The sequence below is a fragment of the Pseudomonas sp. MWU13-2100 genome (assembly GCF_023242365.1).
Lineage (GTDB): Bacteria > Pseudomonadota > Gammaproteobacteria > Pseudomonadales > Pseudomonadaceae > Aquipseudomonas.
This window is the reverse complement of the sequence record NZ_JALLIX010000001.1, coordinates 1-342,111: the sequence shown is the minus strand read 5'-3', so window position 1 is coordinate 342,111 and position 342,111 is coordinate 1. Positions and strand designations below refer to the sequence as shown.

Annotated in this window: 335 protein-coding genes, 3 tRNA genes and 9 pseudogenes; 126 read left to right on the top strand and 221 right to left on the bottom strand. The window is 61.1% G+C overall.

From position 1 onward, the window contains the following. The first annotated feature begins 183 nt into the window (after nt 1-183). Entirely contained in the window at nt 184-411 is a 228-nt protein-coding gene (locus M5B99_RS01720) for a YheU family protein (RefSeq protein ID WP_248802340.1), read from the top strand. 3 nt (nt 412-414) lie between these two features. Here M5B99_RS01720 and csrA read toward each other — a convergent pair whose 3' ends face one another. The 3 genes from csrA to M5B99_RS01705 all read right to left on the bottom strand — a co-directional run bounded on the left by csrA (nt 415) and on the right by M5B99_RS01705 (nt 1,997). After that, the gene (gene csrA, locus M5B99_RS01715) at nt 415-615 is read right to left on the bottom strand and encodes a carbon storage regulator CsrA (protein ID WP_248802339.1); all 201 of its coding nucleotides are present in this window, start codon (nt 613-615) and stop codon (nt 415-417) included. A 168-nt stretch (nt 616-783) separates the two neighbouring features. Beyond that, entirely contained in the window at nt 784-1,116 is a 333-nt protein-coding gene (locus M5B99_RS01710; protein WP_248802338.1) for a YnfA family protein, read from the bottom strand. A 65-nt stretch (nt 1,117-1,181) separates the two neighbouring features. Next, nucleotides 1,182-1,997: an SDR family oxidoreductase gene (locus tag M5B99_RS01705; RefSeq protein WP_248802337.1), complete on the bottom strand. Its 816-nt coding sequence runs from the start codon at nt 1,995-1,997 to the stop codon at nt 1,182-1,184. Between the two features lie 322 nt (nt 1,998-2,319). Between M5B99_RS01705 and M5B99_RS01700 the strand changes: the two genes are divergently transcribed. Then, nucleotides 2,320-2,472, top strand: a complete 153-nt coding sequence (locus M5B99_RS01700; protein WP_248802336.1) for a DUF3309 family protein — start codon at nt 2,320-2,322, stop codon at nt 2,470-2,472. Between the two features lie 66 nt (nt 2,473-2,538). On the opposite strand, the gene speE is transcribed toward M5B99_RS01700, so the two are convergent. The 4 genes from speE to M5B99_RS01680 all read right to left on the bottom strand — a co-directional run bounded on the left by speE (nt 2,539) and on the right by M5B99_RS01680 (nt 4,825). Then, nucleotides 2,539-3,414 carry a polyamine aminopropyltransferase gene (speE, locus tag M5B99_RS01695; protein ID WP_248802335.1) on the bottom strand — a complete coding sequence of 292 codons (876 nt, stop codon included), beginning with the start codon at nt 3,412-3,414 and terminating at the stop codon, nt 2,539-2,541. Between the two features lie 177 nt (nt 3,415-3,591). Next, nucleotides 3,592-3,780: a hypothetical protein gene (locus M5B99_RS01690; protein ID WP_191488733.1), complete on the bottom strand. Its 189-nt coding sequence runs from the start codon at nt 3,778-3,780 to the stop codon at nt 3,592-3,594. Nucleotides 3,781-4,018: 238 nt separating this feature from the next. Beyond that, a complete protein-coding gene (locus M5B99_RS01685) occupies nt 4,019-4,207 on the bottom strand; it encodes a PLDc N-terminal domain-containing protein (protein WP_248802334.1) in 189 nt (62 codons plus the stop codon). Nucleotides 4,208-4,294: 87 nt separating this feature from the next. Next, nucleotides 4,295-4,825, bottom strand: coding sequence for a hypothetical protein (locus M5B99_RS01680; RefSeq protein ID WP_248802333.1), 531 nt, complete (start codon nt 4,823-4,825; stop codon nt 4,295-4,297). Nucleotides 4,826-5,086: 261 nt separating this feature from the next. Here M5B99_RS01680 and M5B99_RS01675 point away from each other — a divergent pair, with 261 nt between their 5' ends. The 6 genes from M5B99_RS01675 (at nt 5,087) to M5B99_RS01650 (ending at nt 10,294) form a co-directional block, all read left to right on the top strand. Beyond that, nucleotides 5,087-5,863 (top strand): ABC transporter substrate-binding protein, encoded by a 777-nt coding sequence (locus tag M5B99_RS01675; RefSeq protein ID WP_248802332.1) that lies wholly within the window; start codon nt 5,087-5,089, stop codon nt 5,861-5,863. 91 nt (nt 5,864-5,954) lie between these two features. Further along, a complete protein-coding gene (locus M5B99_RS01670) occupies nt 5,955-6,644 on the top strand; it encodes an ABC transporter permease (protein ID WP_248802331.1) in 690 nt (229 codons plus the stop codon). 14 nt (nt 6,645-6,658) lie between these two features. Beyond that, nucleotides 6,659-7,357 carry an ABC transporter permease gene (locus M5B99_RS01665; protein WP_248802330.1) on the top strand — a complete coding sequence of 233 codons (699 nt, stop codon included), beginning with the start codon at nt 6,659-6,661 and terminating at the stop codon, nt 7,355-7,357. A gap of 9 nt (nt 7,358-7,366) precedes the next feature. Continuing rightward, nucleotides 7,367-8,479 carry a succinylglutamate desuccinylase/aspartoacylase family protein gene (locus tag M5B99_RS01660; protein ID WP_248802329.1) on the top strand — a complete coding sequence of 371 codons (1,113 nt, stop codon included), beginning with the start codon at nt 7,367-7,369 and terminating at the stop codon, nt 8,477-8,479. A 19-nt stretch (nt 8,480-8,498) separates the two neighbouring features. Then, nucleotides 8,499-9,263, top strand: coding sequence for an ABC transporter ATP-binding protein (locus M5B99_RS01655; RefSeq protein WP_248802328.1), 765 nt, complete (start codon nt 8,499-8,501; stop codon nt 9,261-9,263). A 122-nt stretch (nt 9,264-9,385) separates the two neighbouring features. Continuing rightward, nucleotides 9,386-10,294, top strand: a complete 909-nt coding sequence (locus tag M5B99_RS01650; RefSeq protein WP_248802327.1) for a MurR/RpiR family transcriptional regulator — start codon at nt 9,386-9,388, stop codon at nt 10,292-10,294. A gap of 33 nt (nt 10,295-10,327) precedes the next feature. Here M5B99_RS01650 and M5B99_RS01645 read toward each other — a convergent pair whose 3' ends face one another. Next, nucleotides 10,328-10,846: an ankyrin repeat domain-containing protein gene (locus tag M5B99_RS01645; RefSeq protein ID WP_248802326.1), complete on the bottom strand. Its 519-nt coding sequence runs from the start codon at nt 10,844-10,846 to the stop codon at nt 10,328-10,330. A 327-nt stretch (nt 10,847-11,173) separates the two neighbouring features. Between M5B99_RS01645 and M5B99_RS01640 the strand changes: the two genes are divergently transcribed. Further along, nucleotides 11,174-11,446 carry a DUF3509 domain-containing protein gene (locus M5B99_RS01640; protein WP_100939050.1) on the top strand — a complete coding sequence of 91 codons (273 nt, stop codon included), beginning with the start codon at nt 11,174-11,176 and terminating at the stop codon, nt 11,444-11,446. An 86-nt stretch (nt 11,447-11,532) separates the two neighbouring features. Here the strand turns inward: M5B99_RS01640 and M5B99_RS01635 are convergent. The 6 genes and pseudogenes from M5B99_RS01635 to aroC all read right to left on the bottom strand — a co-directional run. Continuing rightward, nucleotides 11,533-11,712 (bottom strand): annotated as a pseudogene (locus M5B99_RS01635) (helix-turn-helix domain-containing protein); the annotation flags it as partial. A gap of 427 nt (nt 11,713-12,139) precedes the next feature. Continuing rightward, a complete protein-coding gene (mtnC, locus tag M5B99_RS01630) occupies nt 12,140-12,823 on the bottom strand; it encodes an acireductone synthase (protein WP_248802325.1) in 684 nt (227 codons plus the stop codon). 30 nt (nt 12,824-12,853) lie between these two features. Beyond that, nucleotides 12,854-13,399, bottom strand: a complete 546-nt coding sequence (locus M5B99_RS01625; protein ID WP_248802324.1) for a 1,2-dihydroxy-3-keto-5-methylthiopentene dioxygenase — start codon at nt 13,397-13,399, stop codon at nt 12,854-12,856. Between the two features lie 101 nt (nt 13,400-13,500). Then, the gene (locus M5B99_RS01620) at nt 13,501-14,121 is read right to left on the bottom strand and encodes a methylthioribulose 1-phosphate dehydratase (protein ID WP_248802323.1); all 621 of its coding nucleotides are present in this window, start codon (nt 14,119-14,121) and stop codon (nt 13,501-13,503) included. Then, nucleotides 14,118-15,278, bottom strand: a complete 1,161-nt coding sequence (locus M5B99_RS01615; RefSeq protein ID WP_248802322.1) for an MFS transporter — start codon at nt 15,276-15,278, stop codon at nt 14,118-14,120. The genes M5B99_RS01620 and M5B99_RS01615 overlap by 4 nt, the downstream gene beginning before the upstream one ends. Next, complete coding sequence (gene aroC / locus M5B99_RS01610; RefSeq protein ID WP_248802321.1) at nt 15,278-16,369, bottom strand: chorismate synthase; 1,092 nt, start codon at nt 16,367-16,369, stop codon at nt 15,278-15,280. The genes M5B99_RS01615 and aroC overlap by 1 nt, the downstream gene beginning before the upstream one ends. Nucleotides 16,370-16,496: 127 nt before the next feature. Between aroC and M5B99_RS01605 the strand changes: the two genes are divergently transcribed. Then, on the top strand, nt 16,497-17,447 hold the full coding sequence (locus tag M5B99_RS01605) for an alpha/beta hydrolase (protein ID WP_248802320.1): 951 nt from the start codon (nt 16,497-16,499) through the stop codon (nt 17,445-17,447). 250 nt (nt 17,448-17,697) lie between these two features. Beyond that, complete coding sequence (locus tag M5B99_RS01600; protein ID WP_248802319.1) at nt 17,698-18,492, top strand: hypothetical protein; 795 nt, start codon at nt 17,698-17,700, stop codon at nt 18,490-18,492. A 48-nt stretch (nt 18,493-18,540) separates the two neighbouring features. Here the strand turns inward: M5B99_RS01600 and M5B99_RS01595 are convergent, their stop codons facing one another. The 65 genes from M5B99_RS01595 to M5B99_RS01275 form a co-directional block, all read right to left on the bottom strand. Then, the gene (locus tag M5B99_RS01595) at nt 18,541-18,933 is read right to left on the bottom strand and encodes a DUF2802 domain-containing protein (RefSeq protein WP_248802318.1); all 393 of its coding nucleotides are present in this window, start codon (nt 18,931-18,933) and stop codon (nt 18,541-18,543) included. Beyond that, nucleotides 18,934-19,416 (bottom strand): chemotaxis protein CheW, encoded by a 483-nt coding sequence (locus M5B99_RS01590; protein ID WP_040069887.1) that lies wholly within the window; start codon nt 19,414-19,416, stop codon nt 18,934-18,936. A gap of 73 nt (nt 19,417-19,489) precedes the next feature. After that, nucleotides 19,490-20,350: a CheW domain-containing protein gene (locus M5B99_RS01585; protein ID WP_248802317.1), complete on the bottom strand. Its 861-nt coding sequence runs from the start codon at nt 20,348-20,350 to the stop codon at nt 19,490-19,492. A gap of 84 nt (nt 20,351-20,434) precedes the next feature. Next, a complete protein-coding gene (locus tag M5B99_RS01580) occupies nt 20,435-21,223 on the bottom strand; it encodes a ParA family protein (RefSeq protein ID WP_218224114.1) in 789 nt (262 codons plus the stop codon). Nucleotides 21,224-21,274: 51 nt separating this feature from the next. Beyond that, the gene (gene motD / locus M5B99_RS01575) at nt 21,275-22,162 is read right to left on the bottom strand and encodes a flagellar motor protein MotD (protein WP_248802316.1); all 888 of its coding nucleotides are present in this window, start codon (nt 22,160-22,162) and stop codon (nt 21,275-21,277) included. 10 nt (nt 22,163-22,172) lie between these two features. After that, nucleotides 22,173-22,913, bottom strand: coding sequence for a flagellar motor protein (locus tag M5B99_RS01570; RefSeq protein ID WP_248802315.1), 741 nt, complete (start codon nt 22,911-22,913; stop codon nt 22,173-22,175). Then, the gene (locus M5B99_RS01565; protein WP_248802314.1) at nt 22,913-24,046 is read right to left on the bottom strand and encodes a protein-glutamate methylesterase/protein-glutamine glutaminase; all 1,134 of its coding nucleotides are present in this window, start codon (nt 24,044-24,046) and stop codon (nt 22,913-22,915) included. The genes M5B99_RS01570 and M5B99_RS01565 overlap by 1 nt, the downstream gene beginning before the upstream one ends. Before the next feature lie 52 nt (nt 24,047-24,098). Then, complete coding sequence (locus tag M5B99_RS01560; RefSeq protein ID WP_248802313.1) at nt 24,099-26,366, bottom strand: chemotaxis protein CheA; 2,268 nt, start codon at nt 26,364-26,366, stop codon at nt 24,099-24,101. A 14-nt stretch (nt 26,367-26,380) separates the two neighbouring features. Then, nucleotides 26,381-27,169, bottom strand: a complete 789-nt coding sequence (locus tag M5B99_RS01555) for a protein phosphatase CheZ (protein ID WP_248802312.1) — start codon at nt 27,167-27,169, stop codon at nt 26,381-26,383. A 22-nt stretch (nt 27,170-27,191) separates the two neighbouring features. Continuing rightward, nucleotides 27,192-27,563, bottom strand: coding sequence for a chemotaxis response regulator CheY (locus M5B99_RS01550; protein ID WP_003183998.1), 372 nt, complete (start codon nt 27,561-27,563; stop codon nt 27,192-27,194). 172 nt (nt 27,564-27,735) lie between these two features. After that, on the bottom strand, nt 27,736-28,476 hold the full coding sequence (fliA, locus tag M5B99_RS01545) for an RNA polymerase sigma factor FliA (RefSeq protein WP_017124408.1): 741 nt from the start codon (nt 28,474-28,476) through the stop codon (nt 27,736-27,738). Further along, complete coding sequence (gene fleN, locus M5B99_RS01540; RefSeq protein ID WP_040069867.1) at nt 28,473-29,306, bottom strand: flagellar synthesis regulator FleN; 834 nt, start codon at nt 29,304-29,306, stop codon at nt 28,473-28,475. The genes fliA and fleN overlap by 4 nt, the downstream gene beginning before the upstream one ends. A gap of 121 nt (nt 29,307-29,427) precedes the next feature. Further along, a complete protein-coding gene (gene flhF, locus M5B99_RS01535) occupies nt 29,428-30,756 on the bottom strand; it encodes a flagellar biosynthesis protein FlhF (protein WP_248802311.1) in 1,329 nt (442 codons plus the stop codon). Between the two features lie 11 nt (nt 30,757-30,767). Beyond that, on the bottom strand, nt 30,768-32,897 hold the full coding sequence (flhA, locus tag M5B99_RS01530; protein WP_248802310.1) for a flagellar biosynthesis protein FlhA: 2,130 nt from the start codon (nt 32,895-32,897) through the stop codon (nt 30,768-30,770). A 230-nt stretch (nt 32,898-33,127) separates the two neighbouring features. Beyond that, nucleotides 33,128-34,267, bottom strand: coding sequence for a flagellar biosynthesis protein FlhB (gene flhB / locus M5B99_RS01525; RefSeq protein WP_248802309.1), 1,140 nt, complete (start codon nt 34,265-34,267; stop codon nt 33,128-33,130). Between the two features lie 3 nt (nt 34,268-34,270). After that, on the bottom strand, nt 34,271-35,053 hold the full coding sequence (gene fliR, locus M5B99_RS01520) for a flagellar biosynthetic protein FliR (protein WP_248802308.1): 783 nt from the start codon (nt 35,051-35,053) through the stop codon (nt 34,271-34,273). A gap of 1 nt (nt 35,054) precedes the next feature. Then, complete coding sequence (gene fliQ / locus M5B99_RS01515) at nt 35,055-35,324, bottom strand: flagellar biosynthesis protein FliQ (RefSeq protein ID WP_100939027.1); 270 nt, start codon at nt 35,322-35,324, stop codon at nt 35,055-35,057. Nucleotides 35,325-35,339: 15 nt separating this feature from the next. After that, a complete protein-coding gene (fliP, locus tag M5B99_RS01510) occupies nt 35,340-36,092 on the bottom strand; it encodes a flagellar type III secretion system pore protein FliP (RefSeq protein WP_248802307.1) in 753 nt (250 codons plus the stop codon). Further along, nucleotides 36,092-36,526, bottom strand: coding sequence for a flagellar biosynthetic protein FliO (gene fliO, locus M5B99_RS01505; RefSeq protein ID WP_248802306.1), 435 nt, complete (start codon nt 36,524-36,526; stop codon nt 36,092-36,094). Before fliO ends, fliP begins: the two co-directional genes overlap by 1 nt. Continuing rightward, a complete protein-coding gene (fliN, locus tag M5B99_RS01500) occupies nt 36,527-36,994 on the bottom strand; it encodes a flagellar motor switch protein FliN (protein ID WP_248802305.1) in 468 nt (155 codons plus the stop codon). Between the two features lie 56 nt (nt 36,995-37,050). Continuing rightward, nucleotides 37,051-38,019, bottom strand: a complete 969-nt coding sequence (gene fliM, locus M5B99_RS01495) for a flagellar motor switch protein FliM (RefSeq protein WP_218224102.1) — start codon at nt 38,017-38,019, stop codon at nt 37,051-37,053. A gap of 9 nt (nt 38,020-38,028) precedes the next feature. Beyond that, nucleotides 38,029-38,535 carry a flagellar basal body-associated protein FliL gene (gene fliL / locus M5B99_RS01490; RefSeq protein ID WP_248802304.1) on the bottom strand — a complete coding sequence of 169 codons (507 nt, stop codon included), beginning with the start codon at nt 38,533-38,535 and terminating at the stop codon, nt 38,029-38,031. Between the two features lie 188 nt (nt 38,536-38,723). After that, nucleotides 38,724-40,190, bottom strand: coding sequence for a flagellar hook-length control protein FliK (locus M5B99_RS01485; protein WP_248802303.1), 1,467 nt, complete (start codon nt 40,188-40,190; stop codon nt 38,724-38,726). A gap of 103 nt (nt 40,191-40,293) precedes the next feature. Continuing rightward, a complete protein-coding gene (locus M5B99_RS01480) occupies nt 40,294-40,638 on the bottom strand; it encodes an Hpt domain-containing protein (protein ID WP_248802349.1) in 345 nt (114 codons plus the stop codon). A gap of 41 nt (nt 40,639-40,679) precedes the next feature. Further along, entirely contained in the window at nt 40,680-42,386 is a 1,707-nt protein-coding gene (locus tag M5B99_RS01475) for a SpoIIE family protein phosphatase (protein ID WP_248802302.1), read from the bottom strand. Between the two features lie 4 nt (nt 42,387-42,390). After that, nucleotides 42,391-42,696, bottom strand: coding sequence for an STAS domain-containing protein (locus M5B99_RS01470; RefSeq protein WP_040069840.1), 306 nt, complete (start codon nt 42,694-42,696; stop codon nt 42,391-42,393). A gap of 88 nt (nt 42,697-42,784) precedes the next feature. Continuing rightward, a complete protein-coding gene (gene fliJ, locus M5B99_RS01465) occupies nt 42,785-43,234 on the bottom strand; it encodes a flagellar export protein FliJ (RefSeq protein WP_248802301.1) in 450 nt (149 codons plus the stop codon). A gap of 6 nt (nt 43,235-43,240) precedes the next feature. Beyond that, nucleotides 43,241-44,599, bottom strand: a complete 1,359-nt coding sequence (fliI, locus tag M5B99_RS01460) for a flagellar protein export ATPase FliI (protein WP_248802300.1) — start codon at nt 44,597-44,599, stop codon at nt 43,241-43,243. Next, nucleotides 44,589-45,371: a flagellar assembly protein FliH gene (gene fliH / locus M5B99_RS01455; protein WP_248802299.1), complete on the bottom strand. Its 783-nt coding sequence runs from the start codon at nt 45,369-45,371 to the stop codon at nt 44,589-44,591. Before fliH ends, fliI begins: the two co-directional genes overlap by 11 nt. A gap of 10 nt (nt 45,372-45,381) precedes the next feature. Beyond that, nucleotides 45,382-46,401, bottom strand: coding sequence for a flagellar motor switch protein FliG (fliG, locus tag M5B99_RS01450; RefSeq protein ID WP_248802298.1), 1,020 nt, complete (start codon nt 46,399-46,401; stop codon nt 45,382-45,384). After that, nucleotides 46,394-48,181: a flagellar basal-body MS-ring/collar protein FliF gene (gene fliF, locus M5B99_RS01445; protein WP_248802297.1), complete on the bottom strand. Its 1,788-nt coding sequence runs from the start codon at nt 48,179-48,181 to the stop codon at nt 46,394-46,396. The genes fliG and fliF overlap by 8 nt, the downstream gene beginning before the upstream one ends. Nucleotides 48,182-48,202: 21 nt before the next feature. Further along, nucleotides 48,203-48,532, bottom strand: coding sequence for a flagellar hook-basal body complex protein FliE (fliE, locus tag M5B99_RS01440; protein ID WP_248802296.1), 330 nt, complete (start codon nt 48,530-48,532; stop codon nt 48,203-48,205). 132 nt (nt 48,533-48,664) lie between these two features. Beyond that, nucleotides 48,665-50,077, bottom strand: coding sequence for a sigma-54-dependent response regulator transcription factor FleR (gene fleR, locus M5B99_RS01435; RefSeq protein ID WP_248802295.1), 1,413 nt, complete (start codon nt 50,075-50,077; stop codon nt 48,665-48,667). Next, nucleotides 50,077-51,270, bottom strand: coding sequence for a sensor histidine kinase (locus M5B99_RS01430; RefSeq protein WP_248802348.1), 1,194 nt, complete (start codon nt 51,268-51,270; stop codon nt 50,077-50,079). Before M5B99_RS01430 ends, fleR begins: the two co-directional genes overlap by 1 nt. Before the next feature lie 128 nt (nt 51,271-51,398). Beyond that, nucleotides 51,399-52,874 carry a sigma-54 dependent transcriptional regulator gene (locus tag M5B99_RS01425; protein ID WP_248802294.1) on the bottom strand — a complete coding sequence of 492 codons (1,476 nt, stop codon included), beginning with the start codon at nt 52,872-52,874 and terminating at the stop codon, nt 51,399-51,401. A gap of 171 nt (nt 52,875-53,045) precedes the next feature. After that, nucleotides 53,046-53,342: a flagellar protein FliT gene (locus M5B99_RS01420; RefSeq protein ID WP_248802293.1), complete on the bottom strand. Its 297-nt coding sequence runs from the start codon at nt 53,340-53,342 to the stop codon at nt 53,046-53,048. A gap of 10 nt (nt 53,343-53,352) precedes the next feature. After that, nucleotides 53,353-53,748 carry a flagellar export chaperone FliS gene (gene fliS, locus M5B99_RS01415; protein WP_248802292.1) on the bottom strand — a complete coding sequence of 132 codons (396 nt, stop codon included), beginning with the start codon at nt 53,746-53,748 and terminating at the stop codon, nt 53,353-53,355. Between the two features lie 132 nt (nt 53,749-53,880). Further along, on the bottom strand, nt 53,881-55,305 hold the full coding sequence (gene fliD, locus M5B99_RS01410; protein WP_248802291.1) for a flagellar filament capping protein FliD: 1,425 nt from the start codon (nt 55,303-55,305) through the stop codon (nt 53,881-53,883). 82 nt (nt 55,306-55,387) lie between these two features. After that, nucleotides 55,388-55,759: a flagellar protein FlaG gene (locus M5B99_RS01405; protein WP_248802290.1), complete on the bottom strand. Its 372-nt coding sequence runs from the start codon at nt 55,757-55,759 to the stop codon at nt 55,388-55,390. A gap of 73 nt (nt 55,760-55,832) precedes the next feature. After that, a complete protein-coding gene (locus tag M5B99_RS01400; protein WP_248802289.1) occupies nt 55,833-56,684 on the bottom strand; it encodes a flagellin domain-containing protein in 852 nt (283 codons plus the stop codon). Nucleotides 56,685-56,876: 192 nt separating this feature from the next. Then, nucleotides 56,877-57,146: a hypothetical protein gene (locus tag M5B99_RS01395; RefSeq protein WP_248802288.1), complete on the bottom strand. Its 270-nt coding sequence runs from the start codon at nt 57,144-57,146 to the stop codon at nt 56,877-56,879. After that, nucleotides 57,143-58,435, bottom strand: a complete 1,293-nt coding sequence (locus M5B99_RS01390) for a motility associated factor glycosyltransferase family protein (RefSeq protein WP_248802287.1) — start codon at nt 58,433-58,435, stop codon at nt 57,143-57,145. Before M5B99_RS01390 ends, M5B99_RS01395 begins: the two co-directional genes overlap by 4 nt. A 79-nt stretch (nt 58,436-58,514) precedes the next feature. Beyond that, nucleotides 58,515-59,441: a ketoacyl-ACP synthase III gene (locus M5B99_RS01385; protein WP_248802286.1), complete on the bottom strand. Its 927-nt coding sequence runs from the start codon at nt 59,439-59,441 to the stop codon at nt 58,515-58,517. A gap of 229 nt (nt 59,442-59,670) precedes the next feature. Then, nucleotides 59,671-60,723 carry a pseudaminic acid synthase gene (gene pseI, locus M5B99_RS01380; RefSeq protein WP_248802285.1) on the bottom strand — a complete coding sequence of 351 codons (1,053 nt, stop codon included), beginning with the start codon at nt 60,721-60,723 and terminating at the stop codon, nt 59,671-59,673. Next, nucleotides 60,716-62,221, bottom strand: a complete 1,506-nt coding sequence (gene pseG, locus M5B99_RS01375; protein ID WP_248802284.1) for a UDP-2,4-diacetamido-2,4,6-trideoxy-beta-L-altropyranose hydrolase — start codon at nt 62,219-62,221, stop codon at nt 60,716-60,718. The genes pseI and pseG overlap by 8 nt, the downstream gene beginning before the upstream one ends. Further along, nucleotides 62,218-62,928, bottom strand: a complete 711-nt coding sequence (gene pseF / locus M5B99_RS01370) for a pseudaminic acid cytidylyltransferase (protein ID WP_248802283.1) — start codon at nt 62,926-62,928, stop codon at nt 62,218-62,220. Before pseF ends, pseG begins: the two co-directional genes overlap by 4 nt. Beyond that, entirely contained in the window at nt 62,925-63,545 is a 621-nt protein-coding gene (locus M5B99_RS01365) for a pseudaminic acid biosynthesis-associated methylase (protein ID WP_248802282.1), read from the bottom strand. The genes pseF and M5B99_RS01365 overlap by 4 nt, the downstream gene beginning before the upstream one ends. Nucleotides 63,546-63,579: 34 nt before the next feature. Beyond that, entirely contained in the window at nt 63,580-64,749 is a 1,170-nt protein-coding gene (gene pseC, locus M5B99_RS01360) for a UDP-4-amino-4,6-dideoxy-N-acetyl-beta-L-altrosamine transaminase (RefSeq protein WP_248802281.1), read from the bottom strand. Then, entirely contained in the window at nt 64,746-65,747 is a 1,002-nt protein-coding gene (gene pseB / locus M5B99_RS01355) for a UDP-N-acetylglucosamine 4,6-dehydratase (inverting) (RefSeq protein ID WP_248802280.1), read from the bottom strand. The genes pseC and pseB overlap by 4 nt, the downstream gene beginning before the upstream one ends. A 29-nt stretch (nt 65,748-65,776) precedes the next feature. Further along, a complete protein-coding gene (locus tag M5B99_RS01350) occupies nt 65,777-68,701 on the bottom strand; it encodes a TIGR00180 family glycosyltransferase (protein ID WP_248802279.1) in 2,925 nt (974 codons plus the stop codon). A gap of 54 nt (nt 68,702-68,755) precedes the next feature. After that, nucleotides 68,756-69,484: a cephalosporin hydroxylase family protein gene (locus tag M5B99_RS01345; protein WP_248802278.1), complete on the bottom strand. Its 729-nt coding sequence runs from the start codon at nt 69,482-69,484 to the stop codon at nt 68,756-68,758. Between the two features lie 25 nt (nt 69,485-69,509). Then, nucleotides 69,510-70,175 (bottom strand): acetyltransferase, encoded by a 666-nt coding sequence (locus M5B99_RS01340; protein ID WP_248802277.1) that lies wholly within the window; start codon nt 70,173-70,175, stop codon nt 69,510-69,512. Then, a complete protein-coding gene (locus tag M5B99_RS01335; protein ID WP_248802276.1) occupies nt 70,172-71,293 on the bottom strand; it encodes a DegT/DnrJ/EryC1/StrS family aminotransferase in 1,122 nt (373 codons plus the stop codon). The genes M5B99_RS01340 and M5B99_RS01335 overlap by 4 nt, the downstream gene beginning before the upstream one ends. Then, entirely contained in the window at nt 71,290-72,516 is a 1,227-nt protein-coding gene (locus M5B99_RS01330; RefSeq protein ID WP_248802275.1) for a class I SAM-dependent methyltransferase, read from the bottom strand. Before M5B99_RS01330 ends, M5B99_RS01335 begins: the two co-directional genes overlap by 4 nt. Next, entirely contained in the window at nt 72,513-73,073 is a 561-nt protein-coding gene (locus M5B99_RS01325; RefSeq protein WP_248802274.1) for a dTDP-4-dehydrorhamnose 3,5-epimerase family protein, read from the bottom strand. Before M5B99_RS01325 ends, M5B99_RS01330 begins: the two co-directional genes overlap by 4 nt. Continuing rightward, nucleotides 73,070-74,152: a CDP-glucose 4,6-dehydratase gene (gene rfbG / locus M5B99_RS01320; protein WP_248802273.1), complete on the bottom strand. Its 1,083-nt coding sequence runs from the start codon at nt 74,150-74,152 to the stop codon at nt 73,070-73,072. The genes M5B99_RS01325 and rfbG overlap by 4 nt, the downstream gene beginning before the upstream one ends. Continuing rightward, the gene (rfbF, locus tag M5B99_RS01315) at nt 74,134-74,907 is read right to left on the bottom strand and encodes a glucose-1-phosphate cytidylyltransferase (protein WP_248802272.1); all 774 of its coding nucleotides are present in this window, start codon (nt 74,905-74,907) and stop codon (nt 74,134-74,136) included. Before rfbF ends, rfbG begins: the two co-directional genes overlap by 19 nt. 251 nt (nt 74,908-75,158) lie before the next feature. Next, on the bottom strand, nt 75,159-78,752 hold the full coding sequence (locus M5B99_RS01310) for a glycosyltransferase (RefSeq protein ID WP_248802271.1): 3,594 nt from the start codon (nt 78,750-78,752) through the stop codon (nt 75,159-75,161). Nucleotides 78,753-78,864: 112 nt separating this feature from the next. Next, entirely contained in the window at nt 78,865-80,430 is a 1,566-nt protein-coding gene (locus M5B99_RS01305; protein WP_248802270.1) for a flagellar hook-associated protein 3, read from the bottom strand. Between the two features lie 13 nt (nt 80,431-80,443). After that, complete coding sequence (flgK, locus tag M5B99_RS01300; protein WP_248802269.1) at nt 80,444-82,495, bottom strand: flagellar hook-associated protein FlgK; 2,052 nt, start codon at nt 82,493-82,495, stop codon at nt 80,444-80,446. A 10-nt stretch (nt 82,496-82,505) separates the two neighbouring features. Continuing rightward, nucleotides 82,506-83,801: a flagellar assembly peptidoglycan hydrolase FlgJ gene (gene flgJ / locus M5B99_RS01295; RefSeq protein ID WP_248802268.1), complete on the bottom strand. Its 1,296-nt coding sequence runs from the start codon at nt 83,799-83,801 to the stop codon at nt 82,506-82,508. Nucleotides 83,802-83,811: 10 nt separating this feature from the next. Next, complete coding sequence (locus M5B99_RS01290; protein ID WP_100938987.1) at nt 83,812-84,921, bottom strand: flagellar basal body P-ring protein FlgI; 1,110 nt, start codon at nt 84,919-84,921, stop codon at nt 83,812-83,814. Between the two features lie 11 nt (nt 84,922-84,932). Beyond that, nucleotides 84,933-85,610, bottom strand: a complete 678-nt coding sequence (gene flgH, locus M5B99_RS01285) for a flagellar basal body L-ring protein FlgH (RefSeq protein ID WP_248802267.1) — start codon at nt 85,608-85,610, stop codon at nt 84,933-84,935. Nucleotides 85,611-85,665: 55 nt separating this feature from the next. Then, nucleotides 85,666-86,451, bottom strand: coding sequence for a flagellar basal-body rod protein FlgG (gene flgG, locus M5B99_RS01280; RefSeq protein WP_248802266.1), 786 nt, complete (start codon nt 86,449-86,451; stop codon nt 85,666-85,668). Nucleotides 86,452-86,497: 46 nt separating this feature from the next. Next, the gene (locus tag M5B99_RS01275; protein ID WP_248802265.1) at nt 86,498-87,238 is read right to left on the bottom strand and encodes a flagellar basal body rod protein FlgF; all 741 of its coding nucleotides are present in this window, start codon (nt 87,236-87,238) and stop codon (nt 86,498-86,500) included. Between the two features lie 335 nt (nt 87,239-87,573). Between M5B99_RS01275 and M5B99_RS01270 the strand changes: the two genes are divergently transcribed. Continuing rightward, nucleotides 87,574-88,440: a hypothetical protein gene (locus M5B99_RS01270; RefSeq protein ID WP_248802264.1), complete on the top strand. Its 867-nt coding sequence runs from the start codon at nt 87,574-87,576 to the stop codon at nt 88,438-88,440. After that, on the top strand, nt 88,437-89,159 hold the full coding sequence (locus M5B99_RS01265) for a TylF/MycF/NovP-related O-methyltransferase (RefSeq protein WP_100938982.1): 723 nt from the start codon (nt 88,437-88,439) through the stop codon (nt 89,157-89,159). Before M5B99_RS01270 ends, M5B99_RS01265 begins: the two co-directional genes overlap by 4 nt. Before the next feature lie 113 nt (nt 89,160-89,272). Here the strand turns inward: M5B99_RS01265 and M5B99_RS01260 are convergent, their stop codons facing one another. Next, nucleotides 89,273-90,829: a sigma-54-dependent transcriptional regulator gene (locus M5B99_RS01260; protein ID WP_248802263.1), complete on the bottom strand. Its 1,557-nt coding sequence runs from the start codon at nt 90,827-90,829 to the stop codon at nt 89,273-89,275. A gap of 292 nt (nt 90,830-91,121) precedes the next feature. Here M5B99_RS01260 and phhA point away from each other — a divergent pair, with 292 nt between their 5' ends. The 3 genes from phhA to M5B99_RS01245 all read left to right on the top strand — a co-directional run bounded on the left by phhA (nt 91,122) and on the right by M5B99_RS01245 (nt 93,561). Next, the gene (phhA, locus tag M5B99_RS01255; RefSeq protein ID WP_248802262.1) at nt 91,122-91,907 is read left to right on the top strand and encodes a phenylalanine 4-monooxygenase; all 786 of its coding nucleotides are present in this window, start codon (nt 91,122-91,124) and stop codon (nt 91,905-91,907) included. Between the two features lie 101 nt (nt 91,908-92,008). After that, nucleotides 92,009-92,365, top strand: a complete 357-nt coding sequence (locus M5B99_RS01250; RefSeq protein ID WP_248802261.1) for a 4a-hydroxytetrahydrobiopterin dehydratase — start codon at nt 92,009-92,011, stop codon at nt 92,363-92,365. Next, nucleotides 92,365-93,561 (top strand): amino acid aminotransferase, encoded by a 1,197-nt coding sequence (locus M5B99_RS01245; protein WP_263860350.1) that lies wholly within the window; start codon nt 92,365-92,367, stop codon nt 93,559-93,561. Before M5B99_RS01250 ends, M5B99_RS01245 begins: the two co-directional genes overlap by 1 nt. 153 nt (nt 93,562-93,714) lie before the next feature. Here the strand turns inward: M5B99_RS01245 and M5B99_RS01240 are convergent, their stop codons facing one another. Together M5B99_RS01240 and M5B99_RS01235 are read right to left on the bottom strand one after the other, a co-directional pair. Next, nucleotides 93,715-94,482 (bottom strand): anti-sigma factor family protein, encoded by a 768-nt coding sequence (locus M5B99_RS01240; RefSeq protein WP_248802260.1) that lies wholly within the window; start codon nt 94,480-94,482, stop codon nt 93,715-93,717. Continuing rightward, the gene (locus tag M5B99_RS01235; RefSeq protein WP_248802259.1) at nt 94,475-94,987 is read right to left on the bottom strand and encodes a sigma-70 family RNA polymerase sigma factor; all 513 of its coding nucleotides are present in this window, start codon (nt 94,985-94,987) and stop codon (nt 94,475-94,477) included. Before M5B99_RS01235 ends, M5B99_RS01240 begins: the two co-directional genes overlap by 8 nt. A 148-nt stretch (nt 94,988-95,135) precedes the next feature. On the opposite strand from M5B99_RS01235, the gene M5B99_RS01230 reads away from it, so the two are divergent. The 4 genes from M5B99_RS01230 to M5B99_RS01220 all read left to right on the top strand — a co-directional run bounded on the left by M5B99_RS01230 (nt 95,136) and on the right by M5B99_RS01220 (nt 98,099). Further along, entirely contained in the window at nt 95,136-96,107 is a 972-nt protein-coding gene (locus tag M5B99_RS01230) for a metallophosphoesterase family protein (RefSeq protein WP_248802258.1), read from the top strand. Between the two features lie 13 nt (nt 96,108-96,120). Continuing rightward, entirely contained in the window at nt 96,121-96,435 is a 315-nt protein-coding gene (locus M5B99_RS01225; protein WP_248802257.1) for a cupredoxin family copper-binding protein, read from the top strand. Between the two features lie 166 nt (nt 96,436-96,601). Beyond that, nucleotides 96,602-96,733 carry a hypothetical protein gene (locus M5B99_RS29935; protein ID WP_263860349.1) on the top strand — a complete coding sequence of 44 codons (132 nt, stop codon included), beginning with the start codon at nt 96,602-96,604 and terminating at the stop codon, nt 96,731-96,733. A 166-nt stretch (nt 96,734-96,899) separates the two neighbouring features. Further along, nucleotides 96,900-98,099, top strand: a complete 1,200-nt coding sequence (locus M5B99_RS01220) for an MFS transporter (protein ID WP_248802256.1) — start codon at nt 96,900-96,902, stop codon at nt 98,097-98,099. Between the two features lie 4 nt (nt 98,100-98,103). On the opposite strand, the gene arfB is transcribed toward M5B99_RS01220, so the two are convergent. Further along, on the bottom strand, nt 98,104-98,517 hold the full coding sequence (gene arfB, locus M5B99_RS01215; protein ID WP_248802255.1) for an alternative ribosome rescue aminoacyl-tRNA hydrolase ArfB: 414 nt from the start codon (nt 98,515-98,517) through the stop codon (nt 98,104-98,106). A gap of 135 nt (nt 98,518-98,652) precedes the next feature. After that, nucleotides 98,653-100,065: an amino acid permease gene (locus M5B99_RS01210; protein WP_248802254.1), complete on the bottom strand. Its 1,413-nt coding sequence runs from the start codon at nt 100,063-100,065 to the stop codon at nt 98,653-98,655. A 669-nt stretch (nt 100,066-100,734) separates the two neighbouring features. Between M5B99_RS01210 and M5B99_RS01205 the strand changes: the two genes are divergently transcribed. Then, the gene (locus M5B99_RS01205) at nt 100,735-100,872 is read left to right on the top strand and encodes a hypothetical protein (RefSeq protein ID WP_177100072.1); all 138 of its coding nucleotides are present in this window, start codon (nt 100,735-100,737) and stop codon (nt 100,870-100,872) included. Between the two features lie 59 nt (nt 100,873-100,931). Continuing rightward, nucleotides 100,932-101,897 carry a leucyl aminopeptidase gene (locus M5B99_RS01200; protein ID WP_248802253.1) on the top strand — a complete coding sequence of 322 codons (966 nt, stop codon included), beginning with the start codon at nt 100,932-100,934 and terminating at the stop codon, nt 101,895-101,897. Between the two features lie 286 nt (nt 101,898-102,183). On the opposite strand, the gene rluB is transcribed toward M5B99_RS01200, so the two are convergent. From rluB to M5B99_RS01175, 5 genes are all read right to left on the bottom strand, one after another. Next, nucleotides 102,184-103,389 carry a 23S rRNA pseudouridine(2605) synthase RluB gene (gene rluB, locus M5B99_RS01195; RefSeq protein WP_248802252.1) on the bottom strand — a complete coding sequence of 402 codons (1,206 nt, stop codon included), beginning with the start codon at nt 103,387-103,389 and terminating at the stop codon, nt 102,184-102,186. 125 nt (nt 103,390-103,514) lie between these two features. Further along, nucleotides 103,515-104,558: an SMC-Scp complex subunit ScpB gene (gene scpB, locus M5B99_RS01190; RefSeq protein ID WP_248802251.1), complete on the bottom strand. Its 1,044-nt coding sequence runs from the start codon at nt 104,556-104,558 to the stop codon at nt 103,515-103,517. A gap of 12 nt (nt 104,559-104,570) precedes the next feature. Continuing rightward, nucleotides 104,571-105,269 (bottom strand): segregation and condensation protein A, encoded by a 699-nt coding sequence (locus M5B99_RS01185; RefSeq protein WP_248802346.1) that lies wholly within the window; start codon nt 105,267-105,269, stop codon nt 104,571-104,573. Between the two features lie 120 nt (nt 105,270-105,389). Beyond that, the gene (locus M5B99_RS01180; RefSeq protein WP_248802250.1) at nt 105,390-106,019 is read right to left on the bottom strand and encodes an L-threonylcarbamoyladenylate synthase; all 630 of its coding nucleotides are present in this window, start codon (nt 106,017-106,019) and stop codon (nt 105,390-105,392) included. Between the two features lie 13 nt (nt 106,020-106,032). Then, nucleotides 106,033-106,896 carry a PHP domain-containing protein gene (locus M5B99_RS01175; RefSeq protein ID WP_248802249.1) on the bottom strand — a complete coding sequence of 288 codons (864 nt, stop codon included), beginning with the start codon at nt 106,894-106,896 and terminating at the stop codon, nt 106,033-106,035. 84 nt (nt 106,897-106,980) lie between these two features. On the opposite strand from M5B99_RS01175, the gene M5B99_RS01170 reads away from it, so the two are divergent. From M5B99_RS01170 to M5B99_RS01145, 6 genes are all read left to right on the top strand, one after another. Next, on the top strand, nt 106,981-107,577 hold the full coding sequence (locus tag M5B99_RS01170) for a septation protein A (RefSeq protein WP_248802248.1): 597 nt from the start codon (nt 106,981-106,983) through the stop codon (nt 107,575-107,577). Between the two features lies 1 nt (nt 107,578). After that, the gene (locus M5B99_RS01165) at nt 107,579-107,878 is read left to right on the top strand and encodes a YciI family protein (protein WP_248802247.1); all 300 of its coding nucleotides are present in this window, start codon (nt 107,579-107,581) and stop codon (nt 107,876-107,878) included. Between the two features lie 109 nt (nt 107,879-107,987). Next, nucleotides 107,988-108,398: a translation initiation factor 2 gene (locus M5B99_RS01160; protein WP_248802246.1), complete on the top strand. Its 411-nt coding sequence runs from the start codon at nt 107,988-107,990 to the stop codon at nt 108,396-108,398. A 33-nt stretch (nt 108,399-108,431) separates the two neighbouring features. Further along, nucleotides 108,432-109,109: a response regulator transcription factor gene (locus M5B99_RS01155; RefSeq protein ID WP_248802245.1), complete on the top strand. Its 678-nt coding sequence runs from the start codon at nt 108,432-108,434 to the stop codon at nt 109,107-109,109. Nucleotides 109,110-109,369: 260 nt separating this feature from the next. Further along, nucleotides 109,370-109,795 carry a Spy/CpxP family protein refolding chaperone gene (locus M5B99_RS01150; RefSeq protein WP_248802244.1) on the top strand — a complete coding sequence of 142 codons (426 nt, stop codon included), beginning with the start codon at nt 109,370-109,372 and terminating at the stop codon, nt 109,793-109,795. Between the two features lie 74 nt (nt 109,796-109,869). Further along, nucleotides 109,870-111,204, top strand: coding sequence for an ATP-binding protein (locus M5B99_RS01145; RefSeq protein ID WP_248802243.1), 1,335 nt, complete (start codon nt 109,870-109,872; stop codon nt 111,202-111,204). Between the two features lie 2 nt (nt 111,205-111,206). Here the strand turns inward: M5B99_RS01145 and M5B99_RS01140 are convergent, their stop codons facing one another. Continuing rightward, on the bottom strand, nt 111,207-111,767 hold the full coding sequence (locus M5B99_RS01140) for a nitroreductase family protein (protein ID WP_248802242.1): 561 nt from the start codon (nt 111,765-111,767) through the stop codon (nt 111,207-111,209). Between the two features lie 120 nt (nt 111,768-111,887). On the opposite strand from M5B99_RS01140, the gene M5B99_RS01135 reads away from it, so the two are divergent. Next, nucleotides 111,888-113,342, top strand: a complete 1,455-nt coding sequence (locus M5B99_RS01135) for a TrkH family potassium uptake protein (RefSeq protein WP_248802241.1) — start codon at nt 111,888-111,890, stop codon at nt 113,340-113,342. Here the strand turns inward: M5B99_RS01135 and M5B99_RS01130 are convergent. Continuing rightward, on the bottom strand, nt 113,299-114,360 hold the full coding sequence (locus M5B99_RS01130; RefSeq protein WP_248802240.1) for an AraC family transcriptional regulator: 1,062 nt from the start codon (nt 114,358-114,360) through the stop codon (nt 113,299-113,301). The genes M5B99_RS01135 and M5B99_RS01130 overlap by 44 nt on opposite strands. 161 nt (nt 114,361-114,521) lie before the next feature. Here M5B99_RS01130 and M5B99_RS01125 point away from each other — a divergent pair, with 161 nt between their 5' ends. Further along, nucleotides 114,522-114,833, top strand: a complete 312-nt coding sequence (locus M5B99_RS01125; protein ID WP_248802239.1) for an Mpo1-like protein — start codon at nt 114,522-114,524, stop codon at nt 114,831-114,833. Between the two features lie 99 nt (nt 114,834-114,932). Then, nucleotides 114,933-115,523 (top strand): HD domain-containing protein, encoded by a 591-nt coding sequence (locus M5B99_RS01120; protein ID WP_248802238.1) that lies wholly within the window; start codon nt 114,933-114,935, stop codon nt 115,521-115,523. A gap of 6 nt (nt 115,524-115,529) precedes the next feature. On the opposite strand, the gene M5B99_RS01115 is transcribed toward M5B99_RS01120, so the two are convergent. Continuing rightward, complete coding sequence (locus M5B99_RS01115; RefSeq protein ID WP_248802237.1) at nt 115,530-116,351, bottom strand: UDP-2,3-diacylglucosamine diphosphatase; 822 nt, start codon at nt 116,349-116,351, stop codon at nt 115,530-115,532. A gap of 129 nt (nt 116,352-116,480) precedes the next feature. On the opposite strand from M5B99_RS01115, the gene M5B99_RS01110 reads away from it, so the two are divergent. The 3 genes from M5B99_RS01110 (at nt 116,481) to M5B99_RS01100 (ending at nt 118,657) form a co-directional block, all read left to right on the top strand. Further along, entirely contained in the window at nt 116,481-117,230 is a 750-nt protein-coding gene (locus tag M5B99_RS01110; RefSeq protein ID WP_248802236.1) for an AraC family transcriptional regulator, read from the top strand. An 87-nt stretch (nt 117,231-117,317) separates the two neighbouring features. After that, the gene (locus tag M5B99_RS01105) at nt 117,318-118,211 is read left to right on the top strand and encodes a DMT family transporter (protein ID WP_248802235.1); all 894 of its coding nucleotides are present in this window, start codon (nt 117,318-117,320) and stop codon (nt 118,209-118,211) included. Nucleotides 118,212-118,363: 152 nt separating this feature from the next. Further along, the gene (locus tag M5B99_RS01100) at nt 118,364-118,657 is read left to right on the top strand and encodes a hypothetical protein (RefSeq protein WP_248802234.1); all 294 of its coding nucleotides are present in this window, start codon (nt 118,364-118,366) and stop codon (nt 118,655-118,657) included. Nucleotides 118,658-118,665: 8 nt separating this feature from the next. Here M5B99_RS01100 and M5B99_RS01095 read toward each other — a convergent pair whose 3' ends face one another. The 4 genes from M5B99_RS01095 to recQ form a co-directional block, all read right to left on the bottom strand. Further along, nucleotides 118,666-118,953, bottom strand: a complete 288-nt coding sequence (locus M5B99_RS01095) for a SelT/SelW/SelH family protein (RefSeq protein WP_100938944.1) — start codon at nt 118,951-118,953, stop codon at nt 118,666-118,668. A 213-nt stretch (nt 118,954-119,166) separates the two neighbouring features. Then, complete coding sequence (locus M5B99_RS01090) at nt 119,167-121,392, bottom strand: FimV/HubP family polar landmark protein (RefSeq protein ID WP_248802233.1); 2,226 nt, start codon at nt 121,390-121,392, stop codon at nt 119,167-119,169. 144 nt (nt 121,393-121,536) lie between these two features. Next, nucleotides 121,537-121,971, bottom strand: coding sequence for a MarR family transcriptional regulator (locus M5B99_RS01085; protein ID WP_218224036.1), 435 nt, complete (start codon nt 121,969-121,971; stop codon nt 121,537-121,539). A 140-nt stretch (nt 121,972-122,111) separates the two neighbouring features. After that, the gene (gene recQ / locus M5B99_RS01080) at nt 122,112-124,241 is read right to left on the bottom strand and encodes a DNA helicase RecQ (protein WP_248802232.1); all 2,130 of its coding nucleotides are present in this window, start codon (nt 124,239-124,241) and stop codon (nt 122,112-122,114) included. A gap of 252 nt (nt 124,242-124,493) precedes the next feature. Between recQ and M5B99_RS01075 the strand changes: the two genes are divergently transcribed. Beyond that, on the top strand, nt 124,494-125,081 hold the full coding sequence (locus M5B99_RS01075; RefSeq protein WP_103496490.1) for a YecA family protein: 588 nt from the start codon (nt 124,494-124,496) through the stop codon (nt 125,079-125,081). 902 nt (nt 125,082-125,983) lie between these two features. Here the strand turns inward: M5B99_RS01075 and M5B99_RS01070 are convergent. Continuing rightward, nucleotides 125,984-126,607 (bottom strand): tRNA-uridine aminocarboxypropyltransferase, encoded by a 624-nt coding sequence (locus M5B99_RS01070; protein ID WP_248802231.1) that lies wholly within the window; start codon nt 126,605-126,607, stop codon nt 125,984-125,986. 14 nt (nt 126,608-126,621) lie between these two features. Further along, nucleotides 126,622-127,515, bottom strand: a complete 894-nt coding sequence (locus M5B99_RS01065; protein ID WP_248802230.1) for a LysR family transcriptional regulator — start codon at nt 127,513-127,515, stop codon at nt 126,622-126,624. Between the two features lie 167 nt (nt 127,516-127,682). On the opposite strand from M5B99_RS01065, the gene speB reads away from it, so the two are divergent. The 6 genes from speB (at nt 127,683) to M5B99_RS01035 (ending at nt 133,024) form a co-directional block, all read left to right on the top strand. Continuing rightward, nucleotides 127,683-128,633 carry an agmatinase gene (gene speB / locus M5B99_RS01060; RefSeq protein ID WP_248802229.1) on the top strand — a complete coding sequence of 317 codons (951 nt, stop codon included), beginning with the start codon at nt 127,683-127,685 and terminating at the stop codon, nt 128,631-128,633. A gap of 9 nt (nt 128,634-128,642) precedes the next feature. After that, nucleotides 128,643-129,053 carry a YybH family protein gene (locus M5B99_RS01055; RefSeq protein WP_248802228.1) on the top strand — a complete coding sequence of 137 codons (411 nt, stop codon included), beginning with the start codon at nt 128,643-128,645 and terminating at the stop codon, nt 129,051-129,053. A 54-nt stretch (nt 129,054-129,107) separates the two neighbouring features. Beyond that, nucleotides 129,108-130,616, top strand: a complete 1,509-nt coding sequence (locus M5B99_RS01050) for a purine-cytosine permease family protein (RefSeq protein ID WP_248802227.1) — start codon at nt 129,108-129,110, stop codon at nt 130,614-130,616. Nucleotides 130,617-130,824: 208 nt separating this feature from the next. Beyond that, on the top strand, nt 130,825-132,204 hold the full coding sequence (locus M5B99_RS01045; RefSeq protein WP_248802226.1) for a sodium:solute symporter: 1,380 nt from the start codon (nt 130,825-130,827) through the stop codon (nt 132,202-132,204). Between the two features lie 257 nt (nt 132,205-132,461). Then, on the top strand, nt 132,462-132,776 hold the full coding sequence (locus M5B99_RS01040; RefSeq protein ID WP_248802225.1) for an acyl carrier protein: 315 nt from the start codon (nt 132,462-132,464) through the stop codon (nt 132,774-132,776). Beyond that, entirely contained in the window at nt 132,773-133,024 is a 252-nt protein-coding gene (locus M5B99_RS01035) for an acyl carrier protein (protein ID WP_248802224.1), read from the top strand. The genes M5B99_RS01040 and M5B99_RS01035 overlap by 4 nt, the downstream gene beginning before the upstream one ends. Before the next feature lie 57 nt (nt 133,025-133,081). Here M5B99_RS01035 and M5B99_RS29930 read toward each other — a convergent pair whose 3' ends face one another. Both M5B99_RS29930 and ptrR read right to left on the bottom strand, forming a co-directional pair. Further along, nucleotides 133,082-133,207: a PA1414 family protein gene (locus M5B99_RS29930; RefSeq protein ID WP_017903325.1), complete on the bottom strand. Its 126-nt coding sequence runs from the start codon at nt 133,205-133,207 to the stop codon at nt 133,082-133,084. 126 nt (nt 133,208-133,333) lie between these two features. Beyond that, nucleotides 133,334-134,236 carry a putrescine utilization regulator PtrR gene (gene ptrR, locus M5B99_RS01030; protein WP_248802223.1) on the bottom strand — a complete coding sequence of 301 codons (903 nt, stop codon included), beginning with the start codon at nt 134,234-134,236 and terminating at the stop codon, nt 133,334-133,336. 103 nt (nt 134,237-134,339) lie between these two features. On the opposite strand from ptrR, the gene M5B99_RS01025 reads away from it, so the two are divergent. Continuing rightward, nucleotides 134,340-135,515: an MFS transporter gene (locus M5B99_RS01025; RefSeq protein ID WP_248802222.1), complete on the top strand. Its 1,176-nt coding sequence runs from the start codon at nt 134,340-134,342 to the stop codon at nt 135,513-135,515. A gap of 97 nt (nt 135,516-135,612) precedes the next feature. On the opposite strand, the gene M5B99_RS01020 is transcribed toward M5B99_RS01025, so the two are convergent. Continuing rightward, complete coding sequence (locus tag M5B99_RS01020) at nt 135,613-136,449, bottom strand: S1 RNA-binding domain-containing protein (protein ID WP_100938929.1); 837 nt, start codon at nt 136,447-136,449, stop codon at nt 135,613-135,615. Nucleotides 136,450-136,797: 348 nt separating this feature from the next. Between M5B99_RS01020 and M5B99_RS01015 the strand changes: the two genes are divergently transcribed. After that, nucleotides 136,798-136,986 (top strand): hypothetical protein, encoded by a 189-nt coding sequence (locus M5B99_RS01015; RefSeq protein ID WP_176987101.1) that lies wholly within the window; start codon nt 136,798-136,800, stop codon nt 136,984-136,986. Between the two features lie 192 nt (nt 136,987-137,178). Then, nucleotides 137,179-137,439 (top strand): annotated as a pseudogene (locus M5B99_RS01010) (DUF6279 family lipoprotein); the annotation flags it as partial. 31 nt (nt 137,440-137,470) lie between these two features. Here the strand turns inward: M5B99_RS01010 and M5B99_RS01005 are convergent. The 3 genes from M5B99_RS01005 to M5B99_RS00995 all read right to left on the bottom strand — a co-directional run bounded on the left by M5B99_RS01005 (nt 137,471) and on the right by M5B99_RS00995 (nt 140,444). Continuing rightward, nucleotides 137,471-137,863 carry a transcriptional regulator gene (locus M5B99_RS01005; protein ID WP_248802221.1) on the bottom strand — a complete coding sequence of 131 codons (393 nt, stop codon included), beginning with the start codon at nt 137,861-137,863 and terminating at the stop codon, nt 137,471-137,473. Between the two features lie 228 nt (nt 137,864-138,091). Continuing rightward, nucleotides 138,092-139,438: a DEAD/DEAH box helicase gene (locus M5B99_RS01000; protein ID WP_248802220.1), complete on the bottom strand. Its 1,347-nt coding sequence runs from the start codon at nt 139,436-139,438 to the stop codon at nt 138,092-138,094. Nucleotides 139,439-139,466: 28 nt separating this feature from the next. Then, nucleotides 139,467-140,444 carry a helix-turn-helix domain-containing protein gene (locus M5B99_RS00995; RefSeq protein ID WP_248802219.1) on the bottom strand — a complete coding sequence of 326 codons (978 nt, stop codon included), beginning with the start codon at nt 140,442-140,444 and terminating at the stop codon, nt 139,467-139,469. 280 nt (nt 140,445-140,724) lie between these two features. Between M5B99_RS00995 and M5B99_RS00990 the strand changes: the two genes are divergently transcribed. From M5B99_RS00990 to M5B99_RS00980, 3 genes are all read left to right on the top strand, one after another. Further along, complete coding sequence (locus tag M5B99_RS00990) at nt 140,725-142,038, top strand: ABC transporter substrate-binding protein (RefSeq protein ID WP_248802218.1); 1,314 nt, start codon at nt 140,725-140,727, stop codon at nt 142,036-142,038. Between the two features lie 96 nt (nt 142,039-142,134). Further along, entirely contained in the window at nt 142,135-142,908 is a 774-nt protein-coding gene (locus M5B99_RS00985) for an L-iditol 2-dehydrogenase (protein WP_248802217.1), read from the top strand. 118 nt (nt 142,909-143,026) lie between these two features. Further along, nucleotides 143,027-144,325 (top strand): mechanosensitive ion channel family protein, encoded by a 1,299-nt coding sequence (locus M5B99_RS00980; RefSeq protein WP_248802216.1) that lies wholly within the window; start codon nt 143,027-143,029, stop codon nt 144,323-144,325. Here the strand turns inward: M5B99_RS00980 and M5B99_RS00975 are convergent. The 3 genes from M5B99_RS00975 to M5B99_RS00965 all read right to left on the bottom strand — a co-directional run bounded on the left by M5B99_RS00975 (nt 144,322) and on the right by M5B99_RS00965 (nt 146,619). Continuing rightward, nucleotides 144,322-145,182 (bottom strand): carboxylate/amino acid/amine transporter, encoded by an 861-nt coding sequence (locus tag M5B99_RS00975; RefSeq protein ID WP_248802215.1) that lies wholly within the window; start codon nt 145,180-145,182, stop codon nt 144,322-144,324. The two genes, M5B99_RS00980 and M5B99_RS00975, sit on opposite strands and share 4 nt — an antisense overlap. A gap of 374 nt (nt 145,183-145,556) precedes the next feature. After that, nucleotides 145,557-146,156, bottom strand: coding sequence for an FMN-dependent NADH-azoreductase (locus M5B99_RS00970; RefSeq protein WP_248802214.1), 600 nt, complete (start codon nt 146,154-146,156; stop codon nt 145,557-145,559). Nucleotides 146,157-146,304: 148 nt separating this feature from the next. After that, nucleotides 146,305-146,619: a 3-phosphoglycerate kinase gene (locus M5B99_RS00965; protein ID WP_248802213.1), complete on the bottom strand. Its 315-nt coding sequence runs from the start codon at nt 146,617-146,619 to the stop codon at nt 146,305-146,307. Between the two features lie 49 nt (nt 146,620-146,668). On the opposite strand from M5B99_RS00965, the gene M5B99_RS00960 reads away from it, so the two are divergent. The 4 genes from M5B99_RS00960 (at nt 146,669) to M5B99_RS00945 (ending at nt 150,898) form a co-directional block, all read left to right on the top strand. Continuing rightward, nucleotides 146,669-147,592, top strand: a complete 924-nt coding sequence (locus tag M5B99_RS00960) for a LysR family transcriptional regulator (protein ID WP_248800473.1) — start codon at nt 146,669-146,671, stop codon at nt 147,590-147,592. 14 nt (nt 147,593-147,606) lie between these two features. Then, entirely contained in the window at nt 147,607-148,410 is an 804-nt protein-coding gene (locus M5B99_RS00955; protein ID WP_248802212.1) for an alpha/beta fold hydrolase, read from the top strand. Nucleotides 148,411-148,413: 3 nt separating this feature from the next. Next, the gene (locus M5B99_RS00950) at nt 148,414-148,980 is read left to right on the top strand and encodes a peptidylprolyl isomerase (protein WP_248800471.1); all 567 of its coding nucleotides are present in this window, start codon (nt 148,414-148,416) and stop codon (nt 148,978-148,980) included. 85 nt (nt 148,981-149,065) lie between these two features. After that, nucleotides 149,066-150,898, top strand: a complete 1,833-nt coding sequence (locus M5B99_RS00945) for an ABC transporter ATP-binding protein (RefSeq protein WP_248802211.1) — start codon at nt 149,066-149,068, stop codon at nt 150,896-150,898. Nucleotides 150,899-150,935: 37 nt separating this feature from the next. On the opposite strand, the gene M5B99_RS00940 is transcribed toward M5B99_RS00945, so the two are convergent. The 7 genes from M5B99_RS00940 to aceK all read right to left on the bottom strand — a co-directional run bounded on the left by M5B99_RS00940 (nt 150,936) and on the right by aceK (nt 162,309). Beyond that, nucleotides 150,936-152,060 carry a GNAT family N-acetyltransferase gene (locus tag M5B99_RS00940; protein WP_248802210.1) on the bottom strand — a complete coding sequence of 375 codons (1,125 nt, stop codon included), beginning with the start codon at nt 152,058-152,060 and terminating at the stop codon, nt 150,936-150,938. 449 nt (nt 152,061-152,509) lie between these two features. Further along, the gene (locus M5B99_RS00935; RefSeq protein WP_248802209.1) at nt 152,510-153,868 is read right to left on the bottom strand and encodes an OprD family porin; all 1,359 of its coding nucleotides are present in this window, start codon (nt 153,866-153,868) and stop codon (nt 152,510-152,512) included. Between the two features lie 245 nt (nt 153,869-154,113). Beyond that, on the bottom strand, nt 154,114-154,353 hold the full coding sequence (locus tag M5B99_RS00930; RefSeq protein WP_248802208.1) for an anti-sigma factor family protein: 240 nt from the start codon (nt 154,351-154,353) through the stop codon (nt 154,114-154,116). Next, nucleotides 154,347-154,958 carry an RNA polymerase sigma factor gene (locus M5B99_RS00925; RefSeq protein ID WP_248802207.1) on the bottom strand — a complete coding sequence of 204 codons (612 nt, stop codon included), beginning with the start codon at nt 154,956-154,958 and terminating at the stop codon, nt 154,347-154,349. The genes M5B99_RS00930 and M5B99_RS00925 overlap by 7 nt, the downstream gene beginning before the upstream one ends. 248 nt (nt 154,959-155,206) lie before the next feature. Next, complete coding sequence (locus M5B99_RS00920) at nt 155,207-156,328, bottom strand: beta-ketoacyl-ACP synthase III (RefSeq protein ID WP_248802206.1); 1,122 nt, start codon at nt 156,326-156,328, stop codon at nt 155,207-155,209. Nucleotides 156,329-156,578: 250 nt separating this feature from the next. After that, nucleotides 156,579-160,490 carry an ATP-dependent RNA helicase HrpA gene (hrpA, locus tag M5B99_RS00915; RefSeq protein WP_248802205.1) on the bottom strand — a complete coding sequence of 1,304 codons (3,912 nt, stop codon included), beginning with the start codon at nt 160,488-160,490 and terminating at the stop codon, nt 156,579-156,581. A gap of 97 nt (nt 160,491-160,587) precedes the next feature. Beyond that, nucleotides 160,588-162,309: a bifunctional isocitrate dehydrogenase kinase/phosphatase gene (aceK, locus tag M5B99_RS00910; protein ID WP_248802204.1), complete on the bottom strand. Its 1,722-nt coding sequence runs from the start codon at nt 162,307-162,309 to the stop codon at nt 160,588-160,590. Between the two features lie 143 nt (nt 162,310-162,452). Between aceK and M5B99_RS00905 the strand changes: the two genes are divergently transcribed. Then, nucleotides 162,453-163,364, top strand: coding sequence for a DMT family transporter (locus tag M5B99_RS00905; protein ID WP_248802203.1), 912 nt, complete (start codon nt 162,453-162,455; stop codon nt 163,362-163,364). Nucleotides 163,365-163,530: 166 nt separating this feature from the next. Here the strand turns inward: M5B99_RS00905 and M5B99_RS00900 are convergent, their stop codons facing one another. From M5B99_RS00900 to cysK, 3 genes are all read right to left on the bottom strand, one after another. Next, nucleotides 163,531-164,394: a DMT family transporter gene (locus M5B99_RS00900; RefSeq protein ID WP_248802202.1), complete on the bottom strand. Its 864-nt coding sequence runs from the start codon at nt 164,392-164,394 to the stop codon at nt 163,531-163,533. 347 nt (nt 164,395-164,741) lie between these two features. Further along, complete coding sequence (locus M5B99_RS00895) at nt 164,742-165,680, bottom strand: aspartyl/asparaginyl beta-hydroxylase domain-containing protein (RefSeq protein ID WP_248802201.1); 939 nt, start codon at nt 165,678-165,680, stop codon at nt 164,742-164,744. Between the two features lie 303 nt (nt 165,681-165,983). After that, nucleotides 165,984-166,955, bottom strand: a complete 972-nt coding sequence (gene cysK, locus M5B99_RS00890) for a cysteine synthase A (RefSeq protein ID WP_248802200.1) — start codon at nt 166,953-166,955, stop codon at nt 165,984-165,986. Nucleotides 166,956-167,198: 243 nt separating this feature from the next. On the opposite strand from cysK, the gene M5B99_RS00885 reads away from it, so the two are divergent. Continuing rightward, nucleotides 167,199-168,044: an AAA family ATPase gene (locus tag M5B99_RS00885; protein WP_100938900.1), complete on the top strand. Its 846-nt coding sequence runs from the start codon at nt 167,199-167,201 to the stop codon at nt 168,042-168,044. A gap of 35 nt (nt 168,045-168,079) precedes the next feature. Then, entirely contained in the window at nt 168,080-169,258 is a 1,179-nt protein-coding gene (locus tag M5B99_RS00880) for a vWA domain-containing protein (protein WP_248802199.1), read from the top strand. A 170-nt stretch (nt 169,259-169,428) separates the two neighbouring features. Here the strand turns inward: M5B99_RS00880 and M5B99_RS00875 are convergent, their stop codons facing one another. The 4 genes from M5B99_RS00875 to M5B99_RS00860 form a co-directional block, all read right to left on the bottom strand. Beyond that, nucleotides 169,429-170,346, bottom strand: a complete 918-nt coding sequence (locus M5B99_RS00875; protein ID WP_248800455.1) for a biotin-dependent carboxyltransferase family protein — start codon at nt 170,344-170,346, stop codon at nt 169,429-169,431. Further along, nucleotides 170,343-171,047, bottom strand: coding sequence for a 5-oxoprolinase subunit PxpB (pxpB, locus tag M5B99_RS00870; RefSeq protein WP_248802198.1), 705 nt, complete (start codon nt 171,045-171,047; stop codon nt 170,343-170,345). Before pxpB ends, M5B99_RS00875 begins: the two co-directional genes overlap by 4 nt. After that, nucleotides 171,044-171,796 (bottom strand): 5-oxoprolinase subunit PxpA, encoded by a 753-nt coding sequence (locus M5B99_RS00865; protein ID WP_248802197.1) that lies wholly within the window; start codon nt 171,794-171,796, stop codon nt 171,044-171,046. Before M5B99_RS00865 ends, pxpB begins: the two co-directional genes overlap by 4 nt. A gap of 63 nt (nt 171,797-171,859) precedes the next feature. After that, nucleotides 171,860-173,146 carry an MFS transporter gene (locus M5B99_RS00860; RefSeq protein ID WP_248802196.1) on the bottom strand — a complete coding sequence of 429 codons (1,287 nt, stop codon included), beginning with the start codon at nt 173,144-173,146 and terminating at the stop codon, nt 171,860-171,862. A 152-nt stretch (nt 173,147-173,298) separates the two neighbouring features. On the opposite strand from M5B99_RS00860, the gene M5B99_RS00855 reads away from it, so the two are divergent. Beyond that, entirely contained in the window at nt 173,299-174,231 is a 933-nt protein-coding gene (locus tag M5B99_RS00855) for a LysR family transcriptional regulator (protein WP_248802195.1), read from the top strand. Nucleotides 174,232-174,353: 122 nt separating this feature from the next. Here the strand turns inward: M5B99_RS00855 and M5B99_RS00850 are convergent, their stop codons facing one another. Genes M5B99_RS00850 through M5B99_RS00840 form a run of 3 tightly spaced genes read right to left on the bottom strand, consistent with a single transcriptional unit; the run spans nt 174,354 to nt 176,208 of the window. Then, nucleotides 174,354-174,887, bottom strand: a complete 534-nt coding sequence (locus M5B99_RS00850; protein ID WP_248802194.1) for a DUF2937 family protein — start codon at nt 174,885-174,887, stop codon at nt 174,354-174,356. Nucleotides 174,888-174,898: 11 nt separating this feature from the next. Next, complete coding sequence (locus M5B99_RS00845) at nt 174,899-175,675, bottom strand: class II glutamine amidotransferase (protein WP_248802193.1); 777 nt, start codon at nt 175,673-175,675, stop codon at nt 174,899-174,901. Nucleotides 175,676-175,707: 32 nt separating this feature from the next. Next, nucleotides 175,708-176,208 (bottom strand): MFS transporter, encoded by a 501-nt coding sequence (locus M5B99_RS00840; RefSeq protein WP_248802192.1) that lies wholly within the window; start codon nt 176,206-176,208, stop codon nt 175,708-175,710. A gap of 89 nt (nt 176,209-176,297) precedes the next feature. Here M5B99_RS00840 and M5B99_RS00835 point away from each other — a divergent pair, with 89 nt between their 5' ends. Next, the gene (locus M5B99_RS00835; RefSeq protein ID WP_248802191.1) at nt 176,298-178,349 is read left to right on the top strand and encodes a S9 family peptidase; all 2,052 of its coding nucleotides are present in this window, start codon (nt 176,298-176,300) and stop codon (nt 178,347-178,349) included. A 91-nt stretch (nt 178,350-178,440) separates the two neighbouring features. After that, nucleotides 178,441-178,914 carry a cyclic nucleotide-binding domain-containing protein gene (locus M5B99_RS00830; protein WP_248802190.1) on the top strand — a complete coding sequence of 158 codons (474 nt, stop codon included), beginning with the start codon at nt 178,441-178,443 and terminating at the stop codon, nt 178,912-178,914. Here the strand turns inward: M5B99_RS00830 and M5B99_RS00825 are convergent. Next, the gene (locus M5B99_RS00825) at nt 178,911-179,264 is read right to left on the bottom strand and encodes a hypothetical protein (protein WP_412548682.1); all 354 of its coding nucleotides are present in this window, start codon (nt 179,262-179,264) and stop codon (nt 178,911-178,913) included. The genes M5B99_RS00830 and M5B99_RS00825 overlap by 4 nt on opposite strands. Nucleotides 179,265-179,346: 82 nt before the next feature. Between M5B99_RS00825 and M5B99_RS00820 the strand changes: the two genes are divergently transcribed. Together M5B99_RS00820 and M5B99_RS00815 are read left to right on the top strand one after the other, a co-directional pair. Further along, nucleotides 179,347-180,033 (top strand): spermidine synthase, encoded by a 687-nt coding sequence (locus M5B99_RS00820; RefSeq protein ID WP_248802189.1) that lies wholly within the window; start codon nt 179,347-179,349, stop codon nt 180,031-180,033. Nucleotides 180,034-180,083: 50 nt separating this feature from the next. Further along, a complete protein-coding gene (locus M5B99_RS00815) occupies nt 180,084-180,458 on the top strand; it encodes a YajD family HNH nuclease (RefSeq protein WP_103498682.1) in 375 nt (124 codons plus the stop codon). Between the two features lie 12 nt (nt 180,459-180,470). Here M5B99_RS00815 and M5B99_RS30105 read toward each other — a convergent pair whose 3' ends face one another. Beyond that, nucleotides 180,471-181,184, bottom strand: a complete 714-nt coding sequence (locus M5B99_RS30105; protein ID WP_412548684.1) for a methyl-accepting chemotaxis protein — start codon at nt 181,182-181,184, stop codon at nt 180,471-180,473. Nucleotides 181,185-181,325: 141 nt separating this feature from the next. Further along, nucleotides 181,326-182,378 (bottom strand): annotated as a pseudogene (locus tag M5B99_RS30100) (methyl-accepting chemotaxis protein); the annotation flags it as partial. A 230-nt stretch (nt 182,379-182,608) separates the two neighbouring features. Here M5B99_RS30100 and M5B99_RS00805 point away from each other — a divergent pair. After that, nucleotides 182,609-183,538: an HD-GYP domain-containing protein gene (locus tag M5B99_RS00805; protein ID WP_248802187.1), complete on the top strand. Its 930-nt coding sequence runs from the start codon at nt 182,609-182,611 to the stop codon at nt 183,536-183,538. A 94-nt stretch (nt 183,539-183,632) separates the two neighbouring features. Here the strand turns inward: M5B99_RS00805 and M5B99_RS00800 are convergent, their stop codons facing one another. After that, nucleotides 183,633-184,214 carry a TetR/AcrR family transcriptional regulator gene (locus tag M5B99_RS00800; protein WP_248802186.1) on the bottom strand — a complete coding sequence of 194 codons (582 nt, stop codon included), beginning with the start codon at nt 184,212-184,214 and terminating at the stop codon, nt 183,633-183,635. A 125-nt stretch (nt 184,215-184,339) separates the two neighbouring features. On the opposite strand from M5B99_RS00800, the gene M5B99_RS00795 reads away from it, so the two are divergent. Together M5B99_RS00795 and M5B99_RS00790 are read left to right on the top strand one after the other, a co-directional pair. After that, a complete protein-coding gene (locus tag M5B99_RS00795; protein ID WP_248802185.1) occupies nt 184,340-185,047 on the top strand; it encodes a glutathione S-transferase family protein in 708 nt (235 codons plus the stop codon). A 48-nt stretch (nt 185,048-185,095) separates the two neighbouring features. After that, complete coding sequence (locus M5B99_RS00790; RefSeq protein WP_007926908.1) at nt 185,096-185,563, top strand: RNA methyltransferase; 468 nt, start codon at nt 185,096-185,098, stop codon at nt 185,561-185,563. Nucleotides 185,564-185,724: 161 nt separating this feature from the next. Here M5B99_RS00790 and M5B99_RS00785 read toward each other — a convergent pair whose 3' ends face one another. Then, entirely contained in the window at nt 185,725-186,174 is a 450-nt protein-coding gene (locus M5B99_RS00785) for a YcgN family cysteine cluster protein (protein WP_248802184.1), read from the bottom strand. 154 nt (nt 186,175-186,328) lie between these two features. Between M5B99_RS00785 and M5B99_RS00780 the strand changes: the two genes are divergently transcribed. Continuing rightward, the gene (locus M5B99_RS00780; RefSeq protein ID WP_248802183.1) at nt 186,329-186,922 is read left to right on the top strand and encodes a nitroreductase family protein; all 594 of its coding nucleotides are present in this window, start codon (nt 186,329-186,331) and stop codon (nt 186,920-186,922) included. 151 nt (nt 186,923-187,073) lie between these two features. Here M5B99_RS00780 and M5B99_RS00775 read toward each other — a convergent pair whose 3' ends face one another. The 6 genes and pseudogenes from M5B99_RS00775 to cynR form a co-directional block, all read right to left on the bottom strand. Next, a complete protein-coding gene (locus tag M5B99_RS00775; RefSeq protein ID WP_248802182.1) occupies nt 187,074-188,006 on the bottom strand; it encodes a D-2-hydroxyacid dehydrogenase in 933 nt (310 codons plus the stop codon). 126 nt (nt 188,007-188,132) lie between these two features. Then, nucleotides 188,133-188,426: a YcgL domain-containing protein gene (locus tag M5B99_RS00770; protein WP_248799927.1), complete on the bottom strand. Its 294-nt coding sequence runs from the start codon at nt 188,424-188,426 to the stop codon at nt 188,133-188,135. Next, nucleotides 188,423-189,556, bottom strand: coding sequence for a ribonuclease D (gene rnd, locus M5B99_RS00765; RefSeq protein WP_248802181.1), 1,134 nt, complete (start codon nt 189,554-189,556; stop codon nt 188,423-188,425). The genes M5B99_RS00770 and rnd overlap by 4 nt, the downstream gene beginning before the upstream one ends. 141 nt (nt 189,557-189,697) lie before the next feature. Continuing rightward, nucleotides 189,698-190,381, bottom strand: coding sequence for a class I SAM-dependent methyltransferase (locus M5B99_RS00760; RefSeq protein WP_248802180.1), 684 nt, complete (start codon nt 190,379-190,381; stop codon nt 189,698-189,700). A gap of 178 nt (nt 190,382-190,559) precedes the next feature. After that, nucleotides 190,560-190,676: pseudogene (locus M5B99_RS00755) on the bottom strand (hypothetical protein); the annotation flags it as partial. Nucleotides 190,677-190,679: 3 nt separating this feature from the next. Continuing rightward, nucleotides 190,680-191,600 (bottom strand): transcriptional regulator CynR, encoded by a 921-nt coding sequence (cynR, locus tag M5B99_RS00750; RefSeq protein ID WP_248802179.1) that lies wholly within the window; start codon nt 191,598-191,600, stop codon nt 190,680-190,682. A 111-nt stretch (nt 191,601-191,711) separates the two neighbouring features. Between cynR and M5B99_RS00745 the strand changes: the two genes are divergently transcribed. Both M5B99_RS00745 and cynS read left to right on the top strand, forming a co-directional pair. Then, the gene (locus M5B99_RS00745; protein WP_248802178.1) at nt 191,712-192,371 is read left to right on the top strand and encodes a carbonic anhydrase; all 660 of its coding nucleotides are present in this window, start codon (nt 191,712-191,714) and stop codon (nt 192,369-192,371) included. A 34-nt stretch (nt 192,372-192,405) separates the two neighbouring features. Continuing rightward, nucleotides 192,406-192,876 carry a cyanase gene (gene cynS / locus M5B99_RS00740; RefSeq protein WP_248802177.1) on the top strand — a complete coding sequence of 157 codons (471 nt, stop codon included), beginning with the start codon at nt 192,406-192,408 and terminating at the stop codon, nt 192,874-192,876. Between the two features lie 203 nt (nt 192,877-193,079). Here the strand turns inward: cynS and M5B99_RS00735 are convergent, their stop codons facing one another. Together M5B99_RS00735 and M5B99_RS00730 are read right to left on the bottom strand one after the other, a co-directional pair. Beyond that, nucleotides 193,080-193,439, bottom strand: a complete 360-nt coding sequence (locus M5B99_RS00735; RefSeq protein WP_248802176.1) for a 5-carboxymethyl-2-hydroxymuconate Delta-isomerase — start codon at nt 193,437-193,439, stop codon at nt 193,080-193,082. A 121-nt stretch (nt 193,440-193,560) separates the two neighbouring features. After that, nucleotides 193,561-194,481: a LysR family transcriptional regulator gene (locus tag M5B99_RS00730; RefSeq protein ID WP_248802345.1), complete on the bottom strand. Its 921-nt coding sequence runs from the start codon at nt 194,479-194,481 to the stop codon at nt 193,561-193,563. Nucleotides 194,482-194,848: 367 nt separating this feature from the next. Here M5B99_RS00730 and M5B99_RS00725 point away from each other — a divergent pair, with 367 nt between their 5' ends. The 6 genes from M5B99_RS00725 to M5B99_RS00700 all read left to right on the top strand — a co-directional run bounded on the left by M5B99_RS00725 (nt 194,849) and on the right by M5B99_RS00700 (nt 202,076). Continuing rightward, entirely contained in the window at nt 194,849-195,151 is a 303-nt protein-coding gene (locus M5B99_RS00725; RefSeq protein WP_248802175.1) for a type II toxin-antitoxin system HigB family toxin, read from the top strand. Between the two features lie 3 nt (nt 195,152-195,154). Next, complete coding sequence (locus tag M5B99_RS00720; RefSeq protein ID WP_248802174.1) at nt 195,155-195,529, top strand: helix-turn-helix domain-containing protein; 375 nt, start codon at nt 195,155-195,157, stop codon at nt 195,527-195,529. 386 nt (nt 195,530-195,915) lie between these two features. After that, nucleotides 195,916-197,952: a type VI secretion system tip protein TssI/VgrG gene (gene tssI / locus M5B99_RS00715; RefSeq protein ID WP_248802173.1), complete on the top strand. Its 2,037-nt coding sequence runs from the start codon at nt 195,916-195,918 to the stop codon at nt 197,950-197,952. Next, nucleotides 197,900-200,383, top strand: coding sequence for a M23 family metallopeptidase (locus M5B99_RS00710; RefSeq protein WP_248802172.1), 2,484 nt, complete (start codon nt 197,900-197,902; stop codon nt 200,381-200,383). Before tssI ends, M5B99_RS00710 begins: the two co-directional genes overlap by 53 nt. After that, nucleotides 200,370-200,933, top strand: a complete 564-nt coding sequence (locus tag M5B99_RS00705; RefSeq protein WP_248802171.1) for a hypothetical protein — start codon at nt 200,370-200,372, stop codon at nt 200,931-200,933. The genes M5B99_RS00710 and M5B99_RS00705 overlap by 14 nt, the downstream gene beginning before the upstream one ends. 621 nt (nt 200,934-201,554) lie before the next feature. Further along, entirely contained in the window at nt 201,555-202,076 is a 522-nt protein-coding gene (locus tag M5B99_RS00700) for a hypothetical protein (RefSeq protein ID WP_248802170.1), read from the top strand. A gap of 367 nt (nt 202,077-202,443) precedes the next feature. Here M5B99_RS00700 and M5B99_RS00695 read toward each other — a convergent pair. Further along, nucleotides 202,444-202,650: pseudogene (locus tag M5B99_RS00695) on the bottom strand (DNA adenine methylase); the annotation flags it as partial. Here M5B99_RS00695 and M5B99_RS00690 point away from each other — a divergent pair. Next, on the top strand, nt 202,604-203,485 hold the full coding sequence (locus tag M5B99_RS00690) for a tyrosine-type recombinase/integrase (protein WP_248802169.1): 882 nt from the start codon (nt 202,604-202,606) through the stop codon (nt 203,483-203,485). The pseudogene M5B99_RS00695 and the gene M5B99_RS00690 sit on opposite strands and share 47 nt — an antisense overlap. Before the next feature lie 54 nt (nt 203,486-203,539). On the opposite strand, the gene M5B99_RS00685 is transcribed toward M5B99_RS00690, so the two are convergent. Then, nucleotides 203,540-204,436, bottom strand: coding sequence for an SDH family Clp fold serine proteinase (locus M5B99_RS00685; RefSeq protein ID WP_248802168.1), 897 nt, complete (start codon nt 204,434-204,436; stop codon nt 203,540-203,542). Nucleotides 204,437-204,494: 58 nt separating this feature from the next. Next, nucleotides 204,495-204,689, bottom strand: a complete 195-nt coding sequence (locus M5B99_RS00680; protein ID WP_248802167.1) for a hypothetical protein — start codon at nt 204,687-204,689, stop codon at nt 204,495-204,497. A gap of 589 nt (nt 204,690-205,278) precedes the next feature. On the opposite strand from M5B99_RS00680, the gene M5B99_RS30025 reads away from it, so the two are divergent. Beyond that, complete coding sequence (locus M5B99_RS30025; RefSeq protein ID WP_248802166.1) at nt 205,279-206,772, top strand: DUF6538 domain-containing protein; 1,494 nt, start codon at nt 205,279-205,281, stop codon at nt 206,770-206,772. A 193-nt stretch (nt 206,773-206,965) separates the two neighbouring features. On the opposite strand, the gene M5B99_RS00670 is transcribed toward M5B99_RS30025, so the two are convergent. From M5B99_RS00670 to M5B99_RS00660, 3 genes are all read right to left on the bottom strand, one after another. Beyond that, nucleotides 206,966-207,604, bottom strand: coding sequence for a recombinase family protein (locus M5B99_RS00670; protein WP_248802165.1), 639 nt, complete (start codon nt 207,602-207,604; stop codon nt 206,966-206,968). Nucleotides 207,605-207,735: 131 nt separating this feature from the next. Then, nucleotides 207,736-207,942 (bottom strand): hypothetical protein, encoded by a 207-nt coding sequence (locus M5B99_RS00665; RefSeq protein WP_177101097.1) that lies wholly within the window; start codon nt 207,940-207,942, stop codon nt 207,736-207,738. Nucleotides 207,943-208,054: 112 nt separating this feature from the next. Then, nucleotides 208,055-208,306, bottom strand: a complete 252-nt coding sequence (locus tag M5B99_RS00660; RefSeq protein WP_103498447.1) for a helix-turn-helix domain-containing protein — start codon at nt 208,304-208,306, stop codon at nt 208,055-208,057. 117 nt (nt 208,307-208,423) lie between these two features. Between M5B99_RS00660 and M5B99_RS00655 the strand changes: the two genes are divergently transcribed. Continuing rightward, nucleotides 208,424-209,431, top strand: coding sequence for a DUF4352 domain-containing protein (locus M5B99_RS00655; RefSeq protein WP_248802164.1), 1,008 nt, complete (start codon nt 208,424-208,426; stop codon nt 209,429-209,431). A 536-nt stretch (nt 209,432-209,967) separates the two neighbouring features. Here the strand turns inward: M5B99_RS00655 and M5B99_RS00650 are convergent. Then, nucleotides 209,968-210,690: a hypothetical protein gene (locus M5B99_RS00650; RefSeq protein ID WP_248802163.1), complete on the bottom strand. Its 723-nt coding sequence runs from the start codon at nt 210,688-210,690 to the stop codon at nt 209,968-209,970. Between the two features lie 799 nt (nt 210,691-211,489). Between M5B99_RS00650 and M5B99_RS00645 the strand changes: the two genes are divergently transcribed. After that, on the top strand, nt 211,490-212,509 hold the full coding sequence (locus M5B99_RS00645; RefSeq protein ID WP_248802162.1) for a ParA family protein: 1,020 nt from the start codon (nt 211,490-211,492) through the stop codon (nt 212,507-212,509). 200 nt (nt 212,510-212,709) lie between these two features. Here the strand turns inward: M5B99_RS00645 and M5B99_RS00640 are convergent. The 5 genes from M5B99_RS00640 to dapA form a co-directional block, all read right to left on the bottom strand. Further along, nucleotides 212,710-212,799 (bottom strand) — tRNA-Ser (locus tag M5B99_RS00640). Nucleotides 212,800-212,883: 84 nt separating this feature from the next. After that, nucleotides 212,884-213,594, bottom strand: a complete 711-nt coding sequence (gene purC, locus M5B99_RS00635; protein ID WP_248745063.1) for a phosphoribosylaminoimidazolesuccinocarboxamide synthase — start codon at nt 213,592-213,594, stop codon at nt 212,884-212,886. Then, nucleotides 213,581-214,381: an MBL fold metallo-hydrolase gene (locus M5B99_RS00630; RefSeq protein ID WP_248802161.1), complete on the bottom strand. Its 801-nt coding sequence runs from the start codon at nt 214,379-214,381 to the stop codon at nt 213,581-213,583. The genes purC and M5B99_RS00630 overlap by 14 nt, the downstream gene beginning before the upstream one ends. Before the next feature lie 3 nt (nt 214,382-214,384). Then, nucleotides 214,385-215,488, bottom strand: coding sequence for an outer membrane protein assembly factor BamC (gene bamC, locus M5B99_RS00625; RefSeq protein ID WP_248802160.1), 1,104 nt, complete (start codon nt 215,486-215,488; stop codon nt 214,385-214,387). A 17-nt stretch (nt 215,489-215,505) separates the two neighbouring features. Further along, nucleotides 215,506-216,384, bottom strand: a complete 879-nt coding sequence (gene dapA, locus M5B99_RS00620) for a 4-hydroxy-tetrahydrodipicolinate synthase (RefSeq protein WP_248802159.1) — start codon at nt 216,382-216,384, stop codon at nt 215,506-215,508. 327 nt (nt 216,385-216,711) lie between these two features. Here dapA and M5B99_RS00615 point away from each other — a divergent pair, with 327 nt between their 5' ends. Further along, nucleotides 216,712-217,272 (top strand): glycine cleavage system protein R, encoded by a 561-nt coding sequence (locus M5B99_RS00615; protein WP_100938862.1) that lies wholly within the window; start codon nt 216,712-216,714, stop codon nt 217,270-217,272. Between the two features lie 10 nt (nt 217,273-217,282). Next, complete coding sequence (locus M5B99_RS00610) at nt 217,283-217,756, top strand: peroxiredoxin (RefSeq protein ID WP_248802158.1); 474 nt, start codon at nt 217,283-217,285, stop codon at nt 217,754-217,756. Between the two features lie 14 nt (nt 217,757-217,770). Here M5B99_RS00610 and M5B99_RS00605 read toward each other — a convergent pair whose 3' ends face one another. Then, complete coding sequence (locus tag M5B99_RS00605; RefSeq protein WP_103498659.1) at nt 217,771-218,010, bottom strand: sulfurtransferase TusA family protein; 240 nt, start codon at nt 218,008-218,010, stop codon at nt 217,771-217,773. A gap of 128 nt (nt 218,011-218,138) precedes the next feature. Here M5B99_RS00605 and M5B99_RS00600 point away from each other — a divergent pair, with 128 nt between their 5' ends. Continuing rightward, a complete protein-coding gene (locus M5B99_RS00600) occupies nt 218,139-219,572 on the top strand; it encodes a M48 family metalloprotease (RefSeq protein WP_248802157.1) in 1,434 nt (477 codons plus the stop codon). A gap of 76 nt (nt 219,573-219,648) precedes the next feature. Here the strand turns inward: M5B99_RS00600 and nadA are convergent, their stop codons facing one another. Then, nucleotides 219,649-220,707: a quinolinate synthase NadA gene (gene nadA, locus M5B99_RS00595; RefSeq protein WP_248802156.1), complete on the bottom strand. Its 1,059-nt coding sequence runs from the start codon at nt 220,705-220,707 to the stop codon at nt 219,649-219,651. A 244-nt stretch (nt 220,708-220,951) separates the two neighbouring features. Here nadA and coaA point away from each other — a divergent pair, with 244 nt between their 5' ends. Then, nucleotides 220,952-221,878 carry a type I pantothenate kinase gene (coaA, locus tag M5B99_RS00590; RefSeq protein WP_412548681.1) on the top strand — a complete coding sequence of 309 codons (927 nt, stop codon included), beginning with the start codon at nt 220,952-220,954 and terminating at the stop codon, nt 221,876-221,878. A 2-nt stretch (nt 221,879-221,880) separates the two neighbouring features. Beyond that, the gene (locus tag M5B99_RS00585; RefSeq protein ID WP_248802154.1) at nt 221,881-222,123 is read left to right on the top strand and encodes a co-regulatory protein PtrA N-terminal domain-containing protein; all 243 of its coding nucleotides are present in this window, start codon (nt 221,881-221,883) and stop codon (nt 222,121-222,123) included. 82 nt (nt 222,124-222,205) lie between these two features. Here the strand turns inward: M5B99_RS00585 and M5B99_RS00580 are convergent, their stop codons facing one another. Together M5B99_RS00580 and M5B99_RS00575 are read right to left on the bottom strand one after the other, a co-directional pair. Then, nucleotides 222,206-224,149: a putative bifunctional diguanylate cyclase/phosphodiesterase gene (locus M5B99_RS00580; protein ID WP_248802153.1), complete on the bottom strand. Its 1,944-nt coding sequence runs from the start codon at nt 224,147-224,149 to the stop codon at nt 222,206-222,208. Between the two features lie 128 nt (nt 224,150-224,277). Beyond that, entirely contained in the window at nt 224,278-225,312 is a 1,035-nt protein-coding gene (locus tag M5B99_RS00575; protein WP_248802152.1) for an HD domain-containing phosphohydrolase, read from the bottom strand. Nucleotides 225,313-225,668: 356 nt separating this feature from the next. Between M5B99_RS00575 and M5B99_RS00570 the strand changes: the two genes are divergently transcribed. Then, the gene (locus tag M5B99_RS00570; RefSeq protein ID WP_248802151.1) at nt 225,669-228,413 is read left to right on the top strand and encodes a PAS domain S-box protein; all 2,745 of its coding nucleotides are present in this window, start codon (nt 225,669-225,671) and stop codon (nt 228,411-228,413) included. Continuing rightward, nucleotides 228,410-229,039 carry a response regulator gene (locus M5B99_RS00565; RefSeq protein WP_248802150.1) on the top strand — a complete coding sequence of 210 codons (630 nt, stop codon included), beginning with the start codon at nt 228,410-228,412 and terminating at the stop codon, nt 229,037-229,039. The genes M5B99_RS00570 and M5B99_RS00565 overlap by 4 nt, the downstream gene beginning before the upstream one ends. Nucleotides 229,040-229,054: 15 nt before the next feature. Here the strand turns inward: M5B99_RS00565 and M5B99_RS00560 are convergent, their stop codons facing one another. The 29 genes and pseudogenes from M5B99_RS00560 to M5B99_RS00420 form a co-directional block, all read right to left on the bottom strand. Further along, nucleotides 229,055-230,119 carry a protein-glutamate methylesterase/protein-glutamine glutaminase gene (locus M5B99_RS00560; protein WP_248802149.1) on the bottom strand — a complete coding sequence of 355 codons (1,065 nt, stop codon included), beginning with the start codon at nt 230,117-230,119 and terminating at the stop codon, nt 229,055-229,057. Further along, a complete protein-coding gene (locus M5B99_RS00555; protein ID WP_248802148.1) occupies nt 230,116-230,619 on the bottom strand; it encodes a chemotaxis protein CheD in 504 nt (167 codons plus the stop codon). The genes M5B99_RS00560 and M5B99_RS00555 overlap by 4 nt, the downstream gene beginning before the upstream one ends. Before the next feature lie 10 nt (nt 230,620-230,629). Then, on the bottom strand, nt 230,630-231,433 hold the full coding sequence (locus tag M5B99_RS00550; protein WP_248802147.1) for a CheR family methyltransferase: 804 nt from the start codon (nt 231,431-231,433) through the stop codon (nt 230,630-230,632). After that, nucleotides 231,430-231,957, bottom strand: a complete 528-nt coding sequence (locus M5B99_RS00545) for a chemotaxis protein CheW (RefSeq protein ID WP_248802146.1) — start codon at nt 231,955-231,957, stop codon at nt 231,430-231,432. The genes M5B99_RS00550 and M5B99_RS00545 overlap by 4 nt, the downstream gene beginning before the upstream one ends. A 90-nt stretch (nt 231,958-232,047) precedes the next feature. Continuing rightward, nucleotides 232,048-232,560: a chemotaxis protein CheW gene (locus tag M5B99_RS00540; protein ID WP_248802145.1), complete on the bottom strand. Its 513-nt coding sequence runs from the start codon at nt 232,558-232,560 to the stop codon at nt 232,048-232,050. Nucleotides 232,561-232,563: 3 nt separating this feature from the next. Next, nucleotides 232,564-234,354 (bottom strand): annotated as a pseudogene (locus tag M5B99_RS00535) (methyl-accepting chemotaxis protein); the annotation flags it as partial. 632 nt (nt 234,355-234,986) lie between these two features. Then, nucleotides 234,987-237,128 (bottom strand): chemotaxis protein CheA, encoded by a 2,142-nt coding sequence (locus tag M5B99_RS00530; RefSeq protein ID WP_248802344.1) that lies wholly within the window; start codon nt 237,126-237,128, stop codon nt 234,987-234,989. Nucleotides 237,129-237,144: 16 nt separating this feature from the next. Further along, nucleotides 237,145-237,462 carry a lipid asymmetry maintenance protein MlaB gene (locus M5B99_RS00525; RefSeq protein ID WP_248802143.1) on the bottom strand — a complete coding sequence of 106 codons (318 nt, stop codon included), beginning with the start codon at nt 237,460-237,462 and terminating at the stop codon, nt 237,145-237,147. 31 nt (nt 237,463-237,493) lie between these two features. Further along, nucleotides 237,494-237,862 (bottom strand): response regulator, encoded by a 369-nt coding sequence (locus tag M5B99_RS00520; protein WP_248802142.1) that lies wholly within the window; start codon nt 237,860-237,862, stop codon nt 237,494-237,496. A 10-nt stretch (nt 237,863-237,872) separates the two neighbouring features. Next, nucleotides 237,873-238,475: pseudogene (locus M5B99_RS30095) on the bottom strand (methyl-accepting chemotaxis protein); the annotation flags it as partial. Between the two features lie 756 nt (nt 238,476-239,231). Further along, entirely contained in the window at nt 239,232-239,714 is a 483-nt protein-coding gene (locus tag M5B99_RS00510) for a DUF3391 domain-containing protein (RefSeq protein WP_248802140.1), read from the bottom strand. Between the two features lie 319 nt (nt 239,715-240,033). Continuing rightward, a tRNA-Lys gene (locus M5B99_RS00505) sits at nt 240,034-240,109 on the bottom strand. Nucleotides 240,110-240,172: 63 nt separating this feature from the next. Then, the gene (queC, locus tag M5B99_RS00500) at nt 240,173-240,862 is read right to left on the bottom strand and encodes a 7-cyano-7-deazaguanine synthase QueC (RefSeq protein ID WP_248802139.1); all 690 of its coding nucleotides are present in this window, start codon (nt 240,860-240,862) and stop codon (nt 240,173-240,175) included. 1 nt (nt 240,863) lies between these two features. Continuing rightward, on the bottom strand, nt 240,864-241,511 hold the full coding sequence (gene queE, locus M5B99_RS00495; RefSeq protein WP_248802138.1) for a 7-carboxy-7-deazaguanine synthase QueE: 648 nt from the start codon (nt 241,509-241,511) through the stop codon (nt 240,864-240,866). A gap of 164 nt (nt 241,512-241,675) precedes the next feature. Then, a complete protein-coding gene (gene ybgF / locus M5B99_RS00490; RefSeq protein ID WP_248802137.1) occupies nt 241,676-242,494 on the bottom strand; it encodes a tol-pal system protein YbgF in 819 nt (272 codons plus the stop codon). Between the two features lie 6 nt (nt 242,495-242,500). Then, nucleotides 242,501-242,998 carry a peptidoglycan-associated lipoprotein Pal gene (gene pal, locus M5B99_RS00485; RefSeq protein ID WP_248802136.1) on the bottom strand — a complete coding sequence of 166 codons (498 nt, stop codon included), beginning with the start codon at nt 242,996-242,998 and terminating at the stop codon, nt 242,501-242,503. 54 nt (nt 242,999-243,052) lie between these two features. Next, nucleotides 243,053-244,303 (bottom strand): Tol-Pal system beta propeller repeat protein TolB, encoded by a 1,251-nt coding sequence (tolB, locus tag M5B99_RS00480; RefSeq protein WP_412548683.1) that lies wholly within the window; start codon nt 244,301-244,303, stop codon nt 243,053-243,055. 47 nt (nt 244,304-244,350) lie between these two features. Beyond that, the gene (gene tolA / locus M5B99_RS00475; protein WP_248802135.1) at nt 244,351-245,415 is read right to left on the bottom strand and encodes a cell envelope integrity protein TolA; all 1,065 of its coding nucleotides are present in this window, start codon (nt 245,413-245,415) and stop codon (nt 244,351-244,353) included. Beyond that, nucleotides 245,415-245,867: a protein TolR gene (gene tolR, locus M5B99_RS00470; RefSeq protein WP_103499434.1), complete on the bottom strand. Its 453-nt coding sequence runs from the start codon at nt 245,865-245,867 to the stop codon at nt 245,415-245,417. The genes tolA and tolR overlap by 1 nt, the downstream gene beginning before the upstream one ends. 14 nt (nt 245,868-245,881) lie before the next feature. Beyond that, nucleotides 245,882-246,577 carry a protein TolQ gene (tolQ, locus tag M5B99_RS00465; RefSeq protein WP_100938831.1) on the bottom strand — a complete coding sequence of 232 codons (696 nt, stop codon included), beginning with the start codon at nt 246,575-246,577 and terminating at the stop codon, nt 245,882-245,884. Beyond that, nucleotides 246,567-247,034 (bottom strand): tol-pal system-associated acyl-CoA thioesterase, encoded by a 468-nt coding sequence (gene ybgC, locus M5B99_RS00460; RefSeq protein ID WP_103499435.1) that lies wholly within the window; start codon nt 247,032-247,034, stop codon nt 246,567-246,569. The genes tolQ and ybgC overlap by 11 nt, the downstream gene beginning before the upstream one ends. Before the next feature lie 138 nt (nt 247,035-247,172). Continuing rightward, nucleotides 247,173-248,231, bottom strand: a complete 1,059-nt coding sequence (gene ruvB / locus M5B99_RS00455; RefSeq protein ID WP_248802134.1) for a Holliday junction branch migration DNA helicase RuvB — start codon at nt 248,229-248,231, stop codon at nt 247,173-247,175. Further along, nucleotides 248,232-248,846, bottom strand: a complete 615-nt coding sequence (gene ruvA, locus M5B99_RS00450; protein WP_248799845.1) for a Holliday junction branch migration protein RuvA — start codon at nt 248,844-248,846, stop codon at nt 248,232-248,234. It abuts the gene before it with no gap. Nucleotides 248,847-248,960: 114 nt separating this feature from the next. Then, the gene (gene ruvC, locus M5B99_RS00445) at nt 248,961-249,485 is read right to left on the bottom strand and encodes a crossover junction endodeoxyribonuclease RuvC (protein ID WP_100938827.1); all 525 of its coding nucleotides are present in this window, start codon (nt 249,483-249,485) and stop codon (nt 248,961-248,963) included. Nucleotides 249,486-249,501: 16 nt separating this feature from the next. Then, a complete protein-coding gene (locus M5B99_RS00440) occupies nt 249,502-250,248 on the bottom strand; it encodes a YebC/PmpR family DNA-binding transcriptional regulator (RefSeq protein ID WP_248802133.1) in 747 nt (248 codons plus the stop codon). A 126-nt stretch (nt 250,249-250,374) separates the two neighbouring features. Continuing rightward, nucleotides 250,375-252,150, bottom strand: coding sequence for an aspartate--tRNA ligase (aspS, locus tag M5B99_RS00435; RefSeq protein ID WP_248802132.1), 1,776 nt, complete (start codon nt 252,148-252,150; stop codon nt 250,375-250,377). 83 nt (nt 252,151-252,233) lie between these two features. Then, nucleotides 252,234-252,455, bottom strand: a complete 222-nt coding sequence (locus tag M5B99_RS00430; protein WP_040070481.1) for an FmdB family zinc ribbon protein — start codon at nt 252,453-252,455, stop codon at nt 252,234-252,236. Nucleotides 252,456-252,621: 166 nt separating this feature from the next. Further along, nucleotides 252,622-252,960: a ribbon-helix-helix domain-containing protein gene (locus M5B99_RS00425; RefSeq protein ID WP_248802342.1), complete on the bottom strand. Its 339-nt coding sequence runs from the start codon at nt 252,958-252,960 to the stop codon at nt 252,622-252,624. Nucleotides 252,961-253,214: 254 nt separating this feature from the next. After that, nucleotides 253,215-253,685 carry a Dps family protein gene (locus M5B99_RS00420; RefSeq protein ID WP_248802131.1) on the bottom strand — a complete coding sequence of 157 codons (471 nt, stop codon included), beginning with the start codon at nt 253,683-253,685 and terminating at the stop codon, nt 253,215-253,217. A gap of 368 nt (nt 253,686-254,053) precedes the next feature. Between M5B99_RS00420 and M5B99_RS30020 the strand changes: the two genes are divergently transcribed. Then, entirely contained in the window at nt 254,054-254,659 is a 606-nt protein-coding gene (locus M5B99_RS30020) for a cold-shock protein (protein WP_318654552.1), read from the top strand. 180 nt (nt 254,660-254,839) lie between these two features. Here the strand turns inward: M5B99_RS30020 and M5B99_RS00410 are convergent, their stop codons facing one another. Next, the gene (locus M5B99_RS00410) at nt 254,840-255,046 is read right to left on the bottom strand and encodes a SlyX family protein (protein ID WP_103496682.1); all 207 of its coding nucleotides are present in this window, start codon (nt 255,044-255,046) and stop codon (nt 254,840-254,842) included. Then, on the bottom strand, nt 255,043-255,474 hold the full coding sequence (locus M5B99_RS00405; RefSeq protein ID WP_248802130.1) for an HIT family protein: 432 nt from the start codon (nt 255,472-255,474) through the stop codon (nt 255,043-255,045). Before M5B99_RS00405 ends, M5B99_RS00410 begins: the two co-directional genes overlap by 4 nt. A 960-nt stretch (nt 255,475-256,434) precedes the next feature. Between M5B99_RS00405 and M5B99_RS00400 the strand changes: the two genes are divergently transcribed. From M5B99_RS00400 to M5B99_RS00375, 6 genes are all read left to right on the top strand, one after another. Further along, on the top strand, nt 256,435-257,781 hold the full coding sequence (locus M5B99_RS00400; RefSeq protein WP_248802129.1) for an OprD family porin: 1,347 nt from the start codon (nt 256,435-256,437) through the stop codon (nt 257,779-257,781). Between the two features lie 616 nt (nt 257,782-258,397). Then, entirely contained in the window at nt 258,398-259,504 is a 1,107-nt protein-coding gene (locus M5B99_RS00395) for an ABC transporter substrate-binding protein (RefSeq protein WP_248802128.1), read from the top strand. Nucleotides 259,505-259,596: 92 nt separating this feature from the next. Beyond that, nucleotides 259,597-260,493 carry an ABC transporter permease gene (locus M5B99_RS00390; protein ID WP_248802127.1) on the top strand — a complete coding sequence of 299 codons (897 nt, stop codon included), beginning with the start codon at nt 259,597-259,599 and terminating at the stop codon, nt 260,491-260,493. After that, entirely contained in the window at nt 260,490-261,275 is a 786-nt protein-coding gene (locus tag M5B99_RS00385; protein WP_248802126.1) for an ABC transporter permease, read from the top strand. Before M5B99_RS00390 ends, M5B99_RS00385 begins: the two co-directional genes overlap by 4 nt. Before the next feature lie 74 nt (nt 261,276-261,349). Continuing rightward, a complete protein-coding gene (locus M5B99_RS00380; RefSeq protein WP_248802125.1) occupies nt 261,350-262,417 on the top strand; it encodes an ABC transporter ATP-binding protein in 1,068 nt (355 codons plus the stop codon). A 2-nt stretch (nt 262,418-262,419) separates the two neighbouring features. Further along, a complete protein-coding gene (locus M5B99_RS00375; protein WP_248802124.1) occupies nt 262,420-263,616 on the top strand; it encodes a haloacid dehalogenase-like hydrolase in 1,197 nt (398 codons plus the stop codon). 108 nt (nt 263,617-263,724) lie between these two features. Here the strand turns inward: M5B99_RS00375 and M5B99_RS00370 are convergent, their stop codons facing one another. Together M5B99_RS00370 and M5B99_RS00365 are read right to left on the bottom strand one after the other, a co-directional pair. Beyond that, nucleotides 263,725-264,567 (bottom strand): mechanosensitive ion channel family protein, encoded by an 843-nt coding sequence (locus M5B99_RS00370; RefSeq protein WP_248802123.1) that lies wholly within the window; start codon nt 264,565-264,567, stop codon nt 263,725-263,727. Nucleotides 264,568-264,692: 125 nt separating this feature from the next. Beyond that, nucleotides 264,693-265,178 (bottom strand): YajQ family cyclic di-GMP-binding protein, encoded by a 486-nt coding sequence (locus tag M5B99_RS00365; protein WP_100938812.1) that lies wholly within the window; start codon nt 265,176-265,178, stop codon nt 264,693-264,695. Between the two features lie 118 nt (nt 265,179-265,296). On the opposite strand from M5B99_RS00365, the gene M5B99_RS00360 reads away from it, so the two are divergent. From M5B99_RS00360 to M5B99_RS00345, 4 genes are all read left to right on the top strand, one after another. Continuing rightward, complete coding sequence (locus tag M5B99_RS00360) at nt 265,297-266,250, top strand: GGDEF domain-containing protein (protein WP_248802122.1); 954 nt, start codon at nt 265,297-265,299, stop codon at nt 266,248-266,250. Further along, complete coding sequence (locus M5B99_RS00355) at nt 266,250-267,167, top strand: putative 2-dehydropantoate 2-reductase (RefSeq protein WP_248802121.1); 918 nt, start codon at nt 266,250-266,252, stop codon at nt 267,165-267,167. The genes M5B99_RS00360 and M5B99_RS00355 overlap by 1 nt, the downstream gene beginning before the upstream one ends. A gap of 235 nt (nt 267,168-267,402) precedes the next feature. Further along, complete coding sequence (locus M5B99_RS00350) at nt 267,403-269,439, top strand: ATP-binding protein (protein WP_248802120.1); 2,037 nt, start codon at nt 267,403-267,405, stop codon at nt 269,437-269,439. A gap of 2 nt (nt 269,440-269,441) precedes the next feature. Further along, nucleotides 269,442-270,026 (top strand): cob(I)yrinic acid a,c-diamide adenosyltransferase, encoded by a 585-nt coding sequence (locus M5B99_RS00345; protein WP_248802119.1) that lies wholly within the window; start codon nt 269,442-269,444, stop codon nt 270,024-270,026. A 196-nt stretch (nt 270,027-270,222) separates the two neighbouring features. On the opposite strand, the gene M5B99_RS00340 is transcribed toward M5B99_RS00345, so the two are convergent. The 3 genes from M5B99_RS00340 to secA all read right to left on the bottom strand — a co-directional run bounded on the left by M5B99_RS00340 (nt 270,223) and on the right by secA (nt 275,269). Continuing rightward, the gene (locus M5B99_RS00340; RefSeq protein WP_248802118.1) at nt 270,223-271,164 is read right to left on the bottom strand and encodes a Nudix family hydrolase; all 942 of its coding nucleotides are present in this window, start codon (nt 271,162-271,164) and stop codon (nt 270,223-270,225) included. 28 nt (nt 271,165-271,192) lie between these two features. Continuing rightward, nucleotides 271,193-272,410: a bifunctional glutamate N-acetyltransferase/amino-acid acetyltransferase ArgJ gene (argJ, locus tag M5B99_RS00335; protein WP_248802117.1), complete on the bottom strand. Its 1,218-nt coding sequence runs from the start codon at nt 272,408-272,410 to the stop codon at nt 271,193-271,195. Between the two features lie 123 nt (nt 272,411-272,533). Continuing rightward, nucleotides 272,534-275,269 carry a preprotein translocase subunit SecA gene (gene secA / locus M5B99_RS00330; protein ID WP_248802116.1) on the bottom strand — a complete coding sequence of 912 codons (2,736 nt, stop codon included), beginning with the start codon at nt 275,267-275,269 and terminating at the stop codon, nt 272,534-272,536. A gap of 307 nt (nt 275,270-275,576) precedes the next feature. Between secA and M5B99_RS00325 the strand changes: the two genes are divergently transcribed. Then, nucleotides 275,577-276,032 (top strand): DUF721 domain-containing protein, encoded by a 456-nt coding sequence (locus tag M5B99_RS00325; protein ID WP_248802115.1) that lies wholly within the window; start codon nt 275,577-275,579, stop codon nt 276,030-276,032. A gap of 373 nt (nt 276,033-276,405) precedes the next feature. Then, nucleotides 276,406-278,295, top strand: coding sequence for a methyl-accepting chemotaxis protein (locus M5B99_RS00320; protein ID WP_248802114.1), 1,890 nt, complete (start codon nt 276,406-276,408; stop codon nt 278,293-278,295). Here M5B99_RS00320 and M5B99_RS00315 read toward each other — a convergent pair. Together M5B99_RS00315 and purU are read right to left on the bottom strand one after the other, a co-directional pair. After that, nucleotides 278,285-278,482: a hypothetical protein gene (locus M5B99_RS00315; RefSeq protein ID WP_248802113.1), complete on the bottom strand. Its 198-nt coding sequence runs from the start codon at nt 278,480-278,482 to the stop codon at nt 278,285-278,287. The genes M5B99_RS00320 and M5B99_RS00315 overlap by 11 nt on opposite strands. 29 nt (nt 278,483-278,511) lie before the next feature. Then, nucleotides 278,512-279,360: a formyltetrahydrofolate deformylase gene (purU, locus tag M5B99_RS00310; RefSeq protein WP_248802112.1), complete on the bottom strand. Its 849-nt coding sequence runs from the start codon at nt 279,358-279,360 to the stop codon at nt 278,512-278,514. A gap of 350 nt (nt 279,361-279,710) precedes the next feature. Between purU and mvaT the strand changes: the two genes are divergently transcribed. Next, nucleotides 279,711-280,088, top strand: coding sequence for a histone-like nucleoid-structuring protein MvaT (gene mvaT, locus M5B99_RS00305; protein WP_100938800.1), 378 nt, complete (start codon nt 279,711-279,713; stop codon nt 280,086-280,088). An 89-nt stretch (nt 280,089-280,177) separates the two neighbouring features. Here mvaT and sbcB read toward each other — a convergent pair whose 3' ends face one another. Next, nucleotides 280,178-281,614, bottom strand: coding sequence for an exodeoxyribonuclease I (gene sbcB, locus M5B99_RS00300; protein ID WP_248802111.1), 1,437 nt, complete (start codon nt 281,612-281,614; stop codon nt 280,178-280,180). A 171-nt stretch (nt 281,615-281,785) separates the two neighbouring features. On the opposite strand from sbcB, the gene M5B99_RS00295 reads away from it, so the two are divergent. From M5B99_RS00295 to M5B99_RS00270, 6 genes are read left to right on the top strand one after another with little or no spacing between them, the layout of a single operon-like run. Next, nucleotides 281,786-282,511 carry an RDD family protein gene (locus M5B99_RS00295; protein WP_248802110.1) on the top strand — a complete coding sequence of 242 codons (726 nt, stop codon included), beginning with the start codon at nt 281,786-281,788 and terminating at the stop codon, nt 282,509-282,511. Beyond that, on the top strand, nt 282,508-283,488 hold the full coding sequence (locus M5B99_RS00290; RefSeq protein ID WP_248802109.1) for a stage II sporulation protein M: 981 nt from the start codon (nt 282,508-282,510) through the stop codon (nt 283,486-283,488). Before M5B99_RS00295 ends, M5B99_RS00290 begins: the two co-directional genes overlap by 4 nt. Then, nucleotides 283,475-285,010, top strand: coding sequence for a DUF4129 domain-containing protein (locus M5B99_RS00285; RefSeq protein ID WP_248802108.1), 1,536 nt, complete (start codon nt 283,475-283,477; stop codon nt 285,008-285,010). Before M5B99_RS00290 ends, M5B99_RS00285 begins: the two co-directional genes overlap by 14 nt. Beyond that, a complete protein-coding gene (locus M5B99_RS00280; RefSeq protein ID WP_248802107.1) occupies nt 285,007-286,170 on the top strand; it encodes a DUF4350 domain-containing protein in 1,164 nt (387 codons plus the stop codon). The genes M5B99_RS00285 and M5B99_RS00280 overlap by 4 nt, the downstream gene beginning before the upstream one ends. Continuing rightward, nucleotides 286,167-287,183, top strand: coding sequence for an AAA family ATPase (locus tag M5B99_RS00275; protein WP_248802106.1), 1,017 nt, complete (start codon nt 286,167-286,169; stop codon nt 287,181-287,183). Before M5B99_RS00280 ends, M5B99_RS00275 begins: the two co-directional genes overlap by 4 nt. Before the next feature lie 13 nt (nt 287,184-287,196). Beyond that, entirely contained in the window at nt 287,197-288,528 is a 1,332-nt protein-coding gene (locus M5B99_RS00270) for a DUF58 domain-containing protein (protein ID WP_248802105.1), read from the top strand. Between the two features lie 28 nt (nt 288,529-288,556). Here M5B99_RS00270 and M5B99_RS00265 read toward each other — a convergent pair whose 3' ends face one another. Next, entirely contained in the window at nt 288,557-288,916 is a 360-nt protein-coding gene (locus tag M5B99_RS00265) for a PilZ domain-containing protein (protein WP_248802104.1), read from the bottom strand. Between the two features lie 233 nt (nt 288,917-289,149). Continuing rightward, nucleotides 289,150-289,524 (bottom strand): tetratricopeptide repeat protein, encoded by a 375-nt coding sequence (locus tag M5B99_RS00260; RefSeq protein ID WP_248802103.1) that lies wholly within the window; start codon nt 289,522-289,524, stop codon nt 289,150-289,152. Between the two features lie 171 nt (nt 289,525-289,695). Here M5B99_RS00260 and pyk point away from each other — a divergent pair, with 171 nt between their 5' ends. After that, nucleotides 289,696-291,147 carry a pyruvate kinase gene (pyk, locus tag M5B99_RS00255; RefSeq protein ID WP_248802102.1) on the top strand — a complete coding sequence of 484 codons (1,452 nt, stop codon included), beginning with the start codon at nt 289,696-289,698 and terminating at the stop codon, nt 291,145-291,147. A gap of 104 nt (nt 291,148-291,251) precedes the next feature. Here the strand turns inward: pyk and M5B99_RS00250 are convergent. The 3 genes and pseudogenes from M5B99_RS00250 to M5B99_RS00240 all read right to left on the bottom strand — a co-directional run. Next, nucleotides 291,252-291,544, bottom strand: a pseudogene (locus M5B99_RS00250) (enoyl-CoA hydratase-related protein); the annotation flags it as partial. A gap of 30 nt (nt 291,545-291,574) precedes the next feature. After that, nucleotides 291,575-292,513, bottom strand: a complete 939-nt coding sequence (locus M5B99_RS00245) for an iron-sulfur-binding ferredoxin reductase (RefSeq protein WP_248802101.1) — start codon at nt 292,511-292,513, stop codon at nt 291,575-291,577. Next, nucleotides 292,506-293,612 (bottom strand): sensor domain-containing diguanylate cyclase, encoded by a 1,107-nt coding sequence (locus tag M5B99_RS00240; protein WP_248802100.1) that lies wholly within the window; start codon nt 293,610-293,612, stop codon nt 292,506-292,508. Before M5B99_RS00240 ends, M5B99_RS00245 begins: the two co-directional genes overlap by 8 nt. A 336-nt stretch (nt 293,613-293,948) precedes the next feature. On the opposite strand from M5B99_RS00240, the gene M5B99_RS00235 reads away from it, so the two are divergent. Next, complete coding sequence (locus tag M5B99_RS00235) at nt 293,949-295,472, top strand: fumarate hydratase (RefSeq protein WP_248799810.1); 1,524 nt, start codon at nt 293,949-293,951, stop codon at nt 295,470-295,472. 169 nt (nt 295,473-295,641) lie between these two features. On the opposite strand, the gene M5B99_RS00230 is transcribed toward M5B99_RS00235, so the two are convergent. Together M5B99_RS00230 and M5B99_RS00225 are read right to left on the bottom strand one after the other, a co-directional pair. Then, the gene (locus M5B99_RS00230; protein WP_248802099.1) at nt 295,642-295,974 is read right to left on the bottom strand and encodes a DUF6124 family protein; all 333 of its coding nucleotides are present in this window, start codon (nt 295,972-295,974) and stop codon (nt 295,642-295,644) included. Nucleotides 295,975-296,331: 357 nt separating this feature from the next. Then, nucleotides 296,332-297,252, bottom strand: a complete 921-nt coding sequence (locus M5B99_RS00225) for a LysR substrate-binding domain-containing protein (RefSeq protein WP_248802098.1) — start codon at nt 297,250-297,252, stop codon at nt 296,332-296,334. A 77-nt stretch (nt 297,253-297,329) separates the two neighbouring features. On the opposite strand from M5B99_RS00225, the gene M5B99_RS00220 reads away from it, so the two are divergent. Continuing rightward, nucleotides 297,330-297,854: a DMT family transporter gene (locus M5B99_RS00220; protein ID WP_248802097.1), complete on the top strand. Its 525-nt coding sequence runs from the start codon at nt 297,330-297,332 to the stop codon at nt 297,852-297,854. Here the strand turns inward: M5B99_RS00220 and M5B99_RS00215 are convergent. The 6 genes from M5B99_RS00215 to M5B99_RS00190 all read right to left on the bottom strand — a co-directional run bounded on the left by M5B99_RS00215 (nt 297,829) and on the right by M5B99_RS00190 (nt 304,322). Continuing rightward, the gene (locus M5B99_RS00215; protein ID WP_248802096.1) at nt 297,829-298,500 is read right to left on the bottom strand and encodes an NAD(P)H-binding protein; all 672 of its coding nucleotides are present in this window, start codon (nt 298,498-298,500) and stop codon (nt 297,829-297,831) included. The genes M5B99_RS00220 and M5B99_RS00215 overlap by 26 nt on opposite strands. Before the next feature lie 10 nt (nt 298,501-298,510). After that, nucleotides 298,511-299,374, bottom strand: a complete 864-nt coding sequence (locus tag M5B99_RS00210; protein ID WP_248802095.1) for an oxidoreductase — start codon at nt 299,372-299,374, stop codon at nt 298,511-298,513. A gap of 89 nt (nt 299,375-299,463) precedes the next feature. Further along, a complete protein-coding gene (locus M5B99_RS00205) occupies nt 299,464-300,036 on the bottom strand; it encodes a TetR/AcrR family transcriptional regulator (RefSeq protein ID WP_248802094.1) in 573 nt (190 codons plus the stop codon). A gap of 127 nt (nt 300,037-300,163) precedes the next feature. Continuing rightward, on the bottom strand, nt 300,164-301,312 hold the full coding sequence (yiaY, locus tag M5B99_RS00200) for an L-threonine dehydrogenase (RefSeq protein WP_248802093.1): 1,149 nt from the start codon (nt 301,310-301,312) through the stop codon (nt 300,164-300,166). 102 nt (nt 301,313-301,414) lie between these two features. Then, the gene (locus tag M5B99_RS00195; RefSeq protein ID WP_248802092.1) at nt 301,415-302,641 is read right to left on the bottom strand and encodes an HD-GYP domain-containing protein; all 1,227 of its coding nucleotides are present in this window, start codon (nt 302,639-302,641) and stop codon (nt 301,415-301,417) included. Between the two features lie 55 nt (nt 302,642-302,696). Further along, nucleotides 302,697-304,322 carry a methyl-accepting chemotaxis protein gene (locus tag M5B99_RS00190; protein ID WP_248802091.1) on the bottom strand — a complete coding sequence of 542 codons (1,626 nt, stop codon included), beginning with the start codon at nt 304,320-304,322 and terminating at the stop codon, nt 302,697-302,699. A 190-nt stretch (nt 304,323-304,512) separates the two neighbouring features. Between M5B99_RS00190 and M5B99_RS00185 the strand changes: the two genes are divergently transcribed. Both M5B99_RS00185 and M5B99_RS00180 read left to right on the top strand, forming a co-directional pair. Continuing rightward, nucleotides 304,513-305,517: a DUF4917 family protein gene (locus M5B99_RS00185; protein WP_248802341.1), complete on the top strand. Its 1,005-nt coding sequence runs from the start codon at nt 304,513-304,515 to the stop codon at nt 305,515-305,517. A gap of 59 nt (nt 305,518-305,576) precedes the next feature. Further along, nucleotides 305,577-305,684, top strand: a pseudogene (locus M5B99_RS00180) (iron dicitrate transport regulator FecR); the annotation flags it as partial. 24 nt (nt 305,685-305,708) lie between these two features. Here M5B99_RS00180 and M5B99_RS00175 read toward each other — a convergent pair. Beyond that, the gene (locus tag M5B99_RS00175) at nt 305,709-306,014 is read right to left on the bottom strand and encodes a ribbon-helix-helix domain-containing protein (protein WP_248802090.1); all 306 of its coding nucleotides are present in this window, start codon (nt 306,012-306,014) and stop codon (nt 305,709-305,711) included. A 14-nt stretch (nt 306,015-306,028) separates the two neighbouring features. After that, nucleotides 306,029-306,610: a DJ-1/PfpI family protein gene (locus tag M5B99_RS00170; RefSeq protein ID WP_177092810.1), complete on the bottom strand. Its 582-nt coding sequence runs from the start codon at nt 306,608-306,610 to the stop codon at nt 306,029-306,031. 204 nt (nt 306,611-306,814) lie between these two features. On the opposite strand from M5B99_RS00170, the gene M5B99_RS00165 reads away from it, so the two are divergent. Next, on the top strand, nt 306,815-307,726 hold the full coding sequence (locus tag M5B99_RS00165) for a DMT family transporter (protein WP_248802089.1): 912 nt from the start codon (nt 306,815-306,817) through the stop codon (nt 307,724-307,726). On the opposite strand, the gene M5B99_RS00160 is transcribed toward M5B99_RS00165, so the two are convergent. The 4 genes from M5B99_RS00160 to M5B99_RS00145 all read right to left on the bottom strand — a co-directional run bounded on the left by M5B99_RS00160 (nt 307,714) and on the right by M5B99_RS00145 (nt 311,084). Continuing rightward, entirely contained in the window at nt 307,714-308,931 is a 1,218-nt protein-coding gene (locus tag M5B99_RS00160; protein ID WP_248802088.1) for a class I SAM-dependent methyltransferase, read from the bottom strand. The genes M5B99_RS00165 and M5B99_RS00160 overlap by 13 nt on opposite strands. A gap of 125 nt (nt 308,932-309,056) precedes the next feature. Continuing rightward, complete coding sequence (locus tag M5B99_RS00155) at nt 309,057-309,674, bottom strand: TPM domain-containing protein (RefSeq protein WP_248802087.1); 618 nt, start codon at nt 309,672-309,674, stop codon at nt 309,057-309,059. A 32-nt stretch (nt 309,675-309,706) separates the two neighbouring features. Further along, nucleotides 309,707-310,405, bottom strand: coding sequence for a TPM domain-containing protein (locus M5B99_RS00150; protein ID WP_248802086.1), 699 nt, complete (start codon nt 310,403-310,405; stop codon nt 309,707-309,709). Nucleotides 310,406-310,472: 67 nt separating this feature from the next. Further along, nucleotides 310,473-311,084, bottom strand: a complete 612-nt coding sequence (locus tag M5B99_RS00145; RefSeq protein WP_248802085.1) for a LemA family protein — start codon at nt 311,082-311,084, stop codon at nt 310,473-310,475. A gap of 244 nt (nt 311,085-311,328) precedes the next feature. On the opposite strand from M5B99_RS00145, the gene bglX reads away from it, so the two are divergent. The 6 genes from bglX to M5B99_RS00115 all read left to right on the top strand — a co-directional run bounded on the left by bglX (nt 311,329) and on the right by M5B99_RS00115 (nt 320,396). Then, nucleotides 311,329-313,620, top strand: a complete 2,292-nt coding sequence (gene bglX, locus M5B99_RS00140; RefSeq protein WP_248802084.1) for a beta-glucosidase BglX — start codon at nt 311,329-311,331, stop codon at nt 313,618-313,620. A 158-nt stretch (nt 313,621-313,778) separates the two neighbouring features. Then, the gene (locus M5B99_RS00135) at nt 313,779-315,542 is read left to right on the top strand and encodes a sensor histidine kinase (protein WP_248802083.1); all 1,764 of its coding nucleotides are present in this window, start codon (nt 313,779-313,781) and stop codon (nt 315,540-315,542) included. Then, a complete protein-coding gene (locus M5B99_RS00130) occupies nt 315,539-316,870 on the top strand; it encodes a sigma-54-dependent transcriptional regulator (protein ID WP_248802082.1) in 1,332 nt (443 codons plus the stop codon). The genes M5B99_RS00135 and M5B99_RS00130 overlap by 4 nt, the downstream gene beginning before the upstream one ends. Nucleotides 316,871-317,265: 395 nt before the next feature. Beyond that, nucleotides 317,266-318,588: an MFS transporter gene (locus M5B99_RS00125; protein ID WP_248802081.1), complete on the top strand. Its 1,323-nt coding sequence runs from the start codon at nt 317,266-317,268 to the stop codon at nt 318,586-318,588. Between the two features lie 428 nt (nt 318,589-319,016). Further along, on the top strand, nt 319,017-319,460 hold the full coding sequence (locus M5B99_RS00120) for a hypothetical protein (protein WP_248802080.1): 444 nt from the start codon (nt 319,017-319,019) through the stop codon (nt 319,458-319,460). A gap of 312 nt (nt 319,461-319,772) precedes the next feature. Next, on the top strand, nt 319,773-320,396 hold the full coding sequence (locus tag M5B99_RS00115) for a flavin reductase family protein (protein ID WP_248802079.1): 624 nt from the start codon (nt 319,773-319,775) through the stop codon (nt 320,394-320,396). Between the two features lie 134 nt (nt 320,397-320,530). Here M5B99_RS00115 and M5B99_RS00110 read toward each other — a convergent pair whose 3' ends face one another. Both M5B99_RS00110 and M5B99_RS00105 read right to left on the bottom strand, forming a co-directional pair. Continuing rightward, a complete protein-coding gene (locus tag M5B99_RS00110; protein WP_248802078.1) occupies nt 320,531-320,770 on the bottom strand; it encodes a hypothetical protein in 240 nt (79 codons plus the stop codon). A gap of 42 nt (nt 320,771-320,812) precedes the next feature. Continuing rightward, nucleotides 320,813-321,178 carry a putative quinol monooxygenase gene (locus tag M5B99_RS00105; RefSeq protein WP_248802077.1) on the bottom strand — a complete coding sequence of 122 codons (366 nt, stop codon included), beginning with the start codon at nt 321,176-321,178 and terminating at the stop codon, nt 320,813-320,815. Nucleotides 321,179-321,520: 342 nt separating this feature from the next. On the opposite strand from M5B99_RS00105, the gene M5B99_RS00100 reads away from it, so the two are divergent. Continuing rightward, nucleotides 321,521-322,450 carry an AraC family transcriptional regulator gene (locus tag M5B99_RS00100; RefSeq protein ID WP_248802076.1) on the top strand — a complete coding sequence of 310 codons (930 nt, stop codon included), beginning with the start codon at nt 321,521-321,523 and terminating at the stop codon, nt 322,448-322,450. Nucleotides 322,451-322,453: 3 nt separating this feature from the next. Here the strand turns inward: M5B99_RS00100 and M5B99_RS00095 are convergent, their stop codons facing one another. The 6 genes from M5B99_RS00095 to M5B99_RS00070 all read right to left on the bottom strand — a co-directional run bounded on the left by M5B99_RS00095 (nt 322,454) and on the right by M5B99_RS00070 (nt 330,046). Next, the gene (locus M5B99_RS00095) at nt 322,454-323,512 is read right to left on the bottom strand and encodes an ABC transporter ATP-binding protein (protein ID WP_248802075.1); all 1,059 of its coding nucleotides are present in this window, start codon (nt 323,510-323,512) and stop codon (nt 322,454-322,456) included. An 18-nt stretch (nt 323,513-323,530) separates the two neighbouring features. After that, complete coding sequence (locus M5B99_RS00090) at nt 323,531-324,379, bottom strand: ABC transporter permease (RefSeq protein WP_248802074.1); 849 nt, start codon at nt 324,377-324,379, stop codon at nt 323,531-323,533. Beyond that, nucleotides 324,376-325,284, bottom strand: coding sequence for an ABC transporter permease (locus M5B99_RS00085; protein ID WP_248802073.1), 909 nt, complete (start codon nt 325,282-325,284; stop codon nt 324,376-324,378). The genes M5B99_RS00090 and M5B99_RS00085 overlap by 4 nt, the downstream gene beginning before the upstream one ends. Nucleotides 325,285-325,477: 193 nt before the next feature. After that, entirely contained in the window at nt 325,478-326,581 is a 1,104-nt protein-coding gene (locus M5B99_RS00080) for an extracellular solute-binding protein (protein ID WP_248802072.1), read from the bottom strand. A 379-nt stretch (nt 326,582-326,960) separates the two neighbouring features. Beyond that, nucleotides 326,961-328,409, bottom strand: a complete 1,449-nt coding sequence (locus tag M5B99_RS00075) for an aldehyde dehydrogenase family protein (RefSeq protein ID WP_412548680.1) — start codon at nt 328,407-328,409, stop codon at nt 326,961-326,963. Further along, a complete protein-coding gene (locus tag M5B99_RS00070; RefSeq protein ID WP_248802070.1) occupies nt 328,409-330,046 on the bottom strand; it encodes a 5-guanidino-2-oxopentanoate decarboxylase in 1,638 nt (545 codons plus the stop codon). The genes M5B99_RS00075 and M5B99_RS00070 overlap by 1 nt, the downstream gene beginning before the upstream one ends. Nucleotides 330,047-330,187: 141 nt before the next feature. On the opposite strand from M5B99_RS00070, the gene M5B99_RS00065 reads away from it, so the two are divergent. Further along, the gene (locus tag M5B99_RS00065; RefSeq protein ID WP_248802069.1) at nt 330,188-331,072 is read left to right on the top strand and encodes a LysR substrate-binding domain-containing protein; all 885 of its coding nucleotides are present in this window, start codon (nt 330,188-330,190) and stop codon (nt 331,070-331,072) included. 132 nt (nt 331,073-331,204) lie between these two features. On the opposite strand, the gene M5B99_RS00060 is transcribed toward M5B99_RS00065, so the two are convergent. After that, nucleotides 331,205-331,819 (bottom strand): NAD(P)-dependent oxidoreductase, encoded by a 615-nt coding sequence (locus M5B99_RS00060; RefSeq protein ID WP_248802068.1) that lies wholly within the window; start codon nt 331,817-331,819, stop codon nt 331,205-331,207. Between the two features lie 107 nt (nt 331,820-331,926). Then, nucleotides 331,927-332,811, bottom strand: coding sequence for an MBL fold metallo-hydrolase (locus M5B99_RS00055; RefSeq protein ID WP_248802067.1), 885 nt, complete (start codon nt 332,809-332,811; stop codon nt 331,927-331,929). Between the two features lie 112 nt (nt 332,812-332,923). Here M5B99_RS00055 and M5B99_RS00050 point away from each other — a divergent pair, with 112 nt between their 5' ends. The 10 genes from M5B99_RS00050 to M5B99_RS00005 all read left to right on the top strand — a co-directional run bounded on the left by M5B99_RS00050 (nt 332,924) and on the right by M5B99_RS00005 (nt 341,950). Then, nucleotides 332,924-333,829 (top strand): LysR family transcriptional regulator, encoded by a 906-nt coding sequence (locus M5B99_RS00050; protein WP_248802066.1) that lies wholly within the window; start codon nt 332,924-332,926, stop codon nt 333,827-333,829. Nucleotides 333,830-333,987: 158 nt separating this feature from the next. After that, nucleotides 333,988-335,505, top strand: coding sequence for an MDR family MFS transporter (locus M5B99_RS00045; protein ID WP_248802065.1), 1,518 nt, complete (start codon nt 333,988-333,990; stop codon nt 335,503-335,505). A gap of 136 nt (nt 335,506-335,641) precedes the next feature. After that, entirely contained in the window at nt 335,642-337,132 is a 1,491-nt protein-coding gene (locus tag M5B99_RS00040; RefSeq protein WP_248802064.1) for a sensor domain-containing diguanylate cyclase, read from the top strand. Beyond that, the gene (locus M5B99_RS00035; RefSeq protein ID WP_248802063.1) at nt 337,125-337,343 is read left to right on the top strand and encodes a cysteine-rich CWC family protein; all 219 of its coding nucleotides are present in this window, start codon (nt 337,125-337,127) and stop codon (nt 337,341-337,343) included. The genes M5B99_RS00040 and M5B99_RS00035 overlap by 8 nt, the downstream gene beginning before the upstream one ends. Before the next feature lie 37 nt (nt 337,344-337,380). Next, the gene (locus tag M5B99_RS00030; RefSeq protein ID WP_248802062.1) at nt 337,381-338,073 is read left to right on the top strand and encodes a pseudouridine synthase; all 693 of its coding nucleotides are present in this window, start codon (nt 337,381-337,383) and stop codon (nt 338,071-338,073) included. Between the two features lie 317 nt (nt 338,074-338,390). Next, nucleotides 338,391-339,278 (top strand): alpha/beta fold hydrolase, encoded by an 888-nt coding sequence (locus M5B99_RS00025; RefSeq protein WP_248802061.1) that lies wholly within the window; start codon nt 338,391-338,393, stop codon nt 339,276-339,278. Between the two features lie 293 nt (nt 339,279-339,571). Then, nucleotides 339,572-339,645: transfer RNA gene (locus M5B99_RS00020), tRNA-Gly, on the top strand. Between the two features lie 1,089 nt (nt 339,646-340,734). Then, the gene (locus M5B99_RS00015; protein WP_017336941.1) at nt 340,735-340,893 is read left to right on the top strand and encodes a hypothetical protein; all 159 of its coding nucleotides are present in this window, start codon (nt 340,735-340,737) and stop codon (nt 340,891-340,893) included. Then, nucleotides 340,890-341,096, top strand: coding sequence for a hypothetical protein (locus M5B99_RS00010; protein WP_248802060.1), 207 nt, complete (start codon nt 340,890-340,892; stop codon nt 341,094-341,096). Before M5B99_RS00015 ends, M5B99_RS00010 begins: the two co-directional genes overlap by 4 nt. Nucleotides 341,097-341,116: 20 nt before the next feature. Beyond that, on the top strand, nt 341,117-341,950 hold the full coding sequence (locus M5B99_RS00005; protein WP_248802059.1) for a phage antirepressor N-terminal domain-containing protein: 834 nt from the start codon (nt 341,117-341,119) through the stop codon (nt 341,948-341,950). Nucleotides 341,951-342,111: the final 161 nt, after the last annotated feature.

Genomic DNA, 342,111 nt, shown 5'->3' with positions numbered 1-342,111 from the left:
ATCATTCATTCGGTCATTCCTGATTCGCGTGATCTGCCCTTGGCAGCCCGCCCGAAAGGGAACACCTTCTGCACTACCGATGTCTGTCAGAACACGGCGAAATGCGCGCGCGGCATGTCATTAGGTAGCTCGACACGCCCGGGCACAGTAGCATCAGGTCCTATAGCCGCAAGAGACGATTCCATGCTGATTCCCTACGAGCAACTTGAACCCGACACCCTCACCCGCCTGATCGAAGATTTCGTCAGCCGCGACGGCACCGACAACGGTGATGACACGCCCCAGGAAACCCGCGTGCTACGCGTGCGTCACGCCTTGAGCAAGGGCCAGGCGGTGATCTTCTTCGATATCGAAAGCGAACAATGCCAGTTGCTGCCCAAGCACGCGGTGCCGAAAGAGTTCTTTGACTGAACGCTAGACAACCGGGTCGCTGGCAGGCTCCGGCTCACCCAGCTTGGTCAGAATCCGACGGTAGATTTCCGCTCGGTGCACATTGACGTGCTTCGGCGCCTCGACACCAAAACGAACGTGATTACCGTTAACAGCGAGAATTCGCACGGTGATGTTATCGCCGATGGAAATCATCTCGCCCACGACGCGGCTCAGTACAAGCATGGCACTCAATCCTCAAGGGTTAATGAGCGCCCAAGACTGCCCGGCCCGCTGACCGCCTTCAATGCACACGCCGCAAATCAGCCGGCCCTGACCGACAGGGTCGATTCGCCCTACAGAATCAGATTGCTTACTTGGCCAAGCCGGAGATTTTACCGGTGAGAGCCAGACTCAGGACTGTGAAAAGCGTGGTCCCAGCAGGATGATGCTCGCGCCAAGGACGCAGAAGGCGGCGCCCAGCCAGTCGGAACCCAACGGACGAATACGTTCGACCAGGCCCAACCAGGCGATCGAGGCAATGATGTAGATACCACCGTAGGCCGCATAGGCCCGACCGGCGTAGGTCGCCTCGACCTTGGTCAACAGCAGCGCAAACAGCGTCAGGCTCAACAACGCCGGGGCGATCCACCAGGCGCTCTTGCCCAGTCGCAGCCACATCCAGAAGGCATAACAACCGGCGATTTCAAACAGGGCCGCGAGAAAGAACCATAGATAATTGATCACGCTCAACACCCGTCAGGATTGCACATTGCTGGCAACCCTAACGGGCGCTCGATGGGCGAGCAAGCTCAATTCGGGACTTGTTTGGCCTTGGCCCGCATCTTGTCGGCCATCACCGTCATTTCGTCATAGAGCAACTGCGGATTCTTCTGCTTGAGGGCCCAGGCCATGCGCCCTTGCTCGTGGGGCAAAATCATGAATTCGCCAAGACCGACCTGGGTGTAGATGTAATCGGCAATGTCACTGGCGCTGATCGGCGAGCTTTCCAGCAGCTTGCCGACCTGGGCTTTCATTGCCGGCGTAGGCCCGCGGAAAGAGTCCAGCAGATTGGTCTGGAAAAACGACGGACAGACCACGTGCACAGCGACTTCCTGTTGCGCCAGTTCGATCAGCAGGCTTTCCGACAATGCCACCACACCGGCCTTGGCCACGTTGTAGTTGCTCATGGCGGGCCCCTGCATCAGCGCCGCCATGGAGGCGATGTTGATGATCTTGCCCTTGCTCTGTTCCAGCAGCGGCAGGAACGCCTTGCAGCCCTTGACCACCCCCATCAGATTGATCGCGATCTGCCAGTCCCAGTCTTCCAGGGACAATTCGCTGAAGAACCCGCCCGAAGCGACACCGGCATTGTTGACGATCACATCGATGCCGCCGAACTTGACCTCGCAAGCCTGGGCGAACGCCGTCAGTTGACTGTAGTCACGCACGTCACAACGCTGGGTGAACCCGTCGCCGCCGGCTTCGCGCACCAGCCTGAGGGTTTCCTGCAGGCCTGGTTCGCTGACATCCGACAGCGCCAGGCGCCAGCCCTCGCGGGCCCAGCGCAGTGCGATTTCGCGGCCAAGACCGGAGCCGGCGCCAGTGATCATGATGCGATTGTGCATAGCAGATGCCTTGTGGGTTCTGAGGACGATGAGCGGCAGTGTAGCGAAGGACGCTCAAAGGCCCACGCACCATCAGATTGCTGAATGCTCCAGGCAAAGTGGCAGCCGAGGGGACTGTCGGGGGGAAGACACGGCTTTATTGTTCGACATCATCCATGGGCGGAACGGTCGATCAATAAAACAATAAAACGAGGGAGAACGAATGATCGGGAAAAAACTGAATTTTCTCCCTACCGCTCAAGTCGGACCTATGTAAGCAGCCTGTTATCAAACAGCTGAACCTGTGCCACAGCACCTCGAAAAACAGAACAAGGAAAGCCCCATGAGTATTATTCTGATCGTCATCCTGATCCTGCTGCTGGTCGGCGGCCTGCCCGTGTTCCCCCACTCCAGAAGCTGGGGTTATGGCCCATCGGGCGTGATCGGGACAGTGTTGATCGTCCTGTTGATTCTGGTGCTACTGGGCAGGATATGAACCTGCGGCTTGGCGCAGGCTCGCGACGATCTGGTTGATGGTCATCGCGAGCCTGCGAGTGCAGTATCAGTCGTTGCTCGGCTTGTTCACGGCCTGCAATACGTATTGCGGCAAGGCAAACGCGCCGATGTGGATCTCTGGGTTGTAGTAGCGCGTGACGATACCGCTGCCGGCAAAGCGCTGGCGCAGGGTTTCCAGCGACAACTTGCGCGACGCGGTGTGGGTTGCCCCCCAAGCGAAGGTCATGGCACCCCCGATATAGGTCGGTATCGCCGCCTGGTAGAAGTGCCAGTCCGGGAACAGGCTGCGCAGGCGTCCCGCGGTGGTCTGCACTTCGGACAACTGCATGAACGGCGTACCGTTCTGGGTCACCAGGATGCCGCCTTCGTTCAGGCAGCGACGGCAGGCCTGGTAGAAGTTTTCGGAAAACAGCACTTCCCCGGGACCGATCGGATCAGTGGAGTCGGAGATGATGACGTCGAACCTTTCCTCGGTCGTGGCGACGAAACGCATGCCGTCGTCAATCACCAGGTTCAGCCGCGCATCGTCGAACGCGCCCTTGGAATGCTCAGGCAGGAACTGCTTGCACATGTCGACCACGGTGGCGTCGATCTCGACCATGGTGATGTGCTCGACGCCACGATGCTTGGCCACTTCACGCAGCATGCCGCCATCGCCACCACCAATGATCAGCACACGCTTGGCGCTGCCATGGGCGAGGATCGGCACATGGGTGAGCATTTCGTGGTAGATGAACTCATCGGCCTCGGTGGTCTGGATGACACCGTCCAGGGCCATGACCCGGCCCATGCGGGTGTTTTCGAAGATCACCAGGTGTTGGTGCCCGGTGCGCACTTCGTGCAGCAGCTTGTCCATGCGAAAGCACTGGCCATAGCCTTCGTAGAGGGTTTCCTGGTAGTGGGTTTCAGGCGTTTTGCTCATGGAAAGTGCTCCGGTGAATGCGAGTTGCAACGGACGGTCACCCGCCCATGGCGGGATATCGAACAAACAATGGGCGCTCGTGGCCATTGCCTCGACAATCCGAGAAAGGCGCGCATTCTACGTTGCGAATAATGACAGGTCGAACCTTCCCCGGACAAAGGCCACCGGCTTGCACACTCAAGGAACGAGATATTTGATCAGCAGTGCGGTGACCGTCGATACGGTACCGACAAAGCCAACCGCAATCGCGACCGGATACCAGAATGTTTCACGTGTCATCTTCCCCGCCTCTGCATTGAGCTTGCGCTGCTCGGCGATAAGCTTGGCAATCTCGACATGGGTTTTCTCAAGCTGGGCCTGTTCCATACTCATCTCCTGCATGGGCTAATCCTTTAGCTTAGGGTTTTGGGACAGCTCCTCCCTTGAATCAAGGAGAGGCCTGAGGGCAAAGCTTCCAAGCTTTTTACCCTGTTCAAACCCTAGGACTTCATCCGTACAAATACCATCAGCCCCTGACGACCAAAATCGTAGGCAATTTCCGAGACAAAATCAGAATGCGCTCCCTGCCGGGTCGGTACCTTGCTCAATCCTGTATTGACTGTCACTAGCGCAGATTGCCACGCGGCCCTGCGATGGCCCAGATGATCAGGCCGAGTACCGGCAGCAGGATGATCAGCAAGATCCAGAGGATCTTCATCCCGGTTTCGGCACTGCTTTTCAGCACATTGAGGATGGCCCAGATATCCAGCGCCAGGATGATCAGGCCGATCAGGCCGTTGAAAGTGGAACCCATGGTCTTGCTCCTTGATGAGGATCTGCCCTCATAGGATAGCCGGCCAGCGCCGGGGTTCACTTTATTGCCGGGTTGTCACGGCGGGGCTCAGACGTGCAGCGCGATCCGCAGGGCTTCCAGGGAGGGCGCGGCGGCAATCCCGACTTCCTCGCACAACGCCAGTACCCGCGGCAGGTCATTGCCGTAGACCAGCACCGCCTGGAGTTCATCGTCGAGCAACTGACTGAAATTCACCAGTACGTAGCCGCCCATTTCCGGGTTCATGCTGCTCAGTTGAACCTGGATGCGGTTCAAGGCGGTCAAGGACTCGACCTTGGCCAGTTGCCTGGGCTTGATGTTGAAAGGCACGTCCTTGCCGAAAGACTCGACGATCCGGGCGAACAGATCCATGTAGGTGTCGGCCTGGAACAGCACGGTCTCGGGCAAGCTGCCGACCACCACCCACTCGCCCAGGGGAATCGGAAAGCTGTCGTCGTAGTTGATGTCCGGATTGGCCGCCAGGAAGCCGGTCTGGTCGGCGTAGGCCTGGGCCGCTTCATCGGCGATCCGCAGGATTTCAGCCTCGCTCATGCAGCCGGAGCTGATTTTGCTGATGAGTTCGACGAGGGCGGTTTTCATGGACAGGTCCTGCAGCGGAGAAAATGACGGCCGCGAAGGATACACCAATTCCCCCGCAAGCCGGTCCGTCCGCGCCTGAATCGCGGTTGCCGAACCGGGCGGCAGTATCGTCACGCCATCATCTGGCGTTTTTATTTTCATAAAATTGATTTATGAAATAAAACGTGTCATTTATAGCCACGACAAAATCAGGCGGCCCTACCCGCCACGCCAACCGGACGGCACCTCGCCCACGCTTCACAAACAACGGGAGTCAACAATATGAACAAGACAGGACTTCTAGGTGCCCTGGCCCTCTGTGCCTTCAGCATCCTGGCCCATGCCGACGAGGACAGTCTGCGTATCGGCATCGAAGCCGCCTACCCGCCCTTCTCCTACAAGACCCCGGAAGGCAACCTCGGCGGTTTCGACTACGATATCGGCAACGCCCTGTGCGATGAAATGAAGATCAAGTGCCAATGGGTGATCCAGGAGTTCGACGGGATGATCCCTTCGCTCAAGGTGCGCAAGATCGATGCGGTGCTGTCGTCGATGTCGATCACCGACGACCGTCTGAAGTCCGTCGACTTCAGCGAAAAGTACTACCACACGCCGGGCAAGTTCGCCATGAAGGTCGGCAGCCTGATCAACGACCCACTGGCGGATCTCAAGGGCAAGAAAGTCGGCGTGCAGCGCTCCTCCACCTACGACCGCTTCGCCACCGAGCAACTGGAAAAAGCCGGGATCGAGATCGTGCGCTATTCCTCACAGAACGAAGCCTTTCTTGACCTGGCGTCGGGTCGTCTGGACGCGACCCTCGCCGACATCGTCAATACCAACGAGAGTTTTATCAAAACGCCGGCGGGTAAAGGCTTCGCGTTGGTCGGACCCGACATCAACGACCCGAAATACTTCGGTCGTGGCGCCGGTATCGCCTTGCGCAAGGGCGACACCGCGAATGCCGCGCGCCTGAACGCGGCCATCGACGCCATCCGTGCCAATGGCAAGTACCAACAGATACAGGCCAAGTACTTCGCGTTCGATATCTACGGCGAATAAGCCTTCCCCAGACCTGGCGCCGGCTTGCCGCGGGCGCCCTTCTCCAGCTTGTCCCGCGCGCCCAGCGGCGCTTCGGGCGAGGAACTTCATCATGCTCCACGGCTACGGATCGAGCATTCTCGAGGGTGCCTGGCTGACCCTCAATCTGGCCCTGAGCGCCATGGCCAAGGCCATTGTCCTGGGCCTGATCGGTGCAGCTTTTCGGCTATCCCCGCTCAAATGGCTGGCGATGCTGGGCGAGGGTTACACCACCCTTATCCGCGGCATCCCTGACCTGGTACTGATTCTGCTGATTTTCTATGGCGGTCAGGATCTGGTGAATCGCCTGGCCCTTGCACTCGGCTACAGCCACTACATCGACATCAACCCGTTCGTGGCCGGTGTCTGCACCATGGGCTTCATTTTCGGCGCCTATCTCTCGGAAACCTTTCGCGGTGCGTTCATGGCCATCCACAACGGCCAGGGCGAAGCCGGGGCCGCCTACGGCATGAGCGGCCTGCAGGTGTTCCGACGGATCCTGCTGCCACAAATGATTCGCTTCGCCATTCCCGGCTTCACCAACAACTGGCTGGTGCTGACCAAGTCCACCGCGCTGATCTCGGTGATCGGCCTGCAGGACATGATGTTCAAGGCCAAGAACGCCGCCGATGCGACCCATGAGCCTTTTACGTTCTTCCTCGCCGTGGCGGCGCTTTATCTGATGCTGACCAGCCTGTCGCTGCTGGTGCTGCGCTACCTGGAAAAACACTATTCGGTCGGCATCAAAGCCGCCGAACTGTGAGTGGAGAGCTACCGATGATTCTCGATTACAACCTGATCTGGCAAAATCTGCCGCTGTATCTCGGGGGAGCCTTGCTGACCCTCAAGCTGCTGCTGATTTCCCTGGCCCTGGGCCTGATGCTGGCCATCCCCCTGGCACTGCTGCGGGTCTCCCGCTCGCCGCTGCTCAACTTCCCGGCCTGGCTATACACCTACGTGATCCGCGGCACGCCGATGCTGGTGCAGTTGTTCCTCGTCTACTACGGCTTGGCACAGTTTGAAGCAGTCCGCCAGAGTGTGCTCTGGCCCTACCTGTCGAGTGCGACCTTTTGCGCCTGCCTGGCCTTTGCGATCAATACCAGCGCCTACAGCGCCGAGTTGCTCGCCGGCAGCCTGAAGTCGACACCCGGTGGCGAAGTCGAGGCCGCCCGGGCCATGGGCATGTCGCGCTTGACCCTGTACCGGCGCATTCTCCTGCCATCGGCCTTGCGCCGCGCGTTGCCGCAGTACAGCAACGAAGTACTGATGATGCTGCAAACCACCAGCCTGGCGTCGATCGTCACGCTTGTCGATATCACCGGCGCGGCGCGCACCGTCAGTGCGCGCTTCTATCTGCCCTTCGAAGCCTTTATCACCGCCGGCCTGATCTACCTGGCCATGACCTTCGTCCTCGTGCGTCTGTTCAAGTTGGCCGAGCGCCATTGGCTGGCGTATCTGGCGCCACGCAAGCACTAAGGACCCCCCATGCAGCAGATCAACTACATCCTGCCCTGGAGCGCCACGGGCACCGAGCGCCAACTGTCGCTGTTTCGATTCGGCAGTGGCACCCGCAAGGCCTACATCCAGGCCTCCCTGCACGCCGACGAACTGCCAGGCATGCGCGTCGCCGTCGAACTCAAGCGGCGTCTGCGTGAACTGGAAGATCAGGGGCGCCTGACCGGGGTGATCGAACTGGTGCCGATGGCAAACCCCATCGGCATCGGACAGATGTTCCAGGCCACCCATCAGGGCCGCTTCGAATTCTCCAGCGGGAGCAATTTCAATCGTGACTTCGTGCAACTGACCGACGCCGTGGCCCGGCAGTTGGAAGGTCAACTGGGGGAACACGCCCAGACCAATGTCCGGGCGATTCGCGGCGCCATGCTCAAGATCATCGAGCAACTGCCGCCGGCGACCTCGGAACTCGACGGTTTGCGTCGTCTGCTGTTGCGCCATGCCTGCGATGCCGACGTGGTGCTCGACCTGCACTGCGACTTCGAGTCGATCATGCTGCTCTACGCCCTGCCGCAAAACTGGTCACGCCTGCGTTCCCTGGCCGCGCGCCTGGGGGCCGGGGCCGCCCTGCTGGCCGAGGATGCCGGCGGCAATGCCTTCGATGAAGCCTGTGCCAGCCCTTGGGTGCAGCTGGCCCAACGCTTCCCTTGGGCCAATATTCCCCTTGCCTGCGTCGCTACCACCATTGAATTGCGGGGCATGGCCGACACCGATCGCGAATCCTGTATCGCCAGTGCCGAGCAGATCCTCGGCTATCTGGCCGAACAGGGTCTGATCGGCGGTCAATGGCCGGCCGCGCCTGACTTCTGCTGCGAAGCCAGCCCATTCGCCGGTGCGCAATATGCCTATGCACCGCACCCGGGCGTGGTCAGTTTCCTGCAGCCACTGGGCGCACAGGTCAAGGTCGGCGATCCGCTGTTCGAAGTCATCGACCCACTGACCGACCAGCACAGCGTAGTGACCGCCAGCACCGACGGCATTCTCTACGCCCGCGAACGCCTGCGTTTTGCCCAACCCGGCCTGTGGCTGGCCAAAGTCGCCGGCCGTACCCCGATTCGCCAGGGTCGCTTGCTCAGCGACTGACTTCAGCAGAGTGGACAGCATGAACAAACTTGAAATTCAGGACTTGCACAAAAGCTACGGTGCCCACGAGGTGCTCAAGGGCGTATCGCTGGAGGCAAAAGCCGGTGATGTGATCAGCCTCATCGGCTCCAGCGGCTCCGGAAAAAGCACCTTCCTGCGCTGCATCAACCTGCTCGAACAACCCAATGCCGGAAGCATCCGGCTCAATGGCGAACAGCTCAAGCTGGTGGCCAACGCCTCGGGTGGGCTCAAGGCCGCCGAGCCGAAGCAACTGCAACGCATGCGTTCGCGACTGGCGATGGTGTTTCAGCACTTCAACCTGTGGTCGCACATGAGCGCCGTGGAAAACGTCATGGAAGCCCCGGTGCAAGTCCTTGGAGTGCCGAGGAAGGAGGCTCGGGAAAAGGCCGAACACTATTTGAACAAGGTCGGCGTGGGGCACCGCCTGAACGCCTATCCGGCGCACATGTCCGGCGGCGAGCAGCAGCGTGTGGCGATTGCCCGGGCCCTGGCCATGGAACCGGAAGTGATGCTCTTCGACGAACCGACTTCGGCGCTCGACCCGGAGCTGGTCGGCGAGGTGCTCAAAGTCATGCAAGAGCTGGCCCTGGAAGGGCGCACCATGGTCGTGGTGACCCACGAAATGGGCTTTGCCAGGGAGGTCTCCAACCAGCTGGTATTCCTCCACAAAGGCCAGGTCGAAGAACGCGGCAACCCGCGCGAAGTGCTGCGGGGGCCGCAGTCCGAACGTCTCCAGCAGTTCCTCAGCGGCAGCTTGAAATAACCCTCGCCTCGCGCCCGGACCGTTGCCGTGCCCTGCACGTCGACGGTTGGCTTCGGCTACACTGGCGCCCACTTCATGCCTTGGCACCCTCCCTTCCACCCCCAGAACATGTTGAGCCGGATATGCCGACCCCCTCGAAGAACACCACGGTCTATGCCGCACCGGTGATGCGCAAACTGGCGGAAATCGTGGCCGACCTGCAACCGTCGCTGCGCAAGGTGGCGGACTTCATCCTGCGCCATCCGTTGAAAGCCGCGACCCTGACCATCGAGGAGATGGCACAGGCCACCGCCACCTCACCCGCCGCAGTCAACCGCCTGGCCAAGGCGCTGAACCTGGGGGGCTACACCGGCATGAAGGCCGAGCTGGTCGCCACCCTGCAGCAAATGGTGTCGCCGGTGGACAAACTGCGCAACGAACTGGCGCACCGCCCCGGCGGCGCCTTCGGCCTGCATGAGCAGATCGAGAGCGCGATCGGCAACCTCGGCACCACCGGCACCAACAACCACCCCGAGACCTTCGAAGCCTTTGTCACCTGCCTGACCCAGGCCCGCAAGATCTACATCCTCGGGTTTGGCAACAGTGTCTACATGGCCGGCCTCGCGGCTTCGACCCTGATGCCCTTCTGCGCCGACGCGACCGCCATCAGCATGGAGGGCGGTAACGAGAACGCCGCTTATCGACTGGCGGCCATCACCGACCAGGACATTCTCCTGGCGATCTCGCTGCCGCGCTATTCCCTCGATACGTTGCAGCTCTCGCGGTTTGCCCACGAACGTGGCGCCACGGTGCTGGCCATCACCGACTCCCCGGCGTCGCCGCTGACCGGCATCGCCCAGCACGTGCTCTTTGCCCCGGCCGACCACGCGGTACTGACCAGTTCCAACATCGCGGTCCTGGCGTTGATCGAAGGCCTGGTGGCCGGGGTGATGGCGCGCAATAAGGAGGCGGTGAAACTGGCGACCGAACTCACGGAAAGCGTGATGTCCTACCTGCACGTACCCGGCAGCAGCAAGCCAGCGAAGAAGTGAGCAAGGCTGCTGCGCGGTGTTTGCCGCAGCCTGTCAGCCGAGGATTTTCTGCAACTGTGCCGCCGTGTCCTGCGCGCCCATGGTCTGCGCCGCAGCCAATGCGGTGACGCCGTTGGCGTCCTGGGCCCGGGGATCGGCGCCCTGGCTCAGCAGGTAATCGACAATCGTGGTGCGATTGAACATCGCCGCCATCATCAGCGCCGTACGGCCGTCCTTCGACGTCCCCTCGACCTGGGCTCCGCCTTCGATCAGCAACCGGACCATCTCCAGGTCGCCCTTGAACGCCGCCCCGGCAATCGGGCTCTGGCCGTTGTCGTTTTGTATTTGCGGATCAGCCTGGTGCTCCAGCAACACCCGCACTGCATCGACATGTCCGTGATAGCTGGCCAACATCAGCAAGGTGTCGCCCTTGTGGTTACGCAGGTTCGGCGGCAGGCCTTTGCTCAACAGGGCCGCAAGCATCGGCGCATCGCCCTTGCGTGCCACATCGAACACCTGTTCGGCGAACTCGGCGGCTTGGTCTTCGGTCATTTGTCGGGCCTGGTCGGACATGGGACGCTCCTTGGCGTTGCTGGGACAGGGCTGTAAAGGCCTTCAGTTTCCCGAGCCTCCCGCTCGCTGTCATGCCCTATTTTTCAAGCGCTGCCATAGAGACAATCAATAAAAGCAACGGAACAGCCCGACGCCAGGCCTGCGCCAAGCGACCAGACATCGGCAAAATGCAGGATGCACGATGGCCTTTCTTGCAAAATGCACGACCGGGCAAAATCAAAAATAACTTAACCTGCTGTTTTATAACAAATTAATAAAAAAACCATACTGGCACAATCACTGCACCTATGACTCTATGCCCTACATGAGCTAAAGGAGTCCATAGACATGAGCCTGATCCAGGAAAAGTTCGCTTCGGTGTTTTCCAACTACAAGGTCACGACCCAACCGCGTCCGGATGGCGGCATCCTGCTGACCCTGCTGGCCAGCGACGGCAAGCAAGTCAGGCGCTCGGTTTCCTACGCGCAATTACACACCGCGGAACAACTCACCTGGGTGATCAGCGCCATTCGCCGTGATCTCGCCAGCGAGCCCGGTGAACTGCCCTCGATCGCCCTGTTGCAAAGCCAGAACCGCTTTGCACTGCCGACCTATCAGTAAGCGCAAAGCCGCAAGCGCCCTGTCGAAGCCTGCCGGACTATCCAGGCAGCGCTTCGCCGGGTCGCATGCAAATTGCCAACACCCTGTTACACCAAACCACGATTCACCGCCTCTCCCACCGCATGCGCCCGATTACTCACACCCAGCTTGTGGTAGATATTACGCAAATGAAACTTGACCGTGGCTTCGGAAACATCGCGGATAACGCTGATTTCCCAGACGGTCTTGCCCGCCCGCGCCCAGCGCAACACTTCCAGCTCCTTTTCGCTCAGCGTCTTGCTTTTTGACAGCCGGCATCGGCGGGGCTTGCCCAGCGCCGGCAGGACAACGACGTGGGACGGCTCCTTGGCGGACTGAATAAAATCCTGTTTATGCCGCCCTCGTGAATCGGCAATATCGACCACCCGGCACGAAACCCTGTGCACAGTATCGGCACCCAGCATCTCGGGAACGTTCATCATTGTTTCTCCCTCTGGTTTCAATAGATCGTCCTGCCGTGACTCACTCTTATTAGCCACGAACAAACACCCATCAAAAAACAGAGAGTTACACAGAAAAGGGATTTAACAAGCAACTACAAACACAAACAGGGATACCCGACATTTCAACAGGCATTTTCCTACAACTCTAAGTACATAAGGCCGACTCAAGTTTTAATCAGGCCGGCCGCTCATCCTCTGTTTAATGCCCTGACTAGAGTGTCGTCGGATCAATCTCGGAAAAATTGCTCGCCGTTGGGTGGCCGGGCAATTCACCACCGTCGCGCGCCAGGCCATAAGTCAGCAGGCCGGCCTGCCGTGCGGCGTCGAGTTCTTCGACGATATCCGAGAGGAACAGGATCTGGCTCGCCGGGCAACCGATGGCTTCGCTGATATGCCGATAGGACTGGGCTTCGCGCTTGGGCCCCGAGGTGGTATCGAAATAGCCACTGAACAAGGGCGACAGGTCGCCGGCCTCGGAACAGCCGAAGATCAGCTTCTGCGCCTGGATCGAGCCCGATGAATACACGTACAGCCCATAGCCCTGCCCATGCCAATCCCGCAGGGCCTGGACCGCATCCGGGTACACATGGCCCTTGAGCAGGCCGGCTGCATAGCCCTGCTGCCAGACCATGCCTTGCAAGGCCTTGAGCGGCGTGGCCTTGCGGTCCTCGACGAGCCAGCCAAGGAGAATCTCGATCACCCGTTCGACATCCGCCGCCGGCTCACCGCTGTCCAGCCGCACCGCCCCCAGTTGCATCGCCACATCCGGGCGTTCGGCGTGCTGCCGGACAAAATCCGGCAGATATCTGGCCGCGTAGGGAAACAGCACGTCGAAGACGAAACTCACTGCACTGGTGGTGCCTTCGATATCCGTGAGGATGGCTTTGATCGGCATGTCGGATCCCTTCGGGGTCGGGTGGCGGGTTCAGTCTTCGAGACGCGGGAAACGCTTGGCGATGTCCGCGCCGGTGAACTGGGCGACCCAGCCTTCAGGGTTGTTGAACAGGCGGATGGCCACGAAATGCGGGTGTTCGCCCATGTCGAACCAGTGCGGTGTGCCGGCCGGAACCGAAATCAGGTCATTCTTTTCACAGAGCACGGCATAGACATACTCACCGATGTGCAGAGTGAACAAGCCACGGCCGGCGACGAAGAAACGCACTTCGTCTTCGGCATGCCGGTGCTCGTCGAGGAACTTGGCGCGCAACTCGGCCTTCTGCGGGTGATCGCTGTTGAGGCTGACGACGTCGACGGTGATGTAGCCGCGCTCGGTCATCAGGCGGTCGATCTGTACCTGGTAGGCGGCGATCACTTCTTCCTGGCTGGCACCGGGCTGAATCGGCGCGGCGGCTTGCCAACGGTCGAACCGTACCCCTTGCTCGGCCAGGGTCGAAGCGATGTCGTCGACGTGGGTCAGGACCTTGTTCGGGAGGTCCGGGGTGGAAACGTGATAAACGGACAGGCTGCTCATGGGACTCTATTCCTCGACGGGGCTCTGCGTCGGCCGGCTCTGGAGGCCGGTCCGACACGCCGGATAATCAGACAATCAACAGTTCGTGCACAAAGCAATATTCAGGAAAAGCGCAGCGAACGGACTTTCAATTCACATTCAAAGAGAAACTCGAACGCTTCGATCTGGCGCAGGGCATCACTCATGCGCGCCCCCCAGGTGTAGAGACCATGCCCGCGGATCAGGTAGCCGACGCAGTCGGGATGCGCCTCGAGCCAAGGCTGCACCTTGGCCGCCAACCGCGCAATATCCTGGTCGTTATCGAAGATCGGCACCCGCACCTTCGACTCGTGGGTCGAGACCCCGGAGAAGGCCTTTTGCAGTTCATAGTCTTCGAACTCGATGAATTCGCCGGGGGTCATCCGTGACAGCACCGTGGCATTCACCGAGTGGGTGTGCAACACCGCACCGATCTGCGCGCGCCAGGTATAAAGCTGGGTGTGCAGCAGGGTTTCGGCCGAGGGTTTCTTGCCCGGCTCCAGGCTGTTGCCCATCAGGTCAGTGGCGAGCACATCGTCCGGGCCCAACTGGCCCTTGTGCTTGCCGGACACCGTCAGCAGCACCTGGCTGGCCGACAGGCGGGTCGAATAGTTGCTGCTGGTGGCCGGCGACCAGCCGCGACCATACAGAAAGCGCCCGGCCTCGATGATCTCCAGGCTCAATTGTTCACGGGTCAGGCTCATGGCCGCTCCTCTTGCATGCGCGTCGCAATGATAATCGCCGCGGCCAACGCCGCCAGGCTGGCAATACTGAAAGTCCAGGCCGGTCCCAGGCTGTTCCAGCTGTAGCCGGCGTACAATGCGCCCAAGGCCCCGCCCGTACCGGCCAGCGCGGCGTACAACGCCTGTCCCTGGCCTTGCTGGCGCGCGCCGAAACTACGTTGCACGAAATGAATGGCAGAGGCGTGAAAGCTGGCAAAGGTCGCCGCGTGCAGCACCTGCGCGAACAGCAGCACCATCAGGTGATCGGCCAACGCCCCCAGCAACAACCAGCGCACGGCAGCCAGGAGGAAACTGGCCAGTAACACCCGCCGCACCGAAAAGCGCGCGAGGATCCGGCTCATGGCCAGGAACATCAGCACTTCCGCCACCACCCCCAGCGCCCAGAGCATACCAATCAGCCCGCGTGTATAGCCGAGGTTTTCCAGGTGCAGGGTCAGGAAGGTGTAGTACGGACCATGGCTCATCTGCATCAGCGCGACGCAGGCATAGAAGGCCAGTACCCCGGGGCGGCGCAACTGTCGCAGAAAACCTTCGCCGGGCACTCGCGGTCCCTGGTTCGGCGGCTGGGCATTGGGTACCCAGGCGCTGCTCAGGACGATACCGGTCATAATCAGCACGATCGCCACCGGGTAGATATCCAGGCTCAACGCCTCGAACAGGCGCCCGAGCGCGACCACCGTGAGAATGAACCCGATGGAACCCCAAAGGCGGATCTGACTGTAGCGCGCCGCTTGTCCCTGGACCTTCAGATGGGCCAGGGTGATGACCTCGAACTGCGGCAACACCGCATGCCAGAAAAAAGCATGCAGGGCCATGACCAATGCCAGCCAGCCATAGCTTTTGTCGAAGAAGATCAGCGAAAACGCCAGCAGGGTGCAGACGGCGCCGAAGCGCACGATCGCCAGGCGCCGGCCGGTGTAGTCGCCCAGCCAGCCCCAGATATTCGGCGCCACGCAGCGCATCAGCATGGGAATCGCCACCAGCTCGCCAATCCGCGCCGGGGCAAACCCCAGATGGTGGAAGTACAGCGCCAGGAACGGCGCCGTCGCTCCCAGCAACGCGAAGTAGAACAGGTAGAAACTGGACAACCGCCAGTAAGGGAGCGGCGCCCCCGGCATTACAGCTGGCCCAGTACCGGCGTGTCGACCCGCACGTCCGCGTTCTGCCCACGGTGACGCAGCAGGTGGTCCATCAGCACGATCGCCATCATCGCTTCAGCGATGGGGGTGGCGCGGATGCCCACGCAAGGGTCATGGCGGCCCTTGGTGATCACCTCCACCGGGTTGCCGTGAACATCGATGGAACGACCCGGCGTGGTGATGCTCGAGGTCGGCTTGAGGGCCAGGTGCGCGACAATCGGCTGTCCGGAGGAAATCCCACCGAGGATGCCGCCGGCGTTATTGCTGAGGAAACCTTCAGGGGTCAGCTCATCGCGGTGTTCGGTGCCGCGCTGGGCCACACAGGCAAAGCCGGCACCGATCTCGACGCCCTTGACCGCGTTGATGCTCATCAGCGCGTGAGCCAGCTCGGCATCCAGGCGGTCGAAGATCGGCTCGCCCAGGCCCGGCATCACGCCCTCGGCGACCACGGTGATCTTCGCCCCGACCGAATCCTGGTCACGCCGCAACTGGTCCATGTAGGCCTCCAGCTCGGGCACCTTGTCCGGGTCGGGACAGAAGAAGGCGTTCTGCTCCACCGAGTCCCAGGTCTTGAACGGGATTTCAATAGGACCCAACTGGCTCATGTAGCCACGGATGACGATGCCCTGACTGGCCAGGAACTTCTTCGCAATGGCGCCGGCCGCCACACGCATGGCGGTTTCCCGCGCGGAACTGCGACCGCCGCCGCGATAATCGCGCTCGCCGTATTTGTGGTGGTAGCTGTAGTCGGCGTGGGCCGGGCGGAACAGGTCCTTGATCGCCGAGTAGTCCTTGGACTTCTGATCGGTGTTGCGGATCAGCAGACCGATGGCGCAACCGGTGGTGCGACCTTCGAAAACCCCGGAGAGGATTTCCACTTCGTCGGCTTCCTGGCGCTGGGTGGTGTGGCGACTGGTGCCCGGCTTGCGGCGGTCGAGGTCGCGCTGCAGGTCGTCCAGGGACAACTCCAGGCCCGGAGGGCAGCCGTCGACAATGGCGACCAACGCCGGGCCATGGCTTTCGCCTGCGGTGGTGACAGTGAACAGCTTGCCGTAAGTATTGCCGGACATGCAGGGCGCTCCGCGAATCGAGTCTAGATCAAGCATGCCAGTATACGCGGGCTATCCCCGTAGTTCATCCTCGAACCTTATCCTCGGTGACGAGTCGAACCGACACTCTGTAAATGATGGCGTGATAATGCTGCGATTGATTCTGCTGACCCTGACCCTGTTCACCGGTTTTGCCCAAGCCTCCGTGCTGCAACAACCCATCACCCTGGACACCGGCAGCGGCGAGCTGTTCGGCTCGTTGCTGCTGCCCCGCTCGGACGCACCGGTGCCGGTGGTGTTGATCGTGTCCGGCTCCGGCCCCACCGATCGCGACGGCAACAATCCCGATGGCGGCCGTACGGACAGCCTCAAGCGCCTGGCCTGGGTACTGGCCGGTCACAATATCGCCAGCGTACGTTTCGACAAGCGCGGGGTGGCCGCCAGCCTGGCCGCCGCACCCGACGAGCGAACCCTGAGTGTCGAGGGATATACGGCGGATGTCATAGCCTGGGGCGAAAAACTCAAGGCCGACCCACGTTTTGGCCCCTTGATCCTGCTCGGCCACAGCGAAGGCGCGCTGATCGCCACCCTGGCGGCGCCCAAACTGGACACCGCGGCACTGATCAGCGTCGCCGGCAGCGGCCGTCCGATCGACAGCGTGGTCCGCCAGCAATTGGCCAATAACCTGCCGCCGGCCTTGATGTTGCGGGCCAACGCTCTGCTCGACAGCCTCAAGGCCGGGCACCTGGACAACGATATCCCCGCACCGCTGATGCCGATTTTCCGCCCCAGCGTCCAGCCCTACCTGATCAGCCTGTTTCGCCAGGACCCGGCGGCGGCCTTCGCCCGTCTGAAGGTCCCCGCGCTGATCGTCCAGGGCCGCAACGACATCCAGGTCGGCGTCGGCGATGCGCAGGCGCTGAAGGCCGCCAAACCGGATGCACAACTGGTGCTGATTGGCGGTATGAACCATGTGTTGCGCATTGTCCCCGAGGATATCAAGAGCCAGTTGGCCTCCTACCAGAATCCGCAACTGCCCCTGGCCGCCGAACTGGGCAGCCGGATCCTCGCCTTTATTGATGGACTACCGCGCCACTGACTCCCGACTGAGGCCGCCAAAAGCTTCGCGGGCAAGCCCGGCGCCTACAGTTCCGTGCCGAACACATACGTTGCGCGCGACATGACCCTGTAGGAGCAGAGCTTGCTCGCGAAAAGGCTCCAAGACCGCCAGAGAACAGACGCCAGGTACAACGGCACTTTCTGCTCCAGTCCTGTCAAAAACGGCCGATAAGCCATTGCCGGTACCGATATTGTGACCGGCAAGCTGGATACGCACAGGATCTTGCCGAATGACTGAACCCCAAGCCCCAACCGAAAACACCGCCGAAGCCGCCGAGGCCCCGCCAGTGGAACTGCCGTGGGCAGACGTCCAGGCCGAGCACTTCAAGCTGCTGCGCCTGGCGCCCCTGACCACCGAACGCAGCACCGGCGCCCGCCCCCTGCGTTTTGTCCAGTTCGGTTACGCCGAGCGCCACAGCAAGGAGCGCAGCCTGCTGCGCCTGGAGATCCAGCTGCCGGGACAACGGGTGCGCAAGGAACAGAACCATCTGGACGTGTGGGTCGACCACAGCACCAAGCGCGTGCATTTCGGGCCGGAAAGCGGCTTGCAGATCGAGCCGGCGAATCGCGGCATTGGGCGCTTCCTGGCCGCCCAGGCGGCGATCTGGGCACAGAAGAAAGGGTCACACTACTGTGTCGATGGCGCCGCCCTGCAAAACAAGGACGCCTTGAACGAAGACACCCGCCTGCGCCGCGATCACTTCCTGAAAGTCCAGGGTTACGAAGTGGTGTATGCCGATGCCCCCATGCACCTCAAGGGCAGCTACAAGGACGTGCAGGTCGGCGAACTGCGCACGGCATGGAACACCGACAAGCTGCAATTCGTCGAAATACTCGAAGCGGCGCAGATGCTGCAAACCGCCGAGCAGAACCTGCAGGAAAAGGAAGTGAAGCTGCGCCAGCAGGAAGAACGCGTGGGCAAGTTGAAGCGTGAAGACACCGGCCTGCGCTTCACCATCACCTGCCTGGTGGCCTTCGCGATGTTCCAGGCCGGCTTGCTGATCTGGATCGCGACCCGTCACTGAACCTTGTGGCGCCCAACGGGTGCCAGGGTCAGGCAGACGACGAACGCCTCAACTCCGATGCAATTTGCTCATCAGTTCCGCCTCGGCCTGGGTCAGGCCGCAGGACTGCGTCAATTCATCAACGCTGGCCCCCATTCCCACCAGCCGCGCCGCCTGGGCGAAGGACAGGCTCGACGGATCACGCTGCTCCAGTTGGGCAAGCTTTTCCGGTAGCGGCGCGACGACGGCCCGCAGCTCGTGCAGGTCCTCGCCCATGCGCACGGTGCCGTTCTGGAAGTTATCCACGCGCCGCGCCAGTTCCTTGATGCGCTGGTCCCGCAGCGCATCGCCCTCGGCCTGTTGCCCGGCAATCAACCGCTGGTTGCGGGCGTAGACCACAAACATGCCCACGGTCCCGGCCCACAACAGGGCCAGGAGAATAACAGCGACCTCAAGAATCAATCAGATGCTCTCCAGCTCGGACCATTCTTCTTCGCTCATCATCTTGTCCAGCTCAACCAGAATCAGCAGTTCGTTGTTCTTGTTGCATACGCCTTGGATGAACTTGGCCGACTCGTCATTACCCACGTTCGGCGCGGTTTCGACTTCCGACTGACGCAGATAGACCACTTCCGCAACGCTGTCGACCATGATGCCGACCACTTGCTTGTCGGCCTCGATGATCACGATACGGGTGTTGTCGTTGACTTCGGTCGGCATCAGGCCGAAACGCTGGCGGGTGTCGATCACCGTGACCACGTTGCCGCGCAGGTTGATGATCCCCAGCACGTAGCTCGGGGCACCGGGTACCGGGGCGATCTCGGTGTAGCGCAGGACTTCCTGGACGCGCATCACGTTGATCCCATAGGACTCGTTATCCAGCTTGAAGGTTACCCATTGCAGGATCGGATCTTCGGAACTCTGTGCGGACGACGACTTATTCATACCCCTGACCCTCAATGACCGTTGATACGGTGTGTGCTCTGGCAAACCTCGCGGGGGGACCGCGACGACGCCGTTATTTGTTCGTTGGTTTAGCGCTTGGCTTGTTCGTTTGCAGATGTTTCACCGCGCCGCTGGCGATCAGTTCAGCCAGTTCGGAGACGTCGAGCAACGCACACATGTGTTCGATGACCGTGCCGGCCAGCCACGGCCGCTGTCCACGATGGGTACGCCATTTGATTTCGTTGGGGTCCAGGCGCAAGGAACGGCTGACCTGATGCACCGCCAGCCCCCATTCGTAGCCCTGGACCGAGATCACGTATTGCAACCCCTGGCGGAAATCGTCGCGATAACGATCCGGCATCACCCAGCGCGCGGTATCCAGTACTTTCAGGTTGCCGGCCTGGCTTGGCAAGATTCCGAGGAACCATTCCGGCTGGCCGAACAATGGCGTCAGCTCCTGCCCCGCCAGCGAATAGATCGACCCCAGGCACACCAGCGGCACCGCCAGGGTCAGCCCGGCGACGTCGAACAGCAGGCATTCGAAAGGCTCGGCCGCCCAATGCGGGCGCTCGTCGCCCTGCATCGGCGGCGGTGGGATATTCGCGGCGGGCGGCAGATGCACCTCGACCACCGGCGCGACCGGCACAACCTGCGGTATCGCCACCGGCGCTTCCAGCACCATCGGCACCGGTGCAGGCGCCGTCACCAGCGGCGCGGCAGCCACGGCCTGCGCGGCCAGGGCATCGCGGGCCTGTTCTTCGAGCACCGCGGCCTGGAACTCATCCAGCTCGCTGGCCACACTCGGCTCTACCAGCAGCGGCACCTCGACGGCGATATCCACCGGCAACTCTTCGGTCGCCTCCTGCAACAGCGCATCCAGATAGGATTGCAGTGCCACTTGCGGCCGCGTGGTGATTTCGACAGGACGGATCATGTGTATGCCCATGGAGATGTCCCGTTACAGTAACCTGTAAAGGGTATCGGCTGGACAGGCAGATGACTTGAGGACTGGGTCACGTCAGGCCACCTGCGGAATGAGTTGCTGGGTCAGCAGGTGCTTGAGCAAGGCCCGATAGGCCAGCACCCCACGGCTCTTGCCGTCGAACTGCGACGGTGTGACACCGGCCCGGCTGGCATCGCGCAGGCGCGTGTCGACCGGGATGTAGCCTTCCCAGATGGTCTCCGGGAATTTGTCGCGCAAGACCCGTAAGGTCCCCATGGACGCCTGGGTCCGGCGGTCGAACAGGGTCGGCACGATGGTATAGGGCAAGGCCTGCTTGCGTGAACGGTTGATCATCGCCAGGGTGTTGACCATCCGCTCGAGGCCCTTGACCGCCAGATGCTCGGTCTGCACCGGCACCACCAGTTGCTGGCTCGCCGCCAATGCGTTGACCATCAGCACCCCCAGCAGCGGCGGGCTGTCGATCACCGCGTAATCGAAGTCCTGCCACAGCTGCGCCAGACTCTTGGCGATCACCAGGCCCAGGCCGCTCTGGCCCGGCGACAAGCGCTCAAGGGTCGCCAGGGCGGTACTGGAGGGCAGCAGGGAAATCCGTTCGTCGCTGGTGGACAGCAGCAATTGCCCGGGCAAGCCCGTGGGCACCGTGCCCCGGTGCTGGAACAGGTCGAAGGTGCTGTGTTCCAGGGTATCGGGGTCATAACCGAAGTAGCTGGTCATCGAGCCGTGGGGGTCGAGGTCGACCACGACCACACGCTTGCCCGCCTCGGCCAGCAATCCGGCTAAAGCGATGGAGGAAGTGGTCTTACCGACGCCACCCTTTTGATTGGCTACTGCCCAGACTCTCATTCAGTGTATTCCTCCCGCCCGGCATCAAGCCGGCCGAGAAATAGCGCCAAGTTATAGAGCAGGTGCCGGAGATTTGACGGCGTTCTCGCGTACCGCTTGCTTTATCGGTGGCGGTGCAGTTTGTGTGCCAGCACGCTTCAAGGCCGCATCCGGTGTTGCATTGGCCGTACCGGTGCCGGTCAGGCTGCGGCGTACGTCGAGATTGCGCGACACCACCAGCACCACCCGGCGGTTGCGTGCCCGGCCTTCGGCGGTGGCATTGTTGGCCACCGGCTGGAACTCGCCATAACCCACTGAAGCCAGACGACTGGGGTTGACCCCGTCCATGGCCATCATCCGCACGATACTCGCCGAGCGGGCCGAAGACAGCTCCCAGTTGGTGGGATATTGCGCGGTACGAATCGGCTGGTCGTCGGTAAAGCCTTCGACGTGGACCGGGTTGTCGAAGGGTTTGAGGATCTTCGAGACCTTGTCGATGATGTTGAACGCCATGTCGCTGGGCATCGCATCGCCACTGCCGAACAACAGGCTGGAGTTGAGTTCGATCTCCACCCACAGTTCGTTGCCGCGCACGGTCATCTGGTTGGAACTGATCAGGTCGCCGAACGCCGCGCTGATATCGTCGGCTATGCTCTTGAGCGGGTCTTTGGCGCCCTGGCCGATAGCGGCGTCAGTCTGATCGAGGTCCTTGATCAGCGGCTCGGCCGGCTTGACCGTGACCGGCCGCTCGTCACCGATGGGAATCGGCTTGAGGCTGCGATCGACATCGCTGAACACCCCGACCAGCGCCTGGGAGATCACCTTGTACTTGCCTTCGTTGATCGAGGAAATCGAGTACATGACCACGAAAAAGGCGAACAGCAGCGTGATGAAGTCGGCGTAGGAAACCAGCCAGCGCTCGTGATTCACATGCTCTTCGGGTTGGCGACGTCTGGCCATGTCTACTCCATCAGTCCATGAAGCCTTGCAGCTTCAATTCAATGGAGCGCGGGTTCTCGCCCTCGGCAATCGACAGGATGCCCTCGAGGAGCATTTCCCGGTAGCGCGACTGGCGAAAGGCAATCGACTTGAGCTTGCTGGCCACCGGCAGCAGCACCAGGTTGGCACTGGCCACGCCGTAGATGGTGGCGACGAAGGCCACGGCAATGCCGCTCCCCAATTGCGAGGGGTCACCGAGGTTGCCCATCACGTGGATCAGGCCCATCACCGCACCGATGATGCCGATGGTCGGCGCATAGCCGCCCATGCTTTCGAAAACCTTGGCAGCCTCGATATCACGGCTTTCCTGAGTGTAGAAATCCACTTCGAGGATACTGCGGATGGCTTCCGGCTCGGCGCCGTCGACCAGCAGTTGCAGGCCCTTGCGCGAGTAGGCGTCGGGCTCGGCCTCGGCGATGCCTTCCAAGCCCAGCAGGCCTTCCTTGCGGGCCGTCAGGCTCCAGTTGACCACGCGCTCGACGCCGGCAGGCAGATCGATACGCGGCGGAAACAGGATCCAGACGAGAATCTGTATGGCGCGCTTGAATGCGCTCATCGGTGATTGCAGCAAGGCCGCGCCGATGGTCCCCCCCAACACGATCAAGGCGGCCGGACCGTTGGCCAGAGCCCCCAGGTGACCACCTTCGAGGAAGTTACCGCCGACAATGGCAACAAACGCCAGGATAATCCCGATAAGGCTCAACACATCCATCAGAGGCAGGCCTCGACCAGATGCTTGCCGATTTCGTCCAGGCTATAGACCGCGTCGGCCAGTTCAGCCTTGACGATGGCCATGGGCATGCCGTAGATCACGCAACTGGCCTCATCCTGGGCCCAGATGGCACTACCACCCTGTTTGAGCAGGCGCGCACCCTCACGACCGTCAGCGCCCATGCCAGTGAGGACCACCGCCAGAACTTTGTCACCGTAGGATTTGGCCGCGGAACCGAAGGTGATATCCACGCAAGGCTTGTAGTTCAGACGCTCGTCGCCTGGCAGGATCTTCACCGCGCCACGCCCGTCGATCATCATCTGCTTGCCGCCCGGGGCGAGCAAGGCCAACCCGGGACGCAGGATGTCGCCATCCTCGGCTTCCTTGACGCTGATCTGGCAGAGCTTGTCCAGACGCTCGGCAAAGGCCTTGGTGAAGGCTGCCGGCATATGCTGGATCAACACGATGGGGGCCGGGAAGCTGGCCGGCAACTGGGTCAGGACCCGCTGCAGGGCCACCGGACCACCGGTGGAGGTACCGATGGCGACCAGCTTGTAAGCCTTGCGCTTCGGTGCGCCGGAAGTCGAGACCGCGGCATGTGCGGGAGCCGGAGCACGACTGGCCACCGGTGTGGTCCGCACGGGTGCCGGAGTCGGGCTGCCGTAGCTGCTGGATGCCGGTGTCGGTGTAACCGCCGGAGACGGCGCGGCGACGGGCGCACTGCTGAAGCGCCGGTTACTGCGCGAGATGCTGTGAACCTTCTCGCACAGCAGTTGCTTGACCTTCTCCGGGTTGCGCGAGATGTCTTCGAAATTCTTCGGCAGGAAGTCCACGGCCCCGGCGTCCAACGCATCGAGGGTCACCCGGGCGCCTTCATGGGTCAGGGACGAGAACATCAGCACCGGCGTCGGACAGCGCTGCATGATATGCCGCACCGCCGTGATGCCGTCCATCATCGGCATCTCGTAGTCCATGGTGATCACGTCCGGCTTGAGGGCCAGGGCCTGATCGATGGCTTCTTTACCGTTGGTCGCCGTACCGACGACCTGAATGCTTGGATCCGCCGAAAGGATTTCCGAGACGCGGCGGCGGAAAAACCCCGAATCATCCACCACCAGGACCTTGACTACCATAAACACTCCGTTAGGCCCGGCGGCGGGCTTGAGCGCCGCCGCCGGGCCGGAATCAAATACGCCGTGCGGCGTAACGCTTGAGCATGCTCGGCACGTCGAGAATCAGGGCAATGCGACCGTCACCGGTAATGGTGGCGCCCGACATGCCCGGAGTCCCCTGCAGCATCTTGCCCAGCGGTTTGATGACCACTTCTTCCTGGCCGACCAGTTGATCGACGACAAAGCCGATGCGCTGGGTGCCCACCGAAAGGATCACCACATGGCCTTCGCGCTGTTCTTCATGAGCGGCCGAGCTGACCAGCCAGCGCTTGAGATAGAACAGCGGCAAGGCCTTGTCGCGGACGATCACCACTTCCTGGCCGTCGACCACGTTGGTGCGCGACAGGTCGAGGTGGAAGATCTCGTTGACGTTGACCAGCGGGAAGGCAAAGGCCTGGTTGCCGAGCATGACCATCAGGGTCGGCATGATCGCCAGGGTCAACGGGACCTTGATGACGATCTTCGAACCCTTGCCCTTGGTCGAGTAGATGTTGATGGTGCCGTTGAGCTGGGCGATCTTGGTTTTCACCACGTCCATGCCCACGCCACGCCCGGACACGTCGGAAATCTCGGTCTTGGTCGAGAAGCCCGGGGCGAAGATCAGGTTGAAGCAGTCGGTCTCGCTCAGGCGATCGGCCGCATCCTTGTCCATCAGGCCCTTCTTCACCGCGATGCTGCGCAGCACGTCGGCGTCCATGCCCTTGCCGTCATCGGAGATCGACAGCAGGATGTGGTCGCCTTCCTGCTCGGCGGAGAGGATCACCCGCCCGCTGCGGGACTTGCCCATGGCTTCACGATCGGCCGGCTCTTCAATACCGTGGTCGACCGAGTTGCGCACCAAGTGGACCAGCGGGTCGGCCAGGGCTTCGACCAGGTTCTTGTCGAGGTCGGTCTCTTCGCCCACCAGTTCCAGGTTGATCTCTTTCTTCAACTGCCGGGCCAGGTCGCGAACCAGGCGTGGGAAACGGCCGAAGACTTTCTTGATCGGCTGCATGCGGGTTTTCATCACCGCGGTCTGCAGGTCGGCGGTCACTACGTCGAGGTTGGACACGGCCTTGGACATGGCTTCATCGCCACTGTTCAAGCCCAGGCGCACCAGGCGGTTACGCACCAGCACCAGTTCGCCGACCATGTTCATGATCTCGTCCAGGCGCGCGGTATCGACCCGCACGGTGGTTTCCGCTTCGCTGGCTGGCGGCTTGTCGCCAGCAGCAGCAGCGGCGGCAGGCGCCGGGGCACGGGCCGGAGCCGGTGCCGCAGCAGCAGGCGCGGCTGCGGCCTTGACCGGGGCTGCCGCCGGCGCCTTGGCAACAGGCGCGGGGGCAGCCGCGGGTTTGGTCGCGGCCGCCGTGGCCACCGCGGTGGTCGCGGCCACTTCGGTGAACTTGCCCTTGCCATGCAGCTCGTCGAGTAGCGACTCGAATTCCTGGTCGGTGATCAGGTCGCCGCTTGCAGCGCCTGTTTTCTCTGCCGCCTGGACCGAAGCCGCGGTGGTATCAAGCGCCTCGACCTTGAACGAGCCCTTGCCATGCAACTGGTCGAGCAAGGCTTCGAATTCGTCGTCGGTAATATCGGTACTTTTTTCAGACCCGCCGCCGGCAGCCGCGGGTGCTGCCGGCGGAGTCGAGGCCGCCACGGCATCCGGGGCGAACTGGCCCTTGCCGTGCAACTGGTCGAGCAGGGACTCGAACTCGGCGTCGGTGATTTCATCGCCGCCGGCCTCGCCCTGCACCGCAGCCACGGCCTTGGGCGCCTCGGCTGCGGCCTTGACGCTGTTCAGGGAGTCGAGCAGCAATTCGAATTCGTTGTCGGTGATATCGCCGGACTCGCTTTCAGCGACCGGTTCAGGCTCCGCCACCTCGGCCACGGGCGCCGCCACTTCCTCGGCACCCGCCGGCTCCGCCAGGCGCGCCAAGGCCGCCAGCAGCTCCGGGGTCGCCGGGGTGATCGGACCACGTTCACGGACTTCGCTGAACATGCCGTTCACCGCATCCAGCGCTTCCAGGACCACGTCCATCAGCTCCGAGTCGACGCGCCGCTCACCCTTGCGCAGGATGTCGAACACGTTCTCGGCGATGTGACAGCACTCCACCAGCTCGTTGAGCTGGAGGAAGCCGGCGCCCCCTTTTACAGTGTGAAAACCGCGAAAGATTGCATTGAGCAGATCCGCATCATCAGGTCGGCTTTCCAGCTCGACCAGCTGTTCGGACAGTTGCTCCAGAATCTCGCCGGCCTCAACCAGAAAATCCTGAAGGATCTCTTCATCGGCGCCGAAGCTCATGTGTTTGGGTGCTCCTAGAATCCAAGACTGGAAAGCAAATCGTCGACATCGTCCTGACCGGACATAACGTCTTCACGTTTATCGGCATGAATCTGCGGACCTTCACCCTGGGCCATCTGTTTTTGTGGATCTTTTTCGGCAAGGAGGGCATCGCGGTCATGCTCGATACCGGCAAAGCGGTCGACCTGACTGGCCATCAGCACCAATTTGAGCAAATTGCTTTCCACTTCGGTGACCATCTGGGTCACACGCTTGATCACCTGACCGGTAAGGTCCTGGTAATCCTGGGCCAGCAGAATATCGTTCAGTTCGCTCGAGACGGCGCGGGTTTCCTGCTCGCTTTGGGCCAGGAACGTCTCGACCCGCCGCGCCAGCTCGCGAAATTCCTGGGCACCGACTTCGCGCCGCATGAAGCGACCCCAGTCGGCACCCAAGGCCTTGGCTTCGACATTGAGGCCGGTCACCCTGGGGGTCGCACTCTCCACCAGATCCATGGTGCGATTGGCCGCCGCTTCGGTCAACCTGACCACATAGGACAGGCGCTCGGTGGCATCGGTGATCTGCGAGACTTCCTCGGCCTGCGGCATATGCGGGTCGATCTGGAAGTTGACAATGGCGCTGTGCAATTCGCGAGTGAGCTTGCCGACTTCCAGATACAGGCCGCGGTCACGGGTCTGATTCAGCTCATGGATCATTTGCACCGCGTCGCCAAACCGACCTTTTTCAAGGCTGTCGACCAGTTCGCGGGCATGTTTTTTCAGGGTTAGTTCAAAATCACCCAGTGAAGATTCGTTGTGCTCCATAGCGCCCCCGTGGTGGACTTCATCAGCCGATGCGTTCGAAGATTTTCTCGATCTTCTCTTTCAACGCCTGGGCCGTGAATGGTTTGACCACATAGCCGTTTACACCGGCCTGGGCTGCTTCGATGATCTGCTCGCGCTTGGCTTCCGCCGTCACCATCAACACCGGCAAGTGCTTGAGTTTTTCATCGGCGCGCACGTGGCGCAGCAGATCGATGCCAGTCATGCCGGGCATGTTCCAGTCGGTGACCAGAAAGTCGATGCTACCGCTGTTGAGGACCGGAATCGCGGTGGTACCGTCATCCGCCTCAACCGTGTTGGTGAACCCGAGGTCACGCAACAGGTTCTTGATGATCCGCCGCATCGTTGAAAAATCGTCAACGATGAGGATTTTCATGTTCTTGTCCAATTCGACCTCCAAGCAGTCTTAAACGCGTTCAGCACCTGGACGCGCTGTTCAATCAATTCGGCACAGCACTCAACGACTGCATGGAAACCCCATCCGGCCGAGTCACCCCCAGGACGTCAAACGCCATGTCGGTCTCGTTCGCAGTGTTCCCACACTGCCTTCAGCGCGCTCGCCACTCCCCCAAACGCCCCCGCAAGCGGGCCGCGCACTGGCTGTGTAACTGGCTGACTCGCGACTCGCTGACCCCCAACACCTCACCAATTTCCTTGAGGTTCAGCTCCTCGTCGTAGTACAGCGCCAACACCAGTCGCTCACGCTCCGGCAAATTGGCAATCGCATCCGCCAGCGCGGCCTGGAAGCGTTCATCCTCCAGGTCGCGCGACGGTTCGAGATGAGCACTCGCGCCATCCTCGTGCAGCCCTTCATGCTCGCCGTCCTGCAACAGGTCGTCGAAACTGAACAGGCGGCTGCCCAAGGTATCGTTCAAAATCCCGTAATAATCGTCGAGACTCAATTGGAGTTCGGCTGCAACCTCGTGATCTTTAGCGTCGCGGCCGGTTTTTGCTTCAATTGCACGAATTGCGTCACTGACCATGCGGGTATTGCGGTGTACCGAACGCGGCGCCCAGTCGCCCTTGCGCACTTCATCGAGCATCGCGCCGCGGATACGAATGCCGGCATAGGTCTCGAAACTGGCCCCCTTGCTGGAGTCGTATTTGGTCGAGACTTCCAGCAGGCCGATCATCCCGGCCTGGATCAGATCCTCGACCTGGACGCTGGCGGGCAGCCGTGCCAGCAGGTGATAGGCGATACGCTTGACCAACGGCGCGTAACGTTCAATCAGTTCATACTGGCTGTCACGCGAGGATTTGGAATACATGCGATAGCCACTGGCAGTCATAGAACCGGTCCCGCACTCGTTTGATGCACCAGACGCTCGACAAAAAACTCCAGGTGCCCCCGAGGATTGGCAGGAAGCGGCCAGGTATCGACTTTCTGAGCGATAGCCTTGAACGCCAAGGCACATTTCGAACGAGGGAATGCTTCGTAGACCGCACGCTGCTTTTGCACGGCCTTGCGCACACACTCGTCATAAGGAACGGCGCCGACATATTGTAGGGCCACATCCAGGAAGCGATCCGTGACCTTGGTCAACTTGGCGAACAGGTTGCGGCCTTCCTGCGGGCTCTGGGCCATATTGGCCAGCACGCGGAAGCGGTTCATGCCGTAGTCGCGGTTGAGCAGCTTGATCAAGGCGTAGGCGTCGGTGATCGATGTCGGCTCGTCGCAGACCACCAACAACACTTCCTGGGCCGCGCGGACAAAGCTGACCACCGACTCGCCGATGCCCGCGGCGGTGTCGATCACCAGCACGTCGAGATTGTCACCGATATCGCTGAATGCCTGGATCAGGCCGGCATGCTGTGCCGGACTCAGATGCACCATGCTCTGGGTCCCCGAGGCCGCCGGCACGATGCGAATCCCGCCCGGGCCCTGCAACAGCACATCACGCAGCTCGCAACGCCCTTCGACCACATCGGCCAGGGTGCGTTTGGGCGTGAGGCCCAGCAGGACGTCGACATTCGCCAGTCCCAGATCGGCATCCAGCAGCATGACACGCCGGCCAAGCTCGGCCAGCGCCAGGGATAAATTCACTGACACGTTGGTCTTCCCGACGCCACCTTTGCCGCCGGTCACCGCGATCACCTGTACGGGATGCATGCTGCCCATGTTCTCTTCTTACCTTGTCTTGCTTAGACGGAAGGCCACATAAGTGGCTGCGCGTTCACTTGTCGGAACAATGCGTGGCAGACCATCGATGTAGGTAATTTGCAACGTCTGAATACTCATCTCAACCCACCCGTTTTGACGGGCTGTGGTAGATATCAGCGAACATATCGGCCATGGCTTCCTCGCTGGGTTCTTCCTGCATTTGCACACTGACCGCCCTGGACACCAGCTGATGCCGGCGCGGCAGGTGTAGATCATCCGGAATACGTGGCCCGTCGGTCAGATAGGCCACTGGCAACTCGTGACTGATGGCCAGGCTCAGCACTTCGCCGAGGCTCGCGGTTTCATCCAGTTTAGTCAGGATGCAACCGGCCAGCCCGCAGCGCTTGTAGCTGTGGTAGGCGGCGGTCAGCACCTGTTTCTGGCTGGTGGTGGCCAGGACCAGATAATTCTTCGCCTTGATCCCGCGTCCGGCCAGGCTTTCCAGTTGCATGCGCAACGCCGGGTCGCTGGCTTGCAGGCCGGCGGTATCGATCAGCACCACGCGTTTGCGCAGCAGCGGATCGAGGGCCTGGGCCAGGGACTGGCCCGGGTCGACATGGGTCACCGAGACATTGAGGATCCGCCCCAGGGTCTTGAGCTGTTCCTGGGCACCGATGCGAAAGCTGTCCATGCTCACCAGCGCGATGTTCTGCGCGCCGTACTTGAGCACGTAGCGCGCCGCCAGCTTGGCCAACGTGGTGGTCTTGCCCATGCCGGCCGGGCCGACCATGGCGATCACACCACCCTCTTCCAGCGGCTCGATCTCGGGCGTGACGATCATCCGTGCCAAGTGTGCCAACAGCATGCGCCAGGCCTGGCGCGGCTCGTCGATCCCGGCAACCAGTTCCAGCAGGTCCCGCGACAGCGGCCCGGACAGGCCGATACGCTGCAGACGGCGCCAGAGGTTGGCCTGTTGCGGCTGACGGCCTTGCAACTGGTTCCAGGCCAGGGAGCCGAGCTGTACTTCCAGCAGCTCGCGCAAGCCATTGAGTTCCGAACGCATCGAATCGAACACCCGCTGATCCACCGCCGGAGCATGGGCCACAGGGGCGGGCGCCGGGCGCCGCGGCTCGTCGAAAGTCGGTTCGATCAGCGGCTCGGCGGCGGTCAGCGGCAGGCCGGCGAACAGTTGGCGATTGGTCGCGGAGTCGGTGTCGCCTTCGCTGCGCAGGCTCAGTTCGGCCTGGGCGGTGACGATACGCGACTGAGTCTTGCGCAGCTCGTCCTCGAGCTCCATGTTCGGCACCCGCGGCGACAGCGCCGAGAGTTTGTAGTCCAGGGCAGCCGTCAGCTCGACACCGCCCGCAATCCGGCGGTTGCCGATAATGGCCGCGTCAGAGCCCAGCTCATCACGAACGAGCTTCATGGCCTGACGCATATCGGCGGCGAAAAAACGCTTAACTTGCATAACCCACTACCTCAGCCGTTGGGCCCTACTGTCGCAACGATGGTCACTTGCTTGTTGTCCGGAATTTCCTGGTAGGCCAAGACATGCAGGCTTGGCACCGCCAGTCGTCCGAACCGCGAAAGCATCGCGCGAACCGGCCCAGCTACCAGCAGGATCACCGGCTGCCCTTGCATTTCCTGGCGCTGGGCGGCGTCGATCAGCGAACGCTGGAGTTTCTCGGCCATGCTCGGCTCCAGAAGAACGCCTTCTTCCGAGCCTTGTCCGGCCTTCTGCAGACTATTGAGCAATATCTGTTCCAACCTTGGCTCCAAGGTGATCACAGGCAGCTCGGACTCAAGCCCTACAATGCTTTGGACGATTGCGCGGGACAAACCGACGCGAACCGCGGCAACCATAGCGGCAGTATCTTGACTCTTGGTGGCATTGTTTGCGATCGCTTCGGCAATGCTGCGGATATCGCGGACAGGTACGTGTTCGGCGAGCAGGGCTTGCAGCACCTTGAGCAGATGCGACAGGGAAATGATCCCCGGTACCAACTCCTCGGCCAGCTTGGGCGAGCCCTTGGCCAGCAACTGCATGAGTTGCTGGACTTCTTCGTGGCCGATCAGCTCGCTGGAGTGCTTGTAGAGAATCTGGTTGAGGTGCGTCGCCACCACGGTGCTGGCGTCGACCACGGTATAGCCCAGGGACTGCGCCTGGGAGCGCTGGCTGACCTCGATCCAGACCGCTTCCAGGCCGAAGGCCGGGTCCTTGGCGGTGATTCCGTTGAGCGGACCGTAGACCTGGCCCGGGTTGATCGCCAGTTCGCGATCCGGGTAAATCTCGGCTTCGGCCAGGGTCACGCCCATCAAGGTCAGGCGGTAGGCACTGGGGGCCAGGTCGAGGTTGTCACGAATGTGCACAGTGGGCATCAGGAAACCGAGGTCCTGGGAGAGTTTCTTGCGCACCCCCTTGATCCGCGCCAGCAATTGCCCACCCTGGTTGCGGTCCACCAACGGAATCAGGCGATAACCGACTTCCAGGCCGATCATGTCGATGGGACTCACGTCGTCCCAGCCCAGTTCCTTGGTTTCCATGCTCCGCGCCGGCGACGGCAGCAGGTCCTGCTGGCGCTGGACTTCGGCCAAGGCCTGGACCTTGGCAACGTTCTGTTTTTTCCAGACCATATAAGCGATGCCGCCAGCAACGGCCGCCAGGCTGATAAAGGAAAAGTGCGGCATGCCCGGCACCAACCCCATCACCGCCATCAGGCCCGCGGCGACACCCAGGGCCTTGGGCGAAGCGAACATCTGCCGGCTGATCTGCTTGCCCATGTCTTCCGAACCGGAAGCACGGGTCACCATGATCGCCGCAGCTGTAGATAACAACAGTGATGGCAATTGCGCCACCAAACCGTCACCAATGGTCAGCAAGGCATAGACCTTACCGGCGTCGGCAAAACTCATATGGTGCTGGAAAATCCCGACCGCCATGCCGCCGATCAGGTTGATGAACAGGATCAGCAGGCCGGCGACGGCGTCACCGCGCACGAACTTGCTGGCACCGTCCATGGAGCCGTAGAACTCGGCTTCCTGGGCGACTTCCAGGCGGCGCAGCTTGGCCTGTGGCTGATCGATCAGACCGGCGTTGAGGTCGGCGTCAATCGCCATCTGCTTGCCGGGCATCGCATCGAGGGTGAAACGCGCGCTCACCTCGGAAATCCGCCCGGCACCCTTGGTGACCACGACGAAGTTAATGATCATCAAGATCGCGAAGACGACGATACCGACCACGTAGTTGCCGCCGATCACCACCTCGCCGAAGGCCTGGATCACCTTGCCGGCGGAGGCATGACCCTCCTGACCGTGGAGCATGACCACTCGGGTGGACGCCACGTTCAGCGCCAGGCGCAGCAGCGTGGCAATCAGCAGGATGGTCGGGAACACCGCGAAATCCAATGGCCGCAGGGCGTAGACGCAGACCAGCAGAACAACGATTGACAAAGCGATGTTGAAGGTGAAGAACACGTCCAACAGGAACGCCGGCACTGGCAACATCATCATCGCCAGCATGATCAACAGCAGTATCGGCACACCGAGATTGCCCCGGCCGAGACTGCTCAGGTTGCTGCGCGCCGAGTTGAGAAGTTGAGAGCGATCCACCGGTATTCCTCGTCACCTTGAAGCAAACTTTTGACGCCACAAGCGCCATAGACCTGCCTCTGCAAGAAGCCTTCCAACTCTGGCCGGGGTGAGTAAATGCTTATTCTGGAAGGCTTACGGGCAGGACAACCCTTGTGGATAACGGATTGTCCGCGAGGTATTTAGCGTTCTCACGAGCCTCTTCGCGAGCAAACTCTGCCCCGGAGGTTTGCATGTAGCGCCTGGTCGACTCAGGAATCGCGGCGCAGATCCGGCGGAATCGGCAGGTCTCCCTTAAGCGGATCGGGGCGCTTGCCCTTGCCGGCGCGGTACTGACGGATCTGGAAGACGTATGCCAGCACCTGCGCCACCGCCAGGTACAGGCCCGCCGGAATCTCCTGATCCAACTCGGTGGAGTAGTAGATCGAGCGCGCCAGGGCCGGCGACTCGAGCAGCAGGATGTCGTGTTCGACGGCGATCTCGCGGATTTTCAGCGCCAGGAAGTCGCTGCCCTTGGCCAGCAATACCGGCGCCCCGCCCTTATCCGCATCGTATTTGAGCGCCACGGCATAGTGGGTCGGGTTGGTGATCACCACATCCGCCTCGGGAATCGCCGCCATCATCCGCCGCTGGGACATTTCACGTTGCAACTGGCGAATCCGCTGCTTGACCTCCGGCCGACCCTCCTGGTCCTTGTGCTCGTCACGTATTTCCTGCTTGGTCATCAGCAAGCGCTGGTGGGCTGTATAGAGCTGCACCGGTACATCCACCGCGGCAATGATCAACAGCCCCAGGGACATCCACAAGGTACTCCAGCCCACCACCTGCAGGCTGTGGATGACCGCCGACTCCAGCGGTTCATGGGCGATCCGTACCAGATCGTCGATATCCGAAGACAGCACCGACAACCCCACGAACAGAATGATGGTGAACTTGCCGACAGCCTTGAGCAGCTCCATCACCGACTTGGCCGAGAACATCCGCTTGATCCCCGGGAAGGGGTTCATCCGGCTGAACTTCGGCGCCATGGCACTGGCCGAGAACAACCACCCTCCAAGGGCGATCGGCCCGATCAGGGCCGCGGCCAGAGCGGTCAGCAGGATCGGCTGCACTGCCCAGATCGCCATTTCCCCGGAGCGCAGAAGAAAAATCCCCATATAGCGCTGATCGAGCACGACTTCCCGGCTCAGGGTGAAGTTCATGCGCATCAATTCGGCCAGATCCTGGGCCAGGGCGCCGCCGAACACCAGCAACGCACCGGCACCGGCCATCATCACGGCAAAGGTGTTGAGCTCCTTGGAACGGGCAACCTCACCCTTCTCGCGGGCATCTCTTTTCTTCTTCTCCGTGGGGTCTTCTGTCTTGTCCTGGCCACTCTCGCTCTCTGCCATGGCTCAGCGCACCCGTGCCAGTTCGCGTAAAAACTGCAGGGCCTCGACAGCCAGCGGTTGATACTGGTTGAGAATGTCGCCCAGGCTGATCCAGAGAATGACCATCCCCAGCACCAGGATCAGCGGAAAACCAATGGAGAAGATGTTCAACTGCGGCGCGGCACGGGTCATGATGCCGAACGCGATGTTCACCACCAGCAACGCGGTGATCGCCGGCAGCACCAGCACCAACGCCGCTCCGAGCACCCAGCCGAGCTTGCCGGAGAGCACCCATAAATCCGTGGTCGACAGCCCGCTGCCCACCGGAAAGGTGGTGAAACTCTCGGTCAGCACTTCGATGACCACCAGGTGACCGTTCATGGCCAGGAACATCAATGTCACCAGCATGGTGAAGAACTGCCCGATCACCGCCGCCGAAACCCCATTGACCGGGTCGACCATGGACGCGAAGCCCATGCCCATCTGGATCGCGATAATCTGCCCGGCCACCACAAAGGCCTGGAAAAACAATTGCAGGGAAAAACCAAGCAAGGCGCCGAAAATGATCTGCTCGGCGATCAGCAGCAGCCCGCTCAGGTCCAGCGGATGCACCTCGGGCATCGGCGGCAGGCCCGGGGCGATGACCACCGTGATTGCCAGGATGAAATACATGCGGATCCGTCGCGGCAACAGGGTGGTCCCGAAGACCGGCATGGTCATGATCACCGCGCCAACCCGGAACGCCGGCAGCATGAAGCTCGCGACCCAGCTGCTGATCTGCGTATCGGTCAGCGCGAGCAGCGACATATCAGCCGATGACCTGTGGAATGCTGCCGTACAGCGACAGGATGTACTCCATGAACTTCTGCACCAACCAAGGCCCGGCGACGATCAGGGTGACCAGCATCACCAGCATGCGCGGCAGGAAGCTCAGGGTCTGTTCGTTGATCTGGGTGGCAGCCTGGAATATCGCCACAATCAAGCCCACCACCAGGCTCGGGATCACCAGCACGGCAACCATCAGGGTGGTCAGCCAGAGGGCATCACGGAATATGTCGACTGCGACTTCAGGAGTCATTGCACGCCACTCGTTCTAGACACCGCCAAAACTGCCGGCCAGGGTACCGATGATCAAGGCCCAGCCATCCACCAGCACAAACAGCATGATCTTGAACGGCAGGGAAATAATCAGCGGCGACAGCATCATCATCCCCATGGCCATCAGCACACTGGCCACCACCAGGTCGATGATCAGGAAGGGAATGAAGATCATGAAGCCGATCTGGAACGCTGTCTTCAATTCCGAAGTCACGAAGGCCGGCACGATAATGGTCAGCGGCGCCTGGTCGGGCGTGGCGATGTCCGTGCGCTTGGACAGGCGCATGAACAGCTCCAGGTCACTGCTGCGAGTCTGCGCCAGCATGAAGTCCTTGATCGGTCCCTCGGCCTTGAGCACGGCGTCCTGGGCCGTCATCTTTTCGGCCAGATACGGTTGCAGGGCATCATGGTTCACCTTGTCGAAGACCGGCGCCATGATGAACATGGTCAGGAACAATGCCATGCCGGTGAGGATCTGGTTCGACGGCGTCGACTGCAGGCCCAGGGCCTGGCGCAAGATCGAGAAGACAATGATGATGCGGGTGAAGCTGGTCATCAGCATGACGAAAGCCGGGATAAAACTCAGCGCCGTCATGATCAGCAGGATTTGCAGGTTGACCGAATATTCCTGCTGGCCGTTGGCCCCGGTGCCAAGGGTGATCGCCGGGATCGACAATGGATCGGCCGCCAGCGCCAGAGGCGCCGCCAGCAACAAGGCCAACGTCAGGATTAACCGCAAAGCGCCCATCACTTCTTATCCTTACCCAGCAATTCCATCAGGCGTTGAGCGAACTCAGGCGTGGCCTGCTCGCCGCTCGGCACCTGGACCGGTTCCTTGAGCACATGCAGCGGGGTAATGGTGCCCGGCGTCAGTCCAAGCAGGATCTGCTCGTTGCCGACCTGCACCAGCACCAGGCGGTCACGCGGCCCGAGGGCGCGCGAGCCGATCAGCTCGATGACCTGCCGCCCCTTGGCCCCAGGCCCGACCTGCTGCATGCGACGCAACAGCCAGGCGAGGACAAAGATGATCCCCAGCACCAGCAGCAGGCCGAGCACCAGTTGCGTCAACTGCCCGGCCATGCTGCCCGGCGCGCTCGGCGTGGCGACGGCCGCCGTGGCGAGCGGTTCCGCCGCCCAGGCACTGAGCGGCGCCAGCAGGAAGATGCCGAGAAGCCGGCTCATTCAGCGCAACTTCTTGATGCGTTCGCTCGGACTGATCACGTCGGTCAGACGGATACCGAATTTTTCGTTGACCACCACCACTTCACCGTGGGCGATCAGCGTGCCATTGACCAGTACATCCAACGGCTCGCCGGCCAGGCGATCAAGTTCGATCACCGAACCCTGGTTCAATTGCAGCAGGTTGCGGATGTTGATATCGGTGCTGCCGACTTCCATGGAGATCGACACCGGGATATCGAGGATCACTTCCAGGTTCGGGCCGTCCAGGGTCACCGGATCGTTGTTCTTCGGCACGCTGCCGAACTCTTCCATGGGCAGGCGGCTTCCGCCCGACGAATTGCCGGAGTCAGCCGCCAGCAAGGCATCGATATCGGACTGGCCGGCATCGCCGGTTTCTTCCAGCGCAGCCGCCCACTCGTCGGCCAGGGCCTGGTCGTCCGGGGAAGTCATATCGTTATCATTAGCCATCAGTTGTCCTCGGCGAGCAGAAATTCAGTTAACACAACACTTTCCTGACCGGCACCCTAGCGGCGCCCGATCGACTCAATCACTTGCAGCGCCAGGTTGCCCTTGTGGGAACCGAGCTTGACCTTGAACGACGGCACGCCATTGGCACGCATCACCATCTCTTCCGGCAGTTCCACCGGAATCACGTCACCGGGCTGCATGTGCAGGATGTCCCGCAGGCGCAACTGCCGACGGGCGACCGTGGCACTGAGCGGCACGGCCACATCGAGCACGTCTTCGCGCAGGGCCTTGACCCAGCGTTCGTCCTGGTCGTCCAGGTCCGACTGGAAACCGGCGTCGAGCATTTCCCGCACCGGCTCGATCATCGAGTACGGCATGGTCACGTGCAGGTCGCCGCCACCGCCGTCGAGTTCGATATGGAAGGTCGACACCACCACTGCCTCGCTGGGACCGACGATGTTGGCCATGGCCGGGTTCACTTCCGAGTTGATGTACTCGAAATTGACTTCCATGATCGCCTGCCAGGCTTCCTTGAGGTCGATGAACGCCTGCTCCAGCACCATGCGCACCACCCGTAGTTCGGTGGGGGTGAATTCACGGCCTTCGATCTTGGCGTGGCGGCCGTCACCGCCGAAAAAGTTGTCCACCAGCTTGAACACCAGCTTGGCGTCGAGAATGAACAGGGCGGTGCCGCGCAACGGCTTGATCTTCACCAGGTTGAGGCTGGTAGGGACATAGAGTGAGTGCACGTATTCGCCGAACTTCATCACCTGGACGCCACCGACCGCCACGTCAGCGGAACGGCGCAGCATGTTGAACATGCTGATGCGGGTGTAGCGGGCGAAACGCTCGTTGATCATTTCCAGGGTCGGCATGCGTCCGCGGACGATGCGATCCTGGCTGGTCAGGTCGTAACTTTTGACACTGCCGGGCTCGGCAGCGGTTTCGGTCTGTACCAGACCGTCATCGACGCCATGCAAGAGGGCGTCGATCTCATCCTGGGACAGCAGATCCTGCACGGCCATGTCGTGATCCTACTGCAATACGTAGTTAGTGAAGAGCAGCTGTTCAATCACCACTTTGCCGACTTCCTTCTGCGCCACTTCCTGCACGCTGGCAGTGGCTTTCTGGCGCAGCAGTTCCTGGCCGACCGGAGTCGCGAGGGTTTCGTAGGTCTGACCGGAGAACAGCATCACCAGGTTGTTGCGGATCACCGGCATGTGCACCTTGAGGGCATCCAGGTCGGCCTGGTTACGCGCCAGCAAGGTGATGCTCACCTGCATGTAGCGCTGGCGGCCGCTGGCATCCTTGAAGTTGGTGACAAAGGCCGGGGCCATGGGCTCGAAAATCGCAGGCTGCTTGCCGCTGGTGGCGGCTTCGACCGGCGCCGCTGCCGGCTTGTTCTGGGCATTGTGCATGAAGTACCAGGTCGCGCCCACCGACAAGCCGATGGCCAGCAGCACGCCCAGCACAATGACGATGATCAGCTTGAGTTTGCTTTTACTGCCGGGTTCTTTTACCGCTGCTTCGCTCTTCGCCATGCCAATAATCCGTCACTATTCGATTTTTCATAGTCGCACGGCAAGGCAGGAGCAAGTGTTATGCCAGATCGGGCATGAGGGAAATACAGCCTTTGAAATACGGCGGTACCTGTAGGAGCCGGCAAGCCGGCGCCTACAGTGTGGCGCACACCGAAAAACCCCAAGTACACCGCAGGTTTAGTGCGACATCAGGCGTAATAGTCGACCGCGCTGGAGCCCACCACCACACTGGAACTGACCGCCGTCGCTTCGCTGACCGCGGCAATCGACAGGTCATCCTGGCTGTCGCCACCAAGGCTACCGCCACTGCTGCGGCCTTTGTGCGCCTGCTGCTGTTGCTGCTGCGCCCCCTGGCCCTGGCCGGCCCAACCACGGGCCTGGTCGGAAACGCTGACATCAGCCTGCCCCAGGCCCTGCTGTTGCAGCATGTCACGCAGACGCGGCATGTTACCTTCGAGAGCATCGCGCACCCCAGCGTGGGCGCTGATGAAACTGATCTGCGTCGGCTGATCGGCCGACATGTTCACCTTGATATCCAGGCGCCCCAGTTCGGCGGGCTGCAACTGGATCTCCGCCGACTTGAGGTTGGCGCTGGACAGATACATGACCCGATTGACCACCTCCTCGCTCCAGCCGCTCTGGTGCATCGCCAACGGCTGGTTGACCGGTAGTGCATTCGCGGTCTTGGGCGTGGCCGCCTGGGTCAGGGCCGCCAGGCGATTGGCGAAGTCATCGACCCGGGTATCGCTGGAAGCACTTTTGATGTCCTTGAGACCGTCATCGATCAGGGTCTTGAAGGATTTGTCGCCGCCCTGGTCGCTGCTGCCGGGATCGGTCTTCTGATCAAGCATTGTCACGACGTTACTGGCCTGATTCTGTGCCAGTGTCGAATCGGTGGCGTCGATATTGGTGTTGTCGCCGGATTTCGCCGAGGTCTGGCTACCGCTCGATACATGACCGCCGTGCTCCATGGCCAGGCGTACCGCCGGCAGGTTATCCAGCGGATCAGAGGCCGGATCGAAATTATCGCCAGCAACCGGAGCCGTCACGACAGCCGGCTTGGCCGCGGCGCTGACCGCTGCCGCCAACGGTGCCTGGGCCGGGTCGACCGGGGCTGCCGGAGCCGGGGTCGCTGAGGTCGCGGCAGCCTGGAGCACGGCCGGGTCAACGGTCGGGTCCGGCGTCGCCACGGCGACGGGCGTATCGGTCGTCGTGGTAGTGGTGTCATCGCCGGAAGCCGTCTTGTCGCCAGGCTTCGTCGTATCGGTCGAGGTCGTCGTGCCATCGGCCGCGGTCTTGTCAGAGGCCCCCTTGTCATCGGCGGTCGCCGTCTTGCCATCCACCTTGGTCGACTTGTCGGCAGGCAAGGATTTGCCGCTATCGGCAACCGCCGACTGTGGGGCGGCATCCTGGTTATTGGCTTTGCTGGCCGGCGCGTCCGGCTTCGACGGCGCTACCGGGGCCTTGTCCGCCATCGGCTTGGGCGGATTGAAGGCGGCCGTGAGCGGATTGCTCTGGGTGTTCCGGTAGACCTGCGCAAAGCTGAAAGCATTGTCCTTGGGCGGCGCGACAACGGCCGACGGGGGAATGACAGAGTCCGCCTGCGGCTTGACGGCAGCGTTGGCCTGGAGGAGCGAATTAGGGACGAATGACATTGGTACGGTCTCCGCTGCACAGGGGTCGTAAGTACAGTGCAGGGAACAACAGCAAGGTTCGGGCCATCTTTGCCCGAACGACTCAGGCGCGCGCCCTTCGAGGCTAAGGCCTGACGGGAAAGCGCTCGCGCTCGATCTCGTAAAAGCGCCGCACCACGGCATATTCACGGTCAATCTGGTTGATCAGCTCTTCGACACCGGCCAACGGCAATTGCCCGGCAAGCAGTTCCAACTGCCGGCAAAGCTCGGCCAGGCGCAACGCCCCCATGTTGCTGCTGCTGCCCTTGAAACTGTGGGCCGCCGCTCCGAGGTCCGCAGCATTGCTCGCCTGGTGCAACTGCCCCAGGCGCTTGCTCGAATCTTCCAGAAAGGTATCCAGCAACAGCGGATACTCATCCTCCATGATGTCTTGCAATGCACTGAGTGCATCGCGATCCAGATGCTCCATATCGTTGTTCACTTGATCGCTCCCTGCTTAAAACCCACGAATTATGCCTGAGCCTCCCACGAAAACTCCACGTGGGCACTGCGCCCATTGTCCGACCAAAAGGCATTGCGGCCGAGCCGACGCACCAGCCCCACACCGCGCCCCGACAGCCGGTCGACCGTCACGGGCCGTTCCATCACCTTGGTCACGTCAAAACCATTGCCGCTGTCATCGACCTGTATGCTCAAGCGACCGCCCTCGCCTTGCGGGATCACCTGCAGGCGCACACGGACGAATCCCTCTTCCAGTTCGAGCAGACGCCGATTGCGTTGTTCATAGTATTGCGCAAATCCCCGCACATCGCGCTTGAGGCTCGAATCCAGGCCGAGGACACCATGTTCCAGGGCGTTGGAGTAAAGCTCGGCGAGAACGCTGTAGAGCGCCCCGCTCTGCGTGCGCAAACCATGCACCTCCATCAGCAGTTGCAACATGTACGGCAACGGATTGAAGCGCTTGAGCGTCGCCGCGCGAAACTCGAAACTCACCGACCAGTCCAGAGGACAGGATTCACCGCTGTCGGAATAGATCATGGCGTTCGGCAATTGCCGCGTCGGCGCCGGCAGACTGACCTGGACCATGCTGACATCATCCCGGGCTTCGCCGCGAAAGCGATGCAAGGCCTCCTGGATGTCCTCGAACAGGCGATCCGGCTCCCGATTGGCAGCAAAAACCTGCTGCAGGCGCTCCACGCCAAACAACTGTTCGTCGCTGTCGCAGGTATCGATCACCCCATCGGAGAGCAGGAAGACCCGGTCGCCCTGAGCCATGGGGTAGACATCGGTGCGGTGGTCGAACGATTCGGCCCCCAGCACCCCCAGGGGGAGGTTGCGCGCCACCAGTGGCTGACGCTCTCCCGTGGCCACCCGATGCAGGTAGCCGTCCGGCATGCCGCCATTCCACACCTCCACCACCTGGCGCTGCGAGCTCAGGCAGAGAAAGGTCGCGCAGCAGAACATGTCCACCGGCAGGATGCGCTTGAGCTTGGCATTCATCTCCCGCAGGGTTTCCGCCAGACCATAGCCCTTGGCGGTCATGCCGTAGAACACTTCCGCCAGTGGCATCGCCCCGACCGCCGCCGGCAGGCCATGGCCGGTGAAGTCGCCGAGCAGCACGTGCATGTCGCCGGCCGGGGTATAGGCCGCCAGCAACAGGTCGCCGTTGAACAGCGCATAAGGCGATTGCAGATAGCGGATATTCGGCGCGTTCAGGCAGCCGGAGTGGGCCACCTTGTCAAACACCGCCTTGGCCACCCGCTGCTCGTTGAGCAGGTAGTCATGGTGCCGGGCAATCAGGTCGCGCTGTTGCAGGACGGTGTCCTGCAGGCGCCGGAGGCGGTCCATGGCCTTGATCTTGGCCCCGAGGATCACCTGGTTGTAGGGTTTTTCCAGAAAGTCGTCGCCGCCAGCTTCCAGGCAGCGCACCAGTCCATCGACTTCGGTCATGGAGGTCAGGAAGATGATCGGCACCAACGACTCACCGGCCAGCACCTTGATCTGGCGCGCCGCCTCGAAACCGTCCATCACCGGCATCATCGCGTCCATCAGCACCAGCTGTGGCCGCTGCGCCTCGAACAGGGCAACGGCCTCGGCGCCATTGCTGGCGGTCAGCACCCCATGCCCCTGACGCCTGACAATGCTCGAGAGCAGCAACCGATCAGCCGCGCCATCCTCGGCGATCAATACCGTCAGCGACTCCGCTCCCGACTGCATGAGGTCAGCCGATGTCGAAGAGTTTGTCGAAATTGGAAATGGCGAGGATCTTGCGCACGTCCGAGTTGCTGTTGATCACCCGTACATCGGAATGATCACCACCGGCGTGATCGCGCAACAAGAGCAACATACCCAGCGCGGAGCTGTCCAGATAGGTCGCCTCCTTCAGATCGACCACAATGGACGACGGTTTCTTGGCAAGTCCCTCGTAAGACTCACGAAATTCCTGATGCCGGCCAAAATCGAAACGCCCCTTGATCGAGATCGTCAATTTTGCGCCATCGGGCGATACTTCTGCGACTACAGCCATGATCCAGCTTCCTTGTCAGTGGCGACGTGTACAAGGTTTAGCACCCCGCCGAAGGTAGGGCAACCGTGAGCGTCAAAATTCCTGCAGATCAATACGGACTCTGCCGCGGTAAACGCTGGGAAAGCTCATCCAGCAACTTTTGTTCACGCTTGTCTTCCAGCTGGCGCGCCTCGTCGACATAACGTTGTACCAGCTTGCGCAGGCCTTCGACCCGGGCATAGGCCTGCTGCCAGGCTTCGCGCGCCTTGTCGAGGTTGTTCTGGTGCCAGGCCAGGCTCTGGCGCTGCTGACCGACCGCGGTATCCAGCTGGGTGAGGAACTGCTGGTAGCCCAACAGCCATTGGCCGGAGACCCCGAGACTGCCACGCTGGATCCACTGTTCCTGGTATTCGAGGCGAAAGCGCTCGAGGTCTTCCAGCTTGTTTTGCGCAACCCGCACCTGCCCCTGGAAATAGCCGAGACGCTGGACCGCGGTGCGCTCGGTGCTTTCGGCCATATCGACCACCGGGGCCAGGCGTGCGGCGCGACTCTGGGCCATGATCGATTAACCGCCGGCCGCGGGAGCGAACACCGACGCCAGATGCGCCTCGCTTTCACCCAGGCTGACATTGTCGTTCAGCCCCTGGCGCAGGTACTGGACCATCGCCGGCTGCAAGGCAATCGCGGTGTCGGTCTCGCGGTCGCCGCCGGCGACATAGGCACCGACGCTGATCAGGTCGCGACTCTGCTGGTAACGCGACCAGAGCTGTTTGAAGTGCTGGGCGCGGCTCATATGTTCGGGGCTGACCACCGCCGGCATGACCCGGCTGATGGACGCTTCGATATCAATCGCCGGGTAATGGCCCTCCTCGGCCAGGCGCCGGGACAGGACGATATGGCCGTCGAGCACCCCCCGCGCCGAGTCGGCAATCGGATCCTGCTGGTCGTCACCTTCGGAGAGCACGGTGTAGAACGCGGTGATCGAGCCACCGCCGGCCTCGGCGTTACCGGCCCGTTCCACCAGTTTGGGCAACTTGGCGAACACTGAGGGTGGATAACCCTTGGTCGCCGGCGGCTCGCCGATGGCCAGGGCGATTTCGCGCTGGGCCTGGGCGAAACGGGTCAGGGAATCCATGAGCAGCAGGACATTCTTGCCCTTGTCGCGGAAATACTCGGCAATTCGCGTGCAGTACATGGCCGCGCGCAGGCGCATCAGCGGCGCATCATCCGCCGGCGAGGCCACCACCACCGAACGCTTGAGCCCTTCTTCACCGAGGATGTGCTCGATGAATTCCTTTACCTCACGCCCCCGTTCGCCGATCAGGCCGACGACGATGATGTCGGCCTCGGTGAAGCGGGTCATCATGCCCAGCAGCACGCTCTTGCCCACGCCGGTACCGGCGAACAGGCCGAGACGCTGGCCGCGACCGACGGTCAACAGGCCGTTGATACAGCGGATACCCACATCCAGCGGCTGGCTGATAGGGTTGCGGTTGAGCGGGTTGATGGTCGGACCGTCCATCGGCACCCAGTCTTCGGCCTTCATCCCACCCTTGCCGTCAAGGGCACGGCCGGCGCCGTCAAGCACCCGCCCGAGCATGCTCATGCCCATCGGCAGGCGCCCGGTATCGGCCAACGGCACGACCCTGGCACCTGGCGCAATGCCGGCCACGCTGCCCACGGGCATCAGGAACACCTTGCCACCGGAAAAACCCATCACCTCAGCCTCGACCTGCACCGGGTGATAGCTGTCGTCGTTGATCACCATGCAGCGTGCACCCATGGCGGCGCGCAAGCCCTCGGCTTCGAGGGTCAGGCCGACCATGCGCAACAGGCGTCCTTCGAGGATCGGCTGCCCGGGCAGGTCGATGGCTTCGGCATAACCGCTCAAGCGCTTGGCGAAGCTGGTGCGTTCAAGACGCATCGGACAGGTCCGCTTCGGGAGCCGTCATCAGCGCCTCCTCCAACTCCAGGGCCATGTCCGGCAGCGCCGGGTGCAGGGCTTGCTCGTGGAGCTGATCGAACAACTGCGCGATGGCCTTGCTGATACGGGTTTCAATGGTCGCATCGATCCGGCTGTGCTCGGTTTCGATCCGGCACCCGCCGGCCTGCAGGGCCTCGTCCTCGACGATGCGCCAAGTGGCTTCGTGGCGTTCGCGCAGGGCCTTGATCTGGTCGAAGTCCTGGGGGTTGATGTACAGGCGCACATTATCGGCGCCCAGCGGCAACAACTTGAGGGCTTCGCGCAGGACATGCTCGATCTGGCTGGAATCGATCCTCAGCTCGCGCTGGACAACCTCGCGGACCATGTGTTCGACCAGGCCCACCAGGCTCTGCTCGATCTGCCGGTCCTGCTCGGCGATGGGCGCGAACAGATTGCCCATCAGCGCTTCCAGGGCCTTGAGCTTGGCGCTGAGGGCAACTTCGGCTTCCTGGCGGACCTTGAGCTGGGTACTGTGGAAACCTTCGCGTTCGCCCACGGCGAAGCCTTCGTTGTAGGCTTCCTGGCGAATGCTTTCAAGTTCTTCGAGGGTCAGCGGCTGGACTTCTTCCAGCGGCACTTCTTCCATCTCGGCCGGCGCTTCTTCCACCGGCTCGGGCTCGGGCACCTCGACATGCGGGTCGAAGCTGGGCAGCGACCAGAGGTCGAAACCGCCCACGTCCCGGGCGCGGATCAGATCGGTTGGATCAGTCATGGCTTGATCCTTAGATCATCTCTTCGCCGCCCTTGCCGCCGAGCACGATTTCTCCGGCTTCGGCCATACGGCGGGCGATGGTAAGGATTTCCTTCTGCGCGGTCTCCACGTCGCTGACGCGAACCGGACCCTTGGCTTCGAGGTCGTCGCGCAGCAGTTCCGCCGCACGCTTGGACATGTTCTTGAAGATCTTTTCCTTGACGCCTTCGTCGGAGCCCTTGAGCGCCAGCACCAGAACGTCGGAAGACACCTCGCGCAGCAGCGCCTGGATACCGCGGTCGTCGACATCGGACAGGTTGTTGAAGACGAACATGAGGTCTTCGATCTGGGTCGACAGGTCCTCGTCGACTTCGCGGATCGAGTCCATCAACTGGCCCTCGATCGAGCTGTCGAGGAAGTTCATGATGTCCGCGGCACGCTTGATACCGCCCAAGGTGGTGCGAGCGGCGTTGGAGTTGCCGGAGAACTGCTTCTCGAGAATCTGGTTGAGCTCCTTGAGGGCCGCCGGTTGCACCGTGTTCAGCGAGGAGACCCGCAGGATGATGTCCAGGCGCACCTTGTGGTCGAAGTTGTTCAGCACTTCGCCGGCCTGGTCGGGGTCGAGGTAAGCCACGACGATCGCCTGGATCTGCGGGTGCTCATAACGGATCACGTCCGCCACCGCCCGCGGTTCCATCCACTTGAGGCTGTCCAGGCCGCTGGTGTTGCCGCCCAGCAGGATGCGGTCGATCAGGCCGTTGGCCTTGTCTTCGCCCAGGGCCTGGGTGAGCATCTTGCGCACGTAGTCGTCGGAACCGACGCCCAGGCTGGTCTGGTCGCCGACGATCTCGACGAACTCGCTCATGACCTGCTCGACCTGCTCGCGGTGCACGTTGCGCATCTGTGCCATGGCCACGCCGACCCGCTGGACTTCCTTGGGGCCCATGTGGCGCAACACTTGTGCAGCATCGGTGGAGCCCAGCGACAGCAGCAAGATCGCGGCCTTGTCGACCCTGGTCAGCTTCTGGTTGACGACGGCGTTATTACTCATCGGCGTTAATCCACTCTTTGACGACCTGTGCCACACGGCCCGGATCTTCGGCTACCAGACTCTTGATGGCGTTCAGCTGTGCGTCATAGCCTTCGCTCGGGCTCGGCAGCAGGATGCTTTGCGGGCCGCCCAGGCTGACGCGGTCGTTGGCCAGTTCGCCATCCAGGCCGCCCATGCCACCGAGTTCGACGTCGCCGCCGAAACCGGCCAACTGCTTGCCCTTGCCGCCGCCGGTGATGTTGTTGAGCACCGGACGCAGCACACCGAACACCAGCACCAGGATGAACAATACACCCAGTACCTGCTTGACCACATCCCAGAACCAGGGTTGCGAGTAGAACGGAATATCGGCGATCACTTCCCCGCGCTCGGCGGAGAACGGCACGTTGATCACGCTGACGCTGTCGCCACGGCTGGCCTCGAAACCGACGGCGTCCTGGACCAGACGGGTGAAACGCGCCAGTTCGTCGGCGCTCCACGGCGAACGGGTAGTCTCGCCATTGGTCGGGTTGATCTTGACCTGATCATCGACCACCACCGCTACCGACAGACGGGTTACCCGACCCTGCTGTTGCTTGGTGTGGCTGATGGAGCGATCCAGTTCGAAGTTCTTGGTTGACTGTTGACGCTTGTCCGCCGGATACGGCGCCAGCATCGGTTGGCCGGTGGCCGGGTCCATGATCTGCTGGCCGTTGGCATCGAGCAACGGCTGGCCGGCCGCGATGGCACCGGACGAAGCGCCGGCGCCGCCGGTGGTCTGCGGTGCACTGGCCGGGCCGGGCGGTTGGTTGCTCAGGGCCCCCGGCACGCCTTGCGGACCGTTGCTGGCGGTGCGCTGTTCGCTGGTCGACTGCTCGCTGCGCAGCGCTGGCTGGTCAGGGTTGAACTGTTCGGAGGTCGACTCCACCGCGCTGAAGTCCACGTCGGCGGAGACTTCAGCCTTGTAACGATCGTTGCCCAGCACCGGTTGCAGGATATTGTGCACCCGCTGGGTGAGCATGCTTTCCACGCGCCGGCTGTAATCGAACTGCTTGCCGGCCATGCTCAATTCGGAATTCTGCGCCTGATCGGAGAGCAGGTTGCCCTTCTGATCGACGACGGTGACCTGCGACTTGTTGAGCTCCGGAACGCTGGTGGCCACCAGGTTGATAATGGCGAGCACCTGCCCGGGCTCCAGGGAGCGACCGGAATACAGTTCAACCAGGACCGAGGCGCTGGGCTTGCGCTCATCGCGCACGAACACCGAGCTTTTTGGAATCGCCAGATGCACACGGGCACCCTTGACGTTGTTCAGGCTGGAAATGGTCCGCGCCAGTTCGCCTTCCAGGCCGCGACGATAACGGGTCGCCTCCATGAACTGGCTGGTGCCCAGGCCCTGGTCCTTGTCGAGGATTTCGAAACCGATGTTGCCATCGCTCGGCGTCACGCCGGCGGCGGCCAGCTTGAGGCGAGCACGGGAAACGTCATCGGCCTTGACCAGCAGCGCGCCGGAGTTCGGTTCGACGGTGTAGGGAATATCCGCCGCCGCCAGGGTTTCCATGACCTGCTTGGCATCCATGCCGGCCAGGCTGCCATACAGGGGGCGGTAGTCAGGCTGCTGCGACCACAACACCACGGCAAAGCCTATCGCCACGCTGGCCGCCAGGCCGACCATCAGGCCAACCTGACGGAGCATGGTCATTTCGGAAAGATTTTCCAGAAAGGACAACCCGAACAGCGGCGGCTTGCCGTCTGCGGGGCCGGACTTGGCCGGTACGTTATCGGCGAGAACTTCTGCCATGACTATTTACGTCCCTAACCCTTAGACCGGCATCTGCATGATGTCTTGATACGCCTGGACCAACTTGTTGCGCACCTGGGTCAAGGCCTGGAACGAGACGCTGGCTTTCTGCGAGGCGACCATGACGTCCGTCAGGTCGACACCGCTCTTGCCGATTTCGAATGCGGTGGACAGCTGGTTCGACGCCGCCTGCACGCCGTTGACCTTGTTGATGGCATTGCCGAGCAAATCGGAAAAGCTGCTGCCGCTGACTTCCGGCGCGGCTACGGCCGATTTGGGTTGAGCCATGGCATCCATTTGCATGGAGCGCATGTCCAGCATCAATCGATTGAATTCAACACCCTGGCTCATGAACGTCTCTCTCCGGCGACCTGCAATTTTTTGACACTTGTGCATCTGTTAGTGAAGGGTTAGCAACAAGGGTGCCAGCTCCTTGTCGTCCCCGAACAAAATCCGATACACGACACACGAGCCTGAATCGACTTACGTGGCAAACAGATAGGCTTCGACATCCATTCCGGCGTCGCGCATCTGCGCCAGTTTGTAGCGCAGCGTACGCGGGCTGATACCCAGCCGCTCGGCGGCCTCCTTGCGCCGCCCGCGCTCGGCGCGCAGGGTGTCGATGATCATCTGGAATTCGCGCCGACGCAGGTCATCACCCAGGCCACCGGCCTGCTCCCCCGAGACGGCCTCGACCAGCACCGGCTCGCCGACGGGCGGCCGATTGATCACCGCGAGCCCTGGCAATGGCGCCGCGCCGACCGGCCCCACCAGGCAGAAATCCTCGGCCTGGATCAACCCGCCCTGCTGCAGGATCAGCGCCCGCTGGATCGCATTGTCCAGCTCGCGCACGTTGCCCGGCCACGGATAGCCGATCAGGCAAGCCTGCGCCTGGGGCGACAGTCGAACAGAGGCATGTTTCATTTTGGCGCTGTGCTTGGCAAGTAGACGTTCGGCCAGCGGCAGAATATCGGCGGTACGCTCGCGCAACGGACGCCAGGCCAGCGGAAAAACCGACAGGCGATAGTAAAGGTCTTCACGGAAACGCCCTGCCGCCACTTCCCCAGCCAGGTCACGGTTAGTGGTGGCCACTACACGGATGTCCAGGCTGATCGGTTTGCGTGCACCGACCCGCTCGACCTCGCGCTCCTGGAGCACGCGCAACAGCTTGGCCTGGAGCCCCAGGGGCATTTCGGAAATCTCATCGAGCAGGATGGTCCCTCCATCGGCCTGCTCGAACTTGCCGGCCTGGGCGGCGATGGCGCCGGTGAATGAGCCCTTTTCGTGACCGAACAGGGTGGCCTCGAGCATATTGTCGGGAATCGCCGCGCAGTTGATGGCAATAAATGGTTGGCTGGCACGCGGTGATTGCTGATGGATATACCGCGCCAGCACCTCCTTGCCGGTGCCGGACTCGCCGGAAATCAGCACGGTCGAGTCACTGCGCGCCACCCGCGCCGCCAGCTCGAGCAACTGCGCACTGGCCGGCTCCGAGGCGATCGGCCCCTCGCTGTCCACTGCGTTCAACTGCCCCAGGGCATGCCGCGCCACCAGGTCGAGCAAGGCCTTTGGCTCGAACGGTTTGACCAGATAATCGGCCGCGCCCTGGCGCATCGCATCCACCGCCCGCTCCACCGCCCCGTGGGCGGTCATCAGTAATACCGGTAGTTGCGGCTGACGCGCACGCAGCAGGCCGAGCAACTGGTGCCCGTCCATGCCCGGCATATTGACATCACTGATCACCAGGCCGAACGACTCCGCGGCCACCGCCTCCAGCGCCTCCTCGGCCGAACCGACCGCATGGAAGCTATGTCCGGCCAGCAGCAGGGTATCGGCCAGCGCTTCACGCAAGGCATGATCGTCCTCGACCAGCAGGACCTTGAGCAGTGGTTTCATTATTGAGCCTCCATGGCACCCGGAATCAGCGGCAAGCAGACCATCGCACAGGTGCCACGCCCCAGCCGCGATTGCAATTGCATGTCGCCCTGATGCGCCCGGGCAACGGCCTTGACCACGGCCAGGCCGAGGCCGGTGCCAGTGGTCTTGGTGGTAAAGAAAGGTTCGCCCAGGCGCGCCAGCACGGTCGGATCGATTCCCGAGCCATTGTCACTGATGCACAGGCGCAAGGTCGTGCCGCGGGCGTACAGATGCACCTTCAGGCGCACCTCGCCGGTGCTGGCCTGCTGGGCATTTTCGATCAGGTTCAACAGCGCACCCACCAGAGTATCGCGATTGCACAACAATTCACCGACATGACTATCGCACTGCCAGCGCACGGCGGCACCCTGGACATGGATCTGTGCCGCGGCCTGCAGCGCCTGCATCAACCCATTGGGCGTCAGCCGATCGGTCAGCGGCAGCTCGCCACGAGCGAACACCAGCATGTCGCGGACCTGGTGCTCCAACTCGTGCAGGCGCTCCTTCAAGCGCCCGGCAAAGCGCTGCTGGGTCTCGACCGGCAAGACCTGCTCAGTGAGGTGACTGGCATAGAGCAAGGCCGCCGAGAGTGGCGTGCGGATCTGGTGCGCCAGGGATGCGACCATGCGCCCCAGCGACGACAGGCGCTCATGCCGGGCCAGTTGATCCTGCAGGCGACGGGTTTCAGTCAGGTCATTGAGCAACACCAACTGACCCGGTTCGGCATCCAGCGAACGAGTGGAGATCGACAGGCGCCGACCGTCCTTGAGAGAGATTTCATGGCCGTCGTCTTCACGCGGGGCGAAGCAACGGATAATCACCTGGCGCCAGAGCTCGCCCACCAGAGGCAGGCCGAGCAGCTCGCGGGCCGCCGGATTGGCTTCGCTGACGATACCCTGGGAATCGATGACGATGACCCCGCCCGGCAACAGGTCGAGCAGGTTCTGCAAACGATTGGCCAAGCGCTCCTTTTCCGCCAGTTCAGCCATGCGCTGGGCACTGACCACGGCCAGCTCGCCCTTGAGCTCGGTGACCCGGGCTTCGAGCAGACTGTAGGAATCGTTGAGTTGCGCCGACATCTGATTGAACAGCGAGAAGGCCTGCTCCAGCCCCAAGCGACCGGCCGGCTCGACGGACGACGAAGATCCCGCGACTTCAGGGACAGGTGACATCGGGGCGGCTTGGGGCATGGTGCTCTCTCGCTTGGCTGACCGTCATTTAAACGGAACGTTACAAGAGACTTAGCAATACCCGTGCCGGAAAAAAACCTGAAACTTTTCAGCAAGTTGAAAAACGGGCGTCAATCATCCGCCTGCTCATCGCCCTCGCGACGACTCATTCCGTACTTGCGCATCTTCTCCACCAGGGTGGTACGACGGATACGCAGACGCTCGGCGGCGCGGGCGACAATGCCATTGGCATCGTCCAGCGCTTGCTGGATCAGCCCCTGTTCAAGACCACCAAGGTAGTCCTTGAGGTCCAGGCCTTCGGGCGGCAGCATCGCCGAGGTGGTGAAGTCCGGGGTATGGCCATTGATCGCCACCCGCTCCTCGAGGTCGCTGCGCAGGCTGTCCACCAGTTGCTCGTCTTCGTCATCGACGTAGCGGAACTTCTTCGGCAGCTCGGCGACACCGATCACCCCGTACGGATGCATGATTGCCATGCGCTCCACCAGGTTGGCCAGTTCGCGGACATTGCCCGGCCAGGCGTGACGGCACAGCGACATGATCGCCGCCGAGTTGAAACGGATGGAACCGCGCTTTTCGTGTTCCATCCGCGAGATCAATTCGTTCATCAGCAACGGAATGTCTTCGACCCGCTCACGCAACGGCGCCATCTCGATGGGGAACACGTTCAGGCGGTAGTAAAGGTCTTCGCGGAAGCTGCCGACCTCGATCATGCTTTCGAGGTTCTTGTGGGTGGCCGCGATGATGCGTACGTCGATGCTCTGGGTCTTGTTGCTGCCCACGCGCTCGAAGGTACGCTCCTGCAGCACGCGCAACAGCTTGACCTGCATCGGCAGCGGCATGTCGCCGATCTCGTCGAGGAACAGGGTACCGCCGTTGGCCAGCTCGAAACGCCCGGCACGACTGGTGATTGCACCGGTAAAGGCGCCCTTCTCGTGACCGAACAGTTCGCTTTCCAGCAACTCGGCCGGGATCGCCCCGCAGTTGACCGGCACGAACGGCGCGTCGCGGCGCTTGGAGTGATAGTGCAGGTTGCGCGCCACCACTTCCTTGCCGGTGCCGGACTCGCCAAGGATCAGCACACTGGCGTCGGTGTCGGCCACTTGCTGCATCATCTGGCGCACATGCTGGATGGCACGGCTGGTACCGACCAGGCTGCGGAACAGGTTCGGTTCGCGCTGCCGGCCGCGCTCACGGGCCTGGTCGTACATCTCGCGATAGACCTGGGCACGGTGCAGGGAATCGAGCAGCTTGCTGTAGCTGGGAGGCATTTCCAGGCTGGACAAGACCCGGCGGCGCTGGTCTTCAGGCAGGTCGGCAGAAGAAATATCGCCTAAAAGCAGTACCGGAAGGAACTCATCCCAGGTTGAGAGTGTCTTAAGCAAGCCAGTCACTCCGCTCGCGGCATTGGCCGTCCCGATCAGGACGCACAGCACTTCGCGACTGGACGACAAGGCGCCGACCATCTGCTGCCAGTCATCGCTGGTACAGGAAATATTTTCTTCGCCGAGAAAATTTAAGATCACCGCCAGATCCCGGCGGCGAACGCTATCGTCATCAATCAGCAGAATTTTGGTTTCACGCCACATGCAATAGCAACTTCCCTAGTCAACTCGATGCCCGGTATGGGTGGGGCAAGCTAGACATCCGAGGCCGGACAGGGCCTCCAAGGACGACTGAAATCTGGAAACAGCACTAGTTAAGTCAAAAAAGCGTACATAGTCAAATTTATGGCGCAATACGGTTCGATTAACCCAACATTAACCGAACAGATGGTAAACCTTTGCGGCGTTCCTTGCTTGCTGGATCTTCGACATCTCATCGACTATCGATTGCCGTTCGCCCATGGCCGCCTCCAGCAACTGGCGATAGACGTGCAACAATTCCTCAAGCTTGACACGCAGCGCATCCTCATCCAGCGCAGTCTCGCCAAGCACGTCTTCCATGCAAGCGCGGCAGTCCAGATCCAACTGGGTGATTGCTTCCCAGTCACGCCCGGCCAAAGCCCTTACCAGGGCTTCGCGGGTCTCTTCGATACGCTGCAGTACAAGACTCATGATGCACTCCTCAGAACTGCGGGCCCGGTGGTGCGATGGCGTCCCAGCCTTCCTTGACGGTGGTGAGCAGCCCGGCGACTTCGTCGAGCATCCCGATGTCCGACTGGACATTGGCCTGCAGCAGACGCGTCATCATATAGGCGTAAAGACTGTCCAGGTCAGCCAGCGATTCCGCCGAGTTCTCCAAGTCCAGGCCTTCGCGCAACCCACCGACAATATCGATGGCCTTGCCGATGGCGACCCCCTTGGCGGGGATGTCCTTGCGCTCGATGGCACCTTTGGCCTGCGCGATACGATCCAGGCCACCTTCCATCAACATCTGCACCAGTCGGTGAGGACTGGCCTCGGAGGTCTGCGCCTGGGCTCCCACCTTCTGGTATTGCCGAAGGGCTAGCATCGGATTCATGTTCTACCTCATTGCCACTCAAGGGTTCGTATAATTAGTGTATCGCCTTTGAGTCAAAAAACTTTAGACCCAAAAGGCAAAAACCCGGCACGCGGTAAACGCGGCCGGGTTCTTTTGCGATCTACCGGGAGGTTAGCCCGACTTCTGCGCGGTCAGCGAAGTGAAGAACGACGTGATGCTCGTGGCAGTCGCCTTCAACTGCCCGACCAATGCATCCATGGCATTGTACTTGGCCGTCAGGGTCGCAGTCAGGCTCGTGACATGCAGATCCAGCGCCGCTTGCTGACTCGTCAGAGCACTCGCTTGGGTGTTCAAACTGGTGCTGCGCTGATCAAGCAAACCGCCAGTCTGGACGTAGGGAGTGATCGCCGCGGTCATCCGCGCCAACACACCATCCGCCCCCGCCTTGGCGGTGGTACCGGTAAACAGCGTCTGCACCTGGCCGCTCAGACCATCGGTGGTCATGGCCCGGTTGAATGTGGTGGTGTTGAAGTTCAACTGCCCCGTAATCGGATCGGTCCCCACACCCAGTTGCGAGAGCACCGCCAGCTTATTACCCGGTCCGGGCGTAGTGAGCACGCCACGGACACTGGCAATCAGCGCACGAGGCATGGAATCCCCCGTGAACGCCGCCGACACGCTATTACCTTTGGCATCCTTCGTTGGGGTACTGAGGGTGCCGATAGTCGTCATCAGGCTGTTGTAGGCACTCACGAACGTCTGGATCGAGGTCTGCAGACCGCTGGTGTTGGTGCCCACGGTGACCACCGAGGTACCCGTGCCCGAGAGTAGATTCAATGTCATGCCACTGATGGCACCGGTGACGGTATTGGTCTTGCTGGTGACCGTCAGGCCGTCAATGGTGATACTTGCATCCTTGGCCAGACCGTTGACCGCCCCCGAACTTGACGCTGTCGGGGGATTGGCCATCGGCTGGGTACCGTCGATTGTCAGGCCGGCAATACCACTGACCGACAAATCGGAACCCGCGCCAGTGGTGTTGGAGCCGAACACGAGACGCGCAGCGCCGCTACTGTCAGTCACGATGTTGGCGGAAATACCGTTGCCCGCCAGCGTGGAGTTGATCGCGTCACGGGTGCTCTGCAGCGTTGCATTGGCCGGGATGGTGACATTGTAATTAGTGCCATTCTGACTGATAGTCAGGGTACCACTCGGAATGGCACTGGTTGCACCACCGGCAAAAGAAGCACTGGAAACCTTCGAACTCGTGGCGAGATTACCCACCGTAATACTGTAGTTACCGGCTACAGCGGTATTGTCAGTGGTGGCCGTCAATACTGACGGCGATCCGGAGGTGGCCGAGAAGCCGGCGAACTGCGGAGTGGTTGAACTATTGAGGTTGGCCAGTGCGGTCTGGAAGGTCGTCAGTGCACTTTTCAGCGAGCCCACGCCAGAGAGCTTCAGCGTATTGGTTGCTTGCGACGTGGTTATCTGGTTCTGTGCGGCATATTTATCGGCGCCGACCAGCGCGGTCACGATCGAGCCGATATCAAGGCCGGAACCCAGACCCACAGACGGTGTAATTGGACTTGCCATGTTTATCTCCCTTCACTTTGCAGCCAGTCTTTTGACCCTAACCTGCGCCAAAAGTACCTGCACACAGGATTCATGCCAACTGTCAGGCTTTCGCATCAAACAGCACATTGCTCGCTGAACTCAAGCTGTCAGCCAGTTTCAAGGCTTCCTCGGAGGGGATCTGTCGAACCACCTGGCCGCTGTCGCTGGCGATCACCTTGACCACGACTTGCCCGGAGTGCTCGTCGATTGAAAATTCCAGGTTGCGCTTGATCGATTGAACGAACTTTTCGATATCCTGCACAGCCTTTTTGAGTCTGTCGGAAGAATCCGAATCCTTGCTGGTGGCCGAAACGGGTTTTACCGGATCCGCCTGAGGCGCCGCCGTGACCGGTACCGGCTTGTCAGCAACTGGACTGGAACTAGCCGGCGTAACAGCGGGGTAAGACAGACCAAGCTTTACACTCATGTCCATATCCATCACCTCTCAACGTGAAAAAGCGAGAGAGCGTGACCAGCACACCCCCCCGCCAAAACCCATTCCGAAATTACTGAAGCAGCTTCAGTACAGCGGAAGGCAGTTGGTTGGCCTGAGCCAGAACCGAGGTAGAAGCCTGTTGCAGGGTCTGCTGCTTGGTCAGCTCGGCGGTTTCAGCCGCGAAGTCGGTGTCTTGTACGCGACCCTGTGCGGCGGTCACGTTCTGAGTCACGTTGTTCAGGACCGAGATGGTGCTGGTCAGACGGTTCTGCGAAGCACCCAGGTTGGCACGGGTAGCACCGATGGAGGCGATGGCAGCATCGATAGCGGTGATCGCATTGTCGATGTTGGAGGCCGCGGCGGCACTGGTAGCACCGGTCAGAACCAGAGTACCGCTGTCCACGGACATGCTGACGGCGTCGAACTTGGAGCTCAGGGTCAGGCTGATCTGGTTGGCCGAACCGGTGTTGGAACCCACTTGCAAGGTAACCACGCCAGCCGTACCGTTCAGCAGGAACTTGCCGTTGATCTGGGTGCTCGCGGAGATACGGGTCAATTCGTCCGACATCTGGGCGAATTCGGAGTTGGTCGCGGTCTGGTCGGCGGTGCTGTTGGTACCGTTACGGGCTTGAACAGCCAGTTCACGCATACGCTGCAGAATGTCGGTGTCGGTTGCCATCGCGCCGTCAGCGGTCTGTGCCAGGGAGATACCGTCGTTGGCGTTTTTGATCGCAACGGTCTGACCACGGATCTGGCTGCTCATGCGAGTAGAGATCTGCAGGCCGGCAGCGTCGTCCGAAGCGCTGTTGATTTTCAGGCCGGAAGACAGGCGCTGCATGGCGGTGGAGAGAGCGCCGGCTGCGCGGTTCAGGTTCTGCTGAACAGCCAGGGAAGTGACGTTAGTATTTACGCTTAAAGACATGACGAAATCCTCGTTGGTTGGGTACTGCGGCTTCCGGCCCTGGCAAGCGCCGGGTATGGCCTAGAGAACCTTCGTAATAGTTATCGTCGGGATTGCAAGTTGCTTGAGGGCTTTTTTCAAAAATTTTGCCATCACCCTGCCACCCCTTTGAAAACAAGGGCTTGGCGCCCTGCCCCCGGAGGAAAAATGACGTCAGGGAATTGCCGCCGACTCCAGCAGCCCCACCAGTTCGTATTCCATCCAATCGGCCAGCCCCAACCAGTCCTGTGATTCCTGGCAGACCAGCATCCGGGCCAGCAGTTGCGCCCACTGTTGCCGGATCTCCCGCGGCGCAGCCTCCAACGCCAATTGCACGGTGTCGAACACCTCGACCATATTCAGGGCGGCCTCCACATCGCGGCCCAGACGAAACAACCCGGCGCATTCGCGGGCATCCTCGACACACTGCGCCAGCCGGTTCATTGGACAAACTCCTGGTCGAACCCGGCACCGACGATCCGTGCCCCTGCCCGGCTGCTGTTGAGGAACGCCACCTGCGGATGACGGGCGATATAGCGCTCCAGCTCCACCAGATAACGACGGAAGTTCAACTGCGTCCTGACCCGCCGACCCTGACCGTCCAGTACCCAGTGCTGCGCCAGGTCGACACCCGGACCAAGATCGCCATCCTGCCAACCCGCATGGGTCTTGTTCATCGGGAATGCGAAATCGGCGCCGAACAGGGTGATGCGCGCCGCGCCCATCTTCACCGCCAGGTCCACCGCCGGGTGCAGCACGCTGCCGCCGACGAACAACAGGCCGCGCCGGCACTGCTCACGCACCGTGGCATAGATCGGGCTGATGGAATAACTACCATAGCGCGGGCCTTTCCAGGCCTGCAGCACCTGAGGATCGCTCATCGGCATATAGACCAGGGGAATGCCGTCCGAGGCTTCGGGGGGCAAATGCCGGAAACCGATGCGCTGGTCGATGCTGACCACGATATCCGGCCGGATCCCCTGCTCACGCAATGGCCGGTAGGCGGTGTCGACGCTGATGAACAACGGCCGGTCCGGCTGTTCGCCGAGCGCGCGCAACTTGTCGAACTGCTGCTCCAGCGTCGGCCCGGTGCCGATCACATAGATATGCTGCCCCGGGTGCGTCGCAAACAGCTCGGCGACATCGCGGTCCGCGCCAAACACCTCGCGGGAGTCCCGCAGACGCTGGACGATTTCCGTGGACTGCGGGTCGAACTCACGGTTGTTGAAGGTCAGATGTACCTCGCCGACGAGACGATCCCTTATCCGCGCATTGCAATCATCGGCCAGCACCAGTTCGGCCGGCAGGGCAAAAAACGGCAAGAGAATATCGGGATGATCGGCGGCATAGCTCAGTTCGACCCGCGGATCCCTCAGCCAGGACTGTTGATCCAACAGCCCCAGCACCCGCTTGAACAACGCCCCATTGAGGACATGGACACACAGGCGTTGCAGGGTCGGTCGTTCCAGCAGGACCTGTTGCAAATCGCCCAAACCGGTGCCATAGAGATGCAGCAAGAGACTCTCCGGTGGCAGGCTGGCGGCTTGCAGGCGAGCCTCGGCAACGCGATCATGCCGACTGGTGAGCTGGATGCCGCCCACACTCAGGGTCGAGCCCAGCCCTTCCACCAGTTCGACCGGCAATGGCTCGCAGTCCTCGGCCAATAGCCGCGCCAGCAAGCCCGGCCAACGCTCGCCGATGACCTGCAGATTCTGCTCGAAACTTTCGCTCATGCCACCTCACTCAACATCCGCGCAAAAAAATGGCGCTCAAGGTTATCTCACCTGGAGCGCCATTTTGCGACCTTTGCCATCAAGGCCGATGAATAATCGCCGAGCCCCACGACAAGCCCACGCCGAAGCCACTGAGGGCTACGCGCTTCCAGGTCGAGTCTAGGACATGTTTTTCCAGCAACAGTGGAATACTCGACGACACCGTGTTGCCGGTCTCGACCATGTCCTTGATGAACTTCTCCGGCTCGCCTTCGAAGCGCCGCGCCACGGCATCGACAATCGCCGCGCTGCCCTGGTGAATGCAGAATGCATCGATATCGTCCGCGTGCAGGCCGGACTCTTCCAGCAACTCGTGCAGGTGCGCCGGAACCTTGAGCAGGGCGAAGTTGAAGACCTGGCGACCGTTCATGAAAAACACGCCATTGCTGACTTTCAAGTGCGGCGCGCCGGCCCCGTCGGTACCGAACTTGGCCTTGCCCAACTGCCAGGGCGCGTTTTCGCCCATCCAGGTGGCGGTCGCCGCATCACCGAAGAGCATCGTGGTGTTGCGATCTTCCGGGTCGACGATCTTCGAATACGGATCGGCGGTCACCAGCAGGCCGTTCTTCAGGCCGGCGGCTTCCATGAAGCCCTTGATCGCATAAATGCCATAGACATAACCGGAGCACCCCAGGGAAATATCGAACGCGGCCACGCTGGTGGGCAGGCCGAGTTTGTCCTGGACGATGGCGGCGGTATGCGGCAGGCCCTCCTCATCGCCGTTCTGGGTGACCACGATCAACGCGTCGATGGATTCGCGCTTGAGCTCGGGATTACGGGCGAACAGCGCGTTCACCGCTTCGACGCACAGGTCCGAGGTTTCTTGCCCAGCGTCTTTGCGCGGCAGGAAGGCCGAGCCGATCTTGCCGAGGATGAAAGCTTCATCCTTCTCGAATTTTGCACCTTGTGCGTAATTGTCCACGCCGGCTACAGGCACGTAGCTCGCAATGCTTTTTATGCCAATCATTACGGCTTCCCAATAATAAACAGCTGAAAACCCTCGTTCACCAGGACCGAGGGCTGCCGACAAACAGAGATTTGACGCCATCCACCAGGGAACGGCTGCCAGAAGTACAAAGGGCTACCACCAGACCGGTTACGAGCCAGGCGCCATCTTCCAGCGCAATACAATACAGTGAAGATGCGCGTTATGACTCGCAGGTCACGCTATTTTGCCGAATCGGCCGCACAAAGGGTTATTCGACCAACGACCACGCCAGCGGCGTGCCGCGCTTGAGGGCCTGCCGGGCGCTGCGCCCGAGCACGGCGTCGAGATGTCTGGGCGCCAATCCCAGGCCGGGGCGAATCGCCCGCAGATTGTCGGCGCTGAAGGTCTCCCCCGCCGCCATGTCCCGGGTCACATACAGCGAGCGGCGATACACCAGGGACTTGCGCTCGGCCTCGGTGACGCCGTAGTGCACCTGGCCCAGGGCTTGCCAGGCGCGCTCGGTCTCGAGCACCAGGCTGGCCAGCTCGGCGGGTTCCAGGGAAAAGCTTGAGTCCACACCGCCAGCGGCCCGGTCCAGGGTGAAATGCTTTTCCACCACCGTCGCCCCCAGTGCCACCGCCGCCACCGCCACCCCCACGCCCATGGAGTGATCGGACAAACCGACCTGGCAGCCGAACAATTCGCGCAGATGAGGAATGGTCCGCACATGGCTGTTGGCCGGACTGGCCGGATAGGTACTGGTGCATTTGAGCAGTATCAGGTCCTGGCAACCGGCGGCCCGGGCGGCGCGCACGCTCTCATCGAGCTCGGCGACACTGGCCATGCCGGTGGACATGATCAGCGGCTTGCCGGTCGCGGCCACGCGGCGGATCAACGGCAGGTCGGTATTTTCAAAACTGGCGATCTTGTAGGCCGGTACGTCGAGGCTTTCGAGAAAGTCCACCGCCGTTTCATCGAAGGGCGTGGAAAACGCCAGCATGCCCAGCTCCCGGGCGCGGGCGAAGATCGGCGCATGCCACTCCCAGGGCGTATGGGCCTTTTCATACAGGGCATAGAGCGACGAGCCGGCCCACAGGCTGGTCGGGTCCTGGATGAAGAACTCGCCTTCGTCCAGGTCCAGGGTCATGGTCTCGGCGGTATAGGTCTGCAGCTTGAGCGCATGGGCGCCGGCCTTGGCCGCGGCCTCGACAATTTGCAGCGCCAGCTCGAGCGACTGGTTATGGTTGCCGCTCATCTCGGCAATGATGAACGGTGGCGCGTCCGCGCCGATCAGCCGCTGGCCGATCTTGAAACTAGTCATGGTGCTGATCCTTTACCACACGCTCGAAACGGCAGATCGACTGGACATAGCCGCCGTGACGAAACAATTCGAGGGAAGCCGGGTTGTCCGGCAGTACCTGGGCGTCGATCACCGTCACCTGCGGCCAGTGCGCGCATACGGCGGCTTCGCCACGGGCCAGCAGCGCCCGGCCCCAGCCGAGGCCGGCGCGGTCTTGCAACAGATACAGCGAGACTTCGGCGCGACTGCCGGCCAGATCATAGCGCAGCACGCCCACCGGGCCATCACTGGCCTCGGCGATCAACAGCAGGCGCCCCGGATTGAGCAGGCTCGCGGCCAACCAGGCCTGGTGCGCCGCCCAACCGATAGGCTCGGGACTCAACGAGACGCGCCGCACCGACTCGGCATTGCGCCCGTCGAACAACAGCCGCGAATCCTCCGCCGTGGCCGGACGCAGGGCCAGGCTGGCACCGGCCAAGGCCACGGCGAAGCGCCGCGCGCCCAGCCCGTCCACCAGACGCCGCGATTGTTCGGCCAGGCTACGCCGTAAACTGACGTTGCCCAGGACAAAACCGATGGCCTGGCGCAGGCTGTCGACACTCACCTCGTCGCTGCTACCCAGATAGACATGTACCCCGGCCGCCGCCAGTCGCTCGGCATTCGCCCGCTGATTTTCCGCCACCGCAATGCACAAGGTCGGCAGGCCAAGGACCGCACGTTCCCAGCTGGTACCGCCACCGGCCCCGATGAACAGGTCGGCCCGGGCCATCAGCGCGGCGAAATCGCTGACAAAGGTCTGCACCCGCCACCGCGCACGCCCAGCCGCCATGGCCTCGATCGACGCCAGCATCGGGTTGGCGGTGCCGGCGATAAAGTCCACTTCCAACTCGCTGAAATCCGCCAGGGCAAGCATGGCTTTCCAGGTTTCACCGGCCGCGTCCAGGCCACCAAAATTCACCAGCACCCGACGGGCTTGCGTGATAATGGGCAGCGGACCTTGGCAGAACTCGTCACGAATCAGCGCGTAACGCGGACCGAAGAGCTCACGGCAGGGCTGCAAGCAACGATTGGCATACTCGGGATCGCCGGCAGTGAAATTCTGATCGAAAAGGATATCCACGGCATGCCGGCGATTATTCAGGTCGTCGATGGCCGCAATGTGCCGCGCCCACTGGCGAGCGGCGGTTTGCCAGGCGTGATCGAGGCCATAGTGATCGACGACAATCCAGTCGAACCTCGGCTCGGCGCCCAGGCAGGTACCCAGCGCGACGATATCCGCCTGCCATGGCAAGGGCGCCTCGATGCCCACGCCGGGCTCCTCGCCCGCGTATTCGGCAGGCAGCGCCAGGGCGCGAAAGCCCTGCTCGGCGATGCGCGCCAGCGAATGCCCGGGCAAGGCCCGACAGGCAAACAACACCTCGGCGCCGCCACTGCGCAACACCTGGGCGAGGGTCAGGCAACGCGCCACATGCCCGCTGCCAATGGCCGGCGAGGCATCCGCACGGATCAGCACTCTCATGCTTGCAGCTCTCCACTGGCCAGCAAGGCACTGTAAAGATACTCGGCGCGCCGCCAATCCTCTTCGGTGTCGATGTCCTCGACCAGATAGCGTGGCAGGATGACCGGCAGGCTTTTTTCCGAATACAGCACGTCGCCCCTGAGCCAGGCTTCGCCGCGCCCCCAGTAGAACTGCCCGGCGTCCTGAAAGGCCGCGGGCAGGTCCTGCGAACGGGTCAGGCGATATTCGGGGTACAGCGCTGTCAACGCGCCCGTCTCATCGAGCGTCAGCGCACGCTGCACAGGGAAACCGAACTCGCAGACCGAAAACGCAAAGGACTTGTCGGGATGCTCCAGCAGCAGGTCACGCCCCTGGTGCAGAAAGCGCTTCTGCAGCAAGGGTGCCGTGGCATAGATGCAGCAGGCCAATGCAAAGTCATCGTCGGCCTGGCGCAGGGCCGCCACGGCATGCGCCATCACCGCCGCCGTGCCGGTGAAGTCATCGGCCAGCGCCGCCGGACGCATAAAGGGAACCTCTGCGCCCCGGGCCAGGGCCAGGGTGGCGATCTCCTCGTCATCGGTACTGACGAGCACGCGCTCGAACAAGCCCGAATCGAGCGCCAGGCGAATCGAGCGGGCAATCATCGGCTCGCCATGGAACAGCTTGAGATTCTTGCGCGCAATGCGCTTGCTGCCACCGCGCGCCGGAATGATTGCAATCGCATTCAAGGGCGTTTTTCCAACAGGAACCAGTTGATATCATCGGTCGGGAACTGCGGATCGCGGTGATAACTGAAGCCGTAGTCCAGCAGTTGCAGATCCGGGTAACGCTCGAGCATTTCCCCGGCGAAGTCGCGCTTGAACAACTTGCCGCTGTTACCACGATAGGACACTTCCACCGGCACCGGATTGTAGTACTCGGCAATCAGGATATAGCGTCCGCTCAGCGCATACAGCTGCTCATAGGCTGTTGCCAGCAGTTCGGGCGCCAGATGGATCAGCACGCCCTTGCTCAGGGTCAGGTCGAAAGTACGCTCGCGCGGGTAATCGAACAACGAGCCGTGCCAGATTTCAGCGATGCCCAACTCGCGTGCCTGCTCGCAGGCCTTGGCGTTGATCTCCACGCCCTGCAGGGCACATTCAGGCAGGAGCTGACGCAGGGCCTGCAGGTTGTTGCCGGTGTTGGTACCCAGCTCCAGCAGGCTGGCGAGCCGACCGGTGCGCGCCAGGGCCTTGGCGAACAGCGCCAGGTTGGCGGCGATCAGCGCCTGCCCCTGGTTGCGGCCCACGTATTGATCGCCGAACTCGCCACGCCAGAACACTTCCTGTTCGCTGAACTCACGCATCTCGGGTGTTTATCCTAGGGCCATTGGGCGTCGTTTAACCGACAAGGTTTCGTAACTGTTCAACCACATAGTCCTGCTGCGCCTCAGTGAGCAGCGGGAACAACGGCAGGCTGACGGCTTCGCCGAAGTAACGCTCGGCTTCGGGGAAGTCGCCGTCCTTGAAGCCCTGCTCGCGGTAGTAGGGTTGCAGGTGCACGGGAATGTAATGCAGGTTCACGCCGATACCGGCGGCGCGCAGGGCGTCGAAAACGTCGCGCTGGCTGACCTTCATCTGTTCAAGCTGCAAGCGCACCACGTACAGGTGCCAGGCGGATTCGGCACCGGCCTGGGCCACTGGCAGTTGCAGCGGCAGGTCAGCCAGCAAACGCTCATAGCGGGCAGCCAGTTCACGGCGACGGGCGACAAAGCTGTCGAGCCGGGCCGTTTGCGACAGGCCCAGCGCGGCGTGCAGGTCGGTCATCCGGTAATTGAAACCCAGCTCCAGTTGCTGGTAGTACCACAGCCCCTGCGCGGGGACGTTCATCTGCGCCGGATCGGCGGTAATCCCGTGGCTGCGCAGACGGCGCAAGCGCTCGGCCAGTTCAGGACGGTTGGTCAGGACCATGCCGCCTTCGGCCGAGGTGATGATCTTCACCGGATGGAAACTGAAAATGGTCATCGCGGCAAAGGCACCACAACCCACCGGTCGTCCGAGGTAGGACGCGCCGACCGCATGGGACGCATCCTCGATCAGCGTGAAGCCATAGCGCTCGGACAATCCGGCGATGGTGCGCATATCGCAGCTCTGGCCGGCGAAGGCTACGGCCACCACGACCTTGGGCAGGCACCCGGCCGCCTCGGCGACCTCGAGTTTCTGCGCCAGCAGGCCGGCATCGAGGTTCAAGGTCAGCGGATCGATGTCGACGAAGTCCACCTCGGCGCCACAGTAGCGGCCGCAGTTGGCCGAGGCGACAAAGGTATTCGGGCTGGTCCACAAACGGTCCCCCGGCCCCAGGCCCGCGGCCAGGCAGGCAATATGCAAGGCCGCCGTGGCATTGCACACGGCCACGGCAAAATCGGCCTGGCAATGTTCGGCCAGCGCCGCCTCGAAGCGCGGGATGGTCGGCCCCTGGGTCAACCAGGGCGACTTGAGCACCGCGACCACGGCATCGATATCGTCCTGTTCGATGCTCTGGCAACCATAAGGAATCTGATAAGGCGTCATACCGGTAGCCCGGCATGCAGATCGGCAATCTGCATCACGTCGAGAAAGTCGGGGTTGGTATCGGAACGGTATTCGAAGTCCTCGCCCACCGCCCTGCCGCGTTCGCCCAGGCCGTCCACGGCGAAATCGACATCGAGGCTGGTGAAACGGATCGATGGCTGGATGGTGTAGTGGTCGGCGAACTCCAGGGTCATGCGCGCATCGTCCAACGGTACCATCAACTCATGCAGCTTCTCGCCCGGACGAATGCCCACCGGTTTGTGCGGCAGGTGCGCGGCCATGCCGGACGCCAGGTCGACAATGCGGATCGACGGGATCTTCGGTACGAACACTTCACCGCCGTGCATACGGGCGAAGCTGTCGAGCACGAACTGCACCCCATGGTCGAGGGTGATCCAGAAGCGGGTCATGCGCTCGTCGGTGATTGGCAGTTCCCGAGCCCCCTCGGCGATCAGTTTGCTGAAGAACGGCACCACCGACCCCCGTGAGCCGGCCACGTTGCCGTAGCGCACCACGGCAAAGCGGGTGGCCTGTTCGCCGGCGATGTTGTTGGCGGCGACGAACAGCTTGTCCGACAGCAGTTTGGTGGCCCCGTAGAGGTTGATCGGGCTGGCCGCCTTGTCGGTGGACAGGGCGACGACCTTCTGCACGCCATTGTCGATGGCCGCGGCAATGATGTTTTCCGCACCATTGACGTTGGTACGAATGCACTCGGTGGGGTTGTACTCGGCCGCCGGCACCTGTTTCAGGGCCGCGGCATGCACGACAAAATCGATACCGCGCATGGCCAGGCGCAAGCGCTCGGCATCCCGGACATCACCGAGAAAATAGCGCATGCACGGCGCGTTGAAGGTCTGCTGCATCTCGTACTGCTTGAGCTCGTCGCGCGAGAACACCACCACCCGCCGCGGCTGGTACTGTTCCAGCAGACGACGGATGAAGTTGCGACCGAACGAGCCGGTACCGCCTGAGATGAAAATCGATTTGCCGTTGAACATACCGTGAGTCCCTTTAGCTGTCTGCAGGCTTAAACGAGCAACTGCACCCACCCCACAGGGCTGGCACTGCCCATGCTGAAGCCCTTGCCTGTCAACGACAGGTGAGGGTTATAAGCGCAATCCTGCTGGAAGTTCGCCGCCCACTTCTCGCGCAGGGCGACCAGGGCCTCCGGCGCCTCGGGCAGCAGGCCCGGGTGGAACACCTGTACCTGCGGCGTCCACGATACCAGACCGCCGACCTGGCCGATCTTGAGGCACAGATCGACATCGGCGAAGGCTTCGGCGAAGTCGTCTTCATCCAGACCACCGACCGCCTCGAAGAACGCCTTGCGCACCATCAGGCACACCGCCGAGACTGCCGAATAATTCTGCTCCACCGCCAGCCGCTGCATATAACCCTTGGCATCCGTCTTCTCGCCGACAAAAGGCGAACCGACACCGCCGTTCAAGCCGAGAATCAGCCCGGCCTGGGAAATCTTCGTATCACGGCTGTAGAGCTTGGCACCGACCACACCGACTTCCGGGCGCAGGGCCTGGTTGAGCAGCGACTCGATCCAGTTGGGGTTGACCACTTCGCTGTCTTGCGCAAGCAGCACCAGGTACTCGCCCAGCGCCTGGCGTGCCGCCGCGTTGCAGAACGCCGAGGCGCTCGACCAATCGGATTGCAACACACTGACTTTGCCGGCTTGGGGCTGTGCCTGGAGCCAGCCGGCGAGGGCTTCGCTATAGCTCGGGTGATCGGCCACCAGCACTTCGTACTTCAGGTAGCGGGTTTTTTGCAGGACCGCGCTCAGGCAGCGCTCCAGCTCGTCGAAGTCCGCCTGACCGTGAAGGATGATCGACACCAGCGGACGCTCGGTATGCCGATAGTCGACAACGTAGCTCCCGGGATTCTGGGAAGTAACCTGAGCCTTGTAGCCCCGCGTGCCCAGATGGCGTAGCAATGCCAGGCGTTCATGGGCGTTCTCTTCGAGCACCGGTACGCTGGAGATCAGCAACGGTTCGTCCAGGTGGGCCAGTCCGGCCATGCCGCCCTGCTCGATCAAGCGCAGCAACAGATCGAACTCCAGGGCTTTGCTGAAGTCGGCCTTGTAGCCGCCAACCTCCAGCAAGACTTCACGGCGAATCAACCAATGCCTGGCCATCAGGGCCGGTACGCTTTGCAGCAAATCGAGGTTGAAGCCCGGACGGAACACATCGGACAGGGCGCCATTGGCGTCGCGCTGAAGCTCATCGGTGGCCACCGCGCGGCAGCCCTCGGCCCCGCGCAGCTCAAGGCCGGCGCGCAACAGGCCACTGGCGGTGAACTCATCACCCGCCTCGGCCAGCAGCAACCACTCGCAGGGCAATTGGCGGATCGTCTGGTTCAACTTGTCGACCAGGTTGCCCGGGGTCACCCGGATAAAGTGCAAGGTGTTCTGCAGGGTGGTCGCCGCCTGCGGCTCGCCCGTGGTGAAGACGACAATGCGGAACGCCTTGCTGTGCCCTTCCAGCAGGCTGTCGAGGGTAACCTGCACCTTGCCGATGTCGTTGTTCAGGTCCAGTACCAGCAGGCCGAAGACCGGACCGCTGCCCTGCGCGACCTGGTAAGCATCAATCGCCTCAAGCTCGCCGGCGGACGGCTCGCGAACCCGCAGCCAGTCGAGCAGGCGTCCCGAGAGCATCGCCTCGAAGGTCGAGCGATTGTCTTCGGTGGAAACGGCGTCCAGGCGCTCGGCCCAGGCGAACATATCCCGTGCCTCGTCCTCTTCGCCGAGAATCTCCAGTTGCCGGGCCAGGCGCTTGACCACCCGGCGATTGAACAGGTTGCACTCCTGGGCCTGCCACAGGCGGTCCGCCACGCTTTCCGGGGTGTCGTTGTTGTGCGCGCGCATCAGGGCGTCTTGACGGGTCCACACGCCCTCCAGCCCCTGCAACTGCACACGACCGGCCGGCATCGCATGGAGCAGGAATTCGAACTGGGTCAACTGATCGAAAAACACCTGATTATAGTAAGGCATTTCCATGTACTGCTTGGGGCCGAAGCGTCGCTCCGGCGGACTATCAAGCCGTACCCAAGTGGAGTCGAACAGCATTTCAACCGTCAAGGCGCGTCCGGTACGCAAGCTGGTGGCCATCGCCTCGAAACTCTCCAGGGCGAAGACTTTTCTCTGTTCTTGATCGAGCCCTTCAATCTGGCTGGGTTGCGCCGCCAGGAACTCAGCAAAGGCTTCCCGTTCAGCCACGGACTTTGCATCCGTATAGGTCAGCGAGTGAAACACCTCGGTCTTGTGCTCTGACTCCCCGTAGTTTATCTCGCGGACCACATAAGGAATCGGGAGGATCCGCGCCTTGGCTTTAGCCAACATGTAGTAGGCATGACCGATCTCCTGCCACTGGAAAATCGTGCCTTCGGGCATGACCGAATACCAGCCGCGCAGCAAGGCAGTCCGGTGGACGGCATAGAACGGAGGAATGTATTGATGCATGAAGTCAATGATGCGCTCCTGTGCATTCTCGGAGGCATAGTCCTCGCAGACCTTCTTGTCACGACGGTAATAGCTCACGCTATTGGCCAGCGTCAGGTACATCAGGCAATAGCCGTGGCACATACCGTAATCTGGGTTCGACCGCAGAAATGCCACGGAATCGGCCAGTGCGTCGTGCACGATAAAATCGTCATCCGCAGCAAACACCATATAAGGTGTACTGACCTGCTCCACGCCATAAGCGAGCTTCGTCTGAATCCCCCAGTAACCGTACTGTGGCAGATGCCGATACTCAACGCTCGAATAAACACCAGCGATACCTTCGGTCACCTGGGTCGAGGAGTCCAATACCAATATCCTGCAAGGCAGGGTGCTGTAGAACTTCACCGCCCGGCGCGCAAAAGCGGGACGGTTATGGGTGATCAGCACCAACGTCAACAACTCGCTCAACGGTAATCCGTGTTCTGAACCGTACTTGCCTTGCATAAACCTTCCCCATGACCGGCGAATCGCCCGATGAACTCATATTGATGGTGTTGCTTAACGAACCCGACGCAAATAACCGTCCGGTGCGACTGTAATCAGCAGCTTGCTGTGGACTCGGGCATCGATTTCGAAATCACGGTTTTCCTCCAGATAAGCCCATACAGCAGTTTTCGGATTGTCGCCCTTGCCCCACGGACGATCCGGGAACGCATCGGCCGGCATGTCTTCAACCACGGTGTCCATCACCACACAGTAGCTGCCGACCGACGTCAGGGGCGCATAAGCGCGCAATTCTTCAAGCACATGTTCATGGGTGTGATTGGAATCGAGAACCACCAGTACTTTTTTGCCGGCGACCCGCGCGCGCACCTGCTCGACGACGGCAGGGTCAATACTCGACCCCTGGATCATGCTGATCCGATGCGCCATCGAGTGAGTCTCGATCGCTTCACGATTGTGCTGGCGAATATCGATATCGATCCCCAGCACTTCACCCTGCCCGATCAGTTCCAACATCGAGGCGTAGAACACCAACGAGCCACCGTGAGCGATACCAGTCTCGACAATCACATCTGGACGCAAAGCCCAGATGATTTCCTGCATTGCGACCATATCCTGGGGAAACTGAATGATCGGCCTGCCCATCCAACTGAAGTTGTAAGTGTATTTATGCTTGGCGGTAACGCCGACCCAGTCCAGCGACTCGGCCTGAAGCTGCTTGTCCTGCTGCAGACCGTCGATATTCTGGCGGACCTCTTCGCGAAACTGCTCATGTGGATTCATGCAAACGCTCCGATACGGGGTTTTGTTAGTTGAAGACACGGCCGTCCGCATAGGGAACCGCCTGAGTCTTGATAATCTTGGCCGGATTGCCCACGACCACGGCGTAATCGGGAACATCCCGGGTAACCACGGCGCCGGCACCTACCGTCGCCCAACGACCGATGCGCAGACGCGGCAGGATCGTCGCGTTGGTGCCGATGAACGCACCGTCGCCCACCTCGACACACCCGGCGATAGCCACACCCGGGGCCATGAACACTGAATGACCGATACGCCCCTCGTGCCCAACAAGACTGCCGTAGCTGATGCTGCTGTTATCGCCCAGAGAAACCTCGGCCTGAAGGATCACGCCTTCCTGGAGATAATTGCCCACCCCCATTCGGGTCATGGTCAGATCGATCCCCGGGTGCAGAAAATTGCACAAGGCACCACCGGCTTCAATGAGCTGGCGGGTGGTCTCATAACGGATGCGGGTATCACGTGTAATGAGGTTCACGAAGCGGGTGTCAGGGCCTTTCAAATCCGCCACGCGCTCCACGCCACCGATCACTGGCACACCATGAAACAACGTGCCATGCTTGGCCGGATCATTGTCGAGAAAGGCAAATTCGACAATCGGATTGGCGCGCTGCACCGCACGGATCATACGTACCGCCTCGGGGTTGGCCGCGCCCAGCAGGTAGAGATTCACAACAGGTTCCTTTGTCGGCAGACACCACGAATGACATCGATGACCCGCTGCTGATCGGCATCCGACATATCGTGGTAACTCGGCAGATTGATGGCCCGCTCCGACAGCGAAAAGGCGATCGGGGTAACCACCGGTTTGTCGCAAAACATTGGCAACGAGGACAGGGGCCAGAAAAACACCCGGGCATCGATATCGGCTGCCTGGAACGATTCAATCAGGATCTCTCGGGTCACCCCGGTCCCGACGTCGAAAACCACAGTGGGCATCCAGTAACCATTGCGCGAATGCTCCGGCTGCGGGTTCATCGACAACATCGGAATATCCAGCAACCCCGAAGCGTAGCGGTCGAAAATCGCTCGTTTGCGAGCGATCAGTTCTTCGAGTCGTTCGACCTGGGCACAACCGATCGCCGCCTGCAGATTACTCATCTTGTATTTGAAGCCAATGAAGTCCGGCCAGAACTGGCGCTTGCTGCCACTGACACGACCATGATTGGAAAGGGTGAGCACTCGCTCGTACAACGCCCGGTCTGAGGTCACAAAAATCCCACCCTCACCGGTCGTCATGGTCTTGGTGCCATGAAATGAAAAGGCGCCAAAGGTCCCGAGAGAGCCGGCAGCCTTGCCGTGCCACTGGGAACCGATAGCTTCAGCAGCATCTTCAATGACCGGAATCCCGTACTCGCGCCCGATTTCCAGGAGCGCATCCAGGTCACAGAGATTGCCGTACAGGTGGACAGCCAGGATGGCCTTGGTCCGAGGGCTGATGGCTTGCCTGACCCACTCCGGATCCAGGCACCAACTGTCTGGCAAGACATCGACAAATACCGGCGTGGCACCCAGATACTCAATCGGTGCCGCCGACGCGATCCAGTTGGTGTTGGCTAAAATGACCTCGTCACCCGGACCGATGCCCAGCGCCGCCATGCCAAGGTGCAAGGCACCGGTACAGCTGGAGGTGGCAATGGCATGGGTCGCCCCCAGATGCTCGGCGAATGACTTCTCGAAACGCGTGATGTATTCATAGCATCGGTCGCCCCAGCCATGTCGTACGGCATCCAATACATAGCTGGCTTCCAGTTCGCCCACGCTGGGCTTGGTGTAGTGAATTCGGCTCATATGAAACTCAACTCCGGAATGGCAACCACAAACTGTCCGCCCCAGGTGCGAACAAACGCGTATTGCTCAGTGATCTCGTCCACCAAATTCCATGGCAGCATCAGGACGTAATCCGGCTTTTCAGCCTCGATACGCTCAGGTGAGACCACGGGAATGCGACTGCCCGGGAGGAACTTGCCCTGCTTGTGCGGGTTGGCATCGGCGACCCAGGCCAGCAGGTCCGGCCGGACCCCTGCATAGTTGAGCAAGGTGTTGCCCTTGGCCGCCGCGCCATAACCCACCACGCGCTTGCCTTCGGCCTTGGCCTGCAACAGGAAACGCAACAGGTCGTGCTTGATGCGCTCGGCCGCTGGCGCCAGGGTGGCGTAGAACGCCGGGGTTTTCACGCCGGCGGCCAGTTCGGCGGCCAGCACCTGGCGGACGACCGCCTGCACCACACGACGCGAGCCGTCGACGCGCTGCACGAAGACCCGCAGCGAACCGCCATGGGTCGGCAAACCGCCGACGTCGAAGATTTCCAGGCCATTGCGCTCACACAGGGCCTGCACGGCAGTCAGCGACAGGTAGGAGTAATGCTCGTGATACAAGGTATCGAACTGTTTCCCGGCGATCAGCGCGAGCAGGTGCGGGAACTCGAAAGTGGCCACTCCCGTGGGTTTGAGCAGCGTTGCAAAACCCTGGAGAAAGTCATTGATGTCCGGCACATGGGCCAGCACGTTGTTGGCCGCCATCAGGTCGGCGGCCCAGCCTTCCTCGCGCAACTGCAACGCGGTATCGCGACCGAAGAACAGCTCGCGGATCTCCAGGCCCTTGTCCCGCGCCGCCTGGGCGGTGCTGCGGGTCGGCTCGACGCCCAGGCAACGGATACCGCGCCCGGCGACATATTGCAGCAGGTAGCCATCGTTGGCGGCCACTTCCACCACGCAGCTGTCCGCGTCCAGCTCGAAGCGCTCGACCATCTCGGACACATAACGCTCGGCATGCTCCAGCCAGGTACTGGAAAACGAACTGAAGTAGGCGTAGTCGGCGTCGAACAGCGTATCGGCGCGGGTGTAGTCCTCGGTCTGCACCAGCCAGCAGCTCTGGCACACCGCGACTTTCAACGGCAGCCAGGACTCGGCCTGCTCCAACTGGTCGGCTCGCAGGTAAGCATTGGACGGCGGCGAGGTCCCCAGATCGATCAACGGCAAAACCAGCGGGGTGCCGCAACCTCGGCAGTTCATAAACGCACTCCAGGGAAAGACGCATCGACCGGGGGATGACGGGTGTCCCTGGCCGACAGATTTTTGACAGCCTCGGGCCAGGCAATGGCCAGGCGCGGGTCGAGCACCGACAGGCCGCCCTCGGCGTCCGGCGTATAGTCGGCGCTGTGCAGGTATAGCAGCTCCGCATCGTCGCTGAGGCTCTGGAAACCATGGGCGAAGCCGGCGGGAATCAACAGGCTGCGACCGTCGCCGGCACGCAGGTGCTCAGCGTGCCAGTGCAGGAAGGTCGCCGAGTCCGGACGCAGGTCCACCGCGACATCCCAGACTTCACCGCGCAGGCAGGTGATCAGCTTGGCTTCAGGGGCCTGGGCATTCTGATAATGCAGGCCACGCACACTGCCGCGCTCACGGGTGCAAGAGTGATTGATCTGGCGGATGTGAAACGGCTCGCCGAACGCACTCAGGCTGCCTTCGCAAAACAGCCGGGAGAAATGCCCGCGCTGATCGGCATGATGCTTGTGCTGTACGCTGAACAGCCCCTTGAGGGGCAAGGCATGAATCAGGAATTCACTCAAAGCTCACCCCGGTACAGATTCAACTGCGCCAGAGTCACGCTGCGCATGTCCTCGGCGTTTTTCCAGGCCAGGTGCCAATCGAGGGTGTGTTCCAGGCATTGCTGCAACGACCAGCGCGGCTGCCAGCCGAGCAACTGCCGAGCCCGGCTGCTGTCCAGCCGCAACAAGCCGGCCTCGTGCAGTTCGCTGGGTTCGACCCGCAGGCCCGGTGCCTGTGGCCAGCGTCCGGCAAGCCGGGCGACGACGTCACCGACACTGCACGTATCGTCCGCGCCGGGACCGAAGTTCCACGCCCCGGCCGCTTCCGGCCCGCGCTCATACAGCGCGGCAGCCAGTTGCAGATAACCGGCCAGGGGCTCCAGCGCGTGCTGCCAGGGCCGTACCGCCTGTGGATAACGCAGCGTGACCGGTTCATTCGCCGACCAGGCCTTGAGCACATCGGGAATCAAGCGTTCCGCTGAGAAGTCGCCGCCGCCCAGGACATTGCCGGCCCGCGCGGTCGCTACCGCCAGGCCATGGGCCTCATAGCGTTCCCGGGGGAAAAAGGATGCCACGTAGGACTGCGCAAGCAGCTCGCAACAAGCCTTGCTGCTGCTGTAGGGATCGTGGCCGCCGAGGGCTTCGTTTTCACGATAGGGCCAGGCCCATTCCTGGTTCGCGTAGACCTTGTCGGTGGTGATCAGCACACACGCGCGCACCCCACCGACCTGGCGAATCGCTTCCAGCAGATTGAGGGTGCCCATGACATTGCTCGAATAGGTGCCGAGCGGATCGCGATAGGCTTCGCGCACCAGCGGCTGGGCCGCCAGGTGCAGGACGATTTCCGGCTCCGTCTCGGCGATCAGCTCAAGCAAGGCGCCGAGGTCGCGCAGGTCACCGCGTTGGTCGTTGAGCCCCTCGCCAACCCGGGCCAGTTCGAACAGACTGGGCTCTGTGCTGGGATCGAGGGCGAAGCCGCTGACCTGCGCTCCCAGGCTCTCGAGCCACAGCGCCAGCCAACTGCCCTTGAAACCGGTATGGCCGGTCAGCAGGACCCGCTTGCCGCTCCAGAATGCCGGGCTCAGTCCCACTGCTTCCATGGGGCCTCCCCGCTCTGCCAGAGTTGCTCCAGGTGATTCTTGTCCCGCAGGGTGTCCATCGGATGCCAGAAACCGTCGTGCTGGAAGGCGTTTAACTGCCCTCGGGCCGCCAACCCCATCAACGGCTCAGCCTCCCAAACGGTGGTATCGTCGTTGATCAGCGGCAGCACCTTGGGCGACAGGACAAAAAAACCACCGTTGATCCAGCCACCGTCGCCACGGGGTTTCTCGATAAAACCACGGACCATGTCGCCGTCGCGCTCCAGCGCGCCGTAGCGACCGGGCGGCTGCACGGCGGTGACGGTCGCCAGCTTGCCGCTGGAAAGGTGGAAATCCACCAGGGCGCCGATGTTCAGGTCGGAGACGCCATCGCCGTAGGTGAAGCAAAACGCCTCTTCGTTTTCCAGGTAACACCCGGCACGGCGCAGGCGGCCGCCGGTCATGGTGTCTTCGCCGGTGTCGATCAGGGTCACGCGCCACGGCTCGCTGTAGTTCTGGTGAACATCCATGCGATTGTTGCTCATATCGAAGGTGACGTCGGAGGTATGCAGGAAGTAGTTGGCGAAGAAGTCCTTGATGGCGTAGCCCTTGTACCCCAGGCAGATCACGAAGTCGTGGATGCCGTGGGCCGAGTACTGCTTCATGATGTGCCAGAGAATTGGCTTGCCGCCGATCTCGATCATCGGCTTGGGCTTGAGGTGCGATTCCTCGCTGATCCGCGTGCCCAGGCCACCCGCCAGAATAACTGCCTTCATCAACGTCCCCTCTTGTTCGACACAGCGCCTGCTGAGGCGCCGTGGGACTTCCCAGACTGCCGGGTCAAATCGCGCCAGCGGCACACGGCCCATGGGCCGCGCCGCCAAATGCACGATTTATGGCGATATGCAGGGGGACTTGCAGGAAACGCGCCAGCTCTACCGGCCGGTTCGTTGAGCGCCATAGCGCAAAACCCGCAGGCGCTGGCTTGCCAGTTCCCACAGGTTCGCTTGACGCCGGAGAAGGAAGATCAATCGGCCAGCCAGCCGTTCTCCCAGTAACGCAGGTTGTCGCCACGCAGCATATAGTCGCGCAGGACGATCTCCCGCAACTCGTCGCCCATGCGATAGCTGGCATCGGGATCGGACAGGTGCATGCGGATTGCCTGCAGCCACTCGTCGGTGGAGTTGCTCTTGACCTTGGTGCACGGCAGGTAGCCGGCATAGGCCTTGGTATCGGTGCAGATCACCGGGTAGCCGCAGGCGCCGTACTCCAGCAGCCGCAGGTTGCTCTTGCAGTCATTGAAGATGTGAAACTCCAGCGGCGCCAGGGCCAGGTCCAGGTTCAGGCTCGCCAGCTTCGCCGGGTATACCTCCAGCCCGATCACCCCATGGAACTCATGCATGTAGGGCCGCAGCTCCTCCGGGCACATGCCGAAAAAGACCCAATCGACCTCCGTCGCCAACTCGCGCACGACATCGGCAATCACCGCCAGGTCGCCGGAGTGACTGGTGCCGCCGCCCCAACCGACACGGGGCTTTTTCGAGGTCCGGCGCTGTCCCTTCAAGCCCGTCCACAGGTGGGTCGCGAGCATATTCGGAACCACGCGAATATCGCTGTGCATGGATGACAGGGCCTCGGCCAGCGGCTCGGTCGACACCACGACCCGGTCACACAGACCGATGCCACGACGAACCAGCGCCTCCATTTCGTCACGGGTCGGCATATTGCGAACATGGGCGTTTTTCTTGGTCGGTTGGATCACATAGTCATCCAGCTCGTAGATGCGCCGGGCGTTCGAGTAGGTCTTCAGCGGCACGCATTCATTGATCGGCCCTTCGGTATAACGCCCCTGCAACACGATAACGTCAGGAGACTGACGCTCCACCTCGATAATCGACGGCATTTCATACATGACCCGGCCAACCGCCCGTCCCGCGGCCTGCAGTTCGATCAGTGGTTGCGTCACCCGGTAATGGCCGATGGCCGAGGCATTGACCGGAAGCGCCAGGACCTTCGGCAGGCTGCGGACTGAGAACGGGCTCCATCCGGAAAGCAGACCCGGCTCGAGGCTGAAACTGCCGCTGCCCAGAGCACGCAGGCCCAGGTTGGGGTTGTAGGCCGGATCCCGAGCGATCACGGGCAGCCAGCGCAGGTAGAACGCCTCCTGCTCACGCTCACGCAAGGCTTGCTGGTCCGCTTCGAGAACAACGCTTGGACGCGCGCCCAGGGCCAGTTGTGCATGGGGGGTCCAGACCACCAGGTAACCGCTGCGCCCGATCTTCAGACACAAATCGACTTCACTGAGCGTCTGCACGAACTGTGCTTCATCCAGCCCCTGCACGCTGTCGAACACGCTCTTGCGCACCATCAGACAATCGGCACCGACCGCACTCAGATCATGAGCAACCTGCAAACGATGCATATAACCCGCGGACTGCAGGGATTCACCGTAAAAAGGCAGACCCGCCGGCCCATGCAAGCCAAGCACCAGACCGGCATGTACCACGCGCCCGTCCGCATTGAACAGCTTGGGCCCCACCACGCCGACTTCCGGGCGCTGCGCATGGTTCAGCATCTCGTCGAGCCAGACACCGTCAGTCACCACCAGATAGGGGCTGAACAGCAACAGATAGTCGCCCCTGGCTTGCCCGGCAGCAGCGTTGATAACAGCCGCCTGGTCCTGCTGCGCAAAACTCAATACGCGCAAACGATCGCTGCCCATGCTCGCCATGGCGCTCAGCCAGGCCAGCGCTTCGGGACTCTCACTGCCGTTGTCCACCAGCAGCAACTCGTATTCGCGGTAAGCGGTTTTTTCCAACAGGCTTTCGACACAACGCTGCAGCGCCGCCAACTGGTCCTTGCAGACGATAATGATCGAGACCAGCGGTCGCTCGGCGTGCAGATAATCCACACGGTTGAACAGCGCCTGTCCCCTGTCGCGCAACTCATGGGCCACGCCGAGACGCCCCAGATGCGCCTCGACCAACAGTGCGTTCAGTTCGAGCAGCTCGGGCAGTGACATCCATTGGGAAAGTGACAGCACGGATTCCACCAGCACCTCGGCGATATGCCCGACCGCCTGGGTACCGACTTGCTCGACCAGCCGCCAGAGCAGGTCGTGAGGCGCCAACTCGCCATGTCGCGAGTCGAAGCCGCCGAGCGCCAGGAAAGGCTCGCGCTTGAAGGCCAGTACACGCCCCACATACGGATAGCTGCGCATCAGATCCAGGTTGAAGTCGGATTTGAAAACCGGCTCCGCTGGTTCACCGTCGCGCAAACAGCTCTCGTCACTATAGAAACAGCCTTCCTCTCCGGCATGCACAATGCGATCAGCCAGCACCAACAGCGCGGGCTCCACCAGGCGATCCCCGGCACGCAACAGATAAAACCAGTCAGCCCCATCAACCTGGGCCAACAACTCATTGAGCTGCTGCTGCCAGTCCTCTTGCAAAGGCACGGTAAACACCCGGTCCAACAGCACGGCTTCGCTACAGGCGTCAGACAGCACCAGTGTCAACTCGGCCGGATAGAGCTGCCCGGCCAGACTCTGCAGGGTACTGTCCAGGCCGGCGAGACTGCCTTCCCGATCGATCACCACCGCCACGATCTTCGGCTGCCATGCCCACTCGAGCAGTGCATCGGGCAGCAGTTTGCGCTCGGACTCCGTCAGGGTCCGACACCCCAACCACTGCGCATACATTTCGGAAAAACTTTCGCTGGTAACGCCGACGCGCCAGATCTCGGTGGTCTGCTTGGTGCCCAGGGTCCTGAGCAACGCCAGTTCACCCCAGACCCGTGGCGACTCATGGGCACGGGTCAGCGGCAACAAGCGGACCCAGCCATGGGCCGGGGCCGACTCGCCACTGCGCGCCTTGAGCATCTGCACCAGCCATTCACGCTCGGAGAGCACCGCCTCGCGCATCGCCTGCTGCCGACTGGGTCGCTCCGGGTAACGCCGCTCGACACTCAGGACGTGGTTCAGCATCACCATATTGCCGCGGCGTAACAGGCAGATATAAAGCGCGAACTCCAGCGAAGCAACGAAACAATGCCCCGGCTGGGTCAAGGCAGGCAACCATTCCAGCGCATCCGCGCGGCGCAACAGCGCATTGCTGAAACCGCCCAGGATATTGACCGGAAAGGTCTCGAAAATCGCCAGCAGGTCTTCACCCTTGAAGACCGAGCAAGTGGGCGCCAAGGTAGCGTTCTCAAGACGAATCGGCAGTTGCAGATCGTCGGCGTCCCAGAACATGCGTTGCGCCAGCACCAGATTGACGTCGGCCTGCTCGACCAGGACCTGCGCCTGGCGTTCGATACAGGCACCAAACAACTGGTCGTCATCATGGAGAAACTTGATGAATTCGCCCTGGGCCAGCTCAAGACCCGCGAGCACATTAGCCACATGCCCGAGCTTGCGCGCGTTACGCACATAACGTACCGCCCGCCCCGCCTCCTCGCTCATGACCTCGACCAGACGGCCGACTTCGTCATCCTGGCTGTCATCGCAAACGATGATTTCGAGATTGCCGTAGCTCTGGCCCAAGGCGCTGTGCAGAGCCTTGGCAAAAAAGCGTGGATTGACGGCGGGAATGACGAGACTGACGAGTGGGGCTGGATTCACGGCGGGGCTCGCAAGCGGCGCGACTCCCCCGATCGGACGAGCCACTGGAACCGCTGAAAAAGGCGGTTGGTAGAGGCGCAAGAGCCACGATGGCTCCCGCGTCCGGGTCAAATCAGATCTTGTTGAACAGGCCCAGTTGGCTGATTTTGCTGAACGCCAACTGCGCCGCCTGCAACATGGTCTGCTGCAGGGTCAGCTGGGTCATGACCGCCGCCGGGTCGGCGTCGCGAATCGCCCCCTGGCTGGTGGTGTTGGCCATGACCAGGCTCTGGTTGGTGGCGTCCTGGGCATCCAGGGCCTGGCCGCGGGTACCGATGGCGGTGACCGCACTGCCCGCCTGGTCCATGGCGCTGGTGACGTTGCTGACCCCGGTGCTCATGGACGCCAGCAGCTTTTGCTGGGCAACCGGATTGCCATCGGCCGGCGTGTTCAACGTACCAATCATCTGGTTCAAGGTATCGAGGATGTTTTGGGTCTGGTGATTGTTCGGCTGGACCACAAACTGATCACCGGCCGCCGGCGTACCGCCAAAGGTCAGACTGACCCCCGCCGCCGTTGCCGTCGATCCGGCCATGGTGCCCGAGGACACCGGCCGGCTGCTGGCCGTGACCGGCGCCGCGTAGAGGTCGTAGGCCGTGGCGCTGGTGAACTTGAGGATCGCCCCACCGGTGGGGAAGGTGCTGTCGTAGGCGGCCTGGTTGGTGGTCGTCGCCCCGGTCACCACCGCGGTCGACGGGTTGCCGGCGCTGCGCGAGGTGTTGAAGGTATCCGGCTGCGCCGCCAGGGTGAAGCTATGCCCGGCAATCACGGTGTCCGGCACATCGCCAGTCTTGAGGTTGAGGTTCAACCCCAGGTCCACGCCACGGAAGGTGACCGTCTGGTTCGCCCCGTTGCTGTTGCTGATCACACCGTTCTGGCTGGCTTCGGAAGTGACGTCGTTGCCGCCGGCATCGGTGATCTTGATCTGGGTACTGCTGAGGAAGCTGACGGTATACGGCTGACCGCCAGCGAACTTGGCGTCGTAGGTCGCGCTATTGCTGATCTGGCCGTTGGACAGGGTCACGCGGCCGTCGTCCACGGCCGGCGAGGTCATGGTGACCTGGGTACGGGAAGTGTTGATGGACTGCTGGAACGCGTCCCAGCCGGTCACATTGCTGGCCACCGAACTATTGTCACCAATGGCCAGGTTCAACTGCGACTGATCACCGTTGTAACTATAGGTGCCGTCGGAGTTGGCGGTATAGGGCGCGGTGCTGGTCTTCGAACCGGCGAACAGGTAGTTGCCGTTGGCATCCTGGCTGTTCATCAGCCCGAGGACCGTTTGCTGGATTTGTCCCAACTGCTGGGCATAGGCCTTGCGATCGGCATCGGTGTTAGTACCGCTGATGGCCGACAGGCCGATTTCGCGGGCCGATTGCATGGCGTTCTGAATCGCGGTCAAGGCCGTTTCCGACTGGCTGTACGAGCCTTTGAGCGAACTGATATTGCTCGCGTACTGGGTCAACGAAGCGCTTTGCTGGCCCAGTTGCAACAGCCGGGCAGCCCCTACCGGGTCATCCGCGGCAGTATTGACCTTGACCAGGCTGCTGGCCTCGGCACTGGTCTTGAGCGTGTCGTTGTAGCCGCGTTGGTAGTTGGCAGCCGTGGTTTCGTAATACTGGGCGGTGGAAATGCGCATGAATCACGACTCCTTAAAGGCTGCTGAGCAGCGTGCTGAAGATGGCCTGGGCGGCCTTGATAATCTGCGACGCGGCCGTGTAGTACTGCTGGTACTTGACCAGGTTGGCGGACTCTTCGTCCAGGTTGACGCCGGACAGCGAATCGCGGGCGCCCTTGGCAGTGGTCAGGATGGTCGTGGTCGCCGTATTGTCCGAGGTGGCCTGGGCCGCCTTGGTACCGACGGTGGAGACCAGCGTGCCATAGGCATCGGAGATACTGCTGCCCTTGCTCGTGGTATTGGTGCCCACGGTCTGCTTGGTTTGCAGGGCGATCATGGCGGCGCTGTTACGGTTGTCCGAAGAACCGGCGCCGGTCATGGACATGGTGAAGCTTTCACCGGTTTTCGGGTTGCCGCTGACCGTGGTCTGAACGGTGAAAGTCTTCTGCACGCCTGCGCCGTCCAACACTGGATTACCACTGGCGTCAACCATGTTCACTTTCAGGTTCAGGGTGTTGGCCTGCCCCGGCACGATGGTACCGGTGCCCATTACGTTGCCCTGCGCATCAGTCAGGGTGTAGCCCTGGGTCCCCGCGGTCGCACCAGTACCGGGCGCACCGAAGACGATCTTGGCCGGCGTGCCGTACTTGATTGCGTCCTGCAACTGCGCGTTGTTCGTCGCGTTGGACGTTCCCAACTGGTCGACCAGGGTCGGCTGGGTGTAGGTGCCGCCGTTGTTGGCACTGGTGACACCGGCCAGCGGCGCCGCCGCGGCAATGTTCTGCGCGTTGGTCATCACCGTCTGGATGTCACTGGCGCCGCTACGGGTCGGGGTCACCTTGAAGGTGTCGCCGGCACTCATCGCGCCGCCGCCATTGAGGCTCAAGGTGATCCCGTCGATCACCGGTGGTGGCGTGGTGGTGGTGCTGAAGGACCCCATCGCGGTGCCGTCCGAGCGCGTGACGCTGTAGTTGGTCGCGCTGCTGAAGGTGACCTGGTAATCGTTGGTGGTCAGCGCGCCGGTATCGGCGATGTTCACGTTCAGATTGCCGGAACCGGCGCTGTTGTTCGCATTGGCGATACTGCGCTGGTTGACCAGGGAGGGGCTGTTGATATCGTTGAAGATCGGCGAACCGAAGTTGCCGTTCTTGTCGATGCCCTGGGCCTGCTGCTTGTTCATCTGGTCGGCCGCGACCATGGCGATGCGCCCTAACGCGTTGATCGACGGCTCGAGCACATCGCTGCGATAGCGCAGCAGGCCACCGATCTCGCCACCGGTCACGGTGGCAGTGATGTCGACGGTACTGGTGCCGCGATCCAGTTGCAGGGCCGACTGGCTCGGATCGTCCTTGCTCGGCACCGCGGACAGGGAGTTGGTGCTGTTGCCCATCACCAGCGGTTGGCCACTGCCGATGTAGACGTCATAACTCGAACCGCGCTGGACCACCTGGGTCCCGACCAGCTCGGACAGCTGGCGCACGGCCTCGTTGCGCTGGTCCAGCAGGTCGTTCGGTGCACCGGCGGCGGTGCTGACCTTGGAAATCTGGTCGTTGTACTGGGCGATGGTGGTCGCCAGCTTGTTCACCTGGCCGGCCATATCCGACAGGTTGGTGTTGATCCCGGTGTTCTGGTCGCTCAACTGCTGGGAGAGGGAGTTGAGTTTGTTGCTCAACGCCTGGGCGCTGGTCAGCGTGGTCTGGCGCGAGGCATCGTCCGTCGGAGTGGTCGACACACTTTGCAGCGAAGTGAAGAACTTCTGCAACGAAGCAGTCATGCCGGTATTAGTATCCGACAGCATGGAGTCCGTCGGCGTGACCTGGGCCAGGTACGAGGACGAATCGCTGCTGAGCGAGGTCGCGGTCTGCAACTGCGCATCCAGGTAGGCGCTGTAGACTCGACGGACATCCGCCAGGGTCGTGCCGGTACCGATGAACACGTTGCCGTATTGCTGCGAGGCAGAGCTGGTCTGAACGGTTGACTGACGCGAATAGCCGGCCGTATCAACGTTGGAAATGTTGTTACCGGTGGTGTTCAACGCCGTCGAGGCCGCGTTCAACCCCGTCATGCCAATATTGAGCAAGCTCATGATTCAGACCTTATAAATTCGTGGAAGCGCCCGCCGCAGCGTAGTTCTGGTAGCTCTTCATCTGTTTTGCTATTTGCGAAATCTTGCTGGCGTAGTCCGGGTCGGTGGCATACCCGGCCTTTTGCAACTCGCGTACAAACTGTTCCGGTTTATCGGCCGACTTGAGCACATCTTGATAGCGATTATTGCTTTGCAGCATGGTCACCAGGTCGTGAAAGCTGTCCTGGTAGGAGGCATAGGAACGGAAGTCCGCCGTCTCCTTGACCATCTGGCCATTTTTGAACTCGCTGGTGATGGCGCGGGCCTGCGGCCCCTGCCAACTGCTGCCGGCCTTGATGCCGAACAGGTTGTGACTGCTGCTACCGTCCTGCTGGCGCATGACTGATTTGCCCCAGCCGGTTTCCAGGGCCGCCTGGGCCACCAGATAACGCGGGTCGACCCCGATGCGCCTGGCCGCCTGCTCCGCCATCGGCAGCATGGTGGCGACGAATTCATCCGGCGAACTGAAAGCCCGCTTGGCCGGCGCCAACGGCGGCTGGGCCACCGCGCGCCCGTAGATGCGCATGTTCGTGGTCGACACGCCGCTCAAGCTGCGAGCTGCCTGGCCCTGGAGCACGGAATCGCTGGCGGCGCTGTTGCGCGCCGGCACGGCCTGGGTATTGACCGTGGCCAGGCTGCCATCGGCCGACGGCACGAGCCCGGCGACCAGGCGGTCGGTCAGCTTGCTCGGCAAGGACAGGCGGCGCTCGTTGAGCTTGGCCATGTCGTTGCGCAGGCTGCCGTCGCTGTTGTGGATCGGACTGGCAACCCGCGAGGCCCATAGCGGCCGCTGGCCATTGGAGCGCGCGAACGGTGAAGCCGCGGTCGCCGCCGTGGTGGTGCCGGCACCGATCGGTGTCTGCACTGGCGTTTCGGTCGCCAGCGTACCGGCCGGCGGCCCGACCTTGAGCCCGCCGTCGGCGGGCCGCGTCGGTTTGTTCTTGGTCATCTGGCGCACCAGCACATCGGCCAGGCCGATACCGCCACCCTGGCGCGACATGGTCACGGCCAACTGATGGTCGTACATTTCCTGGTACTGCTTGGTCGCCGGGGTATTGAGCGGATTGTCCTGAGCCATTACATCAGTGGCCGCGCGCGCGGACTTGAGCATTTCGCCAACGAACAGCGACTCGAACTCCTGCGCCACCTTGCGAATGTTGCCGGCGCTGTCGCGATTACCGACCTTCAGGCTGTTCAGTCGGTTCAGGTCACTGTAGGCACCGGAGTCGCTGGTGCCTGTCAATCCGCTCTTGCGCATGTCCACCATATCGACGGCCTCAAATCACGATCAGGTCGGCTTGCAAGGCGCCGGCCTGTTTCAAGGCTTCGAGGATCGCCATCAAGTCGCCTGGCGCCGCACCCACCTGGTTCACCGCACGGACGATCTCGTCCAGGGTGGTCCCCGGGCCGAACTTGAACATCGGCTTGGCTTCCTGCTGGGCGTTGACCCGCGAACGCGGTACCACTGCCGTGGTGCCATTGGACAGCGGCCCCGGCTGGCTGACGATCGGGTCTTCGGTAATGGTCACGGTCAGGCTGCCGTGGGTCACCGCGGCCGGCGACACCTTGACGTTCTGACCGATCACGATAGTGCCGGTGCGCGAGTTGATGATGACTTTCGCCACGGCCTGGCCCGGGTCAACCTCGAGGTTTTCCAACATCGACAGGTAGTCGACCCGCTGGCTCGGATCCAGCGGCGCGGTGACGCGGATCGAACCGCCGTCGATGGCCTGGGCCACGCCCGGGCCGAGCAGGTCATTGACCTTGTCGACCACCCGCTTGGCCGTGGTGAAGTCGGAACGATTGAGGTTCAGGGTCAGGCTGTTGCCCTGGTTGAAGCCACTCGGTACCGCGCGCTCCACCGAAGCCCCGCCAGGAATACGGCCGGCCGACGGAACGTTGACGGTGATCTTCGAACCATCCGCGCCCGAAGCATCAAAACCGCCCACCACCAGGTTGCCCTGGGCAATGGCGTAGACGTTACCGTCGATACCCTTGAGCGGCGTCATCAACAGGGTGCCGCCGCGCAGGCTCTTGGCGTTACCGATGGACGAGACGGTGATATCCACCACCTGCCCCGGCTTGGCGAACGCCGGCAGATCGGCACTGATCGACACCGCCGCGACGTTCTTCAACTGCACGGTGCCAGCGTTGGCCGGCACCTTGATGCCAAACTGCGAGAGCATGTTGTTGAAGGTCTGCAGGGTGAATGGTGTCTGCGTGGTCTGGTCACCCGAACCGTTGAGACCGACCACCAGGCCATAACCAATCAGCTGGTTGGAACGCACACCGGAAATACTGGCGATGTCCTTCAACCGCTCGGCCTGGGCACCGAGAGCGGTGGACATCAGCAGCACAGCCGCCATCAGATGCTTGAGATTGAACATGGTCGTAGCACCTAGAAAGGCCAGAGCGGGCTGAGGAAGAAGCGGTCGAGCCAACCCGGCTGGCTCGTATCGGCAAAAGCGCCGGTACCCGAGTAGGTGATGCGCGCATCGGCCACGCGAGTGGACGGAACGGTGTTGTCGGTGGCGATATCGTCCGCCCGGATCAGCCCGGCGATACGCACCAACTCATTGCCGGTGTTGAGGGTCAACCACTTCTCACCGCGCACAGCGATAATGCCATTGGGCAACACGTCGGCCACGGTCACCGTGATCGAACCGGTCAGGCTGTTGCTCTGCGCGGCCTTGGAGGTGCCATCGGTGGTCTTGGTACCGCCATAACCGATACCCAGGTTTACATTGCCGCTGGTCACCGGCGAGCCGAAGAGGGAGGTCAGGCCAAAGTTGTTGGCATCTTTCTTCGACAGGTCGGAGTTGGCATTCTTGCTCGCCTGAGTGGCTTCATTAAGGGTAATGGTGACAATGTCACCGACCCGAAACGCCTTGCGGTCGCCATACAAGTTCTGCTCGAAACCGGCCTGATAGATCGAACCGTTGTTCGCCGCGGCGGGCAATGGGGTGCGCGGCAACACCGGGGCGTAATACGGGTCATTGGGCTTGGGCGGCGGGCTCATACAGCCGGCCAACAGCGCCATCGCGCTCAATGCGAGCATGGAAAACAACCGATTCATGACCCTATTACCTCACGGTGTTGCAGGCGCACTTCAGGCCGCCTCATAGACTTGATTACAGGTTCTGTGCGACGTACTGGAGCATCTGGTCGGCGGTGGAAATCACCTTGGAGTTCATCTCGTAGGCACGCTGAGTGGTGATCATGTTGACCATTTCTTCCACGGTGCTGACGTTGGAGGTTTCCAGAGTGCTCTGCTCGGTGGTACCGAAACCGTTGAGACCCGGGGTGCCGACTTGCGGCGCGCCACTGGCAGCGGTTTCCAGGAACAGGTTGCCGCCCTTGGCCTGCAGGCCGGCCGGGTTGATGAAGTCGGCGGTCTGGATATTGCCGATCACTTGCGAAGCCGGGTTGCCGGCGACGGTGATCGAGACCGTGCCATCCTGGCCGACGGTGAAGGTCTGGGCGTTGTTCGGGATGATGATCGCCGGCTGCAGGGTGAAACCACTGGCGGTGACGATCTGCCCGGTGTTGCTCAGGTGGAAGGTACCGTCACGGGTGTAGGCCGTGGTGCCGTCCGGTTGCAGGATCTGGAAGAAACCGCGACCGTTGACGGCCATGTCCAGCGGCTGGTCGGTGGTTTGCAGGCTACCGGCGGTGAAGTTCTTCTGGGTGCCGACGATCCGCACACCGGTACCCAGTTGCAGACCCGACGGCAGTTCGCTGTCCTGGGTCGACTCGGCACCCGGCTGGCGCTTGATCTGATACAGCAGGTCCTGGAACTCGGCGCGATCACGCTTGAAGCCGGTGGTCGAGACGTTGGCCAGGTTGTTGGAAATAGTCGTCAGGTTGGTGTCTTGTGCCGCCAAACCTGTTTTTGCAACCCATAGAGCCGGAAGCATTCTGTTCTCCTTCGCGCGCCTGTTTTACGGCGCTACGTTCTGGTGATTAGCTGTTCTGCAAGACCCGAGCCATAGCCGTGTCATCTTCTTTGGCGGTGTTCATCATCTTGATGTGCAATTCGAACTGCTTGGACAGGGCCAGCACCGAGGTCATTTCCTCGACGGCATTGACGTTGCTGCCGACCAGGAAGCCCGAGACCACCCTGACGCTGGCGTCGACCGGCGCTGCCTTGCCGTCCTTGGTATGCACCACGGCATCCGGCCCCTTGACCATGTTCTTGAGATCCGGGTTGACCAGCTTGATGCGATCGACTTCCGCCACCACCCGCGGCCCTTCACCCATGGCACGGATACTGATGGTGCCGTCCTCGCCCACTTCGATCTTCGACTCGGGCGGCACGGCAATCGGCCCGCCGTTGCCCATGACCGGCATACCGTTGCCGGCACGCAGCACTCCGAGGGCGTCAATATTCATGCTTGCGGTGCGCACATAACCTTCGCCGCCGTCGGGCGTCTGCACGGCAACCCAGCCGTCACCGGCCACCGCCACGTCGAGATCGCGACCGGTCTCGACCATCGGTCCCGAGGCGAAATCCGTGCCCGGGCGCTCGGACATGGCGTAAGCACGCGACGGAAAGCTGTCACCGAACACCGGCATCGAACGGGCCTGTTCCAGGTCGCGCTGAAAACCGTTGGTCGAGAGGTTCGCCAGATTGTTGGCATGGGCCTTTTGCGCCAGGGCATTCTGGGCCGCACCGGTCATTGCCACGTAAAGGTACTTGTCCACAGTCTTTCCTCTTCCTGACGGACGTTTGCCGCCACCGCTGTTCTGTCGAGAGGCGCAAGCAATTTCCGAACCAACTTGTTTTTTGACGCAGGACAAGCCGCCGGGCCGGGGTTTGAGTACCTTTGCCAAGCTTTCAAGGTCTTGAGGGCAGACGAAAAAACGGCGCGCTTATGCCGCTGGCGGCAAGTATCGGTCACTCCCCCCCGGTGCTGCGGGCGCCAGAAAACCACCCTGGAATAGACCTTGCAAGCCAACCCGGCATACGGCAACCGACGTCAAGTTTGCCCAGTGACTGCCGACACTCAGAATTAGCCACAGTATTCAGGAGGGCTGACGTGAACCTGTACATCAACCAGCTACAGAAAAAAGCCGATTTCAAGGAAGAGATCTATTCCGGCGCCATCTTCCTGGACACCCAGTTGGCGACCGCCAAGGAGCTCTGCGGCTTTGCCAAGGAAAGCATCAGCCTGGCCTTCGACGGCGAGACCGATCACCAGTCCCTGCACAAGATGATGCCGGTCGAAGAATTCGTCAGCCGGGTGACCCGCCTCAAGGGCCAGTTCACCAACAGCCAGCGCGTCAAGGATCTGATCCTGGGGTTTATCCATGAAGTCGGCATCGACCCGCGCGAGTACATCTTCGATGTGCCGCGCCTGCGCGTCGTGCCCAACTACAACTACCTGCACGCTGGCGTCAGCTATGCCTACAAGCCGCATCGCGACACTTGGTATGGCAGCGTCGACTGCCAGATCAACACCTGGATGCCGGTCTACACCATCGCCCCGAACCAGACCATGATGATCAACGCCGGCTACTTCGAAAAACCGGTGCTCAACACCTCGAAGGACTGGAGCCTGAACGACTGGATCAACAACCAGCGGCACAAGGCCAAGGACAACCTGACCGAGGAAGTGCGCGTGCACCCGGTGCCCCTGGCCGATATCGACACTTCGTCGGAAGTTCGCATCGCTGGCAACACCGGCGAGATGCTGATCTTCTCCGGTTCACATTTGCATGGCACCGTCCCCAACTACACCGAACAGACCCGCTTCAGCGTGGACTTCCGCCTGATGCACCTGGACGACCTGCAACACAAGCGCGGCGCCCCCAACGTCGACAGTGCCTGCCCGGATGTCGGGGCCGGCTTCAAAGACTACTTCCACGCCCACGACTTCTCGAATTTCCAAGGAATCTATCAATGACCAAGCGCCGCATTACGCCTGCCGAGGCTCAATACAACGAAACCCGTGCCGGCGTGCTCAAGCGGGTCGATGCCGAATACGTGGCCGACGCGCCGTTCGTGTTCGCCAACCGCATCAATGTGACCGCCGCCCTGTCGCGCATGGAGCTGTTCAAGAAGGTCATGGATGTGCCGGGCGCGATCATCGAATGCGGCGTGTACAAGGGCAACTCGCTGATGCTCTACATGCACCTGTCGATGATCCTCGAGCCGTACGCGATCAACCGTTCGATCGTCGGCTTCGACACCTTCGAAGGTTTCACCAGCATCAACAAGGATGAAGACCCGGCCGATATCAACGAGAACATGTTCTCCGACACCGACCAGTCGCTGATCCAGGACATGATCGATGCCAACGACCTGCTGCGTCCGGTCAACCGTATCCCGCGCTGCGAGCTGGTCAAAGGCGATATCTGCAAGACCGTGCCGGAATTCGTCAAGTCCCGTCCGGACCTGGTGGTGGCCATGCTGATCCTCGACACCGACCTCTACGAGCCGACCAAGGTCGCCCTGGAGACTTTCCTGCCGTACATGCCCAAAGGCGCCATCGTGGTGCTCGACGAGGTTGCCTATCGCAACTTCCCGGGTGAAACCAAGGCCTTGCGCGAAGTGTTCGACATGAACAAGATCGAACTCAAGCGCCTGCCGTTCGACTCGTGCGTGGGTTACTTCCACATCTGATGATCTTGAAGCCGTGACTATGTGGGAGCGGTGCTTGCCCGCGAAGCTTTTAGCGGCCTCACTGGCCTCTTCGAGGCGGTGCGGCGTCCCGACAAGCTCCGCTCCCACAAGACCTACACCCCCTTGACGACGTCATACTCCTTCAGCTTGTTGGCAATGGTGGTATGGGAAACCCCCAGCCGCTTGCCCAGCAGGCGACTGCTCGGATGCTCCGAGTACAGGCGCTCCAGCACCGCCCGCTCGAATCGCCCGACAATCTCGTCCAACCCGCCTTCCAGGGAAAAATCCCCCAGGGGCTGGCGCACGCCATAGTCCGGCAACCGGATATGCTCGGCCTTGACCACCCCGCCCTCACAGAGGGATACCGCCTGGAACAGCACGTTCTCCAACTGCCGGACATTGCCCGGCCAGTGATAGTGCGCGAGACGATCCATCGCCGCCGGCGCCAGCTTCGGCAACGGACAGCCGATCTGCCGGCTGGCCTGGTCGAGAAAATGCTCCACCAACGGGGTCAGCCCGTCCAGGCACTCGCGCAGGGGCGGAATATGCAGGGACAACACGTTGAGACGGTGATAGAGGTCCTGGCGAAACTCGCCCCGCGAACACAGCTCCGAGAGGTCGACCTGGGTCGCGCAGATCACTCGCACATCCAGGTACACCTCCTCATCGCTGCCGACCCGACGGAAGCCGCCGTCCTGGAGAAAACGCAACAACTTGACCTGCAAGCGCGGGCTCATCTCCCCCACCCCATCGAGGAACAAGGTGCCGCCGGCGGTCAGTTCCAGCAACCCGAGCTTGCCCTCGGCACGCGCGCCCTCGAACGCGCCGGGACCGTAGCCGAACAGCTCGGTTTCGGCCATGGACTCCGGCAGCCCGGCGCAGTTAAGTGCCATCAACGGCGCCTGTCCACGCGGGCTGGCCAGGTGACAGGCCCGCGCCAGCAACTCCTTGCCGGTCCCGGTCTCGCCCTCGATCAACAACGGCGCGTCCAGTGGTGCCATGCGCCGGGCCTCGCGGACCACCGCGGCCATGACTTTCGAACTCTGGAAGATACTGTCGAAGCCACGTAGTTCCTGCTTGCGCACGTTGTAGATGCGCTCGCCGACCTGGTCGGCGCGGTGCAGGGTCAGCACCGCGCCGGCCATCGCCTCGCTGTCATCGTGCTCCGACTGCAACGGCGCGATATCCGCCAGGAAAACGTCACCCTTGATCTTGACCCGCAGGCCATTGATCCGCGATTGATTGGCGCGCACCAACTCGGGCAGGTCGAAATCCGGCGCATAACGCGCCAGCGGGATGCCCGGTACCTCATCGACCCGGACCCCGAGCAACTGTGCCGCCGCCCGGTTGGCGGCGACAATCGAGCCGCCCATGTCGATGGACAGCACCGGAAATTCCAGGGCCCCGAGCAAGGCGTTGAGTTCCATATGCCGACGCTCGCTGGGCATCAGGCCGACGCGCTTGACGCCAAACACCCCGGCAATGGTTTCGAACTTCGGCCGCAAGGCCTGGAATTGCAGGTTGATCAGATTCGGGCAGTGCAGGTAGATGGCATTGCCCTGATCACCGCCGACCTCGCCGCGGGCCACGTTGATGCCGTAGTCCACCAGCAGGTTGAGAATGTCGCGAAGAATGCCGATGCGGTTCTGGCAATGCACTTTGATACGCATGGAAAGGCTCGAAAAATGGCGATGGCCGGACCCGTCGGCCCCTGCGGAGCGGGCACTTTTTCCAGTGCGCCGCAGTTAGTCGTAAAGATTATGTGACAAAAACCCACTTTATCGCCACGTCAAAACACCTTGTACATCAGCAAAGCGCCATTTCGTAACGTTTTCTTTACGAAAATAGGCTGTTCACCCAGGCCTGCGCCGCTTTACCCCCGATGCGCACGGCCCCGCAACGGGTTAACACTAAGCCCATCGCTGCACATAACAAGAACGAATCCCCCAGCAGGAGAGCTGTATGAAGCAGACGCACTACGTGGCCCGCGAGCCCGATGCGCAAGGTTTTATCGACTACCCGGCCGCCGAGCATGCCGTGTGGAACACCCTGATCACTCGTCAACTGAAAGTGATCGAAGGCCGCGCGTGCCAGGAATACCTGGACGGCATCGAAAAACTGGCCCTGCCCCATGACCGGATTCCGCAGCTCAGCGAAATCAACCAGGTCCTCGGCGCCACCACGGGTTGGCAAGTCGCCCGGGTGCCGGCGCTGATTCCGTTCCAGACTTTTTTCGAGCTGCTCGCCAACAAGCAGTTTCCGGTGGCCACCTTCATCCGCACCGAAGAAGAACTCGACTACCTGCAAGAGCCGGATATTTTCCACGAGATCTTTGGCCACTGCCCGCTGTTGACCAACCCCTGGTTCGCCGAATTCACCCACACCTATGGCAAGCTCGGCCTGCAAGCCAGCAAGGAGCAACGGGTGTACCTGGCGCGCCTGTACTGGATGACCATCGAATTCGGCCTGGTGGACACCCCACAAGGTCGCCGGATCTATGGCGGCGGCATTCTCTCCTCGCCGAAGGAAACCGTGTACAGCCTGTCCAACCAGCCCGAGCACCAACTGTTCGATCCGCTGGAGGCGATGCGCACGCCGTATCGTATCGACATCCTGCAACCGCTGTACTTCGTCCTGCCAAACCTCAAGCGCTTGTTCGACCTGGCCCACGAAGACATCATGGGCATGGTCGAGCGCGGTATGCAGCTGGGTCTGCACGCCCCGAAATTCCCGCCCAAGGCCGCCTGATCCGCGACTTCGGGCGGCACGTGCATCTTTCTCGAACCGACGTTTTCGAATAGCGTATTCGAACGGCGTCCTTGAATAAAAAACGATTTCAGGAATCCACCATGAACACCTTGAACCAAGCCCACTGCGAAGCCTGCCGCGCCGATGCCCCCCAGGTCAGCGACGAAGAACTGCCGCTGCTGATCAAACAGATTCCGGACTGGAACATCGAAGTGCGGGACGGCATCATGCAACTGGAGAAGGTCTTCCTGTTCAAGAACTTCAAGTTCGCCCTGGCCTTCACCAATGCCGTCGGCGAGATTTCCGAAGCCGAAGGCCATCACCCGGGCCTGCTGACCGAATGGGGCAAAGTCACCGTGACCTGGTGGAGCCATTCGATCAAGGGCCTGCACCGTAACGATTTCATCATGGCGGCACGTACCGACGAGGTCAGCCAAGCCGCCGAGGGCCGTAAATAATGCATTTCGACGCCATCGCGCGTGTACCCGGCGACCCGATTCTCGGGTTGCTGGAGGCTTATGCCCAGGACCCCAACCCGCGCAAGTTCGACCTGGGCGTCGGCGTCTACAAGGATGCCCAGGGCCTGACCCCGATCCTGCACTCGGTCAAGCTGGCCGAACAGCGGCTGGTGGACGAGCAACGGACCAAGTCCTACATTGGTGGCCACGGCGACCTGCGCTTCGGCAGCCTGCTCAACGAGCTGGTGATGGGTGCCGATTCGCCGCTGATCGCCGCCCAGCGCGTCGGTGCGACCCAGACCCCGGGCGGCACCGGCGCCTTGCGCCTGAGCGCCGACTTTATCGCCCACTGCCTGCCGGGCCGCGGCATCTGGCTCAGCGATCCGACCTGGCCGATCCACGAGACCATCTTCGCCGCCGCCGGCTTGAAGATCGGTCACTACCCTTACGTCGACAGCGACAACCGCCTGAATGTCGAGGGCATGCTCGCCGCTCTGGAACTGGTACCGCAGGGTGACGTGGTGCTGCTGCACGCCTGCTGTCACAACCCGACCGGTTTCGACCTGTCCCACGATGACTGGTACAAGGTGCTGGAGATTGTCCGTCGCCGTGAACTGCTGCCGCTGATCGACTTCGCCTACCAGGGCTTTGGCGATGGCGTGGAGCAGGATGCCTGGACCGTGCGATTGTTCGCCCGGGAACTGCCGGAAGTGTTGATCACCAGCTCCTGCTCGAAGAATTTCGGCCTGTACCGCGAACGCACCGGCGCGCTGATCGTCTGCACCGGCGATGCTGAAAAGCTGCTGGACGTGCGCAGCCAACTGGCGGCGGTAGCCCGCAACCTGTGGTCGAACCCACCGGATCACGGCGCGGCGGTGGTCACCACCATTCTCGGCGACCCCGAGTTGAAGAGCCTGTGGGCCGATGAGGTCGAAGCCATGCGTTTGCGTATTGCGCAACTGCGCAGCGGCCTGGTGGAAGCCCTGCAGCCCCACGGCCTGGCCGAGCGCTTCGCCCATATTGGCGTGCAGCGCGGCATGTTCTCCTACACCGGCCTCTCGCCGGCCCAGGTCAAACGACTGCGCGATGAGCACAGTGTGTATATGGTCAGCTCCGGCCGGGCCAACGTGGCCGGTATCGACGCGACGCGCCTGGATGCGCTGGCACAGGCGATTGCCTCGGTCTGCAAGACCTGACACAACGACAGGTGCTGGCTGGACACGGTCCCGCAGGAGCCGGCTTGCTGGCGATGAACGATAACGCGGTCTGTCTGAGACACCGCGGCGTCTGCATCGCCAGCAAGCCGGCTCCTACGGGTTTTGCTGTGTGCTCACGATCAGATCAAACACTTACCCCCCCTTCTCGATCAACTGCCCGAACGCCTCGAGCTCGCCCTTCTCCAGATCCGAAACCAGGATGAAGCGCAGATGATCGTGCCGCCACGCCACCACGTTGTAGCCGCGCAACGACAGGCTCTCCCGCGCGCGATCAGCCTCGGCCGTCGGCAGGATAAACAGGTTGATGGTGTGCCTGGCATGCCGGTACGCCAGCGCCGCGGCGGTCTGGTGTTGCAGATAATCCAATCGCCCGCCCAGCAGTGGATAGCCCTGCGCCGCATAGTCGAAGACCGGCGGCGCGAAATCGAGCTTGCCGGTAAACCAGGGTTTCACCGTATGCCGATCGGATGACACCACATCGTTCAGATGCTCGGCCATCAGCGAACGCACATGGCTGGACACCGCCTCATCCAGCCAGGGTTGTTCGGCGGATGGCGTTACCACGTAGAGCATGAGCGCCAGGCTCAGGGCCAGGGCTGAAAACGCCGGGGCCCACCAGCGTGCCGATGCCGCTCGCACGCCCTGAATGAAACCGGCGCCCACCGAGGGACGTGTCGACGCACCACTCAACAGGCTTCGGCTCAGGGCCTCGGGCGCCCGATAATACGGCGCTCGGATCTTGACATCATCGATCAACTGACGGGTCTGTTCATGCAGGTAAGCGCACTCGACACAGCCCGCCAGGTGCCCAGCTACCTGCGCCGCCGTCGCCGCGTCCAGTTCATGGTCGAGATAACCATGGATCAATTCATGACAGGTCTTGCAGTCGAGTTCATTCATAAGGGTGCAACTTCAGCAGTTCGCGCTTGAGCATGCCGCGCGCCCGGGCCAGCCGTGACATGACGGTGCCCAAGGGGATATTGACGATTTTCGCTATGTCCTTGTAGGGCATGTCTTCCAACTCCTTCAGGACGACCACTTCACGAAACACCGGCGCCAATGCCAGCAGCGCCCGTCGCACCTGCTCGGCTTCCTGGGCCCGGATGATCTGTGACTCGGGTGTGCGGACATCAGCCAACGCCAGGTCATCTTCCAGCCACTCCTCGTCGATGGCCACCCAGCGCGCCCCCATCGAGGCCTTGAGCCAGTTGTAGCTTTCATTGCGGACAATGGTCAGGAACCAGGCCTTGGCATTGCCGTCGACGAAACGGTGCTGGAACTTGAAGGCCCTGAAGGCACTTTCCTGGACCACATCCTGCGCGGCGCTCTCACTGTCGGTGAGCCAGCGCGCGAGGTTATAGGCCGCATCCAGATGCGGCGCAAACAGCGCCTCGAATCGCTTCATAATGGCTCCGATACCTTTGTTCCTATAACGGTGAAAGCCGCCACTTTATTCCCGAAATAATTTTTTTATTTTCGGGAATAAAGCCCTGCGCCGCCCGGTTTTACAGATGTGAGCTCAATCACTGTAGACCGCCAGCGAGGGCGTTCCCATGGACCTGCACCCAACACCCCACGACAAACGTACCGACGGCCCGCTCGACCCCGACCGCCGGACCCTGCTCAAATGCTCGGCCTGGGCCGGCGCCGGGGTCCTCTGGGCCCTGAGCGGCGGTATTCCGCGGGCCTTTGCCCTGGACCAGAATGGCCAGCCCACGGACCCGGCCGCGCTGGCGGCGAACTTTCACTTCGTGCAAATCAGCGATTCGCATATCGGCTTCAACAAGGAAGCCAACCCCGAACCGGTAAAGACCCTGCAAGTGGCCATCGACAAGGTCATCGCGTTGCCCAAACGGCCGGCACTGATCCTCCACACCGGCGATATCACCCACCTCAGCAGGCCACAGGAGTTCGACACCGCCGCGCAACTGCTCAAGGCCCTGCCCGCCACCGTGCACTACGTGCCGGGCGAGCACGACACCCTCGACGAGGGCGGCGGCCAGCTCTACCTGCAGCGGTACGGCAAAGGCACCAAGGGCAACGGCTGGTACAGTTTCGATGACCACGGCGTGCACTTCATCGCCTTGGTCAACGTCTTCAACTTCCAGGCCGGCCATGAAGCCAACCTCGGCGCCGACCAGATCGCCTGGCTGGCCGATGATCTGCGGGCGGTGGCAAGCAGCACGCCGATCGTGGTGTTCACCCATATTCCGCTGTGGACCATTTACCAGCCCTGGGGCTGGGGCACCGAGGACGGTGACCAGGCCATTGCCCTGCTGCGCAAGTACGGTTCGGTGACCGTGCTCAACGGGCATATCCATCAGGTGATCCAGAAGGTCGAAGGCAATATCACCTTTCACACCGCGCGCGGTACGGCCTATCCGCAACCTGCGCCCGGGGCGGCAGCGTCACCGGGACCGATGACAGTGGCCGCCGATCAGTTGCGCAATTACCTGGGGATCACCGATGTCCGCGCCACACAGGGTGATCACCCATTGGCATTGATTGACTCGACATTGATTTGAGGAGGGCAGACGAATGAAAAAACTTTTGCAGGGACTGCTGCTGGCTTGCCTGGCGGTCTCGATCCCGGCATGGGCACAGGAAGTGAAAGTCGATATCAAGGAATTCATGTTCGGGCCCAAGGACCTGACTGTCGCGCTCGGTACCAAGGTGACCTGGGTCAACGACGACCAGATACCCCATACGGTGGCCGAAACCCACAAGCTGTTCCGCTCCGGCGCACTGGACACCAACGACAGTTTTTCCTATGAGTTCAGGACTGCGGGCACCTACGAGTATTTCTGTGCCCTGCATCCGCAGATGATCGGGAAAATCATTGTCACCCCTTGAACTGAGAGAGCCGGCTTGCCGGCTCCCGCAGAACTGACGAATGGCCGTCGAAGCCGGGGCGAAAAAATCTTTCTGTCATTTCCCCTGCTGTATCCTGCCCAGGCTTTTTTAAAAGCGCGGATCTACCCAGCGATTTAAAAAACAGACCTTGCGAGGAGCGACGACGATGCATGAGATACCCAACTTCCCCTTCCCAAGCCTGCACGAGACTGAGCAGAAAAACCCGCCACAAACCGCTGCCCAGCAGCCGGTAAACAACGAGGCCGCAGACAGCCTCAAGGCCGACAGCAAAGACTGAACGCTTGCTCGACCGGTCGCGTGAAAAGCCCGTTCCCTGGTGTTTTTCACGCAACCGGATACAGGCCCCCGCCCAGCTTTTTTCGATTTAACTCCCCTGCAATCCGCCTCGCGCCGTTATCATAAGCCTCCTATCTTTTTCTCCGCGGCAACGGTGGTTCTTGTTCATGTCTGATACCCAGCGCCCCCTGGCGGTCACGCTGCAAGTCGTTTCCATAGTCCTGTTTACCTTTATCGGTTACCTGAACATCGGCATTCCCCTGGCGGTGCTGCCCGGCTATGTCCACACTGACCTGGGCTTCGGCACCGTGATCGCCGGGCTGGTGATCAGCGTCCAGTATCTGGCGACCCTGTTGAGTCGTCCCTACGCCAGCCGGGTCATCGATAACCAGGGCAGCAAGCGTGCGGTGATGATCGGCCTGGCCGGCTGCGGGCTGAGCGGCGTATTCATGCTGCTGTCGAGCTTTCTCCAGGCAATGCCGCTGCTGAGCCTGATCAGCCTGTTTATCGGCCGCCTGGTCCTGGGCAGCGCGGAAAGCCTGGTGGGCTCCGGGTCCATCGGCTGGGGCATCGGCCGGGTCGGTGCGGCGAACACCGCCAAGGTGATTTCCTGGAACGGCATCGCCAGCTATGGCGCGCTGGCCATCGGCGCGCCGCTGGGGGTATGGCTGGTCGGTCAGTTGGGCCTCTGGAGCATGGGCGTGAGCATCCTGCTGCTGGCCGCGCTGGGGCTGTTGCTGGCCTGGCCGAAACAGGCGGCGCCGATTGTCGCCGGCGAGCGCCTGCCCTTCCTCCATGTGCTCGGCCGCGTGCTGCCCCATGGCACCGGCCTGGCCCTGGGCTCCATCGGTTTCGGCACCATCGCGACCTTTATCACCCTGTATTACGCCACCCGGCACTGGGCCGACGCGGTGCTCTGCCTGAGCCTGTTCGGCGCCAGTTTTATCGGTGCGCGGCTGCTGTTCGGCAACCTGATCAATCGGCTTGGGGGCTTTCGCGTGGCGATCGCCTGCCTGTCGGTGGAAACCCTCGGCCTGCTGCTGTTGTGGCTGGCGCCGGATGCCCACTGGGCACTGGCGGGGGCGGCGTTGAGCGGCTTCGGTTTCTCGCTGGTGTTCCCGGCGCTGGGGGTGGAGGCGGTAAACCTGGTGCCGGCGTCCAGTCGTGGCGCGGCGGTGGGCGCCTACTCGTTGTTCATCGACCTGTCACTGGGCATCACCGGGCCCCTGGCCGGGGCCATCGCGGCGGGCCTGGGCTTTGCCTCGATCTTCCTGTTCGCCGCCCTGGCGTCGCTGTCCGGGTTGCTGCTGAGCCTGTATCTCTACCGGCAGGCACCGAAACAACGAGCCATGCGGGAAAAAGCCTGAAGACCTAGAAATCGATCTTGCCTCGCCCGGCCTTGATCGCACCGCGCTGGGACTTGCCTTCCAGGCGACGCTTCTTCGAACCGAGGGTCGGCTTGGTCGGCCGGCGTTTCTTCTCCACCTTGGTCGCACTGAGGATCAGCTCGACCAGGCGCTCCAGGGCATCGTTGCGGTTCTGCTCCTGGGTCCGGTATTGCTGGGCCTTGATCACGACCACCCCTTCGCCGGTGATGCGACTGTCGCGCAGGGCCAGCAGGCGCTCCTTGTAGAACGGCGGCAGCGACGAGGCCGGAATATCGAAACGCAGGTGCACCGCGCTGGAGACCTTGTTGACGTTCTGCCCACCCGCGCCCTGGGCACGAATAGCCGTCCACTCGATCTCGGCATCCGGCAGATGCACATTGTTGGAAATCACCAGCATTTGAAAAGCGTCCGACAGCAGGGTGTTCAGGATACCCGATCTGCGCCACGGCGAGCCGGTTCGCCCGCGCCCCCGGCCGTGCAGAAACAACAAACCCGGCAGCCGCCGGGTTTGTTCTAGCAACGGATCTGCCGCCTACTTCACCGCCAGCAATGCCTGCTGGGCACTGCGCCGATTCTTGATGCCGTAGCAGACCCACATGAACGCCACCCACACCGGAATCGCGTACACCGAGACCTGGATGCCCGGAATCATCAGCATAACGCCGAGGATAAACACCACGAACGCCAGGCACACATAGTTGCCATAGGGATACCACAGGGCCTTGAACAGCGGACTCTGCTTCGTGCGATCCATGTGCTGGCGGAACTTGAAGTGCGAGTAGCTGATCATCGCCCAGTTGATCACCAGGGTTGCCACCACCAGGGACATCAGCAATTCCAGGGCCTGTTGCGGCATCAGGTAGTTCATCACCACCGCGATGAAGGTCACCAGTGCCGAGGCCAGGATCGAGCGCACCGGCACGCCGCGCTTGTCGATCTTGGCCAGCGCCTTCGGCGCATCACCCTGCTCGGCCATGCCCAGCAGCATGCGGCTGTTGCAGTAGGTGCCGCTGTTGTACACCGACAGCGCCGCCGTCAGTACCACGAAGTTGAGGACATGCGCCGCGGTGTTGCTACCGAGCATCGAGAACACCTGGACGAACGGGCTACCGCTGTAGGAGTCCCCTGAGGCGTTCAGCGTGGTCAGCAGGCTATCCCAGGGGGTCAGCGACAGCAGGATCACCAGGGCGCCGATGTAGAAAATCAGGATCCGGTAGATCACCTGGTTGATGGCCTTGGGAATCACGGTTTTCGGCTTGTCGGCTTCAGCAGCGGTAAAACCGAGCATTTCCAGGCCACCGAAGGAAAACATGATGATCGCCATGGCCATCACCAGGCCGCTGACCCCATTGGGGAAGAACCCACCGTGATCCCACAGATTGCTGACCGAGGCTTGGGGACCGCCGTGGCCGCTGACCAGCAGGTAGCTGCCCAGGGCGATCATACCGACGATCGCCACCACCTTGATAATCGCGAACCAGAATTCCGCTTCGCCGAAAACCTTGACGTTGGCCAGGTTGATCGCATTGATCAGTACGAAGAAAGCTGCGGCCGAGACCCAGGTCGGGACATCGGGCCACCAGTAGTGAATGTACTTGCCGACCGCGGTCAGCTCCGACATGCCCACCAGGATATACAGGATCCAGCAGTTCCAGCCCGACAGAAAACCGGCGAAACCGCCCCAGTACTTGTGGGCAAAGTGGCTGAATGAACCGGCAACCGGCTCCTCGACGATCATCTCACCCAACTGGCGCATGATCATGAAGGCGATAAAACCGCAGATGGCGTAGCCGAGGATCATCGACGGACCGGCGGATTTGAGTACCCCGGCCGAACCCAGGAACAGGCCGGTACCGATGGCGCCACCGAGGGCGATCAATTGAATATGACGATTTTTCAGGCCGCGTTTAAGCTCGCCCGAAGCAAGGGGTGTATCAGGGGTCATGCGTCACCTGTTTGTTTTTATCTGTGACGAAATCGAACCCATCGCGCTTATGACGCGATGGAGTGAACAAGGCGGGTAGCCTCGAGTGCACGGGCTTTCGGGGCATCGCAAGGCCACCGTCGAAAGCCACAAAAATGCGCGGGTACGCAGTTGAGTCACAGGTAAAACGCCGCGCATTGTACACCGCCAGACCGCCACTGGCAGGCATCCGCGCATCTGACCGCCCCCAGCACGGGAGGACAAGGGGCGTTTTCGCGACAAGGAAAAATCCTGTAGAACACCTCGGCAACTATTCCTTACACCAATCCTGACCACGGGTTTTCAGGCGCTTTTACTGTCCAGATCGTCAGGTTTTCCTTACAAAGTGTCACGTTTTCTTGCCAATAAAGCCGTACATAGCCCCTGTTCGAAAATTGACAGACAGACTGTTCAGCCTCGAGCCTTAGCGGGTGAATCGCTGTTTTCCCTGGAGAAGTTTTTTGCTCCACAGTCCTGCAAAAAAAAATTTGAAAATAATTTTTTGCGCCTATCGAGATACTGCACTAGGTTTTCAGCCACTTGCCGAAGCCTACAGTCGGCAAGTCGGAGAAATGGATTTCATACCTAGGAATTTTCCTAATTGAAGGCCTTTTCGACCGTCCAGCAATAACCTTCCCAAGGAGATTCACCATGCAAGTCTCGGATCAGGACGTGAGCACTGAACTGCAACTGGACGATTGGTTCGAAGCCCCGACCCACGACGCGGCCGTGGAAATGATGCAAGCCGATGCTGTCGTGCCCTTTGGCACCGCGATGTGGCCTTTCTAAGGTCTTCTGGTGGGTGCGGTTTGCCGCATCCACCCTCTTGCAAGACCAGGAACGACGTCATGGACCAGACCCGCGCCCTCGAACACTTTCTCTACTACCTCGCCTGGCATCCAGCCCTGGAAGGGCTCAACCAGCCTAAAATCTTGCTGGGCCATACACCGGAGTACAGCGAGATCGCTTCGGCCATCATCGAACAGGACGCCCGGCACCAGCAGTTCGACTTCCACGCCCGGCGCCTGGACCTGGAACCCGCCCAGAGCCTGATCGAAGCCATCAGCGACAGCGACCTGTATATCTTTTTCTACGATTCCTCGATGCTCTCCCCGCCTCGCCCGCAGGGCCCTGAATTCCTCCATGCCTTGCACGGGGTCATGGCCGAGCAATGGCGAAAATCGCTGCTGTTCAAGGATTACGGCGACCATTTCTACGACACCTTCAGCGTCAGCCCGCAGCGCATTGCCGACCTCAACGACAGCCTGATCCGCCGCATGTCCCAGGCCACCACCCTGAGCTTCAAGGATCGCCACGGCTCGCATCTGCAAGCGCCGCTGAGCAGCATCCGCAAGTGGACCAATATCAATGGCGTGGGCAACCACGACCTGGCCCCCGGCGAAATCGCCACCCACAGCGACGCTATCAACGGTTGCGTGAAGTTTGTCGGGACCTTTCTCGGCACCATTCCCTTTGCCCGCAAGTACGGGGTGCTCGAGTCGCCGCTGGAGTTGTGGATCGAGGATTCGACCATCAGCCGCATTGCCACCGAAGTGCCAGGACTGGAGGCGGATTTCAACAAGTACCTGAATGCCAATCCATCCAACCGTCGGGTCGAGGAACTGGGGATCGGGACCAATGAGGGGGTGAAGACTCTGTATGCGCGCAACTCGGGCTTCGAGGAGCGCCATTGCGGCCTGCACCTGGGGCTGGGCGGCGGTGCCAAGGGCAGCCATCACCTGGACCTGATCTTTGCCAGCGGCGTGCTGGCACTGGATGACAAGCCGGTGTTTGACGGGCAGTTTGCGTTTTGAGGTGACTGGCACGCCCTAAGGTTTGCTCCGTCAAACCTTGAGGACATAGCAGAACTTGAAGCAGGGTTTGCTCTTGTGGCGAGCGGGCTTGCCCGCGCTCGGCTCGCCACTTAACCTGTGGGAGCGGAGCGTGTCGGATCGCCGCACCGCCGCGAAGCTTCTAGCGGCCCCAAGGGCCTCTTCGCGAGCAAGCCCTGCTCCCACAGGGACCGTGTTCGGCCTTGACTGAACGGCATCAGGGCAAGCCCGCTCGCCACAAAGTTCTGCCCGACTTCAAACCAGCTTATTACTCAGGCTTGCGCCGCCCGAACCCCGGACGCTGGCCGGAACCGGCGGGGGCGCCACGACGCTTGCCCGACGGCGCGTCCTTGTCCAGTACCAGGCTTGGGCGCTTGGACTTGGGTGCCGGCTTGGCCGGCCGCTTGCTGTCCGTCGGACGATCCGCCACGGGCGTACCACGGGTCGACTCACCACGACCGACCGCCGGACGCGGGGCACGCGGAGCGCGCTCGCCGTCCTGACGCGGTGCCGGCTTGCGGGCCGGACGCTCGCCTTCGATCCGCGGCTCGCGCTCACTGCGCTCGGCAGGTGCGCCAGCAGCCGGACGCAGGGTCCGCACACGTTCGCCCTTGCCCACCGGACGCGAGGACTTGCGCTGCATACGCTCCAGCTTGTCCTTGCTCTTGGCATTGAGCTGCGGCATGGCTACCGGCGTCAAGCCGACCTCGGCACTGAGGACATCCACCTCGTACTGGGTCATTTCACGCCAGCGGCCCATCGGCAGGTCGGAATTGAGGAACACCGGACCGAAGCGCACGCGCTTCAGACGGCTGACCACCAAGCCCTGGGATTCCCACAGACGACGTACTTCGCGGTTCCGACCTTCCATCACCACGCAATGGTACCAGTGGTTGAAACCCTCGCCACCAGGTGCTTCCTGGATATCGGTGAACTTCGCCGGGCCGTCTTCGAGCATCACACCGGCCTTGAGCCGGGCAATCATCTCTTCGTCCACCTCGCCACGGACGCGGACCGCGTACTCGCGGTCCATTTCGTAGGACGGGTGCATCAGGCGGTTGGCCAGCTCACCGTCGGTGGTGAACATCAGCAGACCGGTGGTGTTGATGTCCAGGCGACCGATATTGATCCAGCGGCCTTCTTTCGGACGCGGCAGTTTGTCGAACACGGTCGGACGGCCTTCCGGGTCGTCACGGGTGCAGATTTCGCCGTCGGGTTTGTTGTACATGATCACGCGGCGAACCGATTCGGACGCCTCTTCGCGCTTGATCACCTTGCCATCGATGGTGATCGCGTCATGCATGTCGACACGCTGGCCGAGGGTGGCGTCTTTGCCATTCACCTTGATCCGACCTTTGCTGATCCAGCCCTCCACGTCACGGCGCGAGCCGACGCCGATACGGGCGAGGACCTTCTGCAGTTTTTCGCCTGCCGGGCCGATTTCCTGGTCGTCTTTCTGGTTGATATCACTCATCTGGGCACCTCCCGGTGTGTCGATTCAGGCCTTGGCCTGAAGAAATTGAATCTGTTGCCTGGGCGAAGGGATCGCCGCGGGGGCGCGAATCATACGCTGATGTTGACCATTATGCACCCACCGGATCAATCCTCGAGCAGGCGGCGTTCCTGTTCGATCGCCTCGGCCAGGGCCAGCGCTTCGGCTTCTTCATCCGTCAGTTGCGGCCGACCAGCGGCCTTGTCCAGGGCCGCGACCGCCGCGAGCAACTGTTCCCGGGCCTGCTGGGCGCCGACGAGATCCGGCTCCGATGCTGCCGGCGCTTGGGGCTCCTCGACTATTTCCGGCTCTTCTTCCAGCGCTTCGTCGACCTCTAGCACCTCAAGCTCCGCAGCGTGCACGTCAGGCTCGACCTCTTCCAGCCCAGGCTCCTGAGGCGGCAACTCGCCTGCTATTGACCCGTCACCGTCACGCAGCAGGTCATCAAAGTCCGTCTTGATCCCCTCCTCCATGGAGTCCAGCTCCAGCAACAGGGTATGGAAACTGGTTTCCTCCTTCGGCGCCTCGGCTCCCTCCGGATCGATACTGGCATCGGCCAGGGCCTGCAGGCTGGCGGGCACCGGGGCGTCCTCGACATCGAGCATCGGTTCGGGCTCCAGCTCCCGCAGCTCGGCCAGGGGCGGGAGGTCATCGAGATTCTTCAGGTTGAAGTGATCGAGAAACGCCTTGGTGGTGGCGAACATCGCCGGTTTACCCGGCACCTCGCGGTAACCGACGACCCGAATCCACTCGCGTTCCAGCAAGGTCTTGACGATCTGGCTGTTGACCGCCACGCCGCGCACATCCTCGATCTCACCGCGGGTGATCGGCTGACGATAGGCGATCAGCGCCAGGGTCTCGAGCATCGCCCGGGAATAACGCTGCGGACGTTCTTCCCAGAGCCGTCCGACCCAGGGCGCGAATTTTTCGCGCACCTGCAGGCGATAGCCGGAGGCCACCTCCCGCAGCTCGAACGCCCGCCCTTCGCAGGATTTGGCGAGGATCGTCAGGGCTTTCTTGAAGACCGGCGGCTCCGGCCGCTCCCCCTCCTCGAACAGCTCGAACAACCGTTCCAGGGATTGCGGCTTTCCCGAGGCCAACAGAAAGGCTTCAAGCAGTGGGGCCAGCTCGCGGGGTTCACTCAGGTTCATGGATTGTGCTCGTTATTCAGCGCGCGCCCGCACATGGATCGCCGTAAAGGGTTCATTCTGCACCAGTTCGACCAGGGATTCCTTGACCAGCTCGAGAATCGCCATAAAGGTCACCACCACCCCCAGGCGCCCTTCCTCGGCGGTAAACAACTCGACAAAGGGCACGAAGCCGCCACCCTTGAGGCGCTCCAGCACATCGCTCATGCGCTCGCGGGTCGACAGTTGCTCACGGCTGACCTGATGGCTTTCGAACAGGTCGCCGCGACGCAGGACCTCGGCCATGGACATCAACACCTCTTCCAGGCTCACTTCCGGCAACAGCTTGCGCGCCCGGGCCTCGGGGGCATCGAGCTTGGGCACCAGCACATCGCGACCGACCCGGGGCAAGGTGTCGAGGCCCTCGGCGGCGCTTTTGAAGCGCTCGTACTCCTGCAGGCGGCGGATCAGTTCGGCCCTTGGATCATCCTCTTCCTCCTCGACTTCGGCCGAACGCGGCAACAGCATCCGCGACTTGATCTCGGCCAGCATGGCCGCCATCACCAGGTACTCGGCGGCCAGCTCCAGGCGCACCGACTTCATCAGCTCGACATACCCCATGTACTGGCGGGTGATTTCCGCCACCGGAATGTCGAGGATATCGATGTTCTGCTTGCGGATCAGGTAGAGCAGCAGGTCCAGCGGGCCTTCGAAGGCTTCGAGGAAGACTTCCAGAGCGTCCGGCGGGATATACAGGTCCAGCGGCATCTCGGTGACCGCCCGGCCATAGACCAGGGCGAACGGCAGCTCCTGCTGGGCATCGGCCTGGCTGTCGACGGTTTCCACGGCGGACATTCAGGCCTCGACCATGAACGGCGCAGGATCGCCGCAGCCCACCCGGACCACTTCCGGTTCGCCGTCCGCCAGGTTGATCACCGTCGATGCCTTGATCCCGCCAAAGCCGCCGTCGATCACCAGATCGACCTGATGCTCGAGCAACTGGCGGATCTCGTAGGGATCGCTCATCGGATCGGTCTCGCCCGGCATGATCAGACTGACGCTCATCAGCGGCTCGCCCAGCTCTTCGAGCAGCGCCAGGGCAATCGGATGGCTGGGGATGCGCAGGCCGATGGTGCGTTTCTTCGGATGCAGCAACAACCGCGGAACTTCCCGGGTGGCATTCAGGATAAAGGTGTAGGGCCCCGGCGTATGTGCCTTGAGCAGACGAAACAGGCCGGTATCGACCTTGGCGAACAGCCCCAGCTGCGAGAGATCGCTGCAGATCAACGCGAAGTTGTGCTTTTCGTCGAGTTGCCGCAAACGGCGCACCCGCTCGACCGCCGTCTTGTCGCCGATCCGGCAACCGATGGCATAGGACGAATCGGTGGGATAGATCACCACCCCACCCTTGCGAATGATTTCCACCGCCTGTTTGATCAGGCGCGCCTGCGGGTTTTCCGGATGAATCTGGAAAAATTGACTCACATTTTCTACCTGTTCAGACGACGGCAGTAGGTTGCTCATGTTTGAAGCGACACCAGAGTGGTGGCAGATCTTCAGGGACCGGGCGGTATTCACCGATCTCGGACCAGCCTCCGGGACCATGGAAATCACTGCCGGCACTGACCAGCAGCCCAAACTCACGGGCAAGGATCGCCAGACTGCCTACCTGCTCGGCGGGTTGATGCCCATTGACCACTTCGATTGCGTGGCCACCTGCTTGAATATAGTCCCCAATCAGCTTGCGACGCTTGCTGCGGGTGAAATCGTAATGCCAGGGATGCGCCAGGCTGACCCAGGCGCCGGATTCGCGCAAGGTCGCGACGGTGTCTTCCAGGGTCGGCCAGTGCAGCTTGACGTCCCCCAGCTTGCCCGCGCCGAGCCACTTGCGAAAGGCCTCGGCGCGATCCTTGACGAAACCGCCGCGCACCAGGAAATCGGCGAAATGCGGACGCGCCGGAGCATTGCCGCTATCGCCCAGCTCCTGCTGGATCGCCCGAGCGCCTTCCAGGGCACCGGGCATGCCCTTGAGCGCCAGCTTGCGGCTGATTTCCTCGGAGCGCAGCCAGCGCCCCTCGTGCAAGCGGGCGATGGCCTCGACCAGCGCCGGTGCGTTGACGTCGAAACCATAGCCCAGCACATGGATGGTCGCGCCGCCCCAGGTGCAGGACAACTCGACGCCGTTGACCAACCGCATCCCCAGCGCATCCGCCGCCGTACGGGCTTCGGCGAGGCCTTCGAGGGTGTCGTGATCGGTCAGGGCCAGGACCCGCACGCCTCTCTCGTGCGCACGGGCAACCAGGACCGCGGGCGCGAGGGCGCCGTCGGAGGCCGTGCTATGGCAGTGCAGATCGATTTCCACGGGAATTGAATAACCTCTAGGCGGCGCTTTCGCTGGCAATGATGTTTGTTATTATGCCGTCACATCCTGCTTCTGGCTGCCACTGTGAAACAATTCATCGATTTCATCCCGCTCTTCCTGTTCTTCATCGTCTACAAAATCGAACCGCGGGTCATGGAGATCGCCGGCCACAGTCTGACCGTGGGCGGTATCTACAGCGCCACGGCCATGCTGATCATCAGTTCCCTGGTGGTCTACGGCACCCTCTTCGTCACCCACCGCAAACTGGAAAAAAGCCAGTGGCTGACCTTGGTCGCCTGCCTGGTCTTCGGCAGCCTGACCCTGGCCTTCCACAGCGAAACCTTCCTCAAATGGAAAGCCCCGGTGGTCAACTGGCTGTTCGCCCTGGCCTTTGCCGGCAGCCACTTCATCGGTGATCGCCTGCTGATCAAGCGCATCATGGGCCACGCCCTGAGCCTGCCCGAGCCGATCTGGACCCGCCTGAACCTGGCCTGGATCGTGTTTTTCCTGTTCTGCGGCGGCGCCAACCTGTTCGTGGCGTTCACCTTCCAGCAGTACTGGGTCGACTTCAAGGTATTCGGCAGCCTGGGCATGACCCTGCTGTTCCTGGTCGGCCAGGGCATCTACCTGTCCCGCCACCTGCACGACGCCGACCCGACCATCCCGAAAACCGAGGACTGACATGCTCTACGCGATCATCGCCACCGACGTCGAACACTCCCTGGAAAAACGCCTGGCCGTGCGCCCGGCGCACCTGGAGCGACTGCATCAGCTCCAGGCGCAAGGGCGCCTGGTCCTGGCCGGCCCGCACCCGGCCGTGGACAGCAACGACCCGGGCGCCGCCGGTTTCAGCGGCAGCCTGATCGTCGCCGAATTCGACAGCCTGGCCGCGGCGCAAGCCTGGGCCGGGGCCGATCCGTTCGTCGCCGCGGGGGTCTACGACCAGGTGCTGGTCAAGCCGTTCAAACAAGTCCTGCCATAAATGTCTCCCCTCGCGATGAACCTTCAAGGTTCATCGCGGCCCAATCGCTCATTATTCTCGTTCCGCAGCCGACAACCTGCCCAATGCCGATTGGAATCAGGAGTTTGCGATGCGCCAAGGTCCGTTGTTTCTGCTAGTGGTCATTTTGTCGATAGGGGCCACCGCCCATGCTGAAGAAAGTCAGGGGGCGAACAACTCCACCCCCTTGTCCTTGAGTGCCGGTAGCCAGATCACCGATTTGCAGCAGCGCTTGAAAGAAAGCGAGCGACAACGAGAAGAGTTGAGCCAACAATTGCAGAGTGCCGATGCCGAGCGTGAAAGTGCCCAGTTGAGCCGCCTGCGCCAGGAAAACCAGCGCCTGAAGTTGCAACTCAAGGAAGCCCAGGCCAGTACCAGCCCCCGCCTGCTGACCGATCAGCAGCAATGGTTTGTCACCGGCGCGGGAGTTGCACTCCTGGCCCTGCTTTGCGGTATCTTCGCCAGCGGCGGACGTAGACAGCGTCGGCAATGGCTGAATTGAGCAGGCCATTAGCAATCCGTAATCGAGAGAGTCATGAGCGACCTGTTACTGATAGACGATGACCAGGAGTTGTGTGAGCTCCTGAGCAGTTGGTTGAGCCAGGAAGGCTTCCAGGTACGCGCCTGCCACGATGGCCAGAGCGCGCGCAAGGCCCTGGCGGACAGCGCCCCGGCCGCCGTGGTGCTGGATGTGATGCTGCCCGATGGCAGTGGCCTGGAACTGCTCAAGCAATTGCGCAACGACCACCCTGAGTTGCCGGTGGTGATGCTCTCGGCCCGTGGCGAGCCACTGGACCGCATCCTCGGCCTGGAACTGGGCGCCGACGACTATCTGGCCAAGCCCTGCGACCCCCGGGAACTGACCGCGCGCCTGCGCGCCGTACTGCGCCGCAGCCACCCGACCGCGACCCCGAGCCAGATGGAACTGGGCGACCTGTGCTTCAGCCCGGTGCGTGGCGTGGTCACCATCGACCAACAGGACTTCACCCTTACCGTCTCCGAAAGCCGCCTGCTCGAAGCCCTGCTGCAACAACCCGGCGAGCCCCTGGAAAAACAGGAGCTGGCGCAGATCGCCCTGGGCCGCAAGCTGACCTTGTACGATCGCAGCCTGGACATGCACGTGAGCAACCTGCGCAAGAAGATCGGCCCGCATCCGGACGGCCGCCCGCGCATCGTCGCCCTGCGCAGCCGCGGTTATTACTACAGCCTCTGACGCCACCCCGTGGGAGCCGGCTTGCCGGCGATGGCGTCCGCGAGGTCTAGGCAAGACTTGCCGGCCTGATCGCTGGCAAGCCAGCGCCTACACAGATCGCACTCGCCTGACAGGTATTGCGGCAACCCGCTGCCTACGAGTGTCAGCCCGCGCCGAAAACGTCTTTACCCAAGCTTTACCCTCCGCTGACCGCCGCTGACCTTGAACTCCTTAATCTGTACTCATCCGGACTGACCGGAATCGAGACAAGGAGAACCACCATGCGCAAGACCCTTATCGCCCTGATGTTCGCAGCAGCCCTCCCGACCGTGGCCATGGCCATGCCTGAAGGTGGTGGCCCGATGGGCGGCCCGGAATACGGCCAGCACCACGGCCAAGGTCCTTTCCAGAAACTGGACCTGACCAAGGAGCAGCGCCAACAGATCCGCAAACTGATCGGCGAACAGCGGCACGATCGCAAAGAGATCGTTGGCAAGTACCTGGAAAAACTCGCGCCTGCCGATAAGACCGCGTTCAAAGGTGAACTGGATGCCGCTCGCCAGAAAACCCAGAGCCAGATCCGCGCCCTGCTGAATCCTGAACAGCAGAAAACCTTTGACGAAATGCAGAAAAAGCAGGCCGAGCGCCGTGCCGAATGGACCGAATTCAAAGCCTGGAAGGCGCAACAAGCGCAAAAAGCGCAATAATCCGCGAATGCTCCAGCCCGACGGCCGACGCCGTCGGGCTTTCTTCGTTTGTACCCTTGGGTTGAGGACTTGCTGTGCGATCACTGTTCTGGCGCATCCTGGCCAGCTTCTGGCTGGCCATTGCCCTTGTCGCGGGCCTATCGATTCTGCTCATGCACATCCTCAACCAGGACACCTGGATTCTCAGTCGTCATCCCGGGCTGAACAGCCTGGCCGAAGAATGGACGCAGACCTATGAAAGCCAGGGCGAAGAAGCCGCCCAGGCGATTCTGGAGCAACGCAAGCAGCGTTATCACATTGATGTGCAGGTGCTCAACGAAGCCGGCGACCCGCTGGTCCGTGGGACTTTTCCACGTCGGGCCGCAGCCTTTGAAGCGCGTCAGAACAACGATGACCGCAAGCTGCCCTGGCGGCGCCTGACGGTCGAGTACACCAGCCCGAAAAGCGGCGAGACCTACCTGCTGATCTACCGTATCCCACACCCGGAACTGGACGCCTGGCACCGCGAAAGCCTGCTGCGCCCGCTCAGTGCCCTGGGGATCGCGCTGGTGGTGCTGACCTTGTTCAGTCTGCTGGTGACCCTGTCCATCACCCGCCCCCTGAGTCGCCTGCGCGGCGCCGTGCATGACCTGGGGCAGACCACCTATCAGCAGAACAGCCTGGCCAAACTGGCGGGGCGACGCGACGAGTTCGGCGTGCTGGCCAAGGACTTCAACCTGATGGGCGCACGCCTGCAAAGCCTGATCGGCAGCCAGCGCCAACTGCTGAGGGATGTCTCCCATGAATTGCGTTCACCGCTGGCACGCCTGCGCATCGCCCTGGCGCTCGCCGAGCGCGCCGGCCCCGAGGAGCGCGAACGGCTGTGGCCGCGCCTGACCCGTGAATGCGACCGACTGGAAGCGCTGATCAGCGAAATTCTCACCCTGGCCCGGGTCGACTCCGACCAGGCCAGCGCCGAAGAGGTTGACCTCACTGCGCTGCTTACCACCTTGCAGAAAGACGCCAACCTGGGCTGCCCGGAACAGACAGTGCACTTCGACGGCGACCCGCCGCTGAACTTCAAGGGCTGGCCGACCATGATCGAACGCGCTGTGGATAACCTGCTGCGCAACGCCCAGCGTTTCAATCCCGAAGGCCAGCCCATCGAGCTGCACGCACAACGGCTGGGTGAACGCATCGAAATCAGCGTGCGCGACCATGGCCCCGGCGTGGAGCCCGCGCACCTGGCACAACTGGGCGAACCCTTCTATCGAGCGCCAGGACAGACCGCACCGGGCCACGGCCTGGGACTGGCCATCGCCCGGCGGGCGGCGGAACGGCACGGCGGCAGCCTGGTGCTGGCGAATCATCCCGAGGGCGGGTTTATCGCCAAACTGGATCTGCCTTTGGAGCCTGGGGCGCTGGTTTAACTTCAAGCCGACCAGGCGCTGACAAACTCCGTCAGATCGACCTTCGGCGGCTGGCGCAGCTCGTTCTGCGGCGTGCCCAGGTACAGGAAGGCGATCACTTCCTCGTCGTCGCCCAGCCCCAGACCCTTGGCTACATGGCGCGAATAGGATAGCTCGCCGGTACGCCACACCGCGCCGATTCCCTGAGCATGGGCCGCCAGCAGGATGCCGTGGGCCGCACAACCTACCGCCAGCAACTGTTCGGACTTCGGCACCTTGAAGTGCTCCCGCAAACGCGCCACCACCACAATCACCAACGGTGCGCGCAAAGGCATGGCATGGGCCTTGTCGATGGCCGCCGGGGTCGCCTCGCCTTCCTGCAGGCGTACCGCCTCGGCCAGCAGGCTACCCAACTGCTCGCGGGCCGCCCCCTCCACGGTGAGGAAACGCCAAGGCCGCAGTTGCCCGTGATCCGGTGCACGCATGGCGGCGGCGAACAGGATATCGCGTTGGGCCTGCGTCGGTGCGGGATCGAGCAGGCGCGGCGCGGAAACACGATTGAGCAAATTGTCGAGAGCCTCCATCGGCCACCTCTTCTGGAAAATGATCGGGCTATTCTAGCCAGATCCTGGGCCGCCGTGCCGGTTTACATGACCGGGGTCACGGGTAAAATGGCGCCTGTCCCCCTTTTCCGAGCTTATTTCATGGCGTTGCCGACCCTGCGCATCATCGGTTTCATCATCGGCATCTTCCTGATTACCCTCGCCGTCAGCATGACCATCCCCATGCTGGTCCTGGTGATCTTCGAGCGCACCGGCGACCTGCCGGCCTTTCTCCGGGCTAGTACCATCACCTTCCTCGCCGGCCTGGCGCTGGTGATCCGCGGTCGCCCGGAACAGGTGCAACTGCGCCCCCGGGACATGTACCTCCTCACAGTCTCAAGCTGGGTGGTGGTGTGCATTTTCGCCGCGCTGCCCTTCGTGCTGACCTTGCGCACCAGCTACACCGACGCCTTTTTCGAAAGCATGTCGGGTATCACCGCCACCGGTTCGACCGTGCTCAGCGGCCTGGACAGCATGTCCCCGGGCATCCTGATCTGGCGCTCGTTGCTGCACTGGCTGGGTGGGATCGGCTTTATCGGCATGGCGGTAGCCATCCTGCCGCTGCTGCGCATCGGTGGCATGCGCCTGTTCCAGACTGAATCCTCGGACCGTTCGCAAAAGGTCATGCCGCGCTCGCACATGGTGGCGCGCCTGATCGTCAGCGCCTATGTCGGCATCACCCTCCTCGGTAGCCTGGCCTTCTGGTCGGCCGGGATGAGCCTGTTCGATGCGATCAACCATGCCATGTCGGCGATTTCCACCGGTGGTTTCTCCACCTCGGACCAGTCCCTGGCCAAATGGAGCCAACCGGCGGTGCACTGGGTGGCGGTGATGGTGATGATTCTCGGCAGCCTGCCATTCACCCTCTACGTGGCGACCCTGCGCGGTCATCGCAAGGCGCTGATCAAGGACCAGCAGGTGCAGGGTTTGCTCGGCCTGCTGCTGGTGACCTGGCTGGTGCTCGGCACCTGGTACTGGTGGACTACCAACCTGCACTGGCTCGACGCCCTGCGCCATGTGGCGTTGAACGTGACCTCGGTGGTCACCACCACCGGCTTTGCCCTGGGCGATTACAGCCTGTGGGGCAACTTCTCCCTGATGCTGTTTTTCTACCTGGGCTTCGTCGGCGGTTGCTCGGGCTCGACGGCCGGGGGGATCAAGGTGTTCCGTTTCCAGGTGGCCTATATCCTGCTCAAGGCCAACCTCAACCAGTTGATCCATCCGCGGGCGGTGATCAAGCAGAAATACAACGGTCACCGTCTCGACGAAGAAATCGTACGTTCGATCCTGACCTTCTCGTTCTTCTTCGCCATCACCATTTGCGCCATCGCGCTGGCCCTGTCGCTACTGGGGCTGGACTGGATGACCGCCCTTACCGGCGCCGCCAGCACCGTCTCCGGCGTGGGGCCGGGACTGGGCGAGGTGATCGGGCCATCCGGCAATTTCTCCACCCTTCCGGACGCGGCCAAGTGGATCCTGTCCTTGGGCATGCTGCTCGGCCGACTGGAAATCATCACAGTGTTCGTTCTGTGTATTCCCGCATTCTGGCGTCATTGATCGAGGCCGCCGCCCCCAACAGGCGCGCCCGGTACTCGCCGGGCGTGACCTCGAACCAGCGGCGGAAGGCGCGAAAAAAGTTGCTCGGGTCGGCGAACCCCAGCAGATAGGCGATTTCCAGCAAGGTCATGCGCGGCTGCGCCAGGTACTGTTCGGCCAACTCGCGGCGGGTATCGTCGAGCAGCGCCTGGAAACTGGTGCCCTCCTCCTGCAAACGGCGCTGCAGGGTGCGCTGGGACAGGTGCAGGGTCTGCGCCACCACCTCGCGCTTGGGCTCGCCCTGGGGCAACAGACGGCACAACACCTGGCGCGCCTTGTGGGTCACCCGACTTTCGGAAAAGCGCGCCAGGTATTCGCCGGCAAAGCGGTCATGGAGCAAAGCCATGGCTTCGTTGGCGGTCGGCAGCGGTGCTTCCATGTCAGCCTGCTCGAAGATCAGCGCATCGTAGGGTGCGTTGAATAGCAAGGGCGCATGGAACACGTCCTGGTAAGGACCGATGTCCTCCGGTTCCGCACCTTGCAGCAGGACCTTGCGCGGCTGCAAGGTGCGCCCGGTCAACCAGCCGCACAACGCCAGGGCGCAGGCCAGGGAAGCCTCGGCGCTCTGGCGGGTGGGCGGCAGATGGTCGCCGTGTACCGTCAGGATCAGCGCGTAACCTTCGGGCAAGAGGCGAAAGCTCAAGTCGGCACTTTCGGCGATGATCCGTTGATAACGCACCAGGCGCCTGAAACCCTCGGCCAGGGTCTGGCTGGACATCAGCGCATAACCGGCGACATGAAAGGACGCCGGGCGCACCACCCGGCCCATGTTCAAACCGATCGCCGGGTTACCGGAAAGCTCCACCGCGCGTTGCCAGAGTCGCGTCATCGAATCCTGGGGAAAGCGCGCATCGGGATCGTCCAGGGAGGCATAATCGAGCCCTAGCTGCCTGAACAGGACACGACAATCCAGGCCATCCATCTCCAGCGCCTTGACAATCCCCATCGCCCAACTTGCAGAAGTCGTTCTCTCACTCATGGCCTTTTCTTGCATGATAAAGTCGTCATAGGACGACTAATGGCCTAAGGATACTAAAGTGGCGCCTATTGTCACTGGTAGCCGCTGCCAATCACTCTAGACTCAAATAAGCCCCCCGTGGAACACTCCGTGGGCGAGGTCGCCAACGCGGAGAGTAAACCGTGGAAAACATCAAAAAATTCAACAGCTTCGCAGAGTTCTACGACTACTACCTGAGCGAACATGGCAACAGTACCTGCCGTAGGTTGCATTTCGTCGGCACCAGCCTGGTGATCTTTTTTTTGGCATTGGCCATCGGTCGTTCCTCGGGAGGGTTGCTGCTGGCAGTGCCTGTCGCCGGTTATGGCTTCGCCTGGGTCGGTCATTTTTTCTTCGAGAAAAACCGCCCGGCCACCTTTGAACATCCCTTCTACAGCTTGCTCGGCGATTTCGTCATGTTTCGCGACATGATCCTCGGCAAGGTGCCGTTTTAGGCCCGGGAAGCCAGCAAAGCGTCCTGTGCAGCCACTGCCAGGACGCCGGCAAGCCCTAGACTGGGACCGGCATCGATAAAAACCACAAGAGGACAGCCGGTGACCGGACAAGCCCGCTTTACCCATATGCAAGATGGCACCCAGGAGGATTGGGCGGTGATTGCCGCCGACTTCAGCGCCTACGCCCGCCAACTGCCGGCGCGGATCCTGACTCATCTGAAGTTGCTGCAAGGTGATTTCGGCGGTTTTCCGGTGGATCGCCTGACCCACTCGCTGCAAACCGCCAGTCGGGCCTGGCGCGACGGCCGGGACGAGGAGTACGTGGTCTGCGCGCTGCTCCACGATATTGGCGACACCCTGGGCTCCTATAACCACCCGGATATCGCCGCGGCGATCCTCAAGCCCTTCGTCAGTGCCGAAAACCTGTGGATGGTGGAAAAGCACGGGATTTTCCAGGGCTACTACTTCTTTCACTACCTGGGAATGGATCGTCATCTGCGCGAGCAGTTTCGCGAGCACCCGCAGTACCTGGCGACCATCGAGTTCTGCGCCAAATACGACGCGGCGGCCTTCGACCCGGACTACGAGAACCTGCCCCTGAATTTCTTCGAGCCGATGATGGAGCGAGTGTTCGCCCAACCCCGGCAGTCGATCTACAAGGCCGCGATGGAGCAAAACCAGACCGTCTGATGCCGGCTAACCCGGCTCGGCAACTTTCTCCAGTTCCAGCTTGAGCTGCGCTTCCTTGGCCTGGGCATCGGCCAGGCGATACAGTTCGATGGTGCCATCCCAATGTTCGATCAGGGCGGTGCAGGACTCGACCCAGTCACCGCAGTTGAGATACTCCACCTCGCCAACCTTGCGGATCTCGGCGTGGTGGATATGCCCGCACACCACCCCGTCCAGCCCGCGCTTCACGCATTCGTGGGCGATCGCCTCTTCGAAGTCGCTGATAAAGCTGACCGCGGTCTTGACCTTGTGCTTGAGGTAGGCCGACAACGACCAGTAGCCATAACCGTAGCGGGCCCGCCAATGGTTCAGCCAGCGATTGAGGGTCAGGGTGAACTCGTAGGCCGAGTCGCCGAGGAACGCCAACCAGCGGTGATAACGGGTGATCACGTCGAACTGGTCGCCATGGATCACCAGCAGCTTGCGACCATCGGCGGTGGTGTGTACCGCTTCGTCGACCAACTGGATATTGCCCAGGATCAGCTTGGAGTAACGGCGCAGGAATTCATCGTGGTTGCCGGTGACATAGATCACCTCGGTGCCACGCTTGCTCATGGTCAGCAGCCGGCGGATCACGTTGGTATGCGCTTGCGGCCAGTACATGCCGCCGCGCATCTTCCAGCCGTCGATGATATCCCCCACCAGGTAGATACAGTCGGCCTGATAACCCTTGAGGAACTGCGACAGGTGTTCGGCCTGGCAGTCCCGGGTCCCCAGGTGCACGTCGGAAATCCACAGGGTTCGCACACGCTGCTTACGGCTGGGTTTGGCGAGCTCCGCACGGGTCATGGGCATTCTCCGGATTTTTCCTGAGCTTGCACCGGGGCAGTTAATAGCCCATGACAGCCAGATGGCAGTCCCGTGACAACCGCACGGACGGCAAGCGGTGTAAACTGCGGCGACGCCAAGGAGACCGTGATGGGACCGATCCTGACCCTGCGCCACTACAGCCCCGACCAGATCGACCACAGCCATGCCCATGCGCAGCTGGTGTTCGGCCTGTCCGGCCGGCTCGACTTCGAGATCGAAGGTCACGGCAGCCAGGTGGTGCAGCAAAGCGTCGCGGTGATTCCCAGCGATGCCCATCACATCTGCGCCAGCCCCAACGGCAGCCGCTGCCTGGTGCTGGATGTACCGGACGAACGCTGGTTGCTGAACACCCTGGGTGACCATGCCGAGGCCAGCCGGCGCCTGCTCGACACCGCCGGGCCGCGAACCCTCGACGCCGCCCAGAGCCAACTGGTGCAGTGGTTGGCGGCCAGTCCGGTGCAGGACCCGCTGATCGCCCGCCAGGGCGCGGTGCTGCTGCTCGCCAGCCTGAACAGCCCCGGCAGCCACCCGTTCGGTGGCAAGCGCCTGCCCCTGGCCGCCCTCAATGCGCATATCGATCGTCATCTGGCCCACCCGCTGCAGGTGGCCGATCTGGCGCGCATCGCCGACCTGTCCGGCGCTCGCCTGCATGCGCGCTTTGTCGCCGAATGCGGCCAGACGCCCATGGACTATGTGCGCAGTCGTCGCCTGCATATCGCCCTGGGGCTGCTGCGCGAGTCGGCACTGCCGATCGGCGAGATCGCCAGCCGCGTCGGCTACCAGTCGCAAAGCGCCTTTGCCGCCGCCGTGCTCCGCGAATTCGGCCGCACGCCCGGTGCGCTGCGACGCGAGTCCTGAGACAAACGATAGCAGGCGCGCGACAGACAGGCACGCCGACCGCCCTCTAGACTGCGGCTCTGTCTGTCAGCGTTTTCAAGGATCACCATGACTCCCCGTTCCGCCCTGGGCGCCCTGCATATCGGCGCATTGATGTTTGGCCTGACCGGCGTGTTCGGCAAACTCGCGAGCGCCGCGCCGGCGATCATCGTCTTCGGCCGTGCCATCTTCGCGGTGCTCGCCCTCAGCCTGTTCGCCCGCCTGGCCCACAATCATCGCTGGCAACCGTTGCCGGCACGGGACTGGCGGCGCCTGCTGCTCAGCGGGCTGCTGTTGGCCGGGCACTGGGTCAGCTTCTTCATCGCGGTAAAAGTCGCCGGCGTGGCCGTGGCGACCCTGGGTTTCGCCAGCTTTCCTGCCTTCACGGTACTCCTCGAGGGGCTGATTTTTCGCGAACGTATCCGCTTCAATGAAATCCTGCTGGTGGTGCTGGTGAGTATCGGCCTGGTGCTGGTCACGCCGGACTTCGACCTCGCCAGCCAGGCCACCGGCGGGCTGCTCTGGGCCGTGCTGTCCGGCCTGCTGTTCTCACTGCTGTCGCTGGCCAACCGCGCTGGCTGCGGGCGGATCCCCGCCGTGCAGGCGGCGTTGTGCCAGAACCTGGTCGTCGCCGCCTGCCTGCTGCCCTGGGCCGCTCCCGGCCTTGCGCAAGTGCCGACGCTGGACTGGTTGTGGATCGGCCTGCTCGGGGTGCTCTGCACGGCCGTGGCCCACAGTCTGTTCGTGGCCAGCCTCGCGGTGATCAAGGCGCGCACCGCCGCGGTAGTCTTCGCCCTGGAGCCGGTGTACGGGATCACCGCGGCCTGGCTGCTGTTCGGCGAAAACCCGACCTTGCGCATGTTGCTCGGCGGCGCCCTGATCATTCTCGCCATCGTGGTCTCCAGCCGACAGGGCACGGCGACCGCCTCTCGGAAAAACCCGGAAGCCGCGTCAGTTCATTGACGAAAACCCAATCCGCCTATACTGGAGACATCCGCAACAGTTTGCTGTCGTTCACGGAGATCAGGGTTTCTCGACGACAGCGGCAGTGATTCCCCCCTGAATCGACTCGATTCGAGCGGCCCTCCCCATCAACATGTTGGAGGGTTTCATCCATGGACATCGTCAGTCTTTTGATTCAAGCCATCAGTGGCGCCGTGGGCGGTAACGTGGCGGGGTCGGCACTGCAGAAATACAACCTGGGCCCGGTCATCAACTCCATCCTCGGCATACTCGGCGGCGGTCTCGGCGGGCAGTTGCTCGATCTCTTCACCAATGGCAGCGTCGGCAGCGGCAACGGCGCACTGGACCTGACCTCGATCCTCAGCAGCATTGCCAGCGGCGGCGTGGGCGGTGGGGTGCTGATGGTGATCGTCGGGCTCATCAAGTCGAAGCTGAGCCCGTCGTAAGTCCACGTCTATCGGGGCCGGTCGTTGTGCCCGAGGTCGCGCTCGGGGTCGATCCGGTCCCGTACCCGCTGCTTGAGCACCTTGGCTTCGGGAAAGCCGCCGTCTTCCTTGCGCTCCCAGATCTGCACCTCGTCGCAGGTGATCCGGAACACCCCGCCGGTCCCCGGTTCCAGGGCCACCTGGCCGAGGTCGTCGGCGAAGGTGCTGAGCAGTTCCTGGGCCAGCCAGGCGGCACGCAGCAACCATTGGCACTGGGTGCAGTAGGTGATGACGATATGCGGTTTACGGGCGGTCATGATTGCGCCAGGCTCCTGGGGGATGGGTCGTCGCTATAATAGCGACCTTTTACCCCCTCCCGAGATCATGATGCGCCGCCTGTCGTCCTGCCTGTTGCTCCGTTTGCCGCCTCTGGCGTTGCAAGCCGCCGAACCAGCGCGAATGACGACAATTCAGAAGGCGCTGTACCTGAATCTGGGACAGACCTTCTGATGTCCGAACGATGAGCCGTATCAGCGAATACTCGCGAGCAAGGTGCGTGCCGTCTGCTTCAACGGCTCATCGCCTTCGCGCAGTAGTTCGAGGAGCAGTTGGCTGGCATGGTCCAGGTCGCCGACATTGATGCAGGTTTGCGCCCGCTCGAGCTTGCTGGCCGAGGCCTGCTCTCGCTCCAGGCTGTCGAAGTCGACTTCCAGGGGGCCGATGTCCAACGGCTCGGAATCACTCATGAAACCATCGAGAAACGCATCGTCCAGTGAGTCCCCGTCTTCTGGCAGGCTCAACTCCACTTCACCCACGGGCGCGGGCTCTGATTCAAGCTCGGAAAAATCACTGAGGAACTGCTCGTCCGGCATCTCGAATACTTCCGGCAGCTCATTGAAGCTCTTGGTGAATATCGGCTCAGGCTCGGGCTCCAGTTCGACAGGCAAAACCGGCTCTTCGACGGTCTTGCTGCGGGGATGCGGCGTATTGTCGAACGGGCTGACCAGATCCCAGTCGGCGTCCATCGACAGGTCATCGAGGTTGAGCTGGAATTCATCCTCCACCGGCTTGTCCGGCGCGGGGGCAGGTGCCTGGGCCGTCGGCTCGTTCCAGTGTGCCGCCAATACTGGCGCAGCGGCTGCAACGGCACCGGCCGCGAGAATCGATGCCGGCGCCGGAGCGGCCGCGACGGGCACAGTGGCAGCACTTTGCAGTTTCGGATACTTGGCACGCAGCTCCTGCAGGGCCGACTCGCTGAACCCTGCCGCCAACAGATTGCGCTCTTGCGTCGCGTAAGCCGCACTGTCGCCCTGCTGAGCCAACACCTCGAGCAAACGCAGCTGCAAGTCCATGCGCCCGGGCTCCTTGAGCATGGCCTCGCGCAGAATGCCCGCCGCTTCGCTGAAGCGACCATAGGCGATGTAGATACTCACACCTTCAAGGGCATCGGGCACTTCACTGGACTGGCGTGAAGCCACAGCCGCCACCGGGGCCACCCTCGGCTCGATCCGCGTCGACTCGGTCGCCGCCGCTTTGCTCGGCGGGGCCGGTGTGACCACACGACTGACCATCGGTTCCGGAGCCGGGGCCGCTGGAGACACGGCCGCGGGCGCCTGTTCAGCCTGCTGGCGGTTGCGCCGCAGGATAAAGACCCCGACCAACAGCGCGATCAGCAGCACCGCCGCCGCCCACAACAGCCAGTTCGGGCCATCGGCACCCTCGGTAGCCGGTGTCGGCGGCACCACTGGAGCGGTCACCACGGCAGGCGCCGACACGGCAGCCTTGGTCTTGAGCTCGGCGAGTTGAGTCTGAAGTTCAACGGTCTGTTTCTGGCTGCCGGCAATCATCTCATCCTGCGCTTTCAACCTGACCTGCAGATCCTCGACGGTCTTCTGCAACTGCTGGTTTTCCAGGGCGGCCTTGGCCAGCTCCTCGGCGTTTTGCGCTGTCTCGGTCACCGCAGCCGCCGCATTCTGCGTGGAGGCAGCCGCGGTGGCCGGAGCCGCAGCGACCGAGGTCGGGGCAGCAGAAGACGCTGGCGCGGTAACCACTGCAACGTCCGGCAACAGCAGGCTCTGGCCGACCCGCAAGCGGTCGCTGCCCGGATTCAGCGCCCGAATGCCCTGGGACAGTTCATTGACCGATGCCTGGCTGCCGGCTTCGCGCAGTCGCTTGGCAATAACCCAGGGGTTGTCGCCCTTGACCACGGTGTAGTGCTTGCCCTGCACGGCAGGCGGCGCGGGGATGTTTGCCACCGAGGCCGGTTGCTCGAGGGTAGCGCTGCGAGCAGGCAGGCTGTAGCCCGCCGGCAGGTTGCCCGGGGGATCGAGCAGTACGGTGTATTCGCGCAGCAAGCGCCCGTTGGGCCGGTTGACCTGCACCAGGAAATTCAGGAAAGGTTCGCTGACCGGCTTGTTGGTCTGCACCTGGATAACACTGCTGTTGCCTCGTAAAACCGGGGTAAAGCGCAGGTCATTGAGGAAGAACACCCGCTCGACGCCCGCCCGGGCGAACTCCTCGGGGGTCGCCAGACTGACCGACAGTTCGCCTTCGGCCAGGTCGCCCGGCTCGATCAAGGCGATTTCCGCGTTCAATGGCTGATTGAGCGCCGAATGCAGGGTGATATCCCCCAGCCCCATGGCCGGTGCCAGCGCCGAATACAACAATCCACCGATCAGCACAGCCAACAGGCGCGCCCGGTTCAGGGTGGATTTTCCAATGGTGCACCGCAACGCGGACTGCAAACTCTCGAGCATGAGCATCCCTTAGCTGGCGTGACGACCCGCGCGCGCGGGCCGGGCACCGACACAATACACAGAACCAGTAACTCTTATAGTCCGCAGCTCAAAGACTATCAAAATTCATTGAAGACGCCCCAAGGCCGGCAGTCCGGGAATGCCTCAGGATTTTTCCAGATTGGCCAGGATCCGGCTGTGGACCCGCATGCATATCCGCAGTTCCTCATCGTCGACACCGACGAACAGCTCATGGCGCAAGGCGGTGGCAATGGTCTCGATCTGTTCGATCAAGGGACGCGCCGAGGCACTCAGGACGATTTTCTTCGCTCGGCGGTCTTCCAGCACCGCCTGGCGCTGGACCAGGCCCTGGGTTTCCAGGCTATCGAGCAGGCGCGCCAGGGTCGGCCCTTCAACACCCACGCTCTGGGCCAGCTCGCGCTGGGTCGGGGCCTCGGTAAAACGCGCCAGGTGCAACAAGACCAGCCAGCGCGCCTGGGACAAGCCCAGGCCGGCCAGACGGCGATCCAGCTCCGCACGCCAGCCTCGCGACATGTGCGCCAGCTGCATGCCAAAACGGTGTTCATCGGTCAACGGCATAAAACACTCAGGGTTAGACTTAAAATAGACAAAACTAATTATTAGTCAGCTAAGCATGACCCATGCCCGGAGGCAAGGCTTGCTCAGTGCTGAATCGTTACTTGTCGTGAATGGAACAGCGACCGGGAACAATACCGACCTCACATTTCAAATTCTGCCTGCAAGGCCGCCCGCACGCAGTACAGGACCCCTTCCGGCACCCGGCCGGCAAACAGCTCGGCAATGGCGGTCACCGGGGGCAATTCGCCTTCGCCGTCGAGGAAGGCGTCCTGGATTTCCCCCAGCAGGTCCTCCGGCAAGTCCAGCGCCTGCTCCAGCGACAGCTGCTGGCGGCCGACGGCTTCGGCCAGCAGGGTATAGACATTCTTCTCCGAGCACTGCAACTGGCCGGCGATCTGTAACGGCGTCATGCCGGCCCGGGCCAGGCTGATCAATTCGTGACGGATATCGGCCACGGTTTTCGGCGGCTCGGCCTCGCCGCCCAGGACTTCGAGGAATGCCTCGCCGTAACGCTCCAGCTTGCGCGCGCCGATACCGCTGACCTTGGCCATATCCGCCAGGGAAGTCGGCTGGCTGCGGAGCATTTCCAGCAAAGTGGAGTCGGGGAAAATGACATACGGCGGCACGCCATGTTCCTGCGCCAACTTGCGCCGCAGGGCGCGCAGGGCTTCCCACTGTTCGCGCTCCTCGCCACGCACCAGTTGGCTGGCGGGGCTGGCGGAAACGCTTTTGGCCGTGGTCTGCGGCTTGAGGTCGCGGCGCAACTCCAGGCTCACCTCGCCCTTGAGCAAGGGCCGGCAGCTATCGCTCAGGCGCAGGCCGCCGTAGCCTTCCAGGTCGATATCGGCCAGCCCGCGGGCCACCAACTGGCGGAACAGGGTGCGCCATTCGCCTTCGGCCAGCGCCTTGCCGACGCCGAACACCGTCAGGTGCTGGTGCCCGAAACTGCGCACCTTGTCGTTTTCCTTGCCCAGCAGCACATCCACCAGGTGCCCGACGCCATACCGCTGGCCGGTGCGGAAGATCGCCGACAGCGCCTGACGCGCCGGTTCGGTGGCGTCCCAGGTCTGCACGCCGTCGACGCAGTTGTCGCAATGCCCGCAGGGCTGCGGCATGTCTTCATCGAAATAGGCGAGCAGGGTCTGGCGACGGCAGCGGGTTTCTTCGCACAGGGCCAGCATGGCGTCGAGCTTGTGGTGCTCCAGGCGCTTGTGCCGCTCGTCACCCTCGGAGTTCTGCAGCATCTGCTTGAGCATCACCACGTCCTGCAAGCCATACGCCATCCAGGCATCCGCCGGCAGGCCGTCGCGACCGGCCCGACCGGTTTCCTGATAGTAGGCTTCCAGGGACTTGGGCAGGTCGAGGTGGGCGACGAAGCGCACGTTGGATTTGTCGATGCCCATGCCGAAGGCGATGGTTGCGACCATGATCAGGCCTTCCTCGTTGAGGAAACGCTTCTGGTTGGCGGCGCGTACATCGCTGGCCAGCCCGGCGTGGTAAGGCAGCGCCGGATAGCCTTGCTCGCAAAGCATCGCGGCGACTTCGTCGACCTTCTTGCGCGAAAGGCAATAGACAATCCCGGCATCGCTGCGCCGCTGCGAGAGAAACGCCAATAGCTGTTTGCGCGGCTGCTCCTTGGGCACGATGCGGTAGAAGATGTTCGGACGATCGAAGCTGGAGAGGAAGCGCTCGGCATTCTGCAGGTGCAGGCGATTGACGATTTCTTCGCGGGTTCGCTTGTCGGCGGTGGCGGTCAGGGCGATGCGCGGCACATTCGGGAACAGCTCGGCCAACTGGCCGAGTTGCAGATACTCGGGACGGAAGTCGTGGCCCCATTGCGACACGCAGTGGGCTTCGTCGATGGCGAACAGGGCGATCTCGAGGTTCTGCAGGAACGACAGCATGCGCGGCTGCACCAGGCGCTCGGGGGCCAGATAGAGCATTTTCACCTCGCCGCGACGAATCCGCGCCGCCAGCTCGCGTTGCTGTTCGGCGCTCAGTGTCGAGTTCAGCGCCGCGGCGGCGACCCCCAGTTCCTCGAGGGTCGCCACCTGGTCGTCCATCAGTGCGATCAGCGGCGAGACCACCACCGTCAGGCCCTCGCGCAGCAGCGCCGGGACCTGGAAGCACAGCGACTTGCCGCCGCCGGTCGGCATCAGCACCAGGGCATCGCCGCCATTGGCCACGCGCTCAATAATGGCACCCTGGCGACCACGGAAGCTGTCGTAACCGAAGATGTCCTTGAGGACGCGTTGAGCCTGTTCGAGCATAACCACTCCAAAAATCACCGAAACGCCTACTCGAAGGCTGGTCGAAGATTGGCCAATTTCACGAAAAAATCCGTAAGCAGGCATTTCTTGAACCGCCATAGGGTCAGCAGCGCATCACAAAACGCGGCAGTATACCCGAGCGTCCGACGGCAATGGGCGGTGCCGGTCGGTTAAGGGAATTCAGTGCTTGCTGGCCTGGGGGCTCAAGAACGCCTAGAATTGCCTATCGTTTATTCCCAAGGTAGCCCTTCAATGTCCTTCGCTGAGCAACTCACCCGCCTGCAAGCCTTCCTCGACGCCGACGAGCTGCACGAAGAGGCGCTGGACTATGTGGCCGCCCACGGCTACCTGACCGCGTTGTCGATCTGCGCCGAGATCGTCCCTGATCGGGAATGGATCGACGCCCTGTTCGCCGAGGAACCGCACTACAGCGACGCCGCCCAGCGCGAAGAGATCGAAGCCACGCTGATCCAGCTCAAGGCCCATATCGCCCGCCAGCTGGCGTCCGATGAAGAGTTCGAGCTGCCGTGCGACCTGGACCTGGGCGACGACCCGGACGACTCCGAGCTGCGCGGCTGGTGCATCGGCTTCATGGAGGGTGTATTCCTGCGCGAGGAAGCCTGGTTCGAAACCGCCGAGGACGAAGTCAGCGAAATGCTCCTGCCGATCATGGTCGGTTCCGGCCTGTTCGACGAACAACCCGAGTTCGCCGATATCGCCGCCGATGCCAACTTGATGGACGACATGATCGTGCAGATCCCGGAAGCCCTGACCGCGTTATACCTGCTGTGCAACGCCCCGGACGAAAAGCCGGCGATCCTCAAGCCACGTCATCACTGACTAGCCCGAGCAGGAGCAGGAGCAGGAGCAGGATTTTGTAGGAATCGGATTCTGTGGAAACAGGATTCTGTGGGAGCAGGATGCTGTGGGAGCAGGATTTATCCGCGAAGAGGCCCCTGAGACCGCCAAAAGCTTCGCGGGCAAGCTCCGCTCCCACAGTGGATATCCAGTCGTAAGCAAACTCTCGGCTAGACACAGACATTGTGGGAGCAGGATTCATCCGCGAAGAGGCCCTCGATACCACCAAAAGCTTCGCGGGCAAGCTCCGCTCCCACAGTCGATATCCAGTCGTAGGCAAACTCTCGGCTAGACACAGACATTGTGGGAGCAGGATTTATCCGCGAAGAGGCCCCTGAGGCCGCCAAAAGCTTCGCGGGCAAGCTCCGCTCCCACATGGATATCCAGTCGTAAGCAAACTCTCGGCTAGACACAGACACTGTGGGAGCAGGATTCATCCGCGAAGAGGCCCCTGAGGCCGCCAAAAGCTTCGCGGGCAAGCTCCGCTCCCACATGGATATCCAGTCGTAAGCAAACTCTCGGCTAGACACAGACATTGTGGGAGCAGGATTCATCCGCGAAGAGGCCCCTGAGGCCGCCAAAAGCTTCGCGGGCAAGCTCCGCTCCCACAGTGGATATCCAGTCGTAAGCAAACTCTCGGCTAGACACAGACATTGTGGGAGCAGGATTCATCCGCGAAGAGGCCCCTGAGACCGCCAAAAGCTTCGCGGGCAAGCTCCGCTCCCACAGTGGATATCCAGTCGTAAGCAAACTCTCGGCTAGACACAGACATTGTGGGAGCAGGATTTATCCGCGAAGAGGCCCTCGATACCACCAAAAGCTTCGCGGTGATACGGCGACCCGACAAGTCCCGCTCCCACACGTTATCCAGCGCCTTCCCAGATTCAAGCATCCTGAATTGTCGGGTGCCCTTGCCCGTGATTGCGTAGGAAAGTCTCTTCGCCCATCGCGCGAATCTGTCCTTCGATCAGCGCTTCGAACGGCCGCAGCAACGCCGCGAACGAAACCGGCGCTTCCAGGGTTTCCAGTGCCTGGACAATCGCCTCAATCGTCGATAGCGCGCCCGGCTCCGGCGCCTTGCGCAATCGGTAGCGCGACACCGCCCCCGCCCCCAGCGTCACCCGTGGCAACGCCGCCAGCAACGGATTGAGGTAGAGCAGCTTGCGCGCCTTGCGCCAGGTGCCATCGGGTACTACCAGCAACAACGGCAAATCCCTCGGCACCGCCGCATAAGCCTGCAAGGGCCGCGCATCGTCTGCCGGGAACAGCAATTTCACCTGGTAGCCGGGCTGTTGCAGCAACCGGGGCAGGTCCTCGAAAACCTCCCCCACCCGCAACTCGGCATTGCTCAACCCCAGCGCCGCCAGCCGGGCGGTGTTCAAGGCATGATTGACCTCACTGGGGTGCTGCAGCAGCAGCACGCGGGTGCGGCTATCCAATTGTGGGATCAGTGCACACAAGCAGTGGCTTTCTGGACGCAGGCAGCGTTCACAATGGGCTCTGGACATTGAATTGATACCGATCAGGGCTGGTTGAGCTGCGCTTTGAGCAGGTCGCGGAAGGTCTGGATCAACGGCTCGCGACTGCGGCCCCGACGCAGGATCATGGAGAACGGCGCCTGGTAGCCGAAGGTCGCGGGCAGAAGCACCCGCAAATCCCCCTTGTCAGCCCAGGGCTGGGCATAGTGCTCCGGCAGATAGCCGATATAGGCGCCGGACAACACCAGGATCAATTGCGCCTCCATGCTTTCCACCGTCGCCGCACTGTGCTTGAAGCCATGGCGCGCCAGTTCGGCCTGGCTCCAGTAGCCACGTCCGACCATGCGTTGCTGGGTAATCACCTGTTCCGGGATCCGTCGTTCGTTGTACAGCGGATGCCGGCTGCTGCAATACAACCAGTGCTGCTCGCGGTACAGCGGCTGGTAAACCAGCCCGCTCATGCGCGTGGAGAAGGCGCCGATGGCCAGGTCGAGGCGATTGTCCTGCACACCGAGCTGCAATTCGTAGGGGCTCATCACCGACAGGTGCAGGTGCACTGCCGGGTGCTCCTGGCTGTAGGCGCCGATGGCCTCGGCCAGGGGCAAAGCCGGCTCGCTGACCGTGGAATCGATCACCCCCAGGTTCAAGGTGCCGCGCAACTCGCCCTTGAGGGCCGCGGCGTATTGCTCGAAACCTTCCAGCTCGCCGAGCAGGCGCAGGGTTTCCTGGTGGAACAGCTCACCTTTGCTGGTCAGGCTGAAACCGCCGCGCCCGCGATGACACAACACCAGGCCCAGGGACGCTTCAAGCTGGCTCATGTAGGTGCTGATGGCCGAGGTCGAGAGATTGAGCTCCTGCTGGGCATTGGCGAAGCCCTGGTGCCGGACCACGCTGACGAAGATGCGCAATAGTTTGAGGTCAGGTAAAGCATTGGCCATGGGAGTTCCTGGGGAAAGTCTGCATTGCCGGAAACAATTCTGTTCGCCCAGTTTCCCATTAGTTCAGAAAAATCTGAACTAACTATTTGCCGTCAGCGATTCTTCCCACCCGGCACCTTTCGCAGAATCGCCCCCCTGATAACCAAAATAAATGATGAGGCTTACCCGTGGACAAGATTCTTCACCAACCACTGGGCGGTAACGAAATGCCGCGCTTCGGCGGTATCGCCACCATGATGCGCCTCCCGCACCTGCAATCGGCCGCCGGCCTAGACGCCGCGTTCATCGGCATCCCGCTGGACATCGGCACCTCGCTGCGCGCCGGGACCCGTTTTGGTCCGCGGGAAATCCGTGCCGAGTCAGTGATGATCCGCCCGTACAACATGGCCACCGGTGCCGCGCCCTTCGATTCGCTGTCGGTGGCCGACATCGGTGACGTGCCAATCAACACCTTCAACCTGCTGGACGCCGTGCGCATCATCGAAGAAGCCTACGACGCCATCCTCGAACACCCGGTCATCCCGCTGACCCTGGGCGGCGATCACACCATCACCCTGCCGATCCTGCGGGCCATCCACAAGAAGCACGGCAAGGTCGGCCTGGTGCACATCGACGCCCACGCCGATGTCAACGATCACATGTTCGGCGAGAAAATCGCCCATGGCACCACCTTCCGCCGCGCCGTGGAAGAAGGCCTGCTGGACTGCGACCGCGTGGTGCAGATCGGCCTGCGCGCCCAGGGCTACACCGCCGAAGACTTCAACTGGAGCCGCAAGCAGGGCTTCCGTGTGGTCCAGGCCGAAGAGTGCTGGCACAAATCCCTCGCCCCGCTGATGGCCGAGGTACGCGAAAAAGTCGGCGGCGGCCCGGTGTACCTGAGCTTCGACATCGACGGTATCGACCCGGCCTGGGCACCGGGTACCGGCACCCCGGAAATCGGTGGCCTGACCACTATCCAGGCGATCGAGATCGTCCGCGGCTGCCAGGGCCTCGACCTGGTCGGCTGCGATCTGGTGGAAGTCTCGCCACCCTACGACACCACCGGCAACACCTCGCTGCTCGGCGCCAACCTGCTGTACGAGATGCTCTGCGTACTGCCCGGCGTGGCCCACCGCTGAGGAGCTACCGTGAACGACCATGACCAGGTACTCAAGGCCGCCGCCGAGTTGGTGGCCGCCTTCGCCGCCAATGATCGCGAAGCCTACTTCGGCGCCTTCAGCGCCGATGCCAGCTTCGTTTTCCACACCCTCGAACAGCCCTTGCTGTCACACGATGCCTATCAGGCGCTGTGGGACAACTGGCGGGCGGACGACGGCTTCGAGGTGATTTCGTGCACCTCGAGCAACGCTTTCGTCAGCCTGCAGGGCGATGTGGCGATTTTCATCCATGACGTGGCCACCGAGCTGCGCATGCAAGGGGAGCTTCTCTTTAGCCAGGAGCGCGAAACCATTGTGTTTCGCAAACAACGAGAATCAGGCCCATGGCTGGCCTGCCACGAGCATTTGTCAGCGAAACCCCAGGGAATGCCCTCCCCTTAGCCAACCCCGGTAACCCTCGCGGAAGACGAGGGCACCGCAGTGATCGGAGCGATCATGAATAAAAACAACAATGAAAAAAGCCTTGGCAGCATTGAAACCAACGGGGTCGAACAGATCCCCGACCACGAACGCGATGCCCGACCCAGCGACCTGTTTCGCCTGATCTTCGGCGGCGCGAATACCTTTGCCACCGCCGTGCTCGGCAGCTTCCCGGTGCTCTTCGGCCTGTCCTTCCAGGCCGGCGTCTGGGCGATCGTGCTGGGCGTGGTGCTCGGCGCGCTGATCCTCGCGCCCATGGGCCTGTTCGGGCCGATCAACGGCACCAACAACGCCGTGTCCTCCGGCGCGCACTTCGGTGTGCATGGACGGATCGTCGGCTCGTTCCTGTCGCTGTTGACCGCCATCGCGTTCTTCTCGCTCTCGGTGTGGAGCTCGGGGGATGCGCTGATCGGCGGCGCCAAGCGGTTGGTCGACATGCCGGAAACCGATCTGACCCTGGGCCTGGCCTACGGCCTGTTCGCGATCCTGGTCCTGACGGTGTGCATCTACGGCTTCCGCTTCATGCTGTGGGTCAACCGCATCGCCGTATGGGCCGCCAGCCTGCTGTTCCTGCTGGGGATCTTCGCCTTTGCGCCGGCCTTCGACAGTCACTTCGCCGGGACCGTGGCGATGGGTCAGGCCGGTTTCTGGGCAGCCTTCATCGGTGCCGCGCTGGTGGCCATGAGCAACCCGATTTCCTTCGGGGCGTTCCTGGGCGACTGGTCGCGTTATATCCCCCGTGAAACCTCGAAAGTCCGGATCATGCTGGCGGTGATCGCCGCGCAGATCGCCACCTTGATCCCCTTCCTGTTTGGCCTCGCCACCGCGACCATCGTGGCGATCAAGGCACCGGACTACATCACCGCGAACAACTATGTCGGTGGCCTGCTGGCCGTCTCGCCGACCTGGTTCTTCCTGCCGGTATGCCTGATCGCGGTGATCGGCGGCATGTCCACCGGCACCACCTCGCTGTATGGCACCGGGTTGGACATGTCCAGCGTGTTCCCACGGTTGCTGTCGCGGGTCAAGGCAACCTTGCTGATCGGCGTGCTGTCGATTGCCTTCATCTTCGTCGGACGCTTCGCGGCGAACCTGGTGCAGAGCGTGTCGACCTTCGCCGTGCTGATCATCACCTGTACCACCCCGTGGATGGTAATCATGATCATCGGCCTGCTGGTGCGTCGCGGCTACTACTGCCCGGATGACCTGCAAGTCTTCACCCGTGGCGAAACCGGTGGGCGCTACTGGTTCAGCCACGGCTGGAACTGGCGCGGCCTGGGTGCCTGGATCCCCAGCGCGCTGGTGGGACTGTGCTTCGTCAACCTGCCGGGGCAGTTCGTCGGCCCGCTGGGCAACCTGGCCGATGGCATCGACATCAGCCTGCCGATCACCCTCGGGCTGGCGTCGCTGATGTACCTGGCACTGCTCAGCCTGTTCCCGGAAACCGCTGAGGTCTACGGACCGCGGGATGCGCGCAGCCAGGATGGCAAAACCTTGAAGCCTGGAATGCGCCAGACGGCCTGATACACCTGTGGCGATGGGGCTTGTCGGAACGCCGCATCGCCCCGTTCGGCTGCGAAGCAGTCGCAAACCGGATACTGCAATCGGCCTGATGCAGCGCACTTGCTGACTTCAGGGCCGCTTCGCGCCCCAACGGGAGCAAGCCCCCTCGCCACAAAATGTACCTTGAAGCTTGCTTCACCATAAAAAAGATAAACGGAGACACGCCGTCATGGCTTTGGATTTATTGGTTGTACTCATTTATGCCGCCGGCATGCTCGTGCTCGGTTACTACGGCATGCGCAAGGCCAAGACCCACGAAGACTACCTGGTGGCCGGCCGCAACCTGGGCCCGACGCTGTACATGGGCACCATGGCCGCCACGGTACTCGGTGGCGCCTCCACCGTCGGCACTGTGCGCCTGGGCTATGTCCACGGGATTTCCGGCTTCTGGCTCTGCGCGGCCCTCGGGTTCGGCATCATCGCGCTGAACCTGTTCCTCGCCAAACCGCTGCTGAAACTGAAAATCTTCACCGTGACCCAGGTCCTGGAGAAACGCTACAACCCCATGGCCCGCCAGGCCAGCGCGGTGATCATGCTGGCTTATGCGTTGATGATCGGCGTGACCTCGATTCTCGCCATCGGCACCGTGCTGCAAGTGCTGTTCAACCTGCCGTTCTGGCTCTCGGTACTGCTGGGCGGCGGCGTGGTGGTGGTCTACTCGACCATCGGCGGCATGTGGTCGCTGACCCTGACCGATATCGTCCAGTTCGTCATCAAGACCGTGGGCCTGATGTTCATCCTCTTGCCGATCTGCCTCTACCGCGTCGGTGGCTGGGATGAACTGGTGAGCAAACTGCCGGCGAGCAGCTTCAGCTTCACCACCATCGGTTGGGACACCATCATCACCTACTTCCTGATCTACTTCTTCGGCATCCTCATCGGCCAGGACATCTGGCAACGGGTGTTCACTGCCAAGGATGAGAAAGTCGCGAAATATGCCGGCAGCGTCGCCGGGGTCTACTGCATCGTCTACGGCCTGGCCTGCGCCCTGATCGGCATGGCCGCCCATGTGCTGATTCCGGACCTGGCCAACGTGAACAACGCCTTTGCCGCCATCGTCAAGCAGTCGCTGCCCGATGGCATTCGTGGCCTGGTGATCGCCGCGGCGCTGGCGGCCATGATGTCCACCGCCAGCGCCGGCCTGCTGGCCGCCTCCACCGTGCTGACCGAAGACCTGCTGCCGAAGCTGCGCGGCGGCAAGCAGTCGAGCCTGGGGATCAACCGCCTGTTCACCTGCCTGACCGGGATCGTGGTGCTGGGCATCGCCCTGGTGGTCAGCGACGTGATCAGTGCCCTGACCCTGGCCTACAACCTGCTGGTGGGTGGCATGCTGATTCCGCTGATCGGCGCGATCTTCTGGAAACGCGCCACCACCAGCGGCGCCATTACCAGCATGGCCCTGGGCTTCGTCACCGCCCTGGTGTTCATGTTCAAGGACGGCCTGGACGCCAATACCCCGATCTACTACAGCCTGGCCATCGGCCTGATCAGCTTCATCGTGGTCAGCCTGCTGTCCCCGCGCCCGGCCAACGTAGCCATCGCCATCTGATACCGCGGTTACTTCAGCGGGTGCGACGTCGGTTGTCGCATCCGTTTTTTTACCTGCAATCCCCGCACTGAAAGTGCCCAGCCCCACCTGGGGATGAACGGTCAAGCCCCCCGCGAAACTTGTGCTGTACTGGCCTATAGCGACTGCCTTCTTGATTAACAAGAAAGTACAAGGATCGCTGGTGTCATACCTGACAGCTATCGCACTGCCCCAGGAAAGGGTCAAACAATAAGAAGACTTTCCCCGAGGCGTTGTTTATGAACAGGCTCGAGATTCATCAGCAAATCTGCCATTCCATCGAGGAACAGTTGTCGTTGAAGTGGCCGCAGAATCCCTCCCAGGCCACTGACGACACCTACTCCCTCGATCTCGTCGAGTTGTTCCAGCACCTTGAATGTCTGTTCAACGTGCATCTGGATCTGAACCGCGACCTGAGAGGCATCACTACCCTGGGTGATCTCAGTCGGTTTATCTATGAGAAGACTCAGCCCGCCGATCCCAGCGGACTTCCCCTGCTCGGCACAGCCCCGCCGCCCCAACCACCAAGACAGCAGAGGAGACCGCAGGCATGAAAAGAACCGATATTCGCAAGAACGTGCATGATTTCGTCAGCCGGCGGCTCGACGACCATCAGGCGTTCGCTGACGATCAGAGCTTGCAGGCACTGGGATTCGACACACAGGACATTGAAGACCTGATGTTCTGTCTTGAAGATGAGTTTGATCTGACGGCATTTACCGAAGAGGAAGACCGCTTGCTCAAGGAAGCGGTCACGGTCAACGACTTGAGTCGTTTCCTGCAGAAAATCGCCAGGCACTGACCTTCGCAAATACGGCCCCGCCCCTATCGCTGAACCGTATTGCCCGCCCGGAGGCGCTTACCGACGCGGCTGGCGACGACGGCGATCATCGTCGGTACGAATAGGTACCGGCTGCAGCGGCGGTTCGATCAGGCCAAGGGCAACACCGAGGTCATGGAGCCAAGTTTGCAGTTTGTCTTTCATATAGCCCCCTTCAGGGTAATGCGAGCGACGGAGTTCTGTAGCCGCTTCACACAGATCATAGCCCTAAGTCCTACGCAATGCTGTCCCTTGCACCAGGATCTTTGATTTAAATCATGGCAAAACGCTTCAAGCCGACGCACGGAGCCCTTCGGCGCTGGTCACCAAGGGCAGCAAGGCGTTTTTCTGCAGTTCGATCCAGGCCGCCAGGTTGGCGCCGACCATACCCTTGCGCCACATCAGCCAGGTGCTGGCACTGGCAAACGGCTCGACCAGCCGATGCACCGACACGCTTTCCCGCCCGGGCAGGCTGGCCAGCATTGACTCGGACATCATCGCCACGCCGGAACCGGCGGTGACACAGGCAAGCATACCGGGATAGGACTCGATCTCGATGGCCCGCCCCATGGTCGCGTGATAGTGGCCGAACCAGGCCTCCAGGCGCAGGCGGTAGGCACAGCCGCGACGAAAGGTGAAGACCGGCCGCCCCTGTACCTCCAGGGCACTGCGCACCGGCGGGTGATCGGCCGGAGCGATCAACACCAGGGTTTCACCGCAGAACGCAATGCCGTCGAGCCCGGCCAGCTGCAGCGGGCCATCCACCAGGGCGGCATCCAGCCGCCCGGAGACCAGTCCTTCGAGCAGTTCGCCGCTGGGCGCGGACTGCACCTGCAAGTTCACGTCCGGATAAGTGCGGTGATAACGCGCCAACATCGACGGCAGGTAAATCGCCGCGGTGCTATACATGGTGCCCAGAACGAAATCCCCCGCCGGCTGCCCGCCGCGCACGGCGGTCTGGGCTTCGTCATGCAGCGAAAACAGCCGGCTCGAGTAATCGAGCAGGACCTTGCCGGCCGGAGACAGTTGCAGGCGCTGGCGCTCACGCAGGAACAACTCGACCCCCAGTTGCTCCTCAAGCTGCCTGATACGCGTGGACAGGTTCGACGGCACCCGATGCAGGCGCTCGGCCGCACGGGTGATGGAACCCTCCTCGGCCACGGCCTGGAAGATCCGTAATTGGCTGAACTCCATCATCCTCTCCAAATATGAACAAGTTACTCACTATTATTCATTTTTAATGAAAGTCAATCGATCCTAGCCTGACGGTCATAGTCCTCTGCCGGGAAATGACACCATGTCACCTCTGATTCGCCTGACCGCCTGCTTTATCGCCCTGATGATGGCCATGGGGGTGGGCCGCTTTGCCCTGACCCCGCAACTGCCGCACCTGATCAGCGAAGGCCAGATCGACCTGACCGCCGGTGGCCTGATCGCCGCCGCCAATTACCTGGGCTACCTGCTGGGCGCGGTGGATGCCATGTTCGCCCGGCGCGCGCACCATGTTCGCCTGCGCCTGCTCGCCGGCCTGTGGTCATGCGTGCTGCTGACCCTGGCCTCCTACTGGGCCCACGGGTTCTGGTCGCACTGGCTGCTGCGCTTCGGCACCGGGGTGGCAAGTGCCTGGGTGGTGGTCATGATCACCAGCCTGAGCCAGCCGCTGGCCCATGCCGCCGGCCGGCCACGCCTGGGCGCCTGGGTGTTTGCCGGTCCCGGCCTGGGCATCGCGCTCACCGGTCTGCTGGCGCTGGGCTCGAATCTGCTGGGGCAGAACTCGTCGACCCTGTGGCTGGTGTATGCCGGTGTCGGCCTGCTGATGTTGCTGCTGATCCTGCCCTTCCTCCCGCTGCCGAACGCCAAGCCCGTCGTCACCACAACCGCTCCCATGGCCATTGACAGCGAGCAGCAACCCATCGGTCATCTGGGACTGATCTATGCCTTGTATGGCCTGGGCTACATCATTCCGGCGACCTTTCTCTCGCAGATGGCCAGTGCGCGCTTCCACGGGCAATGGCAGGCCGACCTGTTCTGGCCCAGCTTCGGCCTGCTCGCGGCCCTCGGTGTGGTACTGGTGAGCCTGCGGCGCGCCAGGCCTGACAGTACCCGTCGCTGGTTGATGGTGACGCTCTGGCTGCAGGCAGCCGGGGTCTTCACCTGCCTATTGTCGAGCGGCCTGGGGCTGACGCTGGGGGTGATGCTCTGCGGCACACCGTTCCTGGCCTGCATGCAGCTGGTCATGCAGCGCTCGCGGGAACTGGCACCTCACGCCACTCATCGCAATGCCGGGCTGCTGACCGCCTGTTTCGCCATCGGTCAACTCTGCGGGCCGTTGCTCGCGGCCTTGAGCAGCCACTTCAGTGGTGGCCTGCAACCGGCCTTGATCGTGGCGGGCAGTGGCCTGGTGCTGGCGGGGATGGTGTTGTTGCAGCCAGGAATGGCTCCAGCATCGAAGGCGGCCCAAGTGCAACGCTGATCGTCGCAGGGCCGCAACTCCAGGGTGCGGCAGGCAGGACCGCTGTGCTGTCCATCGCCGGCAAGCCGGCGATGACGTCAGCCAAGGCAACCAAGACTCAGCTCAACTCGATACGATCGGCATGGATCACAATCTGCCCTTGCTTGTAGAGCGCACCAATGGCCTTCTTGAAATTGCCTTTGCTGACCCCGAACAAACCACTGATCACGGTGGGATCGCTCTTGTCGCTGACCGCCAGCACACCATTGTTTTCACGCAACTTGGCGAGGATCTTGCTGTTCAGGCTGCCGGAGGCTTCCTCGCCCACGGGTTGCAGGCTCAGGCTGATCTTGCCGTCGGCGCGGATCTCCTTGATAAAGCCCTTTTCCTCTTTGCCGGCCCGCAGGAACTTGAACACTTCGTTCTTGTGAATCAGGCCCCAATGCTTGTTGTTGATGATCGCCTTGAAACCCATATCGGTCGCTTCGGCCACCAGCAGGTCGACTTCCTGGCCGGGCGTATAGCTGGCCGGAGTCTTGTCCAGGTAGCGGTCCAGGCGCGCCGTGGCGGTAATGCGGCGGGTATGCTTGTCGAGGTAGACATGCACCACGCAATAATCGCCGGCGCTCAACTGGCGCTTCTCCTCGGAATACGGCAACAGCAGGTCCTTGGGTAATCCCCAATCGAGGAACACACCGATACTGTTAACTTCCTTGACTTTGAGACTGGCGAATTCACCCACCTGAACTTTGGGTTTTTCCGTGGTGGCAATCAACTTGTCAGCACTGTCCAGATAAATGAAAACATTCAGCCAGTCTTCATCTTCACTGGGAATATCCTTGGGGATATAACGGTTGGGCAGAAGAATCTCGCCGTCCGCGCCACCGTCCAGATACAAACCAAAATTAGTGTGTTTAACCACTTGCAAGCTGTTATAACGCCCGACTAAAGCCATTTCCAATACCCTCATTGCGTGGCTGGCATTCTACCCGAGTTTGACGGCGCTGTTTCACAGCCCTTGCCACCCGCTGAAACGCCCGCTGCAAGGCTTGATTTTCAAGGGCTTGCCGACAAAAGCATGGCCGTTCGTCAGACCACCGACCACGCCCAGGCGTGAAATCCCGCCCTTGCACGGTAAATATCGAGGCCTGGTTGCGAGTCAAAACAGTAGCTTAGCCAATAATAACAAGCCCCCCCGAGAAGCCATTGCGAATCCCCCTCTACCTTGGCGCGGGATATTTATCAAGCAATTGTCAAGCCTTTCAGGTAGAATGATCGATCCAGTTAATATCTACACAGGTTAATGGCCGCCATGCGCGTAAAAGCATCCAACAGCAAAGCAAAGCCCGCTCCAGCCGTTGAAACCAGCGATTCGATCAACGAGCAAATTGCGGCTTTCCTGAAATCCGGCGGCGAGATCCAGCAAATTGCCAAAGGCGTCAGCGGCCAGACTTTCGGCCCCTCGAAACAAATCACCCTCGGCAAAAAGTAATTCCCCCCGCGCAACACCCAAGCCACTCTGCGCTTTGAACCCCAAGGCGCAGGGCTGAAGTGACACTCCCGCCCCGCACTGCATGTACCGCGCCGATCGCACCGCGCGCAAGCCACCGTGCGCCCGCGCCAGGCGCCGTGGTCATCGATGGAAACCATTGAGTAATTGAACCACCGGCCGCATAAGCGTTCCATGGAGCAATGTCCCCAACAGGCTTCATCGATGTCGTACCGGCTGACCTCCCTCCTCTGGTTGCTGCTCCTGAGCCTGGCACTCGGCGCCGAGGCCATTGCCCAGGTCGTGCGCACCGTCACGCCCTCGGCGGTCGAGTTGCCGCGGGGCCTGAGCGATCAACAGATACCCGAGATGGGCCAGGCTTTTGCCAAGGATCAGCGTGAGCATCGGGCGCAATATGTGGCCCCGCCCGTCGAGGAACAGATCCGCGACCGCGCGGAGCAGGCCACCCGCAGCCTGCTGGTGGAGCTCAGGCGATCTGCACCTTGGCGGCCACTTGATCGAAGGTGGTCGGGTCCAGCGCGTCGGCCTGCTCGTCGAGTACCTGCAAGGGGTGGTCGTTGCCGGGAATGCTGCTGTCGAGCAGGCTCAACAGCGCAGAGCCACGCGGTGTAAGGATAAAATTCTCGCCATTACCGCCCTCGCCCTCCGGACGGCTCTCGATATAGCCGTGCTTGAGCAACAACCGTTCGTAGTCGGCCGCCAGCGCCTTCAGGTCATCGAGATTGCCCGTCGCCTGTCCCTGCGCGGCCTGGGCCGTGGCGTGCTCCTCGGCATAGGCCCGGGGGGCGAAGCTATGGCCCGCGCTGTTCTGCACCTCATGGAGCAGACGTTCGATCAGTTCCCAGTTGTAAGTCGTCATCCTGATTAACCCTTCACATGTGAGAGTGAGAAGCCCTGCATAAGGATAGAGTAGTGCTGATCATGGCGGTTCAGCCGGTTTGCGCCCACGGATGACCATTGGGCGGAAACCGCCCTCAGAACCGCTCCCGACAAGCTCCGCTCCCACAGACATCGCTCCCACAAAAACGCCAATGCCCCGACAAGTCGGGGCATTGGTGGGAGAGCAAGCGCCTCAGCCGATTGCCGGTTATTCGGCAGCCGGGGCTTGCGGCTTGCGGCGCTTGAGCGGCGCCATGCCGTCCTTGCTGACCAACGACAGCGCATCGGTCTTCGGCCGGTTGGCGATCTTGCGCTTGGTCGGCGCCTTGGCGGCCGACTTCTTCTTGTCGCCCTTGGCGTCGGTCTTTTTCTTTTTCACGCCGACAGCCTTGCCCGAAGCCTTGACCTTCTTCGGTCCGCCGTAGGTACCTTTGACTTCCTTGATGGTACGGCGCTCGAAGCTCTGCTTGAGGTAACGCTCGATGCTCGACATCAGGTTCCAGTCGCCGTGGCAGATCAGCGAGATCGCCAGGCCGTCGTTACCGGCACGCCCGGTCCGACCGATGCGGTGCACGTATTCGTCGCCGCTGCGCGGCATATCGAAGTTGATCACCATGTCCAGGCCGTCCACGTCCAGGCCACGAGCGGCGACGTCAGTGGCCACGAGGATCTTCACCCCACCCTGTTTCAGGCGGTCGATGGCCAGCTTGCGGTCCTTCTGGTCTTTCTCGCCGTGCAGGACGAAAGCCTTGTATTCCTGGGCCACCAGACGACCGTAGATACGGTCGGCCATGGCCCGGGTGTTGGTGAAGACAATGGCTTTCTGATAGGTCTCGTTGGCCAGCAACCAGTTGAGGATCTGCTCTTTATGCTGGTTATGGTCGGCGGTGATGATCTGCTGGCGCGTGGTGTCGTTCAACTGGCTGACCGCATTGAGCTGCAGGTGTTCGGGGTTGTTCAGGACCTTGGCGATCATGTCGCGCAGGCCGGAACCGCCGGTGGTGGCGGAGAACAGCATGGTCTGCTGGCGGTTGGTGCATTCGTCCACCAGGCGCTGCACGTCTTCGGCAAAGCCCATGTCGAGCATGCGGTCGGCTTCGTCGAGCACCAGCACTTCGACTTCTTTCAAGTCCAGGTTGCCGGCGTTCAGTTGCTCGATCATCCGCCCCGGGGTGCCGATCAGGATATCCGGCACCTTGCGCAGCATGGCGGCCTGGACCTTGAAGTCTTCACCGCCGGTGATCAGGCCGGACTTGATAAAGGTGAACTGGGAGAAACGCTCGACTTCCTTGAGGGTCTGCTGGGCCAGCTCGCGGGTCGGCAGCAGGATCAGGGTCTTGATGCTTACACGGACCTTGGCCGGGCCGATCAGGCGATTGAGGATCGGCAGGACGAACGCGGCGGTCTTGCCACTGCCGGTCTGCGCCGTCACCCGCAGGTCACGCCCCTGCAACGCCAACGGAATGGCCGCCGCCTGCACTGGCGTAGGCTCGACAAATTTAAGCTCGGCCACGGCTTTGAGCAGGCGTTCGTGCAGGGCGAATTCGGAAAACACGGGTGCTACCTCGAAGAAATACAAAATATCAGCGGCATAGGGTAACGGTTTCGAGCGCCGAGGCCGAGTTTCTTTGTGAAAAGCGCGACAAACAGCGCTGTTTTTCTGCGCTGAATGGGTTGGCGCGACGATAGTCCGTCGGGGTCTGGCTCATCTCCACACGAAAGTGCCGATTGAAATTGGAGAGATTGCAGTAGCCCACCTCGAAGCAGATGTCCGCCACCGACATCTGTGTTTGCAACAGCAAACGGCAGGCGCGCTGGACCCGCAACTTGCGCATCAGGTCGATAAAGCCGTGCCCGGTAATGCGTTTGAAAAACCGTGAGAACCCCGGCTCGCTCATCCCCAACTGCCCGGCGATCACTGACAGCCGGATATCCCCCGTCAGCTCCCTGAGCAAGTAATCGAAAGCCTTGTGGATGCGTTCGGAGCTTTTCGCATCCGGCGCAGGCATATAGCAGGTGCTGGCCAGACAGCACGCCTCTGTCACCGGCGCACTCGCCAGGGTGTTCAACAACTGCAGGAACAGCAGCAAACACGGCAAACCCTGGGCAGCACCGATGGCTTCCAGCAGTCGCGCGGCTTCAAGCGCCGTTTCGCCGCTGAACTCCAGGCCGCGCCGGGCGCGCTCGAACAGCACCTGCAAATCGCCAAGCTCGGGCATGACTTCGCGCAGGGCCAGCAGCGCCGCGCCGTCGAATTGCAAAACCACATCGCGCCCCAGCAGGTGCTCCCCCGGCGCCAGGTCACCCATCCAGTCATGGGGCAGGTCCGGCCCCATCATCGCCACGTGGCCAGCGGCAAACGCGCCGATGTAATCGCCCGCCACCAATTTTCCGCTGCCCTGGCGGATCAAGTGAATTTCGTATTCGGGATGATGATTCCAGCGCGCAAGCGCGTAGGGATAGTCGTGCTCATACCAACGAAAGCTGTGTTCCGGCTGGGGCAGGATGACTTCCAGCTCGGCAGGGGGCTGCTCGAATAGCACGGCGTGGCGATCAGGCATGGTTTGCCCCTTTTTTTATAGTTCTGTTCAGCAACATAGCCGGATCAAAGCCTGTTCGCTACCCAGGGCCTTACCCGGGACTGGTACTTTTTTGATCTTTGTGGAGGCCAGGCAGAGCGATCAAAAAAGTATCGGCCTCTCGTTCTCAACGCGTTTGTTGCGCCTTCCGCGAGCTGCTGTAATCCAGCCGTCACCCGCCACGGTCCGAGACGTTTCTGACCAGCCACGGCTTACAACAACAATAATGATTCCGCGCCACCGGCGTGGAGTGGAGAGCATCATGAAGACCCGGCATCACGCGCTCATCCTGTCCGCTGGCTTGTCTTTGGCCTGTGCCGCCCAAGCCGCCGAAACCCTCACCATCGCGACGGTTAATAACCGCGATATGATCCGCATGCAGCGGCTCTCCAAGGTTTTCGAAGCGCAGCACCCCGACCTCAAGCTCAATTGGGTCGTGCTGGAAGAGAACGTCCTGCGTCAACGACTGACCACCGACATTGCGACCCAAGGCGCACAGTTCGATGTCTTGACCATCGGCACCTACGAAACGCCGCTGTGGGCCGCCAAGCATTGGCTGGAACCGATGACGGATCTGCCGGCGGCCTACGATGTCGCCGACATCTTCCCTTCGGTGCGCCAGGGCCTGTCGCTCAATGGCACGCTCTACGCCCTGCCCTTCTACGGTGAAAGCACGGTCACCTATTACCGCACGGATCTGTTCAAGCAAGCCGGGCTGAGCATGCCCGAGCATCCGACCTGGACCCAGCTCGGCGAGTTTGCCGCCAAGCTGCACCATCCCGATAAAGAGCAATACGGCATGTGCCTGCGTGGCAAGGCCGGTTGGGGCGAGAACATGGCGCTGCTGAGCACCATGGCCAATACCTTCGGGGCGCGCTGGTTCGATGAACAATGGCAACCCGAGCTGACCGGACCTGAGTGGACCGCCGCGGCCAACTTCTACGTCAGCACCCTCAAGAACTACGGCCCGCCGGGTGTTTCAAGCAATGGTTTCAACGAAACCCTGGCCCTGTTCAACAGCGGCAAATGCGCCATCTGGGTCGATGCGAGCGTCGCCGGCTCCTTTACCACGGACAAGACGCAAAGCCGGGTCGCCGACACAGTGGGCTTCGCCCCGGCGCCGGTGGAGGTCACGGATAAAGGCGCGTCCTGGCTGTATGCCTGGTCATTGGCGATACCCACGACTTCCCGGCACAAAGAGGCCGCCAAGGCGTTCATCAGTTGGGCCACGTCGAAAGACTACATCCAGCTGGTTGCCGACAAGGACGGCATCACCAATGTGCCACCAGGCACCCGTATATCCACCTACAACGATGCCTACCTGAAGGCAGCGCCCTTCGCCAAAATCACCCTGCAGATGATGCAGAACGCCGACCCCGCCCACCCGTCGGCCAAGCCCGTGCCCTATGTCGGTATCCAGTACGTGACGATTCCCGAGTTCCAGGCCATTGGCACCTCGGTGGGCAAGCTGTTTTCCGCCGCGCTCACCGGCCAGATGTCGGTAGAGCAAGCCCTGGGCGCTGCGCAAACAGCCACGGTCAAGGACATGCGGCGCGCGGGCTACCTGAAAAAATAACAGTCGATGCTCAGCCGCCGCGCCAGGCAGCGGCCTGACTTGACAACCTGCAACGCCCCCCCGGCAACTCATTTTCGCGAACGGGAAGCACATCTGATGAAACGACTTGAAGGAAAAAGCGCACTGGTGACGGGTTCGGCCCGTGGCATAGGCCGCTCATTCGCCGAAGCCTATCTCCGCGAAGGCGCCAGCGTGGCGATCGCCGATATCAATCTTGAACGCGCACAGGCGACCGCCGCCGAACTGGGTCCAAAGGCTTATGCGGTGAAGATGGATGTCACCCGGCAAGCCTCTATCGACGAAGCCATTGCCACGGTGGTCGCCCGGACCGGCAAGCTCGACATCCTCATCAATAACGCGGCATTGTTTGATTTGGCACCCATCAGCGAAATCACTCGCGAGAGCTACGAGCGGCTGTTCTCCATCAACGTGGCCGGCACCTTGTTTACCCTTCAAGCCGCCGCCAAGCAGATGATCGGCCAAGGTCATGGCGGCAAGATCATCAACATGGCCAGCCAGGCCGGGCGGCGTGGTGAAGCCCTGGTCGCGGTGTACTGCGCGACCAAGGCGGCCGTGATCAGCCTGACCCAGTCCGCCGGACTGGACCTCATCAAGCACAAGATCAACGTCAATGCGATCGCGCCCGGGGTGGTCGACGGCGAGCATTGGGACGGCGTCGATGCCCTGTTCGCCCGACATGAAAAGCTCCCCCCGGGAGAAAAGAAGAAACAAGTGGGCGCGCAAGTCCCCTACGGCCGGATGGGTACCGCCGAAGACCTGACGGGAATGGCCATCTTCCTCGCCTCGGCGGAGAGCGACTATGTCGTTGCGCAAACCTACAACGTCGACGGGGGCAACTGGATGAGCTGATGTCGGGGGCCGCTCGCCAGCGAGATTTTTGTGAGCGGATTTGTCTTCAACGGTCATCTTCCCGGTGTTAAATGATCTAATCCCCCGGTCATTTCCTTCAGAAGATTCGCCATCCCCCATGGATATCAAACAGCTCTGGCTGCGCACCCAGGACTTTTTCAGCGCACTCGATCAACATCCGCTGCTGCAAACCGGACTGGGTCTGGCGCTACTGCTGATCGTGGCGCTGGTGCTCGGCCGGGTCGCACGCTATGTGATCCTGCATACCGCCCGGCTGCTCGGGCGCCAGCCGGCGCTGCACTGGGTCAACGATCTGCTGCAGAACAAAGTCTTCCACCGCCTGGCGCAAACCACGCCCTCGCTGGTGATCCAGTTCGGCCTGCACCTGGTGCCGGAATTGAGCAGGAACGGCCTGATATTCTTCGGCAATGTCGCACTGGCCTTTACCTTCCTGTTCCAGGTGCTGGCCATGAGCGCCCTGCTCAACGCCTTGCTGGATATCTACGCGCGCACCGAACATGCGCGCACGCGCTCGATCAAGGGCTATGTGCAGTTGGCAAAGATGGTGCTGTATGTGTTCGGTGCCATCGTTATCGTCGCCACCCTGATCGACCGTTCGCCGCTGTTGCTGCTCTCGGGCCTGGGCGCCATGTCGGCGGTGATCCTGCTGGTCTACAAGGACACCCTGCTGTCCTTCGTCGCCAGCGTGCAATTGACCAGCAACGACATGCTGCGGGTCGGCGACTGGATCGAGATGCCCCAGGTCGGCGCCGACGGCGATGTGGTGGACATCACCCTGCACACGGTCAAGGTACAAAATTTCGACAAGACCATCGTCTCGATCCCGACCTGGCGGCTGATGTCCGAGTCGTTCCGCAACTGGCGCGGCATGCAGCAATCGGGGGGGCGGCGGATCAAGCGCAGCCTGTTTATCGACGCCGGCGCCGTGCGTTTCCTGCACGATGATGAAGAACAGCGGCTGAGCCGGGTGCGTCTGCTCACCGACTATATCGGTCGCAAGCAGGCCGAGCTCAAGGCCTGGAACGAGGCCCAGGGCAATGTCGCGGCGATGTCGGCGAACCGTCGGCGCATGACCAACCTGGGAACCTTTCGCGCCTATGCCCTGGCGTATCTGAAGAGTCATCCGCAAGTACAGCCGGACATGACCTGCATGGTCCGCCAGATGCAGACCACCGCCCAGGGCGTGCCGCTGGAGATCTACTGCTTCACCTCCACCACCGTCTGGGCCGACTATGAACGTATCCAGGGGGATATTTTCGATTACCTGCTGGCGGTGCTGCCGGAGTTCGGTCTGAGCCTGTACCAGCAACCGAGCGGCAACGACCTGCGCGCCGGGATGTTGCCGGCGCTATTGGGCGCCAGCCATATTCCCGAGCCGCAGGAGCACGCGCTCTAGGCCCTGAGCGCTCGCGCGCCCAGGCGGCTGACCCAGACTGCCGCGAGAATCACCAGGCCACCGAAGAACAACCGCCCCAAGGGTTCATGCCGGTTCCAGATCAACAAGTTGATCAGCAAGCCCACCGGTACGTGCAGGTTGTTCATCACCGCCAGCGTGGCGCCATTGACCAGGCACGCGCCCTTGTTCCACCAATACATCCCCAGCGCCGTGCTGAGCAGCCCGAGAAACAGCAGCACGGCCCATTGCAACGGCCCCTCGGGCAGGTAGTTGGCCTTGCCGAACAACAGGAAGGCCGGCAACGCCACCGCCAACGCGCCCAGGTAGAAATAGCCGAAGCGCCGGTAATGCGGCAGGTCGCTGGGGTGACGCGCCACCAGGTGTTTGTAGAGCACCTGCCCGGCGGCATAGGTGAAGTTGGCCAGTTGCAGCAGCACGAAGCCCATGAAGAAATCCGGATTGATCCCGTCGTAGCGGATCACTGCCGCGCCGGCCACCGCCACCAGGGCCGCGAGCAAGGCCCAGGGGTTGAAGCGCCGGTTCAGGGCATCTTCGATCAGGGTCACGTGCAAGGGCGTGAGAATGGTGAACAGCAGTACCTCCGGCACCGTCAGCACCCGGAAGCTCAGGTACAGGCAGACGTAGGTGACGCCGAACTGCAAGGCACCGATCAGCAGCATGCCGCGCATGAATGCCGGTTCCACCTGGCGCCAGCGGGTCAAGGGAATGAACACCAGCCCGGCCAGCAGCACCCGCACCAGCACGGCGAAGTAACTGTCGACATGGCCGGCCAGGTATTCACCGATCAGGCTGAAGGAAAACGCCTGGAGCAGCGTGACAAAAAGTAGATAACCCATGAGTACCTCGTACATGTGGCGAGCGGGCTTGCCCGCGCTCGACTGCGAAGCAGTCGTAAAACCTATGATCCCGATCTACCTGGCACACCGGGGCCAACGTTTTTTGGGGGCGCATCCCCCCAGCGCGGGCAAGCCCGCTCACCACAAAAAAGTAATACCGCTCGCCGAATGGCCGCGACCTTAGCGACTTTCTGCCGCACAAGGAATCCAGGACGAAAAAAAACCCGATCGGGTTGGGCGGCCGGATCGGGTTGCATGCACTCAGGGAGCAACCAGTGCAAAGGGAGGTTCTGCGCGTACAACTTGAAGGAGCTACTTGAAGAACTGTTGCTGAGCACACTAGAACAATCGGCGATTAGCTGAACATTAAGCCTTCACGCCACCTGGGCGATCCGCGCCTTGGCCTGGTTCAGGCCTTTTTCCTGGAAGTCGCCGCCCATGTTCAGGCCTTCGGCGTGAATGAAGGTGACATCGTGGATACCGATAAACGCCAGCACCTGGCGCAGGTAGGGTTCCTGGTGATCGTTGGTGCCACCGGCATACAACCCGCCGCGCGCGGTCAGGACATAGGCTCGCTTACCGACCAGCAGGCCTTGCGGGCCGGTGTCGGTGTACTTGAAGGTCAGCCCGGCCCGCAGCACATGGTCGAGCCAGGCCTTGAGGGTGCTCGGGATCGCGAAGTTGTACATCGGCGCGGCCAACACCAGCACGTCCGCCGCCAGCAGCTCCCCGGTCAGTTGGTCGGAGCGTTCCAGCGCCGCCTTCTCAACGGCGGTGCGCTGCTCGACGGGCTTCATCCAGCCGCCCAGCAGGTGGCTGTCCAGATGTGGCACCGGGTCGGTCGCCAAGTCACGAACCGTGATCGGATCGCTTGGGTGGGCGGCTTGCCATTGACCGATGAATTGCTGGGTCAACTGGCGGGAAACCGAGTCTTGCTGGCGGGCGCTGCTTTCGATGATCAGTACGCGGGACATAGGATATAGGCTCCATCGCTAAGGGCTGTAAGTCGATGGCGTGAAGATTAAACAGCACCCAGCCGATAAAAAAGCCGAAAAAATGACTACAACCTATCTATAAATTTGTTGATAGGCGGAGCATGCTTGGCGGAATGCTCCTCGGGTGTCACTTCGCTACGCAGCTCAGCTCCAGGCGCAAGCGGATAATGCTGCGGGTGAATTTGACGCTGGCGTTCTTGCTTTGCCCGGCAGCCAGATCGAGCTTGCGGGTTCGCGGGGCTTCGGGCCCGTTGCGGAACACCACGGTGCACAGCGCATCGGTTTTCCCGTAGTTGTTCACCTGGATGGAACCGATATCCGTATCGGTATCGAAGGTCGTGTAGTCGATACCGAGACCGTTGAGTTGTTTTTCAACCTCGATGGGATAAGCCCATGCCGTCAAGGGCAGCATGGCCAGCAACACACAACAGATTTTTCTCATTCGGCAGTCTCCAATAAGGACCGCCAGCTTAGGACAAGAGGAACCCAACTTGAAAGCGCCCCGCGTGACCCTTGATCAATGGCGAACGCTGCAGGCCGTGGTCGATCACGGTGGCTTCGCCCAGGCCGCCGAAGCCCTGCACCGCTCACAGTCATCCGTCAGCTACACCGTGGCCCGCATGCAGGATCAGCTCGGGGTGCCGCTGCTGCGCATCGACGGGCGCAAGGCCGTGCTCACCGAAGCCGGCGGCGTGCTGCTGCGGCGCTCGCGGCAACTGGTGAAACAGGCCAGCCAGCTGGAAGACCTGGCCCACCATATGGAACAGGGCTGGGAAGCCGAAGTACGCCTGGTGGTGGACGCCGCCTATCCCAATGCCCGTCTGGTGCGGGCGCTGACCGCGTTCATGCCGCAGAGCCGCGGTTGCCGAGTGCGCCTGCGTGAGGAGGTGCTGTCGGGGGTGGAGGAGGTCCTCCTCGAAGGCGTCGCGGACCTGGCCATCAGCAGCTTCAATATCCCCGGTTACCTGGGCACCGAGATGAGCGCGGTGGAGTTCGTCGCCGTCGCCCACCCGGAACACGCCCTGCACCGCCTGCAACGCACCTTGACCTTCCAGGACCTGGAAAGCCAGTTGCAGGTGGTAATCCGTGACTCCGGCCGCCAGCAACCGCGCGACGTCGGCTGGCTCGGTGCCGAGCAGCGCTGGACCGTCGGCAGCCTGGCCACCGCCGCCACCTTCATCGGCAACGGCCTGGGCTTCGCCTGGCTGCCGCGGCACATGATCGAACGGGAAATCCGGGAAGGCCTGCTCAAGGTGCTACCGTTGGATCAGGGTGGCAGCCGCCATCCGACGTTCTATCTGTACTCGAACAAGGACAAACCCCTGGGACCGGCCACGCAGATTCTCGTCGAACTGCTGCGCACCTTCGACACCGCGCCGCTGGACGCTCCCTTCGCCGCTCCCCGGCAAGCCTGACAGGACGTTGACCCATGGCCTATTTCGAACATGAAGGTTGTACGCTGCATTATGAGGAGTACGGCCAGGGCACGCCGGTGCTGCTGATCCATGGTCTCGGCTCCAGCACCGAGGACTGGGAAATGCAGGTGCCGGCACTGGCCGCGCGGCACCGGGTGATCGTCATGGACATGCGTGGCCATGGACGCTCCGACAAGCCCCGGCAGCGCTACAGCATCGCCGGGTTCAGCGCGGATGTAATGGCCCTGATCGAACACCTGAAGCTGGACCATCCGCACTTGGTCGGCCTGTCCATGGGCGGGATGATCGGTTTCCAGCTGGCGGTGGATCAGCCGCACATGTTCAGGAGCTTGTGCGTGGTTAACAGCGCGCCCGAGGTCAAGGTCCGCAAGCCCGGCGACTACCTGCAGTGGGCCAGGCGCTGGAGCCTGGCCCGGCTGCTGGGCCCGAAGCGCATCGGCAAGGCCTTGAGCGTGATGCTGTTTCCCAAGCCCGAGCAGGCGCAATTGCGGCGCAAGATGACCGAGCGCTGGGCAAGAAACGACAAACGTGCTTATCTCGCCAGCTTCGATGCCATCGTCGGTTGGGGGGTCCAGGAACGACTGTCACGGATTACCTGTCCAACCCTGATCGTCAGTGCAGACCATGACTACACACCGGTCGCGCTGAAGGAAAGCTATGTCAAACTGATGCCCGATGCGCGTCTGGTGGTGATCGCCGATTCACGCCACGCCACGCCACTGGATCAACCCCAGGTCTTCAACCAAACCCTGCTTGAGTTTCTAACCGCAGTCGAAACCACCACCCAGGATCACTGAACCATGCTGAAAAAAATCGCCCTGTTCACCGGCTCCGTGCTGTTCGCCGCCAACCTGATGGCCGCCACCGATACCGCCAAGGCGCCCCATGTAGAACTGGTGACCACCAACGGCACCATTGAAATCGAGCTGGACCCGGTGCACGCGCCGATCAGCACCAAGAACTTCCTCGCCTACGTGGACAGTGGCTTCTACAACAACACGATCTTCCACCGGGTGATTCCGGGTTTCATGGTCCAGGGCGGCGGTTTCACCGCACAGATGGCGCAGAAGCCGACCCAGGCGCCGATCAAGAACGAAGCCAGCAACGGCCTGCACAACGTGCGCGGCAGCTTGTCGATGGCGCGGACCTCGGATCCGAACTCGGCCACCAGCCAATTCTTCATCAACGTGAAGGACAATGACTTCCTCGACCCGGGCCGCGACGCCGGTTACGCGGTATTCGCCAAGGTGGTCAAGGGCATGGACGTGGTCGACATCATCGTCAACTCGCCGACCACCACCAAGCAAGGCATGTCGGACGTGCCGTCGGACCCGGTGTATATCAAGTCGGCCAAACGGATCGACTAATGGCAGGCGCAAGCTTCAGGCCGGCTGCCTGAGGCTTGCGCCGCTTCATCTTCAAGGAGAGCCCGCCTGACGGGCGTCAGAACCCATGCTCTATCGTCGTTTTGAACAACTGATCGATATTTTTCGCGACGCCCCCACTGCCGCTCCGCCGAACACCGTCCTGCCCTTCTACCTGTATTACCTGCGCCAGGTCTGGCCGAGCTTCGTCGCGCTGTTGATCGTCGGTCTGTTCGCCGCACTGATCGAAGTGGCGCTGTTCAGCTACCTGAGCCGGATCATCGACCTGGCCCAGGGCACGCCCAATACCGAATTCTTCCAGGTCCATGGCCGCGAGCTGCTGTGGATGGCCGTGGTCGCCCTGGTCCTGCGGCCGATCTTCTTCGGCCTGCACGACCTGCTGGTGCACCAGACCATCAGCCCGGGCATGACCAGTATGATTCGCTGGCAAAACCACAGTTATGTACTCAAGCAGAGCCTGAACTTCTTCCAGAACGATTTCGCCGGGCGTATCGCCCAGCGCATCATGCAGACCGGCAACTCACTGCGCGACTCCGCCGTGCAGGCCGTCGACGCGCTCTGGCATGTACTGATCTACGTCATCAGTTCCCTGGTCCTGTTCGTCGAGGCGGACTGGCGCCTGATGATCCCGCTGCTGGTCTGGATCGCCGGCTACATCGGCGCGCTGTACTACTTTGTGCCGCGGGTGAAGGCGCGTTCGGTGATCTCCTCCGAAGCCCGCTCGAAACTCATGGGCCGGATCGTCGACGGCTACACCAATATCACCACCCTGAAGCTGTTTGCCCACACCCGTTTCGAGCAGCAATACGCCCGTGAAGCGCTGGTGGAGCAGACCGAGAAAACCCAGTTGGCCTCACGGGTGGTGACCAGCATGGACGTGACCATCACCAGCCTCAACGGCCTGCTGATCGTCACCACCACGGGCCTGGCGCTGTGGCTATGGACCCAGTCGCTGATCTCGGTCGGCGCCATCGCCCTGGCCACCGGCCTGGTGATCCGCATCGTCAACATGTCCGGCTGGATCATGTGGGTGGTCAACGGCATTTTCGAAAACATCGGCATGGTCCAGGACGGCCTGCAGACCATCGCTCAACCGGTCAGCGTCACCGACCGCGAGCAGGCGCCACGCCTGCGGGTCACCCAGGGCGAAGTGCGCTTCGAGCATGTGGACTTCCACTACGGCAAACGCAGCGGGGTGATCAGCGACCTCAACCTGACGATTCGTCCGGGGGAGAAAATCGGCCTGATCGGCCCTTCCGGCGCCGGCAAGTCGACCCTGGTCAACCTGCTGCTGCGGCTCTATGACTTGCAAGGCGGACGCATCCTGGTCGATGGCCAGAACATCGCCGAAGTCGCCCAGGAAAGCCTGCGCGAACATATCGGCATGATCACCCAGGACACCTCGCTGCTGCACCGCTCGATCCGCGACAACCTGTTGTACGGCAAGCCCGATGCCAGCGATGAAGAACTCTGGGAAGCCGCACGCAAGGCCCGGGCCGACGAATTCATCCCGCTACTGTCGGACGCCCAGGGGCGTACCGGCCTTGATGCCCATGTCGGTGAGCGCGGGGTGAAACTGTCCGGTGGCCAGCGCCAGCGCATCGCCATTGCCCGGGTACTGCTCAAGAACGCGCCGATCCTGATCATGGACGAAGCGACCTCGGCCCTGGATTCGGAAGTGGAGGCAGCGATCCAGGAGAGCCTGGAGACCCTGATGGAAGGCAAGACCGTGATCGCCATTGCCCACCGCCTGTCGACCATTGCCCGCATGGACCGCCTGGTGGTCCTGGAAAATGGCCGGATCGCCGAAACCGGCAGCCATGCCGAGCTGTTGGCCCATGGCGGCCTGTATGCGCGTCTCTGGCAACACCAGACCGGCGGGTTCGTCGGCATCGATTGAACGCCCCTACCGTCCCCGCAAGGGGGCGGTTGAGCGCTCAGGCCTGTCGGTAAGGCAGCGCCGCCTTCGCCTCTTCGGCATAGGCCAGGATCCCCACCCGCTCCCGCGCAAGGAAATCCTTCACCGCCGCCCGCAGTCCCGGATGACGCAGGTAGTGCCAGGAATGGGTGATCACCGGTTCAAAGCCGCGGATCAGCTTGTGCTCGCCCTGGGCACCGGCATCGAAGCGTTGCAGGCCCTGGGCGATGGCGTAGTCCATGCCTTGGTAGAAGCAGGTTTCGAAATGCAGCCGGTCGAACTCCGCCAGGCAGCCCCAGTAACGACCGTAGAAGCTGTCGCCGCCGATCAGGCTGAATGCCATGGCCACCGGCCGTCCGCCCTGCCTGGCCAGGACCACGCGGATCGAGCCGGGCATGCGCTCGGCCAGCAGACTGAAGAACTCCCGGGTCAGGTAGGGCGCCTGACGTCGCACCGCATAGGTATTGGCATAACAAGCGTAGACAAAGTCCCACTGGGCCTCGCTCAACTCACGGCCTTCCAGCCATTGGAAATCGAAGCCCTGTCCGGCGACCTGCTCGCGCTCCTTGCGCATCTGCTTGCGCTTGCGCGAACTCAGGGTATCGAGGAAGTCCTGAAAATCCCGGTAACCGCGGTTCTGCCAGTGAAACTGGCAACCGTAACGCAGCAGCCAACCGGGCTGTTCGCCGAGGGCGGCATCGGCCAGGGCATCGGTGAAGTTGATATGGGCGCTGGAGAGTTCTTCGATCTCCAGGTAGCCCGGCAAGGCAGCCAGCAATTCGAAACCGTCCTCAGCCCTGGCCGCCAGCAATCGCGCGCCGCCGACCGGACTGAACGGCACCGCGGTCAACAGCTTGGGGTAGTAGGCGAGGCCCGCCCGCTCACAGGCCTCGGCCCAGCCGTGGTCGAACACATATTCGCCATAGGAATGCCATTTGCGGTAACTCGGCAGGGCCGCCAGCAGCCGCCCGTCTTCCACATGCAGCAGATGCTCCGGCTGCCAGCCCGAGTGCGAACCAAGACTGCCGCTGTCTTCCAGGGCGCTCAAGAACCCATGGCTGAGGAATGGCTGACCGTCGGGTACCAGCGCATCCCATTGCTCGGCAGCGACCTCAGAGAGGCTTTGCAGACGTTGTAACGGCATTGATATCCCCAGGCAGGTGCAACACGCAGGGCGAGTATCGCGCAAGTGTGCGGGAACGGCGACAAGTAGAAGAGAAAACCGATATCGGTCTGCCAATCCGCCAGGAATGGAATATTAAAATCTATTTCATTGGACTTGAAAGTCGCCGGGGAACACCATTCCTGAAGCTTCCAGGACAGCGGCCGGGCTGTATTGCTGGGGCTTGGTGCCATACCTGTCAGTCAAGGCCGAGCACGTTTTTTTTGTAGCGATGGCGGCGGCGAGTCTTGCATCGTCATCGCTGGCAAGCCAACTCCTAGAGGAGAGGTGGCGTTTTCAACAGGTGCAGTTTCTTGTGCTGGCTGTCGTTGGAAAATCGGAGGACGCAGAACCGCTCGGCATGTCCAGAAGCCGGACAAAAAAACGCCCCGCGCGACTTCACGTCGAGCGGGGCGCCAAAAGAGCGGAGCTTACAACAGTGGAATCGAATAGCTGACGATCAGACGGTTTTCGTCCTGGTAGCTAGAAGCAACGGCGGCACTGGTGCGCCACATGGCGTTCTTCCAGGCAAAACCGAGGTTCTTGAAGGTGCCTTGCGGGATCACGTAGCCGACGCTGATATCGCGTTCCCACTCGCTCTTGTCACCAGCACCGGTCTGGATATTGTCCCCGTGCAGGTAGACCACACCGGCCGTCAGACCGGGTACGCCAAGCTTGGCGAAGTCATAGGCGTAGCGAGCCTGCCAGGTACGCTCGCCGGCACGGGCGAACTTCTGGATCTGCATGTCGGTGGTGATGCTGGCGGACGAGCCATCACCTTGGTTCAACCAAGGGAAGTCGCTGTCGCCTTTGGTGTACTGATAACCAGCGCCGAAGGTGTGGCCGGCCACCGAGTACAGGGCCAGGTAGCTATACAGGTCGTTGTCGACTTTACCCTTGGCAGGAGTCGCGGTGTTCGGGTAGTAACCGGAGGTGAAGTAGGCGCTGTTGCTGCCGTTGGCGCCGTTATCGCGGCTACGGTAGTAGCGCAGGTCACTGTTCAGCACGCCTGGACCGATGGCCCAGTTATGTACCAGTCCCAGGAAGTTCTGCGAGTAGAAGTCTTTCAGCTCGCCATAGTAGTACGAGGCAACCAGATCCTTGGTGATCTTGTAGTCGGCGCCGCCGTAGTAGAACTTGTTACTGCGACGACCGGTAGAGGTGGGGTTGTTTGCGCCAGCAATCGACAGGCCTTCGTCGTTGGTGGAGTTACGGCCCTTGACGGATTCAATCTGACCGCCAGTCAGCGTCAGGTCCTTGATCTCGTTCGAGGTGATCTGGCCACCAGTAAAGGTTTGTGTCACCAAACGGCTGTCGTTGGTCTTGATCACCGGGTTGTTCGGCATCAGGGTGCCGATTTTCAGTTCGGTCTGCGAAACCCTGACCTTTCCGGTCAAGCCTAGGCTGGCGAAGTCGTTGACGGCTTTGCTGTTGCCGTTAGTGGACTCGGTGGGGAACATGTTGCTGCCATAACTCGTGGTGCTGGCGCCGTTGCTGCCACGACCGGAGTCCAGCTTGATCCCCAGCAGGCCAATGGCGTCAAGACCAAAACCCACGGTGCCTTGGGTGTAACCGGAGTTGAAACGCAGATCGAAGCCTTGGCCCCATTCTGTACTCAGGCTCTGAGCAGGTTTCCCGCTACGGTTATCGTTGTTGATGTAGTAGTTACGGATACCCAAGGTCGAGCTTGCACCTTCGATAAAACCTTTCGCGTCAGCTTGCCCGTCGGCATACGCCTGTTGGGACAAAACCCCTACGGCCACTGCCAGGGCCAAGGTGCACTTGTTCATTGTTTCGCTCCTCTTGGATTCAAACTCTTCGGGTCTTTTCGTGGCGTCCGTTGCCATCATGCGGGTGCGCAGCCATTGCCGGGGCTTGCCCTGCTTTGTTGGGAGGGAATCTTGGCGCGGGGTTATTTCAGCGCAGTTGCCAATAGATTAAGGTTTTGTGACAGCGGAACTTTTTTCGACCGACACAACCTCGCGCAAAACCCCGCTCTACAGGGCTTTGGCAAAAAAATAGTGGCTTTTTGGTACTATGGCTTTCCGGCGTCCCGGCGCTGTGCGGCCAGTTGTGCGGACAAGGCTTCGAGATTTTCGACCGGCGGTTCGGGCATCTGCTTCAGAGTGGCCTGCATCAAGCGCATCTGACGGATAAAACGCCGGCAGTTGGGGCAGAACATCAAGTGATGGCGCACCATCAGGCGCTCACGAAAGCTCAACTGGCCATCGAGATAATCGCTGGAACGTGCCACTTGTTCCTTGCAGGTCAGCATTCGCCGGTCTCCTCAAAATGCTCCACGGTTGCGAAGACTTTCAATCGTGCCCGGTGCAGCAGCACCCTGACATTAGAGAGCGAGATTCCCAGAAGATTACAGATATCCTCCAGCTCCAACCCCTGGCGTTCACGCAACAACAAGACACTGCTCTGCAACTCGGACAAACTCAACAGCGTATGTTCCAGGCACTGGCGCAGCTCATCTTCGCTGAGCAGGGCCTCGGGGGTGTCCTCATGCCAGGCGTGAGGCGCCAGGGCCCAGTGACCATCGGCGGCAAAGCGTTCGTCGCCGATGGTGCCATGGGGCGACGGCAGGTCATCCAGCAGCACTTCACGACGGTTCTGCTTGTAGCGGTTTTTCGCCGCATTGGCGGTGATGGTCAGCAACCAGGTCTTGAGACTGGAACGGCCCTGGAAGCCCGCCAGGTTGCGCACCACCGCCAGCCAGGCATCCTGGACCGCTTCATCGGCCTGGCGGCTGCCGACAATGGCATAGGCCACGGCGCGCATCGCGCTCTGATAGGTACTGACCAACTCTTTGTAGGCCCGTTGTTCGCCTGCCAGCAAGCGTTCGAGCAGTTGACTATCGTCCATCGCCACCATTCACAACCCCGGGTTCAAGATCCACGTCAACTTAGTCATGCAGCTACGCACTCCAGCAGGAGCAGAGCTCGTCTGCATACCGTCCGGTCAAGGCCGAACACGGTCCTTGTGGGAGCAGGCCGGACCGTCGCGAAGGGGCCATTGAAGCCGCTAAAAGCTTCGCGGGCAAGCACCGTTCCCACAGTTAGGTGGTGTTCTCAATATCCCACGTCCAATTGACCGGCATGGGGTAAGCCCAGATCCTGCAATCAACGCTTGCGCAGGATCACGCTACCGATCGAATAGCCGGCGCCGAACGAACTGAGCACTGCCAGCGAACCCGGCGCCAGGTCGTCCTGGTTCTTGTGGAACGAAATCACGGAGCCGGCCGAACTGGTGTTGGCGTAGGTATCAAGAATCACCGGTGCTTCTTCTTCCGAGGCCTCGCGTCCCAGCAGTTTCCTGACGATCAGATGGTTCATGCTGAGGTTGGCCTGGTGCAGCCAGAAGCGCTTCACATCAGCGATGTTCAGCTGGTTTTCCTGCAGGTGCGCGGCGATGAGCTCCGCCACCATCGGGCAGACGTCACGGAACACCTTGCGACCTTCCTGGACGAACAGTTTGTCCGGGGCTCCGATACCCTCTTCCGCCGCACGGTTGAGGAAACCGAAGTTGTTGCGGATGTTATTGGAGAACTTGGTCAGCAGCTTGGTGCCGACAATGTCGAATTGATAGGGCGAAGTCGCCAGGTCAGCCCGCTCCAGGATCACCGCTGTCGCCGCATCACCGAAGATGAAATGGCTGTCGCGGTCGCGGAAGTTCAGGTGACCGGTGCAGATCTCCGGGTTGACCATCAGGATCGCCCGGGCCTGGCCCAGTTGGATGCTGTTGCTGGCGGCCTGGATGCCGAAGGTCGCCGAGGAACAGGCGACGTTCATATCGAAACCGAAGCCCTGGATACCCAAGGCTTCCTGGACCTCGATGGCCACCGCCGGGTAAGGCCGTTGCAGGTTCGAGCAGGCGACGATGACGCCGTCGATGTCCGCGGCGGTCTTGCCGGCGCGTTGCAGGGCCTGTTCGGCGGCACCGATAGCCATCTGGCAGAGAATCGACCACTCGTCGTTGGAGCGCTCGGGCAGGCGCGGGCGCATGCGCTGCGGGTCAAGAATGCCGTCCTTGTCCATGACGAAACGGCTCTTGATACCGGACGCCTTCTCGATGAACGCGGCGCTCGACTCGGTCAGCGCCTGAACTTCACCGCGCTCGATGGCGGCGGCGTTTTCGAGGTTGAACTGCTGCACATAGCTGTTGAAAGACTGCACCAGCTCCTCGTTGGAAATGCTGTTGGCCGGGGTGTACAGGCCGGTGCCGCTGATGACGACGTTATGCACGCTCGTTCCTCTATTCTGTTCAGGCAGAAGGCATTGGCACATTCGTGCCAATACATAAAAGGGCCAATCCCGTCAAAACGGCAAAGGGCCTGGAGTCGTTTTCTTCCGACCCGGTCGGGCAAGCAGCGCTCAAACCGTGGAATCGGCATTTATAGCCGTCAAGTGTGCCATAAACATTGGGATTTGGCCCTAGGGCCGAGATCAATGGAGCACAACCGGGCTCTTGGGAGCCCGGCTGAAAAACTCCGCCTCAGGCTTCCACCTGGCTCCATTGCTTGCTCAGGCGCTTGTCCGAAATCGGTGCCTTGGTGCCCAACTGCTGGGCAAACAGCGACACCCGATACTCTTCCAGCCACCAGCGATACAGCTCCAGTTGCGGGTCGCGCTTGCCTTCCTGGGCATGCTTGGCCGCACGGGCCTGGTACTGGGCCCAAAGCCCCGCCAGTTCGGTGCTCCAGACCCGGTCCTTCTGTACCTGGGACGGCAGTTTTTCCAGGCGTAGTTCAATGGCCTTGAGGTAACGCGGCAGCTCCTTGAGCCAGACACCCGGCGTCTGCCGGACGAAGCCGGGATAAACCAACTGGCTCAGTTGCTGCTTGATGTCATTGAGTGCCACCGCCTGGGCCAGGTCAATCTTGCCCTTGAAGCGCTTTTGCAGACCGTGCCAGAGCTTGAGCGTCTCCAACGTCAGGCGCGCCAGGCGTTCGGCATGCTCGGTCCAGGCACCGCGCTTGCGTTCAGCCAGGGACGCCAGGCCGACGCCGTCGCGTGGCAGGCTGTCCTCGCCTTCCAGCACGCAACTGTCGAGGCTCGCCAGCAGGATATCTTCGACCAGCGCCTCGACCCGCCCCAGTTCGCGATACAGCAAACCCAGTTCGGTCAGGCCCGGCAATTTGCCGCGGAGGAACTTCGCCGGCTCGGCCAACTGCTGCAGTAGCAGGCGCTGCAAGGCCCGGCGATGCTGGAACTCGGCTTCGGCCGCGGTCGAGAAACGCCCTTCCTTGACTGTTCCGCCCTCCTCCACCAGCGCCGGGTACACCGTCATCGACAGTCCGGCGATCTTCTGCTGGGTGCTCTGGGCCACCGCGGCGAATTCCCTGGCCTGTACCGGCTGCTGGCTTTTCGCGGTCTGCGGCACGGCCAGGGCCGCCTGGCTGGCTTCGGCAAAGCGCGCCGTCAGCTCGGCCAGGTCACGCCCTTCGCCGAGGAACTTGCCCTGGGCATCGACGATTTCCAGGTTCATCCGCAGATGGCTTTCCACCTGCTGCGCCGCTTCGGCCCAGGCTTCATCGCTGACCCGCGCGCCGGTCATGCGCAACAGCTCGCGGCCCAGCGCCAAGGGTAACGAGCCTTCGGCAAACTCGATCCGTTGCAGCGCCGCCTTGACGAAATCCGGCACCGGCACGAAGTTCTTGCGCAAAGCCTTGGGCAGGTTGCGCACCAGGGCAATGCACTTGGCCTCGATCACCCCCGGCACCAACCACTCCAGGCGCTCGCCGGGCAGCGCCGGCAGCAGCGGCGCCGGCACCCGCAGGGTCACGCCATCGCGCGGATGGTTGGGCTCGAAGTGATAACTCAAGGCCAGGGCCAGGTCACCCAGGTGCAGGGTATCCGGATAATGCGCGGCGGTGACTTCACTGGCATCGCGGGCGAGCACATCCTCTTCGCGCATGATCAACAGGTGCGGGTCTTTCTGGCTGTTGACCCGGTACCAACTGTCAAAGGTCGCGGTCTGGTGGATCTCCGCCGGCAGGCGCGCGTCGTAGAAGGCGAACAGGGTTTCTTCGTCGGCCAGGATATCGCGACGGCGGGCCTTGGCTTCCAGCTCGTCGAGTTGTTCGAGCAATTGCTGGTTGGCGCTCAGGCACTTGGCTTTCGACTGGATCTCGCCGCGCACCAAACCCTCGCGGATAAACAGCTCGCGGGAAGCGACCGGCTCGATGGGCCCGAAGTGCACCGGGCGGCGGCCGACCACGATCAGGCCGAACAGGGTGATCTGCTCGAAGGCCACCACCTGGCCACGCTTCTTCTCCCAATGCGGTTCGAAGTGGTTCTTCTTGATCAGGTGCCCGGCCAGGGGTTCGATCCAGTCCGGCTCGATCTTGGCGACCATCCGCGCATAGAGCTTGGTGGTTTCCACCAGCTCGGCGGCCATCAGCCATTGCGGACGCTTGCGGCCCAGGCCCGAGGACGGGTGAACCCAGAAACGTCGCTGGCGCGCGCCGAGGTAGTCGCCGTCCTCGGTCTTCTGGCCGATCTGGCTGAGCAGCCCGGACAACACCGCCTTGTGCAGCTTGGGATAGTCGGCCGGCTCCTTGTTGACGTTCAACTGCAGGTCGCGGCAGATCAGGCCCAATTGCCGGTGGGAATCACGCCACTCGCGCATGCGCAGGTAATTGAGGAAATTCTTCCGACACCAATTGCGCAACGCGCTGGCGCCCAGGGCCAGGCGCTGTTCCTCGAAACCGCGCCAGACATTGATCAGGCCGGCGAAGTCCGAGTCGACGTCCTTCCACTGCGCGTGGGCCTGGTCGGCGGCCTGCTGGCGCTCCGGCGGACGTTCGCGCGGATCCTGCACCGACATGGCGCTGGCGACGATCAAGACTTCCTGCAGGCTGCCGAGGGTGGCCGCCTCCAGCAACATGCGGCCCATGCGCGGGTCCACCGGCAGGCGCGCCAGCTGGCGGCCCAACGGGGTCAACTGGTTCTCGCGGTTGACCGCCGACAGCTCCTGCAGCAGGTTGAAACCATCGCTGATGGCCTTGCCGTCCGGGGGCTCGATAAACGGAAACGCGGTGATCTCGCCGAGCCGCAAGTGCAGCATCTGCAGGATCACCGCCGCGAGGTTGGTACGCAGGATCTCCGGGTCGGTAAATTCCGCACGGCCGTTGAAGTCGTCCTCGCTGTACAGGCGGATGCAGATGCCCGGCTCGACCCGGCCGCAACGGCCCTTGCGCTGGTTGGCACTGGCCTGGGACACCGCCTCGATCGGCAGGCGCTGGACCTTGGCGCGATAGCTGTAGCGGCTGATGCGCGCCGTGCCGCTGTCGATCACGTAGCGAATACCCGGCACGGTCAGCGAGGTTTCCGCGACGTTGGTCGCCAGCACCACTCGCCGCCCAGGATGGGATTGGAAAATCCGCTGCTGTTCGGCCGGCGACAGCCGTGCATATAAAGGAAGGATTTCGGTGTGCTTGAGCTGGGCCTTGCGCAGCATGTCCGCGGCATCGCGAATCTCCCGCTCGCCGGGCAGGAACACCAGCACATCGCCGGGGCTCTTGCGCTCGCTGCGCTCGAAGGCGGCGATCTCGTCGAGGGTGGCGATTATCGCCTGGTCCACGCTCAGGTCTTCCTCGACACTGTTGCCCTCTTCATCCTGTTGCGAGGTCAGCGGGCGATACCAGGTGTCCACCGGGAAAGTCCGTCCAGACACTTCGACAATCGGCGCTTCGTTGAAGTGTTTGGAAAAACGCTCCAGGTCGATGGTCGCCGAGGTGATGATGACCTTCAGGTCCGGACGCCGGGGCAGCAGGGTTTTCAGGTAACCCAGCAGGAAATCGATGTTCAGGCTGCGCTCGTGGGCCTCGTCGACGATGATCGTGTCGTAGCGTTCCAGGTAGCGGTCGTTCTGGGTTTCCGCCAGGAGGATACCGTCGGTCATCAGCTTGACCAGGGTGTTGGCTTCGCTCTGGTCCTCGAAGCGCACCTGATAGCCGACCAGTGCGCCCAGGGGCGTGGCCAACTCGTCGGCGACCCGGCTCGCGACACTGCGCGCGGCGATCCGCCGCGGCTGGGTGTGGCCGATCAGGCCATGCTGGCCACGGCCGATTTCCAGGCAGATCTTCGGCAACTGAGTGGTTTTACCCGACCCGGTTTCACCGGCGATGATCAGCACCTGGTGTTTGAGCAGCGCGGCCTTGATTTCGTCGCGCTTGGCGGCGATAGGCAGGCTGTCGTCATAACGAATCAGCGGCACACTCTTGGCGCGAGCCGTGACCTGGGCACAGGATGCCTGCATCCGCTCGACCCATTGGGCCAACTTGCTTTCGTCGGGCTTCTTGCGCAACTCGAGCAACTGCCGCCGCAACCGGTGGCGGTCGGCAATCATGGCCTGGTCGAGGTTTTTCAGCAGTTGGTCGATAGCGGGCGATTCGTCAGTCATCAGGTACGCAAAGGTCGTCTATTTTAGGCAGACGCGGATTGTCGCAGATTTGCGCTGGAAAATGATGCCGACAGCGTTGCCGAACCGCCCCGACGAGTTATTCGTTACTCCAGTCCTTGCGTCGATACGGAAACACGTCAATCACCTTGCCCGCCCGAATCGCTTCTTGCAGGCCTTTCCAGTAGTCGGCGTTATACAGCTCGCCATGCAACTGCTCGAACAGCCGGCGCTGCGCCATGTCGGCGAACAGGAAAGGCGGGAACTCCTCGGGGAACACGTCCAGCGGCCCGATGGAATACCAGGGCTCCGAGGCCATTTCATCCTCGGGCGTGCGTGGCGCGGGAATGTGTCGGAAATTGGCCTCGGTGAGGAAGCAGATTTCGTCGTAGTCGTAGAACACCACGCGACCATGGCGGGTCACGCCGAAGTTCTTCAGCAGCATGTCGCCGGGAAAGATATTCGCCGCGGCCAGTTGCTTGATCGCCAGGCCATAGTCCTCCAGCGCCTCGCGAACCTGGGCGTCGTTGGCGTTTTCCAGGTACAGGTTCAGCGGGGTCATGCGCCGTTCGGTCCAGCAGTGGCGGATCAGCACCGTCTCGCCCTCGACCTGCACCGTCGACGGTGCGACCTCCAGCAACTCCTCAAGACACGCCGGCTCGAACTTGCTCAAGGGAAAGCGGAAGTCGGCGAACTCCTGGGTATCGGCCATGCGCCCGACCCGATCGACACTTTTCACCAGGCGGTACTTCTCGATCACCGTGGCGCGGTCGACATTCTTCGACGGCGAAAAGCGGTCCTTGATGATCTTGAACACGGTATTGAAGCCCGGCAGGGTGAACACGCTCATGACCATGCCGCGCACGCCCGGGGCCATGATGAAACGGTCGTCGGTGTTGGCCAGGTGATTGATCAGCGCCCGGTAGAACTCGGACTTGCCGTGCTTGTAGAAACCGATGGAGGTGTACAGCTCGGCGATATGCTTGCCCGGCAGAATGCGCTTGAGAAAGCCGACGAACTCCGCCGGCACCGGCACATCCACCATGAAATAGGAGCGGGTGAAGGAAAAGATGATCGACACTTCGGCTTCGTCGGTGATCAGCGCGTCAATCTGGATGCCGCGCCCTTCGCGGTGCAACAACGGAATCACCAGCGGCCATTGTTCATCATGGGTGTAGATCCGCCCCACCAGGTAGGCCCCCTTGTTGCGGTAGAGCACCGAGCAGAACAGTTCGACGCTCAGCTCGGGGTCCTTGCACACCCAGTCCGGCAGGTTTTCCCGCAGCCGGGTCTCCAGGCGCCGCAGGTCTCCCGGCAAATCGGCGTAGGCCTCGCTGAAGCGATAGTCGACGAAGATCTGTTCGAGCATGCCGGACAATTCGCCGTGGGGCTGGTAGATACGGGTCTGCGCCGCCCGCGCCCGGCGTAGTGACGGCCGGGTGGTGTGGATGAACATGCAACCGTCGCTGATCAGGTCATGGCTGAACAGCCCGCAAAAGGTCGAGTTGTACCAGGTCTCCGCCAGTTCATCGTCGAAACGCAGGTCGATCAGGCTGATATAGGCGCTTTTCACCAGGGGCCAGAACGTGACATCGAGCAGGGTACTTTCATCGAAGCCGGCGCGCAGCCGGGCGTTGACCTCAGCGACCTTCTCTTCGTACAGGTTGATCCGCGCCGTCGACGCCAACTGCGCTTCCTGCCAGCGGGCACCTTCGAAACGGCTGCGAGCGCCATCGGTGATCTGGCGAAAGTGCTCGCGATAATCGTCGAAGCCATCGAGGATCATGCGGGCGATATCAGCGGCCGGCCATGGCTGCGGCATAGTGGAACCCCTGCGCGGTTGTTCGAAATGGTTCTGTCGGCGACCCGCTTGAGCTTAGAGGCCAACCCTCGGCCAACGCAACCATTGCCTTGCCAGATACATCCGGTGACACTTGCCCGCCCAACCCTGCCAAGGACGCCACCGTGAGACCCGTCGATATTCTGCGCATGTTCATACTGGCCGCTGTCTGGGGCGCCAGTTTCCTGTTCATGCGGATCATTGCCCCGGTGCTCGGGGCCTTTCCGACCGCCTTTTTCCGGGTTTCGATTGCCGCTGTCGGATTGTTGGTGATACTCACGCTGATGCGCGTCAACTGGGACTTCAAAGGCAAGTTCAAGGTCTGCCTGATGCTCGGCGTGATCAACTCCGGGTTGCCGGCGACGCTGTATTCGGTGGCGGCGCAAGTGCTGCCGGCCGGCTATTCATCGATTTTCAATGCCACCACACCACTGATGGGCGTGTTGATTGGCGGCTTGTTCTTCCACGAAAAACTGAGCCTGAGCAAACTGGCCGGGATCTTCCTCGGGTTGTTCGGCGTGGCGGTGCTGACCCGTGCCGGTCCCGTGACCTTCAACCTGGAATTGCTGATGGGGGCGGCGGCATGCCTGCTGGCCACCACCAGCTACGGCTTTGCCGGTTTCCTGACCCGCCGCTGGCTCGACCATCAAGGCGGTCTCGACCCACGGCTATCGGCCATGGGCAGCATGTTCGGCGCGACCCTGGTGATATTGCCGTTCTTCGGTTACAGCGCCATTGCCCATCCACCGGCCAGTTGGGGCGGGATGAGCGTGTGGCTGTCGTTGCTGGGCCTGGGTTTGGTGTGTACGGCGTTTGCCTACATCATGTATTTCAAGTTGATCAGCGATATCGGCCCGGTCCGCTCGATGACCGTGACCTTCATGATTCCGGCGTTCGGGGTGTTGTGGGGGGCGTTGTTTCTCGACGAGCCGCTGTCGATGGCCCATCTGTATGGCGGGGTGTTGATCGCGCTGGCGCTGTGGCTGGTGTTGAAGCCCGGGGCGATGCTGAAGGTGGCCAGTGTGACTGAGCGCTAGTTATCTGCCGACCTCCAGGCCCCCTTCGCGGGCAAGCTCCGCTCCCACAGTGTCTGAGTCGTACGCAGGATTTGTGTATAACCGAGAACATGTGGGAGCGGAGCTTGCCCGCGAAGGGGCCGGAACGGGCGCAGCAAAACCCTGCCACTGCGCCCGTTACCGCCGTTTAAGCAGCCTTGCGAAACACAAACACCAACCCGACGATAATCAGCCCCATCCCCAGCATGCTCAAGGCCGCCAGGCGGTTACCGAAGATCAGGTAATCCATCACCGCCGTCACCGCCGGCACCAGGTAGAACAGGCTGGTGACATTGACCAGGTTACCCCGGGCAATCAGCCGATACAGCAGCAAGGTCGCCAGCACCGAGACCACCAGTCCCATCCACAGCACCGGCACGATAAAGCCGCTGCCGGTTTCGAAATGGAACGGTTGGAACGGCACGAAACCCCCGCACAGCAGCAGCCCGGCCAGATACTGCACTGGCAGCGTGCCCAAAGGGTTATCGGTGATGCGCTTCTGCATGATCGAGCCCAAGGTCATGCTGGCCAGGGCCAGCAGACCGAACAACATCCCCGCCAGGGACATGCCCGCCAGGCCGATCCCCTGGTAAACCACCAGGATCAGGCCCGCCAACCCCAGCCCCAGGCCGAACATCCGGCTCCAGGAACGCCGGCGCTCCATCAGCGCCGCCGTCAGGATCGGCTGTACCCCCATGATCGTCGCCATGACGCCAGGTGTGACTTTCAGGTCCAGGGCCAGCAGATAGAAAATCTGATAGGCCCCCAGCAACACCAGGCCGGTCGCCGCCGCGTAGAGCAGCGGCTTGCCCCTACGCGGCAGCTTGAACTTGAGCAACGGCACCAACACCACCAGCCCCAACAGAGCAATGGAAAAACGGATCAACAGGAAAGCGAACGGCGAAGCATGTGCCAACCCCCATTTGGAGAAGATCGCCCCGCTACTCCAGAGCAGGACGAACAGACTCGTCGAGGCCGCCGCGGTTGCGGATTGTTTGGAAAAAGCCAACATGGATACCACCCGTGATTCAGGCAAAAGCCGATTCAGCGCAAGGCTGAACATTCAGTAGTTTTTTCAGGCGGGCACAGGGGAACAGCAAACGCTGCTGATCAGCCCGAACAGCCAACACCCGGCGGTGATACGACTGCGTACACCGGCGTGCTACTGACAGGTGGGGGGTAATGACTGATCTGCGCAGGCTGTAGGTTCCCGCACGGCACGACCACAGCGTTGAGCGCTGAATCGACTACCGCATTGAGAAAGGAAACCGGCATGGGCTGATCTTTTGCTGAGGAAGGTGAATCGGTTGAAACACCGAGCACTGACTATAACCAGCGCCCGGCAGCCATTGCAACAGATCAGCCGAACAACCAATAACCGAGGGCGGCGAAGACCACCACTGCCAGCACTGGGCGCATGGCACGATAAGCCTTCGGATTGGCGCGTTTGAAGCGTTTGACCGCGCCACTGATGCCGTCGCTGAAGCGTTTGCTCCAGGCATAGGCCTGGTTGATTCCGCCGACCCGCTCGTCATCGAGATTCTGCGGGGCCGTGGCGCGGCCGAGGAAGGCGCTGACCCGGCGGTTGACCGCAGTCATCAAGCGGCTGCTCAGTGGACGTTCGACATCACAGAACAGAATAACCCGGGTCTGTTCGGTTTCATTCTTGACCCAGTGCACATAGGTCTCGTCGAACATCACGTCTTCACCGTCGCGCCAGGCATAGACCTGGCCGTCGACGAAAATCCGGCAATCGTCGGAGTTCGGCGTGGACAAACCCAGGTGATAACGCAGGGAACCGGCAAACGGGTCACGGTGCGGGTTGAGGTGACTGCCGCCGGGCAACAGGGCGAACATCGCGCCCTTGACGTTGGGGATCGAGTTCACCAGTGCCACGGTTTTCGGGCAGAGCAACTCGGCCGACGGCAGGGCCTTGTCGTACCACTTGAGGTAGAAACGCTTCCAGCCCTTCTTGAAGAACGAGCCGAAGCCGGCGTCGTTGTTCTTCTCGGCGGCGCGGATATAACCTTCATCGAACAGATGCATGGCTTCTTCGCGGATCACCTGCCAATTGTCCTTGAGCACATCCAGCTCGGGAAATTTGCTGCGGTCCAGGTAAGGCTTGGACGGTACGCTGGAAAACAGGTACATCAAGGCGTTGTAGGGTGCGAACGCGGCGGAATGGTTGACGAACTGGCGCAATAGGGGCAAACGCGCCTTGCCACGCAGATGCACGTAAAGTGTACTGCCCAGGAACAGCAGCAGGACTGCGGCCTTGGCGGCAAAGGAAAAGGTCATGCAACACTCCTCGAAAATGGGCAACGCGCAGGCAGTCTGTATCGCTCGACCCCCCTGACGTGGCAGCCGGGCATGATAAACATTACCGGCGCCGGGAAAAACCCATGGCGTCACAGATTCAGCGTTGCCGATGCGGCAATAAAACCCTTATTTAACCGCAAACGGCTGAACGGTAGCTGATCCAGGTCAGTGGATCTTGAGCGCTATGGGAACAACCGGTCGATGTTCGATTGCTCGCGACGATCATTAACAACGCGCTCGATCTGAAAAACCGCGTCGCCTGCATCGCGAGCAAGCCTGCTCCTACAAAAGCTCCTGCTCAGTGAACAGATCGCTGAACAACATGCTCGACAGGTAGCGTTCACCGGAGTCCGGCAGCACCACGACGATGGTCTTGCCCTGCATTTCCGGCGTCTGCGCCAGCCGCACCGCAACGGCCATGGCCGCGCCGCAGGAAATCCCACAGAGAATCCCCTCTTCCCGCATCAGCCGCAGGGCCATGGCCTTGGATTCTTCGTCGGTCACCAGTTCGACCCGGTCGACCATTGCCAGATCGAGGTTTTTCGGCACAAAACCGGCACCGATGCCCTGGATCTTGTGCGAGCTGGGCTTGACCTCGGCCCCGGCCAGGGTCTGGCTGATCACCGGCGAACTGGCCGGCTCCACCGCCACCGAAAGGATCGGCTTGTGCCGGGTCAGCTTGATATAACGCGAAACCCCGGTAAGGGTCCCTCCGGTGCCGACGCCGGCCACCAGCACATCCACCGCGCCATCGGTATCGTTCCAGATTTCCGGCCCGGTGGTCTTTTCATGAATGGCCGGATTGGCCGGGTTGTCGAACTGCGCCGGCATGAAGAAGTGCGACGGATCGCCGGCCACAATCTCCGTAGCCTTTTCGATCGCGCCTTTCATACCCTTCGCCGGCTCGGTCAACACCAGCTCGGCGCCCAATGCCTTGAGCACCTTGCGCCGCTCCAGGCTCATGGACGACGGCATGGTCAGCAGCAGCTTGTAGCCCCGGGCGGCGGCGACGAAGGCCAGGCCGATGCCGGTGTTGCCGGAAGTCGGTTCGACAATGGTCATGCCCGGCTTGAGTTTGCCGCTGCTTTCGGCGTCCCAGATCATGTTGGCGCCGATCCGGCATTTCACCGAGTACCCCGGGTTACGCCCTTCGATCTTGGCCAGAATCGTTACGCCACGGGGCGCGATACGGTTGATCTGGACCAGCGGCGTGTTACCGATGGAGTGCGCGTTGTCTGCAAAAATACGGCTCATGACGGGGTCCTTTCATGCAGCATTGACGGGGACCTTCAAGGTTATGCCTCAGGGTTGCGGGCGTCCAGTCATGACAATGGGCGGCCGCGGGTCCGCGACGGACCGAGTCAGTATCTGACGCCCCATTCAGAGACTGAATAAGCCGTCTGCGTTCACACTCGACCGGGCGCCGCGTTATAGTCAGGGATGATTTCCCCCCGCCCGCCCTCAAACCGGCCGGCGTTATCGTCCGAGGAATTGCAGATGAAGTTCGAAGGCACCCAGGCCTACGTTGCCACCGATGACCTGAAGCTGGCCGTGAATGCCGCCATCACCCTGGAGCGGCCGCTGCTGGTCAAGGGCGAACCCGGCACCGGCAAGACCATGCTGGCCGAGCAACTGGCCGAATCCTTTGGCGCCAAGCTGATCACCTGGCACATCAAGTCCACCACCAAGGCCCACCAGGGCCTGTACGAGTACGACGCGGTCAGCCGCCTGCGCGACTCGCAACTGGGCAACGAGAAGGTCCACGATGTTCGCAACTACCTGAAAAAGGGCAAGCTCTGGGAAGCCTTCGAATCCGAGGAACGGGTGATCCTGCTGATCGACGAAATCGACAAGGCCGACATCGAGTTCCCCAACGACCTGTTGCAAGAACTCGACAAGATGGAGTTCTACGTCTATGAGATCGATGAAACCATCAAGGCGAAGAAACGTCCGATCATCATCATCACCTCCAACAACGAGAAAGAGCTGCCGGACGCCTTCCTGCGCCGCTGCTTCTTCCACTACATCGCCTTCCCGGACCGCGTCACCCTGCAGAAGATCGTCGACGTACATTACCCGAACATCAAGAAGGACCTGGTCAGCGAAGCCCTGGATGTGTTCTTCGACGTGCGCAAGGTCCCGGGCCTGAAGAAAAAGCCTTCGACCTCGGAACTGGTGGACTGGCTGAAACTGCTGATGGCCGACAATATCGGCGAAGCGGTACTGCGCGAGCGCGATCCGACCAAGGCCATCCCGCCCCTGGCCGGTGCCCTGGTGAAGAACGAACAGGACGTGCAACTGCTCGAACGCCTGGCATTCATGAGCCGTCGCGGCAGCCGTTAAGTTCGCTTTTTTCAACAAAAGCGGGGGCGATTGCCATGCTGCTCAACCTGTTCAATGAAATGCGCGCCGCCAAGGTTCCGGTGTCGGTGCGCGAACTGCTCGATCTGATCGACGCGCTGAAACAGCGTGTGATCTTCGCCGACATGGACGAATTCTACTACCTCGCCCGGGCGATCCTGGTGAAGGACGAGCGGCATTTCGACAAATTCGACCGGGCTTTCGGCGCCTACTTCAATGGCCTGGAAAAACTCGACGATCATCTACAGGCCCTGATTCCCGAAGACTGGTTGCGCAAGGAGTTCGAACGCTCACTGAGCGCCGAGGAACGCGCGCAGATCCAGTCCCTTGGCGGCCTGGACAAACTGATCGAGGAATTCAAGAAACGCCTGGAAGAACAGAAGGAACGTCACGCCGGCGGCAACAAATGGATCGGCACCGGCGGCACCAGCCCGTTCGGCTCGGGCGGCTTCAACCCTGAAGGCATTCGCGTCGGCGACGCCGGCCAGCGCCAGGGCAAGGCGGTCAAGGTCTGGGACCAGCGCGAGTACAAGAACCTCGACGATCAGGTCGAACTGGGTACGCGCAATATCAAGATTGCCTTGCGCCGCCTGCGCAAGTTCGCGCGCCAGGGTGCGGCGCAAGAGCTGGATATCGACGGCACCATCGACCACACCGCCCGCGATGCCGGCCTGTTGAATATCCAGATGCGCCCGGAGCGGCGCAACACCATCAAGTTGCTGCTGCTGTTCGACATCGGCGGCTCGATGGACGCCCATGTGAAGATCTGCGAGGAGCTGTTCTCGGCCTGCAAAACCGAGTTCAAGCACCTGGAGTACTTCTATTTCCACAACTTCATCTATGAATCGGTGTGGAAGAACAACCTGCGCCGGGGCTCGGAAAGTACATCGACCCAGGACCTGTTGCACAAGTACGGGGCCGACTACAAAGTGATTTTCGTCGGCGATGCGGCCATGGCGCCGTATGAAATCACCCAGTCCGGCGGCAGTGTCGAGCATTGGAACGAAGAAGCCGGTTATGTGTGGATGCAGCGCTTCATGGCCAAGTACAAGAAGCTGATCTGGATCAACCCGTATCCGAAGGACACCTGGAACTACACCGCGTCGACCGGCATCGTCCGCGATCTGGTGGAGGACCAGATGTATCCGCTGACTTTGCGTGGGTTGGAAGAAGGGATGCGGTTTTTGTCCAAGTAAACCGGGTCCTGTGGCAAGGGGATCCCGTGGCGAGCGGGCTTGCCCGCGTTCGGCTGCGCAGCAGCCGTAAAACCCTAATCCCGGTTATTTCTGATACACCGCGATTGCAGGTTTTGGGGGTGCTTCGCACCCCAGCGCGGGCAAGCCCGCTCGCCACAATGAGATCGCTGTCAGGCGAACCGGCGCATGAACTCGACCTGCTGCCGATGCGCCGCCTCCTGCGCTACCGGCGCCAGCCTGACCCGGGCCCCCGGCAGACATTGCGCCAGGCGCGCCAGCGACAAGGGCGTCAGCGCGCCCAACCGTGGATAACCACCAATGGTCTGCCGGTCGTTGAGCAAGACGATCGGCTGTCCATCCGGCGGCACCTGGATCGCCCCCAGGGGAATGCCCTCGGAGATCATCGGCTCGCCCTGATACTTCAACTCCGGCCCCAACAACCGGATCCCCATGCGATCGGCACGACTGTCCAGGGTCCAGACACTGTTGAACGCATCGAACAGGCTTTGCCCGCTGAACTCGCCGATCTGCGCCCCGAGCACCACCTGCAACGGTGCACTGGAACTGAAATCCGGTACCTGCGCGCCTGACAACCCCCTGGGCGTCGACGCCGCCCCGCGATATTCCAGGCGCCCGCCCTTGGCCAACGGCCGTCCCATGCCATCGAGCCCACCGAGTTCCTCACGGACCACACAGGCAGCACTGCCCAGGACCTTGGGCGCAATAAAACCGCCCGGCGCCGCCAGATAAGCCCGCGCCCCCGACAGCGGCTGCGTCAATTGCAGGCGCTGGCCTTTCCTCAAGACAAAACTGCACCAGGGCGCCAGCGCCTGGCCATCCACCCGCGCGCCGAGATCGGCACCGGCCAGGGCCAGACAACAATCCTCCTCAGCCAGCAGCGTCAGCCCACCGAGGGTCACTTCGACCACCGCGGCATCCGGCGCATTGCCCAGCAGATGGTTGGCCCAGAACATCGATACCCAATCCAGCGCCCCGCCCTGGGTCACGCCCAGATGACGCACGCCAAACCGCCCCGCATCCTGCAGCAGGCACAGAGGCGTACTCGCCTCGATCGACAGATAGCTCATGCCAAGCCCTCCAGTGGCGTGTCATCACCGCCCAACGTAATGAATTCAGCATGATCGATCGCGGCAAAACGCACCGTATCGCCCGGCTGCATCAGGCTATAACCGTCGCGCTCACGGTCGAACAGCTTGCTCGGGGTACGACCGATCAGGTTCCAGCCCCCCGGGGAGACCACCGGATAAGCCGCGGTCTGGCGCTCGGCAATGCCCACGCTCCCCGCCGCCACCCGCTTGCGCGGCGTACTGATACGCGGTGCGGCCAGCCGTTCGTCGACCAATCCCATAAAGGCAAACCCCGGGGCGAAACCCAGGGCGAACACCTGGTACTCACGTTCGCTGTGGCAGCGAATCACCTCGCTGACCGACCAGCCGCTGCGCTCGGCCAACAAGCCCAGCTCCGGGCCGACACTCGGGTCGTACCACACCGGCAACACATGGCATTGGCCGCCAGCCCCGGTGCTCGGGGCCAGATCGGTCAAGGCTTGGGCAATCAGCTCCCGGGCCTGGGACGGGCTCAACGCCAGCAGGTCGTAATGCACCATCAAGGTGGTATAGGACGGCACCAGGTCGATCAGGTGCTGGGCGAATCCGGCGCGCAAACGTTCGCCGGCGGCAAGCATCCACGGCATGTTTTCTTCGGCGATCACCTCGAACAAGCGCACCATCAGACAGTCGATCCCGACCACTTCGATCCGTGGCTTCATACGGCGGACTGCCGATCCAGGGCCTCGCGGATACGCTGCACCGCAGCCACCGAACTGGCGTTGTCGCCGTGCACGCACAAGGTATTGGCCTGCAAACGCAGCGCGCTGCCATCGCTGGCGATGAGGTTGTCACCGCGAGCGATGGTCAGTGCCTGTTCGACGATCAGCGCAGGCTCGTGATGCACGGCACCGGGCAACTGCCGCGATACCAGGCGCCCGGCGCTGTCGTAGGCGCGATCGGCAAAAGCCTCGAACCACAGCTCGACGCCGTATTCATCGCCCAGGGCCTGGGCCGCGCTGTTGTCGCGCATCGCCAGCAGCATCAACGGCAGTTCCCGGTCATAGGCGGCAAGCGCCTGGATCACCGCACGCAGTTGCCCGGGATTGGCCATCATGTCGTTGTACATCGCGCCGTGGGGCTTGACGTAACTGACCCGGGCACCTTGCGCCCGGCAAATACCGTCCAGCGCGCCGATCTGATAATGCAGCAGGTCCTGGATTTCCTGGGGCGTGCAGGCCATGGAGCGGCGACCGAAGCCCACCAGGTCGGGATAGGCCGGATGCGCACCGATCCGCACGTCGTTGGCCAGGGCCAAGGTCACCGTCTTGCGCATGATGCTCGGATCGCCCGCGTGATAACCGCAGGCCACATTGGCGCAATCGATAAACGGCATGACCTGCGCATCCAGACCCATGGTCCAGTTGCCATAGCTTTCGCCGATATCGCAATTCAATAACAAGCGGCTCACGGTGGTTGCTCCTGTGGGCTTTTAACTTTTCTTAATGCGGGATTTTTCGCAAATACCCACAGATTACTGCGCTTCGAGTTCCTTGCCACGGGTTTCCGGCAGGCTCAAGGCCGCGAGAATCACCACGCCGTAGGACACGGCGGCAAAAGCGCCGATCCCCAGGCTCAAGGACACTTTCTGGCTGAGCAGGCCGATCAGCAGCGGAAAAAACGCCGCCAAAGCCCGCCCGATGTTGTAACAAAAGCCCTGCCCCGAACCGCGAATCCGCGTCGGAAACAGTTCGGTGAGAAACGCGCCCATGCCGCTGAATATCCCCGAGGCGAAAAAGCCCAGGGGCAAGCCCAGCCAGAGCATGACCTCGTTGCTGACCTGCAACTGGGTGTACAACAGCACGATGATGAAGGAGCCGACGGCGAACAGAATGAAGTTCTTCTTGCGCCCCAGCCGATCGGTCAGGTACGCGCTGATCACATAACCGATGTAGGAACCGGCGATCACCATGGCCAGGTAACCGCCCGTGCCGAGTACGCTCAAGCCGCGCTCGGTCTTCAGATAGGTCGGCAACCAGGCGGTAATGGCGTAGTAACCACCCAGTGCACCGGTGGTCAACAAAGAGGCCCGCAGGGTGGTGCTGAGCATGCCCGGGGCAAAAATCTCGTAGAAGTGCGTCGGGGTGCTCGGGGCTTCCTGGATCTTGGCCTGGCGATAGACCTCCGGGTCCTTGACCAGGCGACGAACGAATATCACAAAGATCGCCGGCACGATGCCCAACACGAACAGGGCGCGCCATGCGTCTTCGGCCGGCAGCAGCGAAAACAGCAATGCATAGAGGATCGCGGTCAGCCCCCAACCCAGGGCCCAGCCCGATTGCACCATGCCGACCGCCTTGCCGCGGTCCTTGGCGCGGATCACCTCGCCCATCAACACCGCGCCGGCGGTCCACTCGCCACCAAAACCGAAGCCCATCAGGGTACGGGCCACGAGCAACTGGTGGTAGTTCTGGGCAAAGCCGCAGAGAAAGGTGAACACGGCGAACCAGAGCACCGTCAGTTGCAGGGTGCGCACCCGGCCGATACGGTCGGAAAGAATCCCGGCGATCCAGCCGCCAAGGGCCGACGCCACCAGGGTGCTGGTGGAAATCAGCCCGGCCTGACCGGTGGTCAGGCCCCAGAGGGCGATCAGCGTCGGGATGACGAAACTGAGCATCTGGGTATCCATGCCATCCAGGCCGTAACCGATCTTGCAACTCCAGAACGTGCGACGCTCCTGCTGATTGAGATTGCGATACCAGGTGAACGGACCGGGTGGGCCCTCGGCTTGAGTAACTTCCAGCGAGCCGGGCGTAGTCATGGGGGAAATTCTCCGCGTAAAACTTATTGGTATTGTTCTGGCGACCGCTCGGGCTTATCGTGCCTCACCGGTCGAGGGCCATTTTTCGTTGGCCGTGCCCTCTGCGTCCAACTAATAAAAGTCCTGCCCAGGCATAAGAAAAAGTTGATTGCATGAACCTCAAATTTCTCGAAACCTTCGTCTGGGTTGCGCGGCTCAAGAGCTTTCGCCTGACGGCGGACAAGCTCTTCACCACCCAGGCATCCATTTCCAGCCGTATCGCGGTGCTGGAAGGCGAGCTCGGGGTGAAGTTGTTCCTGCGCGACTCCCGTGGTGTGAGCCTGACGCCCGAAGGGCTCAAGGTGCTCGACTATGCCGAGCAGATGATGGATACCATGCAGGCCCTCAAGCATGCCATCGAGATCAGTTCGACCAAGGTCGGACGCCTGCGCATCGGGGTGATGGACACGGTCATCCACACCTGGCTCAGCCCGTTGGTGGCCCAGATGTCAGACCGCTTCCCGTTGGTGGAAATCGAACTGGTGGCGGATACCGCGCTGAACCTCTGCGATCAACTGCAAAAGGGCTTTCTCGACCTGGTGCTGCAAACCGACCTGCTGCGCCAGGAATCGATTCGCAGCCTGAAACTGATCAGCCACCCGATGGGCTGGGTGGTGGCCAGCAACTCGATCTATAACCGTGAATACGCGAGCCTGGCCGAAATCGCCCGGGAGCGCATCGTGACTTTCTCGAAAAACTCGCGGCCGCACCAGGAAATTCTTGGCCTGATGCAGGTCCATGGCGTACCGGCGCCGCGGCTGAACTGTGTGAACTCGGTATCGGCGATTACCCGCTTACTGCGCGACGGCTTCGGTATCGGCGCCCTGCCGTCGGTGCTGGTGCGGGAGGAACTGATGCGCGGCGAGTTGACCTTGCTGGCCCTCGACGTACGCCCGCCGAACCTGGAAGTGGTGGTGTCCTGGCGGGTCGGCGTGGAGCTGGTGGAGGAAATTGTCGCGCTGTGCCAGGAGGTCTTGCACAGCTACGCGGACAAACTGGGCGAGCAGTATGTGATCCTGAGCAAGCCCCCTCTCCCCGGTCAGTAACGCAGAACTTTTGTGGGAGCCGACTTGTCGGCGATCAGCCCAGCGAGCCTTGCATTGATCTTGCGGAGGCCATCGTCGGCAAGCCAGCGCCTACAGTAACGAGTATTCCGCGGAATTTATTCTTACCAGCCGCGCTCGCGCCGCGCCAGGCGTTCGCGCTGGCGCTTGCCGCCCAGCACTACCCAGTCCACCAGGCGGAAGAAGCCTTCGATCACGAACGAGAACAGCAGCGCCGCGCCCATCGCCCAGCCAATCGCCTCGGGCGACAGCAAGACCTGGTAGGTGTAGCCCTGCAAGGTTTCCTGGCGAATCGCCGGATCGGCCGCATAGGCCACCTGCAATGCCCGTTTGTACCAGGGCCCCTGCATTGCCTGGAACTGGTCATCGAGCAGACGCTGACGGTTGAGCAAGGTGCCGAGGCTGTCGGCATCGCTGCGGAACACCGGGTCGTCACTGGCGCGGTAGTGAGCCACCAGCGCTTGCAGGTCGCCGTTGAAGAACTGCTCGGCGGTCTTCTGGAAACCCTGGAGGCTGGTCTGCGCTTCAATCAGGTGCGCCTCGACCCGCTTGGCGTAGTCATTGATGAAGCCCGGCACCTGGACACCGATCAACAGGCCCAGGGTAAACAGAATCAGCCGCAGGTAACTCAACCACATAACGGACTTCCTTATTCGGTCTGGCCCTGGCTGACGCATTCGCCGCGCCGCCACAGGCTCCATTGGCCCGGTTCGTAGCGGGTCCAGGTTTCGTTTTCGGTCAAAGGCTCGGTGGCGATCACCGTCACCACATCATTAGGTGTGGTTTCGGCCTGGAAGTCGACGATCACGTCGACATCCTTCAAGCGTGCCGGACCGAACGGCGCGCGCCGGGTGATCTGCGCCAACTTGGTCGAGCAATAGCAGAACAGCCAGTCACCGTCACTGAGCAGGCAATTGAACACACCTTTGGAGCGGTACTCGGCGCAGGCCTGGACCAGCGACGGCAGCAGCACTTCGATGTCCACCGGCTCCGGAAAAGCCTGGCGCACGCGGTTGAGCAGGTCGCAGAACGCCGCTTCGCTGTCGGTATCACCCACGGGGCGATAAAAGCGGGTCGGCGGCCGGAAGTCCGCCAACTGGCCGTTATGGGCGAAACACCAGTTGCGCCCCCACAGTTCGCGGACAAAGGGATGGGTATTGGACAGGCAGACCTGGCCGACATTGGCCTGGCGGATATGCCCGATCACCACTTCGCTCTTGATCGGGTAACGTTGCACCAGTTGTGCGACCTCGGACTCGCAGCTCGCCGCCGGGTCCTGGAACAGGCGCAAGCCACGGCCTTCATAGAAGGCGATGCCCCAGCCGTCACGATGGGGGCCGGTACGCCCCCCACGCTGCATCAGACCGGTAAAGCTGAAAACGATATCGGTCGGTACATTGGCGCTCATGCCCAACAATTCACACATGCTCGGACTCTCGCTTCAATGCGGGAACGCGCTTACAGACGCGGTTCGACCCGCGAACGACCATTGCCACCGGTCGGTGGCTGACGGCCGTAACGTTCGTTGCGATCGGCCGCGGCGAAGGGTTGATCATCCTCCTCGGGCTCGGCCTCCGCTGCCGTACCCGCCGCGACGGGCTGCGGGCGACGGGCCTTGATCGAGCGCTCGATGGGCCAGCGGATCAGCGCGAAAAGCAGATAGGCACCCACGGCGAACATCAGGTACATGAACAGATCGGAAACCGCGCGCCAGGCGTTGTTACCGACCTTGAACATCAGGTCCAGGGCCGTAATGGCCACCGCCGGGGCGAATTTTTCCTTCACCGGGTCGATAATGGTCGGGCTGAACAGCAGCACGGCCATCACCACGCGCAGCGGCTCGCGCAGCCAGCGCCAGATCCAGCGGGTCAGGCGAAACCACACCAACAAGCAGCCCAAGGCGGCAAAGGCGTAGCAGCCCCAGGCGATCAGATAGTCGTTCTCGGTCATGGTGTCCATGGCAAGGCTGGCAAAGAGACGCTTATGATAACGGCTTTTCGCCGGTCCGGCTGCCCCGCCGTCAGCGATCTGCCCACAGAGAGTTGCTCATGTCCCTCGATAGCAGCGTCAACAGCGCCCCGATTGCCCGCCGCGACGCGGGTGCGGACCCTTACGCCTGGTTGCAGGAACGCGACAGCGATGCCGTGCTCGACTATCTCAAGGCCGAAAACAGCTACCAGCAGGCGCAACTGGCCGATCAAGCCGAACTGCGCGAAAGCCTGTTCGAGGAAATCAAGGCGCGGATCCTCGAAACCGACCTGTCCCTGCCCTCGCCCTGGGGACCGTTCCTTTACTACACCCGCACCACCGCCGGCGACGAATACCCTCGGCACTATCGCTGCCCGCGTCCGACCGATGACAGCCTGACGGTGGATGAAGGCGCCGAAGCCCTGCTGCTCGACCCCAACGTGCTGGCGGCGGGCGGCTTCTTCTCCCTCGGCGCCTTCAGCGTCAGCCCGGATCACCAACGCCTGGCCTACAGCCTCGACACCAGCGGCGAAGAGGTCTATCGCCTGTACGTCAAGGAGCTCGACAGCGGCGCGGTCAGCGAGCTGCCGTTCGAGGGTTGCGATGGCAGCATGACCTGGGCCAACGACAGCCAGACGCTGTTTTTCGCCGAACTGGACGACACCCATCGTCCCCACAAGCTGTACCGTCATCGCCTCGGCGACAACACGGCCGTGGAAGTCCTGCACGAAGCCGACGGGCGCTTCTTCCTGCATTGCTACCGCAGCAGCTCCGAGCGCCAACTGCTGGTGCTGCTCAACAGCAAGACCACCAGCGAAGCCTGGGCCCTGGACGCCGATACCCCGACCCAGGCCTTTACTTGCCTGGCACCCCGGGTCGAAGGCCACGAGTACTTCGTCGACCACGGCCGGTACGAAGAACAATGGAGCTGGTTTATCCGCAGCAACCAGGTCGGTATCAACTTCGCCCTGTATCACGCCGTGGACCACGGTGTACCGGGCCGTGACGACTGGCAATTGCTGGTGCCCCACGATGAGCAGGTGATGCTCGAAGGCGTGACCCTGAACGCCTCGGCCCTGTGCCTGAGCCTGCGCGAAGGCGGCTTGCCTATCATTGAAGTGCGGCCCCTGGGCCTGCCGGGCTATCGCGTGCAACTGCCGGATGCCGCCTACAGCCTCTATGTGCAGGACAGCCTGGAGTTCACCAGCCAGACCATCCGCCTGCGCTACGAAGCGCTGAATCGTCCGGCCCAGATCCGCCAACTGACCCTGGCCAACGGCGCGCAGAGTGTACTCAAACAGACTCCGGTGCTGGGCGCTTTCGACCCCGATGCCTATGTCAGCCAGCGCCTCTGGGCCACGGCCGCGGACGGCACCCGGGTGCCCATCAGCCTGGTGGTCAAGCGCGAACTGCAAGGCCAGGCCACCCCGCTCTACCTCTACGGCTACGGCGCCTACGGCGAAAGCCTCGACCCGTGGTTCTCCCACGCCCGCCTGAGCCTGCTGGAGCGCGGCATGGCCTTCGCCATCGCCCATGTGCGCGGCGGCGGCGAACTGGGCGAAGCCTGGTATCGCGCCGGCAAACAGGCGCACAAGCAAAACACTTTCGACGATTTCATCGCCTGCGCCGAGCACCTGATCGCCGAAGGCCTGACTACCTCGACACAACTGGCGATCAGCGGCGGCAGTGCCGGCGGCCTGTTGATCGGGGCCGTGCTTAACCAGCGCCCGGAACTGTTCCAGGCCGCCATCGCCGAAGTGCCGTTCGTCGACGTACTGAACACCATGCTCGACCCGGACCTGCCGCTGACCGTCACCGAATACGACGAATGGGGCAATCCCGAGGAGCCCGAGGTGTACGCGCGGATCAAGGCCTACGCGCCGTATGAAAACGTCCGCGCCCAGGCCTATCCGGCCGCCCTGGTGATCGCCGGCTACAACGACAGTCGCGTGCAATACTGGGAAGCGGCCAAATGGGTGGCGAAACTGCGCGCCACGAAAACCGACGAGCATCTACTCTTGCTCAAGACCGAACTGGACGCCGGCCATGGTGGCATGAGCGGTCGTTATCAGGGATTACGTGACGTAGCCCTCGAATACGCCTTCGTGTTCAAGGTTCTCGGCCTGGTCTGAGGAACTCTGCCCGGCGCCCTTGTCTTAACTCTGGGCCGCCGGGCTTCAATGCCCGCACAGAACAACAGGCAACAAGAAAAGACCGTGAGCCATGTCAGAACCGACCTTACTGAATAACGAAATCCGCGACATGCTGATGGACTGCGGTTTGTTCGCCAGCTTGCTGCCGGCGGATTTTCTCGCCGCTGCCGGCTATTTCAGCATCAGCAGCGTCACCAGGGGCGAAGCCATCTTCAACGAGGGGGATGCCGGGACCTTCATGTGCATCATTCATCACGGCAGCGTGAACGTGCAGAAGAGCAACGCCGAAGGTCAACCGGTGGTGATCGCCACCCTGCGTGCCGGCCGCGCCTTCGGCGAGATGGCGGTGCTCGATGGCGAGCGGCGCTCGGCCAGTTGCGTGGCCGCCAGCGATTGCCAATTGCTCAATCTGGGCAAGGATTCCCTGGAAAAGATGCTCAACGATGCGCCGAAGATCGCCGCCAAGATCATCCGCGCCATCGCCATTGCGCTGTCCAAGCGACTGCGCATGGCGGACGGCCAACTGCTCTCGCAACAGATCTAGCTGGAGGTTTCCTTCGCTTTATCGGCTTTATCGGCTTTATCGGCTTTATCGGCTTTATCGGCTTTATCGGCTTTATCGGCTTTATCGGCTTTGTCGGCTTTGTCGGTCTTGTCGTTCTGCTCCGGGCCCGGTTGGGTCTGGTCCTTGGGCGGCTGCGGCAACTCGATGCTGGGTAGCGGCTCGCCAGGCTTGGACGGCGTGCGTGGGGTGATCTGCGGGGACGGCGTCGGGGTCGCCGTACTCGGCGCGCCCGACTTCGGCGTGACCGGTACCGGCGAGAGATCCTCGGCCCGTACCGTGGTAATGGTGAGCGCGGTCAAGGCAATGACCGCTACAATAGCGCGTTTCATCAATGGCTCCGTTGCCAGACTTCTCTGTCTGCCATCAGGCTACTCGCAACGCGGCTATTTTGCCCCTCCCAATGAGATTTCCATGAAACGTTTTGTTCTGCTGGACACCGCTCCGATTCCCGAAAACGGCGGTGCCCTGTGCCTGTTCGAGTATGGCGAAGACTTCGTGATCAAGATCCAGGGCGGCGACGGCGGCCAATTGATGAACACCCGCATGCACGGTTCCGAAGATGCCCTGGCGGAAATCCCCTGCCGCAAGGTCGCCGGCCGGCCACAATCGCGGGTGCTGATCGGCGGCCTCGGCATGGGCTTCACCCTGGCCGCGGCTCTCAAGCATCTGGGCAAGACCGCCGAAGTCGTGGTGGCCGAACTGGTGCCGGGCGTCGTCGAATGGAACCGCGGCGCGCTGGGGGAAAAAGCCGGCCGGCCGCTGGATGACCCGCGCACGGTGATTCGCCAGGAAGACGTGGCCAAGGTCCTGCAGACCGAGCCCAATGGCTTCGATGCGATCATGCTCGATGTCGACAACGGTCCCGAAGGACTGACCCAGAGAGCCAACAGCTGGCTCTACTCGACCGGCGGCCTGAGCGCCTGTGCCAAGGCCCTGCGGCCCAAGGGCGTGCTGGCGGTGTGGTCGGCCAGTGCCGACAGCCACTTCTCCGACAAACTGCGCAAGGCCGGCTTCAAGGCCGAGGAAGTCCAGGTCTATGCGCACGGCAACAAGGGTACGCGGCACACCATCTGGATCGCCGAGAAGCTCAAGAACTGAGCTAGACTTTGCCGCATAACCGTCATTAACCCATTCGACAAGGTGACCCCATGAGTTCGGCCAACCCTCCCTCCCATACCGCCAAGCTGGATCGCATCCTGGCCGATGCGAAACGCGATAAAGAGATGGGCTATCGTGACAAGGCGCTGAAGATGTACCCGCATGTCTGCGGTCGCTGCGCCCGTGAATTTTCCGGCAAGCGCCTGAGCGAGCTCACCGTGCATCACCGCGACCACAACCATGACAACAACCCGCAGGACGGTTCCAACTGGGAACTGCTGTGCCTGTTCTGCCATGACAACGAGCACTCGCGCTACACCGACCAGCAATACTTCGGCGACGGTTCCCTGAGCAGCCCGAAGATCGCCAAGGCCACCCACAACCCGTTCGCGGCGCTGGCCGGGTTGATGAAGAAAGACGAGTAGCGGCTACACGGCTTATACCGTGAATTTCTGAACCAGCACGCTGAGATCGCCGCCCAGGCGTGACAGCTCGAGGCTCGCCGTCGCCGTGCGAGCACTCGACTGCGCCGACTCGTCGGCAATATCGCGCACGCGCGCCAGATTGCCGCTGATCTGTTCGCAAGCGCGGGTTTGCTGATCGGCGGCCGTGGCAATCTGTGAGTTCATCGACTGGATCAGCGACGCCGATTGGCGAATTTCACTGAGCACGCCACCGGCTTCACGGGCCAGGGCCACACTGGACAGACTCATGTCCTGGCTCTGGCGCATGATCGCCGTGGCCTGCTCGGTGCCGCCATGCAGGGCCGCGATCAGCCCCTCGATTTCCTCGGTGGAGCGCTGGGTGCGTTGGGCCAGTGCGCGTACTTCATCGGCCACCACCGCAAAGCCCCGCCCAGCTTCACCAGCGCGAGCCGCTTCGATGGCGGCGTTGAGGGCCAGTAGATTGGTCTGTTCCGCCACCTCGCGAATAACCCCGAAAACCCCGCCGATACGCTCACCGTCTTCACGCAGACGCTCCATCGCCAGGGCGGAGCGGTCGACGTTGAGTACCAGGGCTTCAAAGTGTTCGATGGCCTGGGTCACCACGCGGTTACCCTCGACACTGCGCCGCTCGGCCGCCTGTGCCGCCTCCGAGGCCTGCTGGGCATTACGGGCGATATGTTGGGCGCTGTCGACCATTTCGCCCATGGCGCCGGCAACTTCTTCGGTCTGCTGGCGCTGTTGCGACACACCCGCGCTGCTGTGGGCAGTGACTGTCGACAAACCTTCGGCGGCCTGGGTCAGTTGACGCGTGCCGTCGCCGATGCTGCCGATCAGTTGACGTAGATGCCCGGCCATTTCCCGCATGGCCGTCATCATCTGCCCCAGTTCGTCACGCCGATGGCTTTCCAGGTTACCGGTCAGGTCGCCCGAGGCGATCTGCCGAGCCAGGGCCAGGGTCCGTTTGAGCGGCGGGACGATCTGCCGGGTCATGGCCCAGGCCGACAGCAAACCCAGCAACAGCGCCAACCCCCCTGCCGACAACAGCTCGCCACGGGCCATCCGCACATCGTGACCACGCCCTTGCAGTTGCAGTTGATAGACCGCCGCACTCAGTTGCTGCAAGTCACCCGCCTGCGCCAGCATCGCCTGTTTCGCCTGTTGGCTCTTGAGCACGCTGTCGCGAAAGTCCACGACCCGGTCCTGGTAGGTCACCGCCGCCTGCAACGCTCCGAGCAACGGCGTCTGCAAGGCATCACCCGGCAGTTGCCCGTACAAGTCATTGCCCTGCACACGAATCCGGTCGGCCATCTGCGAAACGCGCAACTGCGTCTCGGGTTGTGGATCAGCAATATACAAGCGCACCTGATCGCGTAATTGCGCCATCAGCCATTGCAACTCGGCCACTGCCTGGGCCTGATCGATGGTGACCGCCGGATCGCTGCGCATTTGCTGGAAGAGCTGGGTGCGCAAACGCGTCAGTTGTTCGGCGATAGTCTCCATCACCGGCACCATGGCCTGTTCCGCATCTCGGGCCTGGCGCCGCGCCGCAACAAACTCGGCAAAGCTCTGTTGATAAGCCCGGGCCACATCACGGATACGCGCAAGGGTCGCCTGTGCGTCGGTTTCCAGGCTCATCTGCAATTTGTCGACACCGGCATACAACGCCCGCATCTGCCCGGCATAGGCGTCCACCGCCGCACTCTGCCCGGTGCGGTCGAATTCGTTTTCCTGCAAGCGCACGGCGGCGATCTGCGTGTCCAGCGAGACACTGTCCACCAGCGCTTCGCTACGCATCGTCAGTTGCCCGATGCTGTACCAGGCGATGCCGGTCAGCAGTGCCGTCAGCAACAACACGATGCCAAAGCCCAACGTCAACTTGCGACGTACCGAAGCGCCCATCAACCAATCGGCGACCATAACGAACGCTCCTGTCAGGCCGTCAACCGGCTGAGGCAACGCGCCAAACACCTTGAGGCGCCTTGAGATGGCTGGCATTCTAAATCGATCGCTACAAAACACAAGACCAAGATTTTTTCCAACGGTTGTAATTTAAAGCCCTATACCTGCTCAACAAGGCAAAGTGCCAGTGTGTACGTCGCCCTCTTATTCCTGTACCGAGAACGCCTTCGATGAAGCTGAACCAATTGATTCAAAATCTGCTGGGCACCCTCCAACCGGCCCAGGTTTCGCGCCCGGAACAGGAATTGCTGTCGAGCCTGTTGGTGATGGCCTGGGTGGTGGAGGCGCGGGATCCCTACACCGGCGGGCACCTGTGGCGGGTGGCGCAGTTCTGCGAGTTACTGGCACAGAAGGCCGGCTTCGCGGCGGAGGAAGTGGCGCGGATCGCCTTGGGCGGCTTTGTCCATGACCTGGGCAAGGTCGGCATTCCCGATGCGGTACTGCGCAAGGCCGGCCCCCTGAGCGACGAGGAATACGCCGTGATCAAGACCCACCCCGATATCGGTTTTCGGCTGTTGCATGCCCACCCCCTGGCCACGCTGGTGGAGGACGCCGTACGCCTGCACCACGAGATGCCGGATGGCCGGGGTTATCCGCTGGGGCTCAAGGCCGATGAGATCCCGCACCTGGCGAGCATCGTCGGTATCTGCGACGCCTTTGATGCCATGACCAGCACCCGCCCCTATCGTACGGGCATGCCGCAGGCACAGGCGCTGCAGATCATCGGCAAGAACCTGGGGAGCCAGTTCGACGCGCACTTCGGCGCATTGTTTATCCAGTTGGGGGAGTCAGGGGTCTTGAGCCCGATCATCGGCCATACCGACCAGGGCATTCCCCTGCGGCACTGCGACATGTGCGGGCCGACGGTGGTACTCAAGCGTGCGCACCATGCGGGCGATCATGTGTTCTGCGGCAATTGCGGCGCGGACTATCTGCTGTACCAGAAGTCACCGGACAGCGTGCTGGAACTGCAGGCCACCGGCACAACCGGCAGCGCGAAAGACCTCAGCCCCCAGGCCGACGTCGAACTGATCGAGCGCCTGGTGCAGCGCCAATTCGTCCCGGTTCTGCGGGAGCAAGCGGGTTCGCATCCACGTTAAGCGGATTGCGCCTCAGACAGCCGGGTTCCTGACGGCCTGGCCGACGAGGATTGTCTGGCTCGCTTGCGTCGCGGTGACACGCCGCGAATACGCACTATTGCAATAAACCGAAGACCGGACGCACCAACCCTTCCAGCAACTCCCGTTCCGGCCTTGAGCGGGCCAGCACCCGCAGTCCCATGAGCACCGCCAGGCACATACGCGCCAGATCGTCCGCCGGCAGCAACGCATTGATGCTGCCCTGGGCCTGGCCGGCGCTGATACAACGCCGGAAAAAGCCCTCCATCTCCTCCTGGACCGCGGCCAATACCGCCTTGAACTCCGGATCGTGGGGCGCCACCTCAAGGGCCGCGTTGACGATAAAACAGCCCTTGTGCTCGGGATCGCTCAGGGACAGTTCGATGATCTCATTGAAAAACGTCTGGATGGCTTCGCGCGGCGGCAGCTGCTGCTCCAGGCGTGCGGAGCGCTCGCAGAAGCCGCGCTTGATGTAATGCTCAAGGGCCAGGCCGAAGAGCGCGCGCTTGTCACCGAACGCGTTGTACAAGCTGGCCCCGGTGATGCCCATGGCCAGCGCCAGATCACGCACGGAGGTGGCCTCGTAGCCACGGGACCAGAAGCAGCGGATCGCCGCCTCCACCGCACTGGCCTCATCAAATTCTCTGGGTCGCGCCATAACTCACACATGGATTCAAATTGAAGTGGCGCAAATAGTCGTTGAAACACACGACGATTGCCATGCACCTGGGCTTGGCCTATTTTATATCAGTCGTTCCAAAACATCAGCCAGGACCTTTCGCCATGATCCGTTTCTTTTTCCACCCGACGCCCAATCCGGCCAAAGTCGCCCTGTTTCTTGAAGAAGCAGCGCTGCCCTACGAGCTGGTTCCGGTCGATACCAGCAAGGGCGAACAGCACAGCCCGCAGTTCCTGGCGATCAATCCCAATGGCAAGGTTCCGGCAATCCTCGATACCGAAGGCCCGAACGGTAGCGAAGTCCGGGTGTTCGACTCGAACGCGATCCTGCTGTACCTGAGTGAAAAGACCGGGCTGCTCGGCGGTGAGCCCGCTGACCGGGGCGAACTGTTGTCATGGCTGATGTTTATCGGCACAGGCCTGGGGCCATTTTCCGGCCAGGCAGTGCACTTCCAGTTCTCGGCCCCGGAAAGTATCCCTTACGCCATCAATCGTTATCGCCGTGAAGCGGAGCGGCACTACCGGGTACTTGACCGGCACCTGACCGGGCGCCGCTATATCGTCGGCGACAGCTATACCATTGCCGATATCTCCGCCTGGGGCTGGATCGACCGGGCTGCACGTGTGCTCAAGGGCGAAGAGTCGCCATTGGCCGCCTACCCCCACCTGTCGGCCTGGTTTCAGCGTATCGACGCCCGGCCGGCCGTGGCCCGTGCCCGTCAAGTGGGCAAGCGCCATGCCTTCAAGCAGATCAACGACGAGCAAACCCGCCGCGCCCTGTTCCCCTCGAACTATCCCGACACCACGGTCTGACGGAGATGCCGGTATAATCGCGTCTTTTACCTGGAAGGCACCCGGCTCGTGGCAAACAAAAGGTACAGCTGCATTGGTTTGTATAACCCCAAGTCCCCGGAGAACGTCGGCTCGGTAATGCGTGCGGCTGGCTGCTACGGCGTGGCCTCGGTGTTCTACACCGGCAAGCGCTACGAGCGGGCGCGGGACTTCGTCACCGACACCAAGAAAGTCCACCAGGACATTCCGCTGATCGGCATCGACGACCTGAAGAAAATCCTGCCGCTGGGTTGCGTGCCGGTGGCCGTCGAGCTGGTGGAGGGCGCGCGTTCGTTGCCCGAATACACCCATCCCGATCGGGCGCTGTATATCTTCGGCCCGGAAGACGGTTCGCTGGACAAGGACATCCGCGACTGGTGCGAAGACGTGGTGTATATCCCGACCACCGGTTGCATGAACCTGGCGGCGACGGTCAATGTGGTGCTGTACGACCGCCTGGCCAAAGGCAACAACACCCGCTCCGGTCCGAAGTTCTAGTCTTGCGGCGTCGGTCAGATCGTATCGCCGGACAGGCAACCACTACGTCAACAGACCACTCGCCAGCACCTTCGATGGCTCGCCCCGCTGCACAGCATCAGCAGCAGGAACACAGGCAGCCTGCAAGGTAACGACATGGAGCTCCTCGGGATTGGCGCGAATCAGCCGGCGCGGAAAATCAGATGATCTTCCCAATCCTCTTCCGGCACGCTGCCTTCGGCGAGCATGCGCCCGGACTGGGAAATCCGCTCATGGTGCACTGCATCGCGGTCGCCGCAGACCAGGTGGTGCCAGAGCGGCAGGTCCTTGCCTTCACTGACCAGGCGATAACCGCAGGTCGGCGGCAACCACTTGAACTGGTCGGCCTGGCCCGGGGTGAGCTGGATGCAGTCGGGCACCGAGTCGCGACGCTTGGCGTAGTCGGTGCACTGGCAGGTCTTCAGGTCCAGGAGCTTGCAGGCGATACGTGTGTAATAGACGCTGTTGTCATCTTCGTCCTCGAGCTTCTGCAGACAGCACAAGCCACAACCGTCGCACAGCGACTCCCATTCCTCCTGATCGAGTTGCTCGAGGGTCTTGCGTATCCAGAAGGGTTCAACTTTCGCGGCCATGGTTCAGACATCTGCATCGGGGAGTGAAAAGGCCGCCAGTCTAGTGCCCCGCGCCGTTGCGGCCAAGCGTCGGCGACTGTCGGTTGAACAAGACTTGTCAGGCTGTCTGCGGCGCAGTAGCTTTCTCGCTTATTTCCCCAGTCAGGACTGCGCCATGAGCATCAACCCACGCATCGCCGATCACCCGATCGATCCCCAGTTCACCCAGCGCTGGTCGCCACGCGCCTTTACCGGCGAGAGCATCCCGGAACAAACCCTGCTGAGCTTTTTCGAAGCCGCCCGCTGGGCACCTTCGGCCTACAACTCGCAACCTTGGCGCTTTCTCTATGCCCGTCGCGACACACCGAACTGGGAGCGTTTCCTCGGCCTGCTGAACGAATTCAACCACGGCTGGGCGCAGCATGCCTCGGCCCTGGTGATCGTGATTTCGAAAACCACCTTCACCGCCCCCGGCGCCAGCGAAGAAACCCCGGCGCTGTGGCACACCTTCGACACCGGCTCGGCCTGGGGCCACCTGGCGCTGCAAGCCAGCAACAGCGGCTGGCACAGCCACGGCATGGCCGGCTTCGATCAGGAACTGACCCGCCGCGAGCTGAAGATTCCAGAAGGTTATGCACTGCATGCGGCAGTGGCCATCGGCAAGCTGGGCGACAAGGCGAGCCTGCCGGATTACCTGCAGGCCCGTGAAATCCCAAGCCCACGCCAGCCGTTGAGCGCGCTGGTGGCTGAGGGTGATTTCAGCCTGTAACCCAGAGACTGTTCACTGTTACAACGAGAATGAACAGCACCTGCTGTGGGAGCGGCGCTTGCCCGCGAAGGGGAGCGCCGCGGTTTTCCTGAAGAACCGCAGTGTCCCCATTCGCGGGCAAGCTCCGCTCCCACAAAAAAACTCGCCAGACTCAGTAGCCGCGCTCGAAATCCACTTCTCCACGCAGCGCTTCCCCGGCCTGATAGGCCCGCAGGTTCTCGACAAACAGCTGCACCATCATCGCAGGCGAAGTCGGTGCCGAACTGTGGCCAGTCAACAACAAACCCCAGGCCGTCCAGAACGGATGGCGCTGCGGCAACGGCTCCTGCCGGCAGACATCGATCACCGCCCCCGCCAGATGCCCTTCCTTCAAGGCTTCCACCAGGTCCGCATCAACCACCGCCACGCCACGCCCGACGTTGATGAACAGGCCGCTAGGCTTGAAGCGCTTGAACAGCGCCGCGTCGTACAGATCGTGGGTATTGGGCGTGTTCGGCAACAGGTTGATCACATAGTCCACCTTGCCAACCCACTCACCCAGGGCTTCGAGCGCCGCCACCTCGAGAAACGGTGCCTGCTCCCGCGCGGTACTGGCGATACCATACAACTCGACACCAAAGGGTTGCAGGAACTGCGCAACACTCTGGCCGATATCCCCGGCACCGACAATCAGCACCTTGCGTCCCGCCAGGCTCTGGCCCAGGCGGTTGTCCCACTTGCGCTCGACCTGGCTGACCAGGCGGGCCAGGACCTCACGCTCATGCCCCAGCATGTAGGTCAGCACATACTCGGCCATCACCTGGCCAAAAATCCCCACCGCGCGGGTCAGGCGGTAGTTGCGTGGCAAGCCCTCGGCCAGCAACGGGGTGACACCCGCCCAGGTCGATTGCAGCCATTGAGGGCCGTGCCCCTGGCGCAGCAGGGTCGCCAGCAGGTCCGGCTGCCCCAGCCAGACCGGACAGTCAGCCGCCATCGTCGACAGCGTGGCCGAATCGCTGCTGGTCATGACTTCAAGTTCCGGGGCCATCTGCTGCAGCAAGCGGGCATAGAGGGCGTGGTCGTGTTCGGCAATCAGAACGCGCATGGTTCAAACCTTTCAAAAACAGTGCAGGCAGCCGCCGACAGAGTTCGCTCCATCGTCATCGGCCACTGCCAGAAAATACAATCCATTTGATTCGAGCACTCCGGACAGAGCACTCAGAGATGTCCATCAGATCGGATCATTGCGCCGCAACAGCTCTTCAGGCAAATGTTCGATGTATTCGTCTTCGGCCGGCGGCATCTGCAGGTGATAGCCCTGCTTCTCAAGGTTCTCCAGTACCTGGTGGATGTCTTCGCGCGACAGCGTGCGCTCGGGGCTCAGGACCAGGTCGAAAGCATGGTGCGGTTTACCGAAGGCCAGCAGCAGATTCTCCGGAACGCGTTCCAGAGCATCGCTCTTGAGCACGTAGAGGTACATTTCGTTGCGGCGTGGGCTTCTGTAGATGGAGCAAATACGTTTCAAGGCTGTTCTCCGGCACTGGCCAGGCTGTCGAGCAGCGCCTGGCCCATCAACTCGCGGCGCCAGCCACGCAGCGAATCAGGCAATTGGTAAGGTCCATCGGGGAAGCCGCTTTTGACCAGCGCTTCCAGGGTTTTCTTGCGCAGCATCAATTCCGGCGCAACGCCCAGGCGTTCAGCCTCGGCCTGGCCGAGGGCGCGCAGGCGCTTGATCAGCGCCGAGGCTTCGATCGGCAAGGGCTCGGGCACCGCCGGCGGCCACTGGTCCATCGACGCACTACCGGCTCGCTTGATCAACTCCAGGAGGAATTCGCCGTCCTGGCGCACGGTCCGCGGGTGCATGTCCTCGATACGGGCCAGGGCCACCAGATTGTCCGGCTGGCTCTTGGCCAATGGCCACAAGGCGTGTTCCCGCACGATGCGGTTACGCGGCAGATCGCGGGCGCGGGCTTCGCACTCGCGCCAGGCGCACAGTTCGCGCAGGACGACCAGTTGCGCACGGGACAGTTTCCAGGCCAGTTTCGCCTCGCGATAGACCTCATAGGGATCGACCTCGCGACGCAGGTTGGCCACCAGCTCCGCGCCGTCTTCCAGGACCCAGGCGTACTTGTCGTCCGACAGCTTCGGACGCAGGCGGGTGTAGACCTCGGCCAGGTGCACGGCATCTTCGGCGGCGTAGCTGACCTGGGTTTCCGACAGCGGACGCTGCAACCAGTCCGAACGGGTCTCGCCCTTGGGCAGCTCGATACCGAGGACTTCCTGCACCAGGCGCGAATAGCCCATGGAGAAGCCCAGGTTCAGGTAGGCGGCCGCGAGCTGGGTGTCGAACAGCGGCACCGGCAGGCTGCCGGTCAGGCGCAACAGCACTTCGAGGTCTTCACTGCAGGCGTGCACGACCTTGACCACAGCCGGGTCTTCGAGCAACGCCGCCAGGGGTTGCCACTGGTCGATGGTCAGGGGATCGATCAGGTAGGCGCGTTCGCCGTCACCGATCTGGATCAGTCCGGCAATCGGATAAAAGGTGTCGACCCGCATGAATTCGGTGTCGAGGGCAACAAAGGGTAACTGTTGCCATTGGGCGCAATGCCGACCGAGGCTATCGTTGTCGCGAATCCAGTGAATATCGATGGCCACACGGCTCTCCCTTGAAGAATGGCCCGCAGTATATCTCGCCACCGGGGTTTGCGAGCACTCACTCTGCAAGTGCACAAGCGAAAGAACTTACTGAGGTGCAAGAATAGTCCCACTCAGCGGTTTGGCGGCCTCACTCCGGGGTCAGGTGTTCTTGCGTAACACATAGAGACGGCGCAGGGCGTAGCCAGGCAAGAAATCGCGGTGACCGACAATCTCGAAACCGGCCTCGCGAAACTCCCCTTCGACCTGTGCCTTGTCGAACAGGATGCGCGGCACCTCCTGGCTGGCCGCCTGGGCCAGGCGTCGATGACGCCAGGCCATGACCTTGCCGTCCATGCACAACGAGAGGATCACGGTATCGCGACTGACCCGGTGGAATTCGCGCAGCATCGCCATCCGGTGCCGGCTGTCGCTGACATACTGGAACAATTGCATGCAAAAAATGCAGTCCACCGCATTCTCCGGCAAGCCGATGGTAAACACCGAGCTCTGGAAGGTCCTGACGCGCATCAGCACATCGTCGCCATGATGGACCGCGCAGTGGTCCAGCATCTCTTGCGAAGGGTCGGCCGCGAGGATCACCCGATTGCCGCGCTCGGCCAGCAGCGGCCAGAAGCGTCCGGCACCGCAGGGCAGATCAAGGACCAGGCCGGGCTCGCCGGCCAGCTTCAGCGCCTGGCGCACCCACTGCTTCTCACGGGCCAGCGCCAGGCGCCGGGCCAGGCTGTCGGGACACGGCGCCAGGCAAGCCCGGGCATGCTCGCGCGCGTGCTGGCGGGCAAACTCAAGCTCAAGCTCGACGGTTGAAGGCGGTTGCGCTGACATGACTCGCAAACTCTCGGAGGAACCTGTACCGGACTGATCGGACACACGGAGTGGATTTGAAGGGCTGCCGAGAGCCAGAAACATCCACTCGACAACGTCTCGAACCTTAGTCAGGCACGCATCAATATTTCGTGAAAAATTCCCGCACTGGTTGTTCAAGAGATTACCGGACGATCATTCACGCCCGCGGCAAATACCCGCGCCAGTCCTGCTCGCCAACCTCGCCCATGAACTGCCGGTATTCGGCACGCTTGACCGCCAGGTAGAGCCCGAGGAACTCGCGGCCAAATGCCTCACATCAGCCACTGTCGCCGCCGCCCCCTCGCCGGGGGGCATGCTGACCTGCATTGCGCCACTGCCCCGCCAGCGTTGCAAATGCCTGGCAGGCGGCACTGCGCCAGGCCCCACGACGACTGAGCAGGGCCACCGTGCGCTGTGGCAACGCCGGTGTCAGCTCCAACGCCAGCAGCCCCGGCTGTTCGAGGGCAATGGCCGCGGGCAGGATTGTCGCCAACTGGCCGCGACGGACCAACTCGACAATCGCACTGATGGAGTTGGCCTCGATGACGATGCGCGGCACGATGCCGTGCTGGCGGCAGTAGAGATCGATGTGCTGGCGCGTGGCGAAATCCTGGCTGAGCAGGACCAGCGACTGCTGCTCCAGATCACGGGCGCTGAGGACCTTCCCAGCAGCCTGCGGATGGCTCGCGCCGACCATCAGGCTCAAGGTTTCGCTGAACAACGCTTCACTCTGGATATCCGCCAGGTGCAGCCCGGTAAAGGCAATGCCGATATCCAGCCGGTCCTCGGCCAAGGCGGCCTCCAGACGATCCTGGGTCATTTCCTCGACGCCCAGGGTGATGCCCGGGTAAAGGCTGTGAAAGCGATGCAACAACGGCGCAATAAGGTATGCCGTAAAGGTCGGCGTCATGGCCAGGCGCAAGCTGCCGCGACTCAGGTCCCGCACATCGTGCATCGCCCGCTTGCCCGCCTCCAGATCCTGCAGGGCCAAGCGGGCAAACCGCACATAGGCCTCGCCGGCATCGGTCAGGCGGATGCTGCGTCCCGAACGGTCGAACAGCGCCGCCCCGAGGCTGTCCTCGAGTTGCCGGATCTGCTGGGACAAAGTCGGTTGGGAGACATGCAGAGCCTCGGCGGCCCGGGTGAAATTGCGGTGGTCGGCGACGGCCAGTAGATAACGGATATGACGCAGCAGCATCGGGCACTCAACTATAGGCAGGACTTATGGCTTTCATAATAAGCCAGTCTTGGACGCTATGACTGAAAACTTCCATCCTTGCCCCATCAGCCACACGCAAGGAGAAGCACCATGCAAGCCATCATCGATGGATTCCTGAAGTTCCAACGCGAAGCCTTTCCAACCCGCAGCGCCCTGTTCAAGCAACTGGCAACCACCCAGAGCCCGGCGACCCTGTTCGTCACCTGCTCGGACAGCCGGGTAGTGCCGGAACTGCTGACCCAGCAAGAGCCCGGAGACCTGTTCGTGATCCGCAATGCCGGCAACATCGTGCCGTCCTATGGCCCGGAGCCGGGCGGCGTCTCGGCCACGGTGGAATATGCGGTAGCGGTACTGGGGGTGCGCGATATCGTGATCTGCGGCCATTCCGACTGCGGTGCGATGACCGCGATCTCCACCTGCAAATGCCTCGATCACCTGCCGGCGGTGGCCAACTGGCTGCGTCATGCCGAGTCGGCCAAGGTCATCAATGCCGCCCGCAACCATGCCTCGGCCGAGGCGCGACTGGATGCCCTGGTTCGGGAAAACGTGGTCGCCCAGTTGGCTAACCTCAAGACTCACCCGTCGGTCGCCCTGGCGCTGGAACAAGGCCGGCTGAACCTGCATGGCTGGGTGTACGACATCGAGAGCGGCTCGATCGCAGCTCTCGACGGCAGCACCAGTCGCTTTGTCTCACTTGCCGAACAGCCGCAAGCCTGCGCGCTGTCAACACAACCGCCACAGGTCGCTTGATCTGAATCCTACTTACTAAAACGAGGAAGTCACCATGTTGCAGTCCCAATTCGCACAAGCTCCACGCCTGGCCCTGGCCGATACCATCATCGACACCAAGCAGCGCCTGAACCTGTCCTGGCAGGACCTGACCGACGGCACCGGCCTGAGCCTGGCCTTCGTCACCGCCGCCCTGCTCGGCCAGCACCCGCTGCCGGCCAGCGCCGCCAACGTGGTCTGTGAAAAACTCGGCCTGGACCAGGACGCCAGTCGCCTGCTGCAAAGCGTGCCGTTGCGCGGCAGCATCGGCAATGGTGTCCCGACCGACCCGACGATCTATCGTTTCTACGAAATGATCCAGGTCTATGGCACCACCTTGAAGGCCCTGGTCCACGAACAGTTCGGCGACGGCATCATCAGTGCCATCAACTTCAAGCTGGACATCAAGAAAGTCGAAGACCCGGACGGCGGCTCGCGCGCGGTCATCACCCTGGATGGCAAGTACCTGCCAACCAAGCCGTTCTGATAAAGCCGTGTTTGCCAGGAATGCCATGCAGCCCTGGCAGGCGCCGGCCCTGACGGTATTTCGTACTGGAACACCATACCTGTAGATACCGGCTTGCCGGCGATGAGGCCCTTGGGCCCTGCTGCATCCTTGCGGACGCCATCGCCGACAAGCCGGCGCCTACAGGGTTCGCGGTTTTTTCAAGAATGGGGGTTGTCGCCCGATCAGAATGCAACCTTGGCATAGGACTCACGGTCCAGGTCCACCACTTCCACCGACAGCTGTACTTCGATACCTTCCGGCCAGTCGCCGAGATCCTTCAACCCCGCCAACAGACTCTCGGAAAGTTGTGTCTTGATTTGTGCCGAGCGCCCGCTCAGCAGCGCCAGCTTCACATGCACGAAGCCGCGCTCGCCCAACCCCGTCCCCACGCGAAAGGCCCCCAACTCCGTAGCCCGGCTCTTGATATCGAACTCGGCGCCGAACTGACCGGACGCCACCAGCGCATGATTGATGCGCAGCAACGCCTTGTCGGCGTCGAACTCAGTCAGGTTGGGGGTGTATTCCAGGAATACGTGAGGCATCGACAGGCTCCAGACAGCGGGACGGGAAGGCACACAGATATAGCACGCGGCCTTCGCGAAAAGTCATGAATGAACGTGAAAGATAGCGCATGAGCGCAACGCTTGCCCCGAGACAAAAAGGTCAAGGCGCCAAGGGCTCCCGATCACTCATGAAATACTCAAGCCGCGAACGCAGCCAACGCTCGGCCGGATCGGTATCGACAATCCCGAGCCAGACCATCGACAGGTCCAGGTTCGGCACCTTGAACGGCAGCGGTTCGTCAAACAACAGCCCCGACGCCGCCATGGCCTTGGCCGTGTAATCCGGGAGGCTGGCGACCAGGTCGGTACCCGCCAGCAAGGCCGGCAGGGCGCTGTATTGCGGTACCGAGAGCACCACGTGACGCTTGCGGCCGATTTCCGCCAGCCACTCGTCGGCCAAGCTGCTGATATTGGCGGTGTGGGACACCAGCACATGGGGTCGCGCGCAGTACTCGTCGAGGGTCAAAGGCGTCGTCGAAGCGTCGGCGCGCAGGATCCTCGGCTGGATATGACGCAACAGCTTGCGCTTGGCATTGGCCGGCAGACCGCGGGTCTGGCTGATACCCACGGTAATGTCGCCGGAGCCCAGCAGATCGGGAATGCGCCAGTAGTCGACATGCTGGACCACGATCACCACATTCGGCGCTTCCTGGCGCAAGGCTCGCAGCAGCGTCGGCAACAAGCCGAACTCGACATCGTCCGACAGGCCGATGCGAAAGGTCATGGTGCTGCTGGCCGGGTCGAAGTCGTGGGTCAGGCTCAAGGCATTCGACAGCGAATCCAGCGCAGGCGACAGATGCAGGATGATCTCCTCGGCCCGCGCGGTGGGCTCCATGCGGTGTCCGACACGGATAAACAGCGGATCGTTGAACATCGCCCGCAGGCGATTGAGTGCCGAACTGATGGTCGGCTGGCCCAGAAACAGTTTCTCCGCCACCCGCGTCACATTGCGTTCGAGCATCAGTGTTTCGAACACCACCATCAGGTTGATGTCGGCCTTGCGCAATTCGTTGCGGTTCATCTGTGGTCCCAGGGTCATCGGTTCTGCTTCAGTCTAGGAAGGTAAGAAGGGACGTGTCCAGACGACGAAGGGACGGGTTGTGCGGACAAACAACGACCCAATCACCTTGAAAGAGCAACTCGAGCAGATCCCGGGCACTTGGGGGGCCCCAAACCGCTCATGGCAAATCAGGCGCCACCCCGCGCGCTGAATATTCAGAATGGCCATAAGCGCCTGAAAAGGTGCCGATCTTTCCTTGAATATGCCTTAGAAACTCATACTTTCTTAAGATTTCGACCTGGAATTCCGGGGACTGGCGAGGTATTTGAAAATCACCGAACAGATTGCACCCTCTTGCATAAGTCCCACCCTGGGACTAGGATCTTCCATGAGAATTATCGCGATCAGCCAACTCAAGACCTTTTGGCAGAAACACCCGGACTCTGAGCAATCCTTCCTTGCCTGGATGGACGAAGTGAGGAAAGCGAACTGTCAGACGCCAGCCGAGATCAAAGCCCAGTTTCGCCACGCCAGCGTTCTCAAGAGCAGTAGAGTCGTGTTCAATATCAAAGGTAACGACTATCGGCTCGTGGTTGCCGTCGCCTACCGCTACGGCGCTCTTTACATCAAATTCGTCGGTACGCATAAGCAGTACGACACCATTGATGCCGATACCGTAGAAATGGAGTAACCCATGAACATTCGCCCAATCCACACCGAGCAGGACTACCAGGAGGCACTCAAGTCTGTTTCCCCACTGTTCGACAACGAACCGGAGCCCGGCACTCCAGAAGGCGACTACCTTGAGGTGATGATCACCCTGATCGAAGTCTACGAAGCGAAGCACTTCCCGGTCGACCTGCCCAACCCGGTGGACGCCATACGGTTCAGGATGGAGCAGTCCGGATTGTCAGCCGCTGATTTGGTGCCAGCCATTGGCCGGCAGAATCGGGTTTATGAGGTGCTCAATGGCAAGCGAGCCCTGACTCTGCCGATGATCTGGAAGCTGCATGAGATGTTTGGGATTCCGGCGGAGAGCTTGATCAGGCCGATGAAGGCTGCGGGATAACGCCTCATATGCCCAATCTGCCTGCGTCAGTGCAGATTTTTTCATCCAACGAAAAAGCCCCTGAAATCTCGCGATTTCAGGGGCTTTTTTATGTATGGCGGAGAGATAGACCGCCAATCTATTGGCCCGTAACGTCCGTAAAAATACACACACCCTAGATAATACAAGGCCTACAGTTCGTGACTAAGCTTTCCGGCGAGTGAATTGCCCACTCCAAGCCATCTCTTGCATCGACAAGCGATGCAGGAGAGGTGGGGCCTACGTGATCAGAACGTTGAACATTTTATTTGGTGTTACTATCCGCGCCCTGCGCAGGGCGACATTGAATCCAATCTATGGAGCTCTTCCTGCTCACTTAACACCCGCACCAAGTAAGGGAACATGGAATGTTCGCGCCCACGGATCAGACTCAATTCAGCATCACCTTCGACAGCCTGGAAAGCGACTTTCAGGTCCTCGCATTCACCGGCACAGAAGGCATCAGCCAGCTCTACCGCTTCGAGATCGATCTGGTCAGCGAACGCGCCGACATCGACATCGAAACCTTCCTGCACCAACAAGCGTTCTTTGCCCTGGACGCCTCCGGCAGCGGCATCCACGGCCAGGTCTACCAGATAGCCCAGGGCGACAACGGCCAGCGCCTGCACCGCTACAAGGTGGTGCTGACACCGCAACTGGCCTACCTGGAACACCGCATCAACCAGCGCATCTTCCAGCAACTCAGCGCGCCGAAGATCATTGCCTTGATCCTCGAAGAGCACGGCATCCTCAGCAATGCTTACCAGTTCCAGCTGAGCACGCCCTGCCCGGAACGCGAATACTGCGTGCAGTACGACGAATCCGACCTGCACTTCATCCAACGCCTGTGCGAAGAAGAAGGTATTCACTACCACTTCGAGCACAGCACCGACAGCCATAGGCTGGTGTTCGGCGACGACCAGACCATCTTTCCCAAGCTCGATGCACCCACGTCCTACGTGCAGGACACCGGCATGGCCGCCGACAACCCGGTCATCAAGCGCCTCAGCGTACGAGTGGAAACCCGCACCAATCGCACCACTCGCCGCGACTACGACTTCCAGAAACCGCGTCTGGAACTGGAAGTAGCCTATGAGCCCAGCGAAAACGTCACTGGACCGGACCTGGAAGACTACGACTACCCCGGCCGCTTTACCGACCGCGCGCGCGGTAAGCAGCTCAGCCAACGCGCACTGGAACGCCACCGCGCCGACTACCGCCTAGCCGAGGGCCGCAGCGACCAGACCACCCTGGTCAGCGGCCACTTCCTGCCCCTGGCCGATCACCCGCGTAGCGAATGGAACGATCTGTGGCTGCTGACGGAGGTTTTCCATGAAGGCAAACAACCCCAGGTGTTGGAGGAGTCGGTCACCAGCGACACTACCGACAACAAGGACGACTTCCATCATGGCTACCGAAACCGCTTTCTGGCGACACCGTGGGATGTGTTCTTCCGCCCGCCGCTGAACCACCCCAAGCCCCGGATGCTGGGTAACCAGACCGCCGTCGTCACCGGCCCCAAGGGCGAAGAAATACACTGCGACCCGTACGGTCGGGTGAAGGTGCAGTTCTTCTGGGACCGAGAAGGCCAGGGCGACGACACCACCAGTTGCTGGCTGCGTGTGTCGTCGAGCTGGGCCGGCGAACGCTACGGCGGCGTTGCCATTCCGCGCATCGGCATGGAAGTGCTGGTCACTTTTTTGGAGGGCGATCCCGACCAACCCGTGGTCAGCGGCTGCCTGTACCACAAGGAAAATCCGGTCCCCTATCCGTTGCCGGCCAACAAGACCCGCACCGTATTCAAGACCATGAGCAGCCCCGGTGGTGGCGGGTTCAACGAACTGCGTATCGAAGATAAGAAAGGCCAGGAACAAATCTTCATTCACGCCCAGCGCGACTGGGACGAGAACATCGAGAACAACCAGACCATCCGCGTCGGCAATGAACGCCACGACACCGTCGAAGCCAACAGCCACAGCCAGTTCAAGGCTGAAGAACACCGCACCATCGTTGCTGACCGCAAGACCGAAGTGAAAGTCGACGACCACCTCAGCGTGGGCAACAACCAGCACATCAAGCTGGGGGTGGCGCAGTTGATCGAAGCCGGACAGGAGATCCATATCAAGGCCGGGCAGAAGCTGACGATCGAAGCCGGCCAGGAAATTACCGTGCAGGCGGGTGGCAGCTTCATCAAGCTCGATGCCAGCGGCATCACGATGGTGGGCGCGCAGATTCTGGCGAACGCCGGTGGTTCTGCCGGTATTGGCAGCGGGATTTCGTTGCTATCGCCCGTGCTGCCAGGGGCTGTGGATAAGGATAAGGCGGGGAGTTTGATGGATCAGGCGTTGGGGAATGCGCCGTCTGAGAAGGTTAAACCCACCGTCGATTACCCTTTTTCGCTATGAATGGAATAACAAGCGTCAACATGGACAAGGATTTCTCAAAATGATCATTAGCCCCCCCTTTATTCCTAGCTCGGTTGCGGGAGAAACTGACGAAGCATTTCTGGCACGGGCCATGGTTGGCGGTGTTCCTGGTGACGGTGGTTACCCACTGAGCTTTGATCTCAACTGGCATGGCGGTGTCCATCTAACCGCTCCGAAGGAAAATCAGCACGCCCTGTCGGTGCGCGCAATTTCTGATGGAACGCTGGCTTACTTTCGCGCGCCCACTCCAGTGAGTCTTTCGCAAGATCATGCACTTAATTTCCGAGGCGGCTGGACGGATAACGGTTGTGTCGTTCTGCGTCATGAAACTGAAATTGGAGAGGGGGCCCAGTCGAAAGTCGTTTTCTATTCAATCTACATGCACTTGTCGAAGATCAACCTGACCCCACTGCAAATAGGCGCGGCGGTCCTCCGAAAAGACTCTATCGGCGAGGCGGGCAGCATCTACGGCCAGGCGGGACGCATCCACTTCGAGATCATTTCGGATCCGAGCCAGATAGCCAACCTGACGGGGAGAAGCACTCGGGATCTTAGCTACCAGTCGAATAATGGACGGACGGAAAGCTGTTGGGGCGACATGTATTTTTTTGTCCCTCCGGAGGTACTTATTTACGATGCCGCACCTCCTGATCGTCGCCAACCATTGAACAATGGAACTGTGGTTTACCGCCCTCCAGCGATGCCCACTAGCCCGCCGGTCCAAGAAGGTGGCAGCTCACCAACGTCCACAAGTGCCCCTGCCACAGTGGGCGGGTACGAACCGGCGGTAGCTTCGCTACTTCAGGAAGGCATCTTTGTACGAATGAGCTATGAAAAGGGCCAATGCACGCTGACGTCCTTTTACATAAGTGGCCTGGAAATAGGCGCTCAAAAAGAGGAGGCAGAGTACGAGTACAAGCTGTACGACAAGGCCAAGCAATACTACCCGCAGTCACCAAGCGCTGGTTATGAGCTGTTGCGCTTCGGGCGAGTATTGGGGCCTGATGTCATGCAACCTCTCGATGCAGCACACTGGCGCCAAATCAAATTTCCAGGCAAAGCAGGCGAACAGAGCAAATCCGGCTGGGTCAACCTGAATGCCGACAGCGTAACTAAATTCAGTGATGCGGATTTTCCCCACTGGCAAGGTTGGCATCTAGTTGATGATGACACCGATACGGACAGTCATTGCCAGTCCGACTTCATCAGGAGCCTGCTGGGGTTTGGATCTGCCATGGTTCAGCCTGGGAGTGGTGATGCCGTCAGCATAGCGAACTCCCCTGGCTATGCAGTCCTTTCAGAGGAAGAAAAACATAATCTTTCGGAGCGCTACACAAACGAGCATGAACTGAGCATGTCTCGTCTGCGCTCAGCTGAAACGCAAGAACGGATAAGACGTTTGGTTTGCAAGTTTCCGAGTGAATGGACTTCGAGTGATTTTGATACCCGTTATGGGTGGTTGCTGAAGGTAGCGGATGGTGGTCCGATGCCTCAGGACCAATATGACAAAATAAAAAAGCATCAGACTGAGTTGGCATTTTGGGAGCAGGCAAACTTAACAGAAATTGACAAAAGCCATTGGCACTTCCCTCCCATAGAGTTTATTCGGGCATTCCGGAAGTGTGGATGGTTTAGCAGTGAAGAACTTGCGCATGTATTGAAGGTGGCCCCGGCGGCGGGTAGGCAACGCGCCGCCGAGCTGAAAGTACAAACGAATAAAATGCTATCAAAATACTTGATTAGTAGCTCCAGACTTCGGACCGCTCATTTTTTTTCGCAAGTTGGGATCGAAACAGGCTGGTGGAAATATCGGGAAGAAATAGGGGGGCCACGGTACTTTCGCACTATGTATGAAGTCATCACACCCGCTGAAGCTGGAGAAGATTATGATACCGCGGTTACTCGGGAGCATAATCTACCCTCTGGGCGTCGCCCGGTTGAGCTTCCGAATCCTGGGCCGAATCCGAAGCCAACAATAAATAGATCTGGTTATATGGCTTCACGTCCAGGACAAATAGCACCTAAGGCCGCCGGAATGGATAATGGGGCTGCCAATTCGGCTCATGGAGGAATGGCGGGGGACGGTGATAGATTTCACGGTCGCGGCTTCCTGCAAATCACCGGAAGAAAAAACTATAAAAGTTATGAAAGATATAGAGGAAAGGATTTCACTACAGATCCTCATCCCGCTCTTCTTGCGACAGATGACTACAACGCTTGTGATGCGTCTGGTTTTTTCTGGGCGAGAGAAAAAATAAGTAAGTATGCAGACGTAGGCGCTACATCAGCGGTAGCAACGGAAGTCGGCTCTGTGATTAATAGAGGCGGACCTGGTAAAACTCCCGACCACAACACTGAACGGCAGAATGCACTTGCGCCTATTTGGAGCGTACTCAATGAAAAAGTTTAAACGCATTATTTCCACGCTCGGGCTTGTTTGCGCAACTTCTATTCCAGCAATTGGGCTTGCTGAAGGGCAACAATGTCAATTTGATCTCTCGCAGTCAAAACTAGAAACTTCAAGCTGCGTCCGAAACGGAAGCATAAGCATATTGAAACTAGTTCCTCGCAATCAGCCTTCTTATGAGACGAACCTTGAAAATCTTCCGACCTTCGTAGTGTTCGGAGACGACTTGGATGCTGTTTTAAAAACAGTGGGAGATGGCGAAAAATCTTACAACAACCTGATTAAATTACCAAACACTGAACAAATTTCCAATTCTGCTGACGCATCCGTCGCGGCAAAGTCAAAGATGGTGCAAGACAGCTGGAGATTAGTAAATATGAAAGATATTGTGTATGAAGGGCCGGGTGGTTCCGAGGGCCCGGGAGTTGTCTGTAGCACGCTTGAAAGAAAGGTTAAAGAGGGCTATGTAGTTGTTTCTCAATGCAATAGCTTTTATGAAAATGATATTTCAGACTTTAAGAGACTGCTTGGTTTGATAGTTGGGCAAAAATAATAATCGGTTAGATGGGCCGGGGATAGTTTTTTTGTGAGGCTTATCGGTTGGTCTCCTGGATGAAACAGCTTTCGCCAGAACGAGTTTCGGACGGATCCTTTTGGCAGGAAGCGGCCTAGAGTCTGAGCGTCCGCTTCTGACCGACTCTATTGAAAACAGTCCGCTTCGGTTTTCACGACAGAAAAGTACGTGTCTGAGATTGAAATCCGTGTTTTGAGCAGAGGGTTCAGCACTCAGATTTCACGTAGCAGCGTGCAAAAATGACGTTTTCACCGCTCAATGCATGGACAGCCAGCCCGGGTCGACTTTTTCAACAGAATCGGCCGTTTTCTGCCTGATGCAACAGGCAGCTATGAGTGGTGGTTTCTATTGGGTTTCGAAGATTATTAATCGTAGCAATGATATAAATATTAACCGCGAATGCGACAAAATATTCGACCCTGCTAGGGTTGGGAGCGTATCCGTGTTGGTGAATGGCGGTGGGAATGGCTATCATGAAAGGCAAGCTTATGCGCAGTATGTGTTTAGATATCTAAGCGACTCCGTTGCCACTTCGATCACCGAAACCATAACGACACCTCGACACCCTGTTACAGTAAACTTCTCCATGAGCAAACCGGCATGAAAAAAATAGCATTACTTCTCTCTATTTTCATTTCTTACATGACAAATTCTTATGGCAGTGCTCCTGCCCCTGAGGAGGCGCTGCTTCCCGACACCGTAAAAGAAGAAATAGCCAAAGAAAACGAAATGACTGTAAAGAGCATTCATGCATTCCCCAAAGGAACGCTGAAATGGGGTGATAGTTATATAAGCGCAATCGTTTTTGAGGACTCTATAAAAAATTGTTCTATCTATATCTTTGCGAATGACAGCTTATCTCCATTGTTTAATGGTGCCCCTTGTGAGTTTAAAGGAGGGGGCGAAATTAATTTTTCTCGAGCATCAGCAGCACCAGATATCTTGTACAGGGTTAAGCTTTTCCTACCAAACCGAGGTGCGATGGTAGATAACCTGATTGCGTTCTATTTTGATAGTGAGAAAAAAACTTACTGTGAGAGCCAGTCTCTAGCAAGCTGGTACGAAACTGGGAATAAGACGATGAAGCCTGATCTTAGCGACGGTAAATGCACTGCCGAATGACGCAGTGAAAGCGCGCTAGACATTAAGGTAGTTATATATAAAGGGCCGCTGGATAACAATGGATATACTCTCGTCTGCAGCACGCTCGAGCACGACGCGGGGGATGGCGTTATCTTTATTTTTCAGCGTAATGATTTTTATGAGGATGATATATCCAAGCTGAAGAAGGTGCTTATTTCGATAGGCGATTAGTCGAAAGAAGTTGAATTATTTAGGGGTAAGGGACGGATTTTAATCATTGAAGCCCCATAAGCTTCGTCCCCCCTTACACTGGCTGATGGGATTTTAACCAAAAACTTAAAGTCCCTCCTTCCGGCAGAGCCGCAGGTTCTGCCGAAACTCATATCGGAACATGCTTTCCGATGAATCAGAACAGTCCTCCCAGTGCCTCCGGTGCCCAGTTCATGATTACCAATTCTCCGCTAACCTCGACCTTACCCTGCCGCTGATTGGTTGTGGTGTAGCGGATATCCAAAGTCTCGAAGTGAAAGCCCTCAAACGCCCGGCGGATATCCGGGTGGTCGTTGATGCTGACCATCACCCTCCCCTTGCAGCGCCGCATGAAGTCGGCCATCGTCGACATCAGCAAGAGCGATATCGAGCTTTTTCAGGCGCAGTTGCTCAAACAGGGTTTGGCTCCGAAAACAGTGAACGATATTTTCACAGTGGTGCGCGGGGTTTGGGCCGACGCCTTTGGCGACGGGATCCTTAAAACCAACCCGCTGGAAAGGATCAGCAATGTGGGAGCTGATGCGGACCACGAGCATGCCGCCCCATTCAGCCGAGAAGAAATAGCGCTGATCGGTACCGCCGATCCGGAACGGCTAACCGATACCAAGATGATCGTATTCAACTGCTGGACCGGACTATCCCTGTCCGAGCTAATCGGTCTGGCCGTCGAGGATGTCGACCTTGAAGCTGGAACCGTTCATATCCGCCGGGCTCTGGTGGTAGGCGAGTTTAAAGTACCGAAAGAACGCTCCAGGGTGCGAGTGGTGGAGCTGATCGACCCAGCACTGGAATTGATGCGCGAGATCCTTGCCGCCGCCGAGAACGCGCCGATCACCGAGATCACAGTGATTCAGCGAGACAACATCACCTCGAAGAAACAGAAGGTCAGGTTTCTGTTCCGCAGTTCTACCAGCGGTCTGCTCTGGAGCGGCAAGACCTTAAGCAATTGGTTCACCTCCCACCTGAAAAAGGCCGAAGTCCGACACCGTGGTGCCAACCAATGCCGCCACACGTTCGCCAGCCAAATGTTGTCAAGCTATGTCCCCGTGGAATGGGTCGCCCGACAGCTCGGCCATGCAGACACAACGATGGTCAGAAAGCATTACGGCAGATGGATACCGAAGGACACGAAAAGCATGGCGGGTATCGTGTCGAAAATGCTAGGTTTTAGAGAATAGTCATTCAGATCAAGAGCCCCGAACGTCTGGTCCTGGGCTCGATTCTGAACTGCATCATTGAGAGTGCAGAACTATCACACTCCCATTGTGATTCTCAATGATTTTCCCAGCCGTCGAGTTCGCAAATGTATGCATATAGGCATGATGAACCGTTAGTACAAGATCCTGTAAAATAGGATCATCTTCAAGCTTCCTCACCTTCAAACCAATCCCTATCGCATCTTCAATATGAAGATGACGAGAGTGTGTTTTCGTCCCCGCATGGTCATTCAGCGCAAGAACTATATTCTCGGTTTTCTTCAGGGCATCCTCATCCCCATGAAACATACCACTAACAAGCCAATTCTTTACGACCAGATCCGCCAAATCTATAGCCTTCTCACATTCACCCAAAAAAGTCGGATGATACTTACTGATAATTGCCTGCCATATCGGAATAGATTGCGGATCAGACTTCGCCATTTCGATAGCCTTGGCGAATTCCTCAATTACACCATGAGCGGGAAGCCCACCGAGCTGAGGATCGAATGGCCCGATATTGGACTGTTTCCCCATAACAATCTCAGAGCAAGCACAGGAAATCATAGTCCCCGCCGACATAGCCAACTGAGGAATAATTGCTCGAATATTAGTGCCAAACATTCCACGCAGATAGTGAACTATAGACTCTGCCGCAGAAATATCTCCGCCCGGGGTATGTAGAATCAAATCCAAGCCTAAGTCTCTATTCAGGCCGTGAATCGCATTCATAAAACCATTTTTGTCATCATCATTGATATGCCCGAATCCATACCCCGGCTTCTGTAAAAATCCAGAATAGTAGGCAATCACATTCCTACCAGTTTCCTTCTGGAGAAGACTAAGATACTTTCGCCGAACCCCATCGACTCCATTACCTTCAGTCTGTTCTTTTACGATTATCTCTTCTAAAACCTGAGTCCAGTTTGGCATATCATCGTCCATAAAAAAGCCCGGGCGTACCGGGCCTTTGATACATTGGTATTTCGAATTATTTTCGCGTGCTTAATTTAACCGAACTATTTACCGAAGTACTGGCCGAGTAACTCACATTGACCTCGGTCAAAATCGTGCACTTTTTGAATTGCCGCGCATAAGGAACAGCGCCAAGCTGCTGAGCACCTGGGCTGGTGTTCAGACCCAAAAGCGCGAAACCAGCGTCAAAATCAGTGCGATTTGTTTGCATGTTCTGCTCCGATAAAGGCTTCGTGTCCATCCGAGCCTTGAAATTTGGTTGGCGATACTATCAAAGCGATATTTTCAATGAAAGCACGCGCTACGCTGTCCGTACGTAAATCCGACGACCGTAACGGTCATTGGTTCCTCGAATCGCGGTTGCTCGTCCGTTGAATCGATTCGTGTGTGAATGTAGCTGATGGCAAAATGACTCGCCATAGTTATTTTGAAAAAATAAACGAATTTAATCTGGCAGGTTGATACATAGCGAGACCCCACCCCAAGCCTCTTCAGGGGCAGCACATAGCTCACATTGCACGACCCTGCCGCTTACACAGCCACATTCCCTAACAGGCCCAGGGCGGCCTGTAGGGACGCCTTTGTGCCCTAGAAATACCCTAAACAAAACGCCATGAACGAAAAAGCCCCTGAAAACTTCAACATTTTCAGGGGCTTAGTCATATTCAATAATGGCGGAGAGATAGGGACTCACCACACACAAGGAAAACACCCAGAAAACACAGCATAACTGGTCTTTATAGCCGCAAAGTAGTACAAATTAGTAGTACAATTCAGCTTTACTCAAAAGGGGCGGCATTGTGGCTGATTTCATATTCCAGAAGAAAGGCGAGTCGACGTGGTATGCCCGATTAGCTGTCCCTGCTGACGTACAAGAGAGGTTAGGTAGGAAGGTTTTCATCCAATCGTTGAAGACTGCATCACGCACCGAAGCAGTACACGCCAGCCACACCTATCTGGCTGTTTGGCGGGACCAAATCAAGACAGCACGCAAAGCGAAGGAACCACCCGAAGGCTGGCAAGAAAATATCATTGCGGCCGCAACAGAAATGGAAACACTCATCCAGAACCGAAAGCGGGCCATCATTGGTGAAAACGTGCCCTCCAAACCAATAACCGATGCTGAAGTCAACGCATTCAATCGCGACCATCCCTATTTGCCCGGTTACATTGGATTGATGGCTGCACAGATGACGGAAAAAGGCATTGCCGGTGAACTGGCGCTTCGAGATGACTTCAACAGGGCATTCAAGACTGTCCTGCAAAAATCCATGGCGACAAAATATCAGCTCACATCGGAACAACGCCAGGAACTTGCCGCGTTGGTAGCAGACCCAACCAGCCACAAAGCAAAATCACCGATTACAAAGGCGAGACTGGCTGCATTCCGGGCCTACAGGGTTACCCAGAAAATAGCTCCAAAGACGATTGATCAACAAGAATCAAAACTTGAAAAGCTATCTGCCTACCTAACCAGCAATCTGCGACCTCTGGAATTCGATACGGTATCGGCTTGGTTGGGCTCACTTCAGTTGACGAGAAAAACCCTCACCCAGTATCTACTAGCAGGAAGTATGTTCTGGAAGTGGGCCAATCGGAACGATGAGCGCTGGCGGGCTGAATACAAGGATAGAGCGAACCCGTTTGTAAGCCATGAGTTACCCAAAATGACTGCCAAGGAAAGGGCCGATAGCAAACGGAAAGATTGGAGCCTCGAAAACCTGTCTATGTTGCACGACGCGGCAATGAAAATTGGTAACATCACACTGGCTGACCTAATTCTTCTCGGGCTATACACGGGCGCCCGTATTGAAGAGCTATGCGAACTGACAAGGGATAACGTCGTTACAATCGAAGGCGTGCAGTGTTTTGATTTCATTGACGCCAAAACATTCGCGGGCATCCGTACAGTTCCAATCCACCCCGCCCTCAAACACATTGTTAATCGGCTAGTTAAAGGGTCCAAGGATGGGTTTTTGATCCCGTCCAATAGCCGCAACAAGTACGACAACCGGTCGGACCCACTATCGAAAGCTTTCGGTAGACTCAAGACTGCTCACGGCTTTGGAAGATCACATGTTTTTCACAGCATCCGAGCGACCGTGGTTACCCAGCTGCAAAGGGCTGACGTAAAGGGCACTTTAATTGCGGAGATCGTAGGGCACGAGACAGGTACGGTGACCTTTGATGTGTATGACGGAGGGGCAAGCCCAGCGCAAAAGCTTAAAGCCATTTCCAAACTGCCAAAATTAAAGCCGTGGCCGAATCAAAGTGACAATGTTCAAGCACAGTGACGACTGTGCTGCATTATAGGTGTGTAACTGCGGACAATCCCAGTGCGATAGGTGATCAGTGGCGTACGAATACCCAGTTGGAAATTTCTGGCCCCCAAATTTTCTAAATCCCATACAACGGAACTAGGTACATGTACCTACTAGTAGCTACCGGTTATTGTATGGTACCTACGAAATTCTTACCCCCCACCCATTAGTGCAGGGGGGCTACTGCTTGGATTTTCTGCTTTACCCGATAAACTGTAGCTACGCCGACATCAGCGAGTTTGGCTATGTCATCTGCCGACATTCCGGGATGCTTGATAATTAACGACTGAATCTTTGCCCATTTTTCGACATTCTTGCCCTTGCCCTTTGGTGTCCAAGTCGGATCTGCGAGACGTTTGTTCGCCAAGCCTTGCTTGATCCGTTCAACACGCTTTTCTTGATCCAATCGCGACATAGTTGCCATGAGATCCAATAACATGCTGTTGATCACTTCCATGATCTGTCCTGTAATCCCTTTGTCTTGAACCATCATGTGGCTCGTTGGCAAGTCTGCGATGACAAGACGTAGCCCCTTCGCTTTGATTTTGGCTTTAAGTGTTTCCCAATCCGATTGGGACAAACGGCTTAGACGGTCAACACTCTCACATACGATGCATTCGCCGGGATGTGCTGCATCCAGCAACCGAATCAGTTCAGGACGATGCAGTTTCGTACCACTGATATTTTCCGAGTAAATGTTGGCGACTACTAAACCTTTGTCTGCCGCGAATGATTCTAAACTAGCTTTCGCACGCAGAGCGTCTTGGTCCTTGGTGCTGGCACGAAGATACAGATGAGCTTTCATCCTATAATTATCCTTTATTGTTAATTTCGATAGATCTATGATAAACCTATCATATAGCTATCCACAAATGTTTTTTGATAGCACGCACGCTCGACCTATCGGACTACCAAAAAAGTAGAGTTCTTTGATAGCTAACGGCGTAGCAATTCGATTGCGTTGGCGATACCTTCGGCGTTGATATCGAGTGTTTGCAGCGCCGACAAGACATTGGCTTGAACGTTCTGGCTGCCACGTTCGAGGACCCAACGAGAAATCTCTTCTATCGCGGCACCCAGCGCGTTCTGATTGAGTGCAATCAGCTCAAGGGCGTCGGCGATGGTGGCATCACGGTCTGGCACTGGATGTGTTCCTTGATGTGGGATGAATATCTATTTTCCAAGTAAAGATGCCTCCACATCACGGTGCTTCATCATCTTGGGCCAGCAAGGACCCGAGCTCACTGGTGGTGTGTCACTTTATCCTTTGAATCCCATCGGTAAAATCCTGGATCAGCTCCACAAGGTCGCATCCAAGCACCTCACACAGGTCGTGAATCTGGATGATATCCAATCGGCGGGTGCCTCGCTCCACGTCGCTCATGAAGGACTGCGGGCGTCCCAGTGCGTTTGAGCATTCCACCTGTGTCAGACCGGCCTTGATCCGTCGGTCTTTCAGCAAGGTCAGAAACACCTCGTATTCGGGTCGGTAAATGGCCTTGGGCATACGGCTATCCATTGAAAATAGCCCTACACGCTATATCCGCTTTTCAGATATCTGATTTTCAGATAAATTTGGTATCACATGGCAATCGGCCATGCATAACCCCTGAAACGGATCAAAATGAAACTCTACTCGGGTACTTCTTTTGCTGCGCAGACCCTCCCGCTGACGGGCGTCAGGGCAGCCAAGGTGTCTAGACAACTTCTGTTGTGTGGGCTGGTCTGTATTGCAACCAATGCATTTGCCGATGACAAAGAAGACATTGCAAAACTCAAATCTGAGTGCACAAAGCTGTCGCGACCCGCTGATGATTCTGGTTACGATGAGCTGATTGATAAGATGTTAAAGAGAAATTCCATTAGCCAAGACTATACGCCCTTCTCGAACGATGCTGAGCTGGTTACGCTCTTGCAAACGTTGAAGAAGCCTGAAAATCTTGATTTTGCACAAGACACCGTAGAAAGGGATTTCGGTTACTTTTCAGACATGTTCTCTATAGGAAAGAATGTTGATGAAACCTATCTGAACAATTCATATAGATGCCATTTCGTTGAGGCTTATGTTGATGTGGGCTCCAAGGCCAATAAGGAATTAAAAAGCTACTTTCAGTGGCTTCTCAATCGAACCACGGAACACGTCAATCTTCTAGCAGCAGAGAAAGCTGATAGAGAAGATTATGCCAAGGGTGTTCGTGATGAGGAGGAAGCCTACAAGAAACGTCTGCTGACCCCCAAAGGTAATGCAGCAACTGTAGGTGGCTTTAAGATTACTGCGAATTCCTGTGTAGCACGTGGAAAAGTTGGAACGTTAAACCCATTCTTAGAACCGAAAGCCTGGAACGGCTCTAAGTTTCTGATTGTCGATGCCAGTTTTAAAAACGTGTCGACATCTAGCAAGTATATGTTCCCTGGTAGTGTGGCGGTTAGTAAAAATGGGAAAGTGTATAAGTTCGATAAATTCGAAATGGTAAATGAGAGCGGTTTTGGATCCGACGCCGAACCTCTGAATCCGCTAATTACCTATCGAACGAAATTAATCTTTCGAATTCCCGCCGATTTGACGGGGGAAATTGTCTGGCACCCGGACGAACGTACGGATGATGTGACAGTTTCATGCGGGTCGATCTGAATGTTTTGTCTGTGGGGGATACGTTATGAGCAAAATCACATTGATGTTCGTTGTAATTCTGACTGGGTATGTACGGTTCGCATTGGCTGGTACTAAAGCTAACCAGGAACCGGGTATCCTATTCTGGGTTTTGGCCAGTATTGTAGCACCGATGGTGATTTATACGGCCAATAAGTGGAGGTTGTGGGGGCTGGGGTTCAAATTCGGCATGGCCAGTAAGTCGACTTTTCTAGGCTCGCTCAAATGGACAGCTGCATCATTGATTGTGACTTTTACGTCGACTCTAATACTATACAAGTTTGGTTAAAAGTAGAACTACTGATAGTTCAAGCCCCTGCGAAAAGCTGCCTGGGGCTTGTCTAATTTTATTAGATTATGGTGATTCCCAACCTTGCACGAATGACCACATCTAGAAACTCCCAAGCGCACGTCGAGTGCCATTGATCACAATGCCACAAGCTTGGGGTCATAGAAGCTCCTGTAGTCATCACTGCAGGGCCTCAACACAACTCCAGCTCACCCCACAGGGTGATCGCCTAAGCCGTCCCGTACAGCGCATTAGAGGCCGTACGCGACACCATGACCATGGGCGACACGTCAACTAATTGCATGAGCTCAAAGATATCAACAGCCGCACTGCTATCTTTCGATTGCTGATCGAGTAGCAGTTTTCGTAAGTCAGGCTTGTCGGCGAGTTTCCACTCCTTCAATGCACGACTGACAGCGCGGCAGGGGCTAAAAATTTGGCCATGCTCAGGCTTTGTATAGACCTTCGCCAGATAGCTCATCCATTCAAAGTAGTTATCTTTTTCTTCTATGGTTCGAAGGTGATGCCCATAAGCGTCAATATCAGGGCAGACCACTTGATAGTTGGCCAGAAAACCTCCAGCCAAGAGCCGCGCCATAAAATGTTGTAAACTTGATCTCCGATCTAACCTATCATTCAATATTATAGCGAAGTGATAATGTAATCCTTCATCGTCTTCATCGCATTCCACAATCGTCAAACGTAGTGGCACGTAACCAGACTTTCTTTGGAAAAAAGTAGAAAGACGGGCACTGAATGTTCGACTAGTCATTTTTTCCGTAAACCTAAGCCGGACATGGTAACCGCGTGGCCTAGGGTAGGCTTTTGTACCCTCGTAAATCATCACATACAATGCTTCTAGAATCTTGGTGATCGATGGGTATAAAACCCCGCACTTGATTGGAACTCCCATAAAACGATCCTGGGAGTAATGTTCTTTGTTTTCTGACATGGTAGATTTTTATTCAGACCTATTTCCTAGTTGGATGCATGACAAAGCACCTTTAATATTAGTAACCACCAAGCCGCTGCCCGCATTCAACTCTGTCGCACTAGATACCATGGAACAGAGCAGAGAAATAAAGATCCCGCCCACGAAACATAACCAACACCCAGCAGTGCATGGGTTTGGGGGGATATTTTGGTGTTTGCAAGTCAAACCTTCCCTGACCGTAGTCTGGGTACGAAAAAATCGCGCTTTTGAATTCTATACAATTATTTTCTGGGAGCGCGACCACCCCAACGGAAAGCTAGATATTACGAATCTTGGGGCTTGGTATTCTGTTCATTATAGCATAATACCCGTAGCCATCTAAACAGCTTGCAGAAATTGTTTTTAACAAACCCTGCGTAGTTCCGAGTAACCGTCTTTGTATTGTCGCTGCTTGTCTGCGATTGCCGAATGATCTCCGAGACCACTGGACGCACCCATACTCCTGTCCAGGCCCATAAGCCTGTTTAAGCCGCGCACCAAGCGACGCTGTAGGGCATGTGCGGTTATGGGGTTTTCGTTTGATATGGCGCACCCTAAGAGCTAGGAATGCATCCGATTTATGCCGCTGCCCACATCCCCGAGAGCAGCACCTGGGCTACCAAGAGAGAATGCACGGTGACCGACGCAGAAGCCGGGCAAAGGCTGTCAATTTTCAGCGCATGAACAACAGCCACCCACAAATGTCCAAAACAAACACTTGAGAGTCCATTTTGGACATGCTAACGTCTACTTCGGACATCAAATTGAGGATTTCACCATGCTTACCTATGCAGTCTGGAACAACAAAGGCGGTACAGGCAAGACCAGTTTAACTTTTCAGGCAGTATGCCGCTTCGCCGAGCTAAATCCCGAAAAGCGCATTCTCGTTGTCGACATGTGCCCCCAAGCTAACCTTTCTGAGCTTCTGCTCGGTGGGTTGGCCAATGGTGGTAGCGCAAAACTGCTCGAACGCCAAGGGCTGGTTCCGAGATGCAGTATTGGCGGTTACTTCGACGCCAGGTTACCCGCCCCTTTCGCACCACCCTCGTTTGACGCATGGGACTTTCTGACTAGCCCGAAAGACTACAACGACATGGTTCCAGAGAACATCGACCTACTCTGTGGTGATCCACTTTTGGAACTCCAAGCCATTGCGATGAATACCCTCGCAAACGCTGACCTACCTGGAGTAAATGCGTGGTTCGGCGTAATTAATTGGATGGGCGACTTCCTAGATAAGATCAGGGATGAGTTTGACTTTGTATTCATCGATACAAACCCAAGTTTTTCGATGTACACCCAAATTGCCCTTGCCGCAGCGGACCGAGTGATCCTGCCGGTTATGGCAGATGACTCGTCTCGGCGAGCCATTCAGAACGCTTTTTCGTTGATTTACGGCGTAAAACTTCCGTCAGAGGTATACGCGAAATATACGTTCGCAACCAAGATGCAAGCCGCCAATAGAGACCTTCCGAAGGTCCATCTGATTTTGAAAAACAGACTCACGCAGTACATGGGCTCGGCCTCCGCATTCGCAGCGGTTCTGTCCGGTATCGATAGTGATTTGAAAGGGCTAATCAAGTCACACCCCCAATTTTTCACATTCTCCAATACAAAAAATGGAATTATCGACATCAGGGACTTCGGCACGACGGGCGTGGTCGCATTCGCTCGCGGGTGTCCGTTTTCGATTATGCAAACGGGAAAGTTAACAATCAGCGGTCATAGGGTTCAGGTGAAGGCGGAATACAGGGACCACGCCGTCTCGGCAATTGACGAAATCGTCGAAAAACTCTGAGACGGACAGTGACATCTAAAATGGCGGGGATTCGCCGACCCAGCCCCGCTAGCCGATCACTAGAAGCCTCAACCCGAGGCTTCGCTAAACGCCGCAGACAGCTAGCCCAAAATAGGTCTCGGATGAGTGGTACAAATGAGTAGTACAATGCAAAGACAAAAAAGCCCCGTAGACCATGATCTACGGGGCTTTCATTTGTATGGCGGAGAGATAGGGATTCGAACCCTAGGTACCGGTGAAGGTACAACGGATTTCGAATCCGTCCCATTCGGCCACTCTGGCATCTCTCCAACGGCGCGCATCATAACAACACTTTTGCTGGAAGCGAAGCCCCAATTGCAAAAAAATTACGTGCTATCAGATGCTTGCGTCGATTACAGCGGTACGCCCAGACGTTTGGCGACTTCTTCGTAGGCTTCGATGACATCACCGAGGCCCTGGCGGAAGCGGTCCTTGTCCATCTTCTTGCGTGTTTCCTTGTCCCACAGGCGGCAGCCGTCCGGGCTGAACTCGTCGCCCAGGACGATCTGGCCGTGGAATACGCCGAATTCCAGCTTGAAGTCCACCAGCAGCAGGCCGGCTTCGTCGAACAGCTGGCTCAGCACTTCATTGACCTTGAGCGACAGCTCTTTCATCTTCGCCAATTGCTCGGCAGTGCCCCAACCGAACGCCACGACGTGGGATTCGTTGATGAACGGATCGCCCTTGGCGTCGTCCTTGAGGAACAGTTCGAAGGTGTAGGGATTGAGCTTCAGGCCCTCTTCCACGCCCAGGCGCTTGACCAGGCTGCCGGCCGCGTAGTTGCGCACCACGCATTCCACCGGAATCATGTCGAGCTTCTTCACCAGGCATTCGTTGTCGCCCAGCAGCTTGTCGAACTGGGTCGGGATACCGGCCGCTTCGAGTTTCTGCATGATGAAGGCGTTGAACTTGTTGTTCACCATGCCCTTGCGGTCCAACTGCTCGATACGCTTGCCGTCGAACGCCGAGGTGTCGTTGCGAAACAGCAGGATCAAACGGTCGGCGTCATCGGTCTTGTAAACCGACTTGGCTTTGCCGCGGTAGAGTTCTTCACGTTTTTCCATGATGGGCTCCGCTTGTTAAGTTGTTGGGCCAGGCGATATGTCGCCAGTCGAGCCCTGAATCTTGATCGGCCAATTGCAGCCAGTCCGGGTCGCACCCAAGGGTGTCGACAAAACATTGCCGGGCCAGCCGCGGCAGGTTGTTCTTGCTGCTCAGGTGGGCCAGTACCAGGTGTTGCAGGTCTTGCCAACCCAACTCGGCCACCAGGCTCGCGGCCTGGTGGTTGTTCAAATGTCCTTGCGCCCCACCCACCCGTTGCTTGAGAAAGGCCGGGTAATGCCCGCGAGCCAGCAGGTCGCGGCAATGGTTGGACTCGATCATCAAGGCATCGAGGCCGCTGTAGCTGTCCATGACCCGACCACAATAGGAACCCAGGTCGGTCAGCAAGCCGAAACGCCGCCGACCGTCACTGAACACATACTGTGTCGGCTCAAGCGCATCGTGGGCCACCGACACCACTTCGATACTCAAGCCGCCAATCCGCAAGGTCTCGCCACCGGCCACGAAACCCGCGGGCTCGATGGGCTTGCGCAGGCCGCGCAAGGTGCCGCGACTCAGATACACCGGTAGATTGTAGCGCCGAGACAGCAAACCCACGCCATGCACATGGTCGGCATGTTCGTGGGTCAGCAGAATCGCGCTCAGTTGCGTCGGACTCACGCCGAGACGGGCCAGACGTCGCTCGGTTTCCCGCAACGAGAAACCACAGTCGACCAGGATCAGCGTATCTTCACTGGCGATCAGCGTGCCGTTCCCTTGGCTACCACTGCCGAGAACGGCAAACCGCACCGATCAGCCCAGGTTGTCTTGAATCACACCCAACACCCGACGGGCCACATCGGCCGGTGCCACGGTGTTGATGTCTTTCTCGACGGTGACCTGGACGTTGTCGCCGACCTTGCTCAGGCGAACCTGATAACGCACGGCGCGGGTTTCGATCTCTTCCTTGCTCGGCTTGCTGCCGAACAGACGGCCGAAGAAGCCAGGCTCGTCGTTCTTCTTCTCGGCTTTTTCCGCCAGGTTGATGTAGTAGAGGCCCAGGCTGCGGTTGATGTCTTCCACACGCCATTCGCCCTGCTCCAACGCGCGTCCGACACGCGACCAGGCACGGTCGAGGTCTTCACCGAGGTTGAGCACCGGGTTGCCGCTGCCGTCCTGGCTCAGGCTGACACGGCTCGGGGTATCGAAATCACGCGCGGCCAGCAACGATACCGAACCGCCCTTCTCGGCGCTGCGGCTCATGCTCGAGAGCATTTCGTCGACCAGGGCCGAATCCAGGCCGAGGTTGACCGAATGCGCAGTGAAATCGACGTTGGCGGTGCTGCCAGTCGGGCGCTGGGCGCTGACCACGTAGATTTCACTGGTATTACGCTGCACACCCGGCTCGATACGGACCCGCACGCGGGTTTCGTTGTCGCCCGCCGCGAGGCGCTTGCCCATGGCCGCCGAGAGTTCGTCGGAACGCTGCCAGGCCGTGGTGAATTCACCGGTCTGTGGGCGTTGCGCGTCAATCCGGAAACCGTTGTCCTGGAAGAATTGCAAGGCCACTGGCCAGACTTCGGCCGGCGTGTGCTGGGCCATCACCCAACGCGAATCGCCGCTTTTCTGCAGGCTGTAGTCGCTGGCACTGGCCGCCACCTGCAAAGGCAGCGGACGCGGCACTTCGAACGGGCCCTTGGCGGTGTCATCGGCGACGTTGCGCGGAATCGGCAGCAAGGGATCAAGACGCTTGCTGGTGCTGACATCGGCGGGCAATTGCATGGCCGGCGTCTGTTTCGAGTCCAGGTAGTCGCTGCTGCGGTCGCGGAAATAACCTTCCGGGCCCCACAGCCAGGCGCAGCCACTGGTGCTGGAGATAATCAAGGCAAGTGCAGAAAGTCCGGCCAATCGCTTCATGCGGGGTATTTCCTCAATTAAACCAGGACGCCGGACTGGCGCATGGCCTGCCGCAGCGGTTCGTGACAGGCAGCACTGAGCCAGGTGAGCGGCAGACGGATACCGTCCGGCATCAAACCCATCTCATGCAGTGCCCATTTCACGGGGATAGGGTTGGATTCGATGAACAGGGTCTTGTTCAGCGGCATCAGTTTTTCGTGAATCGCCCGCGCCTCATCGGCCTTGCCGGCCATCGCCGCGGCACACAGGTCGCTCATTGCACGGGGGGCGACGTTGGCGGTCACCGAGATGTTGCCCTTGCCGCCAAGCAGGATCAGCTCGACCGCAGTGGCGTCATCGCCGGAATACACCAGGAAATCGCTGCTCACGCCGGCCAGGATCGCCTTGGCCCGCTCCAGGTCGCCGGTGGCTTCCTTGATACCGATGATGTTCGGCACGCTCGACAGGCGGATCACGGTCTCGGCCTGCATGTCGCACGCGGTACGGCCTGGAACGTTGTAGAGGATCTGCGGGATATCGACAGCTTCGGCGATGGTGCGGAAATGCTGGTACAGGCCTTCCTGGGTCGGCTTGTTGTAATAAGGGGTCACCAGCAGGCACGCGTCGGCGCCGGCGTTTTTCGCATTGGTGGTCAGTTCGATCGCTTCACGCGTCGAATTGGCGCCCGTACCGGCAATCACCGGGATACGTCCTGCCACCTGGTCGACCACGCGACGAATCACTTCGATATGCTCGTTCACATCGAGAGTGGCCGACTCACCTGTGGTGCCGACCGCGACAATGGCGTTGGTGCCGTTTTGCAGGTGGAAGTCCACCAGTTTGCTCAGGCTGTCCCAGTCAAGACGACCCTGTGCATCCATGGGTGTGACCAGTGCCACCATACTGCCCGCAATCATGCAACCGCTCCTGCCGGAAAAAGAGAGCGGTAATGGTACTGGCGCCATCAGGCTTGTACAAGCGAAGTACTGTCTATGAGCATTCCCCTGAGCGCAGGTTTTCGCTACCCTTCAGACTTTGATCGGTACTGAGTCGCTCATGTGCCGGGTTCCAGCCTCCATTTTCGCTGCCCGAAGCCCGCTCCGGCCTGGCCGCCGCCCGTCCTCTGCGAGGCGGCACCCGGCACCAGCGCTCGATTCCAGGCCTCGCCATCCGCATCCGGATCCCCGAACCCAGCCCCTGACCGCCCGCAAGGTACTGACCGCTCATCGCTTTAGGAATGCTGCATGTCCACCCCCACAGTCCGCGAACAATTCCTTGTTATCAGTGCCCTCGGCGCCAACCCCATGGAGCTGACCAACGTCCTGTGCCGCGCCAGCCATGAAAATCGCTGCGCCGTCGTGACCTCGCGCCTGACCCGCCATGGCGAGTACAGCGCGCTGGTCCTGCAGATTTCCGGCAGCTGGGACGCCCTGGCGCGCCTTGAAGCCGGCCTGCCGAACCTGGCGAAGAAGCATGCCTTCATCGTCAGCGTGGTGCGCAGCGGCGCCCTGGAGAGTCGTCCCCAGGCACTGCCGTACGTCGCTTATGTCAGTTCAGCCTACCGCTCGGACATCATCAACGAGCTGTGCCAGTTCTTCATGGACCACAACGTCGAGCTGGAAAACCTGACCTGCGACACTTACCTGGCGCCCCAGACCGGCGGCACCATGCTCAACGCCACCTTTACCGTGACCCTGCCCGCCGGCGTGCAGATCAGCTGGTTGCGCGATCAGTTCCTGGACTTCGCCGACGCGATGAACCTCGACGCACTGATCGAACCGTGGCGCCCACAGAACCCAATGTAAGGAAACACCCATGGCCGTCGTTATCGATCAACCCGTCGCCGATTTCCAGGCCCAGGCCACCAGCGGGCAGACCGTCAGCCTCGCCGAGCTCAAGGGCAAGCAGGTGGTGATCTATTTCTACCCCAAGGACAGCACCCCGGGTTGCACCACCGAGGGCCAGGGCTTTCGTGACCAGTACGCGGACTTCCAGGCCGCCAACACTGAAGTCTTCGGCGTGTCCCGCGACAGCCTGAAGTCCCACGAGAACTTCAAGGGCAAGCAGCAATTCCCGTTCGAACTGATCAGCGACAAGGACGAGGCCATCTGCCAACTGTTCGACGTGATCAAGTTGAAGAAGCTCTATGGCAAGGAATACCTGGGCGTGGACCGCAGCACCTTCCTCATCGATGCCGAAGGCGTGTTGCGCCAGGAATGGCGCGGCGTGAAGGTTCCGGGCCATGTCGACGCCGTACTGGCGGCAGCCCGGGTGCTGCACAAGGCCTGAGCCGGCGCGGTGCGTCAGGCCTTGCGCAACCAGTAACGGTAAACACCGGACGCTTCCTCTTCATGGATCAGGATGTGTCCGGCAAGCCTGGCGAAAGTCCGAAAATCGCGCTGCGAGCCGGCATCGGTGGCAATCACCTTGAGCACCGCGCCGCTGGCCAGGCGATTGAGCTCCAGCTTGGCCTTGAGCAACGGCAGCGGGCAGTTCAGGCCACTGGCGTCCAGCTCGGCGTCGTGTTCTACAACTTCGGTCATTGCTTCACTCCTGGCGCGCTGCCGGATAGTCGATTCGAGGCCTCTAGAATACCCCAAGTGGAAGCAGCTCTGGTCGCAGGCCCAGTGTCCGGCTACAGTAAGGACTTTGCCGACTCAGAGCCTTGTGCATGACCTTTCTGCGCCCCACCCTGTTGACGCTCGCTTGCCTGCTCGCCTCCCCAGGCTTCGCCGACGACCTGCCGTCACTCGGCGACGCCAGTTCCGCCATTGTCTCCCCGCAACAGGAATTCCAGCTGGGCCGTGCCTGGTTGAGCCTGTTGCGCAGCGAGGTCAAGCAACTCAATGACCCGCAGCTCAAGGATTACGTCGAGAGCACCGTCTACAAGCTGGCGGAAAGCAGCCAGGTCCAGGACCGCCGCCTGGTGTTCATCCTGATCGACAGCAACCAGCTCAACGCCTTCGCCGCTCCCGGCGGGATTGTCGGGATCAACGGCGGCCTGTTCCTCAATGCCCAGACCGAGGGCGAATACGCCGCGGTACTGGCCCACGAACTGGCGCATTTGTCGCAACGCCACTTCGCCCGGGGCGTGGAAGCCCAGCAACGCATGCAACTGCCGATGATGGCGGCGCTGCTGACCGGGATCGTCATCGCGGCGGCCGGCGGCGGTGACGCCGGCATTGCCACCATTGCCGGTACCCAGGCCGCGGCCTTCCAGGAGAAACAGCGGTTCTCCCGTCAGAATGAGCAGGAAGCCGACCGCATCGGCATCCTCACCCTGGAAAAAGCCGGTTACGACCCACGCTCGATGCCGACCATGTTCGAACGGCTGATGCGCATCTACCGCTTCGACGCCAAGCCGCCGGAGTTCCTGCTGACTCACCCGGTCACCGAGTCCCGGATCGCCGACACCCGCAACCGCGCCGAGCAGACCAAGCCCGGCGGCATCGAGGACAGCCTGCGTTATCAGCTGATCCGGGCCCGGGTGATACTGTCTTATGAAGACTCGCCGGGGCTGGCGGCCAAGCGTTTTCGGGCGCAGTTGGACGAGAACCCCAAGTCCGATGTGGCGCGTTATGGCCTGGCCATCGCCCAGGTCAAGGGCACGCAGTTGAACGAAGCGCGCGCGACCCTCAAGCCGCTGCTGGACAAGTCACCCAACGACATCACCTACAACCTGGCCCAGATCGACCTGGACACCGCCGCCAGTCGTTTTCCCGAAGCGCTGCAACGGACCGAGAAGATGTTGCTGCAATATCCCGCCAGCTACCCGCTGAAGCAGGAGCGCATCGACCTGCTGATCAAGCAGAACCGCCCGGCCGAGGCGGAAAAGGCCCTGGACGACCTGTTGAAAACTCGCCAGGACGACCCGGATGTCTGGTACCAGCTCGCCGAAACCCGCGGCCAGTCCGGCAATATCATCGGCCTGCACCAGGCGCGAGCCGAGTACTTTGCATTGGTGGGTGACTTCAAGCAGGCGATCCAGCAACTGGACTTCGCCAAGCGCCGCGCGCCGAACTTCCAGCTGGCCGCACGCATCGATGCGCGCCAGAAAGAGTTGATCGATCAGGAACGCATGGTCAAGGATCTGATGGGCGGCTGACATTCACAAACCGTATGTTCGACACCGTACTGTAGGCGCTGGCGCCTACAGTACGGTATCGAACACAGATCCTGTGTCAGGCATTCCCCGCCAGTTTCATCCGCGCCGCCTGGGTGAAATCCAGCATGCGCTTGAGCGGGCGAACCGCGCGGGGAATCACCGCCGGGTCGACGAAAATCTCGTTGCGGCCCTCGCGCAGGCACTGCAAGGTGCGCTCCAGGGTATTCATCGCCATCCACGGGCAATGCGCGCAACTGCGGCACGCCGCGCCGTTACCGGCGGTCGGCGCCTCGATAAACACCTTGTCCGGACACAGCTGCTGCATCTTGTAGAAAATGCCGCGATCAGTGGCCACGATAAAGGTCTTGTTCGGCAGGCGCTGCGCCGCCGCGATCAACTGGCTGGTGGAGCCCACCGCATCGGCCAGTTCGATCACCGACTCCGGCGATTCGGGGTGCACCAGGATCGCCGCCTCGGGATACAGCGCTTTCATATCCTCCAACTGCTTGGACTTGAACTCCTCGTGGACGATGCAGGCGCCGTCCCAGAGCAGCATATCGGCGCCGGTTTCCTTCTGGATATAGCGCCCCAGGTGCTTGTCCGGTGCCCAGATAATGGTTTCGCCGTTGTCCATCAGGCTTTCGACGATCTCCAGCGCGCAACTGGAGGTCACCACCCAGTCGGCCCGGGCCTTCACCGCCGCCGAGGTGTTGGCATAGACCACCACCGTGCGCTCGGGATGCTGGTCGCAGAACGCGGAAAACTCGTCTACCGGGCAACCCAGGTCCAGCGAGCAGGTCGCTTCCAGGGTCGGCATCAGGATGCGTTTTTCCGGGGTAAGGATCTTGGCGGTCTCGCCCATGAAGCGCACGCCGGCCACCAGCACGGTCTTGGCCGGGTGCGCGGCCCCGAAGCGGGCCATTTCCAGGGAGTCGGAGACACAGCCACCGGTCTCCTCGGCCAGCGCCTGGATCACCGGATCGCAATAGAAGTGGGCCACCAGCACCGCATCCTGGGCCTTGAGTTCGGCGGCGATATCGCCACGCAGCTGCGCCTCTTCGGCGGCACTCAGGGGTTTGGGTTGCTTGGCATCAAGGTGGGCTTGAACCAGAAGGCGTTCGGAAATCTGCGTCATGTTCGCAAGACCTGCAGGCGCGAGAGCGCGAAAGTCGAGTATACCCCGGCCCCCGCCTCTTTCCGAGACGGGATATTAGGTGCAACGTATGGACCGGGAGAGTGAATCCATCAGGCATGGACTGCTTTGCAGCGTCGCAAGGCTACAGAATATCCAATGAATTCAAAAGATTATTCTGATCTTCGGACAAGTGGGGGCAAAGCGTTGGATAATCCGCCCATTGAAGAGGCCTGGATGGCAACCGATGAGATCCGATGAGTACCTCGTAATGACCCGCAACGAGTGGGCGGAACTGCGTGCCAGCACGCCGCTGACCCTATCGGAAGAAGATCTGTCGGCATTGCGCGGCGTGAACGAAGACGTCTCCCTCGAAGATGTCGCCAACGTCTACCTGCCCCTGTCGCGGCTGATCAACCTGCACATCGGCGCCGCCCGCCAATTGACGGGCATCCGTGACACCTTCCTCGGGCGCCCGACCCATCGCGGCCCTTACATCATTGCCATCGCCGGCAGCGTTGCCGTCGGCAAGAGCACCTTTGCCCGCGTGCTGCAGGCAGTGATGGCGCGCTGGCCGGATCACCCGAACGTCGCCCTGGTCACCACCGACGGCTTCCTCTACCCCAACAGCAAGCTGGTGGCCGATGGCATCATGCACCGCAAGGGTTTTCCAGAGAGCTATGATCGCAAGCACATGGTCAAGTTCCTGGCGGCGGTGAAGGCCGGCGAGCACAACATCGAGGCGCCGATCTACTCCCATGTCAGCTACGACATCGTGCCCGACCAGTTCCAGGTGATCGACCAACCGGACATACTTATCTTCGAAGGCCTCAACGTGCTGCAAACCGATGGCGTCGACGGGTTGAAACCGTCTACCATCGTCTCCGACTTTTTCGACTTTTCGGTGTACCTGGATGCCGATGAACAAGACATCGAGCAGTGGTATGTGGCACGTTTCCTGATGCTGCAGAAAACCTCGTTCCGCGCCCGCGGCGCGTACTTCCGCAAACTGGCCGACCTGACCCCCGAGGAGGCCCCCGAGGCCGCGCGCCAGATCTGGCGGGATATCAACCGCGTCAACCTGCTGGAAAATATCCTGCCGACCCGCGAGCGCGCCGACCTGGTGCTGCGCAAGGCGGCGGACCATTCGGTCAGCGAGATCTGGTTACGTTAATCATGAAGCCCTTCAACCTGTTGCTGTGCATCGCCCTGTTTAGCCTCCCCGTTACGGCCCTCGCCGAAGGCGGGGGCGCCAAGGTCATCGCCCGCATGCAAGCCCAACGCGACGAGTCGATGGCGCGCTTCCTCGAACGTGAAGATGCGAAGGCGATTGTCCGCGCCCAGGAAGCTGCCAAAGCCCGCTTGGCGGCGCGGATGGCCAGCTCGGTGCCCCTCGAAAGATCTGTAGACCAGCCCTGAGCGGTATCCTCTGCCAGCGCGGCAGTGGGGACCTAGCGGCCTGCTCGGCCTCAAGCGGATCCAACGCCTGCCCGACCGCCCGTTACCCCTGCCGCTGCTCAGCCTGCGCCAACCAGACCAGCGTGTCGGCGAAAGCCACCGGAGGACTGAAGAAAAAGCCCTGCACCTGGGTACACCCCAAGCTACGCAGGGCTTTGAGTTCATCCAGGGTCTCGACGCCCTCGACCACGCACTCCAGCTCCATATCATGGCTCAAGGCCACCAGCGACTTGACGATCTTGTAACTCGCCGGATTGAGATGAATATCCGTGACAAAGCGGCGATCGATCTTGAGTTTGGTCAGCGCCAGGGCATGCAACTGACTCAGACTGGAATAGCCCGTGCCGAAGTCGTCCAGCGAGATACCACAACCCAACTGGCGAAACCGCCGGATCGCCCATTGCACCTGGGGGATGTCCTGCATCACCACGGTTTCGGTGATTTCCAGGTCCAGATATGCCGGATTGAAGCCACTGGCGTTGATGACCTCGACAATCGACTGCACGCTGTCATGGGCACCGCAGTCGTGGACCGACAGGTTGAATGAAAGCCGTATGCCCTCAGGCCAGGACCGCGCCATGTCCAGCGCCTGGCGCAACAACGGCAGCGTTAGACGATTGATCAGACCGATGCGTTCGGCAATCGGGATGAATCGTGCCGGGGACACCAGGCCCAACTCCGGGCTGTCCCAGCGCGCCAAGGCCTCGAAGGCGACGGTCTCACGACTGCAACTGTCGAGAATCGGTTGGAACAGCACGAAAAACTCCTTGTCCAGCACCGCCCTGCGCAACGCCTGCTCGGTGATGCCGTCGCTTTGCAACTGCTCGCGATGGCTGGCCGAAAACAGGCACATCGCCCCCGGGTTATGGTGCTTGCCTTGATAAAGCGCATAGTCGGCGTATTCGAACAGTTCCATGGCACTGGCGGCGTGCTGGGGAAACGTGGCGATCCCCAGGGTGGCGCCGATCTGGATCGGAACGTCGACCAGCAGAAACTCCACGTGCAACTGCTCGCACAGGGTCTTGCCGAAAGCGTGCAGATCCTCGTCATCGAGACCGCCTTCGAGTACCAGGGCGAACTCATCGCCCCCCAATCGTGCGACATGCACCGTAGCGCCGACCAACTGCCGCAAGCGCTGACCGACCATGACCAGAATTTTGTCGCCGACGCTGTGGCCGTAGAGATCGTTCACCGGTTTGAACCCGTCGAGATCGAGGATCCCTACCGCGAGGCCCTTTTGTCCGGTGATCGCCTGGCTCATGGCACGCTCCAGGGTGGTGAAGAACTGTCGTCGATTGGGCAGCCCGGTCAGGCTGTCCTGATTGGCCAGGCGCAGGTTCTCGTTGCTCAATTGTTCGGTTTGCGCCTGTACATTCACCAGGTGGGTGAAGTCGCGGTAGTGATGTTGCAGGATGACCAACATCGCCAACGACACCAGCAGGACATTCACCGCCGTGGCAATAAAGGCCGGGTTATGGGTCGAAGCAAAAAAAATCACGAACGCGACATTGACCACCAGTGTCGTGGTCAGCGCCGCGGGTCGCAGATGCATCATGCAGAAAATGCAGACGATCACCGTAATCCCCATGAAAAAGGCGACATGCGACTGTGAATAGGCATCGCCGTAGGGATACAGGGCCAGGGACCAGGCGGTGAAGGCACCGGCGATAATGGGCACCAGTTGATTGGTGCGCCGCAGCGAGGCCAGGATCTGTGCGTCGGCCGGGGGCAAGCGCCTGGTGCTGCGCAGCCACATGCAGGCACGCGCCACACAGATCACCGTCATGACCAGCGGGATGACCAATGTCAGCCAGAAGGGCGCGACAGCCAGGTGGGTGAAGGCCAGCGCCCACATGTTGAGCAGCAGGACCAGGTACATCAGCGGCAGTTGTCGAGACAAGGCCAGATACTGGGCCTTGAGCAACTTGGGGTTGTCATGGGGCACGGACATGAGGGTCCGCAGGGTAGCCAGGATTTTTCTTGTCATTATGAGGCCTCTCTGTCTGCGCAGTGAAGGCGTGCAACGCTCATCCCTTTCAGGTAGCTGACCGAAAAAACACCGGGTCAGTAAAATTGTCGGCTTGGGTGCGCGTTTCTTTAGAGCAAGTGCAGTCGCTAAGCCTCGAGCTCATCCAGCAAACCGCAGAAAATATCCACCAACTGCGGATCGAAATGCCGCCCCGCCTGCTCACAGAGATATTCCCGCGAGCGCTCGGCGCTCCAGGCCTGCCTGTAGGGACGCGGCATTCTGAGCGCATCATAGACATCACAGATCGCCACGATCCTGCCCGACAAGGGAATCGCCTCGCCTTGCAACTGGTTGGGGTAACCGCTGCCGTCCCAACGCTCGTGATGCGCCAGGGCAATCTCCGCCGCCAGGTCAGTGACCGGGGAACCGTGGTTATCGTGCAGGACTTCATAACCAATGCGCGGATGGTCCTGCATGATTTCCCGCTCCTGCGCCGTCAGCACCCCGGGCTTGCGCAATATTGCGTCTTCTATGCCGATATTCCCGACATCATGCATCGGTGCCGCCAGACGGATCAGTTCGCACCATTGCCTGGGCATACCGTGCGCCTTGGCCAACAGGGCCGCGCAATCGCCGATGCGACGGACATGGTTGGGCGTATCGTTACCACGATAACTGGCGGCCCGGCCCAGGCTGTTGGCGATCGCCTGGTAGCCGGCCTCCAACTGGGCCGTACGTCGTTCGACCTTGCGCTCCAGTTCGACATTGGCCTCGCGCAACAACCGGGTGGTCTGAGCCAGTTCCAGGCAACTGCGCACGCGCAACAGCATCTCCGGCAGATCGATGGGTTTGCAGATGAAGTCGTTGGCGCCCATCTCCAACCCTTTGCGGCGGTTTTGCGGATCGTTCAGGCCCGTGACGATAATGATCGGCGACTCGGTCCGGCTGCGCAGCTTGAGCCGCTCAAGAATCTCGAAACCGTCGGGTGCCGGCATATACAGGTCCAGCAACAACAAGTCCCAAGGGTTGGACTGCAGCCAGGCCAGCCCTTCGGCGGAGTCGGAGAAGGTTCTGATATTACTGAGCCCAGAGGCCCGCAAACACGACTCCAACAGCCGGTGGTTGACCGAAACATCATCGATAATGACGATTTCACTTTCAGTATTGACTTTGGAATACATAAATCCGTCACTCCCATGGCCAGTGTCCCGTCGGAACGGGCGCTGTCGATACCGGCAAAAGCACACCAAATCCACCTGCGCGGTCGGCCCCTCAAAAGCGCGGCGGCTTTCATCGAGATCGTCGACGGCGTGCAATCAACAACATAGCATCACATTGACATCAATCCGCTCCTACCTTAGCCGTTTGTCCAGGCGGTCAAATGTCCTTCCGTCGGCAAAGAGCTGATGCCGCAATCCGCTCGCGTGCCGGCGAGGATCAGGCGCTGATCGGCGGCGCCGTGCCCCTGACCGGACGAGTGTTCATACTGCCGGGCGCTTGCGCTATGCTCCAGGCAAAATAACCGGGAGAAAGGCGAATGGACTCAGCCGTTACAGCAGAGCTCGCTCCCACGCAAGGCCCTGACCAAACCGAAGTACTGTTGCCGGGGCCCGCCGAGCAAGACTATCGCTTGGCCTTCGACTCCGCCGGCACCGGCCTGGCCTTGTTGCGCCTGAGTGGCGAATGGATTGCCGCGAACCAGATGCTCTGCCGGATGCTCGGCTATACCGAAGCAGAATTGCGCCGTACCTCGTTCCAGCAACTGACCCACCCGGACGACCTGCAGGCGGGCCGGGACGAAATACCCCGGCTGGTCCAGGGCCAGTGCTCAAGCGTCACCCTGGAAAAACGCTACCTGCGCAAGGACGGCAGCGCGCTGTGGGCACGTTTGACCATCGGCGTTGCCCGCGACCAGAAAGGCGAAGCCCTCTACTTCGTGTCCCAACTCGAGGACATCAGCGAACACCTGGCCTTGCGCCAGGCCCTGTTGAGCAACGAACAGAAGTACCGTTCCCTGGCGCAGAACTCGCCCAATATCATCCTGCGCTACAACCGGCTTGGACAACGCATCTACGCCAACCCCGAGTTCGAACGCACCCGGGGCTTTCCCGATGTCCCCGACATCGAACACATGTCGTCCCAAGGCCCTCACGCGCAACCGATCGATGAGGTGTTTCGCGCCCATCTGCAACACACCCTGTCCACCGGTATCCCGGCCACCCAATTGCTGGAAAGCAAGGACTCCTACTCGGGGCGCTCCGTGGCGTTCCTCTGCAGCCTGACGACGGAGCACGATGAAAACGCGGAGATCTCCGGAATCCTGGTCATGGCCCAGAATGTGAGTTCTTTGCGACAACAGGAACGGGCAGAGAATGCCCGCTCGGCGATTTTCCAGGTGATGATCACCGACGGTGCGTTGCGTACCGTGCTGCCTCTGTTGAGCACCTATCTGGAGGTACTGGCACCGGACTTTCGTAATGCGATCGCCTTCAAGGCAGAGCCCGACGGCGACAACCTGGCTCCGCCAGCCGCTGCCCCGCAGTCGCTCCAGGCCTGCCTGGCCGCGGACCTGAAGCGCTTTCCAGGATTCTTCGAGCGACGCCGGCTGATCGATGACCTGCGGACCGAGGCCACGCTACTGAGCTTCAGCGCGCCGGCCCTGCTGGCCGGATATCGGGGCTGCTGGCTGGAACCGGTAGTCAACAGCGCAGGCCAGACACTTGGAGTCATCGTCCTGTTTACCAACGGCGAACACCTCCTCCATGAACAAGAGCGCAAGCATGCGCAGATGGCCAGTCATATAGGTTCCATTGCCTGGGAGCGTTGCTCGGCCCTGGACAACCTTGCGCAAAGCGAACGCCGTTATCGCGAAGTCTTCGATCACACCCAGGACATGCTCTGCCTGCTGTCCATCGATGCCGACCAGCGCCTCAGTTGCCTGGAGGCCAATCCGATACTCTGCCAGATGCTCGCCAGAAGCCATGGGGACCTGATAGGGCAATCACTGGAGCAGTGGCTACCGAGCGAAGCCGCACAAGTGGTCGACGCTATCTGCCAACACTGCATCGCCGTCGGTGCGCCCATTGAGCTCGATGCCCACCTGCCCTGTGGCGCGCGCTCGTTCGTTATCCATTTCAACCTGGTACCGATCGCCGACGCCAACGGTCGTCTGCACCGCATGGTATGCATTGCCCGAAATATCACCGATCTGAAGGAAATCCAGCGCAATGAGCGAGCCCGCCAACAGGAAATCGGCACCCTGGTGGAAAACTCCCCCGATGGTATCGCTCGCCTGAGTCCATCTGGGAAAGTGCTGTTCATCAATCCGGCGCTGGAAAGATGGCTTGACCGGCCCAAGGCCAGGTTGTTGCACAAACGCCTGCTGCAAATACTGCCACGCAACCTGCAAAGCCAGCTGCTCCAGGACGCGCTGATCGAGGCGGTGGAAAACGGCCTGCCGATGGAGTACGAGTACCTGCTCGACGGGCGCCAACGCCTGCAACGGGTCTACCACATCAGCCTGGTTCCGGAACAGGACGTCCAGGGACGGATCAGCACCGTACTGGCAGTGGTCCGTGATATCTCCAAGCTACGAGTGGCCGAGCGACGCCTGGCCACGCTGAACAATCAACTCCGGCAACTGATGTCCAGCCGTGAAAGTGCCCGGGAAGAGGAGCGCAAGTTGATCGCCCAGGAAATTCATGATGAGTTGGGGCAGCACCTGACAGCGATCCGCATGGGCACTTCACTGTTGCGCTTTCAGTTCGGCGAGCAAGTGCCGCTGCTCGGCGAGCAGGTCACGCGCCTGCTGCAATTGATCGATCAGACGGTCCAGGTGGTGAGGAACATCTCCACCAGCCTGCGGCCGTCGATCCTCAACATGGGGCTGGTGGCCGCCCTGGAGTGGCTGACCGATACGTTCAGGCAACAATGGGGCATCGCCTGCGACCTGCAACTCCCCCGGCACCCTGTGCAACTGGAAGATGCCTCCGCCACGGCGGCCTTTCGGATCGCCCAGGAATCGCTGACCAACATCGCCCGCCACGCCCAGGCGACCCGGGTCACGGTGACCCTCGAAACAACCGCCAGAGGCTGGTCGTTGGAGATCACCGACAACGGCAAGGGTTTTGAGCAACGTGGGCTCTCCGGCAAAACCCTCGGACTGCTGGGCATGCGCGAGCGCGGCCTGACCCTGGGGGGCACCACCCAGATTTCCAGCAAGATCGGCGGCGGCACCACGGTGCAGCTGAAGGTACCCGACTCAAGGACCCGCAACTCATGATCCGATTGATGGTAGCTGACGACCACAGAATAATGCGCGAAGGCCTCAAGCAGCTGTTCGCCCTGGTCAAGGATTTTTGCGTGGTGACCGAAGCGGAAAACGGTGCCCAGGTCCTCGACCTGCTGCGCCACACCGAGATCGACATGCTGCTGCTCGACATGACCATGCCCGGAAGCAGCGGCGAGGATCTGATCGGACGTATCCACGCCCACTATCCCAAGCTGCCGATACTGATCCTGAGCATGCACAACGAAGCCCACATCGCCCAGCGTGCGCTGCGCGCGGGGGCCTCGGGCTACATGACCAAGGACCACGATCCGGAGACCCTGCTGGCCGCCATCCGCAAGGTCAGCGGCGGTGGCCGCTACCTCGACCCGGAACTGGCGGAACAGATCGCCCTGCAAAGCAGCGGCCTGTCCCCCGAAAGCCCGTCGCAAACGCTTTCGGCACGGGAATTCCAGATTCTGCGCATGCTGGCACAGGGCCTTAGCGTCAATCAGATCGCCGAACAATTGGTGATCAGCAACAAGACCGTGAGCACCCACAAGACCCGCCTGATGGAGAAAATGTGCTTCACCAATAGCACCGATCTGGTGCGCTACGCCCTGAGCCAGGGGCTGGTCTGAGCCGGCCCGCGGCCCTCAGCGAGCGCGCCCGCCACTGCCGAGGATCGCGTCGGCGATCTGCTCCAGCGGCAACTCCCGCTCGACCGCCCCGAGCTTGAACGCCTCCCGCGGCATCCCGTAAACCACGCAAGACGCTTCATCCTGCCCGAGGGTCCTGGCGCCGGCCTCGCGCATCTCCTTCAAACCCCGGGCGCCGTCATCGCCCATGCCGGTCATGATGATTCCCAGGGCATTGCTGCCGGCGCCCCGGGCGACCGAGCGGAACAGTACATCGACCGAGGGCCGGTGCCGGCTGACGGGAGGGCCGTCGACGATATCCACCTGATACTGCGCGCCGTTGCGCTTGACCAGCATATGACGGCCCCCGGGCGCGATCAACGCCCGCCCGGGCATCACCCGATCACCGTGCCTGGCCTCGCGGACTTCGATCTCGCTGATCTGGTTGAGGCGTTCGGCAAAGGCAGCGGTAAATTTTTCCGGCATGTGCTGGACGATGACAATTCCCGGGCAGACCCGGGGCAAAACCCGGAGCACCTGCTCCAGGGCCTGGGTGCCGCCGGTGGAAGTGCCGATGGCAACGATGCTTTCGCTCGTATGCGCCATGGCCGTGCTGCCCGCCGGCAAGATCGCATCGGCCGTGAGTCTGGACGGCACTTGAGGAGCCAGGACCCGCCTCATATTGGCCTTGGCCGCGGCCCTGACCGCATGTATCAGTTCATCGGCACTCTCGCTCAGGAACTGACGCAGGTTGGACTGGGGCTTGGTGACAATGCTCACCGCCCCCGCCGCCAGGGCCTGCAAGGTGGTCTTGGCGCCCTTCTCGGTCAGGGTCGAGCAGATCACCACCGGTGTCGGACGTTCGGCCATGAGTTTTTTCAGAAACGTGATGCCGTCCATGCGCGGCATCTCCACGTCCAGCACGATCACATCCGGCCACTGCTTGCTCATTTTCTCCATGGCGAACACCGGATCGGCCGCGACACCGATGACCTCAATCCCGCTGGCCTGACCCAGGGTCGCGCTCAAGACCTGACGCACCACCGCCGAGTCGTCGACAATCAATACCTTGATATCCGTCATCTTGCACGACTCCTCGGGGACTCGACCGAACCCGGGGCCGAGTCCGTATGGTTGAGTTGCAGGCGACCGCTGGCGACATCGAACACCAGGCTGCGATAGCCCTGGCCGCCGACGTGATACACCTCGCAGTGCAGGCCATGGGCCTTGATCAAACGCTGGGCGGCATTCACATTCAACTCGCCGATGCCGACACCGCCGTGGCGTCGGACACTGGGAAACATGTCGCCACCACCAAAGACGCTGACGACAAACTGCTCGGGTCGCGCCTCGGCCTGGCGAATGAAGGTCAACAACAGCGCCAGCGCATCGGCCGCATAACGCCCGTTCAAATCACCGCTATCGCGCCCGTGCCGCAAAGGCAACATGTAATGACACATCCCCCCCAGCAAGCGCTGTGGATGCCACATCACCAGGGCTACGCAGGACCCCAACAAGGTACGCAGCCGCAGTTGCCGGCCACCGAACACCACTTCACCGGGCTGCAGGAAGCGTTCTACCACCTCGGGCGCATCAGGCCGCGGGCTTGCGGTAGATGGAAGGTTTGACCAACTGCACATCATCGGTGATTCCATTCAGGCTCTCCGAATGGCTAATGACGAAATAACCACCAGGCTTGAGGTGCTTGAGCAAGCGCTGCACCACCTGGGACTTGGTCTGGTTGTCGAAGTAGATCATCACGTTGCGCAGGAAAATCACGTCGAACTGGCCCACCGCGGGAATCGGGGTGTTCAGATTGAGCGAAGTGAAGTCGATACGCGACGCCAGCGCCGGATCCACCATGAAAATGCCGGAATTGCTACCGACGCCCTTGAAGCAGTACTTGTTCAGCAGCGCTTCGGGGATGCCCTTGGTGGCATCCAGCGGATAACGTCCGGTGCGGGCCTTGTCGAGCACACGCGTGCTGATATCCGAGGCGAGAATCTCCCATGGCCGCGAGCCCAGGCTGTCGGCCAGGACCATGGCCAGGGTGTAAGGCTCCTCGCCGGTGGAGCAGGCACCACTCCAGATCCGTACCGGGGCCTGCCCCCGCAACTCGGGGAGAATGACCTCCTTGAGGAATTCAAAGTGCCTGGGCTCGCGGAAGAAATAGGTTTCGTTGGTGGTCAACAGGTCCACGGCCATCTGCAGCTCGGCCTTGTCCTTGGTCAGCAAGCGATAATAGCTGCCGTAGTTGGTCAGCTTGAAATACTGCAGGCGCTTGGCCAGGCGACCGCTGATCAACTGTTTCTTCGCGTCGGACATGCTGATGCCGGCGATCTCGCGGATCATCGTGCGAAACTGCTGGAACTCATTGTCTGAGAGAATCACATTCATGAGGCCAGTCCTTGTGTCAGGGCACCCTGGGATTGCAAGGCCGACCAGTCGTCCGCGTTGAGAATCTGCTCGATGTCCAGTAACAGGACGAAGCCGCCATTGAGCTTGCCAATGCCCAGGATAAATGCCGGGCTCAGGCGTCCATTAAGGGCTGGCGCGGGCTCGATCTGGTCCCGGGCGATCTCCAGCACCTCGCTGACCGCGTCGACAATGATACCCACCAGGCCGGAACTGCCCGCCCCGCGGGTTTCCAACATGACGATGCAGGTGCGGGCACTCTGCTGCGTCAGACTGCCGCCGAAACGCAGCCCCAGGTCCAGCACCGGAATCGCCGCGCCACGCAGGTTGGTCACCCCACGAATGCTCGGCGGCGCCAGCGGCAGCGCGGTAATCGGGCCGTACTCGACGATCTCGCGAACACTCAAGGTGCCGACGGCAAACATCTCCTGGCCCAGGCTGAACGTCAGGTACTGGGTCGGCACCGCGTCCCGTGGGGGCCGCAGCGGCGAAATGGATTCAGACATGGCTCACTCCCGGGGACTGGCCGTGAACGGCCAGTCCCTTCTCAAGATTGGACAGAGGCGCCCGCTTGCCCGGCGCCCGATCGACAGCACTCAGTGCAGTTGGCCGGCGATTTCGCTGACGCAGAGCACCTGGTCGACTTGCAGCAAGGTCAGGAACTCACCCCGGACCCTGACCATGCCGCGGATGAAATCCCCACGGATCCGGTTACCGATCACCGGGGCCGGCTTGATGTCCGCCAGGTCGATCTCGATCACCTCGCTGACCGAGTCGACAACGATGCCCAGTACCTGCGAGTCGCCCTCCTGCAACACCTCGATGATCACGATGCAGGTGCGACTGCCCAGTTGCGTGGTACCTCTGCTGAAACGCGCCTGCAGATCGATCACCGGTACCACCGAGCCACGCAGGTTGATCACCCCGCGGATAAAGTCCGGCATCATCGGTACCTGGGTGACCTGGCCATACTCGATGATCTCGCGCACGCACAAGGTATCGATGGCGTAAACCTCCCTGGCCGAGGTGAATGTCAGGAACTGCGTGGGCTCGCTATCCCCCGGGTTCTGCGCCTCCGGTTCAAGGACGCTGGCGGCTGCTGGATTCATGGCTTAACTCCCGAAGCGAATGAAGCCGCCCTCATGGGCCTGCTCGCTGCCCTGCATGCCCCGCTGGCTGGAAGGGGCCACCCGCAGCACCGGCGTGACCGCCGAACCGCCCTGCAGGGTGAAAAAGCCCATCAGTTCCTGCAACTGCTCGGCCTGGCTGCTCATTTCCTCCGCCGTGGCCGCCAGTTCCTCGGAGGCCGAGGCGTTCTGCTGGGTAATCTGGCTCATCTGCGACATGGCCCCATTGATCTGCTCGGAGCCAATCGACTGCTCTTCGGAGGCGGCGGCAATTTCCTGGACCAGGTCGGAGGTCTTGGTGATCGAGGGCACGATTTCATCCAACAGGCTGCCGGCGCGCTCGGCCAGGGCGACGCTGTTTTTTGCCACTTGGCCGATCTCCTGGGCCGCGATCTGGCTCCGTTCGGCCAGCTTGCGCACCTCGGCCGCGACCACCGCAAAGCCCTTGCCATGCTCACCGGCACGGGCTGCTTCGATCGCCGCGTTGAGCGCCAGCAGATTGGTCTGATAGGCAATCGAGTCAACGATACCGATCTTCTCGGCAATGGTTTTCATCGCCGAAACGGTGTCCTTCACTGCCTGCCCGCCTTCGCTGGCCTCCTTGGTGGCCTTGCCCGCCATGCCATCGGTGACTTTGGCATTCTCGGTATTCTGGGCGATCGATGCCGACATCTGCTCCAGCGATGCCGAAGTTTCCTCGACTGACGCGGCCTGCATCGACGCCGACTGGCTGATGCTTTGCGCGGTGGCGGAAATCTCTTCCGAAGCACTGGACAGTGAATCGGCGGAACTGCGTACTTCACCGATGATTTGCGAGAGCTTGCCCACCGTCTCGTTGACCGAATTTTTCAAGTCTTGCAGGCTGCCCTGGTAGTGCCCCTTGACGCTGCGGGTCAGGTCACCGCTGGACAACGCCGCCATGACTTCCATCGCCTCGCTGAGCGGGGCAACGATCGAGTCCAGTGTGCTGTTGATCCCCTCGACGATGCGGCGGAAATCACCTTGATGACGAGTGCTGTCGGCGCGGGTATCGAGTTTGCCGACCACGGCATCCTCGCTCAGCCGGCGGGTGTCTTCGACCAGCGCCTGGATATTGCTGCGCAGTTGCTCGATGTTATCGTTGATGAAGGATTTCTTGCCGGGGAAACGGGCCAGGGGGGCCGCCAGGTCGCCTTCACCGAACGCACGGATACAGGCCATCGCTTGTTTCTTGACGCTGATATGGCCGTTGACCATGTCGTTGATGCCCTGGGCGATCTGGCGGTATGAGCCCTGGAATTTCTGCACATCGATCTGCACATCGATGTCGCCTTTCTCGTGCTGGTCCGACATCCGGTTCATCTCTTCGATCAAGGTCATGATCGTGCTGCGCAGATGTTCGATGGTGACGTTGATAAAGGCTTTCTTCCCGGGGAAGGCCTGCAGCGGCGCACCCAGGTCGCCCTCGCTGATCGACTTGATGCAGGCCATGGCCTGTTTCTTCACGCTGATATGGCCGTTGACCATGGTGTTGATCCCTTGGGCCATCTGCCCGTAGCTTCCGGCGAAGCGGCCAGCCTCGATCTGCACCTCGATATCGCCCTTATCATGTTCGGCTGACATATGGTTCATTTCAGTAATCAGCTGGCTCAGAGTGCCGCTCAGTTGCTGCATGGAACCCAGCAAACCCGAAGCAGCGCCTTTGCCGCTGGTCACGGTATCCAGTTGACCGGCGACCAGGAGCTCGCTCAGGGCCCGGACTTCATCCGGCTCGCCGCCCAGGGCACGCAACAGACCACGCGTCAGGAAAAAACCCAAGAGGAGGGTGACCAACAGGGTCACACCAGCCACCAGGCTGATGGTGTAGAACGCGGTCCGCTCGGTCCCGGTCGCGGCCTGGGCCGCCTTACCGCCCAGCTCCAGGTTGTACTGACGCATATCGTTCAAGGCCGCGGTGACTTTATCTTGTGCCGCCTGGCTGTCGAGCAACACGCCACGCGCCGCCGCTTGGTCGCCGGTTTTAAGCAGGCTGGAGAAACGCTCCAGGCCAAGGTAGTACTCATCGAGGCGGGCACGCAGGCTGTTGAGCAACGCCGCGTCGTGATCATCGGAGATCAACTCACGCTGATAACGATCCAACGCCTGGGTTACCAAGGCCTGTGTCTTGTCGGCCCGCAACGAGCGACTGTCGGGCGACGCGGAAAGGTCCTGCCATTGATGAGCATGGTTATCAGCCAGAGTCTCGGCCACCTGGTCGAGCAGGACGATGCTCGGTACCGTATTGACCTGGGCATAGCCGGCCAAGGTCCTGACCCCGCCCATCAGGTAGAGGCTGACAGAGCCCAGGATCAGGATGCCCAGCAGGGCGGACGCGACCAACAGCGAAATATTCTTTTTGACGGTCATGAGGCTGCACTCCAGGGTGAAAGCTATTGAGTCAGTTCAGGGCTGAGGGTCGTGCCGTGTTTCTGCTGGCTGACGACTTGCCCGAGTAGGTTGGGAATATCCAGGATCAACGCCACCGCGCCGCTCCCCAAAATGGTGAAACCTCCCAATCCATGGGCCGTGCCGAACAACTTGCCCAGCGGTTTGATCACGGTCTGGAACTCCCCCAGCAGTTGATCAACCACCAGCCCCACCCGAACCCCCGCGTAATGCACCACCACGATGTTTTCACGGCCCGTATTCGGCTCGTCGACGGCAAACATCTCCCGCAGACGCAGGACCGGCAACACCGAGCCCCTGAGGTCCAGATAGTCTTGATTGTTGCAATCATCGGCGCTCAACTCGATGCACTCCTCGACCATGTCCAGGGGCACCACATAAGAGGCCTTGCCGACCCCGATAAGAAAACCATCGATGATCGCCAGTGTCAGCGGCAGGCGAATGCGCACCGTGGTGCCCACCCCCTCCTCGCTTTCCAGGTTGACGCTGCCGCGCAGCGCCGTGATGTTGCGCTTCACCACGTCCATGCCCACGCCCCTCCCGGACAGGCTGCTGACCTGTTCGGCGGTGGAAAAACCGGGCTCGAAAATCAGATTGAGAATGTCCTTGTCCGCCAGCACCTGCCCTTCCGCCAGCAGCCCCCGCTCCCGGGCCTTGTCCAGGATCCGTTGTTTGTTCAAGCCGCCACCGTCGTCGGAGACTTCAATGACGATGCTGCTGGCTTCGTGATAAGCGTTGAGACGAACGGTGCCCTGGGCAGGCTTGCCGCGGTCGCGGCGCAATTGCACGGCTTCGATACCGTGATCCATGGCGTTGCGCACCAGGTGAGTCAAGGGATCGCCAATGCGCTCGACCACGGTCTTGTCCAGCTCGGTTTCCGCGCCGTTGACCTCAAGCACAATGTCTTTGCCCAGTTCCTTGGAGACATCGCGGACCACCCGCTGGAAGCGGTTGAAGGTGGCGCCGATCTGCACCATGCGCAGGGTCAGGGCGCTGTCGCGCACCTCCTCGACAAGGCGCGAGAGGGAACTGGTAGCCTCGATCATCTCGCCGATGCCCGTGCGCGCCGCCACCAGATTGGCACCGGCACCGGCGATGATCAGTTCGCCCACCAGGTTGATCAACTGGTCCAGTTTGCCGGCATCGACGCGAATCAGATTGCCCTCGACCGAGCGCGCCTCCCGGGTCGGCTTGCTTCTGGACAGCCCGTCGCCTTGAGGTAGAGGCTGATCCGGCGTGACCTCGGGGGTCGGCATGCTCGTCGCAGGCCGCACCTGAGTCGCCGCCTGCCAGTCTTCGCGGGTCAGCGAACCACAGGCGATGAACACCTCGAGCAAAGCCTGCGGGTCGCTGCCCAGACGTTCGATCAGCGCCTGGAAATCCGCCGGTTGGCGCTCCGGGGGCAACACGCAGATCTGGCTGTCTTCGCGAACGAACTCGAAAGCACTTTCGATGGTCGCCTGATCGACGTCACTGACAAACCCCAGTTCGAAACCCAGGTAGCAACTTTCAGGGTCCATCGCCGCCACTTCCGGCAGACGGTCGGTCATGCAGACGACCCGGGTGATCTGCCCGAAGCTCTTGAGGTAGCGCAGAAAGGACAAGGGGTCCATGCCATTGCGCAGTACATCGCTGCCGAAACGCAGCGACAAGTGCCAATGGCGCAAGCCACCCGCCGAATCGCTCGCGGCCGTGGCCACGAGCGCCCCCGGCTCCGGCTCCGGAGAAGGCGCCAGATAACGATTGAGCCGCGCAACCAGAGCACTGCCCTGCCGCTCATGATCGACGGTGATGCCTTGCAGGTCGCCATGCTGAGCCAGCAGTTCGATCAATTCCCCCAGGTGGTCACGAACCTGCAGGAACAACGCACTGAGTGCCTCGTCCACCCGCAGCTCATTCCCACGTACCCGGTCCAGCACGCTTTCCGCCACATGGGTGAAGGCCACGATGGGGGTCAGGCCGAACAAACCGGCGGAACCCTTGATGGTGTGAGCCACACGAAACAGTGCGTTAATCGTATCAACGTCATCGGGGACCTGCTCGATCCGCAGCAGTGCGTCCTCCATCAGCAATAGCAGTTCCTGGCTTTCGGCGATAAAGGTCTGCAGCACATCGTCCAGGTTCATCGGCGAAGTCATGGCGTCAGTCTCTCTGTGCAGGAGCGGCAACCGGCTCTTCGAAATAGCGATGCAATCCGCTCAAGTCGAAGGCCTGGAGTACCGCCGCGCTGTGATTGCTCAGGATCAGGGTACGGCCCTGACGGACCGACTCCTGCTTGGCCAGTACCAGCAGTTGCAGGCCGGCAGTGTCCAGTTCGTCGACACTGCCCAGGTCCATTTCCACCTCTTCAGCCAGGGGAAACAGCTCCAGAAGCAGGTCTCGGCGCTCGGTCGCGGTGTAGATGGTCAACGGGCCCTCAAGGACCAGGATCCGACGCAGGCAAGGCAGGGTATGTGGCATGACTATCTCCTTCCCAGGGGGCCCTGGGCGGCTACGGCATGATCAATTTGGACACGGCACTGAGCATCTGGGCCGGCTGGAAGGGCTTGAGCATCCAGGCTTTCGCGCCGATGGCCTGGCCCTGCTGTTTCATCGACTCAGCCGCTTCGGTGGTGAGCATGATCACCGGCGTGAACTTGTACGCCGGCATCTGCTTGGCGGCCTTGACGAAGCTGAGGCCGTCCATGTTCGGCATATTCACGTCGCTGACGATCAGGTGGATCTTGCGACCGTCGAGTTTGCTCAAGGCATCTCTGCCGTCACAGCCCTCGATCACCTCGTAACCAGCGCCCTTGAGGGTGATGCTGACCACCTGGCGAATGGAGGCGGAGTCATCGACGATCAGAATGGTTTTGTTCATGGGGTACTCCCTAGAAAAAGGTGATGTCGGATGAAGCACTGCCGGCCAGCGGCTTGCCGTGATGAATCGCGTGTTGCTCCGGCATGGTGTAGGTGCTGGCCAGTTGTTCGAGCCAGTCATGGGCGGCAATAGGTGGCGGCGTGGCACCGGCCTGGCTGAGGTGTTGACGTTCGCTGACCTGGTCACGCAGCCTGCCGAGGTCGTTGTTGACCAGGCTGAGCATCTGGCTGACCCGGTCCTGAAACTGCAGGGCCACCAGCACGCCGGCGATCTCGCTCGCGACATTTTCGCTCTGCTGTTGCAGGCCGCTGCTGGTGTCGACGATGGCCTGAGCGTTGTGCCGAAAATGCTCGATCACCTGAGACACCAGTTGCTCGGAATGGACCAGGGTCTGCGAGTCCTGCTGCGCCTGATGCCGGGACAGTTCGACCGTGCGGGCGATCGCCGCATTGACCGTGTTCACCGTCTCGCTGATTTTCTGGCCGGTTTCGCCGGACAGGCTGGACAGCTTGCGTACTTCGTCCGCCACCACCGCGAAACCGCGACCGGCGTCACCGGCGCGGGCGGCCTCGATGGCCGCGTTAAGCGCCAGCAGATTGGTCTGCCGGGCGATATCACCGACAAATTTGGCCATCTCCTGCAACTGCGAGGTGAAGTCGGAGAGCATCAATACCTCCTTGAGTTCCGACTCCTTGCGCAACAGGGCGCCACGTAGCGCAACCATGATCGAATCCAGGTCACGCTGGCCCACCTCGAGGATCTCCACCAACCTGGCCCCGGAACTCTGCCCGGCCTCCTTGGAGGCTGAAGCACTGATGTCGCCTGACAGCGTGGCGAAACGGTTGCTGAGCTTGAGAATCGATTCTTCGCTGAGGCTGCGGGCCGCGTCGATCTGGCGACACCAGACCGGCAGAACCTGGGTGCAGACCTCGGCCAGGCCCTCGTCCGGTGATGCGGATAAAGGCCTGCTCAATGATTCAAACACCTGCTCCTCACACCGTTGCCCGACCCTCAGGGTGCGTAGCGCCACGCTGCCGATCAGCAAGGACCCCGCCAGCACAGCGGCGCTGCTGCCCACGGCCAGACTGTTCAGGCCGAGGCTGAGCAGAATCGCCAGGCCACCGAGGGCGCCACTCAAGAGCGCCGGCAGCAGCGTCAGGTTCACGGGGGAAACCAGCGTCTGTCCTTTCACCTTCGTCTCTCCAGATCAGGATCGCTCAAAAACCGGAAGGCCGGTCGGACACCCGGTGAAAGGGGTGTACCGATGGTTCTGGCTGCCTGGAGAGATAGTGGCCCGGTAACATCAGCCCATCTATCGGAGCATCCCTATTTACAACTAGGACTTGCAGGACGGTAATTAGGAAAATCCCTACAAACGCCTTCGGTCCAAAGCGCTTCGAGATTTTTGAAATTCCAGCTTTTTTCCAGTTCCAGGCTGATATGTCGTGCAGCAGTGTTCCATCTGAATGACCCGGCCCATGCGCAGATCGCCAAACATCTCGATGACCGCGACCTTGGACCTGGCGCAGACGTTGGCGGCCCGCACCAGTTCGTCGCTCATCTCCACTCGGGCGCGTTCGGGCTTGGGCGTGCACGAGGGAACCGCCGCGATGGGTACGACGGGTGCGACAACAGGCACTTCGCAAAGGGGCTGTACCACCTCCGGCGTGTCGATCCCCTTGGCAGGATCAATCCAGACATGGGTAATGGAGGAGTCGCGGACTTTCACCAGGGTCAACTCACCCTCAAGCAGAAAGCTTTTTTTCCAGAACGGGTGATCGATCCAGGGACCGCACAGCTCCTGGATATACATGCCAACGCTCAGGTCCGCCACGAAGACTTTTTTCAGCACGATCGAGCTCCTTTTCAGGTAGCGACAAGCCCAGGCTGAATGTTCCGCTGCCCCCCTTGCCGATCGAATCGGTACGCACGTGGAACATGGCGGTGAACTTGACTGGCATGAAAAAAATATTGCCGCATGCCCGTATGCCCCGCCATCGGAGCATCCCTATTTCAGGGTAGGGATAACCGGGACCGGGTAGGAAAGTCCCTAAATGCGTCTCGCTCTGCCCGTGGGTCTGGTACATGCTGCATCGGTATTTCTGGCAGGCAAAAAAAATCCGGAAATCCTCACTTTCGTGGGCTTTCCGGATTTTCTTCTACAACAAATATGGTGGGTCGTGTGGGATTCGAACCTACGACCAATTGGTTAAAAGCCAACTGCTCTACCAACTGAGCTAACGACCCGCTGTGTGGTGGCGCGTATAATACTGATTTCTAACGGGAATTCAACACCTCAAATGAAAAAAATCAAAAATAACGTGTCGGATCGCTGATTCCGGCCGCGGCGAAGCCTTCAGCACGCAGTCGGCAGCTGTCACATTTCCCACATGCAAAGCCGTTAGCATCCGCCTGGTAGCAGGATACGGTCAGCGAATAGTCGACTCCGAGCTTGATTCCGGCCTGGACGATATCGCCCTTGCTAAGGTTCTGCAGCGGTGCCTGGATGCGGAAACCATTGCCCTCGACACCGGCCTTGGTCGCCAGATTCGCCAGGGTTTCAAAGGCCTCGATGAACTCGGGACGGCAATCCGGATAACCGGAATAGTCCACCGCATTGACGCCGATAAAAATATCCCGGGCACCGAGCACTTCAGCCCAGCCCAGGGCCAGCGACAGGAACACGGTGTTGCGGGCCGGCACGTAGGTCACCGGGATCCCTTCACTCGGCGCTTCGGGCACGTCAATGCTGCTGTCGGTCAGGGCCGAGCCACCGATGCCATTGAGGTTCAGGCCGATGACCTTGTGCTCGATGACCCCGAGATCACGTGCGACCCGCTCGGCCGCCTGCAACTCGGCGCGGTGCCGCTGACCGTAGTCGAAGCTCATGGTGTAGCAGCTATAGCCCTGGGCGCGCGCCATGGCCACTACCGTGGCCGAGTCCAGGCCACCGGAGAGAAGGATTACCGCTTTCTTGTCAGTGCTTGCTTGGGTGGTCATATCAGCGCCCCGGCTCGTCATTCCATAGATATTTGTGCAGCTGCATCTGCAGGCGCACCGGCAGGTTGTCCGCGACGATCCAGTCGGCCAGCTCACGGGCCGGCAGATCGTGGTGGCTCGGCGAGAACAGCACTTCGCCAGCACGCTTTTCCAGACCGTACTGGATCAGCTTGGACACCGCCCAGTCATAGTCCTCCCGCGAGCAGATGACAAATTTGACCTGATCGTTGCGGGTCAGCAGCTCGATATTTTCGTAGCGATTGCGATGCGATTCCTTCGAGCCCGGCGTCTTCAGGTCGAGCACGCGGCTGACCCGGGTGTCCACCGCCGAGATATCCAGCGCCCCACTGGTTTCCAGGGACACGCTGTAACCGGCGTCACAGAGCTGCTTGAGCAAGGGAATGGCATTGGGCTGGGCCAGCGGTTCGCCGCCGGTCACGCAAACATACCGTGGACGGTAATCGGCCACCTGCGTCAGCAGGCTGTCCAGGGTCATCAGCGTGCCGCCACTGAAAGCGTAGGCACTGTCGCAGTACTGGCAGCGCAACGGGCAGCCAGTCAGGCGTACGAAAACGGTGGGCAGCCCAGCCGTCCGCGTTTCACCCTGCAACGAGTAAAAAACTTCGGTGATTCTCAATGTGTCTTGCATAGTCGCCACGGGCGTAACAGCTAAACAGGCCGTCCGCCTCAGTCAGGCACTGCCATGAACCTGCAATCGCACAGTCCAGGACAGCGTGTTTCATAAAAAAGGGGGTGAATTCTAACGAAAAAACCCGCGACAAGCGCGGGTTTCTTCAAGCAGGCCGTCGACCGTCACATGCGCTGCAGGTCGCGCTGTGCCAACTGCGCGGCGGATGTACCCGGATATTGGGAAACCACCTGCTGCAGAATGCCTTTGACCTTGTCGGTATGACCCAGGCGACGCTCGACATCGGCCAGCTTGTACAACGAATCCGGCACTTTGGCGTGCTTGGGATACAGCTGGCTGACCTTGGCGAATGCCTGGCCGGCACCTTGCAGGTCGCCTTTGGCCAGGTTCACTTCGCCCAACCAGTACTGCGCGTTACCGGCGTACTGGCTGTTGGGGTACTTGCGCAGGAAAGCGCTGAACGCCTGGCTGGCCTTGTCGAAGTCCTTGGCCTTGATCAGGTCGAAGGCTGCGTCGTAATAGAGTTTTTCCTTGGCCGGATCACCCGGCTCGCTGCTGGCCGCGGGGGCCTGGGCAGCGGGTGCAGCACCGGCGGCGGCATTGACATTGCCACCGGTCGAAGAATTATCAGGAGCCGCAGCCGCCGGAGCGCCGCCACTGCCTATGCGCCGATCAAGATCCTGGTATCGCTCCAGGTTTTCCTGCTTCATGCGCGCAATATCGTTTTGCAGAACTTCGATCGCGCCCTGTTGCTGCGCGAGTTGTTCCTGCATGCGTTGCAATTGATTGAACAGCTCGCCCTGTGCCGAGACAGGGGTCGAAACCCCTCCCCCGGCATAGGCGCCGTTCGTACCGTAACCCGCAGGCGGATAACTCCCACCATTATTGCCGGAGTTGTTATCGACCACAGGAACCGCAGCCCACGCCGCAAGCGGCATGAAGCTGAGAGCCAGAACAGTTACAGCACGACGGCACGTTCGCATGACGAATTACTTACGCAGTTCGACGCGACGGTTTTGAGCCCAGGACTGCTCGTCATGGCCAGTAGCTACTGGACGCTCTTTACCGTAGGAAACCAGTTCCAGCTGAGCTGGGGCAACGCCTTGCAGAACCAGGTAGCGTTGAACGGCTTTCGCACGACGCTCGCCCAGTGCCATGTTGTACTCGCGAGTACCACGTTCGTCGGTGTTACCTTCCAGAACGACTTTGCTGCCGTTAGCTTTCAGGTCCTTGGCGTGAACGTCAAGGGCACGCATGGCTTCTGGCTTCAGGTCCGAGCTGTCGTATTCGAAGTAGAAAGTGGTGATAGCGCGCAGAGCAGCTTCTTCGCTCAGGGAGCCGTCGACTGCACCAGTGTTAGCGCCGTAACCAGCGTTTGGGTCTACAGCGCCTTGACCGGCATTGTCGCCGCCTTTGGACGAGCAACCTACAGCTACAGCCATGGCCAGAGCCAGCGCAGCAAATTTACCAAACTTCAGCATTTCCATCGTAAAACTCCTAATGAACCCCAGTGTGTTAAGCAAAATCTTTGTAGCGCCGCGTCAGTTCAGGTAAGGGGACCAGGAAGGTTCTCTGACTTCGCCTTGAGCGGTAGGAAGCGGGAGCCTTACGCGTCCATTGATGGACACGAGCATCAAGACTCCCCGGCCCTGCTGGGCGGTGGCGTAGATTACCATGGTGCCGTTGGGCGCGACAGTGGCTGACTCATCAAGGTTGGTGTCTGTCAGTATTTTTACTGTCCCACGTTGCAGATCCTGAGCCGCCACCCGGAAATTGGTGAAGCCGTCCTGGCGGTGAATCATCACCAGGGTCTTCTCATCCGCCGACAGTTTCGGGGCGGCGTTGTAGTTCCCGATAAAGGTCACGCGCTCGGCACCACCGCCATTGACGTTGGTTTTGTAGATCTGTGGCTTGCCGCCGCGATCGGAGGTGAAGTAGATGGTCGAGCCATCCTTGCCCCAGAACGGTTCGGTGTTGATGCCCGGGCCGCTGGTGACGCGACTCATCTGGCGCGTGGCCATGTTCATCACGTAGATGTCCGGGTTGCCGTCCTTGGACAGCACGAACGCCAGGCGGTTACCGTCCGGCGACCAGGACGGCGCACCGTTGAGGCCTTCGAAGTTGGTGATCTGCTCACGGCGACCGGTATCGATGTGCTGGACGAAGATGCGCGGACGCTTCTGTTCGAACGACACATAGGCGATACGCTTGCCATCCGGGGCGAAACGCGGCGACAGGATCGGCTCGCGCGATTGCAACAAGGTCACGGCGCGGGCACCGTCATAGTCCGAACGCTGCAGGGTGTAGCGGGTGTTGTTCACCGAGAAACGCTCAGCCGTGACATAAAGCATGCGCGTGGAGAACGCGCCCTTGATGCCGGTGAGCTTTTCAAAGGACTGGTCGGAGATATAGTGCGACATGTCGCGCAACTGATCGACCGTGCCCGAGACGCTGCCGGTCAGCACCTGCTGCTCGGTGGAAACGTTGAACAGTGCGTACTGCACCTGCAGGCGACCGCCCGAAGGAACAATGCTGCCGACCATGATGTACTGGGCGCCCAGGGCCTTCCAGTCACGGTAGATGACTTCGCTGGCCTGGGTCGGCAGGCTGATCATGTTCTGTTTCGGAATCGGCGAGTAGTAACCGGAGTTACGCAGGTCGTCGCCGATGATCTGGGCCATGTCATCCGGCAGGACGCTACCGCCCTGCCAGCCGAACGGTACGACCGCGATGGGCGTGGCCCGATCGCTGCCGCTGGTGACCAGAATGTTCTTTTCATCCGCCATCGCCATCCCTGCCAGGCAGCAGATCACGACAAGCATTGTTCGAAGAAGGTTTCTCACAAGGCTAGATCCTCAGGTGTGAATGTCATCTTGAAGGAACGATAGGGCGCAAAGTCGCTCGGTTTCATTCCCTGCATTTCCGTCAAACGACCAATATTCTTGACCGCAGCTACCGCCGAGGCGTCAAACGGGCCGTCGCCACTGGACTTGGCCACCGAGACCGTGGTCACGGTACCGTCCGGCAACATGCCGATTTGCAGCACCACCGTCATGCCTTTACGCGCCGAAGGAGGACGTGCCCAACCTTCTGCCGCCCGCGAGCGAATCAGATCGTCAAAACTGCCCGCCGTTTCATCACCCTGCTCATCGGCCAGGGCTTGTTGGCGTTGTGGCGTGTCGGAAAGCAAATCCGCCAGGGCCTGGGCCTTTTTATCTTCAGCAGCTTTACGCGCCGCATCCTGCGATTTCTTCTTCGCAGCATCGGCAGCGGCTTTCTTCTTCGCATCCTCGGCGATTTTCTTCTTCGCCTGGTCAGCTTCGGATTTCTTCTTCGCGTCTTCGGCCGCTTTCTTCTTGGCGTCTTCGACGATTTTCTTCTTCGCCTCTTCAGCGGCCTTCTTGGCCTCTTCTTCAGCGGCCTTCTTGGCTTCGTCGTCGGCTTTCTTCTTGGCTATATCGGCCAATTCCTTTTTCGCCTCGGCAGCCTTCTTCGCGTCGTCGGCTTTCTTGGCCTCATCGGCCTTTTTCGCCTCTTCGGCTTTCTTGGCTTCGTCAGACTTCTTGGCTTCGTCGGCCTTTTGAGCCGCTTCCTCTTTCTTTTGTTCCGCAGCCTTTATCGCTTCCTGCTCGACCTTCTTCTGTTCCATCTGTTCGACTTCGGTCTGGCGCGCGGCGGATTTCTTCGCCTCACCCGCAATCTTCTGATTGGTCTGGGTGGTCGCCTGACTTTTCGATTTCAGCTGATACAGGGTCGCCTGGACAATCGGCTTGGCCTCAGGCAATTCCGGGGTCATGGCAAAACTGACGAACAGCATGCCAAAGATCAGGATATGCAGGCCGATCGCCCAGACCCAGGGCCAGAAGTAGCTTTCCGAAGCGGACGGCTCTCGCTGTTGGTGCATCAGGGGGCCTCGGTAATCAAGCCAACATTACCGACGCCGGCCTTCTGCAGACCGCCCATGGCCCCCATGACGGAGCCATAGTCGACGGTCTTGTCACCGCGAATGAACACCTGGGTACGCTTGCCGCCTTCGGTGCCGGCACGGATGATCTTGGTCACCGCGTCGGTCATCTGCGGCAGGGTCATGGCCCTGTCCTGCTGTTTTTCGGTATCGACTTCGCTGCCAAGGTTCCAGTAGTAGGTCTTGTCAGCCTTGATCGAAATGGTCAGGACCTGGGTATTGTTGTCCTGCGGCAAGGCTTCGCTGGAAACCTTGGGCAGATCAACCTTCACGCCCTGATTGAGCATCGGCGCGGTCACCATGAAGATAACCAGCAGCACCAACATCACGTCGATGTAGGGCACCACGTTCATCTCGGCGACCGGCTTGCGTTTGTGGCGAACTCGGGCCATTGGGATTTACCTGCTCACTCTTCGCTGGTGTGCACTTTACGGTGCAGGATCGCCTGGAACTCATCGGCGAAGGTGTAGTAACGGCTGATCAGGGTCTCGCCACGGGCCGCAAAGCGGTTGTAGGCGATAACCGCCGGAATCGCCGCGAACAGGCCGATGGCGGTGGCCACCAGTGCTTCGGAAATCCCCGGGGCCACGGTGGCCAGGGTCGCCTGCTGGGCGGTAGCCAGGCCACGGAAGGAGTTCATGATCCCCCAGACGGTGCCGAACAGGCCGATGTACGGGCTGACGGAGCCGACGGTGGCGAGGAACGGCAGGCTCTGCTCAAGCTTTTCCTCTTCGCGGGAGATGGCCACGCGCATGGCACGCGACACGCCTTCCATGACCGCTTCCGGATCAACCCCCGGTTGCTGGCGCAGACGGGAGAACTCCTTGAAACCGGCGCGGAAGATCTGCTCCACGCCCGAGTCCGGGTCCGGGTTGCTGCCGGCCTGGCGGTAGAGTTTGGACAGGTCGATGCCCGACCAGAAGCGCTCTTCGAAGCTCTCCAGGGCGCGACGGCCGGCGCGCAGCAGGTTGCTGCGCTGAAAAATCATGACCCATGAGGTGACCGAGGCGGCCAACAGGATCAGCATGACCAATTGCACCACGATGCTGGCATTGCTGACCAAGCTCCACATGGAGGAATGGTCGACGACGTTAGCTTCCACGCTTTATCTCCTGCTCTAAGTGAGTACCCGCGCCGCTTGTGTCGGCAAAGGCCGAACGCAAGGCTTCTGGAATGGCCCGGGGTTTTAAACTATCGGCGCGCACACAGGCCACCAGGAACCGCCCTTCACAGAGCAGCGTTTCATCATCAGCCCGCCTGACCTGCTGCTTGAAGCGCAGGCTCGCACGGTTCAGCTCAATCACCTCGGCACTGATCAGCAACTCGTCGTCCAACCGCGCCGGCGCGTGGTAGCGCGCTTCGCTGGAATGCACGACGAACAACAGGTTCTCCCCTGCCAGCGAGGATTGGGCAAAGCCCAATGCCCGTAGCCGCTCGGTTCGAGCCCGCTCCATGAACTTAAGGTAATTGACGTAATACACGATGCCGCCGGCATCGGTGTCCTCGTAATAAACGCGACAGCGATGTGCGAACGACTGAACCCCGTTTTGCGCGCGCATACTCTAGTGCTTACTCCTCAGGTTGCCAATCCGGCCAGGCAACTGTTTTTCATCCTTCGACGACTTTTTGCATGAAGATTCACGACAGCTGCCTTTCGGACAACGCAAACCGCGAATAAATCAGCCCCAATCCTGCCTTTACTCGTCCAGTGCATCCAGAAACTCGTCTACCACAGGCATTTCACCCAAGCGCGACGGAATGTTCAAACCGAAGTGCAGATAGGCATGCCGGGTCACCACCCGTCCACGGGGGGTACGCATGATGTAGCCCTGCTGGATCAGGTAAGGTTCGAGCACATCCTCAATGGTGTGCCGCTCCTCACTGATCGCCGCCGCCAGGCTGTCCACTCCCACCGGGCCACCGTCGAACTTCTCGATCATGGTCAGCAGCAGGCGCCGGTCCTGGTGGTCGAAACCGTGTTCGTCGACATCCAGCAGGTTCAAGGCCAGGTCCGCCACGGCCTTGGTGATATGCCCCTTGGCCCGTACTTCGGCGAAATCACGTACCCGGCGCAACAGCCGATTGGCGATCCGCGGCGTGCCCCGGGCCCGCCGAGCAATCTCGAACGCGCCCTCCGGGTCCAGCGGCAGGCCGAGAATCCCCGCCGAACGGGTGACGATGGTCGCCAGGTCCGCGGTGCTATAGAACTCAAGACGCTGGACGATACCGAAGCGGTCACGCAACGGGTTGGTCAGCATGCCGGCGCGCGTCGTGGCGCCGACCAGGGTGAAGGGGGGCAGATCAAGCTTGATCGAGCGCGCCGCCGGCCCTTCACCGATCATGATATCGAGCTGGAAGTCTTCCATCGCCGGGTACAGAACTTCCTCGACAACCGGTGACAGACGGTGAATTTCATCGATAAAGAGCACATCGTGGGGTTCGAGATTGGTCAGCAGCGCCGCCAGGTCTCCGGCGCGCTCCAGCACCGGTCCCGAGGTGCTCTTGATCGACACGCCCATTTCCTGGGCGATGATATTGGCCAGGGTGGTCTTGCCCAGGCCCGGCGGGCCGAAGATCAGGGTGTGGTCCAGGGGCTCGCTACGCCCGCGCGCCGCCTGGATAAACAGCTCCATCTGCTCCTTGACCGTCGGCTGGCCGATGTACTCGGCCAGGCTCAACGGTCGAATGGCGCGATCCTGGACTTCCTCGCGGTCACGCCCGCCGGAGGCGGTAATCAAACGGTCGGCTTCAATCACTTAGATCATTCCCTTCAGGGCGCGACGAATCATGTCTTCGCTGCTCAGGCCTTTGTCTTTGATCGCCGACACTGCCTTGCTCGCTTCCTGGGGCTTGTAGCCCAGGGAAATCAGCGCACTGACCGCATCGCTTTCAGCGCTGGCCAGCGGCTGCGCAGGCGCGCCGTCCGGCTGGTTGGGCACCAGGGCAAACATGCTCGGCACGGTTTCCCAGGCCTTGAAGCGGTCCTTGAGCTCGACCAGCAGGCGCTCGGCGGTCTTCTTGCCGACACCCGGCACGCGCACCAGCGCCGAGGTATCCTGGGCCTGCACGCAACGCACCAGCTCATCGACCTCCAGGCTCGACATCAGTGCCAGGGCCAGCTTCGGCCCGACGCCATTGAGGCGGATCAGCTCACGGAAAAAGTCGCGCTCGCGCTTGCCGACGAAGCCATAGAGTAACTGGGCATCCTCGCGCACGACCAAATGGGTGTGCAGGGTCAGCGGCTCGCCGACCGACGGCAGCCGGTAAAGCGTGGTCATCGGCACCTCCAGCTCGTAGCCGAGGCCATTCACATCAAGGATGAGGTGCGGCGGCTGTTTTTCTGCCAGGGTGCCGCGCAAACGTCCAATCACGTATCAGATCCTTATTTCTGGCCAGACCGTTGGCTGACGACTCGGAACGATAGCCCACTACCTTATCCGGCGTGGCGCTATCGGCAAGCAAAACTGTTTGAGGCGATGATGCTATCAGAGACGCAGGCGACCGCCACGACTACGTGCGGCGCCCAGACCATGGGGCAACAGGCTGGAACGGGTGTGCGCATGGCACAGGGCAATCGCCAGGGCATCCGAGGCGTCGATTTGCGGCTTGGTGGTGAGCTTGAGCAAGTGCATGACCATCATCATCACCTGCTCCTTGTTGGCGCCCCCGGTGCCGGCCACGGCCTGCTTGACCTGGGTTGCGGTGTACTCGGCGATCTCGAGGTTTTCCTCGGCCCCCGCAACGATGGCCGCGCCCCGAGCCTGACCGAGCTTGAGCGCCGAGTCGGCGTTTTTCGCCATGAACACCTTTTCGATGCCCATGGTCACCGGACCGTAGGTCTGGATCACTTCGCGGACGCTGCGGTAGACGATCTGCAAACGCTCATGCAACTCGCCGCTACCGGTGCGAATGCAGCCCGAGGCAACATACACACAGCCGCGCCCGGTGTCGCGCACCACACCATAACCGGTGATGCGCGAACCGGGGTCGATACCAAGAATTAAAGTCATAGCGCCTGCGTTTGGGTCAGCCGAGCTGTTCGGCTACCGATTCGGGAATATCGGCATTGGAATAGACGTTCTGCACGTCGTCCAGGTCCTCGAGCATATCGATCAGCTTGAGGACCTTTTCCGCGCCCTCCAGATCGAGTTCGGCGCTGGTGGTCGGCAACATGACGATTTCCGCGTCCGCCGCCTTGAATCCCGCCGCATCCAGGGCATTACGCACCGTATAGAAGCCGGCAAACGAGGTGAACACATCCATGGAACCATCTTCGTGGGTCACCACGTCATCGGCGTCGGCGTCCATCGCCGCTTCCATCAGCGCGTCTTCATCGATGCCCGGGGCGAAGGACAGTTGCCCCTTGCGTTCGAACAGGTAGGCCACGGAACCATCGGTCCCCAGGTTGCCGCCACATTTGCTGAATGCATGGCGCACGGCGGCCGCGGTACGGTTGCGGTTGTCGGTCATGCATTCAACCATGACCGCCACGCCGCCAGGACCGTAGCCTTCGTAGCTGAGCTCGACCATATCGTCGGTATCGGCGGCACCGGCACCACGGGCCACCGCGCGATCGATGATATCGCGGCTCATGTTCGCCCCGAGAGCCTTGTCCAGCGCCAGCCGCAGGCGTGGGTTGGAGCCCGGATCACCACCGCCCTGACGAGCGGCAACGGTCAGCTCACGAATCCACTTGGTGAAGATCTTGCCCTTCTTGGCATCCTGACGTTCTTTGCGGTGCTTGATGTTCGCCCACTTGGAATGACCTGCCATAACTCGCTCCGAATTCTCTTTGTGCTCTTTGAAACGTTGCCCGCCCTGCCCGGTGGCAGCGGCCGGCAATTAAAAGTCTCGACCGTGAAAAAAGGCGCATCCAATGGATGCGCCCTCGGGTCCGTCCTACTCTGCCTTGGGGGTTTCGCGCAGGCGGATATGCAACTCGCGCAGTGCCTTGGCGTCCACCAGCCCTGGCGCCTGAGTCATGACACAGGCCGCGCTCTGGGTTTTCGGGAACGCGATCACTTCGCGGATCGACTGGGCGCCGGTCATCAGCATCACCAGGCGGTCCAGGCCGAAGGCCAGGCCACCGTGGGGCGGAGCACCGTATTTCAGCGCGTCGAGCAGGAAGCCGAACTTCTCTTCCTGTTCCGCTTCGCTGATACCCAGCAGACGGAACACCGCCTGTTGCATTTCCTTGCGGTGGATACGGATCGAACCGCCGCCCAACTCGGTGCCGTTCAAGACCATGTCATAGGCGCGGGACAGCGCGGTGGCCGGGTTGGCCTCCAGATCTTCCGGCGAGCACTTCGGCGCTGTGAACGGGTGGTGCAGGGCAGTGAAGCTGCCGTCTTCGTTTTCTTCGAACATCGGGAAGTCGACGACCCACATCGGCGCCCACTCGCAGGTGAGCAGCTCGAGGTCATGACCGACCTTGATCCGCAACGCGCCCAGGGCTTCGCTGACGATCTTGGACTTGTCGGCACCGAAGAACACGATGTCGCCATCGACCGCACCGACGCGATCGAGGATCACGTTGAGGTTGGCCTCGGGGATGTTCTTGACGATCGGCGACTGCAGGCCTTCGACGCCCTTGGCGCGCTCGTTGACCTTGATATACGCCAGGCCCTTGGCACCGTAGATGCCGACGAACTTGGTGTACTCGTCGATCTTGCTGCGCGGCATGCTCGCCGCACCCGGGACGCGCAAGGCGGCCACGCGGCATTTCGGGTCGTTGGCCGGGCCGCTGAACACCTTGAACTCAACGTCCTTGAGCTGGTCGGCGACGTCCACCAGTTCCAGCGGGATACGCAGGTCCGGCTTGTCGGAGCCGTAACGACGCATGGCCTCGTCCCAGGTCATGTGCGGGAACTCACCGAACTCCAGGCCCAGCACTTCCTTGAACAGGTTGCGGATCATGCCTTCGGTCAGGCCCATGATGTCTTTTTCATCGAGGAAGCTGGTCTCGATGTCGATCTGGGTGAATTCCGGCTGGCGGTCGGCCCGCAGGTCTTCGTCGCGGAAGCATTTGGCGATCTGGTAGTAACGGTCGAAACCGGCCACCATCAGCAGTTGCTTGAACAGCTGCGGCGATTGCGGCAAGGCGAAGAAGCTGCCGGCGTGGGTGCGGCTCGGTACCAGGTAGTCACGGGCGCCCTCGGGGGTCGCACGGGTCAGGATCGGCGTCTCGACGTCGAGGAAGCCGTTTTCGTCCAGGTAGCGACGGATGCTGGTGGTCATGCGCGAACGCAGGCGCAGCTTCTCGAGCATTTCCGGACGGCGCAGGTCGATAAAGCGATAGCGCAGGCGGGTTTCTTCGCCGACATCGGAGTATTCGTTGAGCGGGAACGGCGGGGTTTCCGCTTCGTTCAGCACTTCCAGCTCATAGCCCAGCACTTCGATGGCACCGGACGCCATGTTGGCGTTGCCGGCACCGGCCGGACGCAGGCGGACCTTGCCGGTGATCTTGACCACGTACTCGCTGCGCACGCGATCGGCGGCGGCGAACGTGTCGGCGCGATCCGGGTCGAAGACCACCTGGGCCAGACCTTCGCGGTCACGGATATCGAGGAAAATCACCCCGCCATGGTCGCGACGACGGTGGACCCATCCGCAAAGGGTGACTTCCTGGCCTTCCAGGCTCTCGTTCAGTTGGCCGCAATAATGGCTGCGCATCATGGTCGTGGTTCGCTTCTAGTCATTCGAATTCGGTGGAGGTCTTGTCTTTGCAACGCGACAAGCGCCCGCTCGTGTCGCTTATTTCAGTCGGCTTTATCGCCACCGGCCAGGTTTTTCTTGCTGCCGGTCTTGAAATCCGTCTCATACCAGCCGGTGCCGCTCAGGCGGAAGCCCGGCATGGAGAGCATTTTCTTCAATTGCGGTGCCTGGCAGGCCGGGCAATCGACCAGCGGTGCATCACTGATCTTTTGAATGGCTTCCAGTTGATGACCGCAGGAAGCGCATTGGTAGTCGTACATGGGCATGGGGCGTCTCGGCAATCAGATAACGGCATCACTGCTGCCCGAGCCCGGGACGGGCCATGCAGCAAAGAGCGGGATTATATCCGTTAAATCGAGCCTTTGCAGCCGTGGACCGGTCCGTGCCCCGGCCCATGCCGTCCCGCCAATCCACCGAGACGTCCGGACACGCCTAGAGGGACCGGGACAAACCGCCCAACGTCAACAGATGGACGACACAGACCACGCGAATCAAGCCACTGAAATTTTTCACCCCGCCATAGCGCAGGTGAACCTCCATATCCACATTGGACAGCAAGGCATTGACCGTACACTCATGGGTATTGGCAATATCGGCCAGTACCTTCCAATAAACCTCCTCCAGACGCAAGCAGGTGGCAAAACCATTCAAACGCACCGAGCGCGAAACTGGCTTCGCCAATCCAATATCGAAATCCAGTAACAGGGGATCCACCCGGGTCTTGCGCAAACAACCGGAACTCCCCACCTCATGCCCTACCCACTGAACCATTTTCATCGCACTCCGTCGCTGCACACCTTTGAATAAAGGCGCTCCTGGCAAACCTCCTTACATAAAACATTAAGTAAAAAACCCTATCCAGCAGACTGCACTACAGCCTCCGTAGGAAGAGTCCATTAATAAGGAAGAACAACGAAAAGCCTGGGGCCGGACCCGGGCGAAGGCCTGCACCCTGGCGAATACCCAAGCCCACCGGCACCTGGCGCGAATGAAGCAGCGACGACTTCATTCGCGCCAGCGCGTGCCTATCCCTCCAGCAGGGCGCGCAACATCCAGGCGGTTTTCTCGTGCACTTGCATGCGCTGGGTCAGCAGGTCCGCGGTCGGCTCATCGCTGACCTTGTCCAGCAACGGAAAGAGGCCGCGCGCCGTGCGCGTGACCGCTTCCTGGCCGTGCACCAGTTGCTTGATCATCTCCTCGGCGCTCGGCACCCCTTCTTCTTCCTTGATGGAGGAGAGACGGGCGTAGGTGGAATAGGTCCCCGGCGCGGGAAAACCCAGGGCACGGATGCGTTCGGCGATCAGGTCCACGGCCAGGGCCAGCTCGTTGTATTGCTCTTCGAACATCAAATGCAACGTGCGGAACATCGGCCCGCTGACATTCCAGTGAAAGTTGTGGGTCTTCAGGTACAGCACGTAAGTGTCCGACAACAGACGGGAAAGACCTTCAACAATGGATTTACGGTCTGCTTCGCTGATACCGATATCAATAGCCATATGTATCCCCTTGGTCAGAATGGATCATCGTCTTCACAGGTGCAGGACCACTCTAGCAAGCACCTACGACGCGTGCAGCCGCGTCGACCGCGACAAATCCGCCGCGGCTACCGCCGGCAGGCGTCTGGCCCGCGGGCTGTGTCGGCGCCGGCCCGGCCCCGCCACAAGTTCTCCGACAGCGACCCGGCGTCGAAGTTTGAGAAGGCATGGGCTTTGCTGTTAAATAGAGACTGTGTCGTGGCTGTCGAATCTCTGACAGTGGCGCATAGGCGGATGCCCACACGTGCCCAACGCCTCACCTTTTTTCCAGAAGCGAACCGTGTGCCACCCGCTCTTCCTTGTGATCCGTCTTGAGTGAGTCAATCAAAATGTTGAAAATCGTCCACCTGCTAACGGGCGCTGTTGCCCTGCTGCTGTCCTTTATCCCCAGCCTGCGATCCGAAGCCTTGCCTTACCTGCAACAACCTGATGCGCTGTACCTGGCATTCTTCGGCTTGCTCAACCTGACCCTCGCGCCAGTCATTCCTTACTGGAACAAGGGCCCACGGCATCAACTGCAAATCCTGGTCAGCATCCTGCTGATCGTCGCCGTGGCACTGCAAATCCTCACCCTGCTCGCCCCCCTGACCCTGATCGGCGGCCAACCCGCCGTGCTTCCGAGCCTCCTGGCCGCCGTAATCGCCGTACTGCTGCACCTGGCGGTGAGTTTCTACAAGAAATCTTCCCCGGCGGCGGCTGCCCACAGCTACGACATGAGCAATCGTGATACCGGCACCGTGAAGTGGTTCAACACATCCAAGGGCTTCGGTTTTATCTCGCGGGATTCCGGCGATGATATTTTCGTGCATTTCCGTGCCATCCGTGGCGAAGGCCATCGCGTCCTGGTCGAAGGCCAGCGTGTGGAGTTCTCGGTGATGAACCGGGACAAGGGCCTGCAAGCCGAAGACGTGATCGCAGCGCTGCCGCGCCGCTGATCGGTCACAAAAAAACGCGAGACAGCCTGGCTGCCTCGCGTTTTTTTATGATCGAAAATCTGTAGGCGCCGGCTTGCCGGCGATGGCGTCCGGATAAGCGCGACCAGACTCATCGGCCTCATCGCCGGCAAGCCGGCTCCCACATTAGCCCGCGTATCCGCGCAGAATATCGTTCTGCCTTCAATAATGCGGCGGCGGCGCTTCCTCCTCGAAGGAATCAAACTGCCCCATCATTTCTTCATGGCGCTTGAGCAAAGCCGCCATCTGCAGTTGCAGGCGCTCAACCACCCGCTGCTGCTCCACCAGCACGTCATTGAGCGCCTGAATGGTGTCATCCTGAAACGCCTGGCGACTTTCCAGTTCGGTCACGCGATCTTCAAGGTTCATATGCCCGCCTGCACAAAACGCGGGTCATGCTGGAACGCCCTGCGCAATTGCTCGCGAATCCCGCCGACTTCCTCATCGCTATAAGGCCGTGCCGGGTGTTTGCCCCAGACCGGTGCCGGCCAGGCCACGTCATCGCGCCGACGCACGATCACATGCATGTGTAACTGACTGACCACATTACCCAAGGCCGCGACATTCATCTTGTCCGCCTTGAAGGTGGCCTGGAGCAACTGCGCCAGCTCCGTGGTCTCGCGCCACAACTGCTGCTGATCGGCAGCCTCCAGCTGGAACACTTCACGGATATCCGCACGCCTAGGCACCAGGATGAACCAGGGATAGTTCGCATCATTGGACAGCAGCACACGGCACAACGGCAGGTCGCCCATCGGCAAGGTGTCTTGTTGAAGGCGCGAATCGAGAACGAACACCGTGAATACTCCTGCGTGACGGATAGGTTTGCGCCCGGCAAAGGCCCGGCGACAGGCCGTCAGGATACCCTTGATCGGCCGCCGGTTCACGGGCCACGCAAGCGCCGGTCGCAAATGCGCGAATATGGAGCGCGAGCTGCGCCAGAATGGAACAAGCAGCACATTTCCAGCGCAAAAAAGACCACAAAATTACACACCAGCAACAAAAAACCCACGCCTCCACAAAAATGTCACCTTTTTCTGAAATCCTTGACCTACGTCATCGACGGCGAAAGCTGACTCAAGGGATAAGAGAAGACTCCTTGCCAGTAGCCGGCGCCCACACCGAAACTGTCGATCAGCTTTTTGCACCAAAAGCGCACACTACGACTACTATCAGTGCACGCTTCAGTCACCGACTACCCAGTCGGAGTGTGGACCGGTAACGTTTTTCGCTTTCCATGGATTTTCAATGAATTAGCAGCACAAGAAAAAGCAGTACGTCAAGTGCCGGCACAAACGCCAAGCACCCCAGGTTTCATAAGGGTTTCAGCCTGATGACGGCACCACGTAAATTTTTTATCACGAATTTTTCACTTTGTGCATGCTTGTTGCATTGGTGAGTAAATAGTCGCGACAGAGGGTCGGCCCGGACGCTGAAGCCCCTGCGACACCGAGACAACGCAGTACAGTGCGCCCATGGAGATTTCAGGGCTTGAACATAGACCATTTGCTTCTATGCTCATGCCACTGAAAACAGCGCTGAAGTTGTACAGCCGCTGTACAAAGGCTGTGAATTTGCGACATGGAGCTAGCTTTTTGCGACAGGCTCGTAAAGAAGCCGCAAGGATAGGTGTGCAAGTATCGCCAAGTTTGTCAGCGTGATATAAGTTTGCGCCGACACAAAAAAGAAAGAGCCGCCCAGACAAAAATACAGGTGGGACGGCAGTACTCTTCCTAAAACCAAAGGAGCAAATCACGATGCGCGTGATGAAGTGGAGCATGATCGCCCTGGCTGTTTCCGCAGCAGGCACCCAAATGGCCATGGCCGAACCGTTCGTAACCGACCAGGCCAGTGCCCCCGGTTTCGTTGAAGGTGCTTCGGCTGGCGTGGTTCTGAAGAACTACTATTTCAACCGGGACAAAAAAGCCGGTGCCCATGACTTGGTCGACTGGACCCAAGGTGTCCTCGGCAAATTCAGCTCGGGTTACACCCAAGGCCAAGTTGGCGTAAAGGTTGATGCTTTCGGCGACGCTGGCTTCCTGCTGAGCGGTGAAGACTCCCAGTCAGGCTCTCAAAACATTAGCCGTTCCGCCAATGGCAACAACAACAACAGCTTTGGTAAAGCCGGTGCCGACGTTGCCGTCCGCATCTCCAAGACCGAGCTGAAATTTGGTGACTTCGTTCCTAGCACGGCTCCAGTTTTCGCCCTGGGCGGCAGCCGTCTGTTCTCGCAGACCGGTCGTGGCTTCCAACTGCAGAGCAGCGAGATCAAAGACCTCGATCTCGAAGCCGGTCACTTCTACGCTGGCAGCAACCAGGATAATACCTCGCTGCAACAGAAGCTGGGCACCACCTATTCTACCGCCGAAGTCAAGGCTGCCGACTATTTGGGCGGTAAGTATGGCATCAACGAAAACCTGACTGTTTCTCTCTATGGCGCCAAATTCAAGGACGTCTGGAACCAGTACTACGTCAACACAAACTACACGCTGCCCCTGGCTACAGACCAGTCGCTGAACTTCGACCTCAACGTCTACCGCACAACCGATACCGGTTCGGCGCTGGCGGGCAAGATCGACAACACTGCGTTCTCGTTCGCGACGGCTTACTCCTTCCTCAAGGCACACACCGTCACCCTGGCATTCCAAAAAGTACATGGTGATACACCGTTCGACTACGTGTCTGTGGGCGATAAGGGTAACCGCGGTGGCGACTCGATTTTCCTGGCCAACTCCATCCAGTACTCTGACTTCAACGGTCCTGGCGAGAGATCGATCCAAGCTCGTTATGACCTGAAAATGGCTGAGTATGGCGTTCCAGGCCTGAGCTTCATGACTCGTTATGTTCATGGCGAAGGCATTGACGGTAGCAATATCCCACTCAATAGCCCTTACGCTGGCAATGGCTATGGCAAAAACGGTCACCACTTCGAAACCAACGTGGAAGCCAAGTACGTTGTACAGACCGGTCCTCTGAAAGACCTGTCCTTCCGTGCACGCCAAGCCTGGCACCGTGGCAATGCTGCTGATGCCGAAGGCAACATCAACGAGTTCCGCCTGATCACCGAGTACCCACTCGACCTGATGGCGATTGCCAAGAAGTAATTGGTAATGCTCGTTTGAAGAAAGGCCCATCCTGGTGATGGGCCTTTTTTTGTGCGCTCAATATGGGTGCAAACTTGTAAGTCGTTGAGTTTCGACTGCCCATAACGACAGCGCGTCCCGCCAACTTAACTTTATCGCATCATAAAAGTGGTGTTACGCGGTGTAGCTATTATCAAATCCTGCGGCCTCTACCTGAACCTGGAGCCAGGCAAGAACCCAAATACCCGCTCAAGCCCACCTGCAAAAACAAGGGTTCTAAAATGAATCCGACAACCTCTTTCTCTACCTCCAGCAGCCAGGTAGTTCTATCTGGAACACCTTCCTACACTGGAGCCAGGCCTCCCCCCCCATTTCAGCCCGAACATTGCTATTTACGACCAAATTGTCGCGAAAAAGTCATAAATCGCCACTACGATTGCGCAAGCACAGCACCGACAGTAGTATGAGTTTGAAGTTCTGAAAGTTACCTTTCTTTCCTGTACTGCCCGCCTGGGCCAGGTGTCGGCTGATTGCTTACATAATAGATGTACTACCTTGCCGTTGCGCCAAGCGGGTTCGCTGTGCCTGATCTTCCGCCGTCAAATTTCCATCTACCGGACACCGAAAAGGAAGTGATATGCCACGTCAAACATTCAAAGCCCTTGCTCTAACTGCAGCCATCTCCGCAGCTCTTGGCTGCGCGCAACAGGCATCGGCCGCCTCGGCGGAACTTGTCGCAGCGGCCAAAGCAGAGGGCGAACTGACGGTTATCGCCCTGGCGAATTCCTGGTGCGGTTATGGCGACCAGATCAAGAACTTCAAAGCCAAGTATGGCCTCAGGGTCAACGAATTGAACCCTGACGCCGGTTCGGGCGACGAACTCGAAGCCATCAAGGCCAACAAGGACAACAAGGGGCCGCAAGCACCCGACACCATCGACGTGGGCCTGTCTTTCGGCCCTCAGGCCAAGACTGCCGGCTTGCTGCAACCCTACAAGGTGGCCAGCTGGGCAACTATTCCTGACTCGGTGAAGGATGCCGATGGCTACTGGTATGGCGACTACTACGGCGTGCTGGCTTTCGAAATCAACACCGACCTGATCAGCTCGATACCGGCCGACTGGAGCGACCTGCTCAAGGCCGACTACAAGAACTCCGTGGCATTGGCGGGCGACCCGCGTTCCGCCAACCAGGCCATCCAGGGCATCTATGCCGCCGGTATTGCAGCCGCTGGCGGCGATCCCACCAAGGCCGCCGCAGCCGGCCTGAAGTTCTTCGGCGATCTGAACAAGGCCGGCAATTTTGTGCCGGTGATCGGCAAGGCCGCCTCCCTGGCACAAGGCACGACCCCTATCATAATCCGTTGGGACTACAACGCCCTGGCCGACCGCGACTCACTCAAGGGCAACCCCAATGTGCAAGTGGTAGTGCCCAAGTCGGGCGTGGTCGCCGGCGTGTATGTGCAGGCTATCAGCGCTTATGCTCCGCACCCGAATGCCGCCAAGCTGTGGCTGGAATACCTGTATTCGGACGAAGGCCAGGTGGGCTGGCTCAATGGCTACTGCCACCCGATCCGTTTCAACGACCTGGTCGCGAACAACAAGCTGCCCAAGGCCATGCTCGACAAGCTGCCACCCGCGGAAGGCTACGCCAAGGCCGTGTTCCCGACTTTGGACGAGCAGAACTCGAGCAAAGAAGCCATCACCAAGCAGTGGGACACCCTGGTTGGCGCCAGCGTGAAGTAATCAGCCTTCGATGGCGTTAGTACTGGCATGGCCTTCACGGGTCGTGCCAGCCATTTTATGGCTTGGATGGTGGCTTGAAAGGTGGGCTTCACTTGACTGATTCCTTGAGTTCTGCAAAACCCGCGGCGCCGTCCATTCCGGGCAGGTCGCTCAATTGGCACTGGCTGGGGGTGCTGCCCTTTCTGGCTTTCGCCATCCTGTTTTTGCTTTTGCCCACCGGCTATCTGATGGTGGGTGCCTTCCAGGACGCGTCCGGCCATTTCACCCTGGCCAATATCGCCGGCTTGGCGGACCCGAACGTGGTCAGCGCCTACTGGATCAGCTTTCGCATCAGTGCCGCGTCGGCCTTGGGCGGCGGCATTATCGGTTTCCTGCTGGCCTGGGCGGCCGTCCAGGGCAAGCTACCCGAGTGGATTCGTCCTACCTTGATGACATTCTCGGGCGTGGCCTCCAACTTCGCCGGCGTGCCGCTGGCCTTCGCGTTCCTGGCCACGCTGGGGCGGGTGGGCCTGGTGACGGCACTGATGAACAAATACCTGGGCTTCAACCTCTATTCCACCGGTTTCAACATCCTCAGCTTCACCGGGTTGACACTGACCTATCTGTATTTCCAGATTCCCTTGATGGTACTGATTGTGTCCCCGGCACTTGAAGGCCTGAAACGCGAATGGCGCGAAGCCTGTGATTGCCTGGGCGGTAACGCCTACCACTACTGGCGTTATATTGCATTGCCGGTGCTGTGGCCCAGCATCATGGGCGCCATGCTGCTTCTGTTTGCCAACGCCTTTGGCGCGGTGGCCACAGCCTATGCGCTGACCGGCAGCTCGCTGAACATTGTGCCTATCCTGCTCTATGCGCAGATCCGCGGCGACGTGTTGCACAACCCCAACCTGGGCTACGCGCTGGCGCTGGGCATGGTGGTGATTACCGGGGTATCCAACGCGGGCTATATCTGGCTGCGCAGCAAATCGGAAAAGGGCCGCAAATGAAATCCACCTCTCGCTTGGGTGCCTGGATCGCCATCGGCGTGGGCACCAGCTATTTCCTGATTCCGCTGCTGGCCACCTTTGAGTTCAGCCTGCGCATGCTGCGCGGCGAATACAGCTTCGAAGCCTACCGGGTGGTGTTCAGCGATCCTCAGTTCCAAGCCACGTTTGGCTATTCGGTCCTGATGGCGATCGTCACCATTGTGGTCGGCGTGCTGCTGGTCGTGCCCACCGCCTACTGGGTGCAATTGCGCTTGCCCAAGCTGCGTCCGCTGGTGGAGTTCATCACCTTGCTGCCACTGGTAATCCCAGCCATTGTCATCGTGTTTGGCTATCTGCGCATCTTCGGCAGCAATTCCTGGATACCGCTGACCGGCAACGAGCGGGCGACCGACTTCCTGCTGGTGTGCAGCTACGTCACCTTGTCACTGCCGTATATGTACCGCTCTATCGATACCGGCCTGCGTACCATCGATGTGCGCACCCTGACGGAGGCCGCCGAGGCGCTGGGCGCGAACACTTTCACCATTCTGTTCAAGGTGATCTTCCCGAATCTGCGTTCGGCGATTCTCTCGGGTGCGTTCCTGACCTTTGCCGTGGTGATCGGCGAGTTCACCATGGCCAGCCTGTTGAACCGTCCCGCGTTCGGGCCTTACCTGCAACTGGTGGGCGCCAACAAGGCCTACGAGCCATCCGCGCTAGCGGTGATGGCCTTCATGATTACCTGGGCCTCCATGGGCTTGATCCAGGTGTTCGGGCGCAACGCCAAGAACGCGAAGCCTTAAGCACATCCCCGGGTGACATGCGTTCTGGCTACTGAGCCGAGTAGCAACCCCTACATTGACGGAAGAAACATCCCATGGCTTTCCTTGAAATCTCCCACCTGAAAAAAGCCTTCGGCGTTCAGACCGCGGTGCATGACTTCACGATGGACATCGCCCGTGGCGAGTTCATCACCTTTCTGGGCCCATCGGGTTGCGGCAAGACGACGATTTTGCGCATGTTGGCTGGGTTCGAAAGCCCGTCGGGTGGCACCATCAAGTTCGATGGCAAGGATGTGACCCACACGCCGACCAACCAGCGCAACATCGGCATGGTGTTCCAGTCGTACGCGCTGTTCCCCAACATGACCGTGGCCGAGAACATCGGCTTTGGCCTGAAGGTGGCCAAGATGCCAATGGAGCAGGTCCACGCGCGCGTCACCGAGATGCTCCAGCTCATCGGCCTCGCGGCCCTGGGCGCGCGCTATCCCTCGCAACTGTCGGGCGGCCAGCAACAGCGTGTGGCTTTGGCCCGCGCGCTCGCCGGCAAGCCCCAGGTGCTGCTGCTGGACGAACCCTTGTCCGCGCTGGACGCCAAGATCCGTGTCTCGCTGCGCGAAGAGATCCGTGCCGTACAACGCGAGCTGGGCATCACCTCGGTCTTCGTTACCCATGACCAGGAAGAAGCCTTGTCGATCTCGGACCGCATCGTGGTGCTGAGCGAAGGCCGGGTTGAACAGATCGGCACGCCGAGCGAGGTCTACAATTTCCCGCGCACCCGTTTTGTAGCGTCGTTTGTCGGTACGCTGAATCTGCTGTCCGGCGTGGTGGTGGATGCCGCCGCGGGCCAGATCTGCGTCGGCGGTCAGCCTTTGGTAACATCGAACCCTATCGTTGATGCCGCCGTAGGCCAAACCCGTGCGCTGGCGATCCGACCCGAGGCCATCGTGCTGGAGCCGCCGACATCGGGGCGCAACTCGCTGGCGGCGACGGTGGAAGACGTTGATTTTCTAGGCGCCGTAGTACGTATCCGGGTGCGCATGGACGCGGTGGTGATCTCACTCGACGTGTTCAACGATCCGCACCGTGCGCTGCCCCAACGCGGCGAGCACATCACCCTGGGCTTCTCATTCGATAATCTTTTGGTACTGGAAGAAACGGCCTGAGCATGACGATCGACAACTTTGTATTGCCCGCGGAACCCGCGGGCTGGGCGGCAGCCAACCGACGGGCTATCAACCAGGTGCTGCAAACCCGGGGCTGCGGCAGTGCCGGCTACAACCCTGCCCAAAAGCCGTACGCGGTGTTCGATTGGGACAATACCTGCATCATGAACGACACCGAAGAATCCTTGTTGTTGTACCAGGCCGAAAACCTGCTGTTCAAACTGACGCCGGCCGAGTTTGCCGAAGTGCTGCGCCAGGATGTGCCAGCCGGCTTGTTCCACGGGGATTACACCAATCTGGACGGCCAGCGCATCTCGATGGAAGACCTGGCGGCCGACATCGACGACGCCTACCAGTGGTTGTACACGCACTGCGCCGTACTGGGCGGCACGCAGCCCCTGGAGGTCATCCGTGCCAGCGCGCAGTTCCAGAATTTCCGCGCCAAGTTCTACTTTATGTACGGTGCGCTGTGCGACACCTACCCAATGGAAGTGGGCTACAAGTGGATCATCTATTTCTATAAGAACTTCACCACAGCCGAGCTGCAGGCAATGGTGTCCGATTCCATTGAATACAACCTGGGTGAGAAATTGCACCAGGCGCGTATCCACAGCAGCGCAGAGATGCCCGGGCGCACGGGGCGGGTTGCTCCGGTGCACTTCCACGGCATGCGCGTGCATGCTGAAATTGTGGTGCTGATGGAGACCTTGCGGACCAACGGTTTCGATGTATACATCTCCACCGCATCAATCGACGACGTCGTACGGGTTTTTGCCTGCGATCCGAAATACGGCTACGGGCTGCCGACGGAAAATATCCTCGGACTGAAGCTGGAAATGGCCGATGGCAAATACACCAATGTGTATAAAAAGGACTGGCACTTCAACTGGGGGCCGGGCAAGACCGTCGGCATCCAGAATGTGTTTGTCGCACAAAAAGGCTACGGCCCAACGCTGGTGTTCGGTGACAGCGATGGTGACGCCTGGATGATGAAGGACTTTGCCGATACGCATCTGGGGGTGATCATCAACCGCCTGCAAAAAGGCGTGATGGGTGACAACAGCCAACAGGCGGTCGCCACCTTGGGCCGCTCGGACGCCCGCTTTGTGCTACAGGGCCGGGACGAGCACACCGGCCGCTTCAACGCCGACGAAAAAACCTTGCGCTACGGCCACACCGAGGCCCGGCTGCTAGCCTGAGCTCAGGCGGACTGATTGGCGGTGCGCGCTTGGTCAGCGCGCGTCAGCACCAAGGCTACCAGCACCGTCCTTGACGCCCGGCCCGGCGGCCAGGCATCAGGACCTCGCTTACTTCGCCGACTCTTCCTGCAGCATACGCACCACCTGCTGCGGAAACGGTATCTCGATGCCCGCCGCTTTCAGGCGGTCCCGGGCCTGTTCATTGAACATGAACATCACATCCCAGTAATCCGGGGTATTGACCCACACCCGCAAGGAAACCGTGATCGAATGCGCGCCCAGCGCGGCGACGACCACCGCCGGTGCCGGATCGGTCAACACCCGCGGATCCTTGGCCATCTCCAGCAGCACCTCGCGGGCCTCCTGCAGATTCGCCTGGAAATCCACGCCGACATCGAACACCACCTTGCGGGTGGCCTGGCGGTTGGCATTGGTGATGATGCCGTTCGACAGATTGCCGTTGGGAATGATCACCGTCTGGTTGTCGCCGGTACGCAGGATGGTGTGGAAAATCTGGATGCTGTCCACTGTCCCGGTAATCCCTTGCGCGGTGATCGTGTCACCAATGCGAAACGGTCGGAACAGCAGGATCAACACCCCGCCGGCGAAGTTCGCCAGGCTGCCCTGCAACGCCAGGCCAATGGCCAGGCCGGCCGCACCGATGGCCGCGACGAAGGAAGTGGTCTCCACGCCGATCATCGAGGCCACGCTGACGATCAGCATCACCTTGAGGGCTATGTTCGCCAGACTGCTGATAAATCCCTGCAACGCCAGGTCGGCATTGCGCAACGCCAGCAACTTGCCCACGCGGTGGGTCAGGTTGTTGATCAACCACCAACCGATGCACAGGGTGACGATGGCCAGCAGCACACGGCTGCCGTATTGCATGATCATCGGGATCCAGGCCTCGGAGGCCTTCACCAACTGATCCACTTGCGCGTTCAAATCCATTGTTCTCTCCGGTTACCATGCGATGACCCGGCGAAACGATGACTGCCGCGTTGTGCGGCCCACCGTTTCACCGTGGCTGGGCCCTCCGACGCCGATAATTCCCAGAGGTTCCCTGACAGACTAGATCAGTCGCGGAAATTGTTGAATTGCACCGGCACGTCGAATTCCTTCGCCCGCAGGTTGGCAATAGCCTCCTGCAGGTCGTCGCGCTTCTTGCCGGTGACCCGCACCTGCTCGCCCTGGATGGCGGCCTGGACCTTGAGCTTGGCATCCTTGATATGCGCGACGATTTTCTTCGCGGTATCCTTGTCGATCCCTTCCTTGAAGGTCGCTTCCTGTTTCATCAGTTTGCCGGATGCGTAGGCATCCTTGATTTCCAGGCACTTGACGTCGATCTTGCGCTTGACCAGAGACATGCGCAGGATCTCCAGCATCGCTTCGAGCTGGAATTCGGCTTCGGCGGTCAGGATGATGGTCTGCTCTTTGTCCTTGAACTCAAAGGATCCTTTGCCCTTGAGGTCATAACGACGATCCAGTTCCTTGACGGCGTTCTCGACGGCGTTGGTGACTTCGTGCTTGTCCAGTTCGGATACCACGTCGAACGACGGCATCGTATTTCTCCAAAATAAAATCGGCGCCACTCAATACCGATGGAGCGCGCCTGGTTTGACGGTTAAAATCCGCGAGCATTATAGCGGTTCTTCCCACTCATTCACTTGTGAGTCACCCATGCCGAACCCGGATCTGAGCATTTTGCTGGTGAGTGATGAGAATCTGGCCAGCAGTACCCTGGGCAGCAGCCTCCAGCGCGCGGGTTATCAGGACATTCGTCAGGCCAATGACGGCATCCTGGCCCTGGAGCAAGTCGACCAGCGGGCCGCCAGCCTGCTGATCTGCGCGGGAATCGCAGGTCTGGCGCTTGCCGCCAAGGTCCGACAAAGGGACGAGATGAACGATCACTACACCTACGTGATCCTCATCAGCGACCAATCCCCCTCGCTGTTGCTGGACGAGACCTCGGACAACGACATCGACGACCTGCTCGCCCCCGTCGATGTCGAGCGCCACCTGCTGACCCGGGTGCTCGCCGCCGACCGCCTGTGCAACACCTTGCAGCGCCTGCGCCAGGAAAACCGCCTGCTGCGCCAGAACATCGCCAGCCTCGAACAGCGCAACCTGGTGGACTCCCTGACCGGCCTGGGCAATGCCCGTTACCTGCGCCAGAAACTCGCCGACAGCCTGCGCCAGGTCCAGGCCCGTGGCGGGGCCATCTGTTATCTGTTGATCGGGATCGAACAGGCCGATTTGCTGCAACGCCAGTATGGCAACGACCTCTACGACGAACTGCTGCAAGCGATCGCCCGCCGCCTGCAACAACTGGTGCGTCCGCTGGATGTACTGGCGCGCCTGGACGAGCGGCATTTCGTCCTGATGACCATGCCGGCCGACCTGCAGGAATGCGCACCGAGCAGCTTCAAGCGCTTGCATGAAGGCCTGAACCTCAAGACTTTCATGACCAACGCCGGGCCCATCGAGCTCAAGGCCGGCATCAGCCTGATCGGCCTGGACAGCAAGTGCTTCCCGCTGGACCCGCAAACCCTGTTCGACGAGGCCGAGCACCTGCTGCTCGAGTCCTATTCCGGCGGCGTGGTCAGCGCCAAACGCTTGCCGGCACGCAGTTGATGAGCACCCACTGGCATGTACTGGGCGCCGGCAGCCTGGGCAGCCTGTGGGCCACCCGGCTGGCCAGGGCCGGCCTGCCGGTCACCTTGATTCTGCGCGATACGGCGCGGTTGGCGGCGTACGAAGCGGCAGGCGGCCTGACCCTGGTCGAACAAGGCCGGGAACAACGTTTCGCCATTGCGGCCCAGACTCTCGATGCCGACACGCCCATCGAGCGCCTGCTGGTTGCCTGCAAGGCCTACGACGCAGAAGCCGCGGTGGCCCGCCTCGCCACACGCCTCGCCCCTGGCGCCGATCTGATACTGCTGCAAAACGGCCTTGGCAGCCAAGACGCGGTCGCGACCCGGGCACCGCACGCGCGCTGCCTGTTCGCCTCCAGCACCGAAGGCGCCTTTCGCGATGGCGACTGGCGGGTGGTGTTCGCCGGTCACGGTTTCACCTGGCTGGGGGACGTTGCCCATCCGCAACCGCCCTACTGGCTCGATGACCTGACGCTGGCCGGCATTCCCCACGAATGGAACACCCAGATTCTCACCCGGCTCTGGCGCAAGCTGGCGCTCAACTGCGCCATCAATCCGCTGACGGTGCTCTACGATTGCCGTAACGGCGGCTTGCTGGAACATCATTGTGAAGTCGCCACACTCTGCGCCGAGCTGAGCGAACTGCTCGAATGCTGCGGCCAGCCGGACGCCGCCCTGGACCTGCACAGCGAAGTGGAACGGGTGATCCAGGCCACTGCGGCGAACTATTCCTCCATGCATCAGGACGTCACCCAGGGGCGGCGCACCGAGATCGGTTACCTGCTGGGTTATGCCTGCGCCGCAGCGGCCCGCCATCACCGCAACCTGCCGCACCTGAGCCGCCTGTACAACCGGTTGGTGGCCCACCTGATGGCAAAGGGCCTGCCCAGCACCTGAGCGGGTAACCATAGATGCGGGAGCGGTGCTTGCCCGCGAAGCTTTTGGTGACCTCAAGGGCCTCTTCGCGGATAAATCCTGCTCCCACAGCTTTCAGCGGTCTCAAGGGCCTCTTCGCGGCGTTCCGGCGTTCCGGCGTTCTGGTAAATCCTGCTCCTACAGTTTGATACACTCAAGCAAGGCTCGGCGGTAGAACGCTGCCCGCCGCCATTCGCCTCTCGAAACAGGACAACCGATGCCTCTGCGCCAGCGCCTCGAAAACCTGCCGGTCGGCCAGAAACTCCTCGCCGCCCTCCTGGTCCTGCTGACCACCGTGTTACTGGTCGCCAACCTGACGTTCATCAGCGCCGCCTACTGGATCTCCCAGGAGAGCATGGCGCCCCAGGCCTTGCAGACCATCGGTCGGCTGGTGTCCAGCCCGAACCTGATCAGCCAGGCCCTCGACTCGCCAGAAGCTGCCGCGGCCCTGCTCAAGGAACTCGACAGCTACTCGCCGCTGCGCGCCGCCGCCCTCTATGACGGCCCGGGCAATCGCCTGGCGCAGTTGCAACACGGCAATCACCTGAAGCTGCCGGAACGCTTTCGCCATATCGAAGCCTGGCGCCTGACCGAGTTTCGCAGCAACCAGGTCGTCGAGATACCACGCCAGGGCTCGGCACCCGGGCACCTGTTGCTGGTGGCCAGCAGCGAATTGCCGGTGGCGTTCTACACCGGCACCCTGACTGCCAGCCTCGGCATCCTGACCTTCAGTATCCTGCTGTGGCTGATCATCGCCCGCCAGATCAAGCGCCTGATCACCCGGCCGATCCACGAACTCGAAGAGCTGTCGCGCCAGGTTACCCGGGAAGAGAACTACTCACTGCGGGCCTCGCGCGGCAACCACGACGAGATCGGCAGCCTGGCCGAAGCCTTCAACACCATGCTGTCGCGGATCGAAGCCCGGGAGCAGCAGCTCAAGCGCGCCCGCGACGACTCCCAGGCCGCCTACGACCAGGCCCAGGGGCTGGCCGAGGAAACCCGCCACACCAACCGCAAGCTGGAACTCGAAGTCCAGGTGCGCAGCAAGATCGAGAAAAAGCTCACGGGCTTCCAGAACTACCTCAACAGCATCATCGATTCCATGCCCTCGGCCCTGATCGCCCTGGACGAGCAGCTCTATGTCACCCAATGGAACCAGGAAGCCAGCGCCCTTTCCGGCACGCCATTGGACGAAGCGCTGAACCAGCCGATCTTTCTCGCCTTCGAACCGCTCAAGCCGTTCCTGCCGCAGCTCAAGGAAACCGTCGAACAGCACAGTGTGGCAAAGATCGAGCGGGTGACCTGGGTCAAGGACGACGAAGCCCGCCACTATGCCCTGACCTTCTACCCGCTGATGGGCGGTGCCGGACGCGGCGTGGTGATCCGCATCGACGATATCTCCCAACGCCTGTCGCTGGAAGAAATGATGGTGCAATCGGAAAAAATGCTCTCGGTCGGCGGCCTGGCCGCGGGCATGGCCCACGAAATCAACAACCCCCTGGGGGCCATCCTGCACAACGTGCAGAACATCCGCCGACGCCTGTCCCCGGAGCTGCCGAAGAACCTCGAATACGCGCAACAGGCCGGTATCGACCTGGACACCGTCAACCGCTACCTGCAAAGCCGCGAGGTGCCACAACTGCTCGACGGCATCCAGCAGGCCGGCGCACGGGCGGCGAAGATCGTGACCCATATGCTCAGCTTCAGCCGGCGCAGCAACCGCGAGATGGCACCCTGCGACCTGCCGGCGCTGATCGATCAGGCGGTGGAAATTGCCGGCAATGACTTCGACCTGGCCATCGGTTTCGACTTCAAGGGCCAGGCGATCATCCGCCAGTTCGACCCGCAGTTGGGGCCGGTCCCGGGCACCGCCAACGAGCTGGAACAGGTGCTGCTGAACCTGCTGAAAAACGCCGCCCAGGCCATCCACCAGCGTGAGAACGACAGCGAACCCGGACGCATTACCCTGCGCACCCGCCTGAATCCGCCCTGGGCCGAGATCCAGGTCGAGGACAACGGCGTCGGAATGCCGGAGCATATCCGCAAGCGGACCTTCGAACCCTTCTTCACCACCAAGGAAATCGGCCAGGGCACCGGCCTCGGTCTGTCGGTGTCCTACTTCATCATCACCAATAACCATAAAGGCCAGATGGAAGTGCAATCGACGCCGGGCGCAGGTACCTGCGTCACCCTGCGCCTGCCGTTGGCCGGTAGCCAGGCGGCACTTCCCGAACTGAGCAAAGCGGAGTCATGAGCATGGGTTTTCGTCTGTCGAAGATTTACACACGCACCGGCGACGCCGGGGAAACCGGGCTCGGCGATGGGCGTCGGGTACCGAAGGACCATCCGCGGATCGAAGCCATCGGCGAAGTCGATATGCTCAACAGCCAGTTGGGGCTGCTGCTGGCCGGATTGGCGGAGCTGGTGGTGATCCATCCGGAGCTCAATGAGCTGATCGAGGTGCTGGCACCGGTTCAGCATCGGTTGTTCGACCTCGGAGGGGAACTGGCGATGCCGACTTACCAGGCTCTCGACGCTGCCGAGATCCAACGCCTGGAAAACGCCATCGATTGCTGGAACGAAGAGTTGGGGCCGCTGGAAAACTTCATCCTGCCCGGTGGCTCGATGTTGATTGCCCAGGCGCATGTCTGTCGCAGCCAGGCTCGTAACGCCGAGCGGCGTTGCCAGCAGTTGAATGCCGTCGAACCCTTGGGCGGGGTTGGATTGGCTTACATCAACCGACTGTCGGATCTGCTATTTGTGGCGGCGCGATTGATTGCACGGCGCGAGAAGATCGCCGAAGTATTGTGGGAGGCGGCAAAAAAGCCGGTCTCTCACTGAAGATCGAACAGCATTGAACCAGCAGCCGGGCTCAATTCTGTGGCGAGCGGGCTTGCCCGCGCTCGACTGCGCAGCAGTCGTAAAACCGATCACCTCGGTTTGTCCGACAGACCGCGTTAGCTGGTTTTAGGGGCGCTTCGCACCCCAGCGCGGGCAAGCCCGCTCACCACAAGTTCGCGGGGCACCTGAACCGTCGTTATTGCGGCCAGAACGCCCGAATACCGGCCACGCCCTGCGCGCCGGCTTCCCAGGCGAGCTGCAACTCATTCGGCCCAACCCCGCCCAGCAGATACGCCGGCCTGTTGAAACCGGCGATCAACTCCCCGGCCTGCTCCCAACCCAGCGGCTGCGCATCCGGATGGGTCTGCGTCGGCTGCACCGGCGACAGCGTGACAAAATCCACGCCCATCTGCTCGGCCAAGGCCAGCTCTTCAGCGTTATGGCACGAAGCCGCCAGCCAGCGCTCCGCCGGCAACGGCCGCCCGGCACTGGCGTACTTGCGCAACTGCGCGGACGTCAGGTGCCAGCCCGCCGACGGAAAATCCCCCAGCCATTCGAAAGGCCCCTTGAGCATCAGCTGCGCCTTGCCCGCACACAATCCCACCGCGTCCACCGCCAGGTCGCGGTACTGCGGATCATAACCATTGGGCGCGCGCAGCTGAATCAGCTTGATCCCACCGGCAATCGCCTGCCGGATCCCCTTGAGCAACTGCGGGGTCTCCAGGCCGTCCGGGGTAATCAGGTACCCGGTCGGCAAACGCGCGGCCGCGACAATCGGCCGGTTGGCCGCCGGAAACTGGTAGTCGGCCAGCTCCCGCGCGCTGACCCAGGCCAGCGGCTGCCCCTCGGCACCGTGGGGTTCGCCGGTAAAGGCCGAAACCTCCCAGACATCCAGCAAGACCTGTTTATCCGGATAATCGTGGCGCACCTTGATCAACGGTCGGGCGGCACTGACCACAATGCCCAGCTCTTCCTGGAGCTCGCGCGCCAAGGCTACCCGAACGGCTTCGCCGTCCTCGACCTTGCCCCCGGGAAACTCCCAGAGACCGCCCTGGTGCTGGGTATCCGCCCGCCGGGCAATCAGGATGCGACCGTCAACACCCCGGATAACCGCCGCCGCCACATGAACGCGTTTCACGTTGAAACCTCCTGCTCGAACCTGTGGATCAGGTGCGGTATTCCGCGTTGATCTTCACGTACTCGTGGGACAGGTCGGTGGTCCAGATGGTTTCACTGCACTGGCCACGGCCCAATTCGATACGAATGGTGATTTCTTCCCGAGCCATCACCGCCGAACCCTGTTCTTCGGTGTAGCTCGCCGCACGGGCACCACGGCTGGCAATGCAGACTTCGCCAAGGAACACGTCGATCTTGCTGACATCCAGTTGCGGCACACCGGCACGGCCGACGGCGGCGAGGATACGACCCCAGTTCGGATCGGAGGCGAACAGCGCAGTCTTGATCAACGGCGAATGCGCCACGGTGTAACCGACATCCAGGCATTCCTGGTGATTGCCGCCGCCGTTGACTTCAACGGTGACGAACTTGGTCGCGCCTTCGCCGTCACGGACGATGGCCTGGGCCACCTCCATGCACACTTCGAACACGGCCTTTTTCAGCGCGTCGAACAGCGGACCACGGGCCTCGGTGATTTCCGGCAGCCCGGCCTGACCGGTGGCGATCAGCATGCAGCAGTCGTTGGTCGAGGTGTCGCCATCGATGGTGATGCGGTTGAAGGACTTGTTGGCGCCATCCAGGACCAGACTGTGCAAGACCTCGCGGGAGACCTTGGCGTCGGTGGCGATGTAGCCGAGCATGGTCGCCATGTTCGGGCGGATCATCCCCGCGCCCTTGCTGATCCCGGTGACGGTAATGGTTACGCCGTCATGCTGGAACTGGCGGCTGGCGCCCTTGGGCAGGGTGTCGGTGGTCATGATGCCGGTGGCGGCAGCGGCCCAGTTGTCCACGGACAGGTCATCCAGTGCCGCCTGCAAGGCGCCTTCGATTTTTTCCACGGGCAACGGCTCGCCGATCACCCCGGTGGAGTACGGCAGTACTGCGCTTTCGTCGACACCGGTCAACTCGGCCAGCTTGGCGCAGGTCCGCGCGGCGGCGGCCAGGCCCGGCTCGCCGGTCCCGGCATTGGCATTGCCGGTGTTGGTCAACAGATAACGCACGGTGCCCTGGACGCGTTGCTTGGCCAGGATCACCGGAGCGGCACAAAATGCGTTGAGGGTGAACACCCCCGCCACCGTGGAACCTTCGGCACAGCGCATCACTACCACGTCCTTGCGCCCAGGGCGCTTGATACCGGCCGAAGCGATACCGAGTTCAAAACCGGCAACCGGGTGCAACGTGGGCAAAGGACCAAGACCAACAGCCATGAATGCGCTCCTTTCAATGTGATGTCTGCACTGCCGTCACAAGGGCAGTGTTTCAAATGGAAAAACGCCGCGACGGCAGGCCGGTCGCGGCGCGGGTATTTCAAGGTTCAGACCCGCAAGGACTTAGCTGATCTGACCGTGGCAGTGCTTGTACTTCTTGCCCGAACCGCAGTAGCAAAGCTCGTTACGGCCCAGCTTCTGCTCGTTGCGAACCGGCGCGGTGGCCAGGGCGACATCGACTTCTTCACCGAGGATTTCCGGCGTTTCCAGACCCGGCGCCTCAGCATGTTCGAACTGCAGGCGCTGGGCCAGGGCTTCGGCTTCCTGGCGCAGACGCGCCTCTTCCTCGACCGGGTCTTCGCGACGCACCTGGACGTGGGACAGGACACGGATCGAATCGCGCTTGATCGAGTCCAGCAGCTCGGAGAACAGGGTGAACGACTCGCGCTTGTATTCCTGCTTCGGGTTCTTCTGCGCATAACCACGCAGGTGGATACCGTGACGCAGGTGATCCATGGTCGACAGGTGGTCTTTCCACAGGTCGTCGAGCACGCGCAGCACGATCTGCTTCTCGAAGGAGCGCAGCGCTTCGGCACTGGCCTGCTCTTCTTTTTCGTTGTACGCCAGCAGCAGCTCGTTGAGCAGCTTCTCGCGCAGGGTCTCTTCGTACAGGTGATCGTCTTCGTCGAGCCACTGCTGGATCGGCAGTTGCACGCCGAAATCGTTCTGCAGGGCTGACTCCAGGCCCGCCACATCCCACTGCTCAGGCAACGACTGTGGAGGAATATGGGTGCTGACGGTGGCGTTGAGCACGTCCTGACGGAAGTCGGCGATGGTTTCACCGATATTGTCGGCGGCCAGCAACGTGTTACGCATGTGATAGATCACTTTACGCTGTTCGTTGTTGACGTCGTCGAACTCGAGCAGTTGCTTGCGGATGTCGAAGTTGCGACCTTCGACCTTGCGCTGGGCCTTTTCGATGGCGTTGGTCACCATGCGGTGCTCGATCGCCTCGCCAGGCTGCATGCCCAGGGCCTTCATGAAGTTTTTCACCCGGTCCGAGGCGAAGATGCGCATCAGGCTGTCTTCCAGCGATAGGTAGAAACGACTGGAACCGGCGTCACCCTGACGACCGGCGCGACCGCGCAGCTGGTTGTCGATACGACGGGATTCGTGACGCTCGGAGGCGATCACCTGCAAGCCGCCCGATTCGAGCACCTGCTGGTGACGCTTCTGCCAGTCGGCCTTGATCTGGGCGATCTGCTCCGGGGTCGGGTTTTCCAGGGCTGCCACTTCGACTTCCCAGTTACCGCCCAACAGGATGTCGGTACCACGACCGGCCATGTTGGTGGCGATGGTCAGTGCGCCGGGGCGACCGGCCTGCGCGATGATTTCCGCTTCCTTCTCGTGGAACTTGGCGTTCAGGACCTTGTGCTCGATGTTCTCCTTGTCGAGCAGGCTGGACATGTGCTCGGAGGTCTCGATGGTCGCCGTACCCACCAGCACCGGACGGCCCTGGGCCAGGGACTCCTTGATGTCGGTGATGATCGCCGCGTACTTCTCTTCGGCGGTGAGGAACACCAGGTCGTTGTAATCCTTGCGCGCCAACGGCTTGTTCGGCGGGATGACCGTCACTTGCAGGCCGTAGATCTGGTGGAACTCGAACGCTTCGGTGTCGGCGGTACCGGTCATGCCGGACAGCTTGGTGTACAGGCGGAAGTAGTTCTGGAAGGTGGTCGACGCCAAAGTCTGGCTTTCGGCCTGGATATTGAGGTTTTCCTTGGCCTCGATGGCCTGGTGCAGGCCCTCGGACAGGCGACGGCCGGGCATGGTCCGGCCGGTGTGTTCGTCCACCAGGACCACCTGGCCGTCCTGGACGATGTATTCGACGTTGCGATTGAACAGCTTGTGGGCACGCAAGCCGGCATACACGTGGGTCAGCAGGCCCAGGTTGTGCGCCGAATAGAGGCTCTCGCCCTCGGCCAGCAGGCCGACCTGGGTGAGCATCTCTTCGATGAACTGGTGGCCGGCTTCGTTCAGCTCGACCTGACGGGTCTTCTCGTCAACGGTGAAGTGGCCTTCCTTGGTCACCACGCCTTCCACTTCCTCGACGTGCAGCTGGAGGCGCGGGATCAGCTTGTTGATCTCGGTGTACAGACGCGAACTGTCTTCGGCCTGGCCGGAGATGATCAGCGGGGTACGGGCTTCGTCGATCAGGATGGAGTCGACTTCGTCGATCACGGCGAAGTTCAGCTCGCGCTGGAACTTCTCTTCCATGCTGAACGCCATGTTGTCGCGCAGGTAGTCGAAGCCGAATTCGTTGTTGGTGCCGTAGGTGATGTCGGCGCCATAGGCGGCACGCTTCTCTTCCGGCGGCTGGAATGGCGTGACCACGCCGACCGTCAGGCCGAGGAATTCATACAGGGGGCGCATCCAGTTGGCGTCGCGGCGAGCCAGGTAGTCGTTCACCGTGACCACGTGCACGCCCTTGCCGGACAGCGCGTTGAGGTAAACGCCCAGGGTCGCTACCAGGGTCTTACCCTCGCCGGTGCGCATTTCCGCGATCATCCCTTCATGCAGGGTCATGCCGCCGATCAACTGCACGTCGAAGTGGCGCATGCCCATGACCCGCTTGCCGGCTTCGCGGGCGACCGCAAAGGCTTCGGGCAGGAGTGCGTCGAGGGTCTCACCTTGGGCTATGCGGGCCTTGAACTCTCCGGTCTTGGCACGCAACTGCTCGTCCGAAAGGGCCACCATTTGCTCTTCGAAGGCATTGACGATCTGTACCGTCTTGAGCATGCGTTTGACTTCACGCTCGTTCTTGCTTCCAAAAAGTTTCTTTAACAAAGGCGCAAACATATCGGCAGGTTCTTCCACACATAGGGATGGAGGGCGGCCCCGTGAGTCGCCCGTGCAGCCCTTATGGCCGCATGCGAACGAGTATTCTACCCGGAAACGATGGTGAGGAAAGTGGCGTTGATCCACGATGCTGGCACAGCGCTGTGACGGGGCCACTCTAAAATAAGGTCTTTTTCCCGAACTTCAAGCCATCGAGTACAGACGTTAACCGCGGACTTTAGGGCCAAAGACGATTCACATCAATGGCCGCGGGTAGAGCGGGCGCTTCTGCTACCATGGCGACTCTGTTTCTTCAGGTGTCTGAACCATGGCATTTCGCCCTCTCACGGCCCGGGCTCCCGCCGCCCTGCTTCGCGAAGCCAAGCCGCTGAAAGCCATTTTCAGCCATGCCCAACGCCTTGCGCATTTGCAGCGCCTGGTGGAAAGCCAACTGCAGCCCGCCGCCCGCGAACACTGCCACGTGGCTTCGTGGCGTGAAGGCAGCCTGCTGCTGATCGTCACCGACGGGCACTGGGCGACCCGCTTGCGCTACCAGCAAAAACGCCTGCAACGGCAACTACAGGCATTCGAAGTATTCGAAAGCCTGACCCGCATCCTGTTCAAGGTGCAGCCACCGACCGTGCCCCAGGGCGCGGTGGGCCATACCATGGATTTGTCCGTGAATGCGGCGCAAACCATCCAGGACACCGCCGACGGCATCAGCGATCCCAACCTGCGCGCCGCCCTGGAGCGCCTGGCCAGCCACGCCAAGCCCAAGGCCTGAGCCCTTCCTCACAACCGCTCAACCCGAGCCTGAACCCGTCCTTGTGGGAGCGGAGCTTGGTCCGGGCGGCATTCCGACGAAGCTTTTGGCGAACTCAAGGGCCTCTTCGCGGGCAAGCTCCGCTCCCACGGATTATCCGGAGCACTATCGGATTGAATGCCCTCAAGTGAACGACATTGCCCACGGTTAATCTTTGCGCCGCCCCAGTCGATAGCAAGAGAACAACTCAGAAAACACCCCAAAAACAACAATCCGTCCCTCCTGAAAAGACCCCATAAGGAGCAGAGGAACAGCTCAGTTTCAACGCTGCCCAGCGCGCGCCACCTGCCACAGCCCAGCTGGACACCCAAAACCTCAGCGGACCTCAAAAGCCATGAACAAAAACCTCAAATTCAGTCACAAAATCCTGTTGGCCGCGTCGCTGATCGTGCTGGCAGCCTTTGCGCTCTTCACGTTGTACAACGATTACCTGCAACGCAATGCGATCCGCGATGACCTCAACAGCTATCTGCATGAGATGGGTGGCGTCAGCGCCAACAATATCCAGACCTGGCTGACCGGTCGCAGCCTGCTGATCGAAAACCTGTCCCAGTCGGTCGCCCTCAATGCCGACCCGGCCAACGTCTCCAACCTGCTGGAACAGAAGGCCATCACCTCGACCTTCATGGGCGCTTACCTGGGCAACAAGGACGGCAGCTTCATGATCCGTCCGGACAGCAAGATGCCCGACGGCTATGACCCGCGCGCCCGCCCCTGGTACAAGAGTGCCGAGAACAGCAGTGGCTCGGCCCTGACCGAACCCTATATCGACCTGGCATCCGGCCAGTTGGTGATTTCCATCGTCGACACCGTACGCAAGGCCGGCCAGAGCGTCGGCGTGGTCGGCGGCGACCTGAGCCTGCAAGCCATCGCCGACAGTCTCAACGCCTTGAGTTTCGACGGTAACGGCTATGCCTTCCTGGTCAGCGCCGATGGCAAGATCCTGGTGCACCCGGACAAAGCCCTGGTGATGAAAAACCTCAGCGACGTCTATCCCCAGGACACCCCGCGCATCGGCAATGAGATCAGCGAAACCGTGGCCAACGGCAAGACGCGCATCGTCGCCTTCGCCCCGATCAAGGGTTTATCTTCGGTAAGCTGGTATGTCGGCCTGTCCGTGGACAAGGACAAGGCCTTTTCGATGCTCAGCAATTTCCGCCGCTCGGCCGTGATCGCCACCACCGTCGCCGTGCTGATCATCATCGCCCTGCTTGGCCTGCTGATCCGTGCCCTGATGCAACCGCTGCATGTGATGACCCGCGCCATGCAGGATATCGCCGACGGCGAAGGCGACCTGACCCGTCGCCTGACGATCGCGTCCCAGGACGAGTTCGGGATCCTTGGCACCGCCTTCAACCGCTTCGTCGAACGCATCCACACCTCGATCAGCGAAGTCTCCTCGGCAACCCAGCAGGTCAACGAAGTGGCCCTGCGGGTGGTCAGCGCCTCGAACTCGTCAATGCTCAACTCCGATGAACAGGCCAGTCGCACCAACAGTGTCGCCGCGGCCATCAACCAGCTCGGTGCCGCGGCCCAGGAAATCGCCCGTAATGCCGCCCAGGCCTCGAACCAGGCCAGCGACGCCCGCGGCCTGGCCGCAGACGGTCAGCAGGTGGTGGAACGCAGTATCAAGGCCATGCACCAGTTATCGGAAATGCTCGCCACTTCAAGCACCAACATCGAATCGCTGAACAGCAAGACGGTGAATATCGGGCAGATTCTCGAAGTGATCACCAGCATTTCCCAGCAAACCAACCTGCTGGCCCTCAACGCCGCCATCGAGGCGGCCCGGGCCGGCGAGGCCGGACGGGGCTTTGCGGTGGTCGCGGACGAGGTGCGCAACCTGGCGCATCGCACCCAGGAATCGGCACAGCAAATCCAGACCATGATTGAAGAACTGCAGGTCGGCGCCCGGGAATCGGTCGACACCATGGGCCACAGCCAGCGCCACAGCCTGGAAAGCGTGGAAATCGCCAACCTGGCCGGCGAGCGCTTGAGCAGCGTGACCCAGAGGATCAGCGAGATCGATGGCATGAACCAGTCCGTCGCAACGGCCACCGAGGAACAAACCTCGGTGGTCGAGTCGATCAACATGGACATCACCGAGATCAACACCCTCAATCAGGAAGGCGTGGAAAACCTGCAGTCGACCCTGCGCGCCTGTGCCGACCTGGAACAGCAGGCCGCACGTTTGAAGCAACTGGTGGGTAGTTTCAGGATTTAAGCGCCGCAGGAGAGTCTGTGGACTTGCCAGTCCCGGACTCTTTCTGCAACTGCTGCCAGAGCTCGGCGGCACCGGGAAACTCGGTGCCGTCCTCACTGCTCATGGCCTCGGGGTCATAGCGGCTCAAACAGCCTTCACCCAGGGTCGGTGGCGCCTTGGAGGTTGCCTTGTCGAGTGGATCGCTCACGCCACACCTCCAGGCCCGTCAACGGGCTGTCAGAACACCACGGTCTTGTTGCCGTGCACCAGCACACGATCTTCCAGGTGATAACGCAGGCCACGGGCCAACACCATCTTCTCGACATCGCGGCCGAAACGCACCATGTCTTCAATGCTATCACTGTGGCTGACACGGACCACGTCCTGTTCGATGATCGGACCGGCATCCAGCTCTTCGGTTACATAGTGGCAAGTTGCCCCAATCAACTTCACGCCCCGCAGGGATGCCTGATGATAAGGCTTGGCACCGACGAACGACGGCAGGAAGCTGTGATGGATGTTGATCACCTTGTGCGCGTACGCCTGGCACAGTTCCGGCGGCAGGATCTGCATGTAGCGCGCCAGTACCACCACATCGGCCTCGTGGTGCCTGACCAGGCGTGAGACTTCGGCAAAGGCCGGCTCTTTGTCCTGTGGGTTCACCGGAACATGGTGGTAAGGAATACCGTGCCACTCGACCATGCTGCGCAGGTCGTCGTGGTTGGAAATCACGCAGGCGATCTGACAATCCAGTTCGTCGCTGTGCCAACGGTGCAACAGGTCCGCCAGGCAATGGGACTCACGGCTGGCCATCAACACCACGCGTTTCTTCTGTTCGGTGTCGGTGATGCGCCAGGTCATGGAAAACTCTTCGGCAATCGGCGCAAACGCCTCACGAAAGGCGTCCAGGCCAAACGGCAGGCTGTCGGCACGAATCTCATGGCGCATGAAGAACCAGCCACTGAGGTTGTCGGAATGGTGACTCGCTTCCGTGATCCAACCATTGTAAGACGCGAGAAAGTTACTGACTTTGGCAACGATGCCAACGCGGTCGGGGCAGGCAATCACCAGCCGGAAAGTGCGCATGGGGGGAGAACTCCAGAACTTCGCAAAGGCCGCCATTCTAGCGAGTACGGGAAAAAACTGCAGTATTCGTTGCACCGGCGGCCCACTCCCGCCCCGGCGCCGGTTTCTCCCTTCGCTTGTAGTGGGTTTTCCCCGCGTGACGCGGCACCGCGCGCCGACAATTCAAACATCGCCACAACAAGACCGCTCTTGGCCGGCGCCGCAAAAACATCTAAGTCCGAGACAAGGCCATGCTTAAGTTTCAAATTAAATGCAATAAACCTTCTATTAAATGTTTACTTGCTCAAATACTCTGACTACTATTGCATCACTGTACCCCTGTCGTCCTGACTCAGCATAAGGTAGTGTCCATGTCCCTGATCCAGAAATACAACGAAACCAAGAGCGCCATCGAACAGCTGCAAGCCCAAATGGCTGCAATGGAAAAAGACGGCGCGCTGAAAAAAGAAATGGAATTCGAAAGCAAACTGCGCACTCTGCTGGGCGAGTACAACAAGGCACTGCCAGATGTCATCAACATCCTGGACCCACAGGCCAAAGCCGGCAAAGCCGTTCGTGGCGCCGTTAAAACCACCGGCACCAAGCGCGCGCGCAAGGTCAAGCAATACAAAAACCCGCACAACGGTGAAGTGATCGAAACCAAAGGCGGCAACCACAAGACTCTGAAAGAGTGGAAAGCCAAGTGGGGCGGCGACGTGGTTGAAAGCTGGGCTACCCTGCTGGGCTAAGCCAGGCCGGTCACGGACGCTATTCGCGGCCTAAAAAAACGCCAGTTCGCTGGCGTTTTTTATTGCCTGCCATTTAAGCACCCACCGGTTTAACCGGTCGCCACGTTAAACCGCGCGCACAAAGCGAGTGCGTAGTCCTGCCATTGCTCCAGCACCTGACGCTGCGCCGGTGTTGCATTCGGGAAACACTTCATGAGGTGCTCGGTAAAATCCGCCAGGGTATTCGGTGCGCCCCACGCCGCATCGGTCAGACGCTGTCGGCAGAATGTCCGCCAGCGCTCTCGCTCTTCTTCACTCAAGCTGGCGGGAAAGTTACGCGCCCGGTAACGAAATAATAATTCCGGCAACCGCTCATCATCGAAAGGCCATTGCCCGCGCGCCAACTGCTCGGGCTCCGCAGTGCGAACTTGTTCACACAAACGCCGGTCACGGTCACCGATAAAACCATCGTATAACTGCTGCTCCGGATCCTCGCTGGGGACGAAGTCCTCGCCCGCATAAAGGGCCTGGACTTTATCCCGCCAAACTTCCTGGGTCTCGGTCAGTTGCTGACGACGCGCGTCATAAAGCGCCATATCCAACTGCAAACGTTGCTGATCTTCACCACGCAATACCTTCAGTGGCGCCACCACCGGGCAACGGTTGACATGAATCAACTTGAGCGGCACCGGCAGTTGCCCTTCAGCGCGGTCCTCATGGCGGATGTACAGTTGCTGACGCAAGGTCTCCGCATCCAGGTCGAACAGCGGCTGCGGATCCTGGGACAGATCACAGACAATCAGGGCATTGCGATTACGCGGGTGCCAGGCCAAGGGCAGGACCACCCCCAGATAATGGCGCGCGGCGGAAAAACGCCCGGAGATATGCACCATCGGCTGCAACAGGCGAATCTGATCCATGACCCGCTGCTTACTGCGCAACTGAAACAGCCAGTCATACAACTTCGGCTGTTTCTCGCGGATCAGCCGCGCCAGGGCAATGGTGGCGCGCACATCGGCCAAGGCTTCGTGGGCGTGGCCATGATCGATCCCATTGGCCGCGGTCAGGCGTTCGAGCCTGAGGGTCACCCGCCCGTCCTCCTCGGGCCAGACGATACCTTGCGGACGCAGCGCATAGGCCGCCCGCACCACATCGATCAGGTCCCAACGGCTGTTGCCGCCCTGCCACTCGCGGGCATAGGGATCGAAAAAATTGCGATACAGGCTGTAACGGGTGACTTCATCGTCAAAGCGCAGGGTATTGTAGCCAGCACCGCAGGTACCCGGAAGGGACAGCTGGGCGTGCACGCGGGTCATGAAGTCGGCCTCGACCAACCCCTGCGCGGCGAGTTGCCCCGGGGTGATGCCGGTAATCATGCAAGCCGCCGGGTGCGGCAGGATATCCTCGCTCGGCCGGCAATACAGGTTGACCGGTTCGTCGATCTCGTTGAGCTCGGCATCGGTACGGATGCCCGCCACCTGCAAGGCGCGATCGGAGCGCGGATTGATCCCGGTGGTTTCGTAGTCGTACCAGAAGATAGAGGTCACGGCGGGTTCCTGAGCAGAAGACGGACGCAGTCTAGGCGCTCAACGCCCCCTCGGACCAGCATCCCGTAACAACTGGACGCCGCTACTTCGATACCGTTCATTACAGAGTTAAGTTGCTTAGCCAGGCGCCGCTGGCTAGGATCGGGCCTCTGTCCGCAAGGAGCTGCCACCTTGCCGTCGATTTCAGCACCGAAAAGGAAGACTGCGCTGCAAGCACCCCTGGACACCCACTACCGTGTCGAAACCCCGGAGGGTATCGACCTGTCCCTGCGCCCGGCCGGCCTGCCCGTGCGGGCAGTGGCATTCGCCATCGACCTGGGCGTGCGCGGCGTGCTGCTCGCTGTCCTGCTGAGCGGCCTGATGCTGCTGGGCAAGCTGGGCCTGGGTCTCGGCTCGATTGTGCTGTTCCTCGTCAGTTGGTGGTACATGGTGCTGTTCGAAGTGCTGAACCAGGGCCGCTCGCCAGGTAAACAGATGATGGGCCTGCGGGTCGTCCATGACGACGGCACGCCGATCGGCTGGGCCGCTTCCCTGACCCGTAACCTGCTGCGTTTTGTCGACATGCTGCCGTTCGGTTATTTCCTCGGTGCGGTCAGTTGCCTGCAACACCCGACCTTCAAGCGCCTTGGCGACCTGGCCGGCGGCACGCTGGTGGTCTATCGCGAACAACCGCTGCCGCGCCCCAGCCTGCCCCAGGCGACACCGCGCAGCGCGCCATTCGTCCTGCGCCTGGCGGAACAGCGCGCCGTGTTGAGTTTCGCCGAACGCCAGGGCGACCTCAGCGCCGAACGCACCCGTGAACTCGCGGCGCTGCTGGCCACGCCCCTGGAGGTGCCGGCGTCCCGGGCCGCGGCCGAGTTGAACGGGATTGCCCACGGACTGCTGGGCCCGCTATGAAACAGAGCCTCTTTGAAAGCCGACATCAGCCCGAGTGGCAACGTTTTGCCCAATGGCTCGAGCAACTGGAGCGCGGCAAGGCGAAAGCCACCGACCTGCGCGAATTCCCCGCCCATTACCGACGCCTGTGCCAACAACTGGCCTTGACCCAGGAACGCGGTTACAGCAGCCATCTGGTCGATACCCTGCAACAGTTGGCCCTGCGCGGGCACCAGCAGCTCTATCGGCATCGCAGCCACCTCGGCGCCTCGGTGCTGGGGTTTATCTTCGCCGGCTTCCCACGCCTGGTACGCGAACAATGGCCGTTCGTGCTGGTCGCCGGCGTGCTGTTCTTTGCCAGCCTGGGGCTGACCGGCCTGCTGATCTACCTGTTTCCAGACCTGGTCTACAGCATTGTCAGCCCGCAGCAGGTGGCCGACATGCAGGCCATGTACGACCCCGCCGCCAGTCGCCTGGGACGCACCGTCGCGCGGGCCTCCAGCGAAAACTGGGTGATGTTCGGCTACTACATCATGAACAACATCGGCATTGCCTTCCAGACCTTCGCCGGCGGTTTGCTGTTCGGCCTGGGCAGCCTGTTCTTCCTGCTGTTCAACGGCCTGACGATCGGCGCGGTGGCCGGCCACCTGACCCAGATCGGCTACGGACAGACTTTCTGGTCCTTTGTCATCGGCCACGGCGCCTTCGAACTCAGCGCCATCGTCCTGTCCGGGGCTGCCGGTCTGCAACTGGGCTGGGCACTGGTGGCGCCGGGACGCCTGCCCCGCGGCGAGGCCCTGCGCCTGAACGCGCAGAAAAGTATCCAGATGGTCGGCGGGGTGATCCTGTTCCTGCTGATCGCCGCCTTTATCGAAGCCTACTGGTCGTCCATGAGCCACCTCGCGCCACGACTCAAATACGCGGTGGGCGCGGGGCTCTGGCTGCTGGTGGGCGCCTATCTGCTGTTGGCCGGACGGAGCAAGCATGCGCCTGACTGACGCCAGCGTCGCCATTCGTCCACGCAGCACCTGGGAAGCCATGGATCTCGGCGTGCTGCTGGCCCAGCAACATCGCGGCTTGCTGATGGGTTCCTGGGCGCTGGTCACCTTGCCGATCTTCACCCTCCTGAGCCTGCTGCTCTGGGACCACCCTTCTATTGCCCTGCTGCTGTTCTGGTGGTTGAAACCGGCGTTCGAACGCTTGCCGCTGTATATCCTCTCCACCGCCCTGTTCGGCGCTACCCCTACCCTGAAACAGGCACTCAAGGCCTGGCCACGCCTGCTCAAGCCACAACTGCTGGCGAGCCTGACCTGGCGCCGCCTGAGCCTGAGCCGCAGTTTCACCTTGCCGGTGCAACAACTCGAAGGCCTCGACGGCCACGCCCGCCAGCAGCGCCTGCGGGTACTCCTGCCGCAGAGCCTGAGCGCGGCGCGCTGGCTGACGCTGATCGGCGCACACCTGGAATATGTCCTGTGGATCGGCCTGATGGCGGTGTTCTACCTGTTGCTGCCCCGGCAGATCGACATCGACTGGCACTGGCAGAAACTGCTGTTCGCCGCCCAGCATGAGTGGCTCTGGCTGGAACACCTGAGCAACGCTTTCTACGCGCTGATCCTGATCTTCTGGGAACCGATTTATATCGCCTGCGGCTTCAGCCTCTACCTCAACCGCAGGACCGTGCTGGAAGCCTGGGATATCGAACTGATTTTCCGCCAGCTGCGCCAGCGTCTACTGCCGGTGGTCGCCGCGCTGCTGCTCGGCGTCGGCCTGCTGTCGATGCCCTTCGCGCCACCGGCCATGGCCGCCGAACCGCCAGCACCGGACACCCCGCGACTGCTCAAGCAACCTCTGACCAGCCAGGCCTCCCAGGACGCGATCAAGGCGCAGTTGCAGGCGCCACCGTTCAAGAACCCGGAAACCGTCACCCGCTGGCGACTGGGCGAACCGTCCGCCACCTCCCACGGCAAGCGCTCTTCCGGCTGGCTGAAGGCCCTGCTGGAGCGTTTTGACAGCCGCACCGCCGGCGCACTCGCCCAAGGCCTGGAGATTCTGCTCTGGGCCGCGCTGTTCGGATTGCTGGCCTGGTTGGCCTGGCGCTATCGCGATGGCTGGCAGACTTTCGTCGGCCGGCGCCCGAAACCACGGGGCAAACCCGCGCCAGGTGCCACGCCGCAATTGTTCGGTCTGGCGCTGGACATCGACAGCTTGCCCGACGATATCGCCGCCAGCGCCGAAGCCCTCTGGCCCCAGCAGCCGCGCGAAGCCATGAGCCTGCTCTACCGTGGCCTGCTCAGCCGCCTGCTGCATGACTATCAGTTACCCTTGAAGAGCGCCGACACCGAAGGCCAGGTCCTGGAGCGACTCGACCAGTTGGCGGAACCGGCCCTCCAGGCCTTCAGCCAGGAGCTGACCCGCCACTGGCAGAACCTCGCCTACGGACATCGCCTGCCTGCGCCCCATCAGCAACAGGCACTGTGTGAAGGCTGGCGGCAGTTGTTCGGTCCGGGAGCCGTCCGATGAACCGGCGCCTGTCCTGGCTGATCGGCCTGGCATTGCTGGCGCTGCTCGCGGGCGGTGGCCTCTACCTCTATCACCAGGTCACGCCCTACACTGTGGTCATCGACCACGGCCCTTCACCCGAGGCCCGCGCCAACCCTTACCTGGCCGCCGAACAGTTTCTGCGCCAGCGTGGCCTGAAGGTCAGCCATGCCAACAGCCTGGACATCCTCCCCGGCCTCGACCCACGCGGGCAGAACCTGATGCTGCTGGGCGAACGCTCGAACATGACCCCGCGCCAGGCCGACCAGTTACTCAACTGGGCCCGCGCCGGTGGGCGACTGCTGTTCGTCGCCGAAGCCCTGTGGAACCCCAAGACCGGGAGCAGTGGCGACCTGCTGCTCGACCGCGTGCAACTGCACCAGCTGCTGAGCAAGGATCTCAAGGGCGACGGCCCGGAACCGGAAGATGAGCATTACCCGCTGTTGACCCGCATGTACCTGGAAGACGAAGACGCCCCGGCCTACTTCAGTTTCGACACTGCCTTCCACTTGTCCGATCCGAAGAACCTGGCGCAATCCTGGGCCAACAGCGCCACCTCCACCCACCTGATGCAACTGGACTACGGCGCCGGCACGGTCACCGTGCTGACCGACGCCGACCTCTGGACCAACCGCGCCATCGGCCGCTACGATAACGCCTGGCTGCTCTGGTACCTGGCCCAGGACAGCGACGTGACCCTGCTGTTCAATACCGACCACGACAACCTGCTCACCCTGTTGTGGCGCTACTTCCCCCAGGCCCTGGTCGCCCTCGCCACCCTCCTCGGCCTGTGGTTATGGCATGTCGGCCTGCGCCAGGGGCCGTTGCAGGCCCCCACCTCCCGGGCGCGCCGACAATTGCAGGAACACCTGCGGGCGAGCGCTGACTTCCTGTTACGTCGCAGTGGCCATGAGGCCCTGCTCCAGGCCTTGCAACAGGACATCCTGCGCCGGGCCCGCAAGCGACACCCCGGTTTCGAACGACTCGGCGTTGCCGAACAATGGCAGGTGCTCGCGCGCCTGACACGCCAACCCACCAGCGCCATCAGCCAGGCCTTGCGCCCGCGACCGAAGCAGCGCCTTTCCAGCGTTGACTTCAGCCGCCAGGTCGCCCACCTGCAAACCCTCAGGAATGCCCTATGAGCGAACAACAAGCCGAACCGTCCAGCCCGGTCGACGCCGAGGTCCATGCCCAGCAACAACGGCATCGCGCCAGCCAGTTGGCCCAGGCCGTGCGCCATGAACTGCAAAAGGTGCTGATCGGCCAGGACACGGTGATCGACGACGTGCTCACCGCACTGATCGCCGGCGGCCATGTGCTGCTCGAAGGCGTCCCCGGGCTGGGCAAGACCCTGCTGGTGCGCGCCCTGGCGCGCTGCTTCGGTGGCGACTTCGCACGCATCCAGTTCACCCCCGACCTGATGCCCAGCGATGTTACCGGCCATGCGGTCTACGACCTGCAGACCGAACAGTTCAAGCTGCGCAAGGGCCCACTGTTTACCAACCTGCTGCTAGCCGATGAGATCAACCGCGCGCCGGCGAAAACCCAGGCGGCGCTGCTCGAAGCCATGCAGGAACGCCAGGTCACCCTCGAAGGTCGCGCCCTGCCCATCGCCCAGCCGTTCATGGTGCTTGCCACGCAGAACCCGATCGAGCAGGAAGGCACCTACCCGCTGCCCGAGGCCGAGCTGGACCGCTTCATGCTCAAGCTGCGCATGGACTACCCCGAGGCCCAGCAGGAACTGGAGATGGTCCGCCAGGTGACCCGCTCGACCAAGGCCGACATGCTCGATGTGCAACCCCTGCGCACCTTGTTGCAGGCCAAGGACATACTGGCCTTGCAGCGGATCGCCAGCGAGTTGCCGCTGGACGAGCAGGTCCTCGACTATGCCGTGCGCCTGGCCCGGGCCACCCGTAGCTGGCCGGGTCTGACCCTCGGCGCCGGACCGCGGGCCTCCATCGCCCTGGTCCGTGGCGCAAGAGCCCGGGCCCTGCTGCGTGGTGGCGAATTCGTGATCCCGGACGATATCAAGGGCTGCGCCCTGGCCGTGCTGCGGCATCGGGTACGGATCGCCCCCGAGTTGGATATAGAAGGGCTGTCGGTCGACCAGGTGCTCAAGCAGCTGCTTGACCAGGTCCCGGCGCCACGCCAGTGAGGCCGGTGCGTCCATGAGACCTTCACGGCTGCTGTTGCTCTGGCTGGGCATCCTGCTGGCACTGGGTATTGGCCTGGGCACGCTCAGGGCCCTGGGCGTCGAGCTGCCCGAGCGCCTCGGCTCGATTGGCTGGGGCTTGCTGCTGGCCTTGCTGTTGTTGAGCCTGCTGGATGGCGCCCGACTCAGGCGCCTGCCCTCGCCGCAGCTGAAACGCAAGCTGCCCGGCAGCCTGGCGCTGGGCCGCTGGGGCGAAGTGCGCCTAGAGCTCAGTCACGCTCACCCCACGCCCCTGCGGGTGCAGCTCTTCGATCACGTCCCCGCGGGCCTGGCGTTTGCCAACCTGCCCCAAACCATCACCTTGCAACCGGGCTCAGGCAGCGAACTGGCCTACCGCGTCCGCCCCCTGAGCCGTGGTCATTTTTGCTATGAGCGTTGCGAAGTCAGCCTGCCCAGCCCGTTGGGCCTGTGGTCCGAGCGGCGCTACCTGGAGCTGGCCGATGCGACCCGCGTCTACCCGGACTTCGCCCGCCTTTATGGCGCCCAGCTATTGGCCGTCGACAACTGGCTCAGCCAGCTCGGTGTACGCCAACGCCAGCGTCGTGGCCTGGGCCTGGAGTTCAACCAGTTGCGCGAATTTCGCGAAGGCGACAGCCTGCGCCAGATCGACTGGAAAGCCACCGCCCGGCAACGCACGCCGATAGCCCGGGAATACCAGGATGAACGCGACCAGCAGATCGTCTTCCTGCTCGATTGCGGGCGGCGGATGCGCAGCCAGGATGGTGAGCTGGCGCACTTCGACCATGCTCTCAACGCCTGCCTGCTGCTCAGCTACGTAGCCTTGCGCCAGGGCGACGCCGTGGGCCTGTGCACCTTTGCCGGAGAACAGCCGCGCTTTCTCGCCCCGGTCAAGGGCCAGGGCCAACTCAACGTGTTGCTCAACAGCGTCTATGACCTGAACAGCACTCAGCGCCCGGCGGACTACCAAGCCGCGGCCAGCCAATTGCTGGCCCGGCAGAAACGCCGGGCGCTGGTGGTACTGGTGACCAATCTGCGTGATGACGACGATGAAGCACTGTTGACCGCGGTCAAACGCCTTGGCCGCCAACATCGGGTGCTGGTGGCCAGCCTGAGGGAAGAAGTACTCGACCAATTGCGCCAGGCACCGGTACAGACCCTGCCCGAAGCCCTGGCCTACTGCGGCACGGTGGATTACCTGAATGCCCGGGCAAACCTCCATGAACGGCTGGCGGCCCATGGCGTACCGGTACTCGACGCTCGCCCGAGCGAATTGGGTGCCGATCTGGTCAGCCGCTACCTGAGTTGGAAAAGGGCCGGAACCCTGTAAGGGCCCGGCCCCTTCTTGATGCCCCGCGCTAAGCGGAAGCCTCCAACGGATGAAAGCTGAAGTAGTGCTGCAATGCCGCCACCAATTGCGGATACCCGGGGGAAGACTCGAGCAGATTAAACCCCGAATCGTAATAACCCGGAGTGGTCTCCTCATGACACCACAGACATCGGCCGGTCAGATCGATCAATTGCTGAGCGCCATCGCTGAGTGGAAGCTTCAGCTGCAACTCGAACTCGGCCTTGACCAGCAAGGGTAACTGACTGATCAACATCAGTCCCTCTTCGCAGACATTGCCCAGGTACCCAATGGGCTCGCCAGTGTAGCGGTTGAACACTTGCAGAAAACAAGGCAGCTGATGCCGCTCGATTCGACGGTCAGTAGGCATGGACATGATCGCTTTAAAGGCCATTCAGCATGGCTGCGCTAATGCTCCGGAGCAGACGAACGGCACTGCCCTCCCTTGGTCTCGGCCGACAGCATCAAATCGCCCTGTCGCAAACACCTACCGAACCATGGTTTCAATTCAAAAGAACTGATAAAACCAAACCATACACTCAAATGTTAGCGCAAGGCTGGCAGAAAGCCAGTTCATATTTCAATCATCATAAAGCCACGAAACTACAAAGGGGCGGGGCTGGGCTGGGCCGCTATGGCGCCCTCCGCATGACCCAACTGCCGCAAGGTTTCCAGACGTGCCCGGGCACGGTACGCATACTCGCTGTACGGGTACTGGGCAATGATGAACTGATAGGTCTGTATCGCATCGACGAACAACTTCTGTCGCTCCAGGCATTGGCCACGCAGCATCGACACTTCCGGCTGGACATAGCGCCGGGTACGGCTCTCACGGTCGACCTGGGACAACTGCAGCATGACGTCTTCACAATTGCCGCGATCATAGGACCGATAGGCATTGTTCAGATGGCTGTCCATCGACCAGCGGGTGCAACCGACCACACTGGCTGCCAGGGCTAAAACGAGCAAAATTCGCATGGGGGTCTCCTGTTCTTGCTAGTGTATCGACCCGATGGCGAAAATCTCCAGAGTGTTCGCCAAACAACCTATTCGAAAAAAATCATTCGCTGAAAAGTAGTGCAAATGAACAATGACTACAGCAGAGGAGCATAGTAGCCTTTCGCTGCGCTTGAACTCAGGAGTCTCTGCATGTCCGTTCGTCGTACTAAAATCGTCGCCACACTGGGCCCGGCCAGCAACTCGCCGGAAGTTCTCGAACAGCTGATCCTCGCTGGCCTGGACGTTGCCCGTCTGAACTTCTCCCACGGTACTCCCGACGAGCACAAGGCTCGTGCCAAGCTGGTGCGCGACCTCGCCGCCAAGCACGGGCGCTTCGTCGCGCTGCTGGGTGACCTGCAGGGCCCGAAGATCCGTATCGCCAAGTTCGCCAACAAACGCATCGAACTCAAGGTCGGTGATCACTTCACCTTCTCCACCAGCCATCCGCTGACCGAGGGCAACCAGCAGATCGTCGGTATCGACTACCCGGATCTGGTCAAGGATTGCGGCGTCGGCGACGAACTGCTGCTCGACGACGGTCGCGTGGTGATGCGCGTTGAAACCGCGAGTGAGACCGAGCTGCACTGCGTGGTGTTGATCGGTGGCCCGCTGTCGGACCACAAGGGCATCAACCGTCGCGGTGGCGGCCTCACCGCCCCGGCTCTGACCGAAAAAGACAAGGCCGACATCAAGCTCGCCGCCGAAATGGAAGTGGACTACCTCGCGGTGTCCTTCCCGCGCGACGCCGCCGACATGGAATACGCCCGTAAACTGCGCGACGAGGCCGGCGGTACCGCCTGGCTGGTGGCGAAGATCGAACGTGCCGAAGCCGTGGCCGACGACGAAACCCTCGATGGCCTGATCATGGCCAGCGACGCAGTGATGGTTGCCCGTGGCGACCTCGGTGTGGAAATCGGCGACGCCGAACTGGTGGGCATCCAGAAGAAAATCATTCTGCATGCACGCCGCCACAACAAGGCAGTGATCGTCGCGACCCAGATGATGGAGTCGATGATCCAGAACCCGATGCCGACCCGCGCCGAAGTGTCCGACGTAGCCAACGCCGTGCTGGACTACACCGACGCCGTGATGCTCTCGGCCGAAAGCGCCGCCGGTGCCTACCCGCTGGAAGCGGTGCAGGCGATGGCGCGGATCTGCGTCGGCGCTGAAAAGCACCCGACCAGCAAGACCTCCAGCCACCGTATCGGCAAGGTCTTCGAAAGCTGCGACCAGAGCATCGCGCTGGCGGCCATGTACACCGCCAACCACTTCCCGGGTGTCAAGGCGATCATTGCCCTGACCGAAAGCGGCTACACGCCGTTGATCATGTCGCGGATTCGTTCCTCGGTGCCGATCTACGCGTTTTCCCCGCACCGTGAAACCCAGGCCCGCGCGGCGATGTTCCGTGGCGTCTACACCGTGCCGTTCGACCCGGCTTCGCTGCCGCCCGAGCAAGTCAGCCAGGCTGCCGTGGACGAGTTGCTCAAGCGCGGCGTGGTCGAGCAAGGCGACTGGGTCATCCTGACCAAGGGCGACAGCTACCACACCATCGGTGGCACCAACGGTATGAAGATCCTGCACGTGGGCGACCCACTGGTCTGATCCCCGCGCCTGCGCCGTAAAAAAGCCCCGCCTCTCGTAAGAGGGCGGGGCTTTTTCATGCTGGCCCTGAAACGCGGATCAGCGTTTGTGCATAAACCCCGACAAAGCTGCGCCGCCCTGGCGTGACCGAGCAGCCGTGGCAGCAACAGGCTGGAACCGAACTCCGGGCACAATCCCAGCTTGACGAACGGCATGCGCAGACGGGCATCGGCGCTGATGTACACCAGGTCGCAACGCAGCAGCAAGGTCGTGCCAATCCCCACCGCCGGGCCCGCGACCGCAGCACCTGGCCCAACTGGCTGTACATGGCGCGGGTCAGGGCGTTCTTCCTGTCGGCACGGTTCAGGCGCAAGGTCAGCAGGCTGCCCTTGCGCTCCAGCACAATCGCGTCAGTCATGGAAGTTCTCTTGTTGTGGGGACCCGGCGCTCAGGCGTGTGGCACGAACACATCGGCCAGCAATTGATTGCGTGGCAGCCCCGCCAGGTACAGGCGTTTCGCCAACGCCTCGACACTCGCCGGGGCTCCACAAAGTAGAGCCAGGGTTTGCCGGGAGACAAGGCGCAGTTTGGCCAGAAAGTCCGGCAGTTCGGCCCCCGTGACATAGTCGACGCTCAAGTTCGGGACCTGCGCGGCCAGCTCGTTCAAGGCCGGCGCCAGATAATGCTCGCTATCGTCGTGGGCCAGGTGAACCAGGCGGATCGGCCCGGCATGGCCCTGGCGCAACGCCTCACGCAGCACCCCCCATAACGGCGCCAGCCCCGTACCTGCCGCCAGCAGCCAAAGCGGCCGGGCATGCCAATCCGGGTCGTAATGCAAGGCTCCGCCGCGCAGTTCGCCCAGGCGAAGCGGCGCGCCGAGCTGAAGCCGGCGGGCCGCGTCGCTGAACGCGCCGGGTTGCCGGCAATCGAGGTGGAACTCCAGGTAGCGGTCTTCCTCGGGCAGGCTGGCCAGCGAATAAGGCCGCGCGACGCCCTGCTCCGTCCACAGCACCAGATGCTGGCCGGCGTTATAACGCAGGCTGCGTTCGGGCAACAGGCGCAGACGCAGGACCGTCGGGCTCAGCCACTCAAGCCCGGCCACCGTGGCCGACAGGCCATCACGGCGCGGGTCGAAGACTTCGACCTGAAGGTCTTCGCGCACCTGGCATTGACAGGCCAGCCGCCAGCCGCGCTCGCGCTGGACGAAGGCCAGGGCCTCCGGTCGGTTGTCCTGCGGCTCACCCTGTACACACCGTACCAGGCAGGCATGGCAACTGCCCGCCCGGCAACTGTAGGGCACCGCCACGCCCGCCTGGTTCAAGGCATCGAGCAGGTTGCTGCCGACCGCCACCGTCCAGCCCCGTTCACCCACCCGCAGCTCAGGCATCGGTGTATTCCCAGGCCGCACAACAGCGATTACGGCCGTCACGCTTGGCCCGGTACAGCGCCTGGTCAGCACGCTGCAGGGCATCGTCGAGGTCGTCCGCCACCCCCACCAACGTCATGCCTACCGACAGGCTCAGGTTGTTCACCGCCACCCCCATCAGCTCCACCTGGGTAAAGGCCACGCGCAAGCGCTCGCAACAGGAAGTCAGGCGCTCGGGATCGGCATTGGGCAGCAGCAACACGAATTCCTCTCCACCGTAGCGCGCCAGCACATCGCCGTCGCGCACACAGGCCATGGCGACAGCGGCGAACGCCTGCAAGACCTGGTCACCGGCGGCATGCCCGTGCATATCGTTGATCCGCTTGAAATGATCGAGGTCGATCAAGGCCAGGCCATGGACCACATCCGCATCCATCAGCTCCAGTTCTCGGGAAGCCAGCCGCAGGAAATGCCGTCTGTTGAACAGCCCGGTCAGCTCATCGGTCGCCACCAGGTCTTCCAACTGGCGCATCATCCCGCGCAGGGTATCCTGGTGGGCCTGCAAGGCAAAGCGGCGCTGACGCATGCGCTGACGGGAGGCTTGCACGTAGCTGGCGTAGAGGCACAACCAGAGCAGTACGACGAACAGCACACAGACCTGCAGCAGCGCCTGGCCCGGGTCCGCCAACTGGAAGTGATAGCCCTCCCAGAGATTGAGCGCGGTGAAAATGAACAACGCCAATGCCGCGCTGCGCACGAATTTACGTTGCGGCAGATGGAACATGCCGAACATCAGCACCAGCGGATACAACACCAGGAACGTACCCCGGGCCTGTTCGAGGTTGGCCATCAGGTAAGTTTGCCAAGCCAAGCCGAGGAGCACCTGCACCTCGGTCAGGCTGGGGTCGCGAAAAAGTCGGTTGCGGCCACTGATAAACAGCCAGCCGAGCACGCCCTGACTGAGAATCACCAGGCCGCTGCCGATCAGGCCCGTGGTTACGCTGGCCTCATAGTGATCGGTAAAAATCGCCACCCACAGCAGCGACAGCACCAGCAGATAGGTGCCGGCGGCCAGGGCAAAGCGTTTGCGTAACAGACTCTGTATGGCTTTATGGGTCAATCTTTGACTCACTGTGCGCTGAGGGCTCAAGGGATTTCCTTCCCGTACAGGCCACTTGCCACTCTAGTGATCTGGCTCAAAAATAACTATTCAAATTTTTCAAACTCATACAGCTTTACCTATACGAGAAGGCAAGAAGGGTGCCGACGTCCCTGCGACCTTGGTTTGACCACTGACGGATGTGTCGGGCTGAAGGGCGGGTTATACTGCCGCGCCTCATTTTGTGCCGGTCATGCGTGCCCGGCTCGTCTCAAAAGATGTTTTCGACAGACCAGATGCAAACCGGTCGCAAACACCTTATTTCCATGTTCCCGTCTTTATAGAGGAGCGCGACCCATGACCGTGATCAAGCAAGACGACCTGATACAGAGCGTTGCCGACGCCCTGCAGTTCATTTCCTATTACCATCCCGTGGACTTCATCCAGGCCATGCACGAGGCCTACCTGCGGGAAGAGTCGCCGGCGGCCCGCGATTCCATGGCCCAGATCCTGATCAACTCGCGCATGTGCGCCACCGGCCACCGGCCGATCTGCCAGGACACCGGTATTGTCACCGTGTTCGTGCGCGTGGGCATGGATGTGCGCTGGGACGGTGCCACCATGGGCCTGGACGACATGATCAACGAAGGCGTGCGTCGCGCCTACAACCTGCCGGAAAACGTCCTGCGCGCCTCGATCCTGGCCGACCCGGCAGGCAGCCGCAAGAACACCAAGGACAACACCCCGGCGGTCATCCACTACTCCATCGTTCCGGGCAACACCGTGGAAGTGGACGTCGCGGCCAAGGGCGGCGGTTCCGAAAACAAATCGAAAATGGCCATGCTCAACCCCTCCGACTCGATCGTCGACTGGGTGCTGAAGACTGTGCCGACCATGGGTGCCGGCTGGTGCCCACCGGGCATGCTCGGTATCGGCATCGGCGGTACCGCCGAGAAAGCCGCGGTCATGGCCAAGGAAGTGTTGATGGAGTCCATCGACATCCACGAGTTGAAGAAGCGTGGCCCGTCCAACCGCATCGAAGAAATGCGCCTGGAGCTGTTCGAGAAGGTCAACCAACTGGGCATCGGCGCCCAGGGCCTGGGTGGCCTGACCACCGTGCTCGACGTGAAGATCATGGATTACCCGACTCACGCGGCGTCCCTGCCGGTGTGCATGATCCCCAACTGCGCCGCCACCCGTCACGCGCACTTCGTGCTCGACGGTTCCGGCCCGGCGTCGCTGGAAGCGCCACCGCTGGATGCCTACCCGGAAATCGTCTGGGAGGCCGGTCCGTCGGCCCGTCGTGTCAACCTCGACACCCTGACCCCGGAAGACGTGCAGAGCTGGAAGCCGGGCGAAACCGTCCTGCTCAACGGCAAGATGCTCACCGGCCGTGACGCCGCGCACAAGCGCATGGTGGAAATGCTGAACAAGGGTGAAACCTTGCCGGTGGACCTCAAGGGTCGCTTTATCTACTACGTCGGCCCGGTTGATCCGGTGCGTGAGGAAGTCGTCGGCCCAGCCGGTCCGACCACTGCCACGCGGATGGACAAATTCACCCGGCAGATCCTCGACCAGACCGGCTTGCTGGGCATGATCGGCAAATCCGAGCGCGGCCCGACCGCCATCGAAGCGATCAAGGACTACAAGGCCGTGTACCTGATGGCCGTGGGTGGCGCTGCCTACCTGGTGGCCCAGGCGATCAAGAAATCCAAGGTCGTGGCCTTTGCCGAACTGGGCATGGAAGCGATCTACGAGTTCGAGGTCAAGGACATGCCGGTCACGGTCGCGGTCGACTCCAAGGGCGAGTCGGTGCATATCACCGGCCCGGCCATCTGGCAGAAGAAGATCCACGACAGCCTGGCGGTGGAAGTGCAGTAAGCGCTTTTGTTGCAGGAATAGAAGCGGCCCGGTTGATCCGGGCCGCTTTTTTATTGCCTGCGATCTTGGGGAACACGCGGTACCTGTAGGAGCTGGCCTGCCGGCGATGAGGCCCTTGAGCCTTGCGGTGCGTGATCGTCCGCCATCGCCGGCAAGCCAGCTCCTACATTCAGGCGTGACTGGAGACAGGCCAGAGCTGCAAGGTGTCATCCACACGCCTGCGCGCCAGTTCGATCAGGCGCACGACTCCCAGCGCCAGTTTGCGTTTCGAACCGTCAAGTTGGTCGGCGGATTCATAAGCCGTCGCGGCAGCCGACTCAAGGATGTCACACACATCAATCAGCGCTTCTTCGACGCCGTTCGGATGATTCGGTTTACAAGCATTTCGGGTGGCCATCGGATCATCGCTGATCGGCAGGTTGTAGTGAGCGAAAACCCGGTCGACAACCGCGTTGAGTTTCAGGTCTGCGCAAACAGGTGGGTTGGGTGTAACTTTGAACATGACGTCCTCCGGAGTAGTGGAATCGTCATCCATCGCTGCTAAACGAGGTGGGTGGCGACTGTACGCGGGTTAGCAGACCGGGACTCCAGGAACCCAGCGCGCCCGAAGGCGCCCCACGCACAGCCGCCATAACGCATGAAGCGGGCATGAAAAAAGCGCCAGCCAAATGGATATGGGCGCTTTCTGTGCGCCTGGAAGTCAATCGGGCTGCTAAACCCGATCACTGAAATAGCAGTGACGGACCAGAGCCTAGTCCCGTGATTTTCCTGGCGCAAGCGATCTGGATTTTCTAGGAAACTTCAGTCAAGGGAAAGAGGAACGTCCTCCAATAGCCGAAAAACAGCCCTCCATTGCACCTCAATCTAGCGTGCCCACAGTCACCACCGCGCGCATGCACTCGCGCAACCACCCCAATGCCTGATCCCCATCCCGGCGCTGGTGCCAGACAAAAATAAAGTCGAACGAGGGGATTTCGAAAGGCGGCGGTACCACCACCAGCCGCTCATGATCGATATTACGCAAGTTGCGCGAAGCCACGGTCAAAATCAGGTCCGTACCGGCAATCAACTGCGGCGCCACACCCCAATGCGGCAAGCTGATCGCCACTCGCCGACGCTGATGAATCGCACTCAGCGCCCGTTCGATTTCCGCCGTCCCACTGCCACGCATTTCCAGCAACACATGCGGCCGCGACAGGTAGCCCGGCAGATCAAGCACGCCCTCTGCAGGCAAACTGTCCCGGTCCACCAGGCAGGCGTAGTGTTCGCTGAACAGATGGGTACTGCGCAACGCCGGCGAAAAATCCGGGAACACCCCGGTGGCCGCATCGATATCGCCATTGAGCAACAGCTCCAGCATGCCCTCGCGACTGGCCTGGGTGATCTGCAGGTCGATCCCCGGCGCATCCCGCCGCAACCGCCGAACCAGACCCGGCAACAACATCGCCGCGCCATAGTCGGACATCGCCAAGCGAAACGTGCGCTTGGCCGACGCAGGATCAAAACCTTGCGGAGCCAGCAGGTCCTGCACTCGCCCCAACGCATCGCTCAACGGTAGCGCCAGTTCCAGTGCCCGCGCCGTCGGCACCAACCCGCCGCCGACTCGCACCAGCAGCGGATCACCCAGCAAGTCGCGCAGGCGCGCCAAGGCATGACTGACCGCCGGCTGGCTCAGGTGCAGGCGCTCGGCGGCACGGGTCACGTGCTGCTCGGCGAGCAAGGCGTCGAGGATCACCAGCAGGTTGAGGTCGATGCGACGAAGATCATTCATCCGATGCATGTTCTGGATATTTTCTTGGAATTTAAATTTGCCCCGCGAATACCTTAGAGTCCAGCAAAACCTGTTGGAGAATGATTATGAGTACCTTGAGCTGGGCTGGCCTGCTGGCCCTGGCCGCCATCGCCGGCGCAGTCGTGCCGTTTCAGAGCGCAATCAACGCGAACCTCGGCCGCGGCCTCGGTCACCCGTTATGGGCGACACTGGTCTCGCTGCTGGTGAGCATGGCGGTGTTGTTGCCGGTGATGCTCGCACTACGCTTGCCGTTCCCGGACCTGGAATTTGCCACCAGGGCGCCGACCTGGATCTGGCTCGGCGGCGTATTCGGTGTGTGTTTCGTGGCCTTGGCAGTGCTGCTGGTGCCCAAGCTAGGGGCAGGAGGATTTGTCGCCCTGGCGCTGGCCGGGCAAGTGGTCGCCTCTTTGGTGCTCGACCACTTCGGCCTGTTCGGGCTGGTGGAACGCCATATGAGCGTACCGAGAATGGTCGGTGCCGTGCTGCTGATCGCCGGCGTGACGATGATCCAGTTCACCGCCACCCCAAAAAACACTTCGCCAGCCGCCGCCACCCAGCCAAGCCTCAACCTCGCGAAGACAGTTGATTGATCGCCTTGGGATCAAGGATCGGCTGCGGTCCACCGTTTCGGGCCACCGCCAGCATCGCCCGGCCAATGGTTTCGGTGGTCTGGATGGTGTCCGGCCACAACCGCCGCAACACACTCATCAGCGGCCCGGCCAGCGTGTAGACCGCCTGGTAGAGCGCGGTCTTGGAACGCACGCCATGCAACGGCTGGATCGCACCGGGACGCATCAGGTACACCGCCTTGAACGGCAACCGTTGCAAGGCGTTTTCGGTACGGCCCTTGACCCGCGCCCACATGCTGCGACCCTTTTCACTGCTGTCGGTGCCCGCCCCCGTGACATAGACAAAGGTCATGTTCGGATTGAGCCGCGACAAGGTCTCGGCCGCGGCCAGCGTCAGGTCGTAGGTCACCCGGGTGTACTGCGCCTCGTCCAGGCCCACCACCGAGATACCCAGGCAGAAGAAGCAGGCATCGAAGCCCTGCAACTCGGCCTCGATACCCTGGTAGTTGAACAGGTCGGCGTGCACCACCTGGCTGAGCTTCGGATCGGTCTGGGTCACCGGCGTACGGCCAATGACCCGGACCTGCTGCACATCGCCCGCCAGCAGGCACTCACGTAATACACCCTGGCCGACCATGCCGGTAGCACCGAACAACAAGACTTTCATGGGCGACCTCTCAATGGGTTGGAAATGCCGGCAGCTCGACAGGAGCACTGTAGTCGGCGGCGCGACTGACCTCCAACCAACGCCCGCCCGCCTCGGCACGTGCGGTCTCGGCCTGCTCGCAGTACTGCAAGGCATCGTTGCCGATCAACAGGTGCAACGGCAGTTGCTCGTGATAGGCCAGCTTCAGCAGGATCTGCGCAATCCGATCAGGATCGCTCGGCTCATTCCCGGCGTAGGTACCGAGCAATTCCTGAATCGCACCGACGCTAGGCAGGTAGTCGTCGATGATCGTGGGTGCACCCTGCCCAGCCCGCACCGCCCAGTTGGTGCGCATGCCACCCGGCTCCACGGCACAGATCTTGATCCCCAACGGCGCCACTTCCTGCGCGACCACTTCGGTAAAACCACCCACCGCCCACTTCGCCGCCTGATAGGCACTGAGCCCGGGCATGCCCAGACGCCCACCCACGGAGGAAATCTGCAGGATGTGCCCGCTGCGTTGCGCACGCATCACCGGTAATGCGGCGCGGGTCACGTTGACCACACCGAAGAAATTGGTCTCGACCTCGGCGCGGAACGCCTCTGCCTCCGTCTGCTCGAAAGGTGCGAGATGACCGTAACCGGCATTGTTGACCAGTACGTCGAGCCGACCAAAGGTATCGACCGCCACCTTCACCGCCGCTTCAGCCGCCGCTGCATCCGTGACATCCAGAGCCACCACCCGCACCTGGTCGCCATAACGCGCCACCAGATCATCCAGCCGCTGTGGCTCCCGCGCCGTCGCCACCAGGCGCTCCCCCGCCGCCAGCACTGCCTCGGCGACATTGCGACCTAAACCGCTGGCACTGCCGGTAATCAACCAGACCTTAGACATGCTTGTACTCCTTACGACTATTGAGATTAATATTGAGTGAGCACTCACTCATTTTAAACGCAAAGCTTCAATACCGGAAAAAGCCTCGCCTACCCCTTGGCAGTAGCACTCCAGAACGCCTGGAAACCGGCCTCGGCATAACGCTCGGCCTGATCGGGTTCGCGGCGGATGAAATCGATGGTGGTATCGGCCAGGGCGCCCATGATCGCCGAGACAAATGCCGCCGGCTGGTCGCGGAACAACCCGCTGGCAATGCTCTCCTGCATCATGTCGTAGACCTCGCCGAAATCCTGCATGCCGAGCAGCTTGCTCTGTTCGGTGACCTGCGCGGACATCCCGAGCAAAGCCACCACCTTGCGCTTCTGCGGTTCGGCCACACCCCAGTCGACATAACTCCGCCAGGCGTGCCGGACGCGCTTCTTCACCGATTCGCTGCGCGGGTAGCCGGGCATCATCACGTCCCGCAACTCAGCCTTGATATGCAGGTAGAGTTCGTTGAGCAGCACGTCCTTGGAACTGAAATAGTTGAACAAGGTGCCCTCGGCGACACCCGCGAGCCGGGCGATCTTCAGCGTCGGACAACCCAGGCCCTGCTCGGCGAAAACCTCGATGGCGGCGCCGAGGATGGCATTACGTTTGTCTTCGCTTTTCGGTCGGGCCATGGAGAGCAGCGATCAACTTATAAATGAGTAATCACTCAATTAAACCTGTCTCAACGCTCGTTTGCAAGCCCGCTGGTCGTGACGACACCTTCCCTGGCAGGGGAAGGTGCCGGGTGATGGTTCTGCGTCAGAACGCGCTGCGGAAGATCTCTTCGATCTGCCGCTGATCCGCCGCCCTTGGGTTGGTCAGGCCGCAAGCGTCCTTCAAGGCATTGCTGGCAAGGACCGGAATATCCTGCAACTTGGCGCCCAACTCCCGCAAGCCGGCGGGAATCTCGACATCCTTGGCCAAGCTGCGAATCGCCGCAATGGCCGCCTGGGCGCCCTCCTCGGCACTCATGCCCTGGATATCGGCACCCAATGCCTTGGCCACATCGCTCAGGCGCTGCGGGCAGACCAGCGCGTTGAAACTCTGTACATGGGGCAGCAGCACCGCATTGCACACACCATGGGGCAAGTCGTAGAACCCGCCCAACTGGTGCGCCATGGCATGGACGAAGCCCAGCGACGCATTGTTGAAGGCCATACCGGCGAGGAACTGCGCGTAGGCCATGCTTTCCCGGGCCTGCAAATCGGCGCCATCAAACACGGCCTGGCGCAGGTTGGCACTGATCAACTCAATGGCCTTGATTGCACAGGCGTCGGTGATGGGGGTCGCCGCGGTAGAAACATAGGCCTCGACAGCATGGGTCAGGGCATCCATGCCCGTGGCGGCCGTCAGCCCCTTGGGCATGGCGACCATCAGCGCCGGGTCGTTGACCGACAGCAACGGCGTGACGTTACGGTCGACAATCGCCATTTTCACGTGGCGCGATTCATCGGTGATGATGCAGAAACGGGTCATCTCGCTGGCGGTGCCGGCGGTGGTATTGATGGCCACCAGCGGCAGCTGTGGCTTGGCCGAACGGTCGACACCTTCATAGTCGCGGATATGCCCGCCATTGGTGGCGCACAGAGCGATGCCCTTGGCGCAGTCATGGGGTGAGCCGCCACCGAGGGACACGACAAAATCGCACTGGCCGGCCTTGAGTGCCACCAGCCCCTTTTCGACGTTGTCGATGCTCGGATTCGGCTTGGCGCCATCGAACACTACCGAGTCGATATCCTGCATCGCCAACAACCCGGCAATCCGTGCGGCGACACCGGCCTTGGCCAGCCCCGCGTCGGTGACAATCAGTGCTTTGCGAAAGCCATGCTTGCGAATCGCGCTCATGGCTTCGTCCAGGCAATCAATGCCCATGATATTCACGGCGGGGATAAAAAATGTGCTGCTCACGGTAAGCTTTCCTTTAGCTGACGGACTCCCGCCAGCTTCAGTCCAAGACTCGCCGCCTACCTTGACCTGGCTCAAGGAAACTCGCTTGCGCAGCGCCGTTCGTCAGCCGCCGTTTATCTGGATCACGCCACGTCGACGATACGCCTCGATATCGATCCCAAAGGCCCCCGACGAACAGACCTGGCGAATCGCATAAGGCCGGCCCATGGCATCGAGCGCGCTGCCGGCCAGATCGATGACCTTCTCCGGGCAGCGCCGTTTGTCCGCCCCGAGCACGCGCAACAGACGCGGTTTGAGTCGATTGCAGGGCGGCGCGCCAAGGATGATCGCCACTTCGTCATTGCTCATCTCGACGATCTCGCCACTGGGGTACAGGCCGATCAGGCGAATGAAGGCACTGACGATCTGTTCGTCGAAATGGCTGTTGGCCGCCTTGAACAGAATGCGCAGTGATTCGAGGGTCGAACGGCCCTTGCTGTAGACCCGGTCACTGCTGATGGCGTCATAGGCATCGGTCACCGCGACAATCCGCGCATAAAACGGAATCGCCTCGGCACTCAAGCCATGGGGATAGCCCGCCCCGTCGACACGCTCATGGTGCGACAGCACGACATCGAGCGCCGTCAACGGCACGCCGGCCTGGCTGGTGAGCAAGGTGTAGCCTTCCATGGGGTGTTTTTTCATGATGGCGTATTCCTGCTCCGACAACGCCGTCGGTTTGTTCAGGATTTCGCCGGGCACCTTGAGCTTGCCGACATCGTGCAACATGGCACCGACCCCGATCTGCTCCAGTTCCAGGTTCGACAACCCCAGCTCACGGCCCAGGGCAATCGAGAGCATCGCGACACGTAGCGAATGCTCAGCGGTGTAATCATCCTGGAACTTGATCCGGGTCAGCCAGAGCAGCGCCGAGGGGTTGCGCAGGATGCTGTCGACACAGCCCTTGACCACCGCTTTCACCGCGCCGACCTGAATCGGCTCGCCCATCTCCACGGCTTCAAGGATGCGCCAGGACTGCGCCCGTGCCGAGCTCCAGGCCAACTCGGCACGGGCCATTTCCGTGTTGAAATCGACCGGTTCAGCGAGCACCGGGCATTCAACCGAAGTGTCGAGCGGCGTTGCGCACGCCCCGGAAGCACTGGCGATATCCACCCAGGCATACTCGCAGTTCTCGCGCAGCAGCCGCAGCTCTTCCTCGCGCCGTATGCGGAACTCACGAAACGAAAAGGTGGTTTCTTCCCAGGGTCGGTCCAGCGCTTCGATCTGCATGCCGATGGCCAATCGGGCCACCTCGATCTTGATACAGCCTTTGCAGGTATCCGTATCCATTTCACGTCTCCGAATGGATGCGTCAAATAAAAACTGAAGGGCAACCGCCAGCGCCTCAGATCGAGAACTGCGTGACCACCTTGTTCAATTCCACCGCCAGCTTGGACAGCTCATGACTGGCCGCCAGTGTCTGGTTCGCCGCCGATGAACTCTGGATCGACAGGTCGCGGATACTGATCAGGTTCTGGTCCACCGACCGGGCGACCTGAGCCTGCTCCTCGGAGGCGGTCGCGATCATCAGGTTGCGGTCATTGATCTCGCTGATGGCCTGGGCAATCTCGGACAGGGCTGAACCGGCTTCATGGGCAATCAGCAGGGTCTTGCCAGCTTCTTCGTTGCTGCGCTGCATCGATACCACGGCTTGCCCGGTGCCGGTCTGGATGGCACCGATCATCTGCTCGATTTCCTGTGTCGAGACTTGGGTGCGATGCGCCAGGGCCCTTACCTCATCGGCGACCACGGCAAAACCGCGCCCCTGCTCACCGGCCCTGGCGGCTTCGATGGCCGCATTGAGTGCCAGCAAGTTGGTCTGTTCGGCGATGGCCCGGATCACATCCAGCACCTTGCTGATGCTCTGGGCCTGCTGCGCCAGGGACTCGACTTCCTGACCGGTGGATTTGACCGTCGAACTCAGGGTTTCGATGGAGGCAATCGTCTGGTGCACACGCTCGGCCCCGGTGCGGGTCGACAGTTCCGAACGCTGGGTGGACTGCGACGCCGCCACGGCATTGCGCGCCACTTCCTCGACCGCCGCGGTCATTTCATTGACCGCCGTGGCGGCCTGGTCGGTCTCCAGACTTTGGCGCTGGATGCCGCGATTGGACTCATCGGTGACCGCGCTCATTTCTTCGGCGGCCGAGGCCAGCTGTGCCGACGAGTTGCTGATATGCCTGAGGGTATTTTTCAGGCTGGCCTGCATGGCCGCGGTCGAAGCCTGCAACTCGGCCAACTCGTCCTTGCCGTCCACCGCGACCTCGGTGCGCAGGTCGCCCTCGGCGATTTTCCGGGTCGAGACGAGCAACAAGCGTAGTGGGCCGGTCAGGCTGCGGGTAAAGACAATTGCCAGCGATACCGTCAAGACACAGGAAATGATGATGATGGCAAGGGTCGAATAGAAACCACTGTCGAACTGTTGCCGGGCCGCAATGCCGGACTGCACGGCGCCATCGTCGTTGATTTTTTCCAACGCCTCAATGCTGGTTTGCAGATCGTTGGCCAGGGACGGCATCACGGTATTGAGCAGGTTGATCGCCTCTTGGGCGCCCTTCTCGCCAGAGGCCTGTAACACCTCGACGAGTTTCTGCTCATAAGCGGCGGTCTTGCGTTGCACGGCCTCGTAGTCCGCTTGCTCTTCGGGGCTTGAGACCAAGGGCGCATAGGCCTTGATCTGCTGGGCGAGTGTGCCCCTGAGTTCCTGAATACGAGCAGCCTCGGTCTGCTTCATCTGCGCATCGGTGGCCGTGACCCAGCGAAAGCTTTCCAGGCGTATCCGATAGACAGTCACTTCGAGCCGCCCGGCCTGTCGCAAGCTGGCCATCCAGTTGTCCTGCAACTCGACCGCGGCCTCACGAATCAGATGCATTTTCCATAACGCCAGCAAACCCAAGGTAATCAACAGCAGTGTGACAAAGGCAAAACTCAGAAAAGCGCGTGTGGCAATTTTCAGGTTTCTGACTGACATATCGATTACCCCTTAAAGCGGCATTCCATTGCACTGGAAAAAGCACCCAAAAGAGATATCACTACGATATCACCGTAAAAGACGGCCCGTGAAAAAATCGTAGTTCATAGAATGAGGGATGACTCTAAAGAGCCCGTGTTAAAGTTCGCCGTTGATCCTCCCCAGATTTGGCAACCGACGAATGGCGACGATGGAATTCCAGGCATTTGATACCGCGTTAGAAGACTGGAGCGCCTTGCGTGCCGAAATCCCCTGCAGCGGCCTGTTGATCGGTAACGGCGCAAGCCGGGCGATGTGGCAGGCGTTTGCCTACGAGTCGCTGTTCGAACTGGCCCAGACCACCCGCAACCGTCCGCTGGGGCTGAGCGAACTGGCGGTGTTCAAGGCCCTGGAAACCAGTAACTTCGAACAGGTGCTCAGCGCCCTGAAGAACACCATTCGGGTCAATGCGGCGCTGACCATCAGTTCGTCGTCGCCGCGCAATCGCTATTTCGCGATCAAGGAAGCGCTGATCCATGCGATACGCTCGGTGCATATCCCCTGGAAGCACGTACAGGCCGAGAGCCTGGCGCGGATCAATGGCGAGTTGAGTCGCTACCAGACGCTCTACTCGACCAATTACGACCTGCTCACCTACTGGTCGATCATGCAGGCGCCCGAAGCGTTCGACGACCTGTTCCGCGGCGACGATTCGAGCTTCGACCCGGGCGACACCGACAGCCGCGCTACCCGCGTCCTGTACCTGCACGGCGGTCTGCACCTGGTGAAAAACCTCGATGGCAGCACGCGCAAGCTGACCTCGTCGGAAAGCACCCTGTTGGGCAGTTTCGCGATCAATACCCTGGGCGATGTGCCGTTGTTCGTCAGCGAGGGGAATGCGCAGGACAAGCTCAAGGCGATCCGTCATTCGGATTACCTGTCGTACGGCTACGGGCAGTTGGCCGGGCATCAGGGGGCCCTGTGCATCTTCGGTCACAACCTGGGCGAGCAGGACCGGCACATCGTCCAGGCCCTGCGCGATGCGCGGATCAAGACCCTGGCGATCTCGATCTACCCGCGCAGCCAGGCGTTTATCCAGCATCAGAAGCGCCACTTCACCCAGCTGTTCGAGGGTCGGGAAGTGACGCTGCGTTTTTTCGATGCCAAGAGCCACCCGCTGGGTGACCCGCAATTACGGGTCACCCCCGAGGCCTGAGATACCCGCCCGATGAACAGCAGGAAGCAGCCAGAATGAGCCGCGTCATCGACATCGCACTCGATGCGAACAGCATCGACGCCCTGCTCAATGCCCTGCCGGCCTTGATCCCGGTGAAAACCGTGGTCCTGGAGGATGGTCAGCTCAGGATCGAAAGTCGCAGATAGCCGCCTGCCGGGATCGCGCTGTTTTTACCCCGCGTTCGAACGGACCACGCTGAGCTCCGCTACCTGGGCCCGGCGCTGGCTCAGGTAGCGGGTGCAACTGACCCGCAGGAAGGAAGCGAAATTCAGCACCTCCCCGCGAAAGTCCATCACTTCTTCGTAGAGCCGAGTGATCAGTTGGTTGGTGGTCATGCCGTCGGCCGCGGCGATCTCGCCGAGGATGTCCCAGAACTGGTTTTCCAGGCGCAAGGTGGTCACCACGCCACGGATACGCAGCGAGCGGGAGCGCGATTCGTAGAGAATCGGATCGGCCTTGACGTAGAGCTCACACATGACCCAACCCTCCCTTACAACGTGATCTTGGTACCCAGCAGCCCGAGGAACGCCGCCAGCCAGCTGGGGTGCGCCGGCCAGGCCGGGGCAGTGGCAAGATTGCCCTGGACATGGGCCTGGGTCACTTCGATGTCGATATAACGACCACCGGCCAGCCGCACTTCCGGGGCGCAGGCAGGATAGGCGCTGCACTCACGACCGTCGAGAACCCCCGCCGCCGCCAGCAACTGCGCACCATGGCAGACGGCGGCAATCGGCTTGCCGGCGCGGTCGAAGGCCTGCACCAGTTGCAGGACCTTGTCGTTCAGGCGCAGGTATTCCGGCGCACGGCCACCGGGAATCAGCAGTGCATCATAATCGGCGGCATCGACCTTGGCGAAATCGAAGTTCAGGGCAAACAGATGTCCCGGCTTTTCACTGTAGGTCTGGTCGCCCTCGAAATCATGGATCGCGGTGCGGACAGTCTGGCCGGCACTTTTGTCCGGACACACCGCATGCACCTGGTGACCGACCATCAACAGGGCCTGGAATGGCACCATCACCTCGTAGTCTTCGACGTAATCGCCAACCAGCATCAGAATCTTTTTCGCGGCCATGGGGTGAACTCCTCTGGGTAAACGCTTGGGCAGACAAGAGTAGTCAAGGTAGACCCTTGGCACGCAGGCGGGTAATCGCCGGCTACTACGCAGGCCGCCCACGACAAACTGTATGGACAACTCTCTACCCAGCTGTAAGGGCGAGCCGTCGGGACTTTATGGCTAGATGACAGTCCCTGCTTCCCTGATGACTGGCCAACGTTTATGTCCTCCCGTGAAAATACCGGCATGCTGCTCGGCCTGCTGGGTGTGGTGATCTTCAGCCTGACCCTGCCCTTCACCCGTATCGTGGTGCAGGAAATCCACCCGCTGCTCAACGGCCTCGGGCGCGCCCTGGTTGCAGCCGTCCCGGCGGCGGCACTGCTGCTGTGGCGCCGGGAAAAGTGGCCGAGCCGGAACCAGGTCAAGGGCCTGTCACTGGTAATCCTCGGGGTAATCCTGGGTTTTCCGGTGCTCTCGGCCTGGGCCATGCAGACCCTGCCGGCCTCCCACGGTGCCTTGGTCAACGGCCTGCAACCCTTGTGCGTGGCGTTGTACGCGGCCTGGCTGTCCCACGAGCGGCCATCGAGGGCCTTCTGGGCCTGCGCGGCTCTGGGCAGTGCGCTGGTGCTCGGTTATGCGCTGATCAGCGGTGCCGGGAGTATCCAGTCCGGTGACCTGTTGATGCTCGGCGCCATCGCCGTCGGCGGCCTGGGCTATGCCGAAGGTGGCCGCCTGGCCCGGGAGATGGGCGGCTGGCAGGTGATCTGTTGGGCGCTGGTGCTGTCGGTGCCGATCCTGATCGGCCCGGTGCTGTATCTGGCCTGGCAACACCAGGGCGCGATTTCCGCCAAGACCTGGTGGGCCTTCGGTTATGTGGCGTTGTTCTCGCAGTTTCTCGGTTTTTTTGCCTGGTACGCCGGGCTTGCCCTGGGCGGTATCGCCCGGGTCAGCCAGATCCAGCTGCTGCAGATTTTTTTCACCATCGCCTTTTCCGCGCTGTTCTTCGGCGAACACGTCGAGCCGATTACCTGGCTGTTTGCTGGTGGCGTGATTGTCACCGTGATGCTCGGGCGCAAGACCAGCGTCCGCCCGGCGCAACCGGGCAGCTTGCCAGCGGGGGTTCAGCTCAAGTAGCCATCGGCCCGCAGCAGGGTTTCCAGGCAGTGCTCCTGGATGGCGTAGAACGCCTTGAGCTCTTCGATTTTCGCCAGCAGTAACGCCGGATCCTGCGGTTCGGCGCGCTTGACCGCGAGGATCATCTTGTTCTTGTTGGTGTGTTCCAGGGAAATGAACTCGAAGACCTTGGTCTCGTAGCCGCAAGCCTCAAGGAACAGTGCGCGCAAGCTGTCGGTGACCATCTCCGCCTGCTGCCCCAGGTGCAGACCGTATTGCAGCATCGGCTTGAGCAACGCCGGGCTCTGGATCTGTAGGCGGATCTGCTTGTGGCAGCACGGCGAGCACATGATGATCGCCGCGCCGGAACGGATACCGGTGTGAATGGCATAGTCGGTGGCGATGTCGCAGGCATGCAAGGCGATCATCACTTCCAGCTCGCTCGGCGCCACGCTGCGTACATCGCCGCATTTGAAAACCAGCCCGGGATGCTCCAGGCGCGCCGCCGCCGTGTTGCACAGCTTGACCATGTCCTCGCGCAACTCGACCCCGGTGACCTGCCCTTCGACCTGCAAGGTATTGCGCAGGTAATCGTGGATGGCAAAGGTCAGGTAGCCCTTGCCCGAACCGAAATCCGCGACCCGTACCGGCTGATCGAGCTTGATCGGCGAGTGGCTCAGGGCGTGGGAAAACACTTCGATGAACTTGTTGATCTGCTTCCACTTGCGCGACATCGCCGGGATCAGTTCGTGCTGCGAGTTGGTCACCCCCAAGTCGCGGAGAAACGGCCGGCAGAGCTCCAGGTAGCGGGTCTTCTCGCGATTGTGCTCGACGGACGGCACTTCCCGCGCCTGCTGGGCCTTGCCCTTGAACAGCGTGCTCTTGCCCTTCTTGCTGTACTCCAGCTGCACTTCGTCGGTGAGCGACAGCAGGTGGGCATTCTTGAAGGACGCCGGCAGCAGCCCGGCGATGATCGCCTGGCCTTCGGCAAGGGCGAAGTTCTTGGTGATATCACGGGTCTTGTAGCGATAGACAAAGGACAGGCACGCCTGCTCCTTGACCGTCACCTGCTTGATAATCAGCCGTTGCAGGTCCGCTTCATCACCCACGTACTTGGCCAACACCAGCTTGATAAAGGCGTTCTGGCTCAGGCTGGTGTCCAGCAGGTCGAGAAATTGTCCGTGGTGGTCCGGCGCGGGCTGGGCGGGAGTGGCAGTAGCTGACATGGAAAAAGCGCCTCGGGCGTGCGGGATCTGGATAAGGGGAATGCCGGGCATTTTAGGCGGGATGGAACGCCAGGGCACGGGCTTATTTCGTCATTCGTCCGGATACCGCGCCCGAACCGCGGGCCTCAGCCCAACAGCACCAAGCGGTTGGGCAACTGGTTACGCGCCTGGGTCACCGGCACATGGACCTTGAGCAGTTCGCCGCAGGACTCGATGCAGGTGACAAAGCCCTGCAAGGTCTGCCCTTGTTTGACCCGTTCGGTGAAAGCCTTGACGATGGGCTCCCAGGCGCTGTTGTCGAGTCGCCGGGAAATGCCCTTGTCCACCAGGATTTCAACATAGCGCTCGGCCTCGCAGACAAAAATCAGCACACCGGTACTGTCGACGGTGTGATGCAGGCTTTGTTCGAGAAACTGCCGCCGCGCCAGGCCCGACGCCCGCCAGTGCCGCACCGAACGCGGAATCAGCCGGCTGGTGACCGACGGGATGCGGAACACCAGGCACAACACGATAAAACTGCTCCATTGCACCGCCAACAGGCTGTGGCTGTTCAGCCAGCCGAAGGCCAAATTGATGATCCCCGGCACCAGCAGCGCCACCAGGCTGGCCCACAGCAACGGGATGTAGGCGTAGTCATCGGCACGCCGCGCCAGCACCGTCACCAGTTCCGCATCGGTTTGCTGTTCGACCCGGGTGATCGCCTCGGCGACCTGGCGTTGTTCGTACTCAGTCAGTAAGGCCATGGTTGTGCACGCTCTCTAATAATTAGTGTGGATTACCAACTGCCCGATGAGCCGCCGCCACCGAAACTGCCGCCGCCACTGAAACCGCCGCCGGAACGTCCGCCACCGCCAAAGCCTCCGGAGCCGCCCCGGGGCCCGAAGCCCATCAATTGCATGATCGCGCAGATCAGCACGAAGAGAACCATGAGGAAACCGATCAATACCGGGTGCCGCGAACCGAAATCCCCTTCGGGTTCGGTTTTTTCCAGCAGCGGACTGCCCAGGACCTTGAGCATGGCGTCGACACCGGAACTGATGCCGCTGGAAACGTGGTCGCGCTTGAACTGCGGTACGATCAACTGGTTGATGATCAGGGAAGACTGGGCATCGGTCAGGCGATCTTCCAGGCCATAACCGACTTCAATCCGTACCTTGCGCTCGTCCCGGGCCACGATCAGTAGCGCGCCATTGTTCTTGTCCTTCTGGCCGATCCCCCAGTGACGCCCCAACTGGTAGCCATAATCCTCGATGGTCGCGCCTTGCAGGTTCGCCACGGTCACCACCACGATCTGCTCGCCGGTAGCCTTTTCATGGGCCTGCAACTGCTGGTTCAAGGCCTCGCGCACCGGCGCGTCGATCATCTGGGCGCTGTCCACCACCCGCCCGCTCAGTTCGGGAAACTGCAAATCGGCCCTGGCCACCAGCGCCAGCGTGCAAAGCAACAGCCACAGGGCACCTTTGAAAATACGCATGCCTACCTCGTTCGTGATGAAGCAGGGTCGAGCGTTGCCACGGGCAAGCGCGGCAACGCCCATCGGGTTACTGGAACTTCACCTGCGGCGCTTTCTCAGCGTCCTGGGCGGTCGCTTCGAACGTCGGGCGCAACGGCAGGTTGCTGTACATCAGGCTATGCCAGAGGCGGCCGGGAAAGGTACGGATCTCGGTGTTGTACTTTTCCACACTGAGGATAAAGTCGCGCCGCGCCACGCTGATGCGGTTTTCCGTGCCTTCCAGTTGGGACTGCAGGGCCAGGAAGTTCTGGTTCGACTTCAGGTCCGGGTAACGCTCCGAAACCACCATCAAGCGACTGAGGGCACCGGTCAACTGGCCCTGGGCGTCCTGGTATTGCTTGAGCTTCTCGGGATTGTCCAGGGTGCTGGCATCGACCTGGATCGAGGTGGCCTTGGCCCGCGCCTCGACCACCGCGGTCAGGGTTTCCTGCTCCTGTTTGGCATATCCCTTGACCGTTTCCACCAGGTTCGGGATCAGGTCCGCGCGACGCTGGTACTGGTTCTGCACCTGGGCCCAGTTGGCCTTCACCTGCTCGTCATAAGTGGGAATATTGTTGATGCCGCAGCCGGCCAGCAACGTCGCCAGCAATGCCAGTACGGCGTATCTGCAACTCGAACGTAAGCCCTGTTGTGCCTGCATGTTCGAAACCCTCCTTGAAACCTTAGAAAGAGAAAAATCCCGGGATTTTTCTCACCCGGGACTGGGGCATAATCCGCCACAGCCACTGGAATGTGTGAAGCCAATCAGCTAAAAGATGCCCAGCGCGAAAAACGGTTCATCACGGTGCTGGATTATTAGCACAACAAGAGTCGCTCCCTATAACTAAACAGCCCGGCCAGTGCTCAACGATTGGTCGCCGGACCGGGCTCCGAGATAATCATTCATGAAGAAGTTGTGTTTGCTGGGCCTCGCTATTGGCCTGGCCAGTCTCCCGGTAGTGGCTGACACAAAGCCCGCCGCCCTGGAAAACAAGGACGCTTTCATCGCCCAGTTGATGAAGCAGATGACCCTCGAGGAAAAGATCGGCCAATTGCGTCTGATCAGTATCGGCCCGGAGATGCCCCGGGAATTGATCCGCAAGGAAATCGCCGCCGGCCACATCGGCGGCACCTTCAACTCCATCACCCGTCCGGAAAACCGTCCGATGCAGGACGCGGCCATGCGCAGCCGGCTGAAGATCCCGATGTTCTTCGCCTATGACGTGATCCACGGCCACCGGACCATTTTCCCCATCAGCCTGGCCCTGGCCTCCAGCTGGGACATGGACGCCATCGGTCGTTCCGGGCGCATCGCCGCCCAGGAAGCCAGCGCCGACGGCCTGGATATCACCTTCGCGCCGATGGTCGATATTTCCCGCGACCCGCGTTGGGGCCGGACCTCCGAAGGTTTCGGCGAGGACACCTACCTGGTCTCGCGCATTGCCAAGGTGATGGTCCACGCCTACCAGGGCAAGAGTCCGAGCGAACCGGACAGCATCATGGCCAGCGTCAAGCACTTCGCCCTCTACGGCGCGGTGGAAGGCGGTCGCGACTACAACGTGGTCGACATGAGCCCGGTAAAAATGTACCAGACCTACCTGCCACCTTATCGCGCCGCCCTCGACGCCGGCGCGGGCGGGGTGATGGTCGCGCTGAACTCGATCAACGGCATACCCGCTACCTCCAACACCTGGCTGATGCAAGACCTGCTGCGCAAGGAGTGGGGCTTCAAGGGCCTGGCAGTGAGTGACCACGGGGCGATTTTCGAACTGCTCAAGCACGGCGTCGCCAAGGATGGTCGCGAGGCGGCCAAGCTGGCGATCAAGGCCGGCATCGACATGAGCATGAACGACTCGCTGTATGGCAAGGAACTGCCGGGGCTGATCCAGTCCGGCGAAGTGCCGCAAAGCGACCTGGACAATGCCGTGCGTGAAGTGCTTGGCGCCAAGTACGACATGGGCCTGTTCAAGGACCCGTACCTGCGCATCGGCAAGGCCGAGGACGATCCGGCCGACACCAATGCCGAAAGCCGCCTGCACCGCAGCGATGCCCGGGATATCGCGCGGCGCAGCCTGGTGCTGCTGAAGAACCAGAGCCAGACCCTGCCACTGAAGAAATCAGCGAAGATCGCCCTGGTCGGCCCGCTGGCCAAGGCGCCGATCGACATGATGGGCAGTTGGGCCGCCGCCGGCCTGCCGGCGCAGTCGGTCACCCTGTATGACGGCATGAGCCGCGCCCTGGGCGACAAGGGTCAACTGGTCTACGCCCGCGGCTCGAACATCACCGCCGACAAGAAGGTCGTGGATTACCTGAACTTCCTCAACTTCGATGCCCCGGAAGTGACGGATGACCCGCGCCCGGCGCAGCAGATGATCGACGAAGCGGTCAAGGCCGCGCAGCAGGCCGATGTGGTGATCGCCGCCGTGGGCGAGTCGCGGGGCATGTCCCACGAGTCGTCGAGCCGTACCGACCTGAACATCCCGGCCAGCCAGCGGGACCTGATCAAGGCCCTCAAGGCCACCGGCAAGCCCCTGGTACTGGTGCTGATGAACGGCCGTCCGCTGACCATCGCTCATGAGCAGGACCAGGCCGATGCCGTGCTGGAAACCTGGTTCAGCGGCACCGAAGGCGGCAACGCCATCGCCGACGTGCTGTTCGGTGACTACAACCCGTCGGGCAAGCTGCCGATCACCTTTCCGCGTTCGGTCGGCCAGGTGCCGATGTACTACAACCACCTGACCATCGGCCGGCCGTTCACACCGGGCAAGCCCGGCAACTACACCTCGCAGTACTTCGACGAGGAAAACACCCCGCTGTACCCCTTCGGTTACGGCCTGAGCTACACCGACTTCAGCCTGAGCGACATGGCCCTGTCTTCGACCACGCTGAACAAGAGCGGCAAGCTCGATGCCAGCATCACGGTCAAGAACACCGGCAAGCGTGACGGCGAAACGGTGGTGCAGCTGTATATCCAGCAAGTCGCCGGCTCCATGATCCGTCCGATCAAGGAACTGAAGAACTTCCAGAAAGTGATGCTCAAGGCGGGCGAACAGAAGGTCCTTCACTTCAGCATCGATGAGGAAGACCTGAAGTTCTACAACGCCCAGTTGAAGTACGCCTCGGAGCCGGGCAAGTTCAACGTGCAGATCGGTCTCGACTCGCAGAATGTGACGCAGCAGAGTTTCGAGTTGCTGTAAATTCTGCCACTGGCCGCTCCTGTGGGAGCGGAGCTTGCCCGCGAAAGGGACCTTGAGGTCGCCAAACGCTTCGCGGGCAAGCTCCGCTCCCACAAGTCAGCGCCCACCTGATTCAGCATGCTATCTTTCCCGCCCGTCCCCAGCCTGTCGTTGCCCGTATGTCGCCGATCCCCCGTTTCCTGCGTCTGGCGTTCTATACCCTGCTGATTGCCGCCGGTACCGCCCTGGCCGCCGGCTGGGCCGTACATCGCGCCGAACAACAGGCCCTGGTCGACGACGCCTCACGGGGCAAGACGCAACTGACGCTTTACGCCAACTCGCTGCACACCCTGATCGAACGCTACCGCGCGCTGCCCGCCGTGCTCGCCCTCGACCCGCAATTGCGCGCGGCCCTGGCCGGCCCCGTCGATGCGGAACAACAGGATACCCTGAACCGCAAACTGGAACGGATCAACGGCGCTGCCCGCTCTTCCACCCTGCAACTGCTCGACCGCAATGGCCTGTCGGTGGCCGCCAGCAACTGGAACCAGCCCAGCAGCTACGTCGGTCACAACTACGGCTTTCGCCCCTACTTCAAGCAAACCCGCGTCGAGGGCAGCGGACACTTCTATGCCGTGGGCGTGACCAGCGGCATTCCCGGCTATTTTCTCGCCAGCGCGGTGACCGGCGACAACGGTGAATTCCTCGGAGCCATGGTGGTAAAACTGGAGTTCCCGGAACTCGAGCGTGAGTGGAGCAAGGGCAACGACACACTGCTGGTCAGCGATGCCCGCGACATCGTGTTTATCGCCAACCAACCCGGCTGGCGTTATCGCCTGCTGCGCCCGTTGCGTGACAACGATCGCAGCGAAATCGGCAGCACCCGGCAATATGACAAACAGTCCCTGAGCCCCCTCGAATACCGGCCCTTGCGGATGTTCGGCGACAACAGCTACCTGACCCGGGTCGACGGCCCGGACGGCAGTGCCGACTACCTCTGGGAATCGCAGCCGCTGCCTCCGGAAGATTGGACTCTGCACCTGCTGCGCAAACCGCAGATGGCCGCCGAGGAACGACGCAATGCCGCGCTTGCCGGTGCCGGCCTGTGGCTGACCCTGGTGTTTCTGCTGCTGTTCCTCAGCCAACGCTGGCGTCTGGCGCGCCTGCGCCAGCGCAGTCGCGAAGAACTGGAACGCCTGGTCGAGGAACGCACCCGCGACCTGCGTACCGCCCAGGACGGCCTGGTGCAATCGGCCAAGCTCGCAGCGCTGGGGCAGATGTCCGCCGCCCTGGCCCACGAGATCAACCAGCCGCTGACCGCCCAGCGCATGCAATTGGCCAGCTTGCGCCTGTTGCTCGATCACGGTCGGATCGACGACGCCTACCAGGCTCTCGCGCCGCTGGAGCAGATGTTGACCCGCATGGCGGCCCTCACCGGGCACTTGAAAACCTACGCCCGACAAAGCCCCAGCGGCCTGCGCGAGCCTCTCGACCTGGCCACGGTAGTCGACCAGGCCTTGCAACTGCTGGACCCGCGCTTGCGCGAGGACGCGGTCAGCACGGTGCTGCACCTGACCCGCCCGGCCTGGGTCCGGGGCGATGCCATTCGCCTGGAGCAGGTGCTGATCAACCTGTTGCGCAACGCCCTGGACGCCATGCACGACAAGCCGCTCAAGCGCCTGGAAATCCGTATCGAAGCACGCCCTCCGGTGTGGCTGCTGACCGTGGGCGATAGCGGCGGTGGCATTGCCGAGGAACACCTGAGCAAGGTCTTCGATCCGTTCTTCACCACCAAGCCGGTGGGTGATGGCCTCGGCTTGGGTCTGGCGGTGTCCTACGCCATCGTCCATGAACTGGACGGCCGCCTGAGCGTCGACAATCGCCACGGCGGCGCCCACTTCAGCCTGACCTTGCCTATTGCCCCGGAGATGGACACTCGATGAACGCTGTGATCGTGGTCGATGACGAAGCCAGCATCCGCACGGCCGTCGAGCAATGGTTGCGCCTGTCGGGCTTCCAGGTGCAGACCTTCAGCCGCGCCGAAGAGTGCCTGGCACAACTGCCCCATGATTTTCCCGGGGTGATCCTCAGCGACGTGCGCATGCCCGGCATGGGCGGTCTGGAATTGCTGGCGCGTTTGCAAGCACACGACCGCGACCTGCCGGTGATCCTGCTGACCGGCCACGGTGACGTCCCCATGGCCGTGGAAGCCATGCGCGATGGGGCCTATGACTTCCTGGAAAAACCCTTCAGCCCGCAGACCCTGCTTGCCAGCCTCGCCCGGGCCATGGAGAAACGCCGCCTGGTGCTGGAGAACCGCCAGTTGCATGAACAGGCCGATCAGCGCTCCCGACTCGAGCGCAGCCTGCTGGGGGTTTCCCGCAGCCTGCAAACCCTACGCCGGCAGGTGCTGGAGCTGGCGGCGCTGCCGGTCAATGTGCTGATCCGCGGTGAAACCGGCAGCGGCAAGGAACTGGTTGCCCGTTGCCTGCATGACTTCGGACCGAGGGCCGCCAAGCCATTTGTCGCCCTCAACTGTGCGGCGATTCCCGAGGCCTTGTTTGAAGCCGAGTTGTTCGGCCATGAAAGCGGGGCCTTTACCGGGGCCCAAGGCAAGCGCATCGGCAAGCTGGAATACGCCGATGGTGGCACCTTGTTTCTCGACGAAATCGAAAGCATGCCGCTGGCCCAGCAAGTGAAACTGCTACGGGTGCTGCAGGAGCAGAAGCTCGAGCGGCTGGGTTCGAACCAGAGCATCACGGTGGATCTGCGCATTGTCGCCGCGACCAAGCCCGACTTGCTGGACGAAGCCCGGGCCGGGCGTTTTCGCGAAGACCTGGCCTACCGGCTGACGGTGGCACAGTTGCGCCTGCCGCCATTGCGCGAACGACGCGAAGATATCCCGTTGCTGTTCGAACACTTCGCCTACCACGCGGCCGAGCGAATGGGGCGGACCCCGACGCCATTGAGCGGACCGCAGTTGAGCCGCCTGTTGAGCCATGACTGGCCGGGTAATGTGCGAGAGTTGGCCAATGCCGCCGAGCGCTCGGTACTCGGCCTGGATGAGCCGGAGCCTGACGCAATCGATCCGGGCCAATCCCTGGCGGCGCAGCAGGAAGCCTTTGAAGCGCAATGCCTGCGTTCGGCCCTGAGCCGGCACAAGGGCGATGTCAAAGCGGTACTTGAAGAGCTGCAACTGCCGCGTCGCACCTTCAATGAGAAAATGCAGCGCCATGGCCTGGCGCGCGAAATGTTCCTCAAGGACGAGTGACTGCCCCTTGTGAAGAACGGGCTTGCCCTAATGCCAGTCAGCTAAGAGCGATCTTAAGCCTGGCCGAAATTTGTGGCGAGCGGGCTTGCCCGCGCTCGGCTGCGAAGCAGCCGTAAAAACAGACACCTCGTTCTACCTGATACACCGCAACCACCGGTCTCAGGGCCGCTTCGCGCCCCAGCGCGGGCAAGCCCGCTCGCCACAATCACAATAGAGCGGGTTCACATCGGCAATTTCCCGCTTACCGTTTTATCGCCAATAGGCGGATTTCCGCTCATAAAATCCCGGTGCTCCCCTCTAAACCGGGCCTTCAGTCGTTGGCACAGCTCCTGCTATAGCCCTGGCAGGCTGCGCTCGCGCGCGCTCCACAAAAACAATGACTTGAAGGTTCCCCGATGGATAACTCCGCTACCCTGCCCCTGGGGTCGGCCGCCGTGCCGGCCAAAGAAAGAACCACCGCCAACCGTCTGAAATCGATCTTCAGCGGTTCGGTCGGCAACATGGTCGAATGGTACGACTGGTACGTCTACGCCGCGTTCTCGCTGTACTTCGCCAAGGTCTTCTTCCCCAAGGGCGACACCACCGCCCAACTCCTCAACACTGCCGCGATCTTCGCCGTGGGCTTCCTGATGCGCCCGATCGGTGGCTGGCTCATGGGCCTCTACGCCGACCGCAAGGGACGCAAGGCGGCCCTGATGGGTTCGGTCCTGCTGATGTGCGCCGGCTCCTTGATCATCGCCCTCACCCCCGGCTATGAAACCATCGGCGTCGGCGCGCCGATCCTGCTGGTGGTCGCCCGCCTGATGCAGGGCCTGTCGGTCGGCGGCGAATATGGCACCTCGGCCACCTACCTCAGCGAGATGGCGACCAAGGAACGTCGCGGCTTCTTCTCCAGCTTCCAGTACGTGACCCTGATCTCCGGCCAGCTCATCGCCCTGGCGGTGCTGATCGTGCTGCAACAGACCCTCACCACCGAACAGCTGCAGGTCTGGGGCTGGCGGATTCCGTTCGCCATCGGCGCCCTGTGTGCCGTGGTCGCGCTCTATCTGCGTCGTGGCATGGAAGAAACCGAGTCGTTCACCAAGAAGAAGGAGGCGCCGAAAGAAAGCCTGATGCGCACCCTGATGCGCCATCCCAAGGAACTGATGACCGTGGTCGGACTGACCATGGGCGGCACCCTGGCGTTCTACACCTACACCACCTACATGCAGAAATACCTGGTGAACACGGTGGGCATGAGCATCTCCGACTCCACCACCATTTCGGCGGCGACGCTGTTCCTGTTCATGTGCCTGCAACCGCTGGTCGGGGCGCTGTCGGACAAGATCGGCCGGCGACCGATCCTGATTGCCTTCGGTATCCTCGGGACGCTGTTTACCGTGCCGATCCTCAGCACCCTGCACACCATCCAGACCTGGTGGGGCGCATTCTTCCTGATCATGGCGGCGCTGATCATCGTCAGCGGCTACACCTCGATCAACGCGGTGGTGAAGGCCGAGCTGTTCCCGACTGAAATCCGCGCGCTGGGCGTAGGCCTGCCGTATGCCCTGACCGTCTCGATCTTCGGCGGCACCGCGGAGTACATCGCACTGTGGTTCAAGAGCGTCGGCATGGAAACCGGTTACTACTGGTACGTGACGGCCTGCATCGCCTGCTCGTTGCTGGTGTACGTGACCATGAAGGACACTCGCAAGCATTCTCGGATCGAGACCGACTGAGTACCGACAGCACTGCGCCCCTGTAGGAGCCCGCTTGCCGGCGATGAGGCCCTTGAGGCTTGTAGCGTCGATGTGGACGCCATCGCCGGCAAGCCGGCTCCCACAAGGTTCGGCGGTGTTTTCAGAAGTTGCATTCCCCTCCCTTGCCCCACGCCTTTAGCGCGCGCTCCTGGCGCATTAGCGCGCAGTCGCAAAAGAATTACCTGAATTAATAGTCAGTTAATTTCCAAGCGACATTCTGATCCTACGTTAGATCGACCTGGCCCCGGCCCCTTGGCATCACGTTGAATGCCGACCTTTTCCGGCGCCATATATATCGACTTATACGATCAATTTAAGCGTTTATTTGCGCTTTTTAATCAAATTAACAAGCGTAAAATCGCTTCCATACCCACTGAACACAACACACACCTTCAGGAGCAACCACCATGAAAACCAAACTGATCCTCGCCCTGGCCCTCTCGGTACTGGCTACCAACACCTTCGCTGCCGATGGTTATGACAAAACTCCAGGCGGCGCCTATACCGTGGCTGCCGATGGTTACGACAAGACTCCAGGTGCCAACGCTGTTGCCGCTGACGGCTATGACAAGACCCCTGGTGCCAACGCTGTTGCCGCTGACGGCTATGACAAGACCCCTGGTGCCAACGCTGTTGCCGCTGACGGCTATGACAAGACCCCTGGTGCCAACGCTGTTGCCGCTGACGGCTACGACAAGACCCCTGGTGCCAATGCTGTTGCCGCTGACGGCTATGACAAGACCCCTGGTGCCAACGCTGTTGCCGCTGACGGCTATGACAAGACCCCTGGTGCCAACGCTGTTGCCGCTGACGGCTATGACAAGACCCCTGGCGCTGCTGCCATCAGCTAACCCGTCCGTTAGCCTTGCAGCCCGGCTTCGGCCGGGCTTAGTCATTTCTGGCGGGCAGAAATACAAAGCTTCCAGGCGATGAAGAACTCAAGTGGCGAGCGGGCTTGCCCGCGCTGGGGTGCGAAGCAGCCCTAAAATCAGCGTCCTCATTGTGTCAGGTAGAATGCGATCACAGGTTTTACGGCTGCTTCGCAACCGATCGCGGGCAAGCCCGCTCGCCACAAGTGCGCGGATATCCAACTATCGCATTTCAAAACCCGGCAACGCACACTGTGCACCTGCACTTCCATCCTGCCCGCGGAACCTCGAACCATGTCCGACGCTATCCACTACTACGAACCCGCCAACGGCCACGGCCTGCCCCACGACCCCTTCAATGCCATCGTCGGCCCGCGGCCCATCGGCTGGATCTCCTCGCAGGATGCCGAGGGTCGCCTGAACCTGGCGCCCTACAGTTTTTTCAACGCGTTCAACTACATCCCGCCGATCGTCGGATTCGCCAGCGTCGGCCGCAAGGACAGCCTGAACAACATCGAACAAACCGGTGAGTTCGCCTGGAACCTCGCCACCCGGCCCCTGGCCGAAGCCATGAACCAGAGTTGCGCGGCGGTGCCTGCCGAGGTCAATGAATTCGAACTGGCCGGCCTCACGCCCGCCACCTCGCGGATCATCAAGGTGCCGCGGGTACAGGAAAGCCCGGTGTCGTTCGAATGCAAGGTCACCCAGATCATTCAACTGCAACGGGCGGATCGGGAATTGGTGCCCACCTGGCTGGTGCTCGGCGAAGTGGTCGCCGTGCATATCGCCAAGTGGCTGCTCAAGGATGGGATCTACGACACCGCCGCCGCCGAGCCGATTCTGCGCGGCGGTGGTCCGGCGGACTATTTCCAGTTGGGCCCGGAAGCCCTGTTCAAGATGTACCGCCCACGCGCCTAACGACCAGCGCACGTCCGTGTAGGAGCCAGCTTGCTGGCGATGAGGCCCTTGAGCCTTGCCGCGCCCATCCGGACGCCATCGCCAGCAAGCCGGCTCCTACAAGGACCGTGCCCGGCAAAGGATCAGTTGAAAACCTAGGCGACAGCCCAGGACAGCTCACCCTCTTCGTCGACATCAACCAGACGCGCAAGCTCTTGCGCGGCAGCCTCGTCGGCCTCGAAGGCAGTCTTGAACTTCTGTTCAGCGAGTATTTTGTGAAACCGTGGTGCACCGGAACCGTCCAGGGCTTTCACGGCTATCGCCGCGCTATAACCGCCCTCACCAGGAACCACCGCCGAAACGGCTTCGAAGTGTGTGAATGCTTTACGTGCCATGCCTGTTATCCCGGCCAATTGATTGGCCGGCATTCTAAACCTTCAGCTGGCCAACTGCTGCAAGGCACCGGCGCTGGACAGATGAAAATCGCACTGGGCCCGGGCTGCGCTGACATCGCTGAACGTGTGGAAGTCGAAGCTGTCGACCACCAGTTCCTGGATCAGCTCGGCAAAGACCTGCATCACCGGGGTATTGAAGTAGGCCGTCATGGTCGGTTGGTTGACCCAGAACCCGGACACCAGCCACAAGTCGGCATCGGCCAGGGAGTGCTGCAGGGAAAACTGCAGGCAACCGGGGGCCTGGCGGGAAGGTTCGATCAAGCTGCTCAGCCGTGCGCCCAGCTCGACGGAACGCCCTGGGCGTGCACGAACGAAGGCCATGTGACTGACGGGGATAGGCTTGGACATGCGCGGCGCTCCCGAAGAGAAATTGTACTCGCTCAAACAGTGCGGGGACTGACGGCGACAGGAACAGAGATTAGAGCGTTTGCCGAGGGGGTCGTTAGTCGATTCCTGCCGGCTTATTGCACAATCCTGCCGCAACACCGATTCCCACGACCGCCAATGCCCCGGCCGTCCCGGCTCCTGTCCACGGCGTTTTGAGCAACTTCACGGCCACCAATCGCCTGTAACATGAGCGTCATATGAAAAGACGGCAGAATCAGGCAAGAATTGCGCAGTATTGTCCTGGCGCTGCGGATTGCCCAAACTTAAGCTTGCCCCCATTCGCAATCACCTCCAGGGCCCGCCATGTCCTTGCTCGATCAACCCCAAGTCCCCCTGCCGCTCGAAATGGAAAAGCTGCGCGCGGAACTGGCCGAGATCATCTGCCGCAACACCGGTGAAGACGGTAGCTACGCCACCGCGGTGGGCTCGCTGCACCTGTCGCGCCATAGCCGGCCCCACGAGTTCTCCCCGGTACTGGCCCAGCCGGCCCTGTGCGTCATGGCCCAGGGCCGCAAGGAAGTACGCCTGGGGGACGAGAACTTTGTCTACGACCCGCTGAACTACATGGTGGTCTCGGTTTCCATGCCGATTTGCGGGCGGATCGCCAGTGTCTCGCCGCAACACCCGATCCTCGCCTTGCGCGTGGATATCGATCCGGCCGAGATCAGTGCTCTGATTGCCGAGGCCGGGCCCATGGGCGTGCCCAGTCGGCCGACCGGGCGCGGCTTGTATGTGGAGCGCCTGGACACGCAGATGTTCGATGCCCTGCTGCGCCTGACCCGACTGCTCGACAGCCCGAAAGACATCAACATGCTCGCGCCGCTGATCCGCCGGGAAATTCTCTATCGACTGCTGCGCAGCCCGCAGGGTTACCGGCTATACGAGATCGCCATCGCCAACAGCCAGAGCCATCGGGTCAGCCAGGCGATCAAGTGGCTGAACGGTCATTTCGAGCAACCGCTGCGCATCGACAGCCTGGCCCGCGAAGCCAACCTGAGCGTGTCTACCCTGCACCACCGGTTCAAGGCGATGACCTCCATGAGCCCGCTGCAGTACCAGAAGCAATTGCGCCTGCAGGAAGCGCGACGGCTGATGCTGATCGAAGGCCTCGACGCCTCGGCGGCGGGCTACCGCGTGGGCTATGAAAGCCCCTCGCAGTTCAGCCGCGAATACAGCCGGCTGTTCGGTGCGCCGCCGCTGCGCGACCTGGCGCGGTTGCGCCTGAGTGTCTAGGCGCTAGGCTGCCAGCACCCGACAGGCCTCTGCCGGGATCGTCACCGCGACCCTATGCCCCACCCCCAGGCCAATGCCCTGGCACGGCGTGCTCAGCGCCGTGAACGACACGCCGGAACACTCGACGATGGTTTCAATGGTCGAGCCGATATCGCGGACGAAGATCACCGTGCCGAGCAGGCGATTGTGTCCTGCCGTCGCCTCGGGCGCGGAGAGTTGCAGGTCCTCCGGACGTACCAGCATCCGCACCTGCTTGCCGGCCTCGACAGCGACACTGCCCGGCACCTCGATGCTCTCGCCCCCCGGTAGCCCGATCCGTCCCCCGCCCAGCACCGTGGCCGGAAAGATATTGCCCGAACCGATGAAGTCGGCGACGAACTCGTTGGCCGGATGCCGATAGATCTCGATGGGCGTGCCCACTTGCTGCACCCGATGCTCGCCCAGCACCACCACGATATCGGCCATGGTCATGGCTTCACGCTGGTCGTGGGTGACCATGATGGTGGTGATGTTCAGGCGCTGTTGCAATTGGCGGATTTCCACCTGCATCGACTCGCGCAACTTGGCATCCAGCGCCGACAGCGGCTCATCCAGCAGCAGCAGCTTGGGCCGCGCGGCAATCGCCCGGGCAATCGCCACCCGTTGGCGCTGCCCACCGGAAAGCTTGGACACCGGCCGCTCGATCATCTCGCTCAGTTGAATCAGTTGCAGCAGCTCGACCACCCGCGCTTGCTGTTCGGCCTTGCCGACTCCGCGCAGTTTCAGCGGGTAGGCTATGTTTTCGCCCACGGTCATATGGGGAAACAGCGCCAGGGACTGGAACACCATGCCGAAGTTGCGCAGGTGTGCCGGGGTCTGGCCGATGTCTTCGCCATCCAGACGGATTTCGCCGCCGCTGAGGGTTTCCAGGCCGGCGATCATCCGCAGCAAGGTGGTCTTGCCGCACCCCGAAGGGCCGAGGAAGCACACCAGCTTGCCCTCGGGCAGATGCAAATTGACGTCCTTTACCGCACAGGCCATGCCGTAGTGCTTTTCAACGTTTTCCAGAATCAGTCCAGTCATGTTGCTTACCTCAAGAAATCAGAAGGAAACGCCGCCTTCGCCCACCAGCTTCTCCAACGCCCAGATCAGGACGAAGTCGATCAGCACGATCAGCACGGCAAAGGAGAAGACAGTGGGGTCCAGGGACGAGACGGTGCGGCTGTACATCCAGATCGGCACGGTCATCACGTCGATGGTGTAGAGGAAATAGGTCACGGTGAATTCGTTGAACGAGACGATGAACGCCAACAGCATCCCGGCGAGAATCCCCGACTTCATCAACGGCACCACCATATCGAGGATCGCCCGCTGCGGCGAGGCGCCGAGCATCTGCGCGGCCTCCTCGACCTCGCTGCCGATGGAAAGCATGGCCGCCGTGCAGTTCTTCACCACGAAGGGCAAGGCCAGGATCACATGGGCGATCACCAGTCGCGAGAAGCTCATCTGGAACGGCAGGCTGTCGAACACCAGTAGCAAGGCCAGGCCCAGCACCACCATCGGAAACACCAGGGGCAGGGACATCAGTTGCAGCGCCACGGCCTTGCCACGAAACTCGCAGCGCACCAGCGCATAGGCGGCGGGCACTGCCACCAGGGTCGCGAAGAGCATGGTCAGGCAAGCCACCAGCAGGCTGGTGGTCATCGCCTTGCCCAGGCTCAGCACATCGCTGCTATCGGGTGAGACGAAGGTCTGCCAGGCCGCGCGATACCATTGCAGGCTGTAGCTGCTGGGTGGGAAGTCGAGGTTCGAGGCACCGCTGAAGGACATGACGATCATGGTCAGGATCGGCAGCACCGCCAGCAGCAGGATGATCCCCGAAAGAATCCCGGCGAAGCGTCCGGTCTCCCCCGGCAGGACCGACAGGCGTTTGTACGACGACAGGCTCATTGGCAGGACTCCAGCATCCGGCGCCGACGGCCGGTGACGTATTCGGACAGGGTCATGATCGCCAGGGTGGTGATGATCAGGACCACGCCGGCCGCCGAGGCTGCCGGCCAGTTCATCAGCGGGGCAATCTGGTCATGGACCATCACCGCCAGCATCGGTACGCGCCGACCGCCCAGCAGCAGGGGCACGACAAAGCTGCTGGCGTTGTAGGCGAACACCAGGGTCGCGCCGGTGATGATGCCCGGCAGGCTCATGGGCAGGACCACCTGACGAAACACCTGGAAGCGGCTGGCGCCGAGGGTCGCGGCGGCCTCTTCGTAAGTGCGCGCGACACCGCGCATGGCGCTGGCGATCGGTAGTACCGCGAGGGGAAAGGCGGTTTGCACCAGGCCCATCAACACACCGTTCTGGTTGTACAGCAGCATGATCGGGCGCTTGATCAGGCCCAGGCCCATCAGTGCCTGGTTGAGCATGCCGCCGGGACCGAGGATCACCAGCCAGCCGTAGCTTTGCAGCAGCAGGTTGACCAGCAGCGGCAGGAGCACCGCGGCGAGGAAGATCCGCCGCAGAAACGGCGAAGTCAGGCGCGACATGGTGTAGGCCACGGGGATCGCCAGCAGCACCGCGATCACGGCGCTGAACAGCGCCAGGCGCAGGGTCAGCAGCAACGACTTGAGGTAGTAGGGTTCCAGCAGTTGCGCGTAGCTGGCGAGGCTGAAGCCGGTCCATTCGGCGCCCTTGGTGCCGACGCTCATGCGCAGCACCAGCAGGCTGGCGAGGATCAGCACGGCGAGAAACAGCATCGACGGCGAGAGGAAAAGCCAGGCCCGGGCGGTGGGTGAAATACCCGCTGCAGGGCGCGGCAATGCCACGCCGACCGGCCGGGTCAGAGGTTGGTGTTCCATAAAAAGAGTCTCGACTGAGAGAAATCATCAACAAGCCAGGCGCCTGGAGGACACGCTTGATCATCAGGATTAAACGCGCTCCTTGTGGGAGCGGAGCTTGCCCGCGAAGCTTCTGGCGTCCTCAAGGACGCCTTCGCCGGCAAGCCAGGCTCACAAGGTTGTGCAGTGATCAGACCTGGCGCTACCGGAGGCCTCAGGACGAAAAGATTTCCGTATAGCGGCGGATCCACTGGTCATGCACCGTCGCCAGGAAAGCGTTGTCGTGCATGATGGCTTTCTCGGCGATCTGTTCCGGGGTCAGGATGTACGGGCTCTTGCGCGCCTCGGCGGAGATGATCGCCTTGGCGTTGACCGGGCCGTTGAAGATGTCTTCGGCCATCTTGCCCTGCACCAGCGGGTCGAGCGAATGGTCGATAAAGGCGTAGGCCAGGTCGGTATCGCCAGGACGACTCTTCGGCATCACCGAGAGCATCAGGTCGGTGTAGAAGCCTTCCTTCATACCGAATGTAGCGCCAAGGCCGTAGGCCGGATCGCGGATCTGTTTCGGAAAGAACGCCGGGGCATACAGGCCGCCCAGGTCCAGCGAACCGGTGCGGAACAGCTCGGCGATCTGGTTGGGGTTTTCCCCAAGGGTGACCACGCGGTCCTTGAGCTCGGCGAGTTTCTTGAAGCCCGGCTCGATATTGTGTTCGTCACCACCGGCCAGCTTGGCGGCGATGATGATCAGGTCCATGGCCTCGGTCCAGTTCGGCGGCGGCAGGAACAGGTTGCTGGCGAAGTCCTTGTCCCACAGTGCCGCGTAGCTGTCCGGCGCCTCCTTCACGGTGCGGGTGCTGTAGACCAGGCTGTTGCACCAGAGCAGGTAGCCGATGCCATGGCCATTGGCACCGGTGCGGTATTTTTCCGGCACGTCCACCAGGTTGGGAATGCGGTTCAGATCGGGTTTTTCCAGCAACCCGGCGGTGGCCAGGCCTTCGGCGCCGACACCGGCCAGGGTGATGATGTCGTACTGCGGACGGTCACCGCCGGCCTTGAGCTTGGCGACCATTTCCGAGGTGCTACCGGTGCGGTCGGCGATGACCTTGGCGCCGGTCTTGGCCTCGAACGTCGCGGCGATATTGCGCAGTGCGGCGAGGCCGGTGTCATCGGACCAGGTCAGCAACTTCAGGGTCTTGCCCTGGAAGCGGGTGTCGCTGGCATTGGCCCGGATAAACGGCATGCTCATGGCGGCCGCAGCCACCGAAGCGACGCCCACGGTCTTGATGAACTGCCTTCTGTTCAGGTCGTACTGGCCCATTTCGGACTCCCTTTGTTTTTTTAGGTATGAGGTCGGTCGCAACGCGTGCAGCCGGTCTTCGATCTCGCTGGAGCCCCCGAGAACCGCGGGTCGTGGCTGAATCGGCAGGTTCATCCTGAGGTCGCCCGGAACCGGCAACAATCGAAAGTTTGTCATCGAAGCCATGCACCCGGCGCATGCCTCATTTCGAGGCATGCGTTGCCCTGTCAGGGACCAGACCTGTCCCCGGGACCAGACACAAAACATACAGGCATGACAAAACCCTGTAGGACCCGGCTTGCCGGCGACGGCGTCCGAATAGTCTGCGCAAGACTCAAGGACCTAATCGCTGGCAAGCCGGCATCTACAGGGGGTGCGGTGTCGTTAAAATCCGCTCGCTCTACAGGGCGCGAATCACATGCTTGATCTCCTGGAACGCCTGCAAGCCCCAAGGCCCCAACTCACGACCCAGGCTGCTCTGCTTGTAGCCGCCCCAGGCGGTCTGCGGGAAGATCACCTGCGGCGCATTGATCCACACCAGCCCGGCCTGCAAGGCATTGGCGACCCGCTGCGCGGTCTCATCACTGCGGCTGACCACACTGGCCACCAGGCCGAACTCGCTATCGTTGGCCAGCGCCAGCGCCTCGGCTTCGCTGGCAAAACTGCGCACGCAAAGCACCGGGCCGAAAATCTCTTCACGCCACAACGCACTGTCCAGGGGCACTTCGGTAAAGATCGTCGGTCGCAAAAAAAAGCCACGCGCAAGCTCCGGCGGACGTCCGCCGCCACAGACCAGCCGGGCGCCAACACTCAGACCACGGTCGATATGGCCGAGCACGCGCTGGTATTGCGCCTGGTTGACCAGCGCCCCCATTTCCACCTCGGGGTCGAACGGGTCCGCCACGCGAATAGCTTCGGCCCGCGCGGTGAGGCGCAGCAGGAATTCATCGGCGATCTCGTCCGCCACCAGCACCCGGCTGGTGGCCGAGCACATCTGCCCGGCATTGAAGAAACCGCCACCACTGGCGAGCTCCACCGCAAGATCGAGGTCGGCATCGGCCATCACCAACAGCGCGGATTTGCCCCCCAGTTCCAGGCTCACGCCCTTCACGGTTTCCGCTGCCCGCTGCATCACCTGGACCCCTACCGCATTGCTGCCGGTAAAGGAAACCTTCGCCACTCGCGGATCGGCCGCCAGCGGCGCGCCGACGGCCAGACCGGTGCCGCAGACCAGGTTGAAGACCCCATCCGGCAAGCCGCTGGCGGCGATGATCGAGGCCAGTTCCAGCTCCGGCAGCGGCGTGACTTCCGATGGTTTGAGCACCACGCAGCAGCCGGCGGCCAGGGCCGGGGCCAGCTTCCAGGCGGTGGTGACCATCGGGAAATTCCACGGCACGATCAGCCCCACCACCCCGCATGGCTCACGACGCATACGGGCGGCGAAGACGTCGCTGGGTAGCTCGACCGTTCTGTCCTGCTGCCCGTCGAGGGTCTCGGCCAGGCCCGCGTAATACTCGAAGGTGGCAATCACGTCATCGACATCGATACCCGCCTCGAACAGCGGCTTGCCATTGTTGCTCGATTGCAGGTGGACCAGGGTTTCGCGGCGCTCGCGCACGCCCGCGGCAATCCTGCGCAGCACGGCGCCACGCTGTGCCCCGGTGGTCGCCGACCAAGCGGCGAAAGCCCGGCTCGCCGCGCTCACCGCCTGCGCCACCGCCTGCTCATCACCACCCGAAACGCTGCCGAGCAAGGCCTCGGTAGCCGGATTGATCACCCGTAGCTGCTCACTGCCGGAACGCCACTGGCCGTCGATATAGAGACCGTCCTGATTCATTTGCGCCTTCATCACCAGGCCCCCCCTTCCATCCACAGGCGCTGGTCGATTTCGATCAGGCTCGGCCCCTGGCGATCCGCGGCGGCCTCCAGGGCGCTACGCAAGGTCTCGACGCCGGCGACGGCTTCGGCCACGCAGCCCAGGGCCCGGGCCACACCGATAAAGTCCGGGGTGTAGATATCCACGCCGACCGGGGTGATGGCGCGATTGACCATGTATTTCTTGATCTCTTCGTACCCCTGGTTATTCCACAGCAGCACAATGATCGGGGTCCGCGCTTCCACCGCGCTGGCCAGTTCCGACAGGGTGAACTGCAAGCCGCCGTCGCCGATCAGGCAGACCACTGGAGGCCGCTGGCTGCGTTCGCTGGCACCGCCCAGCCAGGCACCGATAGCGGCCGGCAAGGCATAACCGAGGGTGCCGTAGCCGGTGGACGAGTTGAACCAGCGGCGTGGGTGCTCCGGATTCAGGGTCAGGTTGCCGGTGTACACCGGCTGGGTCGAGTCCCCCACCAGCACCGCCTCCGGCAGCACCTCGAGAACGGTGTTGAGGAATTGCGTCTGGGCGCGGGTCGGGGCATCCCAGAGATCGTCCAGTTCGGCGCGCAAGGCGGCGGCGCGTTGTGCTCCCCAATCGCCCTGGCGTTCAGCCAGCAGCTGGCCTTCGATGGCGGCGAGCAGCGCCTCGGCCGCGATCCGCGAGTCGGACACCAGCGCGACCTTGGGCGGATAGTTGCGCACGGTCTGATCCGGGTCGATATCGACGCGCAGCAGGATGCCGGGAATCTCGAAACCACCGGCAAAGGTGATGTCGTAGTCGGTTTCCGCCAGCTCCGTACCGATGGCCAGGACCACATCGGCATCCGCCACCAGGGCACGGGTCGCGACCATGGATTGGGTCGAACCGATCAGCAGCGGATGGCGCGACGGCAACATGCCCTTGGCATTGATGGTCAGGGCCACCGGGGCCTCCAGGTGCTCCGCCAGCCGGGTCAGCGCGGCCGCCGCATCGATGGCACCGCCACCGGCGAGGATCAGCGGTCGCCGGGCCCTGGCCAGCAGCTCGGCCATTTGCGCGACCGCCGCGGGAGCGGCACCGGCACGGGTGATTTGCACCGGCTGGCTATCGAGCAAGGCATCGGCATTTTCCACCAGCACATCGAGGGGAATCTCGATATGCACCGGACGCGGCCGCCCGGCCTGGAACAGCGCGAAGGCCCGGGCCAGCACCGCCGGCAGTTCGGCCGCCGACATCAGCGTGTGGGAGAACGCCGCGACCCCCGCCACCAGCGTGCCCTGGTTCGGCAACTCGTGCAGCTTGCCGCGCCCGCCGCCCAACTGACTGCGTGACTGGACGCTGGAAATCACCAGCATCGGGATCGAGTCGGCATAGGCCTGGCCCATCGCCGTGGTGATATTGGTCATGCCGGGGCCGGTGATGATAAAGCACACTCCCGGCTTGCCGCTGGTGCGGGCATAACCGTCGGCCATGAAACCGGCACCCTGTTCGTGGCGCGGGGTGACATGCTCGATGCGCGACGACGCCAGCCCGCGATAGAGCTCCACGGTATGCACGCCGGGAATGCCGAACACCTGCTCGACCCCGTAGCCTTCCAGTAACTTGACCAATACTTCGCCGCACGTCGCCATCTGTTCCGCCCTTCTTGTTCGTATAAGCCATGCTGCCGATGAGCACGGCGATAGGGTTATTGGAGCGTTTGGCCGATGGCGGGCACAAGGCAAAAATAGTCATACTAGGCATGTCCTGTCGTCATGCCTGAGCTGCCCGCCATGAAACGTCCGCCACCGCTGCCCGCTCTGCATACCTTCCTGGTCACCGCGCAGTGCTGCAACTTCACCCGCGCGGCCGAGCTGCTGCACATCACCCAGGGGGCGGTGAGCCGACAGATCGCCGGGCTGGAAAGCCACCTGGGCTATGCGCTGTTCCAGCGCCAGGCCCGTGGCCTGAGCCTGACCGCCCAGGGCCGTGAACTGTTTCCACGGATCCAGCAGGTATTCAACCTGATCGACGAGGCGGTGGATCAGGTCGGCGCCCGCCGCGAGGCCCTGCAACTCAAGGCCCCGACCTGCATGATGCGCTGGTTGCTGCCACGCTTGTTGCAATGGCAGAAGGAACGCCCGGACGTGCCCGTGGAGCTGACCACCACGGTGCAGCACGCGGTGGATTTCCGCCGGGAAGAATTTGATGCCGCCGTGGTCTATGGCGCGCCGCCGGGGCCCTCGGTGGCGTCTCACCATCTGTTCGACGAACAACTGACACCGGTTTGTTCACCGCAACTGCTGGAAGGTCCGCTGCCATTGAACAGCTTCGCCGACCTTGAGCAACACATGCTCCTGCATCCCACGCGCGACCAGCGGGACTGGGAAGCCTGGCTCAAGGTGGCCGGCGCGCGGGTCAGCAATATTGGCAAGGGACAGCATTTCGACACCCTGGATCTGGCGATGAGCGTGGCCTCCCAGGGCACTGGCGTGGCGATTGGCGATTGGGCATTGATCGGCGAGGACCTGAGTGCCGGGCGGCTGGTCATGCCGTTCGATTTGCGGGTGCGCACCGGGCAGGCGTATTACCTGGTCTACCCGGAGCGGGCCGGGACGGCACCAGAGTTGCGGGAATTGATGGAGTGGCTGGTGGCGCAGGCGGCGGAGCGCGGTTGATCGCAAGAACACAACCCGCAGGCAGCGCTCAGTCAGTCACTGATCCAAGCCTGGCAGAAATTTGTGGTGAGCGGGCAAGCCCGCTCACCACAGGACCGCGTTCGACTTCAAATTTCAAGCGGCCACAATCACTCAGTAGCCGACGGCAAACCGCTGACGCGAGTGCGCAGGCTTCTCGACTTCATCCAGCAGGGCGATGGCGTAGTCGGCGAAAGTAATCCAGCTGCGCCCTTCGGCACTCACCAGCAGGTCATCCCTGCCCAGACGGTAACTGCCGGTGCGCTCACCTTCGACAAACTCCGCCGACGGCGACAGAAAGCTCCAGTCGAGTTCCTTTTCCTGACGCAAGCTCTCAAGGAACTCCGCACCGGCACTGGCCTCAGCCTTGTACTCCGCCGGAAATCCAGGGCTGTCGATCACCCGAGCGCCACCTGGCAGCAACAGCGAACCGGCACCACCGACCACCAGCAGACGCTTGACCCCAGCCTTTTTCACCGGACCGATCACCGCCGCGGCCGGCAGGGTGGCAAAATGCGCGGCGCTGATCACCACATCGTGACCGGCAACCGCCGCTTCCAGCGCCGCGGCATCCAGTGCATCGACCGCCTTGCTCACGACACCGGCACGCTCAGCGATCTTCGCCGGGTTACGCGCGATGGCGGTCACGCTGTGGCCGCGACGCAGGGCTTCTTCCAGCAACTGGCTACCGGCACGACCGGTGGCACCAATGATTGCAATCTTGCTCATGACACTCTCCAGTTCCAATCGAATGACGCTAGGCGTCGAGGGGGTCTTCCCACCCCGGGAGGCAGGAAGGCGATCTACACGAACTTCCAATCAGTAGATGGGCGAACTCACCACTTCATCTCGCCCTTGGCGACCTTGGCGCCGAGCTCCAGCGAGGATGCTTCGCCGAGGCCCGGATAACGCTTGTTCATCGCCGCAATCAGTTCGGCGGAATCCTTGGCCTTGGCGGTCTCTTCGTCGAAGGCCTTGATGTAGTCCGCGGTGAACTGCACCGCCGCGAGGGAACGCGAGCTGTCGCCAAGGAAGTGACCCGGCACCAGGGTCTCGGGCTTCAGCGTCTGGATGCGTTGCAACGTCGCCAGCCAGGCCTGATGGGACTGCGCGGTCTGGGTATCGGCCATCCACACATGGATGTTGTCCGCCACCACGACACCGCCCACCACCGCCTTGATCGAGGGAATCCAGACAAAAGTCCGATCCGCTTGCTCGCCGTTCAAACCGACAACCTCCAGCTCACGCCCTTCCAGCGTCAGGCGGTCGCCCTTGAGCACCTGCGGCACCACCGTGCGCGCCGGAACATCGGCGCCCATCTTCGGCCCCCAGAAAGCCAGCTTGCGATCGACAGTGGCCTTGATATGCGCCACGGTCGGCGCCGATGCCAGCACCTTGGCCTTGGGGAACGCCCGGGTGATAGTGTCCAGGCCAAAATAGTAGTCCGGGTCGCCATGGCTGATGTAAATGGTGGTCAGTTGCTTGCCGCTGGCCCGGATCTTTTCCACCAGTTGTTCGGCCTGGGATTTGCCGAACTGGGCGTCCACCAGGATCGCCTCCTTCTCGCCACTGACCAGCACCGAACTCACCGGAAAAATCGCCGAGGCTCCGGGATTGTAGACATCCAGGGTCAAGGCCGGCCGGGCCGCCGCCGCATGGGCGACAAAACCCAGGGTGGCGGTGGCGAGCAAGAGGCGACGAAATAACGACAATCCGATCATGTATAGCTCCGAGATCTGTTGGCCGTGATGGCAGTGAACAGAGCTTAGTTGCCCGAACCAATACAAAAAATGCGATGCTGGAACATAGTTTGTTTCTGAAAGTGGGCAAATCATGGATCGTCTTACGGCAATGCGGGTCTTCGTCACAGTGGTCGACCTGGGGAGCCAGTCGGCGGCGGCCGACCATCTGGACCTGTCGCGACCGGTGGTGTCGCGCTACCTCGCGGAACTCGAGGACTGGGTCGGCGCGCGGTTGATGCACCGCACCACCCGCAAGCTGAGCCTGACCGCCGCCGGCAGCGAAACCCTGCCGCGCTGCCGCCAGATGCTGGAATTGTCGGCGGACCTGCAGGCCGCCGTCAGCGTACCGGACGAGGCGCCGCGCGGGCTGCTACGGATCAGCGTGAGTACCTCCTTCGGCCTGGCGCAACTGGCCGATGCCATGGCCGAGTACGTCAAGCGCCATCCGGGTGTCAGCGTCGACCTGCAGATGCTCGATCGCACGGTGAATCTGGTGGACGAGCGCATCGACCTGGCGATCCGCACCAGCACCGAACTGGACCCGAACCTGATCGCCCGGCGACTGACCGTCTGTCGCTCGGTGATCTGCGCCTCCCCGGCCTACCTGCGCGAACACCCGGCACCGCAACGGGTGGAGGACCTGAGCCGGCACAACTGCCTGACCCACTCCTACTTCGGCAAGAGCCTCTGGCATTTCGAGCAGGATGGCGAACAGGTTTCAGTGCCGGTGCAGGGCAATATCAGCGCCAACGAGGCCAGCACCCTGATGCAGGCAGTGATCGCCGGGGCCGGTATCGCGATGCTGCCCACCTACCAGGCCGGGGCCTACATCAAGCGTGGCGAACTGGTGCGGCTGCTACCCCGGGCCGAACCGATACGGATGAACATCTATGCGGTGTACACCTCACGCAAACACATGCCGGCGACGCTGCGCAGCATGCTCGACTTCCTGGTGCGGCGCTTTCCCGAAACGCCGCTCTGGGATGAGGGGTTATAAGGAACACCACGTGTCGTACACAGCCAGCCTGAGTGCACTGAGAGAATCGTGTAAGCCTTACTTACGAAGCTATCGAATAGCAGGCTATCGAGTACACTGGCAAGCATCCCCGCGCACCGGCCTGGTGAGTGGGTCAACCACTGCTTACAGGTTCTACCGTGACCAATCTCAATCAGTCCGGCCAAACGAAGCCGGCGATTCGCAGTATCCTGATCGCCTTGATGTTGGCGATTTTCCTCGGTGCGCTGGACCAGACCATTGTCGCCGTCTCGATGCCCGCCATCTCCGCCCAATTCAAGGACGTCAGCCTGCTGGCCTGGGTGATCTCCGGCTATATGGTGGCCATGACCGTGGCCGTGCCGATCTACGGCAAGCTCGGCGATCTCTACGGTCGACGCCGGCTGATGCTGTTCGGCATGGGCCTGTTCACGCTCGCCTCGCTGTTCTGCGGCATGGCCCGGAGCATGGAGCAACTGGTGCTGGCGCGAATCATCCAGGGCATCGGCGCCGGCGGCATGATTTCGGTCAGCCAGGCGATCATCGGCGACATCATCCCGCCCCGCGAACGCGGCCGCTACCAGGGCTATTTCAGCAGCATGTACGCGGTGGCCAGCGTGGCCGGACCGGTACTCGGCGGCTATATGACCGAGTACCTGTCGTGGCGCTGGGTCTTCCTGATCAACCTGCCGCTGGGCCTGGGGGCCTGGCTGGTGGCCCGGCGCACCCTGGTTGGCCTGCCGCTACCACAGCGCAAGCCAATCATCGACTACCTCGGCACCGTGCTGATGATCATCGGCCTGACCGCCCTGCTGCTGGGCATCACCTTCATCGGCCAGGGCCAACACTGGAGAGACGGCCAGGTCCTGGGCCTGCTGGTCACCGCGCTGGCCGCCCTGCTGCTGTTCGTCCTGCATGAACGACGCACCGTGGAGCCCTTGCTGCCGATGCACCTGTTCCTCAACCGTAACGCCCTGCTGTGCTGGTGCACGATATTCTTCACCAGCTTCCAGGCGATCTCCCTCACGGTGCTGATGCCGCTGCGTTTCCAGAGCGTGACCGGTGCCGGCGCGGACAGCGCGGCCCTGCACCTGCTGCCGCTGGCGATGGGGCTGCCCATGGGTGCCTATTTTGCCGGACGGCGGACCTCGGTGACCGGCTACTACAAACCGCTGATCCTGACCGGGGCGCTGCTGATGCCCCTGGCCATCCTCGGCATGGCGTTTACCCCACCGCAGGCGGTGCTGCTCAGCAGCCTGTTCATGCTGCTCGGCGGGATCGCCGGCGGCCTGCAGTTCCCGACCTCATTGGTGGGCACGCAGAACTCCGTGGAACAGCGGGATATCGGTGTCGCCACCAGCACCACCAACCTGTTCCGCTCCCTCGGCGGCGCGATGGGCGTGGCGCTGATGTCGGCGTTGCTACTGGCGCTGTTGCGGGACTCCAGCCTGACCCACCTGGGTGGCGCTTCGGTGCTCGCCGAAGGGACTTCCGGCAATGCCCTGCTCGAAGGTCTGAACAGCGCTGAAGGTCCGGCGCGCGACGCCTTGCGTGGGGAGCTGCTGCTGACCTTCCGGTACCTGTTGCTGATCAGCGCCGCCGTCGCCCTGCTGGGCCTGGCGGCGGCGCTGGCGATGCCGAACAAGGTCCTGCGCGGGCGTGAAGACAAGGCCCACTGATCAGGGGCAGCCGGAGCCTGCAGCGACTCCTTCAGCAAGCAGGGGTCGCAACGCACAACATCCCTGCAAAATGTGCAGGCATTTTCTATCCGTGCCACTAGAATGCGTCCATCGGGAACCCGCCTACGGAATTGTCATGCCGCTTCGCTCAGTGCTCTACCCGCAACGCTCGCTGATCCTGACGCTGATCGCCCTGCTGGCCAGCGGTTTCCTCGCAACCTCGCTGCTCAGCTACTACGCCTCGCGCGCCTCGATCCGCGACGGTATCGTCAACACCGAACTGCCCTTGACCTCCGATACGGTCTATTCGGAAATCCAGAAGGACCTGGTCCGCCCGGTGCTGATTTCCTCGATGATGGCCCGTGACACCTTCATGCGTGACTGGGTGGTGGCCGGCGAACGCGACTCGCAGCAGATGACCCGCTACCTCAACGAGGTCATGACCCACTACGGCGCCTACACAGCCTTCTTCGTCTCCAACAGCAACCTGACCTACTACCAGGCCAAGGGCGTGCTGAAGAAAATCCGCATCGACGAGCCCAACGACCTCTGGTATTTCCGCGTGCGGGACATGCAGGCGCCCTACGAGATCAATGTCGACCCGGACACCGCCAACAATAACCGCCTGACCTTCTTCATCAACTACAAGGTCTTCGACTACAACGAGCACTTCATCGGCGCCGCCGGTGTCGGCCTGACCGTAGACGCGGTGGTCAAGCTGATCGACAAGTACCAACAGCGCTACCAGCGCAGCGTGTACTTCGTCGACACCTTCGGCCGCCTGGTACTGACCGGCGCCGACGGCGGCCCGGAAGGTGCCCGGGCCGGGCGCTCGCTGAACGAACTGGCGAGCATGAAGAACCTGCAGGTCAAACTGCCCAAACCCCACGATGGCAGCTACGAATACGCGGAGCCGGACGGCAAGGGGCATTTCCTCAATGTGCGCTTCATCCCGGAACTGAACTGGTACCTGTTCGTCGACAAGCGCGAAGACGGCGCCCTCAGCGGGATTCGCCAGTCGCTGTACCTGAACCTGCTGATCTGCCTGGTAGTCACCCTGATCGTACTGGCCCTGCTCAACCGCGTGGTGCATCGCTACCAGCGCAAGATCCAGGCCCTGGCGACGCTCGACAGCCTCACCGGCCTGCCCAACCGCCGCGGCTTCGACCTGCTGGCGGCCCAGGCCCTGCATGAAGCCCAACGCGAACCCAAGCCGCTGACCGCGCTGCTGCTGGACCTGGACCACTTCAAGCAGCTCAACGATACCCACGGCCACCTTGCCGGCGATGCCGTACTGAGCGGATTTGCCCAAGACCTGGAGAGTTGCCTGCGCCAGTCGGAAATCATTTGCCGCTGGGGCGGCGAGGAATTCATTGTCCTGCTCAAGGACACCGACAGCAGCAATGCGCAAATGATCGCCGAGAAAATTCGCCTGCATATCGAGCAACAGCGCTACAGCTACAACGGCCAGAGCTTGCAACTGACCGTCAGCATCGGCCTGACCTCGCTACAACCTGACGACACCCTGCACAGCCTGCTGGCCCGGGCCGATCATGCGCTGTACCGAGCCAAACAGAGCGGACGCAACCGCGTCTGCAGCGATCTGTCGAAATCCGCCCATGAATGATCCCAGCCGCTGCCCGGCCTGCGGAGCACGCAACGACTGCGCCCTGGCCGACCCGCGGACAGTCGACCGGCCCTGCTGGTGCTACGGCGTCAGCATCGACCCGACGATACTCGAAGCCCTGCCCGACGAACTGCGCAACGCCGCCTGCCTGTGTCCGCGTTGCGCAGGGGTGGATGAGCAACTGAAGGCGCCCCCACGACCGACGCCATGAGGTAAAATGCCCGCCCCCCCCCCCGAGGCCCTCAGCCATGCGCCTTGACCGTTTCCTCAGCAACCTGCCCCGCTTCAACCGCCAACAGGTGCGCCTGTTACTGGTACAAAAACGGATCAGGGTCGACGGCCTGATCATTGGCGACCCCCATCATGAAGTCCGCGAGTTCAGCCAGGTCGAGGTCGATGACGAGGTGCTGCAGGCAGGGCGCCCGCCGCGCTACCTCATGCTGCACAAGCCCGAGGGCTGCGTCAGTGCCACCCGCGATCCGCAACACCGCACCGTCCTTGAGCTGATCGATGAGCCCGACGTCCTTGAGCTGCACATCGCCGGCCGCCTGGACTTCAACACCACCGGGCTGATGATCCTGACCAACGACGGCCAGTGGTCGCGCCGGCTGACCCAGCCGCAGACCAAACTGCCCAAGGTCTACTACGTGGAGACCGAACAACTCATTGGCCCCGAGTACGTCGAAACTTTCGCCCGAGGCCTGTATTTCGCCTTCGAGGACCTCACCACCCAGCCCGCCACGCTGGAATTGCTGGGCCCGCGCAGCGCCCGCCTGAGCATCGTCGAAGGCCGTTATCACCAGGTCAAGCGCATGTTCGGCCACTTCGACAACAAGGTCCTGCGGCTGCACCGCGAAGCCATGGGGCCGCTGATGCTGGACGAGCACCTGGCCCCGGGGCAATACCGCCCGCTGCGCGCCGAAGAAATCGAGCGGATCTGAGCCGCGACGACGACCGCTGGGCAGAAGTCACCGACTTATGACAAATCGTTCCTTGCGCAATCGCCTGGCGCCTGCTTGAATCAGACCGTCAGCCAAAATATGACTGACGAGTCACGCTGTCATTCCAAGAAACTCTTTGTCGGCTGCGAGGCCCATCAGCTCTCGCTCTCCGGCAGATTGCCCGCCTATAACAACACCCGTCGACCAGGCTTCAACGGATCGACATGGGCCTGCAACATTCCAGGCGAATGCCTACCTGTCATATAAATCGTGCACAGTTCGTTGCGCGCATACCCGCTTGCCAGGAGTCCTTTGACATGAGGCCAGAAATCGCTGTGTTGGATATACAGGGTCAGTATCGGGTTTACACGGAGTTCTATCGCGCAGATGCCGCAGAAAAGACCATCATCCTGGTCAACGGCTCGCTGGCCACCACTGCGTCGTTTGCACAGACCGTGAAAAATCTGCACCCGCAATATAACGTCGTGTGCTACGACCAGCCCTACGCGGGCAAGTCCAAGGCCCACAACCGTCACGAGAAAATGCTGACCAAGGAAGTCGAAGGGCAGATCCTCCTGGAGTTGATCGACCACTTCGCCGCCGAGCATGTGATGTCCTTTTCCTGGGGCAGCGCGGCGACCCTGGTGGCCCTGGCGCACCAGCCACGGCGGATCGAGAAGGCGGTGATCAGCTCCTTCTCGCCGGTGCTCAGCGAACCTATGCGCGACTATCTGGAACGGGGCGTCGACTACCTCAGCGCCTGCGACCGCGACCGCATGGGTCACCTGGTCAACAGCACCATCGGCAAACATCTGCCGTCGCTGTTCAAGCGCTACAACTACCGGCATGTCAGCAGCCTGGCCGAACATGAATACGAGCAGATGCACTTCCATATCGGCCATGTGCTCAACAGTGACCGGCTGTGCTACCTGACGGCGGCGAAACGGATCGACATACCGGTGCTGTTCATCAATGGCGAATGGGACGAATACACGTCGCCTAACGATGCTCTGCAATTCGGCCACCATGTGCGCCACAGCCACTTCGCCACGATCCGTAGCACCGGGCATTTTCTCGACATGGAGCACAAGTCCGCCTGCCGCGACAGCCGTCATGCGCTGCTGGAGTTCCTCAAGCCGACGCATCAGGAAAGCCGATCGCGGTATTACCGACACGTTCAGGAGCACCATGCACAGGCCATGTGAACGAGGGCTGTCACGGGTTTGCAGAGTTCTGGCGAACGAAGACAAATCCCGTGATGGACGCAACCCCCTTGTGGGAGCCTGACTTGTCGGGACGTCGCAGCGCAGCGAAGAGGCCCGAGCGGCCGCAGAAGTCTCGCTGGCAAGCCCAGCCCCAACAAGCACCGCGCTCGACCTTGCTGACGGGTATCGGCCTTGCGTGCGCCAGCGCCGCCCCAACGTGCTTGTTAAAACACAGATTTTCAAAGAAAAACTTCAAATTGCCGGCGACATCTGGTACAAAGTCAGCCGTCCGAGCGGGTGTCGTATAATGGCATTACTCCAGCTTCCCAAGCTGATAACGAGGGTTCGATTCCCTTCACCCGCTCCACTATTTTCAAGGGTTCCAGACGTGTCAGTTTGAGCCTTAGCGTGTTTGGTGACAGTTCCGGTGACAGTTTGCGTGTAAGCGAACTGCTGCAGGAGCGAGAACCTGCCGCCACCCTCCCCCTATAGCCAGTCCCGTTTTTATGTTGAACCACGGGAAACCGGTATTTTTGGTAAGTTTTTCCTCCCCCCTTCTGAAAGCTACGAATCACAAGGCTTGTAGACGATTTGACTAGGTAAGTTTTAAGTAATATCTAGAAATAACATTACCTTTTACCAAGGTCAGAAATCTAAAATAAAATATCTATATAAATCATATAGTTAGATAAAAATTACTCCCCTCCTTACTCAAAAAAACCAGTGCAAAGTAAGTGCTCAAAACCGCATCGCGTGCGGGCTGCAGCTGGTTTCTCACCTTCACATACTTAAATTACTTGTTTCCCGTGGGTCACCTGAAAACAGGCCCTTGGAATAGCGCTCCAGGACGCTCAGAAAAGAGGGGGTGCGTGTAGGGATCTGTAGGGTTTTCTCAGCCCCTGTTCGCTCAGGAGAGGCCCGCCGGGCGCTGCGGCTGGTGGGTTGCAGGTGTGCATAAATTAAGACCGATTTAGCCCGCAGGCGTGGCGGGGGGACGACGGCGCGCGCCGGGTCTGCGCCGCCCCATCATGGTGCGCCCCCTCCCTTCACCATCACCCACCTTCCAACCGACATCGTTCTGCCCGTCTTCCAGGTTCAGTCACTTAGGTCACCTGCACACCTGGGCGCACCGATGTAGCCGAAGCGACAACGTAGAGTGATATGAAATATTGTCCGGGGACACTTGATCCCCGGACGTTGACGGGCGTAAAGTGCGGTCGTCGCTGCCAATTCAGCGATCCGGTTTGGTCGCCGGGATAAATCAAGGCGCAACAGCGCCCCATAACGATTGCAGGCGCTTTTTTTGTGTCCGCAACTCCGTGTTATGGCGGCTGTGCGTGGGAGGGCTTCGGCCCTGCCGGGTTCCTTGATCCCCGGTCGACCAACCTGCGTACAGCTGCCACCCCCATTGCTTGGTCGCGATTGGTGGCAGCTCCTCAATTCAAGGAGCTACACGATGACCGCTCTCATTCCGTCCAAAATCCGCGCACTTGCCCATCGCCGCATGGCTCTCGCTGCGCTGCATGCAGATTCCTCCCTCTCCAGCCGACTGAAGCGCTACAACCACCACATGCACCAGGTGCGCGTTCTGGAAACGCACGGCGGTGCCCTATGAGAAAGTCCTACGGTCTCACTGATGCCGATCTGTTTGATTTGGAACGGGTGCGGGATTCGCTTGCCCTGGTGCATGCGCTGGCCCAGCAGGCTGATCACCCAGGGTTGTATCAGCCGCAGATGCTGGCCGGCTTCCTGGACAAGATCTGCACTGACCTCGATGCCGTCATTCGCTCTGCCCTCAGCACCCCATCCCGCATCTAACTACTGAAAGGACTCACATCATGAACACCCAACTTATGCCCGTTCCGTTTCATGGCGATACCGTGGTTCTCGTAGGCAAGGACAACGAGCCGTTGGTCGCGATGAAACCATTGGTTGTCAATCTAGGGCTGGACTGGAAAGGACAGCACGCAAAGCTCTCCGAGAAGTTTTCATCAGTTATGGAGGAAATCTCCACAACTGGTGGGGATGGCAAACAATATGGAATGACCTGCATCCCCCTGCGCAAGCTCGCTGCCTGGCTCTACTCAATCAGTCCGAACAAGGTGGCGCCCGAGCTGCGCGACAAGATCATCCAGTACCAGGAAGAGTGCGACGAGGTGCTCTGGAATTACTGGAGCAAGGGCGTGGCCGTTAGACCTGGTGCCGTCACCATCGCGCAACAGATCATCCTGTCGAAACATCGCCTGACGCTGCTGAAAGAGCTGATGCGTAGCCGCAATCGTTCGATGCGGGATCTGCTTGGCGTTGAGATCACCAATCTGTCCAACGCCATGGGCCTGCCCGTTCCTGATCTAGACGCCCTCGGCACCGTCGAGCCGCCCCAGGCGGACGTGGTCGCAGACTTCTGGGGTGCGCTCCTGCAGCTGGACACCAAGGGTATCGCCTACAACCACTCGAAGGACTCGCAACTGATCGCGCTGAACATGCCGCACCTGGTCGAGCTGTTCGCTGCCAATGGCATTCAGACCATCATCGGTACCGAAGTCACCAACGCCTTGAAGCGCTGCACCGAGCCACAGTTTTTGGGGCAAAAGGCGGTGGATAGCATCATTCGAAAAACCACGACCAAATGCTGGGTATTCAAGAAGGTCGCCCAAACCCAAACGCTGTGAGGTGAAACCAGCTCTTACCGTCTTGGTAAGCAGACGGTAAGGGCGATAGCTTTCGCATCTTCTACCAAGGAGACATCGAACATGAATGAGACACCATCAAGCAGCGATGAAACCATCCTGACCATCACCACCCCAACGGGAGCCGGGGCTGAGAGCTTGAC

Excerpts from the sequence above, each read along its gene's own strand:
- M5B99_RS01720 (WP_248802340.1), top strand. The coding sequence starts at position 184 with ATGCTGATTCCCTACGAGCAACTTGAACCCGACACCCTCACCCGCCTG.
- csrA (WP_248802339.1), bottom strand. The coding sequence starts at position 615 with ATGCTTGTACTGAGCCGCGTCGTGGGCGAGATGATTTCCATCGGCGAT.
- M5B99_RS01705 (WP_248802337.1), bottom strand. The coding sequence starts at position 1,997 with ATGCACAATCGCATCATGATCACTGGCGCCGGCTCCGGTCTTGGCCGC.
- M5B99_RS01700 (WP_248802336.1), top strand. The coding sequence starts at position 2,320 with ATGAGTATTATTCTGATCGTCATCCTGATCCTGCTGCTGGTCGGCGGC.
- speE (WP_248802335.1), bottom strand. The coding sequence starts at position 3,414 with ATGAGCAAAACGCCTGAAACCCACTACCAGGAAACCCTCTACGAAGGC.
- M5B99_RS01690 (WP_191488733.1), bottom strand. The coding sequence starts at position 3,780 with ATGGAACAGGCCCAGCTTGAGAAAACCCATGTCGAGATTGCCAAGCTT.
- M5B99_RS01685 (WP_248802334.1), bottom strand. The coding sequence starts at position 4,207 with ATGGGTTCCACTTTCAACGGCCTGATCGGCCTGATCATCCTGGCGCTG.
- M5B99_RS01680 (WP_248802333.1), bottom strand. The coding sequence starts at position 4,825 with ATGAAAACCGCCCTCGTCGAACTCATCAGCAAAATCAGCTCCGGCTGC.
- M5B99_RS01675 (WP_248802332.1), top strand. The coding sequence starts at position 5,087 with ATGAACAAGACAGGACTTCTAGGTGCCCTGGCCCTCTGTGCCTTCAGC.
- M5B99_RS01670 (WP_248802331.1), top strand. The coding sequence starts at position 5,955 with ATGCTCCACGGCTACGGATCGAGCATTCTCGAGGGTGCCTGGCTGACC.
- M5B99_RS01665 (WP_248802330.1), top strand. The coding sequence starts at position 6,659 with ATGATTCTCGATTACAACCTGATCTGGCAAAATCTGCCGCTGTATCTC.
- M5B99_RS01660 (WP_248802329.1), top strand. The coding sequence starts at position 7,367 with ATGCAGCAGATCAACTACATCCTGCCCTGGAGCGCCACGGGCACCGAG.
- M5B99_RS01655 (WP_248802328.1), top strand. The coding sequence starts at position 8,499 with ATGAACAAACTTGAAATTCAGGACTTGCACAAAAGCTACGGTGCCCAC.
- M5B99_RS01650 (WP_248802327.1), top strand. The coding sequence starts at position 9,386 with ATGCCGACCCCCTCGAAGAACACCACGGTCTATGCCGCACCGGTGATG.
- M5B99_RS01645 (WP_248802326.1), bottom strand. The coding sequence starts at position 10,846 with ATGTCCGACCAGGCCCGACAAATGACCGAAGACCAAGCCGCCGAGTTC.
- M5B99_RS01640 (WP_100939050.1), top strand. The coding sequence starts at position 11,174 with ATGAGCCTGATCCAGGAAAAGTTCGCTTCGGTGTTTTCCAACTACAAG.
- mtnC (WP_248802325.1), bottom strand. The coding sequence starts at position 12,823 with ATGCCGATCAAAGCCATCCTCACGGATATCGAAGGCACCACCAGTGCA.
- M5B99_RS01625 (WP_248802324.1), bottom strand. The coding sequence starts at position 13,399 with ATGAGCAGCCTGTCCGTTTATCACGTTTCCACCCCGGACCTCCCGAAC.
- M5B99_RS01620 (WP_248802323.1), bottom strand. The coding sequence starts at position 14,121 with ATGAGCCTGACCCGTGAACAATTGAGCCTGGAGATCATCGAGGCCGGG.
- M5B99_RS01615 (WP_248802322.1), bottom strand. The coding sequence starts at position 15,278 with ATGCCGGGGGCGCCGCTCCCTTACTGGCGGTTGTCCAGTTTCTACCTG.
- aroC (WP_248802321.1), bottom strand. The coding sequence starts at position 16,369 with ATGTCCGGCAATACTTACGGCAAGCTGTTCACTGTCACCACCGCAGGC.
- M5B99_RS01605 (WP_248802320.1), top strand. The coding sequence starts at position 16,497 with ATGCTGCGATTGATTCTGCTGACCCTGACCCTGTTCACCGGTTTTGCC.
- M5B99_RS01600 (WP_248802319.1), top strand. The coding sequence starts at position 17,698 with ATGACTGAACCCCAAGCCCCAACCGAAAACACCGCCGAAGCCGCCGAG.
- M5B99_RS01590 (WP_040069887.1), bottom strand. The coding sequence starts at position 19,416 with ATGAATAAGTCGTCGTCCGCACAGAGTTCCGAAGATCCGATCCTGCAA.
- M5B99_RS01585 (WP_248802317.1), bottom strand. The coding sequence starts at position 20,350 with ATGATCCGTCCTGTCGAAATCACCACGCGGCCGCAAGTGGCACTGCAA.
- M5B99_RS01580 (WP_218224114.1), bottom strand. The coding sequence starts at position 21,223 with ATGAGAGTCTGGGCAGTAGCCAATCAAAAGGGTGGCGTCGGTAAGACC.
- motD (WP_248802316.1), bottom strand. The coding sequence starts at position 22,162 with ATGGCCAGACGTCGCCAACCCGAAGAGCATGTGAATCACGAGCGCTGG.
- M5B99_RS01570 (WP_248802315.1), bottom strand. The coding sequence starts at position 22,913 with ATGGATGTGTTGAGCCTTATCGGGATTATCCTGGCGTTTGTTGCCATT.
- M5B99_RS01565 (WP_248802314.1), bottom strand. The coding sequence starts at position 24,046 with ATGGTAGTCAAGGTCCTGGTGGTGGATGATTCGGGGTTTTTCCGCCGC.
- M5B99_RS01560 (WP_248802313.1), bottom strand. The coding sequence starts at position 26,366 with ATGAGCTTCGGCGCCGATGAAGAGATCCTTCAGGATTTTCTGGTTGAG.
- M5B99_RS01555 (WP_248802312.1), bottom strand. The coding sequence starts at position 27,169 with ATGGAGCACAACGAATCTTCACTGGGTGATTTTGAACTAACCCTGAAA.
- M5B99_RS01550 (WP_003183998.1), bottom strand. The coding sequence starts at position 27,563 with ATGAAAATCCTCATCGTTGACGATTTTTCAACGATGCGGCGGATCATC.
- fliA (WP_017124408.1), bottom strand. The coding sequence starts at position 28,476 with ATGACTGCCAGTGGCTATCGCATGTATTCCAAATCCTCGCGTGACAGC.
- fleN (WP_040069867.1), bottom strand. The coding sequence starts at position 29,306 with ATGGGCAGCATGCATCCCGTACAGGTGATCGCGGTGACCGGCGGCAAA.
- flhF (WP_248802311.1), bottom strand. The coding sequence starts at position 30,756 with ATGCAAGTTAAGCGTTTTTTCGCCGCCGATATGCGTCAGGCCATGAAG.
- flhB (WP_248802309.1), bottom strand. The coding sequence starts at position 34,267 with ATGGCAGAGAGCGAGAGTGGCCAGGACAAGACAGAAGACCCCACGGAG.
- fliR (WP_248802308.1), bottom strand. The coding sequence starts at position 35,053 with ATGTCGCTGCTCGCGCTGACCGATACGCAGATCAGCAGCTGGGTCGCG.
- fliQ (WP_100939027.1), bottom strand. The coding sequence starts at position 35,324 with ATGACTCCTGAAGTCGCAGTCGACATATTCCGTGATGCCCTCTGGCTG.
- fliP (WP_248802307.1), bottom strand. The coding sequence starts at position 36,092 with ATGGGCGCTTTGCGGTTAATCCTGACGTTGGCCTTGTTGCTGGCGGCG.
- fliO (WP_248802306.1), bottom strand. The coding sequence starts at position 36,526 with ATGAGCCGGCTTCTCGGCATCTTCCTGCTGGCGCCGCTCAGTGCCTGG.
- fliN (WP_248802305.1), bottom strand. The coding sequence starts at position 36,994 with ATGGCTAATGATAACGATATGACTTCCCCGGACGACCAGGCCCTGGCC.
- fliM (WP_218224102.1), bottom strand. The coding sequence starts at position 38,019 with ATGGCCGTGCAGGATCTGCTGTCCCAGGATGAGATCGACGCCCTCTTG.
- fliL (WP_248802304.1), bottom strand. The coding sequence starts at position 38,535 with ATGGCGAAGAGCGAAGCAGCGGTAAAAGAACCCGGCAGTAAAAGCAAA.
- M5B99_RS01485 (WP_248802303.1), bottom strand. The coding sequence starts at position 40,190 with ATGTCATTCGTCCCTAATTCGCTCCTCCAGGCCAACGCTGCCGTCAAG.
- M5B99_RS01480 (WP_248802349.1), bottom strand. The coding sequence starts at position 40,638 with ATGGAGCATCTGGATCGCGATGCACTCAGTGCATTGCAAGACATCATG.
- M5B99_RS01475 (WP_248802302.1), bottom strand. The coding sequence starts at position 42,386 with ATGCAGTCGGGAGCGGAGTCGCTGACGGTATTGATCGCCGAGGATGGC.
- M5B99_RS01470 (WP_040069840.1), bottom strand. The coding sequence starts at position 42,696 with ATGGCTGTAGTCGCAGAAGTATCGCCCGATGGCGCAAAATTGACGATC.
- fliJ (WP_248802301.1), bottom strand. The coding sequence starts at position 43,234 with ATGGCCCAGAGTCGCGCCGCACGCCTGGCCCCGGTGGTCGATATGGCC.
- fliI (WP_248802300.1), bottom strand. The coding sequence starts at position 44,599 with ATGCGTCTTGAACGCACCAGCTTCGCCAAGCGCTTGAGCGGTTATGCC.
- fliH (WP_248802299.1), bottom strand. The coding sequence starts at position 45,371 with ATGACTGATCCAACCGATCTGATCCGCGCCCGGGACGTGGGCGGTTTC.
- fliG (WP_248802298.1), bottom strand. The coding sequence starts at position 46,401 with ATGAGTAATAACGCCGTCGTCAACCAGAAGCTGACCAGGGTCGACAAG.
- fliF (WP_248802297.1), bottom strand. The coding sequence starts at position 48,181 with ATGGCAGAAGTTCTCGCCGATAACGTACCGGCCAAGTCCGGCCCCGCA.
- fliE (WP_248802296.1), bottom strand. The coding sequence starts at position 48,532 with ATGAGCCAGGGTGTTGAATTCAATCGATTGATGCTGGACATGCGCTCC.
- fleR (WP_248802295.1), bottom strand. The coding sequence starts at position 50,077 with ATGAAACCACTGCTCAAGGTCCTGCTGGTCGAGGACGATCATGCCTTG.
- M5B99_RS01430 (WP_248802348.1), bottom strand. The coding sequence starts at position 51,270 with ATGTCACCTGTCCCTGAAGTCGCGGGATCTTCGTCGTCCGTCGAGCCG.
- M5B99_RS01425 (WP_248802294.1), bottom strand. The coding sequence starts at position 52,874 with ATGTGGCGTGAAACCAAAATTCTGCTGATTGATGACGATAGCGTTCGC.
- M5B99_RS01420 (WP_248802293.1), bottom strand. The coding sequence starts at position 53,342 with ATGAGTCTTGTACTGCAGCGTATCGAAGAGACCCGCGAAGCCCTGGTA.
- fliS (WP_248802292.1), bottom strand. The coding sequence starts at position 53,748 with ATGAATCCGATGCTAGCCCTTCGGCAATACCAGAAGGTGGGAGCCCAG.
- fliD (WP_248802291.1), bottom strand. The coding sequence starts at position 55,305 with ATGGCAAGTCCAATTACACCGTCTGTGGGTCTGGGTTCCGGCCTTGAT.
- M5B99_RS01405 (WP_248802290.1), bottom strand. The coding sequence starts at position 55,759 with ATGGACATGAGTGTAAAGCTTGGTCTGTCTTACCCCGCTGTTACGCCG.
- M5B99_RS01400 (WP_248802289.1), bottom strand. The coding sequence starts at position 56,684 with ATGTCTTTAAGCGTAAATACTAACGTCACTTCCCTGGCTGTTCAGCAG.
- M5B99_RS01395 (WP_248802288.1), bottom strand. The coding sequence starts at position 57,146 with ATGAACCGGCTGGCGCAGTGTGTCGAGGATGCCCGCGAATGCGCCGGG.
- M5B99_RS01390 (WP_248802287.1), bottom strand. The coding sequence starts at position 58,435 with ATGAGCGAAAGTTTCGAGCAGAATCTGCAGGTCATCGGCGAGCGTTGG.
- M5B99_RS01385 (WP_248802286.1), bottom strand. The coding sequence starts at position 59,441 with ATGATTGGCATAAAAAGCATTGCGAGCTACGTGCCTGTAGCCGGCGTG.
- pseI (WP_248802285.1), bottom strand. The coding sequence starts at position 60,723 with ATGACTAGTTTCAAGATCGGCCAGCGGCTGATCGGCGCGGACGCGCCA.
- pseG (WP_248802284.1), bottom strand. The coding sequence starts at position 62,221 with ATGAGAGTGCTGATCCGTGCGGATGCCTCGCCGGCCATTGGCAGCGGG.
- M5B99_RS01365 (WP_248802282.1), bottom strand. The coding sequence starts at position 63,545 with ATGCGTGAGTTCAGCGAACAGGAAGTGTTCTGGCGTGGCGAGTTCGGC.
- pseC (WP_248802281.1), bottom strand. The coding sequence starts at position 64,749 with ATGACGCCTTATCAGATTCCTTATGGTTGCCAGAGCATCGAACAGGAC.
- pseB (WP_248802280.1), bottom strand. The coding sequence starts at position 65,747 with ATGTTCAACGGCAAATCGATTTTCATCTCAGGCGGTACCGGCTCGTTC.
- M5B99_RS01350 (WP_248802279.1), bottom strand. The coding sequence starts at position 68,701 with ATGCAAGGCAAGTACGGTTCAGAACACGGATTACCGTTGAGCGAGTTG.
- M5B99_RS01345 (WP_248802278.1), bottom strand. The coding sequence starts at position 69,484 with ATGAATCCACATGAGCAGTTTCGCGAAGAGGTCCGCCAGAATATCGAC.
- M5B99_RS01335 (WP_248802276.1), bottom strand. The coding sequence starts at position 71,293 with ATGAGCCGAATTCACTACACCAAGCCCAGCGTGGGCGAACTGGAAGCC.
- M5B99_RS01330 (WP_248802275.1), bottom strand. The coding sequence starts at position 72,516 with ATGAACTGCCGAGGTTGCGGCACCCCGCTGGTTTTGCCGTTGATCGAT.
- rfbG (WP_248802273.1), bottom strand. The coding sequence starts at position 74,152 with ATGGAAGCAGTGGGACTGAGCCCGGCATTCTGGAGCGGCAAGCGGGTC.
- rfbF (WP_248802272.1), bottom strand. The coding sequence starts at position 74,907 with ATGAAGGCAGTTATTCTGGCGGGTGGCCTGGGCACGCGGATCAGCGAG.
- M5B99_RS01305 (WP_248802270.1), bottom strand. The coding sequence starts at position 80,430 with ATGCGCATTTCCACCGCCCAGTATTACGAAACCACGGCTGCCAACTAC.
- flgK (WP_248802269.1), bottom strand. The coding sequence starts at position 82,495 with ATGAGCTTGCTCAATATTGGCATGACGGGGTTGAACGCGGCCTCGACG.
- flgJ (WP_248802268.1), bottom strand. The coding sequence starts at position 83,801 with ATGGTGGACATGCGCAAGAGCGGATTGACAGGCACCAGCGACTCCGGT.
- M5B99_RS01290 (WP_100938987.1), bottom strand. The coding sequence starts at position 84,921 with ATGTTCAATCTCAAGCATCTGATGGCGGCTGTGCTGCTGATGTCCACC.
- flgH (WP_248802267.1), bottom strand. The coding sequence starts at position 85,610 with ATGAATCGGTTGTTTTCCATGCTCGCATTGAGCGCGATGGCGCTGTTG.
- flgG (WP_248802266.1), bottom strand. The coding sequence starts at position 86,451 with ATGCTTCCGGCTCTATGGGTTGCAAAAACAGGTTTGGCGGCACAAGAC.
- M5B99_RS01265 (WP_100938982.1), top strand. The coding sequence starts at position 88,437 with ATGACCAAGCGCCGCATTACGCCTGCCGAGGCTCAATACAACGAAACC.
- M5B99_RS01260 (WP_248802263.1), bottom strand. The coding sequence starts at position 90,829 with ATGCGTATCAAAGTGCATTGCCAGAACCGCATCGGCATTCTTCGCGAC.
- phhA (WP_248802262.1), top strand. The coding sequence starts at position 91,122 with ATGAAGCAGACGCACTACGTGGCCCGCGAGCCCGATGCGCAAGGTTTT.
- M5B99_RS01250 (WP_248802261.1), top strand. The coding sequence starts at position 92,009 with ATGAACACCTTGAACCAAGCCCACTGCGAAGCCTGCCGCGCCGATGCC.
- M5B99_RS01245 (WP_263860350.1), top strand. The coding sequence starts at position 92,365 with ATGCATTTCGACGCCATCGCGCGTGTACCCGGCGACCCGATTCTCGGG.
- M5B99_RS01240 (WP_248802260.1), bottom strand. The coding sequence starts at position 94,482 with ATGAATGAACTCGACTGCAAGACCTGTCATGAATTGATCCATGGTTAT.
- M5B99_RS01235 (WP_248802259.1), bottom strand. The coding sequence starts at position 94,987 with ATGAAGCGATTCGAGGCGCTGTTTGCGCCGCATCTGGATGCGGCCTAT.
- M5B99_RS01230 (WP_248802258.1), top strand. The coding sequence starts at position 95,136 with ATGGACCTGCACCCAACACCCCACGACAAACGTACCGACGGCCCGCTC.
- M5B99_RS01225 (WP_248802257.1), top strand. The coding sequence starts at position 96,121 with ATGAAAAAACTTTTGCAGGGACTGCTGCTGGCTTGCCTGGCGGTCTCG.
- M5B99_RS29935 (WP_263860349.1), top strand. The coding sequence starts at position 96,602 with ATGCATGAGATACCCAACTTCCCCTTCCCAAGCCTGCACGAGACTGAG.
- M5B99_RS01220 (WP_248802256.1), top strand. The coding sequence starts at position 96,900 with ATGTCTGATACCCAGCGCCCCCTGGCGGTCACGCTGCAAGTCGTTTCC.
- arfB (WP_248802255.1), bottom strand. The coding sequence starts at position 98,517 with ATGCTGGTGATTTCCAACAATGTGCATCTGCCGGATGCCGAGATCGAG.
- M5B99_RS01210 (WP_248802254.1), bottom strand. The coding sequence starts at position 100,065 with ATGACCCCTGATACACCCCTTGCTTCGGGCGAGCTTAAACGCGGCCTG.
- M5B99_RS01205 (WP_177100072.1), top strand. The coding sequence starts at position 100,735 with ATGCAAGTCTCGGATCAGGACGTGAGCACTGAACTGCAACTGGACGAT.
- M5B99_RS01200 (WP_248802253.1), top strand. The coding sequence starts at position 100,932 with ATGGACCAGACCCGCGCCCTCGAACACTTTCTCTACTACCTCGCCTGG.
- rluB (WP_248802252.1), bottom strand. The coding sequence starts at position 103,389 with ATGAGTGATATCAACCAGAAAGACGACCAGGAAATCGGCCCGGCAGGC.
- scpB (WP_248802251.1), bottom strand. The coding sequence starts at position 104,558 with ATGAACCTGAGTGAACCCCGCGAGCTGGCCCCACTGCTTGAAGCCTTT.
- M5B99_RS01165 (WP_248802247.1), top strand. The coding sequence starts at position 107,579 with ATGCTCTACGCGATCATCGCCACCGACGTCGAACACTCCCTGGAAAAA.
- M5B99_RS01160 (WP_248802246.1), top strand. The coding sequence starts at position 107,988 with ATGCGCCAAGGTCCGTTGTTTCTGCTAGTGGTCATTTTGTCGATAGGG.
- M5B99_RS01155 (WP_248802245.1), top strand. The coding sequence starts at position 108,432 with ATGAGCGACCTGTTACTGATAGACGATGACCAGGAGTTGTGTGAGCTC.
- M5B99_RS01150 (WP_248802244.1), top strand. The coding sequence starts at position 109,370 with ATGCGCAAGACCCTTATCGCCCTGATGTTCGCAGCAGCCCTCCCGACC.
- M5B99_RS01140 (WP_248802242.1), bottom strand. The coding sequence starts at position 111,767 with ATGGAGGCTCTCGACAATTTGCTCAATCGTGTTTCCGCGCCGCGCCTG.
- M5B99_RS01135 (WP_248802241.1), top strand. The coding sequence starts at position 111,888 with ATGGCGTTGCCGACCCTGCGCATCATCGGTTTCATCATCGGCATCTTC.
- M5B99_RS01130 (WP_248802240.1), bottom strand. The coding sequence starts at position 114,360 with ATGAGTGAGAGAACGACTTCTGCAAGTTGGGCGATGGGGATTGTCAAG.
- M5B99_RS01115 (WP_248802237.1), bottom strand. The coding sequence starts at position 116,351 with ATGACCCGTGCGGAGCTCGCCAAACCCAGCCGTAAGCAGCGTGTGCGA.
- M5B99_RS01110 (WP_248802236.1), top strand. The coding sequence starts at position 116,481 with ATGGGACCGATCCTGACCCTGCGCCACTACAGCCCCGACCAGATCGAC.
- M5B99_RS01105 (WP_248802235.1), top strand. The coding sequence starts at position 117,318 with ATGACTCCCCGTTCCGCCCTGGGCGCCCTGCATATCGGCGCATTGATG.
- M5B99_RS01100 (WP_248802234.1), top strand. The coding sequence starts at position 118,364 with ATGGACATCGTCAGTCTTTTGATTCAAGCCATCAGTGGCGCCGTGGGC.
- M5B99_RS01095 (WP_100938944.1), bottom strand. The coding sequence starts at position 118,953 with ATGACCGCCCGTAAACCGCATATCGTCATCACCTACTGCACCCAGTGC.
- M5B99_RS01090 (WP_248802233.1), bottom strand. The coding sequence starts at position 121,392 with ATGCTCGAGAGTTTGCAGTCCGCGTTGCGGTGCACCATTGGAAAATCC.
- M5B99_RS01085 (WP_218224036.1), bottom strand. The coding sequence starts at position 121,971 with ATGCCGTTGACCGATGAACACCGTTTTGGCATGCAGCTGGCGCACATG.
- recQ (WP_248802232.1), bottom strand. The coding sequence starts at position 124,241 with ATGCTCGAACAGGCTCAACGCGTCCTCAAGGACATCTTCGGTTACGAC.
- M5B99_RS01075 (WP_103496490.1), top strand. The coding sequence starts at position 124,494 with ATGTCCTTCGCTGAGCAACTCACCCGCCTGCAAGCCTTCCTCGACGCC.
- M5B99_RS01070 (WP_248802231.1), bottom strand. The coding sequence starts at position 126,607 with ATGTCCAGAGCCCATTGTGAACGCTGCCTGCGTCCAGAAAGCCACTGC.
- M5B99_RS01065 (WP_248802230.1), bottom strand. The coding sequence starts at position 127,515 with ATGGCCAATGCTTTACCTGACCTCAAACTATTGCGCATCTTCGTCAGC.
- M5B99_RS01050 (WP_248802227.1), top strand. The coding sequence starts at position 129,108 with ATGAATAAAAACAACAATGAAAAAAGCCTTGGCAGCATTGAAACCAAC.
- M5B99_RS01045 (WP_248802226.1), top strand. The coding sequence starts at position 130,825 with ATGGCTTTGGATTTATTGGTTGTACTCATTTATGCCGCCGGCATGCTC.
- M5B99_RS01040 (WP_248802225.1), top strand. The coding sequence starts at position 132,462 with ATGAACAGGCTCGAGATTCATCAGCAAATCTGCCATTCCATCGAGGAA.
- M5B99_RS01035 (WP_248802224.1), top strand. The coding sequence starts at position 132,773 with ATGAAAAGAACCGATATTCGCAAGAACGTGCATGATTTCGTCAGCCGG.
- M5B99_RS29930 (WP_017903325.1), bottom strand. The coding sequence starts at position 133,207 with ATGAAAGACAAACTGCAAACTTGGCTCCATGACCTCGGTGTTGCCCTT.
- ptrR (WP_248802223.1), bottom strand. The coding sequence starts at position 134,236 with ATGGAGTTCAGCCAATTACGGATCTTCCAGGCCGTGGCCGAGGAGGGT.
- M5B99_RS01025 (WP_248802222.1), top strand. The coding sequence starts at position 134,340 with ATGTCACCTCTGATTCGCCTGACCGCCTGCTTTATCGCCCTGATGATG.
- M5B99_RS01020 (WP_100938929.1), bottom strand. The coding sequence starts at position 136,449 with ATGGCTTTAGTCGGGCGTTATAACAGCTTGCAAGTGGTTAAACACACT.
- M5B99_RS01015 (WP_176987101.1), top strand. The coding sequence starts at position 136,798 with ATGGCCGCCATGCGCGTAAAAGCATCCAACAGCAAAGCAAAGCCCGCT.
- M5B99_RS01005 (WP_248802221.1), bottom strand. The coding sequence starts at position 137,863 with ATGACGACTTACAACTGGGAACTGATCGAACGTCTGCTCCATGAGGTG.
- M5B99_RS00995 (WP_248802219.1), bottom strand. The coding sequence starts at position 140,444 with ATGCCTGATCGCCACGCCGTGCTATTCGAGCAGCCCCCTGCCGAGCTG.
- M5B99_RS00990 (WP_248802218.1), top strand. The coding sequence starts at position 140,725 with ATGAAGACCCGGCATCACGCGCTCATCCTGTCCGCTGGCTTGTCTTTG.
- M5B99_RS00985 (WP_248802217.1), top strand. The coding sequence starts at position 142,135 with ATGAAACGACTTGAAGGAAAAAGCGCACTGGTGACGGGTTCGGCCCGT.
- M5B99_RS00980 (WP_248802216.1), top strand. The coding sequence starts at position 143,027 with ATGGATATCAAACAGCTCTGGCTGCGCACCCAGGACTTTTTCAGCGCA.
- M5B99_RS00975 (WP_248802215.1), bottom strand. The coding sequence starts at position 145,182 with ATGGGTTATCTACTTTTTGTCACGCTGCTCCAGGCGTTTTCCTTCAGC.
- M5B99_RS00970 (WP_248802214.1), bottom strand. The coding sequence starts at position 146,156 with ATGTCCCGCGTACTGATCATCGAAAGCAGCGCCCGCCAGCAAGACTCG.
- M5B99_RS00965 (WP_248802213.1), bottom strand. The coding sequence starts at position 146,619 with ATGAGAAAAATCTGTTGTGTGTTGCTGGCCATGCTGCCCTTGACGGCA.
- M5B99_RS00955 (WP_248802212.1), top strand. The coding sequence starts at position 147,607 with ATGGCCTATTTCGAACATGAAGGTTGTACGCTGCATTATGAGGAGTAC.
- M5B99_RS00950 (WP_248800471.1), top strand. The coding sequence starts at position 148,414 with ATGCTGAAAAAAATCGCCCTGTTCACCGGCTCCGTGCTGTTCGCCGCC.
- M5B99_RS00945 (WP_248802211.1), top strand. The coding sequence starts at position 149,066 with ATGCTCTATCGTCGTTTTGAACAACTGATCGATATTTTTCGCGACGCC.
- M5B99_RS00940 (WP_248802210.1), bottom strand. The coding sequence starts at position 152,060 with ATGCCGTTACAACGTCTGCAAAGCCTCTCTGAGGTCGCTGCCGAGCAA.
- M5B99_RS00935 (WP_248802209.1), bottom strand. The coding sequence starts at position 153,868 with ATGAACAAGTGCACCTTGGCCCTGGCAGTGGCCGTAGGGGTTTTGTCC.
- M5B99_RS00930 (WP_248802208.1), bottom strand. The coding sequence starts at position 154,353 with ATGCTGACCTGCAAGGAACAAGTGGCACGTTCCAGCGATTATCTCGAT.
- M5B99_RS00925 (WP_248802207.1), bottom strand. The coding sequence starts at position 154,958 with ATGGTGGCGATGGACGATAGTCAACTGCTCGAACGCTTGCTGGCAGGC.
- hrpA (WP_248802205.1), bottom strand. The coding sequence starts at position 160,490 with ATGACTGACGAATCGCCCGCTATCGACCAACTGCTGAAAAACCTCGAC.
- aceK (WP_248802204.1), bottom strand. The coding sequence starts at position 162,309 with ATGCCGCAGCCATGGCCGGCCGCTGATATCGCCCGCATGATCCTCGAT.
- M5B99_RS00900 (WP_248802202.1), bottom strand. The coding sequence starts at position 164,394 with ATGTTGGCTTTTTCCAAACAATCCGCAACCGCGGCGGCCTCGACGAGT.
- M5B99_RS00895 (WP_248802201.1), bottom strand. The coding sequence starts at position 165,680 with ATGACCTTTTCCTTTGCCGCCAAGGCCGCAGTCCTGCTGCTGTTCCTG.
- cysK (WP_248802200.1), bottom strand. The coding sequence starts at position 166,955 with ATGAGCCGTATTTTTGCAGACAACGCGCACTCCATCGGTAACACGCCG.
- M5B99_RS00885 (WP_100938900.1), top strand. The coding sequence starts at position 167,199 with ATGAAGTTCGAAGGCACCCAGGCCTACGTTGCCACCGATGACCTGAAG.
- M5B99_RS00880 (WP_248802199.1), top strand. The coding sequence starts at position 168,080 with ATGCTGCTCAACCTGTTCAATGAAATGCGCGCCGCCAAGGTTCCGGTG.
- M5B99_RS00875 (WP_248800455.1), bottom strand. The coding sequence starts at position 170,346 with ATGAGCTATCTGTCGATCGAGGCGAGTACGCCTCTGTGCCTGCTGCAG.
- pxpB (WP_248802198.1), bottom strand. The coding sequence starts at position 171,047 with ATGAAGCCACGGATCGAAGTGGTCGGGATCGACTGTCTGATGGTGCGC.
- M5B99_RS00860 (WP_248802196.1), bottom strand. The coding sequence starts at position 173,146 with ATGACTACGCCCGGCTCGCTGGAAGTTACTCAAGCCGAGGGCCCACCC.
- M5B99_RS00855 (WP_248802195.1), top strand. The coding sequence starts at position 173,299 with ATGAACCTCAAATTTCTCGAAACCTTCGTCTGGGTTGCGCGGCTCAAG.
- M5B99_RS00850 (WP_248802194.1), bottom strand. The coding sequence starts at position 174,887 with ATGTGGTTGAGTTACCTGCGGCTGATTCTGTTTACCCTGGGCCTGTTG.
- M5B99_RS00845 (WP_248802193.1), bottom strand. The coding sequence starts at position 175,675 with ATGTGTGAATTGTTGGGCATGAGCGCCAATGTACCGACCGATATCGTT.
- M5B99_RS00840 (WP_248802192.1), bottom strand. The coding sequence starts at position 176,208 with ATGGACACCATGACCGAGAACGACTATCTGATCGCCTGGGGCTGCTAC.
- M5B99_RS00835 (WP_248802191.1), top strand. The coding sequence starts at position 176,298 with ATGTCCCTCGATAGCAGCGTCAACAGCGCCCCGATTGCCCGCCGCGAC.
- M5B99_RS00830 (WP_248802190.1), top strand. The coding sequence starts at position 178,441 with ATGTCAGAACCGACCTTACTGAATAACGAAATCCGCGACATGCTGATG.
- M5B99_RS00825 (WP_412548682.1), bottom strand. The coding sequence starts at position 179,264 with ATGAAACGCGCTATTGTAGCGGTCATTGCCTTGACCGCGCTCACCATT.
- M5B99_RS00820 (WP_248802189.1), top strand. The coding sequence starts at position 179,347 with ATGAAACGTTTTGTTCTGCTGGACACCGCTCCGATTCCCGAAAACGGC.
- M5B99_RS00815 (WP_103498682.1), top strand. The coding sequence starts at position 180,084 with ATGAGTTCGGCCAACCCTCCCTCCCATACCGCCAAGCTGGATCGCATC.
- M5B99_RS30105 (WP_412548684.1), bottom strand. The coding sequence starts at position 181,184 with ATGGGCGAAATGGTCGACAGCGCCCAACATATCGCCCGTAATGCCCAG.
- M5B99_RS00805 (WP_248802187.1), top strand. The coding sequence starts at position 182,609 with ATGAAGCTGAACCAATTGATTCAAAATCTGCTGGGCACCCTCCAACCG.
- M5B99_RS00800 (WP_248802186.1), bottom strand. The coding sequence starts at position 184,214 with ATGGCGCGACCCAGAGAATTTGATGAGGCCAGTGCGGTGGAGGCGGCG.
- M5B99_RS00795 (WP_248802185.1), top strand. The coding sequence starts at position 184,340 with ATGATCCGTTTCTTTTTCCACCCGACGCCCAATCCGGCCAAAGTCGCC.
- M5B99_RS00785 (WP_248802184.1), bottom strand. The coding sequence starts at position 186,174 with ATGGCCGCGAAAGTTGAACCCTTCTGGATACGCAAGACCCTCGAGCAA.
- M5B99_RS00780 (WP_248802183.1), top strand. The coding sequence starts at position 186,329 with ATGAGCATCAACCCACGCATCGCCGATCACCCGATCGATCCCCAGTTC.
- M5B99_RS00775 (WP_248802182.1), bottom strand. The coding sequence starts at position 188,006 with ATGCGCGTTCTGATTGCCGAACACGACCACGCCCTCTATGCCCGCTTG.
- M5B99_RS00760 (WP_248802180.1), bottom strand. The coding sequence starts at position 190,381 with ATGTCAGCGCAACCGCCTTCAACCGTCGAGCTTGAGCTTGAGTTTGCC.
- cynR (WP_248802179.1), bottom strand. The coding sequence starts at position 191,600 with ATGCTGCTGCGTCATATCCGTTATCTACTGGCCGTCGCCGACCACCGC.
- M5B99_RS00745 (WP_248802178.1), top strand. The coding sequence starts at position 191,712 with ATGCAAGCCATCATCGATGGATTCCTGAAGTTCCAACGCGAAGCCTTT.
- cynS (WP_248802177.1), top strand. The coding sequence starts at position 192,406 with ATGTTGCAGTCCCAATTCGCACAAGCTCCACGCCTGGCCCTGGCCGAT.
- M5B99_RS00735 (WP_248802176.1), bottom strand. The coding sequence starts at position 193,439 with ATGCCTCACGTATTCCTGGAATACACCCCCAACCTGACTGAGTTCGAC.
- M5B99_RS00730 (WP_248802345.1), bottom strand. The coding sequence starts at position 194,481 with ATGAACCGCAACGAATTGCGCAAGGCCGACATCAACCTGATGGTGGTG.
- M5B99_RS00725 (WP_248802175.1), top strand. The coding sequence starts at position 194,849 with ATGAGAATTATCGCGATCAGCCAACTCAAGACCTTTTGGCAGAAACAC.
- M5B99_RS00720 (WP_248802174.1), top strand. The coding sequence starts at position 195,155 with ATGAACATTCGCCCAATCCACACCGAGCAGGACTACCAGGAGGCACTC.
- tssI (WP_248802173.1), top strand. The coding sequence starts at position 195,916 with ATGTTCGCGCCCACGGATCAGACTCAATTCAGCATCACCTTCGACAGC.
- M5B99_RS00710 (WP_248802172.1), top strand. The coding sequence starts at position 197,900 with ATGCGCCGTCTGAGAAGGTTAAACCCACCGTCGATTACCCTTTTTCGC.
- M5B99_RS00705 (WP_248802171.1), top strand. The coding sequence starts at position 200,370 with ATGAAAAAGTTTAAACGCATTATTTCCACGCTCGGGCTTGTTTGCGCA.
- M5B99_RS00700 (WP_248802170.1), top strand. The coding sequence starts at position 201,555 with ATGAAAAAAATAGCATTACTTCTCTCTATTTTCATTTCTTACATGACA.
- M5B99_RS00690 (WP_248802169.1), top strand. The coding sequence starts at position 202,604 with ATGCTGACCATCACCCTCCCCTTGCAGCGCCGCATGAAGTCGGCCATC.
- M5B99_RS00685 (WP_248802168.1), bottom strand. The coding sequence starts at position 204,436 with ATGCCAAACTGGACTCAGGTTTTAGAAGAGATAATCGTAAAAGAACAG.
- M5B99_RS00680 (WP_248802167.1), bottom strand. The coding sequence starts at position 204,689 with ATGCAAACAAATCGCACTGATTTTGACGCTGGTTTCGCGCTTTTGGGT.
- M5B99_RS00670 (WP_248802165.1), bottom strand. The coding sequence starts at position 207,604 with ATGAAAGCTCATCTGTATCTTCGTGCCAGCACCAAGGACCAAGACGCT.
- M5B99_RS00660 (WP_103498447.1), bottom strand. The coding sequence starts at position 208,306 with ATGCCCAAGGCCATTTACCGACCCGAATACGAGGTGTTTCTGACCTTG.
- M5B99_RS00655 (WP_248802164.1), top strand. The coding sequence starts at position 208,424 with ATGAAACTCTACTCGGGTACTTCTTTTGCTGCGCAGACCCTCCCGCTG.
- M5B99_RS00650 (WP_248802163.1), bottom strand. The coding sequence starts at position 210,690 with ATGTCAGAAAACAAAGAACATTACTCCCAGGATCGTTTTATGGGAGTT.
- M5B99_RS00645 (WP_248802162.1), top strand. The coding sequence starts at position 211,490 with ATGCTTACCTATGCAGTCTGGAACAACAAAGGCGGTACAGGCAAGACC.
- purC (WP_248745063.1), bottom strand. The coding sequence starts at position 213,594 with ATGGAAAAACGTGAAGAACTCTACCGCGGCAAAGCCAAGTCGGTTTAC.
- bamC (WP_248802160.1), bottom strand. The coding sequence starts at position 215,488 with ATGAAGCGATTGGCCGGACTTTCTGCACTTGCCTTGATTATCTCCAGC.
- dapA (WP_248802159.1), bottom strand. The coding sequence starts at position 216,384 with ATGATTGCGGGCAGTATGGTGGCACTGGTCACACCCATGGATGCACAG.
- M5B99_RS00615 (WP_100938862.1), top strand. The coding sequence starts at position 216,712 with ATGTCCACCCCCACAGTCCGCGAACAATTCCTTGTTATCAGTGCCCTC.
- M5B99_RS00610 (WP_248802158.1), top strand. The coding sequence starts at position 217,283 with ATGGCCGTCGTTATCGATCAACCCGTCGCCGATTTCCAGGCCCAGGCC.
- M5B99_RS00605 (WP_103498659.1), bottom strand. The coding sequence starts at position 218,010 with ATGACCGAAGTTGTAGAACACGACGCCGAGCTGGACGCCAGTGGCCTG.
- M5B99_RS00600 (WP_248802157.1), top strand. The coding sequence starts at position 218,139 with ATGACCTTTCTGCGCCCCACCCTGTTGACGCTCGCTTGCCTGCTCGCC.
- nadA (WP_248802156.1), bottom strand. The coding sequence starts at position 220,707 with ATGACGCAGATTTCCGAACGCCTTCTGGTTCAAGCCCACCTTGATGCC.
- coaA (WP_412548681.1), top strand. The coding sequence starts at position 220,952 with ATGAGATCCGATGAGTACCTCGTAATGACCCGCAACGAGTGGGCGGAA.
- M5B99_RS00585 (WP_248802154.1), top strand. The coding sequence starts at position 221,881 with ATGAAGCCCTTCAACCTGTTGCTGTGCATCGCCCTGTTTAGCCTCCCC.
- M5B99_RS00580 (WP_248802153.1), bottom strand. The coding sequence starts at position 224,149 with ATGACAAGAAAAATCCTGGCTACCCTGCGGACCCTCATGTCCGTGCCC.
- M5B99_RS00575 (WP_248802152.1), bottom strand. The coding sequence starts at position 225,312 with ATGTATTCCAAAGTCAATACTGAAAGTGAAATCGTCATTATCGATGAT.
- M5B99_RS00570 (WP_248802151.1), top strand. The coding sequence starts at position 225,669 with ATGGACTCAGCCGTTACAGCAGAGCTCGCTCCCACGCAAGGCCCTGAC.
- M5B99_RS00565 (WP_248802150.1), top strand. The coding sequence starts at position 228,410 with ATGATCCGATTGATGGTAGCTGACGACCACAGAATAATGCGCGAAGGC.
- M5B99_RS00560 (WP_248802149.1), bottom strand. The coding sequence starts at position 230,119 with ATGACGGATATCAAGGTATTGATTGTCGACGACTCGGCGGTGGTGCGT.
- M5B99_RS00550 (WP_248802147.1), bottom strand. The coding sequence starts at position 231,433 with ATGAATGTGATTCTCTCAGACAATGAGTTCCAGCAGTTTCGCACGATG.
- M5B99_RS00545 (WP_248802146.1), bottom strand. The coding sequence starts at position 231,957 with ATGTCTGAATCCATTTCGCCGCTGCGGCCCCCACGGGACGCGGTGCCG.
- M5B99_RS00540 (WP_248802145.1), bottom strand. The coding sequence starts at position 232,560 with ATGAATCCAGCAGCCGCCAGCGTCCTTGAACCGGAGGCGCAGAACCCG.
- M5B99_RS00530 (WP_248802344.1), bottom strand. The coding sequence starts at position 237,128 with ATGAACCTGGACGATGTGCTGCAGACCTTTATCGCCGAAAGCCAGGAA.
- M5B99_RS00525 (WP_248802143.1), bottom strand. The coding sequence starts at position 237,462 with ATGCCACATACCCTGCCTTGCCTGCGTCGGATCCTGGTCCTTGAGGGC.
- M5B99_RS00520 (WP_248802142.1), bottom strand. The coding sequence starts at position 237,862 with ATGAACAAAACCATTCTGATCGTCGATGACTCCGCCTCCATTCGCCAG.
- queC (WP_248802139.1), bottom strand. The coding sequence starts at position 240,862 with ATGACCACCCAAGCAAGCACTGACAAGAAAGCGGTAATCCTTCTCTCC.
- queE (WP_248802138.1), bottom strand. The coding sequence starts at position 241,511 with ATGCAAGACACATTGAGAATCACCGAAGTTTTTTACTCGTTGCAGGGT.
- ybgF (WP_248802137.1), bottom strand. The coding sequence starts at position 242,494 with ATGCGAACGTGCCGTCGTGCTGTAACTGTTCTGGCTCTCAGCTTCATG.
- pal (WP_248802136.1), bottom strand. The coding sequence starts at position 242,998 with ATGGAAATGCTGAAGTTTGGTAAATTTGCTGCGCTGGCTCTGGCCATG.
- tolB (WP_412548683.1), bottom strand. The coding sequence starts at position 244,303 with ATGGCGATGGCGGATGAAAAGAACATTCTGGTCACCAGCGGCAGCGAT.
- tolA (WP_248802135.1), bottom strand. The coding sequence starts at position 245,415 with ATGCACCAACAGCGAGAGCCGTCCGCTTCGGAAAGCTACTTCTGGCCC.
- tolR (WP_103499434.1), bottom strand. The coding sequence starts at position 245,867 with ATGGCCCGAGTTCGCCACAAACGCAAGCCGGTCGCCGAGATGAACGTG.
- ybgC (WP_103499435.1), bottom strand. The coding sequence starts at position 247,034 with ATGCGCGCGCAAAACGGGGTTCAGTCGTTCGCACATCGCTGTCGCGTT.
- ruvC (WP_100938827.1), bottom strand. The coding sequence starts at position 249,485 with ATGACTTTAATTCTTGGTATCGACCCCGGTTCGCGCATCACCGGTTAT.
- M5B99_RS00440 (WP_248802133.1), bottom strand. The coding sequence starts at position 250,248 with ATGGCAGGTCATTCCAAGTGGGCGAACATCAAGCACCGCAAAGAACGT.
- aspS (WP_248802132.1), bottom strand. The coding sequence starts at position 252,150 with ATGATGCGCAGCCATTATTGCGGCCAACTGAACGAGAGCCTGGAAGGC.
- M5B99_RS00430 (WP_040070481.1), bottom strand. The coding sequence starts at position 252,455 with ATGCCCATGTACGACTACCAATGCGCTTCCTGCGGTCATCAACTGGAA.
- M5B99_RS00425 (WP_248802342.1), bottom strand. The coding sequence starts at position 252,960 with ATGGTTCAGTGGGTAGGGCATGAGGTGGGGAGTTCCGGTTGTTTGCGC.
- M5B99_RS00420 (WP_248802131.1), bottom strand. The coding sequence starts at position 253,685 with ATGGCTATTGATATCGGTATCAGCGAAGCAGACCGTAAATCCATTGTT.
- M5B99_RS30020 (WP_318654552.1), top strand. The coding sequence starts at position 254,054 with ATGTTGAAAATCGTCCACCTGCTAACGGGCGCTGTTGCCCTGCTGCTG.
- M5B99_RS00410 (WP_103496682.1), bottom strand. The coding sequence starts at position 255,046 with ATGAACCTTGAAGATCGCGTGACCGAACTGGAAAGTCGCCAGGCGTTT.
- M5B99_RS00400 (WP_248802129.1), top strand. The coding sequence starts at position 256,435 with ATGCGCGTGATGAAGTGGAGCATGATCGCCCTGGCTGTTTCCGCAGCA.
- M5B99_RS00395 (WP_248802128.1), top strand. The coding sequence starts at position 258,398 with ATGCCACGTCAAACATTCAAAGCCCTTGCTCTAACTGCAGCCATCTCC.
- M5B99_RS00385 (WP_248802126.1), top strand. The coding sequence starts at position 260,490 with ATGAAATCCACCTCTCGCTTGGGTGCCTGGATCGCCATCGGCGTGGGC.
- M5B99_RS00380 (WP_248802125.1), top strand. The coding sequence starts at position 261,350 with ATGGCTTTCCTTGAAATCTCCCACCTGAAAAAAGCCTTCGGCGTTCAG.
- M5B99_RS00375 (WP_248802124.1), top strand. The coding sequence starts at position 262,420 with ATGACGATCGACAACTTTGTATTGCCCGCGGAACCCGCGGGCTGGGCG.
- M5B99_RS00370 (WP_248802123.1), bottom strand. The coding sequence starts at position 264,567 with ATGGATTTGAACGCGCAAGTGGATCAGTTGGTGAAGGCCTCCGAGGCC.
- M5B99_RS00365 (WP_100938812.1), bottom strand. The coding sequence starts at position 265,178 with ATGCCGTCGTTCGACGTGGTATCCGAACTGGACAAGCACGAAGTCACC.
- M5B99_RS00360 (WP_248802122.1), top strand. The coding sequence starts at position 265,297 with ATGCCGAACCCGGATCTGAGCATTTTGCTGGTGAGTGATGAGAATCTG.
- M5B99_RS00355 (WP_248802121.1), top strand. The coding sequence starts at position 266,250 with ATGAGCACCCACTGGCATGTACTGGGCGCCGGCAGCCTGGGCAGCCTG.
- M5B99_RS00350 (WP_248802120.1), top strand. The coding sequence starts at position 267,403 with ATGCCTCTGCGCCAGCGCCTCGAAAACCTGCCGGTCGGCCAGAAACTC.
- M5B99_RS00345 (WP_248802119.1), top strand. The coding sequence starts at position 269,442 with ATGGGTTTTCGTCTGTCGAAGATTTACACACGCACCGGCGACGCCGGG.
- argJ (WP_248802117.1), bottom strand. The coding sequence starts at position 272,410 with ATGGCTGTTGGTCTTGGTCCTTTGCCCACGTTGCACCCGGTTGCCGGT.
- secA (WP_248802116.1), bottom strand. The coding sequence starts at position 275,269 with ATGTTTGCGCCTTTGTTAAAGAAACTTTTTGGAAGCAAGAACGAGCGT.
- M5B99_RS00325 (WP_248802115.1), top strand. The coding sequence starts at position 275,577 with ATGGCATTTCGCCCTCTCACGGCCCGGGCTCCCGCCGCCCTGCTTCGC.
- M5B99_RS00320 (WP_248802114.1), top strand. The coding sequence starts at position 276,406 with ATGAACAAAAACCTCAAATTCAGTCACAAAATCCTGTTGGCCGCGTCG.
- purU (WP_248802112.1), bottom strand. The coding sequence starts at position 279,360 with ATGCGCACTTTCCGGCTGGTGATTGCCTGCCCCGACCGCGTTGGCATC.
- mvaT (WP_100938800.1), top strand. The coding sequence starts at position 279,711 with ATGTCCCTGATCCAGAAATACAACGAAACCAAGAGCGCCATCGAACAG.
- M5B99_RS00290 (WP_248802109.1), top strand. The coding sequence starts at position 282,508 with ATGAAACAGAGCCTCTTTGAAAGCCGACATCAGCCCGAGTGGCAACGT.
- M5B99_RS00285 (WP_248802108.1), top strand. The coding sequence starts at position 283,475 with ATGCGCCTGACTGACGCCAGCGTCGCCATTCGTCCACGCAGCACCTGG.
- M5B99_RS00280 (WP_248802107.1), top strand. The coding sequence starts at position 285,007 with ATGAACCGGCGCCTGTCCTGGCTGATCGGCCTGGCATTGCTGGCGCTG.
- M5B99_RS00275 (WP_248802106.1), top strand. The coding sequence starts at position 286,167 with ATGAGCGAACAACAAGCCGAACCGTCCAGCCCGGTCGACGCCGAGGTC.
- M5B99_RS00270 (WP_248802105.1), top strand. The coding sequence starts at position 287,197 with ATGAGACCTTCACGGCTGCTGTTGCTCTGGCTGGGCATCCTGCTGGCA.
- M5B99_RS00265 (WP_248802104.1), bottom strand. The coding sequence starts at position 288,916 with ATGCCTACTGACCGTCGAATCGAGCGGCATCAGCTGCCTTGTTTTCTG.
- M5B99_RS00260 (WP_248802103.1), bottom strand. The coding sequence starts at position 289,524 with ATGCGAATTTTGCTCGTTTTAGCCCTGGCAGCCAGTGTGGTCGGTTGC.
- pyk (WP_248802102.1), top strand. The coding sequence starts at position 289,696 with ATGTCCGTTCGTCGTACTAAAATCGTCGCCACACTGGGCCCGGCCAGC.
- M5B99_RS00245 (WP_248802101.1), bottom strand. The coding sequence starts at position 292,513 with ATGCCTGAGCTGCGGGTGGGTGAACGGGGCTGGACGGTGGCGGTCGGC.
- M5B99_RS00235 (WP_248799810.1), top strand. The coding sequence starts at position 293,949 with ATGACCGTGATCAAGCAAGACGACCTGATACAGAGCGTTGCCGACGCC.
- M5B99_RS00230 (WP_248802099.1), bottom strand. The coding sequence starts at position 295,974 with ATGTTCAAAGTTACACCCAACCCACCTGTTTGCGCAGACCTGAAACTC.
- M5B99_RS00225 (WP_248802098.1), bottom strand. The coding sequence starts at position 297,252 with ATGCATCGGATGAATGATCTTCGTCGCATCGACCTCAACCTGCTGGTG.
- M5B99_RS00220 (WP_248802097.1), top strand. The coding sequence starts at position 297,330 with ATGAGTACCTTGAGCTGGGCTGGCCTGCTGGCCCTGGCCGCCATCGCC.
- M5B99_RS00215 (WP_248802096.1), bottom strand. The coding sequence starts at position 298,500 with ATGAAAGTCTTGTTGTTCGGTGCTACCGGCATGGTCGGCCAGGGTGTA.
- M5B99_RS00210 (WP_248802095.1), bottom strand. The coding sequence starts at position 299,374 with ATGTCTAAGGTCTGGTTGATTACCGGCAGTGCCAGCGGTTTAGGTCGC.
- M5B99_RS00205 (WP_248802094.1), bottom strand. The coding sequence starts at position 300,036 with ATGGCCCGACCGAAAAGCGAAGACAAACGTAATGCCATCCTCGGCGCC.
- M5B99_RS00195 (WP_248802092.1), bottom strand. The coding sequence starts at position 302,641 with ATGGATACGGATACCTGCAAAGGCTGTATCAAGATCGAGGTGGCCCGA.
- M5B99_RS00190 (WP_248802091.1), bottom strand. The coding sequence starts at position 304,322 with ATGTCAGTCAGAAACCTGAAAATTGCCACACGCGCTTTTCTGAGTTTT.
- M5B99_RS00185 (WP_248802341.1), top strand. The coding sequence starts at position 304,513 with ATGGAATTCCAGGCATTTGATACCGCGTTAGAAGACTGGAGCGCCTTG.
- M5B99_RS00175 (WP_248802090.1), bottom strand. The coding sequence starts at position 306,014 with ATGTGTGAGCTCTACGTCAAGGCCGATCCGATTCTCTACGAATCGCGC.
- M5B99_RS00170 (WP_177092810.1), bottom strand. The coding sequence starts at position 306,610 with ATGGCCGCGAAAAAGATTCTGATGCTGGTTGGCGATTACGTCGAAGAC.
- M5B99_RS00165 (WP_248802089.1), top strand. The coding sequence starts at position 306,815 with ATGTCCTCCCGTGAAAATACCGGCATGCTGCTCGGCCTGCTGGGTGTG.
- M5B99_RS00160 (WP_248802088.1), bottom strand. The coding sequence starts at position 308,931 with ATGTCAGCTACTGCCACTCCCGCCCAGCCCGCGCCGGACCACCACGGA.
- M5B99_RS00155 (WP_248802087.1), bottom strand. The coding sequence starts at position 309,674 with ATGGCCTTACTGACTGAGTACGAACAACGCCAGGTCGCCGAGGCGATC.
- M5B99_RS00150 (WP_248802086.1), bottom strand. The coding sequence starts at position 310,405 with ATGCGTATTTTCAAAGGTGCCCTGTGGCTGTTGCTTTGCACGCTGGCG.
- M5B99_RS00145 (WP_248802085.1), bottom strand. The coding sequence starts at position 311,084 with ATGCAGGCACAACAGGGCTTACGTTCGAGTTGCAGATACGCCGTACTG.
- bglX (WP_248802084.1), top strand. The coding sequence starts at position 311,329 with ATGAAGAAGTTGTGTTTGCTGGGCCTCGCTATTGGCCTGGCCAGTCTC.
- M5B99_RS00135 (WP_248802083.1), top strand. The coding sequence starts at position 313,779 with ATGTCGCCGATCCCCCGTTTCCTGCGTCTGGCGTTCTATACCCTGCTG.
- M5B99_RS00130 (WP_248802082.1), top strand. The coding sequence starts at position 315,539 with ATGAACGCTGTGATCGTGGTCGATGACGAAGCCAGCATCCGCACGGCC.
- M5B99_RS00125 (WP_248802081.1), top strand. The coding sequence starts at position 317,266 with ATGGATAACTCCGCTACCCTGCCCCTGGGGTCGGCCGCCGTGCCGGCC.
- M5B99_RS00120 (WP_248802080.1), top strand. The coding sequence starts at position 319,017 with ATGAAAACCAAACTGATCCTCGCCCTGGCCCTCTCGGTACTGGCTACC.
- M5B99_RS00115 (WP_248802079.1), top strand. The coding sequence starts at position 319,773 with ATGTCCGACGCTATCCACTACTACGAACCCGCCAACGGCCACGGCCTG.
- M5B99_RS00110 (WP_248802078.1), bottom strand. The coding sequence starts at position 320,770 with ATGGCACGTAAAGCATTCACACACTTCGAAGCCGTTTCGGCGGTGGTT.
- M5B99_RS00105 (WP_248802077.1), bottom strand. The coding sequence starts at position 321,178 with ATGTCCAAGCCTATCCCCGTCAGTCACATGGCCTTCGTTCGTGCACGC.
- M5B99_RS00100 (WP_248802076.1), top strand. The coding sequence starts at position 321,521 with ATGTCCTTGCTCGATCAACCCCAAGTCCCCCTGCCGCTCGAAATGGAA.
- M5B99_RS00095 (WP_248802075.1), bottom strand. The coding sequence starts at position 323,512 with ATGACTGGACTGATTCTGGAAAACGTTGAAAAGCACTACGGCATGGCC.
- M5B99_RS00090 (WP_248802074.1), bottom strand. The coding sequence starts at position 324,379 with ATGAGCCTGTCGTCGTACAAACGCCTGTCGGTCCTGCCGGGGGAGACC.
- M5B99_RS00085 (WP_248802073.1), bottom strand. The coding sequence starts at position 325,284 with ATGGAACACCAACCTCTGACCCGGCCGGTCGGCGTGGCATTGCCGCGC.
- M5B99_RS00080 (WP_248802072.1), bottom strand. The coding sequence starts at position 326,581 with ATGGGCCAGTACGACCTGAACAGAAGGCAGTTCATCAAGACCGTGGGC.
- M5B99_RS00075 (WP_412548680.1), bottom strand. The coding sequence starts at position 328,409 with ATGAAGGCGCAAATGAATCAGGACGGTCTCTATATCGACGGCCAGTGG.
- M5B99_RS00070 (WP_248802070.1), bottom strand. The coding sequence starts at position 330,046 with ATGGCGACGTGCGGCGAAGTATTGGTCAAGTTACTGGAAGGCTACGGG.
- M5B99_RS00065 (WP_248802069.1), top strand. The coding sequence starts at position 330,188 with ATGAAACGTCCGCCACCGCTGCCCGCTCTGCATACCTTCCTGGTCACC.
- M5B99_RS00060 (WP_248802068.1), bottom strand. The coding sequence starts at position 331,819 with ATGAGCAAGATTGCAATCATTGGTGCCACCGGTCGTGCCGGTAGCCAG.
- M5B99_RS00055 (WP_248802067.1), bottom strand. The coding sequence starts at position 332,811 with ATGATCGGATTGTCGTTATTTCGTCGCCTCTTGCTCGCCACCGCCACC.
- M5B99_RS00050 (WP_248802066.1), top strand. The coding sequence starts at position 332,924 with ATGGATCGTCTTACGGCAATGCGGGTCTTCGTCACAGTGGTCGACCTG.
- M5B99_RS00040 (WP_248802064.1), top strand. The coding sequence starts at position 335,642 with ATGCCGCTTCGCTCAGTGCTCTACCCGCAACGCTCGCTGATCCTGACG.
- M5B99_RS00035 (WP_248802063.1), top strand. The coding sequence starts at position 337,125 with ATGAATGATCCCAGCCGCTGCCCGGCCTGCGGAGCACGCAACGACTGC.
- M5B99_RS00030 (WP_248802062.1), top strand. The coding sequence starts at position 337,381 with ATGCGCCTTGACCGTTTCCTCAGCAACCTGCCCCGCTTCAACCGCCAA.
- M5B99_RS00025 (WP_248802061.1), top strand. The coding sequence starts at position 338,391 with ATGAGGCCAGAAATCGCTGTGTTGGATATACAGGGTCAGTATCGGGTT.
- M5B99_RS00015 (WP_017336941.1), top strand. The coding sequence starts at position 340,735 with ATGACCGCTCTCATTCCGTCCAAAATCCGCGCACTTGCCCATCGCCGC.
- M5B99_RS00010 (WP_248802060.1), top strand. The coding sequence starts at position 340,890 with ATGAGAAAGTCCTACGGTCTCACTGATGCCGATCTGTTTGATTTGGAA.
- M5B99_RS00005 (WP_248802059.1), top strand. The coding sequence starts at position 341,117 with ATGAACACCCAACTTATGCCCGTTCCGTTTCATGGCGATACCGTGGTT.